This is a genomic window from Paraburkholderia sp. NPDC080076 (genome assembly GCF_050281145.1).
Lineage (GTDB): Bacteria > Pseudomonadota > Gammaproteobacteria > Burkholderiales > Burkholderiaceae > Paraburkholderia.
Genome location: NZ_JBNNWQ010000001.1, coordinates 224591 through 680713, shown reverse-complemented (window position 1 = coordinate 680713; position 456123 = coordinate 224591). Strand labels below are relative to the sequence as shown.

Sequence of the window (456123 nt, the reverse complement as noted above, 5' to 3'; positions counted from 1 at the left end):
CGACCGTGAGCGGCCCCGGCGTATGTCCCGACGCGAAGAAGCGCGCGCGCCGCCGGCTTTCCGCCTCATAGGCGTTGACCGGGAAGGTCTGGTAATTGCGCCCGCCCGGATGAGCGACATGATACTGGCATCCGCCCACCGAGCGGCCAGCCCATGTGTCGACCAGATCGAAAGTCAGCGGCGCATCCACGCCGATGGTCGGATGCAGCGCCGACGGCTGCGCCCACGCGCGAAAGCGCACGCCGGCCACATATTCGCTGACCCGGCCGGTCGGTTGCAAGGGCACCGGCACGCCGTTGACGGTCAGGACATGGCGGTTGTCGTTCAGACCGAGCGCGCGCACTTCGAGCCGCTCCACCGATGAATCCACATACCGCACCGTGCCGCCCGGCGATCCCTCCTCGCCCATCACGTGCCACGGTTCGAGCGCGTTGCGGATGGTCAGCGAGACGCCATTTACCGTCGTCTCGCCGACCAGCGGGAAGCGGAATTCGAAGTGCGGCGCGAACCAGCTGCTGTCGAAGGCGAAGCCCGCGCGGTTCAGTTCGCCGAGCACATCGTCGAAATCCATCTTCACGAAGGTGCCGAGCAGGAAGCGGTCGTGCAGTTCGGTGCCCCAGCGCGTGAGCCGCTGTGTGTACGGCGTGTGCCAGAACCGCGCCACCAGCGCGCGCAGCAGCAGTTGCTGCACGAGACTCATGCGCGCGTGCGGCGGCATTTCAAAACCGCGCAATTCGAGCAGGCCGAGACGGCCGGTCGGACCATCGGGCGAATAGAGTTTGTCGATGCAGAACTCGGCGCGGTGCGTGTTGCCCGTCACGTCGATCAGGATATTGCGCAGCGAGCGGTCGATCATCCACGCCGGCAGGCTCGCGCTGTCGCGGCCGCCGAGCATGTCGATCTGCCGTTGCAATTCGCGGAACGCCACTTCGAGCTCGTAGACCTGATCGTTGCGCGCTTCGTCGATGCGTGGCGCCTGGCTGGTCGGCCCGATGAACAGCCCGGAAAACAGATACGACAGCGACGGGTGGTTGTGCCAGTACGCGATCAGGCTCGCCAGCAGATCGGGACGGCGCAGGAACGGACTGTCGGCGGGCGTCGCGCCGCCGAGCACGAAGTGATTGCCGCCGCCGGTGCCGGTGTGCCGGCCGTCCGTCATGAACTTTTCGCTGCTCAGATAGCTCTCAGCCGCCGACTGATACAGATACTCCGTGTGATCGACCAGTTGATCCCAGTTCGCCGCGGGATGAATGTTCACCTCGATCACGCCGGGGTCCGGCGTGACCTGCAGCACTTTCAGACGCGCGTCGCGTGGCGGCGGATAGCCTTCGAGCACCACCTGCATACGCAACTCGGCGGCCGTCGCTTCGACGGCGGCGAGCAGGTCGAGATAGTCGTCGAGTTCGGTGAGCGGCGGCATGAACACATGCAGCAGCGTGCGGCCGCTGCCGAAGGCCTCTGTTTCGGCCTTCGGACCGGCCGCGCGTTTCGGGTCGCGCGCTTCGACGCAAATCGCCGTACGAATCGTTTCTTTCGACGACTGGCCGCGCGCCGGCGCCGCCCGGTCGCCGGGCTGACGCGCATAGGCCAGCACGCCGCCGCCGGGCATGCCGCTCAGCAACTCCGCCGCCGAGGACGACAACGCCGCCGCGCGCCGCGCGTCGGCGGGACTCATGGTGCGCTGCTCGCCGTCGTATTGCATGCGCAACTGCGCGGCTGAACGCAACGGCACGGGCGGCGCAAACGGATCGTGCGCGTGCTGGTACGGGTAGTCGGTCTTCGACACCCACGGCAGCGAATCGAGCGGCAAGCGATAACCCATCGGCGAATCGCCCGGAATCAGGAACATGCGCTCGTCGCGGAAAAACCAGCGGCCACTGACCCATTGCGGCGCCTCGCCGGGCACCTCGCGTTCGCGCGCGAGCGGCAGCACAAAGCCAGTCGCGCCGCCCAGCCCCGCGTCGAACACGCGGCGCAGGCGCACGCGCTCCAGTTCGTCGTCCAGCCGTGCGTCGAAGGGATCGACGTTGACCGGCAGACGGCGCTCGCGCCACAGGTAGTACCAGACGTCCTCGAAACCGGGCTGGATGCAGTCCGTGTCGAGCGAAAGCCTGGTCGCCAGATGCGCGAGGAAGCGTTGCGCGTCCGCGGCGGTGTAGGTGCCGGGCTCGCGTTCGTCCGCGAACAGCGCCGGGTCGTGCCAGCAAGGCTCGCCGTCGGCGCGCCAGTACAGCGACATCGCCCAGCGCGGCAATTGCTCGCCCGGATACCACTTGCCCTGGCCGATATGCAGGAAGCCGTTCGCGCCGTACCGCGAGCGCAGCTTGTCCATCAGCGCGACCGCGTAGCCGCGTTTGGTCGGGCCGAGCGCGTCGGTGTTCCATTCGGCGGCGTCGCGATCGCGCACCGAGACGAAGGTCGGCTCGCCGCCCATCGTCAGACGCACGTCCATGTCGGCGAGCTGCCCGTCGACCTGCGCGCCCATTTTCAGGACGTCGGCCCATACCGCTTCGCTGAACGGCTTGGTGACGCGCGGCGTCTCCAAGACCCGTTCGATCGACATGGTGTGGTCGAACTCGACCTCGGACTCGTCGACGGCGCCGGAGATCGGCGCCGCGCTGCCCGGCTCGGGCGTGCAGGCGACGGGGATATGCCCTTCGCCCGCCAGCAGCCCGGAGGTCGGATCGAGGCCGATCCAGCCGGCGCCCGGCAGATAGACCTCGCACCACGCGTGCAGGTCGGTGAAGTCGACTTCGGTGCCGCTCGGGCCGTCGATGGATTTGACGTCGGGCGCGAGTTGCAGCAGGTAGCCGGACACGAAGCGCGCCGCCAGCCCCAATTGCCGCAAGGTCTCCACCAGCAGCCAGCCTGAATCGCGGCACGAGCCGGCGGCGCTCACGAGCGTTTCCTCGGGCGTCTGCACGCCCGGCTCCATGCGGATCAGGTAGCGAATCTCGCGTTGCAGCCGCTGATTCAGGGCAACGAGGAAGTCGGCGGTGCCGGCCGGCGTGCGGTCGATACTCCCGACGAACTCGGCGAAGCGCGGCGTCATCGGCCGCTTGACGCGGTACGGCGCGAGTTCCAGCGCGAGGCCGGGCGAATAGTCGAAGGGAAACTGCTCGGCCGAGGGCTCGAGAAAGAAGTCGAACGGGTTGTAGACGGCCATCTCGGCGACGAGATCCACGGTCACCTTGAATTCGCGCGTCTTCTCGGGGAAAACGAGCCGGGCCTGATAGTTGGCGAACGCGTCCTGCTGCCAGTTGATGAAGTGCTCGGCCGGTTCGACCCGCATCGAATACGACAGGATGGGGGTCCGGCAATGCGGCGCAGGCCTGAGACGCACGACCTGGGGCGACAGTGAAACCAGCCTGTCGTAACGGTAATGTGTGACATGATGCAACGCGACGCGTATGGACACACCGGACTCCTGGACGAAGGATGGCAGCCCGCCAAAAAGCAAGCTTCATGCCGTTTACTGAACGCTTGTTGAACAAGTGCGAAAAACTGCGTGAACTGCCTGTACTGCCCGGATCACCGCCTCTCGTGAAGTATGCCGCGCCTCGCCGACCGTCCGCTCGATCGACCAAGCGCCCTTCCACCGCCGTTTTCAAGGCCGCGCACCAAAGCGGCGCAGCGCTCATGCACGATCATGCACGTAATGTGCGTTAAACCAGTGACGTCTGGCAAATGCGGCATGAAGATTGCGGCAGGTGTTCGCTTATGACTGCCCTCCTACCTCCCAAAGTCGACCGATGAAAACCTTCCACTGCAATCACTGCTCGCACCTCGTGTTCTACGAAAACGTTCGTTGCGAACGTTGCGAGTCATTGCTCGGCTATGTGCCTGAACTGGCGGAAATCAGCGCGTTCGAAGATGCCGGCGAAGGCCGCTGGCGCAGCCTGCATCCGGGCGCCGAAGGCGCGCTGTTCCGTCAATGCCACAACTATGCCGTCGAAAACGTCTGCAACTGGATGATTCCCGCCGACTCGCCGGACGTGCTGTGCCGCGCCTGCCAGTTGACCCTCACGATTCCGAATCTGAGCGCGCCGGACAACCGGCTCTACTGGTACCGGCTGGAGATGGCCAAACGCCGTCTGCTGTACACGCTGGCCGAACTCGGCCTCGACGTGAAGTCGCGCCAGGCCGATCCCGAGCACGGCCTCGCCTTCGAATTCCTCGAGGACGGCGGCGACGGTTCGCGCGTCATGACTGGCCATGATAACGGGCTCATCACGCTGAACATCGCCGAGGCCGACGACGCGTATCGCGAGAAAGTCCGTACCGCGATGGGCGAGCCCTACCGCACCTTGCTCGGCCATTTCCGGCACGAGACCGGGCACTACTACTTCAGCCAACTGGTGGAGAACAACCCGCGCTGGCTCGAGCCGTTCCGCAAACTGTTCGGCGACGAGAGCGTCGATTATGGCGAGGCGCTGAAGGCTTACTATCGCGACGGCGCGCCGGCCGAGTGGCAGGCGTCGTATATCAGCGCGTATGCCACGATGCATCCCTGGGAAGATTGGGCCGAGACGTGGGCGCATTACATGCTGATCGTCGACGTGCTGGACACGTCGACCTCGTACGGTGTGGCGCTCCTGCCCGACGACCCGAGCGAGCCGACGCTGACCGACCGCACGCCGGTGGAAGACGCGAGCTTCGAGAATCTGATGAAACGCTGGTTCCCCCTCACCTATGCGCTGAACAGCCTGAACCGCAGTCTCGGCATGCCGGACGGGTATCCGTTCACGCTGGCGGCGCCGGTGGTGGAAAAGCTGCGCTTCGTGCATCGCGTGATCGAAGGGGCTGGCGACAAGTCGCAGCCGAGAGAAGCGGCGACGCCGCCGGGTCAGGGTGCGGCGCAAACCGGAGCGCAGCCGGCGGCGCCGATCGAGGCTTCACCCGCGCCGCTGCAATCGGTGGACGTGACACCTGCGCCGCAGCAGCCCGTGGCGTCCGAACCGCCGTTACAGCCCGCGCCTGTCGCCGCTCAGGCAGCCCCGGCGAAGCGGGCTACGAGGCGGCGCTAGCCGGGTGCGCTCGAAACCATCGAGACGTGCAAGGCAATCGCTCACACCGCGCGCGTGCCGGTCAAATTCCGTTTCATGACATGCTGGAGCGAAAGCATCGATCTCGCGTAAGTCAGAAAGTCGATTTACGCGACGCTGCCGGAATCGAATGTGGACGTCTATGGCTGCCAACCGATTCAATACGCGACGTAAGGCCCCGTGCCGCCGGGCGTCGGCTGCTGCTCGACGGCGGCGTACACATTGCGGCCATAAAAAAACGGCAGCCCCCAATCGAAGATCGCGGACGTGACGAAAGCCGGTCCCGCCAGCAGCGGCAGCGCCGAATTGCCGCTATACATCTGCGCAATCGTCGCGGCATTGCCGACGCTGAAATTCACCGTGCTCGTGGCGCCGTTCACGCCCTGGATCAGCGCGCTCAGTTGCTCGGTCGACACCGGGCAGTAGTACGCACTGTTCGGGCTCGCGCAGACCGGCAACGCGCTGGTCTGGAAGAACAGGCCCGTCGAGCCGCTGTCCAGGATACTGCGCGAATACGTGGTGCCGTTCTGCACGGTCGTGAAGGTGCCATTCGACGGATTCACGCCGATCACCAGCGCGCCGCCCAGCGAATTGTTGGTCTGCGTGCCGATGCCGAACACCAGTTGCCCGGTGACTGACTGCGCGGCGCCCGATACCGTCGGCAGGCTCAGCATCGAACCGTTGTTGTCCGCGGCGAAGTACGGAATCGGATTGGCCACCTGCAGTTCTTCGACGAGGGGAATCGACGTGCATGTCGTGCCGCTGCAGCCGTAGTACGTGCCTGCCAGCGCCTGCTGCACGCAGTTCGCGCCGCAATCGTGCTTGAACACGCCGATGCCGAGAATGCCGTTGGCCTGCAACGTGTCCGGCGTATTGCGCGATGCGCCGAAGTTCGCGCAATCGGCGGGTAGCGTTGCGTAGTTCGGGTCGATGACCTGGATCGGCAGCGAGGCGGCTTTTTCATCGGCAATCTGCAGATCGGCGAGCTTGACCGGGCCCCACGTGTAGCCGTCGAAGAACTGCATGCATTCGGCAACCAGATGGCCCGATGCGTCTTTCTGTTGCGGCAGCGTCATCGAAGCGGGCAACTGGGATGCGAACAGGCGCAGGCCCCACGACCCGGTATCGACCAGCACGTGGTCAATGGATTGACATTGCGTCGTGCCCGGCGTGCAGATCGTGAGGCTGACGAACGGCATGTTCGGCACATCGCTCACGCCGGAATCGACCGTCACGCTCACCGCGTTCGCGGCCAGCGTCTGCGACGACGGCGAGGTGCTGGCCACGGAGGGACCGGATGAAGTACCGGTCGAACCATTGGTGCCGGCCGCGCTGCCCGAGCCGCTGGAGCTGCCGCCCCCGCCGCCGCACGCACTGACGAGCAACGCGAGCAGCGCTGCGCACAGCAAAGTCTTGAACGAAGACCTATGTCGCATGATCCGCTCCATTATTGAATGACGCCGACATCGACGCCCGCGGGCACCGCTCGTGGCAAATAGGCATAGCCGGAGAAAGCGCGCAGATGCCCGCCGGAGTACACGACCAGGTCGCTGCTGGAAACCGCGAGTGGCGTGCCGCGGCGCTTCGCGGTGGCGGCGACATACACGTCGAATGAAGACCCCAGTATGGATTTCAAGTCCGGCAGCGTCGGCCCTTCCCACGCGACGCCGAACACGATGCCGTTGCGCGCGACGTACTCGCGCACCAGCGTGCCGGACGGCAGCGTCATCAGGTGTACCGAATACGCGCTTTGCGTAGTGGACGTGTGAGCCACCGCGCGCAAGCGGGACTGATCGCCGTCGACGGTGCTGACGTTCTGGCCGAGCGTCGCGTGCGCGGCGAACGACAGCGCACAGCTTGCTCCGAGCATCGCGCGGACAATGCTGGAATAGAGCATCGGTTTCAAGTGACTTCCTTCGAGGTGAAACGCTCGTGACCAGGCGCCGAGCCGATCACGGACGGGAAACAAGGGGCGCACGCTTCGCCGGTGCTGCCGTGTCGTATTCACACTGGTTGAGCAGCGTGAATGCGTCTACGGAGTGGCGGCGTGAAACTTTAACCATCGCGGCGAGACGCTGCAATCGTTTGCAAAAGGATTTAAACCTTTCCGTCGCGCGGCGTCGTTTTAACGTATTCGATGTTTCGGAATCAGATCACCAAGGGGCGGCGCTTTGACCCGGCATTTCAGCTTCACGGCTCGTTAAAAGCCAACAGCGAAGCAAACTGTCCAAGGTCCATGCAGAAAAAAATAACGCGCGCGGCATTGCGCAGCCAATGTAAGTGGATGCTGAAAAAGTCGAGCAAAATGCCTGTTTTCCTCTGACAATACGACGCCACAAAAGGCTTTTCGTGTGAAGAGAAAATCGATTCCGTGAGCCTGATTCGCGGAACAAAAAAATGCCACGGAGGACTGGAAAGTCATCCGCGGCATCGGTCATTCGAACGTAACGCGTCAGCGATTCGACGCATCAGCGTCCGTTACTTTTTTTGCTGCTGCAAAAGCGACTTGAGCTCCTGCACGTTTTCTTCTACGCGTTTTGCGATCACCGCATACGACTCGGCTTGCGTTTGATACGCTGCTTGAGCCAGTTGCTGCATATCGGCAAGCGACTTGTGCAGACTCTGCTGGATCAACTCGGCAGCTTTGCCCGAAGGCGCGGCGCCACCGGCCGACAACTGGCCCGTCAGCGACTGCAATTCGCTCAGGGTCGAGCGCAACATGTCGGCCTGTTTCTGCGCAAGCGACTGCATCCCCTGGAAGGCCGTCTGATTCGCCTGAACCAGTGCTTCCATGTCCTTGCGTCGCGCTTCCATGATGGCGGGTACGTCGAAGCCGGGGAGCTTGAACTGCTCCAGCATTTTGGTGAAATCGCCAAACGGATTGGCGGCGTCAGGTCGGTCCATGCGAAATCCTCCTTAACGGTTGAATACTCGCCGGCGGTGCATCGCCGCGTGGTGTTTCCGTGACGCATGCACTGGCGGCGTCGCGTGCGCCGAGCGTCCGCTGGAACGAGCGGGTTCTGGGGTCGGACGGCACATCGCTCAATCATGCGCCATCCGGAAACAATCCGCCAGCGGGCACACCCTGGCTCGCGCGCCACCTGTCGACGGGACCAGGCGGCCATTGGCCGCGCGGCATGGAAGGTCCGGTAAGTTACAAGGCGGCTTCAGTAACCCTACGAACCGGCATGTCGACTATCGTTGCTCATGTGCCGGCGCGCTGTAGCGCCGGCCCTGTCTCGATGGGAGCGAGTTCATGAAAAAAGCAATCTTGAGCACGGCGCTGAGCGCCGTTCTGACTCTGGCCGCGACGGCCGCGTTTGCCCAGGAAGCGCCGCCGCCCGCGGCCCCTCAGGCGCATGGCGAACCGCAGCGCGGCGACGGGCCACCGCCGCGTGGCCGGATGGGTCCAATGGGCCCGATGGGTCCCGGCTTCGCGGTGATCAACGATCTGGAACAGTTGCGCCGCCTGTATGCGATGAGCGGACATCAAGGCGAAATCATCGCCGTGTATCACGACGTGCTGAACAAGACGCAAGATCCGATGCTGCGCCACTACGTGTATGACTCGCTGGCTCGCGAGCAGTTGAGGCCCGCCAATCCCGATCAGGCGATCGCGACGCTGCGCACCAGTCTGTCGGAAGACCTCGCCGCCGCGAACAAGGCGCCGCACGGCGCGCCGGGCGGGATGCCGCCGCCGGCTCTGGCGCAGTAAATTCTTGCCGTGGCGTCACGACGTCAGCTTCGCCGTGACGCCGCACATGAACCACGTGATCAGTCCATGCCGTGCTTCATCGCCAGGTGCCTCGCTAGCTGAGTGACCGTTCGACACGCACGCTAGTGCCCTGCGCACGCGGGCATTTTTCCTTCGATAAACAGCCGCACGGCAACTCAAGCGGTCGAAGCGCCCGCTTGGAAGCGCTCCCGCCTGTAGGCCGTCTAACCATTCAGCACGCTGCGTTAGCTTTCCCACATTGCCGCTTCACTGACCCCTTCTCATCTTCCGTCAGGTGATTAGGATATGAGCACTGCAACACTGGTGCCCTGGTGAAGAATGCGCTACCCGCTGAACTTGGCCGTCGCCGCCGTCCTACTGGTTTTTGTCCTTGGCTGCATCATCAAGCTCGCCTTGAACTGATGGCCGATACGCATGGCGCCGCACGCACGGTTGCACGCGTAGCTGTACAACTTCACGCCGCTTGCAGGCGCGGTCGATCCACATCCGCACAGCCTCTCTTTTCCCGCTGCGTCCGCTGACTTTCGCGACACGCGAAAGCCCCGCGCGACGCCTTCGGCGTGTCTGTCCGCGCCGTGACATAGGACGAAATAATTGTTGAATGGAGTTCGGGAAGTGACGCGACCATACTTCGTTTCGCTGCCGGTGCGTACGAAACAGAACGCATGAGATCAAGGGTGCTTCAAGAGCGAGACGTTTCGCCGATGATCAACGATCCCACGGTTGCCCGATCATCGAGAGAACCGTTCGAACATTCCGGCACCGCGTGCCGACGACAGGATCAACATGTTGACTTCAGTGAATTTCCTCAGAAAAAATGCCGCCCGTTTGGCCTGCGTGACGATGGTTTGCTGCAGCGCGCTGCTGACCGGTTGCGCCGGCAGCAGCATCAAGGATGCAAGCACGGCGAGCACGCCGGTCCAGGTGCGCCCGGACAACATCTATGTCTACACCTTCGACGCCAATTCGGATCAGGTCAAACTGGACGGCGGCATGATGCAGAAAGTGAAGACGCAACTCGAAGGCTCGTCCACTGCGCAAAAGCAAGCCGCCGAGTCCGCCGAAGTCCGCGAGCAGGTCGCCAACGAAATCGTGCATCAATTGCAGTCGATGGGTCTGCGTGCGATCCGCTCAGACGTCCCCGCACCGGCCGATCAGAATGTGCTGCTCGTGCAAGGCAGCTTCGATACGATCGACTCGGGCAATCGCCGTCGCCGCATGTTGATCGGCCTCGGTGCGGGCAAGAGTCAGGTCAGCAGCTCGGTGCAGATTCTGTATAAGCCCGCGGGCGGCACACCGCGTCTGGTGCAAACCTTCACCGCCAACGCCGACAGCGGCAAAGCGCCTGGCATGGTCGAGACCGCGGGCGTGGGCGCGGCGGCCGGCAGCATCGCGACTTCGGCGGCGGTGGGCGGAGGCTTGCACGCTGTATCCGAAACCAAACGTGCCGGCGTGTCAGCGGACGCGAAACGCCTCGCCGACGCGGTGGCCAAGCAGATTGGCGAGATCGGCGTAAGCGGCGGCTGGCTTTCGACGGAACACACCAAAGGCTGATAACGCTTGGCCGATTTGTTGAACCGGAGTGATCGTGAACAGCGCTCGGCAGAGTCGGATTTCAGTCCCACTCTGCCGTTTACGTTTTAGGCCTTCGTATAGCGCAGCCACACCGAATCGTGGTCCTTCTTCTCAACGGATGTGAGCTTCAGATACGCGGGCGCTTGCCACTTCTCCATCGCCACTTCGAACGAGGAAGGATGTTCGCTGCGGCCATCCACCAGCGGCAGAATCAGCACGCTCACTTCGTCGACGAGACCGGCATTCACGAACGCCCCGCTCACATGCGAACCACCCTCCACGATCAGCTTCTTCACGCCGAGCTCACGCGCCAATGTCTGCACAACCTTGCCGAGATCGATCTCGGTCTTGCCGCCGAACACGTATGACACGCCGATCGACTGCAGATACGCGAGGTAGTCGTCGGCAACCTGTTCGGTCAGCACTTCGATCACGTGCGACTTGAGCGCGGTGTTGGTCTTCCACGCCACGCGGCCCTGCGGATCGATCGAAATCGCGTATTGGTCCGCTTTGCGTTCGACGAAATGATCGGTGCGAGGCACCGCGCCCTTGGCGAGCCCTTTCGGATAATCCGTGCCGTGCGAAATCTCCTGCATGGTGACGCGCCCGCAGATCCAGCCGTCGGCTTCGAAAGTGGCAGCCGTGTCTTCATACAGGTCCGACGCGTAGTCGAGGTGCCAGCCGTCCGTCAGGCTGCGGCCGTCGAGCGAGGACATCATGTGAGCGACGATATAAGGGGTCATGCGTCAAGCCTCCGTGTCAGGTCAATGAAAAGACCTTGCAGCAAGGGCCGTTCCGCAAGCGCGTCGATTCCTTTTCCGCTAGTACACATGAAGTTGGTCGCGCGGCACGCGGGCAATTCATCCGTGACTGGCAGAGCGCTCGGACATGAGATGCTGCGGGCGCTGCAGTCGGTCTAGCGCGTGGCAAGGCGCGGCACCGGCCGCTCGCGTGGAGACAGAATGAGATGTGCCGCCTGCCCCGGCGCATGAATTGGCGGGACAAAGCGGCACGATCAATCGGTACAGGAAACTCGGGGCGGAAGCTTAGGCGACCTTATAGCGTTCCAGCCAATGCGCGTACGGCGCCGGCAACGTCCACGACGGACGCTCGATGCCGAGCTTCTTCGCCGCATGGTACGGCCAGTGCGGATCGGCCAGATGCGCGCGGCCAACCATCACCAGATCCAGTTGCCCGTCCTTCACCGAACGATCCGCCAGTTCCGGCGTATCGATGCCCCAGGCCGACGAAACCGGGATGCCGGCCTCGCGCCGCACGCGCTCGGCGATCGGCGCGAGAAACGCCGGCGCCCACGGAATCGCCGCCGTCGGCGTGGAGAAGCCGACGCTGACGCTCAGCATATCCAGCCCTTCGCGCTTAAAGTTCTTCGCCAGTTCGATCGATTCGAGCAAGGTTTCCTCGTCGCGTCCGTCGTACTCGATCACGCCGAAACGCGCCGTCAACGGCAGATGCTCCGGCCACACCTTGCGCACCGCCGCCAGCGTTTCGAGCATGAAGCGGCTGCGGTTCTCGAGGCTGCCGCCGTAAGCGTCGTCGCGCTGGTTGGAGTGCGTCGAGAAGAAGCTCTGGCCGAGATAGCCATGCGCGAAATGCAGTTCGAGCCATTCGAAGCCCGCGTCACGCGCACGCCTCGCGGCGGCGACGAAATCTTCGCGAACGCGCGCTATGTCGTCGAGCGTCATGGCTTTCGGCACCTTCGGCAGATTGCCGCCGAACGCGATCGCCGACGGCGCGATGGTTTGCCAGCCGCGGCTGTCGTCGTCGGCGATGTGGTCGTCGCCTTCCCACGGACGGTTCGCACTGGCTTTGCGGCCCGCATGGCCGATCTGGATGCCCGGCACCGAGCCGGCGGCCTTGATCGACGCCACGACCGGCGCGAAAGCCTGCGCCTGCTCGTCCGTCCAGATGCCGGCACAGCCCGGCGTAATACGGCCTTCAGGCGACACGGCCGTCGCCTCGACGATCACCAGCCCCGCGCCGCCGCGCGCCAGACCGGCCAGATGGACACGATGCCAGTCGTTGATCACGCCGTCTTCGGCGGTGTACTGGCACATCGGCGGAATGGCGATCCGGTTGCGCAGGGAAACGTCTTTGAGCTTGTAGGGCTGGAACAATGCGGACATCAGTCTAAACTCCTCTGGACTTGCTTGTACGGTAGTTCGATAAACATCGAATAACGAAGTATCGCAGAAACCTTTATCATTTGCAGGATGCGCACTTATAACCACCCCGCCGCCGAGGATTTCGCGCTCGGGCGGCTCTTTCATGCCCTGAGCGACCCAGTCCGCCTGGAGATTGTCCGGCGCCTGGCGTCGGTCGACGAGGCCACCTGCGGCGAACTCGACGGCGGCCGCCCGAAGTCGAGCGTGTCCCATCACTTCCGGATCCTGCGTGAGGCGGGCCTCGTGCGCACGCGCGTGGCCGGCACCGTGCATCAGAATTCGCTACGGCGCGCGGAACTGGACGCCCGGTTTCCGGGGTTGATGGAGGCGATTCTCAAGCAGATCGTCGAGGAGCCGGTGGAGAGCGAATTGGCTTGAGCTTGGCGCCCGCTGCTTGCGCCAACGCGACGCATGCAGCGCGACGCCGCGCAGCTATTCCCGCCAAAGTTTGCGCATCAGCGCGAGCAGCGCCGTCGGGGCCGTGCCTTTTTGACAATAGCCGTCGAAATTGTGACGTGCTTTGCCGGTTTCCTTCACGTGATCCTCATCGAGCGACGTGAACGCGACAATGCCCAGACTCTGCGTCGGCAGATAGCTGCGCAGCGCGCTCGCGGTTTCATAGCCGTCGCGCTCCGGCATCATGATGTCGAGCACCACGACGTCCGGCACCCAGTCCCGCACGCAGCGCAGCGCCTGCTCGCAGCCATTGGCGGCACGGGCTTCCACGCCTTCGTAGGAGAGATAGGTGGCGAGCGCCTCGGCGGCGCCGGCGTTGTCGTCGACGACCAGCACGCGCGGCATTTCGTGCAAGACCCGGATCTCACGGGCACTCCACCTTTGGCAAGTAGCGGGGGTTCGGGGCATGTGTGACAGCCTGCGATAAAAACATCAGCGGGCAGCAAGCGGCGTACCAAGCGGCAGCGAAAACGGATGTCACGACACTGGGAATGGCGCCTCGACCGCATCGCGGCCCGCTGCGTCGCGTGCCGCGCACGCATGTCTGAGCGACGCCCCGAAGCCCAGCCACAACACCAGCGAACCCGTCGACACCCCGCCGAGCGCGATGAACGCGGCGGGATAACCGAAACGGTGCGCGAGGATTCCGCCCAACGCCGGGCTCAACGCCGCGCCGGCGCCCTGCACCGTCATCACGACGCCCTGCCCCACGTTCACCCGCCCGCTGCCTTCCAGCAGCCGCACTACCAGTGCCGGCACCGCGACGCTCTGCAATCCCGCGCCGATGCCGTCGAGCGCTTGCACCGGCCACACACCCCACGCGTGAATCACCGACGCGGCGATCAGCCCGCGCATCGGCAGCGCGAGGAAAGTCAGCAGGATCACCCACCAGTAGCCGCGCCAGCGGATCAGCCGGGTCGCCAGCATCGCGGCCGCAACCATCACGAGTTGCGCAATGACGATGGTCTGCGCGGTGAACGCGCTCGGCTCGCCCTGATGGGCCGCGACGATCGCGAGCCCGTAGAGCGGCAGCATGGCCGCGTTGCCCAGATGAAACAGGCCAAGCGCCGCGGCGAGCAATAGCAACGGACGGGATTGCAACAGCACCCGCAAGCCGCTCGCGGGTGCTTTGCCGCCGGCATGCGCGTCGGCGTCGGCGCCTCGCGCGGCATCGTGATCGATGGCGTCGCGCGGAATCGACGCCACGGCGGCAATCGACAACAAGCCGAACAGCGCGCTCAGGACGAACACCGCGCCGAACCCGTAACGCCAGCCCAGCCAACCCGACAGCGCCGCCGCAACCACATTGCCGCCATGATTGGCCACCTGGTTGCGGCCGAACTGCCGGTCGAAACCCTGCTGCCTGACCATGCCCAGCGTCATGCCGGCCAAGGCCGGGCCGATCGCCGCGCCGGTGATCGCGGTCGCCACCTGGGACGCCGCCACCATCCAGTAGCCGTGCGAGATCCACAGCAAGCCGGACGCGAGCATGGTCATCAGACCGGCGCACACGACGAGGCTGCGCTTATGGCGCGTCGCGTCGACCAGCGCGCCGGCCGGCGAAGTCGCGAGCATGCCGGCGATGCCGCCGATCGTCATGACCGTGCCGATCTGATCGGCGCCCCAACCGCGCGCCTGCAGGAACACGCCGAGAAACGGTCCGATACCGGCTTGCACATCGGCCACGAAGAAATTCAGCGCCTCCAGCGCGCGTTGGGCTTTCACGATGCCCCCGGCGCGGCACAGCGGTCCCGCGTGCCGCGTGGCGAACGGTTCGAGCGTATCGGCTTCAACATGCGGACGAGCTCACTGGCGACGAGTGCCGGGACGGCGGCCAGCCTGACGCAACTCGTATGCCATTGGCGCGTGAACGCCGCGAGTGTGGGGAAGCGGCCAGCGGTGACGCGGAGTGCTGTCCGGTTCGTGGACAACGGTTGTCCAGCGGCGCAACAGCGAGCCGGCGCCCGTCCGCTTGCAGCGTCGTCGAATGCCTGGTGGTGACTTGCGCACCACGGGCCGGAATTTTGCTACTGTCTAGCTCCAAACCTTCCCCGCGCACTCATGGCCGCTGCTCCCCGACGTTTATCGTTCGCCAGTCAGTTGATCGTTTTCTGGCTGCTGGTCGCGGTGATGTGCGCGGTCTTGATCGGGATCGTGTGGTTCATGGCGCAAGCGAATCTCGGACGGCAGATCAGCGTCGCGCGTCAGCAGGGGCTGGCCGGCTGCGAGACGATCGGGTCGCGCTACGACCTGTCGATCGACCGGACGGCGGAGCCGATCGCCGCGCCACGCGCCGGTCAACCCGCGGCCGCCGCGGCGCCCGCCGCGCAACCGGCGTCGCCCAATGGACCGAACACGGATCTGATGCACGCGATCCTCGACATCGTGCTTGCGCAAATGGACGGCGTGGAGGGCGGCTTCTGGCGGCCGGACGGCGCGCCGCGCGGCAGTTTCGATGCGTACGCGTTTCCGACCTATCAGGGCAGCGGCATCAAGCGCGACATCCCCGATGCCGAGACGCCGCTGATTCTGCGCACCTTGCGCGCGGCGTCCACGACACGCGCGGCGGCATCCGAATTCGTCGAAGGCCAGCAGGATGCCGTGATCGTCACCGCCTGTCCGGTGCTGCATCGGGACGGCCTCTTTGCGTGGACACTATCGCGCGTGCATCCGCCGCTCGGGCCGTCGGGCAAAGCGCTCGTGACCACCCTCGCGGTGTTGCTTGCAGTAATCGTCGGTATCGCCATCGCGCTCGGCGTGCTGCTGCGACGCTGGCGCGCCAATCTCGCGCGCGTCGAGGCCAGCCTGAGCCGGCCCGCCGACCTGTTCACGCCGATTGCGCCGACCGGCGAGCCCGACCTCGACAAGATCGTCCACGCGTTCAACGTCTACGGCGCGCGCGCCACATCCTTGCAGCAGCAAGCCGGCGATCTGCATACGCAGCTCGCGGCCGCGGAACGCTTCGCGGCAATCGGCCGGTTCTCCGCGCAGATGGCGCACGAGATCCGCAACCCCATCGGCGCGATGCGGCTCAAGGCGGAAAATGCCCTGAACGGCGACACCGAACGCAAGCAGCGCGCACTCGGCGCGATCCTCGAACAGATTCAGCGGGTGGAACGGCAACTGTCGGGTCTGCTCGCGCTGACCCAGCCCGTGCGTATCGACGCCCATGCCGTCGATTTGCGCAGCTGGCTCGCCGAGCGCATGGAATGGCATCAGGACGCGGCCGCGCGGGCCGGCATCGCACTCGCATTGGAGTGCGCCGAAGGGCTTCCCGCGCAGGCCTGTTTCGACGCGGAGCAACTGGCGCGCGCCATCGACAATCTGATCCTCAACGCGCTGCGTCATACGCCATCCGGCGGCCACGTCACGCTGCGCGCGGCGCGCCCCGCCGCGGCACTGCGGATCGAAGTGACCGACGACGGTCCCGGCGTGCCGCACTCCGAGCGTGAGCGCATTTTCGAACCGTTCGTGACCGGCCACGCTGCCGGTTCGGGGCTTGGCCTCGCCGTGGTACGCGAGATCGCTGCCGCGCACGGCGGCCGTGCCTTTTATGAAGCGCGCGAGCGCGGTGCCTGTTTTGTGATCGAGATCCCATGGCGCACATCCTGATCGTCGACGACGACGACGCCTTCCGCGAAAGCCTCGCCGAAACGCTCGGCGACCTTGGCCATGTCATCGAGCAGGCAGGCAGCGGCCACGATGCGCTTGCGATGCTTGCCGGCGACACGCGCATCGACTGCATGTTTCTCGACATCAGGATGCCGGACCTGAGCGGCATCGACGTGCTCGAGCGTCTGCGCGCGATGCCGGCGCGCGCCGCGCTGCCGGTGGTCGTGCTGACCGCCTTCGCCACCAGCGACAACACCATTCACGCGATGCGGCTCGGCGCCTTCGAGCACCTGACCAAGCCGGTCGGGCGCGACGCGATCGCGTCCCTGCTGCGCAAGATCGAAGCGTCCAATCGCGGGGCTTCGAGCCCGCCGCTGCCGGCGTCGAACGAAGACGTCACCGACGGCACGCCTCGCCTGCTCGGCAACAGCGAAGCGCTGCGCGACGCGCAAAAGCAGATCGGCCGCGCCGCCGCCACGGATTCGACCGTGCTGATCACAGGAGAAACGGGCACCGGCAAAGAAGTTGCGGCGCGCGTCCTGCACGACGCGTCACGGCGCCGCCACGCGCCGTTCGTCGCGATCAACTGCGCGGCGATTCCCGCCGAACTTCTGGAGAGCGAACTATTCGGCCACACGCGCGGCGCCTTCACCGGCGCGGTGACGCAGCGCGCCGGCCGCATCGTCGAAGCGAACGGCGGCACGCTATTTCTCGATGAAATCGGCGACCTGCCGTTGCCGATGCAAGCCAAGCTGCTGCGCGTGATTCAGGAGCGCACGCTGACGCCGGTCGGCAGCAACACGAGCGTCGCCATCGACGTGCGGATCGTGGCCGCGACGCACCGCGACCTCACGGCGGAAGTCGGGGCGCGCACGTTCCGCGAGGATCTGTTTTACCGGCTCAACGTGATTCCGGTTCATCTGCCGCCGTTGCGCGAACGTCCCGACGATATTCTTCCGCTGGCCGCGCACTTTCTCATCGCCGCCGCGAATCTGGCCGGACCCGCGCGGACCTTGAGCGGCGATGCCGAGCGGCGCCTGCTCGCGCACGCATGGCCCGGCAACGTCCGCGAGTTGAAGAACGCGATGGAGCGTGTCGCCGCGCTCGCACGCGGCCCGCTCGTGACCGCCGACGATCTGGCTTTTCTCACCGCGCCGCGCGCCGGCGTGAGCGAGATTCCCGCCGCGCTGCTCGACCTGCCGCTGCCGCAGGCGATCGAATGGCTGGAGCGCGCCGCAATCGAACGCGCGCTGCAGCAGAGCGCGGGCAATCGCGCGGAAGCGGCGCGCCGCCTCGGCATCAGCCGTCAATCGCTCTATACGAAGATCGCCGCGTACAAGCTCGGTTGATGCGCTTGCCGGTGTCCAACTGGGCGACACGCGCCGTCCAGCCAGACGACATCATCAACCGGACGCTACGGCGGAAAGCCTTACGCGACAACCCATAGCGGCATGGCATAGCGGTTGCGAAGACTCCTGCACGACATTGCAGTCGAAGGAGTCCGACAATGAACCGTTTCAAACCGATCGCACGCGCGGCGGCCGCGCTCGCCGTCATCGCCGCGACGGCAGCTTGCGCGGCGCAAACCATGCCGCCGCCTCAGCAAGGCGCACCGATGCCGCCGCCCGCGCCGAGCGCCGGCGCACCGATGCCACCGCCGCCTTTCATCGCGGCTCCTCGTGATGGCGCTCCCGCAAGTGTGAGCGGCGTGGTCCAGCGCTATGTGATCAACCCGGAAGGCGATGTCGACGGCATGCTGCTCGCCGACAACACGTTAGTCCGGTTCCCGCCGCATATCGGCACTCAGGTGGCCGCCACCTTCGCGCCAGGCGCCACGGTCAACGTCAAAGGCGTCGCGCAGCCCGGCGGGACGCTGCGCGCCAACCAGATCGCCGACGCGAACAACGGGCGCAGCATCGTCGATCAACCGCCGCCGGTCGATGCCCGGCGTCTGCCGAAGTCGCTCGCCGACGTCGGGCTCGTCAAGCTGGATGCCACGGGCCGCGTGCTGCGGGTCACCAGCGCACCGCGCGGCGAACCCGACGGCGTACTCCTCACTGACGGCACCGTGATCAAGCTGACGCCGCCCGCGGCCGCGCGCTTCGCGAACCTGTTGCAGCCAGGCGCGACGATCGCGGCGCAAGGCTACGGCACGCGTAATCGCTATGGCGAATCACTGCAAGCCACCGCCTTCGGTACACCCGGCAATCTCACGGTGCTCTACGACACCCCGCCCAGGTAGTCACGACTCATCACTCGAACAAAGGAGTTTCATCATGCATTGGATCGACCCCGCCTGCCTGCCGGAAACGCGCGGCAACGTCGTGCTGTTCCTGCTCAATCCCCACGGCGACGCGGACGGCTTCATTCTTCAGCACGCCGACGGTACGCAGCAGCAGGTGCATTTCCCGCCGCATCTGGGCAAACAGATCGCGCGTCACATCGCGCCGGGCGATACGGTGCGCGTACGCGGCGTGAAACCGCGCGGCGCCGATCTGATCGCCGCCATTTCGCTGACGAGCCGGCAAGGCATCGAGATCGTCGACGAAGGCCCGCGGCCTCACGAACACGGCCACGGCCATGAACACGACGGCGAGCCGATGGATGTGCAAGGCGAAGTCGTCATGCCGCTCTACGGACCGAAGGGCGAGTTGCGCGGCGCGTTGCTGGAAGACGGCACGTCGCTGCGCATGCCGCCGCATGCCGCGGCCGAACTCGTCGCGTATCTGACGCCGGGCGCGCATGTGCAGGCGTGGGGCCGCGGCGTGACAAACCGGGTGGGTTGCACGGTGGACGTACATGACATCGCCGAACTGGTCGATGAGGAGGCCGGGTCGGAGGCTTGAATGCGTTACGCCCGGCATTCGCGGTGCCGGGCGCGGCTATCGCCGAACGACGGCCGAAGCGGTCACGCACATGATGGCGTTGATCCGCAGCGGCTTGCTGAACCTCGATCACATCGACGTCACCACATGCCCGCTCGATGATGCCAATGACGCCGTCACGCACGCCGCTGAAAACGGCGTGCACCACTCATCACGGATGGTTGTACATCGCATTCCAATCCGCGCTGGAAACCGGCGCACGCCCCGCGTCCGATGAACCGCTCGCGGTGCCGCCAAAACCTGTCGCCGCGTGCCGTGCCGCGACCCGTGCTTCGGCGGCCTGAATATCAGCCGGATAGTTCGGGTCTTCGCCGCGGGCCGGGTTATAGCCGGCCTGTTCGAGTTCGATCAACTCGGCACGCACTTGCGCACGGGTCACAGGGGAGTTCGATTGAGCGAACACGGCAACCGGCGCTGCAAGGGCAGCGGCAACCACAACGGCTTGAATAAGGGACTTCATGATGACGACCTCCAGACTTCGCTTTGCTCTGCTACGAACAGCCCTGTTCGTAATTCAGTGACGACAGTCTAGAAAGGTGGCCGCTTGAGAATAAGGGCCCTGTGTGGAGAGGATTGTTCTCGAATGTGCATAGACCGCGGATAGGCCCGCCATATCTCGACGCGGACCGGCAAGTTCGGCGAAGCACCGCGTCCGCATGCAACGGCAAAGAACTTCAATGCACTCGCGAAGACACTCGCAGTCGCGTCGCCGACCTCGAATCGCGCATTCAACGACCAGCGAATCCACGCAGATTTCTATTCCCCGCGCTATTGCCATCGCCTTCAACCCGGTGTCTATCGCCATTGCGCGCGGACGTGAAAAGGACTTTTGTGGCCTGCTATCCGCACGGCCTTCAGCAGCAAGGTCGGCACCACCCCATGCGGCCGTTTCACATGACACTTGCCATCTTGCTAGAGATATGATCTCCTACCACTTGCCAAATATTTCAGTGCTAGGTTGTTCATTGCCGCGCTCGGCGCGGCATGCTTCACTGTTGTCCGATTCGGCTGATATTCCACCCGCATACGTTTGCTAATGAGCGATAGCGGCATGCGACGGTGACCGCGTGGCGCAGGTGTCAGGTCGGCAGTGTTCGTTTGATTCACGTTGTCTGACGACCTATGACTGTTATTGAAGGTTGTCGCCGAGGTCAGCACCAGTCGTAGTGTCGCGTCGGATACCAGGACGAGTCACCGTGGCCTTACCCGCAGGTGAATAGCGTCGAATCCGGCAATGAAAAATGCATTCATTTTTACTTATCAAGGAGAAGAAAAGGCAAGTAATAGGTAATCAAAAATGTGAATCACGCATCGATCAAATAAATCCGGAGACAACATGCTTTCACCAGGAAAAACCTCGTTTGCGTTTGCACTCAGTACGCTCACCGCGCTTCTCGTCACCGCTTGCGGTGGCAGCGTGAGCGACACCCCGAGCGATCCGTCGAAAGGCGGAGCCGTCTCTCTTCACGGCATTGTCTACGGCGCGTCGGACACCAGCGTGCCGTCGGGTGCCGGCGTTCCCATCACCATGATGGGACAGATGAGAGCGCTCTTCGACCTCATCAAGAAAGCGCCTGATTTCACACAAGTGGTGATGGATCTTGGCGATGGCAGCCCCGTTCATGTGCTGGATACCAACACGGGGGATAAATTCCTGCCGGGTAAGCTGGCGCTCGGCCTGTCGTACATATTGATCGATATGAAAACGAAGGGCGATCCGAAATACGCGGACTATCTTGCGACGTACCAGAAAATAACGACCGCGATGATGACGCAGATGCACGGCGCCGATTACGTGTATGCGAATACCTCTTGGGGCGAGTACTACTATCTCGTTGCGCTGAACAATTTCAAGGCGCACGGCATGCTCAATGAAGTTTTCAGCGACGCCATGCTGACCACGCTGCAAAATCGGCTGAACTTCTGCGACATGTTCGGCGCGGACGCAAGCGGCAAAACGAATACGTGCCCGGCGGCAGGCGTGCCGATCGACGTTGCATCGCTCAATACCGCTCAAAACTACTACGCGGTTTCCTACGGCATTGCGGGCTTGCGGCAAAAACTCGGCTGGAGCAATCCGAGCTTCTCGTCCAAGACCGATCCAACCGTGGCAACGATGGGCGCGCGCGACGCGCTTCTGTACACGCTCACCAATCACATTCGAAACGATTCATCCGGCGGCTTTTCCGACGAAGCGTCGAATACGCACACCACCTACTACGACCAGGCGCGCTTCGACCGATACAGCACGCTGCTGATCGGCGAAGTGACGGAGCGAACGCTGGAAATGGGCAACGAGGCCAATCTGACGCCGGAACTGAAATCGTATCTGCGCAAATCGGTCGATCTGATCCTTCCGCAACTCAATGCCGACGGCCAGGGTTTCAACTACGGCCGATCCATCGGGCCATACGGCGATTCGGCCTTCATGGAAGTCCTGACGGCTGCGGCCAATGCAGGCGTACTGACCGCGCAGGAAATGCAGGTCGCCTACTCGTTCATCTACAAGGCGGCCTATCGCTACGACACGTTCTGGTACGACCCGACGCTGCCCACGCCATCCGTAAATATGTGGGTGAAAGGCCGCGGGACCGATACGTATCGCGGCAAACCTCGCGTCATGGGTGAGAATTTCAGCCTGCTGCATCAGTTTATGTACGTGAATGCGTGGTGGGACAAGCTGGGTTTCGGCAGCAAGGCGCCCATGTCCGACACTGATCTGCAAGCGTGGCTGGATGCAAGACCGCATTACACGTTGACCTGGTACAACTTGCCGGGCGATACGGCTCATCCGTACAGCGCGGCGCTCGTTACGGTGCGCGATGGCAAACGCGTCATCAATCTCAACCTGAGCCAGGCACCCGATTACAACTCGTACACGCCGTATTACCCGACACCGTTCTCCGACAAGCTGATCTACGGAACCACGGATCTGGGCTACGCGTTGTTGATTCCGCAGGTTACGTATAACGGGAAGACTTACATCCCGGTCACGTACTACAAGAATCTGAGTGTCCAGGAAAACAACGGCCAGGTTGTCGTGTCGTTCGACACGGCCAAATTCCGGCAAGCCGCCAAGAATGCAACGTACGCCACCGACATCGACTTGCAAGTGCATACGGTGTTGACGTTCGATCATGGCTCGATGACCCGGACCGATACGCTGAGCTCCGCCACGCTGACCGGCAACATAGCGGTCGAGACGGATTTCACGTCGTTTGCGGACTTCCAGAACACCACGGCGAATAGCGACGGGTTTTCGGTCAAATACGCGAATAGCAATGCGACCAGCTATGGCACCACGGGTTTCGACAGCTGCGCGCTGTCCAACTTCGAGATGGCGGCCGGCGTCACCAATCCGTTGTCCACCACGCCAATTGGGCAGTTGCATTCAAAGTTCGCTTGTACGACGCTTCCGTTTGCGCTGACAGCGGGTAGTCAACGCACGTTGGGCTGGACGCTGAAGTACGCCGATCCGAGCTGATCTCGCGGACGTGCCGGCCTTCTTACGAGGGCCGGCAAATAGGCCACGCTATCGGCGCGGAAAGACACACAGATGCATCTTCACATACAGATTCGGATTGCCGCAGCGATGGCCGGCGTAGTCGATCTGCTCGCCTGGCGCGAGGTCCGTCGACGCCTTTTGCATGGATGCCGACGTATTAGCGGAAGCCGCTGCCTTGCCGCCGCTGCTTGCACATCCTGCGAGGCCGGCGGCCAGCATCATCAGCAAGGCAGATTTCTGCAGTAACGCGCGCATTCGCCGCCTCGTCATTCGTGGAAGAAGATGAGTCATCCTGCTCCGCGAAAGTCGCCGCCAGCATCACGCCAAGATGACAAAAATCTCATGCAAGCGGCGCTCGATGCCGCTTTGTCGATACCGTCTGTCCTGACATTTTTCTCATGTTGCGGTCACGATGGCACACCGCCTGCGATTCATACTGGACTCACGAATCGCCGACCGGCGGTCGCCACAAAGGAGATCTCGACATGAATGCTGCAAGACTCTTCACCCTGTCCGTCGTTGCCATAACGATGATCGGCGCACTCTCACCAGCCGCGCAGGCGCAAGGCAAGTCTCGCGAGCAGGTGAATCACGAACTCGTTCAAGCCCAGCATGACGGCGTGACGCCAACCAGCAAGACACAATACCCGCCGGATGCCAACACGATTGCCCGGAACAAGCAGACGCACGCGGTTACGCGGCATGCCGGTGAGAAGGCACCGTCAATGGATCAGCATGACAAACTCGTCGCGAACAAATAGCGGCGGATGCCGCCGGAAGCGAGCCTCTCCGGCGGCATACCTTTGCCCGTTGCGCGCGGACGCGCGCTCGCTCAATCTTTATGGGCGGGCGGCGTCGTCCGTCATGGACATGGTCAGGCCGTTATTCGAACATTCGCGCCGGGGAAATTGCAGCCAGAAACGGGTGCTGACATGAGGCCGGCTTTCGCACCCGCACTGTCCTGCGTGGCTGTTCATGATCGACTTCACGATGGCAAGACCCAGCCCCGTGCCCGAGGCCGAACCGTGCCGCGACGGGTCGACACGATAGAACCGCTCGAATATGCGCTCGATATGTCGAGCGTCGATTCCCGCTCCCGAGTCCGACACGCTCAGCGTGGTCGAACCCGGCTCCTGCTTGCAGTCGATGGTAATGGCGCTGCCTTGCGGCGCCTGCACGAGCGCGTTCGACAGCAGATTGCTGAGCGCGCGTTGAAAGAGCAGCAGATCGGCCTGCACGGTACCCTCGCCCGTCACCTCGATCGTGACCTGCGCATCTTCGGCCATGGTCTCGTAGTAGCCGGCGACGCGTTCGGCCTCCGCAACCGCGTCGAGCGACCGCAAGGACAGCGGCGCGTCAGCCTGATCGGAGCGCGCGAGGAAAAGCATGTCCTCGATCATGCGCGACAGTCGCTGATACTCGTCCACGCTCGATTCGATCACGTCCCGGTAGTCTTCCGCGCTCCGACGCTGTGACAGCGCCACTTGAGCCGCGGCGAGCAGATTGGTGAGCGGCGTGCGCATGTCGTGGGCAAGATTGGAGGAGAACTGGCTCAGCCGGGTGAACGATTCGTCGAGCCGCGCCAGCATGCCGTTAAAGGCGTGCTCCAGTTCCTTCAACTCGCCCGACGTTTCCAGTTCTGGCAGAGGCAGCGCCAGGCGGCTTGTCGACATCTCCTCTGCCCGAGCCACCAGCCTGCGCAGCGGAAGCAGCCCCAGCATGGCGATACCGTACGCAAACGCGGCGGCGAGCACCACGCCTAATACTTCGATGACCACCGCGGTGTACGCATACGCGCGCAACAGAGCCTGATCACTGGTTCCATCGTACTGAACGGCGACGCGCACCAATGGCCCGATTCCGTCATTGAGCGGCACGCTTTCCACCAGGTATCGAAGATTCGAACCGGTGGGCGCGAGATTCACGGCCGCACCGCTCGCCCCGGTTGCGGGAATCGGCGCGTAGGGCCGAAACCCCAGAGTGCTCGACAGGCGGTGCCCCGTCGTATCGTAGATGGCGAGCGCCAGGTTCGGGTGCCCATGCAACAGGTCGATCCACGTCTCCGCATTGCCGGCAATGCCATCGGCATTCTGGATCCCCGCCAGATGCGTGCGCAACGCCGCCATCGTGCCGGCCATATGCTCGATCGAGGTCGACTCGAGGCGGCTGCGCAGCGCCTCATATAGCGCGAAGCCGCTCAACGCGAGGATCGCCGACGTCGACAGGATGATGAGAGCAGTGAGCCTCGCCCGCAGCGTTCGCGGCACCACGCGCCTGATCAAGTGCCGCCGCCCCGGTTTTCCAGCACGTAGCCCATGCCTCTCACGGTGTGAATGAGCTTGGGTTCGTAGGCGTCGTCGACCTTGGAGCGCAGCCGCCTGATTGCCGAATCCACCACGTTCGTGTCGCTATTGAAGTTCATGTCCCACACCTGCGAAGCGATCGTCGCGCGGGGCAGGATTTCGCCTTCCTTGCGCATGAGCAGCCACAGCAGCGTGAACTCCTTGGCTGTCAGCAGGATCACGTCGCCCTGACGGGTTGCCTTGCGCCGCGTCAGATCCAGCTCGAGATCCGCGACCTTCAGCGAGGTGGATTCACGTGGCTTGCCGCGCCGCAGGATCGACCGCACGCGCGCGATCAGCTCGACGAAGTCGAACGGTTTCGCGAGGTAGTCGTCGGCGCCGAGCTCCAGTCCCTTGACGCGATCCCCAACGTCGTCGCGCGCGGTGAGAAACAGCACGGGCGTGAGCCGCGTGCGGCGAAGATTTTGCAGCAGCGTCCAACCGTCCTGTCCCGGCAGCATGACGTCGAGGATCAGCAGGTCGTAGTCTTCCGTCTCCGCCTGATGCTGGCCCGTGACGCCGTCTTCCGCCCAATCGACAACATATCCCGCCTCCGATAGCCCCTTGCGAAGATAGGCGCCGGTCTTCGGCTCGTCTTCCACTAACAAAATCCGCATTCACACTACCTCGAAAAAATGCCGAACCGGCGCAGTAGCTGGCCGGGCGAAGTTCTCGCCAGCCGGCTCAGGGCAGCAGCGCGCCATGACGACGAATGAGCGGCCCGGTACAGCACGGGCAAAACCAGCAGCGTCAGCACCGTGGACGACAGGATGCCACCAATGACCACCGTTGCCAGCGGCCGCTGCACTTCCGAGCCCGTGCCGGTGGCGAATGCCATCGGCAAAAAGCCGAGCGACGCGACGAGCGCCGTCATCAGGACCGGCCGCAGCCGCGTCAGCGCGCCCTCACGAACAGCCGTGTCCAGTTCGGTGCCCTCATCGCGCAGGTTTCGAATAAAGGAAATCATGACGAGCCCGTTCAGCACCGCGACACCTGACAGCGCAATGAAACCGATCGCCGCCGTAATGGAAAGCGGGATGTCCCTCAACCACAACGACAGCACGCCGCCGCTCAATGCGAACGGAATGCCCGTGAACACCAGCAAGCCATCCTTAGCATTATTAAACATGATGAACAGCAGGACAAACACCATGAAGAGCGACAGCGGCACGACCAGCTTCAGGCGCTCGGTCGCGCTTTGCAACTGCTCGAACTGTCCGCCCCACGACAACCAGTAACCCGAGGGCACCTGAACGTCCTGACGGATCTGCTCGCGCGCGTCCGCCACGAAAGAGCCGACATCGCGTCCGCGCACATTCGCGCTCACCACGACGCGCCGCTTGCCGTCTTCGCGGCTGATCTGGTTGGGACCAGGGGCGACGTCGACGGTGGCCAGTTCGGCGAGCGGCACATAAGGCGCCTGCGCGAGCGGCGCGCTGCCGCTCACCGGCGCGGGGAATGGCAACGCAATCGGCAGGCGCTTGATCGCTTCGATATCCGAGCGAAGTTCGTCCGGCAAGCGCACGACGATATCGAAGCGCCGGTCGCCCTGAAACAGCGTGCCGGTTTTCTGGCCGCCGACCGCCGCCGCGACCGTGTCCTGAATGTCACCGACCGTGACGCCGTAGCGGGCCAGCTTGTCCCGGTCCACGTTGATGGTGAGAACCGGCAAACCGCTGGTTTGTTCCATCTTCACTTCCGAAGCGCCCGGCACTTTCTGCAATGCCGCCGCGATCTTCTCGCCCGTGCCGCTGAGCACCGCCATGTCGTCGCCGAAGAGCTTCACCGCGACGTCGCTGCGTACGCCGGAGATCAATTCGTTGAAGCGCAGTTGAATCGGCTGGGAGAACTCGTAGCTATTGCCAGGCAGTTCAGCGAGCACCGCTTCGATTTCCTCGACGAGTTTCGCGCGCGACTTGTTCGGGTCCGGCCACGTGTCCGTCGGCTTGAGCATGATGTAGCCGTCGGACAGATTGGGCGGCATCGGATCCGCGGCGATTTCCGCCGTCCCCGTGCGGGCAAACACGCGCTCGATCTCCGGGAACCGTTGCTTCAACGTTTTCTCAATAGACTTTTGCATGCTGACCGATTGGGACAGACTCGTGCCCGGAATACGCAATGCGGCAACGGCCAGGTCGCCCTCGTTCAGACTCGGGACGAACTCGCTGCCGAGTCGCGCCGCCAGACCGATGCTCAGCGTGACGATCAGCGCCGCGCCGGCGAACACGCGTTTCGGGCGCGTCATGAAAGCGGTGAGCAGCGGCTCATAGGCTTGCCTCGCCCAGCCCATCAAGCGGTTTTCCTTTTCCTCGACGCGCTTGCCGATGAACAGCGCCACCGCGGCGGGGATGAAGGTGACCGTCAACACCATCGCGGCAGCCAGCGCCATCACGACCGTGACCGCCATCGGGTGAAACATTTTTGCCTCGACGCCGGTGAGCGCGAAGATCGGCAGATAGACCACCATGATGATCAATTGACCGAATATCAGGGCGCGGCGCGCTTCCTGCGACGCGCCGAAGACTTCGACGAAACGCTCCTCGCGGGTCAACGGCCGCCCGGCGAGCGTCTGTGCGTGAGCAAGGCGCCTCACGCAGTTTTCGACGATCACCACCGCGCCGTCGACGATGATCCCGAAGTCGAGTGCGCCCAGACTCATGAGGTTGGCGCTCACCTTCGCATTGACCATGCCGGTGAAGGTCATCAGCATCGACAGCGGAATGACGAGCGCCGTGATCAGCGCCGCGCGCATGTTGCCGAGAAAGAGGAACAGCACGACGATCACGAGCACCGCGCCTTCGAGCAGGTTCTTCTTCACTGTCTGCACGGCTTTCTCGACCAGCACGGTGCGGTCGTACACGGGAATCGCGCGCACACCTGGTGGCAAGGTACGGTTGACGTCTTCCATCTTGACGGAGACCGCCTTGGCGACGGTGCGGCTGTTCTCTCCGATCAGCATGAACACGGTGCCGAGCACGACCTCTTCGCCGTTCGACGTCGCGGCGCCCGTGCGCAATTCACGGCCCATGTCCACCTGTCCGACGTCCTTGATGCGAACCGGCACGCCGCCCACGTTGGTGAGCACGACATTGGCGATGTCTTCGACCGAGCGGGCCTGGCCTGGCACGCGCACGAGATACTGCTCGCCGCGCTTTTCGATGTAGCCCGCACCGACATTCGCATTGTTACGGTCGATCGCGCGCACCACGTCCGCGAGCGTCAAGCCGTATGACATGAGCTTGGCGGGATTCGGTGCGACCCGGAACTCCTTCACGAAGCCGCCGATGGAATTCACCTCGGTGACGCCCGGCACGTTGCGAAGCTGCGGCTTCACGACCCAGTCTTGAAGCTCGCGCAAATCTGCCGGCGTGTAGCGGGTTCCGTCCGGCTTGACGGCCGACGCGTCGGCCTCCACCGTCCACAGATAAATCTCGCCGAGCCCCGTGGAGGTCGGCCCCATCGCTGGTGTCGCGCCGGGCGGCAGCTTGTCCCTGGCTTCCTGAATCCGCTCGTTGACCAGCTGACGCGCGAAGTAGATGTCGGTGCCGTCCTTGAAGATCACCGTGACCTGAGAGAGCCCGTAGCGGGAGATGGAGCGCGTCTGCGCCAGGTTGGGAAGACCGGCCATTGCGGTCTCTACCGGATAGGTGATGCGCTGCTCGGCTTCAAGCGGCGAATAACCCGGCGCCGAAGTGTTGATTTGCACCTGAACGTTGGTGATGTCGGGCACGGCGTCGATGGGCAGCTTCTGATAGCTGTACACGCCCCATCCCGCGACCGCGGCAACGGCCAGCATGACCAGCCAGCGGTGCGCGATGGCGAAGCGAATCAGTCTTTCAAACATGCGGAGGGTCCTTGGAAACCGAGGCTCGGGAAAGCGGTCTGCTTAGGGCAAGTCATCGCAGGGCATGACGCGTTCATGGCGTCGGGGCGTCAATGTTCCTCGACACTGCCCTTCCCGAGTTCAGCCTTGAGGACGAAACTGTTCGCGGTGACATACTTCTGGCCCGGCAGAAGTCCTTTCACCACTTCGACGACCTTGTCGTCACGGCGCCCCGTCTCGACCGCCTGAGCGACAAAGCCTTTGGGCGACTGCACGAAGACGGCGGGTGCGCCGTCTATCTCCTGCAGCGCGTCGCTCGCCACCGCGAGCGGCACGCTTTGTTTGCCGACATCCACCGACACATTGACGAACATGCCCGGCCGCCACGCGCCATCGGGATTCGGCAGCACCACCCGCGCCGGCGCGGTGCGGGTTTGCTCGCCGAGCAGCGCGCCGACGTAGGCAATCGGACCGCTCGACTTCGAGTCGAACGCGGTGGCGCTGACCGTGGCTTCGCGGCCGACACGCACATCGTTCAGGCGGTGCGCCGGCACCGCCATCTCGGCCCACACGGACGAGAGGTCCGAGAGAATAAAGACCTTGGCATCCGCCGCGATCGCCTCGCCGGGTGTCGCGTGCTTCTCGACCAGCGTTCCGGCAAACGGCGCGCGCAATTCGTAACGGTTCAACGCGCCGGCCGATGGCGGGGCATTCAGCGCGGCGAGCTTCGCGCGGGCGTTCTGCGTGGCGATCTCGGCTTCGCGTAACTGCACCTGCGCCTGGAGATAGTCCTGCTCGGCCGAGATGCGCTCCCGCCAGAGCGTCTTTTCGCGTTCGTACGATGTTCGTGCGGCCGCGAGCCGGCGCTCCGCGCTCAGCAATTCGCTTCTGCGATCGGCAAGATCGGTGCTGGCGATGACCGCCAGCACTTGCCCCTTCGCGACTTTCTCGCCGATCGAAACATTGACTCGCTCGACGATGCCCGCCACACGCGGCACGACATGGGCCGTGCGATCCTCATTGAATCTGATCTCGCCAGGAAGCTGGAATGTCGTGAGAATCTGCGCGGGACCGACGCGGTCGAGGCGAATCTGCGCCGCCTCGATTTGCGCCGCGCTGAGCGCGATTGCACCATCGGCCCGCGAGAACACGAACGATGTGGATTGTCCGCGCCACTTGAGATGAATGAATGCGTCGAAGACGTGAGGCTTCGCGATGGGTTCGGCGGACATCAGCTTCTGACCTGCCGACGCGAATTGCAACGGCTGCATCGAACCGTCGTAACGCGTAATGGAACCCGACACGTTCAGGTCCTTGTCCGCGGGTTTGCCGTCGACGAAAGGATAGACGACGAGCCGCGCGTCCCCCGGCTTCTCGGACAGGACGACTTCGACCGCCAGCGCACCGTCTCTGAACACGGTGCCGCCGTGCCGGCCGGGCGAATCCTGCGCGCTTGCCGATGCTTCCACGCCGCCCGAAGCACCTCCAGTATTCGACGACACCCGCGTCAGCGCGAACACGGCGAGCGCGACGCTCACGCCGCTGAGGGTCACCGCAGTGGCGACGATGAGTTTTCTGCGCAGCATGAAAAATCCTTCAAGGTAAGCGAGGCGCACTGTTGCGAAGCGGGACACCGACAAGCCGGCCGATTTCGGCGTAGGCCAGGTGCGCATCGGTCAATGCCTGGACATATTGCGACTGGCCCTGAAACAGCGTGCGCTGCGCATCCAGGACATCGAGAAAGCCAAACTTGCCGAGCTCATAACCGCGCGACATTGCGTCGAGCGCCTCGCGCGCGGCCGGCAGGACATCGGTTTTCAGGCGCCGCGCCTCCAGGCTCGATCGCTCGTAATTGGCGTACGCCTGAGTCAGCTCCAGTTGCAGGCGAGCCTTTTCACTGTCGAAGTCGGCGCTTGCCTTCTCGGCTTTGTGAACCGATTCGAGCAGCGCGCCTTTGTTGGTGTCGAAAAGCGGAAGCGGAATGGAGATGCCGACCACGGCCTGGTTGTCGGGCACCGCGCCGGTCACGACCCGCTTCATGCCCGCGCTGAACGTGATGTCCGGAATGCGCTTCGCGCGCTCGACGGCAATGGCGGCGTTGCTCCGCAACCTCTCGGCCTTCGCGGCGCGCGCAAGCGGCGCGTCGATCAGTTGCGGCAATAGTTCGGCAAGCGGTTCGATCGCCGGCACGCTTTCGATATCGCCGGTCGCGGGACGTCCTCGCACGAGCGGACTGCCCGTCACGTTGGCGAGTTTTTCCGCGGCAATGGTCAGCCGCGAGGCGGCGTTGGCCTGCTCGATCTGAACGCCGGTGGCGGCGACCCGCGCTTTGGTCGCCTCGACCGGCGACACCTTGCCCGCGCGCGCGCGTTTCTCCGCCAGTTCCGCGGACCTCGCCGCGATGTCGGCCGATTCACGCGCGACCTGCAACTGGCGCTGAGCCGCGAGCATTCCGTAAAACGCGGCAATGACGTCTGAGCGCAAGGCCGCGCCGCGCGCATCGAGCGATGCGAGCGCCACCTCGCGTCCATACGAAGCGACGTTGAGGCGCGCCTGACGCTTGCCGCCGAGTTCGACGGTCTGATTGACGAGTGCCGTCGACGTGCGCTCCGTGCGGCCGAACCCCTCCTGCAGCAGCGAGATCTGCGGATTGGGTCGGGCGCCCGCCTGCATGAACGTGCCGCGCGATGCATCGGCGTCGGCGCGCGCGCCGCGCAGCAGCGGGTTGTTCTCGGCGGCGATGCCGAGCGCCTCGTCGAGCGGTAAGGCGGCGCCGTCGGACGGCGCGGCCAGTGCGGTCGATGGCGAAGGCCGATTGCCTTCCACGAGCGCCGCATCGGCTTGCGCAAAGGCCGGATTCACTGCAGCGATCGCAAGTACGGCAGCAAGGTTGCGGGTAAGCATGGATGCGTGATGTGTTGACGAGGTGCGACCGATGCTACGGCGCTGCCGCAGTGCCAACATGGCGGAAAAATGAGATTTTTGTCATCTTCGGCAAGCGGCGCGGGCGGCAGCGGCGGCACAACGGCGCGTCACGGCTAAAAAACGCCAGCCTTGTCATAATGATTGCCCCACCCCAAACCCAGCCCACTCCACGGAGCCCCAATGAATCATCCAACCGCGCAGCCCTCCACCGCCACCGTCCGCCGCGTCGCCTTTCTCGGCCTCGGCGTGATGGGCTATCCCATGGCCGGCCATCTCGCGAAAGCGGGCCTCGACGTGACCGTGTACAACCGCACGGCGTCGAAGGCGCAGCAATGGGTATCCGAGTACGGCGGCCGGGCCGCGAACACGCCGCGTGAAGCGGCGAACGGCGCCGACCTGATCCTCGCGTGCGTCGGCAACGACGACGATCTGCGCAGCATCACGCTCGGCGATACCGGTGCGTTCGCGGGCATGGCGCCCAATACCGCGTTCGTCGATCACACCACGGCGTCGGCGAACGTCGCGCGCGAGCTAGCGGAAGTCGCGCGCCAGAAAGGTCTGCATTTCATCGACGCGCCCGTGTCGGGCGGCGAATCCGGCGCGCAGAACGGCAAGCTGACGATCATGTGCGGCGGCGAGGCCGCCGTCTTCGAGCAGGCATCACCGGTCCTTGCGCACTACGCCGCGGCCGTCACGCTGATCGGGGCCGTCGGCGCCGGGCAACTGGCGAAGATGGTCAACCAGATCTGCATCGCCGGCATGGTGCAAGGACTGTCTGAGGCGATCAACTTCGGCCAGCTCGCGGGCCTCGACATGCCGCTGGTGCTGCAAGTGATCGGCAAGGGCGCGGCGGCCAGCTGGCAGATGGACAATCGCGGCAAGACCATGATCGACGGCAAGTTCGATTACGGCTTTGCCGTCGACTGGATGCGCAAGGACCTCGGCTTCTGTCTCGACGAAGCGAAGCGCAATGGCGCGTCGTTGCCGGTGACGGCGCTCGTTGATCAGTTTTATGCGGACGTGCAGGCGCTCGGCGGCAATCGGTTCGATACGTCGAGCCTGATCTGGCGTTTAAGGGCCCTCAAGGCGGCGCAATAACAGCGGCGGGCGCTGCATACGCGCCCGCCTTGCATGACTCGCGTCACTTACGCATTTGTGCCGCTTGCGTCACTCGTATCACTTGCGCCACCGCAACGGCCGGCGCAAGTGATGGCGCTCCAGCCGCACCGCCGCTCCGGCGTGCAGGAAAGACGGCATGCCGCCCAACTCGACGCCGGCGGCGCGCTCGCGTTCTTCATCGGCCTCGACTGTCTTGCTGGTGTCGATGAAGAGCGCCGCCAGCATACCGACCGCGAGCAGCCCCGCGGAGATATTGAACGGCACGTTGTAGCTGCCGGTCTTCTCGATCAGATAGCCGAACACCACCGGCGACACCATCCCCGCCACGCCGAAGCCCGTGTTCATCATGCCGCCGGCCGTGCCCGCATACTTGCCGGCGATGTCGAGCGGCAACGTCCACAGCACAGGGTTGGTGATTTCGAGGAAGAAGAACGAAGCCGACAGGAACCACACGGCCGTGAGCGGATCGGTGGCGGACACCATCGGCAGCAGAAACACCAGCGAGCCGCCCATGCCCACCACCAGCACCGCACAGCGCGCGAAGCGCAGGCGGCCCGTGATCTTGAAGAGCTTGTCCGACACGACACCGCCGAGCGTGTCGCCGACCACGCCCGCGAGCAGCGGCAGCGCGGTGAAGAGCGCCAGTTGCTTGAGATCGAATCCGCGCGACTCGCGCAGATAGGACGGCAACCAGGTTAGATACACCCACAGCAACCAGCCATAGCAGAAGTCGACGAACGTGACGAGCCACATGCGGCGCACCAGTTTGCGCCACGGCGTGGCCGCATGTTTGGCGCGGTCGCAATCGCCGGCGCGGTAGCCGATCTCCGCGGTTTCCTCGGCCGTGATGCGCCGGTTCTGTTCCGGCGAATTCGTGAACACGAAGAGGTAGAGCACGGTCCACGCGAGGCTCGCGATGCCGAGCAGGATGAACGCGTCGCGCCAGCCGCCGGTCGCCACCACGGCCAGCACGAGCGGCGGCGTGATCGCGCCGCCCAGGCGCGCGAAACTGTGCGTGATGCCTTGCGCGAAGCCGCGCTCGGCTACGGGCATCCAGTAAGTGAAGGCGCGCGTCGCGGTAGGAAACGCGCCGCCTTCGCCAATGCCGAGCGCGAAGCGCATCACGACCAGCATGGTGACGCTGCCCGCGAAACCGGTGGCGAGCGTCGCCACGCCCCAGATCAGCGATAGCACCGTGAGCACCAGTTTCGGCCCGTACTTGTCGGCGAGCCAGCCGCCGATAATCTGCATCGCCGCATACGGATAAGCAAAGGCCGAGAACACCAGGCCGAGCTGAACGGTCGTGAGGCCCATCTCGTGACGAATCAACGGGCCGGCCACGGCAATGTTCACGCGATCGATGTACGAAATGAAGTACATCAGGCACATGACCGCCAGGATGATATGGCGTGTCTTGACACGCCGGATACGCGTTTCCATGCTGTCTCCTATCTCTTTTATGTATCGACGACGGCCGCGAGCGGCCGCCCGATTTACCGGACTGCGACTGCCTGCCTGTCTCCGCCCGCGCCTTGCCCGCTCGCGAGCGGCACCGCGTCAGGTGGGCACCAGCTTGAGCCGCTGCACCTTGCCGGAAGGTCCGCGCGGCAGTTCATCGACGAAACGGAATTCTTTCGGCGTCTTGTAGCGCCCGAGTTCGCGCACGCAGTGCTCGCGCAGATCCGCCGGGTCGGGCGCGCTGCGTCCCTCGCTCGTGCGCGCCACCACGAAAGCGACGATCTCCTGGCCGTATGCCGGATCGGGCACGCCGACCGCCGCCGCGTCCAGCACATCGGGATGACGCAACAACGCTTCGTCGATTTCGCGCGGCGCAATGTTCTCGCCGCCCTTGATGATCAGTTCCTTGGCGCGGCCGTTGATGTAGAAGTAGCCGTCGTCGTCGCGATAGCCGAGGTCGCCGGTGCGCAGCCAGCCGTCCGGCGTGAAGGCGGCGGCCGTTTCCTCGGGCCGCTTGTAATAGCCGCCCATCACCTGCTCGCCGCGCAACACCAGTTCGCCGCATTCGTTGGCGGCGCATTCACGCCCTTCACGGTCGATCACGCGAGCCTCGCCGCCCGAAGGCAGACCGATGCTGCCGACGCGCCGCCGGTTCATCTCATACGGATTGCTAAAAACCGGCGCGGCGGTTTCCGTCATGCCCATGGTTTCGATCACGCCGATTCCGAAACGCGCTTCGAACGCGCGATGATGATCGGCGGGCAATGCGGCCGACGCGCTGCGGCAAAACTTCAGCGCCGACAGATCGTAGGTGCAGGCTTCGTCGGCATTGAGCAGATAGGCGACGATCGTCGGCACCACGTTGATCCACGTGCAGGCATGAAGCGCGACGTCGCGCCAGAACGTGCGGGCGGAGAAGCGCGATGTCATCACCGCCGAGCCGCCATGGAACAGCGGCGCGAGCAGCGTCACCACCAGACCGTTGATGTGATAGAGCGGCAACGACGCGAGCACGCGATCGTCCGACGTCAGCCTGTGCTCGGCGCTGATGTTGCGCGCGTTCGCCATTAGATTGCGATGCGTCAGCAGGACGCCTTTGGGCGTGCCCGTCGTGCCCGAGGTGTACATCAGCAATGCGACGTCGTCTGCTGCGGGCTCGTGCGCCGTTGCGGCATCCGCTGTGTGCCGCGGCGCGCGGCCGCGCTTCGCGAGCGCTGGCGCGGCGGCAGCGTTCGCGCCATGTGCCGCGGTCTCGGCCAAAGCAGGTTCACGCTTTGCGAGCGAAGGGGGTTCGGCATCGTCCGGTTCGGTCTGGATCAACGCGATCTCGCGCGTCAAGCCAGCAGCGCGCAATTCGGCCACGGCCGTGCCGATCACCGCCTGCGTGTCGCGCGCGGTGAAGATCATCCGCGTATCGGAATGGTCGACGATATAGCGCACCTGCGAGGGCTGACACAAAAGATTGAGCGGATTGGCGACCAGCCCGCTGTACATGGCCGCAAGCAACAGACGGGCCGTCTGGATTCCATTGCCCATGAACACGGAAATCACATCGCCCGGCCGCAGGCCGGCTTCCCTGAAGCGTGTCTCGATCACTCGGCAGTCGTCGCGCAGTTCGCGAAACGTCAGCACGGTCGCGCGCCGGTCAGGAACCGCCGTTTCGTCGTCGTCGAGTGCGGCCAGCAGGAAGGGCTTGTCCGGATGCTGCGCGGCGCGCTCGTCGATCAGCGCGCGAAGGGTGGCGGGCGTGTTCATCGGCCGTACCTCGCGAAGAAATCGCCGAGCAATTCGTCCGTTTCCGGCACGCGCTCTTCGATTGGGTACGCGACCCGCGTGGTGTTCAGATAGTGGCGGAAGCCCAGATTGCCCGAGAAGTTGTTGCGGCCCCACGTGCCACAGCCCATCGACAGCGAAAACGGCAAGCCGTTGTCGAAGTTGCCGCCGGTCGCGAGGCAATGCGCCTGATTCACGATCACGCGCGCGACCGGCAGTGTCACGCCAAGCTGAATCGCTTGCGCGGTATCCGTCGAATGCAGTCCGACCGAATGGCCCGCGCCCATGTACGCGTAGACGCTGCGCACCACGTCGGCCGCGGCAGCGAAATCGGCGGCACGATACACGGCGAGCACCGGCGCGAGTTTCTCGCCGGAAAACGGATAGTCGTTGCCCGCGCCGCTCTCTTCCACCATCAGGAAGGCGGGGTGGCGCGCGGCGACCTCATCCAGACCCGCCACGCGTGCGATCACCTCGGCGGACTTCGCCGTGCACTGCTCCGAGAGCTTGCCGTTGACCCACATCACCTGTTGCAAGCGGGCCTTCTGCGCGGCGTCGAGGAGTACGCCGCCGCACGCGGTCAGTTCGGCCAGCATCGGCTGATAGACGGCGTCTTCGATCACGACGCTGTTTTCTGACGAGCAGCTCGTCGCGTTGTCGAAAGTTTTTGAGCGCAGGATCTTGCGCGCCGCATCATGCAGATCGGCGGACGCCGTGACGATCGAAGCGACATTGCCCGCGCCCACGCCGAACGCGGGCGTGCCGCTCGCATACGCCATGCGCACGTTCGCCTGCGAGCCGGTGGCGACGACCAGATCGCACTGCCGCATCAGCGCGGCGGTCGCCGCCTTGCTGATCGGCGCAGGCAGCATCTGCACGAGGTCCGGATCGATACCGGCTTTGGCGAATTGCGCGTGAATGAACTCGATCAACAACGCGCAAGACGAGTAACCTTTGGGGGACGGCGCGACGATTACTGCATTGCCGCATTTGAGCGCGTTGACGATCTTGTTGGCCGGTGTCGCCGCCGGATTGGTCGACGGCGTGATCGCCGCCACCACGCCCACTGCGCGCGCGATCTCGATGATGCCGCTCGCCCTGTCTTCCGCGATTACGCCGGTGGTCTTCTGTCCGTGCAGGTCGCGCAGCAAGCCGAGCGTTTTGCGATAGTTCTTGCGGAACTTGTCGTCGGCGTTGCCGAGACCCGTATCGTGCACGGCGCGTTCCGCCAGTTGCCGGTTGCGCTCCGGCTCCATGATGGCCCACGCGGCGGCGTCGGCGGCGGTATCGAGCGCCTGTTGTCCCGCATTCTCGAAAGCGCGCTGCGCCGCGCGCGCTTTCGCGACGAGCGTGGCGACGATGCGCTCGGCTTCGCCGTCCGCATGGTGGCCCGCGATTTCGGCTCCTGTGGCCCTGACGTTCATATGGATTCGCTCCGCGTGAATGAATTGATTGCAGTGCTATCAATCTAGCCAGCCGCGCTTAGGGCGAAGTCCCGTTTTTCGAGCTATCCATTGCAGTGCGTTTGCCAGCATCGGAAAACGCAAAATTCGGTACTTTCCATAGTCCCGAAAAGCAATGAAGTCGATGCAAAATCAATGCTGTGAATACGCTGGCGAGGGAGTGGGATGTCGACGTCAAACCAGTCGAATGCAGCTGCAGTGCGCGCGTTTCGCGTACTCGAAACGCTTGCCGAAGCGGGCGGCCCGCTTTCGATGACGGAGCTCGTCAATGCGCTCGGCCTGCCCAAGCAGACCGTCCACCGGATCCTCGTGCAACTGATGGATGCGTGGCTCGTCACGCGCGGCGCGGGCGATCGTCTTTACGAATGTTCGCCACGTGTGCGCATGCTCGCGGTCAATGTGCTGATGCATGCGGGACCGGCCGCCGCGCGCCACGTGCTGCTCGAACAGCTGGTGGCGAAAATCGGCGAGACCTGCAATCTGACCATGCTCTCCGGTAACGATGTCGTCTACGTGGACCGCGTCGAAACCGAATGGCCGCTGCGCATGCATTTGCAACCGGGTTCGCATGTGCCGCTGCATTGCTCGGCGAGCGGCAAGCTCCTGCTGAGCTTTCTGCCGAAGGACAGACGCGAACGCGTGATCGAGACGCTGCCGCTGCGCGGTTATTCGGAACGGACGATCACCGATCGCGACGCGTTGCGCAAGGAACTGACCACCACGCGGCGGCGGCTTCTCGCGATCAACAACCAGGAACATCTGCAAGGGCTGATCGCGATTGCGGTGCCTGTCATGCTGGATCGCAATCGCGCCTGCGCGGCGATTGCCGTGCAGGCGCCGGTGGGCAGAGTCACGCTCGACGATCTGCTCGCCTTCGTGCCTGACTTGCGCCACGCGGCGGAAGAGACTGCGAAGACGTTTCGGGAATGACGCGGCGCGAGGCCGCGCGAGCCTGGCCGTGGCGAGAAACGCGCTTTAATGAGCGGCGCGCTGCATCACGCCGCGCACCGCGCTTCTGCGATTCAAAGCGAACTGCAGACTCAGGACTGCGCATGCGCAACCGCATCGAACGCACCCGCCCACTTCCTCTCGATCGCGCGCACCGACAGCGCCGATATCAATGCCGAGAACAGCACGTACGCGCACACCGTCCACGGTTTTCCGCCGTTCAGCCGCATCAGGATCGTCGCAATGATCGGCGTGAGTCCGCTCGCGAAGATGCCGGAGAACTGATACACGAACGAGATACCCGTATAGCGCACTTTGGCGTCGAATAGTTCGGCAAACAATGCCGCCTCAGGACCGTACACCATCGCGTAGAAAATGCCGAATGGCACCACGATGGCCGCCCAGATCAACAACGTGTTGGCCGGCTGCATTTCAATGAGCCAGAAAGCCGGAAACACCGACACGCCGCAAATCAGCGAGCCCCAGAAATACACGCGCGCGCGGCCGAGCCTGTCGGACATGCTGCCGAACAGCGGGATGAAAAAGCACATCACGCCCGCCGCGATCATCACGCCGAGCAAGGCGTCGGTGCGGCTCATCGAGACGTGTTGCGTGAGGTAGCCGATCGAAAACACAGCGAAGATGTTGAAGAACACGCCATCGATATAACGCGCGCCCATGCCGAGCATCACGGCGCCGCGATAGCGCGTGATCATGTCGACGAACGGAATCTTCGCTTCACGCCGATTGCGTTTGAGCGCGAGGAATTCGGGTGTCTCCATCACTTTGGCGCGAATATACAGGCCGATCAGAACGAGACCGAGCGATGCGCCGAATGCGATCCGCCAGCCCCACGACAGAAAGGCCGCTTCGGGCAATAAGCGGGACAGGCCCGCGACCATCCCCGATGCGAGACATAGTCCGATCGACAAACCGATCTGCGGCAAACTCGCGTACAGGCCGCGCTGTTCAGGCGGCGCATATTCATACGCCATCAACACCGCGCCGCCCCATTCGCCGCCGAGCCCAATGCCCTGCAATACGCGCAGCGACAACAACAGGATCGGCGCCCAGATGCCGATCTGGGCGTAGGTGGGAATGAACGCGACGCCAGCCGTCGAAATCCCCATGATGACGAGCGTCAGAATCAGCGCGGACTTGCGGCCGATCCGATCGCCGAAATGGCCGAATATCACGCCGCCGAGCGGCCGGGTCACGAAGCCCACCGCAAAGGTCGAATAGGCGAGCAGCGTCGACACGAGCGGATCGTTGGCGGGGAAATAGAGCTTGTTGAACACGATGCCGGCGACCACGCCGTAAAGAAAAAAGTCATACCATTCGACGGTTGCGCCGATCACACTGGCGAACGCAACGCGACGGATAGCGCGGGGATCGATTGCCATAGCAGCAGCTCCTCAATGGACGGCCATGCCGTGCGTGTCGATACGCACGGCCGGCCGGGAACCCCAGTTGTCTCCTCCGGGGCGGTTTATGTGCAGCCTCCAGGGCATCCATTCGCTGGCCGTCCCGTGACTGCGTATTGCGGCGGATAGTGCCCGCCGTTGTTTTGCACCTGCTACGTTATGCGGCCACTTTCGCCGCGGGCGTCGTCGCCACACCTCGATCGACGCCGCTTGCGTCGTGCAGAATCATGTCCGACGCTTTTTCAGCCACCATCACGATCGGCACATTGGTATTGCCCGACACGAGCGTCGGCATGATCGAGCAGTCGACCACGCGCAGCCCCTGGGTGCCGTACACGCGCAAACGTTCGTCGACCACCGCGAGCGGATCGCCTGCCGCGCCCATCTTCGCTGTACCAGACGGGTGGAAAATTGTCTGTCCATACTCCCTGCAGAAATCGAGCAGTTCGTCGTCGGTTCGTGCGGCCGCGCCTGGCCGCACCTCGCGTTTCATCAGCCCGTTCATCGGCTCGGCCGCCGCGACGCGACGCGCGAAACGCACACCGGCGATGGTCGTGCGCCGGTCCAGATCCGTGTCCAGATAGTTCGGCTGGATGGACGGCGCCTCACGCGGATCGGCGCTGCGAATGCGCACCACGCCGCGCGATTCGGGGCGCAACTGACAGATCGAATACGTGCAGCCGGGAAAGTCGTGGACGTTGCCGCCCGCGGAGTCCGCCGACAAGGTCGAGAAATGGAACTGGATATCCGGTGTCGCCGACTCCTCCGGCAAGGCCCGGCAGAACATGCCGCCCTGGTTGATGCCGACCGCAAGCGGGCCGCTGCGCATCAGCGCCCATTGCAGGCCCATCTTCGCGCGCCCGGTCCATGAACGCAGTTGATCGTTGGTCGTGATCGGCTTCGTCACTTCATAGATCAGACGGATTTGCAGATGGTCCTGCAAGTTCTCACCGACGCCCGCGCGGTTGGCCACCACGGGAATGCCGAACTCGCGCAGCAGCGTGGCCGGTCCCACGCCGGACAGTTGCAGCAATTGCGGAGACTGCAGCGCCCCGGCGGTCAGGATCACTTCACGATTGGCGCGCACTTCCCGCAGCTCGCCGTGTTGCCGGTACTGCACGCCGCAAGCGCGGGTGCCTTCGAACAGAATCTTCGAAGCCATCGCATCCGTTTCCACATGCAGGTTCTGGCGTTGCCGCGCGGGCTTCAGATAAGCGACGGCCGTCGAGCAGCGAAAGCCGCGGCGGGTAGTCAACTGGTAGTAGCCGACGCCCTCCTGATCGCCCGTGTTGAAGTCGTCGATGCTTGCCACGCCTAACGAGTTCGAAGCCGCGATGAACGCGTCGACCAGTTCATGGCGCTGCTTGATCGTCGAGGCCCACAGCGGTCCGTCGACACCGCGCGTCGGACCTTCGCCCAGTTCGTTGTGTTCCAGCCGCCTGAAGTACGGCAGGCAGTCTTTCCAGCCCCAGCCGCGATTGCCAAGGCGGGCCCAGTGGTCGTAATCGTCCTTCTGTCCGCGCACATAGATCAGACCGTTGATCGAACTGCTGCCACCTAGCGTGCGGCCGCGCGGCCAATAGAGCCGGCGATTGTGCATGTTCGGATCGGGATCGGTATAGAAGCCCCAGTTGTAGACCGGGTGAAACATCGTCTTGCCATAGCCGATGGGGATATGAATCCACATGAAGCGATCGGCGGGGCCGGCTTCGAGTAGACATACCGAGTAGCGGCCGCCTTCGGAAAGCCGGTTCGCCAGCACGCAACCCGCCGATCCCGCGCCGACGACGACAAAGTCGAATCGGTCTGCCATGTGACCTGTCTCCTGCATGTTTTATAAAAAACGGTATGTTTCGTTGAAATTTATGTTCAGCCCGTTTCCTGTTCAAGAAATTCCCGCTACTATCGGCTAATCTGAAACAGAAACTGCGGTTTTTGTTTCACTTTTAGAAATGACCCGCCGGCCCGCGCGGCGTACGCGGACGCTGGACAGCCATTGATCGACAGCAAGGAAGCGTATGCAAGCACTCTGCTCGTCCCCACGCGGTGAACCTCTCGCCGAGGATTCACGGGCGCTGCGCGCATTGGCCGTGCTCGAACAACTCGCAGCCGCGGGTCAGCCGTTTTCGCTTTCGCAACTCTCGCTGCGCCTGCACATTCCCAAGGCGACGCTGATGCGGCTGATCGAATCGCTCGAAGCGCAGGGCTATGTGACGCATCTGCCCGATTCGCGCGGTACGGACCGCGGCATCACGCTGGGCCCGAAAGCGGCGCAGCTCGCGCTCACCACGCTGTCCAACAACACCTTCGGCCGCGCCTGCCGTTCGCTGCTCCGCTCGCTGGTGGACACGCTCGGCGAAACCTGCAACCTCACCGCGCTGGATCACGACACTGTTCTCTATCTCGAGCGCGTGGAGACCACTGAACCGCTGCGCCTGCATCTGCAACCCGGTACGCGTGTGCCGTTGCATTGCACCGCGAGCGGCAAGCTGTTCCTGTCGCAGATGCCGCCGGCCGAGCGCCGTCCCGTGCTCGCGCGGCTGACGCTGGAGCGCAGAACGCAAGGCACGCTGACGGAACTGAATCTCCTCGAAGCCGAACTCGACCGGCTCGCCGTGCGCGGCATCGGCATCGACAACGAGGAGCTGGTGCGCGGCATGGTGGCGGTCGCGGTGCCGGTGCGCGATGCCAGCGACGGGCACGTGCTGGCCGCGCTGGCGATTCATGCGCCGACCGCGCGCGCGAGTCTGAACGACCTGCTGAAGGCCGTGCCGAAACTCAAGGACGCGGCGCTGAAGCTGGCTCCGCTGTTATCCGCCGGCCCTTCCACGGAGCATCCGTACCATGAGCGCTGAGGCCTTTCCCATGAGCGATCCGTTAGACACGGCGGAGTCCCCAGCCGGCGGCGCCAAGGGCGGGCGGCGTAAAACGGAGCTGTACAATGACGCCGATCCATTTTCCGGAACGGCAGGCATGACCAAAGCGGATACTCCGACGCTGCGCGCATTTGCGCTGCTCGAACACCTCGTCAACGCGGACGGCCCGGTGTCGCTTGCCGACATCGCGCAGGACGTCGCGTTGCCCAAGGCGTCGCTGCATCGCATGCTTGCTTCGCTGGAGGCGGGCGGGCTCGTGATCCGCGAGCCGGGCCAGAAGAACGCGTACGTGATCGGGCCGCGGCTCGCGCAACTCGCGTTAGGCGTGGTGATGCATTCCGGCGCGCGCCGCCTGCGTCATGCGATCCTCGCGCGTCTGGTGGCCGATCTCGGCGAGACCTGCAATCTCACCATGCTGCATGAAACCGAGGTGCTGTATCTCGATCGCATGGAAGCGCCGTGGCCGTTGCGCCTCGATCTCAAACCCGGTTCGCATGTTCCCGCGTATTGCAGCGCGAGCGGCAAACTGCTGCTGGCCATGCTGCCGCGCGAACAGCGCTCGGCGCTCGTACGCGCGCTGAAACTCGAACGCTTCACGCAGAACACCATCACCGATCCGGAACTGCTCGAGGCGGAACTCGACCGGACCGCGCACAAGCGCATTGCGATCGATAACGAGGAGTTTCTGGCCGGCATCGTGTGCGTGGCGGCGCCGATTATCGATGAGAGCGGCGCGTGCATCGCGGCGATCGCCGTGCATGCGCCGGTTTCGCGTGCGCCGCTGTCGCGCGCGCTCGAATTCGTGCCGCGTCTTCAGGAAGCTGCCAGGGAACTCGCGGCCACTTTCTGACGCGGGCGCCATAACGGGCGCAAGCGTTACGTCGCGGGCTTCTGCTTGCGCACGAGTTCGGCCAGCAGGCGTACGCCGGCGTCGATCTTGTCGAGCTTGATCGCCGAGAAGCCCATCCGGAAGCAGTGCTTCTGCTCCAGACCGTCCATGAAGAACACGCCGCCCAGTTCGATCAGAATGCCGTGCTGTTCGGCGTCGGCGGCAAGACGCACGGCGTCGAGCCAGGGCGGGCCTTCCACCCAGCACGAAGCCCCGCCCGTGATCGGGATGTGACGCGCTTCGGGTAGGTATTTATCGAGCGCCGCCATCAGCACCAGCGCGCGCTCGCGATAAGCGTGGGCCAGCCTACGCAGCAGCGCGTCGTGGTGGCCGAGCGCGAGAAACGTCGCGAACGCACGCTGAATGTACGCCGCCGGATGCCGCACCATGAGCCGGCGCAGCGCGCGCAATTCGTGCACCAGTTCGCGTGGACCGACGATATACCCGAGCCGCAAGCCGGGCGCGAACGTCTTCGACAAGCTGCCGATATAGATCACGCGGTCGGCCTTGTCCAGACTCTTGAGCGCCGGATGCGGCAGGCCCGAGAAGTTGTTCTCGCTTTCGTAGTCGTCCTCGATCAGCACGAAGTCGTGCTTCTGCGCGAGTTCGAGCAATGCATGCCGGCGTTCGATCGGCATGGTGGCCGTGGTCGGGCATTGATGGCTCGGCGTCACGTAGACGTAGTCGCACTGGGCGAACAGGTGCGCGTCCTCGACGGGGCGCACGCCGCCTTCATCCACCGGCAGCGGCACCAGTTGCGCATTGCGGTTCTCGAAGATATTGCGCGCGTCCGGATAGCCGGGGTTCTCGAAACCCACCGTGGTGCGCTGGCGCGCGAGCAGATCGGCGACCAGATATAACGCCTGCTGGCAGCCGATCGTGATGACGATCTCATCCGGCATCGCAAACACGCCGCGCCGCGGCAGCACGCGCGTGCGGATCTGCTGGATCAGCGTGTCGTCGTCGCGGCCTATAAGATCGGGCGCCCAGTTGCGGATCTCCATCACCGACAGCGCCTTCATACAGCATTCGCGCCAGTCGTTGGTCGGAAAGAGCGATTGGTCGAACTGCCCGTAGATAAACGGATATTCGTAGTCCTGCCAGTTGCCCGGTTTGACGATATTGCGCTGCGCGGAGGGACGGCGTTGCACACGCTGGCCCCAATCGGGCCGCGCGGGCGCCTGGTCGTGCTCGCTGCTGGTGGGGACCGTCTGCGCGGGCGCCTTGAAGCCGTGGCGTCCCTCCAGCATCGCCGGATTGACGAAGTGCCCGCTGCGCTCGCGCGAAATCAGATAGCCCTCCTCCACGAGCTGCTGGTACGCCAGCACGACCGTATTTCTCGCGACGCTCAGTTGATCGGCCAGTTCCCGGCTGGACGGCAACGCGGTCTGCGGCGGCAGCTGGCCGTCCAGAATCGCGGCCACCAGCATCTGGCGGATCTGCCCCTGCAGGCTCATGTTCGAGTCGCCCGGACGCTGAAAACGCTGCGTCCAAAGGGCCGTCGCTGTACGGCTGGACATGCTTCCTCCTGAAAGTGAAAGAGCCGCGCCAGTCACGACGATGCTGCGCGTGACAGCCCCTGCCGCCTTGGCAGTGTTGGGCGCGGGCCGACCAGAGCGCTTCGGCGCGCCGATGTGGACTCAACGATCGGCGCCGTCTGGCACTAACTTGCTCTATTTTTTACTGACGATACTCGACTCACCCCGTCCAAGGCGATTGGGACAAGCACCCGTCGTGGCCACACGACTTCCGTGCTCCATAAACAGCCGCTGTTCAGACCTTTGTGAGACCTATTATGAAACGCCATAAAAACCCGACATCGAAGCCGTGGTTCCAATGGACGGCACGCTGCGTCCTGTCGCTGGTTTTCGCCGCGACGGCGAGCCTTGCGGCGGCACCGAGCCACGCGGAGGAAAAGGAAATCACGATCGCCTATCAGCAGATCGTCGATCCGTGGGTGGTCGGCATCGCGAACGGGTCGATCGAAAAGGCCACCGGCTACAAGATCAACTGGCGGCAGTTCGAGTCCGGCGCGAAAGTCGCGACCGCGCTGGCATCCGGCGACGTCAAGGTCGGCGTGATCGGCTCCAGCCCGCTCGCGGCCGCCGTGAGCCAGGGTCTCGATCTGCAGCTCTTCTGGATTCTCGACAACATCAACCAGGCCGAAGCGATGGTGGTGCGCAACGGCTCCGGCATCACGAAGCCGGCGGACCTGAAGGGCAAGACCATCGGCGTGCCGTTCGTTTCGACGACCCACTATCACACCATGTTCGCGCTGCAACACTGGGGCATCAATCCGTCTGACCTGAAGATTCTCAACATGCAGCCCAATCAGATCGTCGCCGCCTGGTCGCGCGGCGACATCGACGCCGCCTACGTGTGGGATCCCGCGCTCGCCGAGCTGAAGAAGAGCGGCAAGGTGCTGATCACGTCCGGCGACCTCTCGAAGCTCGGCAAGCCGACCTTCGACGGCATTGCGGTCGATCGCAAATGGGGCGAGGAACACAAGGACTTCATGGCGAAACTCGTCAAGGCAATCGCCGACGCGGACCAGCAATACCGCAGCAATCCGTCGCAATGGAATGCGGGCTCGCCGCAAGCCGCGGCCATCGCGAAGATGATCGGCGGCTCGCCGGCGGACGTGCCGGCATCGCTGTCGCTCTACGCGTTCCCCACGCTCGGCGAGCAGGCCTCCGCGCAATGGCTGGGCGGCGGCACGACGAGCCGCGCCGCGCTCGCGCTGAAAGACACCTCGGAATTCCTGAAGAGCCAGAAGCAGATCAGCGCCGTCCTGCCCGACTACTCGAAATTCGTGACGCCGGCTTATGCCGACGCCGCTGCGAAGCTCAAATGACGTAACCGTGATCCTTGGGATCGGGAGGCAACATGGAAAACATGACTGTCAAGAACGTGAGCGTGGTGTTTCCGGGGCGGCGTCCCGGTCAGACCGTGCAGGCGCTCGACGATATCAACCTGACTATCCGCTCGGGTGACTTCGTGGTCGCGCTGGGTGCGTCCGGCTGCGGCAAGACTACGCTGTTATCGCTGATGGCCGGCTTCATCGCGCCGAGCCGGGGCGAGTTGCTGCTCGGTGGCGAACCCATTGCGGGGCCGGGCGCGGACCGCGGCGTGGTGTTCCAGAAGCATGCGCTCTTGCCGTGGCTCAACGTGATCGACAACGCGGAATTCGGCCTCAAGCTGCAAGGCGTGCCGCGCGCGCAGCGGCGCGAAATCGCCGTGCGCAACCTCGCGCTGGTCGGCCTGCAGGATTTCCACAAGCACATGATCTATCAGCTCTCCGGCGGCATGCAGCAGCGCGTCGGCATTGCCCGCGCGCTCACCTGCGATCCCGCCATGCTGCTGATGGACGAGCCGATGGCCGCGCTCGACGCGCTCACTCGCGAGACCATTCAGGAGCTGCTGCTCGACGTCTGGAAGAAGACCAACAAGATGTTCTTCTTCATCACGCACAGCGTGGAGGAAGCACTGTTCCTCGCGAGCCGGCTGATCGTGATGTCGCCACGTCCCGGCCGCATCACGCATACCTACGAACTGGACTTCAATCGCCGTTTTCTCGAAACGCGCGACGCACGGGCGATCAAATCGAGTCCCGATTTCATCGAAATGCGCGAGCGTGTCCTCAACATCATTTACGGCGACGAGAAGCTGCACGGCGCCGAGGCCGGAGTCGCTCATGTTTAGTTCTAAATCCGCTCATGCCGTGTTGCACGGCGAGGCCGCGCCCATGGAGACGAACACGCCGGTCCGGCCGCCCCGCCGGCCGGGGCGCGGACCTCGTATGCTCGCGAAAAAACCCGCCCGGCCCGGCGACACGTTCGGCGTGCCTGGGCAAGGCAGCAGTGTCGCCACCAGCCTGATCACCGTCGCCGCGTTCATCGCACTCTGGTTCGCGGCGACCAATCTGCACTGGATCAAGCCGCTGTTCCTGCCGTCGCCACAGGCCGTCTACGCGAAGTTCATCTTTGTCGCGACGGAAGGCTTTGCCAACTCGACACTCGCGCAGCACACCGGCATCAGCCTGCTGCGGGTGTTCGGCGCATTCGCGCTCGCCTGTCTGACGGCGATACCCGTCGGCGTGATGATGGGCGTGTCGCGCTTCGCGCGCGGCGCATTCGATCCCCCCATCGAGTTCTACCGGCCGTTGCCGCCGCTCGCCTATCTGCCGCTCATCATCATCTGGTTCGGCATCGGCGAATTCTCGAAGGTGCTGTTGATCTACCTGGCGATCTTCGCGCCGCTCGCCATTGCCGCGCGTGCCGGCGTGCGGTCGGTGTCGATCGAACAGATTCACGCCGCGTATTCGATGGGCGCCTCGCGTACGCAAGTGGTGCTGTACGTGATCCTGAAGTCGGCGATGCCGGAGATCTTTACCGGCATGCGAATCGGCATCGGCGTGGGCTGGACCACGCTGGTGGCCGCCGAAATGGTCGCCTCGACCAGCGGCCTCGGCTTCATGGTGCTCAACGCGGCGGAATTCCTCGCGAGCGACGTGGTGATCATGGGGATCATCGTGATCGGCTTCTTTGCGCTCTGCTTCGATTTGCTGATGCGCTATATCGAACGCGTGCTGGTGCCCTGGAAAGGCAAAGTCTGAGAAAGCGTCGCGGTACTTCGCTGACATGGGCCCTTCTTCGGGCCCTTTCTTTTTTGCGTCACGTAGGGACCCGGCGCTGGACTCAGCGACTCCCCCAAGCTGGCTCTACCCCGTTGCCGTGCCCAACGGCAATATCAACCTCAACGGTAAGACATTTATCTGCCGCGATCGTCAATCCAGTCAGGGGGCCGCTTGAACGCCATCGTCAAACCCAGGATGCCTTGTGCAGTTCGGCACGAGGCCATGCGTATCGGTGGTGAAAAGATCACGCGCGCCGAAATCATCGAGGTGTTCAACCCCTATACGCGCGAATTGGTCGGCACCGTTCCGAAAGCCACCGTGGACGACGTGCGGCACGCCTTCGAGTATGCGCACGCCTATCGCGCGCGGCTCACGCGCTATGAGCGCGCGCAGATCCTGCGGCGCGCGGCGGATATCGTGCGCGAGCGGACCGCCGAAATCGCCGATCTGATTACAGCGGAATCGGGGCTCTGTAAAAAGGATTCGCTATACGAAGCCGGCCGCGTCAGCGACGTATTGGTCTTCGGCGCCAATGAAGCGCTGAGGGACGACGGCCAGGTCTTCTCCTGCGATCTGACGCCGCACGGCAAACAGCGCCGCGTCTACACGCAGCGCGAGCCGCTGCTCGGCGTGATCTGCGCGATCACGCCGTTCAATCATCCGATGAACCAGGTGGCGCACAAGATCGTGCCGTCCATCGCCACCAACAACCGGATCGTCGTCAAGCCGTCCGAAAAAGTGCCGCTGTCCACGTGTCTGCTTGCCGACATTCTCTACAGCGCCGGCCTGCCGCCACAAATGCTCCAGGTGGTGACGGGCGACCCGAAAGACATCGCCGGCGAACTCATTACGAACCGGCACGTCGATCTGATCACGTTCACGGGCGGGGTGGCCATCGGCAAATACATCGCGAACAAGATGGGTTATCGCCGAGCGGTTTTGGAACTGGGCGGCAACGATCCGATCATCGTGATGGAAGACGCAGACCTCGACGAAGCGAGCACGCTGGCCGTTTCCGGCTCGTACAAGAACTCGGGGCAGCGCTGCACCGCCATCAAGCGGATGCTCGTGCATGAAGCGGTGGCGGACCGCTTCGTCGAATTGCTGGTGGAGAAGACCCGCGCGATACGCTACGGCGACCCGGCCGACCCTGCCACCGACATGGGCACCGTGATCGACGAGGACGCTGCGAAGTTCTTCGAAGCGCAAGTCAACGACGCCGTGAGCCGCGGCGCGAAGCTGCTGGTCGGCAACGTGCGCCGCGGTGCGCTCTATTCGCCGACCGTAGTCGATCGCGTCACGCCGGATATGCCGCTCGTCCGCTATGAAACCTTTGGGCCGGTTTCGCCGGTCATCCGCTTCCGCGATATCGACGAAGCGATCCGTATTTCCAACTCCACCGATTACGGCCTGTCCTCTTCGGTCTGCACCAACCGGCTCGACTACATCACGCGGTTTATCGCGGAGCTGGAGGTGGGCAGCGTGAACGTGCGCGAGGTGCCGGGCTACCGGCTCGAACTGACGCCGTTCGGCGGCATCAAGGATTCGGGGCTCGGCTACAAGGAAGGCGTTCAGGAAGCGATCAAGAGCTTTACCAACGTGAAGACGTACTCGTTGCCGTGGCAGTGAGGGGTGTGACGCCTTTTGTCACCACGACACAGGCACTTTTTTTGATACAAAACGTTCCATTTATTTGAATTTAGGTTGACGCACAGGAACCGCTGACCTACATTTCAGACACCAAGCATTTTTCGGTATTTTTTGTTCCACTTATCTCAAAGAGCTGGAGACACCCCATGAGCGAGCAGAATCCTTCCCCGCGTGACGCTACCGCCGACAACCGTGCCAGCGGCCCGCAGGCCATGACGCCGTCGGAAGCGTTTGTCGAAACCCTGGCGGCCAACGGCGTGACCGATATGTTCGGCATCATGGGCTCCGCCTTCATGGACGCCATGGATATCTTCGCGCCCGCCGGCATCCGCCTGATTCCGGTGGTGCACGAGCAAGGCGCCGGCCACATGGCCGACGGCTATTCGCGCGTCTCGGGACGTCACGGCGTGGTGATCGGCCAGAACGGCCCGGGCATCAGCAACTGCGTCACCGCCATTGCGGCGGCCTACTGGGCGCACAGCCCGGTCGTGATCGTCACGCCGGAGGCCGGCACCATGGGCATCGGTCTGGGCGGCTTCCAGGAAGCCAAACAACTGCCGATGTTCCAGGAGTTCACCAAGTATCAAGGCCACGTCACCCATCCGGCGCGCATGGCGGAATTCACGGGCCGCTGCTTCGACCGCGCGATGGCGGAGATGGGGCCGACGCAGTTGAATATCCCGCGCGATTACTTCTACGGTCAGGTCAAGGTGGAGATCCCCCAGCCGCAGCGTCTCGATCGCGGCGCGGGTGGTGAGCAAAGCCTGAACGAAGCGGCCGAACTGCTCGCGCAAGCCAAATTCCCGGTGATCATTTCCGGCGGCGGCGTGGTGATGGCCGATGCGATCGAAGAGTGCAAGGCGCTCGCCGAGCGCCTGAACGCGCCGGTGGTCAACAGCTATCTGCACAACGACTCCTTCCCTGCCAACCATCCGCTGTGGTGCGGTCCGCTCGGCTATCAGGGCTCGAAGGCGGCGATGAAGCTGCTGTCGCGCGCCGACGTCGTGATCGCGCTCGGCTCGCGCCTCGGACCGTTCGGCACGCTGCCGCAGCACGGCATGGACTACTGGCCGACCAACGCCAAGATCATCCAGATCGATGCCGACCACAAGATGCTCGGCCTGGTGAAGAAGATCTCGGTGGGCATCTGCGGCGACGCGAAAGCTGCTGCCGTCGCGCTGACCGAACGCCTTGCCGGCCGCAAGATTGCCTGCGACGCCACGCGCGAGGAACGCGGCGGCCAGATCGCATCGGAGAAAGCGGCGTGGGAGAAAGAGCTCGACGACTGGACGCACGAACGCGACGCCTACAGCCTCGACATGATCGAGGAGCAGAAGCAGGAACGCACGCCCGGCGGCGGCACCTATCTGCATCCGCGCCAGGTGCTGCGCGAGTTGGAAAAGGCCATGCCCGAGGACGTGATGGTCTCGACCGACATCGGCAACATCAACTCGGTGGCCAACAGTTATCTGCGCTTTAACAAGCCGCGCAGCTTCTTCGCGGCGATGAGCTGGGGCAATTGCGGCTACGCGTTTCCGACCATCATCGGTGCCAAGGTCGCCGCGCCGCATCGCCCGGCCGTTTCGTATGCGGGCGATGGCGCATGGGGCATGAGCCTGATGGAGACCATGACCTGCGTGCGCCACAACATTCCGGTGACGGCGGTGGTGTTCCATAACCGTCAGTGGGGCGCCGAGAAGAAGAACCAGGTGGACTTCTACAATCGCCGCTTCGTGGCGGGTGAACTCGACAACCAGAGCTTCGCCGCCATTGCCCGCGCGATGGGCGCCGAGGGCATCGTGGTGGACCGTCTCGAAGATGTCGGCCCGGCGCTCAAGCGCGCGATCGACGCGCAGATGAACCACGGCAAGACCACGATCATCGAGATCATGTGTACGCGTGAACTGGGTGATCCGTTCCGCCGCGACGCGCTCTCCAAGCCGGTGCGCATGCTCGACAAGTATAAGGACTACGTCTGAGCGTTTTGGGCGCCGGCGGGCTTCGTGCTCAGGTGGACGGAGCCCGCCGCGCTCACAGGCCGGAAACAGTTGCGCCCGCGCGGGCGCTCTGTCTCCGGCTTCTTCGTTGTACGTCTCGCTGCCTTTTCAACCGGCCACTCCTATGAAAGCCATCAACCGCATCATTGAACAAGCGCGCCATTCGCCGATGCGCATCGTGCTGAGCGAGGCCGAGGATCCGCGCGTGTTGCAGGCGGCGCGGCGCGCGAGCAGCGAAAGCATTGCGCGCATTCTGCTGGTCGGTGACGCCACGCGCATCCGGGAAGCCGCCGCCCGCTTCGACGTCGATCTAAACGGTATGGAACTGGTGGACCCCGCCACTTCGGCGCTGGCACCGTTATATGCCGACGAACTGTTCGCTCTGCGCAGCAAGAAAGGCATGACGCTCCAACAAGCGCAGAGCGAAATCCTCACCCCGCTATGCTTCGCGAACCTGATGGTGCGCCTCGGCCACGCCGACGGTTCCGTGTCTGGCGCGGTCAACACCACCGCCGACGTGGTGCGTAACGCGATTCAGATCATCGGTATCGCACCTTCATTCAAGCTCGTGTCGAGCTTCTTCCTGATGATGCTGTGCGAGCCGTTCCACACGCTCAAGGGCGGCTTGATCTTTTCCGACTGCGCGCTCGTGGTGGAACCCGATGCCGCCCAACTCGCCGAGATCGCGATGGCCGCGGCGGACAGCGCAAAAAGCCTGCTGATGGACGAGCCGCGCGTGGCGATGCTGTCGTTTTCGACGAGCGGCAGCGCTCATCATGCGGCGGTCGACAAAGTGGTCAACGCCACCCACATCGTGCAGGAACGCCGCCCGCATCTCGCGATCGACGGCGACGTGCAACTCGACGCGGCCATCGTCTCCGAAATCGCGCTGCGCAAGGTCAAGCACTCGCAGGTGGAGGGCCACGCCAACGTGCTGGTGTTTCCGAGCCTCGAGGCGGGCAACATCGGCTACAAGCTGGCCGAGCGGATCGGCGGCGCGAAGGCGATCGGCCCCTTGCTGCAAGGCCTGCGCAAGCCCGCCAATGACCTGTCGCGCGGCTGCAGCGCGGACGACATCTACTACGTCACCGCCGTCACCGCGGTTCAGGCTCAAGCCGCGCTCACGCATCCCGACGCCCTCCTCACACCGTCTCATTCATGATCGTTCAGAAGTTGCTGCCGCTCCTCGCACTGATGGGCGTCGCGAGCTATTTTCAAACCATTACCGGCTTCGGTCTGAGCATGATCGTCATCGGCGCCGCGAGCGGCCTCGACCTGGCGCCGGTCACGAGTCTCGCCGCTTTGCTCAGCCTCGTGACCCTCGCCAACAGCGCGACCGCCCTGCCCGGCAAACTTCATCACATCGACTGGCGCGCGGTGGGCGCCGCTACGCTGGGCATTCTGCCGTCGGTGGTGGCCGGCGTGCTGGTGCTGGATCTGTTGAGCAACGCGGCTTCCGGCGTGTTGCAACTGCTGCTGGGCGCCGTGGTGCTGTATGGCGGCCTGAGCGCGGCGCTGCGGCCGGCTCCGCTCGCTTGCCGCTCAGGCAATCGGAGTTTCTTCGTCAGCGGGGTGTTCGGTGGGCTGCTGAGCGGCATGTTCGGTGTATCCGGGCCGCCGTTGATTTTTCAGTTCTATCGCCAGCCGCTCTCGCTCGTGCAGATCCGCTACGCGTTGATTCTGATCTTTACGGTGACCTCGATCACTCGCACGCTGTTCAGCGCGTACGAGGGTCAACTCGACGCCGATCTCTGGATGCAGGCCGCGTTCGCGGTCCCGGTCGTCGCGCTGATGACGATCGTGGCGCGGCAGTATCCGCCGCCGCTGTCGGGTGTGATGACGCGCCGTATCGCGTATGCGATTCTGGTGGTGATCGGCGGCTCGCTGATTCTGCATGCGTTGCAGCAGTTGATCCGCCAAGGCGCCTGATAACGCCACGGTCCACCTACCACCGTGCGCCGATCCAGCCGACGAGTTCGGCGAACAGCGGCATGTCCGGCGGTGTGGACAGATCGACCGCAAGACAACGGCGGTAATACGGACTGAGATCGAGTCCGACGCCAAGGCCCAGCAATTCGACGTCGCGCGCGGCTTCGTTGCGCGCGACTACTTGCTTCAGGTGATTGTCCAGGTAGTAGGTGTCGTTGACCTGAGCGGTGGCGCTGTCCATCGGACTGCCGTCCGAGATCACGACAAGAATCCGCCGCGCCTCGGCACGCGCGCGCAGGCGCGTGCAGGCCCAGTCGACCGCCTCGCCGTCCACGCCTTCGCGGAACAGATCGGCCTTGAACAACGCGGCGATGTCGGCGCGAGCGCGCCGCCAACTCGTCGCGGCATCCTTGAAGACGAGGTAGGCGAGCTCATTGAGCCGCCCCGGATGTTGCGGCCGGCCGCCGGCCAGCCAGTCGAGCCGCGCGCGGCCGCCGTTCCAGGCGCCGGTCGAGAAACCCAGCACCTCGCTGGCGACACCGGCCTGATCGAGCGCGCGCGTGAGCACGTCCACCAGCAGCGCCACCGGCTCGATATAGGTTCGCATGGACCCCGAACAATCGATCAGAAAACTGACCACGCAATCGGCGATCGGCTTGTGCCGTTCAAGCAGAAACAAACGCCGCTCCGCCGGCGAGCTGACCAGTTGCGCGAGACGCCGGCCGTCGATGCGGCCGTGCTCTTCACCGAACGACCAACCATCGCGTTGCGGCACCGCGAGCGCGGCCTTGAGCGCATACGCGACCCGCGGCACGTTGATGCGCTGCGCGGCGATGCGCTTGTCGAGCTGGTCGCGGTATTCCGCCAGCAACTCGCTGCGTATGCGCGAGCCCGGCACGAACTCGCGGTCGTAGCGCGTGGTGTACGCGAGGTAGCGATGCTCGGCGTCTCTGAGAACGCGGCTGTCGCCGGTGGCGGCGAGGCCCATGTCGACCTGCTCGCCTTCGTCGGTGTCGAACCAGAGCGTGAACATGGCGCGCACGGCTTCGTCGTCTTCCGGTGCCTGCTCGTCTTCTTCGAGGGACTGCGCGCGCGCTTCACGCATCATCACGCCAACGAGACGGGCGAACTCGAGCGCATGAATCGCGAACTCGCCCTGCTCCATTCGATGCCGCCGCAGTGCCGCGAGCGGCACGCCCAAGGTCGGTGTGATCGCGGCACGCGTGGCTTCGATCAGACCTTCGGTCTCTTCCAGTACGGGCCAGCCCGACAGACGCGACCAGACGATCTGGGCCACGGTGTACAGCAGAATGCCCAGGTGCCCGTCGATCAGTCCAGTGCGATAGAAAGCGCGCGACCATGTCTCGAAGCGATGGCGCAGATTCTGCGCGAGCCCCGGCATGCTGGCCGGTGCGAGCGCTTCGCAGCGCAACTGTTCGAACAGTTCGAACAGGAGCCGCTCGATCGGCTCGGCGGGACACAGCCTCGCGTGGAGCTGCGCATCGGAATGCGTCAGGCGTAATGCAGCACCGTCCGCTGCGCCGCGCAGGGACATCAGATCGTCGACCTGCGGGTCCGTACGCAGATGCGGCGCGTGCAGCGGCAGCGCGCGCAGGCCACGGTACAGACGGCCGGCGCGGTAATGCAGCTCGGCGTCTCCGGTCAGAGCGCGCACCGCCGCCGCGCACAGGTTCTGACGCTGTTCGGCGCGGCGTGTTGCTTGCCGCTCGGCAGGCGTCATTGCGGCACCGTCGAGCGCGCCTCGCGCTCCGCCGCGCTTTCCAGTTCCCTATCGAAGCAGCGTTGGAAATACTCGGCCACGATGGGCCGTTCCGCCGCGTCGCACTTGTTGACGAAGGTCAGGCGAAACGCCATCGCCGGATCGCGGAAGATCTGGCAATTCTCCGCCCAGTCGATCACCGTGCGCGGCGACATCAGCGTGGAGAGATCGCCGGTGGCGAAGCCTTTGCGCGTCAATTCCGCCACGCTGATCATCGACTCGATCAGCGCGCGGCCGGTCTCGTCGGCGAGTTCCGGCACGCGCGCCAGCACGATGCTGGCCTCTTCGGCGCGCGGCAGATAGTTGAGCGTGGCCACCACGTTCCACCGGTCCATCTGCGCGTGATTCAACAACTGCGTGCCGTGGTAAAGGCCGTTCAGATTACCGAGGCCGACCGTATTGGTCGTGGCGAACAACCGGAAATACGGATGTGGATGAATCACACGGTTCTGATCGAGCAGCGTGAATTTGCCGTCGCGCTCGAGAATGCGCTGGATCACGAACATCACGTCGGGACGGCCGGCGTCGTATTCGTCGAAGATCAACGCCATGGGCCGTTGCAGCGCCCACGGCACGATGCCTTCCTGGAATTCGGTGACCTGCACGTCGTCGCGCACGATGATCGCGTCTTTGCCCACCAGATCGAGACGGCTGATATGCCCGTCGAGATTCACGCGCACACAGGGCCAGTTCAGACGTGCCGCAACCTGCTCGATGTGCGTGGATTTGCCCGTGCCGTGCAAGCCCTGCACCATCACGCGGCGCTCGCGCATGAAGCCGGCGAGAATCGCCAGCGTCACTTCAGGATTGAAGCGGTACACCTCGTCGATCTCCGGAACGTGGTCGTCGCGTTCGCTGAAGGCCGGCACCATCAAGCCTGAGTCGATGCCAAACAACGTGCGCACCGAGACCATCCGGTCCGGCTTGCCTGTCACGATATCGGTCACTACGGTCTCCTCCGCACTTCGTCACGACGGCGGCCGGCGCTCAGCAAACAGGCGGCGCGGCCTCGCCGGCCCATCATACGCACTTTCTTTTTTCGATACAAATCATCTCGTTTTTTACAACCGACGCGCCATTCTCATATCAGTGATGGTGGTGCCGGTATTCCAGCGTGTCCGGTTCGCTGAACCCGGCGCCCGTCTTGCGGACGCGCAGCAGATAAGCGAGAAGCAGCACGCCGAGGCTCGCGACCCCGAACCACAACGGCTGACGCTGCTCGGGAATGAACGCCATCGCCACCAGAATGCCGACCATGCCGATGATCGCGACCCACGTGAGATACGGGTAGCACCACATCCTGACGCGCAGTTTCTCTGGCGCATCCCGTTCGATGCGGGCGCGCAATTTCAGTTGCGAGATCGCGATCAGCACGTAGACGAAAATCGCCACCGTGCCGTACGAATTCACGAGGAAGGCGAACACCGTATCCGGCGACACATACGACATCACCACCGACGCGTAGCCGAACACGGTGCCGATCAGAATCGCGCGCACCGGCACGCCGCGGCGATTGACCTTGGCGAGCGCGGCAGGCGCATCGCCATGGCGCGTCAGCGCGAAGATCATCCGCGACGCGGCGTAGAGCCCCGAATTGAGCGCCGACAGCACCGCGGTGAGCACGATCGCGTTCATGACGCTGGCGGCGGCCGGAATACCCATTGCATCGAGCGCGCTGACGTACGGCGTCGCCATCTTCGGAGAGTTCCAGGGCACCAGCGCGACGACGAGCAGGATCGAGCCGACATAAAAAACCAGCACGCGCGTGATCACCGAGTTCGTCGCTTTGGCGACGGCCTTGGCGGGCTCCTGCGCTTCAGCCGCCGCGATCGTGACGATCTCCGCGCCGAAGTAAAAGCCCGTGGCCGCAACCGCTCCGCTCAGCACGGGTCCGATGCCCTTCGGCATCAGGCCGCCGTGCGAGAGCAGCGTCGGCAGCACGGCGGTGACGTGCTTCGCCGCGGGCCACAGTCCCAGCACATACATGCCGCCGAGAAACAGAAACACCATGATCGCCGCGACCTTGATCGACGCGAACCAGAACTCGAACTCGCCGTAACTGCCGACTGAGACCAGGTTGGTCGCCGTGAGCGTCACCAGCAATACGAGACTGATCGCCCACGCGGGAACATCCGGCAACCAGAACTGCACGAGCTTCGCGCCCGCCACGGCCTCCACCGCGACGACGATGACCCAGAAATACCAGTACATCCAGCCGGTCAGAAAGCCCGCAAGATTGCCGGAGGCGCGCTTGCCGCCGAACGCCAGCCGCGCGTATTCATAGAACGAGCCGACGGCCGGCATCGCGCAGGCCATTTCGCCGAGCATCCGCATGACCAGCACGACCAGCGCGCCGGTGATCAGAAACGACAGCACCGCCGCGGGGCCGGCCTGTTGCACGACCACGCCGCTGCCGACGAAGAGCCCCGCGCCGATCACGCCGCCGAGCGCGATCATCGTCATGTGGCGCTGTTTGAGGCCCGCCTTCAATTCCGTTGTATCTGTAGATCGCTGCATGTCACCTCCACGTTCCGTTATCCGATCGCGGACCGGGCCGGTCTGCCATGCAGCCGCCCAGGTCCTGCCGTCTTCAAGACTGGATGAGGCGAGGACGCCCATGCGTCTCGCCCTATGATTTTTTATGAAGCACCGCGCAGCCTGGGCGCATGGTGCAAGTGTGCGCCGTTTGCGCCGTGCGCGCGGCAAGTTGCGAGTTCAGCGCCGCATGCGCGCGGGTGAATCTCCGCCCGCGGCATCAGGGCTTTTCGTCGCGGCGGAAATAAAGCTGATACAGCATCCGCTGGCCGATTCGCCGGAATGGCGCAAACGGGTGCCCCGGCAAGGGCGACGTGAAGATCGGCAGCGTCTGTTTCGCGCCCTTTCCCGCGATGCGTTCGGCGAGCCGCCGCCCGGCCTGCTGCGAATACGACACGCCGTTGCCGCCGTAGCCGAGCGCGTAGTACACCGTCTGCATCGGATCCGGCTGATACACGCGCGGCATCATGTCGTGGCTGACGTCCACCCAGCCCCACCATGAATAATCGATCGCGACGCCGCGCAAGGCCGGAAATTTGCGCAACATGCCTTCCACCAGCAGATCGTAGTGGCGCGAATTGGGCGCGTCGGCGCCGGTGATCGCGGAACGGCTGCCGATCTGCAAGCGGTTGTCCGGCAGAAAACGATAGTAGAAGCGCAGCGTGCGCGTATCGGTGAGCACCTGGGTCGTGCGAAAGTTGCATGCGTCGATTTCCTGCTTCGTGAGCGGTCGCGTGACCATTGAATTCGACAGGATCGGCATGATGCGGCTGCGCAGCGAGTTGTGCAGCGTTTGCGCCGTATACGCGCCCGTTGCAATGCCGACCGCGCGCGCCCGCACGATACCGCCAGGTGTGCGCAAATGATGCACGCCATTGATCGTCTCCCAGCCGAGCACGGGGCTCGCCGGATGCACCTTGGCGCCCGCTTCGCGGGCCAGCCGCAGATAGCCGAAGGCGAGCTTCAATGCATGAATGCCGATGCCTTCCGGCTCGTGCAGCGCGCCGGCCGCTTCGTGATCGTTGACGTACTCGCGCTGGAAGGTCTGCTTGTCGATCAGCTCAGACGGATAGCCGAACACGTCTTTCCAGACCTTGGCCTCGGCCGCCAGCTTCTGCATGATGCGCGGACGGTGTGCGATCAGAAAGTGGCCGCCGGGTTGCGGATCGCAATCGATCTCCGCGATCAGCGACTTGAAGTTATCGAAACCTTCCTGAATCTCGTCGTGCATTTTCAACGCGACGTCTTTACCCCAACGTTCGATCCATTGGGAACGCGACAACCGGCCCGAGGCATTCTGACCTTGCCCGCCGTTGCGGCTGCTGCAGCCCCAGCTCGTCTTGTTGGCTTCCAGCACGACCGCCTTGATGCCGTGCTCCCGCGCGAGACAAAGCGCCGTGGCGAGCCCGGTATAGCCGCCGCCGATGATCGCCACATCCACGTCGACATCCGCCGTGATCGGACCATCGTCTTCGGGCGGTGTGCCCGCGGTCGCGACCCAGTAGGTCGGCGCGTATTGCTTGCCCCAGCCCGGTCCCGGCGACACCAGCGGGTCGTACGCCGGATCGTAGCGCGTATCGTCTTCGCGGCCGGACGGCATGCCTTGCGCGACGCGTTCGATTTCACTGTGCTCCATGTGAAGCTCCCGATCAGCGTGCGAGGTTCTGCTTCGGACGTTCCTTGCGGAAGGCCCGCTTGACCGCGATGAGGCCGTCGCGGAACTCGAACAGGTCACAACCTTCCGCCTCGATACGCCAGCCTTCCGCGTGCGTTCCCGTGAACACCCACTCGGACACGCCGCGTTCGCCGCTCACATAGTGGCGGCCCTTGCCCCAATGCGCGTCGGGAAAGGTCTTGAAGACCGCTTCGAACGCCGCGCGGGTCGCGTCGCGGCCCACGAAGCGCGTGCCGAAGACTTCCGGACCGCCTGCTGCATCGAACACGCAATCGTCGGTCATGAAGGTCATCAACGCATCCGCGTCATGACGATTGAATGCATCGGAAAACGCGGCCAGCGTCTCGGCCGTGACGTGCTGCAGCGGGGTCTGTGTTTGAGCCATTGCTTTCTCCTCCTGGATGACTTTCGCTTTCGTTTCGATAAGGCATGAGACGCAGCCGGCGGCTGGCGATCCGTGAGGAAATTGTAGGCAGGGGGTCTGTCCGACGGGTAGGTCCAGTGCGGTGCTTTCGCCTGGTGCAGCGAGTACGGACGCGGGTTTCACCGTATCCACGGCATTTGCTGAATTGGACTCATAGACTCCCGGCAACTGGCTCTATGGTTCTATTTTTTTGTTCGGCAACACTGAGGGTACTGGCCGTTATCTTCACCGATTGCCTGTCCTTGCGCGACTGCCAGAGCTGTTGGCCGCGCCTGTCCACGACTTCACGCTGCGAGGAGTTAAGGTGCTCAAACTGTTTATCGGACTCGGCATTCCCTATCTGGGCGTGGTCGGCCTGCTGCCGTGGGTGGCGTCCGTCGACCGCTTCGTATTGGGCGTGCCGTTCATCTACGCCTGGATCTTCGCGTGGTTCATCCTCACCTCCGGGTGCCTGATGATCTGCTGGCGCGTGTTCGACTGCCGCCACGACGAGTCTCACCCGCAAAACCGCTAAAGGAGTGTCCGGATGGCCACCGCAGTCTTTCTCGGCTTTCTCGCTTTCTCGCTCTACCTGGCGATCCGTTCGAAAAAGGGACGTGGTCCGCAAAGCGTGCATGACTTCTTCGTGGCGTCGCGGCAATTCGGCGCCTACCTCGTGTTCTTCCTCGCGGCCGGCGAGATCTACAGCATCGGCACGATGGTCGGCTTTCCGGGCGGCATCTATGCCAAAGGACCGACCTACGGCGTCTGGTTTCTCGGCTACATTCTGCTGGCCTATCCCGTCGGCTATTTCATCGGTCCGAAGATCTGGCAAGCCGGCAAGCGCTATAACGCGATCACCCTGCCCGATCTGTTCAAAGGACATTTTCAGAGCCGCTCGCTCGAACTGATCGTCGCGGGCTCGGCGATCGTCTTTCTGCTTCCGTGGGGGCAGTTGCAGTTCACCGGACTCGTGGCCGCATTGAACGGTCTCGGCTGGAACTTCAAACCGCTGTATCTGATCCTGTTTGCGGCGTTGCTCGCGTTCACCTATATCGCGATCGCCGGCGTGCGCGCATCGGCGTATATCGCCGTGCTGAAGGATATCCTGATGGTCGTCGCGATCGTCGTCACCGGTGTCGCTGTCTCGATGGAAGTCGGCGTGACCGAAGTGTTTCATGCGGCCAGCCTGCATGTGAGCAACCGGATGAATTCGCATCAGTTGACCTTCTCGATGAGCACCATGCTGTTCCAGTCGCTCGGCTTCTACGTCATGCCGTTCGCGGTGCAGAACTTCTTTACCGCGAAAAGCGCGAACACCATTCGCCGCACGCAGGTCGCCATGCCGCTGTACATGCTGATGTATCCGTTTCTCGTGGTCGCGTCGTACTATGCGATCAGTCAGAACCTGCATCTCGCGTCGCCCAATGAAGCATTCTTCGCTGCCGCGATCCGCCTGTTGCCGGGCTGGCTGCTCGGGCTCGTCGCCGCCGGCGCGTCGCTCTCCGGCTTGCTCGTGCTGGCCGGCATCTGTCTCGCGATCGGCCCGATCGTCACGCGCAATCTCCTGCCGGGCATGCCGGAAGCCCGCCAGAAGACGAGCGCGAAAGTGGTGATCGTGCTGTACCTGCTGGTGTCGATCGTGATGACGCTGCTCACGCCGAATCTGATGCTCACGCTGATCAACACCACGTATTACGGCGTGACGCAGTTCTTCCCCGGCGTGATGGTCGTGCTGTTCGGATTGCGCGTGCGGCCGTCCGCCATCGCGTCCGGCATGTTGACCGGGCAGGTTCTCGCGATCATCCTGTACGTATTGCAGATCGACCTGGGCGGCTTCAATCTGGGACTGGTATGCCTCGGCGTGAATCTGCTGGTGCTGACGGCGGTGAACCTCACCGCGAAACCGAGCCGCGCGCACGCGCTCGGTTGAAACCGAGCTGAACGAACTTCAATCACTGCACTATGACTCGACGAGAAGAGCAGCACCCGACACAAGTGTTCGTTGCGAAGAAGATCGTGACGATGAATCCCATGCAACCCTATGCGACGCACGTCGCGATTCGCGACGGCAAGATCCTCTCGGTAGGCGGCGCTGACGACGTGAAGCAATGGGGCGACGCGGAAATCGTCGATACGTTCAGCGACAAAGTGCTGATGCCGGGGTTTGTCGAAGGCCATTGCCATCTGATGGAAGGCGCGATGTGGGACGCCGTCTATGTCGGCTACTACGACCGCCGCGGCCCCGACGGCCGGCGCTGGCCCGGCCTGACGACGCTGGACGCCGTGATCGAGCGGCTGAAGGCGGCCCAGGCGGAGATGACCTCGGCCGATGCTCCGTTGCTCGCGTGGGGCTTCGATCCGATCTTCTTCGGCACCCAGCGCCTGAGCGTGCGCGAGCTGGACACGGTGTCGGCCAAGCGGCCCATCGTGATCCTGCATGCGAGCGTGCACCTGATGAACGTCAATTCGGCGATGCTGTCTCTTGCGGGCATCGACGAGGAAACGGATATCGACGGCATCGACAAGGACGAGAGCGGACAGCCGACCGGCGAGTTGCAGGAGTTCGCCGCGATGTTCCCGGTCTACCGCGTGATCGGCGCCGGCCTCTCGATCGCCGCGAGCGAAAGCACGAAGGCCATCTGGAATTTCGGCCGGATCGCGCAACTCGCCGGCGTGACGACCGCGACCGACCTGGTCAATGACTTCTCCGAACTGGGCAACCGCAACCTGCGCGAAGTCACCGCCAACGAGGATTTTCCGGTGCGCATCGTGCCCGCCTTCGCACCGCAACGCAGTCCCGAAGGCGGCGCGCAACAAGTGCTCTCCGCGATGGAAACCGCGACGCCGAAGCTGCACTTCGGGCCCGTCAAGTTCATCGTCGACGGATCGATTCAGGGCTTCACCGCGCGCCTGAAATGGCCCGGCTATCTGAACGGCAAGCCCAATGGCTTGTGGCTGATTCCGCCGAGCCAGTTCGTCGACGTGTTCACGCCATTTCACGAAGCCGGCCTGCAACTGCACGTGCACACCAACGGCAACGAGGCGACCGAACTCGTGCTCGATGCCTTCGAGCGGCTTCTCACGCTCCATCCGCGACGCGATCATCGGCATACGCTGCAGCACTGCCAGATGGCGGACGCCAGCCAGCTCGCGCGGGCGGCGAGCCTCGGGCTGTGCATCAATTTCTTCTCGAACCACATCTACTACTGGGGCGACGCGCACTATACGCAAACCATGGGCGCGGATCGCGCGAATCGCATGAACGCGGCGGAGTCGGCGCGCCGCCTGGGCATTCCGTTCGCCTTTCATTCCGATGCGCCCATCACGCCGCTCAATCCACTCTTCACCGCATGGTGCGCGTCGCAGCGCGAAACCGCGTCGGGCCGCGTGCTCGGCGCCAATGAACGCGTGCCGGTTGCCGACGCGTTGCGCGCGATCACGCTCGGTGCAGCCTACACGCTCAAGCTGGACCATCTGGTGGGCAGTATCGAAGTCGGCAAATTCGCGGACTTCGCGGTGCTCGCCGAAGACCCGGCCGAGGTCGCGCCGCAGCGTCTCAAGGATCTGGAAGTGTGGGGCACGGTACTCGGCGGACGCATCTTCCAGGCGCCGGCGGGATGAGTGCGATTCCGCTCGTCGTCATCGGCGGCTATCTCGGCGCGGGAAAGACGACACTGCTCAACCATATTCTGAGCAACGCCGGATCGCGGCGCATCACGGTGCTCGTCAACGACTTCGGCTCGATCAATATCGATGCTTCGCTGATTCGCCAGCGCACCGACGACGTGATCAATCTTGAGAATGGCTGCGTGTGCTGCTCGATCGGCGGCCGGCTGGTCGAAGCGCTGCTTGCCGTGAGTTCGCGCAGCGACGCGCCGGATCTGCTGATCATCGAGGCTAGCGGCGTGTCCGACCCGGTGCGTATCGCGCAGATCGGCTTGCTCGATCGCGCGTTTCGTCTGGACGGCATCGTCGTGCTGGTGGACGCGGAACGCGTCGAAGAGACGCTGGCCGATCCTTATGTCGGCGACATCGCGCAGCGGCAGATTGCGGGTGCCACGGCCATCGTGCTGAACAAGATGGATCTGCTCAGCGAGCCTTCGCGCGAGGCTGTCAAAGCGCGTGTCGAAGCGCTTGCGAATAGCCGTGTCATCGTGCAAGCGACGCACGCAGCCGTGCCGCTCGGTCTGATCTTCGACCGGCATGTGCTGCCCGCGCGCAACACCGGCGCACAGCCGCTCTCCGCTTCTCCCACGCCGCGCGATTTGTGCAGCTTTTCGTTTGCCACCGACGCGTGCCTGAGCCGCAAGAAGCTGAAGGAAGCGCTGCGGAGTTTTTCGGCGAAGCTGCTGCGCGCGAAAGGCTTCGTGCGTCTGGAAAGCGACGGCGCGGTGCATGAGTTGCATGTGGTCGGCAATCGCGTCGTGCTCAGCGCGTCGTCGGCCCGCGCTTGCGCGGAATCGCAGATCGTTCTGATCGGCATGTTCGATCGCCAAGACGAGTTGCACGCGCGAGCGGCGCTCAAGGCCGCTGAAATCGGGCAATGATCTCGGGCCGCTGACCCGAATGCCGGAAAGCTAGCGCCGCAACTCCGAAACAATCTTCTCCGCCAGAAAATCGCACGGCGGACGATTCGAAGCCGTGCTGCGCGCGAGCACCATTTCCAACGCGGTGATCTCGGGCAAGCCGTGCGCACGTCCAAGCAGCGTGAAGTGTGCCGGCACCGCGCATCGCGCGAGCGGAACAATCGCCAACCCCGCTTCGGCCATCGACAGCAGGCCCAGCAGACTCGGACTCTCATACGAGGTGCGGTAGGGAATCTTCGCCCGCTCCAGGCTGCGAATTGCGTTCTCGCGTGCGACGCTGCCCGGCAGGAACACGGCGATCGGCAATGGCCGCTCGCGCCATATTTCATCGGCACTCGGCGCCGCCGCCCATTCCATCGGCTCAAGCCGGATGAATTCGCCTGACAAGCCCTTGACCCGCGTCGCGCATACGAGATCGACCGAGCCGTCCTTCACCATCGGCGCGAGTGCGACGCTCGGCAAACCGACGACCTGAATCTCCACCTTCGGATAGGTCGCGGAAAACTTCTTGAGGATCGGCGGCAGCAGCGACGACGCGTAGTCGTCCGGCACACCGATGCTCACGCGCCCGGTCACGTCCGGCCGGACCACCGCCGCCCACGCCTCGTCGCGCAATGCGAGCATGCGGCGAGCGTACGTCAGCAGCACTTCGCCGTCCTGCGTCGGGACCACGTTTCTCGGCTTGCGCACGAACAGCGGCTTGCCCAGCGCGGTCTCGAGCGTCTTGATCTGCATGCTCACCGCCGATTGCGAACGATGCACGACTTCCGCCGCCCGGCTGATGTTGCCGGTGTCGGCGACGGCGACGATCATGGTCATCACGTCCAGGTCGAGGGCTTTCAATGGGTCTGGTATCAGAAAAGTAGATAGATTCGATCAATATTACGCGATTTTCTAAAGTAGCGACATGGGGCATAGTGGCCGCAAAGGAGCCAGTCCATGAACGCCCGTACCGACCTCTCAGTGCTTGCCGTACCCGAACTGTCGTTTGCGACCATTGCATCGGGCATCTGCGTGCCGTACGTCGAGTGCGGAGAAGGCGAGCCGCTCGTGTTCGTGCACGGCTCGCTGTGCGACTATCGTTACTGGAATGCCCAGACCGCCGCGCTCTCGCAGCATTTCCGCTGCATCTCGGTGAGCCTGAGCCACTACTGGCCGGCGAGCGAGGCGTGCATCCAGGGCGAGTTCGGCTGGCAGACGCACGTCGCCGAGCTGGCCGAGTTCATCGAGGCGATCGACCTCGGGCCCGTCCATCTGGTCGGCCATTCGCGCGGCGGCTGCGTGGCGTTTCATGTCGCGCGCGACTATCCGCGGCTCGTGAAGACGCTGACGCTCGCGGACCCGGGCGGTCCGCTGCAGATCGACGGCATGCCGGACGCGACGCTGCCGGCCACGACCAATGTGCTGCGTGCGCGCGTCGCTGAACTCATCGAGAGCCAGCAGATCGATGCGGGTCTGGAGCTTTTCGTCGATTCGGTGAGCGTGCCCGGATCGTGGCGCAAGAGCCCGGTTGCATTCCGCACCATGGCGATCGACAACGCGGGCACGCTGCCCAAGCAGCTCCGCGATCCGTTGCCCGCTTATTCCCGCGAAACCGCGCGCGGCGTGCAGTGCCGGACGCTGCTGATCGACGGGCAGCGCAGCCCGCGCATGTTCCGCAACAACGTCGAAAAGCTCGCGGAATGGATCGACTATGCGGAGCGGCAAACCATCGCCGGCGCGTCGCACGGCATGAATGTGTCGAACGCCGGCGCTTTTAACCGGCTCGTGCAGGCATTCGTCAGCTTCTGATTCCGGCGTTTCGGTTCAGCATTCGGCATTCAGCATTCGCGGCAAGATCGCCGGGAAGGTCAGAGGTCGAAGGTGCCGCGATATTGCTCGTCGGCATCCGAACGCGTATTGATTTCGACAAGCACGCCGCCGGGTACCTCGCAGAAAAATCGCGAGCCGCGTTCATGCTTGAAGACGCCGGTTTTCATCACGACACCCGCGGCGGCCATCCGCTCGTAAAGCCCGCGAACCTCGTCGAGGGACGCCAGTTCGAAGCCGATGTGAAAGTTGTGAGGCCATTGCACCGGATGGTCGGCATCATCGATCACGATGTCGAATCCGGGGCGTTTCAGAAGCCAGCTCGTCCCTCGCGCGGCAACCGTACAGCCTAGATGATCCTCGAAGAAGGTGGCGGTGGCGCTCACATCGGATGAAGGGAAGCTCACGTGATTGAGCTTCATGGCGTTCGTGATATCGGTCATGTCGATCTCCGTTGAATCGGATCGCTCGTTGCGTTCCGTACGGAGGATATTACGAGTAAAAGCTCACATTCAATACTCGCATAACCGTGCCCATGCCATGGGTCGCGCAGGCCCGCGCCACGGGCGTTTCCGGCTGTGCAACGCTGGCTTGCGCGCGGTTTGCTCGCGTTTCGTACCGGTTGCTGCGACTACCTCGGTTCCAGGAGATGCTCGCGCTGTCGGGGTAGACGACCGGTTGGGATTGCTTCGTGATTGTCCGGTCGACACGACCGTTGCGTTCGTACTATCGTCTTGATCAAGCATGCACACGTCGCTTGATCGAGCGGCCCGGCTCGCACCGAGCGCGTTCGCGTCGCTTTGAGTATGCTTGTGCATGACGCTTCACGGCGCGGCCTTCAACTTGCTGACGCACCGGGAAGTCTTCGACCACCCTGACACGTAAAGGAGTCTCGAATGTCGATTGAAAAAGTCTTGTACCGTGCTCATGCGCACGTCACCGGCGGGCGCGACGGGCGTGCGACGGTTCCCGAGAGCAACCTCGATCTCAAGCTGACCACGCCGAAGGAGCTCGGCGGCGGAGGCGGCGACGGAACCAACCCCGAGCAACTCTTCGCGGCGGGATATAGCGCGTGCTTCATCGGCGCGTTGAGGGCGGTCAGCGCGCGCGAGAAGATCACGTTGCCAAAGGACGTCGCCATTGACGGCAGCGTCGGCATCGGACAGATCCCCAATGGCTTCGGCATCGAAGTCGAACTGAAAATCTCGCTGCCGGGCATGGACCGCGCAGAGGCGCAAGCGCTGATCGACAAGGCGCATGTGGTCTGTCCTTATTCGAACGCGACGCGCAACAACATCGACGTCAAGCTGACGCTGGTCTAAGCCGCACGTCAACACGCGCTTTTTGTGCAAGCAGCGGATGCCGTGTCGCGTAGAGCGGCACGGCATCCGCTGCATTCTTTCGTCGTCCTCGATCGGGTGACAGAATTGTCACTTGCCAAGCAATCAGACTACCACCCGATCCTTGTCGTGGAACTGCTGCATCCAGTAAGGATAAGGCAGGTGCGGCTGCGAAACCTGATTCAGACGTTCGGTCTGCGCCGCGTTCAACGCGATCTGCTGAGCGTCGAGGTTAGCGGCGAGTTGCTCTGGCGTGCGCGCGCCCACAATGACAGAACAGACTTCACGGCGTGCCAGAATCCACGCCAATGCCACCTGAGCGGGCGACGCGTTCAACTCCGCAGCGATGTCGCACACTACGCGAACGACAGGATCCGCCTTTGCGGGATCGATCGGCGGAAAATTCAGCCTGGTCCGACGCCCGGTTTCGCCGCTGCTTCCCTGCGTGTACTTACCGCTCAGGTATCCGCCCGCGAGCGGACTCCACACCATAAGCGCAACATCGTTCGCCTTTGCCACGGGCGCGATCTCATGCTCGACGTCGCGGCTCGTCAGCGCATAGTGAACCTGATTGCTGACAATGCGGGCCCAGTGCGTGCGCGCGGTAATGCCCTGTGCACGCTCCAGGTCGCCCGCGCTGAAGTTGCAGACCCCGAGGTGGCGCACCTTGCCCTGCCTCACCAGGTCGTCGAGAGCACGCAGCGTTTCTTCCAGCGGAACGAGTTCATCGCGGTCGTGCAACTGAAACAGGTCGATATGATCCCGGCCGATACGCCGAAGACTCGTTTCCACCGACCGCATGATGTGCGAGCGGCCGAGCCCGACGTCGTTGTGGCCGGCTCCTGTGCGCAGCCGGACTTTGGTCGCGACCAGCATGCGCGATTCGTCGAGTCCAAGATCGGCCAGCGCCTGACCGACGACCGCTTCAGATTGCCCTTGCGAATAGGCGTCAGCGGTATCGATCAGATTGATACCGCGCTCGACGGCCATCGCGACAAGCCGCGTGGCCTGGGAACGGTCGAGGCCGGCAATTTCGCCCCAGATGCCGGTACCGGCGCCAAAGGTCATGGCGCCAAGACAAAGACGCGAAATGCGCAGCCCAGACCTGCCGAGTGTGCTGTATTCCATAGCGAATCCCTTGATATGAATCCCTCGATGAACGATGAGCGCGGAGCACCCGGCGACGCGGCATGCTGCACGCGTCACCGGATGCGCCCGCGTTAGCCCGCCTGCGAGACGAGGTCGCGCAGAACGGTTTCCAGTTCCACCTCGCCCTTGACGACGTCGGCTGGATCGCCTTCGAAGGCGATCCAGCCTTCATTGAACCCGTCGAGCATGCGCATACGCGGCAACGGGTCCTTCGTACCTTGGGAGCGGAACAGCTCGCCCCATGTCTCGCGCGGCACCACCTCCGCCCGAACCGGACGACCCAGCCCCCGGGCAAACGCCTCGGCCAGATCGTTCGGGCTCACACGCTGCGGCCCTTCCAATTCGACGACACGCGCGCCGCGCCACGTTTGCTGAAGCAGTTGCGCGGCAACGCGACCAACGTCCGCGGTCGCGACCATCGGCACGGCCTTGTCGAGCGGCTGCAAAAAGCTGGAGATGATCCCGTTGTCGCGGGCCGGCGCGACGTCCCACGCGGCGTTTTCCATGAACCAGCCGGGACGCAGGAATGTCACGGGCATCGGTAAATCGCGCAGCGCCTGTTCCATCAGCGTACGTTGCGTGAGCAGATTGGTCTCGGTGGCCTGCGCGCCGATCGTCGACAGGCAGACCACCTTGCCCGGTGCCGCCGACTGAAGCGCTTCGCGCACGGCGTCAATGACAGCACGTGCCTCGGGAAAGCCCGGCAACGGATCGAACTCGGACGGCGGCAGAATGAACACGCCTTGCATGCCCTCGAAAGCGGCGGCAAGGGACGCCGCGTCGTCCATCTCGGCTGTCACCACTTCACACCCGCGCTCAGCCCACGAACGTGCCCGGGCGGCATCGCGTACCACCGCGCGTACCGGCTGGCCCGCGGCGAGCAACGTGCGCGCCACCGCGCCGCCGACCTTTCCTGTTATCCCTGTGATTGCATACATTGCAGCTTCTCCTTGCATAGACAGATGTGTGCCGCTCCGTGAGCGGGGCTCACGCGCGTTGCAAACCGTGATACAGCCCCTGCTCGAACTGACCGTACAGATCCACCACACGAGGGTCGTAGAACGGCAGAATCTGCGTGAACAGCGTGCCGGCTACCTTCCTGACCGGATCGACCCAGAAATAGCTGTTCAGCAGGCCCGCCCAGCTGATGCTGCCCGCGCTGCGGCCATGCGGACCCGGCTGTGTGTTGATGTCGAAGGAGAGCCCCCACTTGTGAGGCGTCCCGGGAAACTGATCGAAGCTGTTAGACCATGCGGGCTGCGCCGTTTTCATTTCGGTTACCTGAAGATCTCCGATCTGATTCTGGAACATCGTCGCCACGGTGTCGGCACGCAGGATTCGCTCGCCGCGGTACGTCCCACCGTTCATCAGCATCTGGAGAAGCGCCATGTAATCGCGCGGCGTGCTGAATGCACCGCCGCCGCCCATGAAGAACTCGGGCCGCTGGTTGATTTCGAACGGCGCGGGCTTGAGCGATCCGTCGGGTTGCCGGCTGTGCATTGTCGCGACGCGCTGCTTCTGCGCGCCGCTGATCAGAAATCCCGAATTGCTCATGCCGAGCGGCGCGAAAATGTGCTCCCGGAAGTAGACCTCCAACGACTGATCCGTCACTGCCTCGACCAGCTTGCCCACCCAGTCCATGCCGATGCCGTACTGCCAGCGTTCGCCGGGTTCGAACTCCAGCGGTGCCTTGAACGCGCCGTTCATCGAGTAGCCGATATCCGGCATGCCGGTCGCCTTTTCGTACCGGCTGATGTTTTCGCTCCAGATGCTGTACGTGAAGCCGGACGTGTGAGTCAGCAGATGACGCACGGTTATCGCGTTTCGTGCAGGACGCAGTTTCGGCTGTCCCGATGCATCGAAGCCGTCCAGCACCTGCGGCGACTTCAGTTCCGGCAGGATCTCGCCTGCGGGCTGGTCGAGCCGAAGCCGGCCCTGCTCGATGAGTTGCATGCAGGCCGTGGCGGTGATCGCCTTGGTCATCGATAGCAGCCAGAACACCGTGTCGGGCGTCATTGCCGTACCGGCCTGGGGATTGGCATGGCCTGATGCGCCTTCGTAGACGAGGCCGCGCTGCGTGGCGCCCATCGCCACCACACCAGCTACGGTGCCATTGTCGACAGCCTGCCGCAAGGAAAGGTCGATCGTAGCGAAGGCAGGGTTGCGGACCAGAACACGACTACGCGCCTGATGCACCTGCGCGGCCTCGGTTTCGATGCTGGTCAATCCGCCCACTGCGGCGACGGCCAGCAGGCCGGATGCTCGCTTCAACAGGTCGCGGCGGGTGAGTTGAACGGTCATCTCCTACTCCCTGGAAATTGGAATGAACAATGATGGGTGTGATGTGCCGATCAGCGATGTGCGTAGAGCGAATCGAACGGTGCATTCGCGGGGGCCGCCGCTGCGGTGATGCGGTTGCCCGAAGCGGACGAGCCGCTGCGCACACCGCCCACACTGCTGCCGATGATCGACTCGGCGCCCTTCTGCGAGACCACAGCCGCTTCGGCTGCCTGAATGTCGGCGGGGTAATGCGGATCATTGGCGCGGCCGGGCCAGTAGCCCACGCTTTCCAGTTGCACAAGCTCTGCGCGCACCTGCGCACGAGTGACAGTCGAGCTGGACTCCTGCGCGTATCCAGCCACAGGGAAGGCGATGGCGGCCGCGATGGCAAGCGCGAGATGACGGGTATTCATGGCAATGCTCCTTTGAATCGCTGAGGTTGAAACGACCTGTTGGGATGCATTGTGGGCAAACGCGATGAGAAACTAAATGACACGAATGACACTTGTGAAGTGACTGATGGTTACTAATGAGTCATAGTGCGGTTTTTGACGCACGGTGCAGGGCCAGCCGATAACGGCTTGGCATTCGACTGAACGTCTTCGACCATTAAATGACCAGGAAGCAGCGCCCATGAGATCGTCCAGCGAGAATCTCTCCAGCGGTATCAGCGTATTTGCCGCCGTCGTCGATGCGGGAACGTTCGCAGCCGCGTCCGAATTGATGGGTATGTCGCCGCCCGGGGTTAGCCGGGCAATCGCTCGACTCGAAAGGCGGTTGAAAACACGGCTCTTCAATCGGACGACCCGCGCCGTGTCCCTGACCGAAGCGGGCCGGCGGTTCTACGAGCAGGTCATGCCGCACTTGAGGGGCATGGAGGAAGCCGCCGCAGCCGCGGCAGGAGGCGCCGCGACCGTGCGCGGGAAGCTGCGAATCAATCTTGACCCGGTCTTTTCGCGGATCATTCTGGGTCCGAAGCTCGACGAATTCATGGATGCGCATCCTGAACTCGAACTCGAGTTCATTGCGAGAGATCAACTCGGCGACCTCGTCATGGACGGCTTCGATCTGGCCTTGCGCTTCGGCGAACCTCGCTCATCCAGCCTGATCGCGCGAAAGCTCCTCGACACCGCGGTTGTCACCGTCGCATCTCCCTCGTACCTCGCTCGCCGGGGGCGGCCGGCGGAGCCTCAAGAGCTGAGTCGCGGGGAGCACAGGTGTTTGGAATTCCGGAACCCGGATACCGGAAAGCCGTATCCGTGGGAGTTTCATCGCAAGCGCAAAAAGCTCGTTGTCGAAACGAATGGTCGGCTTACGGTGAATGATCCGAGCGCACTCCTCAACGCGTGTGTGGCCGGCGCCGGCGTCGCGCAGATGCTGCTGCTTGGAGCCGAGCCCCTGATCCGGGAGGGCCGGCTCGTCATCCTGTTTCCAGACTGGCCGGATGAGCGCTTCCCGCTCTATGCGTACCATCCGTCGCGGCACCACATGCCGGCCAAGGCAAGGGTATTTCTTGACTTTATCGTCGCTTTGACGAGTACGAGCTAGCAAGTCGAAATAGTCCCATTCGTTCAGATTTTTTCAACCGACGCTCGAGGTTAGCGGTCAAAGCGAATACCTTCTACCTCACGCTTAAGAACACTTAAGGAATCTGGAAGGACGTTCAGTCCGCGCTAGCCTATGATCGCTCGATCCAGGCGAGAACAAGGAGGCGCGTGTGAAATTAAGGGCAACGACCACGGATTTTGGACTGCTGTATTTACGAGTGACCGCGAGCCTGCTCGTCCTCGTAGTTCACGGCTTGCCGAAAGCCATGCACTACGCGAGCCAGGCAGCGGCGATCGAAGATCCGTTTCACCTCGGCCGAACCGTGTCGATTACATTCGCGATTTTCGCGGAAGTCATCTGTCCGCCGCTGATGATCCTCGGGATCGCGACGCGACTCGCTGCGTTGCCGATCCTCATCGTCACGGTGGTCGCGCTGGCCTTCGTCCATCGCGACTGGTCGCTGGCGGAAGGACAGTTCGCATGGATGCTGCTGATTCTGTTCGGCACGATCGCGCTTGCCGGGCCGGGCCAGATCCGTTTTGGCGGCCGAGCGGAGCAGCGCGACGGAACAGCCCGGCAGTAAGCATCGCGTTTCCACTTGTGCCGTTTTCCTCGCGCATCGCCGCTTCACGGCCCCAACAATTTTTTCAGCCGTGCCTCTTCGAAATCGAGTTCCGATTCGATCCGGTGCAGGGTCTTGTCCTTGATCCGGTTCTCGTCGTGCAACTGAAGCAGCGCCGCGCGGCCGGCCTGGACCGCTCGCAGCCCGAGGTTCAGCCGCGTCAGCCGTAAGTGCACGAGCGTTTCGCCGCCCGTGTGCGCACGCACGTTGCTGTCGATACGGTAGCTGTATTCGTCGATCAGCCGCAGCACCACGTCTTCGTTGCCTTTACATTGCGCGAGGTCGATCTGCTTCAGCGCGTCCAGCGACGCCTGAAACGTGAGGGATCGGGCCTGATATTGCGTGAGATATTTCGATTCGGCGGACGCGCGAGCATCGTTGAAACCGACCAGGCGCGCGAGCGGCGCCAGCGTCAGACCTTGCACGAGGACCGTCACGAAGATCACCGCGAATGTCGAGAAAATCAGCAGATCGCGGTCGGCCAGCGACTCGGGCAGCGCCAGTGCAGCGGCGAGACTCACAACGCCGCGCATTCCGGCCCAACCGAGAATCGTCGCCTGCTTGAGGTCCGTTCTGGGCTGGGTGTCACGCGCGCGCGAGAGGAGATATTCGGGCAACGCGATCGCCGCCATCACCCAGACGAACCGCGCGACGATCACAACCGCGACCGTGACGCCGGCCACCACCCACACACGCTCGGGCAGCCACCACGAGAACGTTCGTCCCGCATCGAGCTTTGCCAGCGTACCGGGCAGCGACACGCCGATCAGGATGAACACGAGCGCTTCCAGCACGAAGACGACGACGTCCCACGTGCCGGTGGTTTTCAGACGCGTGGTCGCGTCGAGTGTCATGTGCTGGCACAGTCCAACGATCAGGCCGCACACCACCACCGACAGCACACCGGAGCCATGCAGGCGTTCACCGAGCAGATACGCGGCCCACGCAGCGAGGAAGGTCAGCACGACGGCCAGATGCGTGTCTTCGAGCCAGCCGAGCAGCTTGATCGTTGCCCAGCCGATGAGCGCGCCCGTTGCGATGCCGACGAGCGAAAGCGTCGAAAAGGTGAGGACGGCGTCGCTCGCGCTGAAGGTGCCCGCCGCCAGCGCAACCAGCGCGAAGCGATAGATCACGAGCCCTGACGCGTCGTTGACGAGGCTTTCGCCCTCGAGCACGGTGACCAGCCGCTCCGGCAACGGCAACTCGCCGAGCAGGGCTTTGGCCGCCACCGCATCGGGCGGCGACACGATCGCGCCGAGGGCGACGCACGCGGCCCACGGCAACTGTGGATCGACCCAATGGACGGCGCACCCGACGCACGCAGTCGTGAAAATCACCGACCCGAGCGCCAGCGACGCGATTGGTGCCGTCTCGCGGCGAAACTCTCGCCAGGCGGTATAGAACGCACTGGACATCAGCAGCGGCGGAATCAGCACGACCATGATGACGTCGGGGTCGAACGCAACGACGGGCGCATCGGTTGCGAAGCCGATCGCCGCACCGCCGACCAGCAACACGGCAGCCGACGGCAGATTGAAACGGCTGGCAATGAGCGATAGCACGCACGCGCCGAGCAGTACGAGAAGCAGGCCTTCGAAGAATACGATGTGGTTCATCAGTGGGCGCTCAAGGGTGCGGTGGCGGCCGGCTGTTGCCGAAACCGTTATGCTTGCATATCGTAATGTACAAACATTTTCAGCCGCCCATGAAGCCCGCCTTTGCAAGCCGGCAAAAATACGCCGCGAGACTTCGGCGTTATTTCCTCAGCGCCGCTGACCATAATCGTCCATGCAGGAAAGTCGGAACGAATATAACGCTCCTTCACGGCTCTGAAATCACCGAGTTGTGACGCGATGTCCACGTGATACGAATCCAGTTCGACGAGGTCGCTTTCAGGTAATCGCAGGCGCTCAATCTTCACAAGTCAAGACGCAACCGTGGTCCAACCTCGACAAAACCCGCGGACAGATAGAACGCAAGCGTCCGGCTCCAGCGGGGCTGGGCTGGAGCGCCCACGTCGAGTCGTTTCCATCCGCGTTCCTTGCCGAACCTCGCGGCTTCGCGGACCAGCGCCGCGGCCAATCCACCAGACCGGCATTCCGGTCGGACGTATAGCTCGGTAATCTGTCCGAAGGCCCCTCCCGCGTATATTGCCATTCCTTCTGTCATTAGAAGTACGCCTACGGGACTATCGCCTTCGAGCGCCAGATATCCGAAGCAGCGACTCGTTTTGGTCAGAACGGTTTCAGCGATAGACACTCGGTCCGCGTGTTCAAGTTCGCCATGGTGAAGCTCCACAAGAAGCGCATCCACGAGGTGCGCAACGGAACGTGCATCTGTCGGTGCAACAGGGCGAATATGCATCAACGCAGTCTCCTTTACTATCTCGCGCGGTACCGCCAAAAAGCCGTTGACTTGCCACTCATGCGCGGCAATGCCTCATATAATGGCAACAAGTAGTCATCTTTGAACTGCTCCTTCATTGAAGGCACCATGCCAAAAACTCAGAGTCAGCCACCCGCTGAAGAATCTCCGGACATCGAGGTAGCAGAGAAGCAGACGGACCCTGCAGTGGAGAAAGTGTCCCGTGCTCTGGCTGCACAGATTCATGCTTTCCGAACCTCAGCAGGAATCGCTTCGGGCACCCTCGCGAAAATGGCCGGCATTTCCCATTCGATGCTCTCAAGAATCGAAAAAGGAACGGCCACTCCGTCGATCGAAACGCTTACGCGGTTGGCCAATGCGTTGGGCAAACCTGTATCGCGCTTTTTCGTCGATCAGAGCGAGCGCCACGACTGCTCGTTCGTACCCGCGGGACAAGGCGTGACTGTCGACAGGGAAGGTTCGTCGTACGGCCACATCTATCGGCTCGTTGGCCACGTATTGTCAGGAAATCTCTCCGTGGAGCCGTATGTCGTTACGCTCGACGAAAAGTCCCAGCCGTGGTCAACCCACCAGACAACGGGTATTCAGTTCCTTCACGTACTCGAAGGCAAGATGAAATACCGTTACGCCAATCGGCTCTACGACCTGAAACCCGGCGACAGCCTGCTATTCGACCCGAATGCGGCGCATGGTCCGGAAGAAATCGAAAGCGTGCCGGTCAAATTTCTCGCAGTGTTCTTCAACATCCGCGAATACAGCTAGAAAATAGAGGCCGTAGCCTCTCGCAACCACCCTATCGCACGTACCGGTTTATCGTTGCGACCGCTGCAGTTCTGCGAATTGCTTTGCCACCGCGCTTTCCCGACTGGCGACAATCTCTCCCGCTCCAACGCGCTCGCGCCCGTACACGATCCAGGCGTCATCGGGCGAACCGATCGTGGCATCCACTCGCAGCGTCTCCGGTTGCGAGTCGAAATAGTATCGATAGACCAGCGCGGAATCGCATTCTCCCTTCATCAGTCGCTCGAAAGCCACCGGAATCGAGACTGCGGGAATCCGCCTGGAATACGCGCCGAGGTCGGCGTAGTCATCGGTTGCGGGAGAAACGAGCGAGATGGTTTCCGGCTTGTCCACGTCGTTACGCGTGAGAATCGCCAATGTCTGACTCGGCGAGATGAACGTGTCGACAACGAACCGCTCACGGAAATTCCTGCCCATCACACGAGGGGTATCCGGATGAACCGCGCACTGAATGAGATAGTCGATTTCGTCGGCGTCAAACGCAGCTAGCGCGTCGTCGAAATTATCAAAGAGTTTGACTTCCGCCTCGAGGCCGTGGAATTCGATGTAACGACGCGTCACATACTCGTGGTTCGTTCCAGATGGGCCGAGTGTGCCAAATCTGATTGTGGCCATGCTTTACTCCTGAAGATCTGCGGGATACCGTTTTATTGTGGGCGAAGCGTCTCGACCTCTTTGAAAAGTTCGAGTTCTCGCGCATGGCTAACATGACATATTCATTTGTGAATCATCTGACTGAGGAATCGCCTCGCTCGCTCAGTCCTCGGCGCATCAAAGAAGTGGGCAGGCTCGTTGTCTTCTACGATCTCACCCTGGTCCATGAACAGAATACGGTCGGCCACCGCCCTCGCGAATCCCATCTCATGGGTAACGCAAAGCATGGTCATGCCGTCTTGCGCGAGTAGCGTCAGCGTGTCGAGCACCTCCCTGACCATCTCCGGGTCGAGCGCCGACGTCGGTTCGTCGAGCAGCATGATGGTCGGCGACATGCAGAGCGCTCTTGCGATAGCCACCCGCTGCTGTTGACCGCCGGAAAGCTGGGAAGGGTATTTCCCGGCGTGACTCGCCACGCGAACGCGTTCGAGCATTTCAAGGGCCCGTGCTTCGGCCTCCTTCCGCTTCAAACCACGAACACGCATGGGAGCCAAGGTGCAGTTTGCCAGCACCGTCATGTGAGGGAACAGATTGAAATGCTGAAACACCATGCCGACATCGGCACGTATCATGCGTACGTGTTTCACATTGTCATTGAGCTCGATTCCGTCGACGCGGACATCTCCCGAATCATGCCTCTCCAGTCGATTCACGCAGCGAATCAGTGTCGATTTTCCGGAGCCGGACGGTCCGCACAGAACAATCTTTTCACCTCGCCGGACATTCAGCGAAATAGAATTGAGTACATTGAACTCGCCGAAACTCTTTGAGAGTCCGTTGATAGATATCGCGAATTCATTATTGGGGATCGTATTCATAGCGAAAGTCTTGTGCATTGTCGTGCGACTCAGGTGTCAAGCCGCGTGATTGTCTGAGCGTGGAATGCCTGAGCCGCCGGACTCTCCTTCCAGGCGACAACCTGGCCGTCGGACAACCGCTCACGGCCGTAGACAATCCAGGGGTCGTCGACCGTTCCGATCTGCTCATCGATTCTGAAGCGGGTGGGATTCTCGGTAGCAAGGGACGAGTACGTCAGACCGCTTTCGTACTTGCCCGAGAGGAGCCCATTCGCAACCGAGGCTGTCGATGTCTCCGGAATGAGCGTCAGTCCATCTGTATTGACATAGTCGCGCGTGGCGGGCTGAAGTGCGAGCGTGCGCGGTATCTCGACGTCGACGCGGGTCACTACGGCCATGTCTTTGCTGGAAGAGACGAATGCATCGATGACGAAAAGTTGTTTGCGGTACTTCGCAACGATGTCAGCCGTCGAAGGATGGACTGCAACCTGCACGATATAGTCGGCCTCGCCGTCGATCACCAGTCGTGCGGCCTCGTCAAAGCTCAATACCAGCGCCATCGACGCCCGTCCTTCCAGACCGTGATGTTGAATGTATCGGGCAGTCACGAACTCGTGATTGCTGCCACGTGGTCCAAGTGTCAGAAACCGAAGCAATTTGCGTTTCTCCATTAACTTTTCGTAAGGGACTCGGAGGCATGAGTCCGCCTATCAAGATGCGCCATATGAGGACTAGGTCGCGTGAGCGTCGCCAGAATCTGAAGACTTCAGCATCGCGGCTTGCTTGGGCTTTCGAGCGTTGACGACGTTGACGTCCTTCCCTGTTCTGCGTGCAATGTTCAGTTCGAGAATCCGGAACCCGTGCGAGAGGAAAAACGTCATCGCGAGATAAATCAATCCAGCGGCGACGAAAATCTCATAGGGCGCGTAAGTTTCACTAACCAGCAACTTCGACGTTCCCGTCAATTCCATGATGGTCACGGTCGATGCCAGCGAAGTCGCCTTCAGGTTCAGAATCGTTTCGTTCGCATACGCGGGGATTGCAATCCGAATAGCGATCGGTGCTTTGATGCGCGTGAGTATGGAGGCTCGACTCAACCCCAGCGCCTCGGCAGCTTCGACAATGCCTTTGGGTACGGCAGACAGCGCCCCCATCAGAATGCGCGCCGTGTACGCACCCGAATTCAGGCCCAAAGCAATGACCGCGCAAGTGAATGGGTCACGCAAGAGCGGCCACACCACGGAGTGTCGAATAAAAGAGAACTGTCCGAATCCGTAGTAGAGAAAGAACAATTGCACGAGCGCCGGCGTGCCACGGAATGCGCCGATGTAAAACTTGACGCTACCGCTCAGAACCCTGGACGAGCTCAATCCAACAAGCGCCGTGGGCACGCCCACAATGATGCCGACGACCACGATGGCGACAAACAACTCGAGCGTGATGGGCAAAGCGGCGAGCAGACGCGGAAAGCTCGAAATGAGCAATGAGAAGTCGAACATGCGTCACCTCGCCAATGCGGTCGATGTCTTGCGACGAACCGTGCTAAAGACGTTTGTCAAAGCGAAGCTGAGAACGAAGTACAGCACGCCGGCAATCAGGTAGAAGAAGAACGGGCGATTTGTCGCCTCGACGGCAAAGCCTGTTCTTCGCATCAGGTCTTCCAGACCGACCAGCGAGACAAGCGCAGTTTCTTTCAGCAATACGGTCAACTGATTCCCGAAAGCAGGTACGGCGAGGCGCCACGCCTGTGGTGCAATGACGTGCACAAAGCCCCCTGCGCCCGTCAATCCCAGCGCTGCGGAGGCTTCAAACTGGCCGCGCGGAACTTCCAGAATTGCGCCCCGGAAGATTTCCGTCGCATAGGCGCCGAACACCAATCCCAGCGACACGGCACCCGCCCCGAACGCATTGATTTCAATGGGCCGGCCCAGGACATGAGAAAGGGTTGCGCTGCCGCCGTAATACACAAGGAAAATGACCAGCAGGTCCGGCACACCTCGTATGGTGGTCGTGTAGGCCCCGGCGAACTGCCTGAGAAGCCGCACCGGAGACAGCTTGGCAGCCGCCATTAGTATTCCGATTACCGAGCCGATCGCTGTGGCCGCGAGTGCGACCAGCAGAGTCGTCAGGGCCCCAAGCAGAATGAGTCCGCCATAACCGTTCAGAGTGAAGCTGAGCATGCTGGCTCCCGCGTTACATCAGAGCGAAAGGGAAATACTTCTTTCTGATCTGGTCGTAGGTGCCGTTCGCCATGATTGCGGCCAACGCTGCGTTAATACGATTGCAGAGTTCCGTGTCGTCGAGGCGAACCGCAATTGCGTTCCCGTCCCCGAGCACGCCGCCTTTGAATTCAGGTCCGATGAAGGCGAAGTCCTTCGAGTCAGGCCGTTTGAAGAAGTCGGAATAGAAGGTCGCCTTGTTGCCGATGATGAGATCCACGCGACCTGCGACGAGATCCAGTTCCGGCTGACGGGTGTCGTCATACAGCACGAGTGACGCCGTCTTGTCGTAACCGTTGGCGACGAGCCACTGGTGCTGCGACGAGCCGCGTTGAACGCCGATGCGCTTGCCCTTCAGTGCCGCGGGCGAGACGTCCTTGATGCCGCTGTCTTTTGCCGCGATAAAGCTCGACGTCGTGTCCTTGTACTTGTTGGTGAACAGAACCTGTTTGCGTCGCGCAGGCGTCGTCGACATCGACGCGACGATGGCGTCATATCGATTGGCCTGAAGACCAGGAATGATGCCGTCCCACGCTTGCGCAACGATCTGGCATTTCAGCTTCATCTGTGCGCAAAGGGCATTCGCAATGTCCACGTCGAAGCCCTGAAGCTGGCCGGAGGCGTCTTTAAAGCTCCACGGCGGATAGGTGCCCTCGGTTGCGACTCTCAGCGTGTCGCCGGCCGAAAAGGCCGGCGCTGACATGAGCACTGCTGCGCCCATCAGGGCGCTGACGACCAATCCTCGAAAACGTCGAAACAGGGTGTGTGACATGGCAACTCTCTCGTCGCGATTGCTGCGCCCCGGGTAGTCCGTCGCATTAGAGGTAAAGGTAGTCGGTCGTTAATTTAACGTCAATATTTTACTTTTATGCAAATTCCCTAATCGAGTTTACCCGCAAATCGCCGTTCGGGTAGCGCACCGGCCATCACGGCTCGTAGTTGGATTCAGCCGCGCATTCTCCGCGCAAAACCTCGACGAAGGCCTGCTGCACCGCCGTGCCCAGCCAGTCGGTGCGCACGGTATAGCCGACCGCCCGGCTTGCCTCGGGCGTCTCCAGTTCCAGCGCCACCAGCTCGCGTCCCGGATAGGCGTCGCGGATCTGCGCACGGGATAGCAGCGTGATGCAATCGCTCTCCATCAGCATCGCGAGCATCATTGCGAGCGAACTGGTCTCGAGCACCAGAGGCGGCTTGACGGGCAACTGCCCGAAAATCGAATCGATCACCGCGCGTCGCGGCACGTTGCGCTGAGGCATGACCCAGTCGTAGTCGGCGAGATCGAGAAGCCCGACGGTTTTCCGTTTGGCCAGTCGATGCCCCTTGCGCACAGCCACGACGTAAGGATCGGCAAACAGTTCGGTCTCCTGCACGGAGCCCGTGAGGCGAGGCTCGCGCAAACCACCGACAATGATGTCGATCATGCCGCTGCGCAATTCGTGCAGCAAAAGCGCATGGGAACCCTCTTCGACCGTGACGCGCGCGGCGGGATAGCGCTCGCGCAGCCGTTGAATGGCGCGCGCGACGAGCCGCGACGGCAGCAACGGCAAGACACCGATCGCCACCTTCCCGGTGAGCTGCCCGCGGGCGTATGCCAGATCCTCCCCTGCCTGCGCGATCTCGTAGAGCGCGAGACTCAGACAGCGCGCGAATTCGATCCCCGCGGCGTTCGCCGACACGCTGTGCACGCGCCGCCGGTAAAGCGACACGCCGACGTTCTGCTCGATTTGCCGCGCGGCCCGATGCACCGCCGGCTGTGAAATGCCCAACGACAACGCGGCCTCCGCCGCGGACCCCGCGTTGGCGATGGCGATATGACAGCGCACCTGCGCGTCGGTCAGACGGCGGCAAATCTTGGCCGCGTTTGCCGCCGATTGGCCGCTCAGGCTCGTCACGGCACGCTCCATCTGATCGAGCATGCGGCGCACGCGCCGCTGCAGGATCGCGCCCTCTCCCGTCAATTCGCTGCCGCCGAAACCGCGCTCGAACAGTTGGCCGCCAAAGCTCGCTTCCAGCTTGCTAATGGCGACGCTCACCGCCGGCTGCGTGCGCCCCGCGCGGACCGCCGCCTGCCCGATTCCGCCGGCTTCGCACACCGCGTCGAACAGGAAGAGACGCCTCAATCGCGCCAGATCGTCGTCCGCCGATGCATGTTCGACAGCCTTCATCGCCCCTCCAAACCGGCTATGTGAAAACCCTTAGCTTAACGTAAATTTATGGGCTGGGCCTCACTTCGTATTGAGGGCTCCGGCCACATCGCGCTTACAGTAACGCTCATTCCATTAGAAAGTTTTCAGTCAGGAGCGCCTTCATGTCCGTCGTCATCGACACGCACACTCACGCAATTTCCCCAGATAAACAACGTTATCCACTCGCGCCGGTCGGCGGCCATCAATCGGAGTGGTCGGCGAAACGTCCGGTCAGTTTCGAAGGTCTGCTCGCCTCGATGGACGAAGCCGGCGTCGACCGCGCGGTGGTGGTGCAAGCTTCGACGGTATACGGCAACGACAATAGTTATGTGGTCGAAGCGGTGCGCAGCCATGCGGATCGTTTCGCGGGCGTATTTTCGATCGACGTGCTGGCAAGCGACGCCGTCACGCAAATGCAGCGCTGGCTCGACGCGGGCCTCTCGGGCCTGCGCCTTTTCACCACCGGCAGCACGATGCCCGGCCAGGCAGGCTGGCTCGACGACGAGCGCTCGTTCCCGGTATGGGACTACGCGCAGCGCCACAATGTGTCGATCTGCCTGCAGATGACCGCGCAAGGCATTCCCGCGCTCGTGAACATGCTCTCGCGCTTTCCGGACATCCGGGTCCTGCTCGATCACCTCGCACGTCCCGAACTCGCTGGCGGCCCGCCGTACGAAGCAGCGGCACCGCTCTTCAGCCTCGCGTCGCATCAGGGGGTGTTCCTGAAGCTCACGAATCGCACGATCGTCGAAGCCTCGCGTGGCGCGTCGACGCCCGCCGCATTCTTCCCGCGCGTGCTCGATGCATTCGGCGCTGATCGTATTGCGTGGGGCTCGAACTTTCCCGCCGCCGAAGGCGCGCTGCCGCAACTGCTCGCCGAGGCCCGCGAGAGTCTGTCGATGCTGCCCGCCGACGCGCGCGAAGCGATTTTCGGCGGCACCGCGCGTGCGGTTTATCCGGCACTCGCCGCTTGATATCTTCACCTCGAACGAAACAGGAAAACCCGATTGTGAGCACCTCCACACAACCGCTGCGCCTGAAGACCGCGCTGAAAACCTATCCGCACACGCGGGCGCTGAAAGCCGGCGAGCTGACTGACCCGACCGTCGAGTTGCTGTTCGAGGACGTCGAGCCGATTCATCGTGCGTTCGCGCCGATGGCGCGCCGTCAGGCGTACGACGTCAGCGAACTGGCGATCGTCACGTATCTGCAGGCGAAGGCCTATGGCAAGCCGGTGGTGCTCTTGCCCACTGTCGTGGCCGCGCGCTTTCAGCAAGGCTGCATTATTTATAATGCGGAGCGGGGCAAACTCGATGTCGGCAGTCTCGCAGGCAAGAAGGTGGGCGTGCGCGCCTACTCGCAGACCACCGGCATGTGGGTACGCGCCATTCTCGGGCAAACCTATGGCGTGCCGCTCGAACAGATCGAATGGGTGACAATCGAAGGCGCGCATCTGGAAGAGTATGCCGACCCCGTTTTCGCGCAGCGCGCCGCCCCCGGCAAGCAATTGCTGCCGATGCTTCGCGCGGGCGAGATCGACGCCGCCATTCTCGGCAACGATCTGCCGGACGAGCCTGAATTCAAACCGCTGATCGACAATGCGGCCGCCGCCGACCGCGAGTGGTACACGCTTCATCGTTACGTGCCGATCAATCACGTCGTGGTGGTGACGCAAGCGCTGGCCGATTCGAATCCGCAAGCCGTGCGTGCCGTGTACGACCTGCTGAGCCGCGGCAAGGCATTGGCCGCCGCAGAGAACGCCGCGGAAAACGCCAACAAGCCGGACAAACTGCTATTCGGCTACGACGCACTGCGCGGGCCGCTTGAAGAAACCCTTGCGTTCTGCGAGCAGCAACAGCTGTTGCCACGCAAGCTGACCGTCGACGAGATCTTCGCCGACAGCCTCGACATTCTGGGCGACGCCGCACGCTGACACAGCATTCGTCCGTTTCACGATTTTTGAGCGAACCCAAGTTCGCCGCAGTTTGTTAAGGAGACACCATGAGCTTGCCCGGCAAGTCCACCGCCGCGAAACCCAGGGAACGTCAGCCGTTCTATCTCGACCTGTCGTTCCAGGTGTTGGCTGGCATGGCGCTAGGTATCGCCACGGGTTACTTCTTTCCGAAGTTCGGCATCGATCTGCAACCCGTGGGCGACGCCTTTATCCGCATCATCCAGATGCTGATCGGTCCGATCATTTTTTGCACCGTATGCAGCGGCATCGCGGGCGTCAACGACTTCAAGAAAGTTGGCCGCGTGGCGATCAAGGCGCTCTTCTACTTTGAAGTGGTGACCTCGCTCGCCCTGGTGCTGGGCCTCGTGGTCATCAATGTGCTCAAGCCCGGTGTCGGCATGAACGTGGACATGCATAGCGTGCACTCCGCCGCCGTCGATACGTACGTCGCCAACGCGCATCACGTCGTCACGACGAGCGAATTCCTGCTGAACGTGATTCCGCACACTGCGATCAGCGCGTTCGCCGGCGGCGACGTGCTGCAGGTGCTGTTCTTCTCGGTACTGTTCGCATTCGGCCTCGCCGCAATCGGCGAGCGTGCGCAGCCGGCGTTGAATCTGATCGACTCGGTGTCAGGCTCGCTCTTCTGGATCATCGGCTTGACGATGAAAATCGCGCCGCTCGCCGCGTTCGGCGCGATCGCCTACACGGTCAGCAAGTTTGGTTTCGGCACGCTGATCTCGCTCGGCAAACTCGTGCTCGAGTTCTATCTGACCTGCGCGCTGTTCTTCTTGCTGATTCTCTGGCCGATCGCGAAAGTCAACGGCTTCAGCCTGCTGCGTTTGATGCGCTATATCGGCGCGGAGTTGCTGCTGGTGATCGGTACGAGTTCGTCGGAGACGGTCTTCCCACAATTGATCGACAAACTCGAACGGCTCGGCTGCGAAAAATCGGTGGTCGGTCTGGTGCTGCCGACGGCGTACTCGTTCAATCACGACGGCACGTGCCTGTATTTCGCCGCAGCCGCCGTGTTTCTCGCCCAAGCCACCAACACGCCGATGAACTGGCACGATCAACTGGTACTGCTCGCCGTCTTGCTGCTGACGTCGAAGGGCGCGGCAGGCGTATCCGGTGCGGCGATTGCCGTGCTGGCGGCGACCCTCGCCGCATCGAACACGATTCCGGTCGAATCGATCGCCCTGATTCTCGGCATTCACAAGGCCATGTCCAGCGGATTCGTGTTCACCAACATCGTCGGCAATAGCGTGGCGACCATCGTGGTAGCGAACTGGGAAAAGGCGCTCGACCGCGGCGCGCTGCGCCGTGAACTGAAAACCGGCTTCAAGCCGGCTCCGCCTTCGCCGGGACGCCTCAATCATACGAGCAGCGGCCAGGCAGGCAATTAGCCACGAATGTCCGCAAGGCCGGCGGCACCGATGAGTGAGCTCCGCCGGTCCGATGAAATCGAAAACCGGATCTGAAAGCATAACTTTTATTTAGTCATACGAATCGTATGGCGCTGCCCTGCCATTGCCAGCGGTTCCACACAACGACATTAGATCGGAGACGTACTATGAAAACAAAGGTTTGGAGAACCATTGGGGTTGGACTGTCGGCAGCGGCCGGCACGCTGGGCGCAATGTCCGCACACGCGCAATCGAGCGTCCAGCTATACGGCACGGCAGACGGTGGCGTACGTTACCAGACGAACGCGGCAAAAGGCGGCGGCACGGTGGTGACCATGAATTCGAACGGCTACTACAGTTCGAACAAACTCGGCTTCCTGGGAAAGGAAGACCTGGGTGACGGCTGGAACGCGCACTTCCAGTTGGAGAGCGGCTTCAATCTCGGCAATGGGCAGTTCGACAATACCACCGGCGTCGAATTCAACCGGCAGGCATTCGTCGGCATTGGCAATTCGAAGTACGGGTCGATCGACCTCGGCCGCCAGTACACGATTTCGCACGACATCATCAGTATCTACGATCCGTTCGGTTTTCACTTCACGCCGATCCTGCCGTTGACCACGGCCTCGGACGGCACGCGCAACAACAACGCCGTCAAGTACAAGAATGTCTTCGGGCCATTGCTGTTCGAAGTGGACAACTCGTTCGGTGGTGTGCCGGGAAATTTCAGCAGTGGAGCGACGCGTTCAGTCGGCATGAGCTATAGCGCCGGTCCGGCGAGCCTCGGCGGCGTGTACGGGCATCGCAACATACTGACCGGGACGACCTACATCGGCGACAGCTATTACATGGCCGGTGCCGCCTACAAAATCGGCCCGGTGCGGGTGTCGGGCGGCTTCATGTCAGAAGACCTGCAGAATCCGGCCGCACCGCACCAGGTGACCAACAACGCCTTCGGCGGCATTTCATGGACCATCAGGCCGGACATGATTTTCGACGGCGGCTACTACCAGACCACCGTGTCGAACGACAAGGCCAGCCGCCGCGGCCTGTCGATCGTTTCGCTCGCCTATCTGCTGTCCAAGCGCACCACGCTCTACGGCGAAGTCGATTACACCTCGTACAAGCACGCGGTGGTCAGCACGCTGAACCCAGCCGGCGCGTCGAGTCAGACGGCCGTCACCGTCGGCATCGACGTGCTGTTCTAGTACGTCGAACTCACATCCCGATGCGCGTGATCGATGCACGCGCCGAATTTCCCAGGAGCCAACCATGATCATCGACATCCACGGGCACTACACGACCGCGCCCAAAGCGCTGGAGACCTGGCGCAACCGCCAGATCGCGGCGATCGGCCAGCCGGCGAGCCGCCCCAAGCCGTCCGAACTGAACATCAGCGACGACGAACTGCGCGACTCGATCGAGACCAACCAGTTGCGACTGATGCGCGAACGCGGGCTCGATCTCACCGTGTTCAGTCCACGTGCGAGCTTCATGGCGCATCACATCGGCGACTTCGAGGTGTCGAGCACCTGGGCGGCGATCTGCAACGAGTTGTGCTACCGCGTGAGCCAGTTGTTTCCGCGGCATTTCATTCCCGCGGCGATGCTGCCGCAGAGTCCGGGCGTCGATACGGCGAGCTGCATTCGCGAACTGGTGAAATGCGTCGAAGAGTACGGCAACGTCGCGATCAATCTGAATCCTGATCCGTCCGGCGGCCACTGGACGAGCCCGCCGCTCTCCGACCGCTACTGGTATCCGATCTACGAGAAGATGGTCGAGTACGACATTCCGGCAATGATTCACGTGAGCACGAGCTGCAACGCGTGTTTCCATACGACCGGCGCGCACTACCTGAACGCGGATACGACTGCCTTCATGCAGTGCCTGACGTCGGACCTGTTTCACGATTTCCCCACGCTGCGTTTCGTGATTCCGCATGGCGGCGGCGCGGTGCCGTATCACTGGGGTCGTTTCCGCGGTCTCGCGCAGGAGATGAAAAAGCCGCCACTGGAAGAGCACCTGCTCGACAACATCTTCTTCGACACCTGCGTGTATCACCAGCCCGGCATCAATCTGCTAACCGAAGTGATTCCCGTCGACAACATTCTGTTCGCGAGCGAGATGATCGGCGCGGTGCGCGGTATCGATCCGTACACGCAGCACTATTTCGACGATACGAAACGCTACATCGAAGCCGCCGACATGCACCCCGAACAGCGCTTCAAGATTTACGAAGGTAATGCACGCCGCGTCTATCCGCGTCTGGATGCCGCCCTCACCGCGCAAGGACGTTGATCATGTACGAACTCGGAGTCGTTTATCGCAACATCACGCGCGCGGACAGCGGCGTCGCGGACGCACTCGGCGTGCTCGGCAGCGCTACCGTGCATGAAGCAATGGGCCGCACCGGTCTGCTCAAGCCGTATATGCGGCCGATCTATGCCGGTGCGAATGCATCGGGCACGGCCGTCACCGTGCTCTTGCATCCCGGCGACAACTGGATGCTGCACGTGGCCGCCGAACAGATTCAACCCGGCGACCTGGTGGTTGCCGCCATCACCGCCGATTGCACCGACGGTTACTTCGGCGATCTGCTCGCCACCAGCTTCAAGGCGCGCGGCGCGCGCGGACTGGTCATCGATGCGGGCGTACGCGACGTCAGCGTGCTCGCCGAAATGAACTTCCCCGTGTGGAGCAAGGCGATCTCGTCGAAAGGCACGATCAAGGCGACCTTAGGCTCGGTCAACGTGCCGGTGGTATGCGCGGGCGCGCTCGTTACGCCGGGCGACGTCATCGTCGCGGATCAGGATGGCGTGGTCGTCGTACCGCAAGCAATGGCGGCGCGAACGCTCGAGAACGCGAGCGCACGCGAGGCGAACGAAGCGCAGAAGCGCGCGAAACTCGCCTCGGGCGTGTTGGGGCTCGACATGTACCAGATGCGTGAGCCGCTCGCGAAGCTGGGGTTGCGTTATATCGACTGACAGGCGTCGGTGTTGGACGCAGCGCGGGTGGCGCCACGCGCGCTGCGCCGCCGGTCTTTGGAACGATTGGCCAGTTCTCCGGCGACACCTTCCGCTGCGATATCAATCTCAGTACTACGGTCGTCTTATATCGATCCGCGGACCGCCGCACGCAGGCAATCCACCGCTACCCGTACCGGACACCATCTCACAAACCGTACCGGTACTGTACCGGCAACGCTCGCTAGAATGCTCCAATGTTCTTCCGCCCGACACCGGAGCTTGCCATGTCATTTCTCAGTCTCAGCGCGCTGCCCGCCGGCATCCTGTTCGCGCTCGTCACCACCATCACGCCCGGTCCGAACAACACGATGCTGCTGGCCTCGGGCGTCAATTTCGGGTTCCGCCGCACGTTGCCGCATCTGTCCGGCATTAGCGCCGGCGTCGTGCTGTTGATGCTGTCGGTCGGGATCGGTCTGGGCGAAGCCTTCGTGCATTTCCCCGTGCTCTACACGGTGCTCGAGGTCGCGAGCGTCGCGTATCTGCTGTATCTCGCGTGGAAGATCGGCACTTCGGGCGAGTTGAAGGTAAAAAAAGGCGAGCGCCGGCCCATGAAGTTCTACGAAGCGATCGCCTTCCAGTGGGTCAATCCGAAGGCATGGATGATGGTGCTGACCGCCGCCACGACGATCCACCTCAGCGAGAGCTACAGCATGAACGCCATTGCGATGGCGGTGATCTTCTACGTGATCGGCTTTCCGTGCATCTGCCTGTGGGCGGGTTTCGGCACCGCCATGCGGCAGGTGCTGTCGGACCCGAAGCGGTTGCGCGTTTTCAATGTGGCGATGGCGCTGCTGCTGGTGCTGTCGCTGTATCCGATCGCGCTGAAGCTGATCGGACAGTCGGCCTGAACCCGGTCGCTATAACGCGCCCTGCCCGACTCGCTCGATAAACCGCCACAACGCATCGTCCGTCGAATACGGTGCGTTGAAGCGGAACCAGGCGCTCGGGGCATCGTCGGGACGGAAGTAGGAGCCCGGCGCGAGCCAGATACCGTGAGTGAGGGCGGCCGTCGCCACTTCGCCGGCCCGCTCTGCTTCGATCGGCAAACGCGCCCACAGGAACAGTCCGGCGCGCGGCCGGTGAAACAGTTCGAGGCCGAGCGAATCGAGCCGCTCTTCGACGGTCGCGTGCGCGAGCTTGAGACGTTCGTTGACGGCTTCCACGTGACGCGCATAGCGCCCCTCCAGCAACACCTTGTCGACGATCCGCTCGATCGCCTCCGACGACGTCAACCCCACCGCCATCTTCGTGCGCGCCAATTCGCGCAGCACCGCGCGCTCGGCGACCACGTAGCCGCAACGCAGCCCCGGCGTCACCGTCTTCGAAAAACCGCCGACGTAAAGCACCCGCTGCAAGCCTTCCATCGCCGCGAAGAGCGGCGCGCCGGACGGCGCGAGTTCGCGGCTCACATCGTCTTCGATCACCCACATGCGCTGACGCTCGGCGATCTGCAGCAAGCGGAACGCCGCCGACATGCCGAAGGTCGCGCCGGTCGGATTCTGCAGCGTCGTGTTGACGAAGATCGCCTTCGGCTTGTGCTCGGCGACCAGCGCTTCGAGCACGTCCGTATCGACGCCCGCCGGCGTGCGCGGCACGCCATGCACCACCAGTCCGGCCAGCTTGAGAATCTGCAGCAGATTGCAATAGCCGGGATCTTCGACGATCACGGCGTCGCCCGCGCGCAGCAGCGTGCGCACGATCAGATCCAGCCCTTGCGTCGCGCCTTGCGTGAGCAGGATGTTCGAGACATCCACCGGCAGGCCGCGCCGGTCGAGTTGCTCGGCGATTCGCTCGCGCAGCGGCGCGAATCCGTACGGATGCCCGTAATCGCCGAGACGCGCCGCCGGCACCCGGCTCATGGCGCGCAGCGCATGTTGCAAACCCGTCTCGTTGATCCACTCGTTCGGCAGCCAGCCGCCGCCCGCCTTGATCGGCACCGAATGATCGGCGAACACGTCGGACAGGAGCCAGGTCGCGGTGAGGCTCGGCGGCTGCCAGTCGGTGGCGGCGACCCGCGCGGACTGCGAGCGCGCCGCCACGCGATAGCCGGAACCGCGCCGCGCGACCACGAGGCCCATCGACACCAGCCGGTTGTACGCCTCCGTGACCGTGAAGGTGCTCAGGTCGTGGCTTTGCGCCAGTTGCCGCACCGACGGCAGCAGCGCGCCCGCGCGCAGCGATTGCCCTTCGATGGCGCGCGCAAAGCCTTGCACCACCTGCTCGACGAGCGTGGGAGCGGCGCGCCGGTCGCGCTCGAGTTGTAGTTCGATCATGATCAGGACGAAAAAGCGGACCGCGCAAGGCGGCTGGGCATATGAGTACGTTTGAAATGCGGCGCCGGCGAGCTTGCCGGCCTGCCACGGCAAGCTTCGACACAGTTGCTGCGAATCCACCAACACAGTTAGCGCCACACTGCGTCAACTGTTTATGCCGCCATTAAACCGCGAACGCTACAGTTTCGCCATGCCCCAATGGAAACCCTTGGGCGACCACTTCGAGGAGATACCCATGACTTCGCGCCCCGTCATCGACGATCTGTCGTCTTTCTGGATGCCCTTTACCGCCAACCGCCAGTTCAAGGCCGCGCCGCGCCTGCTGGAATCGGCCAAGGGCATGTACTACCGCAGCACGGACGGGCGTGAAGTGCTCGACGGTTGCGCGGGTCTGTGGTGCGTGAACGCCGGTCACGGCCGCGAAGAAATTGTTGCGGCGATCACCCAGCAACTCTCGAAGCTCGACTTCGCGCCGACCTTCCAGATGGGCCACCCGGTCGCCTTCGAAGCGGCCACCAAAGTCGCCGAACTGATGCCGGAAGGCCTCGACCGCATCTTCTTCACGAACTCGGGTTCGGAATCGGTCGACACCGCGCTGAAAATCGCGCTCGCGTACCACCGTTCGCGCGGCGAAGGCCAACGCACACGCCTGATCGGGCGCGAGCGCGGCTACCACGGCGTGGGCTTCGGCGGCATCTCGGTCGGCGGCATCGCGCCGAACCGCAAGACCTTCTCGGGCGCGCTGCTGCCGGCGGTCGATCATCTGCCGCACACGCATAACCTCGAACACAACGCGTTCTCGAAAGGCCAGCCGGCCTGGGGCGCGCATCTCGCCGAGGAACTGGAACGCATCGTCACGCTGCACGATGCGTCGACCATCGCCGCGGTGATCGTCGAACCGGTGGCCGGCTCGACGGGCGTGCTGATTCCGCCGCAAGGCTATCTGCAAAAGCTGCGCGAGATCTGCACGAAGCACGGCATCCTGCTGATTTTCGACGAAGTGATCACCGCTTTCGGCCGCGTCGGCAAGGCCACGGCGAGCGAATACTTCGGCGTGACGCCGGACCTGATCACGATGGCGAAGGCGATCAACAATGCCGCGATTCCGATGGGCGCGGTGGCCGCGAGCCGCACGATCCACGACACGATCGTGAACAGCGGCGCGCAAGGTGCGATCGAGCTGTTCCACGGCTACACGTATTCGGCCCACCCGGTCGCGACGGCAGCCGCGGTCGCCACGCTCGATCTGTATAAGCGCGAAGGTCTGTTCGAACGGGCCGCGACGCTTGCGCCGACGTTCGAAGCGGCGGCTCACTCGCTGCGTGGCGCGAAGCACGTGAAGGACGTGCGCAACCTCGGCATGATCGCCGGCGTGGAACTCGAATCGCGCGACGGCGCGCCGGGCGCGCGGGCTTACGAAGCGTTCGTCAAGTGCTTCGAAGCGGGCGTGCTGGTGCGCTTTACGGGCGATATTCTCGCGTTCTCGCCGCCGCTCATCATCAACGAAGAGCAGATCGCGCACATCTTCAAGACCGTGGGCGACGTGTTGGCTACGGTGCAGTAATCAGCTCGCGATAGGCAGCAGAAAGAAGGCGGCGCGTAATTTGCGCCGCCTTTTTTTCGAATGCGCTATGTGCGTCACACGCTCAAGCAACGCACGCCGAGGATGGCGACATCGCGCAACGCGGCGCGGCCGCCGCCGGGCGCGGCGGCCGGCGAGCCGCCGGCCCGGCCCCGCTCAGCTCAGCTGAACGTCGCGCCGCGCGACTGCCGCGAAGCTCAATGGTGCGTACGCGAAGCCCGCGTATGAGCGGCTTTCTTCGCAGCCGCCGAACGGCCTGCAGCACCCTTAGTCGCAGCAGCCTTCTTCGCCGCCGCGGAACGGCTGGCGGCGGGGCGTTTGGCTGCCGCCGTCTTCGTCTGCTTCGACAGCGCTGCCGGCGATGCGCCCGCGCCGCCCTCGCGCTTCAACGCATTAGTGGCGGCACGCGAACGCTTCGCAGTCGACTCGGTGGTCTTCTTCGTAGTGCTCTTGTGCTGGCCCGCGGCGTTATCCGTAGCGGCCTTCTTGCGGGTGGCCTCACTTGCCGTGCCCTTCTTCGGCGACTTTACGGCGACGCCCGCACGGCGCGCTTCCGAGAGGCCGATCGCAATCGCCTGCTTGGCCGACCTGACGCCGTGCTTGCCGGCACGCACCTTATCGACCTGTTCCTTGACGAATTCTCCTGCTTGGGTGCTCGATGCTTTGCCGGCGCGTTTGTCGGTCTTAGCACGCTCGATCGTTTTCTTTTCAGGCATGACAGTTCTCCAGTTGGATGTGGCCTGTGTCATGCAGCAACGCGTGTGCCGCGCGGCGTCTGGCAGGCGAATCGCGCTGAAAAACGCCGTCTGAAGCCAGCCGACTTCGACAATTGCCCGTGGCGTTTCGTCAAGTTCGCCGCCCGCAGTCCCGGTGGGGGCTGCTCATTCTCCCGTACTCATGTGATGGAAGTGCCTGTCCTGACGACTCTTCGCCCGTACGGCGGCACCGCTCTTCGTTAGCTTAAGAGACGACAACCGTAAATTCGAGCCCCGATTCAAAGTCCAGCGTCGTTGTCGAGAAGCGCGGATTGCCGTCAAGATAGTGCTTGTATGGCCGAACGGCGTCCTCGGCTGTGTACATGTTGTCGGCCAGAACGATAGATCCGGGACGTAGCAGCCGTTCAATTTGCTTGAATAGATTGAGATAGGTGCTGGCCCATACGTCGATAAAGACCATGTCGAAAGTGCCGTCCAGTTTGGAAATGGTCTGGAATACATCACCCTCCCGCAGGTCGACATACGCTTGCACGCCCGCCGTTCTGACGTGGGCCCGAAGATGTGCGCATTTAACAGCGTCGAGTTCGGTCGCTACAACCATGCCACTGCCTAGCGTGCGAAGGGCCTCGGCGAAGTACAGCGTGGACACGCCGCAGGAACTGCCGAGTTCGAGGACTCGGGCCGGTTTGTGCGAGAGCACCATGTTGCTCAAAAACCTTCCCGTCTCCGCCGACACGGCTAACGATAGCGGTGTGCCTTGCGAGGATTCGAAGTCTTCGCTAGATAGCCCGAGCGTTTCGAGAAACCGTCCACGCAGACGTGGCGCGAGCATGTCGTATTCCTCTGCAAGATCCTGAAACTCCTGGCTCGATCCCTGGAACTGCGCCCGTGCGCGGGCTATGACCTCTGTCTGGCTCTGTTCATGAAGCCGTTGCAGAAGACCTGTGGTTGATGAAGCCATGTGCGCTCCTTGACGAGACCGAAAATGCTGTTGACGTATCAAACGACAGACCACTGCCTCCGGCAGGCGCACTGTCTTTTCGCCATCAGCTAAAACGTGTGGCGCTATGTCGTTCTGGCCAGCTTGATCGCGCGTTCCGGGCACGCCGTCACGCACAGACCGCATGACCGGCAGGCGTGCGCGTTGGGCGTGTAGGCGACTTTCATTCCGTGCACGCGCAGCTTGAGGCGATGCATCAAATCGAGGCTGCGATAGTCGACCTCATCGATGCGCCGGATCTCAAACACCTTCTCGGGGCAGACCTCCAGGCAATCGCCCTTTCCCTCGCAACGTGTCAGGTCGACCACGGGTGCAATCACGCCCGGCTTCTGTTTGCACTCGGCCGGTGATGTCTCGCGCATGTTCAATCTCCCGTGCGCCGAGCGCGACCCGATCGCCACGCCGTCTGGAAATGCTCGCGTTCTTCGGGCGTCATCGCTTCCCATTTGCGCCAGCGACGCCGTTCCCGCCAGCCGCCGTGTCCGCGGAATCCGCCAAACAGGATGCGGCTCAAAACCAGCAAGCCCAACGCATGCGCGAAGTCGATCGCACGGGCGCCGACGAATAGCGCCGGAATCACCCAATTCCATAGAGTCATGACCACCCAGCCGAGCACGCCGATAGCGACCACCACAAGCAGTGCCTTACCCGCACATCTGATTCGAAAATTCATCCTTCGACTCCTCTAGATACCCAGTTCGTCATAAATGGCCTGCAGCCGGGCGCGCAGATGCAAGACCGCGTAGCGTTTGCGCGCGAGCAACGTATTGAGCGTGACGCCGCTTTCCGCCACCATGTCCTTGAAGGACCGGCCCTCCAGTTCGTGTGCGATAAATACCTCACGTTGATTCGCCGGCAGCTCATCGAGCGCATCCTGTAAGGCCTTGAGCAATAGAGCGCGCGCGTAGAGGGCTTCGGGACCCGCATCGTGCGCCGGCAGATCGAGGTCGAGGCGATACTCACTGTCGGCGTCGTCGCCAGCCGCGGACAGATCTGCCAGCGGCTGCTCTTTCTTCTTGCGAAAACGATCGACGATGCGATTGCGCGCGGCACGGAACAGCCACGCGCTCGCTTGTTCGATCGGAGCGGGAAGCCGGTAAGCCTGCACGAATTCGTGGAACACATCCTGCAGGATGTCCTCGGCATCGTCCGGGTCGCGTATTCGACGCCGGATAAAATTGACGAGCCTCGTGCGCTCACGCACCACGGTCGCGGTGATGTCGGTGTCTCGTTCGGTCATCGTGTGCGAAGTGAGTGGCGGTTCCATGCGCCTGAAGACGTTTCAGGCGCGTGAATATTGTGGCGCGCGCGAAAAATGTTTCCCGGAGCAACTGTGCAACAGGACTCGCGCCGCACATCTGGACGGCGTATGGTATTGGTAAGGGTTGGCGTGTGGTCCGGCCCGACGGGAGACGTCCATGAAGATACCTACCGTACGTGCCGGCGCGCATATCGAAGGCGTGCACTGGATCGCCGAGTACGCCGAAGACGTTCATGAGATTCGCGTCTTTCGCGAAGGCCAGGAAGTGGATGTGCACAACGCACCGTCCACTCTGTTCGGCGACGAGGAGAATGCGGGCTCCAAAAGCACCGCGGATCATCGCGCGGTCGAAGCCGCCGTGCTGGCTTATCTGAAACGATTCGTGATCGAGCACGACGCGGAGGAGTAATTCTCCGCCTATCGCCGTGCGTTGCCGTGCGTTGCCGTGCAGCGGCGGCGTATGTTGCTCTCCACACGCCTGCGGCGGCGCGCGCCGCAGGCGTCAAGACCTTACTCGGCAGGCCGCAGCTTCTTGACCTCGGCATCCGACGGCTGAACACTCGCGCCATCGATATACCGGTACGACGTCATCACGCCCTTGCCGTCCTTCAAACCCGTCACGCCGACATATGCGCCCATGGTCGACTGATTGTCCTGCGCGCGATAGCTGATCGGCCCAAACGGTGTATCCACACCAAGGCCCTTGAACGCGGCGGCGAGCTTGTCCGGATCGACCGACCCGGCCTTCTTGATCCCCGCCGCAATCGACATCAACGCCGAATAGCCCACCACCGACCCGAGCCGCGGATAGTCGTGATACTTGGCCTGATACGCATCGACGAACTTCTTGTTGGCCGCCGTATCGATCGAATACCACGGATAGCCCGTCACGATCCAGCCGGTCGGCGCTTCAGCGCCCAGCGGGTCGAGATAATCCGGCTCGCCCGTCAGCAGCGACACCACGCTGCGATCCTTGAAGAGCCCGCGCGTATTGCCCTCACGCACGAACTTGCCGAGGTCCGCGCCGAACAGCACGTTGAAGATCGCATCCGGCTTGGCGTCGGCGATTGCCTGCGTCACGGCGCCCGCATCGACGTTGCCGAGCGGTGTGGCCTGCTCGGCGACGAACTGCACGTCGGGCTGCGCCGCCGTCAGCAGCTTCTTGAAGGTCGCCACGGCCGATTGCCCGTACTCGTAGTTCGGATACACCAGCGCCCAGCGCTTCTTATGCAGCTTGGCCGCTTCCGGCACCAGCATTGCCACCTGCATATACGTGGAAGGCCGCAGACGGTACGTGTATTTGTTGCCATCGGCCCACACGATCTTGTCGGTCAGCGGTTCAGCGGCGAGGAAGAAAATCTTCTTCTGCTTCGCGAAGTCGGTCAGCGCAAGACCGGTGTTCGAGAGGAAGCCGCCGAACAGCAACTGCACCTGCTCGCGCGCGATCAGTTCCTGCGCGACGCGGATCGTGTCGCCCGGGTTGCCGTTGTCGTCGCGCGACACCACTTCGAGCTGTTTGCCGAGCACGCCGCCCGCGGCGTTCACCTGCTCGAGCGCGAGATTCCAGCCGTTCTTGTAAGGCCCGAGAAAGGCGGGCTGCGCCTTGTAGCTGTTGATCTCGCCGATCTTGATGGTCTGCTGTGCGCTCGCGCTCAAGGCGGCGAGCGAGAACAGCGTCGGCACCATGAGGCGAGAGATCCATCCTGCGCGCGTGGTCATGCGTTTCTCCGTTATCAAAAGGATTGCGGGAATGCGGTGATTGTTATCGAGCGTTCAAGCGGTTCGCGATTCAGTCGGCTCGCGGCGTTGCGCGAATCCGCGCGACGCTCGCCGTGACGTCCTGCCATGCCGGCTTGCCACCGGCGAATTGCTGACGCAGGTACGACACGAGTTCGGCGACCTGGGCGTCGTTGAAACTGTCGCGGTAAGCCGGCATCGTACCGAGTTCGGGCCGCGCAGGCGAGCCGATGCCGTCGAGAATCACGCGAATCAGGTTATCGGGCGTCGCGCTGTGCAGATTCGTGTTAAGCGCCAGCGAAGGATGCGCGCCGAACAATTGCGGCCCGCTGCCCGTGTGATGACAAGCAGCGCACGCGCCGTCGAAAAGCCGCGCGCCGAGCCCGGCAGGCGCGCCCGAGATCGCGCTGGCCTGTTCGTACTGACGCGCCACCGCTGCCGGATCGGCGTTCGGCTCCAACGGATTGAGCGACGCGAGATACGTGGCCATCGCCCGAATATCGCTGTCGGGCAGCGCCGCCAGATCGCCGACTACCGGCGCCATCGGCCCCGCCGCGACGCCGTGCAGCGGCGCGTGGCCGTTGCGCAGATAGCTGAAGAGTTCGTCCTCGCTCCAGGGCACGGGCGCGTTCGAGAGCGTCGACAACGCGGGCGCTTCCCAGCCGTCCGCCGTGCCGCCGCCCATGAACGCCGTGCCGGTTTTCTCGGCGCCGAAGGCGTTGCGCGGCGTGTGGCACGCGCTGCAGTGGCCGAGTCCGTTCACCAGGTACGCGCCGCGATTCCATTGCGCGCTTTGCGTCGCGCTGGCAGTGAAGGTTGTGCGTCCGAGAAACAAAGCGTTCCAGGCAAACATCAACGGACGCACGCTGAACGGATAGGCCAGCTTCGTTTCCGGCGGACGCGCGCGCACCGGCGTTTGCGCCATCAGGTAGGCGTAGAGCGCCTTCAGATCGTCGTCGGAGGTGTTCTGAAACGATGTGTACGGAAAGGCCGGATAGAGACGATGGCCATCGCGGCTGATGCCTTGCCGCATCGCCCGCACGAAGGCTTCGAGCGACCAGTTGCCGATGCCGGTCTGGCCGTCCGGCGTGATGTTGGTGCTGTACACGGTGCCGAAAGGCGTGTCGAGTGGTTTGCCGCCGGCGTTCGGCACGCCATTGTGCGCGGTATGGCAAACCGCGCAATTGCCGAGCGACGCCAGCAATTTGCCGCGCGCCACGAGATCCGGCGCAAACGCGCTCGCGAGCGGCGGCGTGATCGGTGCGATGGCGTGCGGCGCGAGCGACAACGCGCCGAGCCAACCCGCCGCGCCCGCTGCCAAAGCGCCGAGAAAACCAAACCGCCAGCGCTTTTTCTTGCGAGCCGCCGCCTCTTCGGCTTGAGCATCGGCAAGCGCGGCGCGGATCGTTTCCGGCGTGAACGGCGGCCGCCGAAACCGCACGCCCGTGGCATCGAAGAGCGCATTGGCAATCGCCGCCGCGCCGGGCAGCGACGCGGATTCGCCCGCGCCCATCGGCGGCTCGCCTTGGCGCGGCATCATCACCACGTCGATCACCGGTACTTCACGGAAGGTCAGGATCGGATACGCGCCCCACTCCTGGCTCGTCACCGCGTTCTCGCCGAACGTCACGCGCTCTTTCAGCGCACGGCTGGTCGTCTGGATCACGTTGCCGTGAATCTGATGACGCACGCCGTCGGGGTTCACCATCGTGCCGGTATCCTGGCCGACCACCACGCGCGTCACCGCGAGTTCGCCGCTCCTGCGGTTGACTTCGACATCGGCCACCCACGCGGACCATGCCGCGCCGAAGCCGGGGAATTTGCTATGCACGTAGCGGGCATATGCGATGCCGCGCCCGCGTGCGATGTCGCCTTCTTCATCGTTACGCTCGGCGTTGCGCGGTTCCCAACCGGCCTTTTCCGCCACCGCTTTCACGAGTTCGATCGCGCGTGGATCGGTCAAATGCTTCAGCCGAAACTCGACCGGATCGACGCCCGCTTCCGCCGCGAGTTCGTCGATGAAGGACTCGTGCGCGAACGTGTTCGGCAACGCGGACACCCCGCGCAACCACGACGCCCGCACGATCGGCGGCGTGTCGTCGCAGACGATGCGCATGGTGCGGTAGTCGTACGGCGGCACGGCCGTGCGGTCGCCCATTTCGAACACTTGTGGCTGCGCGGAGATCGTGCCGGTCAGGAGCAGCGCCAGCGTCGGCGCGTCGTTCGACGGATAGCGCGTCGCAAAGTCGTACGCGGCCAGTTCGCCCTCGGCATTCAACGCGCCGCGCACGTCCATCAATTGCGCGGCGCCTTTCGGCTCCCACGCGTGCTCGTCCTCGCGCGAGAGTTGCACACGCACCGGACTGCCGGCGGCGCGCGAGAGCAGCGCGGCGTCGGCGGCGACATCGTCCGCGCAATTGCGGCCGTAGCAGCCCGCCGCCTCCATCCGCACGATGTCGATGTGCGCTTCGTCCATGCCCATCAGCAGCGCGAGATCGGCGCGCAGCGAATGCGGATTCTGCGTGCCCGACCAGACCTTCAACGCGCCCTCGCGATAATCGGCCACCGCGCACGAAGGTCCAATCGACGCATGCATTTGAAACGGCCATACGTAGGTGCGTTTCAATGTGCGAGCGGGATCTTGCGCCAGTGCTGCATCCACATCGCCGTCGATCACCAGATCGCGCCGCTTCGCAGGATTCGCGCGCAGCGCCGCTTCCACTTCTTCGCTGGTTTCGAGCGACGGCAAACCGTCGATCGCTTTCCATTGCACGCGAAGCCGCTTCACGGCCTGCTGCGCGACTTCCTCACGTTCCGCCACGAGGCCGACGAAATCGCGAATCACCACCACCTTGACGATGCCGGGCAAATCGCTGATGGTGTCTTCATCCACCCGCAGCAGACTGTTGCCCATGAAGTCGCCCTGCGCAACGCCGGCGTACGGCGGCCGCACCACGCGGCCATGCAACATGCCCGGCACGCGCACGTCGTGTACGAAACTCAATTCGCCGGTGGCCTTCGCGGGAATATCGACGCGCGGCGCGCTCTTGCCGACGATCTTGTACGCGTCCGGTGATTTCAAAGGCGCGTCCGTGGCGAGCTGCAATTCGACACGTTTTCCGCTGATCAGCTCGCCGTAGCCAATGCCTTTCGTCGCCGTGCTGCTGTCGCTTTGATAGACGACACCATCACGCACGTCGAGTTGCTCGATGCTCACATTGAAGCGCGCCGCCGCTTCCTTGAGCAGAAACTGCCGCGCCTGCGCCGCAGCGTGCCTTAATGGCACCGCCGATATCTGAATCGTCGCACTGGCGATCGTCGGCCCCTGATTCGGCGCTTCACGCGTATGGCCGAGCACGATCGACACGCGCGTCAACGGCACATCCAGTTCTTCCGCGACGATCTGCGCGAGCGCCGTGCCGATGCCCGTGCCGAGGTCGACGTGACCATTGAACGCGACCACGCTGCCGTCGTCGCGCACTACGAGGAACATGTCCGCTTCGGTCGGCACGAACGATGAACGCGAGCCCGGCTGACCGATTGCCGGCTTCACCGGCGCTTGCGGCGGCCGCGTGACGATCAGCACGCTCTGCACGTCGTAGAGTTGCTGACGCGATGGCGGCGCGTTGCGTCGATCGACGCTGAAATCCGGTCCGGTCATGCGCGCGCTCCATCGTGCACGGCTGATTGCGCCGCCGCTTGAGCGGCGAGCAATTCAGCGGCGCGCTGCACCGCGCGCACGATCTCGACATGCGTGCCGCAGCGGCACAGATTGCGCGACAGCTCGCGCCGGATAGTCTCGACGCTCGGATGCGGATCGCGATCGAGCAGCGCCTTGGCTGTCATGATCATGCCGTTCAGGCAATAGCCGCATTGCGCGGCCTGTTCTTCGATGAACGCCTGCTGCACCGGATGCAACGCCGCCCGCGTGCCCAGTCCTTCGAGTGTGGTGATTTCGCGGCCTAACGCGACCTTCGCGGTGGTGACGCACGCGCGCGTCGGCATGCCGTCGAGCAGGACCGTGCATGCGCCGCATTCGCCGAGACCGCAGCCGAATTTCGGACCGTTCAGCGCGAGGTCGTTGCGCAGCAGGTAGAGCAAGGGTGTGTCGGCGGCGGCGCTGACGAGGTGCGTCGCGCCGTTCACGTTCAGCGTAAGAGGCGCCGGGCGGTTCATGTTCGTGCCGGCCTCGCTGTGCGATACGTGTTCACAGCACCACCGGCACTTCCGTGGCCGGTGGCGTATTGCGGCTGCGCCGGCAGCGGATCAAGCCGTCGATCATCACCATGCCCACGCCCGGAATATCGCCGAGCTGCACGCTTTCGAGCAACGTATCGGCCGCCGTGTGCTGCGCGCGGTCCATGAACACGAGGTCGGCGGGACGGCCCACTTCGATCAGCCCCTGGCGCAGATTGCGCTGACGCGCGGTGTTGCCGGTCGCGAAACAGAAAGCGATTTCCGCGGGCACGTCGGCGAGGCTCGAAATCAGCGCGATCATCCGCAAAATGCCGAGCGGTTGCACGCCGGAACCCGCAGGACTATCGGTGCCGAGAATGATCCGGTGCGGACACTTCAATTCGATCGCGTGACGCGCGGTCAGCAAGGCGATCCGTTCGTTGCCGTTGTGGACGATTTCCAGCGCGCGGCTCGACTGCTCGCACAGGTCGCAAACATGCCGGTAGGAGAGCGACGTGTGCCCGCCGTTGATGTGGCCGATCACGTCGGCGTCGGCGGCGAGCACCACGTCGCGATCGATCAGGCCCGAGCCGGGAATCGACGGACCGCCCGTGTGAATCGTGCTCTGAATGCCGTATTTGCGCGCCCACGCGACCATCTGCGCCGCTTCCTCGCCGCCCTTCACGCTGCCGAGACCGACTTCGCCGAGCAGCTTCACGCCCGCTTCCGAGAGTTCCTTGAAGTCCTCTTCGACCATGCCCTTTTCGATCACCGGCGCGCCCGCCATCACCTTGACGCCGCCGCCGACGCCCGCGCCGCGCATCCCTTCGAACGAGCGTTGCGCGGTTATCGCCAGCGCCTTCACACCGAGCACGTCTTTCGGGCGGCCGGGCAAATGCACTTCGCCGGCGGAAATCATCGTGGTGACGCCGCCGTTCAGATTGGATTCGATCCAGCCCATCTGATTCTGGCGCGGCGTCCAGTCGCCGAACACGGGATGCACATGCGAGTCGATCAAACCGGGCGCGACCGTCGTGCCTTTGCAATCGACCGTCGTGCGCGCGCCTTCGAGGTCGCAGTCCTTTTCGCGGCCGACCGCGACGATCACGCCGTCGTCGATCACAAGCGTGTCCGCGTCGAGAATCGGCTGATCGATGTCGCCCGATAACAGCAGCCCGATGTTCGTTATTGCGACCTTGCCCGACAAGCCTGTCAACGTCTCTGCTGCCATCTGCCTCTCCTTTCGCAACGCGAGTTTGGAACGACTACCCGGCGCCGCGAAGCGCGCCATTCAGTGCGCGCTGCGCTGTCCGGTGGAATCACACGCTCAGATAAGCGCGCCTCACTGTTTCGTTCTGTGCGAGTTCGCCGATCGTGCCGCTAAAGCGGATCTGCCCTTTTTCGAGCACATACGCGCGGTCGCTGACCAGCTCGGCGAAGTGCAGGTTTTGTTCGGACAACAGAATCGACAGCCCTTCGCGCTTCAGTTCGAGAATCATGTTCGCCATCTGTTCGACGATCACCGGCGCCACGCCTTCGGACGGTTCGTCGAGCAGCACCAGATACGGATTGCCCATCAGCGTGCGCGACACGGTGAGCATCTGCTGCTCGCCGCCGCTCATCTGGCCGCCCGGACGTTGCGGCATTTCGCCGAGATTGGGAAAGAGGCGAAACAGTTTTTCCGGCGTCCATTGCGGCGCGCCGTCGCGCGGCGGCTGGCGGCCCGTGTCGAGATTTTCCATCACGGTCAGATCCGCGAACACGCGCCGATCTTCGGGCACGAAACCCATGCCCATGCGTGCGATCTTGTACGGCGGCAACGCCGTAATGTTCTGCCCACGAAAATTCACTTCGCCCTGACGGCGCGGCAGCAAACCCATCACCGCTTTCATCGTGGTGGATTTGCCTGCACCGTTGCGGCCCATCAACGCCACGACTTCGCCTCGCCCAACTTCGAGGCCGACGTCGAACAGAATGTGCGCACGGCCGTAGAACGCGTTGAGGCCGGAGACTTTCAGCATCGGCTCGCTCATTGCAGCGCTCCTTGACCTTGATGGCCGCCCGCCGCCTCGTGCAGCGGCGCGTGCGGCTGGAACGTCTTGCCGGTGCCGAAATAGACTTCCTGTACACGCGGGTCGTTGCGGATCGTGTCGGCGTCGCCCTCGGCGATCAGCTTGCCGCGCGCGAGCACGATCAGGCGATCGGCGTACGCGAATACGACGTCCATGCTGTGCTCGGTAAACAGCACGCCGATCTTGTGTTCGGTGACAAGACGCTTGGTCAGCGCCATCAATTCATTGCGCTCCTTCGGCGCCATGCCGGCGGTGGGTTCATCCATCAGCAGCAGCTTCGGGCGGTTGGCGAGCGCGATCGCGAGTTCGACGCGCTTCACGTCGCCATACGCGAGCACGCCGCAAGCGCGGTTTGCATCCGCGGCCATGCCAACCTGGTCGAGCAGCGCGAGGGCTTCATCGGCATAGCGCGAGCCCGCGGATTGCCATAGACCGAAGGTTTTGCGTTCGCGCGAGACCAACGCCATCTGCACGTTCTCGATCACGGTCATGGAATTGAAGGTCGCGGCGATCTGAAACGTGCGGCCCACGCCCAGCCGCCAGATGTCGCGCGGACGCATGCCGACCAGCTCTTGACCGTCGAGACGAATCGATCCGGACGAAGGCGGCAACTGTCCGTTGACCATGTTGAAACAGGTCGATTTGCCCGCGCCGTTCGGTCCGAGCAAGGCCAGCAATTGCCCGGCTTCGAGATCGAACGAGACATCGTCGACCGCCTTGAGGCCGCCGAACGATTTGGAGAGACCGGCGACGCGCAGCAAGCTCATAGCCCCTCCTTGATCGCGGTACGTTGGGAGGGCGAGACGGCGGTCTGTTCCGCCTGATCGGCGCTGTCGTCGCCGAAACGCTCGCGAATGAAGCCGACGATTCCCTGCGGAAACGCGATCACCAGCAACAAAATCGCGAAGCCCAACAGCGCCTGCCAATAGTCGGTTTGCCGCGCGACCGTGTCTTGCAGCCACGTGAACACGGCCGCGCCCACAATCGGCCCGGTGAGTGTCTGCAAGCCGCCGAGCAGCACCATGACGAGGCCGTCCACTGAACGGCTCACGCTGATCACTTCCGGCGAGATCGTGCCCTTGGAAAACGCATACAGCGATCCGGCGAGCCCGCAGAACAGCGATGCGATCACGAACGCGGCCCATTGCACGCGCTTCACGTCGATGCCGATCGCTTCGGCGCGCAGCACGGAGTCACGCGACGCGCGCATCGCGTAGCCGAGCGGCGAAAATAGCATCTTGCGCAACAACCACACGCCGATCACGGCGCAGACGAGCGTCACGTAATAGAAGGCCACCGGCGAGGACAACCAGTTCGACGGCCACAACCCGAGAATGCCGTTGCTGCCGCCCGTCACGTCGTCCCACTGGAACACGACCGACCAGACGATCTGCGCGAACGCGAGCGTCAGCATCGCGAGATAGACGCCGGAGAGCCGCACGCAGAACCAGCCGAACACCAGCGCGCCGGCCACCGCCAATAGCGGTCCGAGCAGCAAGGCGGCTTCCATCGGCAGATTCAGCACTTTGAGGAACAGCGCGGCGCCGTATGCGCCCAATCCGAAGTACGCGGCGTGGCCGAACGAATGCATGCCGCCCGGTCCCATGATGAAATGCAGGCTCGTTGCAAACAGCACGGCGATCAGGATTTCGACCAGCAGCACGGGCATGTACGGAAACGCGTTGGCCGCCAACGGCGCCAGCACAAGAACGAGCAAGGCGATGGCGGCCAGCCACTTGAGCCGTTTGCCCGCCGGCCGCAAAGGCGTTTCCGGCGCCGCCATGCCGCGCACCGCGGCGCTCGCGCGGCCGAGCAAACCCCAAGGACGCACCACCAGCACGACCGCCATCACGACAAACTCGGCGACGAGCGTAAACCGGCTCAGCGACAACCCGACGCCGAAGATCGTCACATGCCCGATGCCGATGCACAGCGCCTTGATCTCCGCGATGATCAGCGCGGCAATGAACGCACCCGGGATCGAGCCCATGCCGCCGACCACCACCACCACGAACGCGTTGCCGATCGTCTCCAGATCCAGCGACAGATTCGCCGACATGCGCGGCCCTTGCAGCGCGCCGCCTAACCCAGCGAGAAACGCGCCGACGAAAAACACACCGGTAAACAGCCACGCCTGATTGATGCCGAGCGCGCCGAGCATCTCGCGATCCTGCGTCGCGGCGCGCACCAGCGTGCCCCAACGCGTGCGTGTCAGCGCGTACCAGAGCAGCAGCAACACCACCGGCCCGATCACGATCAACGCGATGTCGTAGGTGGGCAGCGGATGGCCGAGGAAATCGACCGCGCCCGCCAGATGCGGCGCACGCGGTCCGAACAGGTCTTCCGGGCCCCACAGCCACAGCGCGGCATCGCGAAAGATCAACACCAGCGCAAATGTGGCGAGCAGATGAAACAGCTCGGGCGCCTGGTAGATGCGCCGCAGGACGACCATCTCGACCAGCGCGCCCAGTACCGCGACCACCAGCGCCGCTGCCAGCACCGACAACCAGAAGCCGCCCGCCGTATGTCCAAACCGGCTCGCTATGCTGTACGCGACATACATGCCGAACATATAGAACGAGCCGTGCGCAAAGTTGACGATGCGCGTCACGCCGAAGATCAGCGACAAACCGGCGGCGACGAGAAACAGCGTCGACGCATCGGCGAGTCCGTTGACCAGCTGTACCAGCAAATTCGAAAGCATCGCGACCCTTGGCAGTTTGCTGAACGGCGAAGGCGCGGCTTTGGCGCCTTCAACGCGATCGGCAGACATTGCAGCGCGTGCGGCACCATGCGCGCACGCGTCAACGGCAGGACAATACAATACGCCCCGAAGAAAGTCCCTTAGGTCATTCGGAGCGCCGGCGAAATCGCCTCAAGTACACTCAGCGCAAACCGTCTTCGCCTTTGATCTCGCTCACCTGCAAGCCGCCGATGCGCGGCAGCGGCCGCCCCGACGCCGTCACCGCGACGGCCACGACGATTTCGTTCGCACGCGGCGCGTCCGACACGCGCGCTTCGATCGCATCGAAATGGCTGCGCACGAAGGCGGCGTCTTTATGGCCGAGCGGCACGTCGATCGCGGTGCCGAGCGTGCCCATCTTCTTCGCCGACGGGACCAGCGCCGCGCCCTTCTCAACCGCCACCCGCAGCGGCGCGCCGAGCTTGGGATGCAAAATCGCCGCGGCATGTTCCAGTTCGCCCGCCTCGCCGACGATGGCGGCCTTGCCGTAGCTTTGCGCCTCGCCCGGCGCGATGCCCAGCGCTTGAACACACTCGTTGCCGAGCAGCGCGCCCAACTCTTCGCCCGCTTCGATCAGCGCGTCGAGTTCGGCCTCGTAACGGCCGGCATAGGGATTGTCGATCACCGCGATCGCGACCGCGCGGCGCGCCGGCGGCTCGACGGCCTGGCCCATTTCAATGCGTGTTTCATCCACTTGCACGACCAGCTTGCGAAGCTTGATTGCCATTTCGCTCTCCGAGTTTCGATGCCTGCTCTGCGTGATCTCACTGCGCCAACCAGGCGCCGCTCAGCGCAATCCGTCCTTGCCCACGATCGCCTCTTTCGCGAGGCCGCCGACGCGCGCATGCACGCGCTGCCCCGTGCTCATCACGAGGATATACACCAGTTCATCGGCGGCGGGCGCGCCGGGCACGCGTACTTCGATCGCGTCGAAATGGCTGCGCACGTAGCTCGCGTTGACGTTCGTGAGCGGCACGTCGAGCGCGGTGGACGGCGCGCCGACCTTCTTGGTGGACGGCACGATGGCGTTGGTGGGCACGCCATTCTTCTCCAGCAACTCACGCATCGCGTAGCCGCCGGGAACATGCCACAACGCACCATGTTCAAGTTCGCCGCGAGCGCCGACAATCGCGCCCTTGCCGTAACTCTCGATCGACGCATGCGGCACCGCCATCGCCGCCAGCAACCGTTGCGCCATATCGAAGCCGATCGGCTTGAGCGCTTCCATCGCGTGCTCGATTTTCGCCTCGTAGCGGCCGGCGAACGGGTTCGTCATTACCGCGGCAATCGCGCCGCGTCTGAGCGGCTGCGCGGGCGCGGGGCCGAACTCGTGGAAGATATCTTCGACGTGCGTCAGCACGCGGCGTATTTCGAACACGGAGCCTCCGTTGTGATCTGCGCGCGCTGCGTGTGCAGCCCGCCTGTGTCGTGAATACCGGCCACGCGCACCCGCCCTTGCAGGAATAGCGCGGCGCCTTCGATCAAGCCTCGTTCGAGCAGACGCTGCGCGGCTTCGACTCCACGCGACAGCGCAAAGTCGATCAGCGGCTGCGGCAAGGACGGCACGTCGACGGTGACGAGCATATCGCCAAGGTCGCTATCGTCTTTCAACGACGAAGCCGGACGCCGCAGAATACCGGCATGTTCCAGATCGACGGCGTTGGCGATCATGGTCGCGGCGGCGTCGGCGGCGGCGTTGCGCGCGAGCACGGTGACGCTGTCGGCGATGCCGAGGCTGAAGCTGCGGCCGCGCCAGCCGCTCGTCGCAATGCCGCGAATGGGTACGCTGGCGTCGAGCGTCAGATTGGCGTCGAGCGCCTGATCACGCGACAGCCGCACGGGTGAAAACGACGCGAGGTCTGCGAACACGCCGACGCGGTATTGCTGCCCTTCCGTCAGATAGAGCGCGATATCGCCGCCGTTGTTGATGAAGGCGCGCGCGATGCCTTCGCGTGCGAACGCCGTGATCAGTTCATCGGCAACGCTTCCCGCGACCGCGGCCATCGGCGTGATGTAGCGCGCGCGGTGAGGATGACAGGCCGACCACATACGGCGGGCAACCGCGCCTTGCAATTCACTGTCGTCCAACGCGGCTTCGGCCGGTACCGGTTGACGCAGGCGCTTCAGTTCACCGACCAACTCCGGCAACACGTCGACAAAGCGTGCCCAGCACGCCTCATACGCGGCCTGCACCGCCTGGGGCGTGCCGTCCGCGCTGAGAATCAGATCGATCGGCCCATGCTGCCAATGCCAGCGGGTCGCATCGAGTCGGGTGCGAGTGGGGTTCATTGTTTCGGTCGCGTTCGTTGCGGTCGTTACATTAGCGCGGTCGGCGCGGTCAGCCAGGCATCGGCGGCATGGCGGGCGGCCACGGGTTGTCGGGATTGCGCGGCAGCGTACGTCGCGCGAGCGGCGCGCCCTCCGTATGTTCCGGCCCGTTCGCGAGCACGCTCTCCAATGACCGCACCGCGTCGAGATGACCGCCGAGATCGCGATAGGCGTCGTACGTCATGGTGAACTCGATCGGCGCGACGATCGCGGGCGTCGGCACCGTGCCGAACGAACGGTCGGGCATGCGTGAGACATCGACCATCACGGTGATCCCGCCGCCCGGCCACACATAAGCCGGCGCGCCGCCGCAGGTCACGTTGACCAGCTTCTGTTTAATCGCGCGCGTGAGCAGCACCGGATTCTCCGTGGCGCCCGCGCGCAGACTGCCGCCCGCGCCGCCGAGAAACAGCACCGTGGCGAGCGAAGGCTCGCAATTCTCGCCGATCCGCTCGACGGTGTGGCGCACCGCGTCCGGCATCGCCGTGATGCGCGGCACGAGATCCTGATCCAGTTCGTACCACTGCGCGTGCTCGCCGGTGGTCGACACCATCAGGAGGCGCATGCCGGGTTTGGCGACGGCGGGATCGAAGCCTTCGACGATCGCGAGCGGGTCCTGAATGTCGGTGCCGCCCCAGCCGGTGCCCGGATTCGCCACCTGAAAATAACGGCCCGGCGTCGACTTGCGTCCGCGAATCTTCACACCTGAACGCGTCATGCCGAGACAACGTCCGGCCTGATGTTCGGTGAGCACACCGGTAATGTGATCGTCGACGACCACCACTTCGTCGGCATGGCCGAACCATTGCTTCGCGAAGATGCCGATGGTGGCCGACCCGCAGCCCACGCGCATGCGCTGTTCCTCGACGCCGTCGACGATCGGCGCCGCGCCCGCGCGAATTACCAGACTCGCGCCGCCGTCGATGCTCAACTCCACCGCTTCCTTGTTGCCGAGCGCGAGCATCATGTCGCACGTCACGCGGCCTTCTTTCTTGCTGCCGCCGGTCAGATGATGCACGCCGCCGAGACTCAGCATCTGCGAGCCGTATTCGGCCGTCGTCACATGGCCGACGATTTCGCCGTGACAACGCACGTTCGATTGCTCCGGCCCGAGGAAGCGGTCGGTGTCGATCTTCACCTTGAAACTGCAATAGCTGAAGATGCCTTCCGTGACGACCGTGATCATGTCGACGTCGTCGAGCTTCGAGGCGACGATAAAAGGCGCGGGCTTGTAGTCGGGATAGGTGGAGGAAGCGCCGACGCCGGTCACGAACAACGCCTGTTCGGCCGCGGGGTCATGCACTTCGGAAGAGGCGCCGAATTCGATCGCGGCGTTCGCTTCGGACGTTGACGGCGCGCGCGACAGGAACACCACCGGATCGACACGAATCAACCGCCCATCCGCGTTCGCATAACGATCGCACGCTCCGGTGCGCCCTTCGGATATCTGGCACAGCACCGGGCAGGCATTGCATTCGATCTTGTTCGACGCCATCCGCTCACTGCGGGGCGCCGCCTTCTCGAGCACGGTCGGACCCGGCGTCGAGGCGGTTTCGCCGTCGACGCTGTCCGCACCGAAATCGACCTTCGTATGTTCTGTCATGGTGGGGTTCCCATACGACGACATTACAATCGGTCCCGCTCCGGCTGACGAATAGTGCCTGTTTACCGGCACTTTCGCGTGATCCGCCGACTTCCATGTTGCGGTCACTCACCGTTCGTGTAGTATCCGCTACACCAAACTCGTTAGAAATCTACTCGATCAATTTAGTCTGCGCAACGTATTTACCGGCGTGCGCGTGATTGGTGCAATGCCACATTGCCGTGTGGGTCACGCTTCAATCTACGCCGAAGTGAATGATCGCGCTGCGCATGCCGCAGCAGTCCATGCGGGCTGTATGATGAAGGCGCGTCCGTGCCTTGGCCGGCTGCGGCGCATGCCGTTCAACCTGACGCTAACAAGAGATCCGAGACCGCCATGAGTCCCACCGCCGCCCGCAAGCCGGGCGCTACCGGCATCCGTGCGAAACAGGCGCAGGACACGCGCGCCAAGATTCTGAAAGCGGCCATCAAGGTCTTTGCCAAGCAGGGCTATGCGAGCGGACGCGTGGAAAGTATTTCGAAGGCGGCGCGCTCGCACGATCGCATGATTTACTACTACTTCGGCAGCAAGGAACAACTGTTCGTCGAAGTTCTGGAAACCATCTATACGCAATTCAACGAAGCGGAAAGCAAGCTCGATCTCGATCTGGCTGATCCCGTGCATGGGCTCGAACAGATGGTCGAATTCGTCTGGCAGTATTACCTCGATCATCCCGAGTTCGTCACGCTGCTCTCCAGCGAGAATCTGCACCAGGGCAAGCACGCGAAGAAATCGTTGAAGCTGAAGGAGATTTCCGGCTACGCGATTTCGGTGGTGCAAAAGTTACTGGACGCGGGCCAGGCGCAGCACGTCTTTCGTGCGGACGTCAAAGCGCGCGATGTCTATCTGATGATCGCGTCGCTTGGTTATTTCTATAACGCCAATCAATACACGTTGGGCGCGTTTCTCGGCGAGCCGATGATGGACAAGGCGGCGCTCGCGCATTGGCGCGAGGTCATCAAGGATACGGTGTTGCGCGCGGTGCGGTCGAGCTCGCCGGTGGCAGGAGAAGTGGCGGCGCTTGCGGTGAATGAGGCGAGCCAGAATAGCGAGGCGTAGCGCTTCACCGCAAGACGGCGTTACACCTGAAAATGGTCTCTCAACACGCTTACGATTCTCCCGGACGCCAGGCCGTCACCGTAAGGCGACACGCCGCGCGCCATACGCTTGTATTCGGACGGGTCATCGAGCAGCCGTTGCGTGTTCGAGACAATGTCGGCGTAGTCGGTGCCCACGAGCTTCACGACATCATGCGCCACCGCTTCAGGGCGCTCTGTCTCGCGCCGCAGGACGAGCACCGGTTTGCCGAGCGCGGGCGCCTCTTCCTGCACGCCGCCGGAGTCGGTCAGGATCAGATAGGCCCGCTTCATCGCGGCAACGAACGGCAAATAATCCAGAGGTTCGCACAGCGTGATTCGCGGATGGTTGTCGAGATGGGCGTATGCGGTCTCACGCACGTTCGGATTCGGATGAACGGGATAGAGGATATGGACGTCGGGATTGTCGTCGGCGATCGTCTTGATCGCTCGCAGGATGTTCTGAAACGCCGCGCCGAAATTCTCGCGACGGTGCGACGTCACCAGAATCAGCCGGCTGTCCCCCTTGAACGGCGCCGCGCCGTCGCATCGACCGGCCACTTCCAGCAAGGCGTCAATGACCGTGTTGCCGGTGACGAACACGCTCGCCGCATCAATGCCCTCTGTGAGAAGGTTCTGTTTCGCGGTCTCCGTCGGTGCGAAATGCCAGCGCGCGAGCCGGCTTGCAACCACACGATTCATTTCTTCCGGAAACGGATTTGAAAGATCGCCCGTTCTCAGCCCGGCTTCGACATGTGCGACCGGCACGCGCCGGTAAAAGGAGGCGAGCGCCGCCGTCAGTACGGTGGTCGTGTCGCCCTGCGCGAGCAGCACGTCGGGCTGTTCGGCGGCAAGCACTTCATCCAGCCGAACCATGAGCCGCGAAGTCAGCATGGGTAGAGACTGGTTGGGCTGCATGATGTCGAGGTCGATATCGGCTTTGATCTCGAACAGACGCAACACCTGATCGAGCATGCCGCGATGCTGCGCCGTTGCGAGAACGCGGCAGTCCGCCCATTCCTCGCGCTGTAACTGTTTTACGAGCGGCGCCATTTTCACCGCTTCAGGACGAGTTCCGATAGTGACGATGATCTTAGGTTTTTTCACAGCGTGTTCCGAAATTGGACTTGGTAAAGGGTAGGCAACTGCTTTCTATCGGGCCTTAACGCAGCCGTGTCCTACAGAGGAACCGGCGGATCGCACTTGTGAACCGCCACGTCTTCGAGCGCAGCATCGTGTCCATTTGCCGCTCGACGTCGTCCGCGCGTGCTCGGACTTCGACCAGGAGCCTCGCGTAACGCTCGCCTTCGATCTGCAACCTTTCGATGCGCGCATGAAGCGAGACAGTCTCCGCAGACAGGGCGCCACATTCCTGCTTCACTGCCTCGATTGTGTGCTCGCGCTCGGTGATTGCCTGCTTCAATTCGCCGACTGTCTGGTCCCGCTCGGTGATTGCCTGGTCCAATTCGGCGAGCGCTTGATCCCGCTCGGCGAGTGTCTCTTGCGACCGCGTCAGTTTCTCCTTCGCTGTGTCGCGTTCCGCGCATACATCCCGCAGCGCCCTTTCTGTCGACTGGAGAAGCGCGTTTGTCGCAGCTTGTTCGCTATGAGTTTGAGCGAGCTGCGACGCAAACTGCTGCCTGTCCGAGGCGTGCTGTTGGGCAATACTTTGACTACGCTCTTGCGCGAACGCTTCGTAGGTGTCGTCGCCGATAAAGAAATTGCGCAGATCGGGCTGGGTGTCTCCGAGCGCCGAGAGCCGCGCGTAGACGACCAATATCTGCTTCCCATTCCAATAGTTGATATTGATTTTCGCCGCATCGACGACGCGGCAAGCGACGGCAGCGAAACCGGGCACCGGGCAGACGGGAATGTTGTCCAGGTCAAACGTGAAGAAATGCTCGGGAATCCGGTCATATTCCTGAAACGGCAGAAGCAGAACCAGAAAGCGCTTCGTATGCTCCGCGAGGCGTGCGACGACTTCGAACGGGTTATCGAAATGTTCCAGCGTGTTCGACGAAAAAATAACGTCGTAGTCGTCCAGCTCGTCGAGCGACTGTGCTTTGAAACGCCCATGCGGAAACGAGGCTTGAGCCTTCTCGATCGCCACTTCCGAAATATCGACTCCTGTGATGGAGATCACGCCGAGCCATTTGCCCAGTTCATCGACCCCCTGCCCTTCCGCGCAACCCCAGTCGCAGATAGTCCATTGCTCCCGCAACACCAGGTACTTGAACCAGTCCGGCATCAGCTTGGCTGCAACCGTCGCGAAGAATCGCGTTTGTCCATGTCCGCCGGCAGAGACCCAGTCAGTCGAGAAACGATGGTCCCAGTATTGCTTTGAGTTGATGTCTGTCATAAGAAGGCTTGTCGGTCTGTCCATTCCATCGGATGCGTGAGCGTTCGCGATAGGCACCATAGATACCTAGTCGACAGCGAGCGTGCTTTCGATGACTTCGCGCCAGCGGTTTTCCCATTCCTTCTTTGCAAACGCGGCCGAGGACTCGAGTCCGTGCGCAGCAAGTCTGGCGAGCCTGGTTCGATCACCGGCCAGTTCCTCGATAGCGGCAGCAAGCTCGATATAGTCCGCACGGATGAGCTTGCCGTTATAGCCATCGACGATCAGATTCGGCAGTCCGCCGACGCTGGTCGCGATGACTGCGTTATTGGTCGCCAGAGCCTCGATGCAGGAGAGCGATGTTCCTTCCGAATACATGGTCGGCACCAGCACGATATGGCTATCGACATAGGCTTTGTACATGTCCTCCATGTCATATTCGATCCACGTCACTTTGTGTGGATGACGCGCCATGAACGCTTTCACCGCTTCCGCATCGCGGTCGATTGCCTGACCGCACAGGACCAGGCGGATATCCGAGCGCCGCGAAAACAAAACATCGAACGCGTTGATGGTCAGATAGAGACCTCGCGCTTCATAAAGCCGGCGCGGCAGGAGAACGCATAACTCCTCTGTTTCGAAGTTCTTCGGATTGCTCCTGAAACACTCGAGATCGACGTAGTTCGGGACGTACTTCAGCGTATTGGCGAGAGCCCAGTCATAGGTTCGGAGCCAGTTGATAAAGTTCGTATCGACACAGACGCATTGGTCACTGTTGCGAAGTGCGCGGAACAGCGTTTCGTAGCGTCCCCGGTCAAACGTCGCCAGGTTATTGGACGCCCCGTCCCAATGGATGCCGTGGTTGATCGAGATGACGCGCTTGTTTTTTCCAAGCGACGCGGCAAGTTCGGTCGGCGACGCGATAATGAGATCGACGTCCGCGCAGAACTCAGCGTATTTGCTCGACATCCTGTCGAAATCAAAGTTGTCCACGGCGTGAATCCCCACGACCTTGACGCCCCGAAATTCGCGCTCGAAAGGCACTAGCGCATTTTGCAGGAGGCGAACCTCGCAGCCCATGCCACGGAGCACGACTGCGAGGTCGTAGACGTAGCGTTCCGCCCCGCCCTTATAGACGGTTTCGCCGTTCCAGTCGAAGAAATTGACATTGACGATGTCTACTTTCACTGTGCGCTGCGCGGACGTGGCCATCAGCTTCGCAACGTTCCTGGCGTTGACCTGTCTGAGCAACGGCGCGTGAAGCACTGGCCAGGCATGCGCACGCGCGACCTCCGCGGAGGTCTCGGTATACGCGGTCGACCACTGCCCGCTGGCAACCGCATCCACGAAGTCGATTCCCGAGGCGACGATGATGGCGTGTTCGTATTCCCGGATGGTCCGGGTCGGCGTTCCGATCACCGGCTTCCCCGCGGCCAGATACTCGAACAGCTTAAGCGGCGAAACGGGGTCGGTTTTCTCGCTAACGATGAACGGCACGATGCCGACATCGATCCAGGCGAGATAGTGCTTCAGTTCGGCATACGGTTTCGGGCCGAGGTGAATGAAATTGTCGAACGTCTTCAGACGCGCCATGCGCTCCTGAACCTCGTCGCCATATTGCGGTTCGAAAGCGACGACGGGACCGACGAACAGCAGCACCATATCGTTGAGTCGCACGATTTCGTCGAGCAAATCGAAATCGAGCAGTTCGGAAATTGCGCCGTGGTAGCCGACAACCCGCCGGTTCGCCGCCATCTCGTACAGCTTCGCGGGCACGTCGCATCGCTCGCGCTCGCCGTGAATGAAGTCTTCCGGATAGACGCCGTTTTCCAGCAGCAGCGCATTCGTGACCTTCGCGCGGTTCGCTTCGTACAGTGGATTCGACGAGAACAGGCAGACATTCGCTATCTGCAGCAAGACCTCATGATCGCAGCGCATGACGTCGGAATAGTTCGCGAAGACGGTCAGGTCATCGAGAACATCGTAGATCGTCAATGCAGAGCGGCAAATATCAGCGACGTACTTGAAGCCCGGCCAATGGAGATAGAGCGTGACCGGTTCGTTCTGGAAATAGCCGAGGAAATCCTCGACCATATTGGAAACGTACAGGTTTTTTGCCTTGGGCTGGACAACGGGATATAGGCCGCCGAACTCCAGCATCACGCACAGGTAGCCCGCTTTTGCGAACTCGGCCATGATGTGGTCGGGACGCTGTTTGAGCGAAAGATCATAGGCGACCGGGCACAGTACGACGCCCCGACGGTCGGGATGGGTCGCGAGCAGGCGGCTGATCTGGTGCCTTCTTTGTTTCGACGGGTCCTTGGCGTAGTTCCCAAAGTACGCCGCCTGGGCGCGCGTGTGGGCTTCGTAGCCTCCGCTAGTTATGGGCACAACGTCCGTCGTGGCAATCTGTTGCATGGGAACGCCAGCACCGGTCGGCATCCTGCAGCGCGCCGCCAACGCGTAAGCCGCGTTGGCGATCCGTCGCATTGGCGCGGTCAACTTCCACGAACTGCTTTCGAATACTTCGCTGAGGCTGCCCTGTACCCGCTCGCGCTCTCGAACCTCGAGCAACAGTTCGCTCGACACCTCGTTCAGCGAGCGCTTGAGACTGTGGATTTCCGACAACGCGTCCGACAACCGCTTCGCAAGCGTATAGCGATCTCTGCGCGCGAGACGCTGCTCCTCGGCAATCTGATTGTGTTGCCTGATAAGAGCATCCGCGTCGGAGATCGAAGCGCTCAGCTTCGCGACCGATGCGTGGGTTTGTCTGCGCACTACGTCTAGCATTGTTTCTTGTCCGTCCATGGCCAACCTCTCGAGTCGCCGTTATTGCCAATTTCTCTTTCCGATGCCGTCATTGCCTGTCTAGAGGCATTTCTTCCACGCGTATTTTTTCTGTGATGTCCGGCAGGAACAGCCCGTATCGATCGCTTTCAACATAGGAAGAGAAATAACAGGCGCCCTCGATGTACTCGTAGTACTGCGGCACGGCCGCAGACCGGTCTTCAAGCGCCGCCACGAGCAGATATCGGCCGGTGTTGAGCTGGTTTCTCAGGCAAAACTCGATTTCGAACTCGCTGCCGTCGAAATCGAAGTCAATGCCTTTCTCGTCGTGTGTGGTTCGGACGATCAGATCCGTGCCTTTTGTATCCTTGATGGAGAAGGCCACACTCAGGGCACGTCGATCGACGCCTTCGGGGAGTTGGATCGCCAAACGGACGATCATCGGCTCGAATGCCGTGAACACGCTCTGGCGACGGCAGGCCGAGTCCAGGACCTGGGCCGACACGATCGATCCGATATGCGTCCCCCAGTGATTAATGGGCTCCTCATTGGCGCTCGAGGCGAGCGGCCTCGCGCTTTCCGTGATCTGATCGCTTTGCTTCGCTTCTTCATCATGACCGGCCGCGCTGTCTGCCGACTGACTGGAAATTCCGATTGCCTCGCTTTCGCCAAGTCCTTCGGACATGAACTGCGTGTATTGCGCGGTAACGGCGAACGCGTTGCCCTCCATCCGAACCCGTCCACCATCGAGCCAGACGGCGCGCTCGCACAAGGTTCGCACCGAGCCGACGTCATGCGACACGAAAAGAATCGTGACGCCCGATTCCTTGAGCTCCCTGATCTTGTTGAAGCATTTCGCCTGGAAGCGCGCGTCGCCCACGGCAAGGGCTTCGTCGATGATCAAGACCGCGGGGTCGACGTGAATGGCTACGGCAAACGCGAGCCGCACATACATGCCGCTCGAATAGGTTTTGACCGGCTGATCGATGAAATCGCCGATTTCCGCGAACTGCTCGATGCTGGCGAATTTTCGTTCGATCTGTTCCGCCGTCATTCCCAGCATGGCGGCGTTCAGATAGACGTTCTCCCGACCGGAAAACTCCAGGTTGAAACCGGCTCCCAATTCGAGCAATGCGGCCACGCGGCCGTTGATCGCGATATCGCCCGCGGTGGGTCGCAGTGTTCCGCAAATGATCTGCAAAAGTGTGGACTTGCCGGAGCCGTTGCGCCCGATGATGCCGACCGTCTCGCCACGAGTCACCGAAAGCGATACATCCCGAAGCGCCCAGAATTCCCTGGAATACCTGGTGCGTTTGGGGAAGACGATATGCTTGAGACGGTCGAGCGGCGTGTCGTATATGTCGAAGCGCTTCGAGGCATGTGTTACCTGAATCGTGGTTTCAGGTTCGCCAACTTGATTCAATTCCATGAGCACCAGCATTTACAGAACGTCCGCGAATCCTTCGCGTGTCTTCTGGAACCAGGCCAGACAGATCCACGCGAAACCGATGCTGCATAGCAGATAGATCGCTATCCCGGCGAAGTCGGGCAACTGGCCCGCGATCATGACCGCCCGCGCCTGCTCGATGATGAAAGTCAATGGGTTGGCCAGAATGAGCGCCCTGAAAGTGGGCGTCAAAGTATTGAGGGCATAAAAAACCGGCGACAGGAACATCAACATGGATGAAAGCAGCGCCGTGAGATACGTCAGGTCACGCACGTAGACGCCGGTGGCGGCGAACAGCCAACCCACCCCCACGCCGACTAAAGCGAGTGGAATGAAGAGGGCCGGTAAAAACACGATCGTCCACTGAAGCTTGCCGTAGACGCACAGTGCGAAGACAATCCAGACGGCAAAACTCGTCAGGAAGTGAAACGCCGCCGAGGCCACCGCAATCCACGGCAGGATCTCGAGCGGAAAGACGACCTTCGTCACGTAGTTGGCATGGGTCGTGATAATGTTCGGCGCTCTATTCAGGCACTCAGCGAAGAAATTGAAAAGAATGAGCCCTGCGAACAGGATCACGGCGAACTGAAAACTGTTGTCGGTTCCAGGCCAGCGCGATTTCAAAAGTGTGCCGAAAACAACCGTATACATTGCGAGCATGATTAACGGCTGAGCAATGGACCACGTCAGTCCCATCACCGACCCGCGATATCGGCTCAGTATGTCCCGTTTGGTCAGCGCGACAATCAGATGGCGTTGCTGCCAGGGAAGTAAAAAGAGAGAACTAAAATGGGCACGAGGATGGGATTCCTCGCGGCCATCATGTTTATAGGTAAAGCTCATATTGGCAGATCGCCTTGAACAGCGCCGGCTGGTTTAAAGGTCAACGAAGCGGTCAACGACGGGGCGAAACATACGGCGTCAAATGAAACCCACCAAGATTCCGCCAGTCGCCCGCCGGAGCCTGCCCCATTGCTCTTGATAAGTCCTACGGACCAGCCAAACCCGCGCGAACGAGTATCACTATCTTAAAGCGATTAAATCCACATCTAAAATATGCAAAAGATTAATAACCTCGAATTGACCAACATTCATATTATTATCGAATTTGGTCGGCAAAATTCTGGAAGATGCTGATATAAAAACAAGAAAGGCTGAAATGTCCGCAAGAAAATTCAGCTTCAATGTAGGAATTTTCTGCAAAAATCAAGAGGAGTGGAATTCGCGGGTGAGTCACGCAGTGCGCAGCGTCCGGGTCGAACGCCGCCGGATACCAGGTATCCGTATCACAGCCCGTTGCGGGCTGGATGGAAACTAAACATCGTCAATGCTGAAAGGCAGCGCGCATTCGCACGCTGCCTGGCACGTCGTCTCTATGGCATTGCTTACGGCTGCGCTGCCGCCGCGTCATCTTCGCGGAACAGCTTATCCGCGAGGTGAAACGCCGAATTCGCCGCCGGCACGCCGCAATAGATCGCGGTTTGCAACAGCACTTCCTTGATCTGCTCGCGCGTCACGCCGTTGTTCTTCGCGGCGCGCAGATGCAGTGCGAGTTCTTCGCTGCGATTGAGCGCGACCATCATCGCGATGGTCAGCAGGCTGCGCGTGTGGCGCGGCAAGCCATCACGCGTCCAGATTTCGCCCCACGCATAACGGGTGATGAAATTCTGAAACTCTTCCGTCAACTCGGTACGGTTCGCAAGCGACCGGTCGACGTGCGCACTGCCCAGCACCGCGCGTCGCACATCGAGTCCGGCTTCATAGCGATCTTCGTCGTTCATTTCTGCTCCGTCAGGAAATCGATCACAGTCTTCGTGAAAGCGTCGGCTTTCTCGATGTTGGAAATGTGCGAGGCGTCCAGTTCCACGTAACGCGCGCCCGCAATCGACTGCGCCAGTTCGCGGCCTTGCGCCGGTGTCGCGGCCAGATCGTGCGTGCCGCTGATCACCAGCGCCGGCAGCTTGATGCCGGGCGCTTCGGGGCGCAGATCGGCGGCGTCGATGGCATCGCAATTCGACGCGTAGCCTTCCTTGTCGGTATGCACGAACACGTCGCGAATCATGGCGAGCACCACCGGCTCACGCTCGATATAGTCAGCCGTGAACCAACGCGGCAGGACGGCACTGGCCAGCGCGAGCATGCCTTCGCTGCGCGCTTTCGCGGCGCGCGGCACCCATACTTCCGGCGAACCGATACGCGCGGCCGTATTGCACAGCACGACGCGTTCGAAACGGTTGCCGTGGCGCGCCGCCAATCCGACGCCGGTCAGGCCGCCCATCGACAGTCCGCAGAAATGCGCGCGGGCGATCTTCAGCGTATCCATCAGGCCGATCACGTCGCCGGTCAGTTGTTCGATCGTGTACGGGCCTTTCGGCGCTTCCGAATGGCCGTGGCCGCGCGTGTCGTAGCGCAGCACGCGAAAGTGTTTCGACAGCGCCGCGACTTGCGGCGCCCACATGGACAGATCGGTGCCGAGCGAATTCGACAAGACGATCCACGGCGCGTTGCCGTGACGGTCGCCGTCGATTCGATAGTGAAGCTCGGTGCCGTTGACTGCGGCGTAAGGCATACCGGTTACTCCCTTGAATGGTCGCGCTGCGAGCGCGTGGTGTGAAGGGCCAGCGCGGCGTCCACATAAGCGTGCGCCTGGCCGACGTATTGAGCGGGATCGAGCAGTTGCTTCAGGCGCTCGAGCGGAAGATGTGCGGTGACGGCCGGGTCCGCGGCGAGCACGTCGAACAGCGTTTGACCGTCGCGGATCGCGGCTTTCGAGGCGCGCTCCACCAGATGATGCGCGTCGAGCCGGCCGATGCTGTCGCCGAGCGCGAGCATCACCGCTTCGCCGAGAATCAGGCCATGCGTGACGTCGAGATTGGCGGCAAGGCGCGGCACGTTCACGTTCAAGCCGGCGGCGATCTGTTCGATGTTGGCAAGCGCGCCGCCCGCGAGGCGCGCGAGGTCCGGCAGCGCATCCCACTCGGCTTGCCAGCCGCCGAGCGCGCGTTCGTGCTCCTGCACCATGCCGGCGAACACCGTGGCGACCAGCCCCGGTGCGCGCACGGCGGCCGTCAGCACAGCCGCGCAACCGACCGGATTGCGCTTGTGCGGCATCGTCGACGAACCGCCCTTGCCGGCCGCTGCCGGTTCGGCGAGTTCGTCGATTTCGGTTTGCATCTGCAGCGAGATGTCGCGCGCGATCTTGCCGAGCGTGCCGATCAGCATGCCGAACAGCGACGCCGTTTCGGCAATGCGATCGCGCTGCGTGTGCCACGGCAGCGTCGGCACGGCGAGGCCGAGTTCTTTTGCGAGCGACTGGGTGACGTGCGGCGCGGCATCGCGCAGACTCGCCAGCGTGCCCGCCGCGCCGCCGAATTGCAGCACCAGCACGCGAGCGCGCAACGCATCGAGCCGCTCGCGATGACGCAGCAGCGCGTCGAGCCATTGCGCGAATTTCAGGCCGAGCGTGATGGGCAGCGCCTGCTGCAACCAGGTGCGGCCGATCATCGGCGTGGCGCGATGCGTGGCCGCGAGTTTCGCCACGGCGTCGCAGGTGGATTGAAGCCCGTTGTCGAGCAGATCGAAGGTGTCGCGCAGTTGCAGCACCGTCGCCGTGTCGATGATGTCCTGGCTCGTGGCGCCCCAATGCACGTATTTCGACGCTTCGGCGTCGGCTGCCTTGACGCGCGCGGTGAGTTGCTTGACGAGCGGAATCGCCAGGTTGCCGCCGAGCGCGGCGTCGCGTGCGAGCGCGTCGGCGTCGAGTTGATCGGCCTGACAGGCGGCTTCGATCGCGGCCACCGCCGTCTGTGGAATCACGCTATGCGCGGCCGAAGCGCGCGCGAGCGCCGCTTCCACATCGAGCATCCGTTGCAGCGTGGCACGCGGCGCCCAGATGTCGTTCATCGGCTGCGTGCCGCAAAGAAGGCCGGTCAGACGGGCGCTGGATTCGAGCATGATGACGTCGATGATCGAGGATATCGGAAGTGAAGTGTGCGCCGCGCGGCGCCGGCATGCTAGCCGGCGCCTTCGCCGCGTCTCGCGGGCTCTCGGCCTCGCTCAGCCTGGTTAAGCCGCGCGCGCCGCCTGCGTGCCGTCGATCAGCGGCACGCCGGTCAGCTTGTGCAATGCGTCGAAATCGATGTCCGAGAAAATCTCGCGCACCACGAGGCCCTGGTCGGTCACATCGATCATCGCCAGATCCGTATAGACGCGGTCGACGCAACCTACGCCCGTCACCGGGTACGTGCATTCGGCGGCGATCTTGCTTTCGCCCTGCTTGGTCAGATGTTCCATCATCACATAGACCTGCTTCGCGCCGATCGCCAGATCCATCGCACCGCCCACTGCCGGAATCGCATCGGGCGCGCCGGTGTGCCAGTTTGCCAGATCGCCCTTGGCCGACACCTGGAAGGCGCCGAGCACGCAGAAGTCCAGATGGCCGCCGCGCATCATCGCGAACGAATCCGCGTGGTGGAAGTACGCGCCGCCCGTGAGCAGCGTGACGTGCTGCTTGCCGGCGTTGATCAGCTCGTCGTCTTCCTCGCCTTTGGCGGGCGCCGGGCCCATGCCGAGCAGGCCGTTTTCGCTGTGCAGGAAGATTTCCTTGTCGGCGGCGAGGTGGTTCGCCACCAGCGTCGGCACGCCGATGCCGAGGTTCACATAGGCGCCTTCGGGGATGTCCTGCGCAACGCGCTTGGCCATTTCATCGCGGGTCAGTTTTTTCATGTCGGTCTCCGAATCAGGCGGCAGCGTCGTGAGGATTGGGCATCGGGGCGTGGGCCGCTTGCGGCACTTCGATCACGCGCTGCACGAAAATGCCGGGCGTCACGATGTTTTCCGGATCGAGCGCGCCGAGCGGCACGACTTGCGACACCTGCACGATCGCGGTTTTCGCCGCACTTGCCATGATCGGTCCAAAATTGCGCGCCGTCTTGCGATAGGTGAGATTGCCCCAACGATCGCCTTTGTACGCCTTGATCAGCGCGAAGTCCGCATGCAGCGGCGCCTCCAGCACGTAGTGCCGGCCGTCGATCAAACGGGTTTCCTTGCCTTCGGCGAGCCTCGTGCCGTAGCCGGTCGGCGTGAAGAAGCCGCCGATGCCCGCGCCCGCCGCGCGAATGCGCTCCGCCAGATTGCCCTGCGGCACCAGTTCGAGTTCGATCTCTCCGGCGCGATACAACGCGTCGAACACATACGAATCGGTTTGGCGCGGGAACGAGCAGATGATCTTGCGCACGCGCTTGGCTTTGAGCAGCGCAGCGAGCCCGATGTCGCCGTTACCGGCATTGTTGTTGACGATGGTGAGCTCGCGCGCGCCCTGTTCGATGAGCGCGTCGATCAACTCCGACGGCATGCCGGCCGTGCCGAAGCCGCCGATCATGACGGTCGCGCCGTCGTTGACATCGGCGACCGCCGATTGAAGTGACTCGAAAATCTTGTTGATCATGTCGAATTTCCTTTTGGGGCGCTGCGTGCCGCCAGGCTGGCTGCCTTGCGGGCAGGGTTCGAGCGGGACGGTCTCCGGGCCAATGCCGGCGGCGGCTCGCCAAGTGCGATGCGAAGCTGGCGCCGTTAGTTTGCTCGCTTCAAATTTGTTCGTTACATGAACATGGATTCGTTTAGCGAACGCTGAGGCGATTATGGTTGTCCTTCGTGCGCGTTGTCAAGGCAGGGAATTCCCCCTAATCATAGGTTCTCGCTGCTTGCCATGCCGGTTAGTTGTTCGGGTTGGCCGGTCAAAGCGGAGAATCGCACTATCCTAACGGGAGATTATTGGGCTAACCTTTATCTACATATCAAATACGCGGCCCGCGCCGCAGGTTACCGAGCATGTCCGAAACAAACCTGGATCTGAACCTCATCCCCTACCTGGTTGCGATGGAAGACACGCGCAATGTCAGCCGCGCCGCCGAGCAGCTCGGCGTGAGCCAGCCACGCGTGAGCACCGCGCTGGGAAAATTGCGGGAGTACTTCGACGACCCGCTCTTCGTGCGCACGTCCAAAGGCATGGAGCCCACGCCGCGCGCGCTCGCCATCCTGCCCGCCGCGCGCGACGCGCTCTTGCGCATTGAGAAAGGCATGCTCGATGTGCAGGAATTCGACCCGGCCACCAGCACTCACACTTTCTCGATCGCGCTCTCCGACGTCGGCGAGATTGTGTTTCTGCCGCGGCTTCTGCAACTCTTCGCTGAACGTGCGCCGTTCGCGAATCTGCGCTCGGTGTCGGTCTCGCCGTCGCAGGTGGAACGCGGGCTCGAATCGGGCGACGTCGATCTGGCCATCGGCTATTTCCCCGATCTGGCGGGCAATAACTTCTTCCAGCAACGGCTCTTCACGCATCGCTTCATCTGCCTGATGCGCACGGGCCATCCACTGGCGAAGGCGCCGCTCACGCTGGCGCAGTTTGTGGCGTCGGGGCATGCCGTCGTGCGCGCCGAAGGACGCAGCCAGGAAGTCCTCGAGCAATACCTGGAAAAGAAGCGCATCAAACGCCGCGCCGTGCTCGAAACGCCCCACTTCATGAGCCTGCCGTTCATCCTTGCGCGCACCGATCTGCTGGCGACCGTGCCGCACGCGATCGGCTTCGCGTACGTGTCGGAGCATGCGTCGATCACGCTGGTCGAGCCGCCGCTGCCGTTGCCGCATTTCGATCTGCGGCAGCATTGGCATCGCAAGTTTCATAACGATCCGCGTGGCAGTTGGCTGCGCGGCGTGGTTGCCGAACTGTTCAACGACGCAATGGACGAATGGCCGAAATGAGCGGCGGCCGAGCGGCGCGCCCTGACAGCGAAAAGGGACATCGGCACGACGCGGCACAAAACATGGAACAATGGCCGCACTCATTGAACCCGCGCGCTCCGTACAGCGCCGACGCGCGATCCCGGAGGAGCGACGGATGACCAGCAGCAAGGCGAAGAAAACCAAACCCATAGCCGCCACTGAGCGCCCGAGCCGCGAGGAAGCTGAAGCAGCGGTTCGTGTGCTGCTGCGTTGGGCCGGCGACGATCCGGCGCGTGAAGGCCTGATCGACACGCCGGCGCGCGTGGTGCGCTCATACGAGGAGTTTTACGCGGGCTACCAGGTCGACCCGCGTGAGATCCTTGCCCGCACCTTCTCCGAAGTGGACGGCTACGACGAAATGATCGTGCTGAAGGACATCCGCTTCGAAAGCTATTGCGAACATCACATGGTGCCGATCATCGGCCGCGCGCACGTGGCGTATTTGCCGCAGCATCGCGTGGTCGGCATCTCCAAGCTGGCGCGTCTCGTCGATGCGTTCGCCAAACGCCTGCAGATCCAGGAGAAGATGACAGTGCAGATCGCTGACACCTTGAACGACGTGCTGCAACCAGCGGGCGTCGGCGTGATTCTCGAAGCCGCGCATCAATGCATGTCGACACGCGGCGTGCACAAGGCCGGCGTGACGATGGTCACCTCGCGCATGATCGGCACGTTCCGGACTGACCCGTCGACACGCCGCGAGTTTCTGTCGATCGTCGGCAATCCGGGCGTGGTGGCGGTCGCCAATACTTAGCTTAGGCGCAGTCGCAGCGCGACATCAGCGCCTCATGCCGCGCTGCGCCTCGTGCGCATCTGCCCAAAGGTGGCCAGCAATACCGCGCCCAGCACGCACGCGACACCGGCCAGTTGCGCCGCGCTGACGGGTTCGCGCAACACCAGCGCGGCCAACGCCACCGCGCTCACCGGCACGAGCGCGGTCATCAACCCCGCCTCCGCACCGCTGATTCGCGCGGCCCCCGCATACCAGAGCACGAAGCCCGCCACGGTCGGCACCAGCGCGTAATACAGCACGCCGCCAAGTGCGCTCGCATCGACCGGCAAGGTCCATGGTTTTTCGAAGCAGGCCGGCACGATCGCCACCGCGAAGCCGATGCCGCACATCAACGCCGACAGCGGCAACGGCGCCACCGCGGTGCGCAGCTTGCGATTGAGCAGAATGAACAGCGCCTCGCAGACGATCGCGAGGAACACGAGCGCGTTGCCCGCCAGAGAACTTGCCGCATGCGGCGCGGTGAACTCGCCGGGATGCACGGTGCACACCAGCACGCCCGCCGTCGCCAGCAGGATCGCGCCGATCACCGCGGGCGCGGGGCGCTCGCCGAGCGCGAGCATGGCGACGCCGGCCGATACGGCGGGCAAGGTGCCGGCAATCACGCCGGCATCGGCAGCCGAGGCGAGCTTCATCCCGCTGATCAGCAACACCGTATAGCCGACACTCCCCGCGCCCGCCTGGGCGATGACGAGCAAGGTATCGCGGCGGTCCAGACGCGGCCAGCGCACGCCTCGCCAACGCATTACCAGCACGAACAACGGAAAGGCAATCGCGAAGCGCAGCGCGGTCGCGCTGAACGGCGGCAGTCCGGCCGCGATCGCTTTGCTGACCACCACCGTGCTGCCGACGCCGAGCATCGCCAGCGCGCAAAACAGATATCCGGCATACCGCGAGTTCATGGTGCTGTCCTCTTCGTTGGATCGAGCACGCAGAGTAGAGGCATGGCGAGCGGCGGTCTTGAACGAAATTGCAGAGACAAAGCGAGTCAATGAACCAGCTCAGCCGGATCGCGATGACGCCGTCAATGCTCGCCCGGCGCCAAATCCATCGAGTATCCTGAGCGAACGGAACCCCGCTCGAATGAAAGCCGACCAGTAGGCCGCCCGGGTACACGCTTTGCAACCGCGTGAAAAAGCCCCCGAAGCACGTCGGCTCAACCGCAAAAAACAGGAGCGCCTCAATTGGTAGAATTTCCGTCTTCGGCGGTGTCAACCTGGGGTGGCGCGGTCGTGTTCCTCAACGTCCTGTTGACGCGCCTCGGCGTGCCGATCCCCGCGGTGCCCGTGCTGCTCTTCGCGGGCTCCGCGATCGCCGCCGGCACCCTGTCCTTCTGGCCGGTCCTCGGCGCGGCCGTGCTCGGCGCGCTGATGGGCGACGGCGCATGGTTCACGGCGGGCCGCCTGTATGGCCGCAAGCTGATTGCCGCGCTCGGCCGGATCTCGCCTGCCGTCGATTCCAAGGTGGACCAGGCGCGCGCGCTGTTCGAGCGCTTCGGTGTGCCGCTCGTCTCGATCTCGAAGTTCGTCCCCGGGCTCGCGCTCATCACCCCGCCGCTGATGGGCACGACCGCCGTCGACGCCCGCATCTATGCGGCCTACGATTTCGCCGGCGCCCTCGCGTGGGCCGCCTTCTGGCTGGTCGGCGGCGCCGCCGCGGAACGGCAGCTGCATATGCTGCTCGACTTCGTCAAAGCCCGCGGCGGCACCGTCATCGACGTTTTGCTGGCCACGGCTCTCGTGTTTCTCGCCTTCCGGCTGCAGCAACGACGCCGCGCACGCCGCCGTTTCGCCGATGCCGCCTCGGCTACGGCGGAACGGGCAGCCGCCGGCGGCTGGCGCCGCATCGCGCCGCCCAGGGTGCTCGACGCCCGTCCGCAAGCGCCCGCGCTCGAAGCGCCGTGCCGCATTCCCGGCGCGCTCGCGCTCGATCCGCATTCGCAGGAGCAGATCGACGGCGCACTGCGGACGTACGACATGGTGATCTACTGCATTTGCCCGGACAGCGCGACCGCCTTCGAGATCACGCAACGCATGCGTCACAACGGCTACACGCGGATTCGCGCACTGCGGGGCGGCCTCGATGCCTGGCAGCGGCGCGGCTTTCCGGTCGAACCGCTTGCACCGGCCGGCGAGCCGACCACCGGCAACCGAGCACCCGAGGCGCGCGGCGAGGCGCGCGGGGCAATCACGTTGCGCGGCTTCGCCCCGCGCAGCACGCAAGGCACCTGAGCCGCGCCGGTCGCGGTTCAGCGTTGGCGCCGCTTACATCGAGGAATGCTGGGTCATTGGACGTTCAGCCCACGTGGCCGAACTGACGCGATTGCGGCCGGCCGCCTTGGCGGCATAAAGCTGCCGGTCGGCGGCGGCCAGCAGATCGAGTGCATGGGCGCCCTCGGCCGGCACACAGGTCGCGCAACCCACGCTCACGGTGACCGCGACGATTGCACCGTCGCTGCGGATCACATCCTGGCTCTGCACCTTGCGACGAATCTTCTCCGCCACATTGAGCGCGCCCTCGGCCGGCGTGTCCGGCAAGATCACGGCGAACTCCTCGCCGCCGTACCGGGCCACCACGTCGACCGCGCGGCGCACCGTCGCCGCGATGCATTCGGCCACCGCGCTCAAAGCCTCGTCACCGCTCGCATGGCCGTAGGTGTCGTTGAATCGCTTGAAGTGATCGATGTCGATGAACAGCGCCGAGAGCGGCTGGCCCGTGCGCCGCGCGCGCCGCCATTCTTCGTCGAGCCGGTTATCGAGCACGCGGCGGTTGCTCAGTCCGGTGAGCGGATCGGTTGCGGCAAGACGAACCAGCGCCGCCTGCGCGCGCAGCTTGTCGCGCAACGCGAACGACAGCAGCCACGAGACCATCACGAAGACCACACCGAACGTGAGCGTCAGCCCACCGACGATCCGGCTGCGACGCCACCACGGCGCCAGCACTTCGTCCACGGCGGGCGCGACCACCGCGATCAGCGGCGTGCCGGGTACGCGCGCGTATGTGTACATACGCCGCACGCCGTCCACGGCCGAAATCGCCGCATACGTGCCCGCGTTATGCGCGGCCATCACCTGGAACGTCGGCGACTTCGCGATGCTCGAGCCGATATCGCGCGACGAGAGCGGCTTGCGCGCGAGCAAGGTGCCGTCGTCCATCACGACGAACACCGAGCCCAGCCGGCCGGTATCGATCCGGTCCAGCAGGTGTTGAAAATATTCGATGCGAATGGCCAGCAGCGCGACGCCGGCGAACGTGCCATCGGCTTGGTCGATGCGCCGCGTGAGACCGATGGAGAGTTTGCCGTCGCGCAGCCGGGAGCGGAACGGGTGCGAGAAATACAGGCCCACGGCGGGGCTGCGTTGATGGGCCAGAAAATAGTCGCGGTCGGCAAGGCGCACCGCGGCATTGACCTCGCCGCTCTGCGAGGCGATCACCTGCCCGTCCCGGCCGATCACGTAGGCGCCGCCCAGGTAGGCCGCGGTCGTCGCCCGGTCGAACATCACCGCGCGCTGTACGCCGGCGGGCAGCGTCCAGGCGGCCTGGTTGCGCGCCCCGTCCACCATCGCCTGCAATGACAGATCGTAGATTTCGACGTTGCGTTCGAGGTCGGTGGAAATGATCGCGACGAGGTTTTGCGACGTGTCGCGCGCGTGATCGAGCGCATCGGCGCGGCCGGTGCTGAGCGTCAGCAGCGTCAGGCCCGCCATGGACACGGCCACCAGCGTACCGGCCATCCCCGCAAAAAACGGGTGATTACCCACGTATCGCGATACGCCCGTGCCATAGGCGCGCAACCTCTTGCGCCAGCGCCGACGCAGCGAAAGCGTTTGACGTGCCACGTGCGCATCACCTCCTTCGCAGACGATCCGCATGGCACAACCCGTGCGGACGCGCAGCCAATGTTGTTATTCGGATGCGATTCGTGCCGTTTCGTTCGCGGCCGCGCGCAACAATGCGCCCAGCATCATAGTTTGCGCAGCAGTCCGGCCGCCGAGCGCATCCGGCGTTTGCGCTCCTTGCCAAGCCAGTGGAGCGCCGCATCCGTATCGCCGGAGCCCGCGAGCAGAGCAGCATTATCGCGCAGCAACATCTCGCTCGCGACCACATCGTTCAGCGTACCGAAACGTTTCTGGATCTGCTTCAAACGCTTGAGGGTACGTTTGTGGCCACTGCTCAGGACGGGTTCGAAAAACTCCAGTAGATAGCGCAGCTTCTTTCCCGCCTTCCTCACATTGTGAAAGGCAACGTAGTTGGAGCGCTTCGCCCGACGCGCGCGTTTCATCCGTTTGTTTAACGAACGCTCTGAAGCGGCCACACGTTGCCTCGCGAATTTCCGCAGCGGCATGCGTTCATGCGCGGTATTCAATTCTTTGGACGCGCTGGACAAGGCTTCGCGCAGCAGATGCTTGACGTCCGCGTTCGAGAGCGTTTCGCGGCTTGTCGACAACGCGGCGCCGCGAGCGTCCTGGAGTTTGGGCGCGATTTCACTCGTGCCGGTGCGTGCACCGTTGTCGTCGTGTATCAGCAATTCAATCAGAATGTCCCAGTCGCGCGTTTTGCCGGCAGCCGTGGCCAGAAACTTATACAGCGCACGTTGCCGCGTGTTCTCGCCTTTTTCGAGCAACGGCTCGAAGGCCCACCATAAGGAGCGCAAACGGCGCAGCGAGACACGCAATTTGTGCAGCGCTTCCGGCGACGCGTCTTCGCGCACCGCGTTGGCGTATTCGATCGCATGATCGACGAGAGGCGCCGCATATGACGCGAAGGCCTCTTGCGCAGAGTGCGCGCCGGCGGCTGGATCACTGTCAGCGGGTCGTTTATCGACTTTCAGGCTGTCGCGCGTCATTGAAGCCCCTTGGGAACACCTTATCCACAGACTAGCAAAAAAAGGTCCTGGCGGATATTCGCGCGTTTATTTCGTCGCGATCCATAGCGCGCACGCACGATCCGATGCGCGAGTCATGCACCTCACGGCAGGCTTGTTCCTTTTTCTCCCTTCGACGGCAGGGCGCCGTGGAGCGACTATCTTTAACAGACGCGATGGCGCTCAGCGGCGAACTGGCGCCGCGGTCCATATGAATGCAGTCGACACGCGTGGCCTACTCTCAGGAGGTTCTATGCGAATACTGATTGTCGGTGCAACGGGTCTGATCGGCGGCGAAGTGGTCAAGCTGCTCGGTGCCGAACACGATATCGTCACCGCGAGTCGCAAGGGTTCCGATCTGCACGTGGACCTGTCGAACAAACCCAGCATCGAGTCGATGTATCAGCAAGCCGGCACACTCGACGCGGTCATCTGCACCGCCGGCGCAGCGAAGTTCGCTCCACTCGCCTCGCTCTCCGACGAGGATTTCTCGTTCAGTCTTGCCAACAAATTGATGGGCCAGGTCAACCTGGTGCGGTGTGGCGCGGCGCATGTGTCGCAAGGCGCGTGCTTCACGCTGACGAGCGGCGTACTCGCGCAGCAGCCGATGGAAGGCAGCGCGGCCGTCAGCATCGTGAACGCCGGCGTGGAAGCGTTCGTGCGCTCGGCGGCGCTCGAGTTGCGTGGCAAAGCCCGCGTTAATGTGGTCAGCCCGGGCTGGGTCGCCGAGACGCTCCAGTCGATGGGCCGCGATCCGTCGCAAGGCGTGCCGGCCGCCGTGGTCGCGCAAGCCTACAAGCGAAGTCTGGGCGGCAGCGCAAGCGGCGAAGTGTTCTCCGCTTCTTAGCTGGGCCGCTCGCCCGAGTTCTTTTCGGACATCTGAGCGTCAGGATCCGACACCAGGAAACCGCACATCGAAGCGGCGCGCAGCCAGTGGCCGCGCGCCGCCGCATCCCGCATGTGCGTCACGCAACTGTCATCATTGCGACACACACGCCCCGCACGATCGGAAACTCCGCGACAAACTTTTGGGGCTCACGTCATGCCGGAACTTTCGTATCCACAGCCAGGCACTGCTAGCGGAAAGGGGCGCAACATCAGCCTCGTCATTTTCCTTGCCGTGATACTGGTCGGTGCGGTTTATTGCGCCGTGCACTTAATGGACGATCTGCAACCCGTTCGCGAAAGCTCGGTAATGCCTTACCTGCTGCTCGGCATTGCGCTTCTGATCGCGCTGGGTTTTGAGTTCGTCAACGGCTTTCACGACACGGCGAACGCGGTTGCAACCGTGATCTACACGCATTCGCTCGCGCCGAACCTGGCCGTGGTGTGGTCAGGCGGCTGGAATTTTCTCGGCGTGCTGACGTCGAGCGGCGCGGTCGCCTTCGGCATTCTGCAACTGCTGCCCGTCGAACTGATCTTGCAGGTCGGCAGCAGCGCCGGTTTCGCGATGGTCTTCGCCTTGCTGATCGCCGCGATCATCTGGAATCTCGGCACGTGGTGGTTCGGACTGCCGTCGTCGAGCTCGCATACGCTGATCGGCTCGATTATCGGCGTCGGCCTGATGAACCAACTGATGCACGGCACCGACGGCACGAGCGGCGTGGACTGGAATCAGGCGCTCGGCGTCGGCAAGTCCTTGCTGTTCTCGCCGCTGGTCGGCTTTCTCGCGGCAGGTTTGCTGCTGCTGATCCTGAAAGCCGTGGTGCGCATTCCCGCGCTGTATGCCGAACCGAAGGGCAAGGAGCCGCCGCCGTTCTGGATCCGCAGCCTGCTGATCCTGACCTGCACGGGCGTCTCGTTCGCGCACGGCTCGAACGACGGCCAGAAAGGCATGGGCCTCATCATGCTGATCCTGATCGGCACGGTGCCGACGGCGTACGCACTGAACAAGGCGGTGACGCCGGCAGAAACGCAAACCTTCCTCGCCGTCGCGCATGAAACCTCGGCGACGCTCGCCAAATACACCCAGGGCGCCACGCCTTCGGCCAATCCGCGCGCCGATGTCGAAGCCTACGTGCGCACGCATCAATTGACGCCCGCCACGTTGCCGGCGCTGCAACAACTGACCGACATCATTGCCGGCCAGGTCAGCTCGTCGGGCTCGATGGCTGCGGTGCCGCAAAATATCGTCGACAACGTGCGCAACAACATGTACGTGGTCTCGGAAGCGATCCGCCTGATGGCCAAAAACAAGCAGCCGGCCTTCTCGCCGGAGGACGCCAAGGTGATCGGCAACTTCAAGGCTCAAACCGATCACGCCACCAAGTTCATTCCGACGTGGGTCAAGGTCGCGGTGGCGATCGCCCTCGGTCTCGGCACGATGGTGGGATGGAAGCGCATCGTCGTGACGGTCGGCGAGAAGATCGGCAAACAGCATTTGACGTACGGACAAGGTGCATCGGCTGAACTGGTGGCGATGCTGACGATCGGCGCCGCCGACATGTACGGCCTGCCGGTTTCCACGACGCATGTGCTCTCTTCGGGCGTGGCGGGCACGATGGCGGCCAACGGTTCCGGCCTGCAATGGGGCACGGTGCGCAGCCTGATTCTCGCCTGGGTGCTGACGCTGCCGGTTTCCATCGCGCTCGCGGCTGGCTTGTACTGGGTGTTCCGGGCGGTGTTTTAAGCCCTCACGGCGGCCAGTTCCTCAACCGGTCGCCGCCTCCGGGAACGGCATAAAAAAGCGCGGCTCGCGGCCGCGCTTTTTTTATTTCATCGACCGGTACGCTGATCGGTCAGTACAGCTCAGGCACGATCATCGACGCCGGCACCGGCTGGCGGCTGTATTCGTCGTGATAGACACGCGCGGGCAATTCGATAGTCGAATGCTCGATCTCGTGATACGGCACCTGGCTCAGCAAATGGTGAATGCAGTTCAGGCGCGCGCGCTTCTTGTCGACCGCCTGCACGACCCACCACGGCGCTTCGGGAATGTGCGAGCGCTGCAGCATCACTTCCTTGGCCTGCGTATAGGCTTCCCAGCGGCGCCGGCTTTCCAGATCCATCGGACTCAGCTTCCACTGCTTCAGCGGGTCGTGAATGCGGTTCTGAAAGCGGATTTCCTGTTCTTCGTCGGTAATCGAAAACCAGTACTTGAGAATCTGCACGCCGCTGCGCGCCAGCATCTTTTCGAATTCCGGCACCGAACGGAAGAACTCTTCGTATTCTTCGTCGCTGCAAAAATTCATCACGCGCTCGACGCCCGCGCGGTTGTACCAGCTGCGATCGAACAGCACCATTTCGCCGCCGGCCGGCAGATGCGACACGTAGCGCTGGAAATACCATTGCGTGCGTTCGCGGTTATTCGGTGCCGGCAGCGCCGCCACGCGGCACACGCGGGGATTGAGCCGCTGCGTGATGCGTTTGATCGCGCCACCCTTGCCGGCCGCATCGCGCCCTTCGAAAATCACCACGAGGCGATGGCCGGTCTGCACGATCCAGTCCTGCAATTTGACGAGTTCGCCCTGCAACCGGAACAGCTCGCGGAAGTACATCTTGCGCGCCTCGCGATGCTCGGGCGTGAAGCCGTCCGCGCCGTCGATGATGCGGTCGTCGACCTCCATCTCGAGTTCCTCGTCGTACGCGTCGATCAGGTCCTCTTCGAAACGGCGCTGCCGCTCGGCCATCAATTCGGCCTCGGGTCTCGAATCCAGCTCTTTCATTGCGGCTCTCCTGGCAACGGAAATGATTAGGCGCGCGGCGGCAAACGCGACGCGGACGCGTTCGATTATCGAAGCGGCAGGTGTCAGCCGTGTTACCAGTGCGGCGCGCGCGCCCGGTCGATGTCCATGATAGCGAGTTTTGCCGGGCCGCCCGGCGCTGACGTCACGCGTTCAGCGGTTTCGCGAAGCTGATTTCGTGGCCGTCAGGATCGGTGATGTGGAAATAGCGCTCGCCCCACGGCGCATCGGACGGCTCGAGCGACGGCTTCAGCCCCGCCGCCAGCGCTTTGCGGTAGATCGCGTCGACGTCGGACACATAGATGATCACGCGGCCCCACCAGGCGACCGGCGCGCGCGTATCGACGATCAGGTTCAGATACGAGCCGCCGAACGCAAACGATGTAAATGCCTCCTGCGGACCGCCGAATTTCATCGGAAAGCCGAGAGCTTCATAAAACAGCACGGCGCGCGGCATATCGCGGGTGGCCAGTGTGATGGCGCTGATCGATTCGATTTGCGGTGCGGAGGCCCCGGTCGGCGAGGCTGACGTGGCGGGTGAGTTCATGGCGGCTGCCTCCTTGGCATGGCTGGAGTCTCACGTGCCCAGCACGGTGCATGCCGTGCCGTTGGCCGCGGTGCTCGCATGGGCTGGCTTCATCCGGAAAGTGTCTCACAGGCCGCGACGCCGCGGCGCGCCTCGCAGGCCCTTGAAAACCTACGCGACGCCCCGCATCTGCCATTCCGTTTATCCGGAGCATCGCCATGGGAAGCCGCCCACGCTTCGTCGATGACCTGTCGCGCGCCGCATCCGACGCCCCCGGGCCCGAGACACTCAATCCTTTATCCGACGACGCCCTGCTCGACGCCTACTCCCGCACCGTGATCGGCGCGCTGGAACGCGTTCAGCAAGCCGTCGCTTTCATTGCCGTCGAACGCCGCCTGCCCGGCGAGCCGTCCAGCCGCGCAAGCGGCTCGCGCGGCGGCACCGGCTCGGGCTTTCTGTTCACGCCCGACGGTTATCTGCTCACCAATAGCCATGTCGTGCACGGCGCCACCCACATCACCGTGACGCTCGCCGACGGCGCGAAATTCGACGCCGATCTGGTCGGCGACGATCCCGGCAGCGATCTGGCCGTTTTGCGGATCGGCTCGCCGGAACCCTTGCCGCATGTCGAACTCGGCGAGTCGTCGAAGCTGCGCGTCGGGCAGATCGCGATCGCGGTCGGCAATCCGCTCGGCCTCGCGCAAACCGTCACGACGGGCGTGGTGTCGGCGCTCGGCCGCTCGCTGCGCTCGAACTCGGGCCGCATGATCTACGACGTGATCCAGACCGACGCCGCGCTCAATCCCGGCAATTCGGGTGGTCCGCTGATCAATTCGGCGGGCCAGGTGATCGGCGTGAATACCGCGATCATTCCCGGCGCGCAGGCCATCTGCTTTGCCACGGCCATCGACACCGCCAAGTGGGTCATCATGCAGATCTTCGCGCATGGCCGCGTGCGGCGCGCGTATATCGGCGTGGCGGGCACCACCAGGCCGCTGTCGCGCCGTGTGCAGCGCTACTTCGGCTTGAACTCGGAAAGCGGCGTGCATGTCATGGAGATCGTCAAAGGCAGCCCGGCCGCGCTCGGCGGTCTGCGCACCGACGATACGATCATCGCGATCGATACGCAGGCCGTGCAGGACGTGGACAGTTTGCAGCGCACGCTCGACGCATCGCGGATCGACAGACCCGTCAACGTGACGGTGTTGCGCGGCGCGCAGCGGCTCGAATTGACGTTGACGCCGGTCGAGCAGGCTAGCTGAAGCAACGTTAGCCAGCACGCCCTCGCCCACAAATAAAAAGCCTCGCGTTCAGTCGAACGCGAGGCTTTTTATTAACCAGCGGCGCATCTCATCTCAAGACGCGCCGCCCAATTCCCTGCAAAAACGCTTACTGGATCACGCGCGTCACACCACGGCCGCGCGGATCGGCCGCGGCTTCCGGTGTATCGCCGTTGACCTTGATCGCCTGGATATCGCCGCTGAAATCCTGCCCCTTCAGCGTGTAGCCCTTGGCTTCGATCTGCTTGGCGAGTTCACCCTCGATCGGCTTGTACGGCTCCCAGAAGATCGTGTTCGGCGGCAACAGCTGATGATGGAAGCGCATCTCGGCGACAGCCTGCTGCAGCGGCATGTTGTAGTCGTAGACGTTGTTGATCACCTGGAAGATCGACGTGAAGATGCGCGAGCCGCCCGGCGTGCCGATCACGAGCGACACCTTGCCGTCCTTCGTCAGGATCGTCGGGCTCATCGAGGAGAGCGGCCGCTTCTTTGGTTCGATCGAGTTCGCGTCGCTGCCCACCACGCCGAACATGTTCGCGACGCCCGGCTTCGCGGAGAAGTCGTCCATCTCGTCGTTCAGCACGATGCCCGTGCGATCCGCCACCACGCCCGAACCGAAATAGCCGTTGATGGTGTACGTGTTCGACACGGCGTTACCCCACTTGTCGATCACCGAGAAGTGCGTGGTTTCCGCTTTCTCCGGCATCGACGTGCCGAGGCCAGGCTGCACGCTCTTCGTGTCGGACGGCGTGTTCGGATTGACTTCGGCGGCGCGCTTGGCGATATACGCGTCGTCGGTCAATTGAGCGACCGGCACCTTGTAGAAGTCAGGATCGCCGAGGTACTGCGCGCGGTCGGCGAATACGCGCTTTTCGATTTCCGCGATCAGATGCACGTATTGCGCGGAATTGAGCGTGACGTCCTTGAAGTCGGGCGCAATGTCGGCCTTCATTTTCAGCAGTTGCACGAGACCGATACCGCCCGAGCTCGGAGGCGGTGCGGTGTAGACGCGATAGCCGTTCCAGTCGGCCTGGATCGGCTGACGCCACACTGCTTTGTACTGTTGCAGATCGGCCTTGGTGATCAGGCCGTGACCGCGCATGGACGCCGCGATCAGGTCAGCCGTCTTGCCCTGATAGAAATCTTTGGCGCCTTGATCCGAAATGCGCTGCAACACAGCAGCCAGATCCGGCTGCTTGAAGTTGACGCCCTGCTTCAGATTGCCGAAGTAGGTATCGAAGTTGGTCTTGCCGGCGAAGTCTTTCGCGGCATCGTCACGGCGTTCCTGCAATTGCTGGCTGACCTCGAAACCATCGCGCGCGTAGTGGATGGCCGGTGCGAGCACCTGCTTCCACTTGAGCTTGCCGAAGCGGCGCTGCGCCTGCCACATGCCGTCGACGGTGCCCGGCACGCCCACTGCACGGTAGCCGAACAGGCTCATGCCTTTGATGACCTCGCCCTTGTCGTCGAGATACATGTTCTTGGTCGCGGCCAGCGGAGCGCGCTCGCGGTAGTCGAGAAAGTACGGCTTGCCGTCGACATAGAGCGTCATGAAACCGCCGCCGCCGATGTTGCCCGCTTCCGGATACGTGACGGCAAGCGTGAAGGCGATCGCTACGGCCGCGTCGACGGCGTTGCCGCCTTCCTTGAAGATCTGCTCGGCGGCGTCGGCGCTGAACTTGTCCGCGACCGCTATCGCTGAGGCGGTGAGTACAGCCGGTTGAGCTTTCGCGGGCGGTTTCGCGAGTGCGGGCGTGGCCTCGAGAAACCCGGTTGAGACAGCGACGAGTGCGACCAGCGCGAATCCGCTTGCCGACGATTTAACGTTGCGGAACAACTTCATTGCCTATCCCCCAAGAAGACTTTTATCCGATGAATACAGATGTCTTGGAGGTTTATAACATGTGAACTGCTCGCTTGCGAAGCCGCTAGATGTCGTAGGGTCTATGTTGCGGCACACAAAAACACCGGTTCGACGGCATGCAAAAACGCTGGTCAAAACGCCCGGGACAGAGGCATTCGGCAAGCCACATGCCGCGGAACATGGCGCACCGCGTATTGCGCTTACGCCCGCCCGCGACTGCCGCGCGCAATCTCATCGCCGGCGCCGTGCGGCAGTCGCGCGGTGATGGGAATCGACATGAACGAGAACAGACCGACCACGAGAAAAGCCGGCCAGAAATCGGAGAACACAATGGTCGAATGACCCTGCACGTTGTGCGAAATCTGCAGCACGATACCCGCGATCGTCACACCGAGCCCCAACGAAATCTGCTGGATCACGCTCGCGACGCTCGTCGCGCGGCCCACGTCGCGGCTCGGAATATCCGCATATGCCAAGGTATTCAACGAGGTGAACTGCAGCGACGGAAAGAAGCCGCCGAACAGCACGACACACCAGATCAGCCAATGCGGCGTGCCGGGAAAGAACAGACCGTAGACCGCGATGGCGAGGCCCGCACAGCCCGCGTTGAACATCAGCACGGTGCGGAAACCGAAGCGCTCGAGAATGCGCGACGCCGCCGCCTTCATGAAGATCGAGCCGAACGCGGACGCGCACGTGATCGAGCCCGACTTGAACGCCGTCATGCCGAGCCCTTCCTGCAATGCGAGCGGCAACAAAAACGGCACGGCGCCGAGACCGACACGAAACAGCGATCCGCCCACCACGCTCGCGTGAAAACTCGGAATGCGCAGCAGTCGCAGATCGAGCACAGGCAGTTCGACGCGACTCGCGTACAGCATGTACAACGTCAGCAACATCACGCCAATCACGCACATGCCGACCGACACCGTGTTCGACACCAACTCGCCGCCCACCAGCGAAAGCCCCAGCATGAACAGCGACGCCCCGCTCGCGGACAAAAAGAAACCAGTCCAGTCGAGCCGGCCCGGATGCGCTTCGCGCACGTTGGCAATGTGTTTGTTCGCGAGCCAGATGCCGAGCAGGCCAATTGGAATGTTGATGAAAAAGATCAGACGCCAATGCAGATAGGTCGTGATGAAGCCGCCCAGCGGCGGCCCGACCACCGGTCCAAGCAAAGCCGGCACCGTCAGATAGTTGACCGCGCGAATGAAGTCGGACTTCGGCACCGAACGGAAAATGATGATGCGGCCCACCGGCACCATCATCGCGCCGCCAATGCCTTGCACGAAGCGCGCAACCACGAACGTGCCGAGCGACGTGGAAGCCGCGCACATCAGCGAGCCCGCCATGAAGACGCCGATGGCCGTGCGAAACACCGTGCGCGAGCCGAAGCGGTCAGCGACCCACCCACAGATAGGAATGAAGACGCCGAGGCCGATGACATACGCCGTCACGGCGAGCTTGAGGGTGATCGGATCCTGGCCGAGATCGCGCGCCAGAACCGGCAGCGACGTCACGATGACCGTGCCGTCCACGTTTTCCATGAACATCGCACACGCGACGATCAGCGGAACAATGAAAGTGCCTAAAGCGAGAGGCATTGGCAAGGCGACGGGTTGCAAGGCCGTCGGTGTAAAGCGTCGATTATGGCATCGCATCGGCAACAGATGTTGTTGCGCGAGGTCTTTTCGTACGCGCGATGGTTGAGCGTGCAACGAACCACCGGGCGATGCAAAGGTTCGAGGGATAAGCACAAAAAGGTTGAGCCGGCATTCAGCCGGCTCAACCTTCGATACGTCAGCGAAGAGGCAGACGAACTGCTTAGCGCGATGCGCTGACCAGCGGCTGCAACTGCGGCAGGATCTCGGTGCTCGCGCGAGCCACGTCGTTCGGGAAGTCGATTTCGATCCAGGGTGCGCCGGTCACGTCGGCAGTATCGAACACCTGGCTGCGCTCAAGCAGCAGATCGCGCACCGCTTCTTCGTGCGGCATGTTGGCCCGGTCGCTGTCTACATAGCCGGCCACGATCTGCGCAAAGCGCTGCGCGGTTTCCTGACGGAAGCGGAAGAACCCGACCGATTCGCCGATGGTGTCGTACTCGAGATTGACGGCGAGCTGCTTGCGCAACTCGACCGGCACGCCGTCTTTCAGACACAGCTTGACGGGTTCGTCGCCGGCTTCGAAATCACGGTCGATCAACAGGCGGTTGACCGTCTCGCCCGCCACCAAAGCGGCCAGAATGCGCTCGTCGTAGAGCACGTCGGCGTCCATCAACAGCACGTCGCCGCCGCGCGTCAGCGCCTCGGCCACCGTGTGCACCGTCAGCACGCTGCCCAGGTCGTAACGCGTGTTCAGCACCGTTTCCACCTTGTGCGGCCAGTTGATGCGCTCCAGTTCCGCCTGCACCGATTCCGGCTGAAAGCCGAGCGCCAGCACGACTTCAGTCACGCCAGCGGTTTCGAGCATTTGCAGATGCCGTTCGAGCAGGCTCATGCCGTCGAATTGCAACAGACACTTCGGGAACTGAGCTTCCGGCGGTTGCTGGAGACGCAGGCCGAGGCCCGCTGCGAGGATGATGGCACGCATGCGCGGTCCTTTGAAAAAATACGGAGTTTAATCGACAACCGGCACGCGCCCTGTCGCGCGGCGCCGTTGCCAGCTTCGTTCGCTGAAGTGCAAAACCAGCAGACCCGGCAAGCCTAGCAGGATTTCGCGGGCGCGCTTGGCGAGCGACAACGCCAAGGCCGCGTCCGGCGGCAAACCCACCAGCGGCGCGAGCAGCAGATAGCCGCCTTCCTGCACGCCGAGCGAACCGGGAATCATGAACGCCGCGCCGCGAATCGCTTGCCCCAGGCTTTCGAGCAACAGGGCGTCGACCCAATCGACCGGATGACCGAGAAAGCGCAGCGCGAGCCACACCTCCACCGTGCCGACGATCCAGCCCAGCAGGCTCATCAGGAAGCTCGCCGCCACGCGGCCGCGCTCGCGGTACATGGCCTGCACGGCGGCATCGACGGCTTCGGCACGCGTCATCAACGAAGACCAGTCGCGCTTGCCGAAAAGCTTCGAGACCACACCGAGCAAGCGCCCGAACAGACCGCGCCGCTGTGCATAGTAGAACCCGACGATCATCGCGCCCAGCACGCCGGTGGCGATCAACGTCGCGGTCTGCAAATCGTGCAGCGCGCCGTGCGCGGCATAAGCGCCGAACAGCAACAGCCCGCCCAATGCGAAGAGAATTTGCGCGAGAGCCTGCGCGGTCGTGCTGACCGTGATCGCAGCAGCCGCATCGCGCATGCGCATGCCACGCTGGGACAGTTGCCGCACCATCACGACCGGGCCGCCGATCTGGCCGGCCGGCAACAGGCTATTCACCGACTCGCCAATCCAACGCGCGAACAGCGCGTCGCGCAAGGTCAGATCATGATGCACGCCGTCACGACGAGGATGAAACAGCACCGAGATCGCGCCGGCATCGAGAATCAGCGGTACGAGGTGAAACGCCGCGACGAGCGCGAGTCCCCAGCCGGCCGCGAGCAGCGTCGAGGCGACCGTGCCGAAACCCTGCCACGCGAGCAGGCCGACAAACAGCGCCGTCCCGATCGACAGCAGAATCAGGGCCGCGCGGCTCATGCGCGGTCCTTCCCGCGTCGGGTCATCTGACGAAACACCTGGCGGAAGCCGAAGTACGCAATCGCGTCCTTCATGTTCGAGATGAAACGACGCCACGGCCGCATGTTCGGATCCGTCACGTACTCGAAAGTGAGCGAGACGCGCATTTCGTTCGCGCCAGCGGGCGTGATGCGATGGCGCAGCTTGTCGCCGTCGAAAAACACGAGGCCGCCCGGCGGAATCTGCACCGAGCCCGGCTGATCCGCGATATCCGGATTGCGCGTGTGGAGCTCGTAGTCGAGCCGGCAAGACGATTCGTCGATCACGCCGAGCAGCAGCGTGTAACGGCGGCCGTCATAGTACGAAGTATCGTAGTGCCAGCCGATATGGTCGCCCGGCCGCGTGTAGTAATACAGCGCGTACGCATGCGGATCGTCGGCGGGCGAGAGTTGCAGCTTGTCGCCGCTCAGTTGCTCCAGCCAGCCGATCAATTCCTTCGAGCGGTACAGCTCGGCGATGAACGGCGCAAGGCGGTCGATCGTATGACGGCTGACGCTGCCGCCCTGCTTGTGACCCGGCAGATAGTTGCGGTTCACCTCGTCGAGCAGCGAACGCGCGCTGTGGACGAGCTGCGCCGTGACTTCGGGCGCGAGAAAGTCTTCCAGATAAAGAAACGCGCCCTGCTCCGCGAAATCCTTGCGCAGACGCGGGTTGTCGAACGCGCGCGTGCGGCTCGCGACCGCGCGGTCGGCATTCGGTGCGGGCGAAGCAGCCGGCGTACGTCCGACCGGAGCGGACGCGATCACGTCGTTTTCGGCCTGCGTACTCATTCGCTGGCCCACATCTGGCTAGTTTCGGTCTTGCCGGCGGCAGCGGCCGCCGGGGTAGCGGCACGGCGCGCAACGCGCCAGTAGTCAATCACCACCCAAACAGCGAAAAGCGGCGCGCCGATCGACGCCACCACGACGAAGGGCAGCACGACGCTCGTCAACGTGACGATCGGCAGCAGATACAAGACGTCTTCAGTTTCGAAACCGCCGACGGATGCCTGCTTCGTGCCCGCCTTGCCGGCCATTTCCTCGATGCGCATGCGCAGGAAGAAAATCAGCGCGATCGCCACGCCGGCCACGCCGCCGAGCACACCCGGCGCGACTCTCAATCCGGCGATGTGCGTGGCGCCCGCTCCCACGCCCATGCCGACGAACAACATGACGGTGACAAGGGCATCGCAAGCGAGGTCGTAAAAATGACCGATCCGGCTCGACTTTCCGCCGATGCGCGCGAGTTCGCCGTCCGTATGGTCGACAAAATTCGACAGCACGATCAGGAAGGCGCCGGTGTTGACCCACGCGAATTCGCCGTGAGCAAGGCAGAGCGCGCCTGCCAGCCCGATCAGCAGGCGCAGCGTGGTCAGATGGTTCGGCGTGACCCACGTGTTCACGAGCGGAGTCACGAGCCGGCGGGCGAGCCGCGCGTCCCATGTTCTGGGCGGCGGAACGTTAATTGGAGGTTGGGGTCGCGAATTCATAACCCGGAAATATATACGGGATCGCAAAAGATTGCTTTCTTACCGTACGTTTCTTTACCCTCCGCGCGTTGCCGATCTGTGCTGGCTGTAAAGCAAGATTTGCCGAATCGCGATAAAGTGCAAACCAGTTGCGCCTGCCCTCAAGGGGATCACGTCGATGCGCAACGTCTTTTCGGGTCTCGAGATCACGCCACCGCCCGTTGCGAACACACTACATCGAATCGGGTGGCCGTCCACGCTTATGAAACGCTTTTTTTCGTCTGTACTCCTTGCTCTGGTGGCCGCCGCGCTGCCGCTCGCCAGTTACGCCACCGCGCTCGACGCGCCGCTCGCCTGCAATGAAAGCGGCCATCAGTTCATTGCCGACCTTGCAGAGCAACAGATGATCGACCCGAAGCCCACGCGCGTGGAGAGCAATTCGATCAATGCCTTCTCGCCGACCTCCGGCGCGGATCTGACCGCATACGGCTTTCGCGTGTTCGCGGTGGTCGGCTACGAAAAAGACGATCCCATGTTCCGTGTCGGCGACGGCGAGCCGGTCGCGCGTTCGGCCTACGGCGTCGTGGTGTTCGGCAGCGAAGCCAAGGTTCGGAACGCGATTGCCGGCACCGGCAGCACGGCGATCGTGCACCGCGTAGCGCCGCTTATTACGGCGATTTTTTGTAAACGGAGTTGAGGCGGCGCGCGGTCACCATGCTTGCGAGAATTGGCCGGCCAAAGAGATGGACGCCGGGTTTCGGCGATCCCGTGCGCGGCCTGACCGACACGCCATCACGCGCGTGGCAGGCCGATCCCACGCACACCCTTTTTACAACTTGATCCCCGCCGGATCCGCCGTCAGATACCCAACCGTCGCCCCGAACCGGTCCTTGTAGTTGGCCCGCACGAGCGGATCGAGCGTCGACTTGATCTTGTCGTGCAACGGACTTTCCCAATCGCCGACGTGCTGAAAGTTGCTCATCACGTAAGTCCAGCCATTGATTTCGTCGACGGCGTGCAGGCCCGTCGACTCGGCGCCCGCCGGACAAGAGAGCACGCGCGCGAGCGTCTTCGTGTCGACGTTGTACGCCCACAGGAAGTTGTTCACGTGCATGCCGCTGTCTTCGCCGATAAAGAGCGTGCGCAGCTTCTCCGAGAACTTCAGGTTGTCCGGGTTCGCAATCCGCTCGGGGTTAGCGGTGTTGCCGAGCGCATCGGCCGCTGGCAGATCCTCGCCGACCAGCGCCGCCGGCGCGGCCATGTCGACCGGCACCCATTCGCTGTTGATCGCGGCGCCGCTGCGGTCGCGCTGGCCGCCCTTCATGTTCAGCGCGTAGACCGCGCCGGCGTTGATGGTCTTGTCGACGGCCACGTCGGTGGATGCCGCATTGCCGCGCACCATCGACTTCTCGATGCGCGACATCGCCGAATACAGCACCTTGTCCTTGATATTGACCGTCGTGCCTTCGAGTTTCGTGAAGCCCATGCTGCCGCCGGCCAGCGCCGCGTAGCGATGCGTCTCGAGGCACGTGGCCGCCTGGGTCATGCCGGGCTTGATACGCACCCAGTTGAAGGTGCCGTTGTAGTTGATCTTCGTGTAGGCCGGATCGAGCGGGTCTTTGGTCGCGACGTCCATGATGTCGCTCGCGCGCAACTGGTTGGCGAGCGCCTCGATTTCGTCGCTGGTCGCGTGGCCCAGGTTGATCCACGACAGCGTCGCCGCGCCCGCGCCGCTCGCGGACACTTGCGTCCACTTCGCGACGTACAGCGTGCCCGCCGACAGATCGGCTTCGCGATCCGCGATGAACATGAACAGGCCGCCGTTGGTCGCGTCGTCGCCCATCAGCACGGTGCGCTTGTCCGGCATCACCTGAATCAGCTCGTGCGAGATGCGGCCGAGGCAGTAGTGCTTTTTGATCGTGCCTGTACCGTCCGGATTGACGGTGACTTCCGGCAGATGCCCGTAGTGATACGGGTTCGCGGTGGTTTCATCGCCATACAGGCTGCGGCTGAAGCCCTTGAACTGGCCGTTGCCGGCAATCGTGGTGGCGTCCGGCTCGTACTCTTCGCTCGACAGATGCGTATTCCACGGCGACAGGCTCGCGCCGCAGGTGATCCACAAACCATGCGCCTTCGATGTATCGACGTTCGAATACCCCGCCAGCGTGAGCTTGCCGGTGGCCGGATCCTGATCGAGCGTGAGCACGGCGATCGGCGACGGCAGTTGGCCGTACATCGACACCAGACTCTGATCGCGGGTCGCGTATTCAAACTGCACGACGGCGAACACCGCGTTGCCCTTGAGGCCCTTCACCGCCGGATTGTCGAGGCGGATCAGCGAGCTGCCGTCCGGGCAATCCGAGTAGAACTGGCGCTCTTTGCCCGCCACCGATTTATCGACGATCGGCTGATTGTTGATGTCGAAATAGCCGCCCGCTAGGATCGTGCCGCCCTTCACGTTCGGCACATTGTCGCCGGTGACGAAGAACGGCTGATACGCCAGCTTGAACGCGCGGCTGCTGCCGTCGCTCAGTTGCACCGTCAAAGTCGAGGCGACCGTGGTCTTCGCCATGGCGGCGGGGTCGGCCAGCGTCGGCGCGGCCATGCTCGCGAATGCCGCGGAGACGAAGTTCGCGACCGGTTTGACCGGCGTCGCCAGTTCGTCGCTGCCCCCGCAAGCGGTCAGCATCGAAGCCGTGGCGAGCCCGCCGAGCGGCAGCATCGGCGCGCCCACGAGGAGTTTCAGGGCCTTGCGGCGGGAAAGGTCGAGCGGCTCTGCCATGTTGTCGTGATCCAGTGTTTGGGTAGCGTGGGCGAATGCACAGCCGGCACGCACTCAGACCCAAAACCACATGGTTCACGCTCGCGCCGCTATGACGCGAGGATTCTATGAAGCGAATGTGAAAGTATATTGACAGGTTTTAGTAATATTTTGTTCAGGCCGTTGGGAGGCAGCCTGGCCAGCCCCGGAGCCTGTCGCAGGCCGCGAGCGGAACCGATCTTTAACCTGGACGGCGAAACTCGTTCTCGACCCACGCCGCGGCGCTCGCCTTGCTGAGCTTGAAGTTGGGCGCGACCTGCACTTGCGCGAGCTGCTCGCCGAACGTGTCGAGCGCGGTCAACAACGCATACGGTTCGTCTTCGTCGGGAACGATGTCGAGCGTGATGTCGAGTTCGTCGTTGCCGTCCGCGCTCGCCACTCGCACTTCCTTATGGAGTTGCGCGCGCAGTTGCTGCTCGTGGCGCCGCAGCACTTCAGACGCGGTCTTCACCAGCGTGTTGAACGCCGAGGTGTCCAGCGGCTTCGGATCCTTCTTGTTGCGGCCCATCGTCCACGGACCGACGAGCGCGGGTTCCGCTTCGCCGTCCTTGATCATTTCGACGGCCCAGCCTTCGTCGTCTTCATTCTTGATGACGCGCGCGGTCCAGCCGTCGTCGCGCCACAGGCGTGCTTCGTGCACGGTCTCGCCCAGTTCGGACGAGCCTTCCGTCGTGAGATCTTCAGCGGTGTCGGACGATGGAAGGGGTGTATCGGTCATTACAGGTTCACTCACGTTCGCGGGGGCGGAAACACATCTCAAGCGCGCAATTCTACCCGCCTCGCACTCGGCGGATGCGGCCCTCTGACGAACGGACAAGCCACGGCGAGCGCATTGCCAATCGAAATAATCTATTTCCTTATTCGCGGGAACTTATAAACCGATTATAAAAAATCATAAAAAAACGCGGCCCGAAGGCCGCGTATAAAGATGAAAAAGACACCCTTGGTCAAGGGGCAAGACGAATTGTAGAACCGTAATTCATCGTAATAGATCCCGCGAATTGGAAGAGTGCATTGCAGGAACTAGAATAAATCGACGAAATATCTCGAAATAGACGCTAATCCTTACTGCTCATGGCTTGCGGCGATTCGTCGCGATCAGGCAACAACACGCCATTGACACGGCATCCATGAATTCATAGCCGAACAGATTTTTTCTTTATTTACCCGCACTTAGACAATTCCGTATTCACCATTACGGATTCGAGAATTCATTGTTGTGTCATATGCGATTAAAGATAGGAATAGCAGGAATACACTTCGCAGCGGATCGTCAGCCCGCCGGCGCAATCGGCGGTGAGCACTGGAATGCGATTCCCCATGCACTGTTTCGGAGTTATCTAACCATGAAAAAAACCCTCATCGCAGCAGGCCTCCTGGGCGCGGTTGCCATCAGCGCCCATGCACAGAGCAGCGTGACCTTGTACGGCACGCTTGACGCCGGCCTCGTCTACTCGAACAACCAGGGCGGCCATAGCAACTGGCAACAAGGCAGCGGCTCGGTGTCGAACACCTACTTCGGCCTGCGCGGCAGTGAAGACCTCGGCGGCGGCCTGCATGCGATCTTCACGTTGGAGAACGGCTTCAACCTGAATAACGGTCAGGACACGGAAAGCAACACGATGTTCAACCGTCAGGCTTTCGTCGGTCTGAAAAGCGATCAGTACGGTGCGCTGACGCTCGGCCGTCAATACGATTCCGTGGTCGACTACCTGGCGCCGCTGTCCGAAGCCGGCGCGGGCTACGGCAACAACCTCGCGGCTCACCCGTTCGACAACGACAACCTCGATAACTCGTTCTCGATCAAGAACGCCGTCAAGTACACGAGCGCGAACTACGCGGGCCTGAAGTTCGGCGGCCTGTATGGCTTCAGCAATTCGGCCGGTGATTTCTCCAACAACCGTGCATGGAGCGTCGGCGCTTCGTATGACAACGGTCCGCTGAGCGTTGCCGCCGCTTACCTGCAACTGAACAAGTCGGGCAGCTCGAACCTGAGCGGCGCCGTGTCGCAAGGCGACGGCACCGCGGCGATCGCAGCCGATCTGCAGCGCACGTATGGCGCGGGCATCAACTACACGTATGGCCCGGCAACGGTCGGCTTCGTCTATACGCACACACAACTCGACGGCATTACCGGCGTGGATGTCGGCGGCACGACGTTGCCCGGCGTCGCCGGCACCAACCTGCACCTGGACAACTACGAAGTGAACGGCCGCTATGCACTGACGCCGGCACTGAGCCTCGCGGCGTCGTACACGTTCACGGACGGCAAGATGTCCGGCTCAAACGGTTCGGGCGATCCGAAGTGGCACACGGTGTCGCTGCAAGGCGACTACTCGCTGAGCAAGCGTACCGACGTGTACGTGGAAGGCGTGTATCAGCATGCGTCGGGCGAGCTCGGCAACTTCGGCTCGAACGTCGCGGCGATCAACACCCTCGCACCGTCGTCGAACGGCAATCAGCTGGCAGCGGCAGTCGGCCTGCGTCATCGCTTCTAAGTATTTTCAGGTGGTACGTGCGCAGCGAATGTATCGATTCGCTCCGTGAGCAACCCGCGCGTGACACGATCACGTCGCGGGTTTTTTATAGCCCTTACGTTTGGACACAATGCCGAGGGCCGTGGATAGTGACGACGCGCACACCCGGTGGGTATACTGAGCGCAGTTGCCTTCCTTGCCGCAACGTTGCGATGTCGCGATGCCGTTGCGGTTGAACGGCGGCTTCGTCGCGAAGCATGACGTTGCGCTCTATCGCGTTGCGCTTCGCCCGCGCCCCAAGTTCCCGCGTACGACCGGGGACGCCGACGACCAGACCATGAAAAGACTTCTCCTGCTTGCCCCCGCTGCTGCCGCGCTCGCTGCGCTTGCCGGTTGCGGTTCTTCCAGCGGCCCAGCGCGCGACGCGTCCCTGCCGATGATGTACGTGTCGTCGCAACGCGCGCCTGCCTATATCGCCGATTGCCTCGAAAGCCGGTTGTCACGCGTGCGTATGTCGCGCGTCGGCGGCGCGACGGAGATCGCCGTCGGCTCGGATTCGAACAACTCGTATTTCGTGACGCTGACGCCGTCGAACACCGGCTCGGTCATCAAGGTGATGCATCCCGCGAACGCGCCGGACGATCCGCCGGAACCGGAAATGCGCTTCGATATTGCACGCTGCGCGACCTGAGCTTCGGTCGCACGCTGCGTTTTGAAGGCTACGCCGACGCGCGATTTTTTTAACTCGCGTGTCGGCTATTTTTTTATCCGCTCATCTGCGAACATAGCCGCCCTTTGTTCTTGATGCGGCGCTCTGCCGCGAGTTTCGATGGCATCCAGCAAAGCACATCACGCTACCGGTTTTGCAGCCGGCGTCATCGCCGCGGCGATCGTCGCGCGCATCGGCGGCAGCGGTTCGTTTCATCTCGGCGTGGTGTTGAGTTTCATCACCGGTGTGATTGGCAGCACGGCGCCGGACTGGCTTTTAGGTGTTTTGGATTTGTCTGTCTTGGCTATCTTTTTTTCGGATTGGAGGGGGCGCGGGGGAGAAGACAGACGCGAGGCTGTGGATCGTGTTTTCTCCCATTGGGCCGAGCATGTCGCGGATACGCTCCAAAACCAAGCACCCTGTGTGCGTGTCGCCTTCCGACTTCGCATGCGACGTCAAATGAACGAGCTGATACTTGGTACGGTCTTTCTCCGGGTCCATGACGCGGACATGGGCCGCGCGCGGCGGATAGGCACGGTTGGAACACGGCGCACATGCCTTCAGGTTCTGACGATAAGCGCGGACAATGCGCTGCGAGACTCGCGTTTGGCCGCACGCCTGATGAGGGGGCATGCTTCGCGACGCTGCCTGCGATCAAATTGGCAGCATGACCGCCCCGGACATCCCACTTAAAAATCTCAGAAGACTGTCCGAACGAGTGAGGTCACCTCTATCCGCCATCGTCATCACTGTGTTCGGAAAATACCGAAGCCTTCGATAGTGCGCCGATGACACCTAGGAAACGGTCTTTGTCGAGCTTGATGCGAATCCCGGTCCTGTCCCAAGATATCTGAAAGACCGACAGATTCCGCGTCGCCATCGTTGTCGCGAGAAAGTCGTTTCCATCGCGCGACAACGATAAGCTCGAGGTAAAGAATTTTGCGCGTACGATCTTCGGCAATAGACTGTCGATCGACGGCGGTTGGCGTTGAACGAAATCGGTGAACGTTGGGAATCGGTCCACCTTAATTTTCTCTTTGGGGATCGACACGGTAGCGCCAGGTGCCAAGAACGACTCTTCGCATGGTGCCGAAGCAACGACAAGATCGCCCTGTGCATACGCATGCCACCACAACGCTCGCACCGTGACGCCCCTCGCATACGGCGGCTCCACGTCAGCCAGAATGCGGACCCAACCCATATCGTCTTCACCGAGACCGCTATTCAGGTTGAACCAGACCTCATAGAACCCTCCAACGCCCTTTGAAAGCGTGATGCTAGGGTTTCGCCTATCCGCCGCGAGCAACTGCATAGGAAGGTGATGCGCCACACGCATTCCCTTCCCAAAATCCGATTCGTCACCGAAATCACGCTGATAACGATACGACTGGTTGCGCAAAAACTCTTCGAGTGCGGGCGCTCCGCTGCCCCCTAGAGTTATTTTCCCGAAGTACGGCAAATCCAGCCGGATGGTCCTACCGACGATGATCGAGTGCACTCCGCGAAACGCGAGTGCAGCGAAGTCTACCTCGCGCTTTACCCTCGAGAACTCGGCGGCATGTGTCAGGACACTCGCCATGTCATCACGATTCAGCGGAGCGACCAAGGGCGGCGCGAGATTGCCCGATACCAATTCTTGAGCGATTTTCAGAAACGATTCTGCGTGCGCGACCGTCCCACAGATAAGGAACTGTGTTGCCGACGCGCCGACGGCTAGGTATCCCACCTTTCGTACGAGTCGCGTCGGACTGAACGAAAGCTGCTGAATGTGATCTGGCGGCTCACCTAGAGATGGAAGATACATCCATTTTCCCCGAACGTCTCTGCTCATCAAGAGATCGGAGATGCCAATCCCAAGCCCCTCGAAAATCGCGATTACCGTCATAGGTTTTGTTTCAGTTCCGTTGCCGGATCAGCTCTGCACAGGCAACAGCGTCGACAGTTTCCTCCCCAGTCCGCTTCGGATTCGTCGACAGTAATAGTCCGATTGAGCACTCGATGAAAAAAATCGACGACGACTGTTCTTAAGGCGAGCGCAACCAACAGTTTTCCTTCAGCAAGACCTTCGAAAGAGCTTGCCTCGATGACTCGCCGAGTAGTCTTCGTCAGAATTCCCACAGGCGCGTTAAGCAGCGGCGCCGCGAGAAAAATCGCAAGGCACAGTCCCAGTAGCCGAGGAAAGCGTGACGAGAAGTACGCTCTCAGCGTCCTCACACAGGCTTTCTCAAGGTCAGACGCGCCCTACCCGATGGTGTCGGCGTCAAACCCCTAGTCCCAAGCCCGTCAAGCAATAGCGTGAGCTCTTGTACTGCCTCGCCCCCGCCGTCGTCCCTAGACGCAGATAGCAACTCAGGTTTCCCGCGTACTCGGTTCGATACCAGTGCGCCGGCGGCCTGCAGGTGGTCCGGCTGTGAAGACATGAAGCCGATGGGGACTGCAACGGGTTGGTGAGCGAGATGGAAATGAAATAGCGCGCAGACCAACAGATCCGGCACTAGCAGCAATTCCAGGTTGCCGTTCATGAGCGACACGTCCGCGCCAAACAGTCGCGGAAACAAGTCCCAGTACACCGACAGCCTTTCCCGGGTTGAGCGCCGATCGGCGGGTACCACGACGCGGATGCCACTATGCGGCGGCGCACCGCACCCGGGCGCCGAGGAGAGGACGCGATCAAGTTTTTGCACAAGATCCCGCGCTCCGCGGGCGCGAGCCCAGAGGGACAACTGCGGTGCCCACCAGAGGCCTTGCCGGTATTGGGAAACCCCGGTTCCTGCAGCCTCCGGTGCGGCAGTCGACGGCGCACCGGTCTCCTGGTCAATGTCCTCTTTGGCTGAAGTCGACAAATCAAGCTGGGCTAGTTCGGTCGCAACCCGTCCCAAAACCAGATCTGCATTACGCGGCAGGTGCAGCGCGCCTAACATTGGAAAGACCCGAGCATCCTCGTAATTCGCAACGCCAGTAAGGTGGACCTCTTGCACATAGCGGCGCAGGTCGAAGGCATCGTTCGAGACATATCGCCCCAGCAGCGTGTCGTCAAACAGACGAATGAAGTCGCGCAGACTCTCGTTGTTGCCGCGATCCTGGTTGGCAAGCGCGTCGGTGATCGCCTCAGAAATCTCCAGGCGGCTACCGAAGCTCTCGTCATCGATGTTGCGGCGCACGCTCACCTGACCTTCCAGGTCAAGATGGAAGACGCAGGGCAACGGAATGCTGAAGCGCTCACCTGCGTCTACCGCACTGATCTTGTAGATCTCGGCTTTCTCTTTCTTGCAGATCTGGCTGAGGTGTTGCTGGAAAGCTTGTTCCGCATACTGGATGGTGCGCGACTGCTTGTCGAAGTTGCGTGTAGCAAGCTCCACCTGCGAGCGTACACGCTTGATCCGATCCGGGCGGTTGGCGGGGTTGAAGCTGATCAGGTCGAATACAACCTCTGCGCTCCAGTCCTGGATCTTGAAGAAACGCGGCAGGTTATCGGAGCTGTCCTGGAAGCGCGCTAGCGCGTATGGCGTGAGCTCTAGTTGATCCTCGCTCCATTGGATCAGGCGCTCGCCCAGCAGCGCCTTGATGACGGCATCGGTTTCCTTCTTCGAAAAGCCGAAGAATTCCTGGATCTGGATTGGACTCAAGTTACCGCAAACGAAGGCGATGCGAAGCGCGAATTCGGTGACTACCGGCAGCGCTTCCTCTGCACTGATCGCGCATGCGATCGCGAAGCTCTGCGCGGGAATCGCAAAGGTGATCTCGTCTATCGCAAGCTGTTCCCGGAGCCGTTGTTCTTCCACCGTGATCATGCCCGTTCTCCAGAGATGGCCGACACCTCGATGACGTTGTAGGCTGTGCCGTCGCGATGCTGTTCGATATAGGCCAGTACGCGGCCCAGCGCCGAGGCCTGATGTCGCTCCCGCCACATGCGCGCCGCGCCGACGATCACCAGCCGGTCCATCGCGCGCGAGATGGCAACGTTCACCCGCTCGCCACTGCTCAGGAAGCCCTGTTCGTAGTGGCCGTTGTTGCGTGTGGTCGAGACGATAATGATGCGGTTTTCCTTACCTTGGTAACTGTCGACGGTGTCGATCTTGATCAGACGCCGGTAACCCATCGCCCAATCCTGCTCGCTGAGCAAACGCTGCAGCAGGCGCTCCTGTTCCGCGTACATGCAGATCACGCCGATTGGCTTCTCGTCTTCCGCGCTGTCCGCCATCAGCGACTGGATGAATGTTCCGCTGGTGCAGATCGAACGTAGGAGGTCAAGGATTTCGCGGGCTTCGTAGGGATTGTCGAAGCCCGGGTTCTTAGCCCGGTCGTACGACTCGCGGCCCGCCTCGGAAGTGTCGACCCAGGTCACGATGGAACTCATGCGCTCGGGAAGCTCTTCGAACCATGATGCCGGAGCGCCACGACCCGACTCCAGCGGCACCGGATAGAAACAGGCCGACACCAGCGCGCCAATTGGCGGCGCCATACGGTACTGCGTTCGCAAAACGGCACCGACCCGACGGCCATAAGCGGATTCAAAGGCGCGCTCGAAGTCACTGCGCGTGAGAGCCGATCGGTCCGGCCATTGCAGATCAATTGCTATCCTGCGCACGACAGGCTCGGTGTAGAGCGGAGGCAACTGCCGATGATCGCCCACAAGCAGGACCCGACGCCCGGACTGGATCGCGACCGCCAGCTCTCCAGGCGTTGCGCGTGCAGCTTCGTCTACGATCACCCAGTCGTAGTGATTGTTCGCCACGCCGAACTGGGAGCGCCCTAGGCCCACGCAGGTACCGCACACCAGCGATCGGGTCTTCGCCAGAAACTCCTCGAAATTCCCGCGCAGCGTACCGAGTCGGTCTACCCACTCCTGGGACATGGCGATGACCTGGTCCAGGCGGGCCACAGCATCGGGTGACGTCACGCCGTGCAACGCCATAGTCTCGCAGCGCAGCTGATCAATAACTTCGTCGGGCTGCCCGTTGCCGACATGGCCGAACTTCTCCAGCGCAATTGTCTGAAAGCGCTCACGTCTTTGATGGACGCGCGCCTCCAGCGACTTGCGCGCCTCGCTGGCCACGTCAGCCAGATCGCGTTTTACACTCAGACGGTCCATTTCCTCTAGCAGCCGCCCAAGGTGGAACGCGATGTCGAACCACCGCTCCACGAACTGGTTGGGCAAGCCCAGGTTGCGGTTGAGCGCAGTGACGCGCTGGCGCATTTCGGAGCGGAACAGGTCCCGGCAAGCCTGAAGGATGGCGGCCGAATGGTGTGGTCGCAACTGCTCGGACACCATGCCTTCAGCCCCGAATCGCACAACGTCCAGCGGCAGCCCGGTATGCTGGCATAGCTCGATGGCCTTCTCTGCGGCATTGTTCACCGCCTCATGCGACTGGCTGGCCAAAAGGATGCTTTGGGCTCCCTGCGACAAGGCATAGTGAATGAAGGAAGCTATAAAAGAAGTCTTACCTGTACCAGGGGGCCCCTGCAGCAGACTCAGTGGCCCGTAAGACCATAGCTTGGCAAAGGCGTCGCGCTGCTGGCGATTGAGCGAAAACACCAGCTGGCCATCCTTGTCATAACGGTTGTAGGCATCGAGATCGGCATCGCTCGGTGCCGGTTGCAGGGCCAGCGGCTCCGGACAGTCTAGAGAATCGAAGTAGTCGATCAGCGGCGGAACCACTGACTCACGAGCCAGGATACGCGTCACGGCAAGGCGCCGGCGCCGGAAAGACGACAGGTCCTGCTGGCTGCGCAGCTTGATTCGATCGCCCACATTTGACTGCATCCGCAGGCGCGGATTGTCCAGCACGATGATGGACTGCGTCGTCTCGCGCATGTCGACGTCGCCCACACGCACCAGCTCGCCGTTGATCTCCTGCAAGGCTTCGACCTTGGCGTCTGACTCATAGTCTAGGGGCTCGCCGTCCTTGCGATAGGGGATACGAAGCTTGTCACGCCGCCCATTCATCTCACGAGCCACCGGCGCGGCGATTTCGACTTCGGGTAGCGTGGCCTCCTCGGCATCCAGTATGGCCCGCCACAGCGCCTCCGTCCGCGGAGCTTCCCGCGGTTGCTCAGGCGTTTCCACGTCGTCCGGTTCTTCAGCCGCAGGCTGGGCCTCGAGCCCAAGGATCTGGACGCGGACCAGGTCCATCGCCGCGCGAACGTCGGACAGGGCTTCCAGAACATCCAGTAGTCGAGTCGGATCGTCCGCCGGCGCCGGCTCAAGGTGCAGCGTGGCTTCCAGCGTCGTAACAGCCTGTGATGCTGTTCGCACGAACATGCTATGCGGCATCTCCTGGATACGTAGCGACGCAAATTCCAGAGCGGTCGGTTTGAGCAGAATCAACAGCCGCTTTCGCACGCCGGCTATCGACACCACAACGTGCCGCTGCTGATGAGGCTTTCTCACGTTCTCGGCACACACCCCCACGTGGAACTTGCCGTTATCGCCGGCCAGCTCCTGACGGGATGTCAACTGACGTACCAAAACGGCCACGCTCGGCCCGGTGCTTACAGGCGGAGGATTAAGCAGGCGCGCCAGGGAATCGTCGATGCGGTCCAGCGCATATACTCGCAATTCACGACTCAGGCAGCGATAAATCTCCTCACGCAAGGGCGTTGAACCCAAGCCATCCCAAACGACGTCCAGATCGAGCAGTTCGCCGCACATTTTGGCCACGGCGTAGCAGTCACGCTGGTCGAGCGTAACGGATTCGTGGTCGGCAGGCGCGTACGCTGGCGTAAGCAGGCCCGCGTTGCCAACGGGCACAATGTCGATGGCATCGAGGAATCGAACTTCGTCGCCTTCCACCACGACGTTGCCGGGATGCAGGTCACCATGGTGCAAACCCGAGCCATGCAGATGTAACGTGGCCTTGACCAACTGTTGACAGAGTTCCAGCACCCGGCGCCCGGTGGCGCACGCACGGGCTGCGTCGTCCAATGATTGCGCCTCCAGCCAATGTTGTACGAGGAAGGTTCCCGCATCCGAGATCCCGAAGTCGATTATCTCCGCGAGCGACGCACATGGCTGCGCCTTCACAAGACGCGCCTTGTCTAGGAAGGCCTGCAACTGGTTGGTCTCTGCTGGCCGCTTGACATCGGGTTTGCGTCCATACCAGACCTTCACCGTGATGCTTCTGCCGCCGAGTGTGGACTTATAGAGGTGACTAGACCCCTGTTTGAGGTGCTCTTCAATCGGGTACACGACCATGGGAATCAGATCGGTGCGATACGGCTCGAACACCGCCAGGTCGACGCCCGCCGCGGACTGTTGCCCCAACGGCAACGTGTTCAGGCCATCGAGCATGGTGCGTGCGTTCGCGAAGCGCTCCTCTGGGATCAGTTCGAGGGCGCGTGCGAACCATGCTGCCAGGCCTGCATCGCAATCCATGTCCGTCGGCATTTCCCATAAGAACAGTCCGTGCTGCAGCAGGGGCAAGCGGAGAAACAGAAGGTGGTGCACGGCGACACCCAGCAGATACACGTCGCGACGAAAAGGGTCACTGGCCTCGCCCTGCCCGATCTCTGAGTCCTCCGGCAGCACCGCCTTGCCTGCTCGAAGACTGTCTCGCAGGGGACCGACCGTCCCAGCCTCCGGGAAATACGCGGTTAAGAAACCCGAGATCGACACCTTCGAGGGACGCTCCAGCCACAGGCTGTGATCGCTGACATCCCGATGGGCCACGCCAGCGTCATGCAGTTCTGCAAAGTGAGACAGCAGTACCTTGACCAGCGCTAGCCGCTCCCCGAAGTTCAAGTCGTGGCCGTACCGGTGCACGAACTCGTTAAGTCGCAACTGTCGCGACGGAAGCCGGTAGAGTTCGCAGAAGTCGGCATCGATGTCATCCCGGGTCGGATGGGACAAGGGCTGGAGGGCCACGCTATCAAGCTGCTCGTTCTGTTCGTGAATGTACCCAAGCACCTTGTGTTCACGTAACGCGATACGTGCGCGCTCGTCAACCGTGTCGGCAACCCCCCTCAATGCAGAGAAGTTCCAGCGCCGAAGCAGCGCCTCATGGCGGTGGTCGTCCTTTTTGACCGATTTGTATTCTGTGTAAAGGCCATCGGGATGGGGGAAGGTCGCCTCGCCGACGATCTGAAAGTTGTTGAAGGAAAAGCCGGAAGGCTTAAAGTCCCTGCCCCGAAAAAACGGGGTGAACACGTCAAGGTACTCATTAGGCTTTCGGGCCTGCAACTCACCGAACTCCTGGCGGTAGCCGCCGGGTTTGGCTATCTTAAGGAACTGATCGAGCGTGCGCACGAAGGCCTTTTCGTCGTCCGGGACGGCCGAGAAGTCGGCGTTGCCACACATGACCACCCGATAGTCGATGTAGACCTGCTTGGCTGGCGCGGATAGCCGGGCCCGAATCTTGGACGAGAGGATCTTCCATTTGTCGGCCAGAACCTTGACCGGCGAGCGGCCCATGTCGTCGCCGTCGCGTAGCCAGTGGTCCTGCATTGGCTCAATCTTGCCGCGCCATTTCTTGAGTTCGACAATGAGCAGCCGATCATGGGTCAACAGCACCAGGTCGATCTCGCGGTCCCGGTACGTCGTATCCATCATCATGAAACCGGCATAGCCATGCCACTTCTGGCTGTACTCGGACAGGTTGAAGGCTTGGCGCATGCGTTCGAGTGCGTCTTTCTCGGACGCATGAATGCCGTCGCTGCTGATGATGTCGATTTTCATACTTGTATTTTTTCAGCGCGCCGGTACGGCGGTCAACGCACTTCAGTGATCAACCCCGATCAGCGCAAGCGCATCGTTGTGTAGGAGTGAAGCAAGACAATCACCGACACAATCAAGGCGATGAATGTGATAAAAACCGCCAAAATTCGGACCAGAAGGTTCGCTGTGTTCGAGATACGGCTGTAGTAGAAGGTCCACATGTTGCCGGGAATACCGTCGACGTCCTCTGCACCTGCCGGAAACGTTCGCTGATACTCTTCCAGCACCTTTGCTTCGATAGCGTTGTGAATCTTGGCTGTTCCACTCTCCAGCCGAGTTCAGCAGCGCTCTGACCAATTTTCGCTTAATCATACATGCGTTCTTCCAGGGAGTCAGTCCGTGCCATGCGTTGTTGTGGGCTTCGAATTGGACTCAACAGCGTTGTAACCGGTTAAGCGTATTGAGTACCTTGCTAGTGCTTCTCGCACTATCGAAGTACCTCTCGTAACGCGATGCGGAATAGATCATTTTCTTCTCTGACGGCTTCTGCCAACTTGCAGTCAGGATACTTCTCCACAAGGCCCTGAATCCGCTCGCGGTCAGCATCAGGCGTGCGCAAGCCAAGGCAAATTTGCTTCAACCAACTTCGATCAAAATTTTGCAGACCAGGATGAAAGGAAATCAACCTGGCTTCCTGCTCGTACTTCCACTCAGGCGCCTTCGTCGTAAGGTAAGTTGTTAATATTGGCTGAATATCTTTGCCAAAATCTGGTTTCTTTGACAGATCTAATCGCTGGAGGGCATCAAACAGTGCGTCGGTTGAATATACAACTGAGGCGACTCCCACCATCGTGTCGCTGATGAAAGCATATGGAATGTCGAAGGTGAGACACACGCCGGTATGGTTAGCAGCGTAGTGCGCCCAAAAAAGTCGCTGGTCGTCACCGGTGATCTCACCTGCGCAAAGGCTATAAACACCACATGTTTCTGCTTTTTTCACGACATCATCGGCTAGGCGTAGAAACCACTCCTCGGCTTTTGGCGAGTGCGTTGCCGTTTGTCCTGCTCGCGCCAATCGAAAAGCTTTCACGAGGTCTATTTGACAGTCAGCAGGGTCATTGAGCTTCGCTGGGTCGGGGAAATAATAGGTACTGCTTTCCAAGCTCTGCCAGAGGCGATCGTCTAGCTGCCTGAATTTATGCGCTCTGAAACTAGCAGCGTCGCTCATCGTAGGGTCCTGGTTGGGAGATCTTGCTCATATCAGTGACTGGTGAGCGGATTGGTTTTTGACAATCTACTCCTGTTTCGCGGAAAGCAGCCCCCAACATTGCTGTCAGGGGCTGCTGCCTAATCGTCAATCTGCTGTTCAATTGAGACCGCACGTTCCCGCCGATTCTCGGTCGCGTGTGGGGCTTCGGCACTGCGATCAAAAATCGGGTAAAGCTGCGCCCATTCTCGTCAAAGTTGTTCCAATAGGCTATCCATTGCCGCCACGTCGCTGCCCAGCCCCACGCGTGTACTGGAACGGCAGTTGTAGGTTGCCAGCGGAGCTGCAAATTTTCTTCGCGTTTATCAGGCCGACTTGAAGTTTCTCCGCACTATCTACGCGGGGACGCTCAGCGACGTCGAGGTGTCCGTGCTCCAGAGGGCGCACTGCGCACGCCGTGACGTTCGCAGATGGTATCGGCGGTGGACCGTGCAGATCAAAAGGCTTTCCGCATTCGCCTCGCGTTACCCTGGCAGATTGTGGAAAAGCATGGGTGACGTTATCGGAACTTGCTTTTTGGAAGGTGAGAAATTAAATCTGCGCGGTTGGCCAGAATAATCTGCTGCGCCTCTGGCGACCGAGGACTCTCTTCCTCATCGAGCCGTAATTGCTGAAGCACGTAGAAAAGCAGTGGCTGCCGACATTCGAAAGCACATACGCCGTTCTGCATTCCGTAGTCCAGTTCGATCATGCGCCTGTGTGCCTCGGCAAGATCAGGATGAGCTGCTATCACTACCTTAACCCTCGTTTCCCACTCAACGTCTTCCTCGATCAGAGGATCGGTCGGTTCGACTTGTTGGATTTCGACGACCCGGGAAAGCAGAAAGTCGCGGTATTGCCGACGTGAGTGGCAATAAGCTCTCATATGCCAGCGGAAACCGTCGTGGACAAGAGCGTGTGGACTCAGTAGACGAACCGTGGGCTCGATTGATGAAAAGGACTGGTAGCGCAGCGTGAGTGAGAGTCTATCCCTGATCGCCCGCACAACGGCTATAACGACGTCGGCGCTGATTCGCCTTGAAGGAGGTGTCGCGTATGCCACGGGAGGATGCCAACCGAGAAAGCTCCCGTAGGGTACCTCTACTCCCTCGGACGCCCTGAGCAGATCGTCCAGATAATGTTCGAGAGAGCTCGATTCGAAGAGCGGCCTAAACACGGGACCAGCTACATATAGCCTTCCCGTCCGGTCGTAGTCGAGATTTCCCGGCGCGCGCCTTGTGTACTCGGCAATGTCAAGCGACGCCTGGGGAATCGATATCCCAAAAAAGCCGGTCAGGTCGCTTCGGTTAAAACGACCGTCCCAACGCAGCCGGAAGTCGATGAATTCGAGCCTTCGTTCCTGCCCCCATTTTGCGCCGCCGCTGCGCAGGGCGCCTGCCAGCCCGTGCGGCGATTCGTTGTCAGCGTTCATCCGGCGATGATGCACTACGTCTAAAAAGTAGACAAGCATAAAAAGTAGACGCGAATAAAGTTTAGACGTATTATTTACCTGTCACCTCCGTCTACATGCCATCCACATGAGCAAGACCACGCACGAATTGCCACAGGGCATCCATGAAATCCGCGACCTGCCGGACCCTCAGCTTTCCGCAATGTGGAATTCGATCGTTATCGATGAATCGCAGAAAGCACAGCTCCTCTCGCAGGCGGTCGTGAATTTCACGGTAAGGCCCAAGGTAGACCGGAGCGTCCTTCCGTTGCACGGTGTCATTCTTCTTGTCGGGGCACCCGGAACGGGAAAGACAACGCTCGCCCGTGGTCTCGCGGGTCGTGTTGCTGAAATCTACAAGGCGAAAGGCCTGCGCCTGCTGGAGGTCGAGCCCCATTCGCTGACGAGCTCGGCCATGGGGAAGACACAGCGTGCCGTCTCCGAACTGTTTTCACAGTCGATTGCGGAATCTGCGATGAACGGTCCGACCATCGTGCTGCTCGACGAGGTCGAGACGCTTGTCGCCGACCGATCGAAGCTAAGTCTGGAGGCGAACCCGATCGACGTACATCGTGCGACGGACGCCGTGCTTGTCCAACTGGACCTGCTCGCCGAGCGACACCCCAACCTGCTGTTCCTCGCGACAAGCAATTTCCCCGACGCTATCGACAGCGCATTTACTTCCCGGTGCGACCTTGTCATGAAGATCGCCCTGCCAGGGGAACTCGCCTGCGAACAGATTCTTACGGCCTGTCTCGACGGACTGGGAAAAACGTTTCCCGCGATCGGGAAACTCACCGGCTCAAACGAATTCAAGCGATGTGCCCGTGAATTCGTGGGCCTTGATGGACGCTCCATCCGCAAGGCCGTGGCGAGCGCGCTGGCCTCGAGTCCGCAAGTCGCAGTCGACCCTAACCAGTTGACCCTGCAACACCTCGCGCAGGCGGCCTCTTCGAGCAAAGCCCACCGCAACGTTGGAGCAAAGGCATGAGCAGCGTCGTCAAACGGACCATCCGCAGTTCACCGCATCGCAACTCTGCAGAAACCTGGGGTGCCATTGTCGACCTGCTAACACAAGGGAAAGACGGAAGCGCAAAAACCGAACTGCTCGCAGTTGCGGGCATCGCAAGCTCGCTTATCGCCGATCGCAACATGGAAACCGCACCGGTCGTCATCACGTGCGACGGGCCGCGCACGCGCATCTATTGCACGTATGAAGACGACGCGGTCGATGGCACCTCAGCCAACGAAGGTAGCGTCGGTTACGACCCGCTGGCTGGCAACTGGAACATCTCGCTGCCTTGCAGCGCTGATGATCTCAGTTGGGTTTCCGACGCTTTGCGAAAGCACAGCAGCCGCATTACCGCGCGCGATCTGACGTCTGGATTTGCCACTGATGAAGCGGCGCAGATAGCAGCGGACGGGCGCGCCCACGAACTGGAACTGAACGTTTCGGAGTTCCTCGAGACATGAGCACCGTTGCCACCTATTCCTATACCCATTCTGTCACGTATGTTGCGGACAACATCCTGAAGAGCATAAAGGACATTATTCGCTTGAGCGGGATGGACCCGTCAGCGTTTGTCGGCGACTGGGAATCGAATACGCGCGCCGTCAAGACGTGGCTGGAGACGGGTGATCTCGAGAAAGTTATCCTGGAAGTGTTCGACCCGGCGACTGACAGTCTGGTTACGCGTTGGGATATCGACATCGTATATGGCTGGTCCGCCGGTGACGGCTCGTTCTGGACTGACACTGAGCAGCTTGCGTATGCCATCCGGAAGGCCGGCGTCGCGCCCGCCGCGGCGAAATACAGTTTTCTGCTCAAAACGAAGCCGAATCGACCGGATGTCCAGGGATGGGGGAAGGCAGCGTACAGGTCGCTCGACGGCATGGTGAAACAGGGGCTCGGAACGACGGTAGAACATAGCGGCCTAGGCGCGCAAGCCGGTTACTGGAGACAACGTTAATGCTCACTGTTGATGAAGCCTTCCGCAAGTTCAAGTCACGGCTTGAACTTAACAAGCGCGAGCAGGAGAACGCCTCGCAGCGTCAAAACGAGGTGCGCGACTATCTGAAAACCAAGTTCGGTATTGACCGCAGTTTCCTGACAGGCTCTTACGCGCGATACACAAAGACCAAACCCCTCCGGGACATCGACATATTCTTCGTCCTCAAGGAAGCCGAAAAACACTACCGGTCAAAGGATCCGTCTGTGATTCTTGAGGATTTCCACAAAGCGCTCGCGGACAAGTACGGCCACTCCGCCGTGCGCAAGCAGTCGCGGTCCATCAATGTCGATTTCGGCATTGTCATCGATGCGGATGACAAGACGGATTACCGCATCGTCAGCATCGATGCTGTTCCAGCTTTTGCCACCGGCGACAACTACGAGATTCCGGATTCCAAAGCCAACAAATGGATCAAAACGAATCCGGAGATTCACAAGGAAATAACGACCGAGGTGCATCAGGCCTACGCAAATGAATGGAAGGGTATCGTGCGGATGGTCAAGTATTGGAACAACAATCCCAGGCACGGCGAGGAAAAGCCGGTTAAGCCCTCATTTCTTCTGGAGGTGATGGCCCTCGAATGTCTTCACGGAGGCTGGGGCGGCAGTCACGCCCGCGAAATCCAGGGCTTTTTCGCCACCCTCGCGGATCGTATCCTTGATGAATGGCCCGATCCGGCGGGTCTGGGCCCCGCCATCAGCAGCGATATGGACCTTGCGCGCAAGACTCGCGCGCAACAATTGCTGCGCGAAGCCGCCCGCGAAGCATCGGTCGCGATAGACCATGCACGCAGAGGACGCACGGGCGAAGCGTTACGCGCATGGCGTGCGCTCTTCGGAACGCGCTTTCCGCTATCTTGAGGACGCTGAACATGTCAAGCTGGTCACTTTCGCAGTTACTCGCATCACTGCACGAGGACATCGAGCAGCGACTTGCGATCGTCCGCAAATCGCTGCATCACCCGGGCTCGAAGGGCGACGCGAGCGAGAATGTCTGGATCGACATGCTGGATACGTATCTGCCAAAGCGATACCAGGCCGCGAAAGCCCATGTCGTGGATAGCCATGGCACATTCAGTCAGCAGATGGATGTGGTCGTCTTCGACAGGCAGTACTCGCCGTTCATCTTCAAGTACGAGGGCGAAACGATCGTGCCGGCGGAAAGCGTTTACGCTGTATTCGAGGCAAAGCAGACCGCCAATGCCACGCTCGTCGACTACGCACAGAGGAAGGTGGCGAGCGTTCGACAACTGCATCGAACGAGTCTTCCCATTCCTCACGCCGGCGGAACGTACCCGGCCAAGCCGTTGATTCCAATTCTGGGTGGCCTCCTTGCGTTTGAAAGTGACTGGACTCCTGCGCTTGGCAAAGCGATGAACAAGGCGCTACGCACTGACCTGGGCGAAGGCAGGCTGGATGTCGGCTGCGTCGCGTCGCATGGACACTTCTTCTTTGATGGAACCACGTCCGACTATCAGTTCATGAAAGAAGGCAAACCGGCCACCGCATTTCTTTTCAAATTGATCGCGACGCTTCAATTCAGCGGCACTGTGCCGATGATTGACATTGAAGCCTACGCCAAGTGGCTCACCAAACTTTGAATTGCTGGCAAATCTCGGCCGGTTTGAAGGCCCGTGAAAAATCCCCGTCGTCCCGTCGAACCAGAGTTTCGCGTCCGCAGACCTAATCACGCGAGGGGTCTGCGCCGCGCCGGATGCCGCCACACTGCCCTGCCCGCTGAGAACGCTAAAATATCCCGGCAAAACAGTCATCAGGTCCTGTGCTTGTTTCCTGTTGCACCGAAGCAAAGGTGACATGACGGATGCGACCAAAGAAGGCGCCAAACGATATCCGATGCTGGCCGACGTGTGATGGGGGCCGGCTGCGTGAGGCAAGCGGGCGATCACGCATGGAGATCACCTAGGGCCACAAAGGACATGAAGGTTGGACGGATCTCCCTGCTCGATTCTCTGCATCCGTGCTGCCTCCTCGTTTCTCAAAAAACTGGACGGCCTGAATGCAATTTACCCGCTGTTATATGTGCAAAGCCGAGGGCACAACGACGGAGCATGTTCCGCCGCGTGCGCTATTTCCGGAGGCGAAAGATGTTCAGGGAAGAAACTACGGGATCGACCTTATTGCCGTCCCCTCCTGCCCGCTCCATAACACAGCCAAGTCGGATGACGACCAGTTCCTGATGGTGAGCCTCGCGGGCATCATTGGCAATAACTCAATCGGTTATCACCATCGGATGACGAAGGTGGACAGCGCAATCCGACGCAGCTCAAATCGGCTGCTTGACAAGGTCCTCGTCAAGAAAAGTCATTCGTTAAAAATTGATCTCAACAACAACCGGTTTTTGGAGGTGATCTGGGGGACCCCCGACGCGCAGAGGCTTCACGTTGCTTCAATCACATTGTTCGCGGTTTGCATTTCCATCACTTTTCAGAGCCTCTGGTGGGCGAGGTCCGTCCATTCCTGGATTTTCTCGTTCGCCAACATACGGAACCGCACAGCCGCCCCCTCACGAACCACCGCGCCTAGCCGGAGCCCCCTACAGCGCGAGCGGTTTCGTTCGTCGACCCGGAGCGGCCTTACGTGGTTGCGCTGGCACGATGGCCGTTTCCAAACGTACAGCGGACATTCATTCCTTCGAGTCAGTCGGCAAGTGAGAGGTTTAAGTGGCCGCTTACGCCTTAGCAGGAGCCGCCCTCGGCGAACGACTGCTTAGGAGAAACACGTAGGACCGAAGCCACCCACTTTGGCCTTTCGATATTGATTTGCACCGAATCCTGACCCACGTGCCACCGTATTCCTGGGTCGGGCAGACGCAAGGTCAATCCTCCGTCCCGGCGGCGGAGTTTTCGGCGTCGCCTCCTGGATAGACACTCATTGCATTGCGCAGATTCAGGGCGATAAAGAGCCGGGCTATCCAGCTTGGAGCATCGAGCTCGGCTTCAAGCAACGTCTCGATGCGGGCGATCCTGTAGTTCAGCGTATTGGGATGTATGCCAAGTGAAGCAGCGGTAGCCTTACGGTGCTGGCTGTTGTCGAAGTAGCACTCTAGGGTCTTCATCAAGTCCCTCTCATGCAGGATTTCCCCAAGTATGGATTCGAAGTAGCGCAGGGCGCTCCCGTTGGAACGAATGCTTTCGTCAATGGCGATGTCCGAATACAGGTACACCTTCGTTGCTCCATCGCCGTGCAACGCAAAGTTGAGCGCTGTCATCGCTTCCTCCGCCGATGTCGCCCACCCCTTCGCCCCTTGGTTCACGAATCCGACCCCGATGGCCCGGACCTCGCCCGACTTTTTCGCAAAGGCGATGATCGCCTCCAACAGCAGGCGCTGACTGAAAATCAACGAGCTTCCACAGGCGCCGGGAACCCATAGGACGAGCCGGCCGCGTCGTGTGACATAAACGACGTGATCGGCGGGGATCTTGATATGACGCGCAATGTCGTGGACAAGGTTCCCGAGGGCGCCTTCGGGATTCATCCTGGACACGTCGCTCAGCTCGTAATCGATGGCCAATGCGATGCGCGGCACGGTCGAATCGAAGCCGAGGCTGCGTCCGATCCGGCAGAAGTCCTGGTCGTCGTTCGTGCCGTTGAATACCAGATCGCACAGCTGGCGCCGCACTTCGGCCCGCCAGCTCGTCTGCTGGAATTGTTCGTCGAGAAAAACCCGCCCGATGAACTGGGTCATGAAGTTGGAATATTCGAGCAGGTACGGCGATATCACGAAGAGAAGCTCGTCGCGCAACGCGTTATCGTGCTCCGCCAGGTCGAGGTGAGCTTGCCACAGCTCCTTGGTGCCCAGCCGAAAGGCACACAGTATGGCTACGAGGGAAATGCCCTGGTGGACACGCCGCCTGACCGACGCTTCGAATTTCTCCATCTCCGCTGGCATGAACCACGCCTGTTCGAGAATCGAACCGCACCAGCGCTTCACGAACAAGCCGATCGAGTTCCGAATATCCCTTTTCTCGGATAATCCAAGGTTCGCGTATCCGTCCACCTGCATGACCGCCGCATAGCAGCGGTCAATGACGTACGAGGGCTCGTCAGCGAGCGCCGCGACATTTTCTCGCAGTCGATCGCTGATTTCGGGAGCCTGAATGATTGATGCAGAGCAATCCATTTCGCTGTCTTGGGGATTAGGTATGTAGGGGGTGTATCGAGTCTGCGATCAGGGCTTCGATATCAGGCTCCTGCGGCACGTCCGCATGGGCCGCATTGGGTCTGCGCGGCCGCATCAGTTCTCCGCGGGGATGCTGGCAACGAACCGGACGCGCACGGCGGCCTTCAGGCGAAAGCGTGTCTCGAGGTGGCCGTGGCAGGCTTCGGCCGTCCCGCTCGCGGCGCCGCCAGTTACGATCCGCAGCCAGGGTTGCGTGCAAGAACGCGGCGAGACGTTCGCGCCCGTCCCCACATCAGCCGCTCTGCCCCGGGTCGCTCCAGCGCGCGCAGACGTCGCTCCATGCCATCTCGCGCGTCCGCCCCGGGGGCGCTGTCGTGGCGAGTTGGCGCATCGCCGCGAATCTTGCCCCGCGCCGGCTCGCTCGTGTCCGCCGGCTCTGCGCCCGCGTCCGCGCCGGCAGAATTGCCGGCTCTGCGGGTGTGCCAGAGAAGGTACGCCGCAAGCAATGCGATCACGCAGCCGAGGACATTGTTGCCAAGGCGTGCCATGGCATAGGCGAGCTCGTTGGCGGGTGTCGCGAAGTCGGCAACACGAAGGTGGGGGTCAGGAAAATCACGTAGAGGCTATAGCTGACCCGCCGCAATGCCATCGTGACGCACACCAGCGGAAACACCACCAGCGAGGTCGCCAGCGGCGTATGGACGAGGAAGCCGATGGCAACGGCCAATGCCGCGCCAGCGGTACTGCCCGCTGCCCGTTCGATACCGCGTGGCCAGGTCGTCGCGATGGACGGCTGGAGAATCAGCAGCGTGGCCATGGTTGCCCAGTAGCCGAACGGGAGGTGCAGCATCCGGACAATCAGGGAGGCGGCCATGGTCGCCACGCCGAGGCGCATTGCGTGCCGCACGCCCATCGAGTCGATCGATCCATTGGCCGCCAGGGTGTCCCATGAACGTCGTAGAACCTGCTTGGTCGAGCAGAACGAATCGCGGACAGGGGGGACTGTCAAGGGATCGGCACAGTTCGACAGGAAATGCGGCGCTGGCATCGGCTCGAGTGCGGACCCTAGGCGCCGCGCAAGTAACGGCAGTCGCCGGCGCAGTGCATGAGGGAAATCCGCGGATGTATCACCCAGATTCCTGCCTATGCGCAGGAGTACTACGGCAATGGAGGTGAGGCAACGCGCCGCACGCTCCGGATATAGCGGCGCGTTCCCGTCGCTCTCGCTCGCATCGGCAACCGCGACCAGCGAATCGAGAATCCTGTACGCGTCGGCCAGGGCAAGCGAGAGGTCGTCATAGACCTGGTGCCCTTCGCTTTTTGAACGCGGAACATACAGCAGGGTTTTTCGCGCTGCGTCGAGGGTGGCTCGCGCTTGCAGGCGCAGATCGCTCGCTTGCTTGGACCATTCCTCTGCGTCGGGCGCACCGTGCCTGATGAGCCGGACGTTGTCGCGGGCGAGTTCCGCGAGCCGGCAATAGACGAGGCGTATTGCGTAACGGCTGGGTTTGAACGGATGAATGCGCCATACCTTGAAGCTCAGGGCGGAGGCGAACAGGCATCCGCATAGACAGATCCCGAGGAAAGCGACCGAGTCGTGATTGCCATGCAAGGGCTTGTGGACCATCACCACGCACGCTGTCGCAGCGAGAATGGCGACCTGGTAGGCAGCGGCGGAGCAGATGCATGCTAGGCCCGCGGCCGACGAGAAGACCAAGTTCGCGGCGGCCGCGGCGCCCATGCCCGCGCCGGATGCGCAAGCCGTGAGGCCACCCAGCAGTGTCGACAGCAGCGAAAAGCCCATCCTGGACGTGAATCTCCTGCGCGACGAGCCCGCGGCGTCCGCGAGGCAGGTCCAGAACGCCCCGATCGCGGCCCACGCGAACAAGGGGTTGTGCAGGAACCTGCCCACGAGCAGCATCGTGGTCGCCGCGAAGGCAGCCCGCAGTCCTTCCGAAAGGCCGGCTTCCTCGATCGAGAAGGACACCATCCACGCGGGACAGTGACGCGACAGGCCGCGCCTGACGGCATTGATGCTCAGGTGAAATCGATGCAGGCTCAGCATGGGTCACATCCCCGGATCGTTCGACTCATGGCTAGTAGTGCTCCGACGCAGGGTCGACCTTTCCATTGAACACGGTGTAACTGCACACCGTATAGATCAGCATCAACGGATACACGACGATCCCCGCGCCCCAAAACATGAATGCGAGGCTCGCGTGCGGCGCGCCCGCGCCGGCGACGGTTAGCGAGAACGGGATCATGTACGGCCAGAACGAGATGGCCAGCATGGCGTAGGCACAGACGAATAGCACCACGATCGCCGCAAACGGCAGCGTGTCGCGCCGCCCCCTCACCCCCTCCCACACGCTCAGCACCGCGCAAAGCCCGACGAATGGCACGGCAAAGAGCACAGGTCGCTCCATCCAGCGGTGCATGACCGCCAGGTTCGCGAACAGAGCATGGGCGAACAACGCCGCCAGCAACACGAGCACAGCCACAAGCAGCGGCGGGATCGCACGCCACGCCGCGTCGCGCGTTTCGCCCTCGCACTTCTTCACGATCCAGCCCGCGCCGAGCAGCGCATAGCCCGCGCACAGCGCTACCCCGCTCAGCACGGAGAAGCTGCTGTACCAACTCATGACGTCGCCGGTGAAGCGCTCCCCCGCGACCGGCAGGCCCTTGACCAGCGCACCTACCATCGCCCCCTGCATGAACGCCGCCACGAGCGAGCCAAGCACGAAGCCCGCATCCCAGACGCCGCGCGAGCGCACGGCCCGGCCCCGAAACTCGAACGCCACGCCGCGGAAGATCAGACCTGCGAGCATCACTGTCACTGGGATATAGAACGCCGGCACGAGCAACGCATAGGCGCGGGGAAATGCGCCCCACAGCACCACCCCGGCCACGATCAGCCAAGTCTCGTTGCCGTCCCACAGCGGCGCGACCGACGCCAACATGTCGCGCCGGCGTTGCGGATCGAGCGTGGTGCCGAAGAGCATGCCCACGCCCAGGTCGAAGCCGTCGAGCACCACATAGATCAGCATGCTTAGCGCCAGAAGAACGGACCAGTAGGCAATCATTTGGGGGACTCCGTGAACGGGGTTCGGGTGCCGGCAACCGCCTGCGCGGCATCGGGCTGCCCGGAAGGGCTGGCAAGCGAAAGCGGACGGTTCGGCAACGCACTCGGCGGGTTCTGCGACAAGTGCGCGGTTGGCCCCTGGCGCAGCAGCTTGTAGATGTAGTAGATGCCGAAGGCGAAGATGAACACGTAGGTCGCACAGAAGATCGCGAGCGACAGGGTGGCCGCGCGCGTGGTGAGGAACGGCGTCATGGCGTCGGCGGTGCGCAGCAGGCCATAGACGGTCCACGGCTGGCGGCCCACCTCGGCGGTGAACCAGCCGGTAAGCGTGGCGGCAAAGGGTAGCGGGAAGCACGCGAACACGACCCACAACAGCACGCGCTGCCGCATCAGCCGCTCCTTCCACGCCAGCAGTGAACCGCCCCAGGCAACGAGTAGCATGATCAGCCCGCAACCCACCATCAGGCGAAAGGCAAAAAAAGTAATAGCGACTGGCGGACGCTCGTTACGTGGAAAATCGCTCAGTCCGACTTCCCTGGAGTTGAGCGTTGATGACCCGATAAGGCTGCCGAGTACGGGCACCGACACCGCGTATTCGTTTGCTTCGCCGATCGCGTCCGGCCACGCGATCAAGGTTTCCGCGGCGGGCTGCTCGTCATGCCAGCGCGCCTCGATCGCGGCGAACTTCACCGGCTGGTAGCGATGCACGTAGTCGCCAACAAGATGGCCGAACAGCAGCTGCACGGGGATCAGGATCGACGCGAGCGCGAGGCCCATGCGCACCATGATCCGCGCTTCGGCGTGATAGATGCCGCGAAGCGCGTACCAGGCACCCGTGGCGGCCACGCAGAACGCGCCTGTGAGGTACGCTGCGAGCAGCATGTGCGGAAAGCGGACCCATACCACCGGGCTGAAGATAATCTTGGCCCAGTCTACTGGCGCGTACTGGCCGTTGAGCATCTCGTAGCCCACCGGGTGCTGCATCCAGCTGTTGTTCACCATGATCCAGAAGGCCGACAGCGTCGTGCCCAGGGCCACCATCGCCGTGGAGAACAGGTAGAAGCCGGGGCGCACCCGGCTGCGCCCGAACAGCAGCACGCCGAAGAAGGAGGCTTCGAGCATGAACGCGGTGAAGGTCTCGTAGGACAGCAGCGGCCCCTGGATCGGGCCGGATAGTCGCGACAGTTCGCTCCAGTTGGTACCGAACTCGAATGCTAGTACGATTCCCGACACGACACCCATGCCGAACGCCACGCCGAAAATCTTGAGCCAGAAGTCGAATACCCGGCGGTACGCGGGTCGCCCGGTGAACAAATGCAGCGCTTCGAGAACGGTCAACCATGCCGCCAGTCCGATCGTAAAAGACGGAAAGATAATGTGGAACGACACGGTGAAGGCGAACTGCAGACGAGAAAGCAGCAATGCAGTGGTGTTCATGCTCGCCTCCCTATCGCCAGAGATTGGTGCTGGCGAGGTCGAGCACCTCGTTCGCCTGACCGCTCAGGATCGCCTTGACCATGTAGAGCGAAAATCCCTTCGCCATCTCAGCAGTGATGGCCGGCGGCATGGCCAGCTCCTGGCGGTTCACCACTGCATCGACAAGCACGGGCCCATCGTGCGCTAACGCCTGGGCAATGCCCGCCTCCACGTCGTCCGGCCTTTCCAGACGGATCCCGCGAATCCCGATAGCCTCGGCCATTGCTGCGAAATTGGGGTTGTTAAGCTCAGTGCCAACATTGACGAAGCCCGTCGATTTCTGTTCGAGTTCAATGAATCCCAAAGCACCGTTGTTGAACACCACGACCTTCACCGGCAGGCCAAGCTGCACAAGACTCAGGAAGTCGCCCATGAGCATCGCGAAGCCACCGTCGCCAGACATCGAAATCACCTGCCGGCCCGGATAAGCCGTCTGGATGCCGATCGACTGGGCCATGGCGTTGGCCATCGACCCATGCCAGAACGAGCCAATCAGACGCCGTTTGCCGTTCATGGCGAGATAGCGCGCCGCCCACACGGTGGGCAGGCCCACGTCACAGGTGAACACGGCGTCTTCCGAAGCGTGGTCGCTGATCGCCTTGGCCACCTGCTGGGGGTGGATCAGCGGCTTCTTCGTATTGCCCCGAGCAAGGGCGTCCAGGTCGCTACGTGCCTTGCGGTAGTGCTGTTGTGCCTGTTCAAGGTGAGCGGCATCGCCCTTCTGCTGGAGGCGGGGCATGAGCGCTGCGAGCGTGGCCTTCACGTCGCCGACCAGACCGAGTTCAACTGGGGCGCGTCGTCCAAGGTTTTCCGGACGGATGTCGATCTGCGCGATGCGCGTTCCTTGGGTGGGATAGAACTGGGTGTAGGGAAAGTCCGTGCCCAGCATCAGAAGGACGTCGCAATCGCGCATCGCATAGTACCCGGACGAGAAGCCGATCAAGCCCGTCATGCCGACGTCATAGGGGTTGTCCCATTCAACGTGCTCCTTGCCGCGCAGCGCATGCACGACAGGGGCCTTCAGGCGTTCAGCCAGCGCCACTACTTCACCGTGAGCGCCGGCGCAGCCGGAGCCACACATCAGTGTGACGCGTCCGTCGCCGTTGAGCATGGCGGCCAGGTGATCGAGCTCCTGTTTGACCGGCACGCTAACAGGAGCACGCGGCAACAGGCCTGCTACCCGTGGGAGCGGAGCGTTGACGGCAGGCTGCAGCGCGACGTCCCCTGGGATGACCAGCACCGAGACGTCGCGCCGTCCCACCGACTCGCGAATGGCTATCTCCAGCATTCGAGGCATCTGGTTCGCGCCAGAGACCAGTTCGCAATAGCTGCTGCACTCCTTGAATAGCGACTGCGGATGCGTCTCCTGAAAATAACTGCTTCCGATTTCGCGTGACGGGATGTGCGCGGCGATTGCAAGAACCGGTACCCGTGAACGATGACAATCAAACAGCCCGTTAATCAGGTGCAGGTTGCCTGGTCCACAGCTTCCGGCACAGACCGTCAGCGAACCTGTCATGTGCGCTTCCGCGCCAGCGGCAAAGGCGGCTACTTCTTCGTGTCGGACGTGTATCCATTCGATCTTGCCGTTGCGCTGCATCGCATCCGTCAGGCCATTCAGGCTGTCACCGACAACTCCATAGACGCGTTTGACACCCGCTGCGACGAGAACTTCCACAAATTGATCCGCAACCGTCATGGACATCATGATTCTCCAATGAAAAAGTGATTCATTCGTCGAGGATATGCAACGCTACAGACCAGAACGCAATGCGTTCGACGTGTGATTCGTTTGGAATGTAGTACTGCTATATACAGTAGCTTTCCTATCGGGTAGACGGCATCGTCTGACGGTACTGCGATCGACTAATTAGGTAGCAGCCTCGTGATATTTGGCGAACTTCGACAATTGCCCGATTCCGGAATTGAAGCAGTTACATGGATCAAGTTTCTGATAGAAGGCGGCAAGCGCAGGTTTCACGCGATACAGATTTCCGATGTTGTGCTCGGCCGGATATTCGGCGCCGCGATGGTCCAGCAACTTCCACATTTTGTGTTCGAGCTGAAGACAGTCATTTCCTTTCTTGACGATATAGTTCTGATGAAACACATGGCAAAGAAAGTGGCCGTAATAGAGCTTGATTGAAATGGCTTGATCGATCTCGGGAGGCAACTTCTCGCACCAGCCCCGGTCATTGCGCCTGAGCGCGATCTCCAGCGCGACAATATTTTCGATTTCCTTTCGATACACCGCGCGATAGCGCACCGCCGCGCCAGCCGCAGCAAAGCGATGAAGGAACACCTTGTTTCCCTCTTCGTCGGAGCACTCAAAGTATCCGCCGCTAGCCTTTGCAAAGTAGCCTTCCGGGAAGGCTTTCGTTTCAGGGACGCCTTCGGCCGGGACTTTCAGCAGCAGGTGATGTTCATACTCGCTACGGTATTCCTTCATCCGTGGTGGACGGTGACTGGGGAACAGGCCGCTCATCGCCCGCATGACGCGGTCGATGAGATTTGAAGGAAGAAAAACCAACCGGTCGAAGAATGAATCGAAGCGACTTTTAAGAGCAAAGAGAGCCGGCAATCTGGACGTACCGAGATAGTGGATAGTCAGGAACGTGTCTTTGCCGTACTTTTCAGCGGTATCGAAGGCGTCGCGATGCAGGCACCCGCACGAAATCGGTAGGTGAGTGAATTCGTGCAGTGCGTGACGCCGGATGTCGGTCAGTTCTTCGGGTGTCCGCATCGATTCCTCTGACGTGGGTGATGTAGTTGCGGTCCGATGCGACGCCTGCATCAGTCTGGATGTCGGCTTCGCGGAATTCTCTGCGGTCGAGACGGCGAAGCACGTCCTCCGGCGTGTCCCCCAGCAGAACGCCGAGATGATTGACCAGGTGGAGCTTTCCAGCCGCATCTGCCTGCGCGAATACCGCCATCTGCGTATACGCGGGTCCCCGTTGTACCAGTGCGCCGCTCGAATTTTTGCAGACCCCGCCGAACATCGATGCGCCGATGCAACTGGAGCCGATGACGGAATGAGGTTCATGTCCAAGGGGTTTGAGTACGTGTTCGAGTTGGTCTAGCGCGGTGCCGGGCAAGCATACGACCTGTTTTCCCTGCTCGATCACATGCACTTTTTTCATCCGACTGGTGCTCACGATGATGATGTCGTGATCGTAGTTACTTCCATCCGGCGTCGAGACGCCGGCGAGGCCAGTGTTCGAGGCTAGCGTAATCACGATCACGCTAGCCGCAATTCACGCCTCAGGCACTTTCCACTGCTCGGAGACCGTGCCGGGCCGAACAACCGCTAGCGCATTGCCTTCTCCGAAGCAAAGGCCAGTACGGTACCGGCGCATCGCACTATCATTCAGAGTCAAGTGTGAAGACGATATCCGCGCTTCCAACGCTGCCTGGAAGCAGTATCAACGTTGGCCGTTCTTTTCCAGAGAGATTCGACGTGTCGCGAACGTCCCACTCCTTTCCCTGCACCTCGTAGGTCAGGAGAGGGAAGCGTTCGCGCACAGCGGTCAACTCTTGTTGCCACACAGAAGACAATTGTTTGCTCACAATACGGCGCATTGCGCGGCGCCGCTGTCCTTTGCCGCGATCTTGGCTCTGGCATCGGGAGTGTATTCGGCTTGCGGCGCGTCCCCCGAGACTACGAACAACAGTACATGTTCGGCGTCGGGTTCATCTTCGGTGATGTTGAGGAACCGGCGAGCTACGCCGGGAGGAAACGAGACCACGTCGCATGGACCTACATCCACGTAGTCGTAATCCTCACCTTCATTCCACGCGCACCGCCAGCGACCGGTGATGGGCATGAATGTTTCGTTCGTATCGTGGTTGTGCATAAGCGGACCGTTGCCCGGTTTGCATCGCGCAAATCCGAGATTGAACCCCTCTGCTATCGGAATGGCTGCAAGGCGTGAAGCATCCGCTCCTACCGGTGAGACCACCTGCTCCTCACCTTTTGGTGGCTGGAAGCCAATAACGTTTATCAGCTCCCGCCGACATCCCGCGAGGTCGCTGTCGGGCAGTCCGCCATGGGATCCGCGCAGATGCGCAAAAATTGCTACACGGCGCATCATGTCGTCGTGCGATATGGTTTTCAGTTCAGGGATCATCGTTATCTCCAATTTATGAAAAGCTTGGATCGGCGATCGGCGCAGTAGCAAGCTGCCTGACGTCGACACCGCGCACAAGATTCAGATTAGTCGCAATGCCCCTGATGGGCTATCGTCTTGCATCGATGACCAACATCGACAGCATGAATACTGTCGCCTGACGTCAATGGTCGCGCGCCTAACGCCCGATGGTTTAACATGGACGACGGTGACACTACGCGTGGGGCGGCGACATGGACTACAACGGACTGGATCTCAACCTTCTGGTCCCGCTGCGGGCTTTACTGATTGAACGGCATGTGACACGCGCGGCGGAGAAGCTGGGCATAAGCCAGCCCGCGATGAGTGCATCACTCGCGAGATTGCGGGAGCTGTTCTCCGATAAATTGCTGGTGCGCGGGCCAAACGGGTTGACGTTGACTCCCCGTGCAGAGGAGATGCTTGCGCAACTCGACCATTTGATGGCCGTCATCGAACGACTCACTGCCGTCCCATCACATTTCGATCCGGCGACCAGTCGGCGAACGTTCACGCTGATCGGAACCGATTTCGTCGAAACAAAGGTTCTGCCGCTCCTTATGGCCGAATTGCAGAATTCAGCGCCTATGATCCAGGTCGTCTTCAAGGATCCAGATCCTAAGCATGTCGAGACCATGCTGGCGACCGCCGCGCTTGATCTCGCCATCGGGTACCTTCCAGAAGCGCCTGACACGTTGATCCGTATGCCGCTGTTCGTCGAGCCATTCGTTTGCATAGCTCGGTCTGATCATCCCGTTTTGAGGAATGGCCTGACAATTGAGCGTTATGTCGAAACGACACATGTGCAAGCGTTGATGCGCGATGGATCGATGTACACCGATGCTATCGACACGGCTCTGGCAGCGCAAGGGCTCGCGCGCCGCATCGCCCTGTGGCAGCCGAGTTTTTTGGCGATCCCTCCCGTTGTCGCCAGTACTGACCTGATTAGTACGGTGCCGGAAAGCATTGCACGCGTCGCAGCCGTGTGGTCGCCCATCTCGGTACACGCCTTGCCGCTGGAGTTGCCTGTGGTCACACTGGCTGCTTATTGGCACCCGCGAAGTCGCGATGATACGGGACATCAGTGGCTGCGCGGCACTATCTGTAAATTGCTTGCGCGTGCACATTGAAACAGATCATTTTGTGACTGATCTGCTTACCGAACCGAGCTATGCCGCGGCGCCAGGCTGTCGGTGTACTCGGGGGAAGGAGCCCGTTGCGATTCGCGGATACCCCGATGCAAGGGGTACCGCTGCAGCCGCCAAGCGACAGGCTGGCGATGAACGACACGGGTCTTTTCATGGACTCGCTTTCACCGGCGTTGGGTTAAAGCCGTTATTTCAGGGGCGGAGGAGAATTCGGCATCCGTTTTTCAAGCTAGAGAATATCAATCCGGTCGCCGGCACATGCTTGTGACTATCCACAATCGGCTTGTTCATTTTTGCCAGTTCTCACATGCGCCGATACGTGGTGATATACCAATGTCTTGAAGCGTTGCCTCGCAGGTTCATGGCGGGGCCGCGGCAACGCTCGCGCCGTCATACCGAGTGCCGCTCTGTCGCTAGTTGGAATTCCATGACCCGAATCCGACCGTGACGGCAGGGCATTGTGATACTGGGTGGCGCAGTGCATCGCCTGTCTTGAAGAGGAATTCAATCTTGGAAACGCCAAACGGGACCGTGGACCGATTACCTCCCGGTTGCGCGTGCCGCCCGGCGCGGTGCGTGCGAACCGGATACAGCGCGCCGCTCCGGGTGCATGGGTGCGCCCGCACGCGCAAACCGCAAACGATGCACGTCGTGCGGGCGGCAACGGCCACGCCCCGCGAACCAGACTGCCGATGGGCCGAGAGCGGCCCGCGGGCGCTAGCGTGTCGCCGCTCGCATGATCTTGACGAGATTCAGCACCACCGGCGAGCGCTCCCGTTGTCGGTGGACCAGTGCGATGCTCGTCCGCAGCGGCTTGCCCCGCAGTTCGTGAAAGGACTCGCCTCCGGCATGGATCTGGCCGATGGAAGCGGGAATCAGCGTGACCCCGAAGCCGGCCCCCACCAGGTTCACCGTGGACGAGATCTGCGGCGAGTTCATGCCGATCAAGGGCGTGAAGCCGGCGGAACGGCACGCGCCCACCATGGCGTCATGCAGATCGTGTCCAATCTGTCGAGAGAAAAAAATGAACGAGTCGTCCGCCAGATCGACGAAGTCGATGCGCCGGCGCCGGGTGAGACGATGATTCGTCGGCAGCACCGCGAGCATGTCCTCCTCGACCAGCGGTTCGACGACCAGGTCCCCGCAATGCAGCGGCAAGCGCACCAACGCGGCGTCGACCCGGCGTTCGGTCACCCTCTCGACCAATACGGAGCTGTTGCTCTCTTCGCAGCTGATCATGACCCGCGGATAGGTGTTGCGGTATCGCAGCATGACCGTGGCCACCATCGGCTGGAACACCGTGGAACCGGCGAAGCCGAGAGACACATGGCCCGTCTCGCCGCGCCCGGCTTTGCGCGCTTCGGTAAGCGCTTGCTGCGGATCGTCGACGATACGCTGGGTGCTTTCACGAAAGAGGCGCCCCGCTTCCGTCAGTTCGACCCGGCGAGGAAACCGGATGAACAACTGGGTGCCGATCTCGCGTTCGAGCTTGAGAATCTGCTGGCTTAGGGGCGGCTGGGCAATGCCGAGGTGCGCCGCGGCTTGGGTGAAGTGCAGACGCTCCGCGACGGCCAGAAAGAACGCAGTTGGCGAAATTCCATATGTTTTTCGTCTCCAAATAGCGTCTTCGAGATATTGGACTAATCGACTGCCGGATTCTAACCTCCTCATAAGTTGGCGTGACGCGCCATGGCACACGAAGGCATCGGTTCGATCGACGGAAGGCACGCAAGGCGCAATCAAATCATTTAAGGGAGGTTACGATGTCAGCAGTTCGCGAAGGAGTGAAGCAGTCAAACAGCAGTCATCAGTCATTAGTTGGCAGTCTGAAAAACATCGTGGGCGGCAAGTACGTTCTTACCGGTGACGCCGCGACGCGCCGCTACCGCACGGGCTTTCGCTTTGGCCAGGGCAAGGCCCTGGCCGTGGTTCGTCCCGGTACCGTCCTCGAACAATGGCGCGTGCTGCAGGCGTGCATCGCGGCCAACGTGATCGTGATTACGCAAGCCTCGAATACCGGCCTGACCGGCGGCTCCACGCCCGACGGCAGCGACTACGACCGCGACATCGTCATCGTCAGCACGGCCCGGATGAAAAAGGTGTATGTGATCGAGCAGGGCAATCAGGTGGTGTGCCTGCCCGGTGCCACGCTGGACCAGCTGGAAAAGACACTCAAGCCGCTCGGGCGCGAACCCCACTCCGTCATCGGCTCGAGCTGCATAGGCGCGTCGGTGCTCGGCGGCGTCTGCAACAACTCGGGCGGCGCACTGGTCCAGCGCGGGCCGGCTTATACGCAGTTGGCGGTGTTCGGCCAGGTCGATGCGGACGGCAAGCTCCAGCTTGTCAATCATCTTGGCGTCCGGCTCGGCAGTACGCCTGAGGACATACTCGGCCGGCTCGATCGAGGCGACTTTTCGGACGTGGATGTTCAGCATAACGCAGGCGCCGCATCCGATCGCAACTACGTGAGCTACGTGCGCGAGATCGATGCGGATACGCCCGCGCGCTTCAATGCGGACCCTCATCGCCTGTACGAGGCCTCGGGATCGGCCGGCAAGCTCATGGTGTTCGCGGTACGGCTCGATACCTTTTCCATCGAGCAAGGCGCGAAGGTGTTCTACATCGGCACCAACCAGCCGCATGAACTCACCGAGATCCGCCGCCATGCACTGCATGACTTCATGCACCTGCCGATCTCGGGCGAGTACCTGCACCGGGATGCTTTCGATGTCGCGGAGAAGTACGGCAAGGACACGTTCCTGATGATCAACTACTTCGGCACGGCGCGCTTGCCTGCGTTGTTCGGTCTCAAGAATCGCTTCGACGCGTTCTTCGACCTGCTGGGCTTCCTGCCTTCTCATTTGAGCGACCGCGTGCTCCAGGTGCTGAGCGGCCCCTTTCCCAGCCATCTGCCCAAGCGCATGAAGGAGTATCGCGACAAGTACGAGCACCACTTGCTGCTGAAAGTCCCGGCTGCGGGCGTCGCCGAGACGCAGGCGTTCCTCGACGGCTACTTCGCCAAGGCGAGCGGCGGCTATTTCGCATGCACGGATGAAGAAGGGGAAAAAGCGTTCCTTCACCGGTTCGCGGCGGCGGGCGCGGCCATTCGGTATCGCTCGGTGCATACGAAGGAGGTGGAGAACATCGTGGCGCTGGACATTGCGCTCAGGCGCAATGACCGGGACTGGCTGGAAAAGCTGCCGCCCGAGATCGACGAGCTGATTTCCATCAAACTCTACTACGGCCACTTTCTCTGTCACGTGTTCCATCAGGATTACATCGTGAAGAAAGGCAACGACTGTCTTGAGCTCGAACACAAGATGTGGAAGCTGCTGGACCGGCGCGGCGCGGAATATCCGGCCGAGCACAATGTCGGGCATCTGTACCACGCGAAGCCCGCGCTTGCCTCCTTCTATCAGCAGCTCGACCCCTGCAATTGCTTTAATCCCGGTATCGGGCAAACGTCGAAGTTCGCAAAATACCGCGAGGCGAAAGCGTAACTGACAGACAGCCACAAGGTGTGACGACGTGGCTTGCCGATCTGCCACCATCCTTATTGAATAGTATAACTAATTAATAACCAGATGCCTTTGTGCTCCTGCCGCTTTATGAGGAAGCGGCAAGGCGGGTCGCATTCTGCGAACGAAAACCCATATCCTCTTGGAGAATCACGATGTCGAAGACAGTGGCGGATCAATTCATCGATGTCCTCGTAGCGGCAGACGTCAAAGGCAAATACGGCGTAGTGGGCGACAGCCTGAATGGCCTGGCCGACGCAATGCGGCGCAACGGCAAGATCGATTGGGTGCACGTGCGCCACGAGGAAGTCGCCGCATTCGCCGCCGGCGCCGAAGCACACATGACAGGCTCACTCACCGCGACGTGCTGCTCATGCTCGGCACGGACTTCCCCTACACCCAGTTCAACCCCACCCAGGGCACCCACATCGTCCAGATCGACATTCGCCCCGAGAACCTGGGGCGGCGTGCGCCGATCGAGCTTGGACTGGTTCATATGCATCGTTTCGATGGCTGACAGGATGATGCGGGCACAGCGAAAATCCTTGACCCGAGCCACGTCCACAGGCGGTGTTTTTTGCGGTTTCCTCGTCGTGGTCAAAGTCGGTTTCGTAAATTTCCGGAGACCAAACCTTCCCTCAACGACTTAGTGCGACAGAGCCCTCCTTTCTATAACGTCCTCGGCTATATCATCGGTGACCGCCCAGCCTAATGAATCAGCGTTGCCCTAGTGGAACAGCCACAGGTTGCAGTCCTGTTGCTGCAGCAGTGGCGCTCCCGACCATTTCTGTCTCCCCGATCTCGATGAGCTTCTCCAGGACATAAGCACGAGTGGCCTCAAGCAAACGATAGAAGACTTTCCCGTCGTCGATAGCGGTTGAGATGAGCGACTTTGCAACGAGACTATTTATTGTCTCGATAACTTCCGACTCGCGAACGCCACTCTCACTAGCAACAGCCTGCGCCGCGTCAAGTGTGAAAGCACCAGAAAAGAAGACCAACTTGCGCAGGATGAATTGCTCACACTCCGGCAGCAAGTTATAGCTCCAGTCCAGCAACGCATTCAGCGTTCGTTGGCGAGGGTGCGCTGTGCGCTTGCCTTGTTGGCGGAGGAGCCTAAATCTACAGTCCAATAGCGCTGCGGTGCCGCTAATGCCAAACGCTCCCACCAACCCCGCAACGATCTCGATCGCCAGGGCAATACCATCTAGCCTATTGCAAATCGCAGCGACGACGTGAACATCGGTCTCACTCAACTCAGCGCTACCGCCACTGGCGACCGCCCGGTCCATAAAGAGCTGGATCGCCGGGTAAGACTGGATCTCGGCGGCCGACAGGCCGGTATAAGCGGATGGACTATCCAAGGGCGATAGCCGATGAACCCTTTCACCTTCGACGCGCAATGCCTCCCGGCTAGTCGCCAGGATATGAACCTGCGGGGCGTGATTGAAGAGTTGCTCGGCGAATCTAGCAACAACATCGATCAGATGCTCGCAATTGTCGAGCACAAGCAGAAGCCGCCGGTCCCTTAGAAAAGCCAATAGACTTGCGAGCGTATCCGGGGCATGCAGCGTTAGCCCAAGCGCTGAAGCGAGATTAGTGGCAACAAGCCCGGGGTCAGATAGCGACCCGAGGTCGAGAAAACAAATCGCCCCGTCGAACACCGAAACAAGGGCATGCCCGACCGAGATCGCGACGGTAGTCTTACCTACGCCGCCCGGCCCGACAAGCGTGACGAAGCGTTGGTTGATCAGTTGCGTCGATATGGTACGGATTACCTTGTCTCGACCAATCATTCGCATCAGTCGGCTCGGTAGCTGTTGGGCCAAGTTTGAACTCTGCGCTTTCTGTGCGGCGATTGCTTGCTGATTGCGCCCACGCGTAATGGGAGCAACGAAGCAATAGCCACGCCCGGCGACGTTCGTAACATAGCGAGCACCGTCCTTACCATCGCCAAGAGACTTTCGAAGACCCGTAATGTGGACCCTTAGTCCACTTTCATCCACTGCGGCGCGTGGCCACACATGCGAGATCAATTCTCTCTTACCAACGACCTCACCGGCGTGCGCCACCAAGAAGATCAGAATGTCAAGCGCTCGACTACCTATTGCGACAGGGGCGCCTTCCCTTTCCAGGAGCCGTTCCGCCGAGACCAGTCGAAACGGCCCAAACGAAACCGACTCGTTCTGCTCCGCCATCTCCAATACGAGGTTGGTTGACGTCGATGTTCGTAACGCGCAATTGTCTTTCGATTCCTGCAACATTCCACAGCTTCCAAAAGGCGAACGCCCGAGATAACGGGTACGAGCGTAGTGTTGCTAGAGATAACCAGCGCAGCGCAGCTCTGCTCCAATTCGCTCGCAGGATGCCGAAGTTCCGACCAACCGCCCGCGGCGAACGACCACCGTACAGCGATGATCCGAACGCTGACTTGTTCCCGTATCAATAGTATGCGATTGGTCCAACTGGATGCGGCTGTCAGTATCGTGAGCGTCATACAGAGGCTGCGCCGACCGTTCAGAACTCATCCGATAGTCGTTCGTTGACGGCAGCGAGATCAAACGCATCGGGATCGAAGCCGCCTCCACACGATTCGAGCAGTTGCTCATGGTCTTCACGAGACCAGTCGGTTAAAGCCTCTAAGAATTCGATGTACCCGGGTCCACCACCGACGTCCTCAGCGGACATGCGTCGCGGCCGACCAAGCAGATTGGCGAGCGTAAGTCCAGATCCGGCGGCAAGATATTTCGACTTTGACGCAATGTTGCCAATTGTCGTCAATGTCATAGATACAGGTAAACGATTTCCAATCACCAAGCGCCGCCGAGAGGGTCAGGCTCCGTCGAACAAAGTGGGTTTTGACACGCTTACAAAGCGGTAGACTAGAAAACTGACCGTACCAAAAGCCACTGCGAAAGTCGCAAACGCCAGCGACAACCGAACGGTCCAGTCCTGCACCGTATGGAGAATGATCCCCATTAATGCCACTCCCACCAAACCGCCGATTTGACGGTTTGCGTTGAGGGCCGCTGCGGCGCTGCTCGCATAGGCGCGTCCGGCAAGCTGCATCGCCAGAGTAGTCATGGCCGGTATAGCAACAGCAACAAACAGTGACATGATAGTCACACACAGCATCAGCAGTGGATACGGCATGTACAGTTGAGCAACCGTCACTATCAGTGTCATTAGCGCCGCGCACCCAGAGCAAGTTAGTATAACATTTTGCATTCCGAAACGATTTGAAAAACGGGCAGAGCAAAGGTTTCCCACTGTAATTCCGACCATCATGGGCAGGAGCTGGATTCCAGCCTTCAAAGCGTCCGCCCCGCGCTCCTGCTGTAGATACAGGCTCAACAGGAAAATCAACCCGAACATGCCAAAGTTGAAAAGGAAGCCAATGATATTGATTGCGGTAAAGCTGGAGGTCACGAACAATGCGCGCGGCAACAGCGGATGGGCACCCTTACGTTGCTGCTGCGTAAGCGCTATCGTTGTCAAAACGGTAGTAGTCGCGGCGAACATCTCGGGCCCAGAAAGCCAGCCAAGGTTCGGCCCTTCGATCAAGAAGAAACTCAAAGCGCCCAGCATGAGCACGCCGAGCACGTGGCTGATCAGCGAGAGCGGACGTTCGTGCTTGGGCGTGGGAGTGACGAAGAGTTGAGTCATTGCGACACCGAGCACGCCAATCGGCAGGTTGATCAAGAATACGCTTCGCCAGCCGAATTGATGGATCAGCACGCCGCCGATCAGCGGCCCGACAGCCGTTGACACACCGACCATTGCGGACCAGATAGCAAACATTTTTACACGCGTTCGTTCATCCTCAAACGTATGGGTGAGTAAGCTGAGCGAGCTCGGCATGAACATCGCCGCACCAACACCCTGTAGCAAGCGTGCGCTGATAAGAACAAGGCCACTCGGCGCGGTTCCGCATAAAGCTGAACTTATCAAAAAGAACGTCAGTCCCGCCTGATAGACAACTTTTGGTCCGAAGCGGTCAGCTAGAGCGCCTCCAGCCAGCAGCAGAGCGGCGAAGGTTAGGGTGTAACCATCGATCACCCACACCAATCCAATCAATGGGACGGACAGGTTACGAGAGATGTCGGGCAGAGCGACGTTGACTGCGGTTACATCGATCATCGCCATCACGAAACCGATTGCCAGTGTCAACAGAACCAAAAGGCTACCCTCCGCTTTTGGGGCTAACGGCTTATCAATCGCAGCATTCATTGTTTCGGCTCCATCTAGAATAGCTATCGCCTCTTCCGCCTTGTGCGTCCGCGAGAAAACCGATTTCTCTGGTATGGCGCGGAAGACGTTCAACGTCAGAAACTAAGTTGAGTGATTTTGATCGGGTCGTGCGAGTTCGCGCGCCGGTTGGTTGGCAGCTCAACGTGCATAGATGTCGCCACGATGGGGCTACATGATCTCGCCGGCTGGATGACAATCGTGCACATAGAGAGCCTCGTTCGCCCGTCACACATAGGCTGTCTTGCGCGACGGACGCCGATCGACGATTGCGAGAAGCAACTCATCAAGAGCGGAGCGCGCCGTCGAACATGGCTCCGCCACTTGCGGATACTTTCTTTGTTGTCTCGCCTTGCATGACGTCTGGTTCTCGGCCAGTCGGTTGTTCGTGACGCTCACGATATCCGAAGTGGTCCGATTCGCTGGCAGACCCACGCCAATGAACCGGGAACGGGGCAGCAGGTAACCGCCATTGGCGACGGCAAGTCCTTTCTCATAGTGGGCGCATCCCAGATGAGAGCGATGGAAACCTCTGCGAAGCGGTTCGAGGAGTACGTGTCTCTGATGGCCTCCGCAAAAAGGCAGCGCGGAGTGCTGCCATCCGTCGTCCAAAGGAGGTTTCCGAAGTCGCAGCCTCAGATTACGGGTGCTCTTCTGCGAAATGTGCTCGTAGAGCCTGCGTGAAAGCCGTTGGATTAAGCAGGCCCGGATAATGTCCTCCAGTGCGCAACCGATACTGCGGACTGCTGGCGTAACGTTCGCGAACAACGATGCGGGTCGATTCGTCGACGACGGGATCGTCTTCGGTGTCAAGAATGGCAACGTGTGACGGGAGCAATGGCATCAGTCCGACTTGGGTTGCTCCCAACGCGGCCAGCAGGGTAGCCTTGGCCATCTCCGCTGTCTGCTCGCGTCCTACGAGGGCGAGCATAGTTCTCTTGAAATCCGCCTCCTCGATCGTTTCCTCGCGCAGTCCTCCCAACTGCCTCAGCGTGTTCTGCAAATGCTCCCACGCGGGAGTATTGAGGAGCTTATCGTACGATATCTTGTTCCGTAGAAATGTGCCGTTGAGGAAGCTGTTGCAGACCATGCAGCGTCGAACCCGCTCGGGTGTCTTATGTACGAAAAGCTGAGCGAGATAGCCGCCCACAGAACTACCGCAGACATCCAGGTCGCCAATGCCCATATGAGATAACGCGCTCCCCAGTCCGAACGTGAGCGCTTCGACGTCGGGCAGAGCAGGATAGGCAACGGTGACCACGCGTCGCGACGTTCGAATACCCTCAACGGCTCGGTAGAACACGTCACCGGTTCCACCGGCACCCGGAAGCATCACGATAGGCGTCCGTTTGCTGCCAGGATCTGTGTCGCGAAAGGACCAAGCCCCCCCCTCGGTCTCAACCTTTCTCGCTGGATATTGATCCTGGAACCGGCGAAGCGGAGTATCGGACTGTGTATTGCTGAGCGTTTCAGTAGTCATTGTCAATCCTGGTGTTCGAGTACCGATCGGGCGACCTCCTCATCAAGGCGAACCAGGTCACCTTGTTTATGCCAATGCCGAACTCAGGGTGAAGTTCGCGGACCTGTTGGAGATAAGCTGTTCCGGTTTAAGTAATTGCCAATCAAGGAATATGCTACGGCCTGTAGTCGGGAAACGGCAATAATGTGGGATTGATGGTTGGCATCGACGTCGTGAATGATGAACTCTGCACGCAGCGACTGGGGGCGTCACTTTATCGGTTGTCAGCTATATTGATTGATGGATGTTTTGAAGCCCAGCCAGCCTTGTGCGGCTCCGGCTCCTCGAGGAGCCGCTGGTGTGCATTGCTAGAGAAGGGCACCCTGCCCTTCCTGAGGGAATGTCGCTTGAAACCTTTGTCATGTATGTCGACGCAGCTGTCGGCCTGTATGCCGGAAGATCCATGTCGTAGAACGCTATTGATCACCTGAAATTCACACTCGATAGCCTGTGCGAATAGCAACGGGACGCTGACCGGCTGCTCCCAGAGTATCTGGACCAGTTGCAACGGAGCCGTTTATGTGGATGATTGTCCAGCCAAGTGCGTGGAACGAACAAGTTAAGTGATGTGAAACGAAGCTATTTCTCGCTGCAAACATTGTGCACGCCGTTGAATGACAAGCTTATAGATCCGTTTGGACCACTCTTGTCTGAGGAGCCTTCTTTTGCGGCCAGCGATGTCGGAATAATCGCTCGGTTTACAAAACCCGGTCCACCGGGCCGGAGTAACTTGACTAAACAGCAAGTAGTTGCAAACGCAGCGGCGAAGTAAGATGCAGGCTATCGCATATCACGCCCGCTTTGCGCCGCAGTCTCTCTGAAAACCGACTGAATCTTTTGTCTTAGCCATCGGTGGCCAGCATCGTCGCGGCTGCGTTCATGCCAGTACATTGCAAAGTCCAAGGCTGGTACGGAGACCGGCAATTCGTGCACGGTAAGGCGTAGAGCTCTGGCGGCTTCCTCTCCGAGGCGTTTCGGAACCGTTCCGATCAGGTCCGTGCGGGCCACCACCGAAGGGATCGCGAGGAAGCCTGGCTCCCAGATCGCGACCCGCCGCGCCAAGCCATGCCTTGCGACAGCCGCGTCTACCGCGTCGACATACATCTTACCGTCCCGCATCAGAGCCTGAACATGTGGCAGTTCAACAAAGGCTTCAAGCGACATTCCCTCAGCAAGGGCGGGGTGCCCTTCTCTAGCAATGCACACCAGCGGCTCCTCGAAGAGCCGGAGCCGCACAAGGCTGGCTGGAGGCTCGGCGAGGTAACCAATGGCAAGGTCGAGTGCGCCGGTGGCCAACGAGGGCTCAATAACTTTTGGATCCGGTGCGTTGAAAGCGATCTGGACGCCAGACGCCTCAGAGTTCAATACGGCCATCAAAGGCGGCAGCAGCATCCATTCGACGAAGTCCGTTCCGATGAGCGTGAATGTTCTTCTGCTCGTCTCCGGTTCAAATTCGGAGGGCAATGCCATCATCTCCGAAACCAGTCTCATGACTTCGTCAAGCCGATCAAGCAGCGTCTCAGCGCGAGACGTCAGCGCCAGTCCGCTTGGAGATCGAACGAGAAGCTGGTTTCCAAGCAACGTGCGTAAGCGTGCCAACGACGCACTCATGGCCGGCTGACTGATGCCAATCTTTTCGGCCGCACGAGTCACGTGCCGCTCGGTCAACAACGCGTGGAGATAGACCAACAGGTTGAGGTCCAAACCATTGTAATCCATAGTGCCTCTCGATCTGGGCTTCAAAACATCCATCAATCAATATCGCGCTGTCACGTTGGGTGTTCGCGTAGCATGATGCGATGACGAGAACGAAATCGCTTTATCACGGCCACCGGTTCCCGGCGACGGTCATCAGTCATGCCGTGCGTTGGTACTTCCGGCTCCGGCTCGACCTGCGCGACATCGAGGAGTTGCTGTTCGTGCGCGGAGTGACGGTCAGCTCTGAGACGATTCGCCACTGGTGCGCGAAGTTCGGCGCGGGCTTTGCCCATCGGGTGAAACGGCGCAACGCAAGCCGGATAGCACGTGGCACCTCGACGAGATGTTCGTCACGCTGCGTGGCGAACCGTACTTGCTGCGGCGTGCAGTCGACGAGCACGGCGTCGAAGCTAGTTATGTAGATGATTGTCCAGCTAAGTACGTGAAACGAACAAGTTAAACGATGCGAAACAATGCCATTTCTTGGTGCGAGTAGTGAGTCGGTGCTTAACTCACGGCAGAAGACCCATTACCCAACGCCAACAGGTGTGTGTTCATCTCGAAGCCCAACTCATCCCGAAGAATGATGCGCTTGATGGCACGATGATCCTGTTCGACGAGGTTGTTTAGGTACTTGACCTGCCGGACCGAGCGGGTACTGGTCGCCGTACGGCATGTCACCGAGATCATGGACGACATCTCCGCACCCTCAGCACAACAGGCTCAGGGCGCACGCGCAGAACGATGCCATCCAGCGGATAATGAAGCCCCTTGAGCGCCTTGCCAATCCCAGCACGCAGCGGCTTGCGCAGCGCATCCTTCGTCTTGGGCATCTTGTTCGTCACTGTTGATCGAACGTAAATTCTAAGCCAGCGCCTTGGTGCGACAAAACCTTTGGGCTTGACGAAGCCATAGATACGTCGTGCCGTTTCAAGGCCACCGCGCAGCAGAAGCTTACGCCGCGACGGCTAGGCCATCGCGGCTCGAGAACGGGCTTCATGCGTAGCCATGTCGGCGTAAGACGATTGGGTGTCAATCCAACCAGCCTAGCTCGACCGTTTGCCGAACAGGTCCCCATACCTACTAGTCTCCAGCTAGGCTCACACATGACGCAGATGGGTCAGTCTGCTCTCGCAAGCGCAGTAGCGAGGATCATCTCGTCACAGTTGGCTGGCCGAAGTCGACCTCGCGACCGCGGCTTGAAGACCTGGTCCCCTCTCTCGATCCGCTGGCCGGTCAAAGCGCAGTGCCCGCTGCAGCGGGCCGTGAACCGGCTCCAGACCTGGTCGACGTAGTGACACATCGTAGGATCACACCATGAAATCAGAACATATGTATCGCTCTGCCTCTCTATCGCCGTAATCTTGTTGTGGGGCACCGGGACCGGCATAGCCTTAAGCACCCTGCCCCGCTTCCCTACCCGCCCGGCGCGTGCGCCGCGCCTGCAGGGGGCACGCCATGTCTCTCCACCGGTGATATCGCCGCCGCTAGAGAGACGCGACAAAAGCGAGACTACTTGGCTCCACGGGTCGACTTGTTCCATATTGGCATGCCTCTCAAGTAAGAAGAAACTCTTTCGAAAAACAGCGGAAGGGACCGCTATCCCGAATCGCGCTCTGCAAACCTGTTCGTTGTCTAGTTACGAATTCTGGACACGGGTCCAGCTGGTGGCGCTAGCTCTCAGACCTCTACGGGCCCAGAGCCCTGAGCGCAAACCAATACAGACAATGTCGGTGACCATAAGCCGAGTCCAGCTGAGCAGCTACGCTCCCGCAACCGTAATCAGAAATTCCTTCCACCGCTTCGGGTCTGCGGTTGATCTCGCGACAACCTTCGTTGTCCCATCGCATCCAGTTGCTACTCTTCCCGCTTCGAGTTCCATTTGATATCCTATCTAAATGGCCTGTATGACTGACGATGCCGTGTGCGTGATGGTTGAGGACCTCGTCACCCATTTGTATACAAAGGTCGAAAGGTAGGTAGCGAATCTTCATGTCGATTGCATTTTGATTCGAATACCTAATTAAATGCACTGTACAGGAAGATTTTTACCCGTCGCCTGCTCGGCTAAAGCCTCGCGACCACCAGCAACGATCGGGAGAGAGCGGACCGCCGCTGCCCTTTGACCGACAATTCCATCTCCAACAAGTACGCCAACGCGCGCGTCGACCTTCACCGACTCTGACTAATCTTCACCACATCAACTCCATATGAGTTGGCGTTTCTGCCTATTCCGCTGCTGGTAGCAGGGTGGTCACGAGTGACAGGAATTCTGCAAGATATTGTCTGAGAAATTCACGGGTTCCTTCATTCGAAATATTGTTATCGGAACCGATGAGATCTGGTCGGAAGGAAATATATGCTTCACCACCCATTACCAGGCTCCCGAGAATTCCGAGGATCTGGCGCAGATGTTGTTGGCCGACCGCCGTGCCGAGCGCACCGGGAGAAGTTCCGGTGATGGCAACGGGCTTACCTTTCCAGACGTTTCGCTCGATTGGTTTAGAGCCCCAATCGAGCGCGTTCTTCAGCACCGCCGGGATTGAACGATTGTGCTCGGGTGTGACAAACAGAGCGGCGTCGGCCGCATCGACCCCATTGACAAAGCGAACGACGGCGGCTGGCGCAGTATCGAGGTCAGAGTTATACATAGGGAGATCATCGATTCGAATGAACTCAAACTCGAACTTCTCGCTTTCCCCGAGGCGGATGAGAGCTTGAGCCAATCTGCGATTGATCGATTCTCGACGATTGCTACCGACGATCGTCGCAATTTTATATCTACGCATTGCTATGTTATCCTTAGTATTTTATATCACTGAATGTTGCTCGCCCGGTTTCATGCCCCTCTCTCTTTTTTGACTGGTCGTGTAAGAGCATCGGCGCCCAATCCTCGGTTTTCCGACCATCGTAGCTAACGGAGACTGCGTAAATCCAGCCAAACAGTCACTGAATTTCCGCAATTCAGTTGACAACCGTAAGACCAACCAGTGCAATCCATAGCGAAAGCGACGTCGGAGCGGCAATAAACCGCGCTGCCACCTCAGCCCAAACCTCCGCATTCATCCTTCGTTTCAAACGCTTTGGCTACTTGAAAGAGCTCCGCCGATTGGCAAATTTGATCATGACTATCTCTCCGGGCACTAAGGTTCGTCCTCTGCGCGCTCCCGACTTTTCCGGCGCGCGCTCATCTCGAATGGGCGTGTTAAATTTCGGAGAGAAACTGCCGGAGAAGGCGCCTCCACGGAAACTTCATTTGAACGTTACGTCATCTTATCGTGATGATAATTATGTATATCTAACTGGGTATGTTATTTGTTGCCAAGAGTTGAGAAGCTAAAATTTTCCACACTATAGAGCGCTCAGATGCTATCGAGTGGGATGGGCGAAGTGCCGGCATGAACGCTAGCACGTGTCATCTAGCGTTGCGACAGCAGCGGTTGACCTGCGCGCTGAAAGCGTGGCACCACCGTCGATTTTCTGCTTCGGGCCCATCGTGACAAAGCTGCTGCGCGCCGCTACTTCGAGAAAGCCATCGCTCAGAACGGCGCGCCCGAGACCGTTACCATGGACAAAAGCGGGGCCAATCAGGCGGCCCTCCAGGGCATCAACACTGAACGGGAAACTCCCGTCAAGGTCCTGCAAGTCAAGTATTCGGCAACATCGGCGAGCGGGACCGTCGGGCCATTAAACGCCGAACCAGGCCAATGATGGGTTTCAAGGATTTTCCCCGTGCCCGCATCATCCTGTCAGGCATCGAAACGATGCATATGATCAGGAAAGGGCAGATGAAAGCTGATGGCGTCGCGGGAACTGCCGCCGGGGGCGGTTCTATCCATTGTCCATGTAAGGAATCCTTACCACGGCGCGGCTTTCCCGCCTTGCCGACCTTATCGCGACACAACCCCGGGCAACCGCTTCCTCCGCGGGGATAATCCGCACTTGCGGATTGGCGCACGTTCAAGCTAAGGGTGCGCCATCAGTAACGTCTTGGCTTTTAGTGAAGGCGGTCGCCAGTCCCACCGTTGTCTTCGTTGGCGGCAGAAATCTACTCCTTCGGAGCGTATTGCATCTCACCGGTTCCAAACGACCAATCTTCCCGGGCGACATCGACCAGATTGATCACGATGTCTTCTTTGCGTACTCCCGCTTTCGCGTGAATACCGTCGACAATTGCCTTGTAAAAGGCCTTTTTCACGTCGACGGTTCGGCCAGAGTTCCAAGTTACCTGGATGAAGACGATGCCAGGTGAATAAGAGACTCCCAGGTAGCCTTCCGTCGGGTACAGAAGTTCATCCGACGAGTGACGCGAGATGACTTGGAACTTGTCATTTTTCGGCACGTTTGCGACATTGACCATTGCTTCATAGACGGTATCGCTGACCGCGCGAACCACTTCCTGCGACGCATCTTTGGACAGATCGACTCGGACGAGAGGCATTTCGTAACTCCAATGGATTGGCTGTGAGCCATCGTTGATGAACCGCGCAACCGAGTTGGTTGTGATGGGCGGTAGGAGTTATCAGCGTAGACTTGCGACCATGTTTCCGCAAGCGCGTAAGAATCGTAAATATCATGGCGAGGCAGAATTATGCTTGACCATCTGAAGATGGGCACACACCCGTTGACGTTGGGTAATGGGTCTTCTGCGGCGAGTTAAACATCGGCTCACCACTCGTAGCAAGAAATAGCATCGTTTCACATCACTTAACTTGTTCGTTACACGTACTTGGATGGACAATCAGTCACATAACCGGCTCCGTTGCAACTCTATGAGACGGCAGATTGGATCGCGACTGGAGATGATCGATGCCGATGAATAATATTCTATGATTTAGCATTCCGAGGGACGTAACGCCAAGTAAATGATGACTGGTTGTTCAAATTAAATTTGAATATGTTCAGATGCATTGGATCTAACATGAGGACTTTAAGGAAGTAAAGTGAGTTGAGCTTTAGAATTTGGATGTCGATAAGAGTTACGTTCCGATCCGCATCGTCGACAATTGCGCGACCACGGCATCAAACCGGTGATCGCAAGGCCCCGCACTGAACATTGGAGTGGGCTGGGCAAATTCCGACGGGTCGTTGAACGGACTCACTCGTGGCTCCACAACTTCAGTCGTCTTCGCATTCGCTTCGATCGTCGAGCTGACATTCACGAAGCATCTCGAAATTCGACTGCGCCCTCGTCTGCTGGAACATCTTCAGGCGTACGGAGCAGCCTTTTTGAACTGGCTTCTCAAGCCGCGATGCGGCGTAACCCCCACATAAGATAGTCTCCAGCTTGCTGGTGCAGTTCATGGAGTCACACATGAGTAATCGACGCGAAGTGCCCGGTATCCGGGAGTATGGCCATCCAGCTGGTGGTTGGGGAGCGCTCAAAGCGACATCGCAAGCCATCCGGCTGCAAATGGAGACCGTCAACGCGCCGCTCACGTTGCTTCGAACCAATCAGCCTGACGGTTTTGATTGTCCTGGGTGCGCATGGCCCGACAAGGAGCACAAGTCCACGTTCCAGTTTTGCGAGAACGGCGCCAAGGCGGTCACCTGGGAAGCAACGACCAAGCGGGTGCACCCAGAGTTCTTTGCGACCAACACGGTGTCATCGCTGCTGGAACGATCGGATTTTGAACTGGAGGATATGGGACGGCTCACGCATCCGCTAGTCTATGACCGTGCTACGGACACGTTCCGGGCCGTCGAATGGGAGGAGGCGTTCGGCCGGATCGGTGAAATCCTGCGCGGATTGTCGCCCGACCAGGTCGACTTCTATACGTCCGGCCGGGCCTCGAACGAGGCCGCATACCTCTATCAGCTGTTCGCACGGGAATTTGGCACAAACAATTTCCCCGACTGCTCGAACATGTGCCACGAACCGACCAGCGTCGGCTTGCCGCAATCGATCGGCATCGGCAAGGGCACCGTGTCGCTCGACGACTTCGAGAAGACCGACCTGATCATCTCGATCGGCCACAACCCGGGCACCAACCACCCGCGGATGATGGGCACGCTGTGGGAAGCTTCGCGTCGCGGCGTCCCGATCATTGTGTTCAATCCGCTTCGCGAACGCGCGCTGGAACGCTTCCAGGATCCGCAGTCCATGCTACAGATGGCGACGTTCGGCTCCACTCGCATTGCGTCAACCTATCATCAGGTGCAAGCTGGCGGCGACGCGGCCGCGCTCAAGGGCATTATCAAGGCGGTACTCGCACTCGACGCCGAGCGCGGCGACGTGCTCGACCGCGAGTTCATCGACATGTACACGGAAGGCTTTGATGTACTCGTCGCGGATATCGAGGCCACTTCCTGGCAAGACATCGAAGCAGAAAGCGGCCTGACCCGCGAGGAGCTCGAGGACGTCGCCGACGCGTACGCGCAAGCGAAGTCGACGATCATCACCTACGGAATGGGCGTCACGCAGCATAACAAGGGCACCGCGAACGTGCGCCTGATCTGCGACCTGCTGCTGATGCGCGGCAACATGGGCAGAGAAGGCGGCGGTATCTGCCCGCTGCGCGGTCACTCGAACGTGCAAGGAAACCGCACGGTCGGCATCACCGAAAAACCTTCGGCGGAATTCCTCGCGAAGATCGAGGAGGTATTCGGCTTCAAGCCACCTGCGGAGCATGGCCGCGACGCGGTCGCGACCATGGAGGCGATGATTGCGGGCAAGTCGAGGGCGCTGCTGTGCCTTGGGGGCAACTTCGCGGTCGCGCTGCCGGATTCGGACCAGTGCTTTCCGGCGATGAAGGCGCTCGATCTGAGTGTGCATCTCGGCACCAAGCTCAACCGCTCGCACCTGCTGGTCGCGAAGGAGACGTACATTCTGCCGGTGATTGGCCGCACCGAACTCGACGTGCAGAACGGCGTGGGTCAGTCGATCACTGTCGAGGATTCGATGTCGATGGTCCATGCGTCGGCCGGCAAGCTCACGCCCGCGTCCGAGTTCCTGCGCTCCGAGCCCGCGATTGTGGCCGGCATCGCCAATGCGACGCTCCCGGACAGCAAGGTCAACTGGATGGAGCTGGTCGCCGATTACGACAAGATCCGCGACCTGATCGAAAAGACAATTCCGGGCTTCGAGAGCTACAACGCACGCATCCGCGTGCCGGGCGGGTTCCGCATGCCGCTGCCGCCCACCGAGCGCGTTTTCCCGACGCCGACCGGCAAGGCGATGTTCTCGGTGTACCACGGTGTGAAGGAAGACGCGGACGTGGACGGCGACGACATACTGCGCCTCGTGACGCTACGCAGCCACGACCAGTACAACACCACTATCTATGCACTGGACGATCGTTACCGAGGTGTGTTCGGCCGGCGTGACGTGCTGTTCATGAACGAGGCCGATCTTGCCGCATGCGGACTCGAACATGGAGATCTGGTCGACATCGAGACGGCCGTCCCCGGCCGGCAACTTCGGCTGGAGAAGATCACGGCGATCGCCTACGACATCGCGCCAGGTTCGGTGGGCGCTTATTACCCGGAAGCAAACGTTCTGGTGCCGCTCGACTACATTGACAAGGAAAGCGGCACGCCGTCCTACAAGTCCACGCCAGTTCGTGTGGTCCGCTCAGTGGTGGCCTGAGTTTGGCAGAGAGTGCTGGTCTGTAGGGTGGGCTCTTGCGTCCACCCTACAAACCCACAAGAGGTCGGGGAACGAACACGAGAGCGTTCTATTTGGTGGGGGCAGGCGCTGAGTTGGAGGGTTGCGTCGTTGGTGGTAAAGCCGGGGTATCACCATTCGAAGTCCCGGCGAAGACGGCTGTCGATGACACTGATTCGCACCTGAAGCAAAAGGCGTGCACTGTCCGGCACCAACGCATTTGCTTCGACTTCGACTTGCACAATCAATGGAATCAAAGGCTTATCGTTCGCGCGTGGACGGCGTCTTGATCACCGTTTCGCGGGAAGTCCTCGTGTTTTCCCGATAAGGGCGTTGCCGGCAGCTGACATACATTTTCGTTCGAATCCCGAAGGCACCCCTGGTACGAGAGTCGATTCAGGCCGTCCGGTGTGAAGGTTTCCTGGAGGATGAAGTAGCTACCACTGTGCAAGTCAAAATTGTAGAGTTGTGCATACTCGTACGTATCGCCAGGATCACGATAGCTCGTGAAGATGGCGGGGGACAGATATCTGCGCGTGATGCCGCGGACTTGGTAGTCGAGTGTCCTACAGCCATCGGCCGGCCACGTCGCGAACGGAGGTACCCAAGCGCTCCCGGTACCTGGCTCAGCAGGGAGACCTGCGGCCAGATGTTGATTGCGTCTATCGCCGCATGATTGGTGTTAAAACTGTCCCTATGAAGTACTTCCCATGCGCCCCTGCTACTTTTCTGACAGTGCGCAGCCAGACACTGATGGTGTGCGTTCAGTAAATTAGGGGAGTTGCTTGTCTACCCATTTTGAAGAGCGCGACTACCCGTTAAAGCCAAACGAACGGCCGACGATACTGGGTAGTCCCGCAAATCCCGACCATCCGGCGGCAAGGCGCTATGCCTATTTCGCGATCGGATGCCTGATCGGGATCACCCAGGGCCTGGGCAATGGGCTGGTGTCGGTGAACCTGAATTACGCGCAAGGGACGCTCGGCCTTTACAGCGATGAAGCAACCTGGCTCACCGCCGCCTATTTCATGGTCTATGCGACCGCCAACCTGATCCTGGTGAAATTTCGCCAGCAGTTCGGTTTGCGGCGCTTCGTCACCTCCCTGCTCGTCAGCTATACCGTGTTCGCCCTGCTGCATGTGTTTGCGCAGGGATTCTGGTCGGCGGTCGCCGTGCGAGCCGTCAGCGCTATCTCCGCAGCCGGCCTCTCGTCGATGGGAATTTATTATTTGATGCAGTCAATGCCCGCAGCGAAAAGGATGCTCGGGATGCTCATCGGCATCAGCGTCCCCCAACTTGCGACGCCGCTCGCGCGCGTCCTGTCGCCCGGGCTGCTGGAGACGGGCAACTGGCACAGGCTCAACTGGTTCGAACTGGGTATGGCGCTGGCGACGCTGGCCGCCGTGATGGCCCTGCCCTTGCCGCCGAGCGAGCGCCGCAAGGTATTCGAGCCGGCCGACTTTCTGACCCTGACCCTGCTGGGGCCGGGGCTCGCACTATTCGTGGCGATATTCTCCGAAGGCCGGATCGAATGGTGGACCGAACGCGTCTGGCTGGGCTGGGCCCTCGTCGGTAGCGTGGCCCTGATCGCCGCGGGCCTGATCGTCGAGCACTGTCGCACCAATCCGCTGCTCAATACGCGCTGGCTGGGCACCCGCGAAGTTTCCCGCGTCATGCTGATCGCGGCAGCGATCCGCATCCTCCTCTCCGAGCAAACCTTTGGATCGGTCGGCCTGCTGACGCTGTTCGGCATGCTCAACGACCAGATGATCAGGCTCAATTCAATCATCCTCGCGGCATCGGTCGCCGGGATCGTCGTCAGTGCGCTGACTTTCAAGCCCGACAATCCAGGAAAGCCGATCGCCGTGGCGGCCCTGTTGATTGCGATCGGAGCCTTCATGGATGCGGGCGCAACCAATCTGTCGAGGCCGGGAAATTTCTACATCAGCCAGGGGTTGGTCGGCTTCGCCTCGCTCCTGTTCCTGGGGCGAGCGATGGTGATCGGCGCTTCGCGAATGGTGCTGGCCGGTGGCCAGAATTATCTGGTGAGCTTCGTCGTCGTGTTCAACATCAGTCAGAGTGTCGGAGGCGTAGTTGGCAGCACCTTGCTCGGTACATTCCAGACGGTTCGCGATAGGTTTCATTCGAACGAACTTGTACAGTCTCTCGTCATGAGCAATCCAGTGGTCGCCGCGCAGGTTCGCGAGGGGGCTGTGCAACTGTCCCTGCGCGTGTCGCGCGAAGCGAATATTCTGGCCTATAACGACGTATTCTTGCTGGTAGGTGTGCTGGCAAGCCTGACCGTTGTTTGGGACTTGATAATCCAGTGGTTGATGTGGCGACGTCGCGAAGTCTCGCCGCTCATCCTTCTCCAGCAGCAGGCGATGAAAGCACAGCAGGCAAAAACCAACAGAAAGAGCCCGGAATGAACGAGCCAAAAAAAAATTCACCCGCGAGCGATAGTCAGACGCAACCGGCTGCTTCTCCCGCTTCACCTCCCGCTGCGGCGGCGGTGCCGAGCAGCTGGCATCCGCCGAAGAAGAGCCCGGTGACGATCATTGTCATCGTGCTGCTGGCGCTGTGCGCGATTGGCGTGGTCCTCCGCGCCTGGCGTCTGCCGCCTTTCGCCGGCAGTTCGGAGGATACCGACAACGCCTATGTGCGCGGGCTGGTGACGACCATCAGTTCGCAAGTGAGCGGCTATGTCACCAGCGTGCCGGTCGACGATTTCGCCGAAGTGAAGGCCGGCAAGATTCTCGCGACCGTCGACGACCGCATCTACGCCGCGAGGGTCGCGCAAGCCGAGGCCAATCTCGCCGCACAGCAGGCGGCGTTCGCCAACTCGGCGCAATCGCAGCGCTCGCGCGAACTGGCGACGCACAGCCAGGACGCGAACATCGCCGCCGCGCGTGCACAACTGGTGCGCGCCGAAGCCGACATGCGCCGCGCAGACGCTCTCGTCAAAGACGGATCGCTTTCGAAACGCGAGTACGACCAGACCCGTGCAGCTCTGCTCGCGGCCCGGGCCTCTCTGCAACAGGCCGTCGCGGGCCGCTCCATCGGTACGGAAGATGTGCGCACCGTGGTTGTCGCGCGGGCGGGATTGCAGGCGGCGATCGATTCCGCCGAAGCCGCGCTGCGCAGCGCGCAGGTTGATCTGGAGAACACCGTGATTCGCGCGCCTGTCGATGGACAGCTCTCCGAAATCGGTGTACGCAACGGCGACTACGTCACGGCGGGCACGCAGCTGATGTCGCTGGTACCGCACACCGTCTGGATCGTGGCCAACTACAAGGAAGCGCAGACGCATCGCATGCATGCCGGTCAGCGCGTGACGTTCCGCGTCGATGCGTTGGGCGACGCGGAGCTGCATGGCCGCGTCGAAAGAATGTCCCCGGCAACGGGATCGGAGTTCGCAGCGATCAAGCCCGACAACGCAACCGGCAATTTCGTCAAGGTGGCGCAGCGCATTGCCATACGCATCAGCGTCGATCCGGGACAGGAACTGGCGCGGCGGCTGCGACCGGGCATGTCGGTCGAGACCGCGGTCGATACTCACGACGGTGACCGATGAACCACGGCGTCCTTAGTTACGGCCTTAGCCTTGGCGTCGCTCTACTGCTGTTTGCCTGCGCGGGGCCGCCAGTCAAAGTCGCCGCCGTGCCCGCTGTCGTGGAGCCCCCAGCGTGGCAAGGCGGTGCAACGCAGACGATGTCGCTGGACAAGGACTGGTGGCGGCAATTCGGCGATCCGGTACTGACCGCGCTGGTAGAAGAAGCGCTTGCCGGCAATACCGATATTGGCAAAGCAGTCGGCCGCGTACGCGAGGCGCGCGCAGGCGCAGCGATCGCGCGTGCGGCGTTGCTGCCCACGCTCAACGCCGGCTTCGATAATGCCGGGCGCTCCCGTATCGTTAGCCCCTTTGGTACGCCGCTCCAGCAAAGCACCGGACAGGTAGACATCGAGGCTGCATGGGAAGTGGATCTGTTCGGCCAGTTGGCCGACCAGCGCGCCGCCGCGCGCAATGCGTATCTCGCCAGCGCGGCGGCACGCGACGCTACGCGATTGTCCGTCGCCAGTTCGACGGCGAGCGGCTATATCACGCTGCTCAGTCTCGATGCACAGTTGAAGATCGCCGAGGCGACGCTGACTGCGCGCGCAAACTCACTGCGTCTGGCAAAAACGGAATTCGAAAACGGCTATTCGTCTCGACTGGAATTGCAGCAGGCGCAGTCGGAATACGATTCGACCGCGCAGCTCATCCCACAGACGAAGCTGGCGATTACGCGCGCTGAAAATTCGCTGAGCGTGCTCACCGACGATATCCCAGGTTCTATCCCACGCGGCGAGGTGCTCGATGCACTGACCGAGCCGGTCATTCCGCAGACGTTGCCATCCGGGTTATTGCGGCGGCGCCCCGACGTCGCCGAAGCGGAATACCAGCTTGCAGCGGCAGACAAGTCGCTGGCCGCGGCGCGCAAGAACTTCTTGCCACAGTTCAATCTGGCGGCCTCGCTTGGCCGGTCCTTCGGGACAGAGCAGGTATATCCGTTCAACATCTGGTCGTTGGGCGGAAGCATTCTCGCGCCGCTGTTTGAGGGGGGCAAGCTGACTGCCTTGGCCGAAAAGGCCGGTGCGCAGCGCGATCAGGCGGCATTCGCCTATCGGGGGACCGCCCTCACCGCGATCAGCGAGGTTGAAAAAGCGTTGGCCGCCGCGCAGCGCCTGGATGAGCAGTTGGTGATGGCCATCGCCCAGCGCGATTCCCTGTCCGAACAGTTGCGGATCGCCACCAATCGCTATCGCGAAGGCTATGCGACCTATCTGGATCAGCTCGACGCGCAGCGCAACCTGCTTTCCGCGGAACTCGGTGTCGTCCAGCTCCGAGCCGATGCCCTTACAGCACGCGTGACCCTCTATCAAGCGATGGGTGGCGGATGGAGCGCTGATATGATCGACAGAGCGGACGCAGATTAGTTAACGTGTCTGTGTCTTCCCCTCCCCCGGATTTGTATGATCCGTGTATTTCAATCGTCCAGAAATATCAAGCAGGAGAGCGAATCGAAGTTCAAGGGCTCTGCTGGGCACTGTCACGTTGCTGAGATGGTCGAGTAAGATCGCGTGATGAAGAATGCCAAATCGCTTTACCAGGGTCATCGCTTTCCGGCGGCAGTCATCGGTTGCGCATTGCGCTGGTATTTCAGGTTTCAGTTCAGCCTGCGTGATGTCGAAGAGCTGCTGTTCGAGCGCGAGGTTATCGTCAGCTACGAAACGGTCCGACGCTGGCGCGATAGGTTCTGTGCGTGCTTCGCATATCGTGTGAAATCGGCGCGTCGCAAGCCCGGCACCACATGGCACCTTGACGAAGTATTTGTGTCGTTGCGCGGCGAGCCTTACCTGTTATGGCGCGTTGTCGATCAGCACGGCGCCGAGATCGATATCCTGCTACAGAAGCGCCGTGACAAGGCTGCGTCCAAACGCTTCTTCAAGCGCGCGCTTGCCTCATGTGCTGAGGCACCACGCAACGACACTGTGCCCGGATATGGCATTCTGTTGTCGACGGACGGCAAAGGAAGCTGGCGCGACAACGTGGTCGTCGAACGACTCTGGCGCAGCGTGAAATACGACGAGACATATCTGAAAGCATACGAATCGGTCGGCCAGGCGCGGCGGTCGATCGCTGATTACCTGACGAGGTACAACCAGCGTCGACCTCATTCAAGTCTGGCAGACCGCACACCGGATGAGGCTTACTTCGCGATGCTGCCTGCGATCAAAACGGCGGCGCGACGTCCAGCAGCTTCCACCTTAAATCGCGTGATGACTGTCCGAACGAACGGGGCCACCTCTGTCCAGGTCAAATCTGCTTTCAGAGAGCTTCGTCTTCACGGATAGCGTTCCCTCGCGCAGTTCCCACAGCTTGATTTCGAATCGCCGCAGTCCGCGTCGAATAAACGGTTCGTTTTGCATGAACTCGGCAGCCTTTTGTTCACTATCCGCGTAAAGGACCGTCATGCCTTCTCCGACAGGCTGTCCTTCCGTGATAAATGGCCCTGACAGGAAAACATGATCCTCGAACTCCATCATGTACCGCAGGTGTTCAGGTATATGCGGAACAATTTCCTCAACCGGGGCTACGGGATAGCTAAAAGCAACATACAGACGCTTGCGAAGGTTGGGTTTGATGAGCTGCTGGATTTCATCTTGCAAGGTGGTCATGGTGTGTCTCCAACTGAAATGACAGAAGTGTGAACAGATATCCGATCGTTCCACCTTATGCGCTGACAGAAACCGTGCGCCGACTAGCGATCGCGAAGGCAAGAACCACAATAAAGCAGAACACGGGAATCAGATACGCGGAGGCGATGCTTACCCGGTCCGCTATGGCTCCCATCGCGAGCGGTGCGACTGCGCCGCCAAACAATGCCATTACCTGAAACGATGCAGCACGCTTGGTAAGGGGGCCGAGGTCCTTCATCCCGAGCGCGAAGATCGTAGGAAACATAATGGACTCGAAGAAAAAGATCCCTATCAGTGCCACGACAGACACCGTCTGCAATCCTGCTACAACCACAAGGCACAATGCGAGGCACACCACCGCGTAGATGGAAAGTACAGTGGCGGGATTGAACGTGCGCATGAAAGCCGTAGACAGAAATCGGCCCACCGTGAAGCTGATCATTCCCGCCGAGAGCATAAACGCCGCCGTGTGCACCTGCAGGCCAGCCCAATGTTCAGTGGCGTAGTTGATGAAGAACGCAGCGATTCCGACCTGAGCAGAAAAGTAGAAAAATTGCGCGAACACGCTAAGCACGAACCTGCGTTGCCGCAACAGCGATGCGCGCGGGTGGCCATGTTCCTGCTTCAACTCTCCATTGTCGATTTCGGGCAAAGCGGTGCGCCAGATACCTACGGCGAGCAACAATACGACGACCGCTATCACGACGTACGTCAGCCTGACCGATCCGGCGTTGCTGTCAAACGATGCCCCATGACGAAAGAAGAACAGGCCTCCGATGATCGGACCGGCGAACGAGCCAAGACCGGTGAATGCCTGCGCGAGATTCAAACGGGCTGGACCTCCGTCCGCGCTGCCCAGCATCGTAACGTACGGATTCGCTGCGGTCTCAAGGCATGCCGCACCCGAAGCGAGTATGAACAATGCAAACAGGAATGGTCCAAACCGACCGAGGGTGGTCGCTGGAACAAACAGCAACGCTCCCACTGCAAACAGCACCAGACCGAGCAGAATGCCTCTTTTATAGCCATGCCGGTTCACGTAGATGCCGGATGGCACCGCCACCAGGAAATAGGCACCAAAGTAGCAGGTCTGCAGCAGCGCGGATTGCATCCGACTCACGCTTAGCGTCTGCTGGAAATGTTTGTTCAGTACGTCCAGCAAACCATACGTGAGACCCCATACAAAAAACAGACTGATTACGAGTCCCAGGGCAACGCTATAGCGAACTGCAGGGGCACTACCCGTTGATGAACTACTGCGTACAGAAACGTCGATGATGGATGTCATGACTGAAGTCCTCAAGCGTGTAACGGAAGTCCCGCCGATTGCTGGGCGACCTTGATAAGCGCGGCGTAGTCTTCGCCTGCTGCACCGATCGCAACCGCGCTTTGAAGCGACTGCGCTACAACAGCTGTCAACAGCAGAGGAACGTGCAAGGCAGCGCCGGCCTCGAGAATCAGACTCATATCCTTTTGCATCTGCCCGACTGTGAAGGTGGGCGTGAAGTCGTATTGCTTCAACTGGTCCGACTTAGCTTTTACGATTGGCGAGCCCACCGCACTCGCGGAAATGACCTGCCACATGTCGCCCCAGTCAAGGCCGCCTTTCTGGCCGAATGCGAGTGCCTCGGCGAGCATGCCGGCGGTGTTCGCAACCATCAGATTAATAACAAGTTTCATCACCCGAGCTTCGTCGCCGGAGCCCACGTAGAACTGTGCAGGTCCGAGCAGTTTCAGCAGTGCCCGCACACGTTGATATTCGACGTGCGGCCCTGAGGCAATTGACGTCAGCCGAGCGTTCTCCACCATCTTTGGATTGCCAGACACCGCGACCCGCAGATACGGCACCTGCGCCGCGTAGAATGCATGCGCAACCCGCTGGGATGCGCTGAGCGATACAGTGCTTGTATCAACGTATAGTTGTCCCGGCCCTGCGCGGGCAGCGACTTCGCCGGCCACGGCTTCGAACGCGCCATCGTGTGGCAGCGAACTGAAGACGACATCTGCGTTTTCCAACACGGCGGCGAGCGTTTCGCCAACCGATAGCCCGGCCGCGCGCGCGAGTTCCGTGCGATCGGGCAACGCGTCAAATACGATAACGCGGTGGCCACCCGCATGAAAATGACGTGCGATCGGCAGCCCCATTTTGCCGACACCGACCAGGCCTACCTTCTGGGGACCGTCAAGCGCTGAAATGGGGCCTGGATCAGATACGCTGCAGACGGACTCGTCCATGATGTCTCCTCCTGGTTTGATATGACGGACAGAGGTGGGTGCTGACCGTAAGCGGATGTTATGTGGTGGCTCGGGAGCGCGTCCAACATCAATTGGGTCTGGGATTAATGCCTTTAAGTTATCGACGCGCCCGTCAGCGCGCATGCTTTAGGGTGAAAAGGCGGTCCAAACCGCTGGGTAGACAACCCATGCCGGCAAGTTATGGAAGCAGGAGAAAAATGGTGTTGGATTTGAGCCCACAGGTTCCATAGCATTTCGGTACGGACAAGCATGTCCGTCATCACAAAACCACTTAGGAAATGCAAATGGATATCACCGCTGAACAGATGGAAGCAACCCGCGTTGCCCGTTGGGGCAAGGTAGCGCCTTATGGCGAGACGTTCATCGAAAGTCGGTTGCCGGGCTTTAGCAAGCGCCTGTACAAGCTCATCAATCGCGGCGTGCTGGAAAACAAGGGCGTGCAGCCCGCGATCCAGGGCGCGCATCGTTTTGGCGTGACGCTGATCGAGATACCGGTCGGCCAAGGTGCCAACCTGCATTCCCACAGGACCGAAGAAGTGTTCTTCCCGCTAAATGGCAAGATGATCGTCATCTGGGGCGATAAGGGCGAGCACCAAATCGAGTTGAATCAGTGGGATTGCATCTCGATGCCAGTCGGTGTGATGCGCGGGTTCCGCAACCCGAACGATCATGACCTGGTGGTGTACTCTGTTGTCGGCGGCCGCGACGAAGAAGTCGGCCGTATCGAATGGCATCCGGACGTCCTGAAAGCCGCAGAAGGAACCGGCCTCGAGTACGACACGACCGGCTTTCTCAAGACCGAGTCTTAAGCGGCGGAACGTCACAAACTGACATGCCACGAGGCGTAGAGAAATGAAAATGGAATCCCCGTCCGACGCTCCCGACGCAATGCGTCGTGAAGCCATCCCCGCGACTGCGGAAGCCCTGTTTGATGCAGTGCTCGCGTCGAATCAACGGACTCCGAACCCGCGTCTCAAACAGGTGATGGATGCGTTGCTACGCCACCTGCATGGGTTTGCCTCGGAAGTCCAGCTCAGTTATGCAGAACTCGAAATCGCTCTGGACTTCCTCGTTCGCATCGGCAAGGCCACAGGGCCCGAGAAACACGAAGGCATTTTGCTGGCAGATATTCTGGGCCTTGCAACGCTGGTCGGCTTGAACGACTCCAGGAAAGCCCTCGCCGCAGGAGGCACCGAGCCTGCACTTGTTGGGCCGTTCTGGCGTGCCAATCAGCCAGTGCGTGAACAAGGCGCAAACATTGCCAGCGCGGGCACACCCGGCGACAGACTGTTCGTCAATGGACGGGTCTTGTCGCTAGACGGAACACCGATTGGCAACGCACGCGTAGAAACGTGGCAAGCGTCACCCGGCGGCCTTTACGAGAATCAGGATCCCGGGCAGGAGGACATGAACCTGCGCGCCAGGTTCCAGACCGACGAAGACGGAAAGTTCTCATTCCGCAGCGTGCGCCCAGCCGGATACGCTGTTCCAGTCGACGGTCCATGCGGCGAACTGCTCGCGCTTCAGCAACGCGAGATCATGCGCCCTGCCCATCTGCATTTCATCGTGATGGCCGAAGGATACAAGACGCTCGCGACACAGATCTTCGACGCTGACGATCCAAACGCCTATCGTGATGTCGTATTTGGCGCAGTCGGCTCACTGCTGCATGAGTTCGAGAAAGCGCCAGACGGGAATTACGTTCTCGACCTTGATTTGCGGCTCGAGCGGGGTGAAATGCGCATCCCCATGTGTCCTCTACCGTGAGTTTCGGCCGCTACACTCCTGCTGTAGCGGCCTTCTTTTTCATCAAATACCGATATGACCAGTATCGACAGCGAAACGATCACCGTAATCGCGACGTTCGTCCCAAAGGTGGGCATGGAAGAAGCCGTACAGTCCGTGCTCCAGGAGGTCCTTGAGCCGACCCGACAGGAGCCAGGCTGCCTGCGGTTCGATCTTTTCAGAAGTGCCGGCGCCCCCATGACATTTCACCTGTACGAGATCTTCTCTGAGCGGGCATCGATTGACGCGCACCGCCTCACGCACCATTACCAGGCCTACCGCGCAAAGATCGAACCTTTGCTTGAGACAGCGCCACGCGCCGTTGTTGTCTCCCCTATCGATGTCGCATCTCACTGACGTTAACATCGGTGTGCTCGCTACGTGTCCGACACAATGCTTTCCATATGCTCGCTACCGCCACCTGTCTCCGCCATTGGCCATTTTCCGGACTGAATCAACGACTCGACCGTCTCATGAACTAATGAAATCAACGTCACGGTCGCAGTGGACGGCGGTCGCTGCACGGCGTACGCAAGGAACCGCTCGAGAACCAATCCGCTGATCGGCACTGCGCGCAGTATTCCAGCGTCGACGTCCCTGGTAACCGCGGAGGCAAAGTGAATGGTCCAACCTACCCCTTCGGCGACGAGTTGAGCCGCGACAGCGGCAGACTCGACTTCCATCACCTCATCCAGCACGACATTCGCGCGCGCTGTCGCGCGCTCGAGGGCGAGGCGCACACCGGAATTCTGCAATCCAGTCAAAATCATCGGAACGCCCGCCAGATCCTCGACGTCGACGGAGGCGACCTGCAATCGTGGATCGCCGGACACGCCGATGACGCAGATGTGCTCTGAGAGCAGGCGGTCCGTATGAATGAGCGGAGTCGCCGCAATTGGGCCGCTCAGGACAGCGACGTCCAGCGCGCCCTGTTCGAGCGAATCGCTCAGGACCGGCGAGAAGCTCTCGGTTACTCGCAGTCGAATCTGAGGATATTTGCTCCGCAGTGCCAATGTCAGCGGCAGGACAAGCACACTGGCGAGAGCTGGCGGTAGCCCAAGAGCCACAAGGCCGCGCGGTGTACCTTGCAGATCCATGATGTCGCCCTTGATCTGGTCGCAATAGCGCAGCAGAAAAACCGCGCGCTCGAGTAGCAACGCTCCTTCCGGGGTCAATGATGCGCCGCGCGAATGTCGCTCCACCAGTCGCACACCCAGCTCCCGTTCAAGCAACTGGATCTGCCTGCTGAGCGCTGGCTGTGCAATGTGCAATACCGTCGCCGCGCGACCAAAGTGCTGGTGAGCTGCAAGCACCTTGAAGTATCTTAACTGCCGCAGTTCCATCCGGAATCTCGTGTCGTCATTGTTTGGCACCTTGCGAAAGTACGCCGGGGATTCATAGGAATTGTACGCGCTCGTCCATAAGTGGAAGCAATAGCTGCGCGAGCGCGGCTGTCGAAGCAAGATATACGCGAGGCTTTTCCATGTATAGCGCTAGCGCTACATCGTAAAGACGATTCGCTCATACGAGTTTGCGCGCCATACCGTTTCGACGTCGGTCAGCGGAACAGCCACAGCGTCGGTCGGAAGCGCACCAGTAACCGCAGCTTTGAGCAGTCCCCGAGACACCCGACTAATGACGCGTTTGATACGCTACCCAGGCCGTTGCCCATCAGTTCGAGAGCGGAACTCCGCAAAACGCTACTTGAGAAATTAATCGTAGTGCCGGGATCGCAGGGCGGGCTACTGCTCGCGCAACAACAGGCAAAATTTTAGATAGGCTGCCTCATCCGGCAGCCCGATTGTCGACGATCTACGTGGCCCAATCGACCGTCTCCTTGTGGCCGAGCCTGTGTGAAAACGCACTCATCGCCTAAACTGAATCAACTCATTGAGACCGGGTGACTCATGAAGCGATTCGTTGAAGGCGATGACCGCAAGCAGGTCGCACTACTTCCCGAATGCGTCGATGACTACATCGGCCAGGACAACCCGGTCAGAATCGTCGACGTGTTCGTAGACGAACTGGACCTCACGACGCTTGGCTTCAACGGCACCACGCCCGCAATCACGGGCCGCCCGTCCTAGCACCCTGGCGTGATGCTCAAGATCTATATCTATGGGTATCTGAACCGGGTACCCTCAAGCCGGCGTCTTGAGCGCGAATGCCAGCGCAATGTCGAGATGATGTGGCTGACGGGGCGTCTGGCACCGGACTTCAAGACGATCGCCGACTTTCGCCGCGACAACGGACCGGCCATCCGCAACGTATGCCGTCGTTTCGTCGAACTATGTCGCGGACTGAAGCTGTTATCCAGCGACATGGTGGCCATCGACGGCAGCAAGTTCAAGGCGGTGAACAGCCGCGACAAAAACGATACGGCCGGCAAGATCGACAAGCGTCAGCAACAGATTGAGGAAAGCGTTCAAGCGCCACAATCAGGCGCTCATCGCTCTCGCTCGACGACGCTGCGACGTGCTGTTCGCCATGCTGCGCGACGACACCCTCTACCAACCAAAATCCGCCCCTACCGCTTGACGAATCACATAGGGGCACGTTACATCGCATGGTCCGTGTCAGAACAGGCTGCGCGTTTCCAGCTGACACGCTTCACGCCACAATTTGTCCGCAAGCGGATGCCGTGCGATAAGGCATAACCAATACATCGTGGAATCCTTGCTGTTGCGGACCGGGTACATGATGTCGCAAACGCGCATGCCCGATCTGGACACCAGACCCGTCCAGTGTCCAATAAACGCTTGCCGCATTGCATGCTTCGAGCTCTGCCTGTCTACGACGTCACGCCATCCGGGTGCAAAATTGTCCAGCGGAGAATAAGTCGATTCAAGCCCGGCCGCGATATTGCGCTGGATATCGCCCGTGCTGAGATGCACCACGATGTCCATCGTCGGCATGGTAGCGAGCTTCTCGATGATCGAGAAATGAAGATGTCCCGCATTGAACGGGTCAAGCAGCGCAAAGTGAAAGCCCGCCCTGTTCAACTGGGGCAGAACCCAGTCTACAGTCTCATGCGCCTGGCCAGTCGCAGACTTTAGTGGTGCACCGTATCTGCGCAAACGGGTATCACACGCAGCAAGAAACTGGGAATTTGCATCGGCGACGAAAAAATCCGAAAACGCGCCCCGCCTCTGCTGGGCGATCCGCCACGCAGCCAGTGGCCCCCCATCCTGAAACGTCTGCGTATGCTTGATCTTGACCCGGCCGGTACCGGCGAAAAGGTCAATATAAGTGCGCTGACTCGTGAATTTCTGCCGTGCCGCCCACGACGCATCGATGTATCGCTTGATGATGCGATGCTTCTCTTCAGTTACCCAACGCCCAACTACCATGGCCGGCAGGCCATCGATCGGGTCCGGCACAACTCGTTCCTCGGTTTTCAAGGTGCTCTCTCGCGTGCTTCCGTTTTATATGCGACGCCAGCTCCTTCACGCGAACTGCTGCTGCCCGGGGTCAGTCAGCTGCAAGCGAATGCCCGGCATGCAGTCAAAAAAGCGGATCTTGTCAGGTTTCCACGTGTCGGGCGCCCAAACCCGCACGCCTTTTGCCAGCGATTTGGGGCGAGTACAATACTACGCTAGGTTATTGACGTCGCAGGCAATGGGAAAAGACTCTCGTATCGAATGGACGCATCACACCTTCAATCCCTGGTGGGGTTGTGTCAAGGTATCGGCCGCCTGTGACCACTGCTATGCGGACACGTGGGCGAAGCGCCTGGGCGAAGGGCTCTGGGGGCCACGCACGCCCCGGCGATTCTTCAGCGATGCTCACTGGAAAGAGCCTCTCCGGTGGAACCGGGAGGCCGCGAGGGACAAGGTTCGCCGTCGTGTGTTTTGCGCGTCTATGGCTGACGTTTTCGAGAATCGACCCGACCTTGTCGAAGAGCGGCGGCGCCTGCTTGATCTGATTGCGCAGACGCCGCACCTGGATTGGCTGCTCCTTACCAAGCGCATCCATCTTGTTCGCAAGCAATTGCCCAAAGGATACGAGTTCCCCAAAAACGTGTGGCTCGGAACAACAGTCGAGGATCAGGCAACGGCGAACAAGCGAATCAGGCATCTCCTGGAATTCTCATCCCCTTCAGTCAGGTTTCTTTCGTGCGAACCGCTGCTCTCGGCCATCGATCTCACCCAGCACCTGGTCCGCAACGACCGGGGTAACCGCGTTGACTGGGTAATCGCCGGTGGCGAGTCAGGGCCGCACTCGCGCCCAATGGACCCAGCGTGGCCAGCGGCGTTGCAACGGCAATGCGCCCTCGCTAAGGTACCATTTCACTTCAAACAGTGGGGACACTGGGCACCCGTCGAACAGGTAGCCGACGTCATGAAAAAAAGTACGCCCATCCGTGTCATCAGACAGGACGGCACTGAAGTCTCGGTCGCGGCAATCGGTAAAGGCAAGGCAGGAAGAGTTCTCGCCGGCAAGCACTGGGACCAGTTTCCACGGACAGTCCTGTAGCCGATTAACCATTCCCGAAAATCCTAACCTTGGCAAAACGTCACTACGACTGGAGTAATGGGCCCGCCGAGATCGAAGCGCATAGCCTGACAAAACATCAGGTGCTCGTCGACTATCTGATCCGCTATTTCCAGCAACGTCTGCTCAAAGCGCGAGGTCGGGAGCGTATCCGCATTACTCTGGTCGACGGGTTCTGCGGCGGAGGCCTGTACCGGCTGAAGGGAACCGCCGAACTCGTCTCCGGTTCACCGTTGCGTATGCTGAAAGCGGTGCAGGAAGCCTCCATCCTGATCAATCAGGATCGGCCCAAACCTGTTCAGTTCGATGTACAGTTTCTCTTCATCGACAAGGATCTGAAAGCGCTCGGGCATTTGCGCGAAGTTTTGCGCCAGGAGGGCTACGAGTCCTTAATCGGACAATCCATTCACATACTTCATGCGGAGTTCGGCGCCTCCGTCGAAACGGTGCTTGCCCGCGTGACCCAACATACTCCGCGCTCGGGGACCGCGCTGTTCTTCCTTGACCAGTATGGCTATGCGGAGGTGCCGGCGACGCTAATCCAGCGGATATTCGCTCATGCCCGCGATGCTGAAGTCGTTCTGACCTTTCATGTTTCGTCTTTCGCAACATACACGAACGACGAATTCGCCCGAAAAATCTCGTCCGCCCTTCGAATCGACATCTACAAACACCTCGGAGGACGATCGATCGAGGAAATCAAAGGTAATGAAGCAGACTGGCGGAGGTTCATTCAGGCTGCCCTCTACGAAGCACTGGTCGAAGGATGCGGCGCGGGGTTCTTTACGCCCTTCTTTATACGCGGCGCCGGAGCGGGTCATGGCGAATATTGGCTTGTGCATCTTTCCCAGCATCATCGTGCACAGGATGTGATGAAGCAGGTTCACTGGCAGCACAGCAACCACTTCATGCATTACGGAGGGGCCGGATTCGACATGCTCGCCCCGCAGACCATGGGGTTCATGCAGGAATTCGACGGCGGATTCAGGTTTGACGACGTCGCTCGTGCCAAATCTGATAAGGAGCTGGTCGATCAGCTCGCGCGACGAATTTTCCAGCAGTCACATGCCAAAACATTTTCTGAGATCTTTGCCGAGACCTGCAACGGCTCTCCTGCGACGGCTTCGATGTACAAGGACGCTCTCGCCACACTTGTGTCGGAAGGTGAAGTGACGATGCATTCAGCGGACGGAACGCCCCGGTACCGCAGCCGCTATATGAGCGATACCGATATTGTGGACAGGCCCAAACAGCAAAAGCTCTTTCTGTTAAGCCCTCGATAGACGGATCATTGACCGTGAGTGATCGCATGTTAACGGTTGGATGGCACCGCTAGCGACGTGCTCTGGCCACTGCGCCCGGCGCACCTGTATCTTTCGCCAGCCTGCGTGCGTGCAGAAGGTGGGGCGCAAGCCCGAAGGACGCTGTCGGCTTGAAGCGTTTGTATGGGCGAGCTGGAAAACGGAACGCTACCGAAGGAAACTCGAAATGCGCGACTCCGAAATCGCGGCAAGGGCCGCAATCGATTTCCGGGATGAACTGCTCAGAAGGAACTGGCCGGACGACACTGGCATCGGCCAATTCGCCGAAGTCCCCGCCGGCGTAGATGTCAGAGATTATGCCGCCCGTGCACGCGCGGCCGGGACATTGCTGGGCGTGTGGTGTGCGCCCCGACGCGCGTTTATCTACCCCGAGTTCCAGTTCAATCCAGCTGGTAGACTCCGTCCTGACATCGCGGAATTGCTGGCGATACTGCCCTGCGACGACGATCGGGGAGGCTGGCGACGCACGTTCTGGCTATATTCCCCACATACACATCTCGATGGCCAGTCGCCGGCGGAGGTCTTTGTAAGCGATCCCGCGCGCGCGCTTGATGCGGCTCGGGACGAGTTTTCTGGAGACCCTGAGGCCCAATGGTAAAGACGGGAATTGATCCGATCCCGCCACAGACAGTGGCGGGTCAAAAACACTGACGGTTTTCTCGACTTGCCGCTCAAACGGTCATACGAGCGCCTTACGGGGATGTCAGTGCAGTAATCGCCGTCGTCACACTAGGACATTTTTCAGGCGCGCAGTTGCTGTGCCCAATCCACGCCCTCATCCTCCGCAAGAAACTTCAGCCCCCAGGCTACGTCCCTGCGGAGACAGCAATCGACCAGCTCCTGCAGGACATTCAGCCGGATGTTCCTCAGGCTGCCGATGAGCTCTCTCACGCCCTCTATCAGGATTGGGTCCAGTGAGACACTCACGTACTCGAGAATTGCGCGCTCCGGAACCGAAACCAGCACCTGTGGGTGTCGCCACGCAAGCGCCTTCAACCCATAGCCTTCGTCCATCTGCGTGTCGAACAACGAGTGGGAATAGTAGGTACACACGAGCCTTTCCACCGCCCAGGAAGGAATGCTGCAATAGCTGCGTCCCCATAAGTCAATCCGGTCTCGGAAACGAAGATGATGTGTCATCCGATGCCACTCTAGCGCCGTTCGTCCCCCTACGTGGAGATTTGGGATAAACGCCCGCAAATACGCAATCGTGCCATCGACGTCCGGCTGGTCGCCGCGAAGCAGATAAGCATCCTCGGACATCCGTCGCAACCATCCCTGTTGCACGAGTTCACCCACCTGCTGCGCTTCAACTCCAATTGCCGCGAAATAGCGCAGACTTAGCGGCTGCGATCGCGGCGCGAAGTCCATGAGGAACTGCACGATTTCAGTCGGATTCAACATGTCCTTTTTAGCCGATATACGGAATCGGGCAGCCGGTGCCAAAAAGTAGTGCCTCGCCGATTCGCGCACCATTCATACGTTTTTGAGTCATGCAAATCACGCCGCGTCCGAGCCCGTGTGCGCCCAAACAAGGACCTTGCTACGCGCCTCAAGAGGATCGGGTTGCTGAGGTTCGCAGGCTCGAAGACGGCCGTGCGCGTCCGCATAAGCAAGATAATGCCGGCCATCTTCAGCGTACGTGTACGACCAAACGCTTGAGACAGGAACTAACCTATCCCAATCAATCGCCAGCAGACGAGGCTTGGCGGCTCCGTACCCTTCGAGAACCGAAACAAGAATTGATGGATCTGCGACGATCAACGAGTAGCCCTCGGGGTCATCGCGTCGCACTTCCGCAGACCGCACCAGAAACGTCGTCGCTATGTGATTGATGCCGGCGAGGCGCCAACGGCTGAACAGGTCATGTCTGATCCGATATGGCGTCTCCCATGGAGATTTTGTAAACAGCATCTTTTCGAGAAAAATCAACGGGCAGAAGTCATCGGCGTCCCTGCTCAAGCGACGGGCTTGCGAATTCCCGTCTTGTCGTTCGGTGACGGACAATCTGCAAGAGCGTTTGTTACATTTTGCACATTATCAATTGTAGCGTAATCGTGTGCATCCGACGACAGTGACATCTTCAAATTTATCTATATGACTGATGTCGCTTCGTCTTGGCCTAGCACGCGGATTGAGGGCAGCTCGCAGAATGCGCGGCATTTCTCAAGACGGTCTTGGCGTCTCGAGCAGGACATATCTAAGTGCACTCGAACTTGGAAAGCAGACGCCTACGCTAGACAAGCTCGACGAAATCGCGCGGGCGATCGGCGTTCATCCCCTCAGCGTTCTCTACTACGCTTACGCAGTTGGCCTGACGCCACAGGAAGTTAGTGAGCTGGGGCGGGTAGTTCGCTCGGAGATTGCCGGGATTGAGAAATACGACGTCACACCTGACTAACATCGCCTGCAAGGTGGTCCTGGCAATTTCCATACTCCTCGCAAGTCCCGCAGCCTGAGTTCCATCGATTCTCTGAAGACTCAATAACCTTTACAGCGCTTCGGGGCGACACGGTGCCGGAAACTGCTTCGGCCGAAGAGGGAGCACGACTATTTCAGGTGATCCTGACCGAGGCTACCTCGCCTGACGAAGGCGTCACTTGATCGTCCGACGTCGGCTTCATTCCTTCGGCCGCCTTCGAGACCGGGTCCGGCTTGCGGAGCGCGACTCCGTTTCGGACCTTAGTGATCTGTTCTCAAGTTTCAGTTCAAGACAGAGGTACAGCAGAGCCTTGTTTTCGCGCTCGAGGTTTCTCCCTTGAGCCTTCTGCGGGTTTTCGTGGAGTGCCTGTTTTTTTTCGCCCCGACGCAAAGCTCGGCGATGAGGCAGGAGCTCATCAAGAAGATCGTGATGATGCTCATACAGTCCGGAGCGGTTAACGTCTGCAACACGGGCAAGCTCGCTTACTGACATTTCTACACCCGGGTCATCAGCGGCGCGAGTATAGGCAGCAGCGCGAACCTTCTGCTCCACATTAAGTTTTTCCACTCTCTTCATTCGTCCTCTCCTCGCATTCCGACTGCACCGCCCACGCGCTCCCGTTGAGTCCCGTCAATATCCTTTCCGTGTTTGTTCGTCTTCGATGAACCCATTTAATAGCCTGCTCTGGCACGTCGTCGCGCTGAAGGAACTCATCATCGCGAGTCTTCCTGGCTTCCCACCACGCCCTGTGCCTCTCAGTGACAGCAAAATTCGGACATAAAGAACAGACGTCCGCTGAGCGAAGTGCTTCGTTCGGTCCGTCAGCATCTCCGTGGCAGGCCGAAAACAACTGCGCGTAAACACAATATCCCCAGTCACAGGGAGCAAGCTGAACTCCCTCGCGGATCAACTTTTCAATCAAACTCGCCAAGCCCTTCTTGCCTCGAAACGTAAGCCGCTTTGAATCCCGCATTGTCGCAATTCGCTCGCCCGCCTTACCACCAACACATTGAGCGCTGAGAATATCAGTCAATCCGCGGACAAGATCAAGCCGGCCTTCTTCCTTCATAAGCTTTTGAAGCTGCAAGTCACTACCGACATAAGATCCATCAGTAATTGCCCGAAAAATGTGACCGTAATGATATGCAAGAGACTCCAAGGCATTTTTGTCACGCATAACCACGAAACGGGCGAATGTCTTTCTTCCGACATGAGGATGGATTCTTGGCACGGGAGGGCCCTTGCGATAAGGAGATTTTGCAAATAATCGCAATCTTGCCACTATGCCGTTTCTGGAGATACGTCCGGCGCGCTTGCTCAGCGCCGAATTATTGCAACTCCGATCAAGAATCAAAGCCTTCATTACAAACATCTCTCGAACACAAGCGTATGCCTGCTCGAAATAATTTACAGCAGCAATCACCGGTTCGCAAACAATCCATGTCCTATGTGCGCCACCGCGCTTTGCTGCGATGCCCGTCATTTTAATGTTTTTCCGCCCATCAACTGTTTGTCCTGGTCGGAGACAATCAGAATCCAACCTGATCAGCTCGCTTGCTCTTATACCCTCCAGAAATAGAATGATTGTGATGCATGCTCCATCCGTCATCGCCATGGCATTCCTGATGAGAAGATAGGTGCTCGCATTTTCAGAGCACAGATCTGTACGAAGTGCTCGACATCCCGCTTCTTTATCAATATCGTTATAAAATCGCGCCATCATACGAGCACGACAAGATTCGCTGAATCCAATCAGACTATGCTGATAAACAGCTCTCCTTTTTATGACCGACAGCAAATATTCTTGATGCGAGTCCAACCACTTTATGGCATCTCCAATCAAAGGCAAAGCAATAGACTCGTCAAGCGCACGCCACCCCGACAAGCGCCGAGGAGCGCGAGGAAGCGCTATGTTCAAGCTATCAGGGCTTACTAACAACCCCCTTGTGCAACTCTTGCCTAGCTCCCACATCTCTCGAAGCAGTTGAATATGACTAAGTATTCCACGCGTGTGCAAGGGCTCTTTCCCTTTCATTCGGACGGAGCAATATCTTATATAATTTGCCAGATCATGTTTTGTAATATCTGAAAATTTCCATATGTTTTCCCTAGCCATCCACCGCGTCAGCCGACTCAGTGACCGAAACCAGTTTTTAACCGTAGTGTTAGCGATTTCCCGAGAACCTCTTCGCGGAAATTTGAATATCTCATAAAGAATATTTTTAGCATCACGTGTAAGTCTAGCTCGCTGAATCTTAGTTCCGCCATTTTTCGGCAATATATTGAGCCAGTTTAAAAAAAGCTCCTCATTCTCATGAAGCGCGTCCGGCGCAATATACCAATAGTGACCAGAACGTCGAATATTCGTGGAATCCATGACACATTCCTTACTCGAGATATGGAATAATTCGTGGGTTAATGTATTTCTTTGCCTCTTCCAAAATCAATGGATGAATAGCCGGAACCAGTTCTTCAACTATTATTTGAAGGGTGGGCTCGTAGACCAGTGCAAATCTTGGATACCAACCATCCTTGACAGAGCGCTTGTGCGCATCCTGCAGTGCACTCAACGCAGCTAGAATCCGCGCGATAACTTCGGGCACATCTAGAGGAATTATCGAACCCGGGCAGGTGGCACATTTTGTAAACTGGCCGCACGTTTCACCTGGCCTGCTGCCTGGAGCAATCCCGGAAAGCGGATCACGGCATTGGAATCCAAACACGGTCTCCATAGCCGCACCTACCTTTTCGCGCTGCTGGGATGCTGACAGAGGCTTATCAGACGATTGCAAACTGAGCTTAATCATCTTTCCCTGGAACCGACTAATCACTTCGTCATGATCGTCTGCGCGGTCAGCGAGGCTCGTGTACCTTGTCGTCGTGGACAGGTGTGCGTGATTCAGGCGGCGCTGAGCGTGCAATAGGCTTTTTCCTTCCCGGTGGTGCAACCGCGCGCCCGCTCCCCTCAAGTCTTTAAAGTCGAACGCGGGCAAGTCATGTCGCTCTATAAATTCACGAAGGTATTGGCCTGCTTGCCTTTTGTTCAATGTGGTGACGCGTCCGTCTTTAGCAGAAAGGCAGATAAAGGTCCGATTGCGCAAATGTGCTGGCGCGTCATTGACCATAGCCGCATTCAACCTAGTCACGCGCCGCACCAGGTTAGGTGCACTCCACTCTCGGCCAACAGGAAATTCCACGTGTTGCTCGTGCGTGCTCCTCGATTTGTCCCAGATAAGTCGCTCGATGTCTGAACGCAACGGATGTGGAACAATACAATCACGCTCGAGATCCAATACGGGACCCGAGTTTCCGCTAGTCTGCGTCAGGATGGCAAGAAAATATGGAAAAATAGTCCGTGGCGATAGCCAAAGCAATTCCCGAACTGCAGTAAGTCCTCCAACATCATTGATCTTCGTTGAAATTCCCTCTCGCGAGGATTTGCAGACTCTCATGTTTGGGATATAGTTCCCATCCAATCGAAGAAGTTTAGCAATTAAGTTGAAATCGGAAGTTGTGGTCTCAGGTTCGTATTCACCAGCTCGCAGTCGACGTCCACGCTCCAGGTCAGCTTCATTTTTTTCAATGTCGACATAACAACCTTTCAATATTTTTTTTGCGAGATGCTCATCGACAATTTTCCGCTCGGTTTCCTTGTAATCCCGAATTTGAGGCTTTACTAAGCTCGCTTTCGGTGAAACGATCCCAGGTATGTTTCTCGAACACCACCTCAATAGTCTCAAAACTAAACTCAAATGCCACTGAGCGCTCGAACCCAACTCCGATTCATCGAGCCACGTGGAGAATATCGATACAACGTCATGCGGAAATTGAATAAAATTTTGCCTTCCAGCTTCTCTCAAACATTCCGAAAAAAGACACAAGCTTCTGAATGCTGTGCGCTGTGATTCAATAGCAGTATGGCCTACTGCCGCCACGAAAGATCGCTGCAATGCATGAATTATATTATTCCTTAGCGCAAGCTTCGCAAAGTCAAAAATGGCTTTTTTTCCTCGCCGATCCTCGACGACGATTACTCTCTTCGTCAATTTACACCCGTTCCGACCTTCAACTCCATTCATAGAATGGGGAGTAAATTCATCCTCATTCACAATGGAGCTCCGTAGAGAAAATCCAGAGCCTCCATCACCGCATCGCTTGAAACTTCCGCCGCCTGGACGTATATCTCACTTGTTAGCATAGATGCATGCCCGAGTAAAACTTGCAGCGTCTTAAGCGGATTTAACTCATCTCCCATTGACTGACGTTTTTCAAGGATTTTCAGGACAATTGAAGCAAACGTATGTCGAAGATGATGTAGAGTTGCTTTGGAGCCTATCGCATCTGCAGATTCTCTGAAGGTGCGCGTCAAATCGTATCGCGAAATTCTCGCACCATTTTTTTTAAGAAAAACGAAATTGTCATTCGGTAAATTTAATTTTGGTCTTTCAGCCAGAACGTACCAATTGGTTTCCTCGACCAACTTGGCAGGGGCATAAACCGTAACTTCACGCCCCCCCTTCCTCAAAATTACCAGTTCAACCAGACCGTCAGTCGCGCATTCGATCTGCTCTGGCGTCGGCAGGTCGCCGCGCGTTAATGCGCACACCTCAAATCGGCGGAGCCCCGTTGCCAAACACCACTTGAACATCAGTTTGTATGGCATCGGCACCAATGCAAACAAGCGCTGGATTTCCTCATAGCTCAAAGTCACCGGCAGCCGTTTAATGACTCTAGGCGGAGCGATCTTCGAGTTTGTTCGGTGGGTATATTGGGGATTCGTCAGACATCGGTGTGAGCCCGCGTCTGTTGCGTCGTCACAAAGAAACCGTCCGAGGGGCGAAGGCATCATTCCTCGCCGTTGACCCCACGCATGAAAGAGGACGGGAATGACAACCCGGTTGTTGGCGGTAGCGCTCGCGTAGCGCTCACCAGTCTGCGAACGAGGTGCATGTGCAAGGTGTGCCCGATACACTGCAATCGTCTCTTCCGTGACCCGGTCCAACGATACCTCATTATCATCAAGGTATCGAAGCCACGATAAGAGCGCTTCTGAATAGGTCCGAACTGTATCTCCCGTTACCGACCGGCTTTGCAACCCGACATCCGCCAAAAACAGTGTCGGCATCCAGGCTGGGCGATCATGATCAAGGACCACGGCGACTAGGGGCAGATCAAACAACTTCGGGTGAAAGGCTTCATCGAGCTCGAGACCAGCAAGCTGAAACGCTCGTGGCAAAGTCCCAAGGTCAATCGACGGTCTGATCAATGTCGTCCTGTACCTCTTCGTCCCGGACATAATTCGCCCCTAATCGCAATCATGTAGCAAATATAGTTGGTGAAGAGGCGAACTGAATGTAGACAGACAAAATTTGACACCTAATGGCTCGAAGTCGCGTGGTGGTCGCGCGCGCGGCGTCTGTGGATCACGCATCGCACGCTCACGCATTGGGGCGTGGGATGGCTCGCGTTGCTCGCGGTGTCGTACCACTGGCTCGGGCATTCCGTGTACGCCGCGCCGGCGTTCGGATTTGCCTGCGGCGGTCTGATGCATCTGTTCGCTGACTGGCCGAATCCATTAGGCGTACCGTGGATTGCCGGCCGGCATTCGTTGAATCTCTGGAATAGCGGGCACTGCGATCTGATCGTCGTGGCGGCTTCGTGGGCGGCGGCGTGGTTTGTCGGGCAACACGTCTGGTTGCATGGCATGCATGGCGCAGCTTTGCTGCAGCATTTGCGAATCGGATAAACATCACCGCAGCGCGGCCGCGTAGTTCGCCGGCGTCACACCGAGTAAGCGCACGAACGCGCGCGTCATGTGACTCTGATCGGCAAAGCCCGCTGCGGCGGCTGCATCGGCAAGCGTCGCGCCCCGCGCGATCCATTGCCTCGCGAGCACCACGCGACGCTGCATTCTGTACGCGTGCGGCGGCAGACCCATTTCATGCGCGAAGCCACGCAGCAACTGAAAACGGCTCATGCCGGCATCGGCGGCGAGATCCGCCAGTGTGAGCGCAGAGGAAGGATCGTCGTCGATGCGTGCTTTCGCTTGCGCAATCGGACCCAACGCATCAGTCGACGATGAGCGTATCGGCCGCGTCGCATGCACGCGCACGAGATGCCCGAGCAGTTCGAGCAACGCCTCCTCGCGCGCCAGATCGTCCGTCACGAAAGGCACTTCCACCGCGACGCTGAAGAGCCGCTCGAACAAACGCTTCAGCAAAGGATCGTGCGCCACCGGCTGCGTGAGTTCGAGCTCGCGCGCCGCCGCGCCGGTCAGTTCATTCGCGGCGGTGACGAACATCGACGGTTCGAAATACAACATGCGCCACGTGCGCCCGCGCTCATCGAGCGGACTGCCGTCGTGGACTTCGCCGGGATTGACCATGATCGCGTCGTTGGCGCGCGCTTCGACGAGTCCGCGTCCGCTCGCCGACCGGTGCCCGCCGCTGAGGATCACACCGATGCCGAAGCGGTCGTGCGAATGGCGCGGAAAAGCATGCGCAGTTTCGGCCACCGTCGCTTCGACGCCGGCAATCGCGCAGCGAGGCATGTGAACGCGGCCGCGCGGCATGGTCATCGCTCAGCAACTGATGGGAGGTTTGCGCATCGAAACACGCGAGCACGCGCGAACGAAGCCGCGCATCACTGCCGCCCCTCGTCGGACCGCTCGCCTTCGCGGATCTTGCCTTGCGACACGCTGCTGCCCGGCGGCACGCTGTGCGTGAGCCACACGTTGCCGCCGATCACCGAGCCGCGCCCGATCGTCACGCGCCCGAGAATCGTCGCGCCGGCATAGATCACGACGTCGTCCTCGACGATCGGATGGCGTGCGTTGCCTTTGACGAGCGTACCGTCGAGATCCGCGGCGAAACTCTTCGCGCCGAGCGTCACGGCCTGATACACGCGCACGCGCTCGCCAATGATCGCGGTCTCGCCGATCACGACACCCGTGCCGTGGTCGATAAAGAAGCTCGGCCCAATCGTCGCGCCGGGGTGAATGTCGATGCCGGTTGCCGAGTGCGCGATCTCGTTGATGAAACGCGCCAGCAACGGCACGCCCAGGCGATGCAGCGCGTGCGCGAGCCGATGATGCGTCATCGCCCACACGCCCGGATAGCAAAGCAGAATTTCGGTGATGTGCTGCGCAGCCGGATCACCGGTGAAAGCCGCCTGAATGTCGCTGACCAGCAGCGCGCGAATGCCCGGCAATTGCGTGCCGAATTCACGCGCGACGTCAAACGCGCGCGCTTGCAAATCCGCATCGGGTGTTTCACCGAACTCCGGCAAAAAACGCAGCGCGCGGCGAATCTGTTCCGCCAGCAGCCGCAACGTGCTTTCAAGCGTATGGCCGACGTAATAGTCGACGGTTTCGTCAGTCAGATCGGGCGCGCCGTAGTGCGTGGGAAACAGCGCCGCGCGCAAGCCGGCGACGATGTTGATCACCGCTTCGCGCGACGGCAGTTCGCGAATGCCGAGCGGATGCCGCGTGCGATGCAATTCTTCACGCGACGCGCGCAAGTCGGCGACGATCTGTTCGAGGCCCCAGTTATGGGAAGGCACGTTAGGCATAAAAGGACAGCGCCGTGCGGTGAGCAGGCTTCGAAGTGATTATGCCGAGAGATTACCGCGTTTTGCCGCGGCTCGCGCAGCACCGAGCGACGGCGTGCCATACGCGGCATGGCACGCCGGAGGCGCTCAGATGGTTACGCTGCTCGCGTCGATCCAGCGCACGGCCCAATCGCGCGCATGGGCAATGGCGGCCGCTTCGTCACGAAAGCGCAAGTCGGTGGGGAAAAAACGGTTGGCGACCAGTTCGCCGTCGCTCGAGCGGGAGATGACTACGTAAGGTTGCCAAGTGCCATCGACCGCGCGCGCCGGCGCGCAATTTAACAAATAGCCGCGATGTGTGAATGCAGCATCGAAGTGCATGTGTCACCCGCCCTGACGGCCCCGTAAAATGTTTTGAGTGGCGCGCAGACGGTGCTGCCGGCCATGAAGAAATAGCCGGACCGAATGTCTTCAATTTAACCGCGCTTCGCTCGTCGGAGTAAGATCATACTCTGTAGAAAATACGCGTCCATTAAAAAAAACGAAAACAATCCCGGACGCAATCGCCAGCCGAATACCTCACTTGCAACTGCGCATACAACTACGCATGCAACTGCGGACAAAGCGCAGTGAAAACAGGTGAATCAGGGTTTGTGCGAGGCGGAACGGGTTTTGCTGCATGTCACACCATGTCCTCTTCAAGGAGAACGCATGATGAACAGCGATATCAACAAGCCAGCAGACGCGAACCAGCCGGCGGCCACTCACGGCCCGAGTTCGACGGAACTGCACAACGACCGCACCCACGACAGCACCGTCGACACCGACGGCAAGAATCTGGAAGCCGCGCGCATAGCGGGCCACAGCCCGATCTCGCCCGACGAGATCACCACGAGCAATGCGACCCTCACGAACAGCGTGCCCGAGGCGCACGACGGCATGGCCGGCTTCGACAGCCGGGTTGGCGGCAATCATCTGCTGCTGGCGCTCGAGCCGGGCTGCACGGTGATCGACAAAGGCATGGTCGCGCCGCAGGGCGCATATTCGGCGGATCATCAATACGACGATCCGCGACCGGTTGGCAGCCGTCAGGAGCGCGGCCGTATCCATTACGCCCTTAATCATTTACGCCCTACCCGGCTGGTCGAATTACATCGGGTGAAATAAACATTTGCGCTGGTCCTGATTTGGTCCGTGTTTGAATTCAGACGCAGGCCCCGATTAATCAGTGTATTGCGAAGCGCGCACCGTTTGATTCGCGGTGCGCGCTTTTTCTTCGATTAGAAACTCAGGGTTGCAGGACCTACGCGCCGCGCAGACTGTTTCCTTCTGACGAACGCGGGCAGAATCGACTGCACATCAACCCTCAACGGAGCAGTAGATGAAAAAGATCGTCGTGATCGGCGCCACCGGCACGCTGGGCCAGGCGGTGAGCGCGGAACTGAAGGCGCGCCATGAAGTGATCGAAGTCGGCGCGACGCGTGGGCAGTACCACGTCGACAGCACCGACCCGGCGAGCGTCGAGCGGCTCTTTCGCGAGATCGGCAAAGTGGACGGCGTCGTCACGACGACCGGCAAGGTGCATTTCGGTCCGCTGCCCGACATGAGCATCGAGCAGTTCTGGGTCGGCCTGCGCGACAAGCTGATGGGCCAGATCAACGTGGTGCTCGCGGCTCAGCAATACGTGAACGACGGCGGCTCGTTCACGCTGACGAGCGGCATCATCGGCGACGAGCCGATCCTGCAAGGCGCGAGCGCGACCACCGTCAATCTGGCACTCGAAGGTTTCGTGCGCGGCGCGGCGATCGAGTTGCCGCGCGGCATTCGCATCAACGTGGTGAGCCCGACCGTGCTCACCGAAGCAATGGAGGCTTATGCGCCCTACTTCCGAGGCTTCGAGCCGGTGACGGGGCAGCGCGCGGCGATGGCCTATCTGCGCAGCGTGGAAGGCGCGCAGACCGGCCGCGTGTATCGTGTGGGATATTGAAGCGAAGGATTCACGCGATGCGGTCGAGCCGCATCGCGCCCTCTCCCAGTGATTGGCCACTCTGCGGCGGCTGCGTTACGCTCTCGACGGCCCTCGTTGATTCAGTGAATCTCCGGCTCGCCCGCGGCGTGCGCATCCGGGGCCGCATGCGCGCCGCCGCGTTGCAGGAAATCGAAATCGCAGCCTTGATTCGCCTGCATCACGTGCACCTGATGCATCGCGCCGTAGCCGCGCGTGAAACGCGGCGCCGGCTTGACCCACGCTGCCTTGCGGCGCGCGAGTTCCTCGTCGCTCACCAGCAGGTGGAGTTTGCGTCGCGGCACGTCGAGCTCGATCATGTCGCCGCTCTCGACCAGCGCAAACGGTCCGCCGATGAACGACTCGGGCGCGACATGCAACACGCACGCGCCGTAACTCGTCCCGCTCATCCGCGCATCCGATATGCGCACCATGTCGCGCACCCCTTTTTGCAGCAACTTCCGCGGTATGGGTAATTGGCCCCATTCAGGCATACCCGGAGCGCCGACCGGCCCGGCATGCTGAAGCACGATCACACAGTTTTCGTCGATGTCGAGCGCTTCGTCGTCGATACGCGCGGCCATGTCGTTGTAATCCTTGAACACCACTGCGCGACCCGTATGCACGAGCAGATGCGGCTCAGCGGCGCCGGGTTTGATCACGGCACCGTCCGGCGCGATATTGCCGCGTAGCACCGCGAGCCCGCTATTGGGCAACAGCGGCTTGTCACGCCGGCGGATCACGTCGTCGTTGAAAATCTCCGCGCCTTCGAGATTCTCACCGAGCGTGTGGCCGTTGACGGTTTTCTGCGAACGGTCGATCAACTCGCCGAGTTCAGCGAGCAAGGCCCGCAAACCGCCCGCATAGAAAAAGTCCTCCATCAGATACGCGCCGGTCGGGCGAACGTTGGCCAGCACCGGCGTGTGGCGCGAGATGTCGTCGTAGCGATCGAGCGTCAGTTCGATGCCGGCGCGGCGCGCGAGCGCGATCATGTGCACGATCGCGTTGGTCGAACCGGACAGCGCGAGGCAGGTGGTCACGGCGTTGTCGACGGAACCGGCGGTGAGCAGATCGGAGGGCTTGAGATCCTCCCACACCATCTCGACGATACGCATGCCGGTTTTCGCCGCCATCTGCGCATGACGCGAATCCGCTGCGGGAATCGACGCGAAACCGGGCAGCGTGAAGCCGAGCGCTTCGGCCGCGCTCGTCATGGTCGACGCGGTGCCCATGGTCATGCAGTGCCCGGGTGAGCGCGCAATGCCGCCTTCGATGCCTTGCCAGTCGTCTTGCGTGATCGTGCCCGCGCGCAGCTCCGCCCAGTACTTCCAGGCGTCGGAACCGGAACCGAGCGTCACGCCGTTCCAGTTTCCGCGCAGCATCGGGCCGGCGGGCAGAAAGATCGCCGGCAAATCCATCGAGATCGCGCCCATCAGCAAAGCCGGCGTGGTCTTGTCGCAACCGCCCATCAGCACGACACCGTCGGCCGGATAGGAGCGCAGCGTTTCTTCGGCTTCCATGGCGAGGAAATTGCGGTAAAGCATCGTGGTGGGCTTCTGGAACGGCTCGGAGAGCGTCTGCACCGGCAGTTCGACCGGAAAGCCGCCGGCCTGCCAGATGCCGCGTTTCACTTCCTCGACGCGCTGCTTGAAGTGCGTGTGGCACGCGTTGATCTCGCTCCATGTGTTGAGAATCGCGATGACCGGCTTGCCGGCGTATTCCTCGCGGTCATAGCCCATTTGCGCGGTGCGCGAGCGATGGCCGAACGACCGCAGATCGTTCACGCCGTACCAGCGGTGGCTGCGCAATTCCTCGGGTTTCTTTCTCTTCGTCAACGTCTGCTCCACGATGTCTTTCGCCGTGCCCCGCAGGGGTTTCCTTCAGCGCTTTTGCTCCTTCACTCGCGACACGATCTGCGTCGGGCTCACGAATTGCAGTGCGATCAGCACCCAGATCAGCGTGATTGCCATATAGATCATCGCCATCGCATCGATCGATTGCGGCGCGCGCACGCCGGTTGAAAATACAGCGTAGTACAGGGCGACCACGAGCGTTTGCGTCGCCGGGCCCGCGGTGAAAAAAGTCAGCTCGAACATGCCGATGGTGCGCACGAGCACCAGCAAGCCCGCCGCCAGCATGCCGGGCACGAGCAGCGGCAGCAGCACGTAGCGGAAATAGCGGAACGTGTTGGCGCCGAAAATGCGCGCCGCCGCTTCGAGATTCGGATCGATCTGTTCGATGAACGGCGTCATCACGAGAATCACGAATGGCAGTGCCGGCACGAGATTGGCCAGGATCACGCCGCTCAGCGTGCCGGCGAGGCCGACCTTGTACATGACCGTCGCCATGGGAATGCCGTAGGTGACGGGCGGCACCATCAGCGGCAACAGGAAGATCAGCATGGCGACGCGCTTGCCTGGAAACTGCACTCGGGCGAGCGCATACGCCGCCGGCACGCCGAGCAGGACCGACAGCAGCACGACTGCGCCGACCACTTCGACGGTCACCCACAACACGCTCGCCAACTGGAAGTCGCTCCATGCCTGCGCATACCAATGCAGCGTGAAGCCTTGCGGCAACAAGGTGCCGAACCAGCGAGTCGCCACCGAATTGACCGCGACGGTCGCGATCAGCAGCACCACGTTGACGAGGAAGAACACCATGGCGCCCCACACCAGCACGCGCCAGATTCGGCCCGGCACGCTGGTGCGTTGCCGGGTTTGGCCCGCGCGCTTGTCCGGCTCGCGCGCGCCGTCATCGTGATGTTTCGATGTCGACGCCGACCACGAAGGCTGCGCCGCGCGATGATCGGTCGTCATCAGCCTTTGCCTCCGGTTGCCGGACCGCTGTAGAAGAAGCGGCGCGCGCCGAGCAGCGCGGCGACCACCAGCAACTGCACGAAGCCCATCACCATCGCGATTGCGGACGCCAGCGAGTAGTCGTAGCTTTCGAATGCGGCTTCGGCGGCGGCGATCGACATCACACGCGTCGGCCCGGCGGGCGCGCCGAGCAACACTGCCGACGGAAACACCGAAAACGCCTGCACGAACGACAGACACGCCGCCATCGTCAAGCCCGGCACCAGCAGCGGCAGATAGATGCGGCGAAACTGCTGCCACGGACTCGCGCCGAGCGTCGCCGCCGCGGCCGCGAGCGTCGGGTCGATGCCGGTCACATACGACAGCGTCAACAGAAACGCAAACGGAAAACCCGACACGATCAGCGAGATCAGCACGCCCCAGAAATTATGCGTGAGACGCACTTCGCGCGCATAGAGATGCAGACCGTGCAGCGCTTGCGGAAACCAGCCGTTCGGGCCGAAGTACGTGAGCATGCCGTCGGCGATCAACACGGTGCCGAGCGTCACGGGAATCACCAGCAGCGTCGTGACGACCTTCTGATAGCGCGAGTACCGGCGCAATGCGAACGCCACCGGCACCGAGACGCCCACGTTGATCAGCGTGGCGGGCACCGCGAGCTTGAGCGTGACGAGAATCGTCGGCCACATCGACGTGTCGGTGAAGAACGTCAGATAGTTGGCCCAGAGGCCGCCGCCGTTCATCGGCCGGAACGACAGCACCAGACCGTACGCAAACGGATAGATGAACAACGCGACGATGAAGAGCAAAGCCGGCGCGACGAGCCACGCCTTGGCGTCACGCGGAACGAGCGGCGGCGACAGCGTTGGCAGGCTCATGCCGCCTCGGCATCGTAGACGAGCGTGCGCGACGGCGGCACGCGCAAGCTGATTCGCTCGCCCTCTTCGAATTCTCCGCCGACGCGTGCCCAGATATCGCCGAACGCCGTCTTGACGCGCAGCAACGAATCGCGGCCGCCGTATTCGACGGTCGTCACCAACGCGTCGAAGGCATTCTCCGCACCGGGCACGGCGCGCTCCATATCCTCGGGACGCAACGCGACGCTCACGCGTTTGCTGTTGAAGCCGGCCATCGGCGTGCCGAGCAGACGCACACCGTTTGCGCTCACCAGCACGCCTTCGCCTTGCGTGCCTTCGAGTTCGAATTCGGCCACGTTGCGATAGCCCATGAAGCGCGCGACGTGCAGATTCTGCGGCCGCGTGTAGACCTCTTTCGGCGTGGCAACCTGTTGCACCACACCCTCCCTCATCACGACGATGCGGTCGGCCATGGAAAGCGCTTCGTCCTGATCGTGCGTCACGTAGAGCGTCGCACGCTCGAGCTGGCTGTGGATGCGGCGAATTTCCGCGCGCATTTCGATCCGCAGCTTGGTATCGAGATTCGACAGCGGTTCGTCCATCAGAATCAGCGGCGGCTCGATCACGATCGCGCGCGCAATCGCCACGCGCTGCTGCTGGCCGCCGGACAGTTGTCCGGGCAGCTTGCGTTCGTGCCCGACCAGTTGCACGAGCTGCAACGCTTCACGCACCCGGCGCACGGCTTCGCTCCTGCCGACGCCGCGCATCTTCAAACCGAAGCCGACGTTGTCGAGCACGCTCATATGCGGAAACAGCGCGTAGTTCTGAAACACCATGCCGAAGCCGCGCTTCTCCGGCGGCAGCACGTCGATGCGTTTGTCGTCGAGCCAGATGCCGCCGGCGCTCAACGGCTGCAATCCGGCAATGCAATTGAGCGCCGTCGATTTGCCGCAACCGGAAGGCCCCAGCAGAGCGATGAACTCGCCACGTTGGATGGTCAGATCGAGGCCGCGCAGCGCCGCGATCGCCTGGCCTTCCGCATTCGTGAAACTGCGGCTCACCGAGTCGAGCCGCAACTGCTCAAAGTGATGCTTCATGGCGGTTTCCTGATACGCGTGGCATGCCGTGTCACGTATCACGCGTGGATCGCAACGTCATGCATGCACGGCCAGACGAGGAGACTATTTGGTCTTCTGCGCGCCGACCTCGGTGTCCCATTTCTTGAAAGCCGCGACCATCGCCGCGGCGTTCAGCGGCAAGACGTGCGGACGCTCGGCCAACAGCTTCGCATACTCCGGCCGGCCGTATTTCTTCAGCACGTCCTGGCTGTGCGCGGGCGCCTGCTCGACGCTCACGCCCTTGATCGCCGGACCGGGGTAGAAGTAACCGTCGTCATAGGTCATGGCCTGCTGCGCCGGTTCGAGCATGAAGTTCATCAGCTTGTAGAGCACGTCGAGCTTTTCCTTCGGCACGCCTTTCGGAATCACCATGTAGTGCGCGTCGTTCACCCACGTCATGTTGTCGAACGCCTGCACGCGGAATTCCGCCGGCACGATACCGAGCGCGCGCGGATTGATGTCCCAGCCCGTCACGGTCACGGTCATATCGCGGGTGCCTTCGCCAAGCTCCTTCATCACCGCCGACGTGCCGCCCGGATAGTAAGGAATGCAATCGTTCAGTTGCTTGAGAAAGGCCCACGTCTTGTCCCAACCGTGAATCGGATCCTGCGGATCCTTGTCGCCGAGTATGTAGGGCAAGCCCATCAGGAACGTGCGGCCCGGACCGGAATTCGCCGGGCGTGCGTAGATCAGCTTGTCCGGATGCGCCTTGCACCATTGCAGCAATTGCTCGGGCGTCTTCGGCGGGTCGCTGACTTTGGCGGGGTTGTATTCGAGCAGCGGGCCGGCCGGCATATACGCGACTTCGAGCCCGTAGCCTTGGGCGAGATCCTGCATCTTGCGCGGACCCGGCGCGTACTTATCGAGCACGCCAGGGAACGCCGCCGCGTTCTCGGGCAGCAGCTTCATCCAGAGACTCTGTTCGATGCCGGCGGCAAGCGCGTCGGTGCCGGTCAGCACGAGATCGATATCGGAGCGGCCCGCGGCCTGCATCGCCTTGATCTTGCCGGGCAACTGCGGCGCCGGCGCGTTCGTGAAGGTGAGATTGGCGACGAGGTTCGGGTACTTCCCCTTGAAGGCCTCGAAGCCCTTTTGCGTGAGTTGAAGGTCGCCGGCCACGTCGACGATATTGAGTGTGACCGGATCGGCCGCATGCGCGGCGGATGCGAAAGCGGCGCTCGCCGCGAGACATACGGACACCAGCCTGAGCGCCAACCTGTGTGAAACAGTCATTGCGTCTCCTCGCTTCTTGGTATGGAAATCCGCCGGTCGAATGCGCTGCGGGCGGTGTCTTTCTACCAATGGAACATAGCGAAGCGGAACAGCTGATGTCAAGCAAATACTCGTGGCGGCTCCGGGCTCATGAAGGCCGCCATTTTCGCGGTGAATCCTTGCCGCTCAACGGCTTGCGCGCTGCATCCAAGGGCAAACCCGGAGCCACTCATGACCTCTGATGACGACTTGTCTGGCAACTAGCCGCCTTGCACGCCCTGCGTATTCACGTAGAGCGAATAGAGGCCGTGGCTTGCCGCCATGAAGAGCCGGTTGCGATGCCGTCCGCCAAAGCATACGTTCGCACAGCGCTCCGGCAATGCTATGTGGCCGAGCGGTTCGCCTTGCGGCGTGAAGACGCGCACGCCGTCGAGTTCGTCGGTGCCCATGCCCCAGCCGCACCACAGATTGCCGTGGACATCGACGCGAAAGCCGTCCGGCGTGCCCGGGCCGGCGTCGATCAGCACGCGGTTGTTCGACAGCGCGCCGCCGTCGCCGTCGACATCGAACGCACGGATCTTGCGCGGCTCACCGCGCGATTCGACGATGTACAGCACCGACTCGTCCGGAGAAAACGCCAGACCGTTGGGGCCTAGCACGTCATCGGCGACGACGGTGACTTCGCCGGATTGGCCGTCGACGCGGTACACGCACGCCGTCAGTTCCGACTCCTGCCGCTCGCCCTCATAGAATCCGTCGATGCCGAAGGTCGGATCGCTGAACCAGATCGAGCCGTCCGATTTCACGACCACGTCGTTCGGCGAATTGAAGCGCTTGCCGCGGTAGCGGTCGGCGAGCACGGTGATCGATCCGTCGTATTCGGTGCGCGTGACGCGCCTCGTCAAATGCTCGCAGCTGACGAGACGGCCCTGACGGTCGCGCGTATGGCCGTTGGCATTGTTCGACGACTGGCGAAACGTCGACACCGCGCCGCTCGGTTCGTCCCAGCGCAGAATGCGGTCGTTCGGAATGTCGCTCCACAGCAGATAGCGGCCGTCGCCGAACCAGACCGGGCCCTCGGACCAGCGCGCGCCCTGATACAGACACTCGACGGACGCGGAAGCCAGGATCAGTGCTTTGAAGCGCGGATCGAACACGCGGATGGAGGGATCGGGATAGCGTCGGTTGTTGTCGGTCATACTGGTGGCTTCGAGCTCAAGGTTCAGTGGCATGGGTTGACTTGCGCGAATTCGTGCTCCAACGCGAGCAGCGCCCACGCGGCGTGCTCGATCTTCGCATGATGCTCCGGCGGCGTCGCGAATCGGGGATTCGTTCACGTGGCCTCACACCGGGAGCGGGACAGAATGGAGCGCTCAAGGTAGCACCGGGCTCCGAATGTTGTCAAACAACTTGGCGGCAACCCCGGCTTCGCGAATTCTTCGCGCGGATCGCGAACCTCGCAAACTACGCGGTGTTGCTTTTGTATGACAATAGAGCGTGGACGGTGACGTTTATATCGCGGGAACCGTGCAGCTCGCAAACATTCAATATCGGCAATCAGTGCGATTTTGACTGAAATTTTGGCGGCGGCCGCTAATTAGAATGCTTTCACAATAATGTTGCCAACGAATGGCATCAAAACGGCTACTACGGGAAAATTACCCACATTAACCATCGGTGAATGTTAACTCGGTCAAAAAATCGGATACAAAGAGCGATTCATTCGCATTCTCGCTAAACCATCACCGTCGCCATTTTGTTAGAAATCACTTCTAGCTTTGCGAAATAAATTTTGGTGATAGATTGTGAAGATAAAAAACCAACGGACGGAATGCCGTACCGCAATTTACCGCAACGGGATGTTTGCGAGCCTGAGAGAGTAAAAATTGTCGCTACATTTTATCGAGCAGATGGCACCGCTACTGGACGCCGCCGACGAAGCGGAATGGTTCGGTGCAATCGCGGGCCTCGCCGAGACGTGGGGCTTCGACAGGCTTTTGATCGCCATGCTGCCGCGCCCGACCATTCGCCTCGAAGACGCTTATGTGCGTAGCACGTACTCCCCCACCTGGCGCCGTACTTATGACGAGCAGGGACTGGTTCACATCGATCCGACCGTCGCGCATTGCGCGACGCGCGCCACGCCGCTGATCTGGTCGCCGGATATTTTCACTACCGCACCGCAGCTTTCCATGTACGAGGAAGCCCGCGCGCATGGGTTGCGCGCCGGCGTGACATTGCCGATTCATGGACCGAACCAGGAAGCCGGCATGATGTGCTTCGTCAATGACAACAATCCCAACGACGAATTCTGGCGCCATATCAACGTGGCATTGCCGAATCTGGTGTTATTGCGCGATCTTGTAATCGATACCAGCCAGCGGCATTTGAATACGCACGCTCAGACCTTATTGCCCAAGCTCACGCCGCGTGAACGCGAATGCCTGAAATGGACCGCACGCGGCAAATCCACCTGGGAAATCTCCCACATCCTGAACTGTTCGGAAGCCGTGGTGAACTTCCACATGAAGAACATCAGGACGAAATTCGGTGTGAATTCGCGGCGCGCGGCGGCCGTGATTGCAGCCCAGCTCGGGCTTATTGACCCGGGTTGAGAAAGGCCGCGGCGTCGCGGCTGTAGAGCACGCGCTCGGCGCGGCCCAGGTCGGCGTCGGACACGGTTTTGGTGAAGTACAGACCGAGCAGGATCGACACCGGTGCCGGAATTTCAGCACCCGACTCGAACCGGCTGCCGCGCGACTGCGTGACGCCGAAGCGGGCCCAGAAACGGCGTTGGCTCTCTTTTTTCTTCTTGCGGTAAGCAATGATCAGAACGCGGTCCACCGCCGTGGAAGGCTCCGCCGGGCGGGTTTGAAGACCGGTTTGCGGTTGCCAATGATTTTCGAGGAGTTCCATTTTTTCGGTCCTGTCGGTTGAGTGCAGTGCTTGTCTCGAATTTTGCGTTACCCGATAAGCATGCGCACCTATCCAGGTAGGTAGGTGGCAGAAACATTCAAAATGCATAAGTTTTCTTGCGTATTGGGTACCCCAACACGTTCAGGAGAACGTCATGCAAACAGCAATCCGGATTGGAATGCGTCAGGAATTCGACAACGCGGACATTAACGAGATGTACCGCCTGCGGGCGCGGGTGTTTCACGGCCGGCTCGGGTGGGATATCCCTACCATCGCGGGCATGGAGATCGACGGCTACGACGCGCTCGGGCCGCATTACATGCTGATCCAGGCGGACGACGGGCAAGTGCGCGGCTGTTGGCGCCTGATGCCGACCGAGGGCCCCAACATGCTGAAGGACACCTTCCCGCAGTTGCTGCACGGCGCGGCGGCGCCGGTTGGGCGGCACATCTGGGAATTGAGCCGGTTCGCGATCGAAACTGGCGGCGAGGAGCAATCGTTTGGCTTTGCGGACCTGACCATGCAGGCGATCCACGAACTCGTGACGTTCGCCGACCAGATGGGCATCACGCGGTATGTCACGGTGACCACCACGCCGATCGAGCGGCTGCTGCGCAAGACCGGGATCGAGATCAGCCGGCTCGGGTCGCCATTGCAGATCGGCGTGGAGCGGGCGGTGGCGCTGGATATCGCCGTGAGTCCCAAGACTCGTACCGCGCTGTTCGGACCGATGGCCGCCGCTGCTTAGCTGCTTTACTCCGCTGCCGCGAGAGCGGCAGGTTCTACGCCCTGTCGCACCGTGCGGGAACTACCACGGCACGGTGGCCCGATGGCGCTGCGGCCTCGCCGCGCGACGACAGCGCGCGGACACTCAGGAGCCGAACATCCGCTCGAGCGCGTTCTCGAGATGCGCTCGCATGGCGCGTGCAGCGCCCGGCGCGTCCTTGCGCCGGATTGCCTCGAGCACGGCCATATGCTCCGCCTGCACGAGCCGCTGCCGCGCCACCGTCTTCACCAGCGAAAGATTGCGCGACAGGTTCATGCTGAAGAGGATTTGCTCCTCGATAAACGACATGACCGTGATGAAAAACGGATTCTTCGACGCGCGCGCCACCGCCAGGTGAAACATGAAGTCGTCTTTCGCGCCGATACCCTGCGTCTCGATGATCCGCTCCAGCTGATCCCAGGCGTGCTGGATGGCGGCGATGTCGTCGGCGTCGGCTTTGAGCGCCGCCTGCTCCGCCGCGCCCGCTTCTGTCACGATGCGAAATTCGTAGCAGCGGCGGATGTCGGACAGCGTTTCGAGCGGCGCGAAGCGGCGCACGTCCGGATCCGGACGCCGCGCGACCGTCGTGCCCGATCCGTGCCGCGTCATGATGATGCCGTCCGCCCGCAAGCGCGCCAGCGCTTCGCGCACCGTCGGCCTGGAGGTCGCGAAACGCTCCGCCAGCGCATGCTCGGTCGGCAAGCGCTCACCTTCCTTGTACTCGCCCTCGACAATGCGGTTGAGAATGTCGCCGTAGATCTTGTCGGGCAAGCCCGTCGTTTTGCGCTCGTTCATCAGCGGACTGAAGCAGCTTGTCTGAGTAGGCTGTAATTGTAAGGCAAACCCGGCCTTATCCTGGCCGCCGATATGCATTGCAAATTGGAGCGAAGTCCCGCCGACGCTTGCTGACCGGCGCTTGCCGAACAGGACCGCCTCGTCGCAAAATTTGACAAGAGTTTGATTTACATCCAGGTCGAATGCATGTTTTTCAGCGATCATTTAAGCTCGCATCAGCAATGAATCTTCATTGCGCCCAGCCGGTTGGAAACAGCTGCGGCATCCGGATCCCTCAGACGCGGAGTCGATATGTACACACGCATTCTTGTAGCGGTCGACGGCAGCAACACCTCCCGCCGTGCATTCGAAGCAGCGCTCGCGCTCGCCAAATCCAGCGGCGCGGTCTTGCAGCCGTTCTATGTCGTCGAAAACACGCCGATGTATTTCGAAGCGCCCGGTTACGACCCATCCGTCTTGCGTAACCGGCTCGTCGAAGAGGGCAAGGAACTCGGCGCCGAGTTTGCCAAGGCCATGACCGAGCAAGGCGTGAAGGGCGAGCTCGTGGTGGGCGAGGCATCCACGATCGACGATGTTTCGGTGGTCGTGCTCAAGGCCGCGGCCGACTTCAACGCCGATCTGCTGGTCATGGGCACACACGGACGGCGCGGTTTTCAGCGGCTGATTCTTGGCAGTGTCGCCGAGCGCTGCGTACGGCAAGCGACTTTGCCCGTGCTGTTGATCCCATCCGCCTCGGGCAAGTCCGCCGACGCGAATTGATGAACGCGGCGCGAGTGAGCAACGCGCGCTTTACATCGGCGGCAGGTCTTCCAGGTTGCCGATCTCCTTTCTGCCAAAGTGTGAGCAGGGTCTGCCTGCTCGCACTCCCTAGCAGTCCATACACAAATTCACCGACGCCGGTGTGACGCTGCTCAACGTGCCTGACTGCCTGAACGCGTCATTTTGCCGCGAAGCGGGCAACGCGGCCGATGGGACAATCTGTCATTATCTGACCACCGGCTGCTGAACATGCTCACTCCTATCGCTGTTACGCACTCCGCCGGCACTGCCGATTCCGTGGCCTCTGCCGCAAGTTCATCGCCGGCGCGCGGCAGCCGTCGTGCGGCACCGCCGCGGGCAAACGCGCGCTCCGCCGCGCGCTGTTCGAGCTGCGCAATGCGGCAGCTCTGCATGCCCCAAGGTTTGTCGCCCGACGAACTGATGAAACTCGAAACGCTCATCTGTTCCGCGCGCTCCGTTCAGCGCGGTGAAGCGCTGTATCGCAGCGGCGACCGCTTCGACAGTATTTACGCCGTGCGCTCCGGTTCGATGAAAACCGTCATGGCGCACCGTGACGGTCGCGAACAGGTCACGGGTTTGCGGCTCGCCGGCGAGGCGCTCGGCCTCGACGGCATCAGCGACGACGTGCATGCCTGCAGCGCGCTCGCCCTCGAAGACAGCACGGTTTGCATCGTCCCCTACACCGCGCTCAAGTCACTGTGCCGCGAAATCAGTTCGATGCAGGAGCGCATGCACAAACTGCTGGGCGAGCAGATCGTCCGCGAGGCCGCGCAGATGATGGTGCTTGGGTCGCTCTCGGCGGACGAACGGGTCGCGGCATTCCTGCTCGACGTCTCCGAGCGCAACGCGCGGCGAGGTTATTCGTCGGCGGAATTCAATCTGCGCATGACGCGCGAGGACATGGGCAGCTACCTCGGCATGACGCTCGAAACCGTGAGCCGCACCCTGTCAAGATTTCAAAAGCGCGGCCTGATCGACACGCACGGCAAGCACATCCGGATCGTCGATCTGGACGGCCTGCGGCAAGTCTAGGCCACTGACGGGAGCCCGGCCCACGCCGCCGCGCCCCCGCCCACTTCCTTTTTTACGCGCTTTCGTCTTGGCATGGCTCCTGCGAGCAGGTACAGTCTTTAGTCCCTCCCCCGCAAGGAGACCCGGCGAAATGAATCGCGACCCCGCCCCGCATCACCCGCTCGTCCAGCGGCTGATCGAAGCGCGTCAAGTGACTGACGCACTGTTTTCCATCGTCAAGCCCGAGTTTCTGTATGAACGGCCGATCCGTGAACGCCACCGGATCGTGTTTTACATCGGCCATCTGGAAGCTTTCGATCGTAATCTTTTCGATCAACGCCTGTGCGATCTGCCGGCTTTCGATCCGCACCTCGACCAGCTTTTTGCCTTCGGCATCGATCCCGTCGACGGTGGTTTTCCGACCGATCAACCCAGTGACTGGCCGTCGCTCGACGTCGTTCGCGGCTACGGCTCGCGTGCCCGCGAGCAGATCGACCGCGAGCTCGACGCGCTGACGCACACCGCCCAACTAGGCCGCAACGGTGCGCAAGCCGATGCCTCCGAGCAGTTGCTGAACGTCGCGATTGAGCATCGGTTGATGCATGCCGAAACGCTGGCGTACATGCTTCACCAGTTGCCGCTTGAGCAGAAGGTCACCGAATTGCGCGAGCCTGTCGTGACGCGTGCGGAACCGCGCGACGCGTTGTCGTCGATGGTCAGCGTACCGGCCGGCACAGCCGTGCTCGGCATGCCGCGCGACGGCGGGCGCTTCGGCTGGGACAACGAGTTCGGCGAACTGCATGTCGATGTGCCGGCCTTCGAAATCGATCGCCATATGGTGACGAACGGTGCATTCCGCGAGTTCATCGAGGCAGGCGGCTATCGCGAAGCGAAGTGGTGGTCGGAGAAGGATTGGGCGTGGAAGGAAGCCGAGCATATCGAGCATCCCGCGTGCTGGTCGCGGCACGATGCAGGCGGCGAAGATGGCGCATGGACGTTGCGCACCATGTTCGACGAAGTCCCGCTGCCGCTCGACTGGCCCGTGTACGTGAGCCACGCCGAAGCCAGCGCCTACGCGCGCTGGGCAGGCAAAGTATTACCCACCGAGGCGCAGTGGCAACGTGCGGCACACGGCGCGCCGCACGCCGCGTCGGGTAATTTCGATTTTCGCAGCTGGGATCCGAAACCGGTCGACGTGCATCCGGATAACGTCAGCGCGTTCGGCGTGGAAGGACAATTCGGCAATGGCTGGGAGTGGACTTCGACGGTATTCGACGCGCTGCCCGGCTTCGAAGCCTTTCCGTTTTATCTCGGCTATTCAGCCAACTTTTTTGACGGCCAGCACTACGTGATCAAAGGCGGCTCGGCACGCACCGCGCAGTGCATGCTGCGGCCGGCTTTTCGCAATTGGTTTCAGCCGCATTATCAGTATGTGTATGCAGGGTTTCGGTGTGTGAGGTGACGACGAATAAAGCATAAGTTCGATGCGCTTGTGATTCACCTCGCTGAGTGACACCGAGGCGGTCTTCCCACGCGCGCGCCGCGTGCGCAAAGAGTGTCAGTCCGCCTGCGCTGCCGGTGGAATGCGCACCCCGATCAACGGTTCATGCTGTTGAGCACCATACACGTCGCGATCGCCGGGCGCGCCGGATGTGGGTCCGGTGCGGGGAATGGTGATCTTGATCGCGTTGGCGGCATCGAATGAAACGATGCTGACATCTCCCGCGTCCACCTGATAGAGCGCGCTCACCAACTCAGGCGTCAGCACGTCGCTGTCGCGCACGCGGCGATATACGGCGGCATCTGGAAAGATCATGTCGAAGGTCAGGTACAGCGGGCCAGCGTTCTTGCTGCGCATCACTTCGGCGAGGTCGTAAACGGTGTCGCCGCGGGAAGGATCGAATACGTCGGTCAGATTCATCGCATCACCCGATCTGGGTCGTGGTTACGGGAAAGAGCGCGGCCGGGTCGGCAACCTGCATCACGTGATAAATCGTAAATTCGTACACGGGTCCGCCAACCAGATCCGATGGTGAAAACGGAAAGGCAAGGTTGCCGGCGGTCGCCTTGCGCCCCTTGAAATAGCCATGCAGGAACGAACTGCGCGCGAGCGAAAGCGCCATGTTCGCGAGTTCCTGCGTGGGTGCAATCGCCTCGATCACCATGCCGATTTCATGAGCGAGACGCGGCTCGCGCTGATCGACGCGTACGCCATTGCGGCCGTAGTAGATGAAGTTGAGCTCGTACTCGCCCGGCTTCATGTCGAGCGCGGTCAGACGCGCAACGTCGTCGCGCACCCGCGCTTCGACCTGATCGACCGCCGCGAGCAGGCGTGGATCGGTCATGCCCGCGATGGTGATCGTCCGGTAGCCGCGCAGCTTCACGCCTTCGAGCTTGATGCTCGGTGGCATCTCGACCAGCTTGCTGCCGGTCACCCGCACGCGGCGGTCGTCGAGCTTTTCGATGTGCGTATGTTCGAGATCGACCAAACCTTCCGGCTCGTAAAAATGGTGCGGATCGGGCTGTTCGTACATCATGTGCGCGGCAACGGAAACAGGCGTCACGCCCCGCTCCGGGTTCATCGGCTCCAGTTCGAAGTGATCGCGGCGCAGCGTGCCGAGCAGGCAGTCGTTCGCGGCGAGCGGCACGGCGCATTGCGCGCCGCATTCGAGCAGCTTCGCCATATGAAACGCGAGGCCCATGTCGAAACCGCGCCAGGCGGCAAGACTCGCGTAAATCGCGGTATCGCACGCTCGACCGGCGATGACCACGTCGGCGCCCGCCTCGAACGCGTTGACGAACGGATCGGTGCCCATCTGCGCGACGATGCGTGTGGCGTCGTCCACGGCCTGTTCGGTCAGTTCGGGCAGCACGCCCATCGATTTCACGCGGCCTTCGCGAATCGCCTGCTTGATGACGTTCTTGTCGATCTCCGCCGGAATCGTCGCCAGCTTGTAGCGCAAGCCGTCGCGTCGCGTGACTTCGTCGAGTACGTCGAGAAACTCTTCCATATGCGGCTTGCCGCCCGCCGTGCCCGCCGTGCCGATCACATAGGGCACGCCAGCGTCGCGCGCCGCTTTCAGCGACAACCCCAGATCGCGGCGCAGCTGCTCGCGCTTGATGAGCGACTTGCCGCTCCCGAGATAGTACGGTCCCGGATCGGACGAGCCGTTGTCGGCGCCGATCACGTGCGGCTTGCGGGCGATGCCGTTACGCAGCGATGCTTCGGGAAAGCCATAGCCGAGATTGCCGGCCACGGCCATGATGCGCAGTTCGTCTTCCATAGTCGTTCTCTTGATGAGCGTTCGCGTGTTCAGGCGGCTTTATCGGGCGCTATCAGGCGTTATCGGTCGTTACCGGGCGATCTCGTTCGGCGCCACGTCGAGTCGCGCGACAATCCCTTCCAGTTCGCGCGTCGGCGCCGGATAGCGTTCAAGCACCTGCGGGTCGTGGCCAGGAATCACGTGCTGCTTCGAATCGGCGAGTCGATAGACGGTGTCGTACGCTTCGAGCATCGTGCAAACATCGCAAGCGTTCGAAAATGGCCGGCGATTTTCGATGTTGTCGTAGAAGTGCGAAGCATCGGACGCGACCACGACCCAACCGCGAGCGGTCTTCACGCGCACGACCTGCAAACCCGGCGTATGGCCGCCGACCGGTTGCAACTGGATACCCGGCGCGAGATCGACTGGACCGTCGTGCATCACCACGCGTTGCGCGAAATTCATCTTCACCATCGCGGCGACGTCGTCGGGCTCGTAGTGGTGCGCAAAATGCCGGTATTTCATGTGACGCCCCGTGGCGAAATGCATCTCCGTTTCCTGAAGATGGAAACGCGCCGCCGGCAGCAGCGTGAAATTGCCGACATGGTCGTAGTGCAAATGCGTGATGACCACGTCGCTGACCGCATCGGGATCGACGCCGACGAGTCGGAGCGAATCGATCGGACAGCGCAGCACGCCACGCCCGCGCTTCGCGGCAACCTCGGCGTTGAAGCCGGTGTCGATCAGCACGGCGCGCTCACTGTTTCTCGCGACCCACACGTAGTAGTCGAGCGGCATCGCGCTCTGGTGATCGTCGTCGCCGCCAATGAAGTTGTCGCAGCGCCAGCCGTCCCGCCGTGCGTACTTGATCGCGAATAGTTCGTACGTATCCGATGCGTTGCTCATTTACATGCCTCCGATGTTGATGGGTTTTTCCACGCCGATGACGGTCTCCGGCGCGGTACTCGCCTGCACCTCCTCGAGCGTGCGCTTCCTTGTTTCGATGCCGAATATAGAGAGAATGACCACCAGCAGCGCGAACAGCGCGGCAATGAAGGTCACGACGCCGAGCAGTCCGGCCAGCGCATAGACGCTCGCCACCACGTACGGCACGCCGACGTTTACCGCACGTCCCGCCGCATTCGCGAGCCCCACGCCGCGCAGTCTCAGCCGTGTCGGGAAAAGCTCCGTGACGTAGCACGCAACACCCAGCGCGGACGTCACGTAGATGCATGTCGTCACACCGAAGCCGACCAGCGCGATCGTCGCCGCGTGAGTGACATACGGGTACGCCATGCCGATCGCGGCGCCCAATGCCGAAAAGATCATGAGTCCCCACTTGCGGCCGATCCTGTCCGCGATCGCCATGCTGATCAACGAACCCGCGGGACCGCCCGCGAACATGGCCGACGTGATCAGCAGCGAGTGCGAAATATCGAAGCCCTGCTTGACGAGGAAGGTCGGCACCCACGCGACGAACGCGTACATCGCCGTGAACGAAATGCAGACCACCGCGATGCCGACCAGCGTGCGCGACATCTGTCGCGCCGCGAACAGATCGCGCAGCCGTCCCGGTTCTTCCTCCTGCGGCGCATTCGGAATCGGCGCATCGCGACGCACGCTCTGCGCCTCGATCCGCTCGACCACTTCGCGAGCCTCCTGATGCCGCCCGACCGCCGCGAGCCAACGCGGCGATTCCGGCATCGACTTGCGCAGATACCAGATCACGAGCGCGCCGATGCCCGGTATCGCGAACATCCAGCGCCAGCCGAAGTGCGGAATGATCAGGAACGCGCATGCGGACGAGACCAGCACCGACGAGTTCGTAATCAGATTCAGCAACGACGAGAAGCGGCCCCGCGCATGCGCCGGTGTGAATTCGTTCAGCGTGCTGTAGCCGACGACGATTTCCGCGCCCAGCCCGATACCCATGATGAAACGCAGCACGATCAGCCACGTCATCGAAGGCGCGAGCGCCGCGGCAATCGACGTCACGCCGAAGATGAGCAGATTGAACTGGTAAGAGAAGCGCCGCCCGAAGCGATCGCCGATCACGCCCGCGCCCCACGCGCCGAGTGTGAGTCCCGCAAAGCTCATCGAAATGAACAGCGCGTTCATATGCATGTCCGACAGGCCCTGTTGCACCAGCGCGCCGAGCACGCTGCCCGCGAGGAAATTGTCGAATGCATCGAAGAACATGCCGCCGCCGATCAGGCCCAGCAGACGCCAGTGAAACGGTCCGGTCTCGAGCGCGTCGAGCCGTTGTGCCACGTTTGCTCCATAAGCCGGCATGGTCTGTCTCCTATGTTGTCGGTCGCTGCGAGCGCCTTTGAAACTGCCTTTCCCGCACTCTCCCGCGTTCAGGCGAACGCCATCTGCGCGGCGTAGAACATTGCTTCGATCAACGGCTCCTCGCGCCGCCGCGCGAGGCTGATGAACGACAGCGGAATCTCGATCGGCACTTCGCGCGAGATCGCCGCTCCGTACTTCTGCGCTTCGTCGATTGCGACGGACTCGCGCGCGAGCGAGAGCCCGACGCCCGCACGCACCAGTTCGATCATCGACGCTTCGAGATCGACCTCCGCCACCACCTGCGGCTTCGCGCCGACCGAGTCGAATGCGCTCGTGAGCAGCCGGTTATGCATCGACGACGACGGCGTCCAGATCCACGGCAGTTCGGCAAGTCCGGCCCAGCCGAGTCCGTTGATGCGCTCCTGCCAGCCTTTCGGCGCAATGACGCAATAAGTGATAGGCATCAGCGCCACTGCGTGCAGTTCGACGCCGTCGCTTTCAGCCGGCGTGCCGAGGTAGAAGCCGACGTCGAGCGCGCCGTTGGCGAGCCGTTCGATCACGTGCCCCGTCATCGAATGACGTAGACGGGTGCGCACTTCCGGATAGCGATTCGCCATGTATTGCAGGATCGCGCCCAGACGAATCGTCTGTGGATTGAGAATCGTGCCGATCGACACGGTGCCCGACAGGATGCTGACGAGGTTGTCCGCGGCCACTTCGAAGCTGCCGATCGATTCGAGAATCTGCTCGGCGTACGGCAGCAGCTTGAGGCCGTCAGGGGTGAGCGCCAGGCCGCGCGGCGAGCGCACCAGCAGACGCAGCTTCAACTGGTCCTGCAGGCTCTTCAGTTGCAGGCTGACGGCAGGCTGCGTCAGATTGAGCAGCTTCGCCGCCTTGGTCAGACTGCCTTCGTGCGCCACCGTGACGAACGCGCGGATATGCTGCAGATCGTTGATGCTCCGGCTCGACGGCTTACCGGGAAATAGCTTCGAGAGGTTCATCGGCAGGCCAACAATAGGCCGCAAATGCGGCACGGTCAGCGCGCCTGAGTTCAGTGCCTGCTCACGCATGGCCGGCCGCCTCCAGAATGCGGCGCGCTTGCGCGAGCACCGGCGCATCGACGAGCTTGCCGTCGACCGCCACCGCTGCGCCGCTCTGAGCGACTTCGCAGACCCGCGTCGCCCATTGCACCTCGCGCGGCGCCGGACCGAGCCCGGCGGTGACCGGCGCGATCTGCTTCGGATGCACGCACAGCTTGGCCCCGAAACCGAAGGCGCGAGCGCGGTGCACTTCAGCGTCGAGCGCGGTGGAATCGTCGAGATTCGTGCAGACGCCGTCCACGGCCGGCAGCAATCCTGCCAGGCGCGTAAACAGCAGGATCTGCGAGCGATAGTAATGCAATGGCTCACCAATTTCATTCGCGCCAAGGTCGAGCGCCAGATCGACGGTGCCGAGCATGAGGCGGGCGACGTTGGGCGCACGCGCCAGTTCGGCGAGACGGTCGAAGCCCGCGGCGGTTTCCATCAGCAGATGCAGCGCCCAGCGCGGCTCCATCGATGCGATGCGGGCGATCTCGTCCGCGTGCTCCGCTTTCGGAATCACGATGCCGTCGAGGTCAAGCCCGGCGCACGCGGCCAGATCGGCGTCGTACCACGGCGTACCGTGGCTATTGATGCGGACCAGCAACTGCACCTTCAACGCACGCGCGGTGTCCGCCAACGCCGGCAACGTGTTCGCGAGCGAGGTCCGCGCGTCGTCCTTGCGCGCGGGCTCGACCGCGTCTTCGAGATCGACGATCACGGCGCCGGCGCCCGCGCGCGCGGCTTTGTCGAAGCGCTCGGAACGCGTTGCGGGTGCGAACAGATAGGTGCGAAGGAAGCGGGACATGAGAGCCGTCGGTAATGGTGAGTTCGATCGCTAGATCACGCCGGCCGCGCGCAACGCGGCAAGGTCCGAGCCGGTGCAACCGAGCAACTCGCCGAATACGTCCTCGTTATGGCTGCCGAGCGCCGTTCCGAGCCATTCGATGTCGCCGGGCGTTTCCGATAAACGCGGAATCACATTCGGCACCGCCACGTCGCCTGCCCGCGACGGCATCGTCCGGATATTGCCGCGCGCCTGATATTGCGGATCGTCGAAAATGTCGGCGACGCTATATAGGAGGCTCGCCGGCACCGAGCCCTCGTCGCACAAACGCAGCACTTCGTCGTGCTCGCGCGCGCCGACCCATTCCTGCACAGTTGCATTGACTTCATCGATCGCGGCGATCCGCGCCGACGCGCGGCCCCAGCGGTCGTCGTCCGCGAGTTCAGGTTGCTGAAGCACGTGCGCGAAGCGGCGGAAAATCTTGTCGTTGGTGCATGCAATTGCCACCCAGCGCTCGTTGCGTGTGCGGTAATGCGCATGCGGCGCGACGTTCACCGCGTTCGCGCCCATCCGCTCGCGCACCTTGCCGAACATCTGGTACGCAGGGACCATCTCGTCGAGAACACGGAACATCGGCTCGTAGAGCGCAAGATCGACACATTGACCGCGACCGGTGCGCTCGCGTGCCTGCAACGCGATCAACGCGCCCACCGCCGCGTACATGCCCGAGCCGTAGTCGGCGAGCGACGTCGAGCCGGGCGTGACTGGAATCCGGCCCGGCTCGCCGGCCAGATAGGCGAGCCCCGAAAACGCATGCGCGACCCGTGCGAACCCTGGTTTGCCGCGACTCGGCCCATCCTGTCCGTAGGCGGAGATCCGCACGAGAATCGTGCGCGGATTGCGCTTGTGCAGCGATTCGAAGTCGAGGCCCCACTTCTCGATCACGCCCGGCCGGAAATTCTCCACGACGATGTCGCAACTCGCCGCCAGATCGCGAAGCATCTGCTGGCCGCGCTGGTCGGCAAGATTGAGCGTCACGCACTTCTTGTTGCGGCTCTCGGTGAGCCACATCAGCGTGTCGCCGCAATCCGTTCCGGTGCCGAACCGGCGCAGCGAATCGCCGGTTTCAGGCGGCTCAACCTTGATCACTTCCGCGCCGAACTCGGCAAGGATCGTCGCACAGAACGGCCCGGCCACGAAGGTTCCCAGATCGAGCACTCGCAAGCCTTCCAGCGCTTTCATGCGGATTCCCGTTGCAGTTGTCGTGAGTGAATGCTCGGCGCGGCGACCGTCAGCGTCCATTGAAATGTGCAAAAGGGATGTATAAGCAGCGCTTAATAATGCGTCGCGTCATAACCGCGAGAACCGGGGAGTCGGCTCGTGGTAAAGGCGTTGGGAGGCTTTGGCCATGGTGGCTGCGCTGCAAAGCAACAACTCGTTCCAGGGCATGCATCGGTTTGCGGTTCCGCCGGGCCGCTCATAAGATAAGCAGCACCTCATGCGCGTTTCTGCTTGATTGCCGTCATGGCCAGAGATCTCACGCGGAGCCGTTCACACATCATTTCGGATACCCAATGACTTCGTCGTCACTCAGGAAACAGATCGCATCGTTCGTCGCCGATGGCGGCACATGGCCCGCGTCGCTCGATCCGCTGATCGAAATCAGTCCCGCCTTCGTCGACGCGTATCTCGCGTTTGCGGGCTGCGCCTATCGCAATGGTCCGCTCGAGCCGAAAGTGAAGGCGCTGGTAAGTTTCGCTCTCGAAGCATCGGTCACGCATCTGAACGCCAGCGGCGTGCGGCGCTTTTGCCGCGAAGCGCTGCGCCTCGGCGCGACTCGCGACGAACTGCTGGAGACGCTGGAACTCATCAGCGTAATCGGCGTTCATGCATGCGTGATCGGCATGCCGGTGCTGGAAGAAAAAGTCGCCGGCGATCCGCGCAATGCAATCGATGCGCGTCACGCCGATCCGCGGCGCCAGGCGATCAAGCGCGAGTTCACGGAGAAACGTGGCTACTGGAGCGCGATCTGGGACGGCACGCTCGCGCTCGATCCGGATTTCTTCGAAGCGTTCACGACGTTCTCGTCGGTTCCCTGGGTACACGGCAAGCTTGCGCCAAAGGTGAAGGAGTTCATGTACATCGCCGTCGACGTGTCGGTGACGCACCAATACGTCCCCGGCACGCATGTGCACATCGAGAACGCGCTGAAGTATGGCGCGACGCCAGCCGAGATTCTCGAAGTCATGCAACTGGCGAGCACGATGGGCATGGCGAGCTTCGAACTGGCGCTACCCATCGTGCTGGAAGAAATCGCGGCGCTGGAGAAGCAGGCGGCCGTTTCCTGACCGGCAGTTTCCTGACCGGCCGTTTCCTGACATCACACAGCCGGATCGCCAACTACTACGACGTCACAGACGGAGGAGACACACGATGGACACCGCACTCGACACGGCACGAATCGGCAAGTCACGCTGGCTGCGTGTGGGCCTGATCGTATTCATCAGTTACCTGGTTGCGTTCGCGGATCGCACCAACATCGGCGTGGCGGCGCCGCAGATGGCGCGCGACCTGCAACTCGGCACCACGATTACCGGCGCGCTGCTGGGGGCGTTTTTCTGGGGCTACCTCGTCACGCAGATTCCCGGCGGCTGGCTCTCGACGCGTATTGGGCCACGCCGCGTGATCGCCGTATCGATGCTCATCACGGGCGTGATGGCGTGCCTGACCGGGATGGTGCACACGCTGCCCGCGTTGATCACTGTTCGCGTCATCATGGGGCTCGCCGAGGGCGTGATATGGCCGTCGTTTTCGGTCATCTTCGTGCGCTGGTTCCCGGCGCGCGAACGGGCGCGCGGCATCGCATTCGCGCAATATGCGCTGCCGCTGTCGTCGGTGGTCATGGCACCGCTCGCGGGCTGGATGATCGACGTGTTTCACTGGAAGACGATGTTCATCCTGCAAGGTTTGCCGGCCATCGCGATGGCGGTGCTCGTGTGGCTATTCGTCTCGGACGACCCTGCCACAGACCGCTGGCTGTCCACGTCCGAGCGTGATTTCATCACGCAGCAGCGTCTTGCCGGCACCGGCGCCGACGACAGTTTTGGCAGTGTGCTGAAGCAATCCACCGTCTGGTTGCTGGCAGTCGTCGCGCTCTCCTGGATCATGGTGATCTTCAGTTTTGGCCTGTGGATGCCCAGTCTCATCAAGCAGTACTTCGCCCACGGCTATGCCGCAGTTGGCTGGCTCACCGCGCTGCCGTCGCTATTCGGAGCGTTTTCGATGTTCATCAACTCGTGGTTATCCGACCGGCCGTCATCTCTCTCGCGAGGTTGGTTCGTCGCCGTACCGCTGGTGGTCGCGGGCGCGGCGCTGCTGGCGCAGCACTATATCGACGGCGGCCTGGTGTTCACGATGATCATGTTCTGCATCGCCGGCGCGGGGCTGTTCTCGCCGAGCGGCACATGGTGGGCCTGGGTGATCAGCAAAGTGCCGCGTAATCAGGCCGCGCCTTCGATCGCCCTGATCAACATGTTCGCGAGTTTCGGTGGCGTGGTTGGGCCGCTTGTCGTCGGCTTCTATGCACGCGGCGGCAATCTGTCCAGCAGCTTCTATATTCTCGGATATTTTCTGTTTGCGGCGGCGATCGTCGTTACGTATCTGATCCGGCGCACGCCTTTGCGCGACGTGACGTCCGCGGAGACGGTCCTGCTACATTGAAGACTCCAGAGGCGAGATGGCTTGCGTATTCGCCTCCCGTCGTCAATGAGAGATGGCGATCTTGCCGGAGAAGGCATGGTCGCCCACCGACTACTCCGCCTTATCCAGCATCCGTAGCGCCGCCTTCTCGGCATTGGCGACATGCAACCGTGCAAGGTTCTGCGCGGCCTCGCCGTCTCTTGCCTTCAAGGCCTTATAAAGACGGTCGATTTCGCGCAAGCTGTTCGGCAGCCGCTCCGGATGCATCAGCGAAGTGGAGCGCAACAGATTGATGCGCGAATAGAGACTATTGAGGATTTCCTGGATTAGCGCGTTGCCGCAGTTCTCCAGCAGCAAATCATAGAGCGCGGTTTTCGCGCGTAGCACGCCTTTCTGGTTTTGCGCCGTTGCCTCGGCGCGCAGTTCCTTCGCGACCTCGCCAAAGCGAGCAACGGCGTCGTCGCTGGCAAGGCGGGCGAACTCATGGGCGGCAAAACCTTCGAGTAGCCCTCGCAACGCATACAACTCGACGGCCTCTTCTTTTGACATCACCGCGACGACGGGGCCTTTGTGCGGGACGCTGCGTACCAGCTTTTCTGCCTCGAGCTTGCGCAGCGCTTCGCGCACGGACGTCCGGCTTACACCGAGCGTCTCGCACAACTCGCGCTCGATCAGGCGCGCACCCGGCGCGAAACGCCCGCTTACGATAGCCTGGCGCAGCACGTTTTCCACCTGATGCCGCAGCGTCTCAGGTCTGATCACGTCCATGTCTGTTGACATTATTGTATTCCCGTCCGACAAGATCCAGCCTCCATGATACGTGAGCGGGCATCGTTGCAGGCAGCTTTTGACTCGCACCGCGCGTAAAAATGGCGAGCCAGCGCGGGTTTCAGCGGCGGGCCGGCAGAGCTGCTAGCGGCACGCGGGAAGTGACGCGAAGCGTTGCGTCGAAAGTCATGACCAACGGTTCCGCATGCGCGACTTCAACCGAGGCGATTGCGTCGTCGCCGATGCCGTCGAGTTGCTTGAAGAGCGCGCGCAACGAGTTGCCATGCCCCACCATCAGTACCGACTGTCCGCGCGTCAGTGCAGGAGCAACGCAGTCGTCCCACAGCGGCAGCACACGCCGCAATGTGTCGCGCAAGCTTTCGGTGCGCGGCAGCGCATCGACGCTGGGCATGGCATCGTCATGTAACGCGCGCACCAATGCCGCGTGCAGGTCCGCATCGAGCGCCGGCGGCGCAAGGTCGAAGCCGCGCCGCCATTGCCGCACACGGTCCGCACCGTAGGCGAGCGCGGCCACGTCTTTTTCCATGCCCGTCAACGCGCCATAGTGGCGATCGTTCAGCCGCCACGAGCGCACGGTTTCAGGCTGTGACTGGTCGAGGGTGCGCAGCACGTGCGCGAGGGTATCGGTGGCGCGCGACAACGCCGACGTCACCGCCAGATCGAAACGGAAACCCGCTTCACGCAAACGCTCGCCGACGCGCCGGGCATCGGCCTCCCCTTGATCCGACAGACCGACATCGCTCCAGCCGGTGAAGCGATTGGCACGATTCCAGACCGACTGACCGTGACGCAGCACGACAAGCGTGGCCGATTGTGAGGTCATATCGACGGACACGCTAGTTGTAGCCAAGAATCGCGACAGCGAGCACGTGCGCATGCTCGCTTTCGTTCGACGCGAGTACCGAAAGCGGCGCCGACTGCATTGCGCGCCACGCCGAATGTGGCGCACCGGCCCTCGCGTTGCGCTGCACAGACCAGGCGTTTGACGCAGCCCGCTCGCGCGCCGCCGGATAGACAGAAAACACAGACGCGCGTCTCGCTGGATTATGCATGCGCGTTCCCCACCGCCGCGTTGCGCGCGAGAGCGGCTTCCAGCAGCGGCGCGCCCAATTCCGCGCCGTGAATCCCCGTCACGCTGACGATCTCCAACAACTCCATCAGTTCCTCGGCGCTCGCGCCGTAGCGCAGCGCGTTGCGCATGTGCAGCTTCAGGCCCGGCACGTAGAGATGCGTAGCGGACGCGTCGAATGCGCAGTACATGAACTCCTTGAGTTTCGGGCTCAGCACGCCGGTGCGCCACGGCACCGAAGAAAACTCGACATACGCTTCGAAAAGATCCGGATCCAGTTCGAGGAGACCTTCCCATGTCGGATGCCAGTAGCCGCGGTTCGTCTCGAACTCGGCTTTCAGTTTTTGCCGGCGCTCATCGGGTTGAGGCGCGCCGTGACGCAAACCTTCTTCTTCGAGTACTTCGAGCAGTACCGGCACGCCGACATTACTGGTGTGAATGCCGATCGTGCTGATCAACTCCAGCACTTCGATCAACTCGTCGCGGGTCGCACCGAACGACAACGCCCGTTCGATATGGCGCGCGACGCCCGGCGCATACAGTTGCGTCGCGCATGCGTCAGCGGCGAGCGCGATGAACGCGCGCGTCTTGTCGTCGAGATGATTCCTGCGCCGCGGCACGCCCGCGAACTTCAGGTAGGCGTCGACGAAACGCGGGTCGAGGCGCACGAGGCTGTCCCATTCGGGACTCGCCTTGCCGTGCAGGTCGACGAGTTCGTCGCGAAGGCGCGACAGATCCGGCTGCGGCATAGTCTGGGTCATGACGTGATTCCATCGATGGAAATACGGTGGATGTTCTTTGCGCGTGCGGGGCCAACCTGCGCACCGCACGCGCATCCAGTGCGCTCGTGATCGCGCTAGCGGGCCGCGGCAGCCGGATAATCTTGCGCTGCCACCTCTTCCTGCCACGTGCCCTTGCCGATCGACGTCGCGATATGGACCATGTAGCTGTTTTCGCTCGCGCCGTGCCAGTGCCGCTCGTTCGGTCCGATAAACACGATGTCGCCCTGGCGGATCGGCTGCGGTTCTTCGCCGTCCAGACAGATCCAGCCCTGACCCGCCGTCACCTGCAAGACCTGACCGAACTCGTGCGTGTGCCAGTAAGTGCGGCCGCCCGGTTCGAACAGCACGGTATTGATGGTGACGCCATTGGTTGCCGGCATGACCGGGTCGGCCCAGACGGTGCCGGTGAACGTGTCGCTGCGGCGCTCGGATATCGCGCCGGCCGCTCTGCCGTGAAAGACCTTCATGCGTTTTTCTCCTTGTGTGCTCCATCGAACAGCCGCACGCCGCCCGACACATCGCCGATCGCATCGACGACACGGTTGCTGATCACGTCGCCGTAACCCAGCGCAGTGCCCAGGCCGAAGCTCGCGAGCGGGCCGGCCGAATTCAGCGACATCACGCCGAGTTCGCGCGCGCGGTCCACGTACAGCACCACGTCCTTGGTCATCAGCTTGCCGGTCAGGCCGCCTTCCAGATAGTCACCATCGACGATCTTCGGGAAACGGTTGAGCGTGGCGAAATTGACACCGCTGCTGCTGTTCAGCACATCGAGCAGCAGATGCAGGTCGAGCCCCGCCTTCTTGCCCGCCACCATCACTTCGGCACTGGCGGCGAGGCTCACCGCGTTCAGAAAATTGTTCAGCAGCTTGGTGGTGTGGCCCGCGCCGCTCTCGCCCATGTGCGCGACCTTCGAACTGATCGGTGCGAAGGCCCATTGCAGCGCGGCGACGGCGTCGGCATCGCCGCCCACCATCAACGTGAGCGAGCCCTTCTCCGCCGCCGCCGCGCCACCCGAAATGCCGGCGTCGACGTAATGCACGCCGCGCTCGGCAAAGCGTTTGGCGAGGCGAATCGTCGAGCTGGCGGCGGCCGTGCTCAGATCGACGACGATCTGCCCCGCGCGACAATGCGCGAGCACGCCGTCCTCGCCTTCCACGACCGCCTCGACGACCTTGCTGTCCGGCAGCGACATCATCACGACGTCCGCATATGCGATCACTTCACCCACGGTGCCGGCTGCTTTCGCGCCGGCGGTGTCGATGCGTTCACGCACGGTGTCGTAGCCCAACACGGCGATGCCCGCGTCGACGAGACGCCGTGTCATGCGTCCACCCATGTTGCCGAGACCGATGAAGCCGATCCGATTCTTGTTCATGAGTTGTGTTCCTTTGCTTCGAAATTAGAAATCCACGTCTTTCGTTTCCGGGCCCATCAGCGCGCCGACCATGCCGATCAGGCCACCCACGCACAGCAGCACGACCGAGGTCAGCCGCAGCGGCATGAAGGCGCCGAGCCAGTTCATATAGAACGCGTAGAACGAAGGGATGATCACCGACAGACTGAAGCCCACGCCGAAACCCGTTGCACGCACATCGGTCACGAAACGCTCGTTGATGTACGTGACGATCACGCCCCACGGCGACGTGACGAGCACCGCGAGCACGCACACCAGCAGCATGATGGTCGACAGCGAGAGCCCGTCGACATTCGCCAGCACGTACAGCAGCGCCGCGCCGACCGTCGCGATCAGCGGACCGACGATCACGAAGAAACGGCGCCGTCCGATGCGCTGCGCGATCATCCCCGAACCGATATAGCTGAAAAACAGCACGAAATAAGTGAGCATGAGCGTCGCGGTCATCTGGAAGCCGCTCAGATGCAGCGTCTTCACCAGCAGGCCCGTCGGCAGGAAAATCGTGATGATGTTCTGCGTGAGCCAAAAGCCCGTCATCATCACCAGCACCTGCAACAGATTGCGACCGCTCTTGCCGCGCAGCAGATCGGAGAGCGGCAGCTTTTCGGTGACGGCGGCCTTGTCGGCGGCTTCGCTCTTCCAGATTTCCGATTCGGAAACCTTGCGCACGTAGTACATCGTCAGCAAACCTGCCAATGCCGCGCCGAGTACGAACGGAATGCGCCAGCCCCATTGCGCGTACGGCGAGTGCATGCCGTTGAGCGGAAACAGCACGAACATCAGCATCGCGACGAGGTTGATGGTCACGTATGCGGCCGGAAATCCGGAAATGATGAAGCCGCCTACGAAACCGCGCTGCTCTTTCTTCGAATACTCGATCGCGAGCGGCATGGCGCCCGTGTAGCCGCCACCCAGGAAAATCCCGTCGACGAAACGCAGCAGCACCAGCAGCCAGTACGACACGATGCCGAGCGTTTCATAGCCGGGCAGCAACGCGATGAGCAGCGTCACCACGCCGAAGCCGGACACGGACCAGATCGACGCCTTGCGACGGCCGACGCGGTCCGCGATCATGCCGAACAGCAACGCGCCGACCGGCCGGCCGAGCAGCGTCGTGATAAAGACCAGCGACGCGAGAATGGTCTCCATGCCGGCCGAAAGATGCGGCGGCTGGAAGAATCCCAGCACCGGCGACAACACCACTACCGGCAGATAGATATCGAACATGTCGATGAACTCGGAGAAGAACGCGCCCTTGATGGCGTTGCGCCTCCTCGTTTCGATCGACTGATCGTTCTCCGCCGTTACGACGTCATTCGCAGTCAACGCTTTCATACCTGTCTCCGTTCGTTATTCGCACCGCTTTGCGATGCGAGTTCTCCTTGCGCTGCCCCGTTTGCCGTTGGCCGTCCGCGCTGCGTGCCGCGTCAGGCGGCGGCCGTTTCCGCTTCGTAAGCCTTGATCGCCTCGCTCGCGACACGGAATGCCGCGAGCGCGAGCGGTGCACCGCAGTAGACGGCGGCCTGCATCAGCACCGCGCGGATTTCTTCCTTGCTCACGCCATTGCGCAGCGCGCCCTTCACGTGCACCGACAATTCGTGGTGCTGGCTCATCGCCGTCAACATGCCGAGATTGAGCATGCTGCGCGTCTTGAAGGACAACGTCGGGTCGCCCCAGATGTCGCCCCAACAGCATTCGGTGACGAACTTCTGCATCGGCCGGTTGAAGTCGTCGGCATTCGCCCACGATTTTTCGACGTGCCCGGCGCCCAGCACCTCCTTGCGATTTTCGAAGCCTTTGTTGAAGCGGTCATTGGTGTCCATCGTGCTTCCTCTGTGGTTCAAACTGATTGCGGACAGGGTTGGCTCGTGCGTCCGACCTCGGGAACGGCATTGCCTGCCTGAATGATTGTCGGACAATGCATACGGCCAAATTTTTTTGGCGTGGCTAACCAATCGTCATGCGCCACGCCGCCATCGTTCAATCCGCGCCGTAACCCACCAGCGCCTTTGTCTCCAGATACTCACGCAGCCCGGCTTCGCCCCATTCGCGACCGTTGCCCGAGCGTTTATAGCCGCCGAACGGTGCACCGAAATCGGCGGGCGGATAGTTCAGGTGCACGCCACCCGCGCGCAATGCGCGGCCGACCCTGCGCGCCCGCGCGACATCCGCCGATTGCACGTATGCGGCGAGACCGTAGTCGGTGCCGTTCGCAATCTCGATTGCCTGCTCTTCGGTGTCGTACGGAATCATCGACAGCACCGGTCCGAAAATTTCCTCGCGAGCGATGGTCATGTCGGGGGCGACGTCGGCGAAGACGGTCGGGCGCGCGTAATAGCCCTTGTCGATGCCTTCCGGCCGGCCCGTGCCGCCTGCGACGAGGCGCGCGCCTTCGTCGATGCCGGTCTGGATCAGCGACTGCACGCGCTTGAACTGGTTGGCGTTGACGAGCGGCCCGAGTTGCGTCGACGGGTCGTCGGTCGGTCCGAGCCGATACGCCTGCGCCGCGCGCTTCGCGATCTGCGCGGCGTCGTTCATGAGATGACGCGGCACCAGCATGCGTGTCGGAATCGAGCACGATTGCCCGGAGTTCGTGAAGCAGGCGGCGACGCCGCGCGCGACCGCCTGATCCAGATCGACGTCGTCGAGCAGAATGTTGGCCGACTTGCCGCCGAGTTCCTGCGCGACCCGTTTGACGGTTTCCGCCGCCGACTGCGCGACCAGCACGCCGGCGCGAGTCGAGCCGGTGAACGACACCATGTCGATATCCGCATGACTCGCGATCGCCGAGCCGACACCCGGACCATCGCCGTTGACGAGATTGAACACGCCCGCCGGCACGCCGGCTTCATGCAGGACGTCCGCAAACAGCAGCGCACTGAGCGGCGAATATTCGCTCGGCTTGAGCACCATCGTGCAGCCCGCCGCGAGCGCGGGCGCGATCTTGACGACGATCTGATTGACCGGCCAGTTCCACGGCGTGATCAGGCCGCACACGCCGATCGGTTCGAGCACCACGCGCGTGCTGCCCCGCTGCTCTTCGAATTCGAAGCGTTCGAGCACCTCGATCAGCGCATTCAGATGCGCGGGACCGCGCACCGCCTGGCCGTTGCGGGCGAACGTGATGGGCGCGCCCATTTCGCGACGCATGGCCTCGGCGAATTCGTCGTAGCGGCGTTCGTAGATCGCGACGATGCGCTTGAGCAGCGCGACACGTTCGGGGACACTCGTCGCCGACCAGGCGGGAAACGCGCGGCGCGCGGCCGCAACTGCGCGATCGACATCTTCGGCGTTGCCCATCGCGAGTTTGTCGAACGCCATTTCCGTCGACGGATCGACGACGCCAAACCAGACCGCGGACGTAGGTTCGACCCAACGTCCGTCGATATAAAACTGGGCTGCATGTGACATGACAGGCTCCGGAATCAATGAATCAGAGGCACGCTCAGGATGCCGCGCCGGGCAGGAGACGGTACATCTCGGTGTGGTCGGTGGCGGGCGTGGCGTGTTGCGCCGCCTCGTCCCATACCTGCGTACACGTCGCGCCGAACGTCATGGGATGACCGACCGCCTGCGCGAGCGCGCGGGCGATCTTGAGGTCCTTGTTCATCAACTGCAGCGCGAAGCCGGAAGCGAAAGTGCCGCTCAGCATGAACTGCTTGACCTTGTTTTCGGACGTATTGCTGCGGCCCGTCGACGCGTTCAGCACGTCCGTCATCACCGCCGGCTCGATGCCGAAGCGGCTCGCGATCTGCAACGCCTCGACCGTGGCCGCGAGGCCTGCCGCCGACACGTAGTTGTTGAGCGCCTTGGCCGCGTGACCCGCGCCCGCCGCGCCGATATGCAGCACGCTCTTGCCCATCGCGTCGAGCGCCGGCTTGCAGCGCGTCAACACCTCGGCCTTGCCGCCGACGAGAATCGCCAGCGTGCCGTCCTTCGCGCGCTTGACGCCGCCCGACACCGGTGCGTCCAGATACGCGAGACCCTGCGCTTCCAGCGTCTTGCCGAGCTCACGCGAGCGCTCCGGTTCCGACGAACTCATGTCGATCACCACCGCGCCCTTCGTGAGCCGCGCGGCCCAGCCCCGATCGTTGCCCTGGTTGCCATCACCGAGCAGCACCTTCTCGACGATCGCCGAATTCGGCAGCATCGTGATCAAAGCGTCGAGCGACGCGACATGATCCGCGTTCAGCCGCTGCGCGCCCGTTTGATCGGCGAGCGCATCGGCACGGGCCGCGTCGGCGTCGTCGATGAACAGCTCGAAACCGGCGTTGCGCAGGCACTGCACCATCGGTGCGCCCATCATGCCGAGACCGATGAATCCGATCCGTTTGGGTTGTGTCATGAAATATCGCTCCTAGCGCAGCGCCGAAAATGCCGTTGGCGTGAGGAAATGATTTTCGATGCGCTCGACGATCGGCTTGTCGGCTTCCGTCGCCGCGCGTTTCGCGATCCATTCGGGATCGGCCTGGAACGCGTTCCACTTCTGCTCGCGCTCGGCCAGACTTTCCCACTTCACCATATATGTCAGCGCGTGATTGCTTGGACCGATCAGCGTCGTCCAGAAGCCGATCTGCTGGATGCCGTACTTTTCGAAAAAACCGAGCGTGGTCGACGTGAAGCGGTCGAGCAGCGCCGGCAGACGCGTCGGCGCACAGTGGTAGATACGCATTTCAACGATCATTCAGGTCTCCGTTACCGATGTGATATGGCCGCAGCCAATGAGTGTTTCTGGATACGCCTGGTAGCGGATTCAGTCCGCGAGACCTTCGCCCGACGACCAGCGTTCGACGTATTTGACGAGTTCAGTCATGTCGCGCTTCGAGCCGTCCTGCATCGCGGCGTAATTCCAGACCTGACGCGCGACACTGCCAACCCACGTCGGCACGCCGAGCGCCTGGCATTCGTCGACCGCGAGTCCGATGTCCTTGCAGACACTGCCGACCGGAAAGCCGAAATCGAAAGTTCCCGGCAGCACGTGTTTCGGGAATTTGTCCATCGTCGCGCCGTTCTTGCCGCTACCCGAGTTGATCACCGCCATCATCACTTCCGGGTCCAGTCCGCCGCGCATGCCGGCGACAAATGCTTCCGACGTGATGGCAAAGGCGGTCGACGAGAGCATGTTGTTCAGCAGCTTGAGCAATTGCCCCTGGCCCGGCTGATCGCCGACCACAAAAACCTTGCCGAGCACTTCGAACAGGCTGCGCACCTGATCCAGCGCAGCCGGCTTGCCGGCCATCATGATGGCGAGGGTGCCCTTTTGCGCGCCGGCGGCGCCGCCGCTCACGGGCGCATCCACGGTGTCGATGCCCTTCGTGAGCAGACCGTCCGCCACTTCTTTTTCCATTCGCGAGCCGACCGTCGACAGGTCGACGAGAATCTTGATAACGCTACCCTCGATCAACCCTCCGTCGCCCAGCGCGACCTGCCTGAAAACCGCCGGCGTGGGCAGACTCGTGAACACGATGCGTGCGCCGTCGGCCACGTCCCGCACCGATTTCGCCGCGCGCGCACCGATTGCCGCAAGTTCCGCGACCGCCTGCTCGTCGCGATCGAACACGACGAGTGAATGGCCCGCCTCGATGAGACGACGCGCCATAGGCCTTCCCATCACGCCCACGCCGACAAAACCGATAGTGCTGTTTCCTTGACCACTGCTCGACATGACTGTCCTCATTCGTTAGGAATCTGTTTCGATGCGCTGTTCGATGCACCGTTTCGTATGCGGTTCAAGTCGCGCGCGCGAGCCGCATGAGCGCGGCGGCGTCCGTTGCGCTGTCGAAGCGCCACAGCGCGTCGATGAGCGGTTGCGGTGCGACGCCCGAGCCGCCATAGTCCGCCAGTTCGCGCAACTTTGTCGCGAGTTCGACATCGGCAAGCGGCGCCGCAAGACTGCCGCGCGCCGCGTGAATGCGTCGCGACAACGTCTCGCCCGAGCGCAACACGACAACGACCTGCGCGGACTCGACCGGCCACGACGCGTCGTCGATGAAACGCAAACGCGTGTCGAATGCGCGCAGCGCTGGGTTCGTCACGGCGCTATCGCTGAATTCCGCCAGGCTCGCTTTGCCCGTCGCCAGCGTGACCGCCACCGCATGTTGCGCGCTGACCTGCGACTCACGACCGGTACGCACGTTGGGCCGGTCGGTGCGTTCACGCAGCAAAGGGTGTCCGGTCAATTCGACGCGCTCGACGTCATTCAGCGTCCACCGCGCGTCGCGGCGCAGATCGAGACATGCGTCGATCACGGGGTTCAGCACCACGCCGCACGGATAGGGCTTATAGGTGTTCGACAGCAACGCCCATTCGTGGCCGAGCTCGCGCGTCAGCGCATCGGCATCCGGCTTCGACGCGGTGACACGCAGGAAACCGCGCTCGCCTTCGAGCGGCGAATCGGGACCGGAGAAATCGTCGGCGGCGAGCAGTGCGGACAGCAAACCGTTGCGCGCGGCATTGCCGACGCTGATGCTCTTCGACATCGTACCGAGCGTTTCCACCAGACCGCCGGCCTGCGCCGACGCGTTGCCCAACGCCCATACGATCTGCTGTGCGCTCAAACCCAGCACCTTCGCAATCGCCGCCGCCGCGCCGAATACGCCGCAGGTCGACGTGATATGCCAGCCGCGCTGGTAGTGCTCAGGCGAAACCGCGTTGCCGATCCGGCACTCCACTTCGACGCCGATTACGAATGCAAGCAGCAAGGCCTCACCCGTCATTGCACTTGCATGAGGGCCGCTGTCCGCGAGCGACTCGGCAAACGCGAATAGCGCGGCGGCAACGGGCGCGGTGGGATGAATGATCGTCGGGATATGCGTGTCGTCGAAGTCGAACACGTTCGCGCTCATCGCATTGAGCGCAGCCGCGTTCAGCATGTCGATGCGCTCGCTGCGACCAATCACGCTCGAACTTTGCCCTGCGCTGAAGCGCCGATAGTTGCGCACGGCCTTGTCGAGCGTTGGGTCGGTGCAGGCAGCGAGCGCGACGGCTACGTAGTTGACGAGCGCGCGCTTCGCCTCGTGACGCACGGCGGCCGGCACGTCGCGCCACGTCGTGTCGCCGATCCATTGCGCGAGCCGTCGCGTCGCGTGTCCCGCCTCGCTGTACGTGTCCGTCTGGCTGAAGCTTCTGTCTGCCTGCGCTGCCATGTGCTGGATTTCCCTTTACCGGTTACGCTTTCGATTCAGTGCATGCGGCCGCGATTACGGCCTGGTCACCGAAGCCGTGCGTGCATTCACGGCGTTATCTGACGCTTCCACCGTACCGCTCACTTCCGCGGCGATCGACTCGAGCGAACGTTTGCGGGTCTCGGTGCCGAGCACGCCGACGATCAACGCCTGGACCAGCAACGTGCCGACGATCAACGTCAACACACCCGCGATGCCGAAACCCGTGAATGCCCACGCGACGGCGTACGGCACAGCGATGCTGACCGCTCGCCCCACCGTATTCGACACGCCCGATCCGCGCAGACGCAGTTCGGTCGGGAACAATTCGGGCACATAGGTTGCCACGCTAAACGACGACAGTACGTAGATACAGCAGGTGATCGCAAAGCCAAGCGCGGCGATCGCCACTTCCGTTTGTGCAAACGGATAGGCCGTGCCGAACGCGGCGCAGATCAGGGAGAACAGTACGATGCCCCACTTGCGGCCGACGTGTTCGGCCAGCACGAAAGCAATCAGCGAGCCGATCGGACCGCCGGCAAACATGATCGCCGTCAGTCCGAGCGAGTTCGACACGCTGTGCCCCTGCTTCACCAGGAAAGTCGGAATCCAGCTGACGAACGCGTAGTTGACGATGAAGAGTCCAACCAGCACGGTGATGCCCGTCACCGTGCGCGCCAGCAGACGGCGCGTGAAGAGGTCGCCGAGACGGCCGCTATCCGGCGCATCGGCACGATACGGCTGCTGCGCAGCAGCCGAGATAGCCGTTGCTGGATCGATGCCGCACGCCGTTTCGATGTTCGACACGATCGCGTTTGCTTCAGGCAAGCGATTGCGTGAGGCCAGCCAGCGAGGCGACTCCGGCATCGACTTACGCAGAAACCACACGAACAGCGCACCGCAACCGGCGATGGCGAACATCCAGCGCCAGCCGTATTGCGGCACGATCAGCCAGCCGAGGAACGTCGACAGGAATAGCGACGTGTTGATGATCAGATTGAGGATGGTGCCGAACCGCCCGCGCCACGCCGCCGGAATGAACTCGCTCAGCGTGCCGTAGCCGACCACGATTTCGGCGCCCATGCCGACGCCCATCACCAGCCGGAAGAAAATCAGCCAGTACATGGATGGCGCGAACGCCGCTGCGATCGACGCGAAGCCGTAAATCCCGAGATTGAACTGATAGCAGAAGCGCCGCCCGAAACGATCGCCGAGAAGACCCGACAGCCACGCGCCCGACATCATGCCGATAAACGTGACGGACACGAACATCGCATTGAGTTTCAGCGTGGATTCGCCGCTGTGGATCATGGCGGCGAGCACGGTCCCCGCGATGTAGATATCGAACGAATCGAAGTACATGCCCGCGGCAATCAGCCCGAGCAACCGCCAGTGATAGCCGGACAGCGGCAGGCTGTCCAGTCTGTATCCGATACTCGCTTGGTTGTGCATGGATGCTATCTCCGTCGACTTCGTTGTTGTAGTTTTACTGGTTGGTGGCGCTTGTCGCCGCCGGTCTATGTGAGCGCTAACAGCAAGGGCAATTATATTCCTGTCATACAATCAGTCAAGGATGAATTGCAGCTTCGGAGTGTCGAGTTCATGATGCAGCGCATGAATACCGGGGGTGGCGTCGGCCTCGCGGCACTCTCGTCAGTGACCGCCTGACGAACCTCAAACCGCCAGCCAACCGCCTTCGACCGGCAGCATCGCACCGGTCATTTGCGCTGCTGCGTCGCCGCATAGAAACACCACCAGGTCGGCGATATGCGACGCCTGGACGAAGTGGCCGGTCGGCTGCTTGCCCGTCAGAAAGCGTTCGATTGCCGCTTCGCGATCCAGACCCTCGTTCTCCATCAGCGCCTGAATGCGATTTTCGCTCGTCGGCGTGTGCACCGCCCCCGGGCAGATGGCATTGCAGGTAATGCCCTGCCCCATCGTTTCCGCGGCGACCGCGCGCGTCAAGCCAAGCAGCGCGGATTTGGTCGTCACGTAGTCCACGCGATTCACCGTGCCGCGCATGCCATACACCGACGTCATATTGAAGATTCGGCCCCAGCCGCGCTCGCGCATGCCCGGCAGCGCGAGGCGGATTGCATGGAAGGCCGCGCTCAGATTGACCGATAGCGCCTGCTCCCATTTGTCGACTGGGAACGCTTCGATTGGCGCGAAGTGGCGCACCACGGCATTGTTAATCAGCACATCGATTGGGCCGGCGCGCTCGATCGTTTCGAACATCATCCGTTCGACGGCTCGTGCATCGCCAAGGTCCGCCTGCAGATAGTCGGCACGGTAACCCTGCGTCCGCTCGAATTCCGCACGCATCGGCTCGACCTGTTCGAGCGTTTCGATCCCATGCAGCACGACCCGGCAGCCAGCGGCCGCGAGCGCGTTGGCCATCGCAAGACCCAGCCCATGCGACGAGCCCGTTACGAGTGCGATTCTCCCTTTCATTTTGTATTGTCCTTGTCAGCAAGCACGTCCGTTGCAAGGCCGCGGCGAAGTGCAAAACGCTCGCGGCCAAATAAATGATAGCGCTAACTTAACTGAAAAGACCGAGTGGCGCAATACGGGACGCTGGGCATGCCGTGCGTCCAGCTCACAGGGAAATTGCGCAGGGAAATCAGATTGGCGGACGCAAAAAAGGGCGCAGTATGCGCCCCCGTCTTGTTTCCCGGTCTTAAAGCCGCTGCCTCAGGTGCTTTCCCGCTGGATGATTTCGAATCCAAGATCGAGCTTCGTCGGCACGGCGGGTTCATTGCTGCGCATTCTTTGCAGCAGCGCCTCGGCGCTACGTCGGCCGATCTCGAGACGCGGCAGATTCAGACACGTCAGCCGCGGCACCGTGTGCCGCAGAATGTCGAGATCGTCGAATCCGGCGATGGCGATGCGCTCGGGCACCTTCCAGTTGCGCCGCTGCGCCTCGAAAAGCGCGCCGACAGCAAGTACGTCGCCGGCGAAGAAGATCGCGTCTACTTCGGGTGCACGCTGCATCATGTCGACCATCGCATGCGCGCCAGAGGTCAAACCGCCCTCCACTTCGCGCACGAGGCCCGGGTTGCGCTCGCGGCCAAGGGCGGTGAGCGCGGCGTGATAGCCCTTCAAACGCTCGCGGGCGCGCATGTTGTTTTTGGTAGTCAGGCAGACAAAGCCGATCGACTTATACCCACGTCCGGCCAGGTACAGGGTCATCTCCTTCGCCGCGTTGAAGTTCGAATAGCTGACCGCCATGTCGATGGGCGTACGCGCCAGGTCGCCCGTTTCAACGATAGGTATGCCGGCGGCGCGGATCATCTGGGCGGCACGCGGCGTGTGAACGGTGTTGTGCAAGACGAGGCCGCACACGCGCTGCGCAAGAAACGCGTCGATCAGTGCCTCTTCATCTTCGAGCGAATAGCCGCTGTCGGCCAGCAGAAGTTGCACGCCTGCTGTGCGAAGGACGTCCGCGCAACCTTTGATGCTATGGGAATACAGAGAGTTCTGGATGCTCGGCACAATCTGGCCGACCACATTCGAACGAGCCGATGCGAGGTTCGACGCGATGTGATTCGGAACGTAGCCGACCCGGCGCACCGTATCGAGCACCAGCTTGCGGGTTTCCTCCGACAACAGTGCGGGTTCCTTGAGCGCGCGCGACACGGTCATCAAGGACACATTGGCTGCTCTCGCGACGTCGATCATGCGAACGGCGTGGCCGCCCGGACGAGTCTTGCCCATGCCTGCGCCGGTTTTCGACGCTGTCCTCCCTCCGGCTGCCGGCCTGCCGGCCGTCCCTATCTTGCCGTCGTCGACGGCCGCCACACGCTTTTTCACTCGCCCATCCAGCTCTTCAGTTCGATGGCGAATTGTAGCGTATGCCAGGCGGCGTTCCGCACGCTTTGGCGGTGTCCGGCGATACCGGATATCGCCCAACCCGTGCCCGCAACAACACAACACGAGTCGCCATCAGCTTGTTATGATAGCGCTCTCATACGTTGAGGACAGGAGACTGCAGCCATGACAGCCACGCCCGAAAACTACAAGATCTTCGCGATCAAGTACGCGCATCACGACCGGCCCGCGCGCGACAATTTCATCGGCGGCGACCCGCACGATGTCAACATGCCGCTCGACTATTTCGTGTGGGCGGTGGTCGGCGAAAGCCGCACCTTCCTCGTCGATACCGGATTCGACGCCGAAGTGGGTGCGCAGCGCGGGCGCATCATCACACATTCCGTCGAAGAGGGCCTCGGCGCAATCGGCATCCGGCCGGAGACGGTCGAAGACGTGATCGTCACGCACATGCACTACGATCACGCGGGCAACCGCTCGCTATTTCCGAAAGCGCGCTATCACGTGCAGGATCGCGAAATGGCGTATTGCACGGGTCGCTGCATGTGCCACGGCGCACTGAATCATCCGTTCAATCCCGAAGATGTGAAATCGATGGTCGGCCGCGTTTTCGACGGTCGCGTGGCGTTTCACGACGGGGCATCGAACCTTGCGCCGGGCCTAAGCGTGCATCGGGTCGGCGGTCATACCGACGGTCTGCAGGTCGTGCGTGTGCACACGGAGCGCGGCTGGGTCGTGCTCGCGTCCGACGCCTCGCATCTTTACGCGAACATGGAACAGAGCCGCCCATTCCCGGCTGTGTACAACGTCGGCGACATGATCGAAGGCTACCGCCGCGTGCACGAACTGGCGGATTCCGCGCAGCACGTCGTGCCTGGCCACGACCCGGCGGTATTGACGCGTTATCCGGCGGAGAACAGGGAGACCGAAGGCTGGATCGTTCGGCTCGACGCGACGCCACGGTAAAGGACGTGCTTTTGGCATAGCACGCTCAAGTCCTCGAATCAGCATGGAAGGCCATTCTTAGCTCGGTCCTGCATTCTGAAAGAAGACGGTGAATCTGCCTCATCGGGTGACCTGGGTCAGTTCGCAAGCCGGAACTGCGCATATGAGTTCGCCGTGCGCTGTGCACGCGCTTTTGTAGATGGCGTGCCCATGCCCCGGTCGCCTTTCAGCCCATCATCGGAACTGGAGGAAGCGGCAATAGCGGCATCCGCAAAACGCGCGCGACAGGGTTGACGATTGCCTCCGAGTAAGTTGCACCTCAATGCGAAAGGCGATCGAATCCCGAACCTCCCCAACAAGACTACAACGCGCCCGCCTCGCTCCTAAGATCTTGCGCGACAAAATCGACGAACGCGCGAATCCGATTGGACATCTGGTGCCGCTGCGAATAGACGGCAAAAATATCGGCGTTCGGCGTGTCATGCTCGGGCAATACCTGAACCAGCGAACCATCGGCGAGGTACTGCTTGATGTCCCACTCGGCCCGCATCAAGATGCCGTGCCCTTCGAGCGCCCACTTCACCGCGATCTCGCCATCGTTCGTGGTCAGCGACCCGTTGATACGCACGGCCTCCGTTTTACGCGACGCGCCTCTGCCCGAAGTCAGACGCCACACGCCGTAGGCTTCGTCACCCTGGCGGATGCCGATGCAGTTGTGCCGCGTCAGGTCGTGCGCGGTCACCGGCATCCCATGTGACGCGAGGTACGAAGGCGCGGCGCACAGCAAGCGCCGGTTCGTCGCCAGCCGGCGCGCGACCACTCGCGTATCGGGCGGCTCGCCGAAACGGATGCAGACGTCGAACGTATCGTCGGTCAGCGGCGGAGGCGTGACCGACAACTGAAGCTGAACCGATACCTGCGGATACTTCGCGACAAAGCGCGAGATCGCAGGCGCGACATGGCTGCGCCCAAAGCCGAGCGTCGCGTTCACGCGCAGCAATCCCTTCGGGCTTTGCTTCGCGGCCCCCAGCAACTCGGCCAGTTCATCGATCTCGTCGAGAATCCGGCGCGCGTGTTCGAGGTACAGCTCGCCCTCCGGCGTAAGCATCATCCGCCGCGTGGTCCGGTTGACGAGCGGAACGCCGGCGCGGCTCTCCATCTGCGTCAAATGCTTGCTGACGGCCGCTGCCGTCAAACCCAGCTCCCGCGCGGCGGCGCTCAGGCTGCCGGATGCGGCAAGCGTCGAAAAGAAACTCAGATCAGACGGTTCGACGGTGTCGCGCATGGCTTTCACTTGTGAATCAAAGTTAAAGATGCTTTGAGTTTAGCACCGGTTTTTGCGTCCGGAGATAGGTAAAGTTCGCTCACACCCCAACACATGAAGGACGGAGACATGAAGACCTATCGCATCGCAACCATCCCCGGCGACGGCATCGGCAAGGAAGTCGTACCGGCCGGCGCGCAAGTTCTCGAAGCACTCGCAAAGACGACCCGGTCGTTCGCATTCGAATTCGAAAACTTCGACTGGGGCGGCGACTACTATCGCGAGCATGGCGTCATGATGCCGGCCGACGGGCTCGACGCCATCCGCGACAAGGACGCGATCCTGTTCGGCTCGGCCGGCGATCCGGACATTGCCGATCACATCACGCTGTGGGGTCTGCGTCTGAAGATCTGCCAGGGCTTCGACCAGTACGCGAACGTCCGTCCGACCCGCATCCTGCCGGGCATCGACGGGCCGCTGAAGCGCTGCAAGCCGGAAGACCTGAACTGGGTCATCGTCCGCGAAAACTCGGAAGGCGAATATTCCGGCGTGGGCGGCCGAGTCCATCAGGGCCATCCGATCGAAGCCGCGACCGACGTGTCGATCCTGACGCGCGCCGGTGTCGAGCGGATCATGCGATTCGCGTTCCGTCTCGCGCAATCCCGTCCGCGCAAACTGCTGACCGTGATCACGAAGAGCAACGCCCAGCGTCATGCGATGGTGATGTGGGACGAGATCGCACTCGAAGTCTCGAAGGAGTTCCCGGACGTCACATGGGACAAGGAACTGGTGGATGCATCGACCGCGCGCATGATCAATCGCCCCGCGAGTCTCGACACGATCGTCGCCACCAATCTGCACGCCGACATTCTCAGCGACCTCGCCGCCGCTCTCGCCGGCAGCCTGGGCATCGCGCCGACGGGCAACATCGATCCGGAACACCGCTTTCCGTCGATGTTCGAGCCGATCCACGGTTCCGCATTCGACATCATGGGCAAGGGACTCGCCAATCCGGTCGGCACCTTCTGGTCGGTCGTCATGCTGCTCGAACACCTGGGCGAAGCCGACGCGGCAAAGCGCGTGATGCAAGCCGTCGAAGCGGTAACTGCGGACACCTCCCTTCACACCCGCGACCTCGGCGGCACGGCAACCACGGCGCAAGTGACGGCCGCTGTTTGCGCGTTCATCGAGAAAGCCGCAGCGCCCGCAGCGAACGCGGCCTAAGCCTCATCAGCGGCTCCGCTGGAGCCTGGTCTGCACGGCCCGCCACGCGGCGGCCGTGACCCGGCTCGTCCCGCGCACGGCAAATACGAGGTATCCGACACCATGTCCACTTCCTTCAAGCAAGGGCGGTCCCTTTCTGTGCGAGCACGCAAATGAAAACCGCCGCCCAACTCAAGCAGCCGGCCAGCCGCGATGCCACCAGCGAACTCGACGTCGACCGCTTGCTGCAGGACATGTTCGACGCCGCGATAGCAACGGCACAACCCGCGCTGCGTGTTCCCGATTTCCTTCCCGAGGCGCCGCGCGGCCGCACGATCGTCGTGGGCGCGGGCAAGGCGTCGGCGGCGATGGCAAGAGCGGTCGAAGATCACTGGACCGGCCGCCTCGAAGGTCTCATCGTCACACGCTACGGATACGCGGTGCCGTGCGAACACATCGAAATCGTCGAGGCCGCGCATCCCGTGCCGGACGAGAACGGCCTCGCGGCGGCCACTCGCATGCTGGAACTCGTCTCGGACCTGACCGCCGACGACCTCGTCATCTGCCTGATCTCAGGCGGCGGCTCCGCCCTGCTCCCGCTTCCCGCCGAAGGCCTGACGCTGCAGGACAAACAGGAAATCAACCAGGCACTGCTCGCGAGCGGTGCGACGATTTCCGAAATGAATTGCGTGCGCCGGCATCTCTCGGCGATCAAGGGCGGCCGGCTTGCGGCGGCCTGCCATCCGGCGCGCGTGGTCAACCTGATCATCTCGGACGTGCCCGCCGACGCCGCCAGCGACATCGCCTCCGGCCCGACCGTACCCGACACGACGACGTGCGCGGATGCGCTCGCGGTCTTGCGGCGCTATGAGATCTGCGCGTCGCCCGCGGCAATCGCATTGCTCGAAAACGGCAGTACGGAAACGCTGAAGCCTGACGATCCACATCTGCCCTGCATCAAGACCCATCTGATCGCGACGCCCCAACTCGCGCTCGAAGCCGCGGCGAGCCAGTCGCGCGCAGCCGGCATCGACGTCCACATTCTCAGCGACGCCATCGAAGGCGAAGCCCGCGACGTCGGCGCGGTCATGGCCGGCATTGCCAGACAGGTGAGCCGCCGCGGCCAGCCCTTCCAGGCGCCCTGCATTCTCCTCTCCGGCGGCGAAACGACCGTCACGATTCGCGGCGACGGCCGCGGCGGCCGTAATGTCGAATTCCTGCTGTCGCTCGGCGTCGCGCTGAATGGCGAGCCCGGCGTGTTCGCCATCGCGGGCGACACCGACGGCGTGGACGGCCAGGAAGAAATCGCCGGCGCACTGCTGCGGCCGGACACGTTGAAGCGGGCGCGCGAGCGCGGCATCCGTCCCGCCGAGCGACTCGAAAACAACGACGCGCACGGCTTTTTCCAGGCACTGGGCGACTCGGTCATCACCGGGCCGACACTGACCAACGTCAACGATTTTCGTGCCATTTTCATTGCCGCTCAGTACGGCGATCTTTCAGGGAGTCGATAAAGATGCGCCGCAACCGTAATGCCAAAATCGTCGCGACGCTGGGGCCGGCGAGCACCAGTCGCGACACCATCGAAGCGCTGTTCAACGCGGGGGCCGATGTGTTTCGGCTGAACTTCAGCCACGGCACACATGACGATCACCAACGACGTCTGAACATCATCCGCTCGATAGAAAAGGACGCCGGCCGCCCGGTCGGCGTACTGCTCGACCTGCAAGGGCCGAAGCTGCGGATCGGCACATTCGCGAACGGCCCGATCGTGCTGGAGAAAGGCGCCGCGTTTCGACTCGATCTCGACGCGCAAACGCCCGGCGGCGACACCCGTGTCTCGCTGCCGCATCCGGAAATCTTCGCGGCGCTCAAGCCACACACGAATCTGCTGCTCGACGATGGCCGGGTCCAGTTGCGGGTCGAACGCTGCGGTCCCGATTTCGCCGAAACGACGGTCGTCGTGGGCGGTCCACTGTCCGAGCGCAAGGGTGTCAACGTTCCGGACGTCGTTTTGCCGCTGTCCGCGATGACGGAAAAGGACCAGCGCGATCTCGAGTTCGGCATGACGCTGGGCATCGACTGGCTCGCGCTCTCTTTCGTGCAACGCGTCGAAGACATCATCGAGGTTCGCAAAATCGTCGGCGCTCGCGTCGGCATCGTGGCGAAGCTCGAAAAGCCGGCGGCGATCCAGAGCCTCGACGCGATCGTCGAGGAAGCGGATGCCGTGATGGTCGCGCGTGGCGATCTCGGCGTCGAGATGCCGGCCGAACAGGTGCCGGCGATCCAGAAGCGCATCGTCCGCGCATGCCGCAAGGCGGGCAAACCCGTCATCGTGGCGACGCAGATGCTCGAATCGATGGTCGCCGCGCCGGTGCCGACGCGCGCCGAAGCGTCGGATGTAGCCACCGCCATCTACGACGGCGCCGACGCCGTGATGCTGTCAGCGGAATCGGCAAGCGGCAAATACCCCGTGGAAGCCGTGCGAATGATGGACTCGATCATCTCGCAGACCGAACGCGATCCGTACTACCGCGAAGTCATCGCGGCATCGCACGCGGCACCCCGCGCGAATACGTCGGACGCGATCGGCTACGCGATGCGGCACGTCACCGGGCTGCTCGACGCGGTCGCAACCGTTGCCTACACGAGCTCCGGCTATTCCGCGCTGCGCATGGCGCGCGAGCGGCCCTGCGCGCCGATCGTCGGCATGACGCCGCAACAGGGCACGGCGCGCCGCCTCGCGCTGGTGTGGGGCGTCCATCCCGTGCTGTGCAAGGAGGTCGTCGACGCACTCGAAGTGAGCGACCTTGCCTGCGAGACCGTGCGCACCGAAGGGTTCGGCGAACCGGGACAAACGGTCGTCATCTCGGCCGGCATGCCGTTCGGCACGCCAGGCACCACCAACCTGCTGCGCATCGCGCAGATTCCCTGAGGCATCGCATGTGACTTTGGTCCACCACGTTTTAAAGGTGTAGACGCGCCGGACAAGACAAGAGCCGCACTCGACGGCCGCGGCGCGCACCGCACTCCCACTCCGTTTCTGAATAGAGCACTGCTCGATACCTCCCAGGAGGAGACAATGATTTCCGAACTCGAAAGCCGGGTTTCCCGCAAGCTCATGCTGCGGATCATCCCGTTTGTGATGCTGCTGTATTTCGTGAGCTTTCTCGACCGCGTCAACGTGGGTTTCGCCGCGCTCTCGATGAACAAGGCCATCGGCCTTTCGCCGACCGCGTTCGGTCTCGGCGGCGGCTTGTTCTTCATCGGCTACTTCCTGTTCGAAGTGCCGTCGAACCTGATTCTTCACAAGGTCGGCGCGCGCCGCTGGATTGCCCGCGTGATGGTGTCGTGGGGGATCGTCTCGTTCGCCTCGGCGTTCGTGGTCGGGCCGAACAGCTTCTACGCGCTGCGCTTTATTCTGGGTATCGCCGAAGCGGGCTTCTTCCCCGGCATCATCCTGTATCTGAGCCTGTGGTTCCCGTCGCGGCAACGCGCGGTCGCGGCGGCATGGTTCATGGCCGCCGCGCCGATCTCCACCGCAATCGGCTCGCCGCTGTCCGGCGCGATCATGAAGCTGCCTCCGATCGCAGGACTTGCCGATTGGCAGATGCTCTACATCCTCGAAGCGGTGCCCGCGATCATTCTCGGCTTCTTCGTGTTGAAGTATCTGACGGACACACCGGCGAAAGCGCAATGGCTTCAACCGGAAGAACGCGAATGGCTGGTCGCGAAGATGAAGATGGAAGCGGAGGCGAAGCAGTCCCATGCGGGCCACACCGCCGGCGCGCTGAGCGCCCTGCGCGACCCGCGTGTGCTAGCGCTCGCACTCATCTACTTCGGCACCTCGGCAGGGCTGTACACACTCGGCTTGTGGGCGCCGTTGATCATTCGCCAGTATGGCTTCGGGTCGTTCGAAACCGGTCTGCTGGCCGGCGTGCCGAGTGTCCTCGCGGTGGTGGCCATGATCCTGTGGGCGAAACACTCGGACCGTACCGAAGAGCGCACGTGGCACGTCGTCATTCCGTGCGTCGTGGCATGCCTCGGCTTCGTCTTCGCCGGTGGTGCGACGACGGCGCTGATGATCATTCTGGCGCTCGTGATCGTGAACATCGGCATCAGTGCGGCCAAGGCGCCGTTGTGGGCGATGCCCAGCATGTTCCTGTCAGGCGCCGGCGCGGCCGCGGGAATCGCGATGATCAACTCGGTCGGCAATCTGGGCGGCTTTGTGGGTCCGTTCGTGATCGGCTGGCTCAAGAACGTGACGGGGGGATACTCAGCGGGCCTGTACGTAGTGGGCGCCACGCTGGCCGTGTCCGCCGTCGTCACGCTGATGCTGAGCCGGCAATCGAAACAGACGGCGGTCGCGGTCGAAGAGCGGCACGGGCACTGAGCTCATCCATCAAACCGACGTCCCGCCAACCGCCTGCTGCAGTAATTCCGCCGCAATATCAGCGACCCGGGCCACATGAGCGGTGGCCGCATCGCGCGCTCGCTGTGCGTCGCGGGCGCGGATCGCATCGAGAATGCGGTTCATCTCCTCCACGGCCTGGCGGCCGCGGTCGTCGGAGGCGATTGTCATCGCGCGCAAACGGTTGATCCGCGCATTGAGCTTCAGGCATGTTTTCGGCAATGGAGGGACAAGCGTGTTCGCTTGTGCGGCGCAACATGCCTACGCCGGATTTGTCATGGAGAACGCTTTGCCGGCGGAATCTGCTAAGCAAAAGGCCCGCCGATTGGCGGGCCTTTGTGTGAACGGCGTGGAATGTGGCTCAGGCGTCGCCCGTGGGCTCGCCTGGCTGCGCGAGCGTGCTCAGCGCCAGTTCGGCGGTCCGCTTGATGTGCGCGGCCGACGCGGCCGACGCCGCATCGCCGTCACGCCGCTCGATCGCGTCGAGCAGCTTGTTCATCTCGCGATTGGACTCGCCGCCGCGCCCCGGCGTGGCAATGGTCAGCGCGCGCAAGCGGTTGATGCGCGCGTTCAGCGTTTTGACGACAGCGAGCGATACGCGCTTTTGCGCGCCCTCGAACATCGCTTCGTAGAAACGCTCCGTGTAGTCGAGCACGCGTGGCAGGTCCTGCTTCGCGAACGCGTCTTCGATCACCGCGCGAATCTCGCGCAACTGCCGCAAGAGTTCGGGCGTCGATTGCTCGGCGCACGCGCGCGCGGCATTGGCTTCGAGCAGCCCGCGCAGCTCGTAGATTTCGCCCACCTGTTCAGGGTCGAGCCGCGCAACGATCGGCCCTTGCCGCGCGACGATCTCGACCAGCCCTTCCGTCTCCAGATGCCGCAGCACTTCGCGCACGACGGTGCGGCTCACCCCGAGTTCGTCGCACAGCGTGCGTTCGACGAGCCGCGCGCCTGGCCGGAAATACCCTTGCACTATCGCGCCGCGTAGCTTGTCCAGCGTGAGTTCGCGCAGGGTCTTGGCATTGCGGTCGATTCTGAGGTCTGACATGGGCGGCAAAAGAGAAATGGACGATGGCTGTGCCGCGTACTCGATACGCCGAGGCACGCGGACTGGAATGCCATATTATCGTTCATCTCGTCTTCATGCCTATCGGGCAGGCTTTGCCGCCGCGGATTGCAAAACCTCCGAGCGCGGCGGATGGTTGACCTTTAGATACCCAGGCTGTACACATCACAAAATGGACGCCACGGTTTCGGAGAGGCATCGATGAGCCGCCCTTTTTTCACGATTGGTCATTCCAACCGTCCACTGCCCGAATTCATGGGTCTGCTGAGAGAGGCGGAGATCGCGACGCTGATCGACGTGCGCAGCATTCCGCGCTCGCGAACCAATCCACAGTTCAATCGAGACACGTTACCGGATGCACTCGCGCCGGAGCACATCGATTACGTGCATCTTGCCGAACTGGGTGGACGCCGCAGCAGGCGCAAAGACGAAGCGCCGTCGCTCAATGCGTACTGGACCCATCCAGCGTTCCGCAATTATGCGGACTATGCGATGAGCGACGTTTTCCGCGCGGGTCTGACGCAGCTTCTCGCGCTCGGCCATCGGCACCGCTGCGCGATCATGTGCGCGGAGGCGGTCTGGTGGCGCTGCCACAGGCGTATCATTACGGACTACCTGCTGCTGCACGACGAAACCGTGCTGCACATCATGGACGCGCGTCACACAACCATCGCGACGATGACACCGGGCGCGCAACCTCAACCCGACGGCACGTTGATCTATCCGGCTCAAACCACGACCTGAGCCGGCACACGACTCGGCTGCCCGTCAGCTGTACTGCCCGACTGCATGACTGTCTCTACGAAACCCACATCGCTCGATATCCTGCTGCGCGAGATTCGCGCCTGCACACTCTGCTCGTCCGTGCTGCCGCACGCCCCGCGGCCGGTGCTGGCGGCATCCGAGCAGGCGCGCATTCTGATCATCGGCCAGGCGCCGGGCGCGCGGGTGCATGCGTCCGGCGTTCCATGGAGCGACGCGAGCGGTGCGCGGTTGCGCACGTGGCTCGGCGTCGACGACACCACGTTCTACGACGGTTCGAAATTCGCCGTCGTGCCCATCGGCTTCTGTTTTCCAGGCCGGGGCCCGAGCGGAGATTTGCCGCCACGGCCCGAGTGTGCCGAGCGCTGGCACAAGGAGTTGCTCGGGCACATGTCGTCGGTCCAGCTCACGCTGCTGGTCGGGCAATACGCGCAGCGATTCGGACTGGGCAAGGCGTTCGGGCCGACCTTGACGGACACGCTCGTCCGGTGGCGCGAATTCGGCCCACAGGTCATGCCGCTGCCGCACCCGTCGCCGCGCAACATTGCCTGGTTCAAACGCAATCCGTGGTTCGACGCGAGCGTTTTGCCGACGTTGCGCGAGCGTGTCGCGGCGGCATTGGCGACTCCTCGCGCGGCCTGACATCCGACGGCCGTCGGTTAGTGTTGGTTACCCCCGTCATGCCGGCTCCATGCCGTGACGAAGCTTGGCGAAGCGTGCCTCAGAGGATGCCAGAAACGAGAGCACTGCCTTAGCGGCATCGCTCTGTCTGGATGCGGTGCATATGGCAGCCGCAAAGACCGTGACGATCTGGACTTCAGTAGGCAACGAGCCGATGACATCGATTCCCGGCAGATGCATTAATTCGCTCAACTGCTGAAAACCCAACTCGACTTCCCCGCGTGCAACCAGCGCGCCGACCGGAACACCGGGCGGGGCCTGCACGACGCGTAGGGCGATGGTTTCCGCAATGCCCCAGCGCTCGAACAAATGACTCAGGTGCGAACCGCTCGGGCCCGTCGAATAGCCGATACTGCGCGCCGCCAGAATCGTTTCTCGCAGCGCGGCCTCAGTGCCGACATCGGGCCGCGGTGCGCCGGCTGCCACTGCGATTGCCACCCCCGAACGGGCCACGTCGACCCGGCTGCCCGAAACGACATGGCCGGCGGTCTCCAGCCGATCAATCACATCGGCAGCGAGTACGACAAAGTCGAACCTGTCGCCGTTCTCGACGCGACGGGCGGCATCGACACCGCCAACAGACCTGACGACCACAGGCTGCCCCGTTAGTCGCTCATAGTCCTGGACCAATTCGGCGAGCACCTGGCGCGTGGCCATCGACGAGATGCCAGTGATCTGCTCACTCATGGTTTCTCTGCCTCTCAATCGATGTAGCGCAGCCCAGCCTGTTTTAGCGGCTCGCGCATGCTGTACATATCGAGGCCGAGCACACCCGAAGCCAGCTTCGCACGCTTCTCGCCTTCGTTGGCTTCGCGCGCCGCCGCCTTGTCGAGCACCTTCCGCGCCGACGCAGCGGGGACCACCACCACGCCGTCTTCATCCGCGACGACGACATCGCCCGGATTCACCAGCGCCCCGGCGCACACCACCGGAATGTTCACCGAACCAAGCGTCGCCTTGACCGTCCCTTTGGCCGAGATCGCCTTGCTCCACACCGGGAATTTCATCTCCGCCAGCACGCTCACGTCGCGTACACCGGCGTCGATGATGAGACCCTGCGCGCCGCGCGCCTTGAAGCTCGTCGCCAGCAGGTCGCCGAAATAACCGTCCGTGCAGTCCGCCGTGACACCGGCAATGACGATATCGCCCGGCTGGATCTGTTCCGCCGCGACGTGCAGCATCCAGTTGTCGCCCGGTTGCAGCAGCACCGTGACGGCCGTGCCGTGGGCGCGCGCGCCGGCATAGATCGGACGCATATAAGGCTTCAGCAGACCGACCCGGCCCATTGCCTCGTGCACGGTGGCGGTTCCAAGCGCCCCGAGCTTCGCGGCGACGTCGCCATCTGCCCGCTGGATGTTGCGATACACCACACCTAGTTCATACATGATCAATGTCCCTTCGTCTTCAATGCCGCATCGAGGCGCGGATAGACGCGGCGTGCATTACCTTCGTAAATCCTGTAGCGCTCGTCCGCATCGATATGCGCGGCCTCGATGTAGCGTCTCGTGTCGTCGAAATAATTACCCGTCTCCGGATCGATACCGCGCACGGCGCCGATCATCTCGCTTGCAAACAGGATGTTGTCCACCGGAATCACGCGCGTGAGCAGGTCTATGCCCGGCTGGTGATACACACACGTGTCGAAGAACACGTTGTTGAGCAGATGGTCTTTCAGCAAGGGCTTCTTCAGTTCCTGCGCGAGTCCGCGAAAGCGTCCCCAGTGATAGGGCACCGCGCCGCCGCCGTGCGGAATCACGAACCGCAGCGTGGGGAAATCGCGGAACAGGTCCGACGTGAGGCACTGCATGAACGCGGTGGTATCGGCGTTCAGGTAATGCGCGCCTGTCGTGTGGAAGCACGCATTGCAGCTCGTGCTCACGTGGACCATCGCGGGGATGTCGTACTCGACCATCTTCTCGTAGATCGGATACCAGTAGCGATCGGACAGCGGCGGGCTGGTCCAGTGACCGCCCGACGGATCCGGGTTGAGATTGATCGCCACGTTGCCGTACTGCTCGACGCATTTGACGAGTTCCGTAATGCAGGTGGCGACATCCACGCCGGGGCTTTGCGGAAGCATCGCGGCCGGGATGAAATGATCGGGGAACAGCTGGCTCACACGGAAGCACAACTCGTTGCAGATCGCCGCCCACGTACTGGAAACCTGAAAATCGCCGATGTGATGCGCCATGAAACTCGCGCGCGGACTGAAGATGGTGAGGTCGAGCCCGCGCTCGCGCATCAACCGCAACTGGTTGCTCTCGATCGATTCGCGCAACTCGTCGTCGCTGATCTGCAACTCGGAGACCCTGGGCATTTCGGAAGGATTGTTGATGCCCGCGATCTGGCGGTTGCGCCACTGCTCCAGCGCCTTGGGCGCCGTCGTGTAGTGGCCGTGAATATCGATGATCATCGTAGCTCCGAATAACTAAGTAAATTAACAGCGCAATGGCTCAGTTCAACTGCCATGCGCCGCTGACTTCGCTAACGAGCCTTATTCGGCCGCGCAGTCGCCTCGCTTCAAAACGTATGCTGCATGCCGACACCGTATGTACTTCCGGACGGATTGGCGGTCAGCTTGTCGTAGGAATACACCGCATACACATACGTGCGTTTGGACAAAATATGGTCATAGGCAATGGAGCCGGTATTGCGCACGTTGCTATGGTTCGACGGCGCGCTGTGTTTCGTGCGCGCCCATTCGGCGAGGATCAGGTTCGACGGAGTCAACGGTACGGAAACCCCCAGCTCATACGTATGTGAGCCGGTCTCGACGTCGTTGTTGCTTGTCATCTGCGCGGCCCCGTAGAGCTTGACGAGCTTTGCATCGTACGCAGCGCCTGCGAGATAGAGATATTGACCGCTCGACGGCGCGACCGCCGCCGTTCGTACGCGCTGCGCCGAGAACACCGCCGTGAGCGGCCCGTTCGCATAGGTCAGATGCAAACCGATGTTGTCCTTCCCCTGTTGACCCGTGGTAGTGCTCACGCCGTAGATCACGGTGCCCGTGAGACCGCCGTAGTTGGGCGAAGCGTACTCGACGGCGTTTTGCCAGACCGTGTCGCCGATCTGCGTATTGTTGTAGCTCGCGGTGTACGACTGCACGATCAACGGCGAAAACACCACGGACGAACCGAACGGGTTGACGAGTTGCTGGTTGTAATACGTCGGATTGGTCTGCTCCCCCACTTTGAACGAGCCATAGGCGCCAGTCAGGCCGACATAGGCATTGCGCGAAAACAAACCATCCGTGGTGTTGCGTCCCATCTGCCCGGTGTTCGGTCTGAAAAAACTCTCGAGAACGAAGATCACCGCATTGCCGCCACCGAGGTCTTCGCGACCGCGCATGCCCCAGAACGATGTCGTCATTCCGCCGCCGCCTAGCTGCACCGTGCTCGCACGCGTCGTGCTCAGTTTTGAACTGTCGATATACATGCCGATGAGTCCATATAGCTGAACGGAAGACGATGGAGTCGCCGCTGCACCCGCTGTCGCCGATGAATCGTCTGCGTGCGCGACACCGACACCGCCTGCCGCGAACAATGCCGTTGCCACGCACGCAGCGTTGAAATCCGCTCGCCCGAGCAATCCTTTTTTATTCACTGACATCTTGCTTTCGCCTCCAAACCAGTTTGTTTTTTTTCGCGCGAACGCCTCCCGCTGCGTGCGCGAGTAGCGCACGCAGACAGCGAAACACACGAGGGATTTTGTTTGCAGCTAACCGGTCATTCGGTGTAGCGGCGCGACATTTCGGCGCTCAGTTTCGAGCGGTCGAGCTCGTGCTCCCATGCCGACACCACCAGCGTGGCGACACCGTTGCCGATGGTGTTGGCGATTGCGAGCCCCGTTCCCATGAAGCGGTGAATGCCGAGGATCAGAACCATCCCCGACACCGGGATGATCGGGAAGACCAGCAGCGTCGAGGTCAGCATCACGAAGGCCGCGCCGGCCACGCCGCTCGCGCCCTTCGACGTCAGCATCGCCACGCCCACGAGCGTGAGTTCCTGCGTCAGGCTGAGCTCGATGTTGAATGCCTGCGCGATGAACAACACGGCCATCGTCAGATAGATGTTGGTGCCGTCGAGATTGAACGAATAGCCGGCCGGAATCACGAGACCCACCACCGACTTCGAGCAGCCGAGCCGTTCGAGTTTTTCGAGCATCTGCGGCAGCGCGGCCTCGGACGAACTCGTGCCGAGCACGATCAGGATTTCCTCGCGGATATAGCTCAGAAAACGCAAGATGCTGAAACCGAGCAAGCGCGAAATCACGCCGAGCACCACCAGCACGAAGAAGGCGAGTGTCACGTAGAACGCGCCGATCAGCTTGAGCAAAGGCACGACCGCGCCAATGCCATAGGTGCCGATCGTGAACGCGATCGATCCGAACGCGCCGATCGCCGCGACCTTCATGATGATATGAACGATGCCGAAGAACGTCTGCGCAAACCGGTCGATCATGCGAACCAGCGGCCGGCCGTATTCGCCCGTAGCCGCGAGCGCGGCGCCGAACAGCACGGAGACAAGCAGAATCTGCAGCACATTGCCGCTCGAGAACGCGCTGGACACGGTGTCGGGAATGATGTGCATCAGAAAGTCGACCGTGTTCTGTTCGTGCGCGGCAGTCGTGTATCCGGCGAGCGCCTTGGTATCGATCGTCGCGGGATTCAGATTGAAGCCGCTGCCGGGACGAAACAGATGTCCGGCCACGAGGCCGATCACGAGCGACAGCGTCGATACGACTTCGAAGTACAGCAGCGCCTTGCCGCCCACGCGCCCGACTTTCTTGATATCGCCCATGCCCGCAATGCCGGTGACGACCGTGCAGAAGATGATCGGGCCGATCACCATCTTGACCAGCTTGATGAACGCGTCGCCGAGCGGCTTCATCTGCACGGCGAGCGACGGTGCGAAATGACCCAGCAGCACGCCGAGAAAGATTGCGAGTAGCACGTGAAAATACAGCGCGCGATAGAAGGGTTTCTTCGCGCTGCGCGCGGGCGATGTCATGACGGCGCTATCGTTCATGACGCCGCTCGCAAATGAGCCGCAAGGGCCGGGTGGCAATGCATATCGATCATGGTTGTCTCCTGATTGGAATGGTGGGCGGAAAGCCGGTCATTGCCGGACTTCCGCCTGGCTGCCATTCTGGATGTGGCAGTTCAAACGTGAGGGCAGCGGGTCAAGCGAACCGATCGCTCAGAATCCGTAAAGCCGTGCCGGGTTCGTGACGAGCAATTGTTCGCGCAGCGCCGCGTCCGGACAGAAGCGGAACAGCAGATCGACCAGTTCGCCGTCGTTCGGCATGTCCTTGCTGATGTTCGGATGCGGCCAGTCGGTACCCCACAGCACGCGGTCGGGGGCCGCTTCGATCAGCGCGTGCGCGAACGGAATCGCATCGTCGAACGGACGGCGGCCCGCGGACACGCGCTCGGCGCCGCACACTTTGACCCATGCGAGCGGATTGCGCATCAGTTCCAGAAGCTGGCGGAACGGTTGCTGATCGACACCGGCTTCGGCGCGTACGCGGCCCATGTGATCGATCACGAACGGCACCTTGATGCGCGCGATCCGCTCGGCGTATTGCAGGATGTCCTGCGCGTCCAGATGCAGCACGACGTGCCAGCCAAGGCCCTCGATACGCTCGAGCACCCGGTCGAATACGTCGAGATCGGGCGCGCCGCCCAGATGCGCGACGAAATTGAAGCGCACGCCGCGCACGCCGCGCGCGTCGAGATCGGCCAATTGTTGGTCAGTCACGTCGCCGTCGACGATCGCGACGCCGCGATAGCGTCCATTGCCGCGCGCAATGGCGTCCAGCATCGCCGTATTGTCGGTGCCGTGGCAGCTCGCCTGCACGATCACGCCGCGGCTCGCGCCGAGAAAATCATGCAGCGCGACGAGGCGCTCGAACGGGGCGTCGGGCGGCGTATAGCTGCGATCCGGCGCATAGGGAAATCGATCTGCGGGGCCGAACACGTGGCAGTGCGCGTCGCACGCGCCGACCGGAAGGTGCTGAGCGGGTCGAACGGGATGGGGATCGGGAGGCAAGCAGGATTTCATGGAACGTCGTCTCGATGTCATGCCGCGTGGCGCGGCTTTGTACGGGTTGGATGCATTGTGGCGGCGATGATGGATGGGTACAATCGCCATATTGAACTAGCTGATATGTGAATTTCACATGACTGGCCGACAATGGACCTGAAGCAGCTCGAGGCATTCGTTCACGTCGCTGAACTCGGCAGCTTTACACGTGCCGCGATTACGCTGGACACGAACCAGCCCGCCTTGAGCCGGCTCGTGCGCCATCTGGAAGTGGAATTGCGCCATACGCTGCTCGAGCGCACCGGCCGCGGCGTGACCTTGACGCCGGCCGGCCAGCGCATGCTCGCGCATGCGAAAGGTATCCTGCAGCAGGTGCAGCGCGCCTCACAGGATCTGGACGAGTTGCACGGCGCAGTCGGCGGTCATTTCGGCATCGGCATTACCCCCAGCTTCGCCAGGGTCGCCACGCCTGAACTCGTGCGTGACTTTCGTTCGTCGTTTCCCGGCGCGACGATCTCGGTTGCTCAAGGCTTGTCCACCTATCTGATCGAATGGCTGATGATGGGCCGCATCGACGTCGCGGTCCTGTACGACACCTTCGATACGCCGTTGATCGACAAGCGAACCATCTTTACTGAAGAGCTGTTTCTGATCGGCCCGGACACCGGCGATGCACTTACGGAGGCAGCGCGCGAGCCCACGACAACGATTACGCTGCGCGAAATCGTGCGCTATCCGCTGGTCATCCCCGGCCGCATGCACGCGATCAGACGGATGGTCGAGGCGGCCGCCGCGGAACAGGGCGTCAGATTGCGGATTGAACTGGAGGTGGATGCGGTGACTTCGATTCTCGATCTGGTCAGCGAGGGCATCGGGTATGCGGTGCTGTCGCTCAATGCGACCACGAGCGATGTTCTCAAGCGGCGCTTCCAGGTGATCCGTATTACCGAGCCGACGCTTTTCAGTCGGCTTGCGATCGCGACCAGCAGCAAGCACACGCTGTCACAACTTGCCGTCCAGTCGATCGCCATGCTCGAATCGAAAATTTTGCCTCTCTACGGGAATGCGGCCTGACTGCGCGTTTGTGTCTGCATCGCCATCAATTTGTTTGTGCACGCCTAGAACGTTCCCAGCCGCTCGCGCAGATACTGACCGGTCCGCAGCGCCTGCGCGGCGATAGTTAGCGCCGGATTGAGCGCCGCCGACGACGGAAAGAACGAAGCGTCGACGACGAACAGATTCGGGTGATCGAATGCGCGGCACCAGGGATCGAGCGGCGCGAGTGCGGGATCGTCGCCGAAGCGCACGGTCCCGCACTGATGCGACGGCGTATCGATCCCGAACGGCCGGCTCAGCACCGCGCGCATCCCGATCTGCCGCAGCAACCGCTTGCTGCGCTCGACAAAGCGCGCGTGCGGGGCCATGTTGGTGCGTTTCCAGTGCAACTCGACGCGCCCGTCGGCCAGTGGCCGCACGAAGCTGTCGGGATGCGGCAGATCCTCCGACATCGCGAGCCAGTCGACGCTGTGACGCGCGAGCCACGCGGCGCCCCAGCGCGGCAGCGACGGCCGCGCGGCGCGGATCATCGGTTCGCTGATGTTGCCGAGCATCTGCAGATTGCCGAGCGGCGCACGATCGTCGTCGCAACCGAAGTAGAAGTCGTTGAGCGAGAGCGTCTTCGTGAAGCGCGTGTCGTTGACGGTCCACGGCAAGAGGCCCATCAATGCGGTTGTGTTGTGGTTCATGTAATTGCGCCCCACCATGCCCGACGAATTCGCAAGGCCGTTCGGATGCCACGCGTTCGCCGAGCGCAGCAGCAGCAAAGCCGAATTGATCGCGCCAGCGCTGAGTATGAAGAGCGGTGCGCGCACGACGCGCGGCTCGCCGCCGACGTCGAGCTCGATGCCGACGATCCGCTTGCCCGCGTCGTCCGTGACGAGACGCGTCGCACGTGCGCCGGTCAGCAGTGTGACGTTCGGATCGCGTAACGCCGGATCGATCAGGCAGCGCTCCGCGTCGCCTTTCGCATCGACACGGCACGGAAACGCGTCGCAGGTGCCGCAGCGCACGCACGCGCCGCCTGGCCGCAGGTCGATCGCCGAGGGCATGTGGAACGGCCGCAGCCCGGCCTGCGTCAGTCGCTCGGCGAACTGGCCGATCAGCGGCTCGTGCGGGATCGGTGGAAACGGATACGCGGACGAGCGCGCCGGCTCGGTCGGATCGTCGCCGTGGCGGCCGTGCACACCGAAGAGGCGCTCGGCCTCGGCGTAATACGGCTCAAGATCGGCATAGCGGATCGGCCAGGCGGGAGAGATGCCGTCCTCGTGCTCGGCCGCCTCGAAATCGCGTTCGCGGAAGCGGAACATCGCCGTGCCGTAGAACTTCGTGTGCCCGCCGACGAAGTAGTACTGGCCCGGGCTGAACGGCCGGCCCGTCCCGTCGACCCACGTTTCGCGCGCGCGATAACGGCGTTCGACGAACACGGCCTCCGGATCCGTATTCTGCGGCTCGCGCGCCAGCCGTTCGCCGCGCTCGACGATCAGCACGCGCGCGCCCGTGCCCGCGAGGCTCAGCGCGACCGCCCCGCCGCCGACACCCGAGCCGACGATCACCACGTCGTAGTCCCTCATCGCGCGTTGCCCTCACACCCGGTGTTCGAATCCGCTCCGGTCATCGACGCCCCCTTCAGAGCCCGGCCTGCACACGCGTGCGCTCACCGCTTCGCACCGCTTGCCGCACCGCGAGCGCGGCGGCGAGCGAGCGCACACCATCCTCGCCGGTCGCAGCCGGCTGCTCCACGCCGCGGCTCATCACCGCCGCATTGAACCGCGCGAGCGAGCGTTCGTAGAGATTGTGATGAACGACGGGCACGGTGCGCTCACCGGTCGCGTCGCGCACGATCACTTCGCCGACCGGGCGTTGCGTCATCACGTCGCGGCCGATCAGTGAGCCGGCGGTGCCGTGGATCTCGATGCCGGTGCCCGCGTATGCGACCGTGAACGCGTCGTGCAGTTGAACGAGCACGTCGTTGTCGAAGCGCAGCACGGCCATCACGCCGTCGTCGACGCCTTCGGACGCAAGCGATGGCGGCGGCGTCATCGCGACCGCCTCGACCGGCTCCGCGTCGAGGATGAACCGCAGCGTATCGACGTCGTGCACGGTGATGTCGAGAATCACGCCCGCGCCCGCGGACGGTTGCGCGATCCGCCAGCCCTGCAGATGCTCGGGCAGATGCACCGCATGGAACACGCGCGCGTAGAGCGGCCGGCCGATCGCGCCGTCGCGCACGAGTTGCCGAAGCGCGAGATGCGTCGCGGCGTTGCGCAGATGATGGTTCGTGCCGAGCACGACGCCAGCGCGCCGGCAGGCGTCGACGATTGCGTGCGCGTCGTCGAGCGTCATCGCGAGCGGCTTCTCGCAGAGCACGTGCTTGCCCGCGTTGGCCGCCGCGATCGCCTGCGTCGCATGAAGCTCGTTGGTCGTGCTGATATACACGGCGTCGATGCCGGGATCGGCGAGCAGCGCGTCGAGCGACGTGCAGCTCTTCGCGATCCCGTGCTTCGCCGCATAGGCTTCGCCGCGTGCGCGATCGCCGCTCAGCACCGCCGCCACCGCATTGCCTGGCTGCGCGCGGATCGCGTCGATCATCCATTCATGCGCGATCGTGCTCGCGCCGATCAGTCCCCACCGCAGTTCGTGTCCCATCGTGTCTCCCGGTCCGTGCGGCCCACCGTGGGCCCGCGTCGCATGCTGGATAGAGATTAGCGACGTAACGCGCGCAGCGGTATTGCAGAGACCGCTAGTTTTGGCACAATTGCCGCATCGCGACCGCGTCAGGCCGCACGATTGGCATCATCGCCACGTTCCGAGGGCTTCGGTCATGCGTCCCTTATTCGAACAGGTCAACATTCCGCTCGATCAGTCATGGACGCTATTTGACCGCCGGTTGCCCGCGTTTCCGTTCAACTGGCACTACCACCCCGAGTTCGAACTGACGCTGACGCTCAATAGCGTCGGCGAGCGCTTTGTCGGCGATCACATCGAGCATTACGGCGACGGCGATCTCGTGCTCGTCGGACCGAACCTGCCGCACGCGTGGCAGTCGCGCGAGCGCCTGCGCGACGACGCGCCGCATCGCGCGCTCGTCGCGTGGTTCACGCAGGCATGGGTCGACACGCTGCACACCCACTATGTCGAGTTCGCGCCGCTGCGCGCGTTGCTCGCCGAATCCGTGCGCGGGCTCGCGTTTTCAGCTGACGTCCGCGCGCAGGCCGCGCAGCGCCTTCTCGCGCTCTGCGACGCGCCGCCGGCCGCGCGCTGGCTCGGACTCGTCGAGGTGCTGCTGCAGCTCGCCTCGGATACGCAGCGCCGCTCGCTCGCGCTGCAGGGTTTCCTGCCCGTCGACAATCCGCGCGACCGCGCGCGGCTCGAGCGCGTGATGTCGTTTCTGAACGCACACTATGCGGAGCCGATCCGGCTCGCGACGCTCGCCGAACTCGCGGCGATGAGCGAAAGCCAGCTGCAACGCTTCTTCAAGCGCTGCACGCGGATGACGATCAGCGACTACCTGAACCAGTTGCGGATCGGGCGCGCATGCGCGCTGCTGATGCAGCCCGATCGGCCGATCGGACAGATCGCGGCCGAACTCGGCTACGGACAGGCCAGCTACTTCACGCGGCAGTTCCGCGCGACGAAGGGCATGACGCCGATGGCGTTCCGGCGCAAGTACGAAACGCGGGAGTGATGCGTAAGCAGACAACCGTCGCCGATGCGGACGGGAATGCCGCGACATAGGAACGCCGCGAGTCCGGTCGAATTTCCGTCAGCCGCCACTATCGAGTTCGCCTCCGGTTCACGCGCTTAAACTCGGTCCCGATAGACTTCTGAAATCAACTGCGTCACCTGCATCACCTGCATCACCTGCGTCCAGAACCATTGCACGCCGGGGTTATAGCGGCCGTTCATTTCGCCGTTTGGCCGTCCCGCTATGCCCGAGAGGCATGCCCCTCTGCATACAAGGTCTTTGCCGCACCTTCCACAGAAACTTATAGTCGTTGCACCACCAAGGATCAAAAGTGGCGCTACGAAGAAGTTCGTCGGTTTGGAGCAGGGAAGGCTCCGCTTCTAAAAATGGTCCGGGCAAACACAAGAGTCAATCATCAACTGGATTAGCGACGCGGTGAATCGCGCACAAAACCTTAGGAAAAAACATGTCTAAGTTAGCTCAAAAAGTGGCACTCGTTACCGGTGGTTCACGCGGCATCGGTGCGGCAATCGCGAAACGTCTGGCGGCGGATGGAGCGAGCGTGGCCTTTACCTACGCGAAGGACGCCAGCGCGGCCTCGGCCGTGGTCAAAGAGATTGAACTCAAAGGCGGAAAGGCGATTGCGATCCAGGCGGACGCTACTGACGTCGAAGCTGTCGAGGCTGCTGTCGAGAAAGCTTTTGCGACATTCGGCCGGCTGGATGTGCTGGTGAACAATGCCGGCACGGCCATTCCGAAACCGTTCGAAGACACGACGCTGGAGGAGATGGATAGAGTGATCGACATCAACGTGCGCGGCGTATTCGCTACGACCAAGGCTGCGCTGAAGCACCTGAGTGATGGAGGCCGGATCATCATGATCGGTTCGGCGGTCGGCGAGCGTGCCATTGCGCCCGGACTGGTGCCCTACGCAGCCACGAAAGCAGCGGTCAGGATGTTCACACAGGCGCTTTCCAGAGAGGTGGGAGGCCGGGGCATCACGGTCAACAACGTCCAGCCGGGGCCGATCGATACAGACCTGAATCCCGCCTCAGGCGATTGGGCGGTGCCGCAGAAGGCCGCCACAGCACTCGGCCGCTACGGACGCGCCGAGGAGATCGCCGCAATGGTAGCGTTCGTCGCCGGCCCGGAGGCCTCATACATTACCGGGGCGAATCTTACGGTGGATGGCGGTATGAACGCGTGAGCCTGGGCACATATTCAGTCTGCGGATTTTAAGAAGGGCGACGTCCGTACAGACACTACGGGGAGTCGATCAGCTAGCGGAGCCTGCGCTCCATTGAAGACCCGCCATACATCCATCGTCCTTCAACGACGTGCAGAGAGTCGTAGAATATTGTTGTGGGTCGTTTTCCGGCGCCCTCCTCGACGCCGGACCGAGAAGGGTGACCTCGCCCGACGTGATCGACGATGCGAACCGGTGCTTGGCCGTCAGGAACTGGCGAGCCGCGTCTACGAAGTCGAGCCGGTCGACCTTGAGTTCAAGGAGACGACATGAACGCAGTGTGCCCGCTGCACGGGCCAACGAAAATCATCCGCACAAATGCGTACGGGTTTCCGGTCTACGCGTGCTGCTGCGACGACGTGACCTACGTAACGCCGCCGGACGCGTGTACGAGAGCGCCGACGCAACGCGGGCGTGACCCGCAACCCGAACAACCGAAGACGAGGAAAGAATGATCTGCCGGGCACCTGCCGCCGAGGTGGCGGCAGGCCAGACTTCAGCCAATAAGATCGGCACCTGTCGTCAGGACGATCTTTCCAAAGTGTGTGCCGGAATCGATCAGCTCGTGAGCGCCGCGAGCGTCGGCAAGCGCAAAGGTCTTGTAGACAACCGGCTTGATCTTGCCGCTCTCGATGTGCGGCCAAACCTGCCGCTCCAATTCGTTGATGATCGTCGCCTTGTCCGCGGATGTGCGCGACCGCAATGTCGAACCCATATGCGTGAGACGTTTCGTCATCATCGGCACGACGTTGAGATCCTTCGCCGGCCCCTTGATCACGCCCACCTGGAGGATCCGTCCGTCCATGGCCGCGGCGTCATAATTTCTGGCCACGTAGTCGCCGGCAATGATGTCGAGGATCACGTCAACGCCTTTTCCATCGGTAAATCGCTTTGTTTCGGCGACGAAATCGTCGTCGCGGTAATTTATCGCGAGATCCGCGCCTAGCGCCAGGCTGGCCTCCCGATGCGCCTGCGAGCCAACTGTCGTGATGATTTTCGCAGCGCCGAATGCCTTCGCCAGCATGGTCGCCGTGGTACCGATACCTGAAGCGCCGCCGTGGATCAACACCGATTCGCCGGCAACCAGCTTGCCGCGCTGGAACAGGTTCAGCCATACCGTCATCAACGTTTCGGGCATCGCCCCCGCTTCCACCAACGTCAGGCCTTTGGGGATAGGCATTGTGTTGCAGGCGTGCGCGACGGCATATTCCGCGTAGCCGCCGCCGGGAATCAATGCACACACCAGTTCGCCGACCCGGAATTGGGACACGTCGGCGCCCACGGCAACCACCTGACCTGCCACTTCCAGCCCTGGAATGTCCGAAGCGCCGGGGGGCGGATCATACAGCCCTTTGCGCTGGAAAACGTCTGGGCCGTTCACGGCAGCCGCGTGGATGCGGATCAGAACCTGATCGGCGTCCGGCGTCGGCACCGGGCGTGTGGTCGGCACCAGGACCTCAGGACCGCCAGGCTGTTTGATCTCAATGACCGTCATGGACGACGGCACGCGATAAGTTGAAGCAGACATGGATACCACTCCTTCTATGGGTGAGGCTCGACTGATCCGGGCGGATCGTTGAACGAGGAACTCTTGCGTTCAGTATAGGGCTCGACATTGATGAATATGCGCAGCATTATTCACACTGTGGGATGCAAATTTGCATCAGGAGGGCAGTACGATGAACTGGGATGACGCGCGTGTGTTTCTCGCGGTGGAGCGCGAAAAAACGCTCCGTGGAGCGGCGAGGACGCTCAATCTCGATCAGGCGACGGTCGGCAGACGGATTGCGGCACTGGAGCATGCCCTACGCGCCACGCTCTTCCTGCGCACCTCCGAGGGTTACGCGTTGACCGCCGCAGGCGAGGCCGCGCTGAGATCAGCGGAGAAAATGGAACAGTCCGCACACGAACTCGTCAGACGAACTCAAGGCACGGATACACGGCTTGCGGGGGACGTAAGAGTCACCAGCACCGACTCGATCGCGCTCGACTTCCTGCTTCCCGCCATCGAACGCCTGCATGCTGCGCATCCCGAAGTGCGCGTGCTGCTGGACACGTCGACGCGCATGCTGAATCTGGCAAAGCGTGAAGCGGATATCGCGGTCCGGTCGGTCAAGCCGGAAAATCCCGATCTTGTCGCGCGGCGCCTGGCTCGCTGGCCCATGGCGCTCTTTGCATCGAATACTTATCTCGAACAGCACGGCAAGCCCGCCACGGGCTCCGCATTCGCAGGCCACGATCTCGTCGTCTATCAGGGAAACTGGACCGGCAATCGCTCACCGACTCTTGCTGGCGAGCCGATACACGCGGGGCGCATCGTATCGACCTTCAATTCCAGCCTCATGTTGCGTACCGCGGTAAAGGCCGGCATCGGCATCGGTGAGCTTCCGATACATCTGGCTGAGCACGACGGCCTCGTGCAGATATGGCCGGAACCCCCACGTGGAGCGGTCTACGAAATCTGGCTCGTCACGCATCAAGACCTTCGGCATACCGCGCGCATCGCAGCAATGATCGACGGCATCGTCTCCGCGTTCGAAGAGCACACAACCCACAAGAAATAGTCACGCACGACCCGGCAGCGGTGATTGCGTGTCGCCCGCTATCGCGCGATCGTCCATCATTCGCACCGCGCGATCTGAATGCTCCTGCCTTTTGTCCGGTATTCATCTGCGTCTGCGGATATCCTGGATTACGCTATTCTTGCTACGCGACTTAAAGCGTGGCTGACTCACGGAGTCACAATTGCGCGGACTTACGTGCACCTCTTCTGCACGTGCCTGCCGACACCGAGCTAAAAAAATAACGGCTTGGTGAAGCGTTTCCCCATTTAATTACTTTGGCCAACGCCGAGGCTTTTTCGCATCTCAGGCGGGAATAGCCGACCGCATCGAGGGCCCCTCTTTCATTTATCGCTCGTTTCCGCAAACGGCGGCAGCCGGGAACCACTGCGGCGATTTTTAATTTCATTTGTTTGAATTAGGCGCCTCATTCCGCGAGGCAACAGGCTGCGGCGCGCTGTGATGTTACGCGCCTGACTGGGTGACAAGGAGATGACCATGAAGATCAGGCATCTAAGCATTCTGTCTGCAACCGCCGTTGCACTTCTCTTGCTCAGTGGCGCCGCGCAGGCCGACGACCACGGCGGCCCCCGCAGCCTTTGCTCGAACGCAACCCTCAGGGGACCGTATGGGTGCACCGGTCACGGAGAAATTCTTGGCTTGATAGGAGACCGGATAATGCGGTTCATCCGTTCGCCGCTACGTCGATCCTCGATGACGTCGCCTTGGTGACGTTCGACGGCACAGGTGGTTTTACGCGCACCGAGGTCTACGGCTTCCGCTAATCGCTTTCCGGATGATGGGTTCACGCTGGCTCGCTATGGCGCTTTCATGAGGGGCGCCAAGCCCGAGCCTGGGCGCAGGTTTTTCATCTTTAAAGCCTGCGCTTTCTCGGGATGATCCTGTTGCTTTCCCGAGCGATTTCAATGGCGGGTGGGATTGCCCATACACGCGACAGGAAAATCACGCCCGGTCTGCGTGTCTTTCTCGACTACTTCCGAACCCTCAATTTGCCCTTATGTCAATCGCGCACGGCGGCACGCTAAGCCTCGCTCCTGAACACAGATCTCTGACACCCGCTCCGAGAATGGCGTGCAAAATTTTCAGACCAGTCGCTTTTCAAACCAGTGATGGGCATACGGTTCCGCGCTGAACGCATCGACCTCAACGTATCCGGATTGCCGGTATAGCGAGATCGCCTCGCGCAGCGTTCGATTTGTCTCCAGGCGAATAATGCGCACTTTGGCCTGCCGAGCCCGTTTCTCCGCCTCGACGATCAACCGGCGGCCTACACCCATGCCGCGAGCGGAAGGGCTCACCCACATTCTTTTGAGCTCGGCCGGGGACGTCTTATGAAACTTCAACGCGACGCAGCCGATCGGGCTTCCATGGAGTCTCGCGACGATCAACGCGCCTTTCGGCGCCGTCAGTTCACGGGCATCCGCCGACAGGCTCATGGACGGGTCGAATCCTGCGTCAAAGCGCTCATCGAGTTCGCCGAAATATTGTTCGAAGCACCACCGTGCGTCATCGCTATCGGGCTCCTCAAGCGCAAAATTCACGAGAGATGCTTGTAGCAAACGCTCGACCTCAGACATGGCCGCGACCAGTCTGCGACGTTGCTCATCGCCGAGCGGTTCGAGCGCGCGTAAAGCGACCGCGTCAGAGAGGCGTTCGAGTTCAGCCCTCTCCGTGAGGCCCTCCTGAGTCAGGCAAGCCCGGCGCACCCGGCGGTCGCCCGGATGAGCGAGGACAGTGACAAGTTTTTGCCGTTCGAGAGAGGCCAACGTACGGCTGACATAGCCTGAATCAAGATTGAGCCGCGCGCGAAGAGCACGAATATCCGCACCTTCGACACCGATCTCCCATAGCAGGCGTGATTCACCCATCGGGCGGCCCCGTCCGAGGAAATGGTCATCGATAGCGCCAATGCTTTCGGCGACTATGCGGTTAAAGCTGCGGATCTGGAGAATGTCGGATGCGTCCATATCTCTGACTTTAGTCAGAGATATGGAATCCGTCAACATCAAGTTACCTGCGAAAGCGTCCCGCTAGCCATGCGGGTTCCAGACGGTCCGAACCCAAACAGAAATCGCATACTATTCAAATGATCACGCTCTGAGTGCCGCGCCACTGTCCGATCTCCGCCCGTTCATTCAGCGCCGGCAAAACAGGAGAACGCCGACAACTGCAACAACGGCGCATCATTCATACTCTGCACCTGCACCTGCACCTGCACCTGCACCTGCACCTGCACCTGCACCTGCACCAGAATCAGAAATGAACAGTCTTTCGTCAAGGAGGCGTCGATGCGAATCTTGATTCTCGGAGCAGGCGTGGTCGGTGTCACGAGCGCCTGGTATCTGGCGCGTGCCGGTCATGAGGTGGTGGTCGTCGATCGCCAACCCGCTGTTGCGCTCGAAACAAGCTTCGGCAACGCCGGCCAGATTTCACCGGGCTACGCGTCACCGTGGGCCGGGCCGGGCGTACCCGCCAAGGCCGTCAAATGGCTGCTGCAGAAGCATCCACCTCTGTCGCTCCAACCGGACGGCACCCTGTTTCAGATGCAATGGCTGACACAGATGCTGGCTAACTGTACAAAAAAGCGCTATGCCGTCAACAAGGCGCGCATGGTGCGGCTTGCCGAATATAGTCGCGACTGCTTCATGGCGCTGCGCAACGATACCCATATCACGTACGAAGGTCGCCAGCAGGGCACGCTGCAAGTCTTTCGCACGCAAAAACAAATGGACGGTACCGCCAAGGACATCGACGTTCTGAAGGAAATGGGGGTGTCTTATGAGTTGCTGTCACGCGACGAACTGGCTCGCGCCGAACCGGCGCTAGAGGGCTCAAAGAATAGACTCGTCGGAGGCCTGCGTTTGCCAGGCGATGAAACCGGCGACTGTCACGTGTTCACCACCAAACTGGCCGAGATGGCGCAAGCGCGCAACGTGCAGTTCCTGTTCCAGCGCGGCATCGATGGCCTGGTCGTCGAGGGCGGCACGCTAAAGGGCGTACATTCCAACGGCGAAACATTGACTGCGGACGCTTGTGTCGTGGCACTCGGCAGCTATTCCACTGCACTGCTGCGAGACCTGGTTAGCATTCCGGTCTATCCCGTCAAGGGCTATTCAATCACTGTGCCAATTACCAACGCTGCCCAGGCACCGGTCTCGACCATTCTCGACGAAACCTACAAAGTCGCGATCACCCGCTTCGAGGATCGAATTCGCGTGGGGGGCATGGCTAATCTGGTGGGCTTCGATAAGGAACTGCACGGCACCCGGCGCGAGACGCTGGAATATGTTGTCACCGACCTGTTCCCGCATGCAGGCGACGTGACGCAAGCCAGCTTCTGGACTGGCCTGCGGCCGATGACGCCAGACGGCACGCCGATTATCGGCCCGACCGCGATCAAGGGCTTATGGCTCAATACCGGCCACGGCACGCTGGGCTGGACCATGTCCTGCGGTTCGGGACAACTGCTGGCGGATTTGATGTCGGGCGCAACGCCGGCCATCAAATCCGACGATTTTGCGGTCAGTCGCTACAGCAACTAACTGGACGCTCGCACTAAAACCACGGGCCGGAGTCGCCCCCTCTGCGGTTCGGCCCGGATTCACCCCAAGGGCCGCTTCCAAAGCTCAACGTCATTCCTGTGCCCGTCTCAGTTGACGGGTGATTCGGTCGAACCCAGAAGCTCGGCACCAGCCGCATTTATCGGCGCGCGGAAAGCCACAACTCTCGCATTTCCGCCGGGTGTCCGCGGAATAACGATCCAAAACCTCCCTCAAACGCAGATTTACACTCGCCGCCAGAATCGGAAAGTCGATTCCGGATTTCTGGCACGAAATTTTTTCGGATTCCCAATCCTCTCTTTTCAACCCCGCTCTCCGGATTTTCCCGGCTATGCATATCACCGCGTTTGCGTTCATGAGAATCTAGTTTGTCGCTCAGGGGCGACTCTGCCGCTTCAACAGCGACAAACTTTTTTCTCATTTAACTACGGGGTTTGAAATGGACCGCATCGATTCAGTCGTTTTGTCGCAAAATACGGGTTATACGTCGTTCGGAGAACGCTTTAATCAGAGCACTGTAAAGAAAACGGAAAGGTTGCCGTTTACGATAAAGGTGGTAAGTAACCTGGCGGACCTCGACAAGGCCGTCGAGATGCGCCGCACCGCCTATCGGCGCCATTTGCCGGAATTCGCCGAGACCATGGGCGTCGAGGCGTTGGATGGAGCGCCCGGCACGGTCGTGCTGCTCGCGCAGTCGCGACTGGATGGCGGCCCGCTCGGCACCATGCGGGTCCAAACGAACGCATTCGGTCCGCTCGCCGTCGAACAATCGGTCCGCCTGCCGGATTGGTTGGGCGAGGCGCGTCTCGCCGAGGCGACCCGGCTCGGCGTCGCGCGCGGTGCGATCGGTCGGATGGTGAAGGTGGCGCTGTGCAAGGCATATTTCATGTATTGCGCGCAAAACGGGGTCGACTGGATGTTAATTACGGCACGTTCACCGCTCGATCGGGAATACGAAGCGATGCTGTTCGGCGATGTATACGGCCAGAACGAATTCCTGCCGATGGCGCACGTTGGCGGGTTGCCACATCGGGTGATGGCGAAACCGGTTGCATTGGTCCGTCAGCGCTGGGCGAAGGTCAACCATCCGTTCTTCGGATTCTTTTTTGAAACGGATCACCTCGACATCGACGTCAGCGTCGCATCAAAGCAGGGGGAAGACGGCCAAGGGACTGAGTGCGGCGGCCCGCCGAGCAAAGCCTCAGACCGTCTGCGGTCGCTGAGCGAAGCGTAAAGCAAGGTGTCCGCCTGGCGAAATCCGGGCGGACGAGAGATCGGCGGCGCTAGCACAGTCGTGCTTTCGCCGCTGACCATCGCAGCATCGCAATGAAATCGAGAATGAAGTCATTGGGAAAGGGCAGCAAATGACAAGCGTTAAGTGGACGTTTCGGGACCGACTGACCGGCTGGGCTTTCCAGCGGTTCTCCGTATACGTCGCGCCATTTGTGATCGTGCTGGGCAGCGTCGCAGTCATGCTCTGGGCGCCGCGCCAATTCGATACGACAGGAACGGTCACGCTCAGCTTTCCCGTGGTTGCGGATCCGTCGGCGTCACTGTCACCCGCCAATGCCATCGCCCGCCTGCGCGATACCGCGCCCACCGCACGTTTCAGCACTCATCTCGCGGAAACGCCATTCTGGTTCATGCTCACGGCACCTGAGCTCGCCAGTGGCGCCACCACGTTCATCGACCTGCCGTCGCGGCACGCCCAGACGCTATCCTGCTGGCGCACGGCCCCCGTCCTGACGCTGCTCGGCGCGGGCGACCGCCACGGCACGAGCGGCGAGATGAACTTCAACAAAGCCGGCTTCGCGCTCGGGCTCGGCGAGCACGCCGCCAATGCGCAAATCCTGTGCCGAGGCACCTTCTCCGGACCCGCGTATATCACCGCTTCCGCATCGAGCCCCGAGAAGCTCGAGATATCGACCCTCGACTTCCAACAGGCCGCATCGCTGATCACCGGCGGCCTGGTGACGCTCGCGATCTTCGTGTTTGTTACGGCAATCATCAATCGCGAATGGACTTACGTGATCTTTGCCGCCTGGCTCGTCGGCAACCTCCGGCTGAGCGCCAACGCAATGGGCTTCGATACCGAATGGATGGGCCGGCTCATCCCGCCCGACCATATCGCGCTTTTGCGGCAATTCACGTTCGCGGCCTACTACGTGCTGACCACGACACTCTTCGTGGAGCTGTTTCGCCGCGAGCTGAAAGCCATCGGCCTGCGCTGGAGCCTGCACGCCGTGCGATACGGCGGCTGCCTGCTGATGATCGCTGCCTTCACGCTGAATTACGCGCACTTCATTCCGGTGCTGTGGGCATGCGCCAGCTTCTGCATACTGGTGCTGACCTACTTCCTCATACAGTTGGTCATCAAGGCGCGCTCGCGCACCGTGCTCTGGTACGTCGCGTCAATGGCGATCGTGCTGTTCGCGACGCTGTCGCAAGTGCTCGCCGCCGCGCTCGGGGTGAAAGCGCTGGCGGGCGCGCTTAGCCCCGTGGTGACGGCGTTGTCGTCGAGCATGCTGTGTGCGTTCGCGATTGCGGAACGTATGCGCGAAGAGCGCGAGCGCCGCCGGCAAATGCAGGTCGAGCTGCGCAACACCTATGACGTCACGCCGATCGGCCTCTTCACGCTGAACGGGGAAAGCGCCTTCGTGCGCGCCAATCCTGCGCTGCACTCGATGCTGGGCCTGCCTCAACAGCACGACGGCTCGCATCGCTGGGCCGACTATTTCGCCCCGGGCGCCGAGCGTGTTCTTGCTGAACTTCTCGCGCGCGACGACTCGGCGTCGATCGAAATCGAAGGCGCGGCCGGCACGAAGACAGACGCGCGGCGCTACTCGCTGCGGGCGATTCGCGCGAAAGGCTTCATCGAAGGCTCGCTCGAGGACGTGACGGACCGCTCGAAAGCCGTGGAGCGGCTGCACTTTCTAGCCGAGCACGACCCCCTCACCGGTCTCCTGAACCGTCGCGGCATCGAGCATGCAATCGGCCGGCAACGCGGCGAAACCGGCCCGTGGGCACTCGCGTATCTCGATCTCGACCGCTTCAAGCTGTTCAACGACCTGTTCGGCCACGGAACCGGCGACGAAATATTACGGCACGTCGCCGCGCGCCTCGTCGAGCGTCTCGGCTCCCACGTGCCGATCGGGCGCATCGGTGGCGACGAATTCGTGTGCGTGCTCGCGAACACGGCTATCGACGATGCAATCGCGCGCTGCCGCGAACTCGTTCTGGCGTTGAACTCCGCACCATTTCATGTCGACACGCGAGCGTTCCAGGTCAGGGGATCGATCGGCGTAGTCGAGTGCTCGCAAGGTGAACGGGTGCTGGACGCCCTCGCCTATGCCGACCGCGCGTGTCGCGCCGCGAAACGCGGCGGCACTGCGCGGCTCGTCGCACTACGCAAGGGCGCGCCGGCGTTCGAGGAGCGCGCCGCCGAAATCAGCCTGATCGAGGCGCTGGGACAGAGCCGGCTGCCCGAAGGGTTGTTCCTCGTGATGCAACCGATCATGTCGATGCGCGCGCCCACAGAAGCACTCGACTTCGAAGTGCTGCTGCGTCTGCGCATGCCGGACGGATCGGTGGCGACCGCCGCGAAGCTGATCGCCGCCGCCGAGGACTCCGGCACCATCATCGCGATCGACCGCTGGGTGCTCTCGACGACGCTCGCATGGCTCAGAGAGAACCGCGCGTCGCTCCCCAACACTTGCTTCGTGTGCGTGAACCTGAGTGGCGGCTCGCTCAACGACGAACACTTCCTCGACGAACTGTTCACGCTGTTCTCGCGTCACGAGGACGTCGTTCATTACCTGTGCATTGAAATCACCGAAAGCGTCGCTCTGCACGATCTCGAACATACGGATCGCTTTATCGCGCGCGTGCACGACATGGGCGCAAAAATCGCGATCGACGATTTCGGCGCGGGTCAAACGTCGTTGCGTTACCTGAAGAAGCTGTCGGCCGATGCACTGAAGATCGACGGCGAGTTTGTGCGCACGATGTGCAACCATCCGGCCGACATTGCGATCGTCGAGGCGATCATTACCCTCGCACGCAATCTCGGCATGCGCAGCATCGCCGAATGGGTCGAAGACCTCGAGACCTTGCGCGCGCTGAAGGAATTGGGCGTCGACTATGTGCAGGGCTTCGCGATCGCGAAACCGCAAGAGGCCAGGGACATTCTCGCGGCCTCCTCCGCCGCGAGCTTCGTGACGAGCCCCGAGGTCGCACGCTACCTGAAAGCACAACAGACGCTGCACCGCGGCGCTGACGACCAGCGCATGGAGCGCGAAAGCGCGGTCTGACGCGGCTCGCCGCGCCCCGGCCGCCGACGCCAAACTTGCCGGGTTCGTTAAAACACTCGCAATGGTTTTCGGCGTTGCGCAAAAGCGGCTACTTGTACAACTCCGACTCCGCCATCAGGGCCGGCGTACCAATAACCTCATTGATGCCATCGAAATCGAGCATCCGGTCTCGCCACGGCGCGGTCGTCCCGTGGGCATGCAGGCAGCCATAATAGCCCTGTAACGTATGCGTCACCGCGCGCGCCGTGCCGCCAGGAAAGATCACGATACGAAAGCCCAGTTGCGTGAGCGTCCGTGCATTCTGTATCGGTGTCTTGCCGCCCTCGACCATATTCGCAAGCAGCGGCACGCGGCCAGCGAAGCGCTCGCACACGGTCTCCATCTGCTCGAGTGAGCGCAACGCCTCAATGAACAACGCGTCCGCGCCCGCTTCCAGATAACGCTCGGCACGCTCGAGCGCAGCGTCCAGCCCTTCGACAGCCGCCGCGTCGGTGCGCGCGAGAATCAGCGTATTGGCGCTCACCCTTGCATCCACGGCCGCCCGCAGTTTGCCGCACATTTCGCCTGCGGGAATCACCGATTTGCCATCGAGATGCCCGCAGCGCTTCGGGAATGTCTGATCTTCGAGCTGGATCATCGCAGCGCCGGCGCGCTCGAAGCCGCGCACCGTGCGCTTGACGTTCAGCGCATTGCCGAAGCCAGTATCGGCATCGACGATCACCGGCAACGCGACACGCTCGGTGATGCGCGCGAGCGTATCTTCGACTTCGGGAAACGTCGTCAAGCCGACATCGGAACGCCCTAACCGCGTGTACGCAATCGAAGCCCCGGACAGATACAACCCTTCGAAACCAGCCTGTTGCGCGACCAGCGCGCTCAACGCATCGAAGACGCCAGGCGCGAGCAAGGCACCTTGGGCGAGAAGTGTCTTCAGTGGTTTGATTTCGGTCGCCATGATTTTTATTCCTGCAGTTCAAAAAGGCAAAAAGGCCGATTGCGCGCGACCACGCGCGCGCAACGTGGCGCACTTACGTTGCGAGGCGATCCGCGAAGGCGTCGCAGGTCGTCAATTCGCCGATCGTGCGCAGATCGGCGAGCGCCGTGTCGTGCGCGGCTTGCGTCGATGCCGCGCAGCCATCGCCCAGCACCAGCACGCGATAGTCGCGCATGTGCGCGTCGCGCGCGGTGCTCGCCACGCCGCCATTAGTGACGATGCCGCAAATCGCCACGGTGTCGATACGCGCGCGGCGCAGCACCCAGTCGAGCTGCGTGTTGAAGAAGGCCGAATAGGCGACCTTCCAAACCGACACGTCGATGAAAGGCTCAAGTGCGGAGACCGTCGCCTGACCGCGCGAGCCGGCGACAAAATCCCCACGACGCAAAAATGGACGCAGTTGCTTCAGATGCGGCGAAATCATCGGCTCGCCGTCAGCATCCGGCCACAACGTAAACTGGCTGGCCGCGATAAAACCGCCTCGCTGCTTCAACGTGCGCGCCACGGGCGCAATGCGCGGCGGTAACGCGCGCGCAGCATTCGAAGCCGCGCCGCCGCGATCGTAGGCACCGCCTTCGCTCAGAAAGTCGTTCTGCAGATCGACGATGATGAGCGCGGTATGACGCGCGTCCAGGGTCGTGTCGGTCGACATGTGCGGCTCCTTAGTCCGGCTTGCGTGTGATCAACAGATTGCCGAGCGCATCGACGCGCCCGCTGAATCCGGGTTCGAGCCAGATCGTCGTATCCCCCTGCTCGAGAATCGCGGGACCGTCGACCGTTGCATCCACCGGCAGATCGAGGCGTGCAAAGCGCGTTGCGTCCCACCATTTCCCCGCGTGGAAAACGGCTTGCGTACCGAGCGATGGCGGCATCGCCATGGCTTTCGGCGCGAGCACCGCCAGATCGAACTTGGGCCGCACACCGATACGCGCATAACGCAGGTTCAGGATGCGCACCGCGATGCCGCTCAGCGCGCGCCCATAGGCCGCGCGATAGGCCGCTTCGAAAGCCGCGCCGATGTCGGCGCGTTCCAGCGCATCGCGCGGCACTTCCACACGCACCGTATGGCTTTGCCCGACGTAGAGCATGTCGAGTTCGATACTTTCGCGCACCGCTTCGAACGCGACACCGGCGGAGTCGAGCCGCGCCTGGCACGCGTCGGCCATGCCGGCGACGCGCGCGCGCAAGTCTTCGACATCGAGATCGGCGAGCGCGCGATTGAGCGTCTGCACCGCGTCGTGCCGCATGTCGGCGATCACGCAGCCGATGGCCGACGTCACGCCGGGGAAGCGCGGCACGATGCCCGTCGTGGTGCCGACTTCGCGCATCATCGCGCACACATGCAACGCGCCACCGCCGCCGAACGGCATGTACGCGAACTCGCGTGGATCGTGGCCACGCTCGATCGACACCAGCCGGATCGCGCCCGCCATCTTCGCATTGGCGACCGTCAGGATCGCCTCGGCCGCCGCGTGGGCATTCAGCCCGAGCGGCGCGCCGACGTGCTCGCTGATCGCCTCGTGCGCCTTGCCGACGTCCATCTGTGCCAGCAGGCCGCCGCCCAAAGGACGATCCGCCGCGATGCGTCCGAGCAGCACGTTGGCATCGGTCACCGTTGGGCGCAGATTGCCGCGTCCGTAGCACGCCGGCCCCGGCACGCTACCCGCCGATTCGGGACCGACCTGCAGCAGGCCGCCCGCATCGACCGACGCGATCGAGCCGCCGCCCGCGCCGATCGTCTCGATCTGGATCATCGGCGCGCGCACCACCATGCCGAAGTCGATCGACGTCTGCGCGGACAACGATGCTTCGCCGTTCGCCACCAGCGACACATCGAACGACGTGCCGCCCATGTCGCCCGTCACGAGGTTCGGATAGCCCGCCGCACGCCCGATTGCGGCGCACGCGATCACACCCGCAGCCGGACCCGACAGCGCCGTGCGCACCGGCACGTCGCACGCGGTCTGGCGCGACATGATGCCGCCGTTGCTCTGCACGACCAGCAGTTCGCCGCGAAAACCATGCGCCTTCAGATCGCCTTCGAGGCGCGTCAGATAGCCGCCCACCACCGGCTGCAACGCGGCGTTCAACGTGGCTGTCGAGCATCGTTCGAATTCGCGGATTTCGGGCAGCACCTCGGTTGCCGCCGTCACGTTCGCGTTCGGCCAGATCACGCGCACCGCCTCGACGGCTTGCGCTTCGTTGAGCGGATTCGCGTAGGCATTGATAAAGAAGACGCACACCGCTTCGCAGCCGCGTTCGAGCAGATCGCGCGCCGCCGCCCGCACCTGCGCGAGATCCACCGGCGTGTGCAAGGCGCCGTCGGCCAACACGCGTTCGTTCACTTCGAGGCGAAGATCGCGCGGCACCACCGGCTCAAAGCTGCCGCGCAAGCCCCAGGTGCGCGGGCGGTCGCGGCGGCGCATTTCGAGCACGTCGCGAAAGCCTGCCGTCGTAATGATGCCCGTGCGCGCCACCTTGCGTTCGAGCAAGGCGTTCGTGCCGACCGTGGTGCCGTGCACGATCGTCGCGATCGCGCCGGCGCCGTGTTCGCCTGCGTCGTCGCCCGGCGCACCGATGCGTTCGATGCCGTTCATGAAGCCGCGCGCTTCCTCGCCCCGTGTGGACGGCACCTTGACGACGCGCGCCGTGCCCGCCTTTTCGTCGAGCACGAACAGATCGGTGAACGTGCCCCCCACGTCGACACCGACGACGATTGAACCGTGTGCAGCCGCCTTCATACCTGTTGCTCCTTCCGAGCTGTCGTCACATAACCCATTGCCGAATCGCGCTTGCGGGCGGCATCGTCACGCCCGGACGGCGCGCCGTAACCGCCGCCGCCTGGCGTTTCGAGCCGCACCCGTTCGCCGCGCTTCAGGCGAATGCCGAGCATCTTCGACGCCATCGGCGGCGTGTGCCATGCACCGTTCTGCTGATAACGGAACACGTTGGGCACGGACGCCTCGCCGCCCGCGATACCTTGCGGAGCCGAGCGTCCGCGTTCGCCGAAAATGAACGCTTCGGCCTCATGTTCGAGCAGTTCGATTTCGTAGATCGCGCCGAGACCGCCGCGATAGGTGCCGTCGCCGCCCGAGTCGGGACGCAATGCCCACTGCGTGAAACGCACCGGATACGCGGCTTCGAGAATCTCGAGCGGCGGAATGGTCGCCGTCGAGATCGGCGCATTGCCGTGACTCAGACCGTCGCCTTGCGAATGGCCGCCATGGCCGCCACCGAAGAAACTGAACATCACCCACCGCTGGCCCTTGCGCGCGCCCTCGCTGCGATGCCCGGCGATCGACAGCGCGTTGATGGTGCCGTACGCCTGGGCCATTGCCAGTTCCGGCGCGGCCTGCGCCATCGCGCAGAAGATCACGTCGATCATGCGCAGGATCGTTTCGGTGTAGCCGCCGACGGGGCGCGGCCGGTCCGCCGAGATCAGCAGCCCGTCCGGCAGCACGAACGACACGGCGTCCAGTACGCCGGCATTGGCGGGCACGTCGGGAAAGAGATGCTTGAGCGCGACATAGCACGCGGCAATCGCCGTGGCGCGCGAAATGTTCACCGGCCCGGCGCAGGCAGGCGACGTGCCGGTGAAGTCGAGCGTCAACGTGTCGCCCGCCACGCGCATGCGCAACGCGATCTTCAGCGGCTCGTCGCGCACGCCGTCGTTGTCGAGCATGTCGTCGAACGCGTAGTCGCCGTCCGGCAGCGCCGCCACGTGCGAGCGCATCAGCTTGACGGCGCGCTCGCGCAGCAGTGCGAGCGCTTCGAGCACGGTAGCGTCGCTGTAGTCGTCGAGCAAGCTGCCCAGGCGACGCGCGCCCAGTTCGAGCGCCGCGAGCTGGCCGTTGAGGTCGCCCCACAGGCTGTCGGGCAGGCGCGTGTTGGCCTGCAGGATGGCGAGCACGTCGGCATCGAGTTCGCCGCGCCGCACGATACGCACGGGCGGAATCTGCACGGCTTCCTGCCAGCATTCGGTGGCGGCGGGATTGTAATTGCCGGGCACCGCGCCGCCGACATCGTGCCAGTGCGCGGCCGACGCCAGGAAGCAAAACAGCTTGCCGTCGCGAAACACGGGCCGCACGAGCTTGAAGTCGTTGGCGTGCGTGCCGCCTTCATACGGGTCGTTGAACAACCAGACGTCGCCATCGACCATGCCGCCGCGCTCGCCCGCGACGCGGATCGCCGCCCGCACCGCGAACGCCATCGCGCCGACGAACACGGGCAGGCCGGACTTGCCCTGCACCAGCGTCGCGCCCGACAACGCGTCGTAGATGCCGTGACAGGCGTCGTGCGCTTCCGCGATGATCGGATTGAACGCGCTGCGGTAGAGCGTCGCGTCCATTTCGTCGGCGATCTGTTCCAGCCGCCCTTTGAGGACCGCCAGCGTGACGGGATCTAGCATGAGGTGCCTCCGTTGGATGTGGGGTAACGCTGCTTGAGCAGGTTGAGCAGACCGCCCGCCTCCACCATGTCGAGCAGAAACGCGGGCACCGGCTCGCACGTCAGTTCGACGCCATCGGCGCGGCGGATGCGGCCCGCGCGCGGGTCGATCGCGATCTGCTCGCCTTCGTCGATGGATCCGGCGTCAGCACATGTGAGCAGCAACAGGCCGACGTTGAACGCGTTGCGGAAATAGAGTCCGTTGAATGCCGGCGCGATCACGGCCCGCACGCCGAGCCGCACCAGCGCGGCCGCCGCCTGTTCGCGCGACGAGCCGATGCCGAAGTTCGGCCCGGCCACGAGCACGTCGCCCGGCTGCACGCCCGCCGCGAAGTCGGGGCGCGCAATCTCCAGACAGTGTCGCGCGATTTCGTCGATGCCGAATTTCATGTACGCGCCGGGCGCGAGCGCATCGGTATCGATATCCGCGCCGACGCGCCAGACGCGATGCGCAGCGGACGTCTCTCCATGCACGGTTTGCGGCGGGTTGGTCGGACGTTCGCTCATGCCAGCACCTCGCGCGGATCGGTAATGCGCCCGCGCAACGCAGACGCCGCGACGGTATAAGGCGAGCCCAGATAGACCCGCGCCGACGCCGCGCCCATGCGTCCCTTGAAGTTGCGCGCGGTACTCGAAATCACCGTGCTGTTTTCGGGGATCGAACCGCCGTAACCGGCGCACGCGCCGCACGTGGTCGCCAGCAGTTGGGCGCCCGCCTGTTCCAGCACGGCCATCACGCCTTCGCGCGCGGCCTGCTCCCGATCGCGCACGCTTGCGGGAGCGACAACGAGTTGCACGCCGCTCGCGATGCGATGACCGCGCAGCACGCTCGCCGCCGCCCGCAAGTCCTCCAGCTTCGCGCCCGTGCAAGCGCCGATATAGGCGACGTCGACGGCCACCTCGCCGTATGCGCCAACGTCACGCGTATTCGCCGGGCTGTGCGGCGCGGCCACCTGAGGCGCGAGCCGCGCGGCATCGAAATCGTGCGTCTCGGCCTGCGCTTGCGGATCGCCTTGCCAGCGGGCGAGGTCGATGTCGTCCTGCACGCCGGCAGCGCGCAAATAGTCGGCCGTCACCGAATCCGGCGCAATCAGGCCGACTTGCGCACCGAGTTCCGCACTCATGTTCGACAACGTCATGCGCTCCTGCATCGACAGCGCCGTCACGGCCTCGCCGCAAAATTCGACGGCCTGGTAGCGGCCGCCATTCATGCCGAAGCGGCCGATCATATGCAGCATCATGTCTTTCGCCGTGACGCCCTGCGCGAGGCGCTGCCGCCAGTTCATCCGCAGCGTGCGCGGCACCTTGACCCAGATTTGCCCCGACACCGCGACGCCGAGCATCTCGGTGCTGCCGATGCCGAACATGTACGCGCCGAATGCGCCGCCCGTCGGCGAATGCGAGTCGCCGCCGACGCAGAACATGCCCGGCCGCAGGTGGCCGCGTTCCGGCAAGACGACGTGGCAGATGCCGACGCCGTCGTAGACGTTCGGCAGCTGCTGCGCCACCGCCCAATCGCGCGCGATGTGCACGATGCGGCGCGATTCATCGTCGGTCTCGGGTACATAGTGGTCGATCACGAGCACGACTTTCGACTTGTCCCACAACGACGCGCCGAGTTGCTCGAGCATGGGTTTCAGGCGCCGCGGACCGCTCGAATCATGAAACATGGCGAGATCCACGTTGCAGGTGACGATTTCCCCGACTTCCACTTCCGGCCGCCCGCAGGCCGCCGCAATCAGTTTTTGTGCAAGCGTTTGTGCTACTGGCATTGACTACATCCCCAGATACGCGCGACGCAATTCGTCGCTGGCCATCAATTCCGCGCACGTGCCGGAGTAACGGACGAGCCCGTTCTCCAGCACATACCCGCGCTGCCCGGTTTCGAGCGACTGCACGACGTTCTGCTCGACCAGCAGGATCGCGAGCCCTTCGCCCTGCAAGCGCGCGATCAGCGCAAACATCTCTTCGACCATCAACGGCGACAGACCGAGCGACGGTTCGTCCAGAATCAGCAGGCGCGGCTCGGCCATCAGGCCGCGCCCGATCGCCAGCATCTGCTGCTCGCCGCCCGACATCGTGCCCGCCGGCTGATCGATGCGTTCGCCGAGACGCGGAAAGGTCTCCAGCATGCGCGCGAGGTTGCGGGCGCGATTCGGCTTGCCGCGTAAAAACGCGCCAAGCTCCAGGTTTTCGCGCACGCTCAGATTCGGGAAAATCCGCCGGCCTTCGGGCACCTGAATCAGGCCGGCTTTCACGACGGCGCGATAGTGCCGGCCCGTCAACTCGTGCCCGTCGAAGCGCACGGCACCCTGCCAAACGGCATTGATTCCGCACACCGTGTTGTTCAGCGTCGTCTTGCCGACGCCATTGCTGCCGAGCAGCACGACGATCTCGCCTTCGCCGACACGAAGATCGACGCCGCGCAACACTTCGGTTCGGCCGTATCCCGTATGAAGCCCATCCACTTCGAGCAATGCGCTCATGAATGCCCTCCTTCGCGCGCCAGCCGTTCGGCTGTGCCGTGACCGAGATACGCCTCGATCACTGCGCTATCGGATGTCACCTCGCGCGGCGTGCCTCCAGCGATCAGACGGCCTTGCGCGAGCACCCACACATGTTCGGCAAGGCTCATCACGGCGCGCATGACGTGTTCGATCATCAGCACCGTCACGCCGCTATCGACGAGACCGCGAATCACCGGAATCATTTCGTCGATTTCGCTTGGATTCAGGCCCGCGAGCACTTCATCGAGCAACAGCAAACGCGGTTTGGTGGCGAGCGCGCGTGCCAGTTCGAGACGTTTGCGGCCACCCACGGTCAGGTCCGCGGCGGGCTGGTCGAGCCGGTCGTGCAGGTTCACGCGCGCGGCGACTTCCTCTGCCGCCGCCAGGGCCTCGCGCCGCCCAGGCAGATGCAGATGCGCGCCGACCGCGATATTCTCGCGGACCGTCTGAGCGCCGAACGGCTGCACAATCTGGAACGTGCGCGTCAAACCGAGCCGCGCGGACTCGTGCGGTGCCATGCCGGTAATGTCGCGGCCCAGGTACTGCACACGGCCCGCGCCGGGTCGCAGAAAGCCCGACAGCAACGCGAACAGCGTGGTCTTGCCCGCGCCGTTCGGTCCGACGAGCGCCGTGAGCGTATTCGGCAGGACATCGAGGCTGACGTCCTGCACGGCCTTCAGACCGCCGAACGTGATCGACAGACCACGGGCTTGTAACAGCGCTTCAGACATGGGCTTCCTCCTTGCGCTTGCCGCTGCGCTTCGACGTCGCGGGCAGGCCGGTCATGCGCCGCACCGATGCGCCCGCGCCCGTGATTCCGCGCGGGAGGAACATCACGATCACGACCAGCACCACGCCGTAGATCACCATGCTGATGCCGGGCAACTCGCCGAACAGGTTGCGGGTCAACTCGCCCAATACATAGAGCAGCGCCGCGCCGAGCACCGGTCCCCACAATGTGCCCACGCCGCCGACGATCACGCCGACCAGCGCTTCGATCGATCTCGCCGGGCCGAACGCGATATCGGCGTCGATATACTGGAACATCTGCACGTAGCACACGCCCGCCGCGCTCATGAATGCCGCGGACAGCGCAATGGCGCCCAGCTTCACGCGCACGGGATTGACGCCGATTGCCCGCGCGGCGCTCTCGTTGTCGCGCACCGCCTGCAGATAGGCGCCGAAGCGCGAATGCCGCAACCATGCGGTGACGGCCAGCGCCATCATGACGAATGCCAGCAGCAGGAACACATAGCCGCGCCGCGTGCCGAACTGCAGGTTCGCGGCGCTCGCATGCAGCGGCACCATCAGTCCGACGCCGCCGCCCGTGAACGGCACCGACACCGCGACAATGCGCGCGACCTCGGCGAAGGCCAGCGTCACGAGCGCGAAGTACGAACCCTTCAGGCCGCCGCGAAACGCGAGCGCGCCGACCACCAGCCCGGCGACCACACCGAAGGCGATGGCGAGCGGCAACGCGAGCCACGGATTCCAGCCCCAACTCAATTGCGCGATCGCCTGCGTGTATGCGCCGACGCCGAAGAACAACGCATGTCCGAATGACAATTGACCGCCGTAGCCGCCGAGGATGTTCCATGATTGCGCCAGCAACACGGCGTACAGCGACATCATCAGGAAGGTGAGCCATACGCCCGACTGCAGCAAGCTCGCAAGCGCGGCCGCCAGGACACCGAAAACAAGGATCGAACGAACGTCGCGCATCACTTAGGTCCTCACTCCGAACAGCCCTTGCGGACGCATCAGCAGCACGACAATGAAAATCGCGAAGATGCCCATCTGACCCAGCGAATCACCGAACCACAGGCCGCCAAACGACTCGACCACGCCGATGAGCAGACCGCCGATCAATGCGCCCGCGAAGCTGCCCATGCCGCCCAGCACGACGATCGTGAACGCGACCAGCACGAAGCCGTTGCCGACCTGCGGATTGACGTAATAGCTTGGCAACAGAAAACAGGCCGCCGCGCCGACACACGCCATGCCGATGCCGAACGACAGCGCATAAACCTTGTCGACGTCGATACCCATCAGCTTCGCACCGTGCTTCTCGCGCGACACGGCGCGAATCGCGCGGCCCAGATCGGTCATGCGGATCACGAGAAAGAGCGCGGCCGCCACCACCAGCGCGCCGAAAAAACCGATGACCTTTGGCAAAGCGATCATTGCGGGACCGATAGCGACCGTCGCGAGCGTATAGGACGTCTCGATGTTGCGCGTATCGGAGTGGAACCACACGAGCGCCAGATTCTCCAACACGATCGACAGACCGAGCGTGACCAGCAAAATGTTTTCGTCCTTGCCGTGACTCGCGCGATTGATCACGCAGCGCTGCAGTGCGTAGCCGAATGCGAACATGCCGAGTGTCACCACCGGCAGCGCCAGATACGGATCGATGCCGAGCCGTTCCTTCAGCAGATAGACCGCATACAGCGCCACCATCAACGCCGCGCCGTGCGCGAAGTTGATGATGTGCAGCACGCCGTAAATCAGTGTGAGACCGAGCGCGATGAGCGCATAGACCGCACCCGTTGTCAGTCCGTTGAGCAGCGCGGAGAAGAGAATCACCGGATCGAACATGCGCTGCCTCAGCTCTTGAGCGGAAACTGCGGCGCCACTTCGCGATAGGCCGGCGGCAGCACGACCTTGATATCGTTGCCGACCACCTGAGTGAGAAGCGGTTGCGCGCCGGTGTTCTGACCGTTGACGAAATGCGTCGGACCATACGGCATCATGTGATCCTTGAAAGCGCTCGAGGCAAGTGCCGCATTGACGGCGGCGCGGTCGGCGGATTTCGCGCGCTCCAGTGCGTCGGCTAGCAGCATCGTCGCGGTGTAGGTCATGAACACTTCATATGAGAAGTACGCGCCCTTCGCTTCGACCCGTTTGCGCAACGGCGCAACACGCGCATCCTTCGGATTGAACCAGTGATTGCAATCGATGATGCCGTCCGCGATATCCGGAAACTCCTTCAGAAACTTATAGCTCGATGCGGCCCCGCCCAACACCGAATAGATTGCTTTGGGGCGCACGTTCTGCTGTTTCATCGCGCGCAGCAACAGCGCGTATTCGTTGTAATAGTTGGCGGGAATCACGATGTCGGGATTGACCGCGCGCATGCGTAGCACGATGTTGTTGAAGTCGCGCGTCGGATTCGGATGCTTGATGACTTCCTTGATTTCGAAACCGTACTTGGGCAACTCGCTGCTGAGCAGCGCAGCCGTGCCGGCGCCGAACAGCGATTCTTCGTGCACGATCATCACCGTTCTGGCCGGTTTGCCCGCGTCGGTATTCAACGTATTGAGGTTGTCGACCGCGCGCTGGCTGCACATCCGGTAGCCGGGACCGAAGCGAAACGTATTCGTGAGTCCGCGCTCGACGATCTGATCGGCGACGCCGACATCGACCACATGCGGCAAGCCGTACTTCGCGGCCGTCTGGGTCGTGGTGAGACAGATCGCCGATGCATAGGCGCCGACGATCGCCGTCACGCCCGCCTCGTTCATTCTCTCGACCTCGGCGGCGCCCGCCTCGGGCCGCGATTGCGCGTCGCCCAGCACCGCCTCGATGAGCGCGCCGCCTTGCGACTTGATGCCGCCGGCGTTGTTGATGTCCTCGATGGCCAGCAAAGCGCCCAGCCGGCATTGCTGCCCCGAATAGGCCAACGCTCCGGTGACGGGATGCAGCACGCCGATCTTGATGCTCTTCGCGCTCGCGGCACGAGCGACCCAAGGTGCTGCAACCAGTGCCGCGGCGGCGGTGGACCGACGCAGGAAAGTGCGACGCGAACTCATGCGATCTCCGTAGGATTGCGTTAGTTGAAGGTGGCGGACAGTTCCTCGCTGACCCAGACCTTGGCGTCGATGTCGCCAATCCGAGAGAGCTGCAACTGATACTGATAGCGATCGGGCCGGTACAGCCCCTGGAGCAATTGCACCGGCCGTTCGTCGGTGTCGCGCACGAGACGCGTCACGGCGAGCAACGCCGAGCCGACCGCGACGTCGAGATGGCGCGCAACCACAGCGTCGGCGAGGCGCGCCGAAATGGTTTGCGTCGCGCCGCCGAGCTGCACGCCCGCTTCCTCCAGCAACATCAGCAAGGGCTTGCGCTTGAGGTCGCGGCGGTTGATTTCGGCGACGGCTTTGGGCACGTGTGTCGTGATGAACGACACCGGTCCCGCCGACGTGCTGCGAACCCGGATACTCTTGTAGACGGCATCGCCCACAGACAGATGCAGCGCCTCCGCGATCGCGTCCGAAGCGAGCACTTCCGTGCTGTCTATCACTTCGACCGTGGTGCGCAACCCCATATTCACGATGTTCTCGAGCAGGCCGGTGAGGTGCGCTTTCTCGCGCGAAACCGGTGCGGCTTTCGCATTGCCCTGCTTTTTTCCCGTATCGATACGCTGCGGCCACGTCCCCACGCCCGGCCGGCGCGTGACCAGCCCGTCCGCCACCAGCATCTCCATTGCCTTGCGAATCGTAATGCGTGCGACCGCGAACTGTTCAGCGAGCAGATGTTCGCCGGGCACGCCTTCTTCGTCGAAGCGGCCTTCCTGGAGTTGCTCGCGCAATACCAGGTAGATCTGGTGGTATTTCGGCAGGGGTAAGGTGGTTTCCATGAGGCTCACTCTAGAAGTGTCGTAATGTCGGGTCAATAGAACAAATTGGAAAATAAAGATTGTTCTACCTCGTAAACACCGACGGAAGCAACTGGCTTGCAGTAAGAAACGTGCAAGCTCGATGATCCGCTCCCTCCATCAGAGCGGACAGTTTGCTGGACGAGACTGGATGAACGATAGAACAAGTTGCGCGGTGGCTTGTTCCATGGGGAAAACACCCAACTGACGAACTTCGCAGAAGCTTCAACGCTTTACGCGCCAATAGGACATTTACCGCGTCAAATGTTCCATTGACAAGACAAAATAGGCTGCTTAATTTTCGTCGCAACCGGAAATCGATCTGGACGCGAAGGCGCTATCGAAGGCCGGTGTAAAGAAAGCGAAACGGATTCATGTGGCTATGCGCTCGATTTCGTTTCTTTAGGATGCCTGCTTTGTAGCATGCCTCGCGGCCGGCAAATCATGACCGTGAAATCCACCCCTGGTTTCGCACCGAGGGACTCGACGTCAACGATACAGTCTGGAAACAGGATGAAAAAGTCACTTTGCATTGCGGGAGTAATTGGTGCGCTTGGAACGCACGCGGCTATCGCACAGGCGCAGAGCAGCGTTACGCTTTACGGGATCGTCGACGAAGGGTTGACCTTCAATAACAACTCACACGGCGCGCGCCAGTACAGCATGGTGAGCGGCGAGATTCAGGCGAGCCGCTGGGGATTGCGCGGTAGCGAAGATCTGGGCGGCGGCATGAAAGCGGTTTTCCTGCTCGAAGGCGGCATGGATCTGAGCAGCGGCAAACTCGGCCAGGGCGGGCTTGAATTCGGCCGTCAGTTATACGTCGGACTGGCCACGCGTTATGGGACGGTGACGCTTGGGCGTCAATACGATTCCGTGGTGGACTACGTTGGCCTGTTCGAAGTGGGCGATCAATGGGGCGGCTTTTACACCGCGCACCCAGGCGACCTGGATAACATCAACAACTCGAACCGGGTCAACAACGCGATCAAATATACGAGCAACAACTACGGCGGCTTCACGTTCGGCGGCGTCTACAGTCCTGGCGGCGTAGCGGGTAATTTCAGTCAGAATCAGATCTGGTCGCTCGGCGGCTCTTACTACAACGGGCCGCTCGGGCTTGGCGTCGGCTATCTGAACATCCGCAATCCGAACACCTCGTTCTACGGCACCAGCGTGCTCGCGAACACGACCGGCTCCGCGCCGCTCGCGACGTTGAACAACATTGCATCGCCCGTGTTCTCCGGCTTTGCCGATGCGCGCACGCAGGAAGTCTATGCGGCGGGCGGTGCGTACACGTTTGGCGCGGCCACGTTCGGCGGCACCTATTCGAATACGCGTTTCGACAATCTCGATGGCGGCGGCTCGGGACCGAATCCATTCGGCAATCGCGGCACGGCGATCTTCAACAACGTCGAAGCGAACTTCAAATATCAGATCACGCCTGCATTCCTCGTGGGTGCCGCCTACGATTACACGAAGGGCAGTTCGGTAAACGGCCGGGATGGCGCGACCTATCATCAGGCCCAACTCGGCGCTGACTATTTCCTTTCGAGGCGCACGGATGTCTATTTCGTAGGAATCTACCAAAAGGCTTCCGGTACGGACTCGACGGGAAGTGCGGCGGTTGCAGCGATCAACGGCGTGACGCCATCGAGCGACAATCATCAGGTCGTGCTTCGTGTAGGCATGCGGCACAAGTTCTGACGGGCAGCCACCGCCCGCGACGACAGTCGGCGCTCACGAGAATGTGGCCCGACTGATCTGCGTACCGCACACGAAGTGGTGCGGCATCCAGATAGTCGAGCGGTCCTCCCCAACTTTTGCACGCTCTCGCCTACGTCAGGCTGAACGCTGCGGAGGCATCGTGTAGAAGGCATGCATCGCATGCCAGATACGATGCCGATTGATGCCCAGCACCGCGATGTGAGCCACTCCCTTGATCTCGCAGAACTGCTTGTCCTTGTTCGGCAACTGCGAAAAGAAATCGAGCAGTTCCGCATCGGTCGCATTGCCGTCGTGCTCGGCTCTCGTCATGCAGACGGGACACTGCAGTCGTTTCGGATCGACCATCGGCATATGAATCGCCATATCGATGTAGGTGCCGTTCGGCGTCCGATTGGTGAGCTTGAGTTCATAGTCGCCCAATGCCTTCGGTACTTTGGGATCGACCGTCGACGGGTCGTCGCGGGCGAAGATGGCATCGAAGCTCGCTTGCGAGGTTGGACGGGAATTGCTGGCCTCGAGTGCCGCGATGTTCGCGCGCCGCCTCATGATTTCCGGCGCGCCCTCGCCCGTATAGGTGATTGCATCCAGGACCATGCGCTCCACGCGGTCCGGCTCTTCCATCGCAAAGACGCCCAGCCGGAGGGCGCCGGACGACTGGCCATAGAACATGAACGTTTTTTGGCCAGTCACCTTTTCGACCACCGGCATTGCGGCTTTCAGGTCCTCGACACCGGAGCGGACATCGGAGTTCGAATCCGTCTGCGACGAGCGGCCGTAGTTTTCATGGTCCATGGTCCAGACGTCGAAGCCGTAGCGAGCAAACTCGTCCATGAACGAGTAGTTCTCCGTGCCCGGCACTTGCAGATCGAAGCCCCCGCGGCCCGAAAACGACGACCCGTGCACGAGGAATAACACAGGCTTCGGGCCGGAACTTGCGTTGCGGTCGTCCGCGAGTCGCTTGCGATACAGATACAGTTTCACCGCACCTTTCTGCGCCCAGTGATCTTCGGCAATGATCCGCGGCGCCGCCGCGTTAGCGGAGAGCGGCACTGCCGTGGCCATCAATGTTAGCGCCGCGCCTTGCAGCAAACGGCGTCGCTGGACCCTCTGCTGCGTGTCTTTCGTGTTGCTCATTGTTTTTTCCCGATTATGAGAATTGAGACGTTACTAGTCCTTGTGCTCGTACCGTCGAGCCCGGGCAACACTCCCGTTTGTCTCGACTCCATGGGCGTGTGCCGTGGTACGGAATGAGTCAATTAGTAGGTGAGACGAGGTCGAATCCGTTCGCCTTCAAAGACGTTTGCACTGCCGGTCCGGTGAGATAGGAAAGCAGCTTTTGCGCTGCATCCGGATGCTCGCTCTTTGTACCTATGCCCGCTGCGTAGGTCGTCACGAGTTGCAAATCTTCCGGGATCGGCCCGACGAGGGTGACTCCATGCACGGGCTTGATTTCGCTGGTCTGGCCCAATCCGAGGGACACCTCGCCTCGTGCCATCGCTTCCATCGCGGTTTGCCCTTCCGGATAATATTTGACCTTGGGAGCCACTGTGCCGCCAATTCCGAGGCGGTCAATCAACCGGGCCAGATAAATGCCCGAGGTAGCGCCGGTGGCGGGGTCGGCCATGCCGATCGAAGGGGCATCGAGCAAGGCCCTCGTGAACGCCGGGTCGTCGTTGATCGCGGGCAACGCGGCACCGGCTTTGACCGCGACTCCGAGCCGCACGCGCGCGACATCGACCTGCGAACCCTTCCTGACAAGATCTTGCTCGGTCAGTTTGGCGAGAGGCTCCGGTGGGACGATGACGAGGTCGAACGCCTGCCCCGATATTGCCCGGTCACGCACCTGTCCCGCGGTGCCGTAGATGAGGCGCACGTGATCGCCTGTTGCAGCCAGATAGTGTTCGGGCAGGTTCTCCAGTGCGCCTTTCATCGCAGCCGCGGAGAAAATCACGAGATCCGCCGCGTGAGCGGACTGCATCGTGACCAACACAATCGCAAGCAGAAGTCCTGCTTTCGTCTTCATAAGAAAGTGCTCCGGTGAGCATCGCCGAGTACGGCATTGTCAGGTTGTCGAACGGCATACGCTCGAACGCACACAGTGTATCGGGATAACTAATTTTATGCGGCGAGTCGCCCCGGCATCGGAGAACACGATTCTGCTGTGCGTCCGTGTGGCAACGACACTCATGACAATGACCGCCACAATCGCGGCGGCCATGCGCCTTTGACGCATACCCTGCGATGCCCCACGGGTGTCGCTGCCGAGGCTTGCGCGCCGCCACGCTACGACGTCAGAACCTGTGGCGCATCCCGACCCGGGCGACGAGCTGATGGTTGTTCGACGAATCGCCGAGGGAGCCGATGTCCGCCACCGCCGCCGCGCCCGTCGAACTCGTGCCGCTTGCCGTCTGGAACGTACCTTCCATGTAGACGTCCGTGCGCTTCGACAGAAGGTAGTCCAGCAACAGCGAGAACTGATTGTACTTCTGGTCGCCAATGTCTCCGCGCACTGCATTGCCCTTCGTGTAGTTGTACACACCCGCCAGAAGCAGCGCCGGCGTGAACCGATAGGACGCGTTCAATTCGAAGTCGTTGAAGGTCGCCGTCGCGCCGCCGAACGCACCGATATTCTGGTATTTCGTGTTCGAATACACCGCGCCGATCAGCGCCGGTCCGATCTGATAGCTGCCGGCCGCGGCGATGATCTGCAACGAATTCGCGGGTCTCGCCCCGAGATAGCCGGAATTCAACGAGTTGAAAGTCGTCGCGTTCACGTTGCCGTTCAAAATGGCGCCCGCTGCGGACGGGTTCTTGAAGTACTCGTACGCCACGCCTAAGCCGATGCCGCCGTGGTTATAGTTCGCACCCAATGTATAGCCGCTCGACTGCGATATTTCACCGGCGATGCCGCCCAACGAGACCGTGCCGCCGAACTGCAAGCCGCGGAAATTGGGGCTCGCGTATTTGATCGTGTTGTTCGCGCGTGAGGAGTGGTTGACGTTGTCGATGTCGCCCGGGTGTTCGGTGCTCGACCCGCCATACGAGAGCGCGAAGCCATAGCTGCCGATGTAATCGTTGACGCTGTCGTACTGCCGACCCAACGTGACCGTGCCGTAGCTCGCGCTGGAAATGCCCACAAACGCCTGGCGGCCGAAAGCCGTGTTGCCCTGGCCAAACGCGCCGTTGCTGACGTTGATACCGGATTCCAGCGTGAAGATCGCCTTCAGCCCGCCGCCCAGATCCTCGGAACCTTTCAAGCCCCACCGGCTGCCTTGCAGACCCGAGTTGGAATCTACCTGAAACTGACGGCCACCGACATTCTTTCCGTTGACTACGTTCTTGGCGTTGGTGTTGAGCATCAAGCCTTCATCAAGAAGCCCGTACAGCGTGACACTGCTCTGCGCGTTCGCGTGCGTCGCACAAACAGCCAGTATCGGCAATGCTAGCAGTGATTTTTTCACTATCACCTCCATTCTCTTTGGTATGTGGTTGTCAATTTGTTTACTGCATATGCACTACTAATTAATGTACTGAATTACATATAGTTCTTTTCTGAATTTTTCCTTCGTATCGACTGCCGCTTGAATCAATCTCAGTCTCAGCGGCACGCCATGATGAGCGGCACGTCGTTACCGGGTGCCTGGAACGCTCATGCGCAGCAAACTAAACATTGAATCCGCTAGATGCGCGCAGCGTCCGGGTCTCGCCGCCGGTGAGGAACTGGACGAAGGCGCGTGCCAATTCCGGGTTCGCGGCCTTGCTGCTGACGGCTGCCGAATAGAGCGTCGACAGTTCGAATTCCTTGGGCAACAGCCCGACCAGCGAAACGCCCTGGGTATACAAGATCTCGGTCACCTGCGTACAGCCGATCAGTCCCGGCTCGCCGCTTTGCGCGAGGTTCGCCATGGCCACTGCGCCGCTCGGAAAAGACCGGAAGAACGGCTCGACATTCTCGTAAATACCCATCTTCCGCAACACAGTAGCGAAATGAATGCCGGCGGTGGCACGTAGCGGGTCGGGAAAGTAGACCCCTTTCGAGCGTTTCAAACTGGCGCTCAATTGCTCACCGTCGGCGATGGCCGGAAGCGGTTCGCCGGTGCGCACTGCAATGCCGGTTTCGACACGTCCTAACTCGGCGCGCGAAGCGGATTCCACGCGTCCCGTCTGGTCCAGGTCCGCGATCATTTTCCCGGTCAGGATGATGACGTCGCAGGGCTCGTCGGCGTCCAGTTTTTCCCGGATCGCGTGGACTGCGCCGAAGGTGCCGTTGAGACTGGCACCCGTGCTCGAGCGGAATTCTTCCGCCAGGGCCTGGACAATACCTTTGGCCGCGCCGGCGCTCAAAATTTTCAATTCCATGGTTATAGTGACTCCTGTCTGATTGGATTACTGGTCGAATGCCGCGATGATTCGCTCGGCGCTCAAAGGCAGGCTGGTTACTCTTACGCCAAGGGCATCGCGTACCGCATTACCGATGGCCGCCGCGGTCGGACCCAACGATGCCTCGCCGGCCCCACAGGCAGGTGCGTTCGACGGCACGATATCGACCTCGACAGCGGGCACTTCCGTGAACCGCAAGATCGGATAGGTTTCCCAACTATCGCTGGTGACGCGTTGCCGGTCGAATCGCACTTCTTCTTTCAAGGTCCAGCTCACAGCCTGTATTGCACCGCCCTCGATCTGGTTGGCGACGCCGTCGGGGTTGATGACGGTGCCCACGTCCACGGCGATGTTCAGTCTGGTGACCACGATCTGCGCGCCTGCCTCGATACGTGCCACCACCGCGCAGTACGCACCGGAATTTTTGTACCGTGCCACGGCAATGCCATAGCCGATGCCTTCCTGCTTATCCCGTTCGTGCCAGCCGGCTCGCAGCGCCGCGCGCTGCAGCACGGCACGGGCGCGGGGGTCGGACAAATGCCGCAGGCGCCATTCGAGCGGTTCGCTGGCGGTGGCTTCCGCCAGGTCGTCGACAAACGACTCAAGCGCGAACACGTTCGCAAATGCCCCTAACGAACGCAACGACGAGGTTCGCAGCGGCATGCTCAGCACCCGGTGATTCACGATGTTCCACGCGGGAAAGTCGTAGAGCGGCACCGCATTACGCTCGGCACCCCCACCCGCGTACAGCGGGGGATTGACTGCCGCGGGCGCTTCGAACGGCGTCTCGAGATGCCAGGCGCCCAGCAGCGCGGGGGTGTTGCCGCGACCCGGCCGCGTGCCATGGCCGTTGCTCCAGACACTATGACGCCAACCGACCACGCGGTCGCTCGCATCGAGATCAGCCTCGAGTTCGATCACCATGGCCGGGCCGTACGGCGCCCATGCCAGCTCGTCGGCCCTGCTCCACTGGACTCGGACGGCCTGGCCGCGTGCGGCGCGCGCCAGCCACGCGGCATCGTATGCGACGTCGTCGGCCGCGTTGTGCCCATAACAGCCGGCGCCTTCCGCGTGCTGCACCACCACGGCCGATACCGCCATGCCGAAGCTCAACGCCAGGTCGGCGCGCAGATTGAAGATGCCCTGACTATGACTCCACACTTCCAGGCGTTCGCCGTCGAATCGAGCCAATGCGCACGAGGGGCCGATCGAAGCATGCGCCAGGAACGGCTTTTCGCAGGTCATCTTCAAAGTGCGTGCCACATCGGCGGCGGCACTTTGGCGGTCGGCCACTACAGTGGTTTCCACTGGTTGCTGCTTCAACCAGGCGCTCAGCTTCTGTTGTTCCGGAAGGGGCTCGCTGCGCTGCCAGCGGGCGTGCCGGCGCAGCTTGTCAATGGCTTCGACAGCGGCGCGCTGCGATGTGGCCAGCACGCCCACCAGCGAGCCGTCGCGTATCACTTGCACCACGCCGGACACCGCGCGTGCTGCGCCATCGTCGAGCGAGAGCAGGGTCGTCGCGCGCGAGCCCGGACGCAGCATGCGTCCATGCAGCATGCCCGGCAGTTCGATATCCTGGATGAAGCGCGGAACCGCCAGGAATTTATCCGCGAGATCATCGCGCGGCACCGGCGCGCCCACGATGGTATAGGCGGCGGCCGCTTTCACGGCAATCGTGCAATCGATATCAACGTCGAATTGAACCTCGCCGGCGATGGCCCAATAACTCGCGAGACCGCCGTGAGGCGCCTTGATTTCACCGCGCTTCACCACGAATTGATGCACCAGGTCCGTCGACACTTGCAGCACGCGCGCAGCACGTTCGAGCAGCAAGGCGCGCGCGTGCGCGCAGGCGTGTCGCAACGCGGTGCCAGAGTGTTGTATCGAAAGACTGCCGGAGGTGACAGCCTCGTCAGGGCTCGCCGCTGTGCTGGCCGGGCGCATGCGAATCTGGTCGATGCCGACGTCCAGTTCTTCGGCAACGATCTGCGCGAGCGCCGTGACGATACCCTGGCCGATCTCGACCTTGCCCGACAGCACTTCGACGTATCCTGCACTGGAGAATCGCAGCCACGCGCCAAGGCAAGGATTGGCGCGCAGACTCTGCGGCCGCTCGCTGACCGGTACGGTTGTCGCTTCGGTGGACACGACGGTGAGAGGGTTCACGATGACGACGCGGCACGCAGCACTGCGCGCACGATGCGATTGTGGCTGCCGCACCGGCACAGATTGCGGTCAAGTGCCTCTCGAATCTGGGCATCTGTCGGGAGCGGACAGCGTTCGAGCAGGGCCGCCGCTGCGATCAGCATGCCTGAGCTGCAGTAGCCGCATTGCCCGGCTTGCTCGGCGATGAACGCCCGCTGCAAGCGATGCGGTGCCGCCCGGCTGCCCAAACCTTCGACCGTGGTCACCTGCTTGCCCGCCAGCGCCCACAGCGGCGTATCGCATGACGCCACAGCAAAACCGTCGACCAGGACGAGACACGCGCCGCACTGGTTTTCCCCGCAGCCGAAACGCGTGCCTTTGAGCTTCAGCTCATCGCGAAGCACATCGAGCAGGCGTGTGTCGCCGTCCAGCTCGAACCCGTGCCCGGTCCCATTGACCGTAATCGGAATGCGCGTAGTCGTGGCCATGGTCACTGGTCGACCTTCGCACCCGAAACCTTGACTACCTGCGCCCATTTTTTTATGTCGTCGTTCATGAATTGCGTGAACTGGGCCGGATTCATCGACATCGTGTCGGCGCCCTGTTTCTGCCACGACGCCTTGATCTGCGGAGTGGCGACGATCCGGGTCAGCGTGGCGTTGAGCTTGTCGACCACTGCGGGCGGCGTGCCTTTGGGCGCCATCAGGCCGAGCCAGATCACGGCGTTGTACTTCGGCACCCCGGATTGATCGACGGTTGGGAGATTGGGCAGCAGGTCCGAACGCACCGTGCCGGTGGTGGCCAGCGCCTTGGCCTTGCCGCTGCTGATAAAGCCCGCCATGGTGGTGGTGGCATCGAACATCATGTCGACCTGGCCGCCGATTACGTCGGTACGCGCATTCGAGCTGCCCTTATAGGGCACATGCAGGATCGAGACGCCGGCCATTTGTTTGAACAGCTCGCCGGCCATGTGATAAGGCGTGCCGTAACCGGACGAGGCATATGACAGTTTGCCTGGTTCGCTCCTCGCCAGCTTGATCAGGTCGGCGACGTTATTGACCCCCAACCCCGGCCGTGTCACCAGCACCAGGTCGGAAGAATTGATCGGCGCCACCGGCACGAAATCGCTCATCAGCTTGAACGGCTTCCTCGTGTAGAGCGTTTCGTTGACGGTGTGCGTGTTGGAGATCAGCAGCAGCGTATAACCATCGGGCTTGGACTGCGCCACATACTCGGTGCCGATGATGGCGCCCGCGCCGGGGCGGTCGTCGACGATGAACGACTGCTTCAATTGAGCGCTGAGTTGTTGCGCGACGATGCGTGCATATACGTCGGCGGAACCGCCCGCCGCGAATGGCACGATGATGGTGACCGGCCGGCTCGGATAGTCGTCGGCGGCAAAGCTCGCGATCGATGTCGACGCCAGTACGCCAAGCGTCAGGGCATGGCCCATACGCCGGCGAAAGGAGCGAGCGCTCCAACGATTGTTCATTACGTGCCTCCTGGTATTTATAGTCCGCATCCGCACTGCATGCCGCAGTACCAGGGCGCTCGCCCGACGTGGTCCACGCGAGCGCCTTGGTCATTGAAAGAGATGCCGGGTGCTATTTATCCAATGGTATTGACGAGGGAGCCGAGGTGATCGATCTCGAGCTTCATGACATCGCCCTTCTTGAGGAACCTGGGGGGCTTGAAGCCGATGCCGACGCCGGCGGGGGTGCCGGTGGCGATGACGTCGCCGGGCAGCAAAGTCATGCCGGCCGAAAGGGTTTCGATGATAGTTGGGATATCGAAGATGAGGTCTTTGGTGTTGGCGTTCTGGCGCAGTTCGTCGTTGATCCAGCAACGCACGTTCAGGTTGGCGCTATCGATACCGTGGGCGGAAACCAGGTACGGGCCCATCGGACAGAACGTATCCAATGACTTGCCGATGAACCACTGACGATGCTTTTGCTGAAGGTCGCGCGCTGTGAAGTCGTTGACGATGGTGTAGCCCCACACGTGCTGAAGGGCATCGGCCTTGGAAATACCTCTGCCGGGCTTGCCGATGACGACGGCGAGTTCGACCTCGTAGTCGAGTTGGGACGTGAGGTGCTCGAAGGCTTTGACGGTGGCGCGATGCGCGACCACGGTAGAAGCGGGCTTGGTGAACACGACGGGCGCGGGCGGAGCGAGCTCGCCTTGCTGGGCGGATGTGTCAAACCCGGATTGGCTGAACTCCCTTGCATGTTCGTGATAGTTCTTGCCGACGCAGAAGATGTTACGGCGCACCTCGAGCGGGGCGAGCAGTTCGTGGGTACCGACGGCTTGCCAGCGATCAGTGCGTTGCACGGCGGCGGCGAACTGCTGGTCCGGCAGCGGAACCTGGGCAATGAGATCGATCATGTCGCCGTCAAAGCCGGGCAGAAGGTGACGAATCTCGACGAAGCGTTGCAGGTCGTCGGCGATGACGACCGGGGCGGGACGCCGGTCGATAACCAGGGAAGCAAAGCGCATCAAATCTCCTATTGGTTACATTTGGTTTAAATATATCCCAAAAGAAACCACGTTTCAAGCGCTACCCGCCTCGTTTAGCTAACTCACCATGCATTTTTTAGGGAAACAAACGGCGTAAATCAATAATTCCATGAACCAATTACAACCAATATGCCGAAACTTACACCGGATTGCTGTCGGTGACGGTGGCTGGTTTCGTCGCGTGCAATAAGCGGCGTTGGGCCGCGCGTTTTTTCATGCCGCGCACCCAAAAATACAGTTGCACCAGTATGAGCAGAGCACTGCACGCGATGAAAAAAGCGCTGATCGGGCGGTCGATGAAGACAGCCAGGTCTCCGCGCGACAACAGCATCGCGCGCCGGAAATACTCTTCGACCATAGGTCCGAGCACATAACCGAGCAGGATCGGCGCGACCTGAAAATCAAGCGCGGCGAAGATGGCGCCGACTACTCCGAACACCAGTACTTCGCCAACCTCGAACAGACTGTTGTTGGTGCTGTACACGCCCACCGCAATGAAAAACAGTGCCGACGGATACAGATAGCGATAAGGCACCCGCAGCAGCTTCACCCAGACGCCGATCAGCGGCACGTTCAGAATCACCAGCAGGACATTGCCGATCCAGAAGCTGGCGATGAGCCCCCAGAACAGGTCGGCGTGCTCGGTGATCAGTTGCGGACCTGGCTGGATACCCTGGATCAACAGCGCGCCGAGGATCAGCGCCATCACGGCGTCGCCCGGAATGCCCAGACTCATGGTTGGAATGAAGTCCACCTGGGTCTTGGAATGCGATGCGGCCTCCGGCGCAGCGACGCCCTCGAGAGCGCCGCGGCCGAACCGTTCAGGTGACCTGGAGAGCTTTTTCTCGGCCGCATAAGCGAGGAATGTGGTGATGGTAGGGCCGGTGCCCGGCATCGCGCCGAACAACGTACCGATGAACGTACCGCGCACCATCGGCAAGAACGCTTGCCTGAGTTCGGCCATGCTGGGTCGCATGTCGCGCAAGCGTACCTTCGTGCCGCTACCCACCGACTCCATGCGATTGACGTTGCGCAAGAATTCCGCCACACCGAACAGGCCGAGCGCCAGCGCCACCAGCTCGACCTTGTCGGAAAGCTGTGGCAGACCGAAGGTCAGGCGCATCACGCCGCTGTTCACGTCGGTACCGGCAATGCCGATCAACAGTCCCACCGCCGTCATCGCCACTCCCTTGAGCGCCGAGCCCCGGGACATGGTGCCGCCGGCCAGCAAGCCCAGCAGCATGATCGAAAACAGTTCGGCCGGCCCGAACTTGAAAGCCACGCTGACCAGTAGCGGCGAGGCGAAAACCATCACAACGATGCCGAACGACGCCGCGAAAAAAGAAGCCAGCATGGCGATGCCCAGTGCCGTGCCGCCTTTGTTCTGTCTGGTCATGGGATAACCGTCCAGGCAGGTCACGGCGTGCGGCGGATGACATGGCAGATTGAGCAGGATCGCACCGATCGCGCCGCCGTATTGAGAACCGTAGAAGATACCCGCCAGCATCAGGATTGCGGGGATCGGATGCATCGTATAGGTCAGCGGCAGCAACATGGAAATGGCCGACAACGCGCCCATGCCCGGCAGCACACCGATCAGGTTGCCGATCAATACGCCGACGAACGACCACATCAGATTGTGGGGCTGAAGCGCCACGCCGAAACCCTGCATCAAGTCCAACAGAGATTGCCCCATCATGATTCAACCCCAGGACAGCAATGGAAATTGCAGTTTCAAAGCCCACCAGAACACGACGGTGCAGATCGCACACATCGCGGCGGCGAGAATGAGCGCGCTCACCCAGGTGTTGTCCCGGTCGCCGAGTGCCGAGATGAACACGATCGCGAAGGTGGCGGGTAACAAGCCGCCGTATCGGCCCAGCACGATGAAGGCGGCGATGCCCATCACGATGCAACACCAGGCGCGCCATTCGGGCCGAAGCGCTGGTTGCGCAGTGGCAGGGGGGTCCGGGGCTTTGGCGGAAAATGCGATCGCGAGGCCGCACAGGACGAGAACGGTCCCCACTGCCACAGGGAAGAATCCCGAGCCCATGTGACTCAGGCTGCCCACGTTATAGCCAAGTCCGGCATAGATCGAGCCGAGACCGAGGACGAGCATCAGGGCGCCCGCATAGAGATCTTTGTTATAGCGATGCAGAAAGCCGAATGCATGCGCCGTCTTGGTACTCACGTGACTTGTCTCCTGTAATTTGCCCTCGCGCCGGTTCTTGCCGAAGTTTGGGTGCTGATAAAACGCTGTCTTTTTCGGCGTAGCGATTCACCCTCATTTTTTTAGGGTTGCCGCGAGGTGGTTTGTCCGGTTGCCCATGCAACGGATTAAAGCGAGGGTATTGACGGGGGCTCAGGCGTCCGATGTCGGGCATGACATCGGATGCATAGAGGGATGACGGGACCTGAGGTGAGGCAGCAGGCGGCGAACCTCGACGACGCTGGGGGCGGCGACAAAAACAAAGACGTGACGGTGGTCGATGAGCAGAGAAGCAACGCGCACGAGATTTCCTATTGGTTCAATTTGGTTTAAAATCAACCCAAGTGGAGCCATGCTAGCAATCGATTGTTTTCTCGTCAATCCAGGCAATGCCCATGACCTGCTGCCATGATCACACTGGCGCTGTTGCTGACACGTCTCCGTGTATCTGCGTCGCATTCCATTGGGAACGGCGCTGCTGAGGCGGAGAACACCGGAATACGTGACGGCGCGCGCGAGTGAAACCAATTTGTACCAACCTTGCGGCCATTGCCTTATGATTCGTGGAACCCGTCACAGCTTTTTTACCCAATGCCCGATCATCCCGTTTCAGACCCGGTTTACACGCTCAAGGAAGCCCTGCTGTCCAACCTCCGCGATGGCCGTTGGCATCCGGGCGAACGCTTGCCCACCGAGCGGCAGATGAGCGAGACCTACGCGGTCGGCCGCTCGACGGTGCGACGCGCACTGGCGCAGATGAAAGAAATGGGCCTCATCACCCAGACCGTGGGCAGCGGCACTTACGTGGCCCAGGATGTTGAGCAAAAAATACCCAAGGCAGCGGAACCCCAAGCTGTAGTGAGTCCCGCCGAGCTGATGGACGCGCGGCTGATTTTCGAGCCGGGCCTGATCGACCTGGTGGTGCGCAATGGCACGCCGGCCGATTTTGCAGCGATGGAAGCATGTTGCGTAAGCGCGGAGCAGTCGAAGACGCTCGAGGAATTTGAACGTTGGGACGCCGAGTTTCATCACAAGATCGCGGAAGCCGCACACAACAATTTCATGGTCAGCGTGTTCAATCTGATTCTCAAAGTCCGCGAACATGGCGAATGGGGCTTGTTGAAAAAACGCAGCCTTACGCCTGAGCGACGACTCGCTTATCAGCGCGAGCACCGGCAATTGCTGGCTGCGCTCAAAGAACGCGATGCGGCTAGTGCACGCGATTTCATGGTCACGCACCTGGTGAACGTACGGCGCAATCTTTTCGACTTTTGACACGTGCTGAACAGCCTCGATCCGGCGAGCTTCTAGCCACCGGCGAGCTCAAGTTCCGCGCGACTTTAATAGGAAGTGAGAGCATGGATATCGAAAGTTTCAAGGCTGACTTGACCAATACCGGCTACCAGGAAGTGCTGGAAAAAACCTACGCACCGAACCAGTTCATTGAAACGCACAAGCATCCGTTCAGGGCGCGCGCGGTGATCACCGCCGGAGAAATGACCATCTCGTGGGGTGGCACGGTTTCGCGCGAATACCGCGTCGGCGATATCTTCGAAATCGAAGCCGGCGATGAGCATTCGGAGCAATACGGTCCCACCGGCGCAACCTACCTGGTGGGCCGCAAGTTCCCCGCCTGATTTCGGAACCGGATTTCCCGTGGTCAAAGCAATGGCTGAGATGCTGTGGTCACCCGACGCTGTTGAGAAAGGGCAACGCGCGTTTCTTCGCGCAGCAGAAGCTGGCTGACGCTGAATCAACAGCCGGCACATCGATCCCGGCCTAGGGCGATGTGCCGACGTTCCAGCGCGTGTCCAAGCCGAACAGACGTTGCGTCCGTTAGAAGCGCGTACGCAAGCCTACCGTCGCCGCCACCTGATTGCCTGTTGACGCCTGCGCGAGGCCATTGATGAACGCACCCTCGAACGCAGAGCCAGCAGCACCGTACGCGTGTTGGTAGACACCCTCGACATAAACGTCAGTGCGTTTGCTGAACGAGTAGTCTGCCATCAGCGTGACTTGATGCCACTTCGGGTCCGCCGAACCGGTGTTTCCGGCAAAGGCGCCTTGAGTAAACGTGTAGGCACCTGCGAACGAAATCGAAGGTGTCAGCGTATAGTGCACGTTGGCTTCGTAGTTGTCGAAATGCAGCGTGTCGAACGACTGCCCGATCACGGAGTTCGCACCCGGCTGCGTATTGTCGAGCAGGGTATGTGTCCACAGTAAGCCGATAGTCGCCGGACCGATCGTGTAGTTGCCGCCAACCCCCATCACCCGCTGGCGCGCGGCGGGGAAATTGACGAAGTCGTTGTTCGACACTGCCCCGGTACCCGAAAGCGAACCGTTATTCAGCTGAAGGTAAGCCGCCGCAAGATTAATCGGGCCATTGTTGTACGTCACGCCGAAGCTATAGGCGCGATTGTCCGAAAAGCCGCCGGCCGCATTACTGAAGCCGTACAGCGCCTCTGCCTGCAGCCCCCGATACGTCGGGCTCGCATACTTGACCGAGTTGTTAATGTAGAACGAGTCGTCTACGTTGTCGTTGTCGAACGGATGTGCGGCCAGGTTGTTTCCGTCGCCGTTGTTTGCCAATGCGATGGGTCCCAGATCATCGACTACGGAATCGTACTGTCGGCCGAATGTCAGCGTTCCATATTGGTCGCTCTGCAGACCGACGAAAGCCTGACGGCCGAACATCGTACCCGAGTACGTGGTCTTGCCGTTTTGTATATTAAAGCCGTTCTCGAGACGGAAGATCGCGTGCAGACCGCCACCGAGATCTTCACTTCCCCGCAGACCCCATACTTCGTTCGACAGCATGCTGCTTTGCTCCTGCCAAGCGCTGCCGCCACCCTGGTTATTCGTATAGACGATACCCGTGTCGATCAATCCATAAAGGGTGACGCTGCTTTGCGCATGAGCCGCCGCCGCAAAGACGGACAAAGCTGCTGCGCCGATAATCTTCTTCTTCACTTGTCTTACACTCCAGGCAATGCCCAAGAAGGAATCATGATGTGTGCATGATCCCGGCTCAATAAAAAAACGGATAACGCGCCGTTCACGCAACAGGGGTTTAACGAAAGCCACGGCACCATTAGGTAGGCTGTCCGGTGAATGTGATCCGCTTTCCAACCGCGCACCCGCAGCTTGACGATTCTATGGGGATTGCCATTGCGATTCACCGAAAGAGTTCGCTCCTTCTTGCAAAGATTCTATAAACGAGGATCGAATGGAATCCATACGCGAGTCGCTCGGCCGCTCAATCTCGTGTGTCAGCGACGATCGCGTGTTGCAACATGCGTACGATCGTCGACTAGTGCGGCTGCGCGTGATTCGACTCCATCCTCATCGATCAAGCCATACGTTAACGGCGTCCCCCGCCACCTCCGTGAAAACCGCCGCCTCCATGGAAGTCGCCCCCTCCATGAAAGCCACCATGAAAGCCACCATGAAAGCCACCATGAAAGCCGCCGTGGAAGCCGCCGTGGAAGCCGCCATGCGGTCCGAAGTGGCCATGATGGAAGTGATGAAAACGATTAATGAAGAGGAACGACGCGCCGAAGCCGAACGCCACCGGCGGCCCATAAAACCACGGATCGTAATAGGGATAGTATGCATATAGGGGCGGCGGATAAACGTCGCCCATCTCAGCGTCCGTGCCTTGCTGCTGGATCTGCCAGGTGCCGTCGGGCTGCTTGCATGCAAGGCCTGATATGTTCTGGGTGGCGCCATCGATATCCGCTGTGCCGTTGACCATGCGGCACGTGGGCGACACGGACGATGTAGTCGTCGTCTCGTCCAGCGGAGCAGCCGGGGCAAGTTGCGACGCCACCGGCGTCGTACACGCGACACAGCTGCAAAGCACCATTCCGATTCCAATGAATTTGCGCATAAATCCGTCCTGCTCGACGGTCCGGCGCCACGACGCGGACCGCCGCGTCGACACCGTGAAGACCCCATCGGTTCGCCTCGCAGAGCGCATTGCCGGAGCATGTGGATTCGCATGTGAAGATGTACACGACGATGCGGACCTGCTGCATGTAGAACGCGTCGCCGGCTGACGCTATTCCGCTTGCTGGCCCCAGTTGCGCCATGGGTGTGTTACGTCGTGTTTCCTGCCGGATCATGCAACATCGACTTCCGTGCCGCTGCGCGAGCTAGAACGACGTTCCGATCTGGAACTGGAACTTCTGGTATTGATCGCCGGTGTGTTTGACGACTGGGAAGCCGAGGCTGAGCTTCAGCGGTCCGATCGGCGAGATCCATGCAAGGCCAACGCCGTAGCCGTAGCGCAAGCCGTTGGCGCCGATGCTGTTGCCTTCGGAACCCCATACGTTGCCGCCGTCAAGGAACGTGAACACGCGCAGCGTCCGGTCGTATCCAGTGCCCGGCAACGGGAACGTCACTTCGACGTTGCCGACGATCATCTTCGAACCGCCGATGGGGTCGCCCGTCGTCGCGTCGCGCGGGCCCAGTGAACTCGTTTCATAACCCCGCACCGAGCCGATACCGCCCGCGTAATAGTTCTTGAAGATCGGATACGGGTTGCCGATGCCATTGCCGTAGCCACCCTGGAAGTTCAGTCCGAGGACAAAGCCGCGTGAGAACGAGTAGTAGTACTGCGCCTGCACGTCCGTCTTGTAGTACTGCGTGCCGCCGATCGGTGTGCCGTACTCGGCATTCGCCTGCGCGTAATAGCCGCGGCTCGGCACGAGCGCGCTGTCACGGGCGTCTCGCGACCAGCCGATCGTGACGGGCACGTTGTTAGACACACGGCCGAAGTCTTTCACGTAGTCGATATAGCTCTGCGGCGTGGTGGAGTCCACGTCGAGCCGGTTTTGTTCGACACCCAAACCGAAATACACCATGTCGGCTTCGGAGAATGGAACACCGAACTTCAGATCGGCACCTAGCGTGATAATCCGAAAACTCGAATCGGTCGTGCTCGAGAATGTGAGCGGCTCGCTGGTGCGGTAATAGACGTCAGTGATGCGCTTGATGCCGTCGACCGTGAAGTACGGGTCAACCTGGCTGACGGTCAGCGTACGGAACGTCGACGACGTGTTGACGTTGAGCGCAAGGCTCGTCCCTGAGCCGAACACGTTGTCCTGCGAAACACCCGCTGAAATGATCGGCCCTTCGCCCGAGCCATAACCCAGGCCCAACGTGATCGCGCCGGTCGGCTTTTCGGCCACCTTGACGTCGACGTCGACCTGGTCCGGCGTGCCTTCGACCGGCACCGTGGTCACGTCCACATCCGTGAAGTAACCGAGACGGTTGATCCGGTCTTTCGACAAGGCGAGACGGTTCGAATCGAACCACGAGCTTTCGAGCTGCCGCATTTCGCGGCGCACTACTTCGTCACGGGTACGCGTGTTGCCGACCACGTTGATGCGACGCACGTACACACGGCGGCTCGGGTCTACTTGCAGCGTCAGGTCGACCGTATGGTGTTCCTGATCGATCTGCGGCTGCGCGTTGACGCTGGCGAATGCATAACCGTATTCGCCGAGCTTGTTGACGACCGCCTTGGTGGCGGCTTGCAGCTTTTCAGCCGAGAAGCGCTCGCCCGGTTTGATCTTGACAAGCTTGCTCAGTTCCGCCTCGCGGTCGAGCAGATTTCCCGCAAGCTTGATGCTTTTGATCGTGTACGGTTCGCCTTCGTGCAGCGTGACCGTCAAATACATGTTCTTTTTATCGGGCGTGAGCGACACCTGGGTCGACTCAATGTTGAACTCCAGATAGCCGCGATTCAGGTAATACGAGCGGACGTTTTCGAGGTCGCCGGTGAGCTTGTCTTTCGAGTACAGATCGTTCTTCGTATACCACGAGAACCAGTTCGGCGTGGACAGCTGCATTTCGTCATGCAGCGTGCTTTCGCTGAACACCTTGTTGCCAATGAAGTTGATCTCGCGGATCTTCGCGCTCGGACCTTCGACAACCGAGAACAGTATTCCCACACGGTTGCGGTCGATCGGCGTGACCGTCGTCGTGACTTCAGCCGCGTAATAGCCACGGGTCAGGTACTGGCGCTTCAGTTCCTGTTCGGATTTGTCGACGAGTGCCTTGTCGTAATAGCTACCCAATGACAGCCCGACGGAATTCAGCGCCTTGATCAGATTGTCCTTATCGAACTCGTGAATACCCGCAAAATCGATCGTGCCGATCGCGGGACGCTCGACCAACTGCACGATCACGGCATCACCTTCGGTGGTGATCTTTACGTCGTTGAAGAAGCCCGTCGCGTACAGCGCGCGGATTGCTTCCGAAGCCTTGTCGTCGCTAAAGGTGTCGCCTTGCTTGATCGGCAGATACGAGAATACAGTACCGGGTTCGATGCGTTGCAGTCCTTCGAGCCGGATATCGCGAACCACAAACGAGTCTGCTGCGTTCGCGGATATGGCCGTCACACCCAGGCCAACGAGGGCCAATACCTTGGTACAGCGGGACAATAGAATCTTTGCATTCATACAGGACACGAGAGTAAAAAGTCGGCTCGCACCGCAACCTCCGTTTGACGAATAGATAACCCGCTATGTGCGGATGAGAGAGGACTCGTGCCTTACTGCAGCCTGAAGCCGGAGACGTCTGGCCTCGCGAACCCGGTGGCTAGCGCAAGGACTTCCGTCAAGTGCGCTGCCTGGGAGCGATGCAACTGAAAGGACAATTCCGCTCCTCCAGGCAAGCGGAACGTAAAGATCAGATAAGGTGCACCGCCCGCATCCTTGCCTAGTGCCCATGCTTCGCAAGGCATCGCGAACTTCACGTTTTTCTTCTTGTGGCGGATACGCTCCGACGAGCCGATGGCATTTGAAAGCGCCGCAAGCAGCTCGTGCATGACTGAACAGTGCAAGTCGATGCGGTCAGACCCGTTACATTTCAGCGTCAGATATTGACCGTCTTCCGTCAGTTCGAAATCACGGACCGAATTGATCGCGAACGCGAGCGGTGATGACATGGAGGCACTCCTTTGAGACAGATATCGAGCGTAGTACGACTTCACTCGTGTGGCGTTACATACGGATTACTAACTATTTCTTCCAGGCCAGTAAACTTCGAAAGCTGTTTCCATCTGAGACCTCACTTCGCGATCAGCGCTCGAAAAGCGGGGTTTGAACCCTCTTCCCGTCACGTGATACTTACTTGCGCGGGACGTACCTGTCTGCTTATGGTCAGGTCTCGTTCAGCAAATTGCAGGGAGAACGGAAAAGGGGCGGCTGCCGCCCTGGCACCGCCACTTCTACCGGAACTGGGAACTGCGCCGGCGGCAGCGCGCTGCGGCGCCGCCAGTGGCGCCTCGCTCGCGTGCTCGTGGACGCCCGCACCTGATGGGGATATTTGGATTTAACGGCCAGACACTGCAACTTATTCCATCTTCTCGTGCAAGCGTCATTGCGGCGCATGCATCGAGGCAGTGGCGCGCCAGCCTATGAGGACGCGCGGCGTTACAAAAATATGGCAGTGGTTTCTGAAACGCGTGGCTGCGTTCGCGGCGCTGATTGCCCGAGAGAATCGATTTTGGAGAAATCGTCCCGTGCGGATGGACGCGCGGCACATTCGCCCCGCGTAACCCCGGCGACGATTTCCGGTAGTTGCGTCTACGTGCCCTACGTGCGGCGGAATACCGACGCTATGATCCGCAGGGACACACGCTCAGTTCAGGCGCTTCAACTCACCGTCGTCCGCATACCAGTCGACAGTCCTGCCGCTCGTATTGACCGTTACCGCGCGTGGCTCGGTGAACTGGTCGAACGATTCGATACCCGTCTCGCGCCCGACGCCGCTGTTCTTGAAACCGCCCCACGGTGAAGCCGGGTCGAGCCGGTGGTGATCGTTGACCCACACCATGCCGAATTCGAGCTTGCTCGCGACGCGGTGCGCACGCGCGACATCCTGCGTCCACACTGATGCGGCGAGTCCGAACTGTGTGTCGTTCGCGATGCGGATCGCGTCCGCTTCGTCGTCGAACGGCATGACTACGGTCACAGGGCCGAACACTTCGTCCTGACCGATTTCCGATTTCGGATCGACGTCGTACAGCACAGTCGGCTCGATGAAGAAGCCCTCTTTCAGGCCGGCTGGCACACCACCGCCGGTCAGCACTTTGGCGCCCGCGGCCTTCGCGCGTTCGAGCATCGCGAGAATACGCTGGCGCGAGCGAGCGGAGATGACTGGACCCAGTTGCGTCTTCACATCGGCCGGATCGCCGACGCGAATCCCCGCCACCTTCGTTTTGAAACGTTCGAGAAACTGCGCATAAATCGACTTCTGCACGAGAATGCGCGCGCCGCATACGCAGGTCTGCCCTGCACCGATGAACGCGGCAAATGCCGCGCCGTTCACCGCGCGTTCCATGTCGAAGTCGTCGAACAGCATCACCGCGCCCTTGCCGCCGAGTTCGAGTGTCGTCAACGCGAAGTTGCGAGCAGCGGCTTCGCCGATGGAACGCCCTACATCTGTGCCGCCCGTGAACACGATCTTGCGGACCAGCGGATGTTTCGCCAACGCAGCGCCCGCCTCACGTCCTTCGCCGTTGACAACATTGATGACGCCCTTCGGCACGCCTGCTTCATTCAGCAGACGCACGAGCCGCACCGTGGTGAGCGGCGTCTGTTCCGATGCCTTGATTACGACGCTGTTGCCCGTAGCGAGCGCCGGCGCGAGACTTTTCGACAGGATCATCAACGGATGATTGAATGACGTCATCAGCGCGACGACACCGAGCGGCACACGCTGCGTGTAGCACAGGTAAGGACCTTCTACTGGAATCACATCACTGCGCCGGGTCAGCGCGAGCGCTGCGAAATAGCGGTAAAACTGCGGCAAACGTGAAATCTGTGCCCGCGTTTCCGAGATCGGTCGACCGTTGTTCAGCGTTTCGAGCTTGTAAAACTGCTCGAGGTCCGCTTCGAAAAGATCGGCGAACCGGTTCAGCACTCGAGCGCGCTGCTGGATCGACAGGTCACGCCATGCCCCGCCTTCGAACGCGCGATGACCCGCGCGCACCGCGCGGTCCACATCCTTTTCGGATGCCGCCGCCAGCGCGCCGATCACTTCGCCCGTCGCCGGGTCGACGATGTCGAGCGTGTGGCCGTGCTCGGCGTCCGTCCATTCACCGTCGATGAAAAGCTGTGCGTCCAGATATTGTGGGTTGACTGTATCCATAGAGGGATTCTCCGTGATTACTTGAGCGGCGAAGCGTGCGGGTCGGTACGCATCGCTTCGCTACCAGGGGTGTCGGTTGGTTGAAGGTCTTCAAGACGCCGGCCGGTTGGCTCGACGCCAAGCCACGCGACTACCACGATCTGGATCGCGAGCAGGCCGACCATCAGCGCCAGCACACCAACAATGCCGTGCTGCGCGAACAATGCGACGACGATGAACGGTGTGACGATCGTGGCACCGCGCCCGAGCGTGTTGCAGATACCCGAGGCGCGCAGACGCACTTCCGTTGGAAAGAGCTCCGGCACATAGATGGCGAACAGCAACGCGACCAGCACGTAGATTGGAATCGTCAGCAGGAGGCCGACGACGGGCAACAGCAGCGGATGACTGACGAACGGATAGATCACGCCGAACACGATTGCGACGAGCGACGCACCGATGATGGTCGGCTTGCGGCCCCACGCGTCCGCTGTGAGCGCACCGATAGCCGAGCCGATCGGCGCGCCGAGCGACATCACGAGCGCAAAGCTGAACGACCTCGCGATGCTGAAGCCCTGCCGCACGAAGAACGTCGGCAGCCATGTCACGAAGCCGTACAGCAGTGTGTTGACGACAACGAGCGTCACGCAGCCGACTATCATCCGTTGCAGCATGGTGCCGCTGAACAGTGAGCCGAATGAAAGCGCCACGGCCGGCGCTGCCGATGGCTTGGCGATGACGGCAGGCGGCAACGGTTCGCCCGCACGCGTCGCGACAACTTCGGCTTCGATGCGTTTCAGGATCGCGTCAGCTTCCTCATGCCGGCCAACCGAATCGAGCCAGCGCGGCGATTCCGGCAGCGACTTGCGCATGTACCACACACCCAGCGCGCCGAAGCCACCTAGCACAAACATCGCCCGCCATCCGAACGCCGGAATCAGCAGCAAGCCAATCAAGCCCGCGACAGGCAGCCCTGACACGACGAAGACGGCCATCAGCCCTTGCAGTTTGCCGCGCTTTTGCGGCGGCACGAATTCGGCCAGCGTCGAGTAGCCGACCACGTTTTCCGCGCCGAGCCCGAGACCCATCACGAAGCGGCACGCGATCAGCACGCTCATGCTCGGCGCAAGCGCCGCACCGAGCGAAGCGAGTCCGAACACCGCGAGATTGGCCTGATACGTGAAGCGGCGGCCGAAGCGGTCGCCGAGAAAACCGGTGCCGAGCGAACCCAGCATCATGCCGAGAAAGGTCATCGACACGAATAGCGCGTTCTGCCCGAGTGTCGAGAAGCCGGTCTTCAGCGTCGCGCCGAGGACGGTCGACGCGACGTAGATGTCGAAGCCATCGAAGAACATGCCGATGCCGATCAGCCACATGATGCGCCGATGGAATGCTGACATCGGCAAACGATCCAGCCTCGGCCCTGCGTTGACATTCATGTCTGCCTCCTGTCGACCCGAGTTGGCGTGTCGACCGGCGTTGCGCTTTCGCGCTTACTCCGGTTTCCATGCCTTACTCGGGTTTCATGCAAGATGCTTGCTGCCGGCGAGCCTTGGATCGCGAGCCGTACCGCGATGACTTCGCGCGCGCCGACGTGTGACTACTAGGCTGCCCTCAGCGGTCCTGCATCAGACGCAGGCTGGTGACGGTCAGCATGTCGGTCGCGCCGCGGAAGTTCTGTTCGATCGGACTTTCCTCGGCTGCCTGGAAGAACATCTTGCATTGACGCGCGCCGGCGTCGTCGAGTGCAAGAATGCGTTCGGCCAACGCGTCGGCGTCGGCGCGCAATGCATCGGGTTCGCAGACACGCGTGATCAAGCCGGCCTCCAGAGCGATGGCGGGCGTAAACGGATCGCCGAACAGCACCATCGGAAACAGCGCCTTCGGCAATGCGTAGCGGCCCACATAGGCCATGATCGCGGCCGGCGGCAGCCCTTTGCGCATCTCGGGAAACGCCAGCGAAGCGCGCGACGAAACCAGCGTGAAATCGCACAGGATCGCAAGACCGAAGCCGAAGCCGAGCGCGTCGCCCTGTACCTGCGCAATCGAGATCATCGACGTGGCACGCACGAGGCGCTTCAACTCGATCAGCCGCGCGACTTCCGCGCGGATCGATACGGCGTCGCGACCTGCGCGCTCGCGCCCCGTGCAAAAGCTGTCACCATTCGCGCTTATGCGCAGCACGCGGGCGCTCGGAGCGGCGACTTCGCTGCGCAACGCGGCCGTCATCGCGTCGAACATCGGACCGGATATCTCGTTACCCGCGTCCGGACGATTCAGTGTGAAGCTCAATACGTCGCCGGCGCGCTCGATCAAAACGGGCTGCAATAGTGGACCGCGATCCATGGCATCTCCTGTTGTATAATCTGTATACAGCGTATTCACTGAATGACGAGGTGTCAATGCCTTCCAACAAAACCGCGGTCAAGACGACCGCTGCGGCCGCCGTTTCAAAGCATGCAAAAAGCGCGCATTCGCTCGACAAAATTGCGAGCAAATACCACTCGCGGATGCGCACGGTCGATGCGTCGAGCGATTCGTTGAGCGAAGGCGTAGTCGTGCCGGCGTTGCGCGAGGCGATTGTCGAGGGCGTGCTGGCACCGGGCAGCCGCCTCTCCGAAGTGCAGGTCGCGAAACAGTTGAACGTTAGCCGCACGCCAATGCGTGAGGCATTCGCGCAGCTCGAACGTGAGGGATTGGTGACGGTGCTGCCGCGCGTTGGCGCGTATGTGCGCGCGGTCACGCTGCGCGATGTCGAGGAGATTTACACCGTGCGCGCAGCGCTCGAATGTCTCGCGGTGCAACTCGCGTCGGAGCGCATCACCGCGCTTGGCTCCGCGCAACTTGACGACGTGATCGAAGCGATGCGAATGAGCGTCGATGCCGACGATCCCGCCGGTTATGTCGATGCGCTAGACCGCTTCTACGCGATTGTCATGACGATCGCCGACAACCGCACCTTGCAGGAAAGCCACGCAGGACTGATCGGTCCGGTGCGCCGATTGCGGCGCATCGCCATGGCGCGCGGCGGCCGTATGCAGGCGTCTTTCAGTCAGACAGTCAGAATTCGCGACGCGATCGTGAATCAACTGCCGAACGTGCAGGACCTGATGCGCGAACAGCTTGACGGCGCTTGTCGCGCAGCCCTGGATGTGTTGAACGACGCTGGTGACTCTTCGGACAAGAACTGATCTGACCGCGCCTTTTGGCCAGTGGGGAATCTGTGTGGGCTTGCGCGCAAGCCCACACTACCATCAATGCGACTCAAACGGCGTGCGAGCAGAGGCCATCTAAAAGATGTCGTGGTTACCGTAGGCGTTCTTTGTCGCCTGACTCAAGCGATTCCTTCAACGCCATCAACCCGTCCTCGTAGATGCCGTGAAAAAGCTGGGCGACCTCTTCATCACTGACGCCAACCGGCGAAAAACTTCCGGACCATGTCACCAGTGATGAAGCGCCACCCGCGACTTCCTGCACGCTGATAGTGGCCAGGTAGTCGCTTGCCGGAAACGGTGCTTCCACAATCGAATAGCTGTACGAGCGCGCCTTCTCGTCGAACGCTTCGAGGCGTTCAATGATCACCTGCCCGTCAGCGGTCTTCAGGTGCCGAACCCGCCCGCCTTCACTCAACTTGCTGCCAGGGATGAACGGCAGCCAGTCAGGCAGGGAGTTGAAGCCGCCAATCAGTTGCCAAACGCGGGCGGCGGTTGCCGGTACTTCGAGCGATGCCGAGGTATGTGCCATTTCAAGCTCCTGTGGATCGCACCGGAGCGTCGGCGGCGACGAGCTGCTGCTCGCGCATCTCCTGCCAGAAAGCGGCAGGGATTTTCTCCGACAAGGCGGCAAAGTCCTCGGCGATGCGCTCAGGCTTGCTGGCGCCAGGAATGACCGCGGCGACGGCAGGATTGGCCAGCGAAAACTGCAGTGCCGCAGCCTTGATGCTCACCTGATGGCGTTGCGCGAGGGTCCTGATGCGCTCGACCTTCGCGAGAATTTCCGGCGATGCCTTCTGGTATTCGAAGTGCGTGCCGCCGGCGAGCACCCCGGAGCTGTACGGGCCGCCGACGACAATATCCACATTCCTCCGGGCAGCCGCCGGCATCAGGCGCTGCAGCGCGCGTTCATGGTCGAGCAGCGTGTACCGGCCGGCGAGCAGGAAGCCGTCGGGCTGCGCTTCAGTGAGGTCGAGCGTCAGTTCACACGGCTCCACGCGGTTCACACCCAGCCCCCACGCCTTGATGACACCTTCTTCGCGAAGCCGGCTCAGTACGCGGAACGCACCCTTGCGTGCGGTTTCAAACTGCGCGAGCCATTCGTCGCCGTAAAAATCCTGGGCAATATCGTGTATCCAGACAATGTCGAGACGGTCGGTGTTCAGGCGCTTGAGGCTATCTTCTATCGAGCGGAGCGTAGCGTCCGCCGTATAGTCGTTGACGAGTTTGTTCGGACGGCCGAACTCGAAAAGCCCTCCTTTCTCGCCGAGGTCACGCGCAGCGGGCTCTTCGATTTCGTCGAGAACAAGCCGCCCCACCTTCGTGCTCAGTACGTAGTCGTCACGGTTGTGCTTCTGCAGAGCGGCGCCCAGACGGATTTCGGCGAGCCCCGCGCCATAAAACGGCGCCGTGTCGAAGTAGCGCACGCCCTGTTCCCATGCCGCGTCGACGGTCGCCTGCGCTTGTGCCTCGGGGATATTGCGATACATGTTGCCTAACGGTGCTGTGCCGAAGCCCAGCACGCCTTGCAGCTTCTCTCTGATGCTCATCTCGAACCTCTTGTTCATGAAAGTGAAGCCAGTTTAGGTTGCGGCGGCGAGTCCGTCCAAGACATAATTGGACAATCTTGCGTCCTATGAGGTCTTAAGTGCTGGATATCCGTCAACTTCAATATTTCGTCGCGGTCGCCGAGGAGGAACACGTCGGCCGAGCGGCCGAGCGGCTGCATATCTCGCAGTCGCCGCTTAGCCGGCAAATCGCTCAGTTGGAGGAACGCCTTGGCCTGACGCTCTTCGAGCGTAGCCAGCAGCGCATTCGGCTCACATCCGACGGCCGCACGTTTCTTCAGGAGACACGTGCGCTGCTGACGCATGCGAACCGCCTGGAGTCGCTTGCGCGTCGATTGGGCCGCGGTGATGAGGGAGGGCTGTGCATCGGCTATCTGGAAAACGCGATGCATTCGGGTGTGTTGTCCGACTCTCTTCGCACCTTGCGGAAAGACCGGCCTGCAGTGCATATCGCGCTCTACAACCTGCCGTCGTCCGAGCAGTTGGAGGGGCTGCGCCAACGCAGTCTCGATGTCGCGCTGGTCTGCGAGTCGCCGCTCAAGGACGACCCGGACCTCGACTGCGCGCAACTCCTGAGCGACCCGATGCTGCTTGCGGTTCCCGATTCGCATCCGCTGGCCACAACGCCGAAGCTCACTCCTGCCGCACTTGGGAAGCTCGACTGGATTGCCGTGCTGCATAAGGAGAACGTGCTCAACCACGACACCTTTGTCGCGGCGTGCGCGCGCGCCGGATTTACGCCGGCTATCTCGATGGAGGCAACGGAGCCTTTGACGGCATTAGGGCTGGTGGCGGCCGGTCTCGGGGCCGCGATGATTCAACGGAGCCTTCGTCATCAGGCCCCCGCGGGCGTCGTGTTACGAGAAGTGCCCTGGTTCACCTATCGCACTCCGTTATGGGCGGCATGGCACAGGATAAATTTGCGCCCGCTCGTCGAGATTTTCAGAATGACTCTGGTCACGAACGTGAGAGCGCTGAGTGAACAGGATTCCGGGCGATAGCGCCTCCTGTCTCTGCAACATTGACACGGGAGCGCCGACCAGACAGCTGCAAGCAATCCACAACCGCCTTTCACGCACGCTACGCGGTCGCGGCGAATCCCGTTGAGAGGCGCCCCGCGACTATCGGCATTCATCTGTCGAAAAGTTTTCTGCCTGGAAGCAGAACCGGTGTGCGGCAGAGTGGATAGGCAAAAGAGTCACGTCGCAGAATCGCGCGACGAAACTGATTGACTTCCCAGCATTCCCCCGTACAATGGGTTTTGTTGCAGCGCAGCAATTTGCCTTGACACTTTCGGCGCGCGGTTTTGTTTTCACTCAGAGCCCCTCGCACTCTTGCCGCCTTACCCTTACGGAGCAGTGATGAGCACTCTTATTCCCCAACAATTGGTTGCCGCCCAGCAGTCCAGCCTGGAAACCCTTTTTGGCCTGACGAACAAGGCATTTGAAGGCTTCGAAAAGCTGGTCGCGTTGAATTTGCAAGTTGGCAAAGCGACGCTCGCCGAAAATCAGGAAATCGTCGCCAAAGCCCTCTCGGCCGGCAATCCGGGTGCGCTGTTCGCACTGCAAGCAAGCCTCTCGCAGCCGGTGGCGGAAAAGGTAGTCGCATACGGCCGCCAGGTTCATGAAATCGTGTCCGGCGTTCAGAGCGAAATCTCCGCCGCCGCGACAGCGCATGGCCAACAGGTCCAACGAGACGCACAAGGTTTCGTCGAGAGCCTCCAGAAGAACGCGCCGGCAGGAAGCGAATCCGCCGTTGCCGCGTGGAACTCGGTTCTCTCGGCAGCGAACGCGACCTATGAATCGGCCAACAAGGCAGCCAAGCAGTTCGTGTCGACGGTGTCTGCCGTTCAGTAAGACTGCTCGTCTCTCTGAGACTTTTTGCGTCTACAAATGCGAACTTCGGTTCGCATTTCTTCTTCTGGAACCGGATGTATTGAGAAGCGTCGAACCAAGACGTCGCGCCGAAACAAAGCACTTCAAGCAAGGACGAAATGAACCGACACACTGCAATGGACGACCGATTTGATCGACGAGAACTGCTGCTTCACCTGGGCGACATTCTCGCCGCTTTGAACTGTTTGTCCGGCACGAATGAACCGGACGCGTCGGTGGCGCATCTTGTGCAGAAACATGCTTCATTGCGGGACTTCGCGTTCCTTACGGCCTTGGCGCCGAAAATGACGGTGGCCGAATTCAGCACACGCGCCGCCCGCTCGTTTTTCCCGTGGCCAACGGAATTGCTTGAGGCAGAACTCAACCGTGACGCATTGGCGTCAACCGTTCAGCAGAACCTTTTTGACGGCAACCCCGACGGCTGGAACGCGTATATCGGCTACGTCCAGAAGAAAATAAAGTGGTTCGGCACCGGACTTTCGAATAGTAATAAAGATGCTCTGGCTGAACCGTCGCACGATGCCGCCAATGCGGTGGGTTCGGTCGAGGCTCCGGTTATGGCCGTGCCGGCCGCGAAAGCAGAGGTGCCCAACGAGAAGAGAGGTTGGCCTTGGCCCGAACCGAGATCGACGTCGTGACGCGGCCAGTTCGTGGCCAATACTTTCATGTCAAGATTTCCGAGCACACAAACTCGGGTTGCAAAGTCCATTCGGCTCGCTCCTGAAGCCGGCCGACGCTTCGTCCATCCAAAGAAAGATCTCCCCTACTACGACACGCCCGTTCCTTGAAGGATGAAGGGGACCCGGCCAGCCCGACCAAGGCCGCCGGCCCCTATCTCGCCGCGAGCAAACAGTACCGTCAGTTGGTGACTCGCGCGCCGTCAACTGGTTTTTAGCTGCCCCCGAAAAAGACGTTGCATTGCGGGTCCACCCTGCACGGCCTGGCATGTTTCGCACCGCTTTGGACTCTGGTATCAGGCGTGCCGCCATAGGCCTCCATCCCCGCACCTGGCGAAGAATCAGTCTGAGTCGCGACGTTCTGCTGTGGTGCAGGTTGTGCCGCATCGGGCGTGTTTTGCGCATGCGCAAAACCGACCATGGCAAGCAACCCGAAAGCAGAAGCAACCATCAATCGTAATTTCATGTTGGCTCCTTAATCCAGTTTAAGTTTTCCATCCATTGATTCGTTATTCGCGTGTCCCGCGGTTTAAATCCATACAGGATGTGCGGATGCGAAGCTATCTTCGAATCCGCGGGCCAATCGCCCGATGCAAAAGTTTCGGGTAATTGGGAAAAGGATACGAGGCGCAGTGCGCCGAGCGAAGGTCTGTGGGCGCAAGAAGGCGTGCGAACAGGCAACGTCAATGGATTTCATGGACCCATCGACACCTGATAGTCGCCCCTGCAAATAAGTTATAGGGCGCAGAAAGTCGAAACGAAAGCGAATGTTTAAACCGATGCCCGCGCACAACGCGGAAACGGCTTTTCGTGGCGGATTAAGAAAGCAGACCGCTTCGTTGGAGAGCGGCAAGCGCTTCAGCGGCAATCCCTGCTTGCAGTCGTTAGGATGCCAGACGCATGCGAAACGTCAGCACTGCGGTTGCGCAAAATAAGACCGATGCCTGTCATCAAGGGTCGTGAAAGTTTTGCCACTCTGCCTGCAACAGTGTTTTCAGAAATCGCACATCGACGCCAGATTTCCTCGACGGGATACTTGCCACATCCGAATTGTCTGGTAGCGGGGCGCGTCGGCGAGGCAAGACGACACGAGACCGATGCGAGGCTGGAACATCGAAGGGGAAACCGACATGGATGAGCAAAAACGCCAAAGCATGATTGCATACCTGCGTCGCAAGATGACGAAGGTTGGTATCAAGGTGGGTGACCTCGCGGCGGCAATTGCCGAAGACAGGGCGCGGCAAAAGTCGGCACGATACCGTAGCGCTTTCGGCGACACCTGGGATGGCAAAGGCGAGATGCCGCAGTGGTTGAAGCAAGCCACGAGTGCTGGGCAGTCATTGGCGCACTTTGCCGTTGAAAAAACGTCGACTTCGGCTAGCCGTTTACGTCCTGCCATCGACTGGAGTCGGGACCCGTTCGCCGGCACGAGGCTGGCCACAGTTCGGCCGTCGTAAGCTGATATCTAGTTGCTGTGCCACGCGCGCTGTTCGATCACGTGACCTCGTAGTCAAAGGGCTGTCGCGGCTAAGTCAGCTTACCAAGCGTATTAGCTCATGCCGCTTCGACAAAGTAGACGATCGTTCAGTTGGGCAGTTCTGTCTTTAATCGGCCGCTGTCGCGCTCCGGCGACGTGCTTCGAGTTCAGCCACCGGTTCAAGCTGTCGCGCACCTGTCGAACACAGATGCGTCGCTCCGGGCGTTCAATGCGAACGTCCGTGGCCTCCGCCACCGCCCCAGTAGCGGCCGCCGCCCATACCTTGCCCGTGGTATCCGTGGCCACCCCAGCTCCCATGACCGCCCCAGCTGCCATGACCGCCCCAACCGCCTCGATATCCGTGCCCCCAGTAGCCGCGGTGGCCCCAGTAGCCATATCGGCCGCCTCCATAGCAGCAACCGCCCCAATAGCCGAAGCTCAATGACACCGATGGTCCCCACCACGCGGGCGAGCCGTAGTACGGATACGGATACGGATACGGGTACGCGACCGGGTAGTACGCAGGCGCGACGAAGACGGGCACGGCTGGTGCGGCATAGGTATTCGTCGATGCAATCGCATCCGACGTAACCGCGCCAGTTGCCGCTGTGTCGGCCACCGAGAACGGATATTGCTGCTGGGCGGCCGGCGCCGGCATAGTGCCGTACGGAACGTAGCCATAGGGCACGTAATAGTAGCAACCGGACAAGGCTGCGGACAGGACCGCCAACGCAACGGCGCCGCCCGCGCGCGACATTGCATCCAGCGTTTTCATGACGTGCTCCAAGGTCTGACGCGACGCAGCACGCTGCGTCACGCCTTTAATACAGTCAGCTTACTCCAGAATACGGGATGCCTCTGCGCCTCAGGGTTCAAGGAGACCACGCATCGGATCCGGGGCGGTGGGCCCCGTCGCGAAAGGTCGGCGATTCACCAGTAGTCGCGGCGGACGGGACCCGCGCGAGGCAAACGATGCTCGCTCCTCGATTCATGAGCGCGTCTATCCGGTTAGACTTGTTTCACCTCAACGCTCGCAAGGTCCACGACATGCCGAATAGCTCGGAAATCAAGGCTCTCCTATTCGACGTCTTCGGGACGGTTGTCGATTGGAGAAGTGGTGTCGCTCGCGATGCCGGTCAGTTTCTCAGCCGCCATGCCGTGCCGATTGACGCATTTGAGTTTGCGGACGCGTGGCGACGCCAATACGCGCCCGCAATGGAGGAGATACGGAGCGGGCGGCGGCAGTTCGTCCGGCTTGACGTATTGCACAGGGAAAACCTGGTCAAAGTCATGACCGACTATGGCGTCGACGTCCGTTCAATTTCCACCGAAGAACTCGATGAACTGAATCACGCCTGGCATCGCCTCGACCCTTGGCCTGATTCCGTCGAAGGGTTGCTGAGACTCAAGCGCCGCTTCATGATCGCCCCGCTCTCGAACGGAAACATCAGGCTGATGATGGATATGGCGAAACGGGCCGCGCTTCCGTGGGACGCCATTCTCGGAGCGGAAGTCGTTCGGGCGTACAAGCCGTCGCCACAGGTCTACGTCGACACCGTCGAAATCCTTGGTTTGAAGCCTGCGGAAGTTTGCATGGTTGCAGCTCATAACGGCGACCTGGCGGCGGCACGTCAATGTGGCTTGAAGACGGCCTTCGTCGTGCGACCCGTCGAACACGGTCCCGGCCAACTGAGCGACCTGCATGCCGAACAGACCTGGGACTTCGTAGCAGCGGATATGAACGACCTGGCTACGAAGCTCGGCTGCCCCACGTAGCACCTCGGATGCCCGCGATGGCATCGTCCTTCTCTTCGCATCCAAAACTCCGGTCCCTAAGCTCGTCGCCGATATTGGCAACCGAGCCGCCCGACCTTTGCGTCCGCGCCTTGAGGGACAGGTTGGGGTCATCCTGCGGCTGACGGCTCGGGAACACCGCTTGCGCGCATCTGGAGTACCTTTTTTTGAAGGAGGTGAATCATGGGCTCAATCAACCCGCAAGGTGACACCCGGCGCGGCGCCGACATCGTCGGCAGCGGTATGGGCGAGGGTCCGGGGCCGGACATCATGGCCGCAGCAACGCTCGACGGGAACAAGGTCATGTCCTCTGATGGCGAACACGTTGGAAAAATTTCAGACATCATGCTCGACGTCAGGAACGGACGCATCGCCTACGCAGTACTTTCAGAAGGCGGCTTCCTCGGAATGGGTTCAAACCTGCATGCCATCCCGTGGAGTGCATTGACTCTCGATACGGACGAGAAGTGCTTCGTCGTCGACATCTCCGCACAGCGCCTGAAGGACGAGCCGGGTTTCGACAAGGATCACTGGCCGTCGATGGCAGACGCGAAGTGGGGAGAGTCGACGTACAGCTACTACAATCGGCAGCCGTACTGGGCCGCGACCCATGAAGTGGTGGAAAACGATCCTGCCATCAGACCGAGCGAGCACTGAACAACAACGGGTAAGCCGTGCCAGGCGGACGGCTAATCTGTCGCTCTAGCTGGCGCTTACGCCACCGCGTCTCACTGCGGTGCGCGTAAGCGCATCGAATAAAGCATCGACGTCAGACCGGATTCAATGCAGGCCGCTCATCGAGCACAGCGGCGACATTGTCGAGTGCCGTAAAACCCATCTGGTCTCGGGTCTCGATCGTGGCGCTGGCCATATGGGGCGTCAGGAACACGTTGTCGAGTCCTGCGAACCGCCTGTCGACATTGGGCTCGTTCCGGTACACGTCCAGACCCGCGCCGAACAGATGCCCCGAAGTCAGCCACGCTCGACAAGAATCGGGTGTTCAAGGTGGTGGAGCGCTGAGGAGTCGTACAGCCCGATCTCCGCTGAAACGGAAAAGTTTCGACGCCATCTGTCGATTTTGCGCGCACTCGTTCGTCGTAGTGTTGAAGGCGCCGAATGCCTTCCGACATAAACCGGGACTCATCGTTTGGACAGGAGAAACGAAATGCGCGTAATGGTCATGGTCAAAGCGACCGCCGAATCCGAAGCAGGTCAAATGCCCAGCACGGAACTCATCGCGGCGATGGGCCGATATAACGAAGAACTGGTCAAGGCCGGGATCATGCTCGGCGGCGACGGACTCAAACCGAGTTCGAGGGGCGTGCGCGTGAGGTTTTCCGGCAAGGACCGGACCGTCGTCGACGGCCCGTTTGCCGAAACCAAGGAGCTGATCGCGGGCTACTGGATCTGGCAGGTGCAATCAATGGACGAAGCGATCGAATGGGTACGCCGCTGCCCGAACCCGATGCCAAGCGAGTCGGAAATCGAAATTCGCCCGTTCTTCGAGGCCGCGGACTTTGGCGAGGCGTTCACGCCCGAGCTTCAGGAAAACGAAGAGCGCCTGCGCCAGCAAATTGAATCCAATCAAGGCAAAAAATAAGGAAACACTCCGCGCGCCCAATCGTTGCCGCCTTCCGTCACACGCCTTCGACGAGAACGGCGCGGTAACGCGCGCCCTTGAACCGGTGCTGCACGACCTCCTGATAGGCCGGGCTGTCGTACCACGCACGCGCGGCCGCCGTCGACGGAAATTCAGCGATTACGACGCCCTCTGGCGCGTCGCCCTCAAGAACCTGCTGAGGTCCGTATGCGGCGAGCAGCTTGATGGGATGACCCTTGAAGGTCTCGCCCACCTTGCTTTGATAGATGTCGAGCTCACTCTGATCCTGCGTGCTTTCTTTCGTGAAGACGATATAAGTCGCCATAAGGTACGCTCCTGAGGTGATGTGAAGATGCGCACGATGATCCTTGCGAGCGTATTGGACCTCGATACGCAGCGTCGGCGCATAGTCGAACTTGCATCCTCCATTCTAACGCCGCGATCGCTATCCCACTGTCGTAGCATGAATCGCCTTGACGACCTCGTCGGTGAAGCGGGTGTCGCCCTCTTCGATGTCCGCGGACAAGCGCACGGTGATCTCCTGCAAGAGCCAACCGTTGCCATCCGGATCGCTGAACGAAGCGTACGAGGCATAACTTTGCCGTTGCGGATTCAGGCCGCTAACCACGCATTTCGCGTCGGCATGGTGGAACACGCCGCCCGTGTCGTGGAATGGCTCGCTGATCTCGATGCCACGACGGAGCAGTTCATTGCGCGCGGCCACGATGTCGGAGACGACGAGGTGAAGCGCCTGAACTGAGCCCGGCGCGGCGGCGGTAACGTTCGTGCCGAACATGACTGAACATGCGGAGCCGGGCGGCGTGTACTGGATCACGCGGTAGTCGTCCCCTGCCTTGAAGTCGAGATCGAGCCGCCAACCCAACTCGCCATAGAAGCGCTTGGCGCGATCGACGTCCGAGACAGGAATCACGACGATCTCGAGCTTCATGTCGAACGCGCCGGCGTCCAGGGTCTCCACTGCGCGTTCGCTCCGCATTGGAATGTTGCTCATGTCTGGCTCCTGAGAGGCGTTGACTACCGGTTCCCCGTTCACGGCTTCGGGTATGTGGAAACACAATATGTGAAAACGCAACGTGAAAACACGGCACGTGACGACACAATCTTTTGCATTGATGCCAGCGTGAAAACAGCAGCGTCGCGGGCATTGCGCCACGGCGCCGCCCGGTCGAACAGCGAAGCGCTGCGCATACCATTGCATGGTCCAGGCAATACCTTCGTGTGATGGCGCGGCGCGGGAGCCGGACCAGAATACAAGCGTTCCTCGCATGCGGCGGCAATGGGAGGCCGCGATGACAGCGTCCTCTTCATCGCGCCCCGGTGGCCCCATCTTCCAGGTCCGCGCGCGCCAATTTCCCCGCAAGGCGAGGACCACGTACACCTGCTCCGAGCAACGACTTTCATCTCAAGCTTGCCCTGCGGCGAAGCCGCGTTTAGACACTGGCCTCAATGAACGGAGACTGCAATGAAAATCCTGTTGGTTTTGACTTCGCACAACGTGCTTGGAGATACCGGCAAGCCGACCGGCTTCTGGCTCGAAGAATTCACGGCGCCCTACTATGCGTTCACGGATGCCGATGCAGAGGTCACCGTGACCTCACCCAAGGGTGGCCATCCACCGATCGATCCCAGAAGCGACGACCCCGACAATCAGACCGACTCGATGCTCCGCTTCAAGAAAGATCCTGCGACCCAGAAGGTGTTGGCCAACAGCGTCAAGCTCGCCGATGTCAAAGCGGCCGACTACGATACGATTTTCTACGCCGGTGGTCATGGCCCGATGTGGGATCTGACCAATGACAAAAACTCGATCGCCTTGATCGAGGATTTCTACAACGCCGGCAAACCGGTCGCCGCAGTCTGTCATGGCCCTTGTGTCCTGCTCAAGGCGACCTACGAGGGACAGCCTCTCGTCAAGGGAAAGCGCGTCACCTGCTTTACCAATGATGAGGAAGAAGCCGTCGGCCTGACCAAGGTCATGCCCTTCCTCGTCGAAGATGAACTCAAGCGTCTTGGCGGCCACTTTGAAAAGGTGGCCAACTGGGCCGTGCTCACCATTGTCGACGGACGGCTGATCACCGGCCAGAATCCGGCTTCATCTGGCCCGACTGCCAAGGAGCTGCTGAAGGTTCTGCAGGCCTAGTCCCAATCGGGCGCGGGCCGCGAAGCCCGCGCATATGTCGGCGACAGGAGTCCCCAATGAACGCAACCACTAACCCCGTTCAGATTAGCGTGGCCCGGCGGTCCGCGGCCTATTGGCGTGTCACGATCGACAACCCGCCGATCAACGTCATGGGGCCGCCAATGGTCCAGCAGTTTCAGGAAGTCATCAACGCGCTCGAAACCGACGAGCATGTGAAGGTCGTGGTCTTCGATAGCGCGGTGGACGGCTACTTCCTGAATCACTCCGATTTCCTGGCCAGGCTCGAGGATCTGACCGCCATGCCGCCCGGTCCCACAGGCTTACCGCAGTGGCCGGACTTCCTCGTGCGCTTGACGCGCGCGCCCGTCGTCTCCATCGCCCTCATCCGCGGTCGAGCGACGGGCAATGGCAGCGAGATCACGCTCGCTTGCGACATGAGTTTCGCCAGTCGGGAAAAGGCGCTCCTCTCGCAATGGGAGGTGGGCGTCGGGATGGTCGCCGGCGGCGGCCCCATGGCCCGGCTGCCCCAGCTCATTGGCCGTAACCGCGCACTGGAGGTGCTTCTGGGTTCTGAAGACCTCCGTGCCGACCAGGCCGAGGCCTATGGCCATGTGAACCGGGCACTGCCCGATGCCGACCTCGACGCATTCGTGGATGCGTTGGCAACCCGGATCGCCGGGTTTGACAAGTGGGCCATCGCCAACACCAAGCGCCTCGTCAACACTTCTCTGCCGCCGGACGTGGAGCTCGGCGCCGGGTGGGACGCGTGCATCGCGTCATTGGGGCGGCCCGCCGCGCAGGAAAATATCAAGGCGCTACTGGCGCGTGGCTTTCACAAGCCGGGCGATGTCGAAGATCGGCTCGGATACTACGTCGGCCAGCTCGCGCACTAAGCCGGCGCGCGAGACGCTCTCTCGCTGCTTTGGAAAAAGCTCGCACGTGGTAGCTGAGAAATCTATCGCGGCGGCGGCATCAGCGTCGCTCGCCCGGATGAATTTCTTTTTCGATAAATGTTTTTTTCGGCGCACATGCCGCCCATCATCGAAAGCCGAATGAAAAAAAGAAATCACGTGGTGGTCATATCGCGTCTCTAACGTCTGCGGCACGGTAAGAGTGACAACTTTGTCGCCGCCGTCCATGGAGACTAAAGAGATGACGCGTGCCCTGTTCCCCGTCACAGCAACTCTGAAAGCGCTCGCCGCCGCGGCGATCATCGGCCTCGCTTCGGCCAGCGTGCAAGCCGACGTGCCCGATCCCACCACGCAGATCACGCAAAGCGGCTACTCGCCCGTGTATGTCGGCGTCGATGCCGAAATGGCGACCGTGCCGTCGAATGCCGCGACTACGGGCGGCAAGCCGACCGTGAGCCGCGCATACGTGATGCGCATCGATTTGCGCGCGCCCGGCGTGAGCGTCGAAACGACCGGGCATAGCGGCCCGCTGATGACGACGTCGGAAACGATTTCGCAATTCGCCGCGCGCACCGGTGTGCGGCTCGCAGTCAACGCGAACTTTTTCGCGCCGTGCTGCGCGACGACGCCGGAGCCGAAGTCGATCATCGGCTTGCTGGTGTCGCACGGCCAGATCGTGAGCCCGCTGACCAGCGACCCGACGCAAAGTGAAGCGGTACTTGCGATCACGCGGCAGGGCCGCGCGTATATCGCCGAAGCGCCGCAGATTTCAGCGCAGGATCTGAAGCTGATCGATACGGCGGTCGCCGGCTCGGCGATTCTGTTGAAAAACGGCCAGGACGTCAGCGCGCAAAGCCCGAACGAAGGCGATCCGCTTAATCCGAATCCGCGCACACTGGTCGGCCTGTCGCAACAGGGGCGCTTTCTCTATCTCGTCGTGATCGACGGACGCGTCGCGGGTTATTCGACGGGCACGACCAACGCGCAATCGGCGCAACTGATGAAGGCGATCGGCGCGGACGACGCGATCAATCTCGACGGCGGCGGCTCGACCGAACTCGTGCGCGCCGACCAGATCGGCGTGCCGTTTATCGTCGATACACCGAGTGGCGGTGCGGAACGGCTCGACGCGTCGGCGATCGGCGTGCATGCGCTGAAGCTGCCGGATTTGCCGGGCCTGCCGTTTTGAGGCATTGAATATTTGAAGCCGCATCAGCAACTTCAAAATGGCCGGGCGCTCACGCGTCCGGCTTTTTTCTTCTACATTTGGGGTAGATTGATCCCGACACTCGCGATCAGTCGAGCCGGTCAGTCGCAAATGATTTTCAGGCACGACACGTCTGGGCATCAGATTTGCTGCTGACTCATCCGGGCGTGCGTAACGTGTCTTCCGACGCTCGCTAACCTGAATGTCCGACACCCCGGCGAATCGATCGCCAATGGTTCCAAATCCTGCTTCAGCCTGCCGCCCGGCCGCGCCGATTGTCGCGGATTGTGGCCGCTCTCGCCATGAGGAGAACGCATGATGCAACAGACCGCCTCCAACACCACGCAACAGAGCGCCGACCCCGACGCAGCCCGAACCAGCCGCCAGCCTTCCGCGAACGCGACAATGCCAGTCGAGTTGACCGTCAACGGCAATCTCTACACGCTGTCGCTCGATCCGCGCACCACACTGCTGGACGCGCTGCGCGAGCATCTGCACCTCACCGGCACGAAAAAGGGTTGCGACCACGGCCAATGCGGCGCGTGCACGGTGCACGTGAACGGACGGCGCGTGAATGCGTGCCTGTCACTGGCCGGCACGCACGCCGGCGACGAAATCACCACCATCGAAGGCATTGGTCAGCCCGAAGCGCTGCATCCGATGCAGGCCGCGTTTGTAGAATGCGACGGCTATCAGTGCGGCTACTGCACGTCGGGCCAGATCATGTCCGCCGTCGCGCTGCTCGATGAAGCGGTCGGGCCGGCCGACGCCGAAGTGCGCGAAGCGATGAGCGGCAATCTGTGCCGCTGCGGCGCCTACCAGAACATCGTCGCGGCAATCCAGCGCGTGCGCGGCCAGTCCTGAGGAGCGCCATCATGGAAATCTTCCAGTTGTCGCGCGCCAACGGCGTGCGTGAGGCGATCGCGGCGGGCGCGGCTTCGGCAACGGCCCAGCAGGGCGCACAAGTGCGCTTTCTCGCGGGCGGCACGACATTGCTCGACCTCATGAAGCTCAACGTCGAGCGGCCGACGCGGGTCATCGACATCAGCCGGCTGCCGCTAGACCGTATCGAAGCACTGCCCGATGGCGGCGTGAAGATCGGCTCGATGGCGCGCAATGCGGACCTGGCACTGCATCCGCTGATCCGCACACCGTATGCGGTGCTGTCGCAGGCGCTGCTCGCGGGAGCCTCGGCGCAATTGCGAAACATGGCGACGACCGGCGGCAACCTGCTGCAACGCACGCGCTGTGTGTACTTTCGCGACACCGCGATGCCATGCAACAAGCGCGAGCCGGGCTCGGGCTGTCCGGCGATCCGGGGATTCAATCGCACGCTCGCAATTCTCGGTGCCAGCGACGCCTGCATCGCGACCAACCCGTCGGATATGAACGTCGCCCTGACCGCGCTCGACGCGACCATTCACGTCGAAGGAACGGACGGCGCGCGCAGCATCGCGATCGACGACTTCTTCGTGTTGCCAGGCGCGACGCCGCAGCGCGAGAACGTGCTCGACGCAGGCGACCTTATCACGCACGTGACCCTGCCGCCTCTACCAGCGGGCGCGCGCTCGGTTTACCTGAAGCTGCGCGATCGCGCGTCGTACGAGTTCGCACTGGCGTCGGCCGCCGTGGTCATGACGCTCGACGGTGGACGCATCGGGCATGTGCGCGTCGCGCTCGGCGGCGTCGGCACACGGCCTTGGCACGCGCTCGAAGCGGAAGCCGTGCTGCGCGGCGCAACGCCCGATGCCGCGACCTTCCGCAAGGCCGCGGACGCCGCGCTAGCGAACGCGAAGCCGCAAAGTCAGAACGGCTTCAAAGTCGAGTTGGCGCGCCGCTGCATCGTCCATGCGCTGACCCAGGCTACGGCCACGCCCTGAACCGCCGATCGAGAGGAACGCCCCATGTCTACCTTATCCGACTCCGTGCTGTCCGTGATCGGCCGGCCTCAAGCGCGTATTGACGGACCGCTGAAGGTCAGCGGCAGCGCCGCCTATACCTCCGATATCGATTTGCCCGATCTGCTGGTTGCCGTGCCGGTGTGCAGCACGATCGCAAGCGGCCGGCTCGTGTCGCTCGACATCGCGGACGCCGAGGCGATGCCCGGCGTACACGCGGTGCTGCATCGAGACAATATCGGCCGCTTCTACCGGCTTTCCGGCAACTCGATGGAGACCGGCTTCGTGGACGAAGCACGGCCGCCCTTCGAGGACGACATCATCCGCTACTACGGCCAGTACATCGCTGTCGTGATCGCGGATACCTTCGAGGCGGCGAGCGCGGCGTCGGCCGCGATCGGGGCCCGCTACGAAATCACGCCGCACGACGTGCGCGACGAATTGGAGGCCGACGACAAGCCAAAGGTCGAGAGCGAGCGCGGCGACCCGGATCGTGCGTTCGACGCCGCGCCGGCGACGCTCGACGCAACCTACGTCACGCCCACGGAAACCCACAACCCGATCGAACTGCACGCGTCGATCGCGGACTGGGACGGTGAGAACTACACATTTTACGAGACCACGCAGGCCATTTCGGTCCACCTGGGCACGCTCTCGCAGATGCTCGGCGTGCCGAAGGAAAAGATCCGCGTGATCTCCCGCTATCTCGGATCAGGCTTTGGGAGCAAGCTGTGGATGTGGCCGCACACGCTGCTCGCGGCAGCGGCGACGCGTCAGACTGGCCGTCCCGTGAAGCTGGTCGTGAGCCGCAAGATGATGTTCCAGAACGTCGGCCACCGCCCCGTGACTCAGCAGCGCATGCGGCTGTCGGCTGAACGCGACGGCAAACTCACCTCCGTGCAGCACGACTACGTCAACCACACCTCGATCGCCGACGAATACCAGGAAAGTTGCGGCGAAGTCACGCCGCTCATCTATAGCACGCCGAACCTGCGCGTGACCTCCGGCCTCGCGCGCCGGAACGTCGGCTCGCCGACGTCGATGCGCGGCCCAGGCGCCGTGCCCGGCCTATACGCAGTCGAATCGGCGATGAACGAACTGGCGCATGTGCTGAACCTCGATCCCGTCGAATTGAGGCTGCGCAACGAACCGCGCGTCGACGAAAGCACGGGTTTGCCGTTCTCGTCACGGCATCTCGTCGAATGTTTGCGCACGGGCGCTGAGCGCTTCGGATGGTCGCAGCGGGCGCCGGGCGTGGGATCGATGCTGCGCGACGGCCTGACTTTGGGCTGGGGCGTCGGCGCTTGTGTCTGGCCAGGCTTGCGCTTTTCCGCGGCTGCGAACGTCGATCTTCGAGCGGACGGCAGCGCCCGCGTGGTATGCGGCACACAGGACATCGGCACCGGCACCTACACGGTGCTCGCGCAACTGGTCGCCGAAGAGACCGGCATTCCCCTCACGCGCATCGAGGTCGGTCTCGGCGATTCGGTGTTACCGCTTGGACCCGTTTCGGGGGGCAGCGCGGCAACTGCATCGGTGATTCCGGCAGTGCTCGACGCGGTGCGTTCGGCCATCAAGCTGTTGCTGTCGCGTGCGGCGGCCGTCGATGGTTCACCGTTCAAAGGCGCCGCCGAAGATGCGCTCGCGTTCAGCGCGGGGCACGTGCATCGCAAGGGCGACGCGCCGGAGCGCGGCGTGCCGTTCGGCCAGATTCTCGAAGCAGCGAAGATGAGCGCGGCATCAGGCAGCGGCAGCGCCCAGGGCGGCTTCGACGATCCGCTCAAGAAACGCTTCTCCATCTATTCCTACGGCGCGCACTTCGCCGAAGTCACGTGGCAGCCGGAGATCGCGCGATTGCGCGTGAGCCGCGTCGTCACGGTGATCGATGGCGGACGTATCATCAACCCGCGCGCCGCCCGCAACCAGATAGAAGGCGCAGTCGTGATGGGCGTCGGCATGGCGCTGTTCGAGCATACGACTTACGACAGGCAGACGGGCGCACCGATCAACAGCAACCTGGCCGATTACATCATCGCGTCGAATGCGGATACTCCCGAACTTGACGTGACCTTTCTCGACCATCCGGATACCGTGTTCAACGAACTCGGTGCTCGCGGGATTGCGGAAATCGGCCTCGCGGGCGTCGCGGCGGCGATTACCGATGCTACCTATCATGCAACCGGCGTGCGCGTGCGGAAGTTGCCGATCATGATCGAAGATCTGCTGGCTGCGGAAATGGCTTGAGGGCAGATGTCGTTGCAACGAGTGGCATGCTTCGACGTAAAGTTCTTCGCGTTGGAAACGCGTGGGATACGCTTGCGGCAATTAAAGGAAGTTTCGGCGCGGCGGCAAGAACCAGGCAAACGGCGAAGGAGGCACCGAGCCGTCGCAGCCATTTCCTAGAAGGATCAACTGCCGCTTCCAATGTTCATTGGAAGTCGTAGCCAGGAAAGCTATCCTAATAGCTTGTCTTCTGATGATCGAAGACGAACCAGGCATCGCACGCCGGGAATCGAAGGGAATGGTTCCGCCCTCCCGTGTGCCGGAGAACGCCATGAAGCCCATGCTCCAAACCCTGCGGGCCGCCGCGCTGGTGACCCTTGCATTGTGTCTCGCCGTCCCAAAGACCTTTGCCCAGGCGGCGCCTGGCGTGGCGGGTTCGTGGTCTTTGGTTTCGTTGACCGCCTCGAGAAGTGGTAGCGAAGTCGAAGTGCTCGGTCCGCACCCGGACGGCCAACTCATCTTCGGCACCGACGGCCGCTATGTTCTGCTCGGAGTTCGCGCAGACTTGCCGAAGTTCGCATCGGGTAACCGCTTATTGGGCACCACCGAAGAGAACCTACTCATCGTCCAAGGCAACTTCGCGCACTTCGGCACCTATACCGTCGATCCGGCCGGACAGGTGATCGTTTTCCACATTCAGAAAAGTACCTTTCCGAACTGGGACGGGGATGTTCAACGACGCCCATTCACCCTCGATGGCGACCGGCTGACCTACATCACGCCTGGGAGCTTCGGATATGGCGCATCGAAAGTCGTGTGGCAACGAATGAAGTAAGCAGCAGAACGCGAGGTTCATAACCTGAACCTCCAGCGGCGAGACCGGAGAACGTAATCGCGTTCAGGTCGCCGTATCCCTTGCTTTCGCGGACCTGGCGCCAAGCGCCGAGTCCGAGTGCGGCGCGCGTCGATCCGTCGTCAGGAATCACAAGGCGAATCTAAAGACCTTTCGTGTAAGCGAATTGTCGTCCATCATATTTAAGCCAGAACGATCATGCACCGTCATCGAAGTCGGCTTGACACGGTGGTGGCTGAACACGTCCCTCCGCAGCGGCGTCCGCTTAAAACGGTAGTTATGCCTGGCGACATCAGGGATTACCATGCTCGACGATTCGCCCCTAATCCGAAAAGAGTCGATGACAGCACACCAACGCTGGACCATTCTGGTCGCCAGTACGGGTGGAGCGCTCGAGGTATTCGATTTCGTTATCTTCGGATTCTTTGCAAGAAGCATCGGCAGCGAGTTCTTTCCGACAGGAACTGGCGTGCCGGCGGAGACGTTGTCGTTCACGGTGCTGGCCATTGGCTACCTTTCCAGGCCGGTGGGCGGCATCCTGCTTGGGCGGTTCGGCGACACGCACGGCCGGCGCCTTGTCTTCGTCTCGTCGGCGATGATCGCCTCCGTTTCGACGCTTCTCATCGGAATACTTCCTTCATACGCGGCATGGGGCGCGCTTGCCCCTGCGCTTCTTCTCATGCTGCGGCTCATCCAGGGTCTCTGCCTGGGCGGCGAGTTGCCAGGCGCCATCGTCTACGCGGTCGAAACCGCGCGCGGCAGGCCTGGTCTTCTGTGCGGCATCGTGTTCGTCGCGGTCAACCTGGCGTTGCTTCTGGCGACGAGCATTAACTTTGCTCTGCAATGGGCGCTCACATCCGCGCAGGTCAATGCATTCGGATGGCGGATTTGCTTCCTGCTTGGTGGAATGGTCGGGCTGTTGAGCTTTGTCCTGCGCCGGACGCTTGCGGAGACCAACGAGTACGCGCAAGCGATCGGCGCCCGGCATCGCGAGCCTCTTGCCGTCCTGTTCCGCAACCATTTCGCTCCCCTGACGACAGGAACCGGCGCGTCTCTGTTGGCGGGTGCGTCGGGTGGCATCTTTATCGGCTTCGCACCAAGTTATCTGCAAAGGCTTCAATACGACACACACCAGATCGCGAGTGCCCAGATGTGGTATCTGGTCGTCGTGGCTGCCTGCATTCTCGTGACATCGCACGTTGGCGACCTGTTGCCGCGCCGTTATGTGTTCAGGTCGGGAACCGTCTTGTCCGCACTTTTCGCGCCCTTCTTCTTCATTGCGGCCACCCGTCACTACGTGAGCCTGCCTGCGCTGTTCCTGATGGCCGGCGTCGTCAGCTCGTTTGCGAACGGAACCTTCGCGTGCGCGATTGCGGAAATGTTCCCCGTCGACGTCCGCTTCAGCGGTGTTGCCACGTCCATGAATCTCGGACTGTCCGCGTCGCTGGGACTGACACCGCTCGCAGCGAATTTCCTCGTTTCGGGCCTGCACTGGATGCCTGCGCCCGCGCTCGTCATTGTGTTGTGCTCGGCGCTCGCGTTCGCGGCTTCATTCGGCATGAAGCGCGAGCGGCGGCGCTTCGACGTCGTCGCTGTGAACCGGAACTCGCGGTGGCAGGAGCGCAGATGAACACGCCAGAATCCGTCCGGATTGCGGATGTCGAACTGAACATCCAGCGCTACGAATTGCGCCGCGCAGGCGAGAAGGTCAGCCTCGAGCGCCTGCCGATGGAGTTGCTGATCCTGATGGCATCGCGCAACGGGGAACTCGTCACGCGTGCGGATATCGTGAGGGCCCTGTGGGGCGCGAACGCGTATCGGGAAACGGACAACTGCATCAATACGGCGATCCGGAAAATCCGCGTCGCGCTGCACGACGATCCGGTCAACCCGCAGCACATCATCACCGTGAAGGGCAAAGGCTATCGTCTGAACAACGTACGGCCCGCGCCGGCTGAATCGGCGCCCGCCCCGCAGGAAGCCGTGCGGATACTGGTATTGCCGTTCGAAAACCAGACCGGCGATTCCGGCCAGAACAGCTTCTGCGACGCGCTGGCCGACGAAACCTCCGCCAGTATCGGCATGCTCGATCCGGAGCACATCCTTGTCATTTCGAGGACGACCGCCGCTCACTGCAGACGGGTGAGCAAGAGTATTGCGGAGATCGCGCGCGAATTGTCGATCGATTACGTGCTGGAAGGCGCGCTCAAGCGGGACGGCACGAGGATTCGCATTCTGGCGCAACTGATCCGTTGCTTCGACCAGGTGCAGATCTGGAGTCGCGCGTATGAGCCGATGACGAGCGGAGCGCTGGAAATCCAGAAAGAGGTTGCAACGGCGCTCGCCCAGGAAGTATCGCCCGCGCTCGCGGAACAGCAACGGCACAGGCTGGCGCGACGTTTGCCGGTCGATCCGGCGGCGCACGACGCGTATCTGCGCGGCCGCTACTACTGGACCCGCCGCGTGCACTTCGATGCGGGGTTCGCCGCGCATCACGCGCTAAGTGACGAGGACTTCGTTCGCGCGCGCGGCTACTTCGAGCTCGCGATCGAACGGGACCCGACTTACGCGCTCGGATATGTGGGGATGTCGAACGTTTTAGGCGCCGCTGCGACGCACGGAGTGTGCGCACCGTCGGAGGGCCACCCGCGAGCGCGGCAGGCGGCGCTGCAGGCCCTGGAACTGGATGCCAATCTTCCTGAGGCTCACCAGGCGCTGGCCGGCGTGCACTACTTCTATGACTGGGACTGGCGCCGGGCAGAGGAGGAGTTCCTCGAGGCATTACGGTTGAACCCGAGCCACGCCGAAACGAGCCGCCTGTATGCGCGGCTCCTGCTGGTGCTTGGGCGAGAAGCGGAAGGCAGAGCGCAGTTCGAGCGTGCCGAGAAAGTCGACCCGCTCGGATTCGAAGGATCACGCGTATTCGGACTCGTGCAGGCGGGCAAATACGACGAAGTGATTCGGGAGTGCCTGAATGCGGGGCATGGCAATCGCTCCCCACTCGTCTATCAGCTACTGGCGACCGCATATGAAGGGCAGGGTCAATACGAGGAGGCCGTCGAAGCGACCGTTGATGCACTAACGCGGTGCGGCGAATTCGCCCGCGCGGAGACTATTCGCACGGTCTGGGAAACCGGGGGTTATAAAAAAGTCCTTCAATGGTATTTGCAGGACCTGATGACGAGACGTCAAAGGCGCTACACGTCGCCGCTTCTGTTCGCGGAAATTTATGCGAGGCTCGACCAGCCGGACGAGATGTTTCACTGGCTCGATGTTGCGCTTGTCGAACATTCGCCGCGCCTGTGCGAACTGCGTACCAATGCATGGTTCAATCGCTACCGGTCGACGGGGCGATTCCGGAACGTCGAGAAGCGTATCGGCTACTGAGCCCGGAGCATAGCCCCATCATTCAACGGACGGGCCCCGGTCGGAACCGTAGCCTGCCCCGTTACGCGCGACGAGTGTATTCGCGGGCACTCATCGTGCGGGACGGCAGTCGCGCGAAGCTGTTGTGCGGCGCTCAGTGGTGGCGGAACGTACTAGTCCCGAAACGGCTTTGGTCCCCGGATTGCAGGGCGTTCAGGTCCGGATAGGTCTGCCGCGCCGGACTCATTGCCATTCCTGTTTCACCCCTCGACGCGTCGGTGACGCCACCGACATCCTGAACGGCCGGTGCGGTTCCCGATGGTACTGGTTTGTCTTGCGCCCACGCTTGTCCCAGGAACATGCCGATCGCGCAGAGGGCAACGATTCGAAGCGTTTTCATGTCAATTTCTCCTATCCACAAGTGCGGAAACGGTCAGTGCATGACCGGCCTTAGGGCGATCCCGGACGGTGCCCGCGAGGATGCGGCGTCGGGTTGCTATCGCTGTGTCAATCCTGCGATCACAGCGTTCTTTGCACCATCGACCCAGTCTAAAGAAATTGTTAACACGGGCCAGATTGCGGATCAGCGGAGCGCTGCCGCGCAGCGTGCTCGTTTAAGGCGAGCGTGAATCTGGCGGGATCCCAGTCCTCGTCAAGTGCGCGGTGCATGAGTTCCTGTTGGCTCTCCGGCGCCAACCCGCCGACCGGCGGGTCGCGGTCGAGGTTGGTAGGGAACGGGTATCCCTCGGCGCAGGATGCGATTGCCGCGGCGGCTTCCGTGTCACTTATCCGCCCCGATGCGCGGCGCTCGCGCAGTACCGGATAAACCGCCTCGCACATTCTCCTGCGGTCGAGCACTTCCATTGCCCGGCCATAAGCCGACGAGACCTGCAAGAGATTCGCCATGCGTTGAATGTTCGTGGTGCGATTTTCGCCGGCCGCATGGAACAACGCGGGATTGAAAAACACGGCATCGCCCTTGGAGAGCGGCAGCTGGACGAAATGGGCTTCGAAATATTCCCGAAAATCGGCTCGGCGCCACGCCAGATATCCCTCGTCGTATCGCTGCGAATACGGCAGGAGCTTCGTCGGACCGCTCTCAACCGGCATGTCGCTATGCGCCACCGCGCCCTGCAGGGTGAGGAAGGCGGACATCCGATGCACGTGCGCAGGATAGCGTTCGGCCTTTTCAACCGTCTGGAAGCCGAGGTGGTAATCGCGATGCGCTTGTTGAGCAGCGCCGCCGGGGCGCACTACATTGACCTGTGACGTCATCTGGTAGGACGGTCCAAGCCACGCTTCCGACGCGATCATCAACATCGGATTTGAGAAATATTGCGCGAATACTTCGGGTGCTCGCAGGCAGAGCTTTTCCTGGGCGTTCCAGATCCGGTCATTCGCGCCCGCCTTGGCGAAATGGTCTGCCACACGCGATCCTTGCTCGCGCTCACTGCGAATAATCGATTCGAAGACGGCCGTCGCATCGTCGACAGGTCCGGTATCGGCATATGCCCGCCGAAGCACCAGCACCCCTGCGCCCTCGTGAAGGACGCGAGCCCATTCCGCCTGCAACTGGGCTCTCTCGGACGCATCGTGTGTCATGCCATCGAGTTGCTGACAGTCGTAAACGGGAATGCGCTGTGTGATTTCCGCCGCATAGCGCGTCGAGCCGTTGTCATCGCCTTCCAGCAGAGCGACGAATTCATTCAAAGCGCAGTCGCGTTCGCGGTACCAACTCTGCCCTCGCTCTTCGATGCGATCCTCGCTGTGGCCCATGTCTCTCTCCCTCTGTACGTCACAGCATAGCGCCATGGACTGCCAACGGGGTATCATTAATCCATCAAAAACACCTCAAATCCGAGGGATCCGCCGTGGTTCACCACGTTCTTATCACGGACATAGCGCTACAGGCCGGGGGCGGGGTGGCAACAGTCGACCATGTACTCAATGGCCGCGCACACGCTCGTGAACATGCGCGCAAGCGCGTCGAGCAAGCAATCAAGGAGATCGAGAAGCAGGAACTACAGTTGTTTATCTGATCGAAGCTGTACATCGCAGGGCCGGCAATCCATGAGAGCGTTTGCCGCCCCGCGATAGCGTCGTGAAACATTTGATTCCACTCGACTAGCTTATGTTGCCGCCGCTCGATTTTGCGTTCGCAAGCTTCCTGACCGCCGCAGAGACACCTGCACCATAGGCCGGATCCGCAAGCCGGCAATGTTCGATATGCAGCTGAACGACCGGGTCCGACACACCCTGCAGTGCGCGCGCGGTGTTCTCGAACAACACTTGCTGTTGCCCGGGTGACATGTTGCGGAACAGAGCGCCCGTTTGCGAGTAGTAGTCGTCGTCGACCCGATGATTCCAGTGATCCGCGGCGCCTTCCAGGCTCAGCGGCGGTTCGCGGTAGTCCGGCTGCTCGACCCACTCGCCACGCGTATTCGGTTCGTAGGAGATCGTGCCACCCTGGTTACCGTCAGTACGTCCTTGACCATCCCGGTGATAGCTGTTGACGTAGCTCGCTCCCCTCGGCGCATTCACCGGAATCTGCGCATAGTTGACGCCCAGACGATAACGCTGCGTATCCCCGTAAGAGAAGAGTCGCCCTTGCAGCATCCGGTCCGGCGAGAAGCCGATTCCCGGTACGATGTTCGACGGCGCGAATGCAGCCTGCTCGACATCCGCAAAATGGTTGTCGGCGTTTCGATTGAGTTCCATCTCGCCAACTTCGATCAACGGATAATCAGACTTCGGCCATACCTTCGTGAGGTCGAACGGATTGATGCGGTACGAACCCGCTTGCTTCTCGGGCATGATCTGCACGAACAGCGTCCAGCGCGGGAAATCTTTGCGCTCGATGCTCTCATACAGATCGCGCTGATGTGATTCGCGATCCCGGCCAACCAATGTCTCGGCCTCAGCGTCCGTCAGATTCTTGATACCTTGCTGCGTGCGGAAATGAAACTTGACCCAGAAGCGTTCATTTGCCGCGTTGATAAAGCTATACGTGTGGCTCCCAAAGCCGTGCATATGACGGAAAGAACTGGGCAGGCCGCGATCGCTCATGATGATCGTGATCTGATGCAACGCCTCGGGAAGCTGGGTCCAGAAATCCCATTGGTTCTGTGCGCTACGCATGCCCGTGCGAGGATCGCGCTTGATCGCATGGTTCAGGTCCGGGAACTTCAACGGGTCGCGAAAGAAGAACACTGGCGTGTTATTGCCGACGATGTCCCAGTTGCCTTCTTCGGTATAGAACTTCAATGCAAAGCCGCGAATGTCGCGTTCGGCGTCGGCCGCGCCGCGTTCGCCGGCAACCGTCGAGAAGCGCGCGAACATTTCCGTGCTCTTGCCGACCTTCGAGAAAATCTTTGCGCGCGTATATTTCGTGATGTCGTGCGTCACAGTGAACGTGCCGAATGCGCCTGAACCCTTCGCGTGCATCCGCCGCTCCGGAATGACTTCACGATCGAAGTGCGCCAGTTTTTCGAGGAGCCACACATCTTGCAACAACGCCGGGCCGTTCGGGCCCGCGGTCTGGATGTTCTGATTGTCGGCAACAGGCGCGCCAAATACCGTAGTCAACTTCCTCTTCATATTCATGTTCCTATCCTCGCATTGGGGTGATGAAAACCGATGCAAACAGTTGCGAATCGCAACCATCGTTTGACGATTCAAGAATAGCAGCGCTGTGCATCTGCCATGTTTGGAATTATTTACTGATTGGATAACAGAATACTAAGTTCCTGATGCCAGCTCATACGTCGAATAAGGACAATCTACGTGGGAAAACTGCCAGCACGGTTGCAGACCGTCTCGCGTAGCCGATAGTCGCGACTTATGGAAGCGCTAGAAAATACGACTTGGACCCGAAGCGCGGAATTGGCGATGATTGGTCCACAGGGTGAATCGCAAATCGATGACATCGCCCAACCCTCAAATAGATCCGAGGGCCAACCTTCAGGTGACGCGAAATGTATGCTGACATCTCTATTCGGAAAACGTCCCCGGCCGTTTCAATGCCTCGCGCGGCAGTTTTGCTGATCAACCTCGGTACACCAGACGCACCCACTGCGCGTGAAGTACATCGTTATCTTGCGGAGTTCCTCTCCGACCCGCGCGTGATCGAAATGCCGCAATGGCTTTGGCAGCCCATTCTTCGCGGCCTCGTGCTTCCATTCAGGAGTCACGCGGCGGCGCGCCGGTATGAATCCATCTGGATGCCCGACGGATCGCCGCTCCGCGTGCATACCGAACAGCAGGCCACCGCACTTCGAAGATGGCTGACCGAACGTGGACAGCAGGTGCGCGTCGCTTACGCGATGCGTTACGGCACGCCGAGCATCGCGGGAGAACTCGATCGTCTGATCCGGCAGGGCTGCGATCGCATTGTGATCTTGCCGATGTATCCGCAGTACGCGGCATCGACCACCGCCACTGCCTTCGACAAGGTGGCCTCCGCGTTCGCACAGATCCGCAATCAACCGGAGGTGCGTTTCATCAAACAGTACTTTGCAGATTCACGCTATATTTCCGCGCTCGCCGACACCGTACGGCGGCACTGGTATGTGCACGGACGCCCCGACTTCAACCGCGGCGATCAAATGCTTCTGAGCTTTCACGGCTTACCGCAACGCGCTATCGAGCGTGGCGACCCTTACCACGCGCAATGCCTCGAGACGGGCGCACTGCTTGCCGAGGCGTTGAGCCTTGACGCACACCACTGCAGAGTGACGTTCCAGTCGGAGTTCGGAAGACAGGAGTGGATCGGACCACATACCGCGGAAACACTGGCTGAACTCGGCGCGTCCGGCACGCATCGCGTAGATGTCTTTTGCCCGGGCTTTACTGCCGACTGTATCGAAACCGTCGATGAAATCGGCGTTGAAGGGCGGGACACGTTCCTCAAATGGGGCGGCAGGGAGTTCCATCGGATCGATTGCGTGAACGCGTCAGCGCCGTTCATCGATGCACTCGGGGAGCTTACACTCGACCAGTTGAAGCACTGGAGCGGCGTCGTCACACAATCCCGCCGGAAGGAAGAAGTCACGATCTCTGACATGGGCGCCGCATCATGTCTTACGCTTTGATTCGTGCAGGTTGCGCGCGGTCCACGTGCAGGCCCACGCACCCTGTATTCAATTTCTAATAGACTGCAGGAAATAGTGCTCCGGCAACGCAATGCCAAGGCCCAGCCGCGCCGCTTCCCGATACACATGCCCGCCCACCGCCGCAAACTGGACGCCCCAATTGCCCACTGTGTAATAGAAGGTGATCTGCCGGGCATCCGTGCGGCCCGGCGCGCGGCCGGTTATCACTTCGGTGTAAACCGGCCAGCCGGTCGTATCCACTCTTTCTCCGCGTGACACGGGCAAACGCGCCCGCTCCTCGCCGCTTCCACCGATAAACGCATTCGGGCTGCCCGACACGCGCTGGCTGAAGCGTTCACTCTCCTCCATCGGCAAGCGTTCACGGCCTTGCGCGATGCACACGTCGAAGCGGTTTGCGACACTGGTGTCGAATTCACGCGGCGTGAGCGCCACCACGTGCATGCCCGGTTCCAGCCAGTCGGCGTCGATGACGGGCGTCATGCTGTCGGTGCAGGTGGCGACGATGTCGGCGCCGCGCACCGCCTCTTCGGCCGAGCCGACAGCTTCGACCTCGATCCCAAGTTTCGCCGCCATGTCCCGCGCAAATCGCAAACGGTTCACCTCGCGACGGCTGAAAACGCGCACGCGCCGAATCTCGCGTACCGCCACCAGCGCCTCGAGAAACGTTTCGGCCATGCCGCCCGAGCCGATCATGCCGACGGTGTGCGCGTCCTCACGCGCAAGCAGCCGCGTGCCGAGTCCCGCCGCGCCGCCCACGCGCATGTGTTGCAGGTGGCCGTCGTTGAGCATCGCGAGCGGCTTGCCGTTCTCGGTACTGAACAGCATCACCAGCCCGCAATACGTGCCCGGCTCGACGCAGTACTTCTGCTCGCTGCCCGCGCGGCCGTCGGCGTCACGCGGCCACACCATCACGTCCGATTTCAGACGCACCGCCAGAATGCCGTCGGTCGCGCCATCCACCGAGCCGAAACGGTAATAGCTGTCGTCGCGCTGCGTCGGCACATAGGTGTCGATACGTGGACGCCCAATCGACGCGCCACCCGGCAATCCGGCAAACGCGCGTTCCTGCACGTCGATGCAATCGCGCATCGTCAGCACGCGCGCGACACAGTCGTTATCGATAAGCAGCATCTAGTGAGTCCCCCGAACGTTCCCGTTAGCGTCCGAATCAGCGTGCAACCAGCCGCGCCGCGCCTGCCCCGGCGCGCCGCCCGAACACCACGCCGGCGACGAGCCCCGTGCCGCTGCCGTAGTTGTGATAGTAAAGACCGCCGACAATCTCGCCCGCCGCGAACAGCCCTCGAATCGGCGTACCCGACGTGTCGAGCACCTCGGCCTCCGTCGACACCTTCAGTCCACCGAACGTAAAAGTCACGCCCGTGGTCACGCCATAGGCTTCAAAAGGCGGCGTGTCGAGCCGATTGGCCCAGTTGGTTTTGTCGATGCCGAGTCCACTCGTGCGCAGGCCGTCGTGGATGTTCGGATTGAACGACACATCGGGCCGCGGCGCCTCGTTATACGCGCGCACGGTACGCAGAAAACCTTCTGGATCGACGCCCGTGAGTTTCGGCGCCAGTTCTTCGAGCGTGTTCGCCGTCTCTTTGGTGATGCGCGCAATCCTGTACTCGTCGCGCAGCAGCTTGACGACTTTCTGATCGAAGATCTGCCACGCGAAAAGGCCCGGCTGGCGCAAGACTTCATGCCCATATTTCGCGTAGGTGAAACTGTGAAAGTCGAGCCCCTCGTCGAGAAAACGCTCGCCCTTCGCGTTCACCAGAATCCCGAACGGGTAGTTGTGTTTCTGGAAGCGATCGCCAATCGTCAGATCGCCGTACTCGGGCGCATTCATGTCCCATTGCACCGCATGCGCGCCGGACCAGTGCCCCGTTACCGCCGCGCCGATTTCCATCGCCATCTTGTGGCCCCAGCCGGTGTTGTAGCGTGTGCCACGTACTTTTGCCAGGTCCCAGTTCGGCCCGAGATAGCGCGCACGCATCTCCGCGCTCGACTCGAAACCGCCGCATGCGAGCACCACCGCTTTCGCGCGGATGTCGACCTGCCGCCCCTCATGCATGGCGCGCACACCTTCGATGCGCCCGTCGCCATGTAGCAGGCCCATTGCCTGAGTGCGATAGAGCACGCCGATTCCCGCGTCCTTCAGCGCATGATGCAGCGTTTCGACCAGATGCGTGCCGCCACCCAGAATGTGGCAGGCGAGACCGCCCCAGAAACGGAATTTGCCTTCGACACGAAACGCCTGCCGCCCCAGCGCCGGCTGGAATCGCACGCCATGCCGCTTGAGCCACAGCGCGGCGTCGTAGCTGTTGCCGATCAGTACGTCGGTCAGATCCGGGTCGGCGCGGAACTCGGTTAGCCGGCCGATATCGTCGAAGTACTGCTCGCGCGTGTAGGTGCCGAAATCGATATTCGGCAGGTCCAGTTCCGCGATATCCGGCGCGAGCTTCAACAGGTCGTCGACGGAATCGTAGACGAAGCGGAACGCGCCGCCCGTGAACGCGGAGTTGCCGCCGCGGGCTTCCTCCGGTGCGCTTTCGAGCAGTGCGATGCGCTTCGCGCCGCCTTCGCGTGCGGCGAGTGCCGCATTGGCCGCGGCGTTTCCCGCGCCGATTACTAGCACGTCGATATCGTTGAGTTCGTCGAGGGTCATCAGTTGGCTCTCCAGTTCCAGTGTGATCTAGCGTCGTGGATATTCAGCGAGCGGTGTCAGTGACGCCGCGTCCACTTCATCCACGACCGGGTTCAGTGTTTCGAGGCTGCGGCCGGTGGTCCGCGGGCCGAAGACGAGCGTGATCAACGCAGTCAGGAACCATGCGCCCGCGATATACATGAACACGGTCACATAGCCGTAGTTCGTGTAGATCGCGGCGATCACGAAGGCATTCGCGACATTCGCGATCCGGCCCGCGCCATACGTGAGACCCGTTGCGCTATTGCGCACGCCGGTCGGAAACTGTTCGGGCGTGTACGAATAGAGTAGCGTCGCAAAGGTCTGCGTCAGCATGCCGACCGCAAATCCGAACGTCACGATCAGTACCGGCGTGAAGCTCAGCCCGTATAGCAGGCCGAATCCCGCGATCAGGAGCGCAACGAGCGCGATCAGATGCTTGCGTTCGAAACGGTCGGCGGGATAGACCGCGAGCAATGCGCCAAGCGGCGCGCCCACGTTGATCAGAGTGAAATACGTGAGGCTGCGTGCAATCGTGATGCCGTGATGCACCAGCAAGGTCGGCACCCATGCCTCAAAGCCGTAGAAGCCGATCGTCTGCAGCAGCCAGATCGCGCAGAGCGTGAGCGTGCGCCGGCGGTAGACGCTGTTGAACATCGTCATCCATGGCTCGCGCGCTTCGGGCGGCCGCACGACGACCTCGGGCGAGCTCAGCACGTTACCTTCGGCGATGCTCCTTGCCTCCATCGCCGAGAGCGCGGCTTCGGCCTCGTCAAAGCGTCCTGCTCGCGCGCTCCAGCGAGGCGACTCGGGAAGCCGCTTTGCGATCAGCGGAAACGCAATGCCAAGCGCGCCCCACACGAAGACCCAGCGCCAGCCGTCTGGACCGAACGGCACGAGCAGGCGCGCGACGAAGTTGGTCAGCGGAATCGCGCACAGGTTGATGACCATGGCCCACGACTGCCAGGTGCCGCGCGAGCGCGCCGGGAAGAGTTCGGCGATATAGGTCATCACCGTCACCATGCCCGCGGAAATGCCGAACCCGGTGACGACCCGCGCGGCGAACAGATACGGGACGCTCGGTACGACCGCCGTTGCTAGCGAACCGAGCGACGAGATCAGCACGAACAGCATCAGCGAGCGTTTGCGCCCGAGCCGGTCGGACAGCAAACCGCCGAGCGTCGCGCCGAAGAACATGCCGATGAAACTCGCGGACGTGATCAGCGCGATTTCATTGATCGCGATATGCCAATGCCGGATCAGCGCGGGCGCCGCCGACGCGAACGTGTTGATATCGCAGCTATCGAAAAAGAGCGGAATCGCGAACAGGAACATCCATTCGCGATGCATCCGCGAGTTCGGCAAACGGTCGACGCGCGCGGCGACGAGTGAGTCGTTCATGCCTGTCTCCTTTGTCGACCGGAGTTAGTGCTTTAGCACTTACTCCGGTCCCATGCAAAGCTGTCGACCGGAGTTAGTGCTTTAGCGCTTACTCCGGTCCCATGCAAAGCTGTCGACCGGAGTTAGTGCTTTAGCGCTTACTCCGGTCCCATGCAAGGCTGTCGGCTGGAGTAAGCGCTTTAGCGCTTACTCCAGCCCCATGCAAAGTTGTCGGCGGTCATAGCCGCGCGATTGTTTTGCTCGTTCGTATGAAGCTATCCAACGCGGCCCGACAACTACGTCAGTGCCGCAAACCTGCTTCGAGTAAACCAGTCAACGTGTTGATGTCTTCAATACCGTCGATGCGCCACAGCATGCCCAACGCGTCGCGGCTCGCATCGGGCGTCAATACGTGATTCGCGCAGTCGAGAAACTTGGCTTCGATCCGTGCATCCGGCAACGGATTGGCCGACGTGCGGCCCGCCGCGCGCGCGACGCGTTTCGACACACGTCGGCCGTCGCGCAACTGAACGACAACTTCTGCCCCGAAATGATCCGCTTGCTGGTCCGCCAAAGGATCCGGCTCAGCGACGATCTTCGACATGAGCGCGCGAATCGCGGGGTCGGCGTATGCGTCGCCTTCGAAATCGGACAACACCACGCGCCCCTGCGCCAGCGCGCGCGCCACGCAGTACTGCACGCTGAATTTTGCATCGAGCGCACTGGCCGGTTGCGGGCGATTCGTATGCTGAAGGCGGCGCGGATGCGTCCACGACACAACCGATTCGACATCGTCCGGCTTCAGTCCGTATTCGCCGACGAGCATCAACATCGCGTCGATCGCCGGGTGCGTGCTGCCGCAGCATGGGTACTGCTTGATCGCAATACCGGGTTCGACGATGTCGAGTGGATCGGCCCAATGCGTCAGCGCCGCTTCGGCGTCGTAATGGCCCACACCGTTGTAGACGTTGAAAAAGCCCTGTCGATGTTCGAAGGTTTCGTCGCCAGCGCTGAAACCCTCGCGCGCCAGCAGCGTCGCGATCAAGCCATTGCGCGACGCATGACCGACGTGCAACGGCTTCGTCATGGTGCCGAAATTGGCCTTGATGCCGGAAGCGAACGACGCGGCAATCGACAACGCGGTCGCCGTGTGCGCCGCATCCAGTTCGAGCAGATGCGCCGACGCGGCACACGCGCCGAATACGCCGAGCGTCGCCGTTGGATGCCAGCCCTTGTCGTAGTGATGAAAATTGACGGCATGCGCAATGCGCGCCTGCGCTTCAAAACCCGCCACGTAAGCGGTGACGAGGCGTCGCCCGCTCGCGTGCACCTCTTCGGCGAGCGCGAAGAGCGCCGGCAGGATCGGCGCGGATGGATGGCCGCCGAGTGTATTGCTGCAATCGTCGAAGTCGAGCGCATGCGCGGCCGTGCCATTGACGAGCGCGGCGTCGCTGGGCTTCATCCGCTCGCGCGTGCCGACCACGAGCGCGGCTCCGTTGGAAGGCGCCGCCACGGTCCGCGCAATCCGCGCGCAGGGTTCCGCCGAACCCGCCAGCGTCACGCCGATCGTGTCGATGATGCCGATGCGCGCCCAGCGCAACGCTTCGTCGGGCACGTCGGCGGAAGTGAACGCGGCGATGCGTTCGCCCAGCGTGTTCGCGATGCTCATCAGCGGTCTCCTTGTACAAGCGAAAGATCCGGCGGCGATCTGTGCAATGGATCGGTCGATGAAGCAGACATCGCGTCGAGCCAGTGCAGATCCGCTTCGTCTTCCACCCGGTCCAACTGCTCGAACAACGCGTGCGCCGCTGCGCCCAGCCGCTTCGTCATCCGCATGAACTTGGCGCGCAATTGGGCCGGTGTGAACGGCGTCGACGGACAGCCCGGGAAGTCCGTCTGCGCCAATTCGTAGGTCGTGCCGTTATCGAGCGTGATGCGTGTGACGGTGGCGAGGCCGGTGGCGTCGGTCGCGACGAGCGTCACGCGCTGCGCGAGTTCGCGGATGGCTTCGTCTTGCAACAGGTGGTCGCCGAAGGTCGACGGATCGTCGGCATCGTGCAGCAGCGCCGCCGCTACGCACACCGGCACGCTGTATTGCGCGAGCACCTGATTGGCGGGCAGCTTGATATCGTGATTCGCGGCAAGACGCGGCGCGCCCTCGATCCGGATCGCGACGATACGGCGCGCGTCGATATCGTACGCGGCGCGCAGTTGCTGCGCGGCGTAGACCGGTGTGTGCGCCACGATGTGACACGCGTAGCGCTTCAGGCACAGCGTCGGCGTTTCATAGTGCGCGCCTAAACCAGCGGTCAGACGCGCCGCGTCCGAGGCCTCGCAATACGCCTCCAGAAAACCGTAGCGCCCTTCGAGCACCGTCGACGGCCCGTCGAACCCCGCTTGAGCCAGTTGCACGGCGACGATGCCCGATTGCGCCGCGCGCCCCAGGTGGATGCGTTTGACGAGACCACCATCGCCGGATTTCGCGAATTCGAGCAATCCGCCGCTCAACGAGCCCGCAATGCCCAACGCGCGACTCAATGTATCCGCATCGACGCCGGCCAGCTTGCCCGCTACGATCGCGGCGCCGAACGGTCCCGTCAAACCCGGCGCATGAAAGCCGCGTGCTTCGGCCGAGTGTTTGGTCGCCGTGCCGATCCGGAATAGCACCTCGATACCGGCGACGAGCGCCGCCAGCACTTCGCGTCCCGATGCGCCATAAACCTGCGCGGCGGCAAGCGCAACCGGCACCAGCGTCGCGCCGGGATGAACGCCGGCGCCAGGCTGCCGCAAGCTATCGAGTTCCGCCGCGTGGACCAGCACGCCGCCCGCGAACGCCGCCGCCTCCGGCGCGACGCGCCGGCTCGTGCCGGGGATCGCACACGGACCCGCGGCCGCATGGCTGGCATAGCGCAGCGCGGCCTTGCCGGCTTCCACCTCCTGTCCGTACAACGCCGCGCCGATCGCGTCGATCAGGCAGTCTTTGGCGAGCCGCACGATGTCGGCGGGCAACTGCTCGAAGCGCACGCTGAGCGCGTACTCCGACAACAACTGCGCGGCGGTGCGTCCAGCGGATGAAGCCGGCTGCATGAAAGCGTCTCCATTGATCTTGGTGATCAGCTTGGTGGCCACTGAGGTGACCACCTCAGTGGCCACCTCAGTGACCACATTACTGGCGCGCTTCTTCGTCGATCACCGACCGGTGGCGCGTCTCGGGCATCAGCACGTACGTGAGCAGCGACACCGCCGCGCACGCGCTGACGTAATAGAAGAACCATGATTCGTGGCCCGCGTGCTTGAAGCGCAACGCGAGATATTCGGTGGTGCCGCCCATCACCGACGACACGATCGCGAACGGCAGGCCAACGCCGAGCGCGCGAACCCTCGCGGGAAAAAGCTCCGACTTGACGAGCCAATGAATCGACGAGAAGCCGCTGAGAATGCCGAGCGCAGCAAGGTTCAATGCAAAAGCGGTGAGCGCGCTATGAGTCGCGCCCAAAGCATGCATCAGAGGCACCGTCAGGAACGTGCCGCCGACACCGAAGATCATCATGACCGGACGCCGTCCGATCAGATCGGACAACAGGCCGAAAAGCGGCTGAAAACCCATGTAAATGACGAGCGCCACGGTTGCGATCAGCGTTGCCGTGTCGCGGCTGAAGCCCGTCGTGTTGACCATGAACTTCTGCAGATAGATCGTGAACGTGTAGAACGCCACGGTGCCGCCGATGCTGATGCCGATCGTCCACAGCGTCTGACGCCGATGCTGGATCAGCAGCACCAGCAGACTGCCCCGCTCCGTCTGCTTCCGCAGGCCGGCACCGCCTTCTCGCTCGAATGCGTCGGTCTCCGCAATGCCGCGCCGCAGATACAGCGCGAAGACGGCCAGCGCGCCGCCGATCGCAAATGGAATGCGCCATCCCCACTGTTCGAGTTGCGTGGGCGTCAACACGAACCGTTGCAGCACGAGCATCAGCGCGAGCGCCACCAGTTGCCCCATCACCACCGTCACCTGGACGAAGCCGACAAAGAAGCCGCGCCGGCCCGTCGGCGCCATTTCGCTCAGATACGTCGCGCTCGTGCCCGCTTCCCCGCCCATGCTGAAGCCTTGCAGCAGACGCGCGCAGACCAGCACGGCGGGCGCGGCCACGCCGATCGACGCATACGTCGGCGTCAACGCAATGATCAGCGAGCCGACGCTCATCATCGCCACCGATACGCTCAACGCCACGCGCCGCCCGCGCCGGTCGGCGAGCGCGCCGATGGCCCAGCTGCCGAGCGGCCGCACGACATAACCGATCGCCGCGACAGCCGCCGCATTCAGGAGTTGCGCGGTCTGATTGCCGCCCGGGAAAAAAGCCTTGCTGAAGTAGATCGAGAAAATCGAGTACGCCAGAAAGTCGTACCATTCGATAACGTTGCCGGCACTGCCGCCGATAATCGAGCGCAACCGTTCGCGCCGCGCGGCGGGCGTGGCGGACAACGGGAGTGTGTGCGCAGTCGCGGCCACGATGGCTCCTCAGGGGGCGCTCGCGAGAAGCCGCGCGAGTTCTCTGGCGTCCGGCTGATCTTCGGCGTGCATCACCCAGTCGACGATGCGCGCGATCTGCCGCGCGTCGATCCGATGCGCGGCAAGCTTTCTCATCTTGCCGACGATATCCGCTTCGCTCGCGAACGCGTGTTCGCTGCCGCGCTGCGCCTCGACCGTTTCTTCGAGCCGCGTGCCGTCGCGCAACAGCACTTCGACGCGCACCATATGCCGCAGCATGGAACCGCGCGCCGTAATCGACGGATCCTCGACCACCTGCACGCGATCGGCCAGCGCCATGCGCTGCGGGTCCGCGACCTTGTCCTCGCTGAACTGGTCGACGAAGACGTCGCCTTCGAGCAGCAGCGTTGCGACGCAATACGGCAGGTTGAGCTGCGCGGAGGTCAGCCCCTGCGGCACGTATTTCCAACCCACATGATCGACCGTCACACGCGAACCGTGCACGACGATCCGCTCGATATCGTCCGGGCCGAATGGATGACGGGCCTGCATCGCGCGGATCGCATCGAGCGTGGTGTGATTGCTGCCCACGCACGAGTAGAACTTCAGTGCGATGCGCATGGTCTCGAAGCGCTCGCCGAGGCCGTCCACGAGTTGCGTGAGATCGAAGCGGTCCGACGAACGCGAGAATGTGCTGCAAAAGCCGCCGTACGGGTTCTCAAACACGTCGACGATACCCGTGAAACCGTTTTGCGCGAGCAACGCGCCGTACAGGCCGCTTTGCGCCGCCCGGCCGGCGTGCATGCGCTTGACCATCGCGCCGAACTGCGCGGCCATCAGCCCCGCCGCCTGCGTGCCGCCGATGCCGAGCGCGTGCACCGTCTGTTCCACATCGAGCCGCAATGCGGCTGCCGCCCCCGCCGCAGCCGAGAATACGCCGACCGTCGCGCCCGAATGCCAGCCTTGCGCGATGTGCTCCGGTCCCATGCACATGCCCACGCGTGGGCCGACCTCATAGCCCGCCACGCAGGCACGCAGGAAATCGCGGCCTGACATCGGCGCGCCGACCGACAGCAGTTCGGCGACGGCGAGCACGGCCGGCAAGGTCACCGCCCCGACATGCAGCACACCGACGCGATGCACGTCGTCGAGTTCGAAACTCTGGATCAAGGTGCCGTTGACGAGCGCCGCGTGCGGCGCGGACAAACGCAACGGCATGCCCCACACGCGGCAACCCGGCGTGCTATCGACGCGCTGCAAGGTATCCGCAAGAATGCGGCTCCACGGCAACCCGGCGCCGAAAAGGGCGCAGCCGAGCGAGTCGAGAATCAGCAGTTTGATGCGCGCGCGCACCTCGTCCGGTATCGCCTCATAGCGCAAGCCCGCGACGAATGCGGCCACGCCGCCGGTATAAGGGTTTGCGCCTACGTCGTTGTGCTGGTTCATCGTTTCGGGTGCCGTTCTGGGTGCAATCGCGCGGATTGGGTTGCACGGAAATGTCGTGCCTTCAGTATCCGCAGCCCGAACGCGTTTGTGAATTGCACGCGACGTGATTATTATTGCGTCACATGCAAGAGTCAGCGGGGTGCAGATGAACCGTTTTCCGGGTGTCGATCTCGACGCATTGCGGGCTTTCGTCGCGGTCGCGTCGCACGCGTCGTTCAACGACGCGGCGATCGAACTGAACCTGTCCGCGTCCGCTTTGACGCGGCGCATCAAACGGCTCGAGGAAGCGCTCGACGCCATGCTGTTCGAACGCACCACACGTACCGTCGCGCTCACCAGTTCGGGCGAATTGCTGTTGCCGCGTGCGCAGGGCGTGTTGCGTGAGCTTGATGCATCACTCGAACTCGTGAGCGAAGCGACGCGTATCCGTACCGGTCAGCTGACCATCGCGTGCATTCCGACGGTAGCCAAATTCATGCTGCCGAAAATCGTCAGCAGTTATCACAAGCGGCGCCCTGAAGTTCGGCTCAGGCTCATCGAGGCCAACCTCGCGACGGTCGTGCAGCGTGTGGCGCTCGGCGAGGCGGAATTCGGCATTGCGTTTCTGGTGAACGAATCGCCGGAGCTTGAAATCGACGAACTGCTTGTGGATCCGTACGTGCTGGCCTGTCCCGCGGATCATCCGCTCGCCGCGAGCGAGCACGTGACGTGGCCTGAGTTGCGGCCGTGGCCGCTGATCGTTTCCGGCACCTCGAGCGGCAACCGGCGCATGCTCGACGCCGCGCTCAGGGATATCGACTGGCGCCCCGACCGGCTGATCGAGATCGAGCATCTGACCACTTCATTGGGGCTCGTCGAAGCGGGACTCGGCATCTCCATCATTCCGCGTTGCGCGGCGCCGCGCGACGCGCACGCGCGCATCGCGATCCGGCCTCTGGTTGATCCGACGGTCGCGCGAACCATCGGTCTGATTCGAAGGCGCGATGCCGCGCTCTCGTCGATCGCGCGCGACTTTCGTCTCGCGCTGCGCAGGATGGCGCCATTCGATCCGTCGATTCTGCACGAGCCCGCTTGAACCTGTCGGCGCGTTGACTGAATGGCTCAGTGGATGTGAGACCGGACCATGGCGTCTTTCGAAGGCGTCCGATCTGGCGGCGCCACGCTGTCGGCGGACTCCAATACATCGATGCTCGTGTCGGTACGGTCGAGCATCGCGCGGGCCTTGTTCATATCCAGCGCCCCTTCCCATCGCGCTACCACAATGGTCGCCACCCCGTTGCCGATCAGATTCGTGACCGCACGAGCCTCGTTGAGAAAGCGATCGACACCTAGCAGCAGCACCAGTCCAGACACGGGGATTTTGTGCATCGAGGCCAGCGTGGCAGCCAGCGCGACGAATCCGGCTCCGGCCACACCCGCGGACCCCTTGGATGTCAGCAACAGCACGCCGAGCAGCAGCAACTGGTCCCAGATCGTCAGGTGGATATTCATCGCTTGCGCGACGAACATCGAGGCCATGGTCAGGTAAATCGCCGTACCGTCGGCATTGAAGGTATAGCCTGTGGGCAACACCATCCCGACCACGGGCCGTGAGCACCCCAGCTTCTCCATCTTGATGAGCATCTGCGGGAGTACTGCTTCAGTCGAAGCGGTGCCGAGGGTAATGAAGATTTCGTCTTTGATGTAGCGGAGATACTTCCACAGCGACAGCCCGCTCATCCGCATCACCAGACCCAGCACCACGACGACGAAGAAAATCGAGGTCAGGTAGAGGCACAGCATCAGTTGGCCGAACGATGCCAGCGTGCCGATTCCGTACTTCGCGATGGTGAATGCCATGCCGCCAAAGGCACCGATGGGCGCGACATACATGACGATTCGCACGACGCCGAACATGCCCTGGAGGAACATGTCGAGCATATCGACGAACGGCGCGGTGCGAGGCCCCAGCCTGGCGAGCGCGATGGCAAACAGAAGCGAGAAGAAGATGATCGGCAGGATATCCCCATTCGCGAACGCACCGACAATGCTGTTCGGAACGATGCTCATGAAGAAGTCGAGCATCCCGTGCTGTTGCGCTGCGTGCGTATAGGTGGAGATCGCTGAACTGTCGATATGCGCGGGGTCGATGTTCATACCGCTGCCCGGCTTGATGACGTTCACGATGACAAGCCCGACAGCGAGCGCGATCGTCGATGCAATTTCGAAGTAGACGACCGCCTTGACGCCGACGCGGCCGGCCTCATGAAGGTCTGTCATGCGGGCAATGCCGACCACAACGGATGCAAAAATGATCGGAGCGAGCAGCATCCGGATCAGTTTGATGAACAGGTCTCCGAGTGGTTTGAGTTGAGAACCGAAGTCAGGGTAGAAATGCCCGACGAGGACACCGGCAATAATGCCGATCAGAACCTGTACGTAGAGCTTGGAAAGAGATTTTCCGATCTTTGAAACCCGCATGACTGTCTCCTATGCGTGGCATCTTCTAATGAAAGTCAGATTCGTACTCCCGGCAGCGGGATTCACCGTTGGGGAAAGTACGAACCGATTTCGCCAGCGTTCTTTGTCTATTTTTATCAACGCTACGCCGACGCTTGTTGTCGGCGCGTTTTGTCGGACTACGGCTTATGCGGACAGCTTTTGCATCTCGACGAAGAGATCGGCTTTTCCTTCGAAGCCGATGCCCGGCAGATCAGGCATCGTGATGAAGCCGTTTTCCACCTTCACGCCGTCGGGGAAGCCGCCGTAAGGCTGGAACAGGTCCGGATAGGATTCGTTGCCGCCGAGGCCAAGTCCGGCCGCGATGTTCAACGACATCTGATGGCCGCCGTGCGGAATGCAGCGGCTCGGTGACCAGCCGTGCTGGCGCAGCATGTCCAGCGTGCGCAGATACTCGACGAGGCCGTAGCTCAGCGCGCAGTCGAATTGCAACCAGTCGCGATCCGGGCGCATGCCGCCGTAACGGATCAGGTTGCGGGCATCCTGCATCGAGAACAGGTCTTCGCCGGTCGCCATCGGCTTGTCGTAGTAGTTGCGCAGCGTGGCCTGCAATTCGTAATCGAGCGGGTCGCCCGGCTCTTCGTACCAGAACAGGTCGTATTGCGAGAGCGCCTTCGCGTACTGGATCGCCGTGTCGAGGTCGAAACGGCCGTTGGCGTCGACAGCGAGTTTTTGTCCGTCGCCCAGTACGCTCAGAATCGAGTCGATGCGGCGCAGATCTTCGTCGAGCGAAGCGCCGCCGATCTTCTTCTTGACGACCGTATAGCCGCGGTCGATATAGCTGCGCATTTCGTCTTTCAGCTTCCCGTGGTCCTGGCCTGGGTAGTAGTAGCCACCGGCCGCGTACACGAAAATCTTGCGATCGGGCTGACCATTACCGTAGCGGTCGGCCAGCAACTGGAACAGCGGCTTGCCTTCGATCTTCGCCACCGCATCCCAGATCGCCATGTCGATGGTGCCGATCGCGACCGACCGCTCGCCGTGGCCGCCCGGCTTTTCGTTCATGAACATGGTCGCCCAGATCTTGTGCGGATCGAGGTTGTCGCCGGTGTCGTTGACGAGCGTGGCGGGGTCGGCTTCGAGAACGCGCGGAATGAAGCGCTCGCGCATCAGCTTGCCCTGGCCGTAGCGGCCGTTCGAATTGAAGCCGTAACCCACCACCGGCTTGCCGTCGCGGATGACGTCCGTCACCACGGCGACGAGACTCAGCGTCATCTTGCTGAAGTCAATGTAGGCATTGCGGATCGGGGAACTGATCGGAACGGTCTTTTCGCGGATTTCAACGATTCTCATGACGGTGTCTCCTGAGTTTTGGGCACGTATCGCATGCGTCTGGCTGCAATGGAAACTAGGTTATCCGCGAAATGAGGCGTTAGAATTCGCTTAGATTCATTTCATTTTTTACTTTAGGTGAACAGCCAAAGTGACAACTGACTCGGCATCCGACTTCGAGTTTTTCATCCTCCTCGCCAAACTCAAAAGCTTGTCGGGGGCGGCGCGCGCGCTCGATCTGACGCCGCCGGCCGCGACCAAACGCCTTGGGCTGATGGAACAGAAACTGGGGGCGCGGTTGGTCAACAGGACAACGCGCAGTGTCAGCCTGACGCCGGAGGGCGAGACCTACCTGCGCTACGCAACACAGATCGTCGGGCAAGTCCGGCAGATGGAGGACGAGATATCGGGGGCGCGATCCGATCCCCATGGACTGTTACGCGTCAATGCGACGCTCGGTTTCGGGCGCACGGCCATCGCGCCACTCGTGTCCGAATTCGCGAAGCGCTTTCCCAACGTGGAGATCCAGTTTGAAGTGACGGACCGGCCCATCGATCTGGTCGAGGAAGCGTTCGACATGGCAATCCGTTTTGGAACGCTTCCTGACAGCCGGCTTAGCGCCCGGCGCATCATGAGCAATCGCCGCTTTCTTTGCGCCTCCCCGAAATACCTCGAACGATTTGGGACGCCGGAGCGCATAGAGGATCTGGTTCGGCACCGTTGCATCATTCATCGCCAGAACGACGATGCTTATGGCGTGTGGCGGTATATGCAGGGGGACCACACCGAAGCGTTGAAGGTCAAAGGCGCGCTTTCGAGCAACGATGGCGATATCGTGCTGCGGTGGGCGCTCGACGGACACGGGATATTGATTCGTTCCGAATGGGATCTGGCGAAGTACGTTCAAAGCGGCCGGCTAAAACTGGTTTTACCCAATACGGTACTGCCGTCGGCCGATCTGTTTGTCTACTATCCCAGCCAGCGAAACCAGACAGCGCGCGCCCGGGCATTCATCGATTTTCTGATTGATCATTTTCAGGCCCCGTTCATTCCGGTTGAAACCGGCGCTTTGCTGTACGACCAGAAAAAGAAAGCGGGCCGCAAGCTGTGAGTCGCGTGCTGTCATTGCACGGACGCTGTCACGGACGGGGCGCATTCGATCATTAGCCGTAGTCGTTGATCCTGGCCGCCCGTGCGGCCGGTTTTGTGCCCTTTGCCGAGCTTGCGTCGACCTTACGTCGAACCAATAGGATCGCTCACGGCGCCGCGCTGCGCCGTTTGCCCCAACTGCTCGCCGAACTGCAACGCAGCGAGCTGAGCATAGAGCGGCGAGCTCACCAGGAGCTCCACATGACGACCCTGCGCGACGATACGCCCCTGTTCAAGCACGACAATGCGATCGGCCTGTTGGACGGTCGCGAGGCGGTGTGCAATGACGAGCGTGGTGCGATTCTGCGCGGCATTGTCCAGCGCCTTTTGCACCAGCCGTTCGCTGGCGGCATCGAGTGCACTGGTCGCTTCGTCCAGCAGCAGGATGGGCGGATTCTTCAGGATCGCGCGAGCAATCGCAATGCGCTGGCGCTGTCCGCCGGACAGGCGCACGCCGCGCTCGCCGAGAAAGGTGTCGTAGCCCTGCGGTAGTTCTTCGATAAAGCCGGCCGCAGCGGCCATATCGGCAGCCCGCTGGACCTGCGCGAGCGTGGCTTCCGGCGCGCCATAGCGGATATTGTCGAGTACGCTCCCGGAAAAGATCACCGATTCCTGCAGCACCACGCCGATTTCCTTGCGCAATTCAGCGAGCGGCACGTCACGGTTCGGGACGCCGTTGATCAGAATGCGGCCGGCTTGTGGATCGTAAAAGCGCAGCAGCAACTGGAACAACGTGGTCTTGCCCGCGCCGGACGGGCCGACCAGTGCGACATGTTCGCCCGGACGGACATCGAGCGAGACCGCGGAAAGCGCCGCGATGCCCGGGCGCGACGGATACGAGAAGCTGACCTCGTCGAAGCGGATGCCCTCGCCTCGCGCGGGCAGCGTGACCGTCGTCTCGGCCTCCACCACCGGCGAGCGCGCCGCCAGCAATTGCAGCAAACGTTCGGTGGCGCCGGCAGCACGCTGCAGATCGCCCCACACCTCGGCGACCGCGCCCACGGCGCCCGCCGTGAACACCGCGTAGAGGATGAACTGGGACAATTGGCCCGCTGTCATCCGCCCGGCCAGCACCGCCTGCGCTCCGAGCCACAGCACGAATACGATGGCGGTGAACACCAGCACGATCACCACGGCGGTCAACCAGGCGCGCGCGCGAATGCGCGTGAGCGCGGTCTCGAAGGCCGCCTCCACCGCGCCGGCAAACCGGCGTGTTTCAAAGGGTTCCTGCGTGTACGACTGCACGGTCGGCATGGCATTGAGCACCTCGCCCGCCAGCGCGCTAGTGTTCGCGATCTTGTCCTGGCTCGCGCGCGAGAGCCGCCGCACGCGCCGGCCGAAGATCACGATAGGCGCGACCACCACGACCAGCGTCGCGATGATGTAGCCGGACAGCACCGGGCTCGTCACCGCGAGCATGGCCACGCCGCCGGTCAACAGGAAGAAGTTGCGCAGTCCCAGCGACAGGCTGGTGCCCACCACCGTCTGGATCAAGGTGGTGTCGGCGGTGAGCCGTGACAGCACCTCGCCGGTTTGCGTGGTCTCGAAGAACTGCGGGCTCATCTGCAGCACGTGATCGTAGACCGCACGCCGCAAGTCGGCCGTGACCCGCTCGCCCAGCCATGACACGAGGTAGAAGCGCAGCGCCGTGGCGCCGGCCAGTACCAGCGAAACGACCAATAGCGCGAGGAAATAGCGATCGATGTGCCCCCGGTCGCCGGCGGCGAAGCCACGATCGATCAGGTATTTGAACGCCACCGGCAACACCAGTGTGGCGCCTGCCGAGGTCACCAGCGCGAGGAAGGCGAGCGCCCAGCGGCCGGCATAGGGGCGCAGGAAGGGAAATAAGGCAAAGAGGGGGCCGATGCGGGGTGAAGGCGGCGACGACGTCATAGCGTCTGGCATGAGGATTCCCAAGCGGATCGAATATCCTCCCGATTGTGCCAGTCTTGCGGATTGGAAGGCGGCCCGTTTAGGTCCTTCAATCGGGCGTCGCAGTATGGACGATGTGCGCGTTGCCGAATTCGACGACGCTCTCGGGTTATGAGTCGAGGCGGACCGGCTGAATCACGCGACAGCCGCCAGCATCGACTGACGACACCCCACTGCGGCACACCGGCAAGTGTATTGGGCTCGAACGTCTTCGTCCGAGGGATCGTCGGTCGTCAGCAGGTACTCGATAAACAGTTCTTCACCCGCTTCAATCGGCCGGATCGTGTGAATGAAGATGCGGCCAGCATCTTCGATGGTCTCGCAGTTCGGCGCACATGCATGGTTCAGCCATCGCGCACTATTGCCACCACGGCTTCCGTCGATCACGCGCCCGTCCGACAGGCCAAACAGAAACGTGTGCCCGGCGACACCTTCGCGCCGATGCCGGCGCACGGCTTCCCGCCAGCTCGTCAATTCGCCCCGGTATTCAAGCACGCACTCACCCGCCGCGAGCGGCCGCATCGCGAACACACCCTTCCCGTGGACCGACGACCGCCGTACGATCACTCGCCGCATACTGTTTCCTTGACTGATATAGGCGCCAGTATACGAGTGCAAATTTACCGTTGCATCATTTTGTAGTGGTTATTCGCGCTCGCGCGGTCCGTGGAAAATGATCCAAAGCCCCCGCGATAACTAGAACTTCTTGCGAATCCCCACCCGCAGCGCAATCTGATTCGCCGAACTCGACGCTTGCAAAACGGGCGCAAGATCGGCGACCGCGCCGCCTCCGGCGCGCATATACGTTGCCGATCCGTACACGTCGGTGCTCTTCGACAGGAAATAGTCCGCACTCGCATCCACCTCGTGATAGTGCGGTTCCTGCCCGGTTGCGGAGACGTTGCCTTCGGCGTAGCTGTACGCCACGCCAAGCTGCAGCGCCGGCGTCACCATATAACTGGCCACGACCTCGCCGATATTGAAGGTCACATGTCCGTTGATTTTCGCGCCCAGGCTCGGGTCGAGGTCGCCGAACTGTGTGTGAGTCCAGTCGGCGCTGATCTTTGCCGCACCGAACGCGTAGGCGGCGCCGAGGCCAAACACTTTGTAGCTGCCGGCAGCAAGACCATAGTTGCCGTCGACCGTGTTGGTGGCCGTCCACACCCCTTCCGATACGGCGGTGGCCGGATGGTCGATCGATGTGTAGGCGCCCACCAACTGCAGATTTCCATTTGCGTACTGAAGCGCGAAAGATTTTGCGCCGAAACGTGCAAAATCGCCCGCGACACCGCCGAAGCTATAGGTGGCCACGCCCGTGAAGCCGGCAATGGTCGGCGACACGTACTTGACGGCGTTTTGCAGGTGAAAATCGACGCCGTTGTTATCCAGATCGCCAGGATGCGGAAACAGGATGCCGCCTGGCAAGGTGCCGTTGGCGGACAGCGGGCCGATATAGTCGCCCACTTCTTCGCCCTGCCGCCCGAGCGTCAGCGTGCCGTAGCGGTTGTCGGACAGACCCACATAGGCCAGCCGGCCGAACAGCCGGCCGCCTTGACTCAACGCGCCGGTGTTGACGTTAAAGCCGCTCTCGAGCCTGAAGATTGCCGTCGTGCCGCCTCCCAGGTCTTCCACGCCTCTGAGCCCCCACCGATTGCCTTGCGAGATGCTGCCCTGCATCTGCCAGGCGCTCTTGCCGCCCTGATTGCTCGACCAGGTCAGCCCGTCGTCTATGATGCCGTAGATCGTCACGCTGCTCTGGGCATATGCCCCGAGACTGATGAATAGCATTGCGGGAAAAGCAACGAGCAGCTTCTTCACGATTTTTCCTTGGTTAGTTATCTTGCGTTTTTGTTTGCATAACGAAGTAAATAGAAAGCGCGTAGAAAGATGAATTGCCCAGCCTTCCAACTATTGCTGCCTGCTTTCACCCGGAGCAGGCAGCACATGATCGTGAGTCAAATCGGCTTGCCCTCGCTGGACGCCCAATTGCGCATCAGCGTGTTGCCTGGCAAGTTTTCATCAACCATCTTCCTGGCGGTTTCAATCCCGGCAATGGGCAACCCCGTCGGATCAAGCACACCGATCTGCACGAGCACCGAGGCCTGATCCCAATAGATATGCTCGTTGTACAGCTTGTCGCCCCGAAAGCACACGACAGCCAGCATCGGAATCTCGATGTACCTTCCGGTAGGCGCCAGCCCCGGCAGCAGCCAGTCGATCTCACGATCGTGGGTTGCGCAGAACACGAACTCGTCGACGATCCGGTCCGACCCGATGGTGCGGGACAGCGGAATGAGCCGCGTGTCGTCGGGATTCGCGTCAACAAAGTGGTATTTATAAAAACGCTTGAGCTCATCATGGCCGACTCCACCCGTCATGGTCGGCACGTGGTTGACGTACGGCTCGGCGACCATGGTCGGCATGATCGCGTTGACGTCGCGTGTGGCGAATTCATAGTGGCAGTGCAAATCCCACAGCGCATTCAGGTCGTAGATCGGCCCCAACACTTTGCGCAGCATCGCAAGCGAGCGCGAATACGCCATCATGGCGGCCGGTTTGTCGAAGTGCTCGCGCTCCGGGGTCGCGAATGCGTGATCGCAATCCTGGTACACGTACTGCTCAATCCGCGGATTCTCGCTGAATGCCGTCTGGATCTTCTCGCGCATCGCGGGCGGGCACAGCGCATCCCGGCCGGCAAAATGGAACACCATCGGGCATCGGATCGAGGGCACCTCATCCAGAAACGCGTCGAGGCCCACACCGTAATAACTCACCGCGCAATCGATCTCCGTCCGCGCAGCGGCAAGCATCGCCAACTTCCCGCCGAGGCAGTATCCAAGCGCACCAACCTTGCCTGCCTGTTGCGGCAACGCGCGCAGCGCCGTCAGGGTCGAGGCGATGTCTTCGACCGCGAGTCCAAGGTCGAGTCGCGCGTTGTAGTCGAGCGCGGCGGCAAAGTCCGCTTCGCCGTACCCAAGCTCGACGCGCGGTTGCATACGCCAGAACAGATCCGGCACCAGCACCACGTAGCCTTCCTCCGCGAAGCGATCGGCCATCGCCTTCATGTATCCGTTGATGCCGAAAATCTCCTGCAACAGAATCAGGCCGGGCCCCGAGCCTTGCCTGGGTTTTGCCATGTATGCAGAAAACGCCTGTCCATTGCCTGCTTCGATCTGGATGAACTCACCGCTCATGATCCGTTCCTTTTCCTTCTGAAAGTGTTGGTGCATCACCTACCGTTCTTTCATGCGCCGCGCGCGAGACTCACCTGCACCGCCTGCCGGTCCGTCGTCAGGCCGGCGGCGATCTGTTGGGCCATGGCGCCGACATAGACCTCGTCGTTGCCGTCCCTCAGCGCCGCAAAAGCCGCATCGACGACCTCGGCAACTGGAATCTTCGGCGGGGGAAAATCGCGGCTCATGTCGGTGTCGACCGCGCCCGGGAGAATCGACAGCACGCGCACCCCATGCGGTGCAAGCTCGGCGCGCACGGCTTCGGTCATCCGAAGCGCAGCCGCCTTCGACGCGCAGAGCGACGCCATGGCCGGCAACGCGACACGCGCGAGAATCGACGACATATTGACGATCGCTCCGCCACTCAGTCGCAGCGACGGCGCGAACGCCCGAGTCATGTTCAGCGTGCCAAAGTAGTTGACCTCCATCTCGGCCCGCGCCGCGTTCAGATCGGTTGCGGCAAGCGCAGGCTCGAGACGGTTGATGCCGGCATTGTTCACGAGGAGGTTGACATCGCTCGCCAGGGCGGCCGCGCGCGTCACCTGATCCGCATTCGTAATGTCGAGTGCGACCGGCACGACACGCGGGTCACGGTCGTCCAGCACGCTGATGTCGCGTGCGCCCGCGTACACCTTTCGCGCGCCCTGCTCCAACAGCATCTTCACGAAACACGCACCGACCCCGCGATTGGCTCCGCTCACAAACGCTACACAGCCTTCGACCTGCATCACGACCTCCGAACGTTTTACTTTGCTTTTCACCTGCATCCGCACTCGACGCCGCGCGGCCTCAAACCGCGCGGCCGACGATACGACCGGTATCGTCCACGTCGAGGCTCACCGAATCGCCGGGCTGCATGCTAGCCGCGAGCCGCGCGATGACAACGGGCCCGGCGCTCGTTGTCACGCTTGCGAGATGCACATCGCCGCCGCCCTGCGCGCCGACGCGATGCCGCACGACCGTCGATTCGGCAACGCTGCCGTGTTCCACCGCACATTCACGCCACTGGCCGCCGCCGCATGCGGGGCAAAAATACCGAGCCGGGAATAGCGTCATCCCGCACTGGGTGCATTGAAATACCTTGAGTGTCATTGCGCACCTCGCCGGTCGCTTTCGAGTACGACAGCATTCGCGCACATCCCGTAGCGATACTCGACCATGCCGTACCCGCTCACGACCGCCAGGTGCGCGTCGGCCACCTGCCGCTCGCCCGCCGCGCCACGCAATTGCGTGATCGCCTCGACGAGGCCATGCATGCCGCCGGCGGCGCCGGCCTGTCCCGCGGATAGTTGCCCACCCGATGTGTTGACGGCGAGCGCGCGCGAGCCGATCCGAGAGATCAACTCGCGCAGGTCACCGTCACGGGCGAAGCCGAGATCCGCGAGCTGCACCAGCGTCATAACGGGGTAGTCGTCGTAGACGGACACCATGTCCATGTCCTCCGGCGTCGCGCCGGCCTGCCGCCACAAATCACTGGCGATCGCCGCCAACGAAGTCTGCAAACCATCGCCCGCCTGGTGGTCCAGGTTGTAGCGGCATTGCAGCGCGCGCACGCGCACGTTCATCGCGTTGCGCACGAGATCGGCGCGAGCGACGATCACCGCGTTCGCGCCGCACACTACCGGCACGCAGTCGAAGCGTCCCAGCGGTTCGGCGACGATCGGCGCTTCGAGATAGTCGTCGATCGTCAACGGCGTGCGGTAGACGGCATGCGGGTTCAACGCGGCCCATGCGCGTTGCGCGACACAGAGCGCGCCATAATCGCGGCGCGTCAGACCGTATCGCTTCGCGTGACGCTGCGTGAGCATGGCGAACAGGCTGTTCGGGCCACCGTTCTCCAGCGGACGCAACCACGTGCGTGTCGTCAGGTTGTAATGCTCGACCAGTTGTTTGAAGTCAGCCGGCTCGAAGCGGTCTCCGGATAGGAGGGCAATGACATTCGCGTCGCCGTGCTGAATCGCGCGTATTGCATGCTGCAGCAGGTTGATGGCGCTCGCGCCGCCGTGACAATCGTCCATGCACCAGCGCGGGCTCAGGCCGAGTCGCCACGCAAGGTCGATCGCGTGATCGGGTGCGAGCGTGAACGACGCCACACCGAGCCCGTCTATGTCCTTCGCCGAGAAACCCGACTGAACGAGAGCCGCGCCGAATGCCTGCGCGAGCAGATCTCCCGTTGACGCAGCGCTCGCCTGGCGCTGGTACGGCACTTCCACGCCGGCCGTCAGCACGACGTTATCGAATGAGTGGGGTTGCATAGCAGAAGTCCTCATGCCGGGCGTCAACGCACACGCCGGGCCACCGTCTCGTGCGTGAACAGCAGCGAGATCACCGTGATCATGCCCATTGCGATCAGCAACAACGCCACCGGCCAGACTGCGTGATAATGCGCGAGCAGCGCGGTCGCAATCAGCGGCGACAGACCGCCCGCGAACACCGACGCGATTTCGTGCCCCAAGGCCATGCCCGAATAACGCACTTCGGTACTGAACAGTTCGCCCATCAGGCTCGGCTGCGTGCCGATCATCGCGCCGTGGCAAACCGCGTTACCCAGCAGAAACGCGAGCCAGATCAGCGCCGGCACCTTGGTGCCGATCAGCCAGAAGAACGGAAAAGCGATCAAGACGAAACCCGCCGCGCCGATCATGTACACGGGCTTGCGGCCGATGCGATCGGACAAGCGCCCCCACAGCAGCATCGTGCCGAGTTCCAGGGTCATCGACACGATCACACCGGCCAGCATGATCTGATTCGGCACACCGATGAACTTGCCGTACACCAGCGAAAAGGCGAGCACGATGTACGAGCCGCCGTTCTCCGCGACGCGCAGGCCCATCGCCATCAAGATCTCCTTCGGGTGTTTGCGGATCACTTCGAGCACCGGTATGCGCGCTTTCTTGCCGGCCGCTTCGGCCTTCGCAAACTCGGCGCTCTCCGGCAGCTTCGAGCGGACGTAGACGCCGACACCGAAAATGACGATCGACAACAGGAACGGGATGCGCCATCCCCAGATCATGAAAGCGTCCTTTGGCAGCATCTGCACGAGAAAGAACACCGCCGCCGACAACACGAAGCCGCCGCCCACGCCGATCTGGCTCCATGCCGCGTAATAGCCACGCTTTTCGGGCGGCGCCGACTCGCTGATCATCAGCACGCCTCCGCCCCATTCGCCGCCGGCGGCGATGCCTTGCAGCAGGCGTAGTACCAGCAGCAACGCCGGCGCCCACAGGCCGACTTGCGCGTAGGTCGGCAGGAAGCCGATCAGGAAAGTCGCCGCACCCATGATCGACAGCGTCCACACCAGTGCGCCCTTGCGGCCGTAGCGATCGCCGATATGGCCGAACAGCACGCCGCCGAACGGCCGCGCCGCGAAGCCGACGGCGAAGCCCGCGAACGCGGCAAGAGTGCCGACGAGCGGATCCGTGCCCTTCGGGAAAAACAGTGCGCCGAAGACGAGTGCCGCCGCCGTGCTGTAGAGAAAAAAGTCATACCACTCCAGCGCATTGCCCACGACCGACGCGAAGACAATGCGCCGCAGCGACTTTTTGTCGACTGAACCGGCTGGCGCGGCGGCCGCGTCATCGTCGTGGGTGCTTGCGGCAGAAAACGTTCGCGTGCTTGCCATCTGTGCCTCCAGCTGTGCATCTGTCGACGCACTCAATGTTGCGGATGTTTCTGCCGTGCCGTGCCATGCTCGCGCCGCGCGCGTCCATAGACCGACGGGGTGATTTGATATCGTCAGCGCTTGAGCCGGTATCCCGAGGCGTCGAGATCCCAGGTCGTCGCGGTGACACCGGTCTCGCGCAACTTGAACTTCTGGATCTTGCCGTTCTCCGTCTTCGGCAGGTCTCGCGCGAAGTCGAGATAACGTGGCACGGCGAAATACGGCAGGCGCGGTTCGCAGTAGCGAATCAGGTCGAGCGGTTCGAGCGTCTCGCCGTCGCGCAGCACGAGGGTGGCCATCACTTCATCTTCAGCGAGTGCGGACTTCACCGCGAAGACGGCCGCCGTCTCGACTGACCGGTGACTCAGCAGCACTTGTTCGACTTCAAAAGAGGAAACGTTCTCGCCGCGACGGCGGATCGTGTCCTTCAGGCGGTCGACAAAACGGTAATAACCATCGGCGTCGCGCACCACGCGATCGCCCGTATGAAACCAGAGGTTGCGCCAGGCCTCTACCGTCTTCTCCGGCATCCCCAGATAGCCGCTCGCGAATGCGAACGGCGTGTCAGCACGCAGGATCAGTTCGCCCGCTTCGCCATCCGGAACCGGCTGGTCGTGTTCGTCGACGACACGGGCATCGAAACCTGCCACGAGCTTGCCCATGTGGCCGGGACGTTGCGCGTCGATCGCGCCGCTGATCACACAGTTGGTCTCCGTCGAGCCGTAGCCGTCGACCAGCGCAATGCTGCAGCGCGCCGTGAATTCCTGCTGGAAATGGCCCGGTACGCCCGGCGCCAGCGCCACGCGCACCCGATGCTCGCGCTCGCTCGCCGTGACCGGTCGGCCGAGCAGGATCGGCACCATCGCGCCGAGCACGTAGGTCACGGTGGCGCGCGTTTCGACCAACGCGTCAAAAAAACCGCTCGCCGAAAAACGCCGGTCGGCGACGAGTTCGGCATCGTGAATCAACGCCTGAAAAAAGCTGTTGAGCGCATTGGTATGAAACAGCGGCAGGCATGTGTAGAGCACGTCGCCCGCCGCGACGCCGAGGTCACGCGCGGTGTAGTGACCCCACCAATAGAACTGCGCGTGCGGGCAGATCACTCCTTTCGACAAGCCCGAAGTCCCGGATGTGTAAAGCACCGCGAACGGATCGCCATCGGTGAGTGCGGCGGGTGTGACCGGCTCGTCTGCCGGCGGCATCGCAGTCGTAATGTACGTAGGCTTCAGCGCATCCGCTGCGGGTTCACCAATGAGCCAGATCGTTTCCAGCGGCAGATCCTGGGCGTCGAGTGCGTGAACGACATCGACGAGATGCGCTTCCGCCACGAGCAGCCGCGCGCCGCAGTTGCGCAGAATATGTTCCAGTTGCAGCCCGCGCGATGCGGTATTGATCGGCACGACCACCGCGCCGAGCCAGCCACAGCCGAGCACGATCTCCATGAATTCGACGCGGTTCCCGCACAGCAGCGCGACGCGGTCGCCGCGTCCGACTCCTTGCGCGGCGAGTGCGCCTGCGCGGCGTGCCGCGATTGCAAGAGCGTCGGAAGCCGTCCACGTGGTCGCACGGTCCGAGAACAGCGGCGCAGTGCCGTTGCGAGCAGCGCGAGCCGCCAGCAGCGCCGGCAATGTGCGATGTGCAGCACGCCCCTGGTCCGGACTGATACGCGGTTCGACGAGGGTTTCGATAAGTCCCATGTGCTCGTGCCTCTCCTATGTATGAGGCCGAGTCTAGGTTCGGGTAGTATATCCGTCAAATTAATCAATTATGGGTAGTCCATAAATATGACTGATTTCAATAAGGTCGACCTGAATCTGCTGCGCGTGTTCCAGGTGATCCTCGAGGAACGCAGCCTCACGCGTGCCGGGCAACAGCTCGGGCTGTCCCAGCCGGCGGTCAGTTATGCCCTTGGGCGCTTGCGTGCATTGTTCGACGATCCCCTGTTCGCACGAACACCGGAGGGCATGCTGCCGACGCCGAGGGCCGAACAATTGGCCGCACCGCTCAGCCGCGCGATTGCATCGATACGCGAGACGTTGCGTCACGGTGAACGTTTCGATCCCGCCACCAGCACGCGGGAATTTCGTCTGTCGATGTCCGATATCGGGGAACAGGTATTTCTGCCGCCCATCTGCGAGAAGTTGCAACGCGTGGCGCCGCTGGTGCGGATAGCGGCTGAGCAGGTGTCGTTTGCGGATATCGAAGAGAAGCTGCGCCTGGGGCAGCTGGACTTTGCGATTGGCAATCTATCGGCGCTCAAACCGGTGACGAAGTCGGCCCTTCTGTTTCACGAGCAGTATGCGTGCATGACTCGCAAGCGGCCCGGGTTGCCTGCGCGTCAATTGTCGCGGCAGAAGTTTCTGGAGTTGGCGCACGTGGCCGTCGCGTCGAGTGACAGTAGCCACCTGGAGATCGACGACGCGTTGCGGGCGCGTGGCCTGCATCGGCACATTGCGCTGCGCGTGCCGCATTTCACAGTCATTCCACAGATCCTTCAGCGCACTGACTGGATGGTTACGTTGCCGCGCGGCGTCGCACGCGTTTTCAATGAAACGGGTCAGTTCTCGATTTATCCGCTGCCGGTGGAATTTCCAGCCATCGAGTCCTCCGTGCATTGGCATGCCACTTTCGACAACGACGAGGGCAACCGCTGGCTTCGCGAACTGGTCGTGGAGACGCTGCGCAGATCAAGTGCTGCGACTAGGGCCGAGCAAGCCGGCGATGGCGGAAGCGGAACTTGAGGATTACTCGGCCGATTGCGCTGGAATGAACGAAGTGGCTATTGCTGCGGTGCTGCTTCCAGAAGACTCTTCAGTCGCGAAACCGCCGTATCGGATTCCGATTGAATCCGCGCGCGCAGCACAGACCAGTTGAATATCGCGAACCATATCGACGGCGCGCGATAAGTGAATTCACGTTCGAAGCGCGTTCCGCTCGTAGTCGACGTCAGCGAGTAAGTGACAGTACCAGCCGGTCTGCCATCAATCGTTCCTTCTATCGTCCACCTGCCCGGAGGCTGCCGTGCAGCGACTGTCCACACAACGCGGCCGCGCCTGCCGGCTACACGGAATTCCTCTGTCACCTGCTCGCCCAGATCGAGTGGATGATCCACCGAGCCGCTGACTGCGAGCGATGACGGATGCCAGGCGGGCCAGTGAGCCGGGGTCGTGACATAGTCGAATACGACTGTGGGAGGGCGTTGAATCGACGCAACCGTCACGATGTGCGTGTCGAGCCCGATCCGCTGCGGCAATGGGATAAAGAGCAACGCGATGGTGACGAGCACGGCCAATACTGCGGTGACGAACCGTGTACGGTTTTTCATAACGCTTTGTACTCCACGCGCTCCAGACGAAGTTATTTTACTGCGGAGTCGTGGGTCAAGCGGATCGGATGCGAGCGCTGTCGTCTTGCGTCAATAAGTGACGTGCGGTCCGGCCATGCGGCGATCGAACGGCAGGAACTGGCCGCTCACCGTCTCGTGCATTCGGCACAAGTCGGCGGCCGGCATGTCACCACCACCTCCATGGAAGCTTCAGATTCATTACAGGTATAGCGTCCACGTAATGTAGACCATAAATAAGTTTTACTTTCCGATTTTCCGTCGCGCCGCCATTGTGTGAGCCGGACAGCCAGTCCTGCCTATTTCTTCAGATAGCCATTTCTTAAGATTCCTTAAGAAATGGTTCGTTGCTCGTCGTCACTCGGGAGCGGGAGAAATTTTAGTACTCGGGCCGATCCCTGGACTGACGGTCAAACCAATAAACGGAAAGGAGACGAATTGATGGAGAATCGCCTGATAGCCTTGATGTTGCTCGCTGCGGCTGCAGTGGCCGGCTGCGGAGGTGGAGACAATGTCAGCGCACCGACACCGCCAAAGCTACTGACGAACATCGCCGTGCCCAATGCTTCGAGCCCACCATTCAGTTTCGATATCGGCTACGTCGAGGCCGGCAAGTACTTTCTTACCGACCGCAACAACAAAGCAGTCGATGTCGTGGACACCCAATCGAACACGTTGATCGCACAGATCCCTGGACCATTCATCGGTGCCGGCGCCACAACCAATGAGTCCGGTCCCGACGGAATTGTCGGGATCACCGGTACGAACACGATCTATGTCGGCGACGTCGACTCAGTCAAGGTGATCGATACGGCTGCGCAAAAGACCGTCAACACAATAGCCATCAGCAATTCCGGATCGCGCGTCGATGAGGGTTGCTACGATCCTGACGATCATCTCGTGATGTACGCGAGCCCCGGAGACTCGCCGCCGTTCGTGACATTCATTTCCACGCTGACACAAAAGGCGGTGGTAAAGCTTCCTTTCAACGGCTCGTCGGGGCTCGAAGCATGCACCTATGATCCTGTCTCGAAGAGCTTCTTGATCAACAATGACGGGACTTCTGCCAATCCCGACGGCGAGCTCGATGTCATCACCGCCAGTTCCGCAGTGACGGGCAGCCCCTCTGTCAGCAAGTCGTTCCCACTAGGGAAATGCGCACCGGCGGGAATCGTGCTTGGCCCGAATAACGACGTGCTCATTGGCTGCGATCCGCCGGCTGGCGACCCGCTCATCACGCTGATCCTCGATCGTGCGAGTGGCGCAATTCAAGCCAGCTTGCCATTTGGCGGGGTGGACCAGGTCAATTACGATCCGGCTTCCAACCGCTATTTCCTGCCGGCCCGGCACTACGTTACGAACGGTACCGCTGCAGCGTCAGGTTTTAGCCCGCAGATGGGCGTGATCGATGGCGCATCACGGCAGTTGCTCTTCAAGATTCCAGTGGGCGCGGGGGCGCATTCTGTCGCCATCGACAGCATGCGCGGGCAAGTGTATGTGCCATTCCAGCCCGGCGCGGCAGGATTTCCTAACGGCGGTATCTCGGTGTTCTCGACCCGCTAGTTCTCCGATGTGGGTCATTGTCTAGCGGGCCGGATTGGATGACGATTACCGCAGACACGGTCCCAACACGAGTGAATAGGCGCTCCCACCAACGCTCCACGATCCGGTGGGTTACGGGTCTGGTGCGCCGGTGGTGGCCGTCTTTCATCGTAGCTCAACATTTCACTAGATCATCTATTCCTTAAGGAAACCTTAAGGAAGACGCTTATGCCGCAGTTTGTTTTGCCCATCGCACAAGTCGCTCATGAGTTATGAAACCGAAAGCGTCGATTCATCCGGACGACTCAATTCCACTGCACATTCTTTCCCGCATTACCAAATATTTCGTGGCAACCTAAAAGGACGGGAAATGAAGACGATCAGGATTGGGAAGCGTACGCAAATCGCCGTTGGCGTGGGAGTTGTCTTGCTTGCCGGACTGTATTCCGCAGGCGCGACGGCGGGAGATGAACACGATCGTGGGCATGAGTCGGTGAAGCATGTGCTGCTGATCAGCTTCGATGGGTTGCATGAGCAGGACGTCGCACGCTGCGTCGGATCGAATGCGTGCCCGAACCTTGCGTTGCTGGCCAAGTCGGGGACGACCTACACCAACGCGCACACGCCTGGCCTTTCGGATTCGTTCCCGGGCCTCGCGGCGCTCGTCACCGGTGGCTCGCCCAAATCCGCGGGCCTGTTCTACGACGTATCCTATGACCGCACGCTCTATGCGCCGTCCGATACCAGTTGTACAGGCAAGCAAGGCTGGAATGTCGTATTCGACGAGACTACTGGCATCGACGGCGAGAACGGCGGCGCACTGACGCACCTCGACGGCGGTGGCGCGTTCAATCCGCAGGCCATCCCGCGTGCTTTGCTCAATGGTGTCTGTACGCCCGTCTATCCGCACAATTATGTGAAGACCAATACGATCTTCGAAGTGGTCAAACACAACGTGAAGGGCGCTCGCACTGCCTGGGCAGACAAACATGCATGGGGCTACGACTGGCTCAATGGCCCGTCTGGCAAAGGCGTCGACGATCTTTCGCGCACCGAGATCAATTCGATTGATCCGGCCACCAACACGAACTACACCGACGTCTACACGCACACGGAACAGTTCGACAATTTCCACGTGCAGTCGCTGATCAATGAAATTGACGGCAAGGATTCGACAGGCCAATCCAGCGCCGACGTACCCACGGTGTTTGGGACCAACTTCCAGACTTTGAGCGTCGCCCAGAAGGCAACGGTCGCGACTGGCGGCGGCTATCTGGATGCGAGTTTCACGCCGGGTCCGCAGGTCACCAACGCAATTGCTTATCTGGACAACGCCTTGGGACGCATCGTATCCGAACTGAAGCAGCGCAACCTCTATTCGTCGACGGCAATCATCGTCACGGCGAAGCACGGGCAGTCCCCGACCGACCATTCGAAGCTCGTGAAGAACGGCGATACGCTCTCGAAACTGCTTGAAGCAAACAACTATCTGGACCCGAACGGCAACTTCGGGCAGAACAGTACGAAGAGCGGCAACCTCAATGACGGAACGGGGCTCGTGGGTACGGGTTTCGTGCAGACCGATGACGTCGGTCTGATCTGGTTGCGCGATCAAAGCCAACTGCCTGTTGTCGTGAAGACCTTGAAAGACAACCTGAGCTGCAACGCACCCGGCATTTGTGCGGACGGCCCGCAGGCGTACGTTTTGTATGGCCCGCAACTGGCGGGCCGGTTCGGCGATCCGGCACGCGGACGCACACCTGACATCATCGTCCAGCCGAACCCGGGGGTCATCTATACATCGAGTACGGCCAAGGACGAAGAGCACGGCGGCAACGCTCCCAACGACAGCCATCTCGGTCTCGTGATCTACGTGCCTCACGGCCATCACGCTGGACGGACGAACGACGAGCGTGTGCTGACCACGCAGGTTGCGCCGACGATCCTGCGTTTGCTCGATCTGGAGCCTGACCTGCTGCACTCGGTCGCTATTGAAGGAACGCGTGCGCTGCCGGAGTTCGATCGCGAGCGCTTTTAGGCGAACGGCTGTGCTGTGCCGCTAGTGGATCGCGGCACTTGGGCGATGCGATTCTTTGGAACGTACAGCGGTCCTGTATCGTGTCGTCGCTAGATTGTGGCCGGCCTGGAGACCTCCCTGGCCGGCCATTCAATTGGGCGGGCAACAATGGTCAGGACGAAGCGCCGATCGGCGTAGAAGCAACGGTTCAGTCGCGGAGTACCAGTGAACTGGCGCTCCGCGAACAAGCTGATCAACCACCGTGATACATCGGGTTGATGCTATCACCCGGGGCACGCCGACCGGATTGCGACTTGCCCGATTCGCTACCGCCGACGCCACCGTGGCTCCCGTCAACCACGCTGCCGTGGCCTTCTGCCGTCGCCTTCGTGTGAGCGGTTTGACTGCGGTGCGATACTGACGCGCCGACATCGCTTCGATAGGAGGAAGTCTGATCGTCGCCGACCGCGAAGGCGGGTGCAACCAGCAATGCGGAGCTTGCGACTAACAGAGCGGCGATAGGTCTCGCTTTCATGACGACTCCAATGAGCTTGTTGAACCGTCGAACGCACCCGGATCAGGTCCATAGCGGCGCGCTATGGTCAACACGGATGGGTCGACGTGTGGGACTTTGCCGCGCGCTAACAAAGTGGCTCAAACGAACAACAGGTTCTCGGAATCTGCGCCATCCATGCTGATGCCGTGGCGGTAGCACCAAACTGTCCGTCGTTGTGCCCACCGCTATAAATGCATGGGTTGTGCCAAGCCTGATTCGCTCATCTTCCGAGCGTCCCTAACTGCCTGAAAACAAACAATGTTGACCTCGACCACTCGGGCGTTTGCAGCTGAATCGAGCGGCGACGACGTCTGGCTATAGACAACGTTTTTCGAGCGTCTGTGTGCGCTCACCCAACACAAAGTCCGTGCACTCAAGTGACGAGTGACTCTGGACGAACCAAGCGGAGATCGCGTAGGAGGTCCGCTCAGGTGAGGGTTAACATTGATTCAAGCCGACGCCGCTTCGCGGCACTGCTCAATTCAGCGTTCGGCTTGGCGCGGTCAGCGCGTGTTGACCGCTGGGCGGGTTGTCGATCCACATGCGATTCGTTCGTCGTATCTACGGACCGACCGGGTCCGTCGACTTGGAGGACATTATGCGCAAGCTCACTGTTTCCGCCTTCATCAGTCTGGATGGTGTAATTCAAGCCCCTGGCGGGCCTGGAGAAGACCCCAGCGGCGATTTCCGCCTTGGTGGCTGGATCGTTCCTTATGCTGACGAAGCCATCGGCCAAAACTTGCAAGACCTGCTCTCGCAGCCGTTCGAGTTGCTGTTGGGGCGTTGCACCTACGACATATTCGCGGCGTACTGGCCGCGCGTGCCGGCCGATTCAAGCAGCCGCACCATCGCTGATCCGTTCAACCGCGTACCTAAGCACGTAGCCACACATCGATCCGGCACCCTTGACTGGCAGAACAGTCATGCGCTGGAGGGCGACCTTGCCGACGCGATACGCGCGCTTAAACTTCAGGACGGCGCCAATCTATTGACGTTTGGCAGCGGCGACATGGTGCGCCAACTCCTCGTAGCCGGCTTGGTGGACGAGCTTTGGCTTGTGATTTACCCCATCATACTTGGGCACGGCAAGCGCTTGTTCGGCGACGACGCACTAGCGTCTGCCTTCACTCTGGCGCACTCGGCCAGCACGCCTGGCGGCGTGCTGATTACCCGCTACGTGCGCGACGGCGAGGTGCGCACAGGAACGTTCGAAGAAGTCAATTGACACTCACTGCAGTAAGAACATGCAATCTTGCACACTCTCCCGCGGCACGAATTGCAGCCTGACAAATCATTCAAGCCGAACCGGTTTCACGGGTCGGCTTTATTCGGGCGTTAGCGCCTTGATGCCCGCTTCTGGGCCGGGCACTGAGGAGCATGAGTGTGATCCGGGTCTCGAAAGGCGCAAACTCTGGTGAGGTGCGCAGCTTTGCGCAGATGATAGGCCGCCGCGCTCGCAACCGGCTGTATCAGTATGTGCGAGCGGTCCAACGGAGAAAGTCATGTCTTCGATCGAACCCTGGACATGTCCGACGTGTGCCAATCACGTCACCACGCCTTTCTGTCCGCAGTGCGGCGAGAGCCCACTTCGGCCGCCCGACCTCACGCTGCGCGCGATCGGCGCAAAGGTCCTGCACGCGGCAACAAGCATCGATGGGCGCCTGATTAGCACGATGTGGGTCCTGCTACGCCACCCAGGCGAGTTGACCGTCGCGCATCTGAATGGAAAGCGGATGCCTTATGTACCCCCGTTCCAGCTGTTTCTCGTCGCGAACGCCTTCTTCTTTGCGATGCAGTCGCTTACCGATACCCAGATCTTCGGCTCGACTCTGGAGTCGCACCTCCATCACCAGGACTGGAGTTCGCTCGCGCAGTCGTTGGTGGCGGAACGCGTCGCAAAACTGGGAACGAGCCTGCGCCAGTACACGACCACTTTCGACCGTGCGGCAGTGCTCAATGCCAAGTCACTGATCATTCTCATGGTCGTTCCGTTCACTTTGTTGTTGTGGATGACCTCTCTGCGGGCACGCAAGCCGTTTGTTGCCTTCGTCTATTTCTCACTCCATCTCTATACGTTCTTGTTGTTGCTGTTCTCGCTCGCGCTAGCCATCGCGGCCATTGAGGTTCGTCTGGGTGGTCTCGGGCTCGATTCACCCAATGTCGACAACATTCTTTCGATCATCAATCTTGGACTCTGCGGCGGCTATTTGTTTTTTGCGTTGAAACCCGTCTTCGGTTCTCACGGTATAACCCGCCTCGTCAAGGCGGTGACGATGACGCTGGCGGCTGGCCTGATCGTTCTTGGCTATCGATTCGCGATCTTTCTGATCACGTTATATACGGCATGACGGTTGAACATTTTTGCACGCTGCACCGGAGCGCGACTCCGCGCATGACGTGTTTTCATGGCATTGCGCCCACGCGATGGAGCGGAAGACTATCAACGAACAGCATCTGCAAAACTAGCGGCCAGTGCCTGGCTGAAGGCAATGTTCGAACGACCGAAATTGAACGCACCTAACCCGATGACCGCTATCTCAGCCCCCCGGGGGTTCGACCTGACGCCGCTTCGGCAAATTACGGACGTACGGCGGTCGTCAAGTCAAGACTCCGAGCTTTGCAGCTAGCCAGCGATTCTGGATGACCGAAAACCAGCCGCACAAGCTCGCCGATGAGCCCAGGCCTGCTGAAAAATTTCAGCCCTACGTGGCGTCGCGAGCCTGAGCGGCGGGTACGCCAGATTGCCGCATCGCTGAGCGTCTGACGTAAGACACGAAGAACAGTATGCCGATTAATGGAATGGCGGCAACAACATACAGGATGGAATCGGATTTCCAGCCGAGTGCGACAAGGAAACCCACCAGCAGCGGCGACAGCATGCTGCCAACCTGCTTCGACATATTGCCAACCCCGAGCGCGGTCGACCGGATTTCGGTCGCGTACGTTGCGGCAATGAGCGCAAGTGGGGCCGATTGCCCTAGTCCGCCAGCAAACCCGATCACAAATCCCGCCGGGATAACGGCCGCAAAGGAATGCATGAAGAATGCGATCGCAGCAGTAGCCAGCGACAGCAATATCAACGACGGCCCAAGCAATTTTCTGGGACCGAGGAGGGTCACAATATAGCCCGCGAAACCGAGGCCAAGCATGGATCCCACATCCAGACTGGCGAGGATGTACGAGGTTTCACGGATACTGACTCCCGCGGCCTGCTGCAGCGGGGTTAGCCACACAGTCATCACCTTGATCGTTGCCTGGCTCGTCGCCAGCACCGCCAGCAACGCGATCGTGGCGCCCGCCCGGTTCTCGCTGAAGATGGCGTTGAGCGGCGCCCTTGGGGCGGACGTTGCACAAGCCGGTACAAAAGGAGCCGGTGGGCGTAGGGAAAATCGATCGCCGGAAGGAAACAGATATCTCAGCGCTCGGCCGGCCGCCGCTGCCTCCCCCTTAACGTACAGGTAGTGGGGAGATTCTCGCAGGAAGATGAGCGTGATGACAGCGATGGTCAAGGACGCGCATCCGTCAGCGAGGAATACGGCCTGCCAGTGGTAGTGGCGCAGGACATAGCCGTTGACGATTGCGCCCGTTGCCGCGCCAAGCGAATAGTTCGCGAGAAGAACCGAAACGATCGTCGCTCTGCGGCTCGCGCGCACATACTCGCTTCCAAGCGCCATGACACTGGGGAACGCGCCCCCTAAAGCGATGCCGATAAGAAAGCGAAGTACGGTCAGTTCCCAGATCGTCGTTGCGTAAGCGGTCATGAGCGAGATGATTGCTATCGCGAAGGCGGATCCGGCAACCATCATTTTGCGCCCATAGCGATCACCAAAATAGCCGACCATGAACGTGCCGATGATGCCCCCGCCCTGAAGAGCCGCATAGACGAGTCCAAACTTCGATAACCCGATGCCCAGCCCGATGGACATGCTCTTGGTTACAACGCTTATCGATTGTGTGTTCAGTCCATCGAGAAAGATGACTGATCCGGCCAGCACCAGAAGCAGCACCTGACGAGCGCTTGTTTCTTGCGCCTCGATGTAGTCTCCTACGCTGACGAAACTTGATTCACCCGTAGCCATTGTCTCCTCCTGATTGATGTGCCGAACTCCTGGCCGGTCATATCGGTCCAGCACGCGCCAAGCATGGCGGGCTACTTTGCTAAATCTCACTCGTCGCTTTATCGTCTCTTGTCATGTCGTGCAAATGCACGGTCTTTGGTGCATGCATCTCTTCCGCGATGAGTTGCGACAGGATGCGGCGCGCGCGAACCGCGGCTACGTCTGGAGAAAGCAGGATGGGTTTCAGGCTGAGCAGATCGGACGACTGCATGTTTTTCTGCACAGCTTCGATCATGGGTTTGTCCTGTTCATGAAAACCGACCTGTTGCCACCAACGGATTTTGTCGTCGGCCTTTGGGTCATCGAGTGCGTAGTTGCGACAGCTCGCGTAGAAGTATCGTGTCGTACCCTCGGATTCCGGAGTCACGATATGTGTGCCGATTCTCGACAAGCCTTCCGACCGCGGTCGACCGGCAGGCGTAACGCCTACTTCAAGCTGACAGGCGCCCGGTGGGAACCACTTGATGTTGAGCCAGAATTCGACCGGCTGGTCCGGATTTGCGAGAAAACTCGCAAATGACTTCTGCGCGTTCGTTGAAGGAACCGTTCGCCGGCTTTCGAGCACGCCCTGTTCGAAAACGACTTCGTGCTTTACCGATAGAAGGCCATGGACCTCCTGATAAGGTGCATGCAGGTAATTGATGTGCGACAGATCAAGAAGATTATCGATGATGAGTTGATAGTGGGCTTCCTGAGTCATCTCGCCATGGATCATCTTCAGATCCGGCTGTGTATGGCAACTGAAATCCGGAATGTTCGCTGGGTCGGCGAGACCCGCCTGGCCCATCCAGACCCAGATCATCCTGTGGCGCTCAGCTGCCGGGAAGTTGCGGACCACCGCCTTGGGTGGAATTTGCCCTTCGTTATGAGGATTGAATGAGCAGGCACCCGAGCAATCGAATCGAAGCCCGTGATACCCGCATTCGATGGTGTCGTCGATGAGCTTGCCCATGGATAGGGGGGCAAATCTGTGCGGGCAGCGGTCGTGCAGAATTGCGGGCAATCCATTCTTTTTCCTATAGGCAACGAGAGGCAGTCCTAACACCGTGCGGGGGAACATGGTGTCAGTCAGGTCGTCAGCCCAAGCGAAGGCGTACCAGGCATTATGGAGAAACGTCACAGAAAACTCCGTTTATATAAGAAAGACCGGAAGATATCGACACTGTCCAGGAGGGGTTCTCGTTACCGAGTCTAGCGAGCATGTTTGAATTCAACCACGGGAAATTTTTTGGAGCACGTTTCGAAAAATTGAAAGGCAAGCATGTTCTAAGGGATGTCCCTAGTCACCGCAGGGAGGGTGGGATGGTAGGTTAAATGCATGAGAAAACTGCCTTCCATCAACCACCTTCGAAGCCTCCAGGTCATTGGGCGACACTTGAATATGGTTAGGGCTGCGGAGGAGCTTCACCTTTCATCGTCGACGCTGAGTTACCAGTTGCACATTCTCGAAGAGCAGCTCGGTGTGAAGCTCTTTGTGCGAACGAGTCGTGGGCTCGTGTTCACCCCGCGCGGAGAAGAGGTGTACAGGGAGGTCGACGAAAATCTCTGCAGACTGACCGAAAGCCTTACAAGGCTAACGGCGATAGACGAGGACGCACCGCTCGTCGTCACGTCTCTTCCGACATTCGCGAGCAGGTGGCTTTTGCCGCGATTTGCAACTTTGCAGAAACTGGTAAAGAACGTCGAACTCCGCATCTCCACGGTAGATGTCAACTTCACGAGGGATCACGTAGATTGTGCGATTCTGTACGGCGACGGCAACTGGCCCAATTTGAGCGTGAAATTCCTGCGCAGTGAATGTCTGGCACTTGTTTGCGCGCCTGGCGTCGTATCGGATGCGCGCCCCCTGAAACAAACCGCCGACCTTCGTCATCACACGCTTCTGTCTGCGCGGAGATGGCCGCACGACTGGGAATGCTGGGTCGGCGAAGAAGATGATGCGCACGCTTTTGCAAAAGCGGGGCATCTCGTCCTTGAATCCAGGAATCTCGTCATCGAGGCCGCTCTGAATGGATTGGGTGTGGCACTCGTGGATCCCGTGATGGTCCAGCGGGAACTGCGATGTGGCAGTCTGGTAAAAATCCTGCCAAAAACCATACAAGGTCGCGGTGCGTACTACTTTGCCTATCCTCATCGCGATCCCATACCGAGTCGCATCGAACTCGCGTATCAGTGGCTGATATCTGAAATGGAAAAAGAAGCTTCCGGTCTCAAAGAATAAAGAGCACAGGCTGCGGTAACGCATGCCTTTAAACCTGAGTTCCTCCATCGCGCAAACAAGGCGCCCGTCCGGTTCGGAGTCGAATTTTTCGATATCTGTGCTCGAAATTTTGCGATTGCCTCCGATCGCGAACGTCAATAACCTGACACAAGAACACCACCAAAGTGCGGATCACGTGCACGATTTGCAGCCGTATCAGCGCGCGTCGATCCAACCACCGTATATCAACCTGATTTCAGTCTCCATGAACGTCGTCGTTGCCCGTGTCGCGGATATAGCCACTGATATCCGCTCTTTCGAACTCGCGCCGCTCGACGGCGGCCCGTTGCCTGAGTATGCGCCCGGCGCGCATATCGACGTACATTTGCCCAACGGACTGGTGCGCCAATACTCGCTATGCGGTCGCCGCGAAGACAGCGGTGCGTACCTGATCGCAGTGCAGCGCGGAAGCGCATCCCGTGGCGGCTCGCATGCGATGCACGCGTTAAGGGCAGGCGACGCGCTGCGCATAGAAGGTCCACGCAATCACTTTCCGCTCGACGTCACCGCGACCCATTCGATCCTGTTCGCGGGCGGCATCGGTATCACGCCTTTGCTGGCGATGGCAGAAGCGCTCGCGGCAAGGCACGCGTCACTCGATCTACATTACTGTGTTCGCGAGCGGTCGCGGGCCGCCTTTCTCGAGAGGCTCGACGCCTTGGCATTGCGCGCTCATGTGACGCTGCACGTCGATTCCGAGCCGGGCAAACCTGCGCTGAATGTCTCGCGCGTGTCCGGCGAGCCCGCGCCCGGCCGGCATCTGTATGTGTGCGGACCGGCCGGTTTCATGACGCATGTGATCTCGATTGCACAGCAAGCCGGTTGGGACGATGCGCTTGTGCATCGCGAATATTTCAATGCACCGGTGGCCGGCAAATCTGCCGAAGCTGATGAAGCGTTCGTCGTGCGACTTGTGAAGAGTGGCCGGGCCATTCCGGTCGCGGCGTCGCAGACTGTAGTCGAGGCACTGGCCGCCCAGGGTGTGCGCATCGACACGTCGTGCGAGCAAGGGGTGTGCGGAACATGCCTGACGCGCGTGCTGGCAGGGCAACCCGATCATCGCGATCTGTTCCTGACAGACGCCGAGCGCACCCGCAACGACCAGTTTCTGCCATGCTGTTCGCGTTCGCGCACGCCCGAACTCGTACTTGATCTTTGAACCAAAGCAGTTGAACAGCTTATACCTCGCTCGTAACTGGCCGGGGAGGAATTCGGTAAACGACGGACTTGTACTTTGGCGTCACACGGCTTTCCACAATGACGCCGCCCAACGATTCGGCGATGCGCCGGCTGGGGCGATTTTCTTCGGCAACCGGATAGGTAAAGCTTTCACAGCCAATAGTTCGCGTTGCCCAGTATGCAATCAGAGTCACGGCTTCGCGGCCAAAGCCATTTCGATGACGATCTTCACGAATCCAGATGCCGAGTTCCGGGCTCTGAGTGCGTACGCGGTGAAGTCCGGCCAACCCAAGGAAACTCCCGTCGGCGCGTTGCCGTATCACGAATACATAGTCCGACCCGTCGTCTATCGACGGTATCCAGGACCGCCAAACAACATCGAAGTCATGCCGGGATGCCGGTGGCTCCCACGCCATGTGACGGGTGAGCGAAGGAGTGATGCATGTGAACGTGGCATCCGCATCGTTGGCCGAGAACGGTTTGATCAAGAGCCGGGTTGATTCAATCTGGATTTCTGTCGGCCGCAGTAGCATCTCAGGTCTTCCGTCGAAATTTGTTTATATTCACCAATTGTCGACGAATCGGAATTGTGTGTCGAACGTCTCTTCATGGCCCGCGAACGGCGGCCGACGTAGGACCGCATACATCCTGGCGCCCCACAACCAAGTCCACCACGCTTCGTTTCTCGAAACTTCGCTTCAAGGTGCTCGTGGTAGAGTCGAGCATCTTTTTCCTTATCGCGTAGCCCTTATGTCGCCACGCATTGAATCCGGACCCGTCGATCCGGCGGATCACCAACAGGACATGGGAAGCGCCGCCGCGGCGCAAAGCTTGAACATGCAGATTCCAGCGATCGTTCCAGCGCAAACCGCTCTAGTGGTCATGCATTACCAGACCGACATCCTGGGACTATTTCCATCGGTCGCACCCGCGCTGCTCGCCAATACACGCAAACTGTGTGACGCCGCGCGGGCCAAAAGTGTCAGCGTCTATTTCGCCAACATCCACTTTAGTCCAGGCTATCCGGAAGTCAGTCCGTTGAACAAAAACGGACAGGGAATCAAGCAACTGGGTCTTTTCATCGACGACGAGATCGCGCCGGAACTCGGCCAGCAAGCCACTGAACCGCTCATCATCGCGCATCGCGCAAGCGTGTTCTTTGGTACCGACCTGCAGGCGCGGCTTTCCGCGCAGGGGATCGATACGCTGCTCATGGTGGGCATAGCGTCGACCGGTGTCGTACTGTCGTCGGTTGCGTACGCGAGCGATGCGGACTTCCGCTTATTCACGGTCAAGGATTGCTGCTACGACCCGGATCAGGTCGTGCACGATCATCTTTTTTCAACGGCGTTCGATTCGCGCACGACGGTGCTCTCGCTCGCTGATGCTTTGTCGTTGCTTGCCTAGCAGTGCCGGCTTCAAGAAAACAGCGGTAAAGATTCAACTGCCGTTTGCCGCCGACGCCGCGAAGCCGTGGATCGACTGCTTCGAGAGGGAGTTTGCTCGCCGACCGAGCCGAGTCGTTTGTTGAGATCCGACAGGGCTTTGCAGACAGACGTGCGATCGGGCATTCCGGCCAATGCCAGTTCAAGCCGGTTCAGTAATTCCGGCAGACTCGATTCCCCAGTCATCTTTCCTGCGAACTTCCGCTTCCGCATAAGACCACTCCCTGATTCGGCAGACGCTGTACGCTAACGTCACCATACATCTTCAAGATCCAGCGACATCTGTTGCTTCGTGTTTACGCCAGCAGATCCGTCGGATGCCTCTCCCTTTGGCAATGCCGGTTTTAACACATCAAGGTGAAAAATCACGTCGGCTGATCGCGATGCACACCGGTGACGGCGAACGGCACCTCATGCTACCAGGTCGGCAGGCACGCGTCCAGGCAGGTCCGGGAAGCTCGACCTCCAGAAAGGCGTCATCATCTGCCGGGGTTTTCGAAGTCCAGCCTCATTTCATCTCGCTTGCATGCGCAGCATCTGTTCCGCGCCTATGTTGAACAACGCCGAACCGGCCAGGTTCTGGCCGCCATCGCAAACCATCACGCAGCCCGAAATATAGGAAGCGAGCGGCGAAGCGAGGAAAACCGCGCTCTGGCCGATGTCATCCACCGTGCCCATGCGCCGCAGCGGAATGGCGTTCACGAACTCTTCGTATCGCTCCGCGCTCAACAGCCGCTTCATGCCTTCGGTCCCCTCGATGGGTCCGGGGACGATGCTGTTCGTGCGAATACCATAGCGCCCCCACTCCAGCGCCAGGTTTCTCATCAACATATCGATGCCCGCCTTGGCGGCACCCACATGCACCTGGAAGGCGTGCGGCATGTACGCCATGCCTGCGGAAATGTAGATGATGGCGCCCTGTGTCTCCTTCAACTGCTCGAAGGCCGCCCGTGAGGCGTTGAAGGCTCCAAGCAGATCAATATCGATGACCGTCTTGAAGCCGTTGGCGGAGAGCTTCTCCGCCGGGGCCAGGAAATTGCCGGCCGCGCCGCAGACCAGCACGTCCATGGGACCCAATTCCGCCCTGCTCCTCGCGAAGGCCGCTTCCAGCGCGGCGAAATCACGTACGTCGGCAACGATAGGGCAAACCGTGGCGCCGAGTGCGCGCAGTTCCGTCGCAGCCGTATCCAGCTTTTCCTGAGTGCGGCCGCAGATGGCCACCTGGGCGCCCAAGGCGGCGAAGTTCTTCGCCACGCCGAGATTGATGCCGCTGCTGCCACCGGTGATGAAAACGGTTTTGCCTGCGAACAGGTCGTTCGACAGGTATCGAGTGACTAGCATGCTTCCCTCCTGGTTATACGCCCTCGTACCGAGGGGCATCACTGAACGATTCGGCTAGAACCGGTAGCCGATCCCCACGAAACCGATCCACGGATTCGCCGTAATGCGCGTCCTGTTGGTCAGCACGGTTTGCCCGTTGGCCGCGACGGCAGTGATCGTCGCATTCGTCTTGAGCGGCATATACGTCACCGATGCGGTGGCGTACCAGTTCTTGCTTAAGTTATAGGAGACGCCCGCATCGAATGCCGGATTCCATGACGGACTGAGCGATGCCTTAACGTCCCCCCCAGGCCCGGCGACCGTGTGCAACGCACCATTGAATGTCGGATTGAGCTGGACCGCCGTGTACCAGGTGTAGTTGACACCCACACCGAGGAAAGGACGCACCTTCGCCTGCGCCGCGCCAAAGTAGTACTTGAGGAAAAGAATCGGCGGCCACGCTCTGGTTGTCGCGAGCGGTTGCAGATTGCCCAGTCCGAGGGAGGGACCGCCGGGGCCGAACGGCGTCACCGTACCCTGCGCGTAGAGTTTGAGCTTCGGCGGCACGCCGGTCGCCAGATCGATCGCGATGTTGTCCGTGATGAAATACGTGAACGCCGTCTCGACCGTCCAGGTATTGTGTATCTGGCCAGTCGTCCCCGACGAGGTGAAGGTGCCTGCCGCCGAAGTGCTTTGCAATGGCGTTGCCGACGACATGCCATAGTCAATCCATGTGCCGCCGCCAGTCGCGATGAAACTACCCGCACTTTGGGCCAGTGCGCCGGCGCACATTACCCCAGTCAATAAGGGCAGATACCTGACTTTCCTCACCTTTCCCTCCATTTTATATTTTGCATGACGAATTAATATCGTCTTACGACTTCTTAAACTCGTTTTAGAATCGGGATCAGAATTGTTCGATGGCGATATCCGACGCGCCGGATGCGCCTGAGCGGATCATCTCCAGATGCGAGTTCGCTTTGGGCAGTATCTTGTCCGCGTAAAACCGTACCGTCGCGATCTTCGCTTCGTGGAACGCCGGATCTTCGCCCGCAGCGCATTTTCTCGACGCGGCCAGCGCGGCGCGCGCCATCTGCCATCCACCGCACACATAGCCGGTAAGCATCAGATAGTCGAATGAACTGGCCAATGCTTCGTCCACGTCTTTCGCCAGGGCTCGAAGCATCCACCCGGTCGCGTCCTCCAACGCCTGCACGCCGGTGGCCACCGCCGCGCCGACCGGGAAAAGGCGCCTATCCGTGCTGCGCTCCAGTTCAAGCGCGAGCTCGCGCATCTCCGCAATCAGCTCGGCCATTGCCGCCCCCTGGTCCGTGGCGAGCTTGCGGCCCACAAGGTCGGCTGCCTGGATGCCCGTCGTACCCTCGTAGATGGTTGAAATGCGAGCGTCGCGCAGGTACTGGCACGCGCCGGTCTCTTCGATGTAGCCCATCCCGCCGTGCACCTGTACGCCGAGTGATGCGATCTCCTGACCCAGTTCAGTGCACCAACCCTTCAGGACCGGAATCAGCAGATCGACACGGGCCTGATAGCGGTTGCGTTCGCCGGCGTCCGGGTGCCGGTGCGCGTAATCCGCATTGGCCGCCATCACATAGGCGAAGCCTCGCATCGCTTCCACCTGAGCTTTCATCGTCAGCAACATGCGCCGCACGTCCGGATGCTGAATGATCGCCACTGCAGTGCTCGACTTGCTTGCGGCCGGCTTGCCCTGAATGCGCTCTTTCGCGTATTCACGCGCCTGTTGATATGCACGCTCGGCCATCGCGAGCCCTTGAATGCCGACCTTCTGGCGGGCCTCGTTCATCATCGTGAACATATGTGCGAGGCCCTTGTTTTCCTGCCCGACCAGATAGCCGATCGCGCCATTCTGATCGCCGAAACTCATCACGCAGGTCGGACTCGCGTGAATGCCGAGCTTATGTTCGAGGGACACGCAGTGCACATCGTTGCGTTGTCCCAGCGAGCCGTCGGCGTTCACGAGAAACTTGGGCACCAGGAAAAGCGAAATGCCGCGCACGCCTTCGGGCGCATCGGGCGTGCGCGCCAGCACGAGATGGATGACATTGCCGGTCATGTCATGATCGCCCCACGTGATGAAGATCTTCTGGCCAAACAGGCGATAGTGATTTCCCTCAGGAACGGCTTTCGTACGAACGGCCGCAAGGTCCGAACCGGCTTGCGACTCGGTCAGATTCATCGTGCCGGTCCACTCCCCGCCAATCAGGTTCGGCAAGTAGCGGGCCTTGAGTTCCTGTGAGCCGTGCAGTCGCAATGCCTCCGTGGCACCCGCCGTCAACAGCGGGCACAGGGCGAAGGACATGTTGGCGGAGTTCCACATCTCCACGGTCGCCGCATGCAGCAGTTCGGGCAGGCCTTGACCGCCGTAATCAGGATCGCCACTGAGCCCGTTCCAGCCTCCTTCGACGAATTGGTGGTAGGCCGCGCCGAATCCGTCTGCCGCAATGACGCCATCGCGGGTCAGGCGCGCACCCTGCTCGTCGCCGGTCTTGTTGAGCGGCGCAAGCACTTCGGTGGCGAACTTTGCGGCCTCCTCGAGCACTGCGCCGGCGAGTTCCGGCGTCGCGTCCTCAAGGGCCGGTAGCGACGATAAAGCGTCGAGGCCGGCCAACTCGTTCATTACGAAATGCATGTCGCGCAACGGCGCAATATAGGTGGTCATCATTTACTCCTGGAATCAGTTCTGTTGCTGCTTGTCCAGTTCACGCGACAACTCCGGCAGCACCTTGAAGAGGTCGCCGACGAGGCCGTAGTCCGCAATCTGGAAGATGGGTGCTTCTTCGTCCTTGTTGATCGCCACGATCACCTTCGAGTCCTTCATGCCGGCCAGATGCTGGATCGCGCCCGATATGCCCACCGCGATATAAAGCTGCGGAGCGATGACCTTGCCGGTCTGTCCCACCTGATAGTCATTGGGCACGAAACCGGCATCCACCGCGGCACGGGATGCGCCGACCGCCGCGCCGAGCCGGTCGGCGATCTCGTCGAGGAGCGCGAAGCTCTCGCTGGAACCCATGCCTCTGCCGCCCGAGATGACGCGCTGCGCGGCGGTGAGTTCAGGACGTTCGGAGCGGGTCAGTTGCTGGTTCACGAAGCGGGAAGCTGAAACCTCCGCGGCCGGCGCGAGCGATTCGATCACCGCGGCGCCCCCTTCGGCCGGCGCCGCGGCGAAGGCCGTGGTCCGAACCGTCAGGACCTTGATGCGATCCACGCTTCGCACCGTAGCCAGCACGTTCCCCGCGTAGATGGGACGCACGAACGTATCCGCCGACTCCACCGCCACGATTTCCGAGACCTGCGCGACGTCGAGCAGCGCTGCGACGCGCGGCATCACGTTCTTCGCCGAAGTGGTGGCGGGCGCGAACAGGTGGCTGTAGCCCGGAGCCAGTCCGACAATGAGCGCGGCCAGGTTCTCCGCCAACGCGTGCTCGTAGTGCGCGGCGTCGGCCACGCGCACGCGGGCCACGCCTGCGATGCTGGCCGCCTGTTCCGCGACTCTCCCGCATTGAGATCCCGCCACGAGCACATGAATTTCGTCACCGAGGCGGGCGGCAGCGGTGATGGCGCTCAAGGTTGCTGCCTTGAGCGTTTGATTGTCGTGTTCTGCAACAACGAGTACGGACATGTTTGTCTCCTCTTTTCTCTAGATCACACGCGCAACGTTCTTCAGCTTTTCCACCAACTCGGCGGCGTCGGTGATGCGGATGCCCGCCTCGCGTTTCGCGGGCTCCGCCAGCTTCAGCGTCGTCAGCCTCGGCGTGACGTCGACACCGAGGGCATCGGGCGTCACGACATCGAGAGGCTTTTTCTTCGCCTTCATGATGTTGGGCAGCGTTGCGTAACGCGGCGTGTTGAGCCGGAGATCGGCGGTGATCACAGCAGGCAGATCGACCTCGATCGTTTCCAGCCCGCCGTCGATCTCGCGCGTCACCGTCGCCTTCCCGGCTTCCACGACCACCTTCGATGCGAACGTGGCCTGCGGCAAGCCGAGCAGCGCAGCGAGCATCTGGCCGACCTGGTTGGCGTCGTCGTCGATGGCCTGTTTGCCGAGCATCACCAGTTGCGGCTGCTCCTTGTCGACCAGCGCCTTCAGCAGCTTGGCTACGGCGAGCGGCTGCAGTTCAGCCTCGGTCTCGACCAGAATGGCGCGGTCGGCGCCGATCGCCATCGCAGTGCGCAACGTTTCCTGGCACGCCTGCACGCCGCAAGAGACTACGACCACCTCCGTGGCTGCACCGGCTTCTTTGAGCCGCACGGCCTCCTCCACGGCGATCTCGTCGAACGGGTTCATCGACAGCTTCACGTTGGCGATGTCGACGGCACTACCGTCGGCCTTCACACGAACCCTCACATTGGCGTCGACGACGCGCTTGACGGGAACAAGTACTTTCATTGGCTACTCCGTTTTGGCAAAAACGCTCCGCCCGGCCGGCCAGGAGCCGGTCGATTCAGGTGCATGGAGGCACGGTCCGTCGATTCGATTTCGACTACGCGTGCGTGGTATTCGGTAAGCTGCCCAGATTGCGTTCATGCGCATGGGACGGAGACGGACCACGTTTGTGCGTTGCAACGTGGTTCGATGCGGTCGACATGTCTCCTCCCTGGAGGTGGTTGGGCGTATCATTTCCTCGGCGACGCACCGGTCCCGGGCGTGCTCGGCGACCCTGTCACGCGATAGCCGATCGGCGCGCCGCAGGATGATCCCGGTTGCACTTCGATGTCCTCCATGGAAACCATGGTGCACTCGCGAAGCGCTGCGCAATATCCCCCGTACAGGGGAGCGCGATCGCATGGACAGGGGAGCTCACCAGGGAGAACCCAAATACCCGGAGCAGTTCGTGCGTATGACCAAGGAACCCATGCACTCCGAGACGCTGCCCCTCCTGCTCGCTACGAAGGTTCTGCCGCCGCGCCTGTCGCCGGGGTTGATCGATCGTCCGCGCCTGTTCGATCTGGCGGCTCAGGCAGAGAACAGACGGCTCACCGTGATCAAGGCGCCCGCCGGCTTCGGCAAGACCTCGCTCGCGATCACGTGGCTCAACCGGCTGCGCGCCAGCGGTGCGCGCGTCGCATGGCTGTCGCTCGGTGACGAGGACGACGAACCCGCGCGCTTCCTCCACCATCTCGCGCAGGCATTGCAGCATGCCTGCAGCAATGTCGGCGCGTCGGCGATCGGCCTGACGGCGGCCACTTCTCTGGTTCCGGCCCATGCCGTCGTCTCGACGCTGATCAACGACCTCGTGGAAGTCGAAGACGAGGTGTGTCTGTTCCTCGACGACTACCATCTGATCAGCCTCCCGGCGATTCACGACGCCATGTCGTTCTTCATCGCGAACGCACCGTCGCATGTGCATGTAATCGTTTGCACCCGTGTGGATTCCGCGCTGCCGCTCGCCAGGCTGAGAGCGCAAAACGAACTGCTGGAGGTCGACGCGTCGACACTGCGTTTCAATTTCGACGAGACGCGCTGCTTTGTCGAACGCGAATGCCCGGGCAGACTGGGCACGTTCGGCGTGAAATCGCTGCACGCGACCACGGAAGGCTGGGCGGCGGCGTTGCGCATTTCAGCGTCGGTGCTGTCGCGGGAAGAACCCAGGCCGGGTTGGGAGTCGAGTGCGCCATCCGGCACTTCACGGCCGTTCGCCGCCTACCTCGAAGACATGCTCACGCGCTTGCCCGACGAGATGGTTTCCTTCATGCTGCGCACGGCGATACTCGAACGGTTGACGGCCTCGCTGTGCCAGGCGGTAACCGGCGTCAAGGCCAGTCAGAGCATGCTGGAAGCGATCGCCGCGCGCCAGTTGCTGCTGGAGCCGATGGATCTTGAAGGGCACTGGTTCCGCTATCACCCTCTGCTGAGCGACTATCTGCGCCAAAGGCTGGACGCGCAGTCGGGCGACGAACTGGCGGATCTGCATCGCCGCGCGTGCCGGTGGTATGCATCGCGGGAACTCTGGACAGACGCGGTCAGGCACGCGATCGCCGCGGGGGACACGGACGACGCGATCAGCCTGATCGGCAACTGCGCGATGGCGCTCGTCAAGAAAGGCGATCTGCTGACACTGCTCGGCTGGCAGCGCCGTTTCCCGGCGCACCTCATGCAAGGACAGATCGAGGTCACGCTGGCGATTGCCTGGGGCATGGCACTCTCGATACGTTCGGACGATGCGCTCGCCATGCTGGATGCGATCGAGCGCGATGCGCACGCGAGCGCCGACCCCGACAGCATCCGCTGGGAATGCCGGGTGATCCGCTCGGTCGTGGTGGCGCTGCAGGACAATCCGCAAGCGGCGCTCGCGATTGCGCAGCCGTGCCTCGACCGGCCGTCGACCGATATCTGGAGCACCAATGTCGCCTCCAACGTCGTGCGTTTCGCGCACTGGAAGGCGGGCAATCTCGAAGCGCTCTACGCGACGCCGTGGATCCCCTATTCGATCGAAGAGGACCAGCGCAATGTGTTCGCTTCGACGTACCGGCTGTGCCTGCTCGGGCATGCGGAAATGCAGCAGATGCACTTCGGCGTGGCCGAGCGGTATTTCACCGAGGCGATGCAGTTGGCCGAGCGTCATTCCGGCCCGCAATCCGTCGCCGCGGCGCTGTGCGCACCGATGATCGCGCAGATCCGCTACGAGCAGGGCCGGCTCGACGAAGCCGAAGCATTGCTCGTCGATCTCATGCCGGTGATCGATCTGGCAGTCCTGCTCGATAGCGCATTGATCGCTTATCGCATGCTCATCCGGATCGCGGCCGCACGTTGCAATACCGTGCAGGCCTATGCGCTGCTCAATCAGGGCGAGGCGCTCGGTCACGCGCGCCACTGGAACCGGCTGATCGCGGGCGGCCTCGTCGAGCGCACGCGGCTTTATCTGCTGGAAGGACGCATTGCGGAAGCCGCGGGATGTGTCGCGCAACTGGAACATCTCGCCGCTCCCGGCCCCGCTGGCTCGCCTGCCGTCTCGCCGGAGATCCGCACCTACCGCTCGCTCGCGGCAGCGTATCTCGCGATGGCTCAGAAGCGCAAGCAGGACGGCGTTGAAATCGTGACCGCCGCGTTGGAAGTCGTCGACGCACGCCACGAGCACTATCTCGCGCTACGCCTGCGAAGCGTGCTCGCCCTGATCTGCCTGGGTGCCGACGAACGCGACCGCGCCGTCGAGATCTTTCGCGACGTCCTCAAGGATGCCGCGGCCGCCGGCATCTACCAGTCGATCATCGACCTGTTTCCGGAAGTCGGCGCGCTGCTGCAGGCCGTTCGCGACGACACGCGCGCGACCGCGCAGACGAAGGCGCTGCTGTGCTATGTGGATCGCCTGCTCGACGGCTGGCGGACGCTGTACCAGCCCGGCAGCAAATCCGCGCGGGACACCGAACGGGAAGCGCTCAGCGCGCGCGAACGCAACATCGTCGACCTGATCGCCGACGGGCAGTCGAACAAGGAAATCGCGCGCACTCTCGGCATCGCGCCGGAAACCGTCAAGTCTCATGTGAAGAGCATCTTCATGAAGCTCTCGGTCGACAAGCGCGCGCAAGCCGTTGCGCGCGCGCAGGCGCTGGGACTCGTGAAGCAAGCCTAACAGGCGGTTCACGCATTTTCGACGAGCCACTCGCTCACACGTGTCACCGCGTAACCACGAGTGCGGCCGCATGGAGCAGCACACCGACCGTGCCGCCCACGAACGTGCCGTTGATCCGGATGTATTGCAGATCGCGGCCAATTTCCGCTTCGATCTTCCCGCTCACTTCATCCGCGTTCCAGCTTTTTACGACGTCGGTGATCAGCACCGACAGCTCGCGCCGATAGCGCACGACCAGCTCGTGGGCCAGCGCGAGCCACCAGGCGTTCAGCTTGTACTGAATCGCCGGCTCGCTGCCCACACCTCTCGCGAGCGAGACCAGCATGCCCGCCAGCGCGCCGCGCAGCGCCGAATGCTCGTGTGCGAGATCGGCGCTCACGCGTGCGCACACATAGTCGAGCAGCACGCGATACGAGTCCTCGTTTCTGAAGTAGCGAATGCAGTCGCGCATCAATGATTTGCCGACGCGGCGATGCACCGCCGAGGTCTGCAACTGGACAATCAGGTCCTGCACTGCGTCGTCGAACTGATGGCGAAGCTCATGATCGGGATTCGCCGCCACGTCATGAAGCAGCGCGATGATGCCTTCGACGAATTTCCTGACGATGTACGTATCGAGCGGCACGGGCGTGTATCTCGAGGCCGCGCTGAATCTGGCCTTGATCATGTCCACGTTGGCCGTCAGCCACTTCTCCAGCGCCAGCAGCCCGTGGTCCAGCAGCGGCTGATGGCGGCCGCCGTCCGTCAGCACTTTCAGCACGCCGCCGGCCGCACGCGAGACATCGAACGCACGCAATTGCGGTATCACCATACGCCCGAAGAAGCGTTCGACGTCCGCTTCGTCTATCCCGTTCAGCAATCCCGGCAGCGAATCCGCGACGACGTCGGCGATTGCCCGGCTGTTGGCCGGCATGGCAAGCCACTGCGCCAGCGCCTGCGCGGCGTTATGGCCGCTCAGTTTGCCGATGATGAGCTCGGGCGTCAGGAAATTCTCTTCGACGAAGTTGCCGAGACTCTCGGCGATCCGTTGCTGGTTCTGCGGAATGATCGCCGTATGCGGGACCGGCAGACCGAACGGCCGCCGGAACAGCGCGACGACCGCATACCAGTCCGCGATCGCGCCGACCGTGCCCGCTTCCGCAAACGCTCGCAGCCATGCCAGCCACGGATACTCGCCCTGCCAGACGACGGACATGAGCAGCAGCCCGATCAGCACCGCGAGCAAACACGTCGCGGTTCGCCGCATCCGCTTCAGGCGCTGCGTTTTCAGGTACTCCGGCGCGTCGGCCGCGGCACGCCGCGTACCTTCGTCGCCATCCGCGACGGCACTCAACCCGCCTCCTGCCGCAGAAACCGGCGCACCACGGGAGCGACCTCCCTGGCGCGCGTGATGAGGAACAGGTGGCCGTCGTCGATTACATAGAGCGTCGCGTGGGGGATGCGGGCGGCGAGAATCTTCGCGTTGGTGAGCGGGACGATGGGATCGTCGTTGCCGTGCATCACGAGCGTCGTCTGACGCAACGCGCCGAGCCAGGGCAGGCTGCTCCAGCCCGAAGCGGCCAGCAACTGGTAGAGGTAACCGCGCCCGCGGGGCGCCTGAATGTGCCGCGCGTGATCGCGCAGCAACGACGGATTCCGCCGGTACGCACCACCGTAGATTTCCGCGCCCACCTCCTGAAGATAGGCCGGGTCGGTATAGCGGCGCGGTCCGATCAGCTTCGACAGCACCGACAGTTTCGCCGGCACCATGATGACGCCCGGCGAGGTTGCCGCGAGAATCAGCCGGCGGCAACGCGCCGGATAGAGACGCGCGAACTGTTGCGCAAGCGCGCCGCCCCACGACACGCCGAGCACGTCGACGGGTCCGTCGTAGCCGAGCCGCGATAGCAGCCGCTCGCTCAGCACGGACAGTGTCGAGAAACGATACGGCACGACGGGCGCGGGCGAGCCGCCCACGCCGGGGACGTCGAAGATGATCACGCTCACGTCCTCGAGCGCGGCGACGAACGGTTCCACCAGCTCGAGGTTGGCGCCGATGCCGTTGAAAATGAGCAGCGGCGGCGATGCGTCGCTGCCCTGCCGCGTCGCGACACGCAACAACTGGCCGTTGAGATCGACCATCTGGATTTGCATGCCGCCGACAGACGCGGGGGTGGGTTCCATATCTATCATCCGCAGGACCCTCTGGTGGAGCGTGACATCGGGGATTGGGCGCGCCGCATCGCGAGCTCGCCTTACTTCTTCGGCTGCAGCAGCGTCTTCAATTCCTCGACGTGTTCCGCGACGCGCTTCGTGACCACCGCAACGCTGTCCGACTGCGCGCGATACGCCGTGTCGGCGAGTTCCTGCATGTCGGTCAGCGCCTTGTGCAATGCCTGCTGAACCACTTCGCCGGCGTTCGCGAGCTGGCCGCCCGACGCGCTAAGGCGACCGACCAACGACTGCAGTTCGGTGAGCGTCGTTCGCAGAATGTCCGCCTGCTTGCTGGCCAGCGACTGGACGCCCGCGAGTGCGGTGGTGTTGGCCTCGGCGAGCGCCTCGATGTCCTTGCGGCGCGATTCGAGGATCGCGCCGGCGTCGATACCCGGCAGCTTGAACTGACTGATGAGCTTCGTGTACTCGGTGAAAATGCTGTTGGCGTTGGTTGAATCCATGATCGTCTCTCCAAAAAAATTTGCATCGGGAAAAGGCTGGCCATCACCCGGCCAAAAGGGTGTGCGTCATGCTTCCATCACATAGGTGCCCGGCGCCTTGACGCCTGCCGGGTACCGCTCGTTGCCGGGCGCGGCCGGCGCCGCGCGCCGTTCGCCGGACCGCTCGCGCAGCCAGTCCGTCCAATTGCCCCACCATGAATCTTTCTGCGCCTGCGCGCCGGCCAGCCATGCGTCGGCATTCGCCGGCAAGCCGGAATTGACGAAGAACTTCGCCTTCGGATTGCCGGGCGGGTTGATCAGGCTCTGGATGTGCCCGCTCGAACTCAGCACGAACCGCGTGTCGCCGCCGAACGTGCGCGCCGTGTTGTACACGCCTTTCCACGGCGTGATGTGATCCGTCATGCCCGCCACCACGTACTTGTCGCAGGTGACGCCGGACAGGTCGATCGGCGTGCCCAGCACCGACAGCGCGCGCGGCTTGCTGAACAGGTTGCCCACGAAGATGTCGAGCAACTGGCCATGCATGCGCGCCGGCAACCGGGTCGCGTCGTTGTTCCAGTAGAGAATGTCGAACGCGGGCGGCGTCTTGCCCAGCAGATAGTTGTTCACCCAGTAGTTCCACACCAGATCGTTGGGCCGCATCCATGCGAACACGCGCCCCATCTCTTCGCCGGCGAGCACACCCTTCGACAGACTGTTCTGTTTCGCCGCCGCAATGGCTTCGGGCGTGGCGAAGAGGCCGAGCTGCGAGTCCGCCTTGTTGTCCAGCACGGCCACCATCAGCGTCGCGGCATTGACGGCCGTTTCGCCGCGGGCCGCGAGGTGACCGAGCAGCGCGGAGATCGTCATGGCACCGGAACACGCGCCGTGCAGGTTGACATCGTCGCTGCCGGTGATGTCGCGCACCGCCGCGATCGCTTCGAGGAGCGCGCCGACGTACGTGTCGAGATCCCAGTGGCTCTGCGCCGCGGTCGGATTGCGCCAGCTCACCATGAACACCTGAAACTCACTCTTGACGAGGTAGTCCACGATGCTCTTACCCTCGGACAGATCGAACACATAAAACTTGTTGATCTGCGGCGGCACGATCAATTGCGGGCGGCTGTAGACCTGCGCGCTCGCCGGCGCATACTGGATCAGTTCGAGCACCTCGTTGCGAAACACCACCGCTCCCGGCGTCGTGCCGAGATTCTTGCCCACCTCGAACGCGGTCTTGTCGACCTGCGCGGGCATGCCCTGGTTCTGCAGCAAGTCGGCCATGAGGTTCTTCACGCCGCCAATGAGGCTCGCGCCTCCGGAATCGACGATCTTCTTCAACGCCTCAGGATTGCCGAACAGCGTGTTCGTCGGCGAGAGCGCCTCGGTGAACAGCGACATGACGAACTGCGCGCGCTCCTTCGATTTCGGGTCCAGCGCGGAGCGCTCGATAAATCCGGAGAGCGCGTTGCGCCATGCCAGGTAGCTCTGCAGCGTGACGCGGTAGAGCGAGTTGTCGCGCCAGGCGGGGTCGGCAAAACGCTTGTCGCGCTGCGGCGACGCTTGCGCGCCGTCGCGGGCGCCACCGTACAGCACGGCGATCAGTTCACGCACGAGCGCCGCTTCCTGCTCGAGAACCAGCGCGGGCTGCCGCAGCGCCTGCGCGCCGATCTGCTGCGCGGTCGCCAGAATGTCGCTCGGGCGCAGCCCGACGAACGGGTTGGGACCGAGCATGCCTTCGGCGGCCGATGCCGCGAGATCGTCCGTCTGATCGTTTCGCGACGCGTTGTCAGTTGTCTCCGCCATCTTGATGCTCCTCGAATGACGCTTTACTTTGTCAACAGTAGTAGAGGTCATGCCACCAGCATCGCCAGTGACTCGGCGATCAGCGCCGGCTTGTCCTCGCCCTCGATCTGCAGCTCGTTCATCGTCTTCACGATGATCCGGCCGCCGCCCTTCATCTCCACGGACACGAGGGTCACGCGGTTGCGCACCCGCGCGCCGGCCTTCACCGGCGTCATGAAGCGCACCTTGTCCAGCCCGTAGTTGAGGCCGGCCGACGCGTCCTCGGGAATGAGGCCGATCTCGATGGCCAGTGCGGCAAGCAGCGAGAGCGTCAGATAGCCGTGTGCGATCGTGCCGCCGAACGGGCTTTCGCGTTTCGCGCGCTCCACGTCCACGTGAATCCACTGCCGGTCGCCCGTGCATTGCGCGAACGCGTCGATGCGTGCCTGATCGACCGTAACCCAGTCCGACACGCCCAGCTCGCGGCCGACGAATTCGTCGATCGTCGCGATGCGATATTCGTTGATGCTCATCGTGCCTGCTCCTCGTGACCGGTTAGGCGAACTGCGCGCGCAGCCACTTCTTGTTCATCTTGCCGACGCTCGTCTTCTCCAGCGAGTCGATGAATTTGACGACCTGCGGCACCGCGTACTTCGAGATCTTCCCGGTGTGGGTGAACTTGAGAACGTGCTGCTTGATGTCGTCCTCGGTGAGCGTGGCGCCCGCCTTGAGCACCACCAGCGCCACGGGCCTTTCGCCCCACTTCTCGTCCTTGATGCCGATCACGGCGACTTCCGAGACAGCCGGATGCAGCGAGATCAGGCTTTCGATTTCGAGCGACGAGACCCATTCGCCGCCGGACTTGATCACGTCCTTGATGCGGTCGGTGATCTGCAGATTTCCGGTCGTGTCGATGTTCGCGATGTCCTGCGTGTGCAGGTAGCCGCCTGCCCAGAGCTGTTCCGACGCTTCCGCGTTGCCGAAGTATCCCTGGGTCAGCCACGGGGCGCGCACGACGATCTCGCCATAGGCCTTGCCGTCGTGAACGATGTCCTGCATCGATTCGTCGACGATCCGCAGATCGACGAGCGGAACTGCCAGGCCAGTTTTGCAGCGCAGGCGCACCTGCTCTTTGGTGTCGAGTTGCTCATACCCCGGCGGAAGCTGCGCGAGACTCAGGACGGGACCAGTCTCGGACATGCCATAGCCGGTGAACACGTCAATGCCACGCTCCAATGCGGCATGGGCGATGCCGTGCGGCAGCGCGCTTCCGCCGATCACGATCTTCCATTTGCTGAAATCCGCGGACTTCGACTCCGGGCAGTTCAGCACCATGTGGAGGATCGTGCTCACGCAATGCGAGAACGTGACGCCCTCGTCGCGCAACAGCTTTACCAGTCGCTCGGGCACATAGCGGCCCGGATAGACCTGCTTCACGCCCAGCACCGTCGCGATGTACGGCATGCCCCATGCATGCACATGGAACATCGGCGTCAGCGGCATATAGACGTCGCCGCGATGAAAGCGCTGCCCCGACACCGGGCTTGCGAGCGCCGCCATCAGCGTGATGGTGTGCAGCACCAGTTGACGATGCGAGAAATACACGCCCTTGGGCAGGCCGGTCGTGCCAGTCGTATAGAACGTGGTGGCCCGGGTGTTTTCGTCGAAGTCTGGAAAGTCGTAGCTCGTGGCACTCGCCGCCAGCATCGCTTCGTATTCCGTCGCGAACGGAATGGTGTGCTCGAACGCCTCGCTGTCCGGCTCTTCGATTCGCACGAATGCGCGCACCGTTTCGAGCTGATCCTTGATCGCTTCCACCACGGGCAGAAAATCGGCGTGAACGAACAGCACTTCGGCACGCGCGTGATTGATCGTGTAGACGATCTCCGCCGGCGAGAGCCGCACGTTGACCGTCTGCAACACGGCGCCCATCATCGGCACGGCGAAGTAGCTTTCCAGATAACGATGACTGTCCCAGTCCATCACCGCGACCGTGCTGCCGTGGCGCACGCCCAACCCGGCGAGACCATTGGCGAGCCGCGCGATCCGTTCCTGCAACTGGCTGTAGGTCATGCGCAGCTGGTTGCGGTAGACGATTTCCTGATTCGGCGCCTGAGCGAACGGCGTGTGCAGCAGATTCTTGATCAGCAACGGATAGGCGTAGGCGGATGGCGCCGCGTTCTGTACGGTGTCCTGCATCTGTGTCTCCTCGCGTCTAAATGTGGATAGCGGGCCGGCACCGGCTTGCCGTTGCATCTCGCATACGGTGGCGTCCCCGAGTAGTGCCATGATCGCGGCGATCGGGCATCCGGGACCATCCCCTGAACGGGGGAGATCGATGGGGCGCCGGCCGGTTCAAGCCCCAGTTCACGGAACGCGATCGTGCCGTTCGGGGCAATCTGGAGGGCCGCGCCCGCCCGCGCCAACTGCCGCGCGAATAGGTCGTCGACGGCGCGCAACGCGGCGACGGGGACCGTCAGGAGCGGCTCGGCAGATTGGAGGCAGAGGGTGAGATGACCGTGGGAGCGGTTTTGGACGCACCGGTCTTTCCGATGCTTGATTTGGCGGATCGCACAGGTCAGGCGATCTTTGAAAACGTACTCGCCACCGATCCTGCAGAAGAGACGCGGTCTCTGCTGAGTGGGTCGGAGGACGACGGCCAGATGCCGTGCTAACACGTTGGCGTATTCATTGCCCGAAGCGTCACACGCGCGGTGACTGGGGCGACGTTGCATCGCCCCGCAAAGGATGTTTGAAAAGACCCGGCCTATCCCTACACCGGCATCATCAAGTAGGGGTTTTCGCTTCCCGGCTCGTATCGCTGGGCCTTGATTTCCATGCGAGCGATGCTCTGCAGGTGAACCTCATCCGGGCCATCGGCAAAGCGCAGCGCACGCCCCCAGGTCCAGCTATCCGCCAGCGGCGTGTCAGGACTCAGCCCCATCGCGCCGAACACCTGCATCGCCCGGTCGCAAACGGCGGTATGAACGCCCGGCACGAGCGCCTTGATCATCGAAATTTCCTTGCGTGCTTCCTTCGCGCCCACGTTATCGATCATCCACGCGGCCTTCAGAACAAGCAGCCTCGCCTGATCGATTTCGATTCGCGACTTCGCGATCCATTCGCCGACCGTACCTTGCTCATGCAGCATCTTGCCAAATGCCGTGCGCGCTTGAGCCCGTTCCACCATCAACTCGAGCGCCAGTTCGGCGGCGCCGATCGAACGCATGCAGTGGTGAATCCGTCCCGGTCCAAGGCGCGCCTGGGCGAGTGCAAAGCCGCTTCCCTCTTCGCCGAGCAGATTCGACCGAGGTACGCGCACGCCTTTGAACTCGATCTCGCAGTGTCCTTCCGGCGCCACGTGATTGACCACCGTGATATTGCGGATCATCTTGACGCCCGGCGTATCGCGAGGCACGAGAATCATGCTTTGCTGACGGTGGGCCGGTGCGTCAGGATCCGTTTTCCCCATCACGATGAAGAGCTTGCAATTCGGGTGCGCCGCGTTCGTGATGAACCACTTTCGGCCATCGATGACATAGTCGTCTCCGTCACGACGAATCGACGTGGTGATATTGGTCGCGTCCGAGGAAGCCACCGCCGGCTCCGTCATCGCAAACGCCGAGCGGATCTTGCCGTCGAGGAGAGGCTTGAGCCACTCTTCGCGCTGAGCCGGCGTGGCAAACATATGGAGCAGTTCCATATTGCCCGTGTCCGGAGCATTGCAGTTGAATACCTCGGACGCCCACGACACGCGCCCCATGATCTCGGCCAACGGGGCGTACTCGAGATTGGTCAGCCGGGTGCCTGGCTCGTCATCCCGCAGATGCGGAAGGAAAAGATTCCAGAGGCCTTCCGCACGCGCCTGTTCCTTCAAGCTCTCCATGAAGGAAACCGGATATTGCCCCGCGCTCACTTCTTCGTGCCATTGCCGGATGCGTGGAACGATATGCGTGTCCATGAACGCGCGCACCTGCGCGCGCAGCGCTTCCATTTTCGGGTTATATGAAAAATCCATTTTGATCTTCCTGATTCCTGGTAAATGTCATCGATGCATCGTCCAATACCGCGCATCGACCTGGTGACTAAATCGTCAATCCACCGTCGACGACAATGCACTCCCCATTGGTGTAGCTCGCGGCGTCGGAGACCAGATAAAGCACGGTACCGGCCATCTCGCGAGGCTCCGCGTGACGGCGCAGCGGAATTTTGGACATCCAGCTTTCATAGATGGCCTGATCGTCGAACAGCGCGCCGGCAAATCGAGTCTTGGTCAAGCCTGGGAGCAGCGCATTCACCCGAATCCCCAACGGCCCGCACTCCTTCGCGAATGCCCGTGTCATGTTGACGACGGCGGCTTTCGTGATCGAGTAGATGCCTTGCTTGTCGCCCGGTTGTAACGCGTTGACGGAAGCCGTGTTGACGATCGCGCCGCCGCCGTTCTCCCGCATCAACTTGCCAGCCTCTACGGACATGAAGAAGTAACCGCGCAAGTTGACTTCCACGGTCTTTTCAAACGACGCCAGATCGGTATCGAGAATGTGGCCGAAATAGGGATTCGTCGCCGCGTTGTTGACCAGGATATCCAGACGACCATGCCGCGCACGAATATGCTGGAAGATCGCGAGAATGTCCTCGACACGACCAACGTGGCAGGGTTTTGCCTCCGCACTCCCGCCTGCGTTGTTGATCTCGCTCGCCACCGCCTCGCAATCTTCGAGCTTGCGGCTCGACACGATCACGTGGGCGCCTTGCTCGGCGAGCAACCTGGCAATCTCCTCGCCAATACCTCGGCTGGCGCCAGTCACCAGTGCAATCTTTCCTTTCAGACTAAATAAATTAGTAGTCACAATCTGCCTCCATGTGTTTTTTCAAGTTTCCAGTCTTGCGTGTGCCGTCAGATCAGGTCAACGCCCATCTTCGCAAGCGCCCCCGCCATCTCCCCGACCTGGCGCGCCTTGTCATTCGACGCATTGCCGCCCAGAGCCCGCTTCTTTACGCCCTGCGCGATGGCGGCAAGTCGGAAGAAACTGAACGCAAGATAGAAGTTCCAGTTCTCAATCGATGCAATACTCCGCAGCCGGCAATATTGTTCGATGATCGCCGCCTCATCCGGCACGCCCAACTCCGCTCTGTTCAATCCCTCAAGCCCGGCGATATGACCGTTGGGAGGCAGTCGCAAGCACATGCAAAAGTAAGCGAGGTCGGCTAGAGGATTACCGAGCGTGGAGAGTTCCCAGTCGAGAACCGCGCGAACCTGCGACGAGCCGCGCGTGAAGATAAGGTTGTCGATACGAAAATCGCCGTGCACGAGCGAAGGCTTGCCGGCTTCGACGGGACAGTGCGCCGGCAACCACGCGATCAGTGCCTCGACCGATTCCAGCACGTCGGTCTGCGCGGCTCGATACTGTTTGGTCCATACGTCGATCTGGCGCGCGAAATAATTTCCGGGGCGACCATAGTCGGCTAAACCGACAGCCTCGACATCCACGTCGTGGAGGGCCGCCATCGTCCCGAGCAGAGCATCGTAGATGGCGCCGCGCTCTCCGACGGGCACTTCCGGCAACGCCGGATTCCAGAAGATGTGCCCGTCCTCGAAACTCATGACGTAAAACATGCTGCCGATAACGTCACGATCCTCGCAAAGATGAAATGCGCGCGCGACAGGGACCGGCGTTTGACCGAGCGCCGTTAGCACGCGGAATTCACGGTCGACCGCATGCGCGGACTTGAGCAGCATTCCGGGCGGCTGACGCCGCAAAACATAGCTGCCGCTGCGCGCTTTCAGGAGAAACGTTGGATTGGATTGTCCGCCAACAAATTTCTCGACGGACAACGGCCCCTGAAATCCGGGCACGTGCGCCGTCAAATAAAGCGTGAGCTTTTCGATGTCGAATTGAAGGCCAGTATTCATAGTGTTGCGGGAGTCCCGATTCGAATCAACCGTAGGTGACGAATTCGTGCCTCTCGATAGGGTCGAGATGAGGCAGCGAGTTGAAACTGACTAGCGACATTGCGGTGTCGTTAAAGACATATTGGCAAACGCTGCTATTTCGAATCTGCAGGTTGAGCGCAATGGCGGCCGCCGCCGGCGCCTGCAGAATCTGCTGGGCAAAGACGGCAATCGGACCACCGGAACTCACCACCAGAACCCGTCTGCCGCCCGCTCGCTGGATTGCGAGACGCGCGCGCTCGACGCGCGCCTGGAACTGTTGCCACGTTTCGGAAACCGGCCCGGGCAGGAGATCGTCGGACCAAAGTTGCAGCGCCTTCTTGAGGCGTTTGTAGAAATTCTTCTTCGAAATTTCCGCAGAGGAGCCCTGCGGAAACTCGCCTTCGCCAAGAGCCGCAAACAAGCCCTGGAAATCGTATTCGTTCAAACCCGCGTCTTGCACGACCTCGACTTGCAAACCTGGCATCGCTGCGAGAATTGCGTCCGCGGTTTGCTCATGCCGTCGCATCGCGCCGATGACAACCCGATCGAACTCCAATGCGCTCTGCGCGAAGTGCTCTCCGAGCCATCGTGATTGCGTATAACCGGTAGGTGATAGTTCGTCATAGTTGTCCGCGCCGAACGACGCCTGACCATGCCGCACAAGGTAGAGTTCCGCCATGCCGTCCTCGTCTAAACATGACTAGAACAATACCGAGCCCCGCTTCATTCAGGAAATTTATTGTTGTGATAGCTGGCGATAACTTTTTGTGACACCTGGTGTGTACTCTTCGATAGCCTCGACTCGGGTCGTCCGGCTAGGCGTTCGCTTCCCGCATGAGACCGCCGATCTGCTCGCGTAGCCAACGGTGTGCGGGATCGCCCGTGACGCTTCGGTGCCAGTAGCAATGTGACTCGAGATTGGGGAGGTCGAACGGCAGTTCCAGGATGCGCGCGTCATAACGCTGAAGGAGCGTGAGAGGTGCGGTAAGGACGAGATCGGTCCGCATCGCGATCAAGGGCGCGACCAGATAGTGCTGGACCCGAGTCTGGATCGAGCGCCTGAGACCCAGCTTGTTGAGTTCCGCGTCGACGAGACCGGGCCCCTGCCGCCGGCTGGACACGTGGATGTGACCGAACCCGAGGTAATCATCGATGGTTAGCTTCTTCTTCGAAAACGGGTGGTCCTGACGCAGCATGCAGGCATATCGGTCCCGGCTCAACGGCTCCTGCTCGAGGTATGGGTCGTCAAGCAGAGGCGCATCGATCGCGAGATTGACCGCGCCACTCGCCAATGCTTCGGGCACCTCCCTGCGCGTCGTGAAATAGCTCTCGATGCGTATGCCGGGTGCGAGACGCTGCAGAACTTCCTCCAGCGCAGGAAGCAGCAACGCCTCGGTCAGGTCGTTCATGCTAAGCCGGAACGTCCGTTCCGACGACGCCGGATCGAATAGTTCGCCGGCATGGGTACTCGAATCGAGCAGCAGCAGTGCCTCGCGGACGCGCTCAATGATGTTTTCAGAAACCGGCGTCGGTACCATGCCGGCCGACGTGCTCACAAAGAGTTGATCGTCGAACGTCTTGCGCATCCGCGCCAATGCATTGCTGACAGCAGGCTGCGTGATGAATAGCATCTCCGCTGCACGCGTCAGGTTTCGCGTTTTATAGACTGCTTCGAAAACAACGAACAGATTCAGGTCGATCTTTGATAGACGCATTGTCGGGTTCCCTGACGCCACCTGGAGTGGTAGTCCCTCTTTCGCACGCGAATACGCCGTTCAAACGCGGCCAGAAAATCAGCGCTTGCCCCGCCCCTCTTCCAGCGCGAATTTGTCGAGCAGCATCTGACGATTCGCGTTCAGTATTTCCTCTCCGAGTTGGGGATTGGCGTCGGCTACCGCCCGCGACAGGATGAGCGCACCGACCATCTCGCTGTAGAACGCGATTGCCTCGCGGCGCGCTTCATCCATATCTCCGCTTTCGGCGCGCTGTTCCGCGACGAGCGCTGTCAACGTTTCAAGCATCGTTTGCAAGCCGCTTGCAAAGTGCGCCTGTGCCTCATGCCCAAGCCGGCGCACGTCAGCGGTGAGGCCGGCTATCGCGCAACCCTGCTCGATATCGCTGCAATGCGTGCCGGACAGGTAAAAGTCCACCTGTCGCCTCAGGCGATTCCCGCCTGGCTCGAGCGGCGTGGCAATGGCTTCTGTCAGGTCGCGGTTGGACTTGGCCATGGCAGTCGCCACGACTTCAGCGGCCAGCGCCTCCTTCGATTCGAAGTGGTTGTAGAACCCGCCCTGGGTAAAGCCCGCGGCCTTCATCAGCGCGCTCAGGCCCACACCATCGATTCCATGCGCACGGAACAACTTCTCCGAAGCCGCAATGATGGTCTTCCGGTTCTCCACCGCCTGCTGTTTTGAAACGCCCATCGCTCAATGCTCCCACGCCGTTGTCAGCCCAATTATAACCGCCTTCGAAAAATACAATGGTGATCGACATTGACTTTTCTCGATTGGCCCATCAAACTCGATGTCAATCACCATTGTGTTTGGGTGAATCCTTCAAACGTCGTGGGAAATTTCATGAACATCGAAAGCAACCAGCCCCTGCACAAGCCGATTCGGCTGGGGGACCTCGATCTGCCCAACCGCATCGTCATGGCGCCGCTGACGCGCATGCGCTCGGCGAATCCCGAGCTTGTCCCGACGGCCTTGCACGCCGAGTACTATGCGCAGCGCGCCGCGGCGGGGCTGATTGTCAGCGAAGGCGTTTTCGTGAGCCCCGAGGCAGTTGGCTGGGCAGACGTGCCCGGACTCTGGAGCGAAGCCCAGGTCCGCGGCTGGAGCGTGGTAACGGATGCCGTGCATCGCGCGGGCGGCCGGATCGTCGCGCAACTCTGGCATACCGGCTCGTTGGGGCATCCGGATTTCCAGGCCGGCAAGGCGCCGCGCTCCGCGTCAGCGGTCAACCCGGAGCAGCAAAGCGTGACCGCGGCCGGCCGCAAGGACACCGTGGTCCCGCGCGCCATGGAGAAGGACGAGATCCGCCGCACGGTCGCCGACTTCGGCCGGGCGGCACGCAACGCGATCGCGGCCGGCTTTGACGGCGTGCAGATCCAGGGCGGCTATCACTACCTGTTCAATCAGTTCCTCAACGTTCGCACCAATCTGCGTACGGATGCATACGGTGGTTCGACGCAGAACCGGGCGCGCTTTCTGTTCGAGGTTGTGGAAACGGTGGTCGAGGCCGTCGGGGCGCAGCGCACCGGCATCAAGACGGGACCCGCAACGTCGGAGACGGGCGCCTTCGTTTCCAATGACGAAACGCTTGCCACCTCCGAATATGTGATCGGCCGGCTCAACGACTTCGATCTCTCCCATCTGCTGTTGATGGGCGCAATGGCCGACCTGTCGGCGACGCCGCTGGCCACGCTGGCCGGTGACGGCATGTTCCGCCATTTCCGCGAGCTCTACCGCGGCAACATCATCGCCAACGTCGATATGGATCGTGCGCGCGGCAATCGGCTGATCGAAGCCGGGCTCGTCGATATGGTCGCGTTTGGCCGACCGTTCATCGCCAATCCGGATTTACCGGCGCGCTTCGCCGCCGATGCACCGCTTGCCGAAGTCGACTGGCCAAAGGTCTACGGCGCGACCGCCGAGGGTTACACCGACTATCCGTCCTTTCAGGCCGTGGCGGCATGACGCGCCGCCACGTCACCCATCTATCGGGAGAACATTCATGACCACCACGACCGAAGCAGCCAACAAGGCCTTTGTACTCGAAGCGTTCGACACGCTTTTCAACCAACGCGACTACGCCGCAGCCGAGCGTTTCTGGTCGCCCGACTATATCCAGCACAGCGCGCATATCGCACCGGGGCGCGACGGCCTGTTCAACCTGATCAAGACCCAGCCGCCGACCTTGCGATACGAACCCGGCGTGATCGTGGCGGATGGCGATTACGTGATCGTGCATGGGCGCTTTTCAGGTCATGGGCGTCCCGCCGCATGGATCGCGGCCGATATCCTGCGCTTTGCGGACGGCGTGCTCGCCGAGCATTGGGACGTGCTGCAGGACGAGGCAACCGAGGCTGAATCGAATAGCGGCCTGCCCATGTTCGGGAATAGCTTTCCGAGCTGACTCGGCCGCCATTGGCATTAACTCGTCATGTCGGCGTGCGTAGCGGGGTGCCGCGTCCCGGGTTGCGCCATGCCTCGCCGGAATGACTGTTATGCGGCTGACGTGTCTTCTTCATTCGTTTGCATTGACCGACTATCTCTCCACCGCAGCACAACTTCAACACATCACCCTGTCTGAAGAAGGAGATTGTCATGTCACTTCAAGCGAAACTCGACGCTTTCAAAGCGGATTTCAAAGGCGGTAAAGCACCGTACTTCGCGCCGCCTGAAATTCATCCGATCATGGAACGCGCTACCGCCGAACTCGTGGCGTCCGGTCAGGCTGAACGCGCGCTCAAAGCAGGCGACGCAGCGCCGGAATTTATCCTCAACGACCCGGACGGAAAACCCGTCTCGTCTACCGAACTGCTGAAGCGCGGAGCGCTCATCATCAGCTTTTATCGTGGCGTGTGGTGCCCGTATTGCAATCTTGAACTGACGGCTCTCGAGGAAGCGCTGCCGTCGTTCAAGGCCGAAGGTGCCAACCTGGTCGCAATCTCGCCGCAAAATGCCGTGAATAGCCGCAAGTCGGTGCGCACCAACAAGCTGAGCTTCCCGATCCTCAGCGATACGCACAACGATGTGGCGGCGGCGTTCGGCATCCGCTTTGCCCTGCCCGACTATCTGGTCGAGTTGTACAAGAACCTCAAGAACGACTTGCCGGCGTTCAACGGCGACAATAGCTGGACTCTGCCGATGCCCGCGCGTTACGTGATCGGGCAAGACGGCACGATCCTGTATGCCGAAGTGAATCCGGACTACACGCATCGGCCTGAACCGCAGGACATGTTGCCCGTTCTTCGCCGGAAGACTGCCTCGGCCTCTTAAGCCGGGCCTGCTTCGCTCCCGGCACGTCACGTGCCGGGAGCGAACGCATCAAAGATCATCCCGTTCAGTCAGGCCATCGAATCCGATGCGCCGAATATCTCCTCGACCCAGGCAACAAAAGCACGCGCCTTTGCGGTCACCATCCGCCCACTCGGAAACACGGCCCAAAGATCGATGCTGGGCAGTTCCCAATCGGCAAGCACCAGTTTTACCGCGCCGCTTGCGATTTCGGGCGCGAACATCCACTCGGACGTGATCGCGACGCCCATGTCGGCTAGCACCGCGGCGCGCACACCCTCCGCCGCGTTCACGCGAATGCGCCCCGCGACAGCAATGGACGTCTCCGTATTGCCCCGCTTGAAGGACCATGCATTTCCACCGCCGGCCTGCTCGTACACGATCGCCTGATGCGAAACCAGATCGGCAGGCGTGCGCGGTTCACCGGCTTTCGCGAACCACGCCGGCGAGCCGACGACACAACGCCTGCCACGCGTGAGTCTGCGCGCCGTCATGGTCGAGTCGCCCAGCACACCCATTCGCAACGCGACATCGATGCCGTGTTCCAGCAGATCAATGTTCTCATCATCGAGGATGATGTCGATGTTCAGATCAGGATGTCGTTCGAGGAAGGACGGCAGTCGCGGGATGATATGAAGCCGCGCAAAAGTCACGGCCGCCGACACCCTGAGACGGCCCGAGAGTGCGCCGGCCGATCCCCGCGCCGCCAGTTCTGCTTCGTCCGCTTCTTCGATCGCCCGTTTCGCGCGTTCGTAAAACGCCTGACCCGCTTCGGTCGGCGTCAGCCCGCGGGTAGAGCGGAGAAGCAATCGGACCGCGAGCCGCTCTTCGAGTTGTGCAATCGACTTTGAAACGGCTGGCTGCCCGACATCGAGCAGGCGGGCTGCGGCCGAGAAGGAACCCGACTCGATCACGCATACAAACGTTTCCATCGCTGTCAGCCGGTCCACTTGCTTTTCTCCTGGAACGAATCATCGTGGTTCGCGTGTCGTACGACTGCGGCGCAATCCAATCCCCAGGGCCGACAACTGCACGGTCTTGTTCCATCGCTCCCCACCCGCGAAGTGTATCGCCGGATCGTGACGTTCTGGGGGGACGGCCGTCGGTCCGACGGCCGTCCCCCTCTGTCAGCGCCTTGAAATAGCGACGATGAATGCCTGTGTTCAGGCCGTGGCCACTGCGCGATGAGTGCTGTAGTCGATGTAGCCTCGTCCGTCGCCGCCATAGAACGTGGCACGGTCGTAAGCATTCAGAGGCGCACCCGTACGCAAACGCTCCGGCAGGTCCGGATTGGAGACGAACATCCGGCCGAAGGCGACCAGATCGGCATCGCCGGTGTGAAGAATCTGCTCTGCGCTTTCAGCGTTGAATCCGCCGGCGGCCACAATCGTGCCGGTGAACAACCGGCCCAGATCCTTCGATGAGACAGCTGACTCGCTCGCCTCGGTGTCCTCGTTGCCGCGAATGCGCGGCTCGATCACGTGCAGGTAAGCGAGGTCGTAGCTGTTGAGTCGGCTCGCCACATAGCCGTAAGTCGCGTGTGGATCGCTGTCGGACATGGTCCCGTACACACCGCTTGGCGACAGACGTGCGGCAACGCGCCCCGCACCCCACACCGACACGACTGCCTCCACGACCTCGAACAGAAAACGCGCGCGATTCTCAATCGAACCGCCGTAAGCGTCCGTCCGGTGGTTCGAGCCATCCAGCAGGAATTGATCGATCAGATAGCCGTTCGCCGCATGCAGTTCGACGCCGTCGAAACCGGCTTCTTTCGCACGCGCGGCGCCCTGTCGAAACTGTTCGACGACGTCTGCAATCTCATGCGTGTCCAACGCGCGCGGAACGAGTTGCTCGACTTCGACGATATTGCCTTGTTCGTCGCGGATTGCAGCATGCTCATACGCGCGTATCGCCGACGGCGCGATCGGCGTCTGCCCGTTGGTGTTGGCGGGATGCGCCTGCCGGCCGGCATGCCATAGTTGCAGGAAGATGCGGGCGCCTTTGGCGTGCACGGCATGAGTGACGCGCTTCCAGCCGTCGACCTGCGCCTGAGTGTAAATGCCGGGAGCGTCGACATACGCGATGCCCAGTGGCGAGACAGCGGTAGCGTCGGTGATCAGCAAGCCGCCGTCGGACGCGCGCTGCGAATAGTATTCGACCATCAGATCGCCGGGAACGTTGCCCGCTTCAGTGCGCATGCGCGTCAGCGGCGCCAGTACGACGCGGTGCTTCAGTTCGAAGGGGCCAACGGAGATGGGTGTAAAGAGTTGGTTCATTGCTTCATCCTTGAGATATCCAGATTGGGACGGAGGAATGATCGCGCGAGTCGAGGTGACGCAGAAGGGACCACGGGGCAATAGCTGTCATTCCCGTCGGGAATACGCCGACAAGCAGCATCGATCACGTCGCTCAACGCGGGCCCCGGCGAATAGCCGGTGCCCGCGCCGGCTGGCTCACTGCGCCGTCGCTCGCGGCGGCACGTTGGCCAACAGCGGGCCGAAGCCTTCAGCGAAAGTCAGGTGCGTGATCACCGCATCGCGCAGCTTCGGATAGGGCAGTTCCGCCAGTATCGCCGTCTGCATCGCGGCCATCACCTCGCCGGCTTCCGAGCCGATCATCGTGAAGCCGAGAATGCGGTCGTCGGCGGCGGACACGAGCACTTTCATGAAGCCTTGTGTCTCGTCCGTGGCTTCGGTGCGCAACACGTTGCTCATCGGCAGCTTCGCGACCCGCACGGCGATGCCCTTCTTCTGTGCTTCGCGTTCGCTGAGCCCGACGTGCGCGAGCGGCGGATCGCTGAACATCGTGTACGGCACAAGACGATCACGCGTGCTGCGATGGCCGCCCGCCAGGTTATCCCGCACGATGCGGAAATCGTCGACGGAAACATGCGTGAACTGCGGACTCCCGGCCACTTCACCGATCGCCCACACACCGGGCGCACTCGCTTGCAGGCGGTCATTGACGCGAATGTAGCCACGTTCGTCCAGTGCAATGCCGGCTTTGTCCAAGCCGATACCGGCGGTATTCGGAATGCGGCCCGTGGCGACCAGAATGTCGCTGCCTTCAATCGTCTGCTCACCGGCTGCCGTGCGCACGGTGATGCCAACGTGCTTGCCGGATTGGCCGTCCACCTTGAGCGTCTCGGCGCCGAGCACGAGGTCGATGCCCTCGCCGCTCAGCACACGCGACATTTCATCGGCGACGTCGGCGTCTTCGCGTCCCATCAATTGCTGCCCGTGTTCGACGATCGTCACCCGGCTGCCGAAGCGCCGATACGCCTGAGCCATTTCGATACCGGTATAGCCGCCGCCGAACACGATCAGATGAGCCGGCGTGTAGTCGAGGTCCAGTGCGCCGATATGCGTGAGCGGTTGCGCCGCATTCAGACCCGGAACGTCCGGAATAGCCGCATGCGATCCGACATTGACGACAATCTGGTCGCCGCTCAGCGTGCGCGTTTCGCCATTGTCCAGTTGCACCTTGAGAGTTTTCGGTGCAATGAAACGGCCACTGCCCATGATCAGTTCGGCGCCGCTCGCCGCATACGCCTGCAGGTGAAACGCAACCTCACGTTCGATCATGCCGCGCTTGCGCTCGCGGACCTTCGCCATATCGACCGTGACTGGGCCGGTGATCGTGCCGAAGTCCCCGGCGTGCTGCGCAAGATGTGCAACACGTGCGCTCCAGATTTCGTTCTTGCTGGGTAGACACGCAACGGCCGGGCACGATCCGCCCACCCATTGACGCTCGACGACGGCGACGCGCCGGCCCGATCGCCCCAGGTGCCACGCCAGCAGCTTGCCACCCTGGCCGCTGCCGAGAATAACGGTGTCGAAATGTTCAGTTTGAGACATCACATCCTCCGATTCAGGACACTTCAATCAGCCGGACGACGCGGACCTCGCACGAACTCCGCGCTGCCCGGCTGCAACCATCACGCGGCGAGTTGCGGCGCGGCGGGGAAGTCCACCGGTACGCGCGTCGTTGCGTGCAGATAGTTAGTGACGGTCTTGTCGCCGATCACGACGATCGTGTCGACCAGATTGGCCTTGGTCCAGCCGGCGGCGAAGAACGCATCGACGAGCGCCTGATCGGCGTGCCCGCGGTTGACCGCGATGCTCTTCACCAACCGTGCGAGTGCGTCGAACTTCGCATCGAAACTTGCCTTGCCACTGCGGATTTCGAGAATCTGTTCGTCGGTGAAACCGTTCATCTTGCCGATCACGGTGTGCGCAGCCAGACAGTATTCGCAGCCGTTGACCTGGCTCACGACGAGGTTCACGATTTCGCGCGCCTTGCCGGTGATGCTGCTCTTCGCGTTCTGGAACGCAAGGTAGTTGCCGAGCGCGTGCTCCGAATGGGCGAACGTGGCGTACAGGTTGGGCACAGTGCCGAGACTGCTCTTGAGCTTGTCGAAGATCGCCTGGTTAGCCGGGGACACTTCGTCGCGCGTCGGGACATTGATGGTGGTCATGGTGAGGCTCCTGAGTAGAAAAGATAGGAAAAATCGCGTGTTATTGCGCCGTGTAGGCGCCGTCGACTGCAATGTTCTGTCCGGTGAGGTAGCGCGCCTTATCGCTCGCAAGAAAGACGATGGTCTGAGCGATCTCGTCCGGCGTCGCGGCACGTCGCGCCGGTATCGTCGCGAGGAAACCGGCCTTGCCCTCCTCGGTGCCGCCGGCAAAGCGGTCGAGCATTTCGGTGGCGACCGGGCCTGGCGCCACGGCGTTGACGCGCACGCCCGCGGTAGCGCCTTCGAGCGCCGCGCTCTTCGTGAGGCCTTCGACCGCATGCTTGCTGGCCACGTACACCGACCCACCCGCGAAGCCGACCTGGCCCGCGATCGACGAGAGGTTGATGATCGAGCCGGCGCCCTGCGCCAGCATCACGCGCATCTCGTGCTTGAGCGACAGCAGCGTGCCGAGCACATTGACCGAGAAGGTGTCTTCGTAGTTGGTCGCTGTCTGCTCGACGATCGGCGCCAATTGGCCTTCGGTGCCTGCGTTGTTGACCGCCACGTCGATGCGCCCGAAACGCTCGACGGTCCGCTCGACGACGCTGCGCACTTCGGCCTCGAAGCGCACGTCGGCGCGCAGGAATTCGGCTTCGGCGCCAAGCGCGCGCAGTTCGGCGGCGAGTGCCTGGCCTGCCTCTTCGCGACGGCCGCTGACGACCACGCGGTTTCCTTCGCGAGCGAAGGCAAGTGCGGTGGCGCGGCCGATACCGGTCAGCGCGCCAGTGATAAGGACGACGGGTGAGTTCATGTCAGTGCTCCTAGAGTTGGGTTGCTTCCAATCGCGTTTGCGATGAGTCAACTTTGAATGATTCCCGGCGGGCGATATAGACGGTGTATGCTCATATAACTGATTCCACGCAGGAATATATTGAGCAAAATGGACAAGCTGCAGGCAATGAAGACTTTCGTGCGCGTGGTGGAAGCGGGCAGTTTTTCCGCGGTCGCACACGAGGCCGACACGACGCAAAGCGCAGTGAGCAAACAGGTCGCGGCTCTCGAGCGCGAGCTGGGCGCGCGGCTGCTGACGCGAACCACGCGTTCGCTGGCACTGACGGAAGAAGGTGAACATTATTTCGAACAGGCGCGGCGCCTGGTCGCGGAAATCGCGGAGGCCGAGGGCGCGCTGCGGCGCGGCGAGCAGCAACTCACGGGCTGGCTGCGAATCGCGGCGTCGGTCGGCTTCGGTCGCCTCAAGCTCATGCCGCTGGTGCAATCGTTTCTGGCGGAGCATCCGGCCGTGAAGATCGACCTACGCCTTAGCGACAGTTTTATCGATCTCGTGGAACAGGGGATCGACGTCGCGGTGCGCATCGGCGACCTGCCGGACAGCAGCCTGATCGCGCGTCGCGTGGGAACTTCCTACCGGATGTTGATGGCGCATCGCAACTACGTGCGTTCGCTGCCGAAAGGCAAGAAGGCGCCGCGCGTTCCCGACGACCTGGTCGATCACAACTGCATCGTCTACACCGAACTGGCAATGCGCAACGCGTGGAGTTTTACGGCAGGCCCCGGCGCGGCGGAGCCGGCGGGAACCACCCGCATCGTGCGGGTCGAAGGGAATCTGCAAACCAACAGCAGTGAAGTCATGCGAGCGTCGGTCCTCGCGGGCATGGGAATTGGATACTCGCCGAACTGGCTGTTCGACGACGAACTGGCCAGCGGCGAAGTGCAACGGATATTGCCGGATTGGGAAGCGATCGCTATTCCGATCCACCTGGTGAGCCCACAGGAGCGACGGCATTCCGCCAAGGTCAGAGCGTTCGTCGACCATGTCGGAAAGGCGATGGCTCCTGGCTGAAAGGGCTGTGGAGCGAGTCTTTCGCCTCACAGTTGCCGTTGGAACAATGTCCAACGCGTCACTCGATGAACTTTAACTGCGCACCCGATCACGCGCCGGAAAGCAAGGCTCCGGCGCCAGGCACGATCGGCTCGAGCTTCAGATGATCCAGCATGCGCCGCACGGTGCATACCGCAGTCGAGACGGTGCGGATTCCCAACATGTCTTCGATGCGCTGAATCGCCGGCAATGAAGGCATCTGAACGCAGGCGGATGCCACCACCACGTCCGCGCCTTCCGTGTTCAGGCGCCGAACGTCGTCGACAAGTTGCATCGGATCGCGCAGCCCGACTTCGAGGTTGTCAGGAATTTCAAAGCAGATGGAATCGATAACCTCGATTCCTTCGTTTTCGATGTAAGCGACAACCAGGTCAGTCAACGGGCGCATATACGGCGCCATCAGCGAAATCCGACGAGCGCCCATGATCTTCAGGCCCTCTACCAAAGCGCCCGCGGAGGTCATGACTGGCGCGAGGCAATGATTGGCGCGCGCGACCTCCAACAGATCGCGTTCAGTTTCGCGATGATAGCCGGGCCCCATCGCCATGATCGCGACCAGGCACGCCGTGCTCATGACATCGACACGAGCGTCGGCGAGTTCCGCCGCGCAGCGCAAGCCTTCCTTGTTCATCGCGACCAATTCCTCCTTCGTGACCTTGTGCATTCTCATCCGGCTCGAATGGAACGTGAAGCGCTCGGGGCGAATGGCTTCACGGGCACGAAACATGGCCGGAATCTCGGTTTCCATGGTCGTATTCGAGCTTGGAACGATCTGTCCAATACGAAAGTTTTGAGGCATTTTTCAAATCTCCGAAATAGATTTAGGCATCCAGAATACTGATGGGATTTTCATGGCGTCCTGATCCGCGCGAAAAATCGCGGTCTCAGTCCGGCATGCCTGCGCCACGCGTCTCAGGCAAGAACCAGGGCAGCACGATGCCGATCAGATACACGGAACCGAGGGCCAACGCCGCCTGCGACACGCCACCAAACGATTTGATCATGCTGCCCGCGATGATCGGGAAGACCCACGCAATCAGGCGCGCCGCATTGAACACGAAGCTGATCGCAGTGGAACGCACGCTGGAACGGAAGAGTTCACACGGGTAGATCGCCATCCAGACATACGCGCAGCCCAGGGTGAAGAAGCCATTGATCGGCGCCACGATCATCATCGCTTCGACGCTGGTGGTCAGCTTGTACGTGACGAACGTCGTGATCAGCGAACCGACGAACGTGAGTGACAGGAAGGCCCGCCGTCCGATGGCATCCACCACGAAACCGGCGATCATGTAGGCCGCAATCGCGCCGACGGTGTACGCGATCGATATCTTCGAGCCCCACGACAACGCGTCGGGAATCCCCTCGGCTTTGGCGAGCGATACGGTGAAGGTCGGCAGCCAGCTTGAAATGGCCCACCAGCCGACGGTCGTGACGATCGACAGGACGAGCAGCAGCAGCGTGCGGCGCAGCGCTTCGGGTTCATTGAAGAGTTGCGTGAGGGTGAAGGGACGCTTCTCGGATGCGGGCGCGTCGCCCGCGGCCTGCTCGTTGCTCGTCGCGCTCCAGCGCTTCTCGCGCACCGCGCGTTGCCATTTCTCCGACTCGCTGACTCCGCGGCGAATGTACAGCACAAAGAGCGCCGGGACTGCGCCAAGCACGAACATCAGCCGCCAGGTTTCGGCGCCGAATGGGTGCGCCGACGAAAGCGCATACCACACGACCGCCGCGATCAGCGTGCCCCAGCCAAAGCCCGATTGCAGAAAGCCGGCCCCTTTCGCGCGAGCCCGCTCCGGCCAGGTTTCCGACAGCAGCGCGACGCCCGTGCTCCATTCGCTGCCCATTGCGAGGCCCGTGAGGAATCGCAGCCCGCACAACACCCAGAAGGTTTGCGAGAACGCAGTCAACCCCGAAAACAACGCGTAGAGAAATACGGACCAGAGCATCATCCGCTTGCGTCCGACATAGTCCGCGAGAATCCCGCCGATCAGACCGCCCGCTCCCCAGCCGAGCAACGTGATGCCGATAACCAGACCGGCGTAAGTCGTGGGGGACGCGGCTTGCTCAGGTGACAGCACCGAATGCAACATTGGCCCAAGAACAACCACGAGCGCCAGTGCTTCGTAGCCGTCGAAAATCCAGCCGAGGAAACTCGCTTTCAGTACACGCCAGTGCATCGCCGTGAGACCGTCGTACCAGTGAGTTCGCGAACTCATCGCCAGCTCTTTGTGTTCCATCTCTCGTCTCCTTCATATTTTCAACAGAATTTTCAGGCGTTCCGGTCTTACAGCGCCGGCACACGCGGCGCTGCAACAAATCGTGCGTTTGGGCGCCGGTGTACCATGTTCCACCGGCGGCGGCCAGGACAACGCCGCCTCCTTCGACATAAAATCGCGCTGCGCGCTGCCGGCCCGCGTCTTGATCTGGTCCTGCGAGGATCGATCTCTATGGCACATAGGATGCCGGTTGCCGCGCGGATTGAAAACTTCTCAATGTTCAATACAGGCATCGCCAAACGCGATGGGTGCCAACCGACCGGATTCCCCCGAAGGAGTGAGGATGCGTGTTTCAGCAGATCGGCCGTTGCGACTCGACATGGAGTCCCTGCGCATTTTCGTGGCGGTCGTCGAGGAGGGCAGCATCGCCGCGGCGGCGGCCCGCACGCACATCGTGGCATCGGCCGTCAGCAAGCGCGTATCGGATCTCGAAGACGACGCCGGCACGCCGCTGCTATATCGGCACAGCCGCGGTGTTCAAGCGACGCCTGCGGGCGAGGCGCTCTATCATCACGCGAAGCGGCTGAGCGAGCACCTGCAGCAAATTTCGGATGAACTGTCTGAATATTCGGCGGGATTGAGGGGCCATACCCGGATTTACGTGAACTTTACCGCCATGGTTCAGTATCTGCCCGGCGTGCTGCGTTCCTTTCTCCGCGCCAATCCAAACGTGCGGATCGACATGGTCGAGAAGTCGAGCGATGAAGTGGTGCAGGCGATCGCAAGCGGCGTCGCCGATCTCGGCATCTGCTCGGCGACCAAGGAGTCCCTCGGCGATCTGCAGTGGCGCCCGTACAGCGTGGATAAGCTGGTCGTGATCGTGCCGTCGGATCATCGGCTCGCCGGGCGCGCAAGCGTGAGCTTCGCGGAAGCGCTGGAGGACGACTTTGTCAGCATGCCCTACGGGACGTCCATTTCCAAATTGTGCCGCGCCGCCGCCGAGCGTGACGGCAGCCGGCTACGCGTGCGCATCGAGGTGACAAGCTTCGAGGGCGTGCGCAACATGGTCAGCGCGGGACTCGGCATCGGCGTGCTCCCCAAGGGAAGCGTGACACCGTATGTGCATTCGGCGTCGTTTCGCGCTGTCGAGCTTGACGACCCATGGTCGCTGCGGCCGCTGTCGATCATTGCGCGCAATTTTGACACCCTGCCGCTTCCCGCGCGCATGCTGGTCGATCACCTCGAAGCGCATCATGAGAACGACACGTGAGGAGCGCCGCCACTCAACGTTTCCTCCCACACCGCGCATGGCCTGATAGCGCACCGACTGCGCCATCGCGGTTCGCGATGGGTGGCGTCGCGAGTTATTGATTTACGTCGTCGGCCGCGTTACATAGCATTCAGTGCGGAAACTCAGATCACGGTACCAAGCGTTTCAACTCCCGGAGTGCGCAATATGAACGCCAAATCCCCCATCAAGGTAGCGATCCTCGACGACTATCAGAACGTCGCGCTGAGCATGGCAGACTGGTCGCCCCTCGAGAATCGCGCGGACGTGACGGTGTTCAACGACCACGTCGCTGATATCGGGAAACTGATTCAACGCCTGCAGCCATTCGATGTCGTCTGCGTAATGCGCGAACGCACCCCGCTGCCCCGCGAGGTCATCGAAAGCCTGCCGAACCTGAAGCTGATTGCCTCGACCGGCGCAGGGAATACGTCGATCGATCACGATGCGGCTGCGGAACGCGGCATCGAAATTCGTCATACGGGCTATTCGTCCACACCGACGATCGAGTTGACGTGGGGGCTGATTCTCGCAATGGCCCGCAATATTCCGCTCGAAAATCAGTCGCTGCGTCAGGGAGGCTGGCAGCTTTCGCTTGGCGATGAACTCGCGGGCAAGACGCTCGGATTGCTCGGCCTTGGCCGCGTCGGCTCGGCGGTCGGCATTATCGGGCGGGCATTCAGAATGAACGTCATCGCGTGGAGCCAGAACCTGACCGAGGAGCGCGCCGTGGAAAAGGGCGTGCAGCGAGTCAGCAGGGATGTGCTGTTCTCCACGGCGGATTTCCTGTCGATCCACGTGCGGCTGAGCGAGCGAACCCAAGGTTTGGTCGGCGCGACGGAATTCGCGCAGATGAAACCCACGAGCCGGCTGATCAATACGTCGAGAGGTCCGATCGTCGACCAGGTCGCGCTGCTGACGGCACTCACGACCGGCCAGATTGCCGGCGCCGCACTGGACGTATACGACGTGGAACCGCTCGACAATCCGCACCCTCTGCGCGAATTGCCCAACGTGCTCGCGACGCCTCATATCGGCTATGTATCGAAGGAGTTATATCGCACCTTCTATGGCGATACAGTGCGTAACATCGTTCAGTGGCTTGATGAAAGCGGAGGTTCTGCGCAAGGCTAGCCGAGCGGACGATCCTTCTCAGTGAACCATTGTCACCGGCGTAACCGTTCGCCTCGATAAAGACGCGAGCATGGCGAGCCTGCGGAAGAAACCCATGCGACTGGCGTCGATCACCATCACGTCGGGCCGGGTCGTGGCTATATAGTCGGCAATCGCTTTGGCAGGGTGACCGAAGACGCGCTTCCAATGGTAGGGCACCCCTGCTTCTTCGAGAATGGTTCGAGCGTCGATCAAAGCCTTCAGCATCGCATGCTTCTCGTGGCGCAACAGTGAGCTTCGAGTGTGGAAAGCGGCTGCGCGTCCTTGTGCGACGGGCTCGAGAACTTCCAGCAGTTCGACCTCCGTTACGCCGTGCTCGAGAAACATGAACGCGGCATAGCGGGCTGCTTCGACTGCACCGCCGTGGTCGAGGACGGGGATCAGCATTCGTATCATCCAGAACTCCTGGAAACCGGTATCGCTTTCAGCTTAGTTAAAGCCACGTTAATACGGTGTAAAAGTACCAGGATTTTGGGCGCCATTACACGGATACGGCCAACCCGCGTGCCGCCCGGCTAGGCCTGTATCGCCGCGGGGTTCAATTCGATATGCAGGATGACGAGCCACCGCTTCGGACAGTCGTCCGCGATCTGCAAGTCCTGCATGCCTTCGCCGCCCTGCTTCACGAATCCCTTCTCGCGCGCGAAGCCGAATGCGCGCCGCGCGTCGGCCTGCAGCCATAACGTCACCATCCCGCACGTCACACAGCTGAAAAGCCAGACGGCTTGATGTGGTGGCGCGGAATCGAGTTGCTGCACGAAATACGTGAAAATAGTCGTGAGAATCTGGTTTGTGACAAAGGCGATGGCGACCACCTTGCACAGCCCCCTGAATACCATCGCGGGTCTCGAGGGTGTCATGAAAGTCGGACGCCGAACTCGACGCTCACGCGGCCCTTCGCTTGTTTGAATGCCATATCGACTCCAATAGATCTCTTCATCTCTTTACAGCGCAAAGCCAGTCACCCACTATACGAAGCCCGCAGTAAAGGCCGCGCAACGATTGCCCGCAATGCCGTAAATATTGTGTGAAATTCACCTCACGCCGACCAGCCGGTACCCCACCCCCGACTCGGTGATGATGTGCTCGGGGCGCGCCGGATCGCTTTCGAGCTTGTGGCGCAGATGTCCCATGTAGATCCGCAGGTAATGGTGGTTATCGGTTTGCAACGGCCCCCATACCTCGCCGAGCAGTTGCGCATGCGTCAATACCCGCCCCGGATGACGCACCAGCGCGGAGAGAAGCCGGTATTCGATTGGACTGAGATGGACGATACGGCTATCGCGCAGCACTTGCCGCTCGCCGAGATCAACGGTGACCAGGCCGAACCGGACCTGCGGCGAGCCGGCCCGCCCGCATGCGGCCTGCCTGCGCAAATGGGCACGCATCCGCGCGCCTAGCTCGGGCAAGCCAAACGGCTTGGTCAGATAATCGTCGGCGCCGGCATCGAGCGCGGCGACCTTGTCTTCCTCGCGGCTGCGCGCCGACAAAACGATCACCGGCATCGCCGACCAGGCGCGCAACTGACGGATCACGTCGATGCCGTCCATGTCAGGCAAGGCCAGATCGATGATGACGAGATCCGCCCGCCGCGTCGCGGCCTGCGCAAGACCTTGTGCGCCGGTCTGCGCTCCGAACACGTTCATCCCGTCCGCTTCGAGGTGTGCGCGAATGAAGCGGCTTATGGTTGTGTCATCGTCTATCACAACGACTGTTATGGTGGGGTCCCTCATAGAAGCCGCGAGCGTCGACATCAATGCATTGGCTTGAGGTCGTCCAGCGCAAGGTTGAGCTGAAGCACGTTCACGCGCGCCTCGCCGAAAATGCCGAACTGCCGCCCCTGTGTATTGCTGGCGACAAGATCGCGAACCTGATCGACCGGCAGACTCCGCGCTTTCGCCACGCGTTCGACCTGATAGGCTGCGGCCGCCGGGCTGATTTGCGGGTCGAGCCCGCTGCCCGAGGACGTCACCAGATCCACCGGCACCGGTTGCGACATGTCGTTACCCGCGGCTTTCAAGGCATCGAGACGACCCTTGATTTCGTCCGCGAGCGCGGGGTTGGTCGGCCCGAGGTTCGAGCCGCCCGAACTCTGCGCGTTGTACGGCATGGGGCTGGTGGCCGACAGGCGTCCCCAGAAATAGTACGGCGCGTCGAACTGCTGGCCGATCAGTTTCGAGCCGACCGGCTTGCCGTTCTTCTCGATCAGACTGCCGCCGGCCTGTGCCGCGAAGGCGCCGCGGCCAAGGGCCGTGACGACGACCGGATAGAGCACGCCGGTGATCACGGTCATCAGGATGAAGAGGACGAGTACCGGGCGAATCAGCGTTTTCATGATCTCCACTCCGTTGCGTTCAAACCCAGCCGAACACGTTCAGCACCATATCGATCAGCTTGATGAACGGGAACGGCAGCAGAATCCCGCCCAGCCCGTAGATCAGAAGATTGCGGCGCAGCAGCGACGCGGCGCCCAGCGGCCGGTATTTCACGCCCTTGAGCGCAAGCGGAATCAGCGCAACGATGATCAGCGCGTTGAAGATCACCGCCGACAGAATCGCCGACGAAGGCGAACTCAGATGCATCACGTCGAGCACGCGCAACTGCGGATAAGTGGTCGCAAACGCCGCCGGGATGATGGCGAAGTACTTGGCGACGTCGTTGGCAATCGAGAACGTGGTGAGCGAGCCGCGTGTCATCAGCATCTGCTTGCCGATTTCGACGATCTCGATCAGCTTGGTCGGATTCGAATCGAGGTCGACCATGTTGCCCGCTTCCTTCGCGGCCTGCGTGCCGGTGTTCATCGCCACCGCGACGTCGGCTTGCGCGAGCGCCGGCGCGTCGTTGGTGCCGTCGCCGGTCATCGCGACGAGGCGCCCTTCGGCCTGGTGCGTGCGAATCGTCGTCAGCTTGGCTTCGGGCGTGACTTCCGCGAGAAAATCGTCCACCCCCGCTTCGGCGGCGATAGCCGCCGCGGTCAGCCGGTTGTCGCCCGTCACCATGATGGTCTTGATGCCCATCTTGCGCAGTTCGGCGAAGCGCTCCTTGATACCGCCCTTGACGATGTCCTTCAACTCGATCACGCCCATGCAACGCGCGACGTTTTCGCCCTGGCCTAGCTGCGCGACCACCAGCGGCGTGCTGCCGCGCCGCGCGATTTCCGTCACCGCCGCCGTCAGTTCGGACGGAAAGCGGCCGCCATGAGCTTCGACGAAATGCTTGATCGCATCGGCCGCGCCCTTGCGAATCTGGCGGTCGGGCAAATCGACACCGCTCATGCGCGACTGCGCGCTGAACGAAAGGAACGTCGCCTGCAGCGCGTGCATATCGCGTTCGCGGATATTGAAGCGCTGCTTCGCGAGCACGACGATGCTGCGCCCTTCCGGCGTTTCGTCCGCGAGCGACGACAGTTGCGCGGCATCGGCGAGCATTTCCTCAGTGACGCCCGGCGCCGGCGTGAAAGCCGACGCCTGGCGATTGCCGAGCGTGATGGTGCCGGTCTTGTCGAGCAACAGCACGTCGACGTCGCCGGCCGCTTCCACCGCGCGCCCTGAAGTGGCAATCACATTCGCCTGCATCATGCGGCTCATGCCCGCCACGCCGATTGCCGACAGCAGCCCGCCGATCGTGGTCGGAATCAGGCACACCAGCAGCGCGACCAGTGCGGTAATCGTGACGACATGCCCCGCTTTCGCCGCTTCGACCGAAAACATCGAGAACGGCAGCAGCGTGGCGGTGGCGAACAGCAGCACGAGCGTCAACGCGACGAGCAGTATCGTCAGGGCGATTTCGTTCGGCGTCTTCTGACGCTTTGCGCCTTCCACCATTGCGATCATCCGGTCCAGAAACGCCTCGCCCGGATTCACGGTGACCCGCACGACGATCCAGTCCGACAGCACGCGCGTGCCACCCGTCACCGACGAAAAGTCGCCGCCCGACTCGCGGATTACCGGCGCGGATTCGCCCGTGATCGCCGATTCGTCGACCGATGCCACGCCTTCGATCACCTCGCCGTCCGCCGGGATCACGTCACCGGTTTCGACCAGCACGACGTCGCCTTTACGCAGATCGGTCGCCGTCGTGATGCGGATCGGCGACTTGGGGTGGGAGTCTTGCAACTTCTTCGCCATGACGTCGCGCTTCGCGCCGCGCAACGACGCGGCCTGGGCTTTCGAGCGTCCCTCGGCAAGCGCCTCCGCGAAGTTGGCGAACAGCACCGTGAACCACAGCCACAACGCAATCGCGAGGATGAATCCGGCGGGCGCCTCGGCCTGGCCGCCGAGCGCGGCGATCCAGAGAATGGTCGTGAGAATGCTGCCCACGTACACACAGAACATCACCGGATTGCGCAACTGGTGGCGCGGCGCGAGTTTCTTGAACGAGTCGACGAGGGCCGGCCGGGCAATGGCCGGGTCGAACATCGAGCGCGCGGCATTGCGCGCCTGGCCGATGTTGCCAGGCTGATGAACCGGGGGTTGAAATCCGTTGCTCATGCTGTCCTCTCAATCAATGACCCGCGACCATGATCAGATGCTCGACGACCGGGCCGAGCGCGAGCGCCGGCACATACGTCAGCGCGCCGACCAGCACCACCGTGCCGAGCAGCAGCACGACGAACAGCGGGCCGTGCGTCGGCAAAGTTCCGGCGGTCGCGGAGATACGCTTCTTGGCCGCAAGCGACCCGGCGATCGCCAGCACCGGCACAATCGAGCCGAAGCGGCCGAACCACATGGCGATGGCCAGCGTGGAGTTATAAAACGGCGTATTCACCGACAAGCCGGCAAACGCACTGCCGTTGTTATTGGCCGCGGAACTGTATGCGTAGAGAACCTCGGAGAAGCCGTGCGGCCCCGGATTGGAGATACCCGCCGTGCCGGCGGCCGCCAGCACGCCGATCGACGCACCGACCAGCACGAGCAGCGGCGTCAGCAGCACGGCGATCGACACCATCTTCATCTCGTACGACTCGATTTTCTTGCCGATGTATTCCGGCGTTCGCCCGATCATCAACCCGGCCACGAACACCGCCAGCAATGCGAACACGAGCATGCCGTAGAGGCCCGAGCCGACACCGCCGAAGATCACCTCGCCGAGTTCGATCAGCAGCAGCGGCACGAAGCCGCCCATCGGCGTGAGCGAATCGTGCGTATTGAGGACCGCGCCGCACGAAGCCGCCGTGGTCGCGACCGTGAAGATGCCCGATTGCGCGATACCGAAGCGGGTTTCCTTGCCTTCCATGTTGCCGCCGGACTGCGTGACCGACGCGCTTTGGTCGACATGCAGCGTCGAATACAGCGGATTGCCGCTCTGCTCCGATGCGATCTCACCCCCGCAGGCCACCGCGAAAGCAATCGTCATCGCGGCAAGTACCGCATAGCCTTGACGCCGGTCGCCGACCATCCTGCCGAACACGAGGCACAACGCAGCCGGAATCAGCAGCATCGCGATCATCTGCACGAAGTTGGCGAACGGCGTCGGGTTCTCGTACGGGTGCGCGGAATTGCCGTTGAAAAAGCCGCCGCCGTTGGTGCCGAGCATCTTGATCGCTTCCTGCGACGCAACCGGACCCATCGCGATGGTCTGCTTGTCGGCCTTGTTGTCCACCATCACGGGATTGCCCTTCGCGTCCTTGACGGCGTTGCCCTGGGCATCGGTCTTCGGCGTCTGGTACGTCGTGGCCTGCAGTGTCGGCACGTCCTGGTACGATTCGAAGTTCTGAATCACGCCCTGACTGACGAAGACGAGCGCGATAACCGTCGCGAGCGGCGCGAGAATATACAGCGTGATACGCGTCAGATCGACCCAGAAGTTGCCGATCGTTGCTGTCGTGTGGCGTGCAAAACCGCGAATCAGGGCGACCACGACGGCAATACCCGTGGCGGCCGACAAGAAGTTTTGCACCGTCAGAGCCGCCATCTGCGTCAGGTAGCTGACGGTGGATTCCGGCGTGTAGTCCTGCCAGTTCGTGTTGGTCACGAAGCTGATCGCCGTGTTGAAGGCGGCGTCCGGCGTCATGGGGCCGAAGCCTTGCGGATTGACGGGCAGCCATTGCTGAATGCGCAAAAAAGCATAGACCGCGAACACGCCGAGCGTGTTGAACACCAGCACGGCTAGCGCGTAATACTTCCACGACATCTCAGCCTCGGGATCCACACCCGCCAGCTTGTACACCGCCGCTTCGAGCGGCCGTCCAATGCGGCGAACGACGACCGACGAACCGTCGAGCACCGCCGTCATGTAGCGGCTGAGCGGAATCGCGAGCGCGATCAGCACGACGATGAAAACGCCGGGCTGAAACAGGTTATTGAAGTTCATTCGAGTGCCTCCGCGCGCAGCAAAGCGTAGACGAGGTAGGCGAACAGAATCAGCGTCGAGGCCGCCGCAAGCCAGGTCATCCAGGTAGTCATGGACGGCCTCCCGGCGCGCGGCGAAGCTTGTCGCAGCCAACCACGAACGCGGCGACGAGGCCGCTGAATGCAACGATTGCAATGACGTAAAGCAGATCCATGGCGTGGCCTCCCGCATCGGACTTCCGCACCATCGAATTTAGGCAACTCCGCGTAAACACACTGTTAAGAGAGCGCGCAGATTCGTAAAAAACGTGGACTTGGTTTGGTGGGAAGGTTGTGCGTGGATGGCCAGATTGGACATCGCGAGGTTTGCGGTGGGCCCGCCTTTAAGGGCCGTCTCCGTTTATGAACGCGCCCCCTCGCGTTCGAGCCACGAACGGAACAGCGCGACCAGCTCATCCGCCGACTTCCCATCCGGAACGTAAGTGCAATAGCTTCGCGACGGCAGACGTGGGCCGGCAAATGGCGCGACGAGCCGGCCGGCCGCGAGATCGCCGGCGACCAGCGCGGTCGGTCCCATCGCGATGCCTATCCCGTCGATGGCCGCTTGCAACGTCAGATAGAAGTGGTCGAAAGTCAGCGCGGCAGCCGGCCTGAGGGCGGGAATCCGGGCGCTCGCCAGCCAGTCCGGCCAAACCCGCGGAAGACTCGACGTATGCAGCAACGTGTGCTGCCGCAAATCGTCCGGCGTTCGAAGCGGCAGTCGCTGCAACAGCGCCGGACTACAGACCGGGACTCGCTCCTCGGACAGGAAAGGCCGCATCGAGTAGCCATAGAACGTGTCCGGGCCGCCCCGCACGACGACGTCGTAGATTTCTCTCAGACTCTCCAACGACTCGTTCGACGTCTCCACCTTGACGTCCACGTCGGGATGCGCGGCGCGGAATGTCGCCAGTCTCGGCACCAGCCAGCGCAAGGTGAATGTCGCGGGCGCATTCACGGACAGTGTCCGGGAGACCGTTTCGGGGAAACCATATCTCGCCGTTGCCTGCGAGAGCTGCTCGAACAAAGGACCGATTTCCGCCAGGTAGGCCTTCGCCGCCGGCGTCAACGCGACGCGCCGGTTGTGCCGTTCGAACAACGATGCGCCGAGCCACTCTTCGAGCGCGCGCACGTGCTGGCTCACCGCACCGTGAGTCACGTGCAGTTCCGCGGCGGCTTCCTTGAAGCTGCCGAGACGGCCTGCGGCCTCGAAGGCGCGCAATGCATTGAGCGGAGGCAGGGTTCGCTTCATTCGCAAGAGTTTATCTAACGCGAATCCTCAATTTATCTGGTTTGTCGGGCTGCAACAAGATAGATATTCTTCTTACTGCGCTGCTGATTCAGCCGGCGCGCGGACCTGGAAGGCATTTTGTTGTCCGCCGACATCTCGCGCCCACAGGCGACGCTTGCACGCCAGGAGCGTGATCTCCCTCACTCTTTCCGGCCTTGAACCCGCATGCTCAGTTATACCGGCGGTCTCGTCCTCTTTGCCGCCCTGCTCCACGCAAGCTGGAACGCGATGCTGCACGGCAACCGCGACCGGTTCCTGTCCATGACGTGGATGAGCATCGCCATCGCGGCGGCCGCCACGCTCGTGGTCCTGTTCACGCCGTGGCCCGCCGACGCGGCCTGGCCGTACATCGCCGCATCGGGGCTCGTGCATATCGTCTACAACGTCAGCCTCGTGCGGGCTTATCGCCGCGGCGATCTGGCGCAGGCGTATCCGATCGCGCGCGGCTCGTCGCCATTGCTCGTCACGCTCGGCGCGGCGCTGTTCGCGCATGAGGCGATCGGCCCCCTGCACGCGCTCGGGATCGCGATGATATCGGGCGGCATCATCGCACTCGCGCTGCAGGGCGGCCGCGTGTCGCGCGCGGGTGCGGTGGCCGCGCTGGTGACCGGTGCGTCGATCGCGCTCTATACCGTGATCGACGGCATCGGCGTGCGTTTATCCGGTGGTCAGGTGCTCGCCTACACCGCGTGGATGTTCCTCTTCTATTGGCTGATGCCGGTGCTGTTCGTCGCGATGCGCGGACTCGCGGCGCTGTGGACACCGCTGCGGACGGAACCCGTCGCCGTCGGCTCGTCGCTCGCCGGCGGGCTGGTGTCGATCGCGGCGTATGGCATCGTGATCTGGGCGATGCAGTCGGGCGCGATGGGCGCGGTATCGGCGTTGCGAGAGACCAGCGTGGTATTCGCGGTGCTGATCGGGCGCGTGATTCTGCGGGAAGCGGTCGATGGAAGGCGCTGGCTCGCATGTGTGATCGTCGCGGGTGGGGCGGTTTGTCTGGGGCTTTGACCAGACAAGATCCCAATCCGCCCAAATCAGAGTGCAATTTCCCTTTCTTCGGAGTGCAAGCAAGCTTGCTGCCACGTCGGCGGATTCTCCCTACAGTCTGCCAACTGCGAAAGTCTTTTTTGTTCTACGCTATAGGTGCGGCCCGCAGCGCGTCCCGATGTCTGTCCCGCATCACGGCTATCAGGGAAAGCCTCCGACTCTGCTGCACCCCGTAGATGGTCCTCCAGCACGGTACGGTGCAACCGGCCGGAGGTGATCTCGAGCCAGTCCTATCGCCACTCAACACTCCGGCAGCCCGGCGGACCTCGCTCCGACCGCGGCACTCGAATCTTGGTGCACCCGACCTATGGAGACTAATGATGTCTATTCGATTAGGAGAAGACGCTCCCGATTTCACCGCGGAAACCACCGAAGGGACGATTCATTTTCACGAATGGATCGGCGACCATTGGGCGGTCCTGTTTTCGCACCCGAAGGATTTCACTCCCGTTTGCACCACGGAACTCGGCTACCTGGCGGGCCTCAAGCCAGAATTCGATAAGCGCAACACGAAGATTATCGGGCTCAGCGTCGACCCCGTCAGCGACCACACGGAGTGGATGAAGGATATCGCGGAGACGCAAGGCCACGAGGTCGGCTATCCGCTGATCGGCGATTCGGACCTGAAGGTCGCGAAGCTCTACGACATGATTCACCCCGAGGCGAGCGGCAGCGGCCCGCGCACCGCGGTCGACAATGCGACCGTACGCTCGGTGTTTCTCATCGGACCGGACAAGAAGGTCAAAGCCATGCTCGTCTATCCGATGAGCGCCGGCCGCAACTTCGACGAAGTGATGCGGCTGCTCGATGCGCTGCAACTCAACGCGAAACACACGGTGGCGACACCGGTGAACTGGAAACCGGGTGAGGACGTCATCATTCCAACATCCGTTTCCAACGATGCCGCAATGCAAAAATATCCGCAGGGTTTTAAAACCGTGAAGCCTTATCTGCGCTACGTTGCGCAACCGAAGTAAAGCGCTCATCGATGGGAGCGGCGAGTGCCGGGCAGTGCGAAGTCCGGCGCTCGATGTGAGTCCGGGTGCATCTATGCGCCCGGCCCTCTGAACGGGGCTGCGTCCAGTTCGACTGCCTGCGGGGCGGTTGGCGGCCGCACGGGCCGCCAACTTTAAGCGCTCGCAGGAGCGGGCCGCGGAGCGAAATCGTGTTGATCTTCCGGCAGCTATTCGATCAGCAATCGTCGACCTACACCTATCTTCTCGCCGATAGCACGACGCGCGAGGCGGTGCTGGTCGATCCGGTATTCGAACAGGTGCGCCGGGACGCCGCCCTGATCGAAGAACTCGGATTGCATCTGCTTTATACGATCGACACCCACGTCCACGCCGATCACGTGACCGGCGCATGGATGCTGAATCGCCGCATAGGCAGCAGGATTGCGATTTCGGCTGCGAGCGGCGCCGAAGGCGCGGACCGCTATCTGAGCCACGGCGACAAAGTCGAGTTCGGCGCGAGATACCTGACAATACGCGCGACACCGGGACATACGGATGGATGCATCACGCTCGTACTCGACAACGAGACCATGGCGTTCACCGGCGATTGTCTGTTGATCAGAGGCACTGGCCGCACGGATTTCCAGCGCGGTGACGCGCACACCATGTTTCGCGCGGTGCATGGTCAGATTTTCACGCTGCCCACCGCCTGCCTGCTTTACCCGGCCCACGACTATCGCGGTTTGACGGTCACGAGTGTGGGTGAGGAGCGGCGCTTCAATCCACGTCTTGGCGGTGAACTGTGTGAAGACGATTTCACCGGATACATGACGAACCTGCACCTGCCGCATCCGAAGCAAATCGACGTAGCGGTGCCCGCGAACCTGAAATGCGGTCTCGCGGCGAGCGTCCCGGCGCAGATGACGGAACCCGATTGGGCGCCGCTGACATGCAGCTTTGCGGGCATCTGGGAAATCAATGCGCAGTGGCTGGAGGAAAATCTGCGTGCTGTCGAGATCGTCGATGTGCGGGAACCCGACGAGTTCAATGGACCGTTGGGGCGCATTCCCGCAGCCAGGCTCATTTCCTTGGGCGAGCTCTCCGGGCGGGCCGCTGAACTCACGAAAGAACGCCCGATCGTAACGGTCTGCCGGGCCGGCGGACGCTCGGCCCAAGCGACGGTCATGCTGCGGCAGGCCGGATTCGAGCGGGTTGCCAATCTTGCCGGCGGTATGCTGCGCTGGCGTGCGGAAGGGCGCGTCGTTGAAAACGGCAGTGTGTGACGTGTTTTCGATGCATGACTTCAATGCCGGCAACGCGGCAGGCCGATGGCCTGCCGGGTCGCCCGTGGCTGCCCGGTGACGGGCGAGAAGGGCTGTCTATCGAGGCGTCGGCGCATCCTCGCGAATCAGTTCGCAGCGCTTCAATTCAGCCCAGAATTCCGCTGGGATGTCGGCCCGGAAAGTTTGCAGGTTGTCTTCGAGTTGCGCGACGCTGCGCACTCCCGGGATATTCGTCGGAATAGCCGGGTGACCGAGCACGAATTGCAGGGACGCCGCTTTGAGTGGCACCGAGAAGTCGCGGCACACCTGTTCGATCTTGCGCACACGCTCGAGAATCGCTTCCGGCGCGGGTGCATAGTTGTATTTCGCGCCAGGCACAGCGCCCGTGGCGAGAATGCCGCTGTTATAACCGCCGCCGAGAATCACCGACACCCGACGCTCCTCGCACAACGGCAGGAAGCCGTCGAGCGCGTCCTGCTCCAGCAACGTGTAGCGGCCGGCCAGCAACAGGCAGTCGAAGTCGTTGCGCCGAATCGCTTCGTGCGCGACCTGCCACTCGTTCACGCCCACACCCACGGCCTTGACAACGCCCTCATCGCGCAGCTTGAGCAGCGCCTTCGCCGCGCCGCTCATGGCGGCGTCGAACATCTGCGGCTGGCGCTCTCCGTGCGTGAACGCATCGATGTCGTGAATCAAAGCGATATCGATATGCTCCAGCGCCATGCGCTGCAGGCTGTCCTCGATCGAACGCATCACGCCGTCGTAGCTGTAGTCGAAACGCATGTCGAACGGCAAGCCGTCGACCCACGGCGTGAAGTCGATTTCAGCGCGCTTGCGCGGCTTGAGCAGACGCCCCACTTTGGTCGACAGCACGAACTGATCGCGCGGATACCAGCGCAGACCCTGCCCGCAGCGCGCTTCGCTCAAACCGTGGCCGTACATGGGCGCGGTGTCGAAGTAACGCACGCCCGCGTCCCACGCGGCTTTGATGAGCGCCGCCGAATCCTCTTCGCTGATCGGCCTGAAGATGTTGCCGATCGGTGCGGCGCCGAAACCCATCAGCGTCGTTTCGAGTCCCGAGCGCGGCCATTTACGCTTCGCTACCGGATCCATCGTTGTCTCCTGCCAAGGTGTTGAGCGGTTCGTTCCGGACCACTTCGACTTCGTCACGCAGATAGTTTAACGCTAGCGCGTGAGACGTCGCCGCCAGGCCGACGCCGACGGTCGCGATCCGGGTCTTGCGCATCCTGATCTGCGCGTGTGAAATGCTTTAAACCGATGCGGTCAGTTCTGGGACTGTGTCGAACAGATCGCCGACGAGGCCGTAATCGGCGACGCTGAAGATCGGCGCTTCTTCGTCCTTGTTGATCGCGACGATCACTTTGCTGTCCTTCATCCCGGCCAGATGCTGGATCGCGCCCGAGATGCCGACTGCGATGTACAACTGCGGCGCGACGATCTTGCCGGTCTGCCCGACCTGATAGTCGTTCGGTACGAAGCCCGCGTCGACGGCTGCGCGCGACGCGCCCAGCGCTGCGTTCAGCTTGTCCGCCAGCGGTTCTAGCACCTTCGTGTAGTTCTCGCCGTTGCCCAGACCCCGGCCACCCGAGACGATGATCTTCGCCGACGTCAGTTCCGGACGGTCCAGCTTCGTCACTTCACGGCTGACGAAGGACGAGATGCCGCTGTCGGCTGCCGCTTCGATCTTTTCCACCGATGCGCTGCCGCCTTCGGCTGCCACAGGGTCGAAACCGGTCGTGCGGACCGTGATGACCTTGATCGGGTCTTGGGACTGAACCGTTGCGATTGCGTTACCGGCGTAAATCGGACGCTCAAATGTATCCGGGCTATCCACTGCCGTGATGTCGCTGATCTGCGCAACGTCCAGCTTCGCTGCGATACGCGGCGTGATGTTCTTGCCGTAGGCGGTTGCCGGCGCGAGGATGTGCGTGTAGTCCTTCGCGATATTTACCACCGTTGCTTCGATGTTTTCCGCGAGACCCGCTTCGAGTTGCGGCGCGTCGGCCAGCAGCACTTTGCTAACGCCGGCAATCTTCGCCGCTGCATCGGCCGCGGCTTGCGCGTTGTGCCCTGCCACCAGCACGTGGATATCGCCACCAATCTTCTGCGCCGCTGCAATCGTGTTCAGCGTCGCGGCCTTGATCGATGCGTTGTCGTGTTCTGCAATTACCAGATTCGTCATTTCGTCCGTCTCCTTACAGCACCTTGGCTTCGGTCTTCAGCTTCTCGACCAGCGTCTTCACGTCCGGCACCTTCACACCGGCGGAGCGCTTCGGCGGTTCGACAACCTTCAGCGTCTTCAGGCGCGGCGTGACGTCGACACCGAGGTCTTCCGGCTTGACGACTTCCAGCGGCTTCTTCTTCGCCTTCATGATGTTCGGCAGCGTCACGTAGCGCGGCTCGTTCAGGCGCAAGTCCGTGGTGATGACTGCGGGGAGCTTCAAAGATAGCGTTTCAGCGCCGCCGTCCACTTCACGCGAAACGGTCGCCTTGCCGTCGGCAACAACAACCTTCGAGGCAAACGTCGCCTGCGGCAAACCAGCCAGCGCAGCCAGCATCTGGCCGGTCTGGTTCGAATCGTCGTCGATCGCCTGCTTGCCGAGAATGACCAGCTGCGGCTGTTCCTTGTCGACCAGCGCCTTCAGCAGCTTCGCGACAGCCAACGGCTGCAGTTCCACTGAAGACTCGATCAGAATCGCGCGATCCGCGCCGATCGCCAGCGCCGTGCGCAGCGTTTCCTGCGATTGCGTCACGCCCGCCGACACGGCGATCACTTCCGTCGCCACGCCCGCTTCTTTCAACCGCACCGCTTCTTCAACCGCAATCTCATCGAACGGATTCATCGACATCTTCACGTTCGCGATATCCACACCCGTGCCGTCCGACTTCACGCGAACCTTCACGTTGTAGTCCACCACTCTCTTAACCGCCACCAGAACTTTCATCTAAACCCACTCCATCACAGTCCAAAGACTTCCACACCGAACGCATGACGCGCTCACTTGATGATCAGCACCTTCGAGCGATCGAACGCCACCGTCACCGCGACGATCAGAATCACGCCGAACACGATCTGCTGCGCAAACACGCTGATCCCGACAAACGTCATGCCGACCCGCGCGACCGACACCAGCAGCGCGCCGATCAGCGTGCGGCCGATGCCACCCGCGCCGCCCGTCAACGCGGTCCCGCCGACGATGACAGCGGCGATCGCCGGCAGCAGGAACTGGTCGGCGAGCGTCGGTGATCCGCTGCCCAGCCGCCCTGCCATGATGACGCCCGCAAGCCCGGCAAACAGCGACGACGTCGCGAACACGAGGCAACGCGTCACCGGCACGCGCACGCCTGATGCGATCGCGGCCGGTTCGCCCGCGCCGATGGCATCGACGCGCCGCCCGAACACCGTCGAACGATGCAGGAACACGCAGAGCAGAAAGACCACCAGCGCGAGCATGATTTCATGCGGAATACCGAACGACGAACCCGTCGTCCATCCGAGCGATGCGTTGCGCATCTCGTCGCTGATGCCGATCGAGCGCGTACCAGAAAGCGTCAGCGCTGCGGCCGACGCGATCCCGCCGACCGCCAGCGTCGCGATGAACGACGGAATGCGCAGCACGGTTTGAATCACGCCGCTCAGAAGACCAATCCCGAACGACGCGGCCAGCGCCACCACCGCTGCCAGCGCGCCATAACGCGGCAACAGCATCGCCACGATCACGCTGGAAAGCGAAGCCACCGCCTGTAACGACAGATCGATACTGCCCAGCAACACGACAAAGGTCGTGCCGGCCGCCATGATGAACAGCGTCGAGCTGTCCGCGAGCAGCCCGAGTTGCGTGGACGGCGCGAGGAAAGTGGGTTGCGCGATCTCGATCAGCAGATACAGCGCGATGAGCGCGATGAACGGCGCGTTGTCGCCGAGCCGTGCCTTCAATGATGCATTCATTTGTGCCATGTTGCCCTCACACCATGTGTTCGACGACGTCGATCTGCGACGGCTTGTGGCCGACTTCGCACGCGAGAATCTTCTGTGCGCGGCCGTCGCGCATCACCATCACGCGATGACTCAGCCCGAGAATTTCTTCGAGCGTGTCGCCGGTCAGCACGACCGCTACACCTTCGGCCGTCAGCTCGCGAATCAGTTGATAGACCTCTTCTTTCGCGCCCACGTCGAGACCGCGCGTCGGATGATCCAGCACGAGAATCCGGCTGCCCGCAAAGCGCCATTTCGCCAGCACGACTTTCTGCTGATTGCCGCCCGACAGATTGCGGCACGACGCGGTGGGGCCAGGCGTCTTGATGTGCAAACGCTCGATCCATTCATTGGCGATCGCGCGCTCGCTTCGCTTGTTGACCACGCCGCTGCGGCTCACCGCGGCGAGGCGCGGCAGCGTCAGATTCTCGGCCACGCTCATCTGCGTGACGAGTCCCTCGACCTTGCGTTCGCGCGGCACGTAGCCGATGCCGAGCGAGACCGCATGCGTGGCCTGTCCCCGCAAGCGGGTTCCGCCGACCAGCACTTCGCCCGCGTCGAGCGACTCCAGCCCCGCAATTACGCGGCACAATTCCTCGCGCCCCGACCCGACCACGCCGGCCACCCCGAACACTTCGCCGCAATGCACGTCGAACGACACGCCTTTCAGCGTATGCCCGAGCGACGCGTTACGCACCGACAGCGCGACTTCGCCACGGCACGGCTTCTGCAAATTCTCGCGGTAGTACTGGCCGTCCATCGTGCGGCCGACCATCAGTTCGTGCAGTTGTCCGACCGACGCATCCGCCGACGCCATGCCGGCCACCACCTTGCCGTCCTTCATCACATAGACGCGGTCGCTCAGCGACAACAGTTCGTCGAGCCGGTGCGAGACGAACACGAACGACGCGCGCGCCTTCAGTTCACGCACGAGGCGAAACAGGATCTCGATCTCCGCCGCTTCGAGCACCGACGTCGGCTCGTCGAGCAGAATGACCGGCATGCCGTCGGTGCGGCTCGCGAGCGACAGCGCCTTGGCGAGTTCGACCATCTGCCGCTGCCCGAAGGTCAGGTCTTCGCATAACGTCAGCGGATCGATATCCAGGTGCACGGTGGCCAGCTCGGCGACTGCAGCGCGCTTGAGCTTTGCCCAGTTGACCCGGCCGAGCGTGAGAAACGGCTCCTCGCGGCCGAGAAACAGGTTTTCAGCCACCGTCAGATTCGGCAGGATCGACTGTTCCTGATAGACCATCGCGATGCCCTTCGAGGTGGCATCACGCGGGTTTTTGATAACGAGCGGTTTGCCGTCGCGCAGAATCTCACCGGAATCCTGACGGTAGCCACCCGTCAGCAATTTCATCAGCGTCGACTTACCCGCGCCGTTTTCGCCGATCAACCCGACGATCTCGTTCGGCCGGATTTCGATCGACACGTCGTTGAGCGCCAGCACGCCGGGGAAACGCTTGGTGACGTTCTTGAGTGTGAGCATCGTGGTGTCTCCCTATCCGTTACTTGACGATGCGGCGGCGCGAGCGATTCAACGCCAGCGTCACGGCAACGATGATCAGCACGCCCTGAATGCCCTGCTGCACATACGGCGGCACGCCGAGCAACACCATGCCGTTGGCGAGCACGACCACCACCAGCGTACCGATCAACGTGTTGAGCGGACCGCCATTGCCGCCCGCGAGCGACGTGCCGCCCACCACGATCGCGGTGATCGCAACGAACAACTGGCCGTTGGCGATCATCGCGTGACCCTGCCCGTATTGCGCGACCGCGAGAATGCCGGCCACGCCGTAGAACGCACCGGCGAGCGCGAACACCGCGATGCGCACGCGCGAGATCCGTACGCCGCTCAGCCGCGCCAGGTCCTCGCCGCCGCCGATCGCGAGCGTATGGCGGCCCAGAATCGTATGGCGGTGCACGAACCACGCGAGCCCGAGCGCCAGCACGCCGATCCAGACCGACAGCGGCAGGCCGAAGTAGCGCGTGATCGAAATCGAACGCAACGCCGTGTCGCTCACGCGGATCGTATTGCCCGACAGCACCGCGGTGCCGATGCCGGTCGCCACGAAGCCGACCGCGAGCGTGGTGATGAACGACGGAATGCGCAGAAACACGTGCAGTACGCCGTTGGCCAGACCCAGCACCACGCCCGCCGCGACGCCGATGGCCAGCACCCACAGGCCGAAGTGATTGTCGTTGTACGAGTTCTCGACCAGCATCGACACGGCGATCGCCGCCACCGCGACAATCCCCTCCGCCGACAGATCGATGCTGCCGAGCTGGATCACGAACGTGCCGCCGAGCGCGATCGTCAGCGGGATCACGGCGGCAATCGCGATCCGCGACAGGTTCATCGGGTCGAAAAAGTCATGGTTGAGCGCGCCGATGCACAGGCCCAGCGCCACCAACACCAGCAACGGCGAGTAACGCCGCAGCAGTGCGCGCACGGCTGCGGGGCCGTGCGCGGACGCGGAAGATCGAGCGGCCTGCACGGCGTGCCGGGAAGAAGTCGCGGTGAGCTTGTTCATCGATACACCACTGGCCCGGCAACGCGGGCATAAAGGTTGTTCCATTCCGCCTTCGGTGAGGCGGCGCGCGCGATCACGTCCTGAACGTTGGTCTTCGTGACAAACGTCGCGGTGCAAAACGATTCACGGCGGTCCTTTGCGAGCGTCGCCAGGTCGACTTTCTTGTCCTTCGCCTGGAGCCCCATCGAGAGACCGATGCCGCCGAGCCAGTACGGGTCCCAATCGACCGATGCGATCAGCTCGCCGGTCTTGATCGCAACGAGTCCCGGCTGCGTGCCGTCCATGCCGGTCACCGGAATCTGGCCGGCCAGACCTTCGGCGCGCAACGCCTCGATCGCACCGAGCGCCATGTCGTCGTTCGCGGCCCACACGCCTTTGATCTTCGAATTGAAGCGCGTCATCCAGGCCTGCATGATCGGAAACGCCTTCTGCGAATTCCAGTCGGCGACCTGAAAGTCGAGTAACTGGATGCCGGGGAACTTCTTCAAGGCTGCATCGAGACCGGCCTTGCGCTCGATCGCCGGCACGTTGCTGAAGATGCCGCCGAGCGCGACCACGCCGCCCTTGCCGCCCATCGACTTGAAAAGCTGCGTGGCCGTTTCCTCGCCATACGCGACGCCGTCGTAAGAAAGATGCGCCACGTAGTTCGGATTGAAGTCCCACGGGTGCAGGTCCTTCGGCTTGTTCCAGATCGTCGTGACATACGCGCCGGCCTTCGAGCAGGCTTCGACGATCACGCGGGCGTCGGCGGAATCGTTCGGGTCGACGTTGAGCACGAGATTGCCGCCGGTCTTCTGCAGCAACGCGCGGATATCCGCGATGCCTTTCTCGGAACTGCCCTCGGTCGTGAGCGGCACATACGGCAAACCGACGCTCTTCGCGAAGCTTTGCGCGCCCTTGTTGAACGCCGTGTAGTACGGGTTGGTCAGCGAACGGAACGAGCAGGCGAGCGTGGTCTGCCCCGCGCCGAACGAGAGGCCCGACATGCCGCCACCCGCGACGGCGAATGCCGCGCCCGCGCCGAGCTTGATGAAGTCGCGGCGTGATACGCCTGCGCGTTGATCCTGTCTGTTCATGATGTCTCCTCCGAGCAAAAGAACCCTCTCTTCAGGGCCGTGTATAAATAACCGGATATTTACCCCATGGAAGAGATACGCAATCATTCCGCGTACCCTTCCTCAGTCCTGCTTGCGCAACTCCGGCATCAAACCGCGGCCGCAGCGGACTCGCGCGTCGCGCGTCCGGAAGTGCCCGCGAGCGCGCCCCGCATGGGCACGGGTTGCGCTACCAGCCCGCGAATCAGATCGGCGGCCTTTTCCGCGATCATCAACGTGGGCGCATTCGTGTTCGAGCTGACGATGCGCGGCATCACCGACGAGTCCGCGACTCGCAAACCCTCGATGCCACGCACGCGCAATTGCGGATCGACAACCGACAGCTCGTCCACGCCCATCTTGCAGGTGCCGACCGGGTGATAGCCCGTGCGTCCGTACTGCTGCGCGTAGGTTTCGTATTCGGCCTGCGTGCGGACCTTGCCACCCGGAAAATGCTCGCTCCGGATGTACTTGCGCAGCGCGTTCTGACTCATGATTTCGCGGCTCTGCCGAATGCCGTCGACGGCGACCTTCAGGTCGTACGGATCGCGAATATAGGCTGGATCGATCAGCGGCGCATCAGCGGGATCGGCGCTGTGCAACGTCACGCTGCCGCGGCTGCGCGGACGCAGGAAGTACGAGTTGAGCGTGCAACCCGAACCGGACGGCACCGGCGGCACACCGGCCTCGACCCCGGCACCGGGCAGGAAATGGAATTGCAGATCGGGCGTCGGCACACTGCTGTCCGAGTACCAGAACGCGCCGCCTTCGGCGATATTCGACGTCACCGGTCCCTTGTTGAACAGTTTGTACTCGAGTCCGGCGAGCAACATCATGTGCTTTTTCGCGTACTTGTCGAGACTATAGGGGCCGTTGAGTTCGTAGACGATGTCGATGTCGAAGTGGTCCTGCAGATTCTGTCCGACGCCGTTCAGCGCATGCACGGGCTTCACGCCGACGCGCTCCAGATCTTCTGCGCGGCCGATCCCGGAGAGCATCAACAGTTTCGGCGAGCCGATCGCACCGGCGGTCACGATCACCTCGCGTTCGGCGCGCGCAACCGTCACGTTCGCGCGCTCGCCGCGCGGCGCGAATTCGACACCGACCGCGCGGCCGTTCTCGATCACGACGCGCGACACGAGGCAGTCCGTGCGAACCGTGAGATTGGGCCGCGAGCGCGCATCACGCAGATAACCCACCGCCGCGCTGCAGCGTTTGCCATTGCGCTGCGTGACCTGATACACGCCCACGCCTTCCTGCTGCGCGCCGTTGAAATCGCTGTTGTACGGCATGCCGGCTTCCTGGCCCGCGAGCACGAACGCCTTGGTCAGTTCGTTGACGCTGATGAGATCGGACACGCCGAGCGGGCCGCCCACGCCGTGATATTCGTTGCACAGGCGCTCGTTGTCTTCCATGCGGCGCAGGTACGGCAGCACGCCGTCGCGAAAGCCCCAGCCGATGCAGCCGTCGCGTTCCCAGCCGTCGTAGTCGGCGGGCTGGCCGCGCGTGTAGACCATCGCATTGATCGAGCCGCCGCCGCCGAGCACGCGACCTTGCGCGAACGGAATCTGGCGGCGCTGTGTTTCCGCTGCCGCCGTCGTGCGATAACCCCAGGTCAGCGGACCGCCCGTCATCTTGAAGAAGCCGACGGGCATATGGATATACGGATCGGTATCGGCGGGCCCGGCTTCGAGCAACAAAACACGGTTGCCGGCGTCCTCGCTCAGACGCGCTGCCAGCGCACAACCCGCCGCGCCGCCACCTACGATCACATAGTCATACATTGCTGTCTCCGATACGGTTTTCTACGATCACACGCTGCGCGTGATCCGGATGTTGCGTGCGGCTCTTCACGGCCGCTCGATCAATTCAACGGGTGTTACGCGATCCAGCGCGGCCGCTTGCCGAGTTGGACATGCACCGACTTCTGCTCCGTGTATTCCTCCACGCCATAACGGCCCGTTTCGCGGCCGATGCCCGACTGCTTGACGCCGCCGATCGGCATTTCGGGGCCGCCGGTAATCGTGCAATTCACCCAGATACGGCCCGCCTGAACCTCGCGGAAGCTGCTGATCGCACCTTGCAGGTCGCGCGTCCAGATGCTGGCGGCGAGGCCATATGGCACGCCGTTCGCCAACTGGATCGCCTCTTCGAATGTATCGAACGGCGTGACCGACAACACCGGTCCGAAGATCTCTTCTTGCGCCAGTGCGCTTTGCGGCTCCACGTTGCGGAACAAGGTCGGTTGGATGAAGAAACGCTCACCGTCGCTGGTCGCCTCACCGCCGTGAACCAGTTGTGCGCCGTCACGCCGGCCCGCGTCGATGAAGCCGCGAATCTTCTCGAACTGACGTGCTTCCACGATCGCGCCGACATGGTTCGATGCATCGAGCGGATCGCCCACGCGCACTTTTTCGAACACGGCTTTCACGCGCGCGACGAGTTCCTCTTCCACCGAACGATGCACGACGAGCCGGCTGCCTGATACGCAGCACTGTCCCGCGTTAAAGCAGATGCCGAACGCAATGGCGTCGGCGGCATCGTCGAGATCGGCGTCCGCGAAAACGATTTGCGGATTCTTGCCGCCGAGTTCCAGC

General features: G+C 61.7%; 397 protein-coding genes and 12 pseudogenes (2 of these 409 only partly in view). 143 read left to right on the top strand and 266 right to left on the bottom strand.

Annotated elements, in window-relative coordinates:
• Positions 1-3418: the 5' portion of a DUF2126 domain-containing protein gene (locus ACQKRQ_RS03055; protein WP_427474977.1), read on the bottom strand. It extends 56 nt beyond the left edge of the window; 3418 of the gene's 3474 nt are visible here — the first part of the coding sequence; it begins with the start codon at positions 3416-3418; its stop codon lies off the left edge, out of view.
• A gap of 334 nt (positions 3419-3752) precedes the next feature.
• Between ACQKRQ_RS03055 and ACQKRQ_RS03050 the strand changes: the two genes are divergently transcribed.
• Positions 3753-5027, top strand: a complete 1275-nt coding sequence (locus tag ACQKRQ_RS03050; protein WP_132377916.1) for a putative zinc-binding metallopeptidase — start codon at positions 3753-3755, stop codon at positions 5025-5027.
• 176 nt (positions 5028-5203) lie between these two features.
• Here the strand turns inward: ACQKRQ_RS03050 and ACQKRQ_RS03045 are convergent, their stop codons facing one another.
• From ACQKRQ_RS03045 to ACQKRQ_RS03035, 3 genes are all read right to left on the bottom strand, one after another.
• Entirely contained in the window at positions 5204-6481 is a 1278-nt protein-coding gene (locus ACQKRQ_RS03045; RefSeq protein WP_427474976.1) for a DUF3443 domain-containing protein, read from the bottom strand.
• An 11-nt stretch (positions 6482-6492) separates the two neighbouring features.
• Positions 6493-6942, bottom strand: a complete 450-nt coding sequence (locus ACQKRQ_RS03040) for a DUF2844 domain-containing protein (protein WP_427476063.1) — start codon at positions 6940-6942, stop codon at positions 6493-6495.
• Between the two features lie 581 nt (positions 6943-7523).
• Positions 7524-7949: a phasin family protein gene (locus ACQKRQ_RS03035; protein WP_132377920.1), complete on the bottom strand. Its 426-nt coding sequence runs from the start codon at positions 7947-7949 to the stop codon at positions 7524-7526.
• Positions 7950-8301: 352 nt separating this feature from the next.
• On the opposite strand from ACQKRQ_RS03035, the gene ACQKRQ_RS03030 reads away from it, so the two are divergent.
• The gene (locus tag ACQKRQ_RS03030) at positions 8302-8760 is read left to right on the top strand and encodes a hypothetical protein (protein WP_427474975.1); all 459 of its coding nucleotides are present in this window, start codon (positions 8302-8304) and stop codon (positions 8758-8760) included.
• Positions 8761-9567: 807 nt separating this feature from the next.
• Positions 9568-10335: a DUF4410 domain-containing protein gene (locus ACQKRQ_RS03025; protein WP_408429192.1), complete on the top strand. Its 768-nt coding sequence runs from the start codon at positions 9568-9570 to the stop codon at positions 10333-10335.
• A gap of 86 nt (positions 10336-10421) precedes the next feature.
• Here ACQKRQ_RS03025 and ACQKRQ_RS03020 read toward each other — a convergent pair whose 3' ends face one another.
• Entirely contained in the window at positions 10422-11099 is a 678-nt protein-coding gene (locus ACQKRQ_RS03020; protein WP_132377926.1) for a dihydrofolate reductase family protein, read from the bottom strand.
• Between the two features lie 303 nt (positions 11100-11402).
• On the bottom strand, positions 11403-12500 hold the full coding sequence (locus ACQKRQ_RS03015) for an NADH:flavin oxidoreductase/NADH oxidase (protein ID WP_427474974.1): 1098 nt from the start codon (positions 12498-12500) through the stop codon (positions 11403-11405).
• 87 nt (positions 12501-12587) lie between these two features.
• On the opposite strand from ACQKRQ_RS03015, the gene ACQKRQ_RS03010 reads away from it, so the two are divergent.
• Positions 12588-12917, top strand: a complete 330-nt coding sequence (locus tag ACQKRQ_RS03010) for an ArsR/SmtB family transcription factor (RefSeq protein ID WP_132377930.1) — start codon at positions 12588-12590, stop codon at positions 12915-12917.
• 54 nt (positions 12918-12971) lie between these two features.
• On the opposite strand, the gene ACQKRQ_RS03005 is transcribed toward ACQKRQ_RS03010, so the two are convergent.
• Positions 12972-13403, bottom strand: a complete 432-nt coding sequence (locus ACQKRQ_RS03005) for a response regulator (protein WP_207915701.1) — start codon at positions 13401-13403, stop codon at positions 12972-12974.
• Between the two features lie 69 nt (positions 13404-13472).
• A complete protein-coding gene (locus ACQKRQ_RS03000; RefSeq protein ID WP_427474973.1) occupies positions 13473-14720 on the bottom strand; it encodes an MFS transporter in 1248 nt (415 codons plus the stop codon).
• Between the two features lie 336 nt (positions 14721-15056).
• Here ACQKRQ_RS03000 and ACQKRQ_RS02995 point away from each other — a divergent pair, with 336 nt between their 5' ends.
• The 4 genes from ACQKRQ_RS02995 to ACQKRQ_RS02980 all read left to right on the top strand — a co-directional run bounded on the left by ACQKRQ_RS02995 (position 15057) and on the right by ACQKRQ_RS02980 (position 19453).
• On the top strand, positions 15057-16607 hold the full coding sequence (locus tag ACQKRQ_RS02995; protein WP_427474972.1) for a sensor histidine kinase: 1551 nt from the start codon (positions 15057-15059) through the stop codon (positions 16605-16607).
• Positions 16592-17956, top strand: a complete 1365-nt coding sequence (locus tag ACQKRQ_RS02990; RefSeq protein WP_427474971.1) for a sigma-54-dependent transcriptional regulator — start codon at positions 16592-16594, stop codon at positions 17954-17956. The genes ACQKRQ_RS02995 and ACQKRQ_RS02990 overlap by 16 nt, the downstream gene beginning before the upstream one ends.
• Before the next feature lie 158 nt (positions 17957-18114).
• Positions 18115-18849: a hypothetical protein gene (locus tag ACQKRQ_RS02985; RefSeq protein ID WP_427474970.1), complete on the top strand. Its 735-nt coding sequence runs from the start codon at positions 18115-18117 to the stop codon at positions 18847-18849.
• 34 nt (positions 18850-18883) lie between these two features.
• Positions 18884-19453, top strand: coding sequence for a hypothetical protein (locus ACQKRQ_RS02980; RefSeq protein ID WP_427474969.1), 570 nt, complete (start codon positions 18884-18886; stop codon positions 19451-19453).
• A 190-nt stretch (positions 19454-19643) separates the two neighbouring features.
• Here ACQKRQ_RS02980 and ACQKRQ_RS02975 read toward each other — a convergent pair whose 3' ends face one another.
• Positions 19644-19952, bottom strand: coding sequence for a DUF4148 domain-containing protein (locus ACQKRQ_RS02975; protein WP_132377942.1), 309 nt, complete (start codon positions 19950-19952; stop codon positions 19644-19646).
• A gap of 876 nt (positions 19953-20828) precedes the next feature.
• Between ACQKRQ_RS02975 and ACQKRQ_RS02970 the strand changes: the two genes are divergently transcribed.
• On the top strand, positions 20829-22976 hold the full coding sequence (locus ACQKRQ_RS02970; RefSeq protein WP_427474968.1) for a hypothetical protein: 2148 nt from the start codon (positions 20829-20831) through the stop codon (positions 22974-22976).
• A 48-nt stretch (positions 22977-23024) separates the two neighbouring features.
• Here the strand turns inward: ACQKRQ_RS02970 and ACQKRQ_RS02965 are convergent, their stop codons facing one another.
• Positions 23025-23252 carry a hypothetical protein gene (locus ACQKRQ_RS02965; RefSeq protein ID WP_427474967.1) on the bottom strand — a complete coding sequence of 76 codons (228 nt, stop codon included), beginning with the start codon at positions 23250-23252 and terminating at the stop codon, positions 23025-23027.
• Positions 23253-23482: 230 nt separating this feature from the next.
• On the opposite strand from ACQKRQ_RS02965, the gene ACQKRQ_RS02960 reads away from it, so the two are divergent.
• A complete protein-coding gene (locus ACQKRQ_RS02960; RefSeq protein ID WP_132377946.1) occupies positions 23483-23758 on the top strand; it encodes a DUF4148 domain-containing protein in 276 nt (91 codons plus the stop codon).
• Between the two features lie 78 nt (positions 23759-23836).
• On the opposite strand, the gene ACQKRQ_RS02955 is transcribed toward ACQKRQ_RS02960, so the two are convergent.
• The 5 genes from ACQKRQ_RS02955 to ACQKRQ_RS02935 form a co-directional block, all read right to left on the bottom strand.
• Positions 23837-25279 carry a heavy metal sensor histidine kinase gene (locus ACQKRQ_RS02955; RefSeq protein ID WP_427474966.1) on the bottom strand — a complete coding sequence of 481 codons (1443 nt, stop codon included), beginning with the start codon at positions 25277-25279 and terminating at the stop codon, positions 23837-23839.
• The gene (gene irlR / locus ACQKRQ_RS02950; RefSeq protein WP_427474965.1) at positions 25276-25956 is read right to left on the bottom strand and encodes a heavy metal response regulator transcription factor IrlR; all 681 of its coding nucleotides are present in this window, start codon (positions 25954-25956) and stop codon (positions 25276-25278) included. Before irlR ends, ACQKRQ_RS02955 begins: the two co-directional genes overlap by 4 nt.
• A 5-nt stretch (positions 25957-25961) precedes the next feature.
• Entirely contained in the window at positions 25962-29183 is a 3222-nt protein-coding gene (locus ACQKRQ_RS02945; protein ID WP_427474964.1) for an efflux RND transporter permease subunit, read from the bottom strand.
• 89 nt (positions 29184-29272) lie between these two features.
• Positions 29273-30748, bottom strand: a complete 1476-nt coding sequence (locus ACQKRQ_RS02940; protein ID WP_427474963.1) for an efflux RND transporter periplasmic adaptor subunit — start codon at positions 30746-30748, stop codon at positions 29273-29275.
• 10 nt (positions 30749-30758) lie between these two features.
• A complete protein-coding gene (locus tag ACQKRQ_RS02935; RefSeq protein WP_427474962.1) occupies positions 30759-32066 on the bottom strand; it encodes a TolC family protein in 1308 nt (435 codons plus the stop codon).
• A gap of 201 nt (positions 32067-32267) precedes the next feature.
• Between ACQKRQ_RS02935 and ACQKRQ_RS02930 the strand changes: the two genes are divergently transcribed.
• Positions 32268-33185: an NAD(P)-dependent oxidoreductase gene (locus ACQKRQ_RS02930; RefSeq protein WP_427474961.1), complete on the top strand. Its 918-nt coding sequence runs from the start codon at positions 32268-32270 to the stop codon at positions 33183-33185.
• Between the two features lie 78 nt (positions 33186-33263).
• Here the strand turns inward: ACQKRQ_RS02930 and ACQKRQ_RS02925 are convergent, their stop codons facing one another.
• From ACQKRQ_RS02925 to sauS, 3 genes are all read right to left on the bottom strand, one after another.
• Complete coding sequence (locus ACQKRQ_RS02925) at positions 33264-34646, bottom strand: MFS transporter (protein WP_342960570.1); 1383 nt, start codon at positions 34644-34646, stop codon at positions 33264-33266.
• A 117-nt stretch (positions 34647-34763) separates the two neighbouring features.
• Complete coding sequence (locus tag ACQKRQ_RS02920; RefSeq protein ID WP_427474960.1) at positions 34764-36419, bottom strand: AMP-binding protein; 1656 nt, start codon at positions 36417-36419, stop codon at positions 34764-34766.
• Positions 36416-37861, bottom strand: coding sequence for an acylating sulfoacetaldehyde dehydrogenase (sauS, locus tag ACQKRQ_RS02915; protein WP_427474959.1), 1446 nt, complete (start codon positions 37859-37861; stop codon positions 36416-36418). The genes ACQKRQ_RS02920 and sauS overlap by 4 nt, the downstream gene beginning before the upstream one ends.
• 204 nt (positions 37862-38065) lie before the next feature.
• Between sauS and ACQKRQ_RS02910 the strand changes: the two genes are divergently transcribed.
• Positions 38066-38830 carry an IclR family transcriptional regulator gene (locus ACQKRQ_RS02910; protein WP_132377965.1) on the top strand — a complete coding sequence of 255 codons (765 nt, stop codon included), beginning with the start codon at positions 38066-38068 and terminating at the stop codon, positions 38828-38830.
• A gap of 110 nt (positions 38831-38940) precedes the next feature.
• On the opposite strand, the gene ACQKRQ_RS02905 is transcribed toward ACQKRQ_RS02910, so the two are convergent.
• Both ACQKRQ_RS02905 and ACQKRQ_RS02900 read right to left on the bottom strand, forming a co-directional pair.
• Entirely contained in the window at positions 38941-40251 is a 1311-nt protein-coding gene (locus ACQKRQ_RS02905) for an MFS transporter (protein WP_427474958.1), read from the bottom strand.
• Between the two features lie 178 nt (positions 40252-40429).
• Positions 40430-42085: a GMC family oxidoreductase gene (locus tag ACQKRQ_RS02900; RefSeq protein ID WP_427474957.1), complete on the bottom strand. Its 1656-nt coding sequence runs from the start codon at positions 42083-42085 to the stop codon at positions 40430-40432.
• Between the two features lie 205 nt (positions 42086-42290).
• On the opposite strand from ACQKRQ_RS02900, the gene ACQKRQ_RS02895 reads away from it, so the two are divergent.
• Together ACQKRQ_RS02895 and ACQKRQ_RS02890 are read left to right on the top strand one after the other, a co-directional pair.
• Entirely contained in the window at positions 42291-43127 is an 837-nt protein-coding gene (locus ACQKRQ_RS02895; protein ID WP_132377972.1) for an IclR family transcriptional regulator, read from the top strand.
• 118 nt (positions 43128-43245) lie between these two features.
• Positions 43246-43998 (top strand): IclR family transcriptional regulator, encoded by a 753-nt coding sequence (locus ACQKRQ_RS02890; protein WP_132379389.1) that lies wholly within the window; start codon positions 43246-43248, stop codon positions 43996-43998.
• Between the two features lie 26 nt (positions 43999-44024).
• On the opposite strand, the gene ACQKRQ_RS02885 is transcribed toward ACQKRQ_RS02890, so the two are convergent.
• Entirely contained in the window at positions 44025-45557 is a 1533-nt protein-coding gene (locus ACQKRQ_RS02885) for a PLP-dependent aminotransferase family protein (protein WP_427474956.1), read from the bottom strand.
• A gap of 275 nt (positions 45558-45832) precedes the next feature.
• Here ACQKRQ_RS02885 and tauA point away from each other — a divergent pair, with 275 nt between their 5' ends.
• The 7 genes from tauA (at position 45833) to ACQKRQ_RS02850 (ending at position 54249) form a co-directional block, all read left to right on the top strand.
• Positions 45833-46891, top strand: coding sequence for a taurine ABC transporter substrate-binding protein (gene tauA, locus ACQKRQ_RS02880; protein WP_427474955.1), 1059 nt, complete (start codon positions 45833-45835; stop codon positions 46889-46891).
• Between the two features lie 32 nt (positions 46892-46923).
• The gene (locus ACQKRQ_RS02875; RefSeq protein ID WP_408175111.1) at positions 46924-47739 is read left to right on the top strand and encodes a taurine ABC transporter ATP-binding protein; all 816 of its coding nucleotides are present in this window, start codon (positions 46924-46926) and stop codon (positions 47737-47739) included.
• Positions 47732-48652, top strand: coding sequence for an ABC transporter permease subunit (locus ACQKRQ_RS02870; protein ID WP_408175113.1), 921 nt, complete (start codon positions 47732-47734; stop codon positions 48650-48652). Before ACQKRQ_RS02875 ends, ACQKRQ_RS02870 begins: the two co-directional genes overlap by 8 nt.
• A 216-nt stretch (positions 48653-48868) precedes the next feature.
• On the top strand, positions 48869-50302 hold the full coding sequence (phnY, locus tag ACQKRQ_RS02865) for a phosphonoacetaldehyde dehydrogenase (RefSeq protein ID WP_427476059.1): 1434 nt from the start codon (positions 48869-48871) through the stop codon (positions 50300-50302).
• 167 nt (positions 50303-50469) lie between these two features.
• Positions 50470-52302 (top strand): sulfoacetaldehyde acetyltransferase, encoded by a 1833-nt coding sequence (xsc, locus tag ACQKRQ_RS02860; RefSeq protein WP_207915703.1) that lies wholly within the window; start codon positions 50470-50472, stop codon positions 52300-52302.
• A gap of 142 nt (positions 52303-52444) precedes the next feature.
• A complete protein-coding gene (pta, locus tag ACQKRQ_RS02855; protein ID WP_427474954.1) occupies positions 52445-53482 on the top strand; it encodes a phosphate acetyltransferase in 1038 nt (345 codons plus the stop codon).
• Positions 53479-54249, top strand: a complete 771-nt coding sequence (locus ACQKRQ_RS02850; protein WP_427474953.1) for a sulfite exporter TauE/SafE family protein — start codon at positions 53479-53481, stop codon at positions 54247-54249. The genes pta and ACQKRQ_RS02850 overlap by 4 nt, the downstream gene beginning before the upstream one ends.
• Positions 54250-54265: 16 nt before the next feature.
• Here ACQKRQ_RS02850 and ACQKRQ_RS02845 read toward each other — a convergent pair whose 3' ends face one another.
• The 5 genes from ACQKRQ_RS02845 to ACQKRQ_RS02825 all read right to left on the bottom strand — a co-directional run bounded on the left by ACQKRQ_RS02845 (position 54266) and on the right by ACQKRQ_RS02825 (position 60624).
• A complete protein-coding gene (locus tag ACQKRQ_RS02845) occupies positions 54266-55990 on the bottom strand; it encodes a cobaltochelatase CobT-related protein (protein ID WP_427474952.1) in 1725 nt (574 codons plus the stop codon).
• Entirely contained in the window at positions 55987-56976 is a 990-nt protein-coding gene (locus ACQKRQ_RS02840) for an AAA family ATPase (protein ID WP_427474951.1), read from the bottom strand. Before ACQKRQ_RS02840 ends, ACQKRQ_RS02845 begins: the two co-directional genes overlap by 4 nt.
• A 139-nt stretch (positions 56977-57115) precedes the next feature.
• Positions 57116-58546 (bottom strand): amino acid permease, encoded by a 1431-nt coding sequence (locus ACQKRQ_RS02835; protein ID WP_132377990.1) that lies wholly within the window; start codon positions 58544-58546, stop codon positions 57116-57118.
• 238 nt (positions 58547-58784) lie between these two features.
• A complete protein-coding gene (locus ACQKRQ_RS02830) occupies positions 58785-60200 on the bottom strand; it encodes an NAD(P)/FAD-dependent oxidoreductase (protein ID WP_207915704.1) in 1416 nt (471 codons plus the stop codon).
• A 13-nt stretch (positions 60201-60213) separates the two neighbouring features.
• Positions 60214-60624, bottom strand: coding sequence for a nuclear transport factor 2 family protein (locus tag ACQKRQ_RS02825; RefSeq protein ID WP_132377992.1), 411 nt, complete (start codon positions 60622-60624; stop codon positions 60214-60216).
• A 343-nt stretch (positions 60625-60967) separates the two neighbouring features.
• On the opposite strand from ACQKRQ_RS02825, the gene ACQKRQ_RS02820 reads away from it, so the two are divergent.
• The 4 genes from ACQKRQ_RS02820 to ACQKRQ_RS02805 are packed head-to-tail and all read left to right on the top strand — an operon-like array spanning position 60968 to position 65192.
• Positions 60968-61177: a DUF3311 domain-containing protein gene (locus ACQKRQ_RS02820; protein WP_106300676.1), complete on the top strand. Its 210-nt coding sequence runs from the start codon at positions 60968-60970 to the stop codon at positions 61175-61177.
• A 12-nt stretch (positions 61178-61189) separates the two neighbouring features.
• Positions 61190-62575, top strand: coding sequence for a sodium:solute symporter family protein (locus tag ACQKRQ_RS02815; RefSeq protein ID WP_427474950.1), 1386 nt, complete (start codon positions 61190-61192; stop codon positions 62573-62575).
• Between the two features lie 32 nt (positions 62576-62607).
• A complete protein-coding gene (locus ACQKRQ_RS02810) occupies positions 62608-64266 on the top strand; it encodes an amidohydrolase (RefSeq protein WP_427474949.1) in 1659 nt (552 codons plus the stop codon).
• The gene (locus tag ACQKRQ_RS02805; protein WP_427474948.1) at positions 64263-65192 is read left to right on the top strand and encodes a CobW family GTP-binding protein; all 930 of its coding nucleotides are present in this window, start codon (positions 64263-64265) and stop codon (positions 65190-65192) included. Before ACQKRQ_RS02810 ends, ACQKRQ_RS02805 begins: the two co-directional genes overlap by 4 nt.
• 30 nt (positions 65193-65222) lie before the next feature.
• Here ACQKRQ_RS02805 and ACQKRQ_RS02800 read toward each other — a convergent pair whose 3' ends face one another.
• Positions 65223-66044: a LysR substrate-binding domain-containing protein gene (locus tag ACQKRQ_RS02800; RefSeq protein ID WP_408312319.1), complete on the bottom strand. Its 822-nt coding sequence runs from the start codon at positions 66042-66044 to the stop codon at positions 65223-65225.
• A gap of 126 nt (positions 66045-66170) precedes the next feature.
• Between ACQKRQ_RS02800 and ACQKRQ_RS02795 the strand changes: the two genes are divergently transcribed.
• On the top strand, positions 66171-67022 hold the full coding sequence (locus ACQKRQ_RS02795) for an alpha/beta fold hydrolase (protein ID WP_427474947.1): 852 nt from the start codon (positions 66171-66173) through the stop codon (positions 67020-67022).
• Positions 67023-67081: 59 nt separating this feature from the next.
• Here the strand turns inward: ACQKRQ_RS02795 and ACQKRQ_RS02790 are convergent, their stop codons facing one another.
• The gene (locus ACQKRQ_RS02790; RefSeq protein ID WP_427474946.1) at positions 67082-67483 is read right to left on the bottom strand and encodes a VOC family protein; all 402 of its coding nucleotides are present in this window, start codon (positions 67481-67483) and stop codon (positions 67082-67084) included.
• A 453-nt stretch (positions 67484-67936) separates the two neighbouring features.
• On the opposite strand from ACQKRQ_RS02790, the gene ACQKRQ_RS02785 reads away from it, so the two are divergent.
• A complete protein-coding gene (locus ACQKRQ_RS02785) occupies positions 67937-68362 on the top strand; it encodes an organic hydroperoxide resistance protein (protein WP_132378002.1) in 426 nt (141 codons plus the stop codon).
• 123 nt (positions 68363-68485) lie between these two features.
• Here ACQKRQ_RS02785 and ACQKRQ_RS02780 read toward each other — a convergent pair whose 3' ends face one another.
• From ACQKRQ_RS02780 to ACQKRQ_RS02765, 4 genes are all read right to left on the bottom strand, one after another.
• Positions 68486-69508 (bottom strand): aldo/keto reductase, encoded by a 1023-nt coding sequence (locus ACQKRQ_RS02780; RefSeq protein WP_427474945.1) that lies wholly within the window; start codon positions 69506-69508, stop codon positions 68486-68488.
• 92 nt (positions 69509-69600) lie between these two features.
• Positions 69601-70467: an NmrA family NAD(P)-binding protein gene (locus tag ACQKRQ_RS02775; protein WP_427474944.1), complete on the bottom strand. Its 867-nt coding sequence runs from the start codon at positions 70465-70467 to the stop codon at positions 69601-69603.
• 49 nt (positions 70468-70516) lie between these two features.
• Complete coding sequence (locus ACQKRQ_RS02770; protein ID WP_427474943.1) at positions 70517-71830, bottom strand: serine hydrolase domain-containing protein; 1314 nt, start codon at positions 71828-71830, stop codon at positions 70517-70519.
• Between the two features lie 50 nt (positions 71831-71880).
• The gene (locus ACQKRQ_RS02765; protein WP_427474942.1) at positions 71881-72222 is read right to left on the bottom strand and encodes a DUF4148 domain-containing protein; all 342 of its coding nucleotides are present in this window, start codon (positions 72220-72222) and stop codon (positions 71881-71883) included.
• A gap of 220 nt (positions 72223-72442) precedes the next feature.
• Here ACQKRQ_RS02765 and ACQKRQ_RS02760 point away from each other — a divergent pair, with 220 nt between their 5' ends.
• Both ACQKRQ_RS02760 and ACQKRQ_RS02755 read left to right on the top strand, forming a co-directional pair.
• Entirely contained in the window at positions 72443-73357 is a 915-nt protein-coding gene (locus ACQKRQ_RS02760; protein WP_427474941.1) for a LysR family transcriptional regulator, read from the top strand.
• 169 nt (positions 73358-73526) lie between these two features.
• The gene (locus tag ACQKRQ_RS02755; protein ID WP_427474940.1) at positions 73527-73940 is read left to right on the top strand and encodes a DoxX family protein; all 414 of its coding nucleotides are present in this window, start codon (positions 73527-73529) and stop codon (positions 73938-73940) included.
• A gap of 44 nt (positions 73941-73984) precedes the next feature.
• Here ACQKRQ_RS02755 and ACQKRQ_RS02750 read toward each other — a convergent pair whose 3' ends face one another.
• The 3 genes from ACQKRQ_RS02750 to ACQKRQ_RS02740 are packed head-to-tail and all read right to left on the bottom strand — an operon-like array spanning position 73985 to position 76343.
• Complete coding sequence (locus ACQKRQ_RS02750; protein ID WP_427474939.1) at positions 73985-75595, bottom strand: Na+/H+ antiporter; 1611 nt, start codon at positions 75593-75595, stop codon at positions 73985-73987.
• Positions 75596-75642: 47 nt separating this feature from the next.
• Positions 75643-75900, bottom strand: a complete 258-nt coding sequence (locus ACQKRQ_RS02745) for a hypothetical protein (RefSeq protein WP_427474938.1) — start codon at positions 75898-75900, stop codon at positions 75643-75645.
• Entirely contained in the window at positions 75897-76343 is a 447-nt protein-coding gene (locus ACQKRQ_RS02740) for a GNAT family N-acetyltransferase (RefSeq protein ID WP_427474937.1), read from the bottom strand. Before ACQKRQ_RS02740 ends, ACQKRQ_RS02745 begins: the two co-directional genes overlap by 4 nt.
• A 102-nt stretch (positions 76344-76445) precedes the next feature.
• On the opposite strand from ACQKRQ_RS02740, the gene ACQKRQ_RS02735 reads away from it, so the two are divergent.
• Positions 76446-77126: a helix-turn-helix domain-containing protein gene (locus tag ACQKRQ_RS02735; protein WP_408311991.1), complete on the top strand. Its 681-nt coding sequence runs from the start codon at positions 76446-76448 to the stop codon at positions 77124-77126.
• 48 nt (positions 77127-77174) lie between these two features.
• On the opposite strand, the gene ACQKRQ_RS02730 is transcribed toward ACQKRQ_RS02735, so the two are convergent.
• The 7 genes from ACQKRQ_RS02730 to ACQKRQ_RS02700 form a co-directional block, all read right to left on the bottom strand.
• A complete protein-coding gene (locus ACQKRQ_RS02730; protein WP_427474936.1) occupies positions 77175-77780 on the bottom strand; it encodes a hypothetical protein in 606 nt (201 codons plus the stop codon).
• 101 nt (positions 77781-77881) lie between these two features.
• Complete coding sequence (locus ACQKRQ_RS02725) at positions 77882-78637, bottom strand: amino acid ABC transporter ATP-binding protein (RefSeq protein WP_427474935.1); 756 nt, start codon at positions 78635-78637, stop codon at positions 77882-77884.
• Positions 78638-78666: 29 nt separating this feature from the next.
• Positions 78667-79287, bottom strand: coding sequence for a hypothetical protein (locus ACQKRQ_RS02720; RefSeq protein ID WP_427474934.1), 621 nt, complete (start codon positions 79285-79287; stop codon positions 78667-78669).
• Positions 79288-79347: 60 nt separating this feature from the next.
• Positions 79348-80115, bottom strand: a complete 768-nt coding sequence (locus tag ACQKRQ_RS02715; RefSeq protein ID WP_427474933.1) for an ABC transporter permease — start codon at positions 80113-80115, stop codon at positions 79348-79350.
• Between the two features lie 3 nt (positions 80116-80118).
• Positions 80119-80796 carry an ABC transporter permease gene (locus tag ACQKRQ_RS02710; protein ID WP_427474932.1) on the bottom strand — a complete coding sequence of 226 codons (678 nt, stop codon included), beginning with the start codon at positions 80794-80796 and terminating at the stop codon, positions 80119-80121.
• Between the two features lie 13 nt (positions 80797-80809).
• Positions 80810-81538 (bottom strand): transporter substrate-binding domain-containing protein, encoded by a 729-nt coding sequence (locus tag ACQKRQ_RS02705; protein ID WP_427474931.1) that lies wholly within the window; start codon positions 81536-81538, stop codon positions 80810-80812.
• A gap of 223 nt (positions 81539-81761) precedes the next feature.
• Positions 81762-83000, bottom strand: a complete 1239-nt coding sequence (locus ACQKRQ_RS02700) for a LysR family transcriptional regulator (protein ID WP_132378018.1) — start codon at positions 82998-83000, stop codon at positions 81762-81764.
• Between the two features lie 143 nt (positions 83001-83143).
• Between ACQKRQ_RS02700 and ACQKRQ_RS02695 the strand changes: the two genes are divergently transcribed.
• The 7 genes from ACQKRQ_RS02695 to ACQKRQ_RS02665 all read left to right on the top strand — a co-directional run bounded on the left by ACQKRQ_RS02695 (position 83144) and on the right by ACQKRQ_RS02665 (position 90255).
• The gene (locus ACQKRQ_RS02695) at positions 83144-83995 is read left to right on the top strand and encodes an amidohydrolase family protein (RefSeq protein WP_427474930.1); all 852 of its coding nucleotides are present in this window, start codon (positions 83144-83146) and stop codon (positions 83993-83995) included.
• A gap of 35 nt (positions 83996-84030) precedes the next feature.
• Positions 84031-84954 carry a hypothetical protein gene (locus ACQKRQ_RS02690; RefSeq protein ID WP_427474929.1) on the top strand — a complete coding sequence of 308 codons (924 nt, stop codon included), beginning with the start codon at positions 84031-84033 and terminating at the stop codon, positions 84952-84954.
• A 68-nt stretch (positions 84955-85022) separates the two neighbouring features.
• Positions 85023-86381 (top strand): C4-dicarboxylate transporter DctA, encoded by a 1359-nt coding sequence (gene dctA / locus ACQKRQ_RS02685; protein WP_427474928.1) that lies wholly within the window; start codon positions 85023-85025, stop codon positions 86379-86381.
• Positions 86382-86548: 167 nt separating this feature from the next.
• Entirely contained in the window at positions 86549-87589 is a 1041-nt protein-coding gene (locus tag ACQKRQ_RS02680; protein WP_427474927.1) for a porin, read from the top strand.
• 64 nt (positions 87590-87653) lie between these two features.
• A complete protein-coding gene (locus ACQKRQ_RS02675; RefSeq protein WP_427474926.1) occupies positions 87654-88679 on the top strand; it encodes an amidohydrolase family protein in 1026 nt (341 codons plus the stop codon).
• Between the two features lie 2 nt (positions 88680-88681).
• Positions 88682-89365, top strand: coding sequence for a 4-carboxy-4-hydroxy-2-oxoadipate aldolase/oxaloacetate decarboxylase (ligK, locus tag ACQKRQ_RS02670; RefSeq protein ID WP_408175157.1), 684 nt, complete (start codon positions 88682-88684; stop codon positions 89363-89365).
• Positions 89366-89631: 266 nt separating this feature from the next.
• Entirely contained in the window at positions 89632-90255 is a 624-nt protein-coding gene (locus ACQKRQ_RS02665) for a LysE family translocator (RefSeq protein WP_132378153.1), read from the top strand.
• 9 nt (positions 90256-90264) lie between these two features.
• Here ACQKRQ_RS02665 and ACQKRQ_RS02660 read toward each other — a convergent pair whose 3' ends face one another.
• Positions 90265-91680, bottom strand: a complete 1416-nt coding sequence (locus tag ACQKRQ_RS02660; RefSeq protein WP_408280787.1) for a PLP-dependent aminotransferase family protein — start codon at positions 91678-91680, stop codon at positions 90265-90267.
• Positions 91681-91915: 235 nt separating this feature from the next.
• Here ACQKRQ_RS02660 and ACQKRQ_RS02655 point away from each other — a divergent pair, with 235 nt between their 5' ends.
• Positions 91916-93244, top strand: coding sequence for an aspartate aminotransferase family protein (locus ACQKRQ_RS02655; protein ID WP_427474925.1), 1329 nt, complete (start codon positions 91916-91918; stop codon positions 93242-93244).
• A gap of 215 nt (positions 93245-93459) precedes the next feature.
• On the opposite strand, the gene ACQKRQ_RS02650 is transcribed toward ACQKRQ_RS02655, so the two are convergent.
• From ACQKRQ_RS02650 to ACQKRQ_RS02630, 5 genes are all read right to left on the bottom strand, one after another.
• Positions 93460-93978 carry a DUF6496 domain-containing protein gene (locus ACQKRQ_RS02650; protein ID WP_427474924.1) on the bottom strand — a complete coding sequence of 173 codons (519 nt, stop codon included), beginning with the start codon at positions 93976-93978 and terminating at the stop codon, positions 93460-93462.
• 244 nt (positions 93979-94222) lie between these two features.
• Positions 94223-94939 (bottom strand): O-methyltransferase, encoded by a 717-nt coding sequence (locus ACQKRQ_RS02645; RefSeq protein ID WP_427474923.1) that lies wholly within the window; start codon positions 94937-94939, stop codon positions 94223-94225.
• Positions 94940-95043: 104 nt separating this feature from the next.
• Entirely contained in the window at positions 95044-95340 is a 297-nt protein-coding gene (locus tag ACQKRQ_RS02640) for a 4Fe-4S dicluster domain-containing protein (RefSeq protein WP_427474922.1), read from the bottom strand.
• A gap of 2 nt (positions 95341-95342) precedes the next feature.
• Positions 95343-95651: a hypothetical protein gene (locus ACQKRQ_RS02635; RefSeq protein ID WP_132378165.1), complete on the bottom strand. Its 309-nt coding sequence runs from the start codon at positions 95649-95651 to the stop codon at positions 95343-95345.
• Between the two features lie 12 nt (positions 95652-95663).
• Complete coding sequence (locus ACQKRQ_RS02630; protein ID WP_408280778.1) at positions 95664-96245, bottom strand: RNA polymerase sigma factor; 582 nt, start codon at positions 96243-96245, stop codon at positions 95664-95666.
• A gap of 151 nt (positions 96246-96396) precedes the next feature.
• On the opposite strand from ACQKRQ_RS02630, the gene ACQKRQ_RS02625 reads away from it, so the two are divergent.
• A complete protein-coding gene (locus tag ACQKRQ_RS02625) occupies positions 96397-96648 on the top strand; it encodes a hypothetical protein (RefSeq protein ID WP_007178046.1) in 252 nt (83 codons plus the stop codon).
• 101 nt (positions 96649-96749) lie between these two features.
• Here the strand turns inward: ACQKRQ_RS02625 and ACQKRQ_RS02620 are convergent, their stop codons facing one another.
• The 11 genes from ACQKRQ_RS02620 to ACQKRQ_RS02570 all read right to left on the bottom strand — a co-directional run bounded on the left by ACQKRQ_RS02620 (position 96750) and on the right by ACQKRQ_RS02570 (position 110898).
• Entirely contained in the window at positions 96750-97958 is a 1209-nt protein-coding gene (locus tag ACQKRQ_RS02620) for an ABC transporter substrate-binding protein (protein WP_408280775.1), read from the bottom strand.
• A gap of 70 nt (positions 97959-98028) precedes the next feature.
• The gene (locus ACQKRQ_RS02615) at positions 98029-101637 is read right to left on the bottom strand and encodes a molybdopterin cofactor-binding domain-containing protein (RefSeq protein WP_427474921.1); all 3609 of its coding nucleotides are present in this window, start codon (positions 101635-101637) and stop codon (positions 98029-98031) included.
• On the bottom strand, positions 101634-102152 hold the full coding sequence (locus tag ACQKRQ_RS02610; protein WP_427474920.1) for a (2Fe-2S)-binding protein: 519 nt from the start codon (positions 102150-102152) through the stop codon (positions 101634-101636). The genes ACQKRQ_RS02615 and ACQKRQ_RS02610 overlap by 4 nt, the downstream gene beginning before the upstream one ends.
• 31 nt (positions 102153-102183) lie before the next feature.
• A complete protein-coding gene (locus ACQKRQ_RS02605; RefSeq protein WP_408429283.1) occupies positions 102184-103383 on the bottom strand; it encodes an amidohydrolase family protein in 1200 nt (399 codons plus the stop codon).
• An 88-nt stretch (positions 103384-103471) separates the two neighbouring features.
• Positions 103472-104185 (bottom strand): ABC transporter ATP-binding protein, encoded by a 714-nt coding sequence (locus ACQKRQ_RS02600; RefSeq protein ID WP_310817780.1) that lies wholly within the window; start codon positions 104183-104185, stop codon positions 103472-103474.
• Complete coding sequence (locus tag ACQKRQ_RS02595) at positions 104182-104991, bottom strand: ABC transporter ATP-binding protein (protein ID WP_132378177.1); 810 nt, start codon at positions 104989-104991, stop codon at positions 104182-104184. Before ACQKRQ_RS02595 ends, ACQKRQ_RS02600 begins: the two co-directional genes overlap by 4 nt.
• Entirely contained in the window at positions 104988-106928 is a 1941-nt protein-coding gene (locus ACQKRQ_RS02590) for an ABC transporter permease (protein ID WP_427476056.1), read from the bottom strand. Before ACQKRQ_RS02590 ends, ACQKRQ_RS02595 begins: the two co-directional genes overlap by 4 nt.
• Positions 106929-107109: 181 nt before the next feature.
• The gene (locus ACQKRQ_RS02585) at positions 107110-107694 is read right to left on the bottom strand and encodes an amino acid synthesis family protein (RefSeq protein WP_427474919.1); all 585 of its coding nucleotides are present in this window, start codon (positions 107692-107694) and stop codon (positions 107110-107112) included.
• Between the two features lie 60 nt (positions 107695-107754).
• Positions 107755-108345, bottom strand: coding sequence for an amino acid synthesis family protein (locus tag ACQKRQ_RS02580; RefSeq protein WP_427474918.1), 591 nt, complete (start codon positions 108343-108345; stop codon positions 107755-107757).
• Positions 108321-109256 carry a UPF0280 family protein gene (locus ACQKRQ_RS02575; protein ID WP_427474917.1) on the bottom strand — a complete coding sequence of 312 codons (936 nt, stop codon included), beginning with the start codon at positions 109254-109256 and terminating at the stop codon, positions 108321-108323. The genes ACQKRQ_RS02580 and ACQKRQ_RS02575 overlap by 25 nt, the downstream gene beginning before the upstream one ends.
• A 49-nt stretch (positions 109257-109305) precedes the next feature.
• Positions 109306-110898 carry a 6-hydroxynicotinate reductase gene (locus ACQKRQ_RS02570; RefSeq protein ID WP_427474916.1) on the bottom strand — a complete coding sequence of 531 codons (1593 nt, stop codon included), beginning with the start codon at positions 110896-110898 and terminating at the stop codon, positions 109306-109308.
• Between the two features lie 375 nt (positions 110899-111273).
• On the opposite strand from ACQKRQ_RS02570, the gene ACQKRQ_RS02565 reads away from it, so the two are divergent.
• Positions 111274-111996 carry a TetR family transcriptional regulator gene (locus ACQKRQ_RS02565; protein WP_427474915.1) on the top strand — a complete coding sequence of 241 codons (723 nt, stop codon included), beginning with the start codon at positions 111274-111276 and terminating at the stop codon, positions 111994-111996.
• 20 nt (positions 111997-112016) lie between these two features.
• On the opposite strand, the gene wecB is transcribed toward ACQKRQ_RS02565, so the two are convergent.
• The 10 genes from wecB to ACQKRQ_RS02515 all read right to left on the bottom strand — a co-directional run bounded on the left by wecB (position 112017) and on the right by ACQKRQ_RS02515 (position 124031).
• Entirely contained in the window at positions 112017-113120 is a 1104-nt protein-coding gene (wecB, locus tag ACQKRQ_RS02560; protein ID WP_427474914.1) for a non-hydrolyzing UDP-N-acetylglucosamine 2-epimerase, read from the bottom strand.
• Positions 113121-113175: 55 nt separating this feature from the next.
• Positions 113176-114372, bottom strand: coding sequence for a methyltransferase (locus ACQKRQ_RS02555; RefSeq protein ID WP_427474913.1), 1197 nt, complete (start codon positions 114370-114372; stop codon positions 113176-113178).
• Positions 114373-114438: 66 nt separating this feature from the next.
• Positions 114439-117141 carry a glycosyltransferase gene (locus tag ACQKRQ_RS02550; RefSeq protein WP_427474912.1) on the bottom strand — a complete coding sequence of 901 codons (2703 nt, stop codon included), beginning with the start codon at positions 117139-117141 and terminating at the stop codon, positions 114439-114441.
• 67 nt (positions 117142-117208) lie between these two features.
• Positions 117209-118579: an ABC transporter ATP-binding protein gene (locus ACQKRQ_RS02545; RefSeq protein ID WP_427474911.1), complete on the bottom strand. Its 1371-nt coding sequence runs from the start codon at positions 118577-118579 to the stop codon at positions 117209-117211.
• Positions 118580-119428 carry an ABC transporter permease gene (locus ACQKRQ_RS02540; protein ID WP_427474910.1) on the bottom strand — a complete coding sequence of 283 codons (849 nt, stop codon included), beginning with the start codon at positions 119426-119428 and terminating at the stop codon, positions 118580-118582.
• A gap of 542 nt (positions 119429-119970) precedes the next feature.
• Positions 119971-120366, bottom strand: coding sequence for a 4-carboxymuconolactone decarboxylase (gene pcaC / locus ACQKRQ_RS02535; protein ID WP_132378192.1), 396 nt, complete (start codon positions 120364-120366; stop codon positions 119971-119973).
• Positions 120363-121154 carry a 3-oxoadipate enol-lactonase gene (gene pcaD, locus ACQKRQ_RS02530; RefSeq protein ID WP_427474909.1) on the bottom strand — a complete coding sequence of 264 codons (792 nt, stop codon included), beginning with the start codon at positions 121152-121154 and terminating at the stop codon, positions 120363-120365. The genes pcaC and pcaD overlap by 4 nt, the downstream gene beginning before the upstream one ends.
• 5 nt (positions 121155-121159) lie before the next feature.
• Positions 121160-122539: a 3-carboxy-cis,cis-muconate cycloisomerase gene (locus ACQKRQ_RS02525; RefSeq protein ID WP_427474908.1), complete on the bottom strand. Its 1380-nt coding sequence runs from the start codon at positions 122537-122539 to the stop codon at positions 121160-121162.
• A 111-nt stretch (positions 122540-122650) separates the two neighbouring features.
• Positions 122651-123310: a 3-oxoacid CoA-transferase subunit B gene (locus ACQKRQ_RS02520; protein WP_427474907.1), complete on the bottom strand. Its 660-nt coding sequence runs from the start codon at positions 123308-123310 to the stop codon at positions 122651-122653.
• 13 nt (positions 123311-123323) lie between these two features.
• A complete protein-coding gene (locus tag ACQKRQ_RS02515) occupies positions 123324-124031 on the bottom strand; it encodes a 3-oxoacid CoA-transferase subunit A (RefSeq protein WP_132378200.1) in 708 nt (235 codons plus the stop codon).
• 383 nt (positions 124032-124414) lie between these two features.
• Here ACQKRQ_RS02515 and ACQKRQ_RS02510 point away from each other — a divergent pair, with 383 nt between their 5' ends.
• Complete coding sequence (locus tag ACQKRQ_RS02510; RefSeq protein WP_132378202.1) at positions 124415-125344, top strand: LysR family transcriptional regulator; 930 nt, start codon at positions 124415-124417, stop codon at positions 125342-125344.
• 136 nt (positions 125345-125480) lie between these two features.
• A complete protein-coding gene (gene folE, locus ACQKRQ_RS02505) occupies positions 125481-126119 on the top strand; it encodes a GTP cyclohydrolase I FolE (protein ID WP_132378204.1) in 639 nt (212 codons plus the stop codon).
• 32 nt (positions 126120-126151) lie between these two features.
• Here folE and ACQKRQ_RS02500 read toward each other — a convergent pair whose 3' ends face one another.
• Positions 126152-127057, bottom strand: a complete 906-nt coding sequence (locus ACQKRQ_RS02500; RefSeq protein ID WP_427474906.1) for a DMT family transporter — start codon at positions 127055-127057, stop codon at positions 126152-126154.
• Positions 127058-127339: 282 nt separating this feature from the next.
• On the opposite strand from ACQKRQ_RS02500, the gene ACQKRQ_RS02495 reads away from it, so the two are divergent.
• Positions 127340-128386: a VTT domain-containing protein gene (locus tag ACQKRQ_RS02495; protein WP_427474905.1), complete on the top strand. Its 1047-nt coding sequence runs from the start codon at positions 127340-127342 to the stop codon at positions 128384-128386.
• Positions 128387-128419: 33 nt separating this feature from the next.
• Here ACQKRQ_RS02495 and ACQKRQ_RS02490 read toward each other — a convergent pair whose 3' ends face one another.
• Together ACQKRQ_RS02490 and ACQKRQ_RS02485 are read right to left on the bottom strand one after the other, a co-directional pair.
• Positions 128420-129994, bottom strand: a complete 1575-nt coding sequence (locus ACQKRQ_RS02490) for a sensor domain-containing diguanylate cyclase (protein ID WP_427474904.1) — start codon at positions 129992-129994, stop codon at positions 128420-128422.
• A gap of 125 nt (positions 129995-130119) precedes the next feature.
• The gene (locus tag ACQKRQ_RS02485; RefSeq protein WP_408429317.1) at positions 130120-131001 is read right to left on the bottom strand and encodes a CHAD domain-containing protein; all 882 of its coding nucleotides are present in this window, start codon (positions 130999-131001) and stop codon (positions 130120-130122) included.
• Positions 131002-131272: 271 nt separating this feature from the next.
• Here ACQKRQ_RS02485 and ACQKRQ_RS02480 point away from each other — a divergent pair, with 271 nt between their 5' ends.
• Positions 131273-131866 (top strand): short chain dehydrogenase, encoded by a 594-nt coding sequence (locus tag ACQKRQ_RS02480; protein ID WP_427474903.1) that lies wholly within the window; start codon positions 131273-131275, stop codon positions 131864-131866.
• A gap of 195 nt (positions 131867-132061) precedes the next feature.
• The gene (locus tag ACQKRQ_RS02475; protein ID WP_132378216.1) at positions 132062-133648 is read left to right on the top strand and encodes an inorganic phosphate transporter; all 1587 of its coding nucleotides are present in this window, start codon (positions 132062-132064) and stop codon (positions 133646-133648) included.
• Between the two features lie 109 nt (positions 133649-133757).
• On the opposite strand, the gene ppk2 is transcribed toward ACQKRQ_RS02475, so the two are convergent.
• Together ppk2 and ACQKRQ_RS02465 are read right to left on the bottom strand one after the other, a co-directional pair.
• On the bottom strand, positions 133758-134684 hold the full coding sequence (gene ppk2, locus ACQKRQ_RS02470; protein WP_132378218.1) for a polyphosphate kinase 2: 927 nt from the start codon (positions 134682-134684) through the stop codon (positions 133758-133760).
• A 163-nt stretch (positions 134685-134847) separates the two neighbouring features.
• Positions 134848-135249: a VOC family protein gene (locus tag ACQKRQ_RS02465; protein ID WP_427474902.1), complete on the bottom strand. Its 402-nt coding sequence runs from the start codon at positions 135247-135249 to the stop codon at positions 134848-134850.
• A 197-nt stretch (positions 135250-135446) separates the two neighbouring features.
• On the opposite strand from ACQKRQ_RS02465, the gene ACQKRQ_RS02460 reads away from it, so the two are divergent.
• Complete coding sequence (locus tag ACQKRQ_RS02460) at positions 135447-136490, top strand: S1C family serine protease (RefSeq protein WP_427474901.1); 1044 nt, start codon at positions 135447-135449, stop codon at positions 136488-136490.
• A gap of 127 nt (positions 136491-136617) precedes the next feature.
• On the opposite strand, the gene ggt is transcribed toward ACQKRQ_RS02460, so the two are convergent.
• The 6 genes from ggt to ACQKRQ_RS02430 form a co-directional block, all read right to left on the bottom strand.
• Positions 136618-138351: a gamma-glutamyltransferase gene (ggt, locus tag ACQKRQ_RS02455; protein ID WP_132378224.1), complete on the bottom strand. Its 1734-nt coding sequence runs from the start codon at positions 138349-138351 to the stop codon at positions 136618-136620.
• Between the two features lie 221 nt (positions 138352-138572).
• Positions 138573-139976 carry an MFS transporter gene (locus ACQKRQ_RS02450; protein WP_427474900.1) on the bottom strand — a complete coding sequence of 468 codons (1404 nt, stop codon included), beginning with the start codon at positions 139974-139976 and terminating at the stop codon, positions 138573-138575.
• A 220-nt stretch (positions 139977-140196) separates the two neighbouring features.
• Complete coding sequence (locus tag ACQKRQ_RS02445; protein WP_408175208.1) at positions 140197-140961, bottom strand: NTP transferase domain-containing protein; 765 nt, start codon at positions 140959-140961, stop codon at positions 140197-140199.
• Between the two features lie 27 nt (positions 140962-140988).
• Positions 140989-142008, bottom strand: a complete 1020-nt coding sequence (locus tag ACQKRQ_RS02440; protein ID WP_132378230.1) for a lysylphosphatidylglycerol synthase domain-containing protein — start codon at positions 142006-142008, stop codon at positions 140989-140991.
• Complete coding sequence (locus ACQKRQ_RS02435) at positions 142005-142817, bottom strand: HalD/BesD family halogenase (RefSeq protein WP_427474899.1); 813 nt, start codon at positions 142815-142817, stop codon at positions 142005-142007. The genes ACQKRQ_RS02440 and ACQKRQ_RS02435 overlap by 4 nt, the downstream gene beginning before the upstream one ends.
• Complete coding sequence (locus ACQKRQ_RS02430; protein ID WP_427474898.1) at positions 142814-143515, bottom strand: CDP-alcohol phosphatidyltransferase family protein; 702 nt, start codon at positions 143513-143515, stop codon at positions 142814-142816. Before ACQKRQ_RS02430 ends, ACQKRQ_RS02435 begins: the two co-directional genes overlap by 4 nt.
• Positions 143516-143756: 241 nt before the next feature.
• Between ACQKRQ_RS02430 and ACQKRQ_RS02425 the strand changes: the two genes are divergently transcribed.
• Complete coding sequence (locus tag ACQKRQ_RS02425) at positions 143757-144191, top strand: hypothetical protein (protein WP_427474897.1); 435 nt, start codon at positions 143757-143759, stop codon at positions 144189-144191.
• 132 nt (positions 144192-144323) lie between these two features.
• On the opposite strand, the gene ACQKRQ_RS02420 is transcribed toward ACQKRQ_RS02425, so the two are convergent.
• Positions 144324-146276: a PhoX family protein gene (locus ACQKRQ_RS02420; protein ID WP_427474896.1), complete on the bottom strand. Its 1953-nt coding sequence runs from the start codon at positions 146274-146276 to the stop codon at positions 144324-144326.
• Between the two features lie 220 nt (positions 146277-146496).
• Positions 146497-147033 carry a hypothetical protein gene (locus ACQKRQ_RS02415; RefSeq protein WP_408280698.1) on the bottom strand — a complete coding sequence of 179 codons (537 nt, stop codon included), beginning with the start codon at positions 147031-147033 and terminating at the stop codon, positions 146497-146499.
• Between the two features lie 628 nt (positions 147034-147661).
• Between ACQKRQ_RS02415 and ACQKRQ_RS02410 the strand changes: the two genes are divergently transcribed.
• The 3 genes from ACQKRQ_RS02410 to ACQKRQ_RS02400 all read left to right on the top strand — a co-directional run bounded on the left by ACQKRQ_RS02410 (position 147662) and on the right by ACQKRQ_RS02400 (position 150194).
• The gene (locus ACQKRQ_RS02410; protein WP_132378241.1) at positions 147662-148813 is read left to right on the top strand and encodes a porin; all 1152 of its coding nucleotides are present in this window, start codon (positions 147662-147664) and stop codon (positions 148811-148813) included.
• Between the two features lie 199 nt (positions 148814-149012).
• Positions 149013-149483: a hypothetical protein gene (locus tag ACQKRQ_RS02405; RefSeq protein WP_408175377.1), complete on the top strand. Its 471-nt coding sequence runs from the start codon at positions 149013-149015 to the stop codon at positions 149481-149483.
• A 138-nt stretch (positions 149484-149621) separates the two neighbouring features.
• Positions 149622-150194, top strand: coding sequence for a hypothetical protein (locus ACQKRQ_RS02400; protein WP_427474895.1), 573 nt, complete (start codon positions 149622-149624; stop codon positions 150192-150194).
• 37 nt (positions 150195-150231) lie between these two features.
• Here ACQKRQ_RS02400 and ACQKRQ_RS02395 read toward each other — a convergent pair whose 3' ends face one another.
• The 6 genes from ACQKRQ_RS02395 to ACQKRQ_RS02370 all read right to left on the bottom strand — a co-directional run bounded on the left by ACQKRQ_RS02395 (position 150232) and on the right by ACQKRQ_RS02370 (position 160832).
• Positions 150232-151386, bottom strand: coding sequence for a hypothetical protein (locus tag ACQKRQ_RS02395; RefSeq protein ID WP_427474894.1), 1155 nt, complete (start codon positions 151384-151386; stop codon positions 150232-150234).
• Between the two features lie 325 nt (positions 151387-151711).
• Complete coding sequence (locus tag ACQKRQ_RS02390) at positions 151712-153292, bottom strand: hypothetical protein (protein ID WP_427474893.1); 1581 nt, start codon at positions 153290-153292, stop codon at positions 151712-151714.
• The gene (locus tag ACQKRQ_RS02385) at positions 153289-158175 is read right to left on the bottom strand and encodes an AAA domain-containing protein (RefSeq protein WP_427474892.1); all 4887 of its coding nucleotides are present in this window, start codon (positions 158173-158175) and stop codon (positions 153289-153291) included. The genes ACQKRQ_RS02390 and ACQKRQ_RS02385 overlap by 4 nt, the downstream gene beginning before the upstream one ends.
• 59 nt (positions 158176-158234) lie before the next feature.
• The gene (locus tag ACQKRQ_RS02380; RefSeq protein WP_427474891.1) at positions 158235-158441 is read right to left on the bottom strand and encodes a hypothetical protein; all 207 of its coding nucleotides are present in this window, start codon (positions 158439-158441) and stop codon (positions 158235-158237) included.
• 200 nt (positions 158442-158641) lie between these two features.
• Positions 158642-159382, bottom strand: a complete 741-nt coding sequence (locus ACQKRQ_RS02375; protein WP_427474890.1) for a DUF2971 domain-containing protein — start codon at positions 159380-159382, stop codon at positions 158642-158644.
• Between the two features lie 538 nt (positions 159383-159920).
• Positions 159921-160832, bottom strand: a complete 912-nt coding sequence (locus ACQKRQ_RS02370; protein ID WP_427474889.1) for a helix-turn-helix transcriptional regulator — start codon at positions 160830-160832, stop codon at positions 159921-159923.
• 106 nt (positions 160833-160938) lie between these two features.
• Between ACQKRQ_RS02370 and ACQKRQ_RS02365 the strand changes: the two genes are divergently transcribed.
• The 5 genes from ACQKRQ_RS02365 to ACQKRQ_RS02345 are packed head-to-tail and all read left to right on the top strand — an operon-like array spanning position 160939 to position 164462.
• Positions 160939-161841: an AAA family ATPase gene (locus tag ACQKRQ_RS02365; RefSeq protein ID WP_427474888.1), complete on the top strand. Its 903-nt coding sequence runs from the start codon at positions 160939-160941 to the stop codon at positions 161839-161841.
• On the top strand, positions 161838-162323 hold the full coding sequence (locus ACQKRQ_RS02360; protein WP_427474887.1) for a hypothetical protein: 486 nt from the start codon (positions 161838-161840) through the stop codon (positions 162321-162323). Before ACQKRQ_RS02365 ends, ACQKRQ_RS02360 begins: the two co-directional genes overlap by 4 nt.
• On the top strand, positions 162320-162820 hold the full coding sequence (locus ACQKRQ_RS02355; protein WP_427474886.1) for an HORMA domain containing protein: 501 nt from the start codon (positions 162320-162322) through the stop codon (positions 162818-162820). Before ACQKRQ_RS02360 ends, ACQKRQ_RS02355 begins: the two co-directional genes overlap by 4 nt.
• Entirely contained in the window at positions 162820-163722 is a 903-nt protein-coding gene (locus ACQKRQ_RS02350; RefSeq protein ID WP_427474885.1) for a CBASS oligonucleotide cyclase, read from the top strand. Before ACQKRQ_RS02355 ends, ACQKRQ_RS02350 begins: the two co-directional genes overlap by 1 nt.
• Before the next feature lie 11 nt (positions 163723-163733).
• Positions 163734-164462, top strand: coding sequence for a DUF6602 domain-containing protein (locus ACQKRQ_RS02345; RefSeq protein ID WP_427474884.1), 729 nt, complete (start codon positions 163734-163736; stop codon positions 164460-164462).
• Positions 164463-165697: 1235 nt separating this feature from the next.
• Here ACQKRQ_RS02345 and ACQKRQ_RS02340 read toward each other — a convergent pair.
• From ACQKRQ_RS02340 to ACQKRQ_RS02310, 7 genes and pseudogenes are all read right to left on the bottom strand, one after another.
• Positions 165698-167002: a PucR family transcriptional regulator gene (locus ACQKRQ_RS02340; RefSeq protein WP_427474883.1), complete on the bottom strand. Its 1305-nt coding sequence runs from the start codon at positions 167000-167002 to the stop codon at positions 165698-165700.
• 511 nt (positions 167003-167513) lie between these two features.
• Entirely contained in the window at positions 167514-169067 is a 1554-nt protein-coding gene (locus tag ACQKRQ_RS02335; RefSeq protein WP_427474882.1) for an FUSC family protein, read from the bottom strand.
• A gap of 31 nt (positions 169068-169098) precedes the next feature.
• Positions 169099-170085, bottom strand: coding sequence for a cytochrome d ubiquinol oxidase subunit II (gene cydB, locus ACQKRQ_RS02330; protein ID WP_427474881.1), 987 nt, complete (start codon positions 170083-170085; stop codon positions 169099-169101).
• Entirely contained in the window at positions 170082-171521 is a 1440-nt protein-coding gene (locus ACQKRQ_RS02325) for a cytochrome ubiquinol oxidase subunit I (protein ID WP_427474880.1), read from the bottom strand. The genes cydB and ACQKRQ_RS02325 overlap by 4 nt, the downstream gene beginning before the upstream one ends.
• 10 nt (positions 171522-171531) lie before the next feature.
• Positions 171532-173265 carry a ubiquinone-dependent pyruvate dehydrogenase gene (gene poxB / locus ACQKRQ_RS02320; protein WP_427476054.1) on the bottom strand — a complete coding sequence of 578 codons (1734 nt, stop codon included), beginning with the start codon at positions 173263-173265 and terminating at the stop codon, positions 171532-171534.
• 165 nt (positions 173266-173430) lie between these two features.
• A pseudogene (gene dld, locus ACQKRQ_RS02315) lies at positions 173431-174916 on the bottom strand (D-lactate dehydrogenase).
• 207 nt (positions 174917-175123) lie between these two features.
• On the bottom strand, positions 175124-175687 hold the full coding sequence (locus ACQKRQ_RS02310; RefSeq protein WP_427474879.1) for a cupin domain-containing protein: 564 nt from the start codon (positions 175685-175687) through the stop codon (positions 175124-175126).
• 233 nt (positions 175688-175920) lie between these two features.
• Here ACQKRQ_RS02310 and ACQKRQ_RS02305 point away from each other — a divergent pair, with 233 nt between their 5' ends.
• Complete coding sequence (locus ACQKRQ_RS02305) at positions 175921-176835, top strand: LysR family transcriptional regulator (protein ID WP_427474878.1); 915 nt, start codon at positions 175921-175923, stop codon at positions 176833-176835.
• Between the two features lie 735 nt (positions 176836-177570).
• On the opposite strand, the gene ACQKRQ_RS02300 is transcribed toward ACQKRQ_RS02305, so the two are convergent.
• Complete coding sequence (locus tag ACQKRQ_RS02300) at positions 177571-178581, bottom strand: LysR family transcriptional regulator (protein WP_427474877.1); 1011 nt, start codon at positions 178579-178581, stop codon at positions 177571-177573.
• Between the two features lie 35 nt (positions 178582-178616).
• Between ACQKRQ_RS02300 and dld (ACQKRQ_RS02295) the strand changes: the two genes are divergently transcribed.
• The 3 genes and pseudogenes from dld (ACQKRQ_RS02295) to ACQKRQ_RS02285 all read left to right on the top strand — a co-directional run bounded on the left by dld (ACQKRQ_RS02295) (position 178617) and on the right by ACQKRQ_RS02285 (position 180888).
• The gene (gene dld / locus ACQKRQ_RS02295) at positions 178617-180353 is read left to right on the top strand and encodes a D-lactate dehydrogenase (RefSeq protein WP_427476052.1); all 1737 of its coding nucleotides are present in this window, start codon (positions 178617-178619) and stop codon (positions 180351-180353) included.
• A 173-nt stretch (positions 180354-180526) separates the two neighbouring features.
• Positions 180527-180685: pseudogene (locus ACQKRQ_RS02290) on the top strand (thiamine pyrophosphate-binding protein); the annotation flags it as partial.
• Between the two features lie 59 nt (positions 180686-180744).
• Positions 180745-180888 carry a hypothetical protein gene (locus ACQKRQ_RS02285; RefSeq protein WP_427476113.1) on the top strand — a complete coding sequence of 48 codons (144 nt, stop codon included), beginning with the start codon at positions 180745-180747 and terminating at the stop codon, positions 180886-180888.
• Between the two features lie 199 nt (positions 180889-181087).
• Here ACQKRQ_RS02285 and ACQKRQ_RS02280 read toward each other — a convergent pair whose 3' ends face one another.
• From ACQKRQ_RS02280 to ACQKRQ_RS02260, 5 genes are all read right to left on the bottom strand, one after another.
• Positions 181088-182635, bottom strand: coding sequence for an ATP-binding protein (locus ACQKRQ_RS02280; RefSeq protein ID WP_427474876.1), 1548 nt, complete (start codon positions 182633-182635; stop codon positions 181088-181090).
• A gap of 253 nt (positions 182636-182888) precedes the next feature.
• Positions 182889-183158 carry an IS1096 element passenger TnpR family protein gene (locus tag ACQKRQ_RS02275; RefSeq protein ID WP_427474875.1) on the bottom strand — a complete coding sequence of 90 codons (270 nt, stop codon included), beginning with the start codon at positions 183156-183158 and terminating at the stop codon, positions 182889-182891.
• Positions 183159-183203: 45 nt separating this feature from the next.
• The gene (locus ACQKRQ_RS02270) at positions 183204-184601 is read right to left on the bottom strand and encodes an MFS transporter (protein WP_427474874.1); all 1398 of its coding nucleotides are present in this window, start codon (positions 184599-184601) and stop codon (positions 183204-183206) included.
• 658 nt (positions 184602-185259) lie between these two features.
• Positions 185260-186099 carry an alpha/beta fold hydrolase gene (locus tag ACQKRQ_RS02265; RefSeq protein ID WP_427474873.1) on the bottom strand — a complete coding sequence of 280 codons (840 nt, stop codon included), beginning with the start codon at positions 186097-186099 and terminating at the stop codon, positions 185260-185262.
• 819 nt (positions 186100-186918) lie between these two features.
• Entirely contained in the window at positions 186919-187857 is a 939-nt protein-coding gene (locus ACQKRQ_RS02260) for a LysR family transcriptional regulator (protein ID WP_427474872.1), read from the bottom strand.
• A gap of 80 nt (positions 187858-187937) precedes the next feature.
• Between ACQKRQ_RS02260 and ACQKRQ_RS02255 the strand changes: the two are divergent.
• Positions 187938-188245, top strand: a pseudogene (locus ACQKRQ_RS02255) (IS6 family transposase); the annotation flags it as partial.
• Positions 188246-188394: 149 nt separating this feature from the next.
• Here the strand turns inward: ACQKRQ_RS02255 and ACQKRQ_RS02250 are convergent.
• The 4 genes and pseudogenes from ACQKRQ_RS02250 to ACQKRQ_RS02235 form a co-directional block, all read right to left on the bottom strand.
• Positions 188395-188484, bottom strand: a pseudogene (locus ACQKRQ_RS02250) (IS6 family transposase); the annotation flags it as partial.
• Positions 188485-188522: 38 nt separating this feature from the next.
• Positions 188523-188669 (bottom strand): hypothetical protein, encoded by a 147-nt coding sequence (locus ACQKRQ_RS02245; RefSeq protein WP_427474871.1) that lies wholly within the window; start codon positions 188667-188669, stop codon positions 188523-188525.
• 287 nt (positions 188670-188956) lie between these two features.
• Positions 188957-189226, bottom strand: coding sequence for a DUF3331 domain-containing protein (locus ACQKRQ_RS02240; protein WP_427476051.1), 270 nt, complete (start codon positions 189224-189226; stop codon positions 188957-188959).
• An 838-nt stretch (positions 189227-190064) separates the two neighbouring features.
• Positions 190065-190625: an NADPH-dependent FMN reductase gene (locus ACQKRQ_RS02235; RefSeq protein ID WP_427474870.1), complete on the bottom strand. Its 561-nt coding sequence runs from the start codon at positions 190623-190625 to the stop codon at positions 190065-190067.
• 667 nt (positions 190626-191292) lie between these two features.
• Here ACQKRQ_RS02235 and ACQKRQ_RS02230 point away from each other — a divergent pair.
• A pseudogene (locus tag ACQKRQ_RS02230) lies at positions 191293-191686 on the top strand (DDE-type integrase/transposase/recombinase); the annotation flags it as partial.
• 198 nt (positions 191687-191884) lie between these two features.
• Here ACQKRQ_RS02230 and ACQKRQ_RS02225 read toward each other — a convergent pair.
• Positions 191885-192277, bottom strand: a complete 393-nt coding sequence (locus tag ACQKRQ_RS02225) for a tautomerase family protein (RefSeq protein ID WP_427474869.1) — start codon at positions 192275-192277, stop codon at positions 191885-191887.
• Positions 192278-192821: 544 nt separating this feature from the next.
• Here ACQKRQ_RS02225 and ACQKRQ_RS02220 point away from each other — a divergent pair.
• From ACQKRQ_RS02220 to ACQKRQ_RS02190, 7 genes and pseudogenes are all read left to right on the top strand, one after another.
• Positions 192822-193069, top strand: a pseudogene (locus ACQKRQ_RS02220) (IS5/IS1182 family transposase); the annotation flags it as partial.
• Positions 193070-193150: 81 nt separating this feature from the next.
• Positions 193151-195424, top strand: a complete 2274-nt coding sequence (locus ACQKRQ_RS02215) for an FdhF/YdeP family oxidoreductase (RefSeq protein WP_427474868.1) — start codon at positions 193151-193153, stop codon at positions 195422-195424.
• An 803-nt stretch (positions 195425-196227) separates the two neighbouring features.
• Positions 196228-197871, top strand: a complete 1644-nt coding sequence (locus ACQKRQ_RS02210) for an MFS transporter (protein WP_427474867.1) — start codon at positions 196228-196230, stop codon at positions 197869-197871.
• Complete coding sequence (locus ACQKRQ_RS02205; protein ID WP_427474866.1) at positions 197868-199016, top strand: HlyD family secretion protein; 1149 nt, start codon at positions 197868-197870, stop codon at positions 199014-199016. The genes ACQKRQ_RS02210 and ACQKRQ_RS02205 overlap by 4 nt, the downstream gene beginning before the upstream one ends.
• Positions 199013-200419 (top strand): efflux transporter outer membrane subunit, encoded by a 1407-nt coding sequence (locus ACQKRQ_RS02200; RefSeq protein WP_427474865.1) that lies wholly within the window; start codon positions 199013-199015, stop codon positions 200417-200419. The genes ACQKRQ_RS02205 and ACQKRQ_RS02200 overlap by 4 nt, the downstream gene beginning before the upstream one ends.
• 147 nt (positions 200420-200566) lie before the next feature.
• Positions 200567-200965: pseudogene (locus ACQKRQ_RS02195) on the top strand (IS6 family transposase); the annotation flags it as partial.
• 24 nt (positions 200966-200989) lie between these two features.
• A pseudogene (locus tag ACQKRQ_RS02190) lies at positions 200990-201211 on the top strand (integrase core domain-containing protein); the annotation flags it as partial.
• Between the two features lie 39 nt (positions 201212-201250).
• Here ACQKRQ_RS02190 and ACQKRQ_RS02185 read toward each other — a convergent pair.
• From ACQKRQ_RS02185 to ACQKRQ_RS02175, 3 genes are read right to left on the bottom strand one after another with little or no spacing between them, the layout of a single operon-like run.
• Positions 201251-201661 (bottom strand): YciI family protein, encoded by a 411-nt coding sequence (locus ACQKRQ_RS02185; RefSeq protein WP_427474864.1) that lies wholly within the window; start codon positions 201659-201661, stop codon positions 201251-201253.
• 55 nt (positions 201662-201716) lie between these two features.
• Positions 201717-202970 (bottom strand): sugar MFS transporter, encoded by a 1254-nt coding sequence (locus ACQKRQ_RS02180; protein WP_427474863.1) that lies wholly within the window; start codon positions 202968-202970, stop codon positions 201717-201719.
• Between the two features lie 11 nt (positions 202971-202981).
• A complete protein-coding gene (locus tag ACQKRQ_RS02175; protein ID WP_427474862.1) occupies positions 202982-203917 on the bottom strand; it encodes an NAD(P)-dependent oxidoreductase in 936 nt (311 codons plus the stop codon).
• Positions 203918-204222: 305 nt separating this feature from the next.
• Here ACQKRQ_RS02175 and ACQKRQ_RS02170 point away from each other — a divergent pair, with 305 nt between their 5' ends.
• The 3 genes from ACQKRQ_RS02170 to ACQKRQ_RS02160 are packed head-to-tail and all read left to right on the top strand — an operon-like array spanning position 204223 to position 206080.
• Entirely contained in the window at positions 204223-204747 is a 525-nt protein-coding gene (locus tag ACQKRQ_RS02170) for a cupin domain-containing protein (RefSeq protein WP_427474861.1), read from the top strand.
• A gap of 43 nt (positions 204748-204790) precedes the next feature.
• Entirely contained in the window at positions 204791-205705 is a 915-nt protein-coding gene (locus ACQKRQ_RS02165) for a dioxygenase (protein WP_427474860.1), read from the top strand.
• Positions 205706-205759: 54 nt separating this feature from the next.
• The gene (locus ACQKRQ_RS02160) at positions 205760-206080 is read left to right on the top strand and encodes a putative quinol monooxygenase (protein ID WP_427474859.1); all 321 of its coding nucleotides are present in this window, start codon (positions 205760-205762) and stop codon (positions 206078-206080) included.
• A gap of 20 nt (positions 206081-206100) precedes the next feature.
• On the opposite strand, the gene ACQKRQ_RS02155 is transcribed toward ACQKRQ_RS02160, so the two are convergent.
• Positions 206101-207066, bottom strand: a complete 966-nt coding sequence (locus ACQKRQ_RS02155; protein ID WP_427474858.1) for a LysR family transcriptional regulator — start codon at positions 207064-207066, stop codon at positions 206101-206103.
• A 564-nt stretch (positions 207067-207630) separates the two neighbouring features.
• Between ACQKRQ_RS02155 and ACQKRQ_RS02150 the strand changes: the two are divergent.
• Positions 207631-208152 (top strand): annotated as a pseudogene (locus ACQKRQ_RS02150) (transposase); the annotation flags it as partial.
• A gap of 147 nt (positions 208153-208299) precedes the next feature.
• Here ACQKRQ_RS02150 and ACQKRQ_RS02145 read toward each other — a convergent pair.
• Positions 208300-209124 (bottom strand): three-Cys-motif partner protein TcmP, encoded by an 825-nt coding sequence (locus ACQKRQ_RS02145; RefSeq protein ID WP_427474857.1) that lies wholly within the window; start codon positions 209122-209124, stop codon positions 208300-208302.
• 217 nt (positions 209125-209341) lie between these two features.
• Here ACQKRQ_RS02145 and ACQKRQ_RS02140 point away from each other — a divergent pair, with 217 nt between their 5' ends.
• The 3 genes from ACQKRQ_RS02140 to ACQKRQ_RS02130 all read left to right on the top strand — a co-directional run bounded on the left by ACQKRQ_RS02140 (position 209342) and on the right by ACQKRQ_RS02130 (position 212137).
• Positions 209342-210199 (top strand): DUF5131 family protein, encoded by an 858-nt coding sequence (locus ACQKRQ_RS02140; RefSeq protein WP_427476049.1) that lies wholly within the window; start codon positions 209342-209344, stop codon positions 210197-210199.
• Between the two features lie 29 nt (positions 210200-210228).
• The gene (locus ACQKRQ_RS02135) at positions 210229-211500 is read left to right on the top strand and encodes a three-Cys-motif partner protein TcmP (RefSeq protein WP_427474856.1); all 1272 of its coding nucleotides are present in this window, start codon (positions 210229-210231) and stop codon (positions 211498-211500) included.
• 205 nt (positions 211501-211705) lie between these two features.
• Positions 211706-212137 (top strand): hypothetical protein, encoded by a 432-nt coding sequence (locus ACQKRQ_RS02130; RefSeq protein WP_427474855.1) that lies wholly within the window; start codon positions 211706-211708, stop codon positions 212135-212137.
• A gap of 143 nt (positions 212138-212280) precedes the next feature.
• Here the strand turns inward: ACQKRQ_RS02130 and ACQKRQ_RS02125 are convergent, their stop codons facing one another.
• On the bottom strand, positions 212281-212943 hold the full coding sequence (locus ACQKRQ_RS02125) for a type IV toxin-antitoxin system AbiEi family antitoxin domain-containing protein (protein ID WP_427474854.1): 663 nt from the start codon (positions 212941-212943) through the stop codon (positions 212281-212283).
• A gap of 700 nt (positions 212944-213643) precedes the next feature.
• On the opposite strand from ACQKRQ_RS02125, the gene ACQKRQ_RS02120 reads away from it, so the two are divergent.
• A complete protein-coding gene (locus tag ACQKRQ_RS02120; RefSeq protein WP_427474853.1) occupies positions 213644-213940 on the top strand; it encodes a helix-turn-helix domain-containing protein in 297 nt (98 codons plus the stop codon).
• A gap of 219 nt (positions 213941-214159) precedes the next feature.
• On the opposite strand, the gene ACQKRQ_RS02115 is transcribed toward ACQKRQ_RS02120, so the two are convergent.
• Genes ACQKRQ_RS02115 through ACQKRQ_RS02100 form a run of 4 tightly spaced genes read right to left on the bottom strand, consistent with a single transcriptional unit; the run spans position 214160 to position 218642 of the window.
• A complete protein-coding gene (locus ACQKRQ_RS02115; RefSeq protein ID WP_427474852.1) occupies positions 214160-214537 on the bottom strand; it encodes a hypothetical protein in 378 nt (125 codons plus the stop codon).
• A complete protein-coding gene (locus ACQKRQ_RS02110) occupies positions 214515-216338 on the bottom strand; it encodes a hypothetical protein (RefSeq protein WP_427474851.1) in 1824 nt (607 codons plus the stop codon). The genes ACQKRQ_RS02115 and ACQKRQ_RS02110 overlap by 23 nt, the downstream gene beginning before the upstream one ends.
• A gap of 10 nt (positions 216339-216348) precedes the next feature.
• Positions 216349-218070, bottom strand: a complete 1722-nt coding sequence (locus ACQKRQ_RS02105) for a hypothetical protein (protein ID WP_427474850.1) — start codon at positions 218068-218070, stop codon at positions 216349-216351.
• Positions 218067-218642, bottom strand: a complete 576-nt coding sequence (locus ACQKRQ_RS02100) for a tyrosine-type recombinase/integrase (protein ID WP_427474849.1) — start codon at positions 218640-218642, stop codon at positions 218067-218069. Before ACQKRQ_RS02100 ends, ACQKRQ_RS02105 begins: the two co-directional genes overlap by 4 nt.
• Positions 218643-219341: 699 nt before the next feature.
• Between ACQKRQ_RS02100 and ACQKRQ_RS02095 the strand changes: the two are divergent.
• Positions 219342-219707, top strand: a pseudogene (locus ACQKRQ_RS02095) (metal-dependent hydrolase); the annotation flags it as partial.
• A 3-nt stretch (positions 219708-219710) separates the two neighbouring features.
• On the opposite strand, the gene ACQKRQ_RS02090 reads toward ACQKRQ_RS02095, so the two are convergent.
• From ACQKRQ_RS02090 to ACQKRQ_RS02080, 3 genes are all read right to left on the bottom strand, one after another.
• Positions 219711-220532, bottom strand: a complete 822-nt coding sequence (locus tag ACQKRQ_RS02090; RefSeq protein WP_427474848.1) for an AraC family transcriptional regulator — start codon at positions 220530-220532, stop codon at positions 219711-219713.
• 71 nt (positions 220533-220603) lie between these two features.
• Positions 220604-221530, bottom strand: coding sequence for a serine O-acetyltransferase EpsC (gene epsC / locus ACQKRQ_RS02085; RefSeq protein WP_132378247.1), 927 nt, complete (start codon positions 221528-221530; stop codon positions 220604-220606).
• 126 nt (positions 221531-221656) lie between these two features.
• The gene (locus tag ACQKRQ_RS02080; protein ID WP_132378249.1) at positions 221657-221890 is read right to left on the bottom strand and encodes a hypothetical protein; all 234 of its coding nucleotides are present in this window, start codon (positions 221888-221890) and stop codon (positions 221657-221659) included.
• 333 nt (positions 221891-222223) lie between these two features.
• Between ACQKRQ_RS02080 and ACQKRQ_RS02075 the strand changes: the two genes are divergently transcribed.
• Positions 222224-222676, top strand: coding sequence for a DUF3005 domain-containing protein (locus ACQKRQ_RS02075; protein WP_427476047.1), 453 nt, complete (start codon positions 222224-222226; stop codon positions 222674-222676).
• Positions 222677-222890: 214 nt separating this feature from the next.
• On the top strand, positions 222891-223496 hold the full coding sequence (locus ACQKRQ_RS02070; RefSeq protein WP_427474847.1) for a short chain dehydrogenase: 606 nt from the start codon (positions 222891-222893) through the stop codon (positions 223494-223496).
• Between the two features lie 101 nt (positions 223497-223597).
• On the opposite strand, the gene araD is transcribed toward ACQKRQ_RS02070, so the two are convergent.
• The 6 genes from araD to ACQKRQ_RS02040 all read right to left on the bottom strand — a co-directional run bounded on the left by araD (position 223598) and on the right by ACQKRQ_RS02040 (position 230719).
• Positions 223598-225349: an L-arabinonate dehydratase gene (gene araD / locus ACQKRQ_RS02065; protein ID WP_427474846.1), complete on the bottom strand. Its 1752-nt coding sequence runs from the start codon at positions 225347-225349 to the stop codon at positions 223598-223600.
• 45 nt (positions 225350-225394) lie between these two features.
• A complete protein-coding gene (locus ACQKRQ_RS02060; RefSeq protein WP_427474845.1) occupies positions 225395-226333 on the bottom strand; it encodes an ABC transporter permease in 939 nt (312 codons plus the stop codon).
• The gene (locus tag ACQKRQ_RS02055; RefSeq protein ID WP_132378257.1) at positions 226333-227211 is read right to left on the bottom strand and encodes an ABC transporter permease; all 879 of its coding nucleotides are present in this window, start codon (positions 227209-227211) and stop codon (positions 226333-226335) included. The genes ACQKRQ_RS02060 and ACQKRQ_RS02055 overlap by 1 nt, the downstream gene beginning before the upstream one ends.
• Positions 227208-228287, bottom strand: coding sequence for an ABC transporter ATP-binding protein (locus ACQKRQ_RS02050; protein ID WP_427474844.1), 1080 nt, complete (start codon positions 228285-228287; stop codon positions 227208-227210). Before ACQKRQ_RS02050 ends, ACQKRQ_RS02055 begins: the two co-directional genes overlap by 4 nt.
• Before the next feature lie 84 nt (positions 228288-228371).
• Positions 228372-229541, bottom strand: a complete 1170-nt coding sequence (locus ACQKRQ_RS02045; protein WP_427474843.1) for an extracellular solute-binding protein — start codon at positions 229539-229541, stop codon at positions 228372-228374.
• Positions 229542-229780: 239 nt separating this feature from the next.
• Positions 229781-230719, bottom strand: coding sequence for an SMP-30/gluconolactonase/LRE family protein (locus tag ACQKRQ_RS02040; protein WP_427476045.1), 939 nt, complete (start codon positions 230717-230719; stop codon positions 229781-229783).
• A gap of 711 nt (positions 230720-231430) precedes the next feature.
• Between ACQKRQ_RS02040 and ACQKRQ_RS02035 the strand changes: the two genes are divergently transcribed.
• Entirely contained in the window at positions 231431-232135 is a 705-nt protein-coding gene (locus ACQKRQ_RS02035) for a helix-turn-helix transcriptional regulator (protein WP_408175226.1), read from the top strand.
• Here the strand turns inward: ACQKRQ_RS02035 and ACQKRQ_RS02030 are convergent.
• Positions 232119-232436, bottom strand: coding sequence for an XRE family transcriptional regulator (locus tag ACQKRQ_RS02030; RefSeq protein ID WP_132378267.1), 318 nt, complete (start codon positions 232434-232436; stop codon positions 232119-232121). The genes ACQKRQ_RS02035 and ACQKRQ_RS02030 overlap by 17 nt on opposite strands.
• A gap of 154 nt (positions 232437-232590) precedes the next feature.
• On the opposite strand from ACQKRQ_RS02030, the gene ACQKRQ_RS02025 reads away from it, so the two are divergent.
• Positions 232591-233184 carry an acyl-homoserine-lactone synthase gene (locus tag ACQKRQ_RS02025; protein WP_408175228.1) on the top strand — a complete coding sequence of 198 codons (594 nt, stop codon included), beginning with the start codon at positions 232591-232593 and terminating at the stop codon, positions 233182-233184.
• A 123-nt stretch (positions 233185-233307) separates the two neighbouring features.
• Here the strand turns inward: ACQKRQ_RS02025 and ACQKRQ_RS02020 are convergent, their stop codons facing one another.
• Positions 233308-233997, bottom strand: coding sequence for a FadR/GntR family transcriptional regulator (locus ACQKRQ_RS02020; RefSeq protein ID WP_408311881.1), 690 nt, complete (start codon positions 233995-233997; stop codon positions 233308-233310).
• 291 nt (positions 233998-234288) lie between these two features.
• Here ACQKRQ_RS02020 and ACQKRQ_RS02015 point away from each other — a divergent pair, with 291 nt between their 5' ends.
• The 3 genes from ACQKRQ_RS02015 to ACQKRQ_RS02005 all read left to right on the top strand — a co-directional run bounded on the left by ACQKRQ_RS02015 (position 234289) and on the right by ACQKRQ_RS02005 (position 237250).
• Positions 234289-234756, top strand: coding sequence for a universal stress protein (locus ACQKRQ_RS02015; protein ID WP_427474842.1), 468 nt, complete (start codon positions 234289-234291; stop codon positions 234754-234756).
• A gap of 249 nt (positions 234757-235005) precedes the next feature.
• Entirely contained in the window at positions 235006-235809 is an 804-nt protein-coding gene (locus ACQKRQ_RS02010; RefSeq protein ID WP_408175382.1) for a helix-turn-helix domain-containing protein, read from the top strand.
• A 130-nt stretch (positions 235810-235939) separates the two neighbouring features.
• Positions 235940-237250 carry an SUMF1/EgtB/PvdO family nonheme iron enzyme gene (locus ACQKRQ_RS02005; RefSeq protein ID WP_427474841.1) on the top strand — a complete coding sequence of 437 codons (1311 nt, stop codon included), beginning with the start codon at positions 235940-235942 and terminating at the stop codon, positions 237248-237250.
• A gap of 96 nt (positions 237251-237346) precedes the next feature.
• Here the strand turns inward: ACQKRQ_RS02005 and ACQKRQ_RS02000 are convergent, their stop codons facing one another.
• From ACQKRQ_RS02000 to ACQKRQ_RS01970, 7 genes are all read right to left on the bottom strand, one after another.
• On the bottom strand, positions 237347-237709 hold the full coding sequence (locus ACQKRQ_RS02000) for a DUF4387 domain-containing protein (RefSeq protein WP_132378279.1): 363 nt from the start codon (positions 237707-237709) through the stop codon (positions 237347-237349).
• A 4-nt stretch (positions 237710-237713) separates the two neighbouring features.
• Positions 237714-239072: an acyclic terpene utilization AtuA family protein gene (locus ACQKRQ_RS01995; RefSeq protein WP_408291607.1), complete on the bottom strand. Its 1359-nt coding sequence runs from the start codon at positions 239070-239072 to the stop codon at positions 237714-237716.
• Positions 239073-239141: 69 nt separating this feature from the next.
• The gene (locus tag ACQKRQ_RS01990) at positions 239142-239957 is read right to left on the bottom strand and encodes an N-acyl homoserine lactonase family protein (protein WP_132378283.1); all 816 of its coding nucleotides are present in this window, start codon (positions 239955-239957) and stop codon (positions 239142-239144) included.
• Complete coding sequence (locus ACQKRQ_RS01985; protein WP_427474840.1) at positions 239958-241343, bottom strand: MFS transporter; 1386 nt, start codon at positions 241341-241343, stop codon at positions 239958-239960.
• Between the two features lie 68 nt (positions 241344-241411).
• Positions 241412-242413 (bottom strand): LysR family transcriptional regulator, encoded by a 1002-nt coding sequence (locus ACQKRQ_RS01980; protein ID WP_342960625.1) that lies wholly within the window; start codon positions 242411-242413, stop codon positions 241412-241414.
• Positions 242406-243230 (bottom strand): HpcH/HpaI aldolase/citrate lyase family protein, encoded by an 825-nt coding sequence (locus ACQKRQ_RS01975; RefSeq protein ID WP_427474839.1) that lies wholly within the window; start codon positions 243228-243230, stop codon positions 242406-242408. The genes ACQKRQ_RS01980 and ACQKRQ_RS01975 overlap by 8 nt, the downstream gene beginning before the upstream one ends.
• Before the next feature lie 30 nt (positions 243231-243260).
• Entirely contained in the window at positions 243261-244451 is a 1191-nt protein-coding gene (locus tag ACQKRQ_RS01970) for a CaiB/BaiF CoA transferase family protein (RefSeq protein WP_427474838.1), read from the bottom strand.
• 332 nt (positions 244452-244783) lie between these two features.
• On the opposite strand from ACQKRQ_RS01970, the gene ACQKRQ_RS01965 reads away from it, so the two are divergent.
• Positions 244784-245557: a carboxymuconolactone decarboxylase family protein gene (locus ACQKRQ_RS01965; protein ID WP_427474837.1), complete on the top strand. Its 774-nt coding sequence runs from the start codon at positions 244784-244786 to the stop codon at positions 245555-245557.
• A gap of 85 nt (positions 245558-245642) precedes the next feature.
• Positions 245643-246929, top strand: a complete 1287-nt coding sequence (locus ACQKRQ_RS01960) for an MFS transporter (protein WP_427474836.1) — start codon at positions 245643-245645, stop codon at positions 246927-246929.
• A gap of 90 nt (positions 246930-247019) precedes the next feature.
• On the opposite strand, the gene ACQKRQ_RS01955 is transcribed toward ACQKRQ_RS01960, so the two are convergent.
• From ACQKRQ_RS01955 to ACQKRQ_RS01885, 15 genes are all read right to left on the bottom strand, one after another.
• Complete coding sequence (locus ACQKRQ_RS01955) at positions 247020-247688, bottom strand: GntR family transcriptional regulator (protein ID WP_132378295.1); 669 nt, start codon at positions 247686-247688, stop codon at positions 247020-247022.
• Between the two features lie 109 nt (positions 247689-247797).
• Positions 247798-248520 carry a 2,3-bisphosphoglycerate-dependent phosphoglycerate mutase gene (locus ACQKRQ_RS01950; protein WP_427474835.1) on the bottom strand — a complete coding sequence of 241 codons (723 nt, stop codon included), beginning with the start codon at positions 248518-248520 and terminating at the stop codon, positions 247798-247800.
• Between the two features lie 221 nt (positions 248521-248741).
• Entirely contained in the window at positions 248742-249527 is a 786-nt protein-coding gene (locus ACQKRQ_RS01945) for a carboxymuconolactone decarboxylase family protein (RefSeq protein WP_427474834.1), read from the bottom strand.
• A 95-nt stretch (positions 249528-249622) separates the two neighbouring features.
• The gene (locus ACQKRQ_RS01940) at positions 249623-250015 is read right to left on the bottom strand and encodes a cupin domain-containing protein (RefSeq protein ID WP_132378303.1); all 393 of its coding nucleotides are present in this window, start codon (positions 250013-250015) and stop codon (positions 249623-249625) included.
• Positions 250012-250926 carry an NAD(P)-dependent oxidoreductase gene (locus ACQKRQ_RS01935; protein ID WP_132378305.1) on the bottom strand — a complete coding sequence of 305 codons (915 nt, stop codon included), beginning with the start codon at positions 250924-250926 and terminating at the stop codon, positions 250012-250014. The genes ACQKRQ_RS01940 and ACQKRQ_RS01935 overlap by 4 nt, the downstream gene beginning before the upstream one ends.
• 24 nt (positions 250927-250950) lie before the next feature.
• Positions 250951-252300, bottom strand: coding sequence for an MFS transporter (locus ACQKRQ_RS01930; RefSeq protein ID WP_132378306.1), 1350 nt, complete (start codon positions 252298-252300; stop codon positions 250951-250953).
• Between the two features lie 92 nt (positions 252301-252392).
• On the bottom strand, positions 252393-252788 hold the full coding sequence (locus tag ACQKRQ_RS01925; RefSeq protein WP_132378308.1) for a carboxymuconolactone decarboxylase family protein: 396 nt from the start codon (positions 252786-252788) through the stop codon (positions 252393-252395).
• A 157-nt stretch (positions 252789-252945) separates the two neighbouring features.
• Positions 252946-254376, bottom strand: a complete 1431-nt coding sequence (locus tag ACQKRQ_RS01920; RefSeq protein ID WP_132378310.1) for an aldehyde dehydrogenase family protein — start codon at positions 254374-254376, stop codon at positions 252946-252948.
• Between the two features lie 34 nt (positions 254377-254410).
• Positions 254411-255310, bottom strand: coding sequence for an NAD(P)-dependent oxidoreductase (locus tag ACQKRQ_RS01915; RefSeq protein WP_427474833.1), 900 nt, complete (start codon positions 255308-255310; stop codon positions 254411-254413).
• Between the two features lie 12 nt (positions 255311-255322).
• Positions 255323-255649: an NIPSNAP family protein gene (locus ACQKRQ_RS01910; RefSeq protein WP_132378314.1), complete on the bottom strand. Its 327-nt coding sequence runs from the start codon at positions 255647-255649 to the stop codon at positions 255323-255325.
• A gap of 69 nt (positions 255650-255718) precedes the next feature.
• The gene (locus tag ACQKRQ_RS01905; protein WP_427474832.1) at positions 255719-256630 is read right to left on the bottom strand and encodes an NAD(P)-dependent oxidoreductase; all 912 of its coding nucleotides are present in this window, start codon (positions 256628-256630) and stop codon (positions 255719-255721) included.
• Positions 256631-256694: 64 nt separating this feature from the next.
• Positions 256695-258110, bottom strand: a complete 1416-nt coding sequence (locus ACQKRQ_RS01900) for an MmgE/PrpD family protein (RefSeq protein WP_427474831.1) — start codon at positions 258108-258110, stop codon at positions 256695-256697.
• Between the two features lie 54 nt (positions 258111-258164).
• Positions 258165-259580, bottom strand: coding sequence for an MFS transporter (locus tag ACQKRQ_RS01895; RefSeq protein WP_427474830.1), 1416 nt, complete (start codon positions 259578-259580; stop codon positions 258165-258167).
• Positions 259581-259802: 222 nt separating this feature from the next.
• On the bottom strand, positions 259803-260582 hold the full coding sequence (locus tag ACQKRQ_RS01890) for an SDR family NAD(P)-dependent oxidoreductase (protein WP_427474829.1): 780 nt from the start codon (positions 260580-260582) through the stop codon (positions 259803-259805).
• 240 nt (positions 260583-260822) lie between these two features.
• Entirely contained in the window at positions 260823-261845 is a 1023-nt protein-coding gene (locus ACQKRQ_RS01885; protein WP_243658319.1) for a LacI family DNA-binding transcriptional regulator, read from the bottom strand.
• A gap of 279 nt (positions 261846-262124) precedes the next feature.
• Between ACQKRQ_RS01885 and ACQKRQ_RS01880 the strand changes: the two genes are divergently transcribed.
• On the top strand, positions 262125-262925 hold the full coding sequence (locus ACQKRQ_RS01880) for an N-acyl homoserine lactonase family protein (RefSeq protein WP_132378326.1): 801 nt from the start codon (positions 262125-262127) through the stop codon (positions 262923-262925).
• A gap of 340 nt (positions 262926-263265) precedes the next feature.
• On the opposite strand, the gene ACQKRQ_RS01875 is transcribed toward ACQKRQ_RS01880, so the two are convergent.
• The gene (locus ACQKRQ_RS01875) at positions 263266-264189 is read right to left on the bottom strand and encodes a LysR substrate-binding domain-containing protein (protein ID WP_427474828.1); all 924 of its coding nucleotides are present in this window, start codon (positions 264187-264189) and stop codon (positions 263266-263268) included.
• Positions 264190-264297: 108 nt separating this feature from the next.
• Between ACQKRQ_RS01875 and ACQKRQ_RS01870 the strand changes: the two genes are divergently transcribed.
• The 4 genes from ACQKRQ_RS01870 to ACQKRQ_RS01855 all read left to right on the top strand — a co-directional run bounded on the left by ACQKRQ_RS01870 (position 264298) and on the right by ACQKRQ_RS01855 (position 269764).
• Positions 264298-265392: a tartrate dehydrogenase gene (locus ACQKRQ_RS01870; RefSeq protein WP_132378330.1), complete on the top strand. Its 1095-nt coding sequence runs from the start codon at positions 264298-264300 to the stop codon at positions 265390-265392.
• A 152-nt stretch (positions 265393-265544) separates the two neighbouring features.
• Positions 265545-266885, top strand: coding sequence for a glycerate kinase type-2 family protein (locus ACQKRQ_RS01865; RefSeq protein ID WP_427474827.1), 1341 nt, complete (start codon positions 265545-265547; stop codon positions 266883-266885).
• Positions 266886-266887: 2 nt separating this feature from the next.
• Positions 266888-268306: a pyruvate kinase gene (pyk, locus tag ACQKRQ_RS01860; RefSeq protein ID WP_427474826.1), complete on the top strand. Its 1419-nt coding sequence runs from the start codon at positions 266888-266890 to the stop codon at positions 268304-268306.
• 147 nt (positions 268307-268453) lie between these two features.
• Positions 268454-269764, top strand: a complete 1311-nt coding sequence (locus tag ACQKRQ_RS01855) for an MFS transporter (protein WP_427474825.1) — start codon at positions 268454-268456, stop codon at positions 269762-269764.
• Positions 269765-269773: 9 nt separating this feature from the next.
• Here ACQKRQ_RS01855 and ACQKRQ_RS01850 read toward each other — a convergent pair.
• Positions 269774-269983: pseudogene (locus tag ACQKRQ_RS01850) on the bottom strand (FCD domain-containing protein); the annotation flags it as partial.
• Between the two features lie 160 nt (positions 269984-270143).
• Entirely contained in the window at positions 270144-270830 is a 687-nt protein-coding gene (locus tag ACQKRQ_RS01845; RefSeq protein WP_427474824.1) for a GntR family transcriptional regulator, read from the bottom strand.
• 219 nt (positions 270831-271049) lie between these two features.
• Here ACQKRQ_RS01845 and ACQKRQ_RS01840 point away from each other — a divergent pair, with 219 nt between their 5' ends.
• Positions 271050-271592, top strand: a complete 543-nt coding sequence (locus ACQKRQ_RS01840; RefSeq protein ID WP_427474823.1) for a DUF488 family protein — start codon at positions 271050-271052, stop codon at positions 271590-271592.
• 45 nt (positions 271593-271637) lie between these two features.
• A complete protein-coding gene (locus tag ACQKRQ_RS01835; RefSeq protein WP_132378343.1) occupies positions 271638-272252 on the top strand; it encodes a uracil-DNA glycosylase family protein in 615 nt (204 codons plus the stop codon).
• Between the two features lie 36 nt (positions 272253-272288).
• Here ACQKRQ_RS01835 and ACQKRQ_RS01830 read toward each other — a convergent pair whose 3' ends face one another.
• The 6 genes from ACQKRQ_RS01830 to ACQKRQ_RS01805 all read right to left on the bottom strand — a co-directional run bounded on the left by ACQKRQ_RS01830 (position 272289) and on the right by ACQKRQ_RS01805 (position 278353).
• Positions 272289-272978, bottom strand: coding sequence for a substrate-binding domain-containing protein (locus ACQKRQ_RS01830; RefSeq protein ID WP_427474822.1), 690 nt, complete (start codon positions 272976-272978; stop codon positions 272289-272291).
• Positions 272979-272992: 14 nt separating this feature from the next.
• On the bottom strand, positions 272993-273676 hold the full coding sequence (ligK, locus tag ACQKRQ_RS01825; RefSeq protein ID WP_427474821.1) for a 4-carboxy-4-hydroxy-2-oxoadipate aldolase/oxaloacetate decarboxylase: 684 nt from the start codon (positions 273674-273676) through the stop codon (positions 272993-272995).
• Between the two features lie 2 nt (positions 273677-273678).
• Positions 273679-274704 carry an amidohydrolase family protein gene (locus tag ACQKRQ_RS01820; protein ID WP_427474820.1) on the bottom strand — a complete coding sequence of 342 codons (1026 nt, stop codon included), beginning with the start codon at positions 274702-274704 and terminating at the stop codon, positions 273679-273681.
• A 107-nt stretch (positions 274705-274811) separates the two neighbouring features.
• The gene (locus ACQKRQ_RS01815; RefSeq protein ID WP_427474819.1) at positions 274812-275900 is read right to left on the bottom strand and encodes a porin; all 1089 of its coding nucleotides are present in this window, start codon (positions 275898-275900) and stop codon (positions 274812-274814) included.
• A gap of 116 nt (positions 275901-276016) precedes the next feature.
• Positions 276017-277318: a dicarboxylate/amino acid:cation symporter gene (locus tag ACQKRQ_RS01810; protein ID WP_408175289.1), complete on the bottom strand. Its 1302-nt coding sequence runs from the start codon at positions 277316-277318 to the stop codon at positions 276017-276019.
• 171 nt (positions 277319-277489) lie between these two features.
• Complete coding sequence (locus tag ACQKRQ_RS01805; protein WP_408311791.1) at positions 277490-278353, bottom strand: amidohydrolase family protein; 864 nt, start codon at positions 278351-278353, stop codon at positions 277490-277492.
• 132 nt (positions 278354-278485) lie between these two features.
• Here ACQKRQ_RS01805 and ACQKRQ_RS01800 point away from each other — a divergent pair, with 132 nt between their 5' ends.
• Positions 278486-279409, top strand: coding sequence for a LysR family transcriptional regulator (locus ACQKRQ_RS01800; protein WP_132378357.1), 924 nt, complete (start codon positions 278486-278488; stop codon positions 279407-279409).
• A gap of 44 nt (positions 279410-279453) precedes the next feature.
• On the opposite strand, the gene ACQKRQ_RS01795 is transcribed toward ACQKRQ_RS01800, so the two are convergent.
• Positions 279454-280965, bottom strand: a complete 1512-nt coding sequence (locus ACQKRQ_RS01795) for a GMC family oxidoreductase (protein WP_427474818.1) — start codon at positions 280963-280965, stop codon at positions 279454-279456.
• A gap of 55 nt (positions 280966-281020) precedes the next feature.
• Positions 281021-282040, bottom strand: a complete 1020-nt coding sequence (locus ACQKRQ_RS01790) for a Gfo/Idh/MocA family protein (protein WP_427474817.1) — start codon at positions 282038-282040, stop codon at positions 281021-281023.
• A gap of 175 nt (positions 282041-282215) precedes the next feature.
• On the opposite strand from ACQKRQ_RS01790, the gene ACQKRQ_RS01785 reads away from it, so the two are divergent.
• Both ACQKRQ_RS01785 and ACQKRQ_RS01780 read left to right on the top strand, forming a co-directional pair.
• A complete protein-coding gene (locus ACQKRQ_RS01785; RefSeq protein WP_132378363.1) occupies positions 282216-283079 on the top strand; it encodes a helix-turn-helix domain-containing protein in 864 nt (287 codons plus the stop codon).
• A gap of 466 nt (positions 283080-283545) precedes the next feature.
• Complete coding sequence (locus ACQKRQ_RS01780) at positions 283546-284286, top strand: SDR family NAD(P)-dependent oxidoreductase (RefSeq protein ID WP_132378365.1); 741 nt, start codon at positions 283546-283548, stop codon at positions 284284-284286.
• A gap of 535 nt (positions 284287-284821) precedes the next feature.
• Here the strand turns inward: ACQKRQ_RS01780 and ACQKRQ_RS01775 are convergent.
• Positions 284822-285853, bottom strand: coding sequence for an NAD(P)H-quinone oxidoreductase (locus ACQKRQ_RS01775; RefSeq protein ID WP_427474816.1), 1032 nt, complete (start codon positions 285851-285853; stop codon positions 284822-284824).
• A gap of 151 nt (positions 285854-286004) precedes the next feature.
• Between ACQKRQ_RS01775 and ACQKRQ_RS01770 the strand changes: the two genes are divergently transcribed.
• Positions 286005-286889, top strand: a complete 885-nt coding sequence (locus ACQKRQ_RS01770; RefSeq protein ID WP_427474815.1) for a LysR family transcriptional regulator — start codon at positions 286005-286007, stop codon at positions 286887-286889.
• Between the two features lie 1100 nt (positions 286890-287989).
• Here ACQKRQ_RS01770 and ACQKRQ_RS01765 read toward each other — a convergent pair.
• A complete protein-coding gene (locus ACQKRQ_RS01765; RefSeq protein WP_427474814.1) occupies positions 287990-288874 on the bottom strand; it encodes a bifunctional helix-turn-helix transcriptional regulator/GNAT family N-acetyltransferase in 885 nt (294 codons plus the stop codon).
• A gap of 164 nt (positions 288875-289038) precedes the next feature.
• Positions 289039-289185, bottom strand: a complete 147-nt coding sequence (locus ACQKRQ_RS01760; protein ID WP_427474813.1) for a hypothetical protein — start codon at positions 289183-289185, stop codon at positions 289039-289041.
• Between the two features lie 10 nt (positions 289186-289195).
• Here ACQKRQ_RS01760 and ACQKRQ_RS01755 point away from each other — a divergent pair, with 10 nt between their 5' ends.
• From ACQKRQ_RS01755 to ACQKRQ_RS01745, 3 genes are all read left to right on the top strand, one after another.
• Positions 289196-290449 (top strand): D-amino acid dehydrogenase, encoded by a 1254-nt coding sequence (locus tag ACQKRQ_RS01755; RefSeq protein WP_427474812.1) that lies wholly within the window; start codon positions 289196-289198, stop codon positions 290447-290449.
• A 457-nt stretch (positions 290450-290906) separates the two neighbouring features.
• A complete protein-coding gene (locus ACQKRQ_RS01750) occupies positions 290907-291701 on the top strand; it encodes an N-acyl amino acid synthase FeeM domain-containing protein (protein WP_427474811.1) in 795 nt (264 codons plus the stop codon).
• A 130-nt stretch (positions 291702-291831) separates the two neighbouring features.
• On the top strand, positions 291832-294777 hold the full coding sequence (locus tag ACQKRQ_RS01745) for a putative bifunctional diguanylate cyclase/phosphodiesterase (RefSeq protein ID WP_427474810.1): 2946 nt from the start codon (positions 291832-291834) through the stop codon (positions 294775-294777).
• 88 nt (positions 294778-294865) lie between these two features.
• Here the strand turns inward: ACQKRQ_RS01745 and ACQKRQ_RS01740 are convergent, their stop codons facing one another.
• From ACQKRQ_RS01740 to ACQKRQ_RS01685, 12 genes are all read right to left on the bottom strand, one after another.
• Positions 294866-295732: an isocitrate lyase/PEP mutase family protein gene (locus ACQKRQ_RS01740; RefSeq protein ID WP_132378373.1), complete on the bottom strand. Its 867-nt coding sequence runs from the start codon at positions 295730-295732 to the stop codon at positions 294866-294868.
• A gap of 73 nt (positions 295733-295805) precedes the next feature.
• Positions 295806-296423 carry a cysteine hydrolase family protein gene (locus ACQKRQ_RS01735; protein WP_427474809.1) on the bottom strand — a complete coding sequence of 206 codons (618 nt, stop codon included), beginning with the start codon at positions 296421-296423 and terminating at the stop codon, positions 295806-295808.
• Between the two features lie 10 nt (positions 296424-296433).
• Positions 296434-298512, bottom strand: coding sequence for a hydantoinase/oxoprolinase family protein (locus ACQKRQ_RS01730; RefSeq protein ID WP_427474808.1), 2079 nt, complete (start codon positions 298510-298512; stop codon positions 296434-296436).
• Positions 298509-300179, bottom strand: coding sequence for a hydantoinase B/oxoprolinase family protein (locus ACQKRQ_RS01725; protein WP_427474807.1), 1671 nt, complete (start codon positions 300177-300179; stop codon positions 298509-298511). Before ACQKRQ_RS01725 ends, ACQKRQ_RS01730 begins: the two co-directional genes overlap by 4 nt.
• On the bottom strand, positions 300173-300724 hold the full coding sequence (locus tag ACQKRQ_RS01720) for a 3-isopropylmalate dehydratase (protein ID WP_427474806.1): 552 nt from the start codon (positions 300722-300724) through the stop codon (positions 300173-300175). The genes ACQKRQ_RS01725 and ACQKRQ_RS01720 overlap by 7 nt, the downstream gene beginning before the upstream one ends.
• Entirely contained in the window at positions 300721-301989 is a 1269-nt protein-coding gene (locus ACQKRQ_RS01715; RefSeq protein WP_427474805.1) for a 3-isopropylmalate dehydratase large subunit, read from the bottom strand. The genes ACQKRQ_RS01720 and ACQKRQ_RS01715 overlap by 4 nt, the downstream gene beginning before the upstream one ends.
• 3 nt (positions 301990-301992) lie before the next feature.
• Positions 301993-302703: an ABC transporter ATP-binding protein gene (locus ACQKRQ_RS01710; protein WP_132378384.1), complete on the bottom strand. Its 711-nt coding sequence runs from the start codon at positions 302701-302703 to the stop codon at positions 301993-301995.
• The gene (locus ACQKRQ_RS01705; RefSeq protein WP_408175322.1) at positions 302700-303455 is read right to left on the bottom strand and encodes an ABC transporter ATP-binding protein; all 756 of its coding nucleotides are present in this window, start codon (positions 303453-303455) and stop codon (positions 302700-302702) included. The genes ACQKRQ_RS01710 and ACQKRQ_RS01705 overlap by 4 nt, the downstream gene beginning before the upstream one ends.
• Positions 303448-304446: a branched-chain amino acid ABC transporter permease gene (locus tag ACQKRQ_RS01700; RefSeq protein WP_427474804.1), complete on the bottom strand. Its 999-nt coding sequence runs from the start codon at positions 304444-304446 to the stop codon at positions 303448-303450. The genes ACQKRQ_RS01705 and ACQKRQ_RS01700 overlap by 8 nt, the downstream gene beginning before the upstream one ends.
• Positions 304447-304449: 3 nt before the next feature.
• Entirely contained in the window at positions 304450-305322 is an 873-nt protein-coding gene (locus tag ACQKRQ_RS01695) for a branched-chain amino acid ABC transporter permease (RefSeq protein ID WP_427474803.1), read from the bottom strand.
• An 8-nt stretch (positions 305323-305330) separates the two neighbouring features.
• Complete coding sequence (locus ACQKRQ_RS01690; RefSeq protein WP_408311750.1) at positions 305331-306536, bottom strand: ABC transporter substrate-binding protein; 1206 nt, start codon at positions 306534-306536, stop codon at positions 305331-305333.
• A 20-nt stretch (positions 306537-306556) separates the two neighbouring features.
• On the bottom strand, positions 306557-307363 hold the full coding sequence (locus ACQKRQ_RS01685) for a GntR family transcriptional regulator (protein ID WP_132378392.1): 807 nt from the start codon (positions 307361-307363) through the stop codon (positions 306557-306559).
• 531 nt (positions 307364-307894) lie between these two features.
• Here ACQKRQ_RS01685 and ACQKRQ_RS01680 point away from each other — a divergent pair.
• Positions 307895-309085: a porin gene (locus tag ACQKRQ_RS01680; RefSeq protein ID WP_132378394.1), complete on the top strand. Its 1191-nt coding sequence runs from the start codon at positions 307895-307897 to the stop codon at positions 309083-309085.
• 135 nt (positions 309086-309220) lie between these two features.
• Here ACQKRQ_RS01680 and ACQKRQ_RS01675 read toward each other — a convergent pair whose 3' ends face one another.
• The 10 genes from ACQKRQ_RS01675 to ACQKRQ_RS01630 all read right to left on the bottom strand — a co-directional run bounded on the left by ACQKRQ_RS01675 (position 309221) and on the right by ACQKRQ_RS01630 (position 320267).
• Positions 309221-310240 carry an alpha/beta hydrolase gene (locus ACQKRQ_RS01675; RefSeq protein ID WP_427474802.1) on the bottom strand — a complete coding sequence of 340 codons (1020 nt, stop codon included), beginning with the start codon at positions 310238-310240 and terminating at the stop codon, positions 309221-309223.
• Positions 310241-310358: 118 nt separating this feature from the next.
• On the bottom strand, positions 310359-311084 hold the full coding sequence (locus ACQKRQ_RS01670; RefSeq protein ID WP_427476043.1) for a molybdate ABC transporter substrate-binding protein: 726 nt from the start codon (positions 311082-311084) through the stop codon (positions 310359-310361).
• Between the two features lie 313 nt (positions 311085-311397).
• A complete protein-coding gene (locus tag ACQKRQ_RS01665; RefSeq protein ID WP_427474801.1) occupies positions 311398-312567 on the bottom strand; it encodes a porin in 1170 nt (389 codons plus the stop codon).
• A gap of 202 nt (positions 312568-312769) precedes the next feature.
• Positions 312770-313465: a molybdate ABC transporter substrate-binding protein gene (locus tag ACQKRQ_RS01660; RefSeq protein ID WP_427474800.1), complete on the bottom strand. Its 696-nt coding sequence runs from the start codon at positions 313463-313465 to the stop codon at positions 312770-312772.
• A 27-nt stretch (positions 313466-313492) separates the two neighbouring features.
• Positions 313493-315652: a molybdopterin cofactor-binding domain-containing protein gene (locus ACQKRQ_RS01655; RefSeq protein ID WP_427474799.1), complete on the bottom strand. Its 2160-nt coding sequence runs from the start codon at positions 315650-315652 to the stop codon at positions 313493-313495.
• On the bottom strand, positions 315649-316119 hold the full coding sequence (locus tag ACQKRQ_RS01650) for a (2Fe-2S)-binding protein (protein ID WP_427474798.1): 471 nt from the start codon (positions 316117-316119) through the stop codon (positions 315649-315651). Before ACQKRQ_RS01650 ends, ACQKRQ_RS01655 begins: the two co-directional genes overlap by 4 nt.
• A 2-nt stretch (positions 316120-316121) precedes the next feature.
• Positions 316122-317123, bottom strand: coding sequence for a tripartite tricarboxylate transporter substrate binding protein (locus ACQKRQ_RS01645; protein WP_427474797.1), 1002 nt, complete (start codon positions 317121-317123; stop codon positions 316122-316124).
• A 116-nt stretch (positions 317124-317239) separates the two neighbouring features.
• A complete protein-coding gene (locus tag ACQKRQ_RS01640; protein ID WP_427474796.1) occupies positions 317240-318127 on the bottom strand; it encodes a fumarylacetoacetate hydrolase family protein in 888 nt (295 codons plus the stop codon).
• A gap of 160 nt (positions 318128-318287) precedes the next feature.
• Positions 318288-319847, bottom strand: a complete 1560-nt coding sequence (locus ACQKRQ_RS01635; protein ID WP_427474795.1) for a tripartite tricarboxylate transporter permease — start codon at positions 319845-319847, stop codon at positions 318288-318290.
• 3 nt (positions 319848-319850) lie between these two features.
• The gene (locus tag ACQKRQ_RS01630) at positions 319851-320267 is read right to left on the bottom strand and encodes a tripartite tricarboxylate transporter TctB family protein (protein ID WP_427476042.1); all 417 of its coding nucleotides are present in this window, start codon (positions 320265-320267) and stop codon (positions 319851-319853) included.
• A 639-nt stretch (positions 320268-320906) separates the two neighbouring features.
• On the opposite strand from ACQKRQ_RS01630, the gene ACQKRQ_RS01625 reads away from it, so the two are divergent.
• Both ACQKRQ_RS01625 and ACQKRQ_RS01620 read left to right on the top strand, forming a co-directional pair.
• A complete protein-coding gene (locus ACQKRQ_RS01625; RefSeq protein WP_243658321.1) occupies positions 320907-321632 on the top strand; it encodes a FadR/GntR family transcriptional regulator in 726 nt (241 codons plus the stop codon).
• Between the two features lie 83 nt (positions 321633-321715).
• Complete coding sequence (locus ACQKRQ_RS01620) at positions 321716-321994, top strand: cupin domain-containing protein (RefSeq protein ID WP_408175340.1); 279 nt, start codon at positions 321716-321718, stop codon at positions 321992-321994.
• Positions 321995-322193: 199 nt separating this feature from the next.
• Here the strand turns inward: ACQKRQ_RS01620 and ACQKRQ_RS01615 are convergent, their stop codons facing one another.
• The 7 genes from ACQKRQ_RS01615 to ACQKRQ_RS01585 all read right to left on the bottom strand — a co-directional run bounded on the left by ACQKRQ_RS01615 (position 322194) and on the right by ACQKRQ_RS01585 (position 331844).
• Positions 322194-323327, bottom strand: coding sequence for a porin (locus tag ACQKRQ_RS01615; protein ID WP_132379436.1), 1134 nt, complete (start codon positions 323325-323327; stop codon positions 322194-322196).
• A gap of 391 nt (positions 323328-323718) precedes the next feature.
• Entirely contained in the window at positions 323719-324246 is a 528-nt protein-coding gene (locus tag ACQKRQ_RS01610; protein WP_427474794.1) for a hypothetical protein, read from the bottom strand.
• 265 nt (positions 324247-324511) lie between these two features.
• On the bottom strand, positions 324512-326824 hold the full coding sequence (gene bamA, locus ACQKRQ_RS01605; protein WP_427474793.1) for an outer membrane protein assembly factor BamA: 2313 nt from the start codon (positions 326822-326824) through the stop codon (positions 324512-324514).
• A 92-nt stretch (positions 326825-326916) separates the two neighbouring features.
• Positions 326917-327312, bottom strand: coding sequence for a hypothetical protein (locus ACQKRQ_RS01600; protein ID WP_132378416.1), 396 nt, complete (start codon positions 327310-327312; stop codon positions 326917-326919).
• Between the two features lie 695 nt (positions 327313-328007).
• Complete coding sequence (locus tag ACQKRQ_RS01595; protein WP_427474792.1) at positions 328008-329519, bottom strand: aldehyde dehydrogenase; 1512 nt, start codon at positions 329517-329519, stop codon at positions 328008-328010.
• Between the two features lie 17 nt (positions 329520-329536).
• Positions 329537-330937: an MFS transporter gene (locus tag ACQKRQ_RS01590; protein WP_408429468.1), complete on the bottom strand. Its 1401-nt coding sequence runs from the start codon at positions 330935-330937 to the stop codon at positions 329537-329539.
• 175 nt (positions 330938-331112) lie between these two features.
• Positions 331113-331844, bottom strand: coding sequence for an enoyl-CoA hydratase/isomerase family protein (locus ACQKRQ_RS01585; RefSeq protein ID WP_427474791.1), 732 nt, complete (start codon positions 331842-331844; stop codon positions 331113-331115).
• Between the two features lie 56 nt (positions 331845-331900).
• On the opposite strand from ACQKRQ_RS01585, the gene ACQKRQ_RS01580 reads away from it, so the two are divergent.
• Positions 331901-332689, top strand: coding sequence for a GntR family transcriptional regulator (locus tag ACQKRQ_RS01580; RefSeq protein ID WP_427474790.1), 789 nt, complete (start codon positions 331901-331903; stop codon positions 332687-332689).
• 115 nt (positions 332690-332804) lie between these two features.
• Here ACQKRQ_RS01580 and ACQKRQ_RS01575 read toward each other — a convergent pair whose 3' ends face one another.
• Positions 332805-333242 (bottom strand): SRPBCC family protein, encoded by a 438-nt coding sequence (locus ACQKRQ_RS01575; RefSeq protein ID WP_427474789.1) that lies wholly within the window; start codon positions 333240-333242, stop codon positions 332805-332807.
• A gap of 1 nt (position 333243) precedes the next feature.
• On the bottom strand, positions 333244-334260 hold the full coding sequence (locus ACQKRQ_RS01570; protein ID WP_427476039.1) for an aldo/keto reductase: 1017 nt from the start codon (positions 334258-334260) through the stop codon (positions 333244-333246).
• 98 nt (positions 334261-334358) lie between these two features.
• On the opposite strand from ACQKRQ_RS01570, the gene ACQKRQ_RS01565 reads away from it, so the two are divergent.
• The 3 genes from ACQKRQ_RS01565 (at position 334359) to ACQKRQ_RS01555 (ending at position 336811) form a co-directional block, all read left to right on the top strand.
• The gene (locus ACQKRQ_RS01565; protein WP_427474788.1) at positions 334359-335279 is read left to right on the top strand and encodes a LysR substrate-binding domain-containing protein; all 921 of its coding nucleotides are present in this window, start codon (positions 334359-334361) and stop codon (positions 335277-335279) included.
• Between the two features lie 360 nt (positions 335280-335639).
• Positions 335640-336134 carry a phasin family protein gene (locus ACQKRQ_RS01560; RefSeq protein ID WP_132379438.1) on the top strand — a complete coding sequence of 165 codons (495 nt, stop codon included), beginning with the start codon at positions 335640-335642 and terminating at the stop codon, positions 336132-336134.
• A gap of 155 nt (positions 336135-336289) precedes the next feature.
• Positions 336290-336811 carry a hypothetical protein gene (locus ACQKRQ_RS01555; RefSeq protein ID WP_427474787.1) on the top strand — a complete coding sequence of 174 codons (522 nt, stop codon included), beginning with the start codon at positions 336290-336292 and terminating at the stop codon, positions 336809-336811.
• Between the two features lie 253 nt (positions 336812-337064).
• On the opposite strand, the gene ACQKRQ_RS01550 is transcribed toward ACQKRQ_RS01555, so the two are convergent.
• A complete protein-coding gene (locus tag ACQKRQ_RS01550; protein ID WP_132378434.1) occupies positions 337065-337316 on the bottom strand; it encodes a hypothetical protein in 252 nt (83 codons plus the stop codon).
• A gap of 664 nt (positions 337317-337980) precedes the next feature.
• Between ACQKRQ_RS01550 and ACQKRQ_RS01545 the strand changes: the two genes are divergently transcribed.
• Positions 337981-338307: an H-NS family nucleoid-associated regulatory protein gene (locus ACQKRQ_RS01545; protein ID WP_132378436.1), complete on the top strand. Its 327-nt coding sequence runs from the start codon at positions 337981-337983 to the stop codon at positions 338305-338307.
• 246 nt (positions 338308-338553) lie between these two features.
• On the opposite strand, the gene ACQKRQ_RS01540 is transcribed toward ACQKRQ_RS01545, so the two are convergent.
• Positions 338554-339102 (bottom strand): hypothetical protein, encoded by a 549-nt coding sequence (locus tag ACQKRQ_RS01540; protein ID WP_427474786.1) that lies wholly within the window; start codon positions 339100-339102, stop codon positions 338554-338556.
• 272 nt (positions 339103-339374) lie between these two features.
• Here ACQKRQ_RS01540 and ACQKRQ_RS01535 point away from each other — a divergent pair, with 272 nt between their 5' ends.
• Positions 339375-340103 (top strand): haloacid dehalogenase type II, encoded by a 729-nt coding sequence (locus ACQKRQ_RS01535; protein WP_427476037.1) that lies wholly within the window; start codon positions 339375-339377, stop codon positions 340101-340103.
• Positions 340104-340304: 201 nt separating this feature from the next.
• Positions 340305-340778, top strand: a complete 474-nt coding sequence (locus tag ACQKRQ_RS01530) for a PRC-barrel domain-containing protein (RefSeq protein ID WP_132378442.1) — start codon at positions 340305-340307, stop codon at positions 340776-340778.
• A gap of 112 nt (positions 340779-340890) precedes the next feature.
• Here ACQKRQ_RS01530 and ACQKRQ_RS01525 read toward each other — a convergent pair.
• A pseudogene (locus tag ACQKRQ_RS01525) lies at positions 340891-341097 on the bottom strand (NAD(P)-dependent oxidoreductase); the annotation flags it as partial.
• 189 nt (positions 341098-341286) lie between these two features.
• On the opposite strand from ACQKRQ_RS01525, the gene ACQKRQ_RS01520 reads away from it, so the two are divergent.
• Positions 341287-341721, top strand: coding sequence for a YciI family protein (locus ACQKRQ_RS01520; RefSeq protein ID WP_427474785.1), 435 nt, complete (start codon positions 341287-341289; stop codon positions 341719-341721).
• A gap of 37 nt (positions 341722-341758) precedes the next feature.
• Here ACQKRQ_RS01520 and ACQKRQ_RS01515 read toward each other — a convergent pair whose 3' ends face one another.
• Positions 341759-342046: a DUF1330 domain-containing protein gene (locus ACQKRQ_RS01515; RefSeq protein ID WP_427474784.1), complete on the bottom strand. Its 288-nt coding sequence runs from the start codon at positions 342044-342046 to the stop codon at positions 341759-341761.
• Between the two features lie 120 nt (positions 342047-342166).
• Complete coding sequence (locus ACQKRQ_RS01510; RefSeq protein ID WP_427474783.1) at positions 342167-342733, bottom strand: VOC family protein; 567 nt, start codon at positions 342731-342733, stop codon at positions 342167-342169.
• Positions 342734-342802: 69 nt separating this feature from the next.
• Here ACQKRQ_RS01510 and ACQKRQ_RS01505 point away from each other — a divergent pair, with 69 nt between their 5' ends.
• The 10 genes from ACQKRQ_RS01505 (at position 342803) to ACQKRQ_RS01460 (ending at position 354361) form a co-directional block, all read left to right on the top strand.
• Complete coding sequence (locus ACQKRQ_RS01505; RefSeq protein ID WP_408429493.1) at positions 342803-342964, top strand: hypothetical protein; 162 nt, start codon at positions 342803-342805, stop codon at positions 342962-342964.
• A 240-nt stretch (positions 342965-343204) separates the two neighbouring features.
• Complete coding sequence (locus ACQKRQ_RS01500; RefSeq protein ID WP_427474782.1) at positions 343205-343882, top strand: type 1 glutamine amidotransferase domain-containing protein; 678 nt, start codon at positions 343205-343207, stop codon at positions 343880-343882.
• 56 nt (positions 343883-343938) lie between these two features.
• Positions 343939-344775: an enoyl-CoA hydratase/isomerase family protein gene (locus ACQKRQ_RS01495; protein WP_427474781.1), complete on the top strand. Its 837-nt coding sequence runs from the start codon at positions 343939-343941 to the stop codon at positions 344773-344775.
• A 259-nt stretch (positions 344776-345034) separates the two neighbouring features.
• Positions 345035-345982 (top strand): phosphodiester glycosidase family protein, encoded by a 948-nt coding sequence (locus ACQKRQ_RS01490; protein ID WP_427474780.1) that lies wholly within the window; start codon positions 345035-345037, stop codon positions 345980-345982.
• A gap of 333 nt (positions 345983-346315) precedes the next feature.
• On the top strand, positions 346316-346864 hold the full coding sequence (locus ACQKRQ_RS01485; RefSeq protein ID WP_427474779.1) for a (2Fe-2S)-binding protein: 549 nt from the start codon (positions 346316-346318) through the stop codon (positions 346862-346864).
• 11 nt (positions 346865-346875) lie between these two features.
• Positions 346876-347880: an FAD binding domain-containing protein gene (locus tag ACQKRQ_RS01480; RefSeq protein ID WP_427474778.1), complete on the top strand. Its 1005-nt coding sequence runs from the start codon at positions 346876-346878 to the stop codon at positions 347878-347880.
• A 24-nt stretch (positions 347881-347904) separates the two neighbouring features.
• The gene (locus tag ACQKRQ_RS01475; protein ID WP_427474777.1) at positions 347905-350142 is read left to right on the top strand and encodes a xanthine dehydrogenase family protein molybdopterin-binding subunit; all 2238 of its coding nucleotides are present in this window, start codon (positions 347905-347907) and stop codon (positions 350140-350142) included.
• A gap of 310 nt (positions 350143-350452) precedes the next feature.
• Entirely contained in the window at positions 350453-350956 is a 504-nt protein-coding gene (locus ACQKRQ_RS01470; protein ID WP_427474776.1) for a lipocalin-like domain-containing protein, read from the top strand.
• Positions 350957-351314: 358 nt separating this feature from the next.
• A complete protein-coding gene (locus ACQKRQ_RS01465; RefSeq protein ID WP_427474775.1) occupies positions 351315-352604 on the top strand; it encodes an MFS transporter in 1290 nt (429 codons plus the stop codon).
• Entirely contained in the window at positions 352601-354361 is a 1761-nt protein-coding gene (locus tag ACQKRQ_RS01460; protein WP_427474774.1) for a winged helix-turn-helix domain-containing protein, read from the top strand. The genes ACQKRQ_RS01465 and ACQKRQ_RS01460 overlap by 4 nt, the downstream gene beginning before the upstream one ends.
• 133 nt (positions 354362-354494) lie before the next feature.
• Here ACQKRQ_RS01460 and ACQKRQ_RS01455 read toward each other — a convergent pair whose 3' ends face one another.
• Positions 354495-354740: a hypothetical protein gene (locus tag ACQKRQ_RS01455; RefSeq protein ID WP_132378464.1), complete on the bottom strand. Its 246-nt coding sequence runs from the start codon at positions 354738-354740 to the stop codon at positions 354495-354497.
• A 161-nt stretch (positions 354741-354901) separates the two neighbouring features.
• Positions 354902-356116 (bottom strand): phytanoyl-CoA dioxygenase family protein, encoded by a 1215-nt coding sequence (locus tag ACQKRQ_RS01450; RefSeq protein WP_427474773.1) that lies wholly within the window; start codon positions 356114-356116, stop codon positions 354902-354904.
• A gap of 95 nt (positions 356117-356211) precedes the next feature.
• Between ACQKRQ_RS01450 and ACQKRQ_RS01445 the strand changes: the two genes are divergently transcribed.
• Positions 356212-356379 (top strand): LacI family DNA-binding transcriptional regulator, encoded by a 168-nt coding sequence (locus ACQKRQ_RS01445; RefSeq protein ID WP_427474772.1) that lies wholly within the window; start codon positions 356212-356214, stop codon positions 356377-356379.
• 85 nt (positions 356380-356464) lie between these two features.
• Here the strand turns inward: ACQKRQ_RS01445 and ACQKRQ_RS01440 are convergent, their stop codons facing one another.
• Positions 356465-357943 (bottom strand): catalase, encoded by a 1479-nt coding sequence (locus ACQKRQ_RS01440; RefSeq protein WP_427474771.1) that lies wholly within the window; start codon positions 357941-357943, stop codon positions 356465-356467.
• 371 nt (positions 357944-358314) lie between these two features.
• Between ACQKRQ_RS01440 and hemH the strand changes: the two genes are divergently transcribed.
• A complete protein-coding gene (gene hemH, locus ACQKRQ_RS01435; protein ID WP_427474770.1) occupies positions 358315-359430 on the top strand; it encodes a ferrochelatase in 1116 nt (371 codons plus the stop codon).
• A 48-nt stretch (positions 359431-359478) separates the two neighbouring features.
• Here hemH and ACQKRQ_RS01430 read toward each other — a convergent pair whose 3' ends face one another.
• The 7 genes from ACQKRQ_RS01430 to ACQKRQ_RS01400 form a co-directional block, all read right to left on the bottom strand.
• Positions 359479-360582, bottom strand: coding sequence for an ornithine cyclodeaminase family protein (locus ACQKRQ_RS01430; protein WP_427474769.1), 1104 nt, complete (start codon positions 360580-360582; stop codon positions 359479-359481).
• Positions 360583-360619: 37 nt separating this feature from the next.
• On the bottom strand, positions 360620-362119 hold the full coding sequence (gene tcuA, locus ACQKRQ_RS01425; RefSeq protein ID WP_132378476.1) for an FAD-dependent tricarballylate dehydrogenase TcuA: 1500 nt from the start codon (positions 362117-362119) through the stop codon (positions 360620-360622).
• 27 nt (positions 362120-362146) lie between these two features.
• Positions 362147-363538, bottom strand: coding sequence for an MFS transporter (locus tag ACQKRQ_RS01420; RefSeq protein WP_408181028.1), 1392 nt, complete (start codon positions 363536-363538; stop codon positions 362147-362149).
• Positions 363539-363818: 280 nt separating this feature from the next.
• Positions 363819-365186 (bottom strand): MmgE/PrpD family protein, encoded by a 1368-nt coding sequence (locus ACQKRQ_RS01415; protein WP_427474768.1) that lies wholly within the window; start codon positions 365184-365186, stop codon positions 363819-363821.
• Entirely contained in the window at positions 365186-366658 is a 1473-nt protein-coding gene (locus tag ACQKRQ_RS01410; protein WP_427474767.1) for an MmgE/PrpD family protein, read from the bottom strand. Before ACQKRQ_RS01410 ends, ACQKRQ_RS01415 begins: the two co-directional genes overlap by 1 nt.
• A 25-nt stretch (positions 366659-366683) precedes the next feature.
• Positions 366684-368024: an MFS transporter gene (locus ACQKRQ_RS01405; protein ID WP_342960443.1), complete on the bottom strand. Its 1341-nt coding sequence runs from the start codon at positions 368022-368024 to the stop codon at positions 366684-366686.
• 9 nt (positions 368025-368033) lie between these two features.
• Entirely contained in the window at positions 368034-369449 is a 1416-nt protein-coding gene (locus ACQKRQ_RS01400; RefSeq protein WP_132378484.1) for an MmgE/PrpD family protein, read from the bottom strand.
• 145 nt (positions 369450-369594) lie between these two features.
• Between ACQKRQ_RS01400 and ACQKRQ_RS01395 the strand changes: the two genes are divergently transcribed.
• The gene (locus ACQKRQ_RS01395) at positions 369595-370524 is read left to right on the top strand and encodes a LysR family transcriptional regulator (RefSeq protein ID WP_427474766.1); all 930 of its coding nucleotides are present in this window, start codon (positions 369595-369597) and stop codon (positions 370522-370524) included.
• A 26-nt stretch (positions 370525-370550) separates the two neighbouring features.
• Here ACQKRQ_RS01395 and dctA (ACQKRQ_RS01390) read toward each other — a convergent pair whose 3' ends face one another.
• Both dctA (ACQKRQ_RS01390) and ACQKRQ_RS01385 read right to left on the bottom strand, forming a co-directional pair.
• The gene (gene dctA / locus ACQKRQ_RS01390; protein ID WP_427474765.1) at positions 370551-371909 is read right to left on the bottom strand and encodes a C4-dicarboxylate transporter DctA; all 1359 of its coding nucleotides are present in this window, start codon (positions 371907-371909) and stop codon (positions 370551-370553) included.
• Positions 371910-372074: 165 nt separating this feature from the next.
• Positions 372075-373241, bottom strand: a complete 1167-nt coding sequence (locus ACQKRQ_RS01385; protein WP_427474764.1) for a mandelate racemase/muconate lactonizing enzyme family protein — start codon at positions 373239-373241, stop codon at positions 372075-372077.
• Between the two features lie 130 nt (positions 373242-373371).
• On the opposite strand from ACQKRQ_RS01385, the gene ACQKRQ_RS01380 reads away from it, so the two are divergent.
• The gene (locus ACQKRQ_RS01380) at positions 373372-374331 is read left to right on the top strand and encodes a LysR family transcriptional regulator (RefSeq protein ID WP_132378492.1); all 960 of its coding nucleotides are present in this window, start codon (positions 373372-373374) and stop codon (positions 374329-374331) included.
• Between the two features lie 122 nt (positions 374332-374453).
• Here ACQKRQ_RS01380 and ACQKRQ_RS01375 read toward each other — a convergent pair whose 3' ends face one another.
• From ACQKRQ_RS01375 to ACQKRQ_RS01335, 9 genes are all read right to left on the bottom strand, one after another.
• Entirely contained in the window at positions 374454-376274 is a 1821-nt protein-coding gene (locus ACQKRQ_RS01375; RefSeq protein WP_427474763.1) for an ABC transporter transmembrane domain-containing protein, read from the bottom strand.
• A gap of 162 nt (positions 376275-376436) precedes the next feature.
• Entirely contained in the window at positions 376437-376877 is a 441-nt protein-coding gene (locus tag ACQKRQ_RS01370; protein WP_132378496.1) for an SET domain-containing protein, read from the bottom strand.
• A gap of 120 nt (positions 376878-376997) precedes the next feature.
• Positions 376998-378119, bottom strand: a complete 1122-nt coding sequence (locus ACQKRQ_RS01365; RefSeq protein ID WP_427474762.1) for a porin — start codon at positions 378117-378119, stop codon at positions 376998-377000.
• A 137-nt stretch (positions 378120-378256) separates the two neighbouring features.
• Positions 378257-379495 carry a dienelactone hydrolase family protein gene (locus ACQKRQ_RS01360; RefSeq protein ID WP_427474761.1) on the bottom strand — a complete coding sequence of 413 codons (1239 nt, stop codon included), beginning with the start codon at positions 379493-379495 and terminating at the stop codon, positions 378257-378259.
• Positions 379496-379545: 50 nt separating this feature from the next.
• Complete coding sequence (locus ACQKRQ_RS01355; RefSeq protein WP_427474760.1) at positions 379546-380295, bottom strand: SDR family oxidoreductase; 750 nt, start codon at positions 380293-380295, stop codon at positions 379546-379548.
• 28 nt (positions 380296-380323) lie between these two features.
• Positions 380324-380626, bottom strand: a complete 303-nt coding sequence (locus tag ACQKRQ_RS01350; RefSeq protein ID WP_427474759.1) for a zinc ribbon domain-containing protein — start codon at positions 380624-380626, stop codon at positions 380324-380326.
• Positions 380623-381789 carry a thiolase family protein gene (locus ACQKRQ_RS01345; protein WP_427474758.1) on the bottom strand — a complete coding sequence of 389 codons (1167 nt, stop codon included), beginning with the start codon at positions 381787-381789 and terminating at the stop codon, positions 380623-380625. Before ACQKRQ_RS01345 ends, ACQKRQ_RS01350 begins: the two co-directional genes overlap by 4 nt.
• 23 nt (positions 381790-381812) lie before the next feature.
• Complete coding sequence (locus tag ACQKRQ_RS01340) at positions 381813-383156, bottom strand: MFS transporter (protein WP_427474757.1); 1344 nt, start codon at positions 383154-383156, stop codon at positions 381813-381815.
• 113 nt (positions 383157-383269) lie between these two features.
• A complete protein-coding gene (locus ACQKRQ_RS01335; protein ID WP_427474756.1) occupies positions 383270-384892 on the bottom strand; it encodes an ATP-dependent acyl-CoA ligase in 1623 nt (540 codons plus the stop codon).
• A gap of 87 nt (positions 384893-384979) precedes the next feature.
• On the opposite strand from ACQKRQ_RS01335, the gene ACQKRQ_RS01330 reads away from it, so the two are divergent.
• Positions 384980-385936, top strand: a complete 957-nt coding sequence (locus ACQKRQ_RS01330) for a LysR family transcriptional regulator (protein WP_427474755.1) — start codon at positions 384980-384982, stop codon at positions 385934-385936.
• A 38-nt stretch (positions 385937-385974) separates the two neighbouring features.
• Here ACQKRQ_RS01330 and ACQKRQ_RS01325 read toward each other — a convergent pair whose 3' ends face one another.
• A complete protein-coding gene (locus ACQKRQ_RS01325; protein ID WP_427474754.1) occupies positions 385975-386520 on the bottom strand; it encodes an SRPBCC family protein in 546 nt (181 codons plus the stop codon).
• 459 nt (positions 386521-386979) lie between these two features.
• On the opposite strand from ACQKRQ_RS01325, the gene ACQKRQ_RS01320 reads away from it, so the two are divergent.
• From ACQKRQ_RS01320 to ACQKRQ_RS01305, 4 genes are all read left to right on the top strand, one after another.
• A complete protein-coding gene (locus ACQKRQ_RS01320) occupies positions 386980-388101 on the top strand; it encodes a hypothetical protein (protein WP_427474753.1) in 1122 nt (373 codons plus the stop codon).
• Positions 388102-388450: 349 nt separating this feature from the next.
• The gene (locus ACQKRQ_RS01315) at positions 388451-390118 is read left to right on the top strand and encodes an alkaline phosphatase family protein (RefSeq protein ID WP_427474752.1); all 1668 of its coding nucleotides are present in this window, start codon (positions 388451-388453) and stop codon (positions 390116-390118) included.
• 1133 nt (positions 390119-391251) lie between these two features.
• Positions 391252-391878, top strand: a complete 627-nt coding sequence (locus ACQKRQ_RS01310) for a dihydrofolate reductase family protein (RefSeq protein WP_427474751.1) — start codon at positions 391252-391254, stop codon at positions 391876-391878.
• Between the two features lie 277 nt (positions 391879-392155).
• Entirely contained in the window at positions 392156-393001 is an 846-nt protein-coding gene (locus tag ACQKRQ_RS01305; RefSeq protein ID WP_427474750.1) for a DUF3667 domain-containing protein, read from the top strand.
• A gap of 354 nt (positions 393002-393355) precedes the next feature.
• Here the strand turns inward: ACQKRQ_RS01305 and ACQKRQ_RS01300 are convergent, their stop codons facing one another.
• Both ACQKRQ_RS01300 and ACQKRQ_RS01295 read right to left on the bottom strand, forming a co-directional pair.
• A complete protein-coding gene (locus ACQKRQ_RS01300; RefSeq protein WP_427474749.1) occupies positions 393356-394732 on the bottom strand; it encodes an MFS transporter in 1377 nt (458 codons plus the stop codon).
• Between the two features lie 79 nt (positions 394733-394811).
• Positions 394812-395891, bottom strand: a complete 1080-nt coding sequence (locus ACQKRQ_RS01295) for a Rieske 2Fe-2S domain-containing protein (protein ID WP_427474748.1) — start codon at positions 395889-395891, stop codon at positions 394812-394814.
• A gap of 198 nt (positions 395892-396089) precedes the next feature.
• On the opposite strand from ACQKRQ_RS01295, the gene ACQKRQ_RS01290 reads away from it, so the two are divergent.
• Together ACQKRQ_RS01290 and ACQKRQ_RS01285 are read left to right on the top strand one after the other, a co-directional pair.
• The gene (locus ACQKRQ_RS01290) at positions 396090-396992 is read left to right on the top strand and encodes a LysR substrate-binding domain-containing protein (protein WP_427474747.1); all 903 of its coding nucleotides are present in this window, start codon (positions 396090-396092) and stop codon (positions 396990-396992) included.
• A gap of 244 nt (positions 396993-397236) precedes the next feature.
• Positions 397237-398190, top strand: a complete 954-nt coding sequence (locus tag ACQKRQ_RS01285; RefSeq protein WP_427474746.1) for a PDR/VanB family oxidoreductase — start codon at positions 397237-397239, stop codon at positions 398188-398190.
• A 19-nt stretch (positions 398191-398209) separates the two neighbouring features.
• On the opposite strand, the gene ACQKRQ_RS01280 is transcribed toward ACQKRQ_RS01285, so the two are convergent.
• The gene (locus ACQKRQ_RS01280; protein ID WP_427474745.1) at positions 398210-398743 is read right to left on the bottom strand and encodes a GNAT family N-acetyltransferase; all 534 of its coding nucleotides are present in this window, start codon (positions 398741-398743) and stop codon (positions 398210-398212) included.
• A 271-nt stretch (positions 398744-399014) separates the two neighbouring features.
• On the opposite strand from ACQKRQ_RS01280, the gene ACQKRQ_RS01275 reads away from it, so the two are divergent.
• The gene (locus ACQKRQ_RS01275; RefSeq protein WP_408283968.1) at positions 399015-399617 is read left to right on the top strand and encodes an isochorismatase family cysteine hydrolase; all 603 of its coding nucleotides are present in this window, start codon (positions 399015-399017) and stop codon (positions 399615-399617) included.
• 551 nt (positions 399618-400168) lie between these two features.
• Here the strand turns inward: ACQKRQ_RS01275 and ACQKRQ_RS01270 are convergent.
• The 5 genes from ACQKRQ_RS01270 to ACQKRQ_RS01250 form a co-directional block, all read right to left on the bottom strand.
• Positions 400169-401035 carry an SDR family oxidoreductase gene (locus ACQKRQ_RS01270; protein WP_427474744.1) on the bottom strand — a complete coding sequence of 289 codons (867 nt, stop codon included), beginning with the start codon at positions 401033-401035 and terminating at the stop codon, positions 400169-400171.
• Between the two features lie 15 nt (positions 401036-401050).
• Positions 401051-401806, bottom strand: a complete 756-nt coding sequence (locus tag ACQKRQ_RS01265) for an OmpW/AlkL family protein (protein ID WP_427474743.1) — start codon at positions 401804-401806, stop codon at positions 401051-401053.
• Positions 401807-401882: 76 nt separating this feature from the next.
• Complete coding sequence (locus tag ACQKRQ_RS01260) at positions 401883-403673, bottom strand: acyl-CoA dehydrogenase C-terminal domain-containing protein (protein WP_427474742.1); 1791 nt, start codon at positions 403671-403673, stop codon at positions 401883-401885.
• Between the two features lie 15 nt (positions 403674-403688).
• A complete protein-coding gene (locus ACQKRQ_RS01255) occupies positions 403689-404636 on the bottom strand; it encodes an electron transfer flavoprotein subunit alpha/FixB family protein (RefSeq protein WP_427474741.1) in 948 nt (315 codons plus the stop codon).
• A gap of 18 nt (positions 404637-404654) precedes the next feature.
• Positions 404655-405404, bottom strand: a complete 750-nt coding sequence (locus tag ACQKRQ_RS01250) for an electron transfer flavoprotein subunit beta/FixA family protein (RefSeq protein WP_427474740.1) — start codon at positions 405402-405404, stop codon at positions 404655-404657.
• A gap of 451 nt (positions 405405-405855) precedes the next feature.
• Between ACQKRQ_RS01250 and ACQKRQ_RS01245 the strand changes: the two genes are divergently transcribed.
• Positions 405856-408585, top strand: coding sequence for a LuxR C-terminal-related transcriptional regulator (locus ACQKRQ_RS01245; RefSeq protein ID WP_427474739.1), 2730 nt, complete (start codon positions 405856-405858; stop codon positions 408583-408585).
• Between the two features lie 43 nt (positions 408586-408628).
• Here the strand turns inward: ACQKRQ_RS01245 and ACQKRQ_RS01240 are convergent, their stop codons facing one another.
• From ACQKRQ_RS01240 to ACQKRQ_RS01185, 12 genes are all read right to left on the bottom strand, one after another.
• Positions 408629-409918: a DUF445 domain-containing protein gene (locus tag ACQKRQ_RS01240; protein ID WP_427474738.1), complete on the bottom strand. Its 1290-nt coding sequence runs from the start codon at positions 409916-409918 to the stop codon at positions 408629-408631.
• On the bottom strand, positions 409915-410748 hold the full coding sequence (gene phaZ, locus ACQKRQ_RS01235; protein ID WP_408181001.1) for a poly(3-hydroxyalkanoate) depolymerase: 834 nt from the start codon (positions 410746-410748) through the stop codon (positions 409915-409917). The genes ACQKRQ_RS01240 and phaZ overlap by 4 nt, the downstream gene beginning before the upstream one ends.
• Positions 410749-410819: 71 nt before the next feature.
• Positions 410820-411239, bottom strand: coding sequence for a phasin family protein (locus ACQKRQ_RS01230; protein ID WP_427474737.1), 420 nt, complete (start codon positions 411237-411239; stop codon positions 410820-410822).
• A 66-nt stretch (positions 411240-411305) separates the two neighbouring features.
• On the bottom strand, positions 411306-413021 hold the full coding sequence (locus ACQKRQ_RS01225) for an alpha/beta fold hydrolase (protein WP_427474736.1): 1716 nt from the start codon (positions 413019-413021) through the stop codon (positions 411306-411308).
• A gap of 47 nt (positions 413022-413068) precedes the next feature.
• Complete coding sequence (locus tag ACQKRQ_RS01220) at positions 413069-413533, bottom strand: MaoC family dehydratase (RefSeq protein ID WP_132378538.1); 465 nt, start codon at positions 413531-413533, stop codon at positions 413069-413071.
• Between the two features lie 22 nt (positions 413534-413555).
• The gene (locus ACQKRQ_RS01215) at positions 413556-415199 is read right to left on the bottom strand and encodes a fatty acid--CoA ligase (RefSeq protein WP_427474735.1); all 1644 of its coding nucleotides are present in this window, start codon (positions 415197-415199) and stop codon (positions 413556-413558) included.
• A gap of 574 nt (positions 415200-415773) precedes the next feature.
• A complete protein-coding gene (locus tag ACQKRQ_RS01210; protein ID WP_427474734.1) occupies positions 415774-417018 on the bottom strand; it encodes an acyl-CoA dehydrogenase family protein in 1245 nt (414 codons plus the stop codon).
• A gap of 67 nt (positions 417019-417085) precedes the next feature.
• On the bottom strand, positions 417086-417850 hold the full coding sequence (locus ACQKRQ_RS01205) for an SDR family oxidoreductase (RefSeq protein WP_408180995.1): 765 nt from the start codon (positions 417848-417850) through the stop codon (positions 417086-417088).
• Positions 417851-417897: 47 nt separating this feature from the next.
• Positions 417898-418914, bottom strand: a complete 1017-nt coding sequence (locus ACQKRQ_RS01200; RefSeq protein ID WP_132378546.1) for a phosphotransferase — start codon at positions 418912-418914, stop codon at positions 417898-417900.
• Positions 418915-418939: 25 nt separating this feature from the next.
• Entirely contained in the window at positions 418940-419614 is a 675-nt protein-coding gene (locus ACQKRQ_RS01195) for a histidine phosphatase family protein (RefSeq protein ID WP_427474733.1), read from the bottom strand.
• 136 nt (positions 419615-419750) lie between these two features.
• Positions 419751-420650, bottom strand: coding sequence for a LysR family transcriptional regulator (locus ACQKRQ_RS01190; protein WP_408180993.1), 900 nt, complete (start codon positions 420648-420650; stop codon positions 419751-419753).
• 78 nt (positions 420651-420728) lie between these two features.
• On the bottom strand, positions 420729-421358 hold the full coding sequence (locus ACQKRQ_RS01185) for a TetR/AcrR family transcriptional regulator (protein ID WP_427474732.1): 630 nt from the start codon (positions 421356-421358) through the stop codon (positions 420729-420731).
• Positions 421359-421511: 153 nt separating this feature from the next.
• Here ACQKRQ_RS01185 and ACQKRQ_RS01180 point away from each other — a divergent pair, with 153 nt between their 5' ends.
• The 3 genes from ACQKRQ_RS01180 to ACQKRQ_RS01170 all read left to right on the top strand — a co-directional run bounded on the left by ACQKRQ_RS01180 (position 421512) and on the right by ACQKRQ_RS01170 (position 423938).
• Entirely contained in the window at positions 421512-422633 is a 1122-nt protein-coding gene (locus tag ACQKRQ_RS01180) for an alkene reductase (protein ID WP_427474731.1), read from the top strand.
• Between the two features lie 37 nt (positions 422634-422670).
• Positions 422671-423072, top strand: coding sequence for a nuclear transport factor 2 family protein (locus ACQKRQ_RS01175; RefSeq protein WP_408317246.1), 402 nt, complete (start codon positions 422671-422673; stop codon positions 423070-423072).
• Positions 423073-423263: 191 nt separating this feature from the next.
• Complete coding sequence (locus ACQKRQ_RS01170) at positions 423264-423938, top strand: peroxiredoxin-like family protein (protein ID WP_427474730.1); 675 nt, start codon at positions 423264-423266, stop codon at positions 423936-423938.
• 68 nt (positions 423939-424006) lie between these two features.
• Here ACQKRQ_RS01170 and ACQKRQ_RS01165 read toward each other — a convergent pair whose 3' ends face one another.
• The 5 genes from ACQKRQ_RS01165 to ACQKRQ_RS01145 form a co-directional block, all read right to left on the bottom strand.
• Positions 424007-424906, bottom strand: a complete 900-nt coding sequence (locus ACQKRQ_RS01165; protein ID WP_408180989.1) for a LysR family transcriptional regulator — start codon at positions 424904-424906, stop codon at positions 424007-424009.
• A 213-nt stretch (positions 424907-425119) separates the two neighbouring features.
• Positions 425120-426235, bottom strand: a complete 1116-nt coding sequence (locus ACQKRQ_RS01160) for an alkene reductase (protein WP_427474729.1) — start codon at positions 426233-426235, stop codon at positions 425120-425122.
• 177 nt (positions 426236-426412) lie between these two features.
• Positions 426413-427816 carry a mercuric reductase gene (locus tag ACQKRQ_RS01155; RefSeq protein ID WP_427474728.1) on the bottom strand — a complete coding sequence of 468 codons (1404 nt, stop codon included), beginning with the start codon at positions 427814-427816 and terminating at the stop codon, positions 426413-426415.
• An 80-nt stretch (positions 427817-427896) separates the two neighbouring features.
• Positions 427897-428436 carry a carboxymuconolactone decarboxylase family protein gene (locus tag ACQKRQ_RS01150; protein ID WP_427474727.1) on the bottom strand — a complete coding sequence of 180 codons (540 nt, stop codon included), beginning with the start codon at positions 428434-428436 and terminating at the stop codon, positions 427897-427899.
• A gap of 40 nt (positions 428437-428476) precedes the next feature.
• Positions 428477-429226, bottom strand: a complete 750-nt coding sequence (locus tag ACQKRQ_RS01145) for an SDR family NAD(P)-dependent oxidoreductase (protein WP_132378566.1) — start codon at positions 429224-429226, stop codon at positions 428477-428479.
• A gap of 129 nt (positions 429227-429355) precedes the next feature.
• Between ACQKRQ_RS01145 and ACQKRQ_RS01140 the strand changes: the two genes are divergently transcribed.
• Positions 429356-430276, top strand: a complete 921-nt coding sequence (locus tag ACQKRQ_RS01140; RefSeq protein ID WP_427474726.1) for a LysR family transcriptional regulator — start codon at positions 429356-429358, stop codon at positions 430274-430276.
• An 88-nt stretch (positions 430277-430364) separates the two neighbouring features.
• Here ACQKRQ_RS01140 and ACQKRQ_RS01135 read toward each other — a convergent pair whose 3' ends face one another.
• Positions 430365-431114 carry a maleate cis-trans isomerase family protein gene (locus ACQKRQ_RS01135; RefSeq protein WP_132378568.1) on the bottom strand — a complete coding sequence of 250 codons (750 nt, stop codon included), beginning with the start codon at positions 431112-431114 and terminating at the stop codon, positions 430365-430367.
• A gap of 85 nt (positions 431115-431199) precedes the next feature.
• A complete protein-coding gene (locus tag ACQKRQ_RS01130; protein ID WP_427474725.1) occupies positions 431200-432552 on the bottom strand; it encodes an MFS transporter in 1353 nt (450 codons plus the stop codon).
• A 229-nt stretch (positions 432553-432781) separates the two neighbouring features.
• Here ACQKRQ_RS01130 and ACQKRQ_RS01125 point away from each other — a divergent pair, with 229 nt between their 5' ends.
• Together ACQKRQ_RS01125 and ACQKRQ_RS01120 are read left to right on the top strand one after the other, a co-directional pair.
• Entirely contained in the window at positions 432782-433801 is a 1020-nt protein-coding gene (locus ACQKRQ_RS01125; RefSeq protein ID WP_427474724.1) for a LysR family transcriptional regulator, read from the top strand.
• Positions 433802-433987: 186 nt separating this feature from the next.
• Positions 433988-434953, top strand: coding sequence for a D-2-hydroxyacid dehydrogenase family protein (locus ACQKRQ_RS01120; RefSeq protein WP_132378572.1), 966 nt, complete (start codon positions 433988-433990; stop codon positions 434951-434953).
• Positions 434954-434971: 18 nt separating this feature from the next.
• Here the strand turns inward: ACQKRQ_RS01120 and ACQKRQ_RS01115 are convergent, their stop codons facing one another.
• The 8 genes from ACQKRQ_RS01115 to gcvA form a co-directional block, all read right to left on the bottom strand.
• Complete coding sequence (locus ACQKRQ_RS01115) at positions 434972-435388, bottom strand: universal stress protein (protein WP_132378574.1); 417 nt, start codon at positions 435386-435388, stop codon at positions 434972-434974.
• 119 nt (positions 435389-435507) lie between these two features.
• Entirely contained in the window at positions 435508-435852 is a 345-nt protein-coding gene (locus ACQKRQ_RS01110) for a hypothetical protein (RefSeq protein WP_408283604.1), read from the bottom strand.
• A 174-nt stretch (positions 435853-436026) separates the two neighbouring features.
• Positions 436027-436725: a response regulator gene (locus ACQKRQ_RS01105; protein WP_132379459.1), complete on the bottom strand. Its 699-nt coding sequence runs from the start codon at positions 436723-436725 to the stop codon at positions 436027-436029.
• Positions 436726-436745: 20 nt separating this feature from the next.
• Positions 436746-437327 carry a potassium-transporting ATPase subunit KdpC gene (kdpC, locus tag ACQKRQ_RS01100; protein WP_132378576.1) on the bottom strand — a complete coding sequence of 194 codons (582 nt, stop codon included), beginning with the start codon at positions 437325-437327 and terminating at the stop codon, positions 436746-436748.
• 19 nt (positions 437328-437346) lie between these two features.
• A complete protein-coding gene (gene kdpB / locus ACQKRQ_RS01095; RefSeq protein ID WP_408246591.1) occupies positions 437347-439410 on the bottom strand; it encodes a potassium-transporting ATPase subunit KdpB in 2064 nt (687 codons plus the stop codon).
• Positions 439411-439495: 85 nt separating this feature from the next.
• Positions 439496-441304 (bottom strand): potassium-transporting ATPase subunit KdpA, encoded by a 1809-nt coding sequence (kdpA, locus tag ACQKRQ_RS01090; protein WP_132378577.1) that lies wholly within the window; start codon positions 441302-441304, stop codon positions 439496-439498.
• On the bottom strand, positions 441301-441396 hold the full coding sequence (kdpF, locus tag ACQKRQ_RS01085) for a K(+)-transporting ATPase subunit F (RefSeq protein WP_028193906.1): 96 nt from the start codon (positions 441394-441396) through the stop codon (positions 441301-441303). The genes kdpA and kdpF overlap by 4 nt, the downstream gene beginning before the upstream one ends.
• Before the next feature lie 286 nt (positions 441397-441682).
• A complete protein-coding gene (gene gcvA / locus ACQKRQ_RS01080) occupies positions 441683-442573 on the bottom strand; it encodes a transcriptional regulator GcvA (protein ID WP_132378578.1) in 891 nt (296 codons plus the stop codon).
• A 204-nt stretch (positions 442574-442777) separates the two neighbouring features.
• Between gcvA and ACQKRQ_RS01075 the strand changes: the two genes are divergently transcribed.
• The 3 genes from ACQKRQ_RS01075 (at position 442778) to ACQKRQ_RS01065 (ending at position 445898) form a co-directional block, all read left to right on the top strand.
• Positions 442778-443620 carry a DMT family transporter gene (locus tag ACQKRQ_RS01075; RefSeq protein ID WP_132378580.1) on the top strand — a complete coding sequence of 281 codons (843 nt, stop codon included), beginning with the start codon at positions 442778-442780 and terminating at the stop codon, positions 443618-443620.
• Positions 443621-443979: 359 nt separating this feature from the next.
• Positions 443980-444636, top strand: coding sequence for a peroxiredoxin (locus ACQKRQ_RS01070; RefSeq protein WP_132378581.1), 657 nt, complete (start codon positions 443980-443982; stop codon positions 444634-444636).
• 191 nt (positions 444637-444827) lie between these two features.
• Positions 444828-445898 (top strand): rhodanese-like domain-containing protein, encoded by a 1071-nt coding sequence (locus tag ACQKRQ_RS01065; RefSeq protein WP_132379461.1) that lies wholly within the window; start codon positions 444828-444830, stop codon positions 445896-445898.
• 96 nt (positions 445899-445994) lie between these two features.
• On the opposite strand, the gene ACQKRQ_RS01060 is transcribed toward ACQKRQ_RS01065, so the two are convergent.
• The 10 genes from ACQKRQ_RS01060 to ACQKRQ_RS01015 form a co-directional block, all read right to left on the bottom strand.
• Positions 445995-447011, bottom strand: a complete 1017-nt coding sequence (locus ACQKRQ_RS01060; protein WP_427474723.1) for an aldo/keto reductase — start codon at positions 447009-447011, stop codon at positions 445995-445997.
• A complete protein-coding gene (locus tag ACQKRQ_RS01055) occupies positions 446989-447144 on the bottom strand; it encodes a hypothetical protein (RefSeq protein WP_427474722.1) in 156 nt (51 codons plus the stop codon). The genes ACQKRQ_RS01060 and ACQKRQ_RS01055 overlap by 23 nt, the downstream gene beginning before the upstream one ends.
• Positions 447145-447168: 24 nt before the next feature.
• Complete coding sequence (locus ACQKRQ_RS01050; protein WP_427474721.1) at positions 447169-448101, bottom strand: electron transfer flavoprotein subunit alpha/FixB family protein; 933 nt, start codon at positions 448099-448101, stop codon at positions 447169-447171.
• Between the two features lie 13 nt (positions 448102-448114).
• A complete protein-coding gene (locus tag ACQKRQ_RS01045) occupies positions 448115-448864 on the bottom strand; it encodes an electron transfer flavoprotein subunit beta/FixA family protein (RefSeq protein ID WP_427474720.1) in 750 nt (249 codons plus the stop codon).
• A gap of 53 nt (positions 448865-448917) precedes the next feature.
• On the bottom strand, positions 448918-449877 hold the full coding sequence (locus tag ACQKRQ_RS01040; RefSeq protein WP_342960446.1) for an ABC transporter permease: 960 nt from the start codon (positions 449875-449877) through the stop codon (positions 448918-448920).
• Between the two features lie 7 nt (positions 449878-449884).
• The gene (locus tag ACQKRQ_RS01035; protein WP_427474719.1) at positions 449885-451384 is read right to left on the bottom strand and encodes a sugar ABC transporter ATP-binding protein; all 1500 of its coding nucleotides are present in this window, start codon (positions 451382-451384) and stop codon (positions 449885-449887) included.
• 19 nt (positions 451385-451403) lie between these two features.
• A complete protein-coding gene (locus ACQKRQ_RS01030) occupies positions 451404-452432 on the bottom strand; it encodes an ABC transporter permease (RefSeq protein ID WP_427474718.1) in 1029 nt (342 codons plus the stop codon).
• Positions 452429-453508 (bottom strand): sugar ABC transporter substrate-binding protein, encoded by a 1080-nt coding sequence (locus tag ACQKRQ_RS01025; RefSeq protein WP_408245952.1) that lies wholly within the window; start codon positions 453506-453508, stop codon positions 452429-452431. Before ACQKRQ_RS01025 ends, ACQKRQ_RS01030 begins: the two co-directional genes overlap by 4 nt.
• Positions 453509-453636: 128 nt before the next feature.
• On the bottom strand, positions 453637-455310 hold the full coding sequence (locus ACQKRQ_RS01020) for a GMC family oxidoreductase (RefSeq protein WP_427474717.1): 1674 nt from the start codon (positions 455308-455310) through the stop codon (positions 453637-453639).
• A gap of 95 nt (positions 455311-455405) precedes the next feature.
• Positions 455406-456123 carry the 3' portion of an aldehyde dehydrogenase family protein gene (locus ACQKRQ_RS01015; protein ID WP_427474716.1) on the bottom strand. It continues 791 nt past the right edge of the window, so only the last 718 of its 1509 coding nucleotides appear in the window; the start codon falls outside the window, past its right edge; the stop codon is at positions 455406-455408.

What these genes read in the sequence shown, in the direction of transcription:
- ligK (WP_427474821.1), bottom strand. Translation starts at nt 273,676, where the DNA reads ATGTATGAACTAGGTGTGGTGTATCGCAACATCCAGCGGGCAGATGGC.
- kdpA (WP_132378577.1), bottom strand. Translation starts at nt 441,304, where the DNA reads ATGAACTTCAATAACCTGTTTCAGCCCGGCGTTTTCATCGTCGTGCTG.
- ACQKRQ_RS01315 (WP_427474752.1), top strand. Translation starts at nt 388,451, where the DNA reads ATGAAGACGATCAGGATTGGGAAGCGTACGCAAATCGCCGTTGGCGTG.
- ACQKRQ_RS02520 (WP_427474907.1), bottom strand. Translation starts at nt 123,310, where the DNA reads ATGAAAAAACTGACCCGCGATGAAATGGCCAAGCGCGTTGCGCAGGAC.
- ACQKRQ_RS01725 (WP_427474807.1), bottom strand. Translation starts at nt 300,179, where the DNA reads ATGCTAGATCCCGTCACGCTGGCGGTCCTCAAAGGGCGGCTGGAACAG.
- poxB (WP_427476054.1), bottom strand. Translation starts at nt 173,265, where the DNA reads ATGTCCATGACGGTTGCGGATCAATTTGTGGAAGTTCTCGTCGCAGCG.
- ACQKRQ_RS01835 (WP_132378343.1), top strand. Translation starts at nt 271,638, where the DNA reads ATGACTGTCTCTACGAAACCCACATCGCTCGATATCCTGCTGCGCGAG.
- ACQKRQ_RS01820 (WP_427474820.1), bottom strand. Translation starts at nt 274,704, where the DNA reads ATGATCATCGATATTCACGGCCACTACACGACGGCGCCCAAGGCGCTG.
- ACQKRQ_RS02035 (WP_408175226.1), top strand. Translation starts at nt 231,431, where the DNA reads ATGGCACCGCTACTGGACGCCGCCGACGAAGCGGAATGGTTCGGTGCA.
- ACQKRQ_RS02625 (WP_007178046.1), top strand. Translation starts at nt 96,397, where the DNA reads ATGAAGATACCTACCGTACGTGCCGGCGCGCATATCGAAGGCGTGCAC.
- ACQKRQ_RS02020 (WP_408311881.1), bottom strand. Translation starts at nt 233,997, where the DNA reads ATGAACGAGCGCAAAACGACGGGCTTGCCCGACAAGATCTACGGCGAC.
- ACQKRQ_RS01855 (WP_427474825.1), top strand. Translation starts at nt 268,454, where the DNA reads ATGATTTCCGAACTCGAAAGCCGGGTTTCCCGCAAGCTCATGCTGCGG.
- ACQKRQ_RS01250 (WP_427474740.1), bottom strand. Translation starts at nt 405,404, where the DNA reads ATGAAAGTACTTGTTCCCGTCAAGCGCGTCGTCGACGCCAATGTGAGG.
- pcaD (WP_427474909.1), bottom strand. Translation starts at nt 121,154, where the DNA reads ATGCCTTACGCCGCAGTCAACGGCACCGAGCTTCACTATCGAATCGAC.
- ACQKRQ_RS02260 (WP_427474872.1), bottom strand. Translation starts at nt 187,857, where the DNA reads ATGGATTACAATGGTTTGGACCTCAACCTGTTGGTCTATCTCCACGCG.
- ACQKRQ_RS02775 (WP_427474944.1), bottom strand. Translation starts at nt 70,467, where the DNA reads ATGTATGCAATCACAGGGATAACAGGAAAGGTCGGCGGCGCGGTGGCG.
- pyk (WP_427474826.1), top strand. Translation starts at nt 266,888, where the DNA reads ATGCGCCGCAACCGTAATGCCAAAATCGTCGCGACGCTGGGGCCGGCG.
- ACQKRQ_RS02055 (WP_132378257.1), bottom strand. Translation starts at nt 227,211, where the DNA reads ATGAGCCTGCCAACGCTGTCGCCGCCGCTCGTTCCGCGTGACGCCAAG.
- ACQKRQ_RS02205 (WP_427474866.1), top strand. Translation starts at nt 197,868, where the DNA reads ATGAACGAGCCAAAAAAAAATTCACCCGCGAGCGATAGTCAGACGCAA.
- ACQKRQ_RS02980 (WP_427474969.1), top strand. Translation starts at nt 18,884, where the DNA reads ATGCATTGGATCGACCCCGCCTGCCTGCCGGAAACGCGCGGCAACGTC.
- dctA (WP_427474765.1), bottom strand. Translation starts at nt 371,909, where the DNA reads ATGCGGGTTTCAAAGATCGGAAAATCTCTTTCCAAGCTCTACGTACAG.
- ACQKRQ_RS01035 (WP_427474719.1), bottom strand. Translation starts at nt 451,384, where the DNA reads ATGCTCACACTCAAGAACGTCACCAAGCGTTTCCCCGGCGTGCTGGCG.
- ACQKRQ_RS02825 (WP_132377992.1), bottom strand. Translation starts at nt 60,624, where the DNA reads ATGGCTCAAACACAGACCCCGCTGCAGCACGTCACGGCCGAGACGCTG.
- ACQKRQ_RS01920 (WP_132378310.1), bottom strand. Translation starts at nt 254,376, where the DNA reads ATGTCACATGCAGCCCAGTTTTATATCGACGGACGTTGGGTCGAACCT.
- ACQKRQ_RS01290 (WP_427474747.1), top strand. Translation starts at nt 396,090, where the DNA reads ATGAGAAAACTGCCTTCCATCAACCACCTTCGAAGCCTCCAGGTCATT.
- ACQKRQ_RS02945 (WP_427474964.1), bottom strand. Translation starts at nt 29,183, where the DNA reads ATGTTTGAAAGACTGATTCGCTTCGCCATCGCGCACCGCTGGCTGGTC.
- ACQKRQ_RS01945 (WP_427474834.1), bottom strand. Translation starts at nt 249,527, where the DNA reads ATGACCCAGACTATGCCGCAGCCGGATCTGTCGCGCCTTCGCGACGAA.
- ACQKRQ_RS01575 (WP_427474789.1), bottom strand. Translation starts at nt 333,242, where the DNA reads ATGGCACATACCTCGGCATCGCTCGAAGTACCGGCAACCGCCGCCCGC.
- ligK (WP_408175157.1), top strand. Translation starts at nt 88,682, where the DNA reads ATGTACGAACTCGGAGTCGTTTATCGCAACATCACGCGCGCGGACAGC.
- ACQKRQ_RS01020 (WP_427474717.1), bottom strand. Translation starts at nt 455,310, where the DNA reads ATGTATGACTATGTGATCGTAGGTGGCGGCGCGGCGGGTTGTGCGCTG.
- ACQKRQ_RS01340 (WP_427474757.1), bottom strand. Translation starts at nt 383,156, where the DNA reads ATGGCAAGCACGCGAACGTTTTCTGCCGCAAGCACCCACGACGATGAC.
- ACQKRQ_RS01740 (WP_132378373.1), bottom strand. Translation starts at nt 295,732, where the DNA reads ATGGCGACCGAAATCAAACCACTGAAGACACTTCTCGCCCAAGGTGCC.
- ACQKRQ_RS02655 (WP_427474925.1), top strand. Translation starts at nt 91,916, where the DNA reads ATGACTTCGCGCCCCGTCATCGACGATCTGTCGTCTTTCTGGATGCCC.
- pta (WP_427474954.1), top strand. Translation starts at nt 52,445, where the DNA reads ATGAAAGCCATCAACCGCATCATTGAACAAGCGCGCCATTCGCCGATG.
- ACQKRQ_RS01540 (WP_427474786.1), bottom strand. Translation starts at nt 339,102, where the DNA reads ATGAAAACGCTGGATGCAATGTCGCGCGCGGGCGGCGCCGTTGCGTTG.
- ACQKRQ_RS01440 (WP_427474771.1), bottom strand. Translation starts at nt 357,943, where the DNA reads ATGAATATGAAGAGGAAGTTGACTACGGTATTTGGCGCGCCTGTTGCC.
- ACQKRQ_RS01690 (WP_408311750.1), bottom strand. Translation starts at nt 306,536, where the DNA reads ATGAGTTCGCGTCGCACTTTCCTGCGTCGGTCCACCGCCGCCGCGGCA.
- phaZ (WP_408181001.1), bottom strand. Translation starts at nt 410,748, where the DNA reads ATGGAACCCACCCCCGCGTCTGTCGGCGGCATGCAAATCCAGATGGTC.
- ACQKRQ_RS01335 (WP_427474756.1), bottom strand. Translation starts at nt 384,892, where the DNA reads ATGGGACTTATCGAAACCCTCGTCGAACCGCGTATCAGTCCGGACCAG.
- ACQKRQ_RS02680 (WP_427474927.1), top strand. Translation starts at nt 86,549, where the DNA reads ATGAAAACAAAGGTTTGGAGAACCATTGGGGTTGGACTGTCGGCAGCG.
- ACQKRQ_RS01900 (WP_427474831.1), bottom strand. Translation starts at nt 258,110, where the DNA reads ATGGCAGCGCAGGCAGACAGAAGCTTCAGCCAGACGGACACGTACAGC.
- pcaC (WP_132378192.1), bottom strand. Translation starts at nt 120,366, where the DNA reads ATGAACGACGAAGATCGCTATGAAGCCGGACTCGATGTGCGACGCGCG.
- ACQKRQ_RS02525 (WP_427474908.1), bottom strand. Translation starts at nt 122,539, where the DNA reads ATGCTCGAATCCAGCGCCCGTCTGACCGGCCTTCTTTGCGGCACGCAG.
- ACQKRQ_RS02305 (WP_427474878.1), top strand. Translation starts at nt 175,921, where the DNA reads ATGGACTACAACGGACTGGATCTCAACCTTCTGGTCCCGCTGCGGGCT.
- ACQKRQ_RS01935 (WP_132378305.1), bottom strand. Translation starts at nt 250,926, where the DNA reads ATGAACAAGAATCGGATCGGCTTCATCGGTCTCGGCAACATGGGTGGA.
- ACQKRQ_RS01680 (WP_132378394.1), top strand. Translation starts at nt 307,895, where the DNA reads ATGAAAAAGTCACTTTGCATTGCGGGAGTAATTGGTGCGCTTGGAACG.
- ACQKRQ_RS01600 (WP_132378416.1), bottom strand. Translation starts at nt 327,312, where the DNA reads ATGTCATCACCGCTCGCGTTCGCGATCAATTCGGTCCGTGATTTCGAA.
- ACQKRQ_RS01715 (WP_427474805.1), bottom strand. Translation starts at nt 301,989, where the DNA reads ATGCCAGTAGCACAAACGCTTGCACAAAAACTGATTGCGGCGGCCTGC.
- ACQKRQ_RS02785 (WP_132378002.1), top strand. Translation starts at nt 67,937, where the DNA reads ATGTCGATTGAAAAAGTCTTGTACCGTGCTCATGCGCACGTCACCGGC.
- ACQKRQ_RS01695 (WP_427474803.1), bottom strand. Translation starts at nt 305,322, where the DNA reads ATGTTCGATCCGGTGATTCTCTTCTCCGCGCTGCTCAACGGACTGACA.
- ACQKRQ_RS02960 (WP_132377946.1), top strand. Translation starts at nt 23,483, where the DNA reads ATGAATGCTGCAAGACTCTTCACCCTGTCCGTCGTTGCCATAACGATG.
- ACQKRQ_RS01130 (WP_427474725.1), bottom strand. Translation starts at nt 432,552, where the DNA reads ATGGAACACAAAGAGCTGGCGATGAGTTCGCGAACTCACTGGTACGAC.
- ACQKRQ_RS01765 (WP_427474814.1), bottom strand. Translation starts at nt 288,874, where the DNA reads ATGGACGCATCCGACATTCTCCAGATCCGCAGCTTTAACCGCATAGTC.
- ACQKRQ_RS02630 (WP_408280778.1), bottom strand. Translation starts at nt 96,245, where the DNA reads ATGGAACCGCCACTCACTTCGCACACGATGACCGAACGAGACACCGAC.
- ACQKRQ_RS02375 (WP_427474890.1), bottom strand. Translation starts at nt 159,382, where the DNA reads ATGAGCGACGCTGCTAGTTTCAGAGCGCATAAATTCAGGCAGCTAGAC.
- ACQKRQ_RS01055 (WP_427474722.1), bottom strand. Translation starts at nt 447,144, where the DNA reads ATGCGCAAGACCCGGATCGCGACCGTCGGCGTCGGCCTGGCGGCGACG.
- ACQKRQ_RS02700 (WP_132378018.1), bottom strand. Translation starts at nt 83,000, where the DNA reads ATGAAGGCTGTCGAACATGCATCGGCGGACGACGATCTGGCGCGATTG.
- ACQKRQ_RS02370 (WP_427474889.1), bottom strand. Translation starts at nt 160,832, where the DNA reads ATGAACGCTGACAACGAATCGCCGCACGGGCTGGCAGGCGCCCTGCGC.
- ACQKRQ_RS01875 (WP_427474828.1), bottom strand. Translation starts at nt 264,189, where the DNA reads ATGCGCGACACCGTCGAACCGTCTGATCTGAGTTTCTTTTCGACGCTT.
- ACQKRQ_RS01590 (WP_408429468.1), bottom strand. Translation starts at nt 330,937, where the DNA reads ATGAATGTCAACGCAGGGCCGAGGCTGGATCGTTTGCCGATGTCAGCA.
- ACQKRQ_RS02885 (WP_427474956.1), bottom strand. Translation starts at nt 45,557, where the DNA reads ATGTCCAGCCGTACAGCGACGGCCCTTTGGACGCAGCGTTTTCAGCGT.
- ACQKRQ_RS01105 (WP_132379459.1), bottom strand. Translation starts at nt 436,725, where the DNA reads ATGAGGGACCCCACCATAACAGTCGTTGTGATAGACGATGACACAACC.
- ACQKRQ_RS01815 (WP_427474819.1), bottom strand. Translation starts at nt 275,900, where the DNA reads ATGTCAGTGAATAAAAAAGGATTGCTCGGGCGAGCGGATTTCAACGCT.
- ACQKRQ_RS01420 (WP_408181028.1), bottom strand. Translation starts at nt 363,538, where the DNA reads ATGAACGACTCACTCGTCGCCGCGCGCGTCGACCGTTTGCCGAACTCG.
- ACQKRQ_RS01840 (WP_427474823.1), top strand. Translation starts at nt 271,050, where the DNA reads ATGAGCCGCCCTTTTTTCACGATTGGTCATTCCAACCGTCCACTGCCC.
- ACQKRQ_RS02590 (WP_427476056.1), bottom strand. Translation starts at nt 106,928, where the DNA reads ATGCTTTCGAATTTGCTGGTACAGCTGGTCAACGGACTCGCCGATGCG.
- ACQKRQ_RS01800 (WP_132378357.1), top strand. Translation starts at nt 278,486, where the DNA reads ATGGACCTGAAGCAGCTCGAGGCATTCGTTCACGTCGCTGAACTCGGC.
- ACQKRQ_RS01510 (WP_427474783.1), bottom strand. Translation starts at nt 342,733, where the DNA reads ATGAGCAACATTCCAATGCGGAGCGAACGCGCAGTGGAGACCCTGGAC.
- ACQKRQ_RS01320 (WP_427474753.1), top strand. Translation starts at nt 386,980, where the DNA reads ATGGAGAATCGCCTGATAGCCTTGATGTTGCTCGCTGCGGCTGCAGTG.
- ACQKRQ_RS01070 (WP_132378581.1), top strand. Translation starts at nt 443,980, where the DNA reads ATGTCTATTCGATTAGGAGAAGACGCTCCCGATTTCACCGCGGAAACC.
- ACQKRQ_RS02995 (WP_427474972.1), top strand. Translation starts at nt 15,057, where the DNA reads ATGGCCGCTGCTCCCCGACGTTTATCGTTCGCCAGTCAGTTGATCGTT.
- ACQKRQ_RS01215 (WP_427474735.1), bottom strand. Translation starts at nt 415,199, where the DNA reads ATGCAGGACACCGTACAGAACGCGGCGCCATCCGCCTACGCCTATCCG.
- ACQKRQ_RS02585 (WP_427474919.1), bottom strand. Translation starts at nt 107,694, where the DNA reads ATGGCAATCAAGCTTCGCAAGCTGGTCGTGCAAGTGGATGAAACACGC.
- ACQKRQ_RS01430 (WP_427474769.1), bottom strand. Translation starts at nt 360,582, where the DNA reads ATGCTGCTTATCGATAACGACTGTGTCGCGCGCGTGCTGACGATGCGC.
- ACQKRQ_RS02940 (WP_427474963.1), bottom strand. Translation starts at nt 30,748, where the DNA reads ATGCTGCGCAGAAAACTCATCGTCGCCACTGCGGTGACCCTCAGCGGC.
- ACQKRQ_RS01975 (WP_427474839.1), bottom strand. Translation starts at nt 243,230, where the DNA reads ATGTCCCGCTTCCTTCGCACCTATCTGTTCGCACCCGCAACGCGTTCC.
- ACQKRQ_RS01260 (WP_427474742.1), bottom strand. Translation starts at nt 403,673, where the DNA reads ATGACCACCTATATTGCGCCGTTGCGCGACATGCATTTCGTAATGAAC.
- ACQKRQ_RS01925 (WP_132378308.1), bottom strand. Translation starts at nt 252,788, where the DNA reads ATGGACACCAATGACCGCTTCAACAAAGGCTTCGAAAATCGCAAGGAG.
- ACQKRQ_RS02415 (WP_408280698.1), bottom strand. Translation starts at nt 147,033, where the DNA reads ATGACCGATACACCCCTTCCATCGTCCGACACCGCTGAAGATCTCACG.
- ACQKRQ_RS02410 (WP_132378241.1), top strand. Translation starts at nt 147,662, where the DNA reads ATGAAAAAAACCCTCATCGCAGCAGGCCTCCTGGGCGCGGTTGCCATC.
- ACQKRQ_RS01455 (WP_132378464.1), bottom strand. Translation starts at nt 354,740, where the DNA reads ATGAAAACGCTTCGAATCGTTGCCCTCTGCGCGATCGGCATGTTCCTG.
- ppk2 (WP_132378218.1), bottom strand. Translation starts at nt 134,684, where the DNA reads ATGAAAGAGCTGGATTCGAGACCCGAGGCCGAATTGATGGCCGAGCGG.
- ACQKRQ_RS01350 (WP_427474759.1), bottom strand. Translation starts at nt 380,626, where the DNA reads ATGACACTCAAGGTATTTCAATGCACCCAGTGCGGGATGACGCTATTC.
- ACQKRQ_RS01985 (WP_427474840.1), bottom strand. Translation starts at nt 241,343, where the DNA reads ATGCCGGCTTATGGAGCAAACGTGGCACAACGGCTCGACGCGCTCGAG.
- ACQKRQ_RS01515 (WP_427474784.1), bottom strand. Translation starts at nt 342,046, where the DNA reads ATGGCGACTTATATCGTCTTCACGAAAGAAAGCACGCAGGATCAGAGT.
- ACQKRQ_RS01720 (WP_427474806.1), bottom strand. Translation starts at nt 300,724, where the DNA reads ATGAGCGAACGTCCGACCAACCCGCCGCAAACCGTGCATGGAGAGACG.
- ACQKRQ_RS01175 (WP_408317246.1), top strand. Translation starts at nt 422,671, where the DNA reads ATGACCACCACGACCGAAGCAGCCAACAAGGCCTTTGTACTCGAAGCG.
- ACQKRQ_RS01220 (WP_132378538.1), bottom strand. Translation starts at nt 413,533, where the DNA reads ATGAGCATCAACGAATATCGCATCGCGACGATCGACGAATTCGTCGGC.
- ACQKRQ_RS01845 (WP_427474824.1), bottom strand. Translation starts at nt 270,830, where the DNA reads ATGTCAGACCTCAGAATCGACCGCAATGCCAAGACCCTGCGCGAACTC.
- epsC (WP_132378247.1), bottom strand. Translation starts at nt 221,530, where the DNA reads ATGCCTAACGTGCCTTCCCATAACTGGGGCCTCGAACAGATCGTCGCC.
- ACQKRQ_RS02605 (WP_408429283.1), bottom strand. Translation starts at nt 103,383, where the DNA reads ATGGCAGCAGAGACGTTGACAGGCTTGTCGGGCAAGGTCGCAATAACG.
- ACQKRQ_RS02870 (WP_408175113.1), top strand. Translation starts at nt 47,732, where the DNA reads ATGTTTAGTTCTAAATCCGCTCATGCCGTGTTGCACGGCGAGGCCGCG.
- ACQKRQ_RS01705 (WP_408175322.1), bottom strand. Translation starts at nt 303,455, where the DNA reads ATGTCTGAAGCGCTGTTACAAGCCCGTGGTCTGTCGATCACGTTCGGC.
- ACQKRQ_RS02920 (WP_427474960.1), bottom strand. Translation starts at nt 36,419, where the DNA reads ATGAACACGCCCGCCACCCTTCGCGCGCTGATCGACGAGCGCGCCGCG.
- ACQKRQ_RS01775 (WP_427474816.1), bottom strand. Translation starts at nt 285,853, where the DNA reads ATGTCTGCTTCAACTTATCGCGTGCCGTCGTCCATGACGGTCATTGAG.
- ACQKRQ_RS01325 (WP_427474754.1), bottom strand. Translation starts at nt 386,520, where the DNA reads ATGAAAAACCGTACACGGTTCGTCACCGCAGTATTGGCCGTGCTCGTC.
- ACQKRQ_RS01955 (WP_132378295.1), bottom strand. Translation starts at nt 247,688, where the DNA reads ATGTCAACAGACATGGACGTGATCAGACCTGAGACGCTGCGGCATCAG.
- ACQKRQ_RS01155 (WP_427474728.1), bottom strand. Translation starts at nt 427,816, where the DNA reads ATGTCTCAAACTGAACATTTCGACACCGTTATTCTCGGCAGCGGCCAG.
- ACQKRQ_RS01180 (WP_427474731.1), top strand. Translation starts at nt 421,512, where the DNA reads ATGAACATCGAAAGCAACCAGCCCCTGCACAAGCCGATTCGGCTGGGG.
- ACQKRQ_RS01480 (WP_427474778.1), top strand. Translation starts at nt 346,876, where the DNA reads ATGGAAATCTTCCAGTTGTCGCGCGCCAACGGCGTGCGTGAGGCGATC.
- ACQKRQ_RS01630 (WP_427476042.1), bottom strand. Translation starts at nt 320,267, where the DNA reads ATGCTCGTCCTCGGTCTCGGCTCGATCTATGCCGGACTTGGCTATAAC.
- ACQKRQ_RS01115 (WP_132378574.1), bottom strand. Translation starts at nt 435,388, where the DNA reads ATGATACGAATGCTGATCCCCGTCCTCGACCACGGCGGTGCAGTCGAA.
- ACQKRQ_RS02385 (WP_427474892.1), bottom strand. Translation starts at nt 158,175, where the DNA reads ATGAAAATCGACATCATCAGCAGCGACGGCATTCATGCGTCCGAGAAA.
- ACQKRQ_RS01280 (WP_427474745.1), bottom strand. Translation starts at nt 398,743, where the DNA reads ATGCTACTGCGGCCGACAGAAATCCAGATTGAATCAACCCGGCTCTTG.
- ACQKRQ_RS02345 (WP_427474884.1), top strand. Translation starts at nt 163,734, where the DNA reads ATGTCAAGCTGGTCACTTTCGCAGTTACTCGCATCACTGCACGAGGAC.
- ACQKRQ_RS02435 (WP_427474899.1), bottom strand. Translation starts at nt 142,817, where the DNA reads ATGAGTACGCAGGCCGAAAACGACGTGATCGCGTCCGCTCCGGTCGGA.
- ACQKRQ_RS02890 (WP_132379389.1), top strand. Translation starts at nt 43,246, where the DNA reads ATGACCAAAGCGGATACTCCGACGCTGCGCGCATTTGCGCTGCTCGAA.
- ACQKRQ_RS02975 (WP_132377942.1), bottom strand. Translation starts at nt 19,952, where the DNA reads ATGAAGTCCCTTATTCAAGCCGTTGTGGTTGCCGCTGCCCTTGCAGCG.
- ACQKRQ_RS02720 (WP_427474934.1), bottom strand. Translation starts at nt 79,287, where the DNA reads ATGGAGAAACGCAAATTGCTTCGGTTTCTGACACTTGGACCACGTGGC.
- ACQKRQ_RS01040 (WP_342960446.1), bottom strand. Translation starts at nt 449,877, where the DNA reads ATGGCACAAATGAATGCATCATTGAAGGCACGGCTCGGCGACAACGCG.
- ACQKRQ_RS02400 (WP_427474895.1), top strand. Translation starts at nt 149,622, where the DNA reads ATGGCATCCAGCAAAGCACATCACGCTACCGGTTTTGCAGCCGGCGTC.
- ACQKRQ_RS01185 (WP_427474732.1), bottom strand. Translation starts at nt 421,358, where the DNA reads ATGGGCGTTTCAAAACAGCAGGCGGTGGAGAACCGGAAGACCATCATT.
- bamA (WP_427474793.1), bottom strand. Translation starts at nt 326,824, where the DNA reads ATGAATGCAAAGATTCTATTGTCCCGCTGTACCAAGGTATTGGCCCTC.
- ACQKRQ_RS02025 (WP_408175228.1), top strand. Translation starts at nt 232,591, where the DNA reads ATGCAAACAGCAATCCGGATTGGAATGCGTCAGGAATTCGACAACGCG.
- ACQKRQ_RS02750 (WP_427474939.1), bottom strand. Translation starts at nt 75,595, where the DNA reads ATGAACCACATCGTATTCTTCGAAGGCCTGCTTCTCGTACTGCTCGGC.
- ACQKRQ_RS02935 (WP_427474962.1), bottom strand. Translation starts at nt 32,066, where the DNA reads ATGCTTACCCGCAACCTTGCTGCCGTACTTGCGATCGCTGCAGTGAAT.
- ACQKRQ_RS02390 (WP_427474893.1), bottom strand. Translation starts at nt 153,292, where the DNA reads ATGATCACGGTGGAAGAACAACGGCTCCGGGAACAGCTTGCGATAGAC.
- ACQKRQ_RS01400 (WP_132378484.1), bottom strand. Translation starts at nt 369,449, where the DNA reads ATGAACCAGCACAACGACGTAGGCGCAAACCCTTATACCGGCGGCGTG.
- ACQKRQ_RS01045 (WP_427474720.1), bottom strand. Translation starts at nt 448,864, where the DNA reads ATGAAAGTTCTGGTGGCGGTTAAGAGAGTGGTGGACTACAACGTGAAG.
- ACQKRQ_RS02160 (WP_427474859.1), top strand. Translation starts at nt 205,760, where the DNA reads ATGACCAGTATCGACAGCGAAACGATCACCGTAATCGCGACGTTCGTC.
- ACQKRQ_RS01980 (WP_342960625.1), bottom strand. Translation starts at nt 242,413, where the DNA reads ATGCGTGAGCAGGCACTGAACTCAGGCGCGCTGACCGTGCCGCATTTG.
- ACQKRQ_RS01200 (WP_132378546.1), bottom strand. Translation starts at nt 418,914, where the DNA reads ATGAATACTGGCCTTCAATTCGACATCGAAAAGCTCACGCTTTATTTG.
- ACQKRQ_RS02040 (WP_427476045.1), bottom strand. Translation starts at nt 230,719, where the DNA reads ATGACCGACAACAACCGACGCTATCCCGATCCCTCCATCCGCGTGTTC.
- ACQKRQ_RS01915 (WP_427474833.1), bottom strand. Translation starts at nt 255,310, where the DNA reads ATGACACAACCCAAACGGATCGGATTCATCGGTCTCGGCATGATGGGC.
- ACQKRQ_RS01270 (WP_427474744.1), bottom strand. Translation starts at nt 401,035, where the DNA reads ATGCCCCTCGGTACGAGGGCGTATAACCAGGAGGGAAGCATGCTAGTC.
- ACQKRQ_RS02550 (WP_427474912.1), bottom strand. Translation starts at nt 117,141, where the DNA reads ATGCTAGACGTAGTGCGCAGACAAACCCACGCATCGGTCGCGAAGCTG.
- ACQKRQ_RS01415 (WP_427474768.1), bottom strand. Translation starts at nt 365,186, where the DNA reads ATGAGCATCGCGAACACGCTGGGCGAACGCATCGCCGCGTTCACTTCC.
- ACQKRQ_RS02615 (WP_427474921.1), bottom strand. Translation starts at nt 101,637, where the DNA reads ATGACCGGACCGGATTTCAGCGTCGATCGACGCAACGCGCCGCCATCG.
- ACQKRQ_RS01940 (WP_132378303.1), bottom strand. Translation starts at nt 250,015, where the DNA reads ATGAAGGTCTTTCACGGCAGAGCGGCCGGCGCGATATCCGAGCGCCGC.
- ACQKRQ_RS01520 (WP_427474785.1), top strand. Translation starts at nt 341,287, where the DNA reads ATGCGCGTAATGGTCATGGTCAAAGCGACCGCCGAATCCGAAGCAGGT.
- ACQKRQ_RS02645 (WP_427474923.1), bottom strand. Translation starts at nt 94,939, where the DNA reads ATGGCTTCATCAACCACAGGTCTTCTGCAACGGCTTCATGAACAGAGC.
- ACQKRQ_RS02770 (WP_427474943.1), bottom strand. Translation starts at nt 71,830, where the DNA reads ATGACCGTTCAACTCACCCGCCGCGACCTGTTGAAGCGAGCATCCGGC.
- ACQKRQ_RS02810 (WP_427474949.1), top strand. Translation starts at nt 62,608, where the DNA reads ATGACTCGACGAGAAGAGCAGCACCCGACACAAGTGTTCGTTGCGAAG.
- ACQKRQ_RS01345 (WP_427474758.1), bottom strand. Translation starts at nt 381,789, where the DNA reads ATGCAACCCCACTCATTCGATAACGTCGTGCTGACGGCCGGCGTGGAA.
- ACQKRQ_RS01635 (WP_427474795.1), bottom strand. Translation starts at nt 319,847, where the DNA reads ATGATGGGGCAATCTCTGTTGGACTTGATGCAGGGTTTCGGCGTGGCG.
- ACQKRQ_RS02110 (WP_427474851.1), bottom strand. Translation starts at nt 216,338, where the DNA reads ATGGATTCCACGAATATTCGACGTTCTGGTCACTATTGGTATATTGCG.
- ACQKRQ_RS02120 (WP_427474853.1), top strand. Translation starts at nt 213,644, where the DNA reads ATGTCGCTTCGTCTTGGCCTAGCACGCGGATTGAGGGCAGCTCGCAGA.
- ACQKRQ_RS02225 (WP_427474869.1), bottom strand. Translation starts at nt 192,277, where the DNA reads ATGCCTCTCGTCCGAGTCGATCTGTCCAAAGATGCGTCGCAGGAAGTG.
- ACQKRQ_RS03030 (WP_427474975.1), top strand. Translation starts at nt 8,302, where the DNA reads ATGAAAAAAGCAATCTTGAGCACGGCGCTGAGCGCCGTTCTGACTCTG.
- ACQKRQ_RS02665 (WP_132378153.1), top strand. Translation starts at nt 89,632, where the DNA reads ATGTCATTTCTCAGTCTCAGCGCGCTGCCCGCCGGCATCCTGTTCGCG.
- ACQKRQ_RS02845 (WP_427474952.1), bottom strand. Translation starts at nt 55,990, where the DNA reads ATGACGCCTGCCGAGCGGCAAGCAACACGCCGCGCCGAACAGCGTCAG.
- ACQKRQ_RS03040 (WP_427476063.1), bottom strand. Translation starts at nt 6,942, where the DNA reads ATGCTCTATTCCAGCATTGTCCGCGCGATGCTCGGAGCAAGCTGTGCG.
- ACQKRQ_RS02635 (WP_132378165.1), bottom strand. Translation starts at nt 95,651, where the DNA reads ATGAATTTTCGAATCAGATGTGCGGGTAAGGCACTGCTTGTGGTGGTC.
- ACQKRQ_RS03005 (WP_207915701.1), bottom strand. Translation starts at nt 13,403, where the DNA reads ATGCCCCGAACCCCCGCTACTTGCCAAAGGTGGAGTGCCCGTGAGATC.
- ACQKRQ_RS02050 (WP_427474844.1), bottom strand. Translation starts at nt 228,287, where the DNA reads ATGAAGCATCACTTTGAGCAGTTGCGGCTCGACTCGGTGAGCCGCAGT.
- ACQKRQ_RS02430 (WP_427474898.1), bottom strand. Translation starts at nt 143,515, where the DNA reads ATGAATTCGCGACCCCAACCTCCAATTAACGTTCCGCCGCCCAGAACA.
- ACQKRQ_RS02970 (WP_427474968.1), top strand. Translation starts at nt 20,829, where the DNA reads ATGCTTTCACCAGGAAAAACCTCGTTTGCGTTTGCACTCAGTACGCTC.
- ACQKRQ_RS02910 (WP_132377965.1), top strand. Translation starts at nt 38,066, where the DNA reads ATGTCGACGTCAAACCAGTCGAATGCAGCTGCAGTGCGCGCGTTTCGC.
- ACQKRQ_RS01995 (WP_408291607.1), bottom strand. Translation starts at nt 239,072, where the DNA reads ATGGAAGACGAACTGCGCATCATGGCCGTGGCCGGCAATCTCGGCTAT.
- ACQKRQ_RS02165 (WP_427474860.1), top strand. Translation starts at nt 204,791, where the DNA reads ATGAAAATGGAATCCCCGTCCGACGCTCCCGACGCAATGCGTCGTGAA.
- ACQKRQ_RS01785 (WP_132378363.1), top strand. Translation starts at nt 282,216, where the DNA reads ATGCGTCCCTTATTCGAACAGGTCAACATTCCGCTCGATCAGTCATGG.
- ACQKRQ_RS02200 (WP_427474865.1), top strand. Translation starts at nt 199,013, where the DNA reads ATGAACCACGGCGTCCTTAGTTACGGCCTTAGCCTTGGCGTCGCTCTA.
- ACQKRQ_RS01755 (WP_427474812.1), top strand. Translation starts at nt 289,196, where the DNA reads ATGCGAATCTTGATTCTCGGAGCAGGCGTGGTCGGTGTCACGAGCGCC.
- ACQKRQ_RS01300 (WP_427474749.1), bottom strand. Translation starts at nt 394,732, where the DNA reads ATGGCTACGGGTGAATCAAGTTTCGTCAGCGTAGGAGACTACATCGAG.
- hemH (WP_427474770.1), top strand. Translation starts at nt 358,315, where the DNA reads ATGTATGCTGACATCTCTATTCGGAAAACGTCCCCGGCCGTTTCAATG.
- ACQKRQ_RS01910 (WP_132378314.1), bottom strand. Translation starts at nt 255,649, where the DNA reads ATGATCGTTGAAATGCGTATCTACCACTGTGCGCCGACGCGTCTGCCG.
- ACQKRQ_RS01195 (WP_427474733.1), bottom strand. Translation starts at nt 419,614, where the DNA reads ATGGCGGAACTCTACCTTGTGCGGCATGGTCAGGCGTCGTTCGGCGCG.
- ACQKRQ_RS02170 (WP_427474861.1), top strand. Translation starts at nt 204,223, where the DNA reads ATGGATATCACCGCTGAACAGATGGAAGCAACCCGCGTTGCCCGTTGG.
- ACQKRQ_RS01780 (WP_132378365.1), top strand. Translation starts at nt 283,546, where the DNA reads ATGTCTAAGTTAGCTCAAAAAGTGGCACTCGTTACCGGTGGTTCACGC.
- ACQKRQ_RS01545 (WP_132378436.1), top strand. Translation starts at nt 337,981, where the DNA reads ATGGATGAGCAAAAACGCCAAAGCATGATTGCATACCTGCGTCGCAAG.
- ACQKRQ_RS02310 (WP_427474879.1), bottom strand. Translation starts at nt 175,687, where the DNA reads ATGATCCCTGAACTGAAAACCATATCGCACGACGACATGATGCGCCGT.
- ACQKRQ_RS02510 (WP_132378202.1), top strand. Translation starts at nt 124,415, where the DNA reads ATGTCCGAAACAAACCTGGATCTGAACCTCATCCCCTACCTGGTTGCG.
- ACQKRQ_RS02000 (WP_132378279.1), bottom strand. Translation starts at nt 237,709, where the DNA reads ATGAATCTGACCGACGTATTCGATCCTTCCCGCGGCGACACCGTTTAC.
- ACQKRQ_RS01190 (WP_408180993.1), bottom strand. Translation starts at nt 420,650, where the DNA reads ATGCGTCTATCAAAGATCGACCTGAATCTGTTCGTTGTTTTCGAAGCA.
- cydB (WP_427474881.1), bottom strand. Translation starts at nt 170,085, where the DNA reads ATGATTGCCTACTGGTCCGTTCTTCTGGCGCTAAGCATGCTGATCTAT.
- ACQKRQ_RS01745 (WP_427474810.1), top strand. Translation starts at nt 291,832, where the DNA reads ATGACAAGCGTTAAGTGGACGTTTCGGGACCGACTGACCGGCTGGGCT.
- ACQKRQ_RS02340 (WP_427474883.1), bottom strand. Translation starts at nt 167,002, where the DNA reads ATGGATTGCTCTGCATCAATCATTCAGGCTCCCGAAATCAGCGATCGA.
- tauA (WP_427474955.1), top strand. Translation starts at nt 45,833, where the DNA reads ATGAAACGCCATAAAAACCCGACATCGAAGCCGTGGTTCCAATGGACG.
- ACQKRQ_RS02015 (WP_427474842.1), top strand. Translation starts at nt 234,289, where the DNA reads ATGTACACACGCATTCTTGTAGCGGTCGACGGCAGCAACACCTCCCGC.
- ACQKRQ_RS02930 (WP_427474961.1), top strand. Translation starts at nt 32,268, where the DNA reads ATGAATCATCCAACCGCGCAGCCCTCCACCGCCACCGTCCGCCGCGTC.
- kdpC (WP_132378576.1), bottom strand. Translation starts at nt 437,327, where the DNA reads ATGAAAACGCTGATTCGCCCGGTACTCGTCCTCTTCATCCTGATGACC.
- ACQKRQ_RS02850 (WP_427474953.1), top strand. Translation starts at nt 53,479, where the DNA reads ATGATCGTTCAGAAGTTGCTGCCGCTCCTCGCACTGATGGGCGTCGCG.
- ACQKRQ_RS02815 (WP_427474950.1), top strand. Translation starts at nt 61,190, where the DNA reads ATGGCCACCGCAGTCTTTCTCGGCTTTCTCGCTTTCTCGCTCTACCTG.
- ACQKRQ_RS01530 (WP_132378442.1), top strand. Translation starts at nt 340,305, where the DNA reads ATGGGCTCAATCAACCCGCAAGGTGACACCCGGCGCGGCGCCGACATC.
- ACQKRQ_RS01870 (WP_132378330.1), top strand. Translation starts at nt 264,298, where the DNA reads ATGAAGACCTATCGCATCGCAACCATCCCCGGCGACGGCATCGGCAAG.
- ACQKRQ_RS02610 (WP_427474920.1), bottom strand. Translation starts at nt 102,152, where the DNA reads ATGAACCGCCCGGCGCCTCTTACGCTGAACGTGAACGGCGCGACGCAC.
- ACQKRQ_RS03035 (WP_132377920.1), bottom strand. Translation starts at nt 7,949, where the DNA reads ATGGACCGACCTGACGCCGCCAATCCGTTTGGCGATTTCACCAAAATG.
- ACQKRQ_RS02360 (WP_427474887.1), top strand. Translation starts at nt 161,838, where the DNA reads ATGAGCAGCGTCGTCAAACGGACCATCCGCAGTTCACCGCATCGCAAC.
- ACQKRQ_RS02395 (WP_427474894.1), bottom strand. Translation starts at nt 151,386, where the DNA reads ATGACGGTAATCGCGATTTTCGAGGGGCTTGGGATTGGCATCTCCGAT.
- ACQKRQ_RS01560 (WP_132379438.1), top strand. Translation starts at nt 335,640, where the DNA reads ATGAGCACTCTTATTCCCCAACAATTGGTTGCCGCCCAGCAGTCCAGC.
- ACQKRQ_RS02355 (WP_427474886.1), top strand. Translation starts at nt 162,320, where the DNA reads ATGAGCACCGTTGCCACCTATTCCTATACCCATTCTGTCACGTATGTT.
- ACQKRQ_RS02800 (WP_408312319.1), bottom strand. Translation starts at nt 66,044, where the DNA reads ATGATCGTCGCCGTCGCCGACACCGGCAACATCAGCCGGGCGGCGGAA.
- ACQKRQ_RS01370 (WP_132378496.1), bottom strand. Translation starts at nt 376,877, where the DNA reads ATGCGGCGAGTGATCGTACGGCGGTCGTCGGTCCACGGGAAGGGTGTG.
- ACQKRQ_RS02895 (WP_132377972.1), top strand. Translation starts at nt 42,291, where the DNA reads ATGCAAGCACTCTGCTCGTCCCCACGCGGTGAACCTCTCGCCGAGGAT.
- ACQKRQ_RS01255 (WP_427474741.1), bottom strand. Translation starts at nt 404,636, where the DNA reads ATGTCCGTACTCGTTGTTGCAGAACACGACAATCAAACGCTCAAGGCA.
- ACQKRQ_RS01930 (WP_132378306.1), bottom strand. Translation starts at nt 252,300, where the DNA reads ATGAAAGCGTTGACTGCGAATGACGTCGTAACGGCGGAGAACGATCAG.
- ACQKRQ_RS02445 (WP_408175208.1), bottom strand. Translation starts at nt 140,961, where the DNA reads ATGCGTGCCATCATCCTCGCAGCGGGCCTCGGCCTGCGTCTCCAGCAA.
- kdpB (WP_408246591.1), bottom strand. Translation starts at nt 439,410, where the DNA reads ATGTTCGACCCGGCCATTGCCCGGCCGGCCCTCGTCGACTCGTTCAAG.
- ACQKRQ_RS01885 (WP_243658319.1), bottom strand. Translation starts at nt 261,845, where the DNA reads ATGGGCAAGACTCGTCCGGGCGGCCACGCCGTTCGCATGATCGACGTC.
- ACQKRQ_RS01790 (WP_427474817.1), bottom strand. Translation starts at nt 282,040, where the DNA reads ATGGGACACGAACTGCGGTGGGGACTGATCGGCGCGAGCACGATCGCG.
- ACQKRQ_RS01610 (WP_427474794.1), bottom strand. Translation starts at nt 324,246, where the DNA reads ATGCGCAAATTCATTGGAATCGGAATGGTGCTTTGCAGCTGTGTCGCG.
- ACQKRQ_RS01210 (WP_427474734.1), bottom strand. Translation starts at nt 417,018, where the DNA reads ATGGATTTTTCATATAACCCGAAAATGGAAGCGCTGCGCGCGCAGGTG.
- ggt (WP_132378224.1), bottom strand. Translation starts at nt 138,351, where the DNA reads ATGAAGTTGTTCCGCAACGTTAAATCGTCGGCAAGCGGATTCGCGCTG.
- ACQKRQ_RS01550 (WP_132378434.1), bottom strand. Translation starts at nt 337,316, where the DNA reads ATGAAATTACGATTGATGGTTGCTTCTGCTTTCGGGTTGCTTGCCATG.
- ACQKRQ_RS02545 (WP_427474911.1), bottom strand. Translation starts at nt 118,579, where the DNA reads ATGCTGGTGCTCATGGAATTGAATCAAGTTGGCGAACCTGAAACCACG.
- dld (WP_427476052.1), top strand. Translation starts at nt 178,617, where the DNA reads ATGTCAGCAGTTCGCGAAGGAGTGAAGCAGTCAAACAGCAGTCATCAG.
- ACQKRQ_RS02280 (WP_427474876.1), bottom strand. Translation starts at nt 182,635, where the DNA reads ATGTTGCAGGAATCGAAAGACAATTGCGCGTTACGAACATCGACGTCA.
- ACQKRQ_RS01030 (WP_427474718.1), bottom strand. Translation starts at nt 452,432, where the DNA reads ATGAACAAGCTCACCGCGACTTCTTCCCGGCACGCCGTGCAGGCCGCT.
- ACQKRQ_RS01475 (WP_427474777.1), top strand. Translation starts at nt 347,905, where the DNA reads ATGTCTACCTTATCCGACTCCGTGCTGTCCGTGATCGGCCGGCCTCAA.
- ACQKRQ_RS01470 (WP_427474776.1), top strand. Translation starts at nt 350,453, where the DNA reads ATGAAGCCCATGCTCCAAACCCTGCGGGCCGCCGCGCTGGTGACCCTT.
- ACQKRQ_RS02285 (WP_427476113.1), top strand. Translation starts at nt 180,745, where the DNA reads ATGCTCGGCACGGACTTCCCCTACACCCAGTTCAACCCCACCCAGGGC.
- ACQKRQ_RS02005 (WP_427474841.1), top strand. Translation starts at nt 235,940, where the DNA reads ATGAATCGCGACCCCGCCCCGCATCACCCGCTCGTCCAGCGGCTGATC.
- ACQKRQ_RS02075 (WP_427476047.1), top strand. Translation starts at nt 222,224, where the DNA reads ATGAACAGCGATATCAACAAGCCAGCAGACGCGAACCAGCCGGCGGCC.
- ACQKRQ_RS01805 (WP_408311791.1), bottom strand. Translation starts at nt 278,353, where the DNA reads ATGAAATCCTGCTTGCCTCCCGATCCCCATCCCGTTCGACCCGCTCAG.
- ACQKRQ_RS01675 (WP_427474802.1), bottom strand. Translation starts at nt 310,240, where the DNA reads ATGAGCAACACGAAAGACACGCAGCAGAGGGTCCAGCGACGCCGTTTG.
- ACQKRQ_RS01050 (WP_427474721.1), bottom strand. Translation starts at nt 448,101, where the DNA reads ATGACGAATCTGGTAATTGCAGAACACGACAACGCATCGATCAAGGCC.
- ACQKRQ_RS01645 (WP_427474797.1), bottom strand. Translation starts at nt 317,123, where the DNA reads ATGAACAATCGTTGGAGCGCTCGCTCCTTTCGCCGGCGTATGGGCCAT.
- ACQKRQ_RS02710 (WP_427474932.1), bottom strand. Translation starts at nt 80,796, where the DNA reads ATGCTCAGCTTCACTCTGAACGGTTATGGCGGACTCATTCTGCTTGGG.
- ACQKRQ_RS02140 (WP_427476049.1), top strand. Translation starts at nt 209,342, where the DNA reads ATGGGAAAAGACTCTCGTATCGAATGGACGCATCACACCTTCAATCCC.
- ACQKRQ_RS02475 (WP_132378216.1), top strand. Translation starts at nt 132,062, where the DNA reads ATGCCGGAACTTTCGTATCCACAGCCAGGCACTGCTAGCGGAAAGGGG.
- ACQKRQ_RS01750 (WP_427474811.1), top strand. Translation starts at nt 290,907, where the DNA reads ATGGACCGCATCGATTCAGTCGTTTTGTCGCAAAATACGGGTTATACG.
- dctA (WP_427474928.1), top strand. Translation starts at nt 85,023, where the DNA reads ATGAGCTTGCCCGGCAAGTCCACCGCCGCGAAACCCAGGGAACGTCAG.
- ACQKRQ_RS01385 (WP_427474764.1), bottom strand. Translation starts at nt 373,241, where the DNA reads ATGAGAATCGTTGAAATCCGCGAAAAGACCGTTCCGATCAGTTCCCCG.
- ACQKRQ_RS01170 (WP_427474730.1), top strand. Translation starts at nt 423,264, where the DNA reads ATGTCACTTCAAGCGAAACTCGACGCTTTCAAAGCGGATTTCAAAGGC.
- ACQKRQ_RS01330 (WP_427474755.1), top strand. Translation starts at nt 384,980, where the DNA reads ATGACTGATTTCAATAAGGTCGACCTGAATCTGCTGCGCGTGTTCCAG.
- ACQKRQ_RS01970 (WP_427474838.1), bottom strand. Translation starts at nt 244,451, where the DNA reads ATGAAAGCGCTGGAAGGCTTGCGAGTGCTCGATCTGGGAACCTTCGTG.
- ACQKRQ_RS01950 (WP_427474835.1), bottom strand. Translation starts at nt 248,520, where the DNA reads ATGACCTCACAATCGGCCACGCTTGTCGTGCTGCGTCACGGTCAGTCG.
- ACQKRQ_RS01500 (WP_427474782.1), top strand. Translation starts at nt 343,205, where the DNA reads ATGAAAATCCTGTTGGTTTTGACTTCGCACAACGTGCTTGGAGATACC.
- ACQKRQ_RS02660 (WP_408280787.1), bottom strand. Translation starts at nt 91,680, where the DNA reads ATGATCGAACTACAACTCGAGCGCGACCGGCGCGCCGCTCCCACGCTC.
- ACQKRQ_RS01495 (WP_427474781.1), top strand. Translation starts at nt 343,939, where the DNA reads ATGAACGCAACCACTAACCCCGTTCAGATTAGCGTGGCCCGGCGGTCC.
- ACQKRQ_RS01770 (WP_427474815.1), top strand. Translation starts at nt 286,005, where the DNA reads ATGAACTGGGATGACGCGCGTGTGTTTCTCGCGGTGGAGCGCGAAAAA.
- ACQKRQ_RS01700 (WP_427474804.1), bottom strand. Translation starts at nt 304,446, where the DNA reads ATGCGCGACGTTCGTTCGATCCTTGTTTTCGGTGTCCTGGCGGCCGCG.
- phnY (WP_427476059.1), top strand. Translation starts at nt 48,869, where the DNA reads ATGCCTTGTGCAGTTCGGCACGAGGCCATGCGTATCGGTGGTGAAAAG.
- ACQKRQ_RS01305 (WP_427474750.1), top strand. Translation starts at nt 392,156, where the DNA reads ATGTCTTCGATCGAACCCTGGACATGTCCGACGTGTGCCAATCACGTC.
- ACQKRQ_RS01160 (WP_427474729.1), bottom strand. Translation starts at nt 426,235, where the DNA reads ATGAACCAACTCTTTACACCCATCTCCGTTGGCCCCTTCGAACTGAAG.
- ACQKRQ_RS02325 (WP_427474880.1), bottom strand. Translation starts at nt 171,521, where the DNA reads ATGAACACCACTGCATTGCTGCTTTCTCGTCTGCAGTTCGCCTTCACC.
- ACQKRQ_RS02805 (WP_427474948.1), top strand. Translation starts at nt 64,263, where the DNA reads ATGAGTGCGATTCCGCTCGTCGTCATCGGCGGCTATCTCGGCGCGGGA.
- ACQKRQ_RS02905 (WP_427474958.1), bottom strand. Translation starts at nt 40,251, where the DNA reads ATGGCAATCGATCCCCGCGCTATCCGTCGCGTTGCGTTCGCCAGTGTG.
- ACQKRQ_RS02045 (WP_427474843.1), bottom strand. Translation starts at nt 229,541, where the DNA reads ATGACTGTTTCACACAGGTTGGCGCTCAGGCTGGTGTCCGTATGTCTC.
- ACQKRQ_RS01225 (WP_427474736.1), bottom strand. Translation starts at nt 413,021, where the DNA reads ATGGCGGAGACAACTGACAACGCGTCGCGAAACGATCAGACGGACGAT.
- ACQKRQ_RS01395 (WP_427474766.1), top strand. Translation starts at nt 369,595, where the DNA reads ATGAACCGTTTTCCGGGTGTCGATCTCGACGCATTGCGGGCTTTCGTC.
- ACQKRQ_RS02060 (WP_427474845.1), bottom strand. Translation starts at nt 226,333, where the DNA reads ATGACGACCGATCATCGCGCGGCGCAGCCTTCGTGGTCGGCGTCGACA.
- ACQKRQ_RS02185 (WP_427474864.1), bottom strand. Translation starts at nt 201,661, where the DNA reads ATGACCACCTTGCAAGATGAAATCCAGCAGCTCATCAAACCCAACCTT.
- ACQKRQ_RS02080 (WP_132378249.1), bottom strand. Translation starts at nt 221,890, where the DNA reads ATGCACTTCGATGCTGCATTCACACATCGCGGCTATTTGTTAAATTGC.
- ACQKRQ_RS02835 (WP_132377990.1), bottom strand. Translation starts at nt 58,546, where the DNA reads ATGCAGCGATCTACAGATACAACGGAATTGAAGGCGGGCCTCAAACAG.
- ACQKRQ_RS02465 (WP_427474902.1), bottom strand. Translation starts at nt 135,249, where the DNA reads ATGAACTCACCCGCCACGTCAGCCTCGCCGACCGGGGCCTCCGCACCG.
- ACQKRQ_RS02620 (WP_408280775.1), bottom strand. Translation starts at nt 97,958, where the DNA reads ATGACCACGCGCGCAGGATGGATCTCTCGCCTCATGGTGCCGACGCTG.
- ACQKRQ_RS03045 (WP_427474976.1), bottom strand. Translation starts at nt 6,481, where the DNA reads ATGCGACATAGGTCTTCGTTCAAGACTTTGCTGTGCGCAGCGCTGCTC.
- ACQKRQ_RS01570 (WP_427476039.1), bottom strand. Translation starts at nt 334,260, where the DNA reads ATGAGCATCAGAGAGAAGCTGCAAGGCGTGCTGGGCTTCGGCACAGCA.
- ACQKRQ_RS01075 (WP_132378580.1), top strand. Translation starts at nt 442,778, where the DNA reads ATGCTCAGTTATACCGGCGGTCTCGTCCTCTTTGCCGCCCTGCTCCAC.
- ACQKRQ_RS01120 (WP_132378572.1), top strand. Translation starts at nt 433,988, where the DNA reads ATGAACGCCAAATCCCCCATCAAGGTAGCGATCCTCGACGACTATCAG.
- ACQKRQ_RS02125 (WP_427474854.1), bottom strand. Translation starts at nt 212,943, where the DNA reads ATGTTGAATCCGACTGAAATCGTGCAGTTCCTCATGGACTTCGCGCCG.
- ACQKRQ_RS02405 (WP_408175377.1), top strand. Translation starts at nt 149,013, where the DNA reads ATGCCGTTGCGGTTGAACGGCGGCTTCGTCGCGAAGCATGACGTTGCG.
- ACQKRQ_RS01640 (WP_427474796.1), bottom strand. Translation starts at nt 318,127, where the DNA reads ATGCGCTTTGCTTCCCTGGTTATCGACCGGCGTCCCGCCCCGGTCGTC.
- ACQKRQ_RS02555 (WP_427474913.1), bottom strand. Translation starts at nt 114,372, where the DNA reads ATGACAGACATCAACTCAAAGCAATACTGGGACCATCGTTTCTCGACT.
- ACQKRQ_RS01145 (WP_132378566.1), bottom strand. Translation starts at nt 429,226, where the DNA reads ATGAACTCACCCGTCGTCCTTATCACTGGCGCGCTGACCGGTATCGGC.
- ACQKRQ_RS02575 (WP_427474917.1), bottom strand. Translation starts at nt 109,256, where the DNA reads ATGAACCCCACTCGCACCCGACTCGATGCGACCCGCTGGCATTGGCAG.
- ACQKRQ_RS02265 (WP_427474873.1), bottom strand. Translation starts at nt 186,099, where the DNA reads ATGACTACTGAAACGCTCAGCAATACACAGTCCGATACTCCGCTTCGC.
- ACQKRQ_RS01580 (WP_427474790.1), top strand. Translation starts at nt 331,901, where the DNA reads ATGCCTTCCAACAAAACCGCGGTCAAGACGACCGCTGCGGCCGCCGTT.
- ACQKRQ_RS02925 (WP_342960570.1), bottom strand. Translation starts at nt 34,646, where the DNA reads ATGGAAACGCGTATCCGGCGTGTCAAGACACGCCATATCATCCTGGCG.
- ACQKRQ_RS01555 (WP_427474787.1), top strand. Translation starts at nt 336,290, where the DNA reads ATGGACGACCGATTTGATCGACGAGAACTGCTGCTTCACCTGGGCGAC.
- ACQKRQ_RS01795 (WP_427474818.1), bottom strand. Translation starts at nt 280,965, where the DNA reads ATGAGGGACTACGACGTGGTGATCGTCGGCTCGGGTGTCGGCGGCGGG.
- ACQKRQ_RS01830 (WP_427474822.1), bottom strand. Translation starts at nt 272,978, where the DNA reads ATGAGTGAGCAGATCACTGGCATCTCGTCGATGGCCACGCGCCAGGTG.
- ACQKRQ_RS02900 (WP_427474957.1), bottom strand. Translation starts at nt 42,085, where the DNA reads ATGGCAGACCGATTCGACTTTGTCGTCGTCGGCGCGGGATCGGCGGGT.
- ACQKRQ_RS02240 (WP_427476051.1), bottom strand. Translation starts at nt 189,226, where the DNA reads ATGCCGGTCCCGGTGCCCCACAACAAGATTACGGCGATAGAGAGGCAG.
- ACQKRQ_RS01485 (WP_427474779.1), top strand. Translation starts at nt 346,316, where the DNA reads ATGATGCAACAGACCGCCTCCAACACCACGCAACAGAGCGCCGACCCC.
- folE (WP_132378204.1), top strand. Translation starts at nt 125,481, where the DNA reads ATGACCAGCAGCAAGGCGAAGAAAACCAAACCCATAGCCGCCACTGAG.
- ACQKRQ_RS02595 (WP_132378177.1), bottom strand. Translation starts at nt 104,991, where the DNA reads ATGAGCTTGCTGCGCGTCGCCGGTCTCTCCAAATCGTTCGGCGGCCTC.
- ACQKRQ_RS02875 (WP_408175111.1), top strand. Translation starts at nt 46,924, where the DNA reads ATGGAAAACATGACTGTCAAGAACGTGAGCGTGGTGTTTCCGGGGCGG.
- ACQKRQ_RS02990 (WP_427474971.1), top strand. Translation starts at nt 16,592, where the DNA reads ATGGCGCACATCCTGATCGTCGACGACGACGACGCCTTCCGCGAAAGC.
- ACQKRQ_RS01595 (WP_427474792.1), bottom strand. Translation starts at nt 329,519, where the DNA reads ATGGATACAGTCAACCCACAATATCTGGACGCACAGCTTTTCATCGAC.
- ACQKRQ_RS02675 (WP_427474926.1), top strand. Translation starts at nt 87,654, where the DNA reads ATGATCATCGACATCCACGGGCACTACACGACCGCGCCCAAAGCGCTG.
- ACQKRQ_RS02365 (WP_427474888.1), top strand. Translation starts at nt 160,939, where the DNA reads ATGAGCAAGACCACGCACGAATTGCCACAGGGCATCCATGAAATCCGC.
- ACQKRQ_RS02780 (WP_427474945.1), bottom strand. Translation starts at nt 69,508, where the DNA reads ATGGAATACAGCACACTCGGCAGGTCTGGGCTGCGCATTTCGCGTCTT.
- ACQKRQ_RS02155 (WP_427474858.1), bottom strand. Translation starts at nt 207,066, where the DNA reads ATGGAACTGCGGCAGTTAAGATACTTCAAGGTGCTTGCAGCTCACCAG.
- ACQKRQ_RS02010 (WP_408175382.1), top strand. Translation starts at nt 235,006, where the DNA reads ATGCTCACTCCTATCGCTGTTACGCACTCCGCCGGCACTGCCGATTCC.
- ACQKRQ_RS02460 (WP_427474901.1), top strand. Translation starts at nt 135,447, where the DNA reads ATGGGAAGCCGCCCACGCTTCGTCGATGACCTGTCGCGCGCCGCATCC.
- ACQKRQ_RS02440 (WP_132378230.1), bottom strand. Translation starts at nt 142,008, where the DNA reads ATGAGCCGCGCGGCCCTGATTCTGCTGTCGATCGGGACGGCGCTGTTT.
- ACQKRQ_RS03020 (WP_132377926.1), bottom strand. Translation starts at nt 11,099, where the DNA reads ATGACCCCTTATATCGTCGCTCACATGATGTCCTCGCTCGACGGCCGC.
- ACQKRQ_RS02245 (WP_427474871.1), bottom strand. Translation starts at nt 188,669, where the DNA reads ATGCCCAAGACGAAGGATGCGCTGCGCAAGCCGCTGCGTGCTGGGATT.
- ACQKRQ_RS01660 (WP_427474800.1), bottom strand. Translation starts at nt 313,465, where the DNA reads ATGGAATTGAAAATTTTGAGCGCCGGCGCGGCCAAAGGTATTGTCCAG.
- ACQKRQ_RS01585 (WP_427474791.1), bottom strand. Translation starts at nt 331,844, where the DNA reads ATGGATCGCGGTCCACTATTGCAGCCCGTTTTGATCGAGCGCGCCGGC.
- ACQKRQ_RS01730 (WP_427474808.1), bottom strand. Translation starts at nt 298,512, where the DNA reads ATGAAGGCGGCTGCACACGGTTCAATCGTCGTCGGTGTCGACGTGGGG.
- ACQKRQ_RS02725 (WP_427474935.1), bottom strand. Translation starts at nt 78,637, where the DNA reads ATGAATACGATCCCCAATAATGAATTCGCGATATCTATCAACGGACTC.
- ACQKRQ_RS01490 (WP_427474780.1), top strand. Translation starts at nt 345,035, where the DNA reads ATGACGCGTGCCCTGTTCCCCGTCACAGCAACTCTGAAAGCGCTCGCC.
- ACQKRQ_RS02335 (WP_427474882.1), bottom strand. Translation starts at nt 169,067, where the DNA reads ATGCTGAGCCTGCATCGATTTCACCTGAGCATCAATGCCGTCAGGCGC.
- ACQKRQ_RS01880 (WP_132378326.1), top strand. Translation starts at nt 262,125, where the DNA reads ATGACAGCCACGCCCGAAAACTACAAGATCTTCGCGATCAAGTACGCG.
- ACQKRQ_RS01245 (WP_427474739.1), top strand. Translation starts at nt 405,856, where the DNA reads ATGACCAAGGAACCCATGCACTCCGAGACGCTGCCCCTCCTGCTCGCT.
- ACQKRQ_RS01285 (WP_427474746.1), top strand. Translation starts at nt 397,237, where the DNA reads ATGAACGTCGTCGTTGCCCGTGTCGCGGATATAGCCACTGATATCCGC.
- ACQKRQ_RS02115 (WP_427474852.1), bottom strand. Translation starts at nt 214,537, where the DNA reads ATGAAGAGAGTGGAAAAACTTAATGTGGAGCAGAAGGTTCGCGCTGCT.
- ACQKRQ_RS01620 (WP_408175340.1), top strand. Translation starts at nt 321,716, where the DNA reads ATGGATATCGAAAGTTTCAAGGCTGACTTGACCAATACCGGCTACCAG.
- ACQKRQ_RS01465 (WP_427474775.1), top strand. Translation starts at nt 351,315, where the DNA reads ATGACAGCACACCAACGCTGGACCATTCTGGTCGCCAGTACGGGTGGA.
- ACQKRQ_RS02760 (WP_427474941.1), top strand. Translation starts at nt 72,443, where the DNA reads ATGAGATCGTCCAGCGAGAATCTCTCCAGCGGTATCAGCGTATTTGCC.
- ACQKRQ_RS03015 (WP_427474974.1), bottom strand. Translation starts at nt 12,500, where the DNA reads ATGTCCGCATTGTTCCAGCCCTACAAGCTCAAAGACGTTTCCCTGCGC.
- ACQKRQ_RS02090 (WP_427474848.1), bottom strand. Translation starts at nt 220,532, where the DNA reads ATGCCGCGCGGCCGCGTTCACATGCCTCGCTGCGCGATTGCCGGCGTC.
- ACQKRQ_RS01375 (WP_427474763.1), bottom strand. Translation starts at nt 376,274, where the DNA reads ATGCCAGACGCTATGACGTCGTCGCCGCCTTCACCCCGCATCGGCCCC.
- ACQKRQ_RS02600 (WP_310817780.1), bottom strand. Translation starts at nt 104,185, where the DNA reads ATGAGCGAGCCGATGCTGAAAGTCTCCGGCCTCAACGCGTTCTACGGC.
- ACQKRQ_RS01895 (WP_427474830.1), bottom strand. Translation starts at nt 259,580, where the DNA reads ATGCACAACCAAGCGAGTATCGGATACAGACTGGACAGCCTGCCGCTG.
- ACQKRQ_RS02705 (WP_427474931.1), bottom strand. Translation starts at nt 81,538, where the DNA reads ATGTCAGCGCCGGCCTTTTCGGCCGGCGACACGCTGAGAGTCGCAACC.
- ACQKRQ_RS01865 (WP_427474827.1), top strand. Translation starts at nt 265,545, where the DNA reads ATGAAAACCGCCGCCCAACTCAAGCAGCCGGCCAGCCGCGATGCCACC.
- ACQKRQ_RS02640 (WP_427474922.1), bottom strand. Translation starts at nt 95,340, where the DNA reads ATGCGCGAGACATCACCGGCCGAGTGCAAACAGAAGCCGGGCGTGATT.
- ACQKRQ_RS01990 (WP_132378283.1), bottom strand. Translation starts at nt 239,957, where the DNA reads ATGAGCAACGCATCGGATACGTACGAACTATTCGCGATCAAGTACGCA.
- ACQKRQ_RS02425 (WP_427474897.1), top strand. Translation starts at nt 143,757, where the DNA reads ATGAAACGCTTTTTTTCGTCTGTACTCCTTGCTCTGGTGGCCGCCGCG.
- ACQKRQ_RS01810 (WP_408175289.1), bottom strand. Translation starts at nt 277,318, where the DNA reads ATGAACGATAGCGCCGTCATGACATCGCCCGCGCGCAGCGCGAAGAAA.
- ACQKRQ_RS01965 (WP_427474837.1), top strand. Translation starts at nt 244,784, where the DNA reads ATGACTTCGTCGTCACTCAGGAAACAGATCGCATCGTTCGTCGCCGAT.
- ACQKRQ_RS01710 (WP_132378384.1), bottom strand. Translation starts at nt 302,703, where the DNA reads ATGAGCGCATTGCTCGAAGTGGATGGGCTTCATACGGGATACGGCCGA.
- ACQKRQ_RS02500 (WP_427474906.1), bottom strand. Translation starts at nt 127,057, where the DNA reads ATGAACTCGCGGTATGCCGGATATCTGTTTTGCGCGCTGGCGATGCTC.
- ACQKRQ_RS02480 (WP_427474903.1), top strand. Translation starts at nt 131,273, where the DNA reads ATGCGAATACTGATTGTCGGTGCAACGGGTCTGATCGGCGGCGAAGTG.
- ACQKRQ_RS02830 (WP_207915704.1), bottom strand. Translation starts at nt 60,200, where the DNA reads ATGGAGCACAGTGAAATCGAACGCGTCGCGCAAGGCATGCCGTCCGGC.
- ACQKRQ_RS02515 (WP_132378200.1), bottom strand. Translation starts at nt 124,031, where the DNA reads ATGATCAACAAGATTTTCGAGTCACTTCAATCGGCGGTCGCCGATGTC.
- tcuA (WP_132378476.1), bottom strand. Translation starts at nt 362,119, where the DNA reads ATGACCCTCGACGAACTCAACGATATCGACGTGCTAGTAATCGGCGCG.
- ACQKRQ_RS01110 (WP_408283604.1), bottom strand. Translation starts at nt 435,852, where the DNA reads ATGACACCCTCGAGACCCGCGATGGTATTCAGGGGGCTGTGCAAGGTG.
- ACQKRQ_RS02215 (WP_427474868.1), top strand. Translation starts at nt 193,151, where the DNA reads ATGAGTAATCGACGCGAAGTGCCCGGTATCCGGGAGTATGGCCATCCA.
- ACQKRQ_RS02235 (WP_427474870.1), bottom strand. Translation starts at nt 190,625, where the DNA reads ATGCGTAGATATAAAATTGCGACGATCGTCGGTAGCAATCGTCGAGAA.
- ACQKRQ_RS01460 (WP_427474774.1), top strand. Translation starts at nt 352,601, where the DNA reads ATGAACACGCCAGAATCCGTCCGGATTGCGGATGTCGAACTGAACATC.
- ACQKRQ_RS03025 (WP_408429192.1), top strand. Translation starts at nt 9,568, where the DNA reads ATGTTGACTTCAGTGAATTTCCTCAGAAAAAATGCCGCCCGTTTGGCC.
- ACQKRQ_RS01135 (WP_132378568.1), bottom strand. Translation starts at nt 431,114, where the DNA reads ATGCCTCAAAACTTTCGTATTGGACAGATCGTTCCAAGCTCGAATACG.
- ACQKRQ_RS01890 (WP_427474829.1), bottom strand. Translation starts at nt 260,582, where the DNA reads ATGAAAGGGAGAATCGCACTCGTAACGGGCTCGTCGCATGGGCTGGGT.
- ACQKRQ_RS01450 (WP_427474773.1), bottom strand. Translation starts at nt 356,116, where the DNA reads ATGGGCCACAGCGAGGATCGCATCGAAGAGCGAGGGCAGAGTTGGTAC.
- ACQKRQ_RS02790 (WP_427474946.1), bottom strand. Translation starts at nt 67,483, where the DNA reads ATGACCGATATCACGAACGCCATGAAGCTCAATCACGTGAGCTTCCCT.
- irlR (WP_427474965.1), bottom strand. Translation starts at nt 25,956, where the DNA reads ATGCGGATTTTGTTAGTGGAAGACGAGCCGAAGACCGGCGCCTATCTT.
- ACQKRQ_RS02030 (WP_132378267.1), bottom strand. Translation starts at nt 232,436, where the DNA reads ATGGAACTCCTCGAAAATCATTGGCAACCGCAAACCGGTCTTCAAACC.
- ACQKRQ_RS03050 (WP_132377916.1), top strand. Translation starts at nt 3,753, where the DNA reads ATGAAAACCTTCCACTGCAATCACTGCTCGCACCTCGTGTTCTACGAA.
- ACQKRQ_RS01150 (WP_427474727.1), bottom strand. Translation starts at nt 428,436, where the DNA reads ATGACCACCATCAATGTCCCGACGCGCGACGAAGTGTCCCCGGCTAAC.
- xsc (WP_207915703.1), top strand. Translation starts at nt 50,470, where the DNA reads ATGAGCGAGCAGAATCCTTCCCCGCGTGACGCTACCGCCGACAACCGT.
- ACQKRQ_RS01060 (WP_427474723.1), bottom strand. Translation starts at nt 447,011, where the DNA reads ATGGATCCGGTAGCGAAGCGTAAATGGCCGCGCTCGGGACTCGAAACG.
- gcvA (WP_132378578.1), bottom strand. Translation starts at nt 442,573, where the DNA reads ATGAAGCGAACCCTGCCTCCGCTCAATGCATTGCGCGCCTTCGAGGCC.
- ACQKRQ_RS02740 (WP_427474937.1), bottom strand. Translation starts at nt 76,343, where the DNA reads ATGCATATTCGCCCTGTTGCACCGACAGATGCACGTTCCGTTGCGCAC.
- ACQKRQ_RS02420 (WP_427474896.1), bottom strand. Translation starts at nt 146,276, where the DNA reads ATGGCAGAGCCGCTCGACCTTTCCCGCCGCAAGGCCCTGAAACTCCTC.
- ACQKRQ_RS02130 (WP_427474855.1), top strand. Translation starts at nt 211,706, where the DNA reads ATGCGCGACTCCGAAATCGCGGCAAGGGCCGCAATCGATTTCCGGGAT.
- ACQKRQ_RS01310 (WP_427474751.1), top strand. Translation starts at nt 391,252, where the DNA reads ATGCGCAAGCTCACTGTTTCCGCCTTCATCAGTCTGGATGGTGTAATT.
- ACQKRQ_RS02570 (WP_427474916.1), bottom strand. Translation starts at nt 110,898, where the DNA reads ATGACAGAACATACGAAGGTCGATTTCGGTGCGGACAGCGTCGACGGC.
- ACQKRQ_RS02650 (WP_427474924.1), bottom strand. Translation starts at nt 93,978, where the DNA reads ATGCCTGAAAAGAAAACGATCGAGCGTGCTAAGACCGACAAACGCGCC.
- ACQKRQ_RS01735 (WP_427474809.1), bottom strand. Translation starts at nt 296,423, where the DNA reads ATGTCGACCGACACGACCCTGGACGCGCGTCATACCGCGCTCATCATC.
- ACQKRQ_RS02695 (WP_427474930.1), top strand. Translation starts at nt 83,144, where the DNA reads ATGTCCGTCGTCATCGACACGCACACTCACGCAATTTCCCCAGATAAA.
- ACQKRQ_RS01360 (WP_427474761.1), bottom strand. Translation starts at nt 379,495, where the DNA reads ATGAGCGGTGAGTTCATCCAGATCGAAGCAGGCAATGGACAGGCGTTT.
- ACQKRQ_RS01025 (WP_408245952.1), bottom strand. Translation starts at nt 453,508, where the DNA reads ATGAACAGACAGGATCAACGCGCAGGCGTATCACGCCGCGACTTCATC.
- ACQKRQ_RS02275 (WP_427474875.1), bottom strand. Translation starts at nt 183,158, where the DNA reads ATGACATTGACGACAATTGGCAACATTGCGTCAAAGTCGAAATATCTT.
- ACQKRQ_RS02985 (WP_427474970.1), top strand. Translation starts at nt 18,115, where the DNA reads ATGAACCGTTTCAAACCGATCGCACGCGCGGCGGCCGCGCTCGCCGTC.
- ACQKRQ_RS02765 (WP_427474942.1), bottom strand. Translation starts at nt 72,222, where the DNA reads ATGAATACCCGTCATCTCGCGCTTGCCATCGCGGCCGCCATCGCCTTC.
- ACQKRQ_RS01275 (WP_408283968.1), top strand. Translation starts at nt 399,015, where the DNA reads ATGGGAAGCGCCGCCGCGGCGCAAAGCTTGAACATGCAGATTCCAGCG.
- ACQKRQ_RS01905 (WP_427474832.1), bottom strand. Translation starts at nt 256,630, where the DNA reads ATGTCGAGCAGTGGTCAAGGAAACAGCACTATCGGTTTTGTCGGCGTG.
- ACQKRQ_RS03010 (WP_132377930.1), top strand. Translation starts at nt 12,588, where the DNA reads ATGCGCACTTATAACCACCCCGCCGCCGAGGATTTCGCGCTCGGGCGG.
- ACQKRQ_RS02540 (WP_427474910.1), bottom strand. Translation starts at nt 119,428, where the DNA reads ATGAGCTTTACCTATAAACATGATGGCCGCGAGGAATCCCATCCTCGT.
- ACQKRQ_RS02565 (WP_427474915.1), top strand. Translation starts at nt 111,274, where the DNA reads ATGAGTCCCACCGCCGCCCGCAAGCCGGGCGCTACCGGCATCCGTGCG.
- ACQKRQ_RS01230 (WP_427474737.1), bottom strand. Translation starts at nt 411,239, where the DNA reads ATGGATTCAACCAACGCCAACAGCATTTTCACCGAGTACACGAAGCTC.
- ACQKRQ_RS02795 (WP_427474947.1), top strand. Translation starts at nt 66,171, where the DNA reads ATGAACGCCCGTACCGACCTCTCAGTGCTTGCCGTACCCGAACTGTCG.
- ACQKRQ_RS02175 (WP_427474862.1), bottom strand. Translation starts at nt 203,917, where the DNA reads ATGGACGAGTCCGTCTGCAGCGTATCTGATCCAGGCCCCATTTCAGCG.
- ACQKRQ_RS01670 (WP_427476043.1), bottom strand. Translation starts at nt 311,084, where the DNA reads ATGCAGTCCGCTCACGCGGCGGATCTCGTGATTTTCTCCGCGGCTGCG.
- kdpF (WP_028193906.1), bottom strand. Translation starts at nt 441,396, where the DNA reads ATGACTACCTGGATGACCTGGCTTGCGGCGGCCTCGACGCTGATTCTG.
- ACQKRQ_RS02070 (WP_427474847.1), top strand. Translation starts at nt 222,891, where the DNA reads ATGAAAAAGATCGTCGTGATCGGCGCCACCGGCACGCTGGGCCAGGCG.
- ACQKRQ_RS02180 (WP_427474863.1), bottom strand. Translation starts at nt 202,970, where the DNA reads ATGACATCCATCATCGACGTTTCTGTACGCAGTAGTTCATCAACGGGT.
- ACQKRQ_RS02350 (WP_427474885.1), top strand. Translation starts at nt 162,820, where the DNA reads ATGCTCACTGTTGATGAAGCCTTCCGCAAGTTCAAGTCACGGCTTGAA.
- ACQKRQ_RS01685 (WP_132378392.1), bottom strand. Translation starts at nt 307,363, where the DNA reads ATGGAAACCACCTTACCCCTGCCGAAATACCACCAGATCTACCTGGTA.
- ACQKRQ_RS01960 (WP_427474836.1), top strand. Translation starts at nt 245,643, where the DNA reads ATGGACACCGCACTCGACACGGCACGAATCGGCAAGTCACGCTGGCTG.
- ACQKRQ_RS02965 (WP_427474967.1), bottom strand. Translation starts at nt 23,252, where the DNA reads ATGCGCGCGTTACTGCAGAAATCTGCCTTGCTGATGATGCTGGCCGCC.
- ACQKRQ_RS02270 (WP_427474874.1), bottom strand. Translation starts at nt 184,601, where the DNA reads ATGAATGCTGCGATTGATAAGCCGTTAGCCCCAAAAGCGGAGGGTAGC.
- ACQKRQ_RS02730 (WP_427474936.1), bottom strand. Translation starts at nt 77,780, where the DNA reads ATGGCCACAATCAGATTTGGCACACTCGGCCCATCTGGAACGAACCAC.
- ACQKRQ_RS02485 (WP_408429317.1), bottom strand. Translation starts at nt 131,001, where the DNA reads ATGACGCGCGACAGCCTGAAAGTCGATAAACGACCCGCTGACAGTGAT.
- sauS (WP_427474959.1), bottom strand. Translation starts at nt 37,861, where the DNA reads ATGAACGTCAGGGCCACAGGAGCCGAAATCGCGGGCCACCATGCGGAC.
- ACQKRQ_RS01535 (WP_427476037.1), top strand. Translation starts at nt 339,375, where the DNA reads ATGCCGAATAGCTCGGAAATCAAGGCTCTCCTATTCGACGTCTTCGGG.
- ACQKRQ_RS01140 (WP_427474726.1), top strand. Translation starts at nt 429,356, where the DNA reads ATGGACAAGCTGCAGGCAATGAAGACTTTCGTGCGCGTGGTGGAAGCG.
- ACQKRQ_RS02450 (WP_427474900.1), bottom strand. Translation starts at nt 139,976, where the DNA reads ATGCCTCTCGCTTTAGGCACTTTCATTGTTCCGCTGATCGTCGCGTGT.
- ACQKRQ_RS01650 (WP_427474798.1), bottom strand. Translation starts at nt 316,119, where the DNA reads ATGGCCACGACTACGCGCATTCCGATTACGGTCAATGGGACCGGGCAC.
- ACQKRQ_RS02715 (WP_427474933.1), bottom strand. Translation starts at nt 80,115, where the DNA reads ATGTTCGACTTCTCATTGCTCATTTCGAGCTTTCCGCGTCTGCTCGCC.